General features: G+C 68.5%; 305 protein-coding genes, 3 tRNA genes, 1 other RNA gene and 1 pseudogene (1 of these 310 only partly in view). 196 read left to right on the forward strand and 114 right to left on the reverse strand.

The features are described 5' to 3' along the window. Window positions 1-1,567: the 5' portion of a thiamine pyrophosphate-binding protein gene (locus ACODTB_RS03290; protein WP_291111164.1), read on the reverse strand. Its footprint begins 200 nt before the window's first position; only the first 1,567 of its 1,767 coding nucleotides appear in the window; its start codon is at window positions 1,565-1,567; its stop codon lies off the left edge, out of view. A 95-nt stretch (window positions 1,568-1,662) separates the two neighbouring features. On the opposite strand from ACODTB_RS03290, the gene ACODTB_RS03295 reads away from it, so the two are divergent. After that, complete coding sequence (locus tag ACODTB_RS03295; protein WP_291111166.1) at window positions 1,663-2,553, forward strand: AraC family transcriptional regulator; 891 nt, start codon at window positions 1,663-1,665, stop codon at window positions 2,551-2,553. A 15-nt stretch (window positions 2,554-2,568) separates the two neighbouring features. Here the strand turns inward: ACODTB_RS03295 and ACODTB_RS03300 are convergent, their stop codons facing one another. The 3 genes from ACODTB_RS03300 to ACODTB_RS03310 form a co-directional block, all read right to left on the reverse strand. After that, window positions 2,569-3,528: a M14 family metallopeptidase gene (locus ACODTB_RS03300; RefSeq protein ID WP_291111168.1), complete on the reverse strand. Its 960-nt coding sequence runs from the start codon at window positions 3,526-3,528 to the stop codon at window positions 2,569-2,571. Between the two features lie 8 nt (window positions 3,529-3,536). Next, a complete protein-coding gene (locus ACODTB_RS03305) occupies window positions 3,537-4,517 on the reverse strand; it encodes a Bug family tripartite tricarboxylate transporter substrate binding protein (RefSeq protein WP_291111170.1) in 981 nt (326 codons plus the stop codon). Between the two features lie 89 nt (window positions 4,518-4,606). After that, window positions 4,607-5,500, reverse strand: a complete 894-nt coding sequence (locus ACODTB_RS03310) for a LysR family transcriptional regulator (protein WP_291111172.1) — start codon at window positions 5,498-5,500, stop codon at window positions 4,607-4,609. Window positions 5,501-5,668: 168 nt separating this feature from the next. Between ACODTB_RS03310 and ACODTB_RS03315 the strand changes: the two genes are divergently transcribed. From ACODTB_RS03315 to ACODTB_RS03325, 3 genes are all read left to right on the forward strand, one after another. Further along, a complete protein-coding gene (locus tag ACODTB_RS03315; RefSeq protein WP_291111174.1) occupies window positions 5,669-6,895 on the forward strand; it encodes an ABC transporter substrate-binding protein in 1,227 nt (408 codons plus the stop codon). 112 nt (window positions 6,896-7,007) lie between these two features. Next, the gene (locus ACODTB_RS03320; protein ID WP_291111176.1) at window positions 7,008-7,796 is read left to right on the forward strand and encodes an ABC transporter ATP-binding protein; all 789 of its coding nucleotides are present in this window, start codon (window positions 7,008-7,010) and stop codon (window positions 7,794-7,796) included. Beyond that, window positions 7,789-8,493 carry an ABC transporter ATP-binding protein gene (locus tag ACODTB_RS03325; protein WP_291111178.1) on the forward strand — a complete coding sequence of 235 codons (705 nt, stop codon included), beginning with the start codon at window positions 7,789-7,791 and terminating at the stop codon, window positions 8,491-8,493. The genes ACODTB_RS03320 and ACODTB_RS03325 overlap by 8 nt, the downstream gene beginning before the upstream one ends. 110 nt (window positions 8,494-8,603) lie before the next feature. Here the strand turns inward: ACODTB_RS03325 and ACODTB_RS03330 are convergent, their stop codons facing one another. Next, window positions 8,604-9,443: a helix-turn-helix transcriptional regulator gene (locus ACODTB_RS03330; RefSeq protein ID WP_488929099.1), complete on the reverse strand. Its 840-nt coding sequence runs from the start codon at window positions 9,441-9,443 to the stop codon at window positions 8,604-8,606. 29 nt (window positions 9,444-9,472) lie between these two features. On the opposite strand from ACODTB_RS03330, the gene ACODTB_RS03335 reads away from it, so the two are divergent. The 7 genes from ACODTB_RS03335 to ACODTB_RS03365 all read left to right on the forward strand — a co-directional run bounded on the left by ACODTB_RS03335 (window position 9,473) and on the right by ACODTB_RS03365 (window position 15,821). Then, a complete protein-coding gene (locus tag ACODTB_RS03335; RefSeq protein ID WP_291111181.1) occupies window positions 9,473-10,366 on the forward strand; it encodes a branched-chain amino acid ABC transporter permease in 894 nt (297 codons plus the stop codon). Continuing rightward, window positions 10,363-11,316, forward strand: a complete 954-nt coding sequence (locus ACODTB_RS03340) for a branched-chain amino acid ABC transporter permease (RefSeq protein WP_291111183.1) — start codon at window positions 10,363-10,365, stop codon at window positions 11,314-11,316. The genes ACODTB_RS03335 and ACODTB_RS03340 overlap by 4 nt, the downstream gene beginning before the upstream one ends. Before the next feature lie 55 nt (window positions 11,317-11,371). After that, the gene (locus ACODTB_RS03345) at window positions 11,372-12,202 is read left to right on the forward strand and encodes a phosphoenolpyruvate hydrolase family protein (RefSeq protein WP_291111185.1); all 831 of its coding nucleotides are present in this window, start codon (window positions 11,372-11,374) and stop codon (window positions 12,200-12,202) included. Window positions 12,203-12,228: 26 nt separating this feature from the next. Next, window positions 12,229-12,672 (forward strand): SRPBCC family protein, encoded by a 444-nt coding sequence (locus ACODTB_RS03350; RefSeq protein ID WP_291111189.1) that lies wholly within the window; start codon window positions 12,229-12,231, stop codon window positions 12,670-12,672. Then, on the forward strand, window positions 12,669-13,886 hold the full coding sequence (locus ACODTB_RS03355) for a Tm-1-like ATP-binding domain-containing protein (protein WP_291111193.1): 1,218 nt from the start codon (window positions 12,669-12,671) through the stop codon (window positions 13,884-13,886). The genes ACODTB_RS03350 and ACODTB_RS03355 overlap by 4 nt, the downstream gene beginning before the upstream one ends. A 9-nt stretch (window positions 13,887-13,895) precedes the next feature. Then, window positions 13,896-15,113, forward strand: a complete 1,218-nt coding sequence (locus ACODTB_RS03360; RefSeq protein WP_291111195.1) for a tetratricopeptide repeat protein — start codon at window positions 13,896-13,898, stop codon at window positions 15,111-15,113. A 93-nt stretch (window positions 15,114-15,206) separates the two neighbouring features. Beyond that, a complete protein-coding gene (locus ACODTB_RS03365; protein ID WP_291111197.1) occupies window positions 15,207-15,821 on the forward strand; it encodes a 2-hydroxychromene-2-carboxylate isomerase in 615 nt (204 codons plus the stop codon). A gap of 63 nt (window positions 15,822-15,884) precedes the next feature. On the opposite strand, the gene ACODTB_RS03370 is transcribed toward ACODTB_RS03365, so the two are convergent. After that, on the reverse strand, window positions 15,885-17,120 hold the full coding sequence (locus tag ACODTB_RS03370) for a CaiB/BaiF CoA transferase family protein (protein ID WP_291111199.1): 1,236 nt from the start codon (window positions 17,118-17,120) through the stop codon (window positions 15,885-15,887). 89 nt (window positions 17,121-17,209) lie between these two features. Continuing rightward, window positions 17,210-18,160 (reverse strand): LysR substrate-binding domain-containing protein, encoded by a 951-nt coding sequence (locus tag ACODTB_RS03375; protein WP_291111201.1) that lies wholly within the window; start codon window positions 18,158-18,160, stop codon window positions 17,210-17,212. Window positions 18,161-18,267: 107 nt separating this feature from the next. Between ACODTB_RS03375 and ACODTB_RS03380 the strand changes: the two genes are divergently transcribed. Genes ACODTB_RS03380 through ACODTB_RS03390 form a run of 3 tightly spaced genes read left to right on the forward strand, consistent with a single transcriptional unit; the run spans window position 18,268 to window position 21,273 of the window. Further along, entirely contained in the window at window positions 18,268-18,984 is a 717-nt protein-coding gene (locus ACODTB_RS03380) for a glutathione S-transferase family protein (protein WP_291111203.1), read from the forward strand. After that, window positions 18,981-20,258, forward strand: a complete 1,278-nt coding sequence (locus ACODTB_RS03385; RefSeq protein ID WP_291111205.1) for a CaiB/BaiF CoA transferase family protein — start codon at window positions 18,981-18,983, stop codon at window positions 20,256-20,258. The genes ACODTB_RS03380 and ACODTB_RS03385 overlap by 4 nt, the downstream gene beginning before the upstream one ends. A 46-nt stretch (window positions 20,259-20,304) precedes the next feature. Next, a complete protein-coding gene (locus tag ACODTB_RS03390; RefSeq protein ID WP_291111207.1) occupies window positions 20,305-21,273 on the forward strand; it encodes a tripartite tricarboxylate transporter substrate-binding protein in 969 nt (322 codons plus the stop codon). A 10-nt stretch (window positions 21,274-21,283) separates the two neighbouring features. Here ACODTB_RS03390 and ACODTB_RS03395 read toward each other — a convergent pair whose 3' ends face one another. Next, window positions 21,284-21,565 carry a cupin domain-containing protein gene (locus ACODTB_RS03395; RefSeq protein ID WP_291111209.1) on the reverse strand — a complete coding sequence of 94 codons (282 nt, stop codon included), beginning with the start codon at window positions 21,563-21,565 and terminating at the stop codon, window positions 21,284-21,286. Between the two features lie 79 nt (window positions 21,566-21,644). Between ACODTB_RS03395 and ACODTB_RS03400 the strand changes: the two genes are divergently transcribed. The 10 genes from ACODTB_RS03400 (at window position 21,645) to ACODTB_RS03445 (ending at window position 27,957) form a co-directional block, all read left to right on the forward strand. Beyond that, complete coding sequence (locus tag ACODTB_RS03400; RefSeq protein WP_291111210.1) at window positions 21,645-22,010, forward strand: YciI family protein; 366 nt, start codon at window positions 21,645-21,647, stop codon at window positions 22,008-22,010. Between the two features lie 108 nt (window positions 22,011-22,118). Beyond that, entirely contained in the window at window positions 22,119-22,601 is a 483-nt protein-coding gene (locus tag ACODTB_RS03405) for a VOC family protein (protein WP_291111212.1), read from the forward strand. 22 nt (window positions 22,602-22,623) lie between these two features. Continuing rightward, window positions 22,624-23,055, forward strand: a complete 432-nt coding sequence (locus ACODTB_RS03410; protein ID WP_291111214.1) for a YciI family protein — start codon at window positions 22,624-22,626, stop codon at window positions 23,053-23,055. Between the two features lie 12 nt (window positions 23,056-23,067). Beyond that, complete coding sequence (locus ACODTB_RS03415) at window positions 23,068-23,607, forward strand: SRPBCC family protein (protein WP_291111216.1); 540 nt, start codon at window positions 23,068-23,070, stop codon at window positions 23,605-23,607. A 37-nt stretch (window positions 23,608-23,644) separates the two neighbouring features. Further along, window positions 23,645-24,055, forward strand: coding sequence for a VOC family protein (locus ACODTB_RS03420; protein ID WP_291111218.1), 411 nt, complete (start codon window positions 23,645-23,647; stop codon window positions 24,053-24,055). Between the two features lie 9 nt (window positions 24,056-24,064). Beyond that, complete coding sequence (locus ACODTB_RS03425; RefSeq protein WP_291111220.1) at window positions 24,065-25,351, forward strand: RNA polymerase sigma factor; 1,287 nt, start codon at window positions 24,065-24,067, stop codon at window positions 25,349-25,351. A 117-nt stretch (window positions 25,352-25,468) separates the two neighbouring features. Further along, a complete protein-coding gene (locus ACODTB_RS03430; RefSeq protein ID WP_291111221.1) occupies window positions 25,469-26,695 on the forward strand; it encodes a flavin-containing monooxygenase in 1,227 nt (408 codons plus the stop codon). After that, a complete protein-coding gene (locus tag ACODTB_RS03435; protein ID WP_291111222.1) occupies window positions 26,688-27,167 on the forward strand; it encodes a hypothetical protein in 480 nt (159 codons plus the stop codon). The genes ACODTB_RS03430 and ACODTB_RS03435 overlap by 8 nt, the downstream gene beginning before the upstream one ends. 14 nt (window positions 27,168-27,181) lie before the next feature. After that, window positions 27,182-27,571, forward strand: coding sequence for a nuclear transport factor 2 family protein (locus ACODTB_RS03440; protein WP_291111224.1), 390 nt, complete (start codon window positions 27,182-27,184; stop codon window positions 27,569-27,571). Further along, window positions 27,568-27,957: a YciI family protein gene (locus ACODTB_RS03445; RefSeq protein WP_291111225.1), complete on the forward strand. Its 390-nt coding sequence runs from the start codon at window positions 27,568-27,570 to the stop codon at window positions 27,955-27,957. The genes ACODTB_RS03440 and ACODTB_RS03445 overlap by 4 nt, the downstream gene beginning before the upstream one ends. Here ACODTB_RS03445 and ACODTB_RS03450 read toward each other — a convergent pair. Continuing rightward, a complete protein-coding gene (locus tag ACODTB_RS03450; RefSeq protein ID WP_291111226.1) occupies window positions 27,954-28,934 on the reverse strand; it encodes a Bug family tripartite tricarboxylate transporter substrate binding protein in 981 nt (326 codons plus the stop codon). The genes ACODTB_RS03445 and ACODTB_RS03450 overlap by 4 nt on opposite strands. Window positions 28,935-29,042: 108 nt before the next feature. Here ACODTB_RS03450 and ACODTB_RS03455 point away from each other — a divergent pair, with 108 nt between their 5' ends. After that, the gene (locus ACODTB_RS03455) at window positions 29,043-29,516 is read left to right on the forward strand and encodes a MarR family winged helix-turn-helix transcriptional regulator (protein WP_291111227.1); all 474 of its coding nucleotides are present in this window, start codon (window positions 29,043-29,045) and stop codon (window positions 29,514-29,516) included. On the opposite strand, the gene ACODTB_RS03460 is transcribed toward ACODTB_RS03455, so the two are convergent. After that, entirely contained in the window at window positions 29,513-30,448 is a 936-nt protein-coding gene (locus ACODTB_RS03460; protein ID WP_291111229.1) for a LysR family transcriptional regulator, read from the reverse strand. The two genes, ACODTB_RS03455 and ACODTB_RS03460, sit on opposite strands and share 4 nt — an antisense overlap. 99 nt (window positions 30,449-30,547) lie before the next feature. Between ACODTB_RS03460 and ACODTB_RS03465 the strand changes: the two genes are divergently transcribed. From ACODTB_RS03465 to ACODTB_RS03540, 16 genes are all read left to right on the forward strand, one after another. Then, the gene (locus ACODTB_RS03465) at window positions 30,548-31,342 is read left to right on the forward strand and encodes a dioxygenase family protein (protein ID WP_291111231.1); all 795 of its coding nucleotides are present in this window, start codon (window positions 30,548-30,550) and stop codon (window positions 31,340-31,342) included. Between the two features lie 14 nt (window positions 31,343-31,356). Next, window positions 31,357-31,986 (forward strand): esterase, encoded by a 630-nt coding sequence (ypfH, locus tag ACODTB_RS03470; protein ID WP_488929100.1) that lies wholly within the window; start codon window positions 31,357-31,359, stop codon window positions 31,984-31,986. A 25-nt stretch (window positions 31,987-32,011) separates the two neighbouring features. Then, the gene (locus ACODTB_RS03475) at window positions 32,012-33,181 is read left to right on the forward strand and encodes a glycosyltransferase (RefSeq protein ID WP_291111234.1); all 1,170 of its coding nucleotides are present in this window, start codon (window positions 32,012-32,014) and stop codon (window positions 33,179-33,181) included. Window positions 33,182-33,404: 223 nt separating this feature from the next. Next, on the forward strand, window positions 33,405-34,613 hold the full coding sequence (locus ACODTB_RS03480) for a hypothetical protein (RefSeq protein WP_291111236.1): 1,209 nt from the start codon (window positions 33,405-33,407) through the stop codon (window positions 34,611-34,613). Between the two features lie 338 nt (window positions 34,614-34,951). Further along, on the forward strand, window positions 34,952-35,638 hold the full coding sequence (locus ACODTB_RS03485; RefSeq protein ID WP_291111238.1) for a TetR/AcrR family transcriptional regulator: 687 nt from the start codon (window positions 34,952-34,954) through the stop codon (window positions 35,636-35,638). Beyond that, complete coding sequence (locus tag ACODTB_RS03490; RefSeq protein ID WP_291111240.1) at window positions 35,635-36,534, forward strand: SDR family oxidoreductase; 900 nt, start codon at window positions 35,635-35,637, stop codon at window positions 36,532-36,534. The genes ACODTB_RS03485 and ACODTB_RS03490 overlap by 4 nt, the downstream gene beginning before the upstream one ends. Further along, on the forward strand, window positions 36,527-38,131 hold the full coding sequence (locus tag ACODTB_RS03495) for an acyl-CoA carboxylase subunit beta (RefSeq protein ID WP_488929101.1): 1,605 nt from the start codon (window positions 36,527-36,529) through the stop codon (window positions 38,129-38,131). Before ACODTB_RS03490 ends, ACODTB_RS03495 begins: the two co-directional genes overlap by 8 nt. A 45-nt stretch (window positions 38,132-38,176) precedes the next feature. After that, entirely contained in the window at window positions 38,177-39,349 is a 1,173-nt protein-coding gene (locus tag ACODTB_RS03500; protein WP_291111244.1) for an acyl-CoA dehydrogenase family protein, read from the forward strand. Further along, entirely contained in the window at window positions 39,346-40,146 is an 801-nt protein-coding gene (locus tag ACODTB_RS03505; protein WP_291111246.1) for an enoyl-CoA hydratase/isomerase family protein, read from the forward strand. Before ACODTB_RS03500 ends, ACODTB_RS03505 begins: the two co-directional genes overlap by 4 nt. Beyond that, window positions 40,143-42,062 carry an acetyl/propionyl/methylcrotonyl-CoA carboxylase subunit alpha gene (locus tag ACODTB_RS03510; RefSeq protein WP_291111248.1) on the forward strand — a complete coding sequence of 640 codons (1,920 nt, stop codon included), beginning with the start codon at window positions 40,143-40,145 and terminating at the stop codon, window positions 42,060-42,062. Before ACODTB_RS03505 ends, ACODTB_RS03510 begins: the two co-directional genes overlap by 4 nt. Continuing rightward, window positions 42,059-43,219 carry an acyl-CoA dehydrogenase family protein gene (locus ACODTB_RS03515; RefSeq protein ID WP_291111250.1) on the forward strand — a complete coding sequence of 387 codons (1,161 nt, stop codon included), beginning with the start codon at window positions 42,059-42,061 and terminating at the stop codon, window positions 43,217-43,219. The genes ACODTB_RS03510 and ACODTB_RS03515 overlap by 4 nt, the downstream gene beginning before the upstream one ends. Next, a complete protein-coding gene (locus ACODTB_RS03520) occupies window positions 43,216-43,710 on the forward strand; it encodes a thioesterase family protein (protein ID WP_291111252.1) in 495 nt (164 codons plus the stop codon). The genes ACODTB_RS03515 and ACODTB_RS03520 overlap by 4 nt, the downstream gene beginning before the upstream one ends. 206 nt (window positions 43,711-43,916) lie before the next feature. After that, window positions 43,917-45,161 (forward strand): efflux RND transporter periplasmic adaptor subunit, encoded by a 1,245-nt coding sequence (locus ACODTB_RS03525; protein ID WP_488929102.1) that lies wholly within the window; start codon window positions 43,917-43,919, stop codon window positions 45,159-45,161. A 15-nt stretch (window positions 45,162-45,176) separates the two neighbouring features. Next, on the forward strand, window positions 45,177-48,305 hold the full coding sequence (locus ACODTB_RS03530; RefSeq protein WP_291117990.1) for an efflux RND transporter permease subunit: 3,129 nt from the start codon (window positions 45,177-45,179) through the stop codon (window positions 48,303-48,305). After that, complete coding sequence (locus tag ACODTB_RS03535; RefSeq protein ID WP_291117987.1) at window positions 48,302-51,433, forward strand: efflux RND transporter permease subunit; 3,132 nt, start codon at window positions 48,302-48,304, stop codon at window positions 51,431-51,433. The genes ACODTB_RS03530 and ACODTB_RS03535 overlap by 4 nt, the downstream gene beginning before the upstream one ends. A gap of 4 nt (window positions 51,434-51,437) precedes the next feature. Continuing rightward, the gene (locus tag ACODTB_RS03540; protein WP_291117984.1) at window positions 51,438-52,838 is read left to right on the forward strand and encodes an efflux transporter outer membrane subunit; all 1,401 of its coding nucleotides are present in this window, start codon (window positions 51,438-51,440) and stop codon (window positions 52,836-52,838) included. Window positions 52,839-52,853: 15 nt separating this feature from the next. On the opposite strand, the gene sctL is transcribed toward ACODTB_RS03540, so the two are convergent. Both sctL and ACODTB_RS03550 read right to left on the reverse strand, forming a co-directional pair. Then, a complete protein-coding gene (gene sctL / locus ACODTB_RS03545) occupies window positions 52,854-53,468 on the reverse strand; it encodes a type III secretion system stator protein SctL (protein ID WP_291117982.1) in 615 nt (204 codons plus the stop codon). Then, window positions 53,465-53,905: a SctK family type III secretion system sorting platform protein gene (locus ACODTB_RS03550; RefSeq protein WP_291117979.1), complete on the reverse strand. Its 441-nt coding sequence runs from the start codon at window positions 53,903-53,905 to the stop codon at window positions 53,465-53,467. The genes sctL and ACODTB_RS03550 overlap by 4 nt, the downstream gene beginning before the upstream one ends. 304 nt (window positions 53,906-54,209) lie before the next feature. Here ACODTB_RS03550 and ACODTB_RS03555 point away from each other — a divergent pair, with 304 nt between their 5' ends. The 3 genes from ACODTB_RS03555 to sctU are packed head-to-tail and all read left to right on the forward strand — an operon-like array spanning window position 54,210 to window position 56,352. Further along, window positions 54,210-54,545, forward strand: coding sequence for a hypothetical protein (locus ACODTB_RS03555; protein ID WP_291117976.1), 336 nt, complete (start codon window positions 54,210-54,212; stop codon window positions 54,543-54,545). After that, entirely contained in the window at window positions 54,542-54,973 is a 432-nt protein-coding gene (locus ACODTB_RS03560; RefSeq protein ID WP_291117973.1) for an EscF/YscF/HrpA family type III secretion system needle major subunit, read from the forward strand. The genes ACODTB_RS03555 and ACODTB_RS03560 overlap by 4 nt, the downstream gene beginning before the upstream one ends. Before the next feature lie 38 nt (window positions 54,974-55,011). Next, a complete protein-coding gene (gene sctU / locus ACODTB_RS03565) occupies window positions 55,012-56,352 on the forward strand; it encodes a type III secretion system export apparatus subunit SctU (protein ID WP_291117996.1) in 1,341 nt (446 codons plus the stop codon). A gap of 14 nt (window positions 56,353-56,366) precedes the next feature. Here the strand turns inward: sctU and ACODTB_RS03570 are convergent, their stop codons facing one another. From ACODTB_RS03570 to ACODTB_RS03605, 8 genes are all read right to left on the reverse strand, one after another. Beyond that, window positions 56,367-56,774: a DUF2784 domain-containing protein gene (locus tag ACODTB_RS03570; protein WP_291117970.1), complete on the reverse strand. Its 408-nt coding sequence runs from the start codon at window positions 56,772-56,774 to the stop codon at window positions 56,367-56,369. A 93-nt stretch (window positions 56,775-56,867) separates the two neighbouring features. Continuing rightward, the gene (locus ACODTB_RS03575; protein ID WP_291117968.1) at window positions 56,868-58,034 is read right to left on the reverse strand and encodes an ABC transporter substrate-binding protein; all 1,167 of its coding nucleotides are present in this window, start codon (window positions 58,032-58,034) and stop codon (window positions 56,868-56,870) included. Between the two features lie 44 nt (window positions 58,035-58,078). After that, window positions 58,079-59,245, reverse strand: a complete 1,167-nt coding sequence (locus tag ACODTB_RS03580; protein WP_291117965.1) for an ABC transporter substrate-binding protein — start codon at window positions 59,243-59,245, stop codon at window positions 58,079-58,081. A gap of 37 nt (window positions 59,246-59,282) precedes the next feature. Further along, window positions 59,283-61,139, reverse strand: coding sequence for an AMP-dependent synthetase/ligase (locus tag ACODTB_RS03585; protein WP_291117962.1), 1,857 nt, complete (start codon window positions 61,137-61,139; stop codon window positions 59,283-59,285). Between the two features lie 88 nt (window positions 61,140-61,227). Further along, window positions 61,228-62,016: an ABC transporter ATP-binding protein gene (locus ACODTB_RS03590; RefSeq protein WP_291117959.1), complete on the reverse strand. Its 789-nt coding sequence runs from the start codon at window positions 62,014-62,016 to the stop codon at window positions 61,228-61,230. Further along, window positions 62,013-62,840, reverse strand: coding sequence for an ABC transporter ATP-binding protein (locus tag ACODTB_RS03595; protein ID WP_291117956.1), 828 nt, complete (start codon window positions 62,838-62,840; stop codon window positions 62,013-62,015). The genes ACODTB_RS03590 and ACODTB_RS03595 overlap by 4 nt, the downstream gene beginning before the upstream one ends. Further along, a complete protein-coding gene (locus ACODTB_RS03600; RefSeq protein ID WP_291117953.1) occupies window positions 62,837-63,913 on the reverse strand; it encodes a branched-chain amino acid ABC transporter permease in 1,077 nt (358 codons plus the stop codon). Before ACODTB_RS03600 ends, ACODTB_RS03595 begins: the two co-directional genes overlap by 4 nt. Window positions 63,914-63,925: 12 nt before the next feature. Then, window positions 63,926-64,801: a branched-chain amino acid ABC transporter permease gene (locus ACODTB_RS03605; protein ID WP_291117951.1), complete on the reverse strand. Its 876-nt coding sequence runs from the start codon at window positions 64,799-64,801 to the stop codon at window positions 63,926-63,928. A gap of 171 nt (window positions 64,802-64,972) precedes the next feature. Here ACODTB_RS03605 and ACODTB_RS03610 point away from each other — a divergent pair, with 171 nt between their 5' ends. From ACODTB_RS03610 to ACODTB_RS03625, 4 genes are all read left to right on the forward strand, one after another. Continuing rightward, the gene (locus ACODTB_RS03610; RefSeq protein ID WP_291117948.1) at window positions 64,973-66,376 is read left to right on the forward strand and encodes an acyclic terpene utilization AtuA family protein; all 1,404 of its coding nucleotides are present in this window, start codon (window positions 64,973-64,975) and stop codon (window positions 66,374-66,376) included. Then, window positions 66,373-66,747 carry an AtuA-related protein gene (locus tag ACODTB_RS03615; RefSeq protein ID WP_291117945.1) on the forward strand — a complete coding sequence of 125 codons (375 nt, stop codon included), beginning with the start codon at window positions 66,373-66,375 and terminating at the stop codon, window positions 66,745-66,747. Before ACODTB_RS03610 ends, ACODTB_RS03615 begins: the two co-directional genes overlap by 4 nt. Beyond that, entirely contained in the window at window positions 66,744-67,535 is a 792-nt protein-coding gene (locus ACODTB_RS03620) for a crotonase/enoyl-CoA hydratase family protein (protein WP_291117942.1), read from the forward strand. Before ACODTB_RS03615 ends, ACODTB_RS03620 begins: the two co-directional genes overlap by 4 nt. Window positions 67,536-67,606: 71 nt before the next feature. Then, a complete protein-coding gene (locus ACODTB_RS03625) occupies window positions 67,607-68,569 on the forward strand; it encodes an alpha/beta hydrolase fold domain-containing protein (protein ID WP_291117939.1) in 963 nt (320 codons plus the stop codon). A 4-nt stretch (window positions 68,570-68,573) separates the two neighbouring features. Here ACODTB_RS03625 and ACODTB_RS03630 read toward each other — a convergent pair whose 3' ends face one another. Beyond that, entirely contained in the window at window positions 68,574-69,083 is a 510-nt protein-coding gene (locus ACODTB_RS03630; protein WP_291117936.1) for a pyridoxamine 5'-phosphate oxidase family protein, read from the reverse strand. 133 nt (window positions 69,084-69,216) lie between these two features. Between ACODTB_RS03630 and ACODTB_RS03635 the strand changes: the two genes are divergently transcribed. Then, the gene (locus ACODTB_RS03635; RefSeq protein WP_291117933.1) at window positions 69,217-69,957 is read left to right on the forward strand and encodes a type 1 glutamine amidotransferase; all 741 of its coding nucleotides are present in this window, start codon (window positions 69,217-69,219) and stop codon (window positions 69,955-69,957) included. Between the two features lie 7 nt (window positions 69,958-69,964). Here ACODTB_RS03635 and ACODTB_RS03640 read toward each other — a convergent pair whose 3' ends face one another. Then, window positions 69,965-70,405 carry an acyl-CoA thioesterase gene (locus ACODTB_RS03640; protein ID WP_291117930.1) on the reverse strand — a complete coding sequence of 147 codons (441 nt, stop codon included), beginning with the start codon at window positions 70,403-70,405 and terminating at the stop codon, window positions 69,965-69,967. A 37-nt stretch (window positions 70,406-70,442) separates the two neighbouring features. On the opposite strand from ACODTB_RS03640, the gene ACODTB_RS03645 reads away from it, so the two are divergent. The 11 genes from ACODTB_RS03645 to htpX all read left to right on the forward strand — a co-directional run bounded on the left by ACODTB_RS03645 (window position 70,443) and on the right by htpX (window position 81,974). Further along, entirely contained in the window at window positions 70,443-72,290 is a 1,848-nt protein-coding gene (locus tag ACODTB_RS03645) for an ABCB family ABC transporter ATP-binding protein/permease (protein WP_291117927.1), read from the forward strand. Between the two features lie 68 nt (window positions 72,291-72,358). Further along, entirely contained in the window at window positions 72,359-73,276 is a 918-nt protein-coding gene (locus ACODTB_RS03650) for a LysR substrate-binding domain-containing protein (protein WP_291117924.1), read from the forward strand. Window positions 73,277-73,556: 280 nt separating this feature from the next. Then, window positions 73,557-74,456: a transporter substrate-binding domain-containing protein gene (locus ACODTB_RS03655; RefSeq protein ID WP_291117921.1), complete on the forward strand. Its 900-nt coding sequence runs from the start codon at window positions 73,557-73,559 to the stop codon at window positions 74,454-74,456. A gap of 114 nt (window positions 74,457-74,570) precedes the next feature. After that, entirely contained in the window at window positions 74,571-75,326 is a 756-nt protein-coding gene (locus ACODTB_RS03660; protein ID WP_291117918.1) for an amino acid ABC transporter permease, read from the forward strand. Window position 75,327: 1 nt separating this feature from the next. Then, window positions 75,328-75,999, forward strand: coding sequence for an amino acid ABC transporter permease (locus ACODTB_RS03665; RefSeq protein ID WP_291117916.1), 672 nt, complete (start codon window positions 75,328-75,330; stop codon window positions 75,997-75,999). A 24-nt stretch (window positions 76,000-76,023) separates the two neighbouring features. Further along, window positions 76,024-76,761, forward strand: a complete 738-nt coding sequence (locus tag ACODTB_RS03670) for an amino acid ABC transporter ATP-binding protein (protein ID WP_291117914.1) — start codon at window positions 76,024-76,026, stop codon at window positions 76,759-76,761. Window positions 76,762-76,934: 173 nt separating this feature from the next. Then, on the forward strand, window positions 76,935-77,774 hold the full coding sequence (locus tag ACODTB_RS03675) for an amino acid ABC transporter substrate-binding protein (protein WP_291117912.1): 840 nt from the start codon (window positions 76,935-76,937) through the stop codon (window positions 77,772-77,774). Window positions 77,775-77,804: 30 nt separating this feature from the next. Then, window positions 77,805-78,854, forward strand: a complete 1,050-nt coding sequence (gene pyrC, locus ACODTB_RS03680) for a dihydroorotase (RefSeq protein WP_291117909.1) — start codon at window positions 77,805-77,807, stop codon at window positions 78,852-78,854. Between the two features lie 5 nt (window positions 78,855-78,859). Next, window positions 78,860-79,615, forward strand: coding sequence for a DUF3025 domain-containing protein (locus ACODTB_RS03685; RefSeq protein ID WP_291117907.1), 756 nt, complete (start codon window positions 78,860-78,862; stop codon window positions 79,613-79,615). Continuing rightward, entirely contained in the window at window positions 79,612-80,997 is a 1,386-nt protein-coding gene (locus tag ACODTB_RS03690) for a glutamine synthetase family protein (RefSeq protein WP_488929103.1), read from the forward strand. The genes ACODTB_RS03685 and ACODTB_RS03690 overlap by 4 nt, the downstream gene beginning before the upstream one ends. Before the next feature lie 98 nt (window positions 80,998-81,095). Continuing rightward, window positions 81,096-81,974 carry a protease HtpX gene (gene htpX / locus ACODTB_RS03695; protein WP_291117901.1) on the forward strand — a complete coding sequence of 293 codons (879 nt, stop codon included), beginning with the start codon at window positions 81,096-81,098 and terminating at the stop codon, window positions 81,972-81,974. A 55-nt stretch (window positions 81,975-82,029) separates the two neighbouring features. Here htpX and ACODTB_RS03700 read toward each other — a convergent pair whose 3' ends face one another. Together ACODTB_RS03700 and ACODTB_RS03705 are read right to left on the reverse strand one after the other, a co-directional pair. After that, window positions 82,030-82,713 (reverse strand): glycine zipper 2TM domain-containing protein, encoded by a 684-nt coding sequence (locus ACODTB_RS03700; protein WP_291117898.1) that lies wholly within the window; start codon window positions 82,711-82,713, stop codon window positions 82,030-82,032. 83 nt (window positions 82,714-82,796) lie between these two features. Continuing rightward, window positions 82,797-83,891, reverse strand: a complete 1,095-nt coding sequence (locus ACODTB_RS03705) for a GlxA family transcriptional regulator (protein ID WP_291117895.1) — start codon at window positions 83,889-83,891, stop codon at window positions 82,797-82,799. A gap of 99 nt (window positions 83,892-83,990) precedes the next feature. Between ACODTB_RS03705 and ACODTB_RS03710 the strand changes: the two genes are divergently transcribed. Then, entirely contained in the window at window positions 83,991-85,337 is a 1,347-nt protein-coding gene (locus ACODTB_RS03710) for an amidohydrolase (RefSeq protein ID WP_488929104.1), read from the forward strand. Here the strand turns inward: ACODTB_RS03710 and ACODTB_RS03715 are convergent. Beyond that, window positions 85,324-87,171: an NAD(P)/FAD-dependent oxidoreductase gene (locus tag ACODTB_RS03715; protein ID WP_291117891.1), complete on the reverse strand. Its 1,848-nt coding sequence runs from the start codon at window positions 87,169-87,171 to the stop codon at window positions 85,324-85,326. The two genes, ACODTB_RS03710 and ACODTB_RS03715, sit on opposite strands and share 14 nt — an antisense overlap. 113 nt (window positions 87,172-87,284) lie before the next feature. On the opposite strand from ACODTB_RS03715, the gene ACODTB_RS03720 reads away from it, so the two are divergent. The 3 genes from ACODTB_RS03720 (at window position 87,285) to rnpB (ending at window position 89,633) form a co-directional block, all read left to right on the forward strand. Further along, window positions 87,285-87,875 (forward strand): DUF2239 family protein, encoded by a 591-nt coding sequence (locus ACODTB_RS03720; RefSeq protein ID WP_488929105.1) that lies wholly within the window; start codon window positions 87,285-87,287, stop codon window positions 87,873-87,875. 32 nt (window positions 87,876-87,907) lie between these two features. Then, window positions 87,908-89,263 (forward strand): MATE family efflux transporter, encoded by a 1,356-nt coding sequence (locus ACODTB_RS03725; protein WP_291117886.1) that lies wholly within the window; start codon window positions 87,908-87,910, stop codon window positions 89,261-89,263. Between the two features lie 20 nt (window positions 89,264-89,283). Further along, window positions 89,284-89,633, forward strand: an RNA gene (gene rnpB / locus ACODTB_RS03730) — RNase P RNA component class A. Here rnpB and ACODTB_RS03735 read toward each other — a convergent pair. After that, window positions 89,628-90,665 carry a LysR family transcriptional regulator gene (locus ACODTB_RS03735; protein ID WP_488929106.1) on the reverse strand — a complete coding sequence of 346 codons (1,038 nt, stop codon included), beginning with the start codon at window positions 90,663-90,665 and terminating at the stop codon, window positions 89,628-89,630. The genes rnpB and ACODTB_RS03735 overlap by 6 nt on opposite strands. A gap of 116 nt (window positions 90,666-90,781) precedes the next feature. Here ACODTB_RS03735 and ACODTB_RS03740 point away from each other — a divergent pair, with 116 nt between their 5' ends. Together ACODTB_RS03740 and ACODTB_RS03745 are read left to right on the forward strand one after the other, a co-directional pair. Next, a complete protein-coding gene (locus tag ACODTB_RS03740; RefSeq protein WP_291117882.1) occupies window positions 90,782-91,834 on the forward strand; it encodes an aromatic ring-hydroxylating dioxygenase subunit alpha in 1,053 nt (350 codons plus the stop codon). 35 nt (window positions 91,835-91,869) lie between these two features. Further along, entirely contained in the window at window positions 91,870-93,006 is a 1,137-nt protein-coding gene (locus tag ACODTB_RS03745) for an ABC transporter substrate-binding protein (protein ID WP_291117879.1), read from the forward strand. Window positions 93,007-93,018: 12 nt separating this feature from the next. Here ACODTB_RS03745 and ACODTB_RS03750 read toward each other — a convergent pair whose 3' ends face one another. Further along, on the reverse strand, window positions 93,019-93,432 hold the full coding sequence (locus ACODTB_RS03750; RefSeq protein WP_291117876.1) for a low affinity iron permease family protein: 414 nt from the start codon (window positions 93,430-93,432) through the stop codon (window positions 93,019-93,021). A gap of 17 nt (window positions 93,433-93,449) precedes the next feature. Then, window positions 93,450-95,178, reverse strand: a pseudogene (locus ACODTB_RS03755) (MBL fold metallo-hydrolase). A gap of 70 nt (window positions 95,179-95,248) precedes the next feature. Between ACODTB_RS03755 and dapF the strand changes: the two are divergent. The 26 genes from dapF to ACODTB_RS03885 all read left to right on the forward strand — a co-directional run bounded on the left by dapF (window position 95,249) and on the right by ACODTB_RS03885 (window position 124,945). Then, window positions 95,249-96,124: a diaminopimelate epimerase gene (gene dapF / locus ACODTB_RS03760; RefSeq protein ID WP_488929107.1), complete on the forward strand. Its 876-nt coding sequence runs from the start codon at window positions 95,249-95,251 to the stop codon at window positions 96,122-96,124. A gap of 24 nt (window positions 96,125-96,148) precedes the next feature. Next, window positions 96,149-96,835, forward strand: a complete 687-nt coding sequence (locus ACODTB_RS03765) for a DUF484 family protein (RefSeq protein ID WP_291117867.1) — start codon at window positions 96,149-96,151, stop codon at window positions 96,833-96,835. An 11-nt stretch (window positions 96,836-96,846) separates the two neighbouring features. Next, entirely contained in the window at window positions 96,847-97,866 is a 1,020-nt protein-coding gene (locus ACODTB_RS03770; protein ID WP_291117864.1) for a tyrosine recombinase XerC, read from the forward strand. 94 nt (window positions 97,867-97,960) lie between these two features. Beyond that, window positions 97,961-98,407: a DsrE family protein gene (locus ACODTB_RS03775; RefSeq protein WP_291117861.1), complete on the forward strand. Its 447-nt coding sequence runs from the start codon at window positions 97,961-97,963 to the stop codon at window positions 98,405-98,407. 518 nt (window positions 98,408-98,925) lie between these two features. Next, a complete protein-coding gene (locus tag ACODTB_RS03780) occupies window positions 98,926-100,017 on the forward strand; it encodes a CobW family GTP-binding protein (RefSeq protein ID WP_488929108.1) in 1,092 nt (363 codons plus the stop codon). A 239-nt stretch (window positions 100,018-100,256) separates the two neighbouring features. Next, the gene (dksA, locus tag ACODTB_RS03785; protein ID WP_488929109.1) at window positions 100,257-101,492 is read left to right on the forward strand and encodes an RNA polymerase-binding protein DksA; all 1,236 of its coding nucleotides are present in this window, start codon (window positions 100,257-100,259) and stop codon (window positions 101,490-101,492) included. 56 nt (window positions 101,493-101,548) lie between these two features. Further along, window positions 101,549-103,432, forward strand: a complete 1,884-nt coding sequence (locus ACODTB_RS03790) for an STAS domain-containing protein (protein WP_291118073.1) — start codon at window positions 101,549-101,551, stop codon at window positions 103,430-103,432. A gap of 90 nt (window positions 103,433-103,522) precedes the next feature. Next, window positions 103,523-104,068, forward strand: a complete 546-nt coding sequence (gene hslV, locus ACODTB_RS03795; RefSeq protein WP_291118076.1) for an ATP-dependent protease subunit HslV — start codon at window positions 103,523-103,525, stop codon at window positions 104,066-104,068. Continuing rightward, a complete protein-coding gene (hslU, locus tag ACODTB_RS03800) occupies window positions 104,068-105,402 on the forward strand; it encodes an ATP-dependent protease ATPase subunit HslU (protein ID WP_291118078.1) in 1,335 nt (444 codons plus the stop codon). The genes hslV and hslU overlap by 1 nt, the downstream gene beginning before the upstream one ends. Before the next feature lie 324 nt (window positions 105,403-105,726). Then, window positions 105,727-106,143 (forward strand): division/cell wall cluster transcriptional repressor MraZ, encoded by a 417-nt coding sequence (mraZ, locus tag ACODTB_RS03805; protein ID WP_291118081.1) that lies wholly within the window; start codon window positions 105,727-105,729, stop codon window positions 106,141-106,143. A gap of 5 nt (window positions 106,144-106,148) precedes the next feature. Beyond that, window positions 106,149-107,075, forward strand: coding sequence for a 16S rRNA (cytosine(1402)-N(4))-methyltransferase RsmH (gene rsmH / locus ACODTB_RS03810; RefSeq protein WP_291118084.1), 927 nt, complete (start codon window positions 106,149-106,151; stop codon window positions 107,073-107,075). Then, window positions 107,072-107,377 (forward strand): cell division protein FtsL, encoded by a 306-nt coding sequence (ftsL, locus tag ACODTB_RS03815; protein ID WP_291118087.1) that lies wholly within the window; start codon window positions 107,072-107,074, stop codon window positions 107,375-107,377. The genes rsmH and ftsL overlap by 4 nt, the downstream gene beginning before the upstream one ends. A 2-nt stretch (window positions 107,378-107,379) precedes the next feature. Next, the gene (locus ACODTB_RS03820; protein WP_291118090.1) at window positions 107,380-109,113 is read left to right on the forward strand and encodes a peptidoglycan D,D-transpeptidase FtsI family protein; all 1,734 of its coding nucleotides are present in this window, start codon (window positions 107,380-107,382) and stop codon (window positions 109,111-109,113) included. After that, a complete protein-coding gene (locus tag ACODTB_RS03825) occupies window positions 109,113-110,657 on the forward strand; it encodes a UDP-N-acetylmuramoyl-L-alanyl-D-glutamate--2,6-diaminopimelate ligase (protein ID WP_291118093.1) in 1,545 nt (514 codons plus the stop codon). The genes ACODTB_RS03820 and ACODTB_RS03825 overlap by 1 nt, the downstream gene beginning before the upstream one ends. Continuing rightward, entirely contained in the window at window positions 110,654-112,072 is a 1,419-nt protein-coding gene (locus ACODTB_RS03830; RefSeq protein WP_488929110.1) for a UDP-N-acetylmuramoyl-tripeptide--D-alanyl-D-alanine ligase, read from the forward strand. Before ACODTB_RS03825 ends, ACODTB_RS03830 begins: the two co-directional genes overlap by 4 nt. After that, entirely contained in the window at window positions 112,062-113,240 is a 1,179-nt protein-coding gene (gene mraY, locus ACODTB_RS03835; RefSeq protein WP_291118099.1) for a phospho-N-acetylmuramoyl-pentapeptide-transferase, read from the forward strand. The genes ACODTB_RS03830 and mraY overlap by 11 nt, the downstream gene beginning before the upstream one ends. After that, window positions 113,237-115,120: a Mur ligase family protein gene (locus ACODTB_RS03840; RefSeq protein WP_291118103.1), complete on the forward strand. Its 1,884-nt coding sequence runs from the start codon at window positions 113,237-113,239 to the stop codon at window positions 115,118-115,120. Before mraY ends, ACODTB_RS03840 begins: the two co-directional genes overlap by 4 nt. A gap of 74 nt (window positions 115,121-115,194) precedes the next feature. Beyond that, window positions 115,195-116,451, forward strand: coding sequence for a putative lipid II flippase FtsW (ftsW, locus tag ACODTB_RS03845; protein ID WP_291118120.1), 1,257 nt, complete (start codon window positions 115,195-115,197; stop codon window positions 116,449-116,451). An 86-nt stretch (window positions 116,452-116,537) separates the two neighbouring features. Next, on the forward strand, window positions 116,538-117,611 hold the full coding sequence (gene murG / locus ACODTB_RS03850) for an undecaprenyldiphospho-muramoylpentapeptide beta-N-acetylglucosaminyltransferase (RefSeq protein WP_291118122.1): 1,074 nt from the start codon (window positions 116,538-116,540) through the stop codon (window positions 117,609-117,611). Next, entirely contained in the window at window positions 117,608-119,017 is a 1,410-nt protein-coding gene (gene murC, locus ACODTB_RS03855; RefSeq protein WP_291118106.1) for a UDP-N-acetylmuramate--L-alanine ligase, read from the forward strand. The genes murG and murC overlap by 4 nt, the downstream gene beginning before the upstream one ends. Next, a complete protein-coding gene (locus ACODTB_RS03860; protein ID WP_291118108.1) occupies window positions 119,014-119,979 on the forward strand; it encodes a D-alanine--D-alanine ligase in 966 nt (321 codons plus the stop codon). Before murC ends, ACODTB_RS03860 begins: the two co-directional genes overlap by 4 nt. A gap of 16 nt (window positions 119,980-119,995) precedes the next feature. Then, entirely contained in the window at window positions 119,996-120,802 is an 807-nt protein-coding gene (locus ACODTB_RS03865; protein WP_291118111.1) for a cell division protein FtsQ/DivIB, read from the forward strand. Window positions 120,803-120,815: 13 nt separating this feature from the next. Then, window positions 120,816-122,045, forward strand: a complete 1,230-nt coding sequence (gene ftsA, locus ACODTB_RS03870) for a cell division protein FtsA (RefSeq protein WP_291118114.1) — start codon at window positions 120,816-120,818, stop codon at window positions 122,043-122,045. Window positions 122,046-122,246: 201 nt separating this feature from the next. Next, window positions 122,247-123,455, forward strand: coding sequence for a cell division protein FtsZ (gene ftsZ / locus ACODTB_RS03875; RefSeq protein ID WP_382154587.1), 1,209 nt, complete (start codon window positions 122,247-122,249; stop codon window positions 123,453-123,455). 374 nt (window positions 123,456-123,829) lie between these two features. Next, window positions 123,830-124,753: a UDP-3-O-acyl-N-acetylglucosamine deacetylase gene (gene lpxC / locus ACODTB_RS03880; protein ID WP_291119273.1), complete on the forward strand. Its 924-nt coding sequence runs from the start codon at window positions 123,830-123,832 to the stop codon at window positions 124,751-124,753. Window positions 124,754-124,771: 18 nt separating this feature from the next. After that, complete coding sequence (locus ACODTB_RS03885) at window positions 124,772-124,945, forward strand: hypothetical protein (RefSeq protein ID WP_488929111.1); 174 nt, start codon at window positions 124,772-124,774, stop codon at window positions 124,943-124,945. 16 nt (window positions 124,946-124,961) lie between these two features. On the opposite strand, the gene ACODTB_RS03890 is transcribed toward ACODTB_RS03885, so the two are convergent. The 8 genes from ACODTB_RS03890 to ACODTB_RS03925 form a co-directional block, all read right to left on the reverse strand. Continuing rightward, window positions 124,962-126,506 (reverse strand): PAS domain-containing protein, encoded by a 1,545-nt coding sequence (locus ACODTB_RS03890; protein WP_291119279.1) that lies wholly within the window; start codon window positions 126,504-126,506, stop codon window positions 124,962-124,964. A gap of 32 nt (window positions 126,507-126,538) precedes the next feature. Continuing rightward, entirely contained in the window at window positions 126,539-127,087 is a 549-nt protein-coding gene (ruvC, locus tag ACODTB_RS03895) for a crossover junction endodeoxyribonuclease RuvC (protein ID WP_291119282.1), read from the reverse strand. A gap of 11 nt (window positions 127,088-127,098) precedes the next feature. Continuing rightward, window positions 127,099-128,091 (reverse strand): phosphatidate cytidylyltransferase, encoded by a 993-nt coding sequence (locus tag ACODTB_RS03900; RefSeq protein WP_291119286.1) that lies wholly within the window; start codon window positions 128,089-128,091, stop codon window positions 127,099-127,101. Between the two features lie 4 nt (window positions 128,092-128,095). Continuing rightward, on the reverse strand, window positions 128,096-128,692 hold the full coding sequence (locus ACODTB_RS03905) for a lysophospholipid acyltransferase family protein (protein ID WP_488929112.1): 597 nt from the start codon (window positions 128,690-128,692) through the stop codon (window positions 128,096-128,098). Between the two features lie 133 nt (window positions 128,693-128,825). Further along, window positions 128,826-129,572, reverse strand: a complete 747-nt coding sequence (mtgA, locus tag ACODTB_RS03910) for a monofunctional biosynthetic peptidoglycan transglycosylase (protein ID WP_291119291.1) — start codon at window positions 129,570-129,572, stop codon at window positions 128,826-128,828. An 11-nt stretch (window positions 129,573-129,583) separates the two neighbouring features. Then, window positions 129,584-130,453 (reverse strand): energy transducer TonB, encoded by an 870-nt coding sequence (locus tag ACODTB_RS03915; protein ID WP_291119294.1) that lies wholly within the window; start codon window positions 130,451-130,453, stop codon window positions 129,584-129,586. A 34-nt stretch (window positions 130,454-130,487) separates the two neighbouring features. Continuing rightward, window positions 130,488-132,563, reverse strand: a complete 2,076-nt coding sequence (locus ACODTB_RS03920; protein WP_291119296.1) for a ribonuclease catalytic domain-containing protein — start codon at window positions 132,561-132,563, stop codon at window positions 130,488-130,490. A 109-nt stretch (window positions 132,564-132,672) separates the two neighbouring features. Further along, the gene (locus ACODTB_RS03925; RefSeq protein ID WP_291119298.1) at window positions 132,673-133,284 is read right to left on the reverse strand and encodes a YqiA/YcfP family alpha/beta fold hydrolase; all 612 of its coding nucleotides are present in this window, start codon (window positions 133,282-133,284) and stop codon (window positions 132,673-132,675) included. A gap of 25 nt (window positions 133,285-133,309) precedes the next feature. On the opposite strand from ACODTB_RS03925, the gene rodA reads away from it, so the two are divergent. From rodA to ACODTB_RS03945, 4 genes are all read left to right on the forward strand, one after another. Then, on the forward strand, window positions 133,310-134,467 hold the full coding sequence (gene rodA, locus ACODTB_RS03930; protein WP_291119300.1) for a rod shape-determining protein RodA: 1,158 nt from the start codon (window positions 133,310-133,312) through the stop codon (window positions 134,465-134,467). Window positions 134,468-134,513: 46 nt separating this feature from the next. Next, on the forward strand, window positions 134,514-135,974 hold the full coding sequence (gene tldD, locus ACODTB_RS03935) for a metalloprotease TldD (RefSeq protein WP_291119303.1): 1,461 nt from the start codon (window positions 134,514-134,516) through the stop codon (window positions 135,972-135,974). Between the two features lie 217 nt (window positions 135,975-136,191). Continuing rightward, on the forward strand, window positions 136,192-137,325 hold the full coding sequence (locus ACODTB_RS03940; protein WP_291119306.1) for a 3-deoxy-7-phosphoheptulonate synthase: 1,134 nt from the start codon (window positions 136,192-136,194) through the stop codon (window positions 137,323-137,325). Between the two features lie 82 nt (window positions 137,326-137,407). Then, entirely contained in the window at window positions 137,408-137,728 is a 321-nt protein-coding gene (locus tag ACODTB_RS03945) for a hypothetical protein (protein ID WP_291119309.1), read from the forward strand. A 3-nt stretch (window positions 137,729-137,731) separates the two neighbouring features. On the opposite strand, the gene mpl is transcribed toward ACODTB_RS03945, so the two are convergent. Beyond that, complete coding sequence (mpl, locus tag ACODTB_RS03950; RefSeq protein WP_291119311.1) at window positions 137,732-139,117, reverse strand: UDP-N-acetylmuramate:L-alanyl-gamma-D-glutamyl-meso-diaminopimelate ligase; 1,386 nt, start codon at window positions 139,115-139,117, stop codon at window positions 137,732-137,734. Between the two features lie 88 nt (window positions 139,118-139,205). Between mpl and ACODTB_RS03955 the strand changes: the two genes are divergently transcribed. The 7 genes from ACODTB_RS03955 (at window position 139,206) to ACODTB_RS03985 (ending at window position 145,373) form a co-directional block, all read left to right on the forward strand. After that, window positions 139,206-139,814, forward strand: coding sequence for a hypothetical protein (locus ACODTB_RS03955; RefSeq protein WP_291119314.1), 609 nt, complete (start codon window positions 139,206-139,208; stop codon window positions 139,812-139,814). Then, the gene (locus ACODTB_RS03960; RefSeq protein WP_291119317.1) at window positions 139,811-140,338 is read left to right on the forward strand and encodes a TlpA disulfide reductase family protein; all 528 of its coding nucleotides are present in this window, start codon (window positions 139,811-139,813) and stop codon (window positions 140,336-140,338) included. Before ACODTB_RS03955 ends, ACODTB_RS03960 begins: the two co-directional genes overlap by 4 nt. Window positions 140,339-140,567: 229 nt before the next feature. Beyond that, entirely contained in the window at window positions 140,568-141,032 is a 465-nt protein-coding gene (gene accB, locus ACODTB_RS03965; protein ID WP_291119320.1) for an acetyl-CoA carboxylase biotin carboxyl carrier protein, read from the forward strand. 19 nt (window positions 141,033-141,051) lie between these two features. Further along, window positions 141,052-142,401, forward strand: coding sequence for an acetyl-CoA carboxylase biotin carboxylase subunit (accC, locus tag ACODTB_RS03970; protein WP_291119323.1), 1,350 nt, complete (start codon window positions 141,052-141,054; stop codon window positions 142,399-142,401). Continuing rightward, window positions 142,391-143,320 carry a 50S ribosomal protein L11 methyltransferase gene (prmA, locus tag ACODTB_RS03975; RefSeq protein ID WP_291119326.1) on the forward strand — a complete coding sequence of 310 codons (930 nt, stop codon included), beginning with the start codon at window positions 142,391-142,393 and terminating at the stop codon, window positions 143,318-143,320. Before accC ends, prmA begins: the two co-directional genes overlap by 11 nt. Before the next feature lie 31 nt (window positions 143,321-143,351). Further along, window positions 143,352-144,473, forward strand: a complete 1,122-nt coding sequence (locus ACODTB_RS03980; protein WP_291119328.1) for a DUF3426 domain-containing protein — start codon at window positions 143,352-143,354, stop codon at window positions 144,471-144,473. 15 nt (window positions 144,474-144,488) lie between these two features. Next, the gene (locus ACODTB_RS03985; RefSeq protein ID WP_291119330.1) at window positions 144,489-145,373 is read left to right on the forward strand and encodes a carbohydrate kinase family protein; all 885 of its coding nucleotides are present in this window, start codon (window positions 144,489-144,491) and stop codon (window positions 145,371-145,373) included. 70 nt (window positions 145,374-145,443) lie between these two features. On the opposite strand, the gene ACODTB_RS03990 is transcribed toward ACODTB_RS03985, so the two are convergent. The 8 genes from ACODTB_RS03990 to ACODTB_RS04025 all read right to left on the reverse strand — a co-directional run bounded on the left by ACODTB_RS03990 (window position 145,444) and on the right by ACODTB_RS04025 (window position 155,883). After that, entirely contained in the window at window positions 145,444-145,953 is a 510-nt protein-coding gene (locus ACODTB_RS03990) for a histone H1-like DNA-binding protein (protein ID WP_382163865.1), read from the reverse strand. A 226-nt stretch (window positions 145,954-146,179) separates the two neighbouring features. Beyond that, window positions 146,180-147,361 carry a ribonucleotide-diphosphate reductase subunit beta gene (locus tag ACODTB_RS03995; RefSeq protein ID WP_291119333.1) on the reverse strand — a complete coding sequence of 394 codons (1,182 nt, stop codon included), beginning with the start codon at window positions 147,359-147,361 and terminating at the stop codon, window positions 146,180-146,182. A 141-nt stretch (window positions 147,362-147,502) separates the two neighbouring features. Continuing rightward, window positions 147,503-150,424, reverse strand: coding sequence for a ribonucleoside-diphosphate reductase subunit alpha (locus tag ACODTB_RS04000; protein ID WP_488929113.1), 2,922 nt, complete (start codon window positions 150,422-150,424; stop codon window positions 147,503-147,505). A gap of 448 nt (window positions 150,425-150,872) precedes the next feature. Beyond that, the gene (gene ampD, locus ACODTB_RS04005; RefSeq protein ID WP_291119339.1) at window positions 150,873-151,499 is read right to left on the reverse strand and encodes a 1,6-anhydro-N-acetylmuramyl-L-alanine amidase AmpD; all 627 of its coding nucleotides are present in this window, start codon (window positions 151,497-151,499) and stop codon (window positions 150,873-150,875) included. Continuing rightward, a complete protein-coding gene (locus ACODTB_RS04010; protein ID WP_291119342.1) occupies window positions 151,477-152,985 on the reverse strand; it encodes a sigma-54-dependent transcriptional regulator in 1,509 nt (502 codons plus the stop codon). The genes ampD and ACODTB_RS04010 overlap by 23 nt, the downstream gene beginning before the upstream one ends. A gap of 11 nt (window positions 152,986-152,996) precedes the next feature. Further along, window positions 152,997-154,799, reverse strand: a complete 1,803-nt coding sequence (locus tag ACODTB_RS04015; RefSeq protein WP_291119346.1) for a sensor histidine kinase — start codon at window positions 154,797-154,799, stop codon at window positions 152,997-152,999. Window positions 154,800-154,823: 24 nt separating this feature from the next. Continuing rightward, window positions 154,824-155,072: a PP0621 family protein gene (locus ACODTB_RS04020; protein WP_291119349.1), complete on the reverse strand. Its 249-nt coding sequence runs from the start codon at window positions 155,070-155,072 to the stop codon at window positions 154,824-154,826. A gap of 10 nt (window positions 155,073-155,082) precedes the next feature. Next, window positions 155,083-155,883, reverse strand: a complete 801-nt coding sequence (locus tag ACODTB_RS04025) for a cytochrome C assembly family protein (RefSeq protein ID WP_291119352.1) — start codon at window positions 155,881-155,883, stop codon at window positions 155,083-155,085. 165 nt (window positions 155,884-156,048) lie between these two features. Between ACODTB_RS04025 and ffh the strand changes: the two genes are divergently transcribed. Next, a complete protein-coding gene (gene ffh / locus ACODTB_RS04030; protein ID WP_291119355.1) occupies window positions 156,049-157,419 on the forward strand; it encodes a signal recognition particle protein in 1,371 nt (456 codons plus the stop codon). A gap of 13 nt (window positions 157,420-157,432) precedes the next feature. Beyond that, entirely contained in the window at window positions 157,433-158,059 is a 627-nt protein-coding gene (locus ACODTB_RS04035; protein WP_291119358.1) for a pyridoxamine 5'-phosphate oxidase family protein, read from the forward strand. 4 nt (window positions 158,060-158,063) lie between these two features. Here the strand turns inward: ACODTB_RS04035 and ACODTB_RS04040 are convergent, their stop codons facing one another. Continuing rightward, entirely contained in the window at window positions 158,064-158,825 is a 762-nt protein-coding gene (locus ACODTB_RS04040; RefSeq protein ID WP_488929114.1) for an IclR family transcriptional regulator, read from the reverse strand. 91 nt (window positions 158,826-158,916) lie between these two features. Between ACODTB_RS04040 and ACODTB_RS04045 the strand changes: the two genes are divergently transcribed. The 6 genes from ACODTB_RS04045 to ACODTB_RS04070 all read left to right on the forward strand — a co-directional run bounded on the left by ACODTB_RS04045 (window position 158,917) and on the right by ACODTB_RS04070 (window position 165,427). Beyond that, window positions 158,917-159,729, forward strand: coding sequence for an SDR family oxidoreductase (locus tag ACODTB_RS04045; RefSeq protein WP_291119364.1), 813 nt, complete (start codon window positions 158,917-158,919; stop codon window positions 159,727-159,729). 103 nt (window positions 159,730-159,832) lie between these two features. Further along, entirely contained in the window at window positions 159,833-161,146 is a 1,314-nt protein-coding gene (locus ACODTB_RS04050) for a flavin-containing monooxygenase (RefSeq protein WP_291119367.1), read from the forward strand. Between the two features lie 42 nt (window positions 161,147-161,188). Further along, window positions 161,189-162,115 (forward strand): bile acid:sodium symporter family protein, encoded by a 927-nt coding sequence (locus ACODTB_RS04055; protein WP_291119369.1) that lies wholly within the window; start codon window positions 161,189-161,191, stop codon window positions 162,113-162,115. After that, window positions 162,112-163,122, forward strand: a complete 1,011-nt coding sequence (locus ACODTB_RS04060; protein ID WP_366833733.1) for an SDR family oxidoreductase — start codon at window positions 162,112-162,114, stop codon at window positions 163,120-163,122. The genes ACODTB_RS04055 and ACODTB_RS04060 overlap by 4 nt, the downstream gene beginning before the upstream one ends. Further along, on the forward strand, window positions 163,119-164,030 hold the full coding sequence (locus ACODTB_RS04065; protein WP_291119372.1) for an EamA family transporter: 912 nt from the start codon (window positions 163,119-163,121) through the stop codon (window positions 164,028-164,030). The genes ACODTB_RS04060 and ACODTB_RS04065 overlap by 4 nt, the downstream gene beginning before the upstream one ends. A gap of 437 nt (window positions 164,031-164,467) precedes the next feature. Further along, a complete protein-coding gene (locus ACODTB_RS04070; RefSeq protein WP_291121725.1) occupies window positions 164,468-165,427 on the forward strand; it encodes an MBL fold metallo-hydrolase in 960 nt (319 codons plus the stop codon). A 51-nt stretch (window positions 165,428-165,478) separates the two neighbouring features. On the opposite strand, the gene mdoH is transcribed toward ACODTB_RS04070, so the two are convergent. The 11 genes from mdoH to ACODTB_RS04125 form a co-directional block, all read right to left on the reverse strand. After that, window positions 165,479-167,449, reverse strand: a complete 1,971-nt coding sequence (mdoH, locus tag ACODTB_RS04075; protein WP_291121724.1) for a glucans biosynthesis glucosyltransferase MdoH — start codon at window positions 167,447-167,449, stop codon at window positions 165,479-165,481. A 50-nt stretch (window positions 167,450-167,499) separates the two neighbouring features. Further along, the gene (locus ACODTB_RS04080) at window positions 167,500-169,071 is read right to left on the reverse strand and encodes a glucan biosynthesis protein G (protein ID WP_291121723.1); all 1,572 of its coding nucleotides are present in this window, start codon (window positions 169,069-169,071) and stop codon (window positions 167,500-167,502) included. Window positions 169,072-169,262: 191 nt separating this feature from the next. Further along, window positions 169,263-170,672 carry a sigma 54-interacting transcriptional regulator gene (locus tag ACODTB_RS04085; protein ID WP_291121722.1) on the reverse strand — a complete coding sequence of 470 codons (1,410 nt, stop codon included), beginning with the start codon at window positions 170,670-170,672 and terminating at the stop codon, window positions 169,263-169,265. After that, complete coding sequence (locus tag ACODTB_RS04090) at window positions 170,669-171,352, reverse strand: hypothetical protein (protein ID WP_291121721.1); 684 nt, start codon at window positions 171,350-171,352, stop codon at window positions 170,669-170,671. Before ACODTB_RS04090 ends, ACODTB_RS04085 begins: the two co-directional genes overlap by 4 nt. Then, a complete protein-coding gene (locus tag ACODTB_RS04095) occupies window positions 171,342-172,760 on the reverse strand; it encodes a sensor histidine kinase (protein ID WP_291121720.1) in 1,419 nt (472 codons plus the stop codon). Before ACODTB_RS04095 ends, ACODTB_RS04090 begins: the two co-directional genes overlap by 11 nt. Before the next feature lie 9 nt (window positions 172,761-172,769). Beyond that, window positions 172,770-174,194 (reverse strand): tRNA (N6-isopentenyl adenosine(37)-C2)-methylthiotransferase MiaB, encoded by a 1,425-nt coding sequence (gene miaB / locus ACODTB_RS04100; RefSeq protein WP_488929115.1) that lies wholly within the window; start codon window positions 174,192-174,194, stop codon window positions 172,770-172,772. Window positions 174,195-174,285: 91 nt separating this feature from the next. Further along, entirely contained in the window at window positions 174,286-174,720 is a 435-nt protein-coding gene (locus ACODTB_RS04105; protein ID WP_291120515.1) for a hypothetical protein, read from the reverse strand. Window positions 174,721-174,757: 37 nt separating this feature from the next. Further along, window positions 174,758-175,402 carry a class I SAM-dependent methyltransferase gene (locus tag ACODTB_RS04110; protein ID WP_291120513.1) on the reverse strand — a complete coding sequence of 215 codons (645 nt, stop codon included), beginning with the start codon at window positions 175,400-175,402 and terminating at the stop codon, window positions 174,758-174,760. Window positions 175,403-175,420: 18 nt separating this feature from the next. Further along, a complete protein-coding gene (locus ACODTB_RS04115; protein WP_291120512.1) occupies window positions 175,421-175,981 on the reverse strand; it encodes a YaeQ family protein in 561 nt (186 codons plus the stop codon). Between the two features lie 179 nt (window positions 175,982-176,160). Continuing rightward, window positions 176,161-176,237: transfer RNA gene (locus tag ACODTB_RS04120), tRNA-Met, on the reverse strand. 38 nt (window positions 176,238-176,275) lie between these two features. Beyond that, window positions 176,276-177,064 (reverse strand): enoyl-CoA hydratase, encoded by a 789-nt coding sequence (locus tag ACODTB_RS04125; protein ID WP_291120510.1) that lies wholly within the window; start codon window positions 177,062-177,064, stop codon window positions 176,276-176,278. Window positions 177,065-177,208: 144 nt separating this feature from the next. On the opposite strand from ACODTB_RS04125, the gene ACODTB_RS04130 reads away from it, so the two are divergent. From ACODTB_RS04130 to paaK, 3 genes are read left to right on the forward strand one after another with little or no spacing between them, the layout of a single operon-like run. Beyond that, window positions 177,209-178,006, forward strand: a complete 798-nt coding sequence (locus tag ACODTB_RS04130; RefSeq protein ID WP_291120508.1) for an enoyl-CoA hydratase-related protein — start codon at window positions 177,209-177,211, stop codon at window positions 178,004-178,006. Window positions 178,007-178,008: 2 nt separating this feature from the next. Beyond that, window positions 178,009-178,449: a hydroxyphenylacetyl-CoA thioesterase PaaI gene (gene paaI, locus ACODTB_RS04135; protein ID WP_291120506.1), complete on the forward strand. Its 441-nt coding sequence runs from the start codon at window positions 178,009-178,011 to the stop codon at window positions 178,447-178,449. Continuing rightward, window positions 178,446-179,741, forward strand: a complete 1,296-nt coding sequence (gene paaK, locus ACODTB_RS04140; RefSeq protein ID WP_291120504.1) for a phenylacetate--CoA ligase PaaK — start codon at window positions 178,446-178,448, stop codon at window positions 179,739-179,741. The genes paaI and paaK overlap by 4 nt, the downstream gene beginning before the upstream one ends. Before the next feature lie 265 nt (window positions 179,742-180,006). Here paaK and ACODTB_RS04145 read toward each other — a convergent pair whose 3' ends face one another. From ACODTB_RS04145 to ACODTB_RS04155, 3 genes are read right to left on the reverse strand one after another with little or no spacing between them, the layout of a single operon-like run. Continuing rightward, a complete protein-coding gene (locus ACODTB_RS04145; RefSeq protein ID WP_488929116.1) occupies window positions 180,007-181,818 on the reverse strand; it encodes a M61 family metallopeptidase in 1,812 nt (603 codons plus the stop codon). Then, window positions 181,815-182,528, reverse strand: coding sequence for a DsbC family protein (locus tag ACODTB_RS04150; RefSeq protein ID WP_291120718.1), 714 nt, complete (start codon window positions 182,526-182,528; stop codon window positions 181,815-181,817). Before ACODTB_RS04150 ends, ACODTB_RS04145 begins: the two co-directional genes overlap by 4 nt. A gap of 49 nt (window positions 182,529-182,577) precedes the next feature. Beyond that, window positions 182,578-183,747 carry an FAD-dependent monooxygenase gene (locus tag ACODTB_RS04155; protein ID WP_291120720.1) on the reverse strand — a complete coding sequence of 390 codons (1,170 nt, stop codon included), beginning with the start codon at window positions 183,745-183,747 and terminating at the stop codon, window positions 182,578-182,580. Window positions 183,748-183,825: 78 nt separating this feature from the next. Here ACODTB_RS04155 and ACODTB_RS04160 point away from each other — a divergent pair, with 78 nt between their 5' ends. Beyond that, window positions 183,826-184,701 carry an MOSC domain-containing protein gene (locus ACODTB_RS04160; RefSeq protein WP_291120722.1) on the forward strand — a complete coding sequence of 292 codons (876 nt, stop codon included), beginning with the start codon at window positions 183,826-183,828 and terminating at the stop codon, window positions 184,699-184,701. Between the two features lie 2 nt (window positions 184,702-184,703). Here the strand turns inward: ACODTB_RS04160 and ACODTB_RS04165 are convergent, their stop codons facing one another. Further along, complete coding sequence (locus ACODTB_RS04165) at window positions 184,704-185,582, reverse strand: N-formylglutamate amidohydrolase (protein WP_291120724.1); 879 nt, start codon at window positions 185,580-185,582, stop codon at window positions 184,704-184,706. Window positions 185,583-185,585: 3 nt separating this feature from the next. Further along, complete coding sequence (locus ACODTB_RS04170) at window positions 185,586-186,569, reverse strand: tripartite tricarboxylate transporter substrate binding protein BugE (RefSeq protein WP_291120726.1); 984 nt, start codon at window positions 186,567-186,569, stop codon at window positions 185,586-185,588. Between the two features lie 103 nt (window positions 186,570-186,672). Here ACODTB_RS04170 and ACODTB_RS04175 point away from each other — a divergent pair, with 103 nt between their 5' ends. The 12 genes from ACODTB_RS04175 to ACODTB_RS04230 all read left to right on the forward strand — a co-directional run bounded on the left by ACODTB_RS04175 (window position 186,673) and on the right by ACODTB_RS04230 (window position 200,506). Further along, on the forward strand, window positions 186,673-187,572 hold the full coding sequence (locus tag ACODTB_RS04175; RefSeq protein WP_291120727.1) for a LysR substrate-binding domain-containing protein: 900 nt from the start codon (window positions 186,673-186,675) through the stop codon (window positions 187,570-187,572). Between the two features lie 173 nt (window positions 187,573-187,745). Next, window positions 187,746-188,837 carry a redox-regulated ATPase YchF gene (gene ychF / locus ACODTB_RS04180; protein ID WP_291120729.1) on the forward strand — a complete coding sequence of 364 codons (1,092 nt, stop codon included), beginning with the start codon at window positions 187,746-187,748 and terminating at the stop codon, window positions 188,835-188,837. Window positions 188,838-189,044: 207 nt separating this feature from the next. Beyond that, on the forward strand, window positions 189,045-189,896 hold the full coding sequence (locus ACODTB_RS04185; protein ID WP_291120731.1) for an ABC transporter ATP-binding protein: 852 nt from the start codon (window positions 189,045-189,047) through the stop codon (window positions 189,894-189,896). 41 nt (window positions 189,897-189,937) lie between these two features. Then, window positions 189,938-190,972, forward strand: coding sequence for an ABC transporter substrate-binding protein (locus ACODTB_RS04190; protein WP_291120733.1), 1,035 nt, complete (start codon window positions 189,938-189,940; stop codon window positions 190,970-190,972). Continuing rightward, window positions 190,969-191,814 (forward strand): ABC transporter permease, encoded by an 846-nt coding sequence (locus ACODTB_RS04195; protein WP_291120735.1) that lies wholly within the window; start codon window positions 190,969-190,971, stop codon window positions 191,812-191,814. The genes ACODTB_RS04190 and ACODTB_RS04195 overlap by 4 nt, the downstream gene beginning before the upstream one ends. A 4-nt stretch (window positions 191,815-191,818) precedes the next feature. Continuing rightward, window positions 191,819-193,276, forward strand: coding sequence for an NAD-dependent succinate-semialdehyde dehydrogenase (locus ACODTB_RS04200; protein WP_291120737.1), 1,458 nt, complete (start codon window positions 191,819-191,821; stop codon window positions 193,274-193,276). Window positions 193,277-193,319: 43 nt separating this feature from the next. Next, a complete protein-coding gene (locus ACODTB_RS04205) occupies window positions 193,320-194,735 on the forward strand; it encodes a Rieske 2Fe-2S domain-containing protein (protein ID WP_291120739.1) in 1,416 nt (471 codons plus the stop codon). A 23-nt stretch (window positions 194,736-194,758) separates the two neighbouring features. Further along, window positions 194,759-195,709 carry a PDR/VanB family oxidoreductase gene (locus tag ACODTB_RS04210; RefSeq protein ID WP_291120741.1) on the forward strand — a complete coding sequence of 317 codons (951 nt, stop codon included), beginning with the start codon at window positions 194,759-194,761 and terminating at the stop codon, window positions 195,707-195,709. Between the two features lie 44 nt (window positions 195,710-195,753). Continuing rightward, entirely contained in the window at window positions 195,754-196,539 is a 786-nt protein-coding gene (locus ACODTB_RS04215; protein ID WP_488929117.1) for a GntR family transcriptional regulator, read from the forward strand. A gap of 43 nt (window positions 196,540-196,582) precedes the next feature. After that, a complete protein-coding gene (locus ACODTB_RS04220) occupies window positions 196,583-198,040 on the forward strand; it encodes a sulfatase family protein (protein WP_291120744.1) in 1,458 nt (485 codons plus the stop codon). 17 nt (window positions 198,041-198,057) lie between these two features. Next, a complete protein-coding gene (locus ACODTB_RS04225) occupies window positions 198,058-199,698 on the forward strand; it encodes a GMC family oxidoreductase (protein WP_291120746.1) in 1,641 nt (546 codons plus the stop codon). A gap of 4 nt (window positions 199,699-199,702) precedes the next feature. Beyond that, window positions 199,703-200,506 carry a TSUP family transporter gene (locus ACODTB_RS04230; RefSeq protein ID WP_291120748.1) on the forward strand — a complete coding sequence of 268 codons (804 nt, stop codon included), beginning with the start codon at window positions 199,703-199,705 and terminating at the stop codon, window positions 200,504-200,506. Between the two features lie 11 nt (window positions 200,507-200,517). Here ACODTB_RS04230 and ACODTB_RS04235 read toward each other — a convergent pair whose 3' ends face one another. Further along, window positions 200,518-200,778, reverse strand: coding sequence for a hypothetical protein (locus tag ACODTB_RS04235; RefSeq protein ID WP_291120750.1), 261 nt, complete (start codon window positions 200,776-200,778; stop codon window positions 200,518-200,520). A gap of 332 nt (window positions 200,779-201,110) precedes the next feature. Between ACODTB_RS04235 and ACODTB_RS04240 the strand changes: the two genes are divergently transcribed. Continuing rightward, the gene (locus tag ACODTB_RS04240) at window positions 201,111-202,364 is read left to right on the forward strand and encodes an NYN domain-containing protein (RefSeq protein ID WP_291120751.1); all 1,254 of its coding nucleotides are present in this window, start codon (window positions 201,111-201,113) and stop codon (window positions 202,362-202,364) included. On the opposite strand, the gene ACODTB_RS04245 is transcribed toward ACODTB_RS04240, so the two are convergent. Together ACODTB_RS04245 and ACODTB_RS04250 are read right to left on the reverse strand one after the other, a co-directional pair. Beyond that, complete coding sequence (locus ACODTB_RS04245; RefSeq protein WP_291120753.1) at window positions 202,337-203,515, reverse strand: MFS transporter; 1,179 nt, start codon at window positions 203,513-203,515, stop codon at window positions 202,337-202,339. The two genes, ACODTB_RS04240 and ACODTB_RS04245, sit on opposite strands and share 28 nt — an antisense overlap. Beyond that, window positions 203,512-203,994, reverse strand: coding sequence for a YqaA family protein (locus ACODTB_RS04250; RefSeq protein WP_291120755.1), 483 nt, complete (start codon window positions 203,992-203,994; stop codon window positions 203,512-203,514). The genes ACODTB_RS04245 and ACODTB_RS04250 overlap by 4 nt, the downstream gene beginning before the upstream one ends. 177 nt (window positions 203,995-204,171) lie before the next feature. Here ACODTB_RS04250 and dusB point away from each other — a divergent pair, with 177 nt between their 5' ends. The 3 genes from dusB to purH all read left to right on the forward strand — a co-directional run bounded on the left by dusB (window position 204,172) and on the right by purH (window position 207,143). Continuing rightward, window positions 204,172-205,209 (forward strand): tRNA dihydrouridine synthase DusB, encoded by a 1,038-nt coding sequence (gene dusB, locus ACODTB_RS04255; RefSeq protein WP_291120757.1) that lies wholly within the window; start codon window positions 204,172-204,174, stop codon window positions 205,207-205,209. Continuing rightward, window positions 205,206-205,442, forward strand: a complete 237-nt coding sequence (locus ACODTB_RS04260; protein ID WP_291120759.1) for a helix-turn-helix domain-containing protein — start codon at window positions 205,206-205,208, stop codon at window positions 205,440-205,442. The genes dusB and ACODTB_RS04260 overlap by 4 nt, the downstream gene beginning before the upstream one ends. Before the next feature lie 114 nt (window positions 205,443-205,556). Then, window positions 205,557-207,143, forward strand: a complete 1,587-nt coding sequence (purH, locus tag ACODTB_RS04265; RefSeq protein WP_291120761.1) for a bifunctional phosphoribosylaminoimidazolecarboxamide formyltransferase/IMP cyclohydrolase — start codon at window positions 205,557-205,559, stop codon at window positions 207,141-207,143. 104 nt (window positions 207,144-207,247) lie between these two features. Here the strand turns inward: purH and hemL are convergent, their stop codons facing one another. Then, the gene (gene hemL / locus ACODTB_RS04270; RefSeq protein ID WP_291120763.1) at window positions 207,248-208,546 is read right to left on the reverse strand and encodes a glutamate-1-semialdehyde 2,1-aminomutase; all 1,299 of its coding nucleotides are present in this window, start codon (window positions 208,544-208,546) and stop codon (window positions 207,248-207,250) included. A gap of 10 nt (window positions 208,547-208,556) precedes the next feature. Next, entirely contained in the window at window positions 208,557-209,498 is a 942-nt protein-coding gene (gene thiD / locus ACODTB_RS04275) for a bifunctional hydroxymethylpyrimidine kinase/phosphomethylpyrimidine kinase (protein ID WP_291120765.1), read from the reverse strand. Window positions 209,499-209,652: 154 nt separating this feature from the next. Between thiD and ACODTB_RS04280 the strand changes: the two genes are divergently transcribed. The 6 genes from ACODTB_RS04280 to ACODTB_RS04305 all read left to right on the forward strand — a co-directional run bounded on the left by ACODTB_RS04280 (window position 209,653) and on the right by ACODTB_RS04305 (window position 219,628). Continuing rightward, entirely contained in the window at window positions 209,653-209,826 is a 174-nt protein-coding gene (locus ACODTB_RS04280) for a rubredoxin (protein ID WP_291120767.1), read from the forward strand. Between the two features lie 101 nt (window positions 209,827-209,927). Continuing rightward, window positions 209,928-210,323: a response regulator gene (locus tag ACODTB_RS04285; RefSeq protein ID WP_291120769.1), complete on the forward strand. Its 396-nt coding sequence runs from the start codon at window positions 209,928-209,930 to the stop codon at window positions 210,321-210,323. After that, a complete protein-coding gene (locus tag ACODTB_RS04290) occupies window positions 210,323-210,688 on the forward strand; it encodes a response regulator (protein WP_291120771.1) in 366 nt (121 codons plus the stop codon). The genes ACODTB_RS04285 and ACODTB_RS04290 overlap by 1 nt, the downstream gene beginning before the upstream one ends. 29 nt (window positions 210,689-210,717) lie before the next feature. Continuing rightward, window positions 210,718-211,257, forward strand: coding sequence for a chemotaxis protein CheW (locus ACODTB_RS04295; protein WP_291120773.1), 540 nt, complete (start codon window positions 210,718-210,720; stop codon window positions 211,255-211,257). 64 nt (window positions 211,258-211,321) lie between these two features. Next, window positions 211,322-213,568: a methyl-accepting chemotaxis protein gene (locus ACODTB_RS04300; RefSeq protein WP_291120775.1), complete on the forward strand. Its 2,247-nt coding sequence runs from the start codon at window positions 211,322-211,324 to the stop codon at window positions 213,566-213,568. Between the two features lie 39 nt (window positions 213,569-213,607). Next, window positions 213,608-219,628, forward strand: a complete 6,021-nt coding sequence (locus ACODTB_RS04305) for a hybrid sensor histidine kinase/response regulator (protein ID WP_488929118.1) — start codon at window positions 213,608-213,610, stop codon at window positions 219,626-219,628. A gap of 1 nt (window position 219,629) precedes the next feature. On the opposite strand, the gene ACODTB_RS04310 is transcribed toward ACODTB_RS04305, so the two are convergent. Beyond that, window positions 219,630-221,129 carry a cryptochrome/photolyase family protein gene (locus ACODTB_RS04310; RefSeq protein WP_291121625.1) on the reverse strand — a complete coding sequence of 500 codons (1,500 nt, stop codon included), beginning with the start codon at window positions 221,127-221,129 and terminating at the stop codon, window positions 219,630-219,632. A 64-nt stretch (window positions 221,130-221,193) separates the two neighbouring features. On the opposite strand from ACODTB_RS04310, the gene ACODTB_RS04315 reads away from it, so the two are divergent. The 7 genes from ACODTB_RS04315 (at window position 221,194) to ACODTB_RS04345 (ending at window position 226,316) form a co-directional block, all read left to right on the forward strand. Continuing rightward, entirely contained in the window at window positions 221,194-221,781 is a 588-nt protein-coding gene (locus ACODTB_RS04315) for a YqgE/AlgH family protein (RefSeq protein WP_291121624.1), read from the forward strand. After that, window positions 221,778-222,206, forward strand: a complete 429-nt coding sequence (gene ruvX, locus ACODTB_RS04320; protein ID WP_291121623.1) for a Holliday junction resolvase RuvX — start codon at window positions 221,778-221,780, stop codon at window positions 222,204-222,206. Before ACODTB_RS04315 ends, ruvX begins: the two co-directional genes overlap by 4 nt. 92 nt (window positions 222,207-222,298) lie before the next feature. Then, window positions 222,299-222,802 (forward strand): bifunctional pyr operon transcriptional regulator/uracil phosphoribosyltransferase PyrR, encoded by a 504-nt coding sequence (gene pyrR / locus ACODTB_RS04325; protein ID WP_291121631.1) that lies wholly within the window; start codon window positions 222,299-222,301, stop codon window positions 222,800-222,802. A gap of 2 nt (window positions 222,803-222,804) precedes the next feature. Further along, the gene (locus tag ACODTB_RS04330; protein WP_488929119.1) at window positions 222,805-223,764 is read left to right on the forward strand and encodes an aspartate carbamoyltransferase catalytic subunit; all 960 of its coding nucleotides are present in this window, start codon (window positions 222,805-222,807) and stop codon (window positions 223,762-223,764) included. 118 nt (window positions 223,765-223,882) lie between these two features. Continuing rightward, the gene (locus ACODTB_RS04335) at window positions 223,883-225,214 is read left to right on the forward strand and encodes a dihydroorotase (RefSeq protein WP_291121621.1); all 1,332 of its coding nucleotides are present in this window, start codon (window positions 223,883-223,885) and stop codon (window positions 225,212-225,214) included. Further along, entirely contained in the window at window positions 225,211-225,948 is a 738-nt protein-coding gene (locus tag ACODTB_RS04340) for a lysophospholipid acyltransferase family protein (RefSeq protein WP_291121620.1), read from the forward strand. Before ACODTB_RS04335 ends, ACODTB_RS04340 begins: the two co-directional genes overlap by 4 nt. A gap of 14 nt (window positions 225,949-225,962) precedes the next feature. Next, on the forward strand, window positions 225,963-226,316 hold the full coding sequence (locus ACODTB_RS04345) for a VOC family protein (RefSeq protein ID WP_291121619.1): 354 nt from the start codon (window positions 225,963-225,965) through the stop codon (window positions 226,314-226,316). Here ACODTB_RS04345 and ACODTB_RS04350 read toward each other — a convergent pair. Continuing rightward, window positions 226,313-227,545, reverse strand: coding sequence for a helix-turn-helix domain-containing protein (locus ACODTB_RS04350; RefSeq protein ID WP_291121618.1), 1,233 nt, complete (start codon window positions 227,543-227,545; stop codon window positions 226,313-226,315). The two genes, ACODTB_RS04345 and ACODTB_RS04350, sit on opposite strands and share 4 nt — an antisense overlap. Window positions 227,546-227,786: 241 nt before the next feature. Here ACODTB_RS04350 and ACODTB_RS04355 point away from each other — a divergent pair, with 241 nt between their 5' ends. Both ACODTB_RS04355 and ACODTB_RS04360 read left to right on the forward strand, forming a co-directional pair. After that, window positions 227,787-229,928 carry a PQQ-dependent dehydrogenase, methanol/ethanol family gene (locus ACODTB_RS04355; protein ID WP_291121616.1) on the forward strand — a complete coding sequence of 714 codons (2,142 nt, stop codon included), beginning with the start codon at window positions 227,787-227,789 and terminating at the stop codon, window positions 229,926-229,928. Next, on the forward strand, window positions 229,906-232,050 hold the full coding sequence (locus ACODTB_RS04360; RefSeq protein ID WP_291121614.1) for a TonB-dependent receptor family protein: 2,145 nt from the start codon (window positions 229,906-229,908) through the stop codon (window positions 232,048-232,050). Before ACODTB_RS04355 ends, ACODTB_RS04360 begins: the two co-directional genes overlap by 23 nt. 407 nt (window positions 232,051-232,457) lie before the next feature. On the opposite strand, the gene ACODTB_RS04365 is transcribed toward ACODTB_RS04360, so the two are convergent. Continuing rightward, a complete protein-coding gene (locus ACODTB_RS04365) occupies window positions 232,458-233,102 on the reverse strand; it encodes a glutathione S-transferase (protein WP_291121386.1) in 645 nt (214 codons plus the stop codon). 98 nt (window positions 233,103-233,200) lie between these two features. Here ACODTB_RS04365 and ACODTB_RS04370 point away from each other — a divergent pair, with 98 nt between their 5' ends. The 3 genes from ACODTB_RS04370 to ACODTB_RS04380 all read left to right on the forward strand — a co-directional run bounded on the left by ACODTB_RS04370 (window position 233,201) and on the right by ACODTB_RS04380 (window position 235,658). Continuing rightward, window positions 233,201-233,599 carry a DUF2946 domain-containing protein gene (locus ACODTB_RS04370; RefSeq protein WP_291121383.1) on the forward strand — a complete coding sequence of 133 codons (399 nt, stop codon included), beginning with the start codon at window positions 233,201-233,203 and terminating at the stop codon, window positions 233,597-233,599. Window positions 233,600-233,731: 132 nt separating this feature from the next. Further along, the gene (locus ACODTB_RS04375; RefSeq protein ID WP_291121381.1) at window positions 233,732-234,226 is read left to right on the forward strand and encodes a copper chaperone PCu(A)C; all 495 of its coding nucleotides are present in this window, start codon (window positions 233,732-233,734) and stop codon (window positions 234,224-234,226) included. Between the two features lie 7 nt (window positions 234,227-234,233). Further along, a complete protein-coding gene (locus ACODTB_RS04380) occupies window positions 234,234-235,658 on the forward strand; it encodes a PepSY-associated TM helix domain-containing protein (protein ID WP_488929120.1) in 1,425 nt (474 codons plus the stop codon). Here ACODTB_RS04380 and ACODTB_RS04385 read toward each other — a convergent pair whose 3' ends face one another. Continuing rightward, complete coding sequence (locus ACODTB_RS04385; RefSeq protein ID WP_291121376.1) at window positions 235,659-236,774, reverse strand: ABC transporter ATP-binding protein; 1,116 nt, start codon at window positions 236,772-236,774, stop codon at window positions 235,659-235,661. 77 nt (window positions 236,775-236,851) lie between these two features. Here ACODTB_RS04385 and ACODTB_RS04390 point away from each other — a divergent pair, with 77 nt between their 5' ends. After that, window positions 236,852-238,459 (forward strand): ABC transporter permease, encoded by a 1,608-nt coding sequence (locus ACODTB_RS04390; RefSeq protein WP_291121374.1) that lies wholly within the window; start codon window positions 236,852-236,854, stop codon window positions 238,457-238,459. A gap of 12 nt (window positions 238,460-238,471) precedes the next feature. On the opposite strand, the gene ACODTB_RS04395 is transcribed toward ACODTB_RS04390, so the two are convergent. Both ACODTB_RS04395 and ACODTB_RS04400 read right to left on the reverse strand, forming a co-directional pair. Further along, window positions 238,472-239,458, reverse strand: coding sequence for a Bug family tripartite tricarboxylate transporter substrate binding protein (locus tag ACODTB_RS04395; protein ID WP_291121372.1), 987 nt, complete (start codon window positions 239,456-239,458; stop codon window positions 238,472-238,474). Window positions 239,459-239,500: 42 nt separating this feature from the next. Further along, a complete protein-coding gene (locus ACODTB_RS04400; RefSeq protein ID WP_488929121.1) occupies window positions 239,501-241,534 on the reverse strand; it encodes an acetoacetate--CoA ligase in 2,034 nt (677 codons plus the stop codon). 90 nt (window positions 241,535-241,624) lie between these two features. Here ACODTB_RS04400 and ACODTB_RS04405 point away from each other — a divergent pair, with 90 nt between their 5' ends. Together ACODTB_RS04405 and ACODTB_RS04410 are read left to right on the forward strand one after the other, a co-directional pair. Beyond that, entirely contained in the window at window positions 241,625-242,572 is a 948-nt protein-coding gene (locus ACODTB_RS04405; RefSeq protein WP_291121370.1) for a LysR family transcriptional regulator, read from the forward strand. A gap of 54 nt (window positions 242,573-242,626) precedes the next feature. Continuing rightward, window positions 242,627-243,103: a hypothetical protein gene (locus ACODTB_RS04410; protein ID WP_291121368.1), complete on the forward strand. Its 477-nt coding sequence runs from the start codon at window positions 242,627-242,629 to the stop codon at window positions 243,101-243,103. 8 nt (window positions 243,104-243,111) lie between these two features. Here the strand turns inward: ACODTB_RS04410 and ACODTB_RS04415 are convergent, their stop codons facing one another. After that, window positions 243,112-243,543 (reverse strand): VOC family protein, encoded by a 432-nt coding sequence (locus ACODTB_RS04415; RefSeq protein WP_291121366.1) that lies wholly within the window; start codon window positions 243,541-243,543, stop codon window positions 243,112-243,114. Window positions 243,544-243,660: 117 nt separating this feature from the next. Here ACODTB_RS04415 and ACODTB_RS04420 point away from each other — a divergent pair, with 117 nt between their 5' ends. Next, on the forward strand, window positions 243,661-244,914 hold the full coding sequence (locus ACODTB_RS04420; protein WP_291121364.1) for a nucleoside recognition domain-containing protein: 1,254 nt from the start codon (window positions 243,661-243,663) through the stop codon (window positions 244,912-244,914). Here the strand turns inward: ACODTB_RS04420 and aac(3) are convergent. From aac(3) to ACODTB_RS04435, 3 genes are all read right to left on the reverse strand, one after another. Next, window positions 244,896-245,732 carry an aminoglycoside 3-N-acetyltransferase gene (aac(3), locus tag ACODTB_RS04425; protein ID WP_291121362.1) on the reverse strand — a complete coding sequence of 279 codons (837 nt, stop codon included), beginning with the start codon at window positions 245,730-245,732 and terminating at the stop codon, window positions 244,896-244,898. The genes ACODTB_RS04420 and aac(3) overlap by 19 nt on opposite strands. 12 nt (window positions 245,733-245,744) lie before the next feature. Continuing rightward, window positions 245,745-245,819 (reverse strand) — tRNA-Arg (locus tag ACODTB_RS04430). Further along, window positions 245,810-246,781 (reverse strand): LysR substrate-binding domain-containing protein, encoded by a 972-nt coding sequence (locus tag ACODTB_RS04435; RefSeq protein WP_291121360.1) that lies wholly within the window; start codon window positions 246,779-246,781, stop codon window positions 245,810-245,812. The genes ACODTB_RS04430 and ACODTB_RS04435 overlap by 10 nt, the downstream gene beginning before the upstream one ends. 130 nt (window positions 246,782-246,911) lie before the next feature. Here ACODTB_RS04435 and ACODTB_RS04440 point away from each other — a divergent pair, with 130 nt between their 5' ends. Further along, on the forward strand, window positions 246,912-247,544 hold the full coding sequence (locus ACODTB_RS04440; RefSeq protein WP_291121358.1) for an FMN-dependent NADH-azoreductase: 633 nt from the start codon (window positions 246,912-246,914) through the stop codon (window positions 247,542-247,544). A gap of 111 nt (window positions 247,545-247,655) precedes the next feature. Here ACODTB_RS04440 and ACODTB_RS04445 read toward each other — a convergent pair whose 3' ends face one another. The 6 genes from ACODTB_RS04445 to ACODTB_RS04470 all read right to left on the reverse strand — a co-directional run bounded on the left by ACODTB_RS04445 (window position 247,656) and on the right by ACODTB_RS04470 (window position 256,826). After that, window positions 247,656-251,783, reverse strand: coding sequence for a translocation/assembly module TamB domain-containing protein (locus ACODTB_RS04445; RefSeq protein WP_291121356.1), 4,128 nt, complete (start codon window positions 251,781-251,783; stop codon window positions 247,656-247,658). Between the two features lie 7 nt (window positions 251,784-251,790). Then, entirely contained in the window at window positions 251,791-253,809 is a 2,019-nt protein-coding gene (locus tag ACODTB_RS04450) for an autotransporter assembly complex protein TamA (protein ID WP_291121354.1), read from the reverse strand. A 7-nt stretch (window positions 253,810-253,816) separates the two neighbouring features. Continuing rightward, on the reverse strand, window positions 253,817-255,004 hold the full coding sequence (locus ACODTB_RS04455; protein ID WP_291121352.1) for a vWA domain-containing protein: 1,188 nt from the start codon (window positions 255,002-255,004) through the stop codon (window positions 253,817-253,819). Between the two features lie 18 nt (window positions 255,005-255,022). Then, a complete protein-coding gene (locus tag ACODTB_RS04460; protein ID WP_291121351.1) occupies window positions 255,023-255,616 on the reverse strand; it encodes a GNAT family N-acetyltransferase in 594 nt (197 codons plus the stop codon). 10 nt (window positions 255,617-255,626) lie between these two features. Continuing rightward, a complete protein-coding gene (locus tag ACODTB_RS04465; RefSeq protein ID WP_291121349.1) occupies window positions 255,627-255,863 on the reverse strand; it encodes a hypothetical protein in 237 nt (78 codons plus the stop codon). Window positions 255,864-255,983: 120 nt separating this feature from the next. Continuing rightward, window positions 255,984-256,826: an AAA family ATPase gene (locus tag ACODTB_RS04470; protein ID WP_382154897.1), complete on the reverse strand. Its 843-nt coding sequence runs from the start codon at window positions 256,824-256,826 to the stop codon at window positions 255,984-255,986. A 118-nt stretch (window positions 256,827-256,944) separates the two neighbouring features. Between ACODTB_RS04470 and ACODTB_RS04475 the strand changes: the two genes are divergently transcribed. Next, entirely contained in the window at window positions 256,945-257,601 is a 657-nt protein-coding gene (locus ACODTB_RS04475; protein WP_291121590.1) for a c-type cytochrome, read from the forward strand. Window positions 257,602-257,650: 49 nt separating this feature from the next. On the opposite strand, the gene ACODTB_RS04480 is transcribed toward ACODTB_RS04475, so the two are convergent. After that, complete coding sequence (locus tag ACODTB_RS04480) at window positions 257,651-258,085, reverse strand: DUF1841 family protein (RefSeq protein ID WP_291121588.1); 435 nt, start codon at window positions 258,083-258,085, stop codon at window positions 257,651-257,653. 80 nt (window positions 258,086-258,165) lie between these two features. Between ACODTB_RS04480 and pcaF the strand changes: the two genes are divergently transcribed. After that, complete coding sequence (gene pcaF, locus ACODTB_RS04485; protein WP_291121587.1) at window positions 258,166-259,368, forward strand: 3-oxoadipyl-CoA thiolase; 1,203 nt, start codon at window positions 258,166-258,168, stop codon at window positions 259,366-259,368. Between the two features lie 85 nt (window positions 259,369-259,453). Here the strand turns inward: pcaF and ACODTB_RS04490 are convergent, their stop codons facing one another. After that, complete coding sequence (locus tag ACODTB_RS04490) at window positions 259,454-260,092, reverse strand: trimeric intracellular cation channel family protein (RefSeq protein WP_291121585.1); 639 nt, start codon at window positions 260,090-260,092, stop codon at window positions 259,454-259,456. 58 nt (window positions 260,093-260,150) lie between these two features. Here ACODTB_RS04490 and ACODTB_RS04495 point away from each other — a divergent pair, with 58 nt between their 5' ends. The 3 genes from ACODTB_RS04495 (at window position 260,151) to ACODTB_RS04505 (ending at window position 262,116) form a co-directional block, all read left to right on the forward strand. After that, entirely contained in the window at window positions 260,151-260,912 is a 762-nt protein-coding gene (locus ACODTB_RS04495) for a sulfite exporter TauE/SafE family protein (protein ID WP_291121583.1), read from the forward strand. Between the two features lie 65 nt (window positions 260,913-260,977). Further along, window positions 260,978-261,595 carry a nucleotide-binding protein gene (locus tag ACODTB_RS04500; RefSeq protein WP_291121582.1) on the forward strand — a complete coding sequence of 206 codons (618 nt, stop codon included), beginning with the start codon at window positions 260,978-260,980 and terminating at the stop codon, window positions 261,593-261,595. Window positions 261,596-261,660: 65 nt separating this feature from the next. Next, the gene (locus ACODTB_RS04505; RefSeq protein ID WP_291121581.1) at window positions 261,661-262,116 is read left to right on the forward strand and encodes a MaoC family dehydratase; all 456 of its coding nucleotides are present in this window, start codon (window positions 261,661-261,663) and stop codon (window positions 262,114-262,116) included. 18 nt (window positions 262,117-262,134) lie between these two features. On the opposite strand, the gene ACODTB_RS04510 is transcribed toward ACODTB_RS04505, so the two are convergent. The 3 genes from ACODTB_RS04510 to ACODTB_RS04520 form a co-directional block, all read right to left on the reverse strand. After that, window positions 262,135-262,470, reverse strand: coding sequence for a hypothetical protein (locus ACODTB_RS04510; protein WP_291121580.1), 336 nt, complete (start codon window positions 262,468-262,470; stop codon window positions 262,135-262,137). A 145-nt stretch (window positions 262,471-262,615) separates the two neighbouring features. Then, window positions 262,616-263,089 (reverse strand): tRNA (uridine(34)/cytosine(34)/5-carboxymethylaminomethyluridine(34)-2'-O)-methyltransferase TrmL, encoded by a 474-nt coding sequence (gene trmL / locus ACODTB_RS04515; protein WP_291121579.1) that lies wholly within the window; start codon window positions 263,087-263,089, stop codon window positions 262,616-262,618. Window positions 263,090-263,103: 14 nt separating this feature from the next. Continuing rightward, window positions 263,104-263,829, reverse strand: a complete 726-nt coding sequence (locus ACODTB_RS04520) for a ComF family protein (RefSeq protein WP_291121578.1) — start codon at window positions 263,827-263,829, stop codon at window positions 263,104-263,106. A gap of 89 nt (window positions 263,830-263,918) precedes the next feature. Between ACODTB_RS04520 and ACODTB_RS04525 the strand changes: the two genes are divergently transcribed. The 8 genes from ACODTB_RS04525 to ACODTB_RS04560 all read left to right on the forward strand — a co-directional run bounded on the left by ACODTB_RS04525 (window position 263,919) and on the right by ACODTB_RS04560 (window position 270,325). After that, window positions 263,919-264,788, forward strand: coding sequence for a methyltransferase domain-containing protein (locus tag ACODTB_RS04525; protein WP_291121597.1), 870 nt, complete (start codon window positions 263,919-263,921; stop codon window positions 264,786-264,788). A gap of 184 nt (window positions 264,789-264,972) precedes the next feature. Next, window positions 264,973-265,455 carry a DUF2244 domain-containing protein gene (locus tag ACODTB_RS04530; protein ID WP_291121595.1) on the forward strand — a complete coding sequence of 161 codons (483 nt, stop codon included), beginning with the start codon at window positions 264,973-264,975 and terminating at the stop codon, window positions 265,453-265,455. A gap of 115 nt (window positions 265,456-265,570) precedes the next feature. Beyond that, window positions 265,571-266,746, forward strand: coding sequence for a cytochrome c oxidase subunit II (gene coxB / locus ACODTB_RS04535; RefSeq protein WP_488929129.1), 1,176 nt, complete (start codon window positions 265,571-265,573; stop codon window positions 266,744-266,746). 40 nt (window positions 266,747-266,786) lie between these two features. Then, on the forward strand, window positions 266,787-268,412 hold the full coding sequence (ctaD, locus tag ACODTB_RS04540) for a cytochrome c oxidase subunit I (protein ID WP_291121576.1): 1,626 nt from the start codon (window positions 266,787-266,789) through the stop codon (window positions 268,410-268,412). 28 nt (window positions 268,413-268,440) lie between these two features. After that, complete coding sequence (locus ACODTB_RS04545) at window positions 268,441-268,551, forward strand: cytochrome oxidase small assembly protein (RefSeq protein ID WP_366834041.1); 111 nt, start codon at window positions 268,441-268,443, stop codon at window positions 268,549-268,551. A gap of 2 nt (window positions 268,552-268,553) precedes the next feature. Next, window positions 268,554-269,165 carry a cytochrome c oxidase assembly protein gene (locus tag ACODTB_RS04550; RefSeq protein ID WP_366834034.1) on the forward strand — a complete coding sequence of 204 codons (612 nt, stop codon included), beginning with the start codon at window positions 268,554-268,556 and terminating at the stop codon, window positions 269,163-269,165. Then, window positions 269,162-269,374, forward strand: a complete 213-nt coding sequence (locus ACODTB_RS04555) for a DUF2970 domain-containing protein (RefSeq protein WP_291121574.1) — start codon at window positions 269,162-269,164, stop codon at window positions 269,372-269,374. Before ACODTB_RS04550 ends, ACODTB_RS04555 begins: the two co-directional genes overlap by 4 nt. 69 nt (window positions 269,375-269,443) lie before the next feature. Continuing rightward, entirely contained in the window at window positions 269,444-270,325 is an 882-nt protein-coding gene (locus ACODTB_RS04560) for a cytochrome c oxidase subunit 3 (protein WP_291121573.1), read from the forward strand. Window positions 270,326-270,413: 88 nt separating this feature from the next. Here ACODTB_RS04560 and ACODTB_RS04565 read toward each other — a convergent pair whose 3' ends face one another. Continuing rightward, entirely contained in the window at window positions 270,414-270,647 is a 234-nt protein-coding gene (locus ACODTB_RS04565) for a twin transmembrane helix small protein (protein WP_137922029.1), read from the reverse strand. 45 nt (window positions 270,648-270,692) lie between these two features. Here ACODTB_RS04565 and ACODTB_RS04570 point away from each other — a divergent pair, with 45 nt between their 5' ends. The 11 genes from ACODTB_RS04570 to ACODTB_RS04620 all read left to right on the forward strand — a co-directional run bounded on the left by ACODTB_RS04570 (window position 270,693) and on the right by ACODTB_RS04620 (window position 281,512). Beyond that, entirely contained in the window at window positions 270,693-271,433 is a 741-nt protein-coding gene (locus ACODTB_RS04570) for an SURF1 family protein (protein WP_291121570.1), read from the forward strand. Next, window positions 271,414-272,094, forward strand: a complete 681-nt coding sequence (locus ACODTB_RS04575; protein WP_291121568.1) for an SCO family protein — start codon at window positions 271,414-271,416, stop codon at window positions 272,092-272,094. The genes ACODTB_RS04570 and ACODTB_RS04575 overlap by 20 nt, the downstream gene beginning before the upstream one ends. Window position 272,095: 1 nt before the next feature. Further along, window positions 272,096-273,259, forward strand: a complete 1,164-nt coding sequence (locus ACODTB_RS04580) for a COX15/CtaA family protein (RefSeq protein WP_291121566.1) — start codon at window positions 272,096-272,098, stop codon at window positions 273,257-273,259. Further along, window positions 273,256-274,161 (forward strand): heme o synthase, encoded by a 906-nt coding sequence (gene cyoE / locus ACODTB_RS04585; protein ID WP_291121565.1) that lies wholly within the window; start codon window positions 273,256-273,258, stop codon window positions 274,159-274,161. The genes ACODTB_RS04580 and cyoE overlap by 4 nt, the downstream gene beginning before the upstream one ends. Before the next feature lie 10 nt (window positions 274,162-274,171). After that, window positions 274,172-274,768 (forward strand): SCO family protein, encoded by a 597-nt coding sequence (locus ACODTB_RS04590; protein WP_291121564.1) that lies wholly within the window; start codon window positions 274,172-274,174, stop codon window positions 274,766-274,768. An 87-nt stretch (window positions 274,769-274,855) separates the two neighbouring features. Beyond that, window positions 274,856-275,515 carry a response regulator transcription factor gene (locus ACODTB_RS04595; RefSeq protein ID WP_291121563.1) on the forward strand — a complete coding sequence of 220 codons (660 nt, stop codon included), beginning with the start codon at window positions 274,856-274,858 and terminating at the stop codon, window positions 275,513-275,515. A gap of 61 nt (window positions 275,516-275,576) precedes the next feature. After that, window positions 275,577-276,926: an ATP-binding protein gene (locus ACODTB_RS04600; RefSeq protein ID WP_291121562.1), complete on the forward strand. Its 1,350-nt coding sequence runs from the start codon at window positions 275,577-275,579 to the stop codon at window positions 276,924-276,926. A gap of 56 nt (window positions 276,927-276,982) precedes the next feature. Further along, window positions 276,983-278,458, forward strand: coding sequence for a DegQ family serine endoprotease (locus ACODTB_RS04605; RefSeq protein ID WP_291121561.1), 1,476 nt, complete (start codon window positions 276,983-276,985; stop codon window positions 278,456-278,458). 152 nt (window positions 278,459-278,610) lie between these two features. Continuing rightward, window positions 278,611-279,153 (forward strand): TRAP transporter small permease, encoded by a 543-nt coding sequence (locus tag ACODTB_RS04610; protein ID WP_291121559.1) that lies wholly within the window; start codon window positions 278,611-278,613, stop codon window positions 279,151-279,153. After that, on the forward strand, window positions 279,150-280,448 hold the full coding sequence (locus ACODTB_RS04615) for a TRAP transporter large permease (RefSeq protein WP_291121558.1): 1,299 nt from the start codon (window positions 279,150-279,152) through the stop codon (window positions 280,446-280,448). The genes ACODTB_RS04610 and ACODTB_RS04615 overlap by 4 nt, the downstream gene beginning before the upstream one ends. Window positions 280,449-280,477: 29 nt before the next feature. Continuing rightward, window positions 280,478-281,512: a DctP family TRAP transporter solute-binding subunit gene (locus ACODTB_RS04620; protein WP_291121557.1), complete on the forward strand. Its 1,035-nt coding sequence runs from the start codon at window positions 280,478-280,480 to the stop codon at window positions 281,510-281,512. Between the two features lie 116 nt (window positions 281,513-281,628). Here the strand turns inward: ACODTB_RS04620 and ACODTB_RS04625 are convergent, their stop codons facing one another. Then, window positions 281,629-282,609, reverse strand: coding sequence for a Bug family tripartite tricarboxylate transporter substrate binding protein (locus tag ACODTB_RS04625; RefSeq protein WP_291121556.1), 981 nt, complete (start codon window positions 282,607-282,609; stop codon window positions 281,629-281,631). A 127-nt stretch (window positions 282,610-282,736) separates the two neighbouring features. Further along, on the reverse strand, window positions 282,737-283,768 hold the full coding sequence (locus tag ACODTB_RS04630) for a CDP-6-deoxy-delta-3,4-glucoseen reductase (RefSeq protein ID WP_291121555.1): 1,032 nt from the start codon (window positions 283,766-283,768) through the stop codon (window positions 282,737-282,739). Between the two features lie 83 nt (window positions 283,769-283,851). Between ACODTB_RS04630 and ACODTB_RS04635 the strand changes: the two genes are divergently transcribed. Next, on the forward strand, window positions 283,852-284,769 hold the full coding sequence (locus ACODTB_RS04635; protein WP_291121554.1) for an SDR family oxidoreductase: 918 nt from the start codon (window positions 283,852-283,854) through the stop codon (window positions 284,767-284,769). A gap of 55 nt (window positions 284,770-284,824) precedes the next feature. On the opposite strand, the gene ACODTB_RS04640 is transcribed toward ACODTB_RS04635, so the two are convergent. Continuing rightward, window positions 284,825-284,909 (reverse strand) — tRNA-Leu (locus ACODTB_RS04640). Window positions 284,910-284,948: 39 nt separating this feature from the next. Between ACODTB_RS04640 and cysM the strand changes: the two genes are divergently transcribed. From cysM to ACODTB_RS04660, 4 genes are all read left to right on the forward strand, one after another. Next, window positions 284,949-285,851, forward strand: a complete 903-nt coding sequence (cysM, locus tag ACODTB_RS04645) for a cysteine synthase CysM (RefSeq protein WP_291121553.1) — start codon at window positions 284,949-284,951, stop codon at window positions 285,849-285,851. A gap of 16 nt (window positions 285,852-285,867) precedes the next feature. Further along, window positions 285,868-286,428: an NUDIX domain-containing protein gene (locus tag ACODTB_RS04650; protein WP_291121552.1), complete on the forward strand. Its 561-nt coding sequence runs from the start codon at window positions 285,868-285,870 to the stop codon at window positions 286,426-286,428. 81 nt (window positions 286,429-286,509) lie between these two features. Then, complete coding sequence (locus ACODTB_RS04655; RefSeq protein WP_291121551.1) at window positions 286,510-286,737, forward strand: sulfurtransferase TusA family protein; 228 nt, start codon at window positions 286,510-286,512, stop codon at window positions 286,735-286,737. A gap of 53 nt (window positions 286,738-286,790) precedes the next feature. After that, a complete protein-coding gene (locus ACODTB_RS04660) occupies window positions 286,791-287,837 on the forward strand; it encodes an NAD(P)-dependent oxidoreductase (RefSeq protein WP_291121549.1) in 1,047 nt (348 codons plus the stop codon). A 92-nt stretch (window positions 287,838-287,929) separates the two neighbouring features. On the opposite strand, the gene ACODTB_RS04665 is transcribed toward ACODTB_RS04660, so the two are convergent. The 4 genes from ACODTB_RS04665 to ACODTB_RS04680 all read right to left on the reverse strand — a co-directional run bounded on the left by ACODTB_RS04665 (window position 287,930) and on the right by ACODTB_RS04680 (window position 293,805). Then, complete coding sequence (locus tag ACODTB_RS04665; RefSeq protein ID WP_291121547.1) at window positions 287,930-290,866, reverse strand: valine--tRNA ligase; 2,937 nt, start codon at window positions 290,864-290,866, stop codon at window positions 287,930-287,932. A gap of 68 nt (window positions 290,867-290,934) precedes the next feature. Further along, a complete protein-coding gene (locus ACODTB_RS04670) occupies window positions 290,935-291,123 on the reverse strand; it encodes a DUF2783 domain-containing protein (RefSeq protein WP_291121546.1) in 189 nt (62 codons plus the stop codon). After that, window positions 291,120-292,853 carry an FAD-dependent oxidoreductase gene (locus ACODTB_RS04675; protein WP_291121545.1) on the reverse strand — a complete coding sequence of 578 codons (1,734 nt, stop codon included), beginning with the start codon at window positions 292,851-292,853 and terminating at the stop codon, window positions 291,120-291,122. The genes ACODTB_RS04670 and ACODTB_RS04675 overlap by 4 nt, the downstream gene beginning before the upstream one ends. Before the next feature lie 337 nt (window positions 292,854-293,190). Then, on the reverse strand, window positions 293,191-293,805 hold the full coding sequence (locus ACODTB_RS04680) for a VOC family protein (RefSeq protein WP_291121544.1): 615 nt from the start codon (window positions 293,803-293,805) through the stop codon (window positions 293,191-293,193). A gap of 306 nt (window positions 293,806-294,111) precedes the next feature. On the opposite strand from ACODTB_RS04680, the gene ACODTB_RS04685 reads away from it, so the two are divergent. From ACODTB_RS04685 to queF, 6 genes are all read left to right on the forward strand, one after another. Next, entirely contained in the window at window positions 294,112-294,534 is a 423-nt protein-coding gene (locus tag ACODTB_RS04685; protein ID WP_086125420.1) for a rubrerythrin family protein, read from the forward strand. A 157-nt stretch (window positions 294,535-294,691) separates the two neighbouring features. Beyond that, window positions 294,692-296,041 (forward strand): (Fe-S)-binding protein, encoded by a 1,350-nt coding sequence (locus tag ACODTB_RS04690; protein ID WP_291111012.1) that lies wholly within the window; start codon window positions 294,692-294,694, stop codon window positions 296,039-296,041. A 12-nt stretch (window positions 296,042-296,053) separates the two neighbouring features. Next, a complete protein-coding gene (locus ACODTB_RS04695; protein ID WP_291111014.1) occupies window positions 296,054-296,644 on the forward strand; it encodes a DUF3501 family protein in 591 nt (196 codons plus the stop codon). A gap of 94 nt (window positions 296,645-296,738) precedes the next feature. Continuing rightward, a complete protein-coding gene (gene yaaA, locus ACODTB_RS04700; RefSeq protein ID WP_291111010.1) occupies window positions 296,739-297,515 on the forward strand; it encodes a peroxide stress protein YaaA in 777 nt (258 codons plus the stop codon). Window positions 297,516-297,531: 16 nt separating this feature from the next. After that, on the forward strand, window positions 297,532-298,416 hold the full coding sequence (locus ACODTB_RS04705; RefSeq protein WP_291111008.1) for a 2OG-Fe(II) oxygenase: 885 nt from the start codon (window positions 297,532-297,534) through the stop codon (window positions 298,414-298,416). A 7-nt stretch (window positions 298,417-298,423) separates the two neighbouring features. Further along, window positions 298,424-299,275 carry an NADPH-dependent 7-cyano-7-deazaguanine reductase QueF gene (gene queF, locus ACODTB_RS04710; protein ID WP_291111007.1) on the forward strand — a complete coding sequence of 284 codons (852 nt, stop codon included), beginning with the start codon at window positions 298,424-298,426 and terminating at the stop codon, window positions 299,273-299,275. Window positions 299,276-299,281: 6 nt separating this feature from the next. Here the strand turns inward: queF and ACODTB_RS04715 are convergent, their stop codons facing one another. The 4 genes from ACODTB_RS04715 to ocd all read right to left on the reverse strand — a co-directional run bounded on the left by ACODTB_RS04715 (window position 299,282) and on the right by ocd (window position 303,012). After that, complete coding sequence (locus tag ACODTB_RS04715) at window positions 299,282-300,064, reverse strand: anti-sigma factor (protein ID WP_488929122.1); 783 nt, start codon at window positions 300,062-300,064, stop codon at window positions 299,282-299,284. 10 nt (window positions 300,065-300,074) lie between these two features. Further along, window positions 300,075-300,647: an RNA polymerase sigma factor gene (locus tag ACODTB_RS04720; RefSeq protein WP_291111003.1), complete on the reverse strand. Its 573-nt coding sequence runs from the start codon at window positions 300,645-300,647 to the stop codon at window positions 300,075-300,077. Between the two features lie 176 nt (window positions 300,648-300,823). Continuing rightward, window positions 300,824-301,885: a histone deacetylase family protein gene (locus tag ACODTB_RS04725; protein WP_291111001.1), complete on the reverse strand. Its 1,062-nt coding sequence runs from the start codon at window positions 301,883-301,885 to the stop codon at window positions 300,824-300,826. A gap of 47 nt (window positions 301,886-301,932) precedes the next feature. Then, window positions 301,933-303,012, reverse strand: coding sequence for an ornithine cyclodeaminase (gene ocd / locus ACODTB_RS04730; protein WP_488929123.1), 1,080 nt, complete (start codon window positions 303,010-303,012; stop codon window positions 301,933-301,935). Between the two features lie 121 nt (window positions 303,013-303,133). Here ocd and ACODTB_RS04735 point away from each other — a divergent pair, with 121 nt between their 5' ends. Beyond that, the gene (locus ACODTB_RS04735; protein WP_291110998.1) at window positions 303,134-303,553 is read left to right on the forward strand and encodes an Lrp/AsnC family transcriptional regulator; all 420 of its coding nucleotides are present in this window, start codon (window positions 303,134-303,136) and stop codon (window positions 303,551-303,553) included. 136 nt (window positions 303,554-303,689) lie between these two features. Here ACODTB_RS04735 and ACODTB_RS04740 read toward each other — a convergent pair whose 3' ends face one another. The 6 genes from ACODTB_RS04740 to ACODTB_RS04765 form a co-directional block, all read right to left on the reverse strand. Beyond that, window positions 303,690-304,532 carry an enoyl-CoA hydratase-related protein gene (locus tag ACODTB_RS04740; protein ID WP_488929124.1) on the reverse strand — a complete coding sequence of 281 codons (843 nt, stop codon included), beginning with the start codon at window positions 304,530-304,532 and terminating at the stop codon, window positions 303,690-303,692. Between the two features lie 89 nt (window positions 304,533-304,621). After that, window positions 304,622-304,900, reverse strand: coding sequence for a hypothetical protein (locus tag ACODTB_RS04745; protein ID WP_488929125.1), 279 nt, complete (start codon window positions 304,898-304,900; stop codon window positions 304,622-304,624). Window positions 304,901-304,987: 87 nt separating this feature from the next. Then, window positions 304,988-306,238, reverse strand: a complete 1,251-nt coding sequence (locus ACODTB_RS04750) for a Y-family DNA polymerase (RefSeq protein ID WP_291121671.1) — start codon at window positions 306,236-306,238, stop codon at window positions 304,988-304,990. 46 nt (window positions 306,239-306,284) lie between these two features. Beyond that, complete coding sequence (gene cls / locus ACODTB_RS04755; RefSeq protein WP_488929126.1) at window positions 306,285-307,634, reverse strand: cardiolipin synthase; 1,350 nt, start codon at window positions 307,632-307,634, stop codon at window positions 306,285-306,287. Between the two features lie 84 nt (window positions 307,635-307,718). Beyond that, a complete protein-coding gene (locus ACODTB_RS04760) occupies window positions 307,719-310,433 on the reverse strand; it encodes an ATP-dependent Clp protease ATP-binding subunit (RefSeq protein ID WP_291121673.1) in 2,715 nt (904 codons plus the stop codon). Between the two features lie 40 nt (window positions 310,434-310,473). Beyond that, entirely contained in the window at window positions 310,474-311,145 is a 672-nt protein-coding gene (locus ACODTB_RS04765) for a BON domain-containing protein (protein ID WP_291121674.1), read from the reverse strand. 280 nt (window positions 311,146-311,425) lie between these two features. Here ACODTB_RS04765 and ACODTB_RS04770 point away from each other — a divergent pair, with 280 nt between their 5' ends. Continuing rightward, complete coding sequence (locus ACODTB_RS04770; RefSeq protein ID WP_291121675.1) at window positions 311,426-312,469, forward strand: LLM class oxidoreductase; 1,044 nt, start codon at window positions 311,426-311,428, stop codon at window positions 312,467-312,469. A 137-nt stretch (window positions 312,470-312,606) separates the two neighbouring features. Here the strand turns inward: ACODTB_RS04770 and ACODTB_RS04775 are convergent, their stop codons facing one another. Further along, window positions 312,607-312,990, reverse strand: a complete 384-nt coding sequence (locus ACODTB_RS04775; RefSeq protein ID WP_291121676.1) for a phosphate-starvation-inducible PsiE family protein — start codon at window positions 312,988-312,990, stop codon at window positions 312,607-312,609. A gap of 415 nt (window positions 312,991-313,405) precedes the next feature. On the opposite strand from ACODTB_RS04775, the gene ACODTB_RS04780 reads away from it, so the two are divergent. Both ACODTB_RS04780 and ACODTB_RS04785 read left to right on the forward strand, forming a co-directional pair. Continuing rightward, window positions 313,406-314,314, forward strand: coding sequence for a helix-turn-helix transcriptional regulator (locus tag ACODTB_RS04780; protein ID WP_291121677.1), 909 nt, complete (start codon window positions 313,406-313,408; stop codon window positions 314,312-314,314). Between the two features lie 160 nt (window positions 314,315-314,474). Beyond that, window positions 314,475-315,962 (forward strand): sigma-54 interaction domain-containing protein, encoded by a 1,488-nt coding sequence (locus ACODTB_RS04785; RefSeq protein ID WP_488929127.1) that lies wholly within the window; start codon window positions 314,475-314,477, stop codon window positions 315,960-315,962. Window positions 315,963-316,020: 58 nt separating this feature from the next. On the opposite strand, the gene ACODTB_RS04790 is transcribed toward ACODTB_RS04785, so the two are convergent. After that, a complete protein-coding gene (locus tag ACODTB_RS04790) occupies window positions 316,021-317,172 on the reverse strand; it encodes an alpha-hydroxy acid oxidase (protein ID WP_291121679.1) in 1,152 nt (383 codons plus the stop codon). A 162-nt stretch (window positions 317,173-317,334) separates the two neighbouring features. Here ACODTB_RS04790 and ACODTB_RS04795 point away from each other — a divergent pair, with 162 nt between their 5' ends. After that, window positions 317,335-317,646 carry a DUF4124 domain-containing protein gene (locus ACODTB_RS04795; protein WP_291121680.1) on the forward strand — a complete coding sequence of 104 codons (312 nt, stop codon included), beginning with the start codon at window positions 317,335-317,337 and terminating at the stop codon, window positions 317,644-317,646. Between the two features lie 9 nt (window positions 317,647-317,655). On the opposite strand, the gene ACODTB_RS04800 is transcribed toward ACODTB_RS04795, so the two are convergent. From ACODTB_RS04800 to argH, 6 genes are all read right to left on the reverse strand, one after another. Beyond that, complete coding sequence (locus ACODTB_RS04800) at window positions 317,656-318,642, reverse strand: Bug family tripartite tricarboxylate transporter substrate binding protein (protein WP_291121681.1); 987 nt, start codon at window positions 318,640-318,642, stop codon at window positions 317,656-317,658. Between the two features lie 36 nt (window positions 318,643-318,678). Beyond that, window positions 318,679-319,833, reverse strand: a complete 1,155-nt coding sequence (locus ACODTB_RS04805) for a mandelate racemase/muconate lactonizing enzyme family protein (RefSeq protein WP_488929128.1) — start codon at window positions 319,831-319,833, stop codon at window positions 318,679-318,681. 126 nt (window positions 319,834-319,959) lie between these two features. Continuing rightward, window positions 319,960-320,847 carry a LysR family transcriptional regulator gene (locus ACODTB_RS04810; RefSeq protein WP_291121683.1) on the reverse strand — a complete coding sequence of 296 codons (888 nt, stop codon included), beginning with the start codon at window positions 320,845-320,847 and terminating at the stop codon, window positions 319,960-319,962. Beyond that, on the reverse strand, window positions 320,831-322,990 hold the full coding sequence (pbpC, locus tag ACODTB_RS04815) for a penicillin-binding protein 1C (protein ID WP_291121684.1): 2,160 nt from the start codon (window positions 322,988-322,990) through the stop codon (window positions 320,831-320,833). Before pbpC ends, ACODTB_RS04810 begins: the two co-directional genes overlap by 17 nt. Next, window positions 322,987-328,926 (reverse strand): alpha-2-macroglobulin family protein, encoded by a 5,940-nt coding sequence (locus ACODTB_RS04820; RefSeq protein ID WP_291121685.1) that lies wholly within the window; start codon window positions 328,924-328,926, stop codon window positions 322,987-322,989. Before ACODTB_RS04820 ends, pbpC begins: the two co-directional genes overlap by 4 nt. Before the next feature lie 79 nt (window positions 328,927-329,005). Further along, entirely contained in the window at window positions 329,006-330,457 is a 1,452-nt protein-coding gene (argH, locus tag ACODTB_RS04825; RefSeq protein ID WP_291121686.1) for an argininosuccinate lyase, read from the reverse strand. 149 nt (window positions 330,458-330,606) lie between these two features. Here argH and ACODTB_RS04830 point away from each other — a divergent pair, with 149 nt between their 5' ends. Together ACODTB_RS04830 and ACODTB_RS04835 are read left to right on the forward strand one after the other, a co-directional pair. Next, on the forward strand, window positions 330,607-331,668 hold the full coding sequence (locus tag ACODTB_RS04830) for a sensor histidine kinase (RefSeq protein ID WP_291121687.1): 1,062 nt from the start codon (window positions 330,607-330,609) through the stop codon (window positions 331,666-331,668). Window positions 331,669-331,716: 48 nt separating this feature from the next. Then, window positions 331,717-332,457 (forward strand): LytR/AlgR family response regulator transcription factor, encoded by a 741-nt coding sequence (locus tag ACODTB_RS04835; protein ID WP_291121688.1) that lies wholly within the window; start codon window positions 331,717-331,719, stop codon window positions 332,455-332,457. The last annotated feature ends 33 nt before the right edge of the window (window positions 332,458-332,490 follow it).

The following is a 332,490-nucleotide window of genomic DNA, read 5'->3' on the forward strand; positions in this document are numbered from 1 at the left end:
TGGCCGCGTAGTCGGTGTCCTCCAGCGCGGTCGCCATCTCGAAGCCGAGCCCGGCTTTCTGGCCCATGCGGATCACGCCCCAGGCCGCGTTGTTGTGCACCACCGTGATCACCGGCAGGCGGTAGCGGCGCGCGGTGTCGAGTTCGTTGAGCGTGAAGCCGAAGGCGCCGTCGCCGGTGATGTTGAACACCGGGCGGCCGGGGAACTGCGTCTGGAGCGCGATCGCGGCCGGCAGACCGTAGCCCAGGTGGGACATGCCGGGTTCGTGAAAGCGCGTGCGCACCTCGTGCACGGGCGTGAGGTCGTTGCTCCAGAAGGTGGTGTGGCCACCGTCGTAGATCGCGAGCGCGTCGGCCGGCAGGGCATCGCCCAGGGCCTTGGCCAGGGCGGCAGGGTGCATCACCTCGTCGGCCTCGGCCGCCATCTGCGCGAGCTGGTCTTCGTGCCCCGCGCGCACCGCGCGCAGCTCGGCGAGCCAGGCGCCGTCGGCCGGCGCGGCGCTGTCGCCCAGGGCCGCGAGCAGGTCGCGCAGCGCCTCGCCCGCGTCGGCCTGCATGGCCACCTCGTGCAGCGCGGCCTGGCCGAGCGAGGACGGGTCGATGTTGATGTTGATGAGCCGGTGGTGGCGCCGCGCGAGCGCGCCGCGCGCGTCCCACATCCACGACGACCAGCGGCAGCCCACGCTGAGGATCACGTCCGCGCGCTCGAAGGCGTGTTTCACCGAATCGCCCGCGATGATGCCGCCGTGGCCGATGAAGTGCGGGCTGTCCGAGGGCACCACGCCCAGCGCCATCTGCGTGGGCACCACCGGCGCGTTCAGGCGCTGGGCCAGCGCGCGCAGCGCGGGGGCGGCCCCGGCGGCCACCACGCCGCCGCCGCCCACGATGAGCGGGCGTTGCGCGCCGCGCAGCAGTTGCACCGCGGCCTCCACCAAGGCCTGGGCCGGGCGCGGCCCGAGCGTGGCGCGGTAGCGCCGGGGCGGCAGGTCGAACTCGTCGGCCGCGAAGGCGTGCACCTCGCCCAGCACGTCCTGTGGAATGTCCAGGTGCACCGGGCCGGGTCGCCCGCCCAGGGCTTCGCGAAAGGCGCGCCGCGCGAGCTCGGGCATGCGGCGCGCGTCGTGCACGACGGCGTTCCATTTGGTCAGGGGGCGGGTCACCGCCACCGTGTCCAGGTCCATGAACACACCGGCGTGCGGATACGAAGCGGCGCGGTGCTGGTTGGTGGTGATGGCCAGCAGCGGCAGTTGGTTGTTGAAGGCCACGCCCAGGCCGGCGGCCAGGTTCAGGCCGCCCGGGCCCAGCTCGCCCACGGCCACCGCGAGCCGGCCGGTGCCCGCGTGCACGGCGGCGGCCATCATCGGCCCGGCGGCCTCGTGGCGCACGCCGATGAAGCGGATGCGCGGCTCGCGGCTGAGCGCGTGGAACAGCGGCGAGAGCTTGCCGCCCACGATGCCGAACACCGTGTCCACGCCTTCGGCGAGCAGCACGTGCACCAGCGCCTGCGCGCCGGTGAGGCTCAGGGGTGGGGCGGTGGTGGGCACATCGGGATGGGGGTTGCGTGTCATGGAGGCGGATGATGCGCGAGCCGCGCCGCCGAAGCGATGGACGTTTCGGCCCGATTCAGGTACTTTTCCGGCATCGCCTGCCACCCGCCTCTGCCATGACCGCCTCCCCCTTGCTGCTCGTTCCCTTCAGGGAAGTCCGCCACGACCAGCCCGACGACTGCCTGCATTACGAGTCCGTGGCGGTGCGCGGCGCCGAAATGGACTGGACGATTCCGGCGCACCGGCACGAGGGTTTGCACCAGTTCCAGTTCCTCGCGCACGGCAGCGTGCGCGGCACCATCGACGGCCAGGACTTCGAGGCCCAGGCCCCGGTGATGCTGCTGCTCGCGCCGGGTTCGGTGCACGGTTTCACCTACACGCCTGACGCCGTGGGCCATCAGGTCACGCTGCCCACCACCACGCTGCGGCAACTGCTGGGCGGCTCGAACCTGGTGGACGACGGGCTGGGCACCTCCTGTGTGCTGCCGCGGCTGCAGGATGGGGACGAGGCTGAATGCGCCAAGCTTTTCGCGCAGGTCGCGCGCGAGTTCCGCGCCCAGCACCCGGGCCGCGTGCATGCGCTGCTGGCCAGCGCCACCCTGCTCGCGGTGCAGACCCTGCGCCGCCGTGGTGAGCACTTCAAGCGCGAGCGCGGGCAGGGCGAGCGCGATGCGCTGGTCAAGCGTTATCTCGCGCTGGTCGAGCAGCACTACCGCGAGCACGAGCCGCTGAGCTTCTACGCGCAGGCCCTGGGCGTCACGCCCGACCACCTCAGCCGCACCTGCCGCCACGTGGCGCGCCAGTCGGCGCTGCAGATCCTGCACGAGCGGCTGATGCTGGAGGCGCGCCGCCTGCTGGCCTACTCGTCGCTGCCGGTGGCGCAGGTGGCGCAGCAACTGGGCTACGACGACGCGGCCTACTTCAGCAAGTCCTTCGGCCGCGCGGTGGGCAACACGCCCTCGGACTACCGCGCGCTGGTGGCCAGTGGGGTGCGCGGCGCGGCCTGAGAACGCCGGGGCGCTTCAGACCAGCGCTTCGCGGCGCGCGAACCGCACCACCGTCACACCCCGGCGGGCCTGCCGTGTCGAGGGCATCACGAGCACGCAGTCGTCGTGCGGCGTCACCACCGGCTCGCCGTCGTTGTCCCCGATCACGGTGCCCGCGTGGGCAATCGTCTCCAGACCCTGGAAGCGCTCGGTGAAGAAGAAACGGGGGCTTCTCGCCACCACGGCCCCGGTCACGTGCAGCGCCCACTGCCGGGGGGCATCGGGCTGCCTCCACCCGGGCATCCATCGGAGCGCGCCCGCATCCGTGACCGTGCCGGCCTGAAGCAGGAAGCGCGCGCACTGATCGCGGGCGACGTCCAGGCTGGTCGGGTCGCCGTGGTAGCCACACTCGATGAGCAGGGAGCGCGTGTCGGGCGCGTCCTCGTCCGGCAGGCCGAACTGGCCATAGTCCCGCATGCGCACCCCGTCCTGATGACCCGTGTCCACGACCACGTGGGCTGGCGCGCCCAGCTGGCGCGCCAGCGCCAGGTTGCGCCCGTGCAACCCGACCAGCGAGAGCGGTTGTCCCGGCTCGTGCATGGAATGCAGGTCCAGCAGCCACTGCGCGCGCTGCACGAACGGCTCCAGGGCGGCAGCGCGTTGGCGTTCGCGGGTGTCGGCATCGCGCAGGCGCTCTGGCGTCCATTGCCGGTTCATGTCTTCGTCGATGAACCGGGAGGCATCGCTGTTGCCCGGGTCGAAGCGGTCGAAGGCCTCCAGGTTGCAGAACGCCAGCGTGAGCGAACCTGCCTCGGGCCGCAGGCCGGCTTCCAGGAGGTCCTTCACCGCCCAGGCACCACACAGCTCGTTGCCATGCACCAGCGCGCTCAGCATGACGTGGCGGCCGGCCACGCCGGCGTCGAAGTGCCACACGCCTTCGACACCCGTGTTGCCGGCGCGCCAGCGGCCGAGATCGGGAGCGCTGAGGGAGAACATGGGGCGGCTCATTCCTTGATGTTCGCGAAGTCGACGATCTTCTGGTACTTCGCCGACTCTGCGGCGAGAAACCCGTTCATCTCGACGTTGAGCGGCGCCACGGTCGACCCGCTGTCCTCCAGCTTCTTGCGGAACTCCGGTGTCTGCAGCGATTCGGCGAGCGCCTTGCGCAGGCGCGCGGTGATCGCCTCGGGCAGATTGGGCGGTGCCATCAGCGCGAACCAGACGCTGATGTCCATCTGGCTGAGTGAGGGGTGGTCGGCCAGCGGCGCGATGTCGGGGGCGACGGCCGAGCGCTTCTTCTCGGTGACGCCCAGCGCCACCACCTTGCCACCCCGGATGTGGGGCAGGCCGCTGGAGAGCACGTACACGCCGAAGTCGACCGTGCCGGCGTACAGGTCGGTCGTCAGCGGCCCGACGCCGCGATAGGGGATGTGCGACATGAACAGGCCCGCCTGCTGCTTGGCCATTTCGGCCGACAGGTGCAGCGCGGTGCCGACCCCGGAGCTGCCGTAGATGTATTTGCCGGGCCTGGACTTGACCGTCTTGATGAACTGATCGGCTGTCTTGATGCCGCTCTGGGTGGAGGCCACCAGCACCATGGGCTGGGACGCCACCAGCCCGATGGGGGTGAAATCCTTGTAGCTGTATTTCACCGACGGCGAGATCAGCCGGTTGATCGCGATCTCGTTGTTGGCCCCCAGGAGCAAGGTGTAGCCGTCCGGCGCCGCCCGCGAGACCTTGTGCGCGCCGATGGCACCGCCCGCGCCGCCCACGTTTTCCACGATGACGGTGGCGCCGAGCTTTTTCGCCAGCTGGTCGGCCACGGCCCGGCCGGTGAGGTCGGTGCTGCCGCCGGGTGGGTAGGCCACCACGACCGTGATCGGACGTTCTGGATAGACGTCGGTCTGGGCCAGCGCGGCAGGCGCCAGGCCCACGGACAGCACCATCGGCAGGGCGGTGGCAAGGACGCGGTGAAAGTTTCTCATGTGGGTCTCCTCTTTGAACAACCGCGATTCTTGGTGTCGGGTGCTTTCGCCAAGGTGCTGAAACGGCACCTTGCGGTGCCTTTTCGACATCAGCCCACGCAGGAGACTTCCCAGAGCCTTTCCGCCAGCGATGACAGGCGCCGTTTGGTGCGGACCATCCGGATCTCGAAGACGACTTCCAGCGCCTTGCCGGCCAGCGGGGTGATCTTTCCGGCTTTGTGCGCCCCCACCGCCAGCGACCAGGGCAGCCATGCCACCCCCAGCCCTTTGAGCACGTACTCCAGCAGCGCATCGGCAGAGTCGCATTGCAAGATGGGCGTGAGCCGGGGCGCCTGGGCATGGTTGGCGAGGTGGTCGGAGACCAGCTGCCCCAGCGCCAGCGTGTTCGCGTAGGCCAGATAGGGCACGGGTTTGCTGGGCGAGAAGGGGTAGAGCGGCTTTCCGCCGGCGCTGGCGCGCGACACCGGCACCAGCCGGTCGTGCGCCATGGTGTGCTGCAGGTAGCGCGAAGGTTGCAGGCGCACGCTGATGGCGGGGTGGTAGTAGGTCAGCAGGAAGTCGGCGTCGCCCCGCTCGAAGCGCTGCAGCGACTCACCCATCGACCCGGTGCGCACATGGACCAGCGCGCCGGCCGTGTGGGCCCTGATGCGCCACAGCCAGTCGGCGGCCAGCGTCCGGGCCAGGGTGCGGCCGGTGGCCAGCGTGAGAACGTTTTGCCCGGGGACAGCGTGGTCCTGGATCTCGCTGCGCGCGGACGCCAGCGCTTCCACCGCCTGGCGCGCGTGCTGAAGCAGGGTTTCTCCGGCGGGGGTGAAGCTCACCGGCGCGCCCTCCCGCGAGACCAGCTCCGCGCCGGCCCATTGCTCCAGGCTGCGGATCCGCCGGCCGAACGCGGGGTGGGTGACGTGGCGCCGAGCCGCGGCCCGCACGAAGCTCCGGGTCTCGGCCAGGGCAATCAGGTCTTCCAGCCATTTGATCTGCATGGGGGTCCTTTGTCGGAGTGAAGGGGCACATGATGCGTCGAAGTGGTCGTGTGGGTTTTGAGTAGATGTCTGTGCCTTCAAACCATGGTTGCGGGGCCCCCCGTCTCCTAGGATGGCGCCACTCGAACTCCCGGTTCGGGGCCATCACCAAAACAGGAGACAAGCAGCATGGATCTGAAACTGTGGGCCGCCGCGTCCGTTGTCGCCGCCGCCAGCGTGGGCGTGGCCCAGGCTCAAACCGCCCAGCAGGGCAAACTGTCGAACGACGTGCTGCGCATCGGCGTGTTGACCGACATCTCCGGCGTCTACGCCGACATCTCGGGCAAGGGCGCGGTCGAGGCCGTGAAGATGGCCGTGGAGGACTTCGGCGGCAAGATGTTCGGCAAGCCGATCGAGGTGGTTTTTGCCGATCACCAGAACAAGGCCGACGTGGGCGCCGCGAAGGCGCGCGAGTGGTACGACTCGGGCAACGTGGACATGATCAACGACCTCGCCAACTCCGGCGTGGCGCTGGCCGTGGCCGGTGTGGCGAAAGAGAAAAAGCGCCACGCCATCGTGAACAACGCGTCCAACGTGGGCGTGACCAACGCGCAGTGCTCGCCCTACGCGGTGCACTACACCTACGACGCGTACTCGCTGGCCAACGGCACGGGCAAGGCCATCGTGGAAGGCGGCGGCGACACCTGGTTCTTCCTGACGGTGGACTTCGCCTTCGGCATCGGCCTGGAACAGCAGGTGGGGGATGTGGTGCGCAACGCCAAGGGCCGCGTGGTGGGTGCCGCGCGCCACCCGCTGGGCACGACGGACTTCTCGTCCTACGTGCTGCAGGCGCAGGCCTCCAAGGCCAAGATCATCGGCCTGGCCTCCACCGGCAACGACACCATCAACGCGATCAAGGCGGCCAACGAGTTCGGCCTGACCAAGAACCAGAAGCTCGCCGCGCTGCTGCTGTGGATCCAGGACGTGCACGCCCTGGGCCTGCCCGTCGCGCAGGGCCTGCAGCTCACCAACGCCTGGTACTGGGACATGAACGACGAGACGCGCGCCTTCGCCAAGCGCTACCAGCAGCGCGTGGGCGGCCAGATGCCGAACATGGCGCACGCGGGCGACTACTCGTCCACCCTGCACTACCTCAAGGCCGTGCAGGCCGCCGGTTCGGACGACCCGGACGCCGTCTCGGCCAAGATGCGCGAGCTCCCGATCAACGACATGTTCGCCAAGGGCGGCAAGATCCGCGAAGACGGCCGCATGGTGCACGACATGTACCTGTGGCAGGTGAAGACACCGGCCGAGTCCAAGTACGCGTGGGACTACCTCAAGCTGGTGAAAACCATTCCCGGCGAGCAGGCCTTCATGCCGCTGGCGCAGAGCACCTGCTACCTTGTCAAGAAATAAAACGCCCCCCGTTGCTTGCTCACTGCGTGTAGCCGCATACCCCCCACTGGGGGGCGGGCCGGCCGCTTCGGAGCGGCCGTGCGCAGCGGCCCCTTGATTGCCTCTCTCCACCATGTCTTCTATCCTCGAAACGCAGGGCCTCTCGCGCAGTTTCAACGGGTTTCACGCCGTCTCGAACGTGAACCTGTCGGTGCGCGAAGGGAGCATCCACGCCCTCATCGGCCCCAACGGCGCGGGCAAGACGACCTGCTTCAACCTGCTCACCCGCTTCATCGACGCGAGCGCCGGCCGCATCCGCTACCAGGGCCAGGACATCACGCGCACCCCGGCCGATGCGGTGGCGCGCCTGGGGCTGGTGCGCTCGTTCCAGATCTCGGCGGTGTTCGGCCAGCTCAGCGTGTTCGAGAACGTGCGCCTGGCGGTGCAGCGCCGCCGAGGCCATTCGCTGGACTGGTGGCGCAGCGACCGCGCGCTGGCCCAGTACGACAACCGCACCCGCGAGCTGCTGGACGAGGCCGGCCTCTCGGCCTGGGCCGAGCACAGTGCCGGTGAACTGCCCTACGGCCGCAAGCGCGCGCTGGAGCTGGCGACCACGCTGGCGCTGGAGCCGCGCGTGCTGCTGCTCGACGAGCCCATGGCCGGCATGGGCGCCGAAGACATCGCCCACGCCGCCGCACTGATCCGCCAGGCCGCGCACGGGCGCACCGTGCTCATGGTGGAACACAACCTCTCGGTGGTGGCCGACCTGTGCGACCGCATCACCGTGCTGGCGCGCGGCGAAGTGCTGGCCGAGGGCGACTACGCCAGCGTCTCGCGCGACCCGCGCGTGGTCGAGGCCTACCTCGGCCATGGCCATGGCGGCCAGCGCAAGCACCACAAGGCGGAGGCCCCGCATGGCTGAACCGCTGCTGACCCTGCGCGACGTGATGGCCTGGTACGGACCGAGCCAGGCCCTGCATGGCGCGAGCCTGGAAGTGCACGAAGGCGAACTCGTGACGCTGCTGGGCCGCAATGGCGCCGGCAAGTCCACCCTGCTCAAGACGGTGATGGGCATGATGGGCCGGCGCCAGGGCTCGATCCGCTTCAAGGGCCAGGAACTCATCGGGATGGCGCCGCACCACATCGGCCGCCTGGGGCTGGCCTTCTGCCCGGACGACCGGGGTATCTATGCCTCGCTCACCGTGCGCGAGAACCTGCGCCTGCCACCGGTGGTGGCCGAGGGCGGCATGAGCGAGCAGGCGCTTTACGAGCTGTTCCCCAACCTCGCGCAGCGCGCCGGCTCGGCCGGCACCCACCTCTCGGGCGGCGAGCAGCAGATGCTGGCGATCGCGCGCATTCTGCGCACCGGCGCGCGCGTGCTGCTGCTGGACGAGCCCACCGAGGGCCTGGCCCCGGTGATCGTGGATCGCATCGGCGAACTCATCCGCCAGCTCAAGGGCCGGGGTTACACCATCGTGCTGGTGGAGCAGAACGTGCACTTCGCGGCCGAGCTGGCCGACCGGCACTGCCTGATGGAATCGGGCCGCATCACCGACACCTTCGACGCGGCCACGCTGCTGCGCGATTTCGACGCGATCACGGCGCGGATCGGGGTATGAAACACCCCCGCCGCGCTTCGCGCGACCCCCTCAAGGGGGCAATACCTGCGGCCTGGCAAAGCCAGTTCCGCGGTATTTCTGGTCCCGGTCATTTCGCGCCGGAAGCGTTCTTACTTCCTGCTTCTGTAGTCGGAAGGTCGAAAGCCTGTGAGCCGCTTGAAGGTGTTGGAGAACGCGAACGGGTTCACGTAGCCCACGCCGCGCGCGATGGCCTCGATCTTGTCGTCGCTGGTGGCCAGCAGGTGGGCCGCGTGCGCGATGCGCAGCGTGGCGAGCTGGCGGCCGGGGCTGCGGCCCAGGTTCTTCTGGCACAGGCGGCGCAGGTGCTCCTCGCTGGTATTGGCCAGGCTGGCCAGGTCGGCCAGGGTCCAGTCGCGCGCCAGGTCGGCCTTCACCGCGTTCCACACCGGCACCAGGCGCGGCTCGCGCTGCAGCGGTTCGAGCAGGCGCGCCACGTAGCGCTCGATCACGTCCACCCACACCACGCAGGTGCCGGGGTCGGCCGCGCCCTGCATCTCGCCGTGCAGGCCGAGGATGGCGTGCTCCAGCACCTGGCCGTCGAACGGGCTCATGGTCGGGGCCATGGCGCCGTCCACCGAGCGCACCGAGTCGGGCATGAAGCGCACCCAGGCCAGGCGCCAGCGCTGGCCCGGCACGCAATGGAAGGCGTGCAGCACGTGCGCAGGCGCGAAGCTCACGCTGCCGGGCTTGTGCGGGTACCAGCGGCCGTCGAGCAGGGTCTGGCCCTCGCCGCTCAGGCAGACCTGCATGAAGGCCCCGCTCAGGTGCGTTCGCACCACCGTGTAGGGCGCGGCCGCGTCCACCACCGCCACGTGGGCGATGTGGCGCGCGGCCAGGGCATCGCATTGTTCGGCTCTCACCACCGTCTGCACGGTGGCATCGCCCAGCACATGGGTTTCTGTGGAGATATCGGGATGTTTCATCGACATGGCGTTGGCATCATAGACAGGGAGGCGTCATGACGGAGGTGTTCGGCTTGCCGCTGCCGGTGCTCGCGGGCCAGGTCATGCTGGGGCTGGTCAACGGCTGCTTCTACGCCGTGCTCAGCCTGGGCCTGGCGGTGATCTTCGGCCTGCTGCGCATCGTCAACTTCGCGCACGGGGCCTTCTTCATGGCCGGCGCCTTCGGCGCCTGGATGCTGCAGCGCTACGCCGGCCTGGGCTACTGGGCCGCGCTGCTGCTGGTGCCGCTGGTCGTGGGTGGCCTGGGCGGCGCGTTCGAGCGCGGCCTGCTGCGCCGCCTCTACGGTCTGGACCCGATCTACGGCCTGCTGCTCACCTTCGGCCTGGTGCTGGTGCTCGAAGGCGGCTTTCGCGTGGCCTTCGGCACCTCGGGCCAGCCCTACCCGGTGCCGGCCAACCTGCAGGGCGTGTTCAACCTGGGCTTCATGGTGCTGCCGATCTACCGCGCTTGGGTGATCTTCGCGGCGCTCGCCGCCTGCCTGCTCACCTGGTGGCTGATCGAGCGCACCCCGCTCGGCGCGCGCTTGCGAGCGGCGACCGAGAAGCCGCTGCTCACGCAGTCGTTCGGGGTCGATGTGCCGCGCCTGCTCACGCTGACCTATGCCGGTGGCATCGCGCTGGCCGCCTTCACCGGCGTGCTGGCCGCGCCCATCCTGCACGTGAACTCGGGCATGGGTTCCAACCTGGTGATCATCGTCTTCGCCATCGTCGTCATCGGCGGCATGGGCTCGGTGTTCGGCTCCATCGTCACCGCGCTGGGCATCGGCGTGATCGAGGGGCTCACCAAGGTCTTCTATTCGGAGGCATCGACCACCGTGATCTTCGTCGTCATGGCGCTGGTGCTGCTGTTCCGGCCGCGCGGTCTGTTCGGCAAGGAGGGGGCCGTATGAACAAGATACTCGCTCCCTGGCAGAAAGCCTTCATCGCCGTCCTGATGGTGCTGCTGCTCGCAGTGCCCTGGATCCCGCAGGTGGTCTACCCGGTGTTCGTGATGAAGCTGCTGTGCATGGCGCTGTTCGCCTGCGCCTACAGCCTGCTGCTCGGCTTCGGCGGCATGATGTCCTTCGGCCATGCGGCCTTTTTCGGCAGCGCGGCCTACATCACCGGCCTGGTGGTGAAGGTCTGGGGCCTGCCGCCCGAGCTGGGCCTGCTGGGCGGCACGCTGTTCGCGGCGCTGCTGGGCGCGGTGTTCGGCGCGCTGGCCATCCACCGCCAGGGCATCTACCTGGCCATGGTCACGCTGGCGCTGGCACAGATGGTGTATTTCATCTTCCTGCAGCTGCCCTTCACCGGCGCGGAAGACGGCCTGCAGCAGATCCCGCGCGGCACGCTGCTCGGCTTCATCGACCTTCGCAACGACACCGCGATGTACCACCTGGTGCTGCTGCTCACCGTGGCCGGCCTGTGGCTCATCCACCGCGTGGTGCGCTCGCCCTTCGGCCACGTGGTGGTGGCCATCCGCGAGCACGAGCCGCGCGCCCGCTCGCTCGGCTACCCGGTGGAGCGCTACAAGCTCACGCTGTTCGTGCTTTCGGCCGCGCTTTCCGGCCTGGCCGGCTCCATGAAGGCCCTGGTGTTCCAGCTCGCCGCGCTGTCCGATGTGCACTGGCACCTCTCGGGCGACGTGGTGCTGATGGCTCTGCTGGGCGGCATGCACACCGTGTTCGGCCCGGCCATCGGTGCCACGCTGGTGGTGGGTCTGCAGTACTACCTCGATGCCTTCGGCGGCTGGGTGACCCTGGTCACCGGCCTGATCTTCATGGTGTGCGTGCTCTCGTTCCGCAGCGGCATCGCCGGGGCGATCGACGCGCTCAGAACCCGCTCTCGCCCCGGGCCCTGAGCCCGCGGCCCCCTTCATGTTTCCGTTTTCCGCTTCCCGTTTCAAGGAGATTCTCATGCCGCGTTTCGAACGCCAAGCCCTGATGGCGAAATTCCAGGACATGGTGCACCAGCGCCAGCCCATCATCGGCGGGGGCGCCGGCACCGGCATCTCCGCCAAGTGCGAAGAGGCCGCCGGTATCGACCTGATTGTGATCTACAACTCGGGCCGCTACCGCATGGCCGGGCGCGCCTCCTCGGCCGGCCTGCTGGCCTACGGCAACGCGAACGACATCGTGCTGGAGATGGCCGGCGAGGTGTTGCCGGTGGCGAAGAAGACGCCGGTGATCGCGGGCGTGAACGGCACCGACCCCTTCATCGTCATGCCGGTGTTCCTGAAGAAACTCAAGGAACTCGGGTTTTCCGGCGTGCAGAACTTCCCGACCGTGGGCATCATCGACGGCAACTTTCGCCAGAGCCTCGAGGAGACCGGCATCAACTACGCGACCGAGGTCGAGATGATCGGCCAGGCCCACGCCATCGACCTGCTGACCACGCCCTACGTTTTTTCTGCCGAGGAAGCGGTGGCCATGACCGAGGCCGGCGCCGACTTCATCGTGCCCCACATGGGCGTGACCACCGGTGGCACCATCGGCGCCACCACGGCCAAGTCGCTCGACGAATCGGTGAAACTCATCGACGAGTGGGGCGAGGCGGCGCGCCAGGTGCGCAAGGACGTGATCGTGATCGCGCACGGCGGCCCGATCTCCAGCCCCGAGGACGTGGCCCACGTGCTCAAGCACAGCCGGCACTGCAATGGCTTCTACGGTGCCAGCAGCATGGAGCGGCTGCCGACGGAGATCGCGATCAAGTCGCACGTGGAGCGTTACAAGAACGTGACTTTCTGAACCCCAACGAGAACAGGAGACAAGACATGGCCAGGGTCTACGTGAGCGCGGTGATGGACGCGACACTCGATGAAGCATGGGCCTACCTGCGCGACTTCGGCGCGCTCGGCAACTACCACCCGTACTTCGAGAACTCCTACATCGAGGACGGCAAGCCGGCCGACCAGGTCGGCTGCGTGCGCCACTTCACCGTGCGCGACGGCGGCGGCTTCCTGCGCGAACAGCTGCTCGCGCTGTCCGACGACACGCACCGCTGCCGCTACAAGATCCTGCACATCGATGCCGACTGGACCAACTACGTGGCCGAGATGCACCTGCTGCCCATCACCGAAGGCAACCGCTGCTTCGGCGAGTGGTGGGCCGAGTGGGACGTGCCGGCCGACCAGGAGGCCGAGGCGGTGGAGCGCGTGAAGGGCACTTTTCGCACCTTCTTCGAGTGCGTCAACGCGCACCACGGCAAGGCCCGATGACCACCGCGCCAGCCGCCGCCTGGGTGGTGGGCACCTTCGATACCAAGGCCGCCGAGCTGGACTACCTCGCCGGCCTGCTGCGCGCGACCGGCGTGCGCGTGCTGACGGTGGACATCGGCACGCGCAGCGCCAGCGGCGTGGCCGACATCGATGCATCCGCCGTGGCGCGGCACCACCCCAAGGGCGCGGCCGCCGTGTTCGAGCCCTCCGACCGGGGCGAGGCCGTGATTGCGATGAGCGAGGCGCTGAGTGCGCTGGTGCGCGAGCGCCTGGGCGCAGGCGGGATCCAGGCCATGCTGGGCGTGGGCGGCTCGGGCGGCAGCTCGATGATCGCGCCGGCCATGCGCCTGCTGCCCATTGGCATGCCGAAGCTGCTGGTCTCCACCATGGCGGCCGGCGATGTCTCGGCCTACGTGGGCGTGGTGGACCTCACCCTGATGTACCCGGTGACCGACATCGCCGGCCTCAACCGGCTTTCGCGCACCATCCTGGCCAACGCGGCGCACGCGCTGGCGGGCATGCTGCAACACCCCGCGCCGGCGGACCACGGGGCCGACAAGCCTTCCATCGGCCTGACCATGTTCGGCGTCACCACGCCTTGCGTGCAGGCCGTGCGCGGGCTGCTGGCGGCCGACTTCGACACCCAGGTGTTCCACGCGAACGGCGCGGGCGGGCGCACGCTGGAGGCCCTGGCCGCCGCCGGCATGCTGCGCGCCGTGGTCGACATCACCACCACCGAGGTCGGCCAGCATCTGGCCGGTGGCGTGTGCGATGCCGGGCCGAACCGGCTAGACGCCGCCGCGCGCCATGGCCTGCCCTGGGTGGGCTCGGTGGGCGCGCTGGACATGATCAACTGGGGCGCACCGCCCACCATTCCCGAACGGCACCAGGGCCGCACCTTCCACGTGCACAACGCCGAGGTGACGCTGATGCGCAGCAACGCCCGGGAGCTGGAGGCGGCGGCGCGGCGCATCGCCGGGCAGCTCAACCGCGCCCGGGGCCCGGTGCGCCTGCTGCTGCCGCTGGGTGGTTTGTCCATGATCGACGCGCCCGGCCTGGCTTTCCACGCGCCCGAGGCCAATGCGGTGCTGTTCGACACGCTGGAGCGCCTGTTCGAGGCGAGCGACACGCACCGGCTGCTGAAGCTGCCGCAGCACATCAACGACCCGGCCTTCGCGGCGGCCGTGGCCGAACAGGTGAGGGCGGTGGTGTAAGGTGGCCGCATGAGCAACGCCACCGACCCCACCGAACAAGCCAAGGCCTTTTTCTTCGAAGGCAACGCCCTCTTCGAGGCCGACCGGCTCGAGGAGGCACTGAGCCGCTACCAGGCCGCGCTGGCCCTGGTGCCGGGGCGGCCGTCCATCCTGGCCAACCTGGGCGTGACCCACTGCCGACTGGGCCGCTGGCCGGAGGCCGTGGCCACCCTGGCGCAGGCCACGAAGGCCGACCCCACCCACCGCGACGCCTGGGTCGCGCTCGGCCTCTCGCACGAAGCCCTGTCGAACTGGGCCGGTGCCGCGCACGCGCTGCAGCAGGGCGTGCAGCTGGGGGCCTCCACCCCGCAGATCCACCTGTCTCTGGCGATGTGCCTGCTGCGGCTGGACCGGCCCGACGAAGCGCTGGCGGCGCTGGACCGGGCGCTCGCGCTCGACCCGACCCTGGCCGAGGCCTGGAGCCAGCGCGGCAGCGTGCTGCGCGACGCCGGCCGGCACGCGGAGGCCGCGCGCTGCTTCGAGCAGGCCCTGGCCCATGGCGGCGACGAAACCCTGCACCGCTTCTACCTGGCCTCGGTGAAGGCCGGCGAGGCGACGCCATCGCAGCCGCCGCGCGCGTACGTGGAAGCGCTGTTCGACGAGTACGCCGACGATTTCCAGCACCACCTGATCCACCAGCTGAAGTACCAGGCGCACGAGACCCTGCTGGCACCGCTGCGCGTGGGCGGCCGGCGCTACCCGCGGGTGCTGGACCTGGGGTGCGGCACCGGCCTGTGCGGCCAGCTCATCCGCCCGCACGCCGACGCGGTGGACGGCGTGGACCTGGCCCAGGCCATGGTCGAGCAGGCGCGCGCCAGCGGCGCCTACCGCGAGGTGGTGCAGGGCGAGCTGCTCGACTTCCTGCGCTCGCGCGATGAGCCCGCCGACCTCGTGATCGCCGCCGACGTGTTCATCTACGTGGGCGCGCTCGACGGGGTTTTCGCCGCGGTGCGCGAGCGCCTCCAGCCCTCGGGCTGTTTCGCCTTCTCGGTCGAACTCGCCACCGGCGCCGAAGAACTGCAACTGCGGCCCAGCCTGCGCTACGCGCATGCCCCGGCCTACGTGGAGCGCCTGGCCCGGGCGCACGGCTTCCAGGTGCGCCAGACCTGGCAGGCGCCGCTGCGCGAAGACCAGCAGAAACCGGTGATGGGCCTGTACGTGCTGCTGGAGCCGGCCAGCGCCCCATAACGCGGCCCTATACCCGAATCGCCATTCCGTATTGGTCAGCGCGCGGCGCGCTTCCTAGACTGTGGGCCACTCAACAGCCACCATGGAAAGCGCATGACCAAGCCACACGTCGATCTGTACTGGGACATCGGCAGCACGAATACCTATTTCGCGTTCAAGCTCATCCAGCCCATCGTGGCGCACCACGGCGCCGAACTTGTGCTGCACCCTTACAACCTGGGCTACGTGTTCCGCAACAACGATTACGAGCTCATGAAGGAGTCCAAGGCCAAGCTGCGCTACCGCAAGCGCGACCTGATGCGCTGGGCCGAGAAGCACCAGCTGCCGTTCCAGATCCCGCGCCAGTTCCCGATCAAGTCCAGCCGCGTGCTGCGCGGTTCGCTGGCGATGCGCCAGAAAGGCCTGGAGCTGGCCTTCGTCGAAGCGGCGCTGGAGGCGTATTGGGAACAGGGCAACGCGGGCATCGTGGAATACGCGGGCCTGCGCCCCATCGCCGAGCGGCTGGGCGTGGACCCGGACTGGTTCGAGGCCACCAGCGCCAGCGAAGAGACCGGCGCCCAGCTCGCCAAGAGCACGGATGACGCGGTGGCGCGCGGCGTGTTCGGCGTGCCCATGATGTTCGTGGGCGACGAGATGTTCTGGGGCAAGGACCGGCTCGATTTCATGGAAGACGAGCTGGCGCGCGCCACGGCCACCGCCACCACTTGAGCGCTTGTCCTGCTGCCCAAAAAAACGCCGGCCTCGAGCCGGCTTCTTTTTGTGAGGCGGGTGTCAGACCACCCGCGCGCCGCGCAAGGCCTCGATCTGCGCCGCGTCCAGGCCGGCCAGGCGCGTGAGCACCTCGTCGCTGTGCGCGCCGGGCAGCGGGGCCGGCTGGTCGTAGCCGCCCGGGGCGGCGCTGAACTTGATCGGAAAGCCCGAGCCCGAGGCCACCATGGTGGAACGGCTCATCGGGTTCCACAGCGGCACCGCCATCTGGCGCTGGACCATCTGCTCCCAGCGCAGCACACCGTGGATGTCGCGCACCGGGCTGCAGGCCAGCTTGGCCTGCGCCAGGCGGGCCTCGACCTCCTCGGTGGAGAGGGTCTTCGCCCACGACGCGACCACCTCGTCCACCTGGGCGTTGTTCGCCAGGCGCCAGGCGACCGACATCATGTCCGGGTCGTCCCGCAGGTCGCTGCGCCCCATCACCTCCAGCAGCGCGAGCCAGTCGTCGTGCGTGGCCGCGCCGAGCGTGACCCAGCCGTCGCGCGTGCGGTAGGCGTTGAAGGGCGAGAAGCGCATGATGCGGTTGCCCTGCTGGGGCTGCAGGCCGAGCTGCGGGTAGCAGTCCAGCGGCTCGTCGAAGATCAGCGAGAACAGGCAGTCGGCCATGGACACGTCGATGGCTTGGCCCTCGCCGGTGCGGTCGCGGTGCAGCAGCGCGGCCACGATGCCCAGTGCCGCGAACACGCCCGAGATCGCGTCGGACACCGGCGAGCCGGCCTTGGTGGGCGCGCTGCCGGGCTGGCCGGTGATGCTCATCAGGCCCACGGCGGCCTGCACCATCAGGTCGTAGGCCTTGAGGTGGCGGTCCGGCCCGGTGGCGCCGTAGCCGGTGAGCGAGCAGTACACGATGCGCGGGTTGGCTTCCTTCAGCGCCGCGTAGCCCACGCCCAGGCGCTCGGCCACGCCGGCGCTGAAGTTGTCCACCACCACGTCCGCGTGGCGCACCATGCGCAGGAAGATCTCGCGCCCCTCCGCGCTCTTGAGGTTGAGCGTGGCCGACTTCTTGCCCCGCGCGCGCTTGAGGTAGGCGATGCCCATGTCCTCCTCGGTCTGGCGCTGGAAGCTCACGCCCTGCGGGCCCGCGAAGGGCGGCGCGAAGGCGGTCGGGTCGCCGGTTTTCGGGTCGTCGATCTTGATGACCTCCGCGCCCAGGCCGGCCAGGAACAGCGTGCCCTGGGGGCCGGAGAAAAAGCGCGTGAGGTCGAGAACGACCACGCCGTCGAGGATCTTTGCAGTCATGGGCCCACCGTTGGAAATGTGCGCCGCAGTGTAGGCAGCGGGTCCGCGCGGGGGGAAATAGGTCTTTGACGTGGCGGTATCGCGCCGTCCTATGGGGGCGGCACGGGCGAGGCACCGGGCCATTGGCCGGCCTCCACCCGCCGCTGCGTGACCTCGGTGATGAGCTCGACGATGCGGTGCGCCGCGCTGCTCAGGGGCACGATGTCGAAGGTGCACAGCGAGAGGCGCCGCTGCAGCGCCGGCTCGGTGATGCGCTGCACGCGCAGGCCGGCCGTGCCGCCCGGTATGGCCGCCGAGCCGATGGTGGCGCCCACGCCGCTGGCCACCACCGCGCGGATGGTGGCCAGGGAATCGAGCTCGGCCAGCACGCGCATTTCGTGCCCGGCGGCCTGGAAGGCCGCGTCGATGATCTGGCGCGTCACGTTGGAGCGGCCGGGCAGGGCCAGCGCGCAGGGCGCGGCCTGGTCCAGCGTGACCGCGTCGCCATCGCCCACGCCCTGCGCCGACATCAGGAACAGATCCTCGATCAGCAGCGGGCGCACGTCCAGGTGGCTGGAGACCTTCTGGCGCGCCGTGCCGGTGTCCGGCGCCAGCGGCTCGAACAGCAGGCTCATCTCGATGCGGCCATTGACCACCAGCTCCTCCAGGTGGCCGCTCAGGCTTTCGGTGATCTGCAGCTGGATGTCGGGGTACTTCGCGGCGGCCTCGGCGATCAGCGAGGGCGCGAGCAGCGTGGCCGCGCTGCTGGGCAGGCCCACCGACACCAGGCCCTGCGGGTAGTCGCCGGCGTGCTGCACGTCGGTGCGCATGCGCTCCATCTGGCGCAGCATGGCGCGCGCGTGGCGGTAGAACACCTCGCCCGCTTCGGTGGCCGAGACGCCGCGCACGCTGCGCGAGAGCAGCTTGACCTTGAGCTCGTCCTCCAGGTTGGCCATCTGGTGGCTGAGCGCGGGCTGGGCGATGAACAGGTCGGCGGCGGCGCGCGAGACGCTGCCCAGTTCGACGATGCGCACGAAGTACTTGAGCTGGCGGATTTCCATCGGGCCATTGTCCTATCGACCCTTCGGGCTCTCCATATCTTTTCACGATGCCCCAAGCCCGACACGGTATTGGCGCGGCGCGACCGCCCGCTCCATCATCCCTGCCCATGATCGATCTCTACTTCTGGAGCACGCCCAACGGCTACAAGGTCTCCATCCTGCTGGAAGAGCTGGGCCTGCCTTACCGCGTGATTCCCGTGCACATCGGCAAAGGCGAGCAGTTCAGGCCCGAGTTCCTCCGGATCAGCCCGAACAACAAGATCCCCGCGCTGGTGGACCCCGAGGGCCCGGGCGGTGCGCCGATCGCGCTGTTCGAGTCGGGCGCCATCATGATGTACCTGGCCGAGAAGCAGGGCTGGGCCTTCATGCCGCAGGAGCCGCGCGCGCGCTACGAGGTGGTGCAGTGGCTCATGTTCCAGATGGGCGGTGTCGGCCCCATGCTGGGCCAGGCGCACCACTTCCGCAAGTACGCGCCCGAGAAGATCGACTACGCGATCGAGCGCTACACGAAAGAGGCGCGCCGCCTCTACACCGTGATCGACCGCCGCCTGGCCCAGGCCGAGTACCTCGCGGGCGACCAGTACTCCATCGCCGACATGGCGACCTACCCCTGGCTGCGCGCCCACAAGTGGCAGGGCCAGGACCTGGCCGACTTCCCCCACCTGCAGCGCTGGTACGCGGCGGTGCGCGCCCGCCCGGCGGTGCAGCGCGGCCTGGCCGTGCTGGAAGAGAAGGTCGACCGCTCCGGCGCCAAGCCCACCGGCGAGCGCTGGGACAACCTGTTCGGCGCCGGCCAGTTCGCCCCTTCGGAAAAGACCCCATGACCCAGAAACCCCCCATGCTCACCGGCTACCGCGTGCTCGACATCACGCAGATCGTGGCCGGCCCGACCTGCACCCGCATCCTGGCCGAGATGGGCGCCGAGGTGGTCAAGCTCGAGCTCGCACCGTTCGGCGACCGCACCCGCGTGGGCGGCCTGCGCTCCAACCAGCCCGAGCACAAGCGCTGCTCGCAGAGCACCTACTTCATCCAGCACAACCACTCCAAGAAGAGCCTGGCGCTGGACTTCAAGAGCGAGCGCGCGCGCGAACTCATCAAGGCCATGGTCCCCAAGTTCGACGTGCTGGTGGAGAACTTCTCGCCCGGCGTGATGGCGCGCGCGGGCCTGAGCTACGACGATCTGAAGGCCATCAACCCGCGGCTGGTGATGTGCTCCATCTCGCTGGCCGGACAGGCCGGCGAGCTGGCGCAGAAGCCGGGTTACGACTACGTGGCCCAAGCCTATGCCGGCATCACCGACCTGATCGGCGAGCGCGACGGCGAGCCCGCGCTGATCACCATGGCCATCGGCGACGCCTCCACCGGCGTGGCGGCGGCGATGGCGGTGGGCTTCGCGCTGCTGCACCGCGAGCGCACCGGCGAGGGCCAGTACATCGAGACCTCCCTGCTCGACACCTACTTCAACATGCACGAGGTGGCGGTGCCGCGCGTGAGCCTGCGCAAGAACCACACCCCGGTGCGCACCGGCTCGCAGCACCCCGACGGCGGGCCGACCGGCATCTTCCGCTGCGGCGACGGCAGCTACCTCACGCTCGCCACGCTGCCGCACCAGTGGGCGGCCTTCGTCGAGGCGCTGGGCCGGCCCGAGCTGCTGAAGGACGAGCGCTTCGCCACCGCCGCGCTGCGGCGCGACCACAACGACGCGCTCAAGCAGCTCCTCGAAGCCTGGCTGGCCGGCTTCGCCACGCGCGACGAGGCCATTGCCGCGCTGGAACGCCACCGCATTCCCTGCGCGCCCGTGCTCACCCTGCGCGAGGCCATGGCGCACCCTCACCTGCGCGAGCGCGGCGTGGTGCGCGAGGTGCACGACCCCTACATCGGCCGCTTCGACATCCCCGGGCCGCCCGCGCGCTTCTCTGCCTGGAACGTGCCCGGTGGCCTGCGCGCCGACCTGCTGGGCGAGCACAACGAAGAGATCCTCAAGACGCTCGCCGGCCTGGACGACGACGAGATCGGGCAGCTGTACCGCGACGGCGTGCTGGTGCGCGACCCCTTGCTGAGCGCGGACCGCGAATGGACCGAGAAGACGGAGGCCTGAGACCGCCGCGTCCCCCATTGATCGAACCACAACGAAGGAGACAAAGATGAAAAAACACCTATTCACCCTGGCCATGGCGCTCGGCCTGGGCAGCGCCGCGCTGGCCCAGGAGTTCCCCCAGCGCCCGGTGACGCTCATCGTGCCGTTCTCGGCCGGCGGGCCGACCGACGTGGTCGCGCGCCACCTGGCCCAGGCCATGGGCAAGTCGCTGGGCCAGCCGGTGGTGGTGGAGAACCGCGCCAGTTCGGGCGGCATCGTCGGCACCGAAGCCGTGGTGCGCGCCGAAGCCAACGGCTACACGCTGCTGATCCACAACATCGGCATGTCCACGCTGCCCGCGCTCTCGCGCTCGCTGCGCTTCAACCCGGCCACCGACCTGGACTTCATCGGTCAGGTGGCGGACGTGCCCATGACGCTGGTGGGCAAGCGCGACCTCGAACCGACCGGCTTCAAGGCGCTGCACCAGTACATCACGCTCAACCAGAAGAAGATCAACCTCGCCAACGCCGGCATCGGCACGGCCTCGCACCTGTGCGGCCTGATGCTGATGAGCCGGCTGAACCTGGCCATGACCACGGTGCCCTACAAGGGCGCCGCACCCGCCATGGCCGACCTGCAGGGGGGCCAGGTGGAGCTGCTGTGCGACCAGATCACCACCACGCTGGGGCCGATCCAGGCCGCGCGCGTCAAGCCCTATGGCAGCACCACGCGCGAGCGCCTGCCCTCGCTGCCCGAACTGCCGACGCTGAGCGAGCAGGGGATCGACGGGCTGGAGGTCACGGTCTGGCACGGCGTTTACGCGCCGAAGAACCTGCCCAGGCCCGTCACGGAAAAGCTGGTGAAGGCGCTGCAGGACGGCCTGGCCGATCCGGCGTTCCGCGACAGCCTGCAGAAGCTGGGCGCCCTGCCGGTGAGCAAGGACAAGGCCACGCCCGAAGGGCTGGGCAAGCACCTGCGCCAGGAGATCGCGCGCTGGTCGCCCGTGATCCGGCAGGCCGAGGCCTACCTGGACTGAGCGTTTTCGCTCAGTCCTTGCGCCGCGCCACCCAGTAGGTGGCACCCTCGGCGCCATAGTGCTCGGCGTGCGGCACCTCGCTGTCGATCTGGAAGGTGTCGCCCGCGCGCAGCTGGCGCGTGAGGTCGCCCACCGTCAGCCACATCTCGCCGCGCGTGACCACCGCCTTGGCGGCGAAGGGGTGGGTGTGCATGTCCAGCACCGTGAAGGGCGCCCACTCGCGCTCGATCACCTCGTCGTAGCCTTCGATCAGGGCCTGAAGGCGAAAGGCCTCGAAGTTGGCAGGGTTCATGGAAAGGCATTGTGGGCCATCGGGTGGCGGGGTGACGCGTTAGCATGGAGGGCTTGTGCACAGTGAAACGAGGCGCTCCATGTCCCACATGCTCCTGATCCTTGAACCGGCCGGCCAGCGCGGCACCCGCACCGAGGCCCAGGGCCGCGAGGCGTACGCCAGCATGCAGCGTTTCGGCGAGTCGCTGCGCTCGCGCGGCAAGCTGCTGGCGGCGGAATCGCTGGCCTCCCAGTCGCAGGGCGTGCGGGTGCACACCGGCGGCGGCAAGGCCCAGGTGGTGGACGGGCCGTTCGCCGAAGCCAAGGAAATGATCGGCGGCTTTTTCCTGCTGGACTGCGCCAGCATGGACGAGGCCGTGGCCATCGCCCAGGAGTGCCCGGCCGCCGAATGGGCCACCGTCGAGGTGCGCGCCCTGGGGCCGTGTTACGACGACAGCCGGGGCTGAATCCCGGCCTCAGGGTTTTTCCTGGGGTGTTTCTGTCGGCGCTTGTCGAAAACCGCGGGGCTGGTTCGTCGTGCCTGTTGAAGATCCCCATTTCAACAGGAGTTCTTGATGAACGCACCCGCCCGCATCCAGCCTTGCCTGTGGTTTGACACACAGGCCGAGGAGGCCGCACGGTTCTACGTGTCGGTGTTCCCGAACTCGCGCATCGGCACGATCACCCGCTACGGCCCTGGCGCCCAGCTGCCCGAGGGCACGGTGCTCACGATCGATTTCGAACTCGACGGGCAGCCGCACACCGCGCTCAATGGCGGGCCGCATTTCCGGTTCTCGCCCGCGATCTCCCTTCTGGTGCGCTGCACTTCGCAGCAGGAGGTGGACCACTACTGGCAACACCTCTCGGCCGTGCCAGAGCAGGAGCGCTGCGGCTGGCTGCAGGACCGCTACGGCCTGTCCTGGCAGGTCGTGCCCGAGCAGCTCATGGCCCAGCTGCAGCACCCCGACGCGGCGCGGCGCCAGAGCGTCACGCTGGCCATGCTCGCCATGGGCAAGCTCGACATCGCGGCCCTGCAGCACGCCTTCGACCACCCCTGACCCCCTCTCCAGGAGACCCACCATGCGATTCATGATCATCGTCAAGTCCTGCGACGAATTCGAAGCCGAGACCTCGCCCGCGCCCGACGAGGCGCTGATGGCCGAGATGGTCCGCTACCACGAGGAGCTGGCCCAGGCCGGCGTGCTGCTCGACGGCTCGGGCCTGCACCCCAGCCGCAAGGGCTGGCGCATCCAGTACAGCGCCGACGGCAAGAAGCGTGTCGTCGACGGCCCGTTCGCCGAGTCCAAGGAACTCATCGCCGGCTACACCCTGATCCAGGTGCGTTCGCGCGAGGAGGCCATGGAGTGGAGCCGCCGCTTCCCCAACCCGGCGGGCGCCGGCAAGGAGGCCGTGATCGAACTGCGCCAGCTCTACGAGATGGAGGACTTCCCGCCCAGCGAGCCATTGGAAGACTTCAAGAAGCTCGACGCCATGCACAACCCCCAGCGCTGAGGAGCCGCCACCATGCTCAAGATCCTTGCTTTGCTGATCGGCGTGGCCATCGCCGCCCTGCTGCTGTACGCCGCGAGCCGGCCCGACCGCTTCCACGTCGAGCGCTCCACCACCATCCAGGCGAGCGCCGATCGGCTGCACCCGCTCATCAACGACCTGCATCGCTTCAACACCTGGAACCCTTACGCCCGCAAGGACCCGGCCATGCAGGGCCAGTACAGCGGGCCCACCGCCGGCCCCGGCGCGGTGTACGAGTTCCAGGGCAACAAGGACGTGGGCAAGGGCCGCATCGGCATCACCGCGTCCAGCGCGCCCTCCAGCGTGACCATGCAACTCGACATGTTCGAGCCCTTCGAGGGCCACAACGTCGTCACCTTCAGCCTGGCGCCCGAAGGCGAGGCCACCCGCGTGACCTGGGCCATGGACGGCCCCAGCCCGTTCATCGCGCGGCTCATCGGCGTCTTCATGAACATGGACCAGATGATCGGCCGCGACTTCGAGGCCGGCCTGTCTTACCTCAAGTCCCTGGCCGAGAAGCCGGCGGCGTCCTGAACCTTCTTCACCCCCTCACCCTTCGAAAGGAAGCACCATGTTTCGCCAGATCTTCGTCAACCTGCCCATCAAGGACATGGCCCGCTCGCAGGCCTTCTTCAAGTCGCTGGGCCTGAACTTCAACCCGCAGTTCACCAACGAGCAGGGCGCCTGCCTGGAGGTGGGCGAGAACATCTTCGCCATGCTGCTGGTCGAGCCCTTCTTCCAGGGCTTCACCAAGCTGCCGATCTCGGACGCGAAGAAGGCCACCGAGGTCCTGGTGGCGCTCTCGGTCGACAACCGCGCCCAGGTGGACGAGGTGGTGGCCAAGGCGGTGGCCGCCGGCGCCACCACGCCGAACGCGCCGATGGACCATGGCTTCATGTACCAGCACGGTTTCGCCGACCTCGACGGCCACCAATGGGAGGTTTTCTGGATGGACATGAGCGCCGCCCCCGCGCAGATGTAAATTCGGCCCATGCATTCCAGTGTCCACCAGGCCATCGCCACCGTCTGGCGCCTCGAGTCCGCGCGCATCACGGCCAGCGTGGCGCGGGTGGTGCGCGACATCGGCGTGGCCGAGGAACTCGCGCAGGACGCGCTGGTGGCCGCTCTGGAGCACTGGCCCAGGGACGGCGTGCCGGACAACCCCGCCGCCTGGCTCATGACCACCGCCAAGCGCCGTGCGCTCGACCACCTGCGCCACCGCCAGATGGCCGACGAGAAGCACGACGGCATCGCCGCCGACCTCGAAGCCCTGGGCGCCACGCACGTGCCCGATTTCGTGGACGCGCTGGACGAGGCGCGGCAGGACGACATCGGCGACGACCTGCTGCGCCTGGTCTTCACGGCCTGCCACCCGGTGCTCTCCACCGACGCGCGCGTGGCCCTCACGCTCAAGCTGCTGGGCGGGCTCACCACGCACGAGATCGCGCGCGCCTTCCTGGTGCCCGAGGCCACCATCGCGCAGCGCATCGTGCGCGCCAAGCGCACCATCAGCGAGGCCGGCGTGCCGTTCGAGGTGCCGCGCGGCGACGCGCTGGGCGAGCGCCTGGCCTCGGTGCTCGAGGTGGTGTACCTGGTGTTCAACGAGGGCTACACGGCCACCAGCGGCGGCGACTGGATGCGCCCCGCGCTGTGCGACGAGGCGCTGCGCCTGGGGCGCATGCTGGCCGGCATCGCGCCGCAGCAGCCCGAGGTGCACGGCCTGCTGGCGCTGATGGAGATCCAGGCTTCGCGCACCGCCGCGCGCACCGACGCCAAGGGCCGCCCGGTGCTGCTGGCCGACCAGGACCGCAGCCGCTGGGACCACCTGCTGATCCGCCGCGGCCTGGCCGCGCTGGACCGGGCCGACCTGCTCGGCGCCGAGCCCGGCCCCTACCACCTGCAGGCGGCCATCGCCGCCTGCCACGCGCGCCCCGTGCGTTCCGCCGACACCGACTGGGCCCGCATCGCCGCGCTGTACGGTGAGCTCGCGCGCGTGGCGCCTTCGCCGGTGGTCGAACTCAACCGTGCGGTGGCCATCTCCATGCACGCCGGACCGGCCGCCGGCCTGGTGCTGGTGGACGCGCTGCTGAAGAACAAGGCGCTGCGCCAGTACCACTGGCTGCCCAGCGTGCGCGGCGACCTGCTGGCCAAGCTGGGGCGCGGCGGCGAGGCGCGCGCCGAGTTCGAGCGCGCGGCCGACCTCGCGGGCAACGAGCGCGAGAAGGCCTTTCTGCGCGCGCGCGCCGCCGCGCTGCCAGGTGGTCAGGCGGGGACTTGAGGCGACAGGGCTTTAAGCGAGGCATTGTGCGACAGGTTTGGCGCCTGCGTGTGGGTGAAAGCCCCATGGCGTGCGCAAAGGGTGCCGGCCAAACTGGCTGAAAATAACGGCACCGCCATGGAACACGACCCGCCCGATTTCCACACCGAGCCATTTCGCGGTTCCAACCACGCCCCCCTCGACCCCGAGACGGAAGCCGACGTGATCGTCGTCGGTGCCGGCCCGGCCGGTCTGGCGGTGGCGGCCTGCCTGGTGCAGCGCGGGCACAGCCCGCTGGTGATCGACCGCGCGCAGGACATCGCCTCGTCCTGGCGCCACCATTACGAGCGCCTGCACCTGCACACTGTCAAGACCCATTCGGCCTTGCCCGGGCGGCCATTCCCCGACGATGCGCCGCGCTATGTGCCGCGCCAGGGGGTGGTGGACTACCTGGTCGCCTACGCGCGCCAGCATGGCATCGAGCCCACGCTGGGACAGAACGTGACGGCGATCGAACCCCGGCAGGGCCCGGGCGCGCCCTGGCAGGTGGTGCTGGCCAACGGGCGCCACCTGTCGGCCAACCACGTGGTGGTGGCCACCGGCGCCAACCGCCAGCCGCGCGCGCCCCGCCTGCCGGGCGAAGACGTGTTCCAGGGCCGCCTGCTGCACAGCCGCGGCTACCGCAACGCCGCGCCCTTCATGGGCCAGCGCGTGCTGGTGGTCGGCATGGGCAACACCGGCGCCGAGATCGCGCTGGACCTGGTCGAACACGGCGTGCGCACCGCGCTCTCGGTGCGCTCGCCAGTCAACATCGTGCGGCGCGACGTGCTTGGCCGGCCCGCGCAACTCTCCAGCCTCATGCTCAGCCAGCTGCCGCCGGTGCTGGGCGATGCGCTGGCCGTGCTGCTGCGCAACCTCACCGTGGGCGACCTGCGCCGCCACGGCCTGCCCAGCGCGAGCGTCTCGCCGTTGCGCCAGTTGCGCGAGGAGGGCAAGACGCCGGTGATCGACGTGGGCACGGTGCAGCGCATCAAGACCGGCGATATCCTGGTCTACCCCGGCATCCAGCGCCTCACGTCGGGCGGGGTGCGGTTCACCGACGGCAGCGAACACCCGTTCGACACCGTGCTGCTGGCCACCGGCTACGACCCGGCGCTGGGCGAACTCTTTCCCCGCACCGCCTTGCCGCTGGACGAACGCGGCATCCCCTTGCAGCTGAGCGGCGAGGGCGTGCTCGAAGGCTTGCACTTCGTGGGGTTCGATGTGCGCCAGCCCGGCGGCCTGCTGCGCACCATCGCCCTGCAGGCGCCGCGGGTGGCGAAGCGCATCTCGGCGCGGCAGGCGAACGGAGGCCGGCATGCGTGAGGCGCGCACCCACATCGAGATCGGCAAGCAGGAGACCTTCATCGCGACCGAGCCCGTCGAAGGGGGCAGCCTGGAGTGGATGCTGGACATCGGCACCCGCGCGCTGGGCAACGGACCATTCAGGCACACGCCGCCCACGGCGCTGGAGATCGAGACCGCGATCGAACACGTGGAGAATGCGGTCATGCCGCTGCTGCGGCAGCTGCCGCGTGGCTCCCAGCTGGTGACGTCGGACGCCGCCGCGCACGAGCTGCGCCGCCTGGTGCACGAGCGCGAGGCCGGCGGCGCGCTGCTCCTGATCGACGACATCGAACAGGTGTTCAACCAGATCGCGGCGGTCTCGCTTGGCCGACCCGCCGCCTCCTCGGGCCTGCCGCCGCAGCCCGAATTCGCGGCCTACGTGCTCATCCTGCGCGAGACCATGCACCACCTCGGCTTCGCATCGCTGATGCTGCGGGCCCCCAACGACTGAACCCACCCTCCGCCATGCCCAACCCCGACACCCTCGAACGTTTCATCGCCCTGGTGGAGCAGAACGCGCACGACCAGGCCATCGAAGACTTCTACGCGGCGCACGCCACCATGCAGGAAAACCAGGCGCCGCCGCGCGTGGGCCGCGACCAGCTGGTGGCCGGCGAGCGCCAGGTGATGGCGCGCGCGGCGTCCATCAAGTCGCGCTGCGTGCGCCCCGTGCTGGTCCACGGCGACCACGTGGTGATCCGCTGGCGGTTCCGCTTCGTCTGGCGGGACGAGTCGGTCACCGAGATGGAGGAACTGGCCTGGCAGCGCTGGGAGGGCGAGCGCATCGTGTCCGAGCAGTTCTTCTACGACCCGGCGCAACGCACGCCGCAACCACCGGCCGGGGTGGCGATATGAGCTCGGACCTCGAACCCCGGGAGTTCCTGGTGATCTCGCGCGGCCAGTGGGACGCCGACAAGTCGCCCGAGGAGATCCAGGCCGCGATCGACCGGTTCTACGTGTGGCATGGCGAGCTGGTGGCCCGGGGGGTGATGCGCTCGGGCCAGCGGCTGGCGCGCGACGGCAAGCTGGTCACGCGCGAGCGCATCGTCGATGGCCCGTTCGCCGAGGCCAAGGAGGTGGTGGGCGGCTTCTGGTTCGTGCGCGCCACCAGCCTGGAAGAAGCCGCGCGCCTCTCGGCCGACAACCCCTGCCTGGCCTGCGGCCTGCAGTACGAGATCCGGCCGTTCGAGCCGGTGCGCGCCAGCGCCTTCGCGCTGACGAGCGAGACGCCGACGCGTTAGTCGTTGGCCTTGAAACCGGTGGCCTTGACCACCTGTGCCCAGCGCGCTGTCTCGCTTGCGATGGTGGCCGCGAAGGCCTCGCCATTCTCCCGCGGCACGTCAAAGCCCTGCGCTTCCAGCCTGGCCTTGTAGTCCGCGTCGGCCTGCGCCTTCACCGTGGCGGCCTGGATCTGGTCCACCACCGCCTTGGGCGTGGCCGACGGTGCCATGAGGCCGAACCACACCGTGGCGCCCAAGTCCGGGTAACCCAGTTCGGCCAGGCTGGGCACCTGGGGCAGGAACCGGGTGCGCTCGCGCGAGGTGACCGCGATGGCGTGGAGCTTGCCGCTTTGCACGTGCGGCAGCGCGGCCTGCAGCTGGGCGAAACCCAGCCGCACCTGGCCGCCGAGCAGGTCGGTGATCTGCGGTGCGCTGCCCTTGTAGGGCACGTGCACCATGTCCAGCTTGAAGCGTTCGTTGAGCTGGAAGCCCAGGAAGTGCGACGGCGTGCCGGGGCTGAACGAGGCGTAGGTGACCTGGCCCGGGTTGGCCGCCACCCACTTCACCAGATCGGGCAGCGTCCTGGCCGGCACGGAGGGGTGGGTCACCAGCACCAGCGGGTTCTCCACGCCCTTGGCGATGGGCTTGAAGTCCGACTGCTTCCAGCGCAGGGCCGGGTAGACCGAGGGGTTGATGGTGAACATGGCCTGGGTGCTGATCCACAGCGTGTGCCCGTCAGCGGCCGCGTTGCGGACCTGCTCGGCGCTGAGGTTGCCGTTGGCCCCGCCCTTGTTCTCCACCACGAAGGTGCCGCCGGTCTGTTTCGCCAACTGGTCGGCCAGCGCCCGGCCGTACACGTCCACCGCGCCGCCGGCCGGTGTGCCCACCACCAGGGTCACCGGCTTGCTCGGCCAGGTCTGCGCGACGGCCTGGGGCGCGGCCAGGCCGACCGCGAGGGCGAGCAAGAGGACGCGCACAGGGGAATGGGGGGATGGCATGGGAGTCTCCTGGATGATGTTCGGGTGCCTTTTTCGAATCTATGCCCTCCTGGATTGGTTGACCAATACAACTATGCTCAGGGTATTCACTGGTGGAGTCGATGTGTGATGGGTGAACTCTTTCTCTACCGCCTGACCCGCCTTCAGGCGGCGGCCGTCGCGCCCGTGGGGCGGCTGTGCCAGGCCCGCTATGGCGTGTCGCGCCGCGAGTGGCGGCTGATCGTGGTGCTGGCCCGGCACGGCCCGGTGCTGTCGTCGGAACTGGCAGACCTGGCGCAACTGGACCGCGCGCGCACCTCGCGCATCGTCACGACCCTGGTCGACCTCGAACTCGCTGCTCGCGAGGTCATTCCCAGCGACCGCCGGCAGGCGAGGGTGTCCCTGACGGACAGGGGCCGCGCGCTGCACGACGAGTTTCTGCCCGTGGTGGTGGAGCTCAACCGGCAGCTGCTGCTGGCGCTGGAACCCGAGGAGGTCGCGCAGCTCGACGGGCTGATGGACCGCCTGGCCGAGCGCGCCAAGGCCAACCTCGCGGCGCTGGACCTGCCCAGGCAGCGGCGCTCGCGCCCGGTGCGGCGCTAGCGCTCACCGCCGCTGCGCCCTTTGGCGCGTTTCTGCGTCGGCCAGGCCTGCATGCGGAAGGCCTCCACCAGAAAGTCGATCAGCAGGCGCACCTTGGGCGAGACGAACTTGCGCGAGGGGTAGACCACGTACACGCCCAGCTCGATGGAGCGGAACTCGGGCATCAGCTCGACCAGGGTGCCGGCCTGCAAGTCCGGGCCCACCAGAAACGAGGGCTGCAGCACGATCCCCTGGTGGCGCAGGGCCGCCAGGCGGCAGGTGTCGCCGTTGTTGCAGCGCAGCCGGGGCGAGACCTTCACCGAGACCGGCCCCTGCGGCCCCGTGAAGCTCCAGTGGTCGCCCATGGAGAACAGGCTGTAGGCCGCCACCTGGTGCTGCGCCAGATCAGCGGGGTGGCGGGGTGTGCCGTGCTGGCGCAGGTAGCCGGGTGAGGCGCACAGCACCAGGCGCGTGCTCGCGATCTGGCGGCTCACCAGGCTGGAGTCGGGCAGGCGCGCGATGCGCACCGCGATGTCGAAACCTTCCTCCACCAGATCGACCACGCGGTCCGACAGCGTCACGTCCAGCGTGAGCTTGGGGTGGTTGGCCATGAAGGCCATCCACAGCGGCGCCAGGTGCAGCAGGCCGAAGGTGAAGGGCGCGTTCACGCGCAGCAACCCGGTGGCCTCGCCGCTGCGCGAGGTGATCTCGGCCTCGGCCTCGTCCACCGAAGCCAGCACCTCCTTGCAGCGCGTGTGGAACACCTCGCCTTCCGGCGTGAGCGAGAGCCGCCGCGTCGTGCGGTTGAGCAGGCGCACGCCCAGGTGCGACTCCAGCTCCGCCACGTGCCTCGACACCGCCGCCTTGGACATGGGCAGGGCGTCGGACGCCGCGACAAAGCTGCCGGCATCGACCACGGCCACAAACACCCGCATGGCTTCCAATCGGTCCATTTGTCTCTGAATGAGGAACAGTTTGTCTCATTGAAACATGTTTATCTCTGAATGTGGAACTTTTAAAGTTCCTCCATCGACCTGTTGAAGGAGCACTTCATGAACCGCCTGCCCACCCTGTTCGTTTCCCACGGCGCTCCCACGTTCGCGCTGGAGCCCGGCCTGGCCGGCCCGAAACTGGGCGCGCTCGGGCGCGCCCTGCCCACGCCGAAGGCGGTGCTCATCGTCTCGCCGCACTGGATGACGCGCGGCGCGCGCGTGGGCCTGAGCGAGCAGCCCGCCACCATCCACGACTTCGGCGGCTTCCCGCAGCCGCTCTACGAAATCACCTACCCGGCCACCGGGCACGCCGAGCTGGCCCGCCGCACGCTGGACGCGTTGAAGAGCGCAGGCTGGACCGCCCAGGGGGAGGAACACCGCGGCCTGGACCACGGTGCCTGGGTGCCGCTGCTCTACCTGTACCCGAAGGCCGAGGTGCCGGTGTTCCAGGTGTCGTTGCCGCATGGCCTGGACGCCGCGGGTGCCTGGGCTTTCGGGCAGGCGCTCGCACCGCTGCGCGACGAGGGCGTGCTGGTGATCGGCTCCGGCAGTCTGACCCACAACCTTTACGAATTCCGCAGCGGGCACGGCGATGACGCAGCCTACGCCACCGAGTTCGTGGCCTGGGTGCGTGAGGCCGTGCAACAAGGCGACAGCCCGCGCGTGCGGCGCACGCTGGACGACGCCCCGCACGCGCAGCGCGCCCACCCGACCACCGAGCACTTCCTTCCCCTGCTCGTGGCGGCCGGTGCGGCGGGCGAGGGTGTGGCGGCCGAGGTGATCGATGGCGGCATCACGCACGGTGTACTGTCCATGGACAGCTTCGTCTTTGGCGCACCCACCGACTTGCAATGAAGGTGAGCGAGATCATGGACGATGCCATCCTTGTCCAGCAACCCGCCGCCACGCCCGACGAGCTCATTCTGCTGTTCCATGGTGTGGGCGCGCAGCCCGCCGATCTGGTGCCGCTGGGACACGCGCTCGCCCGGCACAAGCCCCTGGCCTGTGTGGTCAGCGTGCGTTCCCCCGAGCCCTCGAACCTGGGTCGGGGCTGGCAGTGGTTCTCGGTGGTCGGTGTCACCGAAGACAACCGCCCTGGGCGCGTGGCCGAGGCCATGCCGGGCTTTGTCGAGGCGGTGCGGCACTGGCAGCGAGAGAGCGGTGTGGGCGCCTCGGGCACCACGCTGATCGGCTTCTCCCAGGGCGCCATCATGGCCCTGGAATCCACGCAGCACGCCGGCGGGCTGGCGGGCACGGTGGTGTCCATCGCCGGCCGGTTCGCGGTGCCGCCGAGAACGGCGCCCGTGGGGACCCGCATTCATCTGATGCATGGCGACGCCGATGGCGTGATGCCCTTGCGGCTGGCGCGCGAAGCCGCCGATGGCCTGAGCCGGCTGCAGGCCGAGGTGACGCTGGACGTGTTCCCCGGGCTCGGGCATGGCGTGGACGCCCGCGTGCTGGCGGCCATCGACCAGCGCCTCGCATTGCCACACAACTGACACACAGGGCCGATCCAATCGGCCCATGCGAACCGTCGACCTGATCTACTTCAACGCCGGTGGCGGCCACCGCGCGTCCGCCCTGGCCCTGGAAGCGGTGTTGCGCGAACAGCCGCAACCCTGGAACGTGCGCCTGGTCAACCTGTTCGAGGTGCTGGACCCGAAAGCCAAGTTCCAGCAGATGACCGGCAGCGCGCCGGAGGACTGGTACAACCGGCGCCTCGCGCGCGGCTGGACCATCGGCATGGCGCAGGAGCTCAAGCTGCTGCAAGGCCTGATCCGACTGGCGCACCCCATGCTGCTGCGGCAACTGCAGCAACATTGGCTGCGCACCGAGCCGGATCTGGTGGTCTCGCTGGTGCCCAATTTCAACCGCGCCATGGTGGAGAGCCTGGGCGCCTCGCTGCCCGGCGTGCCCTACGTCACTGCGCTGACCGACCTGGCCGATGTGCCGCCCAGCTTCTGGATCGAGCGCGATCCGCGCCAGCACGTCGTGTGCGGCACACCGCGCGCGGTGGCGCAGGCGCTCGCGCTGGGCCACGCGCCCGAGCGGGTGCACGCCACCTCCGGCATGATCCTGCGCCCCGAGTTCTACCAGCCCATGCGGCTCGACCGTGATCAGGAGTTGCGAAAACTCGGGCTTGACCCGTCGCGGCCCACCGGCATCGTGATGTTCGGCGGCCACGGCTCCAAGGCCATGCTGGGCATCGCCGAGCGCCTGGGCGCGAGCACGCAGCTGATCCTGATCTGCGGCCACAACAAGGCCCTGGCCGCGCGCCTGCAGGCGCTGCCGCGCGGCGCGCCGCGCTGCGTGGTGGGCTTCAGCACCGAGGTGCCGCGCTACATGCGCCTGGCCGATTTCTTCATCGGCAAGCCCGGGCCGGGCAGCCTGAGCGAGGCGGTGCAGCAGGGCCTGCCCGTGATCGTGGTCGACAACGCCTGGACCATGCCGCAGGAACGCTACAACGCGCACTGGGTGCGCGAGAACGGCCTGGGCATCGTGCTGCGCAGCTTCAAGGGCATCGGCGCGGCGGTGGAGCGGCTGCTGGCCGACCTGGAGAACCACCGCGCCTGCGTGCGCCGCATGGACAACCGCGCGCTGTTCGAGATTCCCCTGCTGCTCGACCGCATTCTGGAAGAAGCGCAGGCCGCGCAACGGCCCGCAGGATCAGAACACCATCCGGTCCGCCCGTGAGGGCAGCAGGCTCATGTCGATCAGGTCTTCGGGCCGTGGCGTGGTGTTCAGCGCCGTGACCTTCGAGCGCTGCTGGAGACCGCCCGGCTCAAGCTGGTGAAGGGTCGCTGCTCACGGAACCTTGCAGTGCCTCTTTCCCACTGAAGGTGATTCGCAATTTTGGCGAATTCAAAAATCGATAATTTCAAATTTAATTATGAATACAAGTCTGGGAAAAGCTGATATGTCAAGCTACCAGTCGATGATCCTGCCAGAGATCAACGACGAACAAGCCAAATTTATTTCGCAGAATATGCTGGATCGAATTTGTACGGATGAATTTGATGATGCATTAAAAAGAACCGATCCAGAAAATCGCACCAAATGCATTCTTGATGCATTGACGTATGCCTGGGGTGGGGTCGTGGAAATGAATAATTTGTCAGAAGTGATCAATATTCAGAAGGAGTGCTATCTCAGTGCCCGGGGAGTGAATTTTAAGCATATGCCCAATGAATACAAGTGGGCGTGCATTGATTTTAATAATGCAATCAGACATGCACTATTGTCTCGACTTCATCCTGATCTAAAATACGACATCAATAGAGCGATGGCAATTTTCCTGGAGGAGAGTGCGGATTACAATAATGCCTCGGAGGCGGATAAATATTTCTTGTATAAAGAAAAGATTTGCGATGTCATTCGAGTGGTTAAAAGAGATTGCAGTGAAAATATGACAGAGCAAGTCAATGTGCTAATCGCAGAGAGTTCTTTTCCAAACTGCAATGCAGCATTGAAAAACAATGAAATTGCAACGAGCCCCACAAGGCTTTTCTTTCCAATCGTCCATGGCGTATATAAAAATCTCAACGATTTCCCTTTGCCGCGAAATCATGAAATTATTCAAGAGATATCGAGAACGGTTTTGAATAAAATCAAAAGAACGAGAACTTTCGATCGATTGGAAAAAAATATTTCCGACAATGTAAACAAAAAAGAGGGATTTCGAGAATTTTTCTATTACAACAGTGCCCGTGCAATTTTTAATGGGCTGTTGCTGGCATGGACAGGCAAGCCATCGCTCAAAATAGATTCTACAACATCTCGAATTTTGGATTTTATAGAATCCGCGAGAGCAGATTGGATCAAAGCCGATGGAGTGGAACAGATTTTCAATGAAAAATTGAAACTTCTTCTTTCGGAGCAATTTTATGTTCCATCCTTTGCAAAAGAACTTCACGCCGATTACAAGAATTTGCTAAAGGTTCGCGAAGGCTACGAAAATGAGGTGCGTAAGATTCGAGAAATATTCAGAGGCAAATCAGATGAACGAAAATTGGTGAATGCGGCGGTTGGTAAACACCTGACCGATGTCATCGAAGCACTAAACACATGTGGCAGAGAACATGCAAATTGCGAAAGAATCGCCTTGCAACTTGGCTGGAAAGCCTGACGCAGTCGAGGTCCTCAACCCTCACAGGCCGTAAAGGCAGCGCCAATGTTCAGAAGCCCGTGCTGACCAACTCGCCCATCGACGATGGCGCGGCGCGGTCCAGACGGGTTGGTCGTCGGGTGCAGGATGACATCGGCAGGCTTTCTTAACGTGGTGGCGCGCCTCGTCTCCCGCTTCAGCCGTGAGGCGGGCAACAAGAAGCGGGTGGTCCGCTTGCCTTCCTGCTGAGAACGGGTAGGCGAAGCCGGGGGCAGCACGACAACGAGCCATCTCGACTGCGTTTATTTTTACAAAGCAGGTGCTTGCTGAAAATCAAGCCGGCTGCTATCGTGCCGCGCATGAGCCTGGCCGACACCGATGCACCCCCCGCCGACGAGGCGCCGCGCCGCCCGCGCGGCCGCCCGCGCAAGACCGCCGATGAACGCGACGACGGCAACCGCCGTCGTGAGCTGATCGCGGGGGCCGCCCGCCTGTTCCGCCAGCAGGGGTTCGCCGCCACCAGCACGCGCGACATCGCCGCCGCCGTGGGCATGCGCTCGGGCTCGCCCTTCTACCACTTCGAAAGCAAGGATGCCCTTCTCGGCGCGGTGATGCTCGAAGGCATGCAGGGCGCGCTGCAGCGCCAGCAGGCCGCGCTGGCCTTGCTGCCGCCCGGTGCGCCGCCACGCGAGCGCCTGCGCGTTTTGATGCGCAACCACTTCGAGGTGCTGCTCGGGCCCGACAGCGATTTCATTCCCGTGATGCTGTACGAATGGCGCTCGCTCAACACCGCGCAGCGCGGCGAGGTCAACCAGTTGAAGGACCGCTACGAGGGCGACTGGGTGCCCGAGCTGGAAGCCCTGCACGCGCAGGGCCAGCTCGGTGCCGACCCGGTGCTCGCGCGGCTCATGATCTTCGGCGCGCTCAACTGGTCGGCCCAGTGGTACGTGCCGCCCTCGGGGCGCAGCGCCAAGGCGCGCTCGCGCGTCTCGCTCGACGAACTCACCGAATCGGCCTTGAAACTTTTCCTGAAGGAGCCGGCATGAGCACCACTTCCCATTACCGCTCGGCCTTCGCGCCGGGCCTGCTGCACGGCCGCGTGGTCGTGGTCACCGGCGGCGGCTCGGGCATCGGCCGCTGCACCGCGCACGAGCTCGCCAGCCTGGGCGCGCACGTGGTGCTGATCGGGCGCAACCTCGCCAAGCTGCAGGACACGGCCGGCGAGATCGTGGCCGACGGCGGCCGCGTGAGCTTCCACGCCTGCGACATCCGCCAGGAAGAGTCGGTGCGAACGGTGGTGACGGCCATTGTGGGCGCACACGGTCGCATCGACGGCCTGGTGAACAACGCCGGTGGCCAGTACATCACGCCACTGGAGAACATCAGCGCCAAGGGCTGGCAGGCGGTGATCGACACCAACCTCACCGGCGGCTTCCTGTTCGCGCGCGAGTGCTATGTGCAGAGCATGCAGGCGAACGGTGGCGCCATCGTCAACATCGTGGCCGACATGTGGGGCTCCATGCCCGGCATGGGCCACAGCGGCGCGGCGCGCGCGGGCATGGTGAACTTCACCGAAACCGCCGCGCTGGAGTGGGCGCGCAGCGGCGTGCGCGTGAACGCCGTGGCCCCAGGCTACATCGCCTCCAGCGGCATGGACCACTACCCACCCGAGGCCGGCCCCATGTTGCGCGAGATGCGCGAGACGGTGCCGGCCGGGCGCTTCGGCAACGAGGCCGAAACCTCGGCCGCCATCGTCTTCCTGCTCAGCCCGGCGGCCAGCTTCATCAGCGGCACGGTGCTGCGGGTGGACGGTGCGCGCCCGCAGGTGCGCATGGGTTGGGGCCAGGTGGCCGCACCGGCAGAGGCGCAGGGTCGCGATGCCGTCAGGCCCTTCGAGGGCTTTCATCGTTACGTGACGCCCAAGGTGTTCCAGGATGTTTGAGTCGTCGTTCAACCCACAGAGTCCCCAGGCTTTGCAACGGTGCGAAGCCATGCTGGCGCGCATCGCCCAGTTGCGCGCGCTCGAAGACCGCGCCGCGCTGACCTCGGCCAAGTCCAAACCCGTGTTCGACAAGCGCGGCCAGCTGCTGCCGCGCGAACGCGTGGCCCTGTTGCTGGACCCGGGCGCGCCCTATGTGCCGCTGTGCACGCTGGCCGGTTATCTGCAGGACACGAAGGAGCCCGAGAAGTCCGTGCCGGGCGGCGGCATGGTCGCTGGCATGGGCTTCATCGGGGGCGTGCGCTGCATGGTGGTGGCCAGCGATTCGGGCATCGACGCGGGCGCGATCCAGGCGCGCGGGCTGGAGAAGATTTTGCGCGTGCAGGAGATCGCGCTGGAAAACAGGCTGCCCTTCGTGCACCTGGTGGAGAGCGCGGGCGCCAATCTCACCAAGTACAAGGTGGAAGGTTTCGTGCTCGGCGGCGCGCTGTTCCGCAACCTGGCGCGGCTCTCGGCGGCGGGCATTCCCGTCATCACCGTGCAGCACGGCTCGGGCACGGCGGGCGGTGCTTACATGCCGGGGCTGAGCGACATCGTCATCATGGTCCGGGGGCGTTCGCGCGCCTTCCTGGCCGGACCGCCCCTGTTGCTGGCGGCCACGGGCGAGGTCGCGACGGAAGAGGAGCTCGGCGGTGCCGAGATGCACACCGGCGTGTCGGGCCTGGGCGAGTACCTGGCCGAGGACGACCGGCAGGCGCTGGGCATCGCGCGCGACCTGCTGCAGCGCATCGGCTGGCAGGGCGTGCGGGCCGCGACCGCGCCCGAGCCGGTGTTCCACCGCGACGAGCTGCTGGGCCTCATGCCCGCCCACCACCGCGAGCCGGTGGACATGCGCGAGGTCATGGCGCGCATCGTGGACGGCTCCGAGCTGCTCGAATTCAAGCCGCTCTACGGCGCCGCCACGCTGTGCGTGCAGGCGCGCATCGGCGGGCACGCGGTGGGCCTCATCAGCAACAACGGCCCGATCGACGTGGCCGGCGCGAACAAGGCCACACACTTCATCCAGTGGATGTGCCAGCTGGGCCACCCCCTCATCTATCTGCAGAACACCACCGGCTACATGGTGGGCAAGGACAGCGAGCAGGGCGGCATGATCAAGCACGGCAGCAAGATGATCCAGGCCGTGACCAACGCCAGCGTGCCGCAGATCACCATCCAGTGCGGTGCCTCCTTCGGCGCGGGCAACTACGGCATGTGCGGGCGCGGTTATGCGCCACGTTTCCTGTTCAGCTGGCCGCAGGCGAAGACGGCCGTGATGGGGGGCGAGCAGGCCGCGCGCACCATGCAGATCGTGGCCGAGGCCGGCATGGCGCGCAAAGGCATCACGCCCGACCCGGCGCAGATGCAGGCCCAGTTCGATCAGATCGTGCACGTGTTCGAGAGCCAGGCCGACGCTTTCCACACCAGTGGCCTGGTGCTCGACGACGGCGTGATCGACCCGCGCGACACCCGCGCCGTGCTCGCCTTCTGCCTGGACACCTGCGCCGAGGCCGGCGCGCGCGAACCCCGGCGCATGCCCTTCGGCGTGGCGCGCATGTAGCCACCGACCCCTTTCCCATTCAAAACCACCGACGGAGACAAGACCATGCAGTTGAGCCACGAACACCGTGAAGTGCAGAAGACCCTGAAGCGCTACATCGACGAGCACATCAACCCGCACGTGGATGAATGGGAAGCGGCCGAGATGATGCCGGCGCACGAAATCTTCAAGGGCCTGGGCAACCTCGGCCTGCTGGGCCTGACCAAGCCCGAGGCCTACGGCGGCGCGGGGCTGGACTACAGCTACAGCATGGCCATGGCCGAAACGCTGGGGCACATCCACTGTGGCGGCGTGCCCATGGCCATCGGCGTGCAGACCGACATGGCCACGCCCGCGCTGGCGCGCTTCGGCAGCGAAGAGCTCAAGCGCGAATTCCTCGCGCCGTCGATCGCGGGCGACCTGGTGGGCTGCATCGGCGTGAGCGAGCCCGGCGCGGGCAGCGACGTGTCGGCGATCAAGAGCGTGGCACGCAAGGACGGCGACGACTACCTCATCAGCGGCCAGAAGATGTGGATCACCAACAGCCTGCAGGCGGACTGGATGTGCATGCTGGTCAACACCGGCGACGGCCCGGCGCACAAGAACAAGAGCCTGGTGATGGTGCGCATGCGCGAGAACGGCAAGCTGGTCAAGGGCATCGAGGTCGCGCAGAAGATCAGGAAGATCGGCATGAACAGCAGCGACACCGGCCTGATCTACTTCGACGAGGTGCGCGTGCCGCAGCGCAACCTGATCGGCACCGAGGGCTCGGGCTTCATCTACCAGATGCAGCAGTTCCAGGAGGAGCGCCTGTGGTGCGCGGCGAGCACCCTGCAGAGCCTGACCAACTGCATCGGCTGGACGGTGGAGTGGGCGCAGGACCGCAAGCTCTTCGGCGCCAGCCTGGCCGACCAGCAGTGGGTGCAGTTCAAGCTGGCCGAGCTCAAGACCGAAGTGGAGAGCCTGCGCGCGCTCACCTACCTCGCGGTGGAGCATTACGTGGCCGGCGAGGACGTGACCGAATGGGCCACCATGGCCAAGCTCAAGGCCGGCCGGCTCAACCGCATCGTGCCGGACACCTGCCTGCAGTTCTGGGGTGGCATGGGCTTCACCTGGGAGAACAAGGTCTCTCGCATGTACCGCGACGGGCGCCTGGCCTCCATCGGCGGCGGTGCCGACGAGGTGATGATGGGCATCCTGAGCAAGATCATGGGCATCGCCAAGAGGCCGCAGAAGTGAGCGGCGCCGCCTTCCTGGTCGAGCGCGCGGGCGATGTGGAGCACTGGACGCTCAACGACCCGGCCACGCGCAACGCCCTGAGCGACGCCATGGTGGCGGGCCTGTACGAAGCCTGCCTGCGCGCGCAGCAGGATTCGACCCTGCGCGTGGTGGTGCTCACCGGCGCGCCAGGGGCCTTCAGCGCCGGCGGCAGCCTGGGTGGTTTCGCCAGCGCCATCGGCCAGCCCTTGCAGCCGGGCGAGGACGACCCGCTGATCGCGATGAACCGGGGTTTCGGCGACGTGTTGCACGCGCTGTGCGCGCTGCCGCAGCTGCTGGTATGTGCGGTCGACGGTGCGGCCATGGGTGGCGGTTTCGGTCTGGTGTGCTGCGCGGACCACGTGATCGCCACCGAGCGCTCCAGCTTCGCCACACCCGAGGTGACCCTGGGTCTGCCGCCGGCGCAGATCGCGCCCTTCGTGTGGCAGCGCCTGGGCGATGCCGCCGCGCGCCAGTGTCTGCTGCAAGGCCGCAGCTACCGCGCGGCCGATGCACAGACGCTCGGCCTGGTGGACGAGCTGGTGGCCGACGGCGCGCTGGCCGCCGCGTTGCCCGAACGCGTGCAGACCATGAAGCGCGCCGCCCCTGGCGCCGTGGCCGGCACCAAGCGACTGTTGCAGCGCCTGCGCGGTGAGGTGCCCGACCTGCGCCACGAGGCCGCCATCGCTTTCGCCAGTGCCTTGCGCGGGCCGGAGGCGGCCGGCGGCCTGGCCGCGTTTGCGAAGAAACAGCCCGCGCCGTGGGCCCCCAAGCCATGAAACGATTGCTCATCGCCAACCGCGGCGAGATCGCCCGCCGCATCATCCGCACCGCGCACGCCATGGGCATCGAGACCGTGGCGGTGTTCTCCGAACCCGACGCCCGCGCCCTGCACGTGCGCGAAGCCGGCAGCGCCTACGCGCTGGGCGGTGCGGCCTCGGCCGATTCCTATCTGCGCGTGGACCGCCTGCTGGACGCCGCCGTGGCCACCGGGGCCGACGCGGTGCACCCGGGCTACGGTTTCCTGAGCGAGAACGCCGACTTCGCGCAGGCTGTGATCGACGCCGGCCTCACCTGGGTCGGGCCGCCGCCGGCGGCCATCCGAGCGCTGGGCAGCAAGTCCGCCGCCAAGGCGCTGGCCGTGCAACACGGCGTGCCCTGCCTGCCGGGTTACTTCGGTGACGACCAGCGCGACGAAACCTTCGCGGCCGAGGCGCAGCGCGTCGGCTTCCCGCTGATGGTCAAGGCCGTGGCCGGTGGTGGCGGGCGCGGCATGCGTCTGGTGCACGAGGCCGCGCAGCTGCTGCCCGCGCTCAAGGGTGCGCGCTCCGAGGCACTGGCGGGCTTCGCCAACGGCGACCTGCTGATCGAGCGCGCCCTGCTGCGCCCGAGACACGTGGAGGTGCAGGTGTTCGCCGACGCGCAGGGCCACTGCGTGCATCTGGGCGAGCGGGACTGTTCGGTGCAGCGCCGGCACCAGAAGATCATCGAGGAAGCGCCGAGCCCGGCCGTCTCGCCGGCGCTGCGTGAAGAGCTGGGCCGCTGCGCTGTCGCGCTGGCCCAGGCCGCGGGCTATGTGGGCGCGGGCACGGTGGAGTTCCTGGTGGACGGCCACGAGTTCTTCCTGATGGAGATGAACACCCGCCTGCAGGTGGAACATCCAGTGACCGAAGCCCTCACCGGGCTGGACCTCGTGGAGTGGCAGTTGCGCGTGGCACGTGGCGAGGCGCTGCCGCTGGCGCAGGACGCCATCCGTTTCCACGGCCACGCCATCGAGGTGCGCCTGTGCGCGGAAGACGAGCACTTCACGCCGCACACCGGCCGCGTGCACCACTTCGCCGAGCCGCCCTTGCCGCGGGGTCTGCGCTTCGACCACGCGCTGGAAACCGGCAGCGAGGTCACGCCGCACTACGACGCCATGCTCGGCAAGCTGATTGCCCATGCGCCCACCCGACGGGAGGCGATCGACCGCCTGGCCCACGCGCTGGACCAGACCCTGGTGCTGGGCCTGCCCACCAACCGCGCCTTCCTCGCGGCTTGCCTGCGGCACCCGGTGTTCCACGAAGGCGGGGCGCTCATCCCTTTCCTGGGCGAAGAAGGCGACACGGTGCGCGCGATGCTGCTGCACCCGCCCGATGCCGTGCTGGCCGGGGTGCTCGCGGCGGTGTTCGGCGCGCAGGCGTCCGCCGCAGCCCTGCCATGCCCCTTTGCCCGCCCGCTGCGCTGGTTGCACGAGGAGCAGGTGCTGGAGCTCGCGGTGCAGGAACAAGGGCAGGGCGCCCTGAGCGTGGTCTGGGGCGAACGCACGGTGCCCGCCCGCGTGGCCCCGGGTCGCGTGGTCATCGGCGGTGTCACCTGGCCCGTGATCGCCGTGCCTCTCGGCGGGGGCCGCTGGCAGGTGCAGGCCGGCGCGCACACGGTGGCCCTCACCGATCTCAGCCTCGCGCCGCGCGAGCGCGCGGGGGGCGGATCCGCCGCGTGCGAACTTCGGGCGCCTTTCAACGGCAAGCTCATCGCCGTGCATGCGCAACCAGGCGCGAGCATCGCCAAAGGTGAGCCGCTGCTGGTCATCGAATCCATGAAGCTCGAACACACCCTGGCCGCACCGCGCGACGTCACCGTGGAAGCGCTCTCGGTGGCGGCGGGGCAGCAGGTTGCGCCCGGGCAATTGCTGGTCACCTTCACCGCCGCATGAACGCCACCGCCGACTTCACCACCGAAGACCGCGCCGCGCTGGTCGACACCGTGCAGCGCTTCGCCACCCAGCTCATCGCGCCGAACGTGCCCGCCTGGGAAGAGGCGGGCGAGTTGCCGCGCTCGCTGCACCGCCAGGCGGCTGAGATCGGCCTGCTGGGTCTGGGCTACCCGGAGCACCTGGGCGGCACGCCCGCGCCCTGGAGCGCGCGCAACGCCATGTCGCGCACCCTGGCGCGGTACGGCGGCAGCGGCGGCGTGATGGCCAGCCTGTTCACCCACAACATCGGCCTGCCGCCCGTGCTCGCGCACGGCACGCCCGAGCTGCAGCAGGAAGTCATTCCGCCCGTGCTGCGCGGCGAGAAGATCGCGGCCCTGGGCATCACCGAGCCCGGCGGTGGCTCCGACGTGGCCGCGCTGCGCACCACCGCGCGACTCGACGGTGACGAGTACGTCATCGACGGCGAAAAGGTGTTCATCACCTCTGGCATGCGCTGCGACTGGATCACCCTCGCGGTGCGCACCGACCCCCAGAGCCAGGGAGCGAGCGGCATCTCGATGATCGTGGTGCCCTGCGACGCGCCCGGCATCTCGCGCAGCGCGCTGCAGAAAATGGGCTGGCTGTGCTCGGACACGGCGCACCTGCGCTTCGACGGCGTGCGCGTGCCCGCGCGCTACCGCCTGGGCGCCGAGGGCGCGGGTTTCCGCATGATCATGGGCAACTTCAACGGCGAGCGCCTGGCCCTGTCCGCCATGGCGCTCGGCTTTGCCGAGGCCTGCCACGACGAGGCCCTGGCCTGGTCCCGGCAGCGCAGCACCTTCGGCGCGCCCCTCATCGAGCGCCAGGTGATCCGCCACAAGCTGATGGACATACAGATGCGCATCCGTTCCACCGAAGCCTGGCTGGAAGCGCTGGGCGCGCGCGTGGACGCGGGCGACGACGGCGCCGACTGGGTCGCCAACGTCTGCCTGCTCAAGAACCACGCCACGCAGACCATGCAGTTCTGCGCCGACGCTGGGGTGCAGATCCTCGGCGGCATGGGCTACATGCGCGGCACCGTGAGCGAGCGCGTCTACCGCGAGGTGAAGGTGATGATGATCGGTGGCGGTGCCGAGGAAATCATGAAGGAACTGGCCGCACGACAATGGGGACTATGAGCAAACACACCGCCGCCACTTCTTCCCCACCGGTCGAGTTCGAGCCCGAGTTCATCGCCGTGCTCAAGGACCTGTTCGAAAACAAGATCGTCTTCAACAAGGTGCTGGGCCTGAAGATCGAGGACATCCGCCCCGAGCGCGTGACTGCGCGCATCGACATGAAGGCCGACCTGATCGGGCACTACCAGCACGGCCGCGTGCATGGCGGCGTGGTCAGCGCCGCGCTCGACGCCATGGGCGGCCTGGCCTGCATTGCCGCCAACGGCGCGCGCCACATGACCGAAGAGCCGATGCAGCGCCTGCAGCGCTTCACCAAGCTCGGCACCATCGACCTGCGCATCGACTACCTGCGGCCCTGCGTGGGCGATTACTTCCTGCTCAGCGCCGAGGTGTTGCGGCTGGGCTCGAGAGTGGCGAACACGAGAATGGCGTTCGAGGGGGCGGACGGGAAGCTGCTGTGTGTGGGGGCGGGGGCGTACATCGTTTCCTGACCAAGGGTCGTCAGGCCTGGCGTGAGGGGAAGTGAACCTTCCGCGTCGGCCACGGTCAGACGCCGTTACAAGCAGTTGCGAATGGCTATCATCTGGCGTTCGTGCCTGCGATCACGCAGCCAGCGTCGGCGCCGCCAGAGAGGCTGGTGTTCGACCAGCCACCGGCCCGCCTTTCGCCTCTCCTTTGCGTCTTTCCACTCGTTTCCATGTCCGCATCTGAGCCTTCCTCCGCCGCTGCGCGCTCGCCTTCCCGTCTGTCCTGGCCGCGCGGGCTGTTGTGGCTGGGCCTGTTCCTGGGCATCGGTTTCGCGGCGTGGTGGTTCCTGCTGCGCCCGCCGCCACAACCCCCCGCCGCACCCAGCGCCTGGCGCGGCCCGGTGGCGGTGCGGGTGGAGCCGGCGCGCACCGAAGACTTCACGGTGCAGGCCCGAGCCGTCGGCACGGTGGCGCCCTACAACACGGTCACGGTGCGCAGCCGGGTGGACGGCCAGCTGGCCCGCGTGCTGGTGCGCGAAGGGCAGAAGGTGGCGCGCGGTCAGTTGCTGGCCGAGATCGATCCTGAGCCCTTGCGCGTGGCGCTGGCGCAGGCGCAGGGCCAGCAGCAGCAGAACCTGGCCCAGCTGCGCAACGCCGAGAGCGAACTGGCCCGCTATGAAGGTCTCTTCAAGCGCGACGCCGTGGCCCGCCAGGTGCTGGACCGCCAGGCCGCGCTGGTGCAGCAGTTGCGCGGCACGCTGAAATCCGACGAGGCGCAGGTGGACAACGCGAAGCTGCAGCTGTCCTACACGCGCATCGTCGCGCCCATCGCGGGCCGCATCGGTCTGCGCCGGGTTGACGCGGGCAACCTGCTGTCGGCCAACGACGCGAACGGCCTGTTCACGCTGACGCAGACGCAGCCGGTGTCGGTGGTGTTCAGCGTGCCCGAGCCGCAGGTGGCCGAGGTGCGCGCTGCCCACGACGGCAAGAACCCGCCACCCGCCGAGGCCTGGGACCGCGACAACCAAACCCGCCTGGCGCAGGGGCGGCTGGACACGCTGGACAACCAGATTGACGCGGCCACCGGCACGCTGCGGCTCAAGGCGCGTTTCGAGAACGCGGACGATGCGCTGTTTCCCAACCAGTTCGTGAACGTGCGCCTGGCGCTGCGCCAGCTGCCCGGCGCGGTGACGATTCCCACCGACGCGGTGCAGCACGGCTCGCGCGGCAGTTATGTGTATGTGATCGCCGAGAACAAGGCCCAGGTGCGCGACCTCACGCTCGGCCCCGCCAGCGGCGGGCGCACGGTGGTCCTCAAGGGCCTCGTCAGTGGTGAGCCGGTGGTGCTCGAAGGCCTGGACCGCCTGGAGAACGGCCGCGCGGTGAACGTGGTGCAGGCGGCGGCGCTGCCCGCCGGTTCGCCGCTGGCGCCGGAGCCCGATCAGCCGGCGGCGCCCGCCACCCCGGCGCGCTGACGGGGGCGCTCGCCGATGTCCTCCGCCGCCGCCCCCCTCTCGCTCTCGCGTCCCTTCATCCTGCGGCCGGTGGCGACCTCGCTGCTGATGCTGGCCGTGCTCATCGCCGGCCTGCTGGCCTGGCGCCAGTTGCCGGTATCGGCGCTGCCGCAGGTGGACTACCCGGTGATGCAGGTGTTCACCTTCCAGCCCGGTGCCAGCCCGGACGTGACGGCGCGCACCGTCACCGCGCCGCTGGAGCGCCGGCTCGGCCAGATCCCGGGCTTGTCGCAGATGTCGTCCACCAGCTCGGGTGGCGCTTCGGTGATCACCCTGAAGTTCGCCCTGGAGGTGGACCTGGGCGTGGCCGAGCAGGACGTGCAGGCCGCGCTGCAGAGCGCCAACAGCCTGCTGCCGTCGGACCTGCCCGCGCCGCCGATCTACCGCAAGGTGAACCCGGCGGACGTGCCCATCCTCACGCTGGCCATCGGTTCGGACACGCTGCCGCTGCCGCGCGTGGTGGACATGGTGGACACGCGCATGGCGGGCCAGCTCTCGCGCCTGCCGGGCGTGGGCCTGGTGAGCCTGGCGGGCGGGCAGCGCCCGGCCATCCGGGTGCAGGCCAACAGCCGCGCGCTGGCGGCCAACGGCCTCACGCTGGAAGAGCTGCGCACCGCGATCGCCGCCGCGAACAACAACCAGCCCAAGGGCAGTTTCGACGGCCAGTTGCGCAGCACCATGCTGGATGCGAACGACCAGCTGCGCTCGGCGGCGGAGTACCAGCGCCTCATCGTGGCCTGGCGCGACGGCGCGCCGCTGCGCCTGGCCGATGTGGCCAAGGTGGAAGAGGGCGCGGAAGACCGCTTTCTCGCGGCCTGGGCCGGCATGGCCTGCGCCGAGGGTCAGACCGGCGGCTGCGGCCTGGCACCCGCCGTGCTGCTGAACATCCAGCGCCAGCCGGGTGCCAACGTGATCGCCGTGGCGGACCAGGTGCGGGCGCTGCTGCCGCAGCTCACGGCCACGCTGCCGGCCAACGTGAAGGTGCAGATCGTGTCGGACCGCACCGAGAGCATCCGCGCCTCGGTGCGCGACGTGCAGAAGGAGCTGCTGTTCGCCATCGCGCTGGTGGTGCTGGTCACCTTTGTCTTTCTGCGCACGCTGCCGGCCACGCTGATTCCCAGCGTGGCGGTGCCGCTCTCGCTGGTGGGCACCTTCGCGGCCATGCTGCTGCTCGGCTATTCGCTCAACAACCTGAGCCTGATGGCGCTGACCATCGCCACCGGCTTCGTGGTGGACGACGCCATCGTGATGCTGGAGAACATCGCGCGCCACCGCGAAGAAGGCGCGGGGCCGATGGAGGCCGCGCTCAAGGGCGCGAGCGAAATCGGCTTCACCCTGGTCTCGCTCACCGTCTCGCTGGTGGCGGTGCTGATTCCGCTGCTGTTCATGGCCGACGTGGTGGGTCGTCTGTTCCACGAGTTCGCGGTCACGCTGGCGGTGGCCATCGGCATCTCGCTGGTGGTGTCGCTCACCCTCACCCCCATGATGGCCGCGCGCATGCTCCGGCAGGCGCCGGCGCACGCCGAAGGCCGGCGCGACTGGCTCAGCGGCACGATCGAGCGCTATGGGCGCGGGCTGGACTGGGTGCTGGCGCGCCAGCCGCTGGCCTTGCTGGCCATGGCCGCCACGCTGGTGCTCACGGCGCTGCTCTACCTGGCCGTGCCCAAGGGCTTCTTTCCCGTGCAGGACGCGGGCGCCATCCAGGTGGTGACCGAGGCACCGCAGAGCGTGTCCTTCGGCGCCATGGCCGAACGGCAGCAGGCGCTGGCCAGGGCGCTGCTGGCCGAGGCGCCGGTGCAGAGCGTGGCATCGTTCATCGGCGTGGACGGCAGCAACGCCACGCTCAACAGCGGGCGCATGCTGCTCACCCTGGCGCCCCATGCGCAGCGCTCGGTGTCGGCCAGCGAACTGATCGAGCGGCTGCGCGAACGCGCGCGCGACGTGGGCGGCATCGAGGCCTGGTTCCAGCCGGTGCAGGAGCTGGGCATGGAAGACCGCATCAGCCGTACGCAGTACCAGTTCACGCTCAGTTCGCCCGACAGCGCGCTGCTGGGCGAATGGACCGGGCGTATGCTGGCCGCCCTGAAGGAACGGCCGGAGCTGATCGACGTGGCCAGCAACCTGCAGCGCGAAGGCCTGCAGGCCTACCTGGAAATCGACCGCGACGCGGCGGCCCGCCTGGGCCTGCGCATGGGTGACATCGCCTCGGCGCTGCAGAGCGCGTTCGGCCAGCGGCAGGTGAGCACGCTGTTCACGCACGCCAGCCAGTACCGCGTGGTGCTGGAGAGCGACGACGCGAAACAGGGCGGCCTGCAGGCGCTGGAGGGGGTGTACGTGCAGCCCGCCGGGGGCGGGGCCGACGCGAAGCCGGTGCCGCTGTCGGCCGTGGCGCGCGCGGTGGAGCGGCGCGCGCCGCTGGCCATCGAGCACCAGGGGCAGTTCCCGGCGGTCACGCTGTCGTTCAACCTCGCGCCCGGGCATTCGCTGGGCGAGGCCGTGGCGGCCATCGAAGCCGTGCAGCGGCAGGTGGAATTGCCGGTGGCCGTGGAACTGGCCTTCCAGGGCGCGGCCGAGGGTTTCCGCAATTCGCAGGCGAACACGCTGTGGCTGATCCTGGCCGCCGTGGTGGTGATGTACCTGGTGCTGGGCATGTTGTACGAGAGCGCGGTGCACCCGCTCACCATCCTCTCCACGCTGCCCTCGGCCACGGTGGGCGCGCTGGCCGCGCTGCTGCTGGCCGGCCGGCCGCTGGACCTGATCGCGGTGATCGGCATCGTGCTGCTGATCGGCCTGGTGAAGAAGAACGGGATCATGATGGTGGACTTCGCGCTGGACGCGCAGCGCCGCCTGGGCCTCTCACCGCGCGAGGCGATCCACCGCGCCGCGCTGCTGCGCTTCCGCCCCATCCTCATGACCACCCTGGCCGCGCTGTTCGGCGCGGTGCCGCTCATGCTCGCCAGCGGTTCGGGCGCCGAGTTGCGCCAGCCCTTGGGCATCGTGATGGTAGGCGGTCTGATCGTGAGCCAGCTGCTCACGCTGTTCACCACGCCGGTGGTCTACCTGGCCTTCGACCGGCTGGCGCGCCGGCGCACCGAGATGGCATGAACGCACTGGCCCGCTTCTTCATCCGCCGACCCATCGGCAGCGTGATGCTGGCCATCGGCATCGTGCTGGTGGGCCTGCTGGCGTGGCGGCTGCTGCCGGTGTCGCCGCTGCCGCGGGTGGACTTCCCGGTGATCCAGGTGCGCGCCAGCCTGCCGGGCGCCAGCCCGGAGAGCATGGCCTCCACGGTGGCCGCGCCGCTGGAGCGCGCGCTGGGCAGCATCGCGGGCGTAGCGAGCATCCGTTCCAGCAGCAACCAGGGCAGCACCAGCGTCACGCTGCAGTTCAACCTGGACCGCGACATCGACGAGGCCGCGCGCGAGGTGCAGGCCGCCATCAACGCTTCGCGCGGGCAACTGCCCTCGGGCATGACGGGCAACCCGAGCTACGTGAAGGTCAACCCTTCGCAGGCGCCCATCATGGCGCTGGCCCTGTCTTCGTCCCGGTTGCCCTCGTCGGCGCTTTACGACAACGCGTCCACCGTGCTGGCGCAGAAGCTCGCGCAGATCGTGGGGGTGGGCGAAGTCACCGTGGACGGCTCTTCGCTGCCCGCCGTGCGCGTGCAGGCGCGGCCCGAGGCGCTGTCGCATCGCGGCATGTCCCTGGACGACGTGCGCCAGGCCATCGCCCAGGCCAACGCCTGGCGCCCGCTCGGCCAGACCGAGCAGGGCGGCCAGCGCTGGCAGATCGCGCTGCCCGAGCCGCTGCGCACGGCGGGGGATTTTTCGCACCTGGTGGTGCGCAACGAAGGCGGGGCGCTGGTGCGCCTGGCCGACGTGGCCGAGGTGACGGATTCGGTGGAGAACCGCTACACCGCCGGTTACCACAACGACCGGCCCGCCGTGGTGCTGCTGGTGAGCCGGCGCGCGGGCGCCAACATCGTGCAGACCATCGATGCCATCCACGCGCAGATGCCGCAGCTGCGCGCGCTGCTGCCGGCCGACACCGAGCTGCGCGTGGTGATGGACCGCTCGCCCGGCATCCGCGCCACGTTGCGCGAGGCGCAGTTCACGCTGGGGCTGTCGTGCGTGCTGGTGATGGCGGTGGTGTGGGCCTTCCTGGGCAGCGTGCGCACCGCACTGATTCCGGCGCTGGCCTTGCCGGTGTCGCTGATCGGCGCGTTCGCGGTGATGTGGTGGCAGGGCTTTTCGCTCAACAACCTCTCGCTCATGGCCCTGATCGTGGCCGCCGGCCTGGTGGTGGACGACGCCATCGTGGTGCTGGAGAACATCCAGCGGCACATCGAGCGGGCGCGCGCCGCGCAGGCCGCGAACGGACAACGCGAGGTGGGGCGTCGCACGGTCTGGCGCGCGGCATTCACCGGCGCGGGCGAGGTCGGCTTCACCCTGCTGGCGATGAACCTGGCGCTGATCGTGGTGTTCATCTCCATCCTGTTCATGGGCGGCGTGGTCGAGCGGCTGTTCCGCGAGTTTTCGATCACGCTGGTCGCGGCCATGCTGATCTCGCTGGCGGTCTCGGTCACGCTCACGCCCGCGCTGTGCGCGCACGGCCTGCCGGCCGGCCCGCCGAAGCCCCCAGGCCGGGTGGCGCGAGTCATTGCCAGCCTGTTGGCCGACGTGCAGGCGGGTTACGCGCGCAGCCTGGGGTTCGCGTTGCGCCACCGCGTGCTCACCTTGCTGCTGCTGGCCGGCACGGTGGCGCTCAACGTGTGGCTTTACGTGGCGATTCCCAAGGGCATGCTGCCGCAGCAGGACACCGGCCAGCTCGGCGGCTTCGTGCGCGGCGACGACGGCTTTTCCTTCCAGGGCATGCAACCGAAGGTGGAGGCCTTTCGCCGCCTGCTGGTGGCCGACCCCGCCGTGGCCGACGTAACCGGGGTGAGCGGCGGGCGCACCGGCACCAGCAACTCCTGGTTCCGCATCCGCCTCAAGCCCCTGGCCGAACGCGGCGAACCGGCCTCGGCCGTGGTCGCGCGGCTGCGCGCGGGTGCGCCCAAGATCGCAGGCGGTGTGTTGTTTGTGAGCGTGGACCAGGACATTCGCCTTTCCAGTGGTGGGGGTGACAACGAATACCTGTTCGTCATGCGCTCCGATTCGCTGCAAGACCTGCGCGGCTGGACCAAACCGGTGGGCGAGGCGCTGCGTGCGCTGCCCGAGATGACCGACGTGGACTTCGGCGCCGGTGAAGACGCGCAGCAGGTCGTGCTGAACGTGGACCGCGAAGCCGCGCGCCGCCTGGGGGTGCGCATGGACACCGTGACGACAGCCCTGAACAACGCGTTCTCGCAGCGCCAGGTGGCCACGCTCTACGACCCGCTGAACCAGTACCGCGTGGTGATGGAGGCCGACCCGCGTGGCAACAGCGAACCCAGTGCGCTCGACCAGGTTCAACTGCTCAACGACGCGGGCGAGCGCGTGCCGCTCAGCGCCATCGCGACCTGGCGCTACGGCCTCACGCGCGACCGCGTGCAGCACGACGCCCAGTTCGCCTCCGCCGGCATCAGCTACGCGCTGGCCCCCGGTGTGAGCCTGCAGCAGGCGCAGCAGGCGATCGACCGCGCCGTCAACGGCTTGCTGCTGCCCACCAGCATTTCCACCGGCGAGCGGGCGGGCGACCCCAACAGCCTGCAGGCCACGCTCAAGCGCCAGCCCTGGCTGATCCTGGCCGTGCTGGTCACGGTCTACCTGGTGCTGGGCATGCTGTACGAAAGCACACTGCACCCCTTGACTATCCTTTCCACGCTGCCCTCGGCCGGCGTGGGGGCGCTGCTGGCGCTGCGCATCTCGGACACCGAGTTCAGCCTGATCGCGTTGCTCGGGCTGTTCCTGCTGATCGGGGTGGTGATGAAAAACGCCATCCTGATGATCGACTTCGCGCTGGCCGCACAGCGCACGCGCGGACTGGTGCCGCAGGAAGCCATCCATGAAGCCGCGCTGCGCCGCCTGCGCCCCATCCTGATGACCAACCTCGCTGCGCTGCTGGGCGCGGTGCCGCTGGTGCTGGGCCTGGGCGAAGGCTCGGAACTGCGCCGCCCCCTGGGCATCGCCATCATCGGCGGCCTGGCCGTGAGCCAGCTGCTGACGCTTTACACCACGCCCGTGGTCTACCTGGCTCTGGAGCGCCTGCGGGGCCGTGTGCAAGGCCCGAGCCCGTTGCCCCAGACCGCCTGAACCCATGCCCTCTTCCCTGCTTCCTTCCCGTTTCGCGCTGGCCGCCTTGCCGCTGTGGCTGGCGGCCTGTGCCACCGGCAGCGATTACCGCGCGCCCGAGATGGCCTTGCCCACCGGCTTCCGGCACGTCGGCGCCCCGGCGGCGACCGCCGCGATCCAGCCCGACTGGTGGAACGTGTACGGCGACGCCGACCTCGCCCGGCTGCTGCGCCGCGTGGGCGAGGCCAACGCCGAACTCGCCCAGGCCGAGGCCCGTTGGCGCCAGGCGCTGGCGCAGGTGGATGCCGCCCGCGCGCTGGCGTTGCCCCAGGTCGGTGTGGGCGCGTCCGCCACGCGCAGCGGCGGCAACGCGGCCGCCGGTGCCAACGCCGGCACGCGGCGGCTGTACGCGGCGGGTGCGGACCTGTCCTGGTCGCCCGATCTCTGGGACCGGGTCGCGCTCTCGCGCCAGGCGGCGGTGGCCGGCGCCGAAGCGCAGGCCGCGCTGGTGGATGCCGCGCGCCTGGCGCTGCAGCTGGCGGCCGCGCAAGGCTATGTGCGGCTGCGGGCGCTGGACGCGCAACTGGCCTTGCAGGCCCAGGCCGACGTGGCCTATGCGCGTTCGCTGCAGGTGACGCAGCTGCAGTACGAAGCCGGCCTGGTGGCGCGCGCCGACGTGATCCAGGCCGAGACGCAACTGCAGTCGCTGCGCACCCAGGTGTTCACCCTGCAGCGCCAGCGTGCGCTCGAAGCGAACGCCTTGGCCTTGCTGGCGGGGTCCACGCCCGCCGAGTACCCGATGGCTGTGCGCGATGCGGCGCTGCCGGCGGTGCCCGCCGTTCCCGGCGCACTGCCGGGTGAACTGCTGCGCCAGCGCCCCGACCTGGCCGCTGCCGAGCGCGCATTGGCCGCCGCGCACGCGCGCCTGGGCGTGGCCCAGCGCGCCTGGCTGCCCGAGCTGACGCTATCGGCCAGTGGCACGCTGCAGGCCAGCAGTTGGGCCCGCCTGCTGGATGCTCCGGCGCGCGTCTGGTCGCTGGGTCCGCAGCTCGCTGCGACGCTGTTCGACGGCGGCGCGCGCCGCGCCGACGAAGCCAGCTTCCTCGCCGCCTACGACGAACAGGCCGCGGCCTGGCGCGGTGGTGTGCTCGCGGCCGTGCGCGAAACCGAGGACGCGCTGGTGCAACTGGCGACGCTGGCCGAGCAGGACCGACAGCAACAGCAGTTGGTGACGCTGGCCAACGAGAACGAGCGCGTGGTGGGCTACCGCTACGAGGCCGGCGAGATCAGCTTCCTGGAAGTGGCGACCGCGCAGAACCTGGCCCTGGCGGCGCGGCGGGCGGCGCTCGACGTGCAGGCCGAGCGGCTGGCGGCCAGCATGGCGTTGGTGGCCGCGCTGGGCGGGGGTTGGCAGGCCCCGCGCTGAACGGCGCGGGGCCGGTCAGATCGGCACGCCGGCGACCATGTGACGGGCGGCGTCCGATACCCTGACGCTGCGCATCAGCGCGTTTTCGATCGCGCGCAGCTGCGATTCGAGGTCGGTTTCCACCAAGCCCATGGCGCTCCTCAGCACGAACGTGCCGGGTTTGAGGCGCGAGTCACGCTCCACCATCAGGGATTGCAGCGAGGGAGTGTCGCGCAGCAGGGCCGGCACGGCCGCGCAGAGCGCGTCGTGGTGGCTCGGATGCACGTGCAGTGTGGCCTGCGTCTGCTGGCGCAGTGCCTTGAGGGCCTTGCCAACGGCCAACGTGGCGCGCTCGTGGTCGTTGTACTGCGAAAAGATCGACCGCACGGCGTTGATGACCACGCTCACCAGCTCCGATTCGACTTCCGCCATGTAGGCATCCCGGCTGGCGATGGCTTGCAGCATCAGGCCGGATTTTTCGCGGGCGGCGGCTTCCGTGCTGTCCCGCTGGATGCGAGCGGCCTCTTGGGTGGCCTGCTCGCGCGCGGTTTCCAGGAGCGTGGCGGCCTCGGCGCGCGCGTCTGCCAGCACCTGGGCGGCTTGGCGGAGGTGGCGGGCATCCTCTCGGCGAATGATTTTTCCCGATCTCATGAAGTGGCTCCGATGCCGTCAATGGCCGTGGCGAGAACCGGCTCCACTTCGCGCAGCACCCTTTGAAGGAGGGCGTCGCTCGGCGGGTCGACGAAGATGCGGGAAGCGGTGTCTGGCGCGATCTCCTGCAGCCGTGCCGACAGGCGGGCGCGCAGGTGAAGGTGTTGGGCATCAGGCGCCATGCAGAAAGCTTGCAGGGCCGCCAGACCCGATGCGCGCACCGCCATGTGGGCGCGCTCCGGTTCGTCGAATACCGTGGGCGAGATCGGGAGGGTACCGATCAGCGGTGCTTTCAGCATGCCGAATTGGAAGAGCTCGTGGCCGAGCTGTTCGCGAAAGGCGGCGATCCGCCGACCGTCCAGCACGTGGCGCAATGCGGTGCCGGCCCCTAGCATGCCGACATGGTCCGCAAAGCGCCGCAGACGGGCCATGCTCATCACCAGAAAAGTCCAGAGAAGGATCTGGGTGGTACCGACATCGTCCCCGCCTGGAACTGGTGCTCCACTTCTCAGCAGTGCGCGGGCCCTTGCGCTGAGAGGGGCGGCTTCGATACCTGCGAGGGAGGAAAAGTCAATGGACGACATGGACCGGTTGCATGCAAAGCCCGGAATCGGTATGCAGCATGAGTGGGGGCTGAGGAACCAAGGTTCACTTCCCACCCACCGCCCAAAAACGGGAGCGCCGCCCGAACTTTCCTTTTGGCCTGGTGCACTCAGGCGTTCAACCACCCCTGTATAAGCCATGCCATCCCTGAGCCCCGCGCCTTCTTTTCAGCAAGCTGAGGCGGCTTCGATGCCGACGCTGCTTTCGTCTGACTTGGCGAGGTCCCTGGCGGAGGCCGGGTTCCTGGCGCTCGACCAGGGGGACTGGTCGCGCGCCCGGCACATCTTTTTCGTGCTCATGGCCTTCCGGCGCGAGAGCGAATTTCCGTATGTGGGGATGTCCATGGTCGAGCTGCTGCAGCTTCGCTGGGATGCGGCGAGATGTTGGGCTCTGTTGGGTCTTGACCAAGTGCCTGGCAGCCGGGCGCTGGCCGATTTGCGGGAGATGGCCGCGCAACGAGGAGTTTCGTCATGAGTTCATTGAGCATGGCCACCGTGAAGAGGGGGGCATTCCCTGTTTCGCTGTCGGACACCGGTGATGCCCATCGGCTGCGGCCGCCGGGTGGGGCGGCCGAGACATTTGCTGCCCTGCGCGCCGAGCGCATGGGATCGGGTCCAGCGGTGCCCCAGGTGCAGTCCCCCCGGCCGGCGGAGCGCTCCGCCGAGGATCGACCGCCGACCCTGGGGGATGCCATCCTCAACACGATGAACCGGATGGGGCAGAGCGCGCGCGAGCATTGGACGCAGGTGGCCGCGCCCTTGAACCCCGCGGTCGGCTTCAACAGTGCGGATCTCCTGAATCGGCAAATGCACCTGCAGCGCTTCATGCTGGAGGTGGAGTTCGCTTCCCTGCTGAGCAAGCAGGCGGCCAAGACCGTCGACCAGATTTCCCGAACGCAATGAGCGGGACGTTCCTTCAGGGAGTGAGGCGCTGTTGGTTGGTGGTGGTGGCCAGTTTGCTCGTGGCGTGCTCCGGTGCGGTCAATCTGGTGAGCGGACTGACGGAGGCTGAAGCCAACGAAGTGCTTGGTCTGCTGCTGGGTGCCGACATTGCGGCCACCAAGACGACCAGCAAGGCGGGCGTTGGCATCCAGGTGGGCGCGGATTCGGTGTCGTCGGCGATCGAAATCCTGCATCGCAACGGGCTATCTCGCCACGCTCATGGGGTATCTGGGCGACCACGCGGCTGTGATGTCGGTGATCCTGCCGGACCTCGGCAGGCTGGTTCGATGAGCGAGAAAACCGAAAAACCCACCCCCAAGCGCCTGGTCGATGCGCGGAAAAAAGGCGACGTGGCGCACGCCAAGGACGCTTCGAAAGCCTTGTTGATCTGGGCCTGTGCGGGCTACATGCTGTTTTCCGCCGGACAACTCACGGACGCGATGCTGTTCCTGATCGGATGGGCAGGCACCCATGTGAATGGACCGTTTCGCGACGTGCTGGCGGCCTTTCTCCGGTTGGCCGTGAAGGAGCTTGGCCTGGCCCTTCTGCCCTGGATGGCGATCGTCATCGTGCTCAGCGTCTTCGGCGAACTCGTGACAGCCGGCCCGGTGTTCGCGCCGGAAAAAATGAAGTTCAACTTCCAGAAGCTGGACGTGGTGGCCAATGTGAAGAATCTGTTTTCGGCCCGCAACCTCATTGAAGCCTTGAAGTCGGTGATCAAGGTGGTGGCGCTCACCGGCATCGTGTGGAAACTGGTGCACGACAACCTGGGTACCCTCATGCTGCTGGCGGGCTCCGGCATTCAACCCGTAACGACCGGCTTGGGCCTTCTGATCAAGTCACTGTTGTTGGCCACGGCTTTTGTCTTCACCGTCATTGCCGGGTTCGACATGCTCGTTCAGCGAAAACTATTTGCCCGTCAGCAGATGATGACCAAGGACGAAGTCAAGCGCGAGCGCAAGGAGTCCGATGGCGCGCCTGAAATCAAGGGCGAGCGGCGCAAGCTGCACCGCGAGATCGTCCAGGGTGGTGGCAGTGGCAGGCGAAAGCCGTCGGTGGTGGTGACCAACCCTACCCACCTCGCCGTTGCCCTGCTTTACGAGCATGGCGAGACGCCCCTGCCGCTGGTGGTCGCGAAGGGCGCCGGTCTGCAGGCCCAGGCGATCGTCCGGGACGCCCGGACCGAGGGCATCCCCATCATCCAGCATATTCCGCTGGCGCGTGCGCTGGTCGCGCAGGTGGAGGTGGACGACCCTGTGCCGGAGCACCTGTTCGAGCTGGTCATCGATGTGCTGAAAGCCGTGAAAGAGGTGGCGCCCGCCGAGCGGCCGCGGTCGTGAGTTCGGGGCGGTCTTCAAACGCGTCCAGTCGGTCGGACCCACCACCAGGCCAGGGCCACCCCGCAGGCAAAGGCCGTGTAGGCTGCCAGGAACACCCACCAGGGTGCGTCCCAGTACAGCAGCCTGGAGAGCCAGTGTTCGATGAAACTCTCCGGGTAGCTGTGCTGGCCGGCGGTGCGGCGTAGGGCCTGCTCCCACACGGTAAGCGGGCACAGCCGGCCCAGCCAGGCCTGAACGGCAATGAAGACGATCAGGCCCAGGTGACTGAGCCGCAAGCCCCGGTGGCGCACCCAGCGCCAGCCCAGGGTGCCCCCCACCAGCACCAAAGGCAGCAGACCGACCACGAAAACCACGATGGCCATGTGCAGCGTGAGCAGCGCGTCGGCGAGCAGTGCGGCGGTGGCAGGGTTGAGGGGGGACATGGTCTGCCCATGGTACGGGGAGCAAAAAAAACCGCCAGCACACGAAGCGCTGGCGGCTGCGCGCATGGCCCGCGGAAGCGGGCGGCGCGGTACTCAGTCTTTGGCCGACATGTACTCGGAGAGCACCTTCCAGCGGCCGTCCTGGATCTGCGAGAGGCGGGTGGCGTTGCTGCCCAGCCGTTTGGTGGGGCTGAAGGTCATCTCAGCGCTACCGAAGATGTCCGGCGGGATCTTCATCGTGTCCATGGCTTTGATGAAGCTGTCGGTGGTCAGACCGGGACCGGCCTTGGTGGCGGCGCGGATGAACGCGTCGATGGACCCATAGCCGTACACCGAAAACACCGTGGGTTCTTCGTTGAACTTGGTCTGGTATTTGTTGGCCCAGAAACGCAAAGGCTGCGAGGCCGAGTCCAGGTAGGGGTGTTGCACCGTCATGGCGGCGTAGAAGCCGTTCATCGCAGGGCCGCCGAGCTTGTGGATGAGGTCGGTGTAGGCCGCACTGGAACCCACGAAGGTGGGGTTGAAGCCCAGGCGTTTCGCGGTGGCGATGCCGCCGATGGTCTCGCGGATGATGGTGCCCATCACCACCAGGTCGCATTGGTCGGCCTGCAGCTTCTGCATCTGCGAGGCGAAGTCGGTGGCGCCCCGCTTGTAGGTGGTCTCCGCGGCGAGCGTCATGCCGGCGGCCTTCAGGCCGTCTTCGGCGCCGCGCTTGACCTCCAGGCCGAACTCGTCGTCCTGGTACATCGCGCAGACCTTCTTGGCACCCTTCTCCTTGGCGAGCATGGGCGTGACGATCTTCATCTGGTCGTAGTAGGTGGCGGCGAACGAGTACTTGAGCTTGTGGAAGGGCTCGTACATCTGGCGCGCGGCCGTGATGGGGTAGAAGTTCAGCACGTTCTTCTGGAACTGCACCGGCATCGCCGCCATGTTCTGCGCGGTGCCGATGTGGCCCACCATGGCGAAGATCTTGTCCTGGTTCACGAGTTTCTGCGCGGCCAGCACGGCGTTGCGCGGGTCGTACTTGCTGTCCTCGACGAGCAGCCTGATCTTGCGGCCGTTGATGCCGCCCTGCTCGTTGATCTCGTCCACGCGCAGCAGCATGCCCATGCGCACCTGTTTGCCAAAGCCGGCGATCGGCCCCGAGAGGTCCTGGATCGAGCCGATCACGATCTCGTCCTTGCTCACGCCCTGCGTCTGGGCCAGGGCCGGCCCGGCGGCCAGGGCCAGCACGGCCGCGGCGGTCAGTGTCGTTTTCATCGCTGATGTCTCCTGTAAAGGGTGGTTGACACGGGGATGCGGGATCACTGGTTCACGTAGTCCGACGTCACCTTCCAGCGGCCGTCCTGGATCTGCGACAGGCGCATGGCCATGCTGCCGTAGCGCCGCTGCGGGCTGAAGCGCAGTTCGGGCGAACCGAAGATGTCGGTCGGCACGGTCAGGCTGTCCATGGTCTTGACAAAGCTGTCGGTGGTGAGGTTGGCGCCGGAGCGGCCGGCGGCGCGGGCGAAGATGTCGATGGCGTTGTAGCCGTAGACCGAGAAGACGTTGGGGTCTTCGTTGAACTTGGTCTTGAACTTGTTGGCCCAGAAGCGGATCGGCTGCGAGGCTTCGTCCAGGTAGGGGTGCTGGGTGGTCATGGTGGCGTACAGGCCGTTCATGGCCGGGCCGCCGAGCTTGTGGATGAGGTCGGTGTAGGCCGCCTGCGAGCCGAAGAAGGTGGGGTTGAAGTCGAGCTTGCGCGCGGTGGCGATGGTGCCGATGGTCTCGCGGATGATGGTGCCCAGCACGACGAAGTCGCAATTGGCGGACTTCATGCGCGCCACCTGCGATGAAAAATCGGTGGCGCCGCGCTTGAACGAGGTCTTCTCGACCATCTGCATGTTGACGGCCTTGAGACCTTCTTCCGCACCGCGCAGCACCTCCAGGCCGAACTCGTCGTCCTGGTAGATCGCGCAGACCGCCTTGGGTTTCTTCTCCTGCACCATGCGGGGCAGGAAGGTGCGCATCTGTTCGTAGTACGGGCCGATGTTGGCGAACTTGAGCTTGTGGAAGGGCTCGTACATCTCGCGCGCGGCTGTCACGGGCAGGAAGTTCACCACGTTTTTCTGGAACTGCACCGGCATGGCCGCCATGTTCTGTGCCGTGCCAAGGTGGGCGACCATGGCGAAGATCTTGTCCTGGTTGACGAGCTTCTGCGCGGCCAGCACGGCGTTGCGTGGGTCGTACTTGCTGTCCTCGACGAGCAGCTTGATCTTGCGGCCGTTGATGCCACCTTGCTCGTTGATCTCGTCGACACGAAGCACCATGCCCTGCCGCACGGATTTGCCGAAGCCCGCCAGCGGGCCGGAGAGGTCCTGGATCGAACCGAGAACGATCTCGTCCTTGCTCACGCCCTGCGTCTGGGCGAAGGCGGCGCCGGCCGACAGGCACAACGCGAAGGCGATCAGGGTGGGGCGGGCGGTCGTCACGGGCTTGTCTCCTGGGGGTTGAAAGGGGGCGGACGCGTCAGCGGTACATGGCTTCGATCTGCTCGGCGTATTTCTGTTGCACCAGCTTGCGCTTGAGCTTCATGGTGGGAGTGAGTTCTTCGTCTTCGGCGCTGAGCTGGGTGTCGAGCAGGAAGAACTTCTTGATCTGTTCGACGCGGGCGAACTTCTTGTTCACACGGTCGATCTCGGCCTGGATGAGCGATTGCACCTCTGGCGCGCGGGTGAGGCTGGCGTAGTTGGAAAACGGCACGTCGTTATCCTGCGCATACTTCTCCACGTTCTCCTGGTCGATCATGATGATGACGGTGAGGTAGGGGCGCTTGTCACCGATCACCACGGCGTCGGTCACATACGGCGAGAACTTCAGCTCGTTCTCCAGTTCGCTGGGGGTGATGTTCTTGCCGCCTGCGGTGATGATGATGTCTTTCATGCGGTCGGTGATGCGGAAAAACCCTTCCTCATCGACCTGCCCCACGTCGCCTGTGTGCAGCCAGCCATCGGCGTCGATGGTCTCGGCGGTTTTCTCGGGCAGGTTCAGGTAACCCATGAACACGTTGGGCCCGCGCACCAGGATCTCGCCGGTCTGCGGGTCCAGCTTCACCTCGTTGTAGGTGGCGGCCGGCCCGATGCTGCCGGGCTTGATGCGATCGGCGGGAATGCCGGTGGACGCGCCGCAGGTTTCCGTCATGCCCCAGACTTCGAGCATGGGCACGCCCAGGGCCAGGTACCAGCGCACCAGGTCGGGCGAGATGGGGGCCGCGCCGGTGACCAGGAAACGCGCGCGGTGGATGCCGATGAGCTTGCGCACGTTGTCCAGCACCAGCACGCGCGCCAGGCGGAACTGCAACCGCAGGCCACCGGGCACCGGCTGCCCGGCCATCACCCGGTCGGCCACCCTCTGCCCCACGCCAATGGCCCAGGCGTAGGCGGCCTGCTGCAGCTGGCTGGCTTCCTTGAGCGTGATCATCACGCCCGAATAGAACTTCTCCCACACGCGCGGCACGGCGGTGAACACCGTCGGCGCGATCTCGCGCACGTTCTCCGGCACGGTCTCGGGGTTCTCCACGAAGTTGAGTCTGGCACCGGTGTAGAGCGAAAAATACTCGCCACCCATGCGCTCGGCGATGTGGCACAGCGGCAGAAAGCACATGCACTCGTCGTGTTCGTCGCGCGCGATCAGCGTGTTGTAGCCGCGCACGGTGTAGACCAGGCCCTGGTGGCTGTGCATGGCGCCTTTGGGGCGGCCGGTGGTGCCCGAGGTGTAGACCAGGATGGCGAGGTCTTCGGGCTTCACCGCGGCCACGCGCGCTTCCATCAGGCCGGGGTGCTGCGCCAGGTGCGCACGGCCCATGTCGCGCAGCGCGGCCAGGCTGATCACCTGCGGGTCGTTCAGGTCGCGCAGGCCGTCCATGTCGACGACCACGATCTTCTTCAGGCGCGGCAACTGGGCGCGCACCTCCAGCGCCTTGTCAAGCTGTTCGTCGTCTTCCACGAACAGCACGGTGGTGGCCGAGTCGTCGCAGAGGTACTGCACCTGTTCGGCCGCGTCGGTCGGGTAAATGCCGTTGGCCACGCCGCCCGCGCTGAGCACGGCCAGGTCGCACAGCACCCACTCGACGGTGGTGTTGGAGAGGATGGACGCGGTCTCGCGCGCCTCGAAGCCCAGTGCCATCAGGCCGTGGGCGATCTCGCGCACGGCGGTGCCGGTCTGGTCCCAGGTCCAGCTGCGCCAGATGCCGAAATCCTTCTGCCGCATCCAGATCGCCGGGCCGCGCGCCTTCACGCCATTCCAGAAAAGGGCGGGAATGGTGTCGCCAGGTAGCACCACCTCGGTCCGCGGCTGGATGTGTGAGAGATCCCAGAGGTAAGTCATAGTGCCCCCACGCTTGTCGCTGCGCGTACTTCGCTGCCCCCCAAGGGGGCGCGCACTTGCTTGAGGCGGCTCTGCGCTGCGTGCATGCTTATCTCCAGTTCTTCTTCTTTTTCCAGCGCCGCTCACCCCGCGCCCCGGTTTCCTTCATGCCGAGGTAGAACTCCTTGATGTCGTCCTTCTCGCGCAGGTGGGCGCAGGTGTCTTCCATCACGATGCGGCCGTTCTCGAGCACGTAGCCGTAGTCGGAGGCGTTGAGCGCCATGTTGGCGTTCTGCTCGACCAGCAGGATGGTGGTCCCGCGCTCGCGGTTGATGCGCACCACGATCTCGAAGATCTCCTTGGTGAGCTTGGGCGAGAGGCCCAGGCTGGGCTCGTCGAGCAGGATGAGGTCGGGGTCGGCCATCAGCGCGCGGCTGATGGCCAGCATCTGCTGCTGGCCGCCGGAGAGCAGGCCGGCGTCCTGCAGCGCGCGTTCGCGCAGGATGGGGAAGTAGTTGAACACCCCCTCCATGTCGCGCGCCACGCCGTCGCGGTCCTTGCGGGTGTAGGCACCCATCAGCAGGTTGTCGCGCACCGAGAGCAGGGGGAAGACCTCGCGCCCCTCGGGCACGTGGGACAGGCCTTGCTGCACGATCAGCGCCGGGTCCTGCGCGGTGATGTTCTCGCCCTTGAACTCGATCGATCCCTTGCGCGGGTCGATGATGCCGCTGATGGTCTTGAGGATGGTGGTCTTGCCCGCGCCGTTGGAGCCGAGCACGGTGGCGATCTCGCTGCGGCGCACCTGCAGGCTCACGCCGCGGATCGCCTTGATCGGGCCGTAGGCGCTCTCGACGTTGAGCAGCTTGAGCACAGGGGCATCGGAAGTGGCCACGCTCATGCGCTCACCTTGTGGTTTTCACGGCGCAGGCTGGAGACGTCGTCCATCGAGCCCAGGTAGGCCTCGATCACGCCGGGGTCGCTCTGCACCTCGGCGGGTGTGCCCGAAGCCAGCTCGGTGCCTATGCTCATGGCCAGCACGCGGTCCGACACCTTGGAGACCAGGCTCATGTCGTGCTCGACCATCAGCACGGTGATGCCCAGCTCTTCCTTGATATCGGTGATCCAGAACGCCATGTCCTCGGTCTCCTCCACGTTCAGGCCGGACGACGGCTCGTCGAGCAGCAGCAGTTGCGGTTCGGTGCACAGCGCGCGCGCGAGTTCGACCACCTTGCGCACGCCGTAGGGCAGGCCGGCCACCATGGACTCGCGGTGGTGCTGCAGGTCGAGCAGGTCGATCACGCGTTCCACCTTCTCGCGTGCCTCGATCTCGGCCGCGCGCGTCTTGCCTGTGAAGAAGATCTCGCTCCACAGCCCGGTCTTGCGGTGCGTGTGGCGCCCGATCAGCAGGTTCTGCAGCACCGTGGCGTGCTCGAACAGCTCGATGTTCTGGAAGGTGCGCGCGATGCCCAGCTTGGCGATCTGGTGCGGTGCCTGGTCGGTCAGGCGCAACTCGCCATTCGGGCCGGCGTAGTCGATGGTGCCGGTGGTGGGCGTGTAGATGCGGCTGATCAGGTTGAACACCGTGGTCTTGCCTGCGCCGTTGGGGCCGATCAGCGTGAAGACCTCGCCGCGCTTCACGTCGAAGCTCACGTTGTTGACCGCCAGCACGCCGCCGAAGCGCACGCTCAGGTTCCTGGCCGAAAGAAGCACGTTTGGGTTCATTTCAGGCGATCCGATTTCTGGAACGTTTTCTGCCGCTTGAACAGGCCCTTGCGATAGAACGGGAAGAGCTGGAACCAGGTGCGCACCTTGAGCCAGCGGCCGTACAGGCCCATGGGCTCGAACAGCACGAAGGCGATCAGCACGATGCCGTACACCGCGCCCTGCAGGCCGGCGGCCTGGCCGATGGCCTCGGGCAGGTAGTCCTTGCCCAGCGCGATGAGCTGGGGCATGACGATCAGGAAGATCGCGCCGAGGAAGGCGCCATGGATCGAGCCCAGCCCGCCGATCACCACCATCAGCAGCAGGTCGATCGACTGGATGATGCTGAACTGCTCTGGCGAGAGAAACTGGATCTTGTGCGCGTACAGCGCGCCGCCGATGCCCGCGAGCGCGGCTGAGAGCGCGAAGCTCAGCGTCTTGTAGCGCGCGAGCTGGATGCCCATGCTTTGCGCCGAGATCTCCGAGTCGCGGATGGCGACGAAGGCGCGGCCGGTGGACGAGCGCATGAGGTTGACGATGCCCAGCGTGGCCAGCACGGTCACGACCAGGCACAGGAAGTAGAACTCCTCGGTGGAGTCCAGCGACCAGCCGAAGAGGGCGGGGTACTGCACCATCAGGCCGGCGTTGCCACCGGTCACGTGCTCCCAGCGCGCGATCACCTCCTCGACGATGAAGCCGAAAGCCAGCGTCGCCATGCCGAGGTAGATGCCCTTGACGCGCAGCGCCGGCAGGCCCACCACCATGCCCACGGCCGCCGAGAGCAGGCCCGCGCAGGCCAGTGCCAGCGGAAAGGGAATGCCCGCGTTCACCATGATGGCCTGCGTGTACGCGCCCACGCCGAGAAAGGCCGCATGGCCCAGCGAGAACAGCCCGGTGAAACCGGCCAGCAGCATCAGGCCGAGGCCGACGACGGCGTAGATCAGCACGAAGGTGAGCTGCGCGAGCCAGTATTCCGGGATGGCCCATGGCGCCATCACCAGGAACAGGCCCAGCAGGCTGTACCAGAAGGTGTGGCCACCGTGCTTGGCGAGCCGGATGTCCTGGTTGTAGTCGGTCTTGAAGAGGAATCGCATGTTCGTGGTGCCTCAGACTTTCTTGCGCAGCTTCTCGCCGAAGAGGCCGTTGGGTTTGAGCACCAGCATGAGCAGCACCACGATGTAGGGCGCCACGTCCTTGAACCCTTCGGGCAGGTAGAAGCCCGAGAACGCCTCGACGATGCCGATGATCAGGCCACCCACGATGGCGCCGGGCAGGCTGCCGAAGCCGCCCACCACGGCGGCGGGAAAGGCCTTGAGGCCGATGAAACCCATGTTGGCGTGCACGAAGGTGATGGGCGCGAGCAGCAGGCCGGCCACGGCGGCCACGGCCGCGGCCAGGCCCCACACCAAGCCGTTGAGCCGCTTGACCGGAATGCCCATGTAGTAGGCCGCGAGCTGGTTCTGCGACGAGGCCTGCATGGCGATGCCGAGCTTGCTGTAGCGGAACATGGCGAACAGCCCGGCGCAGAGCACGGCGGTGGAGCCGATCACCACGATCTGTTCGGCCGAGACCACCAGCGCGCCCAGGCGAAGCACCTCGTTGGCATAGGGCACCGGCAGCGTGTGCGTGTCGGTGCCGATGTTGGGCAGCATCGTGATGAGCCCGCGCAGCGTGTAGCCCACGCCGATGGTGAGCATCACGATGGAGAAGGCCGGCTGCCCCAGAATGGGGCGGATCACCACGCGCTCGAGCACCACGCCGAACAGGCCCATGCCCACGATGGCGGCGGGCACCGACAGCCAGAACGGGAAACCCAGCATGGTCATCGCCGCCAGGCCGCCGAAGGCGCCCACCATCATCAGATCGCCCTGGGCAAAGCTCACCGTTTCGGTGGCCTTGTAGATCAGCACGAAACCCAGCGCGATCAGCCCATAGATGCAGCCCTGGGCCACACCGCTGATGAGCAGTTGCAGCAATTGCACGCGATGTCTCCTGTATGGTTCTGTCGACGCGGTGGCGGCGGGGTGGCGCTGCAATGTTTGTGGCAGTCTGCCCAGCAGGTGAGCGCAATTTATAGCTGTCTTGCATGAGACTGGCGCTAGGGGTTGTCCCCCATCCTGAGTCGCTCAGGTGCCATGAAGATCAAAACCATCATGAAGTCCATACGAATCGGCGCCGGTCTCGGGTTCTACGGCGACAACTGGGAGCCCGTGGCCGCAAGCATCGAACGCGGCGGGGTGCAATTCGTCGCCAGCGACCACCTGGCCGAACTCACGCTGGCGATCCTGCAGAAAGACCGCCAGCGCGATCCCTCGCTGGGCTATGCGCGCGACGTGGTGCCCCTGCTGATGAAGCTCTGGCCGCTGATGCAAGAGCGAGGCGTGCGCTTCGTGTGCAACGCGGGCGGCCTGAACCCGCGGGGCGCCGCTCAGGCGGTGCTGGCGGCCTTCAAGACGCGCGGCTGGCAGGCACGCGTGGCCGTGGTGAGCGGCGACGACGTGCTGCCCCGCCTGCTCGACGGTGCCACGCCCGCCAGCGCGTTCGCCCACCTCTTCACCGGCGCGCCGCTGGCCGAGGTGCGCGAGCGCCTGGTGTTCGGCAACGCCTACCTGGGGGCGCAACCCATCGTGGCAGCGCTGGACGCGGGCGCCGACATCGTGATCACCGGGCGCGTGGCCGATGCTGCGCTGTTCCTTGGGCCGCTGGTGCATGGCCTGGGCTGGACACTTGGCGGTGCCAACCAGGCCCGCGACCTCGACCGCCTCGCGCAAGGCCTCACCGTGGGCCACCTGCTCGAGTGTTCAGGGCAGGGCAGCGGCGGCAACTTCGGCAGCCAGGGCGCGTGGCAGGCCATCCCCGATCTGGCGCACATCGGCTACCCGATCGCCGAGGTGTGGGAGGACGGCAGCGCGCTCATCACCAAGGCGCCCGGCACCGGCGGGCGGGTCAACTTCGACACCGTGCGCCAGCAGCTGCTGTACGAGGTGCACAACCCCCACGCCTATGTCTCGCCCGATGTGGTGCTCGACATGGGCGGCATCCGGCTCCAGGACGAGGGCGGGGACTGCGTGCGGCTGACCGGGGCGCGCGGCACCGCGCCCACCGACACGCTCAAGGTGGTGGCGGGTTTCCGCGATGGTTACAAGGCCGAGGTCACCTGGGGGTTCTCCTGGCCGGACGCCTGGGACAAGGCGCAGGCCGCGCAGGCCACCATCCGCACACTGCTCAAGGACAAGCGCATCCCGCACGACGAGCTGTATGTGGAGTACCCCGGCCTGAACTCGGCGCACGGCGCGCTCGCGCCTTGCCCCAAGCCCGACGCGCTCAACCAGGCCAACGAGATCTGGACGCGCCTGGTGCTGCGCACACCCGACAAGGCCGCGGCCGACTGCTTCGGGCGCCTGTTCCCGTGGATGGGACTGAGCGGCCCGGCCTACACCTGCGGCTTCACCGGCCTGCACAACACCAGCGAGTTGCTCGGCATCTGGCCCACGCTGATCCCCCGCGCCGAGGTGGAGGCGGGCGTGCAAACGCAAATGCTGGGGGCGGGCGCATGAACACGATCCGGATTCCGCTGGTGCGCATTGCCCACGCGCGCAGCGGCGACAAGGCCGACTGGGTGGACTTTGGCCTGTTCGCCTGGAACGAAGCCGGGTTCCGGCTGCTGGCGCGCGAGGTGACGGCCGAGCGGGTACAGGCCCATTTCGCGCCCTGGCTGCCAGGGGAGGTGGACGCCTGGCCGCTGCCGAACATCCTGGCGCTCAAGTTTGTGCTGCGCGGTGCGCTGCAGGGCGGCGGTGCGCGCAACCTGCGCCTGGACAACCTGGGCAAGGCCATGGCCGGTGCGTTGCTGCGGATGGAGATCGACGTGATGCAAGAGGAACTGGAAGCGGCCTTGAATGCGCCGCGCGTGGGGGTGTGGCCATGAGCGCGGTGGTGACGGAGAAACTGGGCGAGGTTTGGGTGGTCACGCTGGCCCGGCCCGAGGTGCGCAACGCGGTGGACAGCCCCACCGCGCAAGCGCTGCACGCGGCCTTTCTCGCGTTCGAGGACGACGCGCAGGCCCGCGTGGCGGTGTTCCACGGCGCGCACGGCCACTTCTGCGCTGGCTGGGACTTGCAGTACGGTGCCCGCCTGGCCGCCTCGGGCGAGACCGGCGGCCTGGACCTGGACTTCGCCGCCGACGATGCGCGCGCGCTCGGCCCCATGGGCCCGTCGCGGCTGCAGCTCTCCAAACCGGTGATCGCCGCCGTGAGCGGCGCGGCCGTGGCCGGCGGCATGGAGCTCGCGCTCTGGTGCGACCTGCGCGTGATGGAAGACGATGCCTACTTCGGCGTCTACTGCCGGCGCTTTGGCGTGCCGTTGATCGATGGCGGCACGGTGCGCCTGCCGCGCCTGATCGGCATGGGCCATGCGATGGACCTGATCCTCACCGGTCGCAAGGTGGAGGCCACCGAGGCGTTGCGCATGGGCCTGGCCAACCGCGTGGTGCCACCCGGGCAGGCGCGCGAGGCCGCCCTGGAACTGGCGCGGCAGCTCGCGGCGTTCCCGCAGGCCACGATGCGCGCCGACCGCGAGAGCGCCCAGCGCCAGTGGGATCTGCCCCTGGGCGAGGCGCTGCTGCAGGAATGGCAACGCGGGCGCGAGCGCATTCCCGATGCGCTGGCCGGTGCGCAGCGTTTCGCGGCCGGGCAGGGACGGCACGGCAAGTTCTAGCGCCCACCCTTGCCGGAAGCGGCCCGGCCGACTACGCTTGGCCGACCTTCCGCTCTCCTCGAAAAACCGACATGCTGCGCCGTCTGTTGCTCCAGTCCCCCGTGTTGTGCATGGCGCCGGCCATCGTGCGCGCCCAGTCGCCCCGCGACGAGTTCGATCTGGGGCCCAGCGGCGCGATGTCGATCCAGGAACTGGAGCGGGAGCCAGTGCACGTGACACTGGACCAGCCCTATGCCCTGACCACCAACCCGCGCCAGCGGCTGGACCTTTACCTGCCCCGAGAGCGGCACCGGGGCCCGCTGCCCGTCATCGTCTATGTGCATGGTGGCGGCTGGATGCATGGCGACAAGGCCGACGGCGCGGCGCGCCTCATGGATTTCGTGCGCGGCGGTTATTACGCCGGGGTGTCCGTGGGCTACCGCCTCAGTGGCGAAGCGCCGTGGCCCGCCCCCCTGCACGACGTGAAGGCTGCCGTGCGCTGGGTGCGCGGCAACGCCGATCGCCTGGGGCTGGACCCGGCGCGCATCGGCGTCTGGGGCCGGGGCGCCGGCGCGCACCTGGCGCTGATGCTCGGCACGACCGCCAACGTGTCGCGCCTGGAAGGCACGCTGGGTGAACACCGCCAGCACAGCAGCCAGGTCAGGGCCGTGGCCAACTTCTTCGGGCCAACCGACCTGTCCGTGCTGGAGCGCGGCGCGGACACGCCCGAAGGCCGCCTGCTCGGGGGCGCGGTCCGCGACAGGCTGGCGCTGGCGCGCGAAGCCTCACCCGTGGCGCACGCCAGCACCGCCACGCCGCCCGTGCTCACCGTGCACGGCACGCTGGACCGCACCGTACCCTTCAGCCAGGCTGCGCGCCTGGACGACGCCCTGCACAAGGCGGGCACCAAAAGCTACCTGGTCACCATCGATGGTGGTGCGCATGGTGACTTCGGCAGCTCGGCCGACGACCGGCTGGGCTCGCTGTTCGACCGCGAGTTGCTCGGCATGGACCGCGAGGTGTCGGTGGCGCCCGTGATCTGGGCGCAACGCTAGGCGCTCAACGCACCTGCACTTCGACGGACTCGCCCAGCTTGGGCACGCTGCCCGTGATCACGGCCTTGGTCATGGCCAGCGGCTGCACCAGCTTGTTTTCCTTGATGTCCCAATAGTGGGCATGCGTCACGTTGACCGCCACCAGCGCCAGATCGGGGTCGTCCGGACCAACGGGAAACCAGGCCTCGGCCGCCTTGTTCCACAGTTCGCGGGTCTTGTCGGGGTCGTTGACCACGCGCGCCGTGCCGGACACCGAAACGTAGACATCCTTGTCGGCATCGGCATAACTCAGGTTGACCGTGGGCTCCGCCGCCACGTCGGCCACAGGCCCGCTGCGGCGCGACATGAAGAACCAGAGGTTGCCACCCTCCAGCCGCTTGTTCTGCGTGGTCATGGGGCGGGCATGCAGGTGGCCCGCATGGGCCGCCTGATGGCTGCGCGTGGTGAACATCGCAAAACGGATGTCCTTGATCATGTCCCACAGCTTTTCGAGGGAAGTGTCCTGGTCGTTCATTTTTGTCCTTTTTTCAGGGTTGGGAGAGCCTCTCCGGCGGCAAACGGCGTGCCCACTTTCGTGTATGCACGGCAGTGCCGACATGGACGTCCCGTGGTACGGTTTGCGGCAAGACTTGCTTCAGGATGGTTCGATGCCCGCCACCACCGCTTCCACCGCCGACGTTCTGGTCCTGCAACACGTGCTGGAGGACGGCCCCGGGTTTCTGGGTGAATGGCTCGACGCCCAAGGCATTCCCTGGCATCTGCGCTGCGCCGAGGCGGGCGACCTGTATCCCACGACGGTGCGCGGCTACCGGGGTCTGGCCTTGCTCGGCGGCGCGTGGAGCGCGAACGACGAGCGCCCGACCTTGCGCCAGGCGGAGAACCTGATCCGCGAGGCCGATGCCCTGGGCATTCCCGTGATCGGTCATTGCCTGGGGGGGCAACTGATGGCGCGGGCCTTCGGTGGGCAGGTGGAGCGATTGCGCCAGCCCGAGATCGGGTGGTGGCCGGTCTCGCACAACGGCAGCGCTGCGGCGCGCGAATGGTTGGGCGACGAGCTCACGCCCACCGTGTACCAGTGGCATCAGGACGGCTTTGTGGTGCTGCCGCCGGGTGCGCAGCCGTTGGCCTCTTCAGTGGCCTGCGCGCACCAGGCCTTTGCGCTGGGGCCGCACCTGGCCATGCAGTTCCACATCGAGATCACGCCGGACAAGATCGACGACTGGCTCGAAAGCCCGGGCGAAGCCTACGCGGTGAATGTGCTGCTGCACCGCGACAGCGTGCAGGACCCGGCGGGCATGCACGCCGCCACGAAACGGCACCTGGCGGGCAGCCAGGCGCTGGCCGCGCGCATCTACCGCACCTGGCGGTCGCGCTGGCCTTCGCCTTGACACGGCCTCAGGCCAGGTGCTCGGGCAGCACCAGGCCGTCGCGCGGGATGGGGCGGGGCCGGCCTTCCAGGTCGATCGCCACGTAGGTCAGGCTGGCCTCGGTCACCTTCACGTACTGGCCCTGGGCCGAGAAACGTTCGGCGAACACCTCCACCTGCACCGTGACCGAGGTGCGGCCCAGGCGCGTGATGTGCGCGAAAAAGCTCAGGATGTCGCCCACGCGCACCGGTTGCTTGAAGATGAACTGGTTCACCGCCACTGTGGCCATGCGGCCGCGCACGCAGCGCGCGGGCAGCACGGCACCGGCCAGGTCGACCTGCGCCATGACCCAGCCGCCGAAGATGTCGCCGTTGGCGTTGCAGTCCGCGGGCATGGGAATGACCTTGAGCACCAGTTCCCGGTCGGTGGGCAGGGCGGTTTCGGATGGCGGGCTTGAATGGCTGGACATGGGCACAATCTCTGGACAACGGCCCCCATTCTCCCGCATGCGCCCCGACAACCCCGCCCGACCTTCCATCGCCCTGCCTGCCAGTCCTGGCGCCGCTGGCCACCCACCTGCCCAACGCTCCGACTGGGGCACGCTCAAGCGCCTGCTGCCCTACTTGTGGCAGTACAAGGTGCGTGTGGTGCTGGCGCTGGCTTTCATGGTGGCGGCCAAGACGGCCAACGTGGGCGTGCCGCTGCTGCTCAAGGAACTGGTCGATGCCATGACCATCCGGCCCGGCAGCGTCGAATCGATGCTGGTGGTGCCGTTGGGCTTGTTGCTCGCCTATGGCCTGTTGCGCCTGTCCACCAGCGTGTTCACCGAGCTTCGCGAGCTGGTGTTCGCCAAGGCCACCGAGGGCGCCACGCGCAGCATCGCGCTGCAGGTGTTCGGCCACCTGCACGCCCTGAGCCTGCGCTTCCACCTGGAACGCCAGACCGGGGGCATGACGCGCGACATCGAACGCGGCACGCGCGGCGTGCAGTCGCTCATCTCCTACTCGCTCTATAGCATCTTCCCTACGCTGATCGAGGTGATCATGGTGCTGGCGCTGCTGGGCACCAAGTTCGACATGGGCTACGTGTGGATCACCTTGGTGGCGCTGGTGCTGTACGTGACCTTCACCGTGCTCGTGACCGAGTGGCGCACCCAGTTCCGGCGCAAGATGAACGAGCTCGAGTCCACCAGCCAGAGCCGAGCCATCGACTCGCTGCTGAACTACGAGACCGTCAAGTACTTCAACAATGAAAGCTTCGAAGGCCGGCGCTACGACGAGGCGCTGGAGAAGCTGCGGCGCGCGCGCATCAAGAGCCAGACCACGCTGTCCATGCTCAATGCGGGACAGCAACTGGTGATCGCCGTGGCGCTGGTGCTCATGCTCTGGCGCGCCACGCAGGGGGTGGTCAGCGGCGAGCTCACGCTGGGCGATCTGGTCATGGTCAACGCCTTCATGATCCAGCTCTACATTCCGCTGGGTTTCCTAGGCGTGCTCTACCGCGAGATCAAGCAGAGTCTGACCGATCTGGAAAAGATGTTCGCGCTGCTGGAAAAAGAGCGTGAGATCGCGGATCTGCAAGGTGCACAGCCGCTTCAGCTGGACGGTCCCCCGGCGGTGAAATTCGAGAATGTGCGCTTTTCCTACGAGCCGGCGCGCGAAATCCTGCATGGCATCAGCTTCGAGATTCCACCGGGCAAGACGGTGGCCGTGGTCGGGCCCTCGGGTTCGGGCAAGAGCACGCTGGCGCGCCTGCTCTACCGCTTCTACGACGTGAGCAATGCCGATGAAGGCGGGCGAATCACCATCGACGGGCAAGACATCAAGGCCGTCACCCAGGCCAGCGTGCGCCAGGCCATCGGCATCGTGCCGCAGGACACGGTGCTGTTCAACGACACCATCGAATACAACATTCTTTATGGCCGCCCCGATGCGGGGCACGAGGCCGCGGTGCGGGCGGCCCAGGCGGCGCACATCCACGCCTTCATCCAGCACCTGCCGCTGGGCTATGCCACCATGGTGGGCGAGCGCGGTCTCAAGCTCTCGGGGGGCGAGAAGCAGCGCGTGGCGATCGCGCGCACGCTGTTGAAGAACCCGCCCATCGTGATCTTCGACGAAGCCACCTCGGCCCTGGATTCCGCCAACGAACGCGCGATCCAGGCCGAGCTCAAGAGCGCGGCGCGCAACAAGACCACGCTGGTGATCGCGCACCGCCTCTCCACCGTGGTGGACGCGCACGAAATCCTGGTGCTGGTCAACGGCGAGATCGTGGAGCGGGGCACCCACGCCGAACTGGTCGCCCGGACCGGCGTCTACGCGGGCATGTGGGCGCTGCAGCAAAGCGGCAGCGACTGATGCCGATTTCCCTTCGGGTCGTACCTTTCCGAGGAGCCTTCTGTCCGGCCGTTCCATAATCGCCGTCCATGGAAACCAAATGGCTCGAGGATTTCGTCAGCCTCGCCGAAACCCGCAGCTTCAGCCGTTCGGCGCAGCTGCGCCACGTCACCCAGCCCGCTTTTTCCCGGCGCATCCAGTCGCTGGAAGCCTGGGCGGGCACCGATCTGGTGGATCGCTCCTCGTATCCCACGCGCCTGACCCCCGCGGGCCAGACGCTGTACGACCAGGCGCTGGAGATGCTGCAGGCGCTGCAGAGCACGCGTGCCACGCTGCGCGCCCACACCGCCGCGGCGCAGGACGTGATCGAGTTCGCCGTGCCGCACACGTTGGCCTTCACCTTTTTCCCGTCCTGGCTATCGGGCTTGCGCGAAACCTGCGGCCCGATCAAGAGCCGGCTGATCGCCATGAATGTGCACGACGCGGTGCTGCGCCTGGTCGAGGGCAGCTGCGACCTGCTGATCGCCTACCAGCACGCGGCCCAGCCGATCCAGCTCGATGCGGGCCGCTATGAAATGCTGCACCTGGGCTCGGAGGTGCTTTCACCCTATGTGCGCCCGGACGCGCAGGGCCTGCCGCAGTACGCCCTGCCGGGGTCGCCCCAGCAGCCGCTGCCTTACCTGGCCTATGCGCCGGGTGCTTACCTCGGCAGGGCGGTGGACCAGATGCTCAAGCAGAGCAGCACACCGGTGCACCTGGACCGCATCTACGAAACCGACATGGCCGAAGGCCTGAAAGCCATGGCGCTGGAGGGCCATGGCATCGCCTTCCTGCCGGCCAGCGCGGTGCGCAAGGAGGTGCGGGCCCGCAAGCTCGTGTCCGCCGGCGGGTCGCTGGAGACCGCGCTGGACATCCGCATCTACCGCGAGCGGTCTTCCACGCGAAAGGCCAAGGGCCCGGTGGAGCAGTTCTGGAACGATCTGCGCAAGAAGCTCGGCAATCCCTGATTCACCCTGTCTCATAGGCGATACAGGCGATCCTTTGCCAAGGCCATAGGGGAAAATCCGTACATGAATGGTTTGCATAATGGCCGCTGCAATCAGCATTGGATGCGAAGGATGCCGCTGGCTACAGTCGCGGGTTCCGCCTTTGACAGGGTGGGAATTCCCGGGTGGAACGGAGCTTGCCTAGGGAGCATCATGCAGATGCCCTCCGCGCGACAACGGCGCTGAGCACCCGGTCTTGATCGCTGGTTCCATCATCTTTTCTACAAGCAAGGAGATCCCTATGAAGAAACACCTGCTCGCGCTGGCCGTGACCACACTGGCCGTCGGCAGCGCCTTTGCACAAGCTGGCGACACGCTGGCCAAGATCAAGGCGTCTGGCAGCGTGTCCCTGGGCGTGCGCGAGTCTTCCGGACTGGGCTACACACTGGGCAACGGCAAATACGTCGGCTTCCACACGGAAATGGGCGAAATCATTCTGGCCGACATCCAGAAGCAGCTCGGCCTGGCCAAGCTCAACGTCAACTACCAGCCCGTGACCTCGCAGAACCGCATCCCCCTGGTGCAGAACGGCACCGTGGACCTGGAGTGCGGCTCGACCACGAACAACGCCACGCGCCAGAAGGACGTGTCCTTCGCCGTGACCACCTACGTGGAAGAAGTGCGCATCGCCGTCAAGGCCAACTCCGGCATCACCGGCATCAAGGACCTCAACGGCAAGACCGTGGCCACCACCACCGGCACCACCTCGGTGCAGACCCTGCGCAAGAACGAGCGCGCCGGCGGCATCGACTTCAAGGAAGTCTATGGCAAGGACCATGCCGACAGCTTCCTCGCGCTGGAAAGCGGCCGTGCCGATGCCTTCGTGATGGATGGCTCCATCCTGGCGGCCAACATCTCCAAGTCCAAGAGCCCCGCCGACTACAAGATCGTGGGCGAAGTGCTGTCGGTCGAGCCGATCGCCTGCATGCTGCGCAAGGACGACCCGGCCTTCAAGAAGGCCGTGGACGACAGCATCAAGCGCCAGATTGCCGATGGTTCGCTGGCCAAGCTGTACGACAAGTGGTTCATGCAGCCGATCCCGCCTGCCAACGTGAAGATCGGCCTGCCCCTGTCCGACGCCACCAAGGCGGCCTGGGCCAGCCCGAACGACAAGCCGATGGAAGACTACGCCAAGAAGTAAGCCACGCACTTACCAGACGCCCCTTCAAGTGGACCCATTTGAAGGGGCGTTTTCGTGGCGACCGCGCAAAGCGCGGTGTGATCCGGACAAGCAACAGAGAGAAAAGGGGCTCCTATGAGCTGGGATTGGCAGGTGTTCTGCGAGGACACCATTGAGCGGCAGCCGGTGGAAAGCTGCTTTGGCAAGGGGGGAGACATTACCTATCTGGACTGGATGCTGTCAGCCTGGGGCTGGACGGTGTCTGTGTCGCTGCTGGCGCTGCTGCTGGCGCTGGTGCTGGGCATCCTGATCGGTACGCTGCGCACGCTGCCCGATCGACCCATGGTGGTGCGCCTGGGCAATGCCTGGGTGGAGTTGTTCCGCAACATCCCGCTGCTGGTGCAGATTTTTCTGTGGTACCACGTGGTGCCCACGATGTTTCCCGTCATGCGAGACGTCCCTGGCTTCGTGCTGGTGGTGTTTGCCCTGGGCTTCTTCACCTCGGCGCGCATCGCCGAGCAGGTGCGCTCGGGCATCCAGGCCCTGCCGCGCGGCCAGCGCTACGCCGGCATGGCCATGGGTTTCACCACCTTCCAGTACTACCGCTATGTGCTGCTGCCCATGGCGTTTCGCATCATCATCCCGCCGCTGACCAGCGAGACCATGAACATCTTCAAGAACTCCTCGGTGGCGTTCGCGGTGTCGGTCTCGGAGCTGACCATGTTCGCGATGCAGGCGCAGGAAGAGACCTCCCGCGGCGTGGAGGTGTACCTCGCCGTGACCGGCCTCTACATCATCTCGGCCTTTGCGATCAACCGCATCATGGCCTTCATCGAGAAACGCGTGCGCATACCGGGCTTTGTCGTGGCGGGCGGAGCGGGGGGCCACTGACATGAACCTCAACCTCGACTTCTCCTTCTACAACTGGGACCTCATCAGCAACTTCGTGCTGAAGGGCCTGTACTTCAGCGTGATGCTGACGGTCGTGGCCACGCTGGGCGGCATCTTCTTCGGCACCATCCTGGCGCTCATGCGGCTGTCGGGCAAGAAGTGGCTGGACACGCCAGCCACGATCTACGTCAACGGCATGCGCAGCATTCCGCTGGTGATGGTGATCCTGTGGTTCTTCCTGCTGGTGCCGCTGCTGATCGGTCGCCCGATCGGTGCCGAGGTGTCGGCGGTGGTCACCTTCATTGCCTTTGAAGCGGCCTATTTCAGCGAGATCATGCGCGCGGGCATCCAGTCGATTCCGCGTGGCCAGGTGTTCGCCGGCCAGGCGCTGGGCATGAGCTATGGGCAGAACATGAAACTGGTCGTGCTGCCCCAGGCCTTCCGCAACATGCTGCCGGTGCTGCTCACGCAAACCATCATCCTGTTCCAGGACACCTCGCTCGTCTACGCCATCGGCGCCTACGACATGCTCAAGGGCTTCGAGGTCGCGGGCAAGAACTTCGGCCGCCCGATCGAGGCCTACCTGGCCGCTGCCGTGGTCTATTTCGTCATGTGTTACGCGCTGTCGTGGCTCGTCAAGCGACTGCACAAGAAAATTGCCATCATCCGTTGATGCCATCGAAACCCAGGAATTGCAATGATTGAACTCAAGAACGTCTCCAAGTGGTATGGCAGCGTCCAGGTGCTGACCGATTGCTCCACCAATATCCAGAAAGGTGAGGTCGTCGTGGTGTGCGGCCCCTCGGGCTCGGGCAAGTCGACCCTCATCAAGACCATCAACGCGCTCGAGCCCTTCCAGAAAGGCGAGATCACGGTCGATGGCATCGCGGTGCACGACCCCAAGACCGATCTGCCCAAGCTGCGCAGCCGCGTCGGCATGGTGTTCCAGCACTTCGAGCTGTTCCCGCACCTGTCGGTGACGGAGAACCTCACGATCGCTCAGATCAAGGTGCTGGGGCGCAACCCCGACGAAGCCAAGAAGCGCGGCCTCAAGATGCTGGATCGTGTGGGCCTGTCGGCGCACAAGGACAAGTTCCCAGGCCAGCTCTCGGGGGGGCAGCAGCAGCGCGTGGCGATCGCGCGAGCCCTGTCGATGGACCCCATCGTGATGCTGTTCGACGAACCCACCTCGGCGCTCGACCCCGAGATGGTCGGCGAAGTGCTGGACGTGATGATCGGCCTGGCCCACGAAGGCATGACCATGATGTGCGTGACGCACGAAATGGGTTTCGCGCGCAAGGTCAGCAACCGCGTGATCTTCATGGACGTGGGCGGCAAGATCCTGGAGGACTGTTCCAAGGACGACTTCTTCGGCAAGCCGGAGGAGCGGCAGCCGCGCACCAAGGACTTCCTCAACAAGATCCTGGCGCACTGAGCCTTGCCGGCACGCCCGCATGTGCCCTTGACATGGGCAGATGCGGGATGGGCATTGGCTTCGCGGTGGGCCTTTTTCTATGCTTCCGGCACTCTTTTTTGGAGGGTGTCGTTGTGCTATCGGTCCTTGTAACCTGTCTGCGCAGGATCCTCATCGCGGCGTGTCTGGCCAGCATGGCCGCCGCCGCTCAGGCCGGCCCGGTGCTGGACCGCGTGGCAAGCGATGGCATGCTGGTGCTGGCCCACCGCGAATCCTCCGTGCCGTTCTCTTACCTGGATGGCACGGGCAAACCGGTGGGTTACGCCCTCGACATCTGCCATCGCCTGGCGCAGGCCGTGCAACGCAAGCTGGGCTTGGCCAAGCTCGATGTGCGTTACCTCGCTGTGACACCCTCCAACCGCCTGGACGCGGTGGAGCAGGGCCAGGCCCAGATGGAGTGCGGCTCCACCACCAACAACACCGCGCGCCGCCAGCGGGTGGCCTTCACGATTCCCCACTTCATCACCGGTGCACGCCTCATGGTGCGGCGCGACAGCGCGGTGGACCGGCTGGATCACCCTGATCTCAAGGTGGTGGTGTCCACCCGCAACACGACGCCCCTGGATGCACTGCGTCGCATGGTGCGGGAGCGCGGGCTCCCGCTGCGCGTCGTGGAGGCGGACGACCATGAGCAGGCCGTGGGCATGGTCGAGAAGCGCGACGCCGACGCCTTTGCCATGGACGACGTGCTGCTGTTCGGTCTGGCCGCGGCACGGCCGGACCCGACCTCCCTCAAGGTCGTGGGCCGGTTCTTCACCACCGAGCCGCTGGCGATCATGCTGCCGCGGAACGACGAGGCGTTCAAGAAGATCGTGGACGACGAGATGCGCCGGCTCATCTACAGCGGTGAGATCCAGGCGATCTACGCGACCTGGTTCACCCAGCCCATCCCGCCCAAGGGCGTGTCGCTGAACCTGCCCGTGAGCTACCTGCTGCGGGATTTCTGGAAATACCCGACCGACAAGGTGCCCTGACCGCACCCGCAGGTTTGCGACAATCGAGGCATGAACGCCTCGACCGCCCCACAGACCCTCACGCTCACCCGACCCGACGACTGGCACCTGCACGTGCGCGATGGCGAGGCCCTGCACACCGTGGTGCCGCACACCGCAGCGCAGTTCGGCCGGGCGATCATCATGCCCAACCTCAAGCCGCCGGTGACCACCGCGGCGCAGGCCATGGCCTATCGCGATCGCATCCGCGCCGCCGTGCCCACCGGAATGGCCTTCGAGCCGCTGATGACGCTCTACCTCACCGACAACCTGCCGCCCGAGGAAATCGCGCGCGCCAAGGACGCGGGCGTGGTCGCCTTGAAGCTCTACCCCGCGGGCGCCACCACCAACAGCGATGCCGGCGTGACCGACATCCGCAAGACCTACAAGACGCTGGAAGCCATGCAGCGCGCCGGCCTGCTGTTGCTGGTGCACGGCGAAGTGACCTCGCCCGACATCGACCTGTTCGACCGCGAGGCCGTTTTCATTGATGAGCAGCTGATTCCGCTGCGGCGCGACTTTCCCGAGCTCAAGATCGTGATGGAGCACATCACCACGAAGGAGGCCGTGCAGTACGTGGGCGAGGCCGGCGCGTTCACCGCCGCTACCCTCACGGCCCACCACCTGCTCTACAACCGCAATGCCATCTTCACCGGCGGCGTCCGCCCGCATTACTACTGCCTGCCGGTGCTCAAGCGCGAGACCCACCGCCAGGCCCTGGTGGCCGCCGCCACCAGCGGCAGCGACCGCTTCTTCCTCGGCACGGACAGCGCACCGCACCCGGCCCACCTGAAGGAGCACGCCACCGGCTGCGCCGGCTGCTACACAGCGCATGCCGCGATCGAGATGTACGCCGAGGCCTTCGACTCGGTGGGTGCGCTCGACAAGCTCGAGGCTTTCGCCAGCTTCCACGGCCCGGCCTTCTACGGGCTGCCGCGCAACAGCGGCACCGTTACCTTGAAGCGCGAGAGCTGGACCACGCCCGAGAGCTTTCGCTTTGGCGAGGCCGATCTCAAGCCGCTGCGTGGCGGCGAGGCCTTGCCCTGGCGCCTGCAAGCCTGAGTCCCTTGGAAGTGGCGCTCGACTGGGCCGCCCCCTGGTTCGCCGCCGTGGCCAACGAGGGGCGGGCGGTGGCGGCGTCCCTGGCCGGTGGCGAGCCCTGGCCACAGGCGCTGGGCGGCGGCGCCCCGGTGCGCTTCGTGCCGCAGGCCGAACTGCCCGCCGGGACCGCTTATGAGCAGTTCATCTTCGACACTGGCCGCGTGCCCACGCGCGAGAACCTGCACGACTTCTTCAACGGTCTGTGCTGGCGCCGTTTCCCGTTGACCAAGCAGCGTCTGAACCAGCTGCAGGCCGCGCAGATCGCCGCCGACGGCGTGCGCGACGTGCGGGGCCCGGTGCGCGACGCACTCACCCTGTTCGACGAAAACGCCGCTTTGCTGCAGGCCCCCGCGCCGCTCTGGGAGGCCTTGACGGCCCGCGACTGGTACCGCCTGTTCGTGACGCTGCGCCCGCTCTGGGCGCAGGCGAGGCTGGTGCTGTTCGGCCACGCCCTGCTGGAAAAGCTGGTGACGCCCTACAAGTCCATCACCGCCCATGTGTTCCGAACGCCAGTGCCATCGGCCTTGGGAGACGACCTCGCCGCGTGGGACGCATGGCTGGCGCAGGACCTCAGCGCGCCGGTGCTCGCGGCCAAACCTTTCACGCCGCTGCCGGTGCTGGGCGTGCCGGGCTGGTGGGCGGCGAACGAAGATCCCGCTTACTATGCCGACGCCGGGGTGTTTCGCCCCAGGCGCACCGATGCCCCAACGGACACCCCATGACCCAGCCCGCCACGACCTCCTGGTCCCACCTGAACCTGGCGCAGGACGCCGACCGCGCCGAGCTTGCCGCCCATTTCCGCGCCACCGGCGTGCGCGACGTGGAATGCCTGTTCGCCGACGTCACCGGCTACCCGCGCGGCAAGCTCATGCCCGCGGCCAGTTTCGCCGGGGGTGGTGAACTGCGCATTTGCCAGGCCATTCCCATGCAGTGCGTGACGGGCGAGTATTCCTACGACAAGGTCTTCCCCGACAGCGACCCCGATGTGCGCCTGGTGCCCGACCTCGCCACGCTCAAGCTCGCCCCCTGGGCCAGCGTGCCGCGCTACCTGGCGGTGCACGACTGCGTGGAACTCGACGGCAGCCTGTGCGAGTTCGCCCCGCGCTCGGTGCTCAAGAACGTGGTGGCGCGTTACCAGGCCCTGGGGCTCACGCCCGTGGTCGCGCCGGAGATCGAGTTCTACCTGACCGCCGCCATGACCGACCCTGCCCAGCCGCTGACGCCGCCGGTGGGGCGGGGTGGCCGGCCCGAGGTCGGGCAGTCGGCTTTCAGTCTGAACGCGCTCAACGAACTGGCGCCGTTCTGGGACGCGTTCCACGCCGCCATCGACGCGCTCGGCATCCGGGCCGACACCTGGCTGCACGAGGTTGGCCCTTGCCAGTACGAGATCAACCTGTTGCACGGCGATCCCGTGGCCGTGGCCGATCAGGCCTTCCTGTTCAAGACGGCGGCGCGCGAGATCGCGCTGCAGCACGGCCTCAACGCGGTGTTCATGGCCAAGCCCCTGGCGGGCGAAGCGGGCAGCTCCATGCACCTGCACCAGAGCGTGGTGGACGCCGAAGGCCGCAACATCTTCAGCCAGGCCGATGGGGCCGAAAGCGAGGCCTTCCTGCACTACATCGGCGGCCTGCAGGCCTTCACGCCCGATCTCACGCTGATCTACGCGCCCACCGTGAATTCCTACCGCCGCTACGTCGCTGGCAGCCAGGCGCCGATCAACGTGGAGTGGGGCCGCGACAACCGCACCGCCGGCCTGCGCGTGCCGGTGAGTCCACCGGCCGCGCGCCGGGTGGAAAACCGCCTGGCCGGCGCCGACGCCAACCCCTACCTGGCCATCGCTGCCACGCTCGCCGCCGGCCTGGAAGGCCTGCAGACCCGCTGCCTGCCGGGCGAACCGGTGCAGGACAACGGCTACGACCTCCCCCGGGGCCTGCCGCGAACTTTTTTCACCGCCCACGAACAAATGGCCCAGAGCGCTCACGCGCCGCGCCTGCTGGGCGAGCGCTTCGCGCGCGCCTACCTCGCGGTCAAGGCGCTGGAACACGAGAGCTTCCTCAACGAGATCAGCGCCTGGGAGCGGCGCTTCCTTCTGCCCCAGGTGTGAGGCCGGCGCGCGCTGAAAGGGCGGTGCCGCTTGAAGAACCGCGTGGGCGGCCCCACTTATCATCCCGCTGTCGTCGATTCCTACAACCCGGAGTTCCCATGAAACGCATCCTGCTGTTTGTCCTGACCAACTTCGCCGTGATGGCGGTGCTGTTGATCACCACCCGCATCCTGGGCGTGGATCGCTTCCTCACGGCCAATGGGCTGAACATGACGGCACTGGCCGGGTTCTCGCTTGTGATCGGCTTCGGCGGCGCCATCATCTCGCTGCTGATCAGCAAGCCCATGGCCAAGTTCAGCGCTGGCGTGCGCGTGATCAACCAGCCGCAGAACGCCGACGAGGCCTGGATCGTGGAGACCGTGCGCCGCTTTGCCGACAAGGCCAACATCGGCATGCCCGAGGTCGGCATCTTCGAGGGCGCGCCCAATGCCTTCGCCACCGGCGCGTTCAAGAACTCGGCCCTGGTGGCCGTGTCCACCGGCCTGCTGCAGAACATGACCAAGGAGGAAGTCGAGGCCGTGATCGGCCACGAGGTCGCGCACGTGGCCAACGGCGACATGGTCACCATGACGCTGATCCAGGGCGTGATGAACACCTTCGTGGTGTTCCTCAGCCGCGTGATCGGCTACGCGGTGGACGCTTTCCTGCGCCGCGGCAGCGACAACAACTCCGGTCCCGGCATCGGCTACATGATCACCACCATCGTGATGGACATCGTGCTGGGCTTCCTGGCCGCCATCATCGTGGCCTGGTTCAGCCGCCAGCGCGAGTTCCGCGCCGACGCAGGTGCCGCCAGCCTGATGGGCCGCAAGCAGCCCATGATCAATGCGCTGGCCCGCCTGGGCGGCCTCACGCCGGGCGAGCTGCCCAAGACCATGCAGGCGCTGGGCATCACGGGCGGCCTGGGCAAGCTGTTCTCGACCCACCCTCCCATCGAGGAACGCATCGCGGCCCTCCAGCAACAGCAGCAGGCCTGATCGGCAAGGCCAACAAAAAAAAGCGACCCTCGGGTCGCTTTTTTTGTGCGGGGCTTCAGCGGTTGCGTTCCCAGCGGTCGTTGTCGCGGCGGTTGTAGTAGCCGTCGTGGCGCGGGTACGGGTGGCCCGGGCCCCAGCGGTTGCCAGGATAGGCGGGGTAGTAGGTGGTGCCGATCGTGATGCGGGTGGACGGCTCCACGTACTGGGTCTGTGGCTGGTAGGAGGGATAGACCACGGGCGGCGGAGGCGGCGGCATGGCGTCGGCCGGTGTGACGTTCAGGCGCACGAAGCGGCCCGGGTCCTGCGGCATCTGCGTGCGGTACTGGCGGCCGGCGTACTCGTAGACCACGTCGTAGGCCACGGTGCGGTTTTCGTAGAAGGTCTGCGTGCCGCACTGGCGGTAGGTTTCGGTGTAGGGCTGGCTCGGGCCTTCGATGCGGTTGCCCAGCATGGCGCCGCCAATCAGGCCGATCACGGTGGCAGCGGCACGGCCACCACCGTCGCCGATCGCATTGCCCATCGCACCGCCGGCGATGCCGCCGATCAGCGCGCCGGCGCCGGATTTCTGGCCCTGGTAGGTCACCTGCTGGTCGCTGCAGACCTCGCGCGGCACGGCCACCTGCTGGATGACGGGGGTGCTGCTGACCACGCGGCCTTGTTCATCCTGAGCGTGCGCCACGCCGCTGCCGGCCAGGGCGAGCAAGCCGGTCATCACGGGAATCAGAACGGGGGTTTTCATGGAGAACTCCTTATGGGGGTAGCCTGAAGCATGCACCGCTTGTGTCAAGCCCGGATGCCCATGCTGTAAAGATTCGTGTCGTTCTACGGGGTTCCCGGCTTTTTTGCCGCCGATCGCAGAGCCGAGAGCGCGGTGTCCACGCTGGCACCGGTGTCCACCCGCCAGCGGCGGCGTGGGGCGCGCAGGGCGTGCCGTTGCCGGTAGGCGGTGGGGGTGAGCCCGGTGTGGCGCGCGAAGACGCGGCGAAATGCCGCCGGGTCGGTGTAGCCGCAGGCCAGCGCCACCGTGGGCACGCTCTCCAGCGTGATCTCGAGCAGCACGCGCGCCCGGGCACAGCGCAGGCCGTGCAGGTGGTCCAGCGGCGAATGGCCCAGCTCCTGCTGGAAGTGGCGCAGCAGGGTGCGGGTGCTCACCGCGGCGGCGATGGCCAGGGCCGCCAGGTCGTAGGGCTGCTCCACACGCTGCTCCATCCAGGCAATGGCGCGCGCCAGGGTGCTGTCGCGGGTGTTCGGAATGGTGTGTGTGGCTTGAGCTGCGGCCAGTTCGCGGTCGCGGTCAGGGCGCAGCACCGCCGCCAGGGCGGCGGCCGGTTCGGGGCCCAGGGCCTGCTGCGCCAATGCGATGGCGAGCGCGCTCAGGTCGGCGGGGTAGGCGGCGCTGAGCCAGGGACCGTCTTCGCAGAAACCCTGGCCGACCTCGGGCTCCAGCGAGGGAAAGTCGCGGCGCAGGCCGGCAATGTAGTACCAGGCCAGGGCGAGGCGGTGACCATCGAGCCGCCCGCTGCGCGCGGCGAACCAGGCGCCGTTGCCCAGCGTGCACACCCGGCGGCCCGTGTCCACCATCAGCGCGGCCCGGCGCGCGAGCGCCGCATGGCGCTGCACGGCCTGGCGCAGCGCTGGAATGTCGGCCAGATGCAGGGGCGCGATGAACAGCGCTGCAGCAGGGGTGTCGCCGCCCTGGCCTTCGAGCGCGAGCGCCTGTAGCAGCCCTTCTTCGGCGCGCAGCGGCTGGCCCAGGGCATCGACGAAGCGCCAGGCCAGGCGCGGCGCCCGGGCGCCCAGGCGCAGGCCCGCCATCAGGTTGGCGGTGCGCAGCAATTCCACCAGCGCCAGTGCGTGGCCCATGGCGCTTTCAGGCAACACGGCGATCTCGACGACAAACAGGGGCTGTGTGGGCATGGCGGTATCGGCTTCCTGAATGGCGATATTAGCTTCCTGCCGAGGGAAGCCCGCTCTTAGCATGGACGTCTCATTCACTTCCCCCCAGGGGTACTTCTGATGCGCTTGTCCCTTTCAACGTCCTCGCTCGTGGCGGCACTCGCGGCCAGTGGTGGTTTTTGGCTGACCACGCCGGTGGCGGCCCAGGCGCTCGATGCCGCCGGTTTCAAACAGATCGAGACGGCGGTGGACGCGCTCGCGCCCAAGATGGTGGCGTGGCGCCGCGACATCCATGAACACCCCGAGCTCTCGGGCCAGGAAGTGCGCACCGCCAGGCTGGTGGCCGAGCACCTGCGCAAGCTGGGCATGGAGGTGCAGACCGGCGTGGGCGGCACCGGCGTGGTGGGCACCTTGCGCGGTGGTCTGCCGGGCAAGGTGGTGGCGCTGCGCGCCGACATGGACGCGCTGCCGGTGGAAGAGAAGACCGGTCTGGCCTTCGCCTCGAAGCAGAAGGCCACCTACCTCGGCAAGGAGGTGCCGGTGATGCACGCCTGCGGGCACGACGCCCACGTGGCCATGCTGATGGGCGCGGCCGAGGCGCTGGCGGGCCTGCGCGCGCAGTTGCCGGGCACGGTGAAGTTCATTTTCCAGCCGGCCGAGGAGGGCGCGCCCGTGGTGGCGGATGCCAGCGGCAAGGTGCCCAGCTTCGGTGCCAAGGCCATGATCGAGGCCGGGGCCTTGAAGGACGTGCAGGCCATCTACGGCCTGCACATCACGTCCAACCTGCCCTCGGGTGTGGTGGGCTACCGCAGCGGCCCGCTGATGGCGGGTTCGGACGCGCTGACCATCCACGTGGACGGGCGCGGCGGCCATGGGTCGTCGCCCTGGGCCGCGGTCGATCCCGTCGTGGCGTCGAGCCAGGTGGTGCTGGGTCTGCAGACCATCGTGAGCCGCCAGCTCAACATCAGCAAGGAGCCGGCGGTCATCACCATCGGCTCCATCCAAGGTGGCACGCGCTACAACATCATTCCCGACAGCGTGGAGATGATGGGCACGCTGCGCACCTTCGACGAGGAGATGCGCGAGGACGCGAAGAAGCGCATCGTCGCGACTGCCGAGTCGATCGCGGCTTCCAGCGGCGCCAAGGCGCGCGTGAGCTTCGGCCCGGTGGCCTACCCGGTCACCACCAACCCGGCCAAGCTCACCGAAGCCTCGCTGCCGGCGCTGCGCGAAGCACTGGGTGGCAAGGTCATGCTGATCCCCAAGGTGAGCGGCTCCGAAGACTTCTCGGAGTTCCAGAAGGTGGTGCCCGGCTTCTTCTATTTCCTGGGCGCGCCGCAGAAGGGGCAGGACTTCGCCAAGGCGCCGTCCAACCACTCGCCGCTGTTCGACCTCGACGAGGCTCAGCTGCCGGTGGGCGCCCGTTCGCTGGCCGCGCTGGCAGTGGACTTTCTCAAGCGGCCCTGAGGGCTGCCGGGGTGGCCTCGCCGAGCAGGTCTCGCGCGAGCGCCTCGGCCACCCGCAGGCCGTCCACACCGGCCGAGAGAATGCCGCCGGCATAACCCGCGCCTTCGCCGGCCGGGTACAGGCCGCGCGTGTTCAGGCTCTGGCAGTCGTCGCCGCGCGTCAGGCGCAGCGGCGACGAGGTGCGGGTTTCGACACCGGTCAACACGGCGTCGGGCATGTCGTAGCCGCGCATCTTGCGGCCGAACACCGGCAGCGCCTCGCGCATGGCCTCGATGGCGTAGGCGGGCAGGGCAGGGGCCAGGTCGCCGAGCTTCACGCCGGGCCGGTACGAGGGCTCCACCTCGCCCAGCGCGCTCGAAGGCGTCTGCTTCAGGAAGTCGCCCACCAGCTGGCCGGGCGCTTCGTAGTTGGCCCCGCCCAACTGGTAGGCGCGGGCTTCGAGTTCGCGCTGCAGCACGATGCCGGCCAGCGGGTGTGTGCGGCCTTGTGCTGCGAGCGCACGGGCCTGCTCGGTGTAGCGCGCGCCGTCGGTCTCGCCAAAGGCGGCGGTCCACCGCGGCAGGTCTTGCGCCAACGCCTGCGGAAAGTCGCTGGGTTCGATGCCGACCACCAGGCCCGCGTTGGCGTTGCGCTCGTTGCGCGAGTACTGGCTCATGCCGTTGGTGACCACGCGCCCGGGTTCGGAGGTGGCGGCCACCACGGTGCCGCCCGGGCACATGCAGAAGCTGTAGACCGCGCGGCCGTTCTTCGCGTGGTGCACCAGCTTGTAGTCCGCCGCGCCCAGCAGCGGGTGGCCGGCGTGGCGGCCCCAGCGCGCGCGGTCGATCACGCCTTGCGGGTGCTCGATGCGAAAGCCGATGGAGAACGGTTTGGCCTCCATGAACACGCCCGCGTCCCACAGCAGGGCGAAGGTGTCGCGCGAACTGTGGCCCAGGGCGAGCACCACGCGCCGCACCGGCATGTCGATGGTGTCGCCGCTGTCCAGGCGCCGCACCGTGAGGCGGTCGATGCGCTGGGCCTCTCCTTCACCCGCCAGGCCGATGTCGCAGACCTGGTGCTGGAAGCGGATTTCGCCGCCGAGCGCGACGATCTTCTCGCGCATGGCCTCCACCACGCGCACCAGCTTGAAGGTGCCGATGTGTGGGTGCGCGGTGTAAAGGATTTCGGGCGGCGCGCCGGCTTCCACGAACTCGTGCATGACCTTGCGGCCGAGGAAGCGCGGGTCCTTGATCTGGCTGTAGAGCTTGCCGTCGGAAAACAGGCCGGCGCCGCCTTCGCCGTACTGCACGTTGCTTTCGGGGTTGAGCACGTGCTTGCGCCACAGGCCCCAGGTGTCCTTGGTGCGCTCGCGCACCGGCTTGCCGCGCTCGAGCACGATGGGCCGCAGCCCCATCTGCGCCAGCGCCAGCGCCGTGAACAGGCCGCAGGGCCCCAGGCCCACCACCACCGGGCGCTCGCGCTCGTCGCTGGGCCAATGCGCCGGTGCGTGGCCTGGGGCGTGCCAGGCCATGTCGGGCGTGGGCTGGATGTGGGGCTTGCCCGCGTGCGCCGCGAGCAGGGCGGCTTCCTGCCCCGGGTCGGTCAGCGCCACGTCGACGATGTAGACCGCGAGCAGGTCGGCCTTGCGCGCATCGAAGCTGCGCTTGAACACGTCCAGGTGGGCGATCTGCGTGGCCTCGATGCCCAGCGCGGTGGCGGCCAGGGCGGTCAGGGCGTCGATGGGATGCGGCGGGGGCTGCCGGTCGACCTCGGTTTCGGTCGGAGCGTCGGCGGCGCGGCGGTGTTCGGCCGGCACGGCGGCCAGCGGCAGTTTGAGTTCGGAGAGGCGGATCATGTGTCGTGGGGCTTGTGTTGATCAAGCAGAAGACGAAGCCCCCGTATTGTCGTCAATGCGCTGCCCTTGAAATAATCCGGGTGAAATTATTAAAACCGGGTAAAATTCGACGCATGAAAGACACAAGCCTGCCCACCTGCACCGCCTTCATCGGCTCGAAACGGGTGGCCTTCGGCACCTACGACGAGGTGGCACGGACCCTTGCCACGCTCGACCTCTCGGCTGGCGGCTTGCTGGTGTTCGACGACGCCACCGCGGCGCAGGTCGATCACCCCTGGCCGCCCGGCCACCCGGCACCGCCTGCCGATGACGCGCGCCGCGCGGCACCCGCCGCCGCCCCCCAGGTGGGCCGACCGCGCATGGGCGTGGTGGCGCGCGAGGTGACGCTGCTGCCGCGCCACTGGGCGTGGCTGGCGCAGCAGCCCGGTGGCGCGTCGGCGGCCCTGCGGCGCCTGGTCGAGGAAGCGCGCCGCACCCACGCCGATCGCGACGGCTGGCGCCAGGCCAAGGAGCGCGCCTACCGCTTCATGAGCGCCATCGCGGGGGGCTTCGAGGGGTTCGAAGAAGCCTCGCGCGCGCTGTTTGCCCACGACGCCGAGGCCTTCGCGCGCTGCATCGCCGACTGGCCGGCGGACGTGCAGGCCCACCTGGCCTGGCTCGCGCGCGACGCGTTCGCGCCCGAAACGGCGGCACCATCCGCCTGACACCCTTTCAACAAGACAACAAGAAGCCCTCCATGCCCAATGCTCCCCAAGGCCCGCTCTGGCGCGTCTACCTCGTTTTCCTCGTGCCCATGGTGCTGTCCAACATCCTGCAAGGGCTGTCGGGCACGCTCAACGGCATCTTCATCGGCCAGATGCTGGGCACGCACGCGCTGGCGGCGGTCTCGGGCATGTTCCCGATCGTGTTCTTCTTCATCTCGCTGGTGATCGGCATCGGCGCGGGCGCCTCGGTGCTCATCGGCCAGGCCTGGGGCGCGCGCGAGCCGCACAAGGTGAAGGCCATCGCGGGCACGGCGCTGGTGCTGGGCGCCCTGATCGGCCTGGTGGCCGCCGTGCTGGGTGTGGTGTTCGCGCGGCCGGCGCTGCAGGCCCTGGGCACGCCGGTGGACGTGCTCGACGACGCGGTGTCGTATGCGCGCGTGATGCTGCTCATCATGCCGCTGCTGCTGGTCTTCATCCTGTTCACGCAGTTGCTGCGCGGCGTGAGCGACACGGTCTCGCCGCTGATCGCCCTGCTGCTGTCGACCGCGCTCGGCCTGCTGCTCACGCCGGCGCTGATCCAGGGCTGGCTGGGGCTGCCGCAGCTGGGCATCCAGAGCGCGGCCTACGCGGGGCTGGTGTCCTACGCGGCGGCGCTGGGTTTCCTGGCATGGCGCCTGGGCCGCAAGCACCATGTGCTGGCCGTGGACCGCGAGCTGATCGGTGCGCTGCGGCTGGACCGCGACATCCTGGCCAAGGTGATGCGCATCGGCATCCCGACCGGGCTGCAGATGGTGGTGATCTCGGTCTCCGAACTCGTGATCCTGGCGCTGGTGAACGGCCACGGCTCGCAGGCCACGGCGGCCTACGGCGCGGTCACGCAGGTGGTGAACTACGTGCAGTTCCCCGCACTGTCCATCGCGATCACCGCCTCCATCCTGGCGGCGCAGTCCATTGGCGCGGGCCGGGTCGACCGCCTGGGCGCGATCCTGCGCACCGGCCTGTGGCTCAACGCCGTGCTCACCGGCGTCCTGGTGCTGCTGGGCTACGCGCTCTCGCACAAGCTGATGGGCCTGTTCCTCACGCAGCCCGAGGTGCGCGCGCAGGCCGAGCACCTGCTGCACATCATGCTGTGGAGCATCCTGGTGTTCGGTTTCCAGGCGGTGGTGGGTGGCCTCATGCGCGCCAGCGGCGTGGTGATGGTGCCCATGGCCATCTCGGTCTTCTGCATCCTGGCGATCCAGCTGCCGGCGGCCTATGTGCTCGACGCGCAAATGGGCCTGCCCGGTGTGTGGGTCGCGTTCCCGGTGGCCTATGTGGCCATGCTGGTGATGCAGACCGCCTACTACCGGCTGGTGTGGCGCCACCGCAAGATCGAGCGCCTCGTCTGAGCAGGCGATAATCGCCGCGTGAAGCGCACCAGACCGCCGCTGGCACGACATCCCGAAAGGGTGTGCTGGAGGAACGTCCGGACTGCACAGGACAGCGCAGGAGGTAACACCTCTCCACCGACAAGCCCATCGAGTTCGCTCGGTGGGCCCTAAGGTGAGGATCAGAGCAACAGAGACGAGCCGATTCAGTTCGGGTGAAACGGGCAATCTCTGCGCGCAGCAACACCAAATAGGCCAGCGTTGACGTGGTTCCGCGGAGCTGGCGGGTAGGTGGCACCGAGCCGGGGAGCGATCCCCGGCCCAGATGAATGGCGGTCACGGTGGGGGCAACCCCGCCGCACAGAATCCGGCTTATCGGTGCGCTTCACACTTTATTGGCCCCCACGCTCCGCCGCTGCGCGGGTCGCTGCCCCCCAGGAGAGCTGATCCGGCTTGGGGCGGCCCGGCGCCGGATCGTTTCTCCGCCGTACATCGACTGCTCCACCGCACGCCACTCGTCCGACTGTTCGTTGAACAGCTGCGACACCTGCGCGCGCAGCCACTGGTTGCGCGTGTCGTGGCGGTACAGGCGGTGCCAGTGCTGCTGCACGGCAAAGCGCGGCGGGTCGAAGGGTGGGCGCACCAGGCGGATCGCGCCGCTGCGCGCCACGCTCATGCCGGCGGCCAGCGGCACCGTGGCCACCAGTTCCGATTCGGCGATCACCGCCGCCAGGCTCATGTAGTGCGGCGTGCGCAGCACCACGTGGCGGTGGATACCCTTGCGTTCGATGAAGCGGTCCACCAGGTCGGTGCTGCGCGCAGGCGAGCTCACCAGCGCGTGGTCCAGCGACTCGAAGTCCTTCAGGCTCAGGTGGGTCTGCGCATGCGGGTGGTCGGCGCGCATCACGCAGGCGAAGGTGTGCATGTACAGCCGCTGGTGGAAGAAGACCTGCTTGTTCAGATCGGGGAAGTAGCCCATGGCCAGGTCGGCCTCGCCCGCTTCCATCGCCGCCTCCAGCTGCGAAGTGGGCAGGGGGAAGCAGCGCACCGAGGCGTGCGGCGCGTGCACCGCGAGGTGGCGGATCAGGCGGGGCAGGAACACGATCTCGGCCACGTCGGCCATGACCAGGCGGAATTCGGTCTGCGTGGTGGCCGGGTCGAACTGCGGGTCGGCCAGGATGCCGGTGCGCACCTGGCCAAGCACGGCGCGCGCCGTGCCCACCATCTCGCGGGCGCGCGGCGTCGGCTCCATGCCCTTGGAGGTGCGCACGAACAGCGTGTCCTCGAACTGCAGGCGCAGCCGGTTGAGCGCGGTGCTGAAGCCGGACTGGCTCATGCCCAGTTGCTGGGCGGCGCGTGTGACGTTGCGGGTGTCGTCCAGGTTGACGAGCACGCGAAGCAGGTTGAGGTCGAAGTCCATCATCGCTCCGGCAGATAGTGGGTATCTGGATAGTGTATTGATGGAGCGGGCCGGTGGCCCTAGATTCCGTTCCCAGACCGGCAGCCCACGATGCCGCCGGCAAGCACGGAGACAAAGACATGTTCGTCAAGAATTGCTGGTACGTCGCGGCCTGGGACCACGAGGTGCTGGCCGACACGCTGCTCGAACGCGGCATTCTCAACCAGTCCATCCTGATCTACCGCCTGGCCGACGGCACGCCGGTGGCGCTGGACAACAAGTGTCCGCACCGGCACGCACCGCTGAACCTGGGGCGGCGCGAAGGAGACAGTGTGCGCTGCATGTACCACGGCCTCAAGTTCGACGCCACGGGCCAGTGCACCGAGATCCCGGGCCAGGACCGCATCCCCCCCAAGTTGTGCGTGAAGAGCTACCCCATGGTGCAGCGCGGGCGCTGGTTGTGGATCTGGATGGGCGACGCCGAGCGGGCCGACCCGGCGCTGATTCCCGATGCGTACTCGCTCAACCACCCCGAGTGGCGCATGAAGCCGGGCTACCTGCACTACGACGCCGACTACCAGCTGATTTCCGACAACCTGCTGGACTTCTCGCACCTGTCCTACGTTCATGAGAAGACCCTGGGCGGCTCACCGAACATCGCCGAGGTGAAGCCCGTGATCGAACGGCTGGAGCGCGGCGTGCGCGTGACGCGTGATGTGTTCAATACCGTGCCGGCGCCGTACCACGCGCGGCTGGGCGGCTTCACCGGCAAGGTCAACCGGCGCTTCAGCTACGACTACCTCGTGCCCGGCATCCTGCTGATGGCCGCCAGTGTGAAGCCCGCCGACGCGCCCGACGACGACATGACCGGGGCCCTGCAGTTCCACAGTTGCCAGGCGCTGACGCCGGAGACCGACACCACCACGCATTACTTCTTCATGCAGGCGCACAAGTTCCGGCTCGACGACGCGACCATCACCGAGTCGATCTACCAGAGCCTGTGCACGGCCTTCGAGGAGGACCGCCGCATCATCGAGGCGCAGCAACGCCTGATCCGCCGCACGCCGCCCAGCCCCATGCAGCCGATCGCAGCCGACGCGGCGCTCAACCAGTTCCGCTGGCTGATCAAGCGCCTGCACGACGAGGAAACCGCCGCCAACCCGGCCGTGATTCCACTGCAGTCCGTGGCCTGAGAGCCGATCGATTCACCACCCGAAGGAGACACAAGATGAAGCCATTCCTGCGCCTGGCCGCGCTCACCACCCTGGCCCTGAGCGGCGCCGGGGCCCAGGCCGAGATCGTGATCGGCGCCAGCTTTTCCATCACTGGGCCGGCGGCGGCGCTGGGCATTGCGCCGCGCAACACCATCCAGCTGTTCCCGACCGAGATCGCGGGCGAGAAGATCCGCTACGTGGTGCTCGACGACGCCACCGACCCGACCAACGCCGCGCGCAACGCGCACCGCCTGGTCACCGAGGAAAAGGTGGACCTGATCATCGGCTCCACCGCCAGCCCGCCGGCCATCGCGATCGCCCAGGTCGCCAGCGAGTCGCAGACCGTGCAACTCGCCGCCGCGCCGATCGACCTGCCCGACGAGCGCGGCCAGTGGACCTACCGCCTGCCGCAGAGCATCTCGCTGATGGCGCAGGGCACCATCGAGCACATGAAGAAGAGCGGCGCGAAGACCTTCGGCTTCCTGGGCTACTCGGACGCGTACGGCGAATCCTGGCTGCGCGAGATGACGCGCTACGGCAACGAGGCCGGGCTCAAGCTGTTGAGCGTGGAGCGCTTTGGCCGTGCCGACGCCTCGGTCACCGCGCAGGCGCTCAAGGTGCTCTCGCCCAACCCCGACGCCATGCTGGTGGTGGCCTCGGGCAGCGGCGCGGTGATGCCGCAGAAGGCGCTGGTCGACCGCAACTACAAGGGCCGCATCTACCAGACCTTCAGCGCGGTGGCGCCCGACCTGCTGCGCATGGGCGGCAAGGACGTGGAAGGCACGCTGGGCCTGTCAGGCCCGGCCGTGGGCGCCGACCAACTGCCCGACAGCCACCCGTCCAAGCCGGTCGCGCTCGATTTCGTCAAGCTGTACGAGGCGAAGTTCGGGGTCGGCAGCTACAACCAGTTCGCGGCCAACATCTGGGGAGCCAAGCTGCTGCTGGACAAGGCGATTCCGGTGGCGCTGAAACAGGCGAAGCCCGGCACCGTGGAGTTCCGGCAGGCCTTGAAGAAAGCCATCGAGAACACTGGCGAGGTGGTGGTGCCGCAAGGGGTGCTGAAGTACAGCGCCGCCGACCACTACGGCTACGACCACCGCGCCCGCTTCGTGCTCAAGGCGCGCAATGGCGTGTGGGTCGCGGCGGACTGAGGCCGGGCGCGCTCAGGCCTCGGGAATGTCGGTGTCCGTGCCGCCGCCCTTGAGCCGCGCCCGCGCCTGGGCGGCCAGGTCCTCGTACTTCTGGCGGAAGGCGTCGAGCTCTTCCTCTTCCAGCTCTTCGAGGTCCAGCAGGGCGGTGTGCGCGCCCTGGGTGGCGCGGATGAGTTCGTCCAGCTTGACCTGGATGGCCTCGGTGTCGCGGTTCTGCGTGTTCTGGATCAGGAACACCATCAGGAAGGTGATGATGGTGGTGCCGGTGTTGATCACCAGCTGCCAGGTGTCGCTGAAGCCGAACAGCGGTCCCGTGACCAGCCACACCACGATGAGCGCGACCGCCAGGGCGAAGACGCGCGGGCGGCCGCTGAAGCGCGCGGCCGCCTTGGCGAAACGCGAGTACCGGTTGGTGGATTTCGGCATGGCGGCCTCCCGCGTCTTCAGAGGTTGAAACCGCCCAGGCTCTGGATGCGCTCCACGTGCGCCATCAGCGAGCGCTTGGCCACCGGCCACAGGCGGTCGGGCACGTCGTCGTAGGCCAGCTTCACCCAGTCGTCCATGCTGCCCTCGGGCACGGCCTGCATGGCCCGCGCCACCTTGGCCTCGCGGGCGAGGCGGTGGGCCTTGAGGTGGGCGATGGGGGGGGGGGGGGGGCGCCCCGCCATGCTCGGGGGCGCTGGGGTTGTCGCCCGTGCGCTTCAGGTCCCCCAGCACGTAGCCGTGCGCGGGCAGCAGAAACTCGATGCCGTGGCGTTCACACAGCGCATCCAGCTTGTCCAGTGAATCGAGGTAGGCGCCCATGTTGCCGTCGGGTGGGTCGATCACCGTGGTGCTGCCGTTGAGGATGTGGTCGCCAGTGAACAGCAGGCCGTCTTCCACCAGCGCCAGGCACAGGTGGTTGGCCGCGTGGCCCGGGGTGTGCACCACCTCCAGCGTGTGCGACACCGTGGCGTCCCCTGCCTGGCCCAGCAGCACGAGCTGTTCGCCGTCGGCCAGCACGCGCTCGGGTGTGAAGCGGCTGTTCTCGCGCGAGGTGGGGGCGCTGGGCAGGCCTAGGATGGGCGGCTTCTCCAGGCCGGCCGCCATGCACAGCGCCTGCAGGCGCGGCGCGCCGGGCGAGTGGTCGGGGTGCGAGTGGGTGCAGACGATGGCCTGGATGCGCCCGCCCGCCGCGCGCCACAGGCGCTCGATGTGGCTGGGTTCGTCCGGGCCCGGGTCGATCACGATGTGGCCGCTGGCCGGGTCGCCCACGATGTAGCTGTTGGTGCCCGGGCCGGTCATGAAGCCGGGGTTGGGCGCGGTCAGGCGCTGCACGTTCTTCAGCAAGGACACCGTCTGTTCGTTCTGCCAGTCCAGGCTGTGCACCATCTGTCCGTCGGGGCACACCATGGCGAGCTCGCCGAACGGGGACTCGTGTTCCATGTAGCGCTCTTCGGCGCCTCGCACCAGGCCGGCGCGCGGGCAGCTCGTCCACAGCGGCTCGTCGTTGCGGGCACAGGCGTCCAGCACGGCCTGCACGGTGGGGTAGGCCTGCAGGCGCTCCAGCGTGCGGATGGTGGGGAAGATGATGAAGAAGCCGCCGGCCTTGTGGCGCTCCAGCGCATCGGCCGGGCGCACCCAGCACGGCTCGAACTGCTCGGCCTCGTCGGCCACCGGTTGTTGGCCGGCGGGCATGCGGGCCACGAGGAAGGGCACGTCGAAGCGCCGCGGCAGGTCGCGGTCGGTGATCCAGTGCGCGAGCACGAACACGCCCGCGCCGTCCAGCGTCAGCCCCCGGGCCTGGCACTGCGCGGCGAACGGGGCCTTGCGGTCCAGCGTGGCGATGTCGCTGTCGTCCACCGGCGAACCGTCGGCCCGGTGTGCGAGCAACACGCCGAGTTCCTCGTAGCTCTCGCGGATGGCCGCGATCGCCTGCGTGAGGTGCAGATCGCTCTGGGTGGGCCGGCGGGTGGCGATGCCGTGGGCCTGGGCGTCGGCGGCATCGATGCCGCCGCCCGGGAACACGTAGGCCCCGGGTGCAAAGCTGGCCGTCATGGAGCGGCGGGTCATCAGCACCTCGATGCCGGGGCGGGCCGGGTCGGTGCTGTCGCGCAGCAGCAGCACGGTGGCGGCGGGCCTCACGGCGGCGAGGGGGCGGGGCGGATGGAGGAGTTGGGTGGGGCGGACCATCCGGTCATTTTGCGGCAAGGCGCCGCCGCGCGCTGACGCCCGCGCGGCGCAGGGCGGATAATCGATGGCCATGCACATCCGATTCACCAAGATGCAGGGCGCCGGCAACGATTTCGTCGTGCTTGACGAGACGCGAGGTCGCCTGGGCCTGAGCGCCGCGCAATACCGCTTTCTGGCTGACCGCCACTTTGGTGTCGGTGCCGACCAGATCCTCAGCGTGCGCGCCTCGCCCGGGCGCGGGCTCGACTTCGAGTACGTGATCCACAACGCCGACGGCGGCCAGGTGGAGCAATGCGGCAACGGCGCGCGCTGCTTCGTGCGTTACGTGCACGACAAGGGCCTGAGCGCGAAGAACCCGCTGCGCGTGAAGGTGATGAACGCCGAGCTGGAACTGAAGATGCACACCGATGGCCGCGTGACGGTGGACATGAGCCCCCCGGTGTTCGCGCTCGATCGCGTGCCTTTCAACGCCGAGGGCCTCACGCCCGAGCCCATGGGCGGCTTCGAACGCTGGCCGCTGGCGCTGCCCTATGCCGGCGATGTGCCGGTGGCGGTGCTCTCCATGGGCAACCCGCACGCGGTGCTGCTGGTGGACGACGTGCAGGCCGCCCCGGTGCCGTCCTGGGGCCCCTGGATCGAAACGCACGAACGCTTTCCCCGCCGCGTCAATGCCGGCTTTCTGCAAGTGGTGAGCCGCGGTGAGGTGCGCCTGAGGGTCTATGAGCGCGGGGCGGGCGAGACCCTGGCCTGCGGCACGGGCGCCTGCGCCGCCGTGGTGGCCGGCATCCGGCTGGGCCTGCTCGACGAACGGGTGGACGTGCACACCCGGGGCGGCGTGCTCACCATCGAGTGGAAAGACACCCCCAGCCACGACCAGCCCGTTTTCATGACCGGCCCCGCCACCACCGTTTTCGACGGCGAGATCGACATTCCCGACCTCGCCTGATCCCGCCACCGAACCGCACACGCCATGAACGCCAACCACATCCCGCCGATCACCGAAGACGACATCGCCAACTATTTGGCGAACACACCCGACTTCTTCGAGCGCCACGCCAGCCTGCTGGCGGCGGTGCAACTGACCAGCCCGCACGGCCAGCGCGCGGTGAGCTTGCAGGAGCGCCAGGCCGAGATGCTGCGCGAGAAGATCCGGGGCCTGGAGCTCAAGGGCGCGGAGATGATCCGCCACGGCAACGAGAACACCGTGATCGCCGACAAGCTGCAACGCTGGACGCGCGAGCTGCTGCTGACCCGCGACGCGCGCGAGCTGCCCGAGGTCACCACGAAGGCCATCGCCGACCATTTCCTGGTGCCACAGGTGGCCATCAAGGTCTGGGACGTGGAGCCCGCGTACGTGGAGGAAGCCTTCGCCCAGGGTGCCAGCGACGACGTGAAGGCGTTTGCCTCGTCGCTCATGCGCCCGTACTGCGGAGCCAACCCGGGGCTGGAGGCGGCGCAGTGGCTGGCCGACTCGGCCTCGGCCGCCTCGCTGGCCCTGATTCCCCTGCGCGCGGGCATCGCGCCGCAAGCCTTTGGCCTGCTGGTGCTGGCCTCACCCGACACCCAGCGCTTCGCGCCCGACATGGGCACCGACTTCCTCGAACGCATCGGTGAGCTGACCAGCGCGGCCCTGTCGCGCCTGCGCCCCCCGTACTGATTCTGGCGCCCATGAACCTGCCCGAGCGCACCCTGGCTGGCCCGACGGGGACGGGCGGCGATGCCGCGCTGGTGCAGGCCTACCTGAACCACGTCCGGGTGGAAAAGCGGCTGGCGGACCGCACCGTCATTCTGTACACGCTCGATCTGGAGCGCCTGACCACCCATGCCCGCGAGGCCGGTGTGGCCCTCAAGGCCGTTCAGAACGCCCACATCCGCCGCTGGATCGCGCAGATGCACGGTGGCGGGCGCAGCGCGCGCGGCATCGCGTTGATCCTTTCGGGGTGGCGCGGTTTTTATGTGTGGCTGGGCCGCCAGGGCCTCGTGGACCACAACCCGGTGCAGGACGTGCGCGCGCCCAAGGCCGGCAAGCCGCTGCCCAAGGCTTTGGGGGTGGACGACGCGGTGCAGCTGGCTTCGCACCAGGGGGCATCTGACGACCCGGCCCTGGAAGCGCGCGACGCCTGCATCACCGAGCTGCTGTACGGCTGCGGCCTGCGCATCGGTGAGCTGGTGGGGCTGGACGTGGCCGCCAGCGGCAGCGCGCGCGGCTGGATCGATGCGCAGGATGGTGAGGCCCATGTGTTGGGCAAGGGTTCCAAGCGACGCAGCGTGCCGGTGGGGCGCCAGGCGCTGGCGGCGCTCGAGGCGTGGCTGGTGCAGCGCGCGGCCTGGGCCGGTGAGGACCCCGCGCTGTTCATCGGCTCGCGCGGCCAGCGGCTGACGCCGCAGCACATTCGCGTGCGGCTCAAGCGCCGCTCCCTGCTGGCCGGGTTGTCCACGCCGGTGCACCCGCACATGCTGCGGCACTCGTTCGCGAGCCACGTGCTGCAGTCCAGCGGCGATCTGCGGGCGGTGCAGGAGCTGTTGGGCCACGCGAGCATCAGCAGCACGCAGGTGTACACCCGGCTCGACTTCCAGCACCTCTCGCAGGTGTACGACGCGGCGCATCCGCGCGCGGGCAGCCGGGCCGGCCAGGCACCCGAGCCGCTGGACATCACGCCGACGCCGCGACCGCCGCGCTCCCGCTGAGGCATGCCCCTGAGGACCCCTGTCCGGGGCAATGCTTGTAGGATGCTGGACCGCCTCGCGCGATCGCTTTTCTTCACTTCATCCGGAGACACCCATGTTCAAGTTTCTCGCCGTGCTCAAGACCCTGATGCTGGGCGCCGTGCTGGCCACATCTCTGCAGGCAAATGCCCAGGCCCAGACCCAGCCGGCCGTCAAGGTGGTCTACCACCTGAGCGACGGCATCCCGCAGGCCACGCGCGCGATTCAGAACATCCGCAACCACCTGGCGGCGGACCCCACGGCCAAGATCGTGGTGGTGACGCACGGTGCGGGCATCGATTTCCTGCTGGACGGCGCCAACAACACGGCCGGCCAGCCGTTCTCCGGGGCGATCGGCGACCTGTCTGCCAAGGGGGTCGGCTTCTTTGTCTGCAACAACACTTTGGTGTCGCGCAACATCGATCCGGGCAAGGTGGCCATGGAAGCCAAGATCGTGCCTTCTGGCGTGGCCGAAGTGGCCCGGCTGCAGGCGCGTGAAGGCTTTGTTTATCTGCGGCCCTGAGTTCTTCTTTCTTGTTGAGACCTCGCGTCGGGCCGGTGGCGATGCCCGACTGCTCCGGCCCTCCTCGCGGGCGGCTGCCCGGGTCCATCGCAACCCCCTCGTCAACACCAGGTTGGCGCGCACCCTCTGTGGCAACCGCGAATGGGGGCCTGCGCATTCGGGCATCGCCACCGACCCGCAAGAAGCGCGGGCACACCACCGAAGGCGTGCCAACTTTTGTCGTGGGGCGGGTGGTCCGGGCATGAGGGCGCTGGCCCCATTCGCGGTTGCCACAAAAGCAAGCACGCCTGCCCGGTGTTGATGAAGCGACGTAGGTGAACCCGGGCAGTCGCCCGCGAGCGGCCGGCGCCAGCATGCCCGGACCACCCGACCTCGCCAGACCCGGTGGAGCGAAACCGAGGAAAGCAGCCCCCCATCAGGCCTGTTTTTTGCATACCCCGAAAGAGGCATAAAACGCGAGGGTGGCATACACTTCCCGGTTGCCCATTTCGCCACCCCCTCATCTGCCAGCGCCTGCCATGTCACTCATCCCCGCGACCATCCTCACCGGCTTCCTCGGCTCTGGGAAAACCACGCTGCTCAAGCGCGTGCTCAGCGAGGCACACGGCCAGAAGATCGCCGTGGTCGAAAACGAGTTCGGTGAAGAGAACATCGACAACGAAATCCTGGTGGCCGACACCACCGAAAACATCATCCAGATGAGCAACGGCTGCATCTGCTGCACCATCCGCGACGACCTGCGCGCCACCCTGCAGGACCTCGCACAGAAAAAGCGCAAGGGCGAACTCGACTTCGAGCGCGTGGTCATCGAAACCACCGGCCTGGCCGATCCGGGCCCGGTGGCCCAGACCTTCTTCATGGACGACGAGATTGCCGAGCAGTACCTGCTGGACTCCATCCTCACGCTGGTCGACGCCAAGCACGCGGCCGAACAACTCAACGAACGCCAGGAAGCCCGCCGCCAGGTCGGCTTTGCCGACCAGATCTTCATCAGCAAGTCCGACCTCGTGAGCGAGGAAGACCTGGGCGCCCTCACGCACCGCCTCAAGCACATGAACCCGCGCGCTCCCATGCGCCCGGTGCATTTCGGCGACGTGGCGCTCAAGGAAGTGTTCGACCTGCGCGGCTTCAACCTCAACGCCAAGCTCGACATCGACCCCGACTTTCTCAAGGTCGATGACCACGATCACGCGCACGACCATGGCCACGACGACCATGCGCACGAGCACCACGACCACGAGCACGGTGAGCACTGCAATCACCCCTCGCACCAGCACGGCCACGGCGGCCATGGCCACCACCACCATCACGATGACGATGTGAAAAGCTTCGTCTACCGCGCCACACGCCCGTTCAGCCCGGAAAAGCTCGAGGATTTCCTGGGCGCGATCGTGCAGGTGTATGGCCCGCGCATGCTGCGCTACAAGGGCGTGCTGCACATGCAGGGCACCGACCGCAAGGTGATCTTCCAGGGCGTGCACCAGCTCATGGGCAGCGACCTCGGGCCCGTGTGGGCCGAAGGCGAACCGCGCACCAGCAAGATGGTCTTCATCGGCATCGACCTGCCCAAGGACATCCTGGTGCAGGGCCTGGACCAGAGCCTGGCCTGACGGGCATGGTCCGCAACGCCTTCCCGCCCCCTCGTCTCCAGCGGAGCTGAACGTGCCGTTTGTCTCGCTTCTCCAACGACGGGCCCGGGCCCCGGTGCGGGATTCCGGGAGGAACAGGCGGGGCTCGTTACAATCGCGGCCCAAGTTGGCCGGCCGGCCGCCTTTTCGGGCACCGATCGACCAATGCCGAGAGCCGTTCGGCAATGAGGGTATAACGTCGCATCCGGCGGCCCACCGCGATGCGTCTCGGGCCCAGCCCGCCGCAGCGCACCGCCCGAGATCCCGCTTCGTCAGTCACTGAGAGGAGACCCGTTGTGAAAGCCCCGGCAACCAGGACAGCGAAATCAGGCAAACCCGCCGCGTCGGGAGCCAAGGCACGCGCGTCGGCGGCGAAAAAGACCACAACGGTGGCCAAAACCCAGAAAACGGCCGCCAAGCCTGCGGCCAAACCCTCCAAACCCGTGGCCAAGGCCGCGGTCAAACCCGTTGCCAAGACCCCTCTGAAAACCCCCGCCAAGACCGCCGCGAAGCCTGCAGCCAAAGCCAAGACCCCGGCCAAGCCGGTGGTGAAGGCAGCGGTCAAGGCGGTCGCCAAGGGCAAGGCGGTGGTGGCCAAGAAGTCACCCGCCCCCAAGGCCACGCCCGCCAAAACCGCCGCGCGCGCGCCGGTGAAGGCGGCCACCCCTGCGGTCAAACCGGCGGCCAAGGCCGCCCCCAAAGCAACGACCCAGTCCGCTGCCAAAGCGGCTGTATTCTCCGTGACCCCTTCGGTTCCCAAGGCCGCGCCTGCCGCAGCCCCTGTTTCCAAACCTTCCAGCGCCAAGCGCCCGGCGGCTCCCCCACCGGTCGTGGTGGAGCCCACCCCTCGCCCCCTGGGCAAGCGGGCGGCCAAAAAGGTCATGATGGAACAGATGACGCAGGCCGCCGTGGTCCCCACCCACGCCCCAGACGCTGTCAAAGCGACTTTCTCCCATATGAATCAACGTGCCGTCATGACCCCTCCCGTGCCATCCTCCATCCAGAAAGACCCCAAGCGGGCCAACAACTGGAAGACCCTGCCGGTCGAGCAACTCACCGACCTGGACGTGCAAGCCATGCCCGACAGTGAGTACATGAGCGACCTGCAGCTGGCCTACTTCCGTCGCAAGCTGTCCCAGCTCAAGGCCGACATGCTGGCCAACGCTGGCGAAACCACCGAACACCTGCGTGAAGACACCGTGGTCGTGCCCGATCCGGCCGATCGCGCGACGATCGAAGAAGAACACGCGCTCGAATTGCGCACCCGGGACCGGGAACGCAAACTGCTGAAGAAGATCGAACAGGCGATCGCGCGCATCGACTCCGGCGACTACGGTTACTGTGAGGAAACCGGCGAGCCCATCGGTGTCGGTCGCCTGATGGCCCGGCCCACGGCCAGCCTTTCGCTCGAAGCCCAGCAGCGCCGGGAGCTCAAGCAGAAGATGTTCGGGGACTGAGCCCAGTCCCCCTCCGTTCGTTTCAGTTCCCGTTTCATTTCCGGTACCGACTTTCCATGTCCAAGGACGACTCCAGCGGCGGCTTCCTGTCCAAGGTGGTGAAGTTCGTGCGCCATCCGACCACCAGTTGGTCGGACCTGGACACCCGGACGGCCGATCGCGAGAGCGAGTACAGCAAGGCCGCGCTCAAGGAAATGATCGAGCGCAAGCGGCGCAACGACTTCGTGCGCAAGCGCGAGTTCGACATGCTGCGCAAGATCCGCAGCCGCGAGGGCACCGGGGCCGAAGGGCCTGGGATGCGTCCTTCGTTCTTCCAGAGCAGCCTGCCGTCCAAGCCGGACGACCGGGCAGAGACCCTGAAGAAGATCGACGAGATCGAGGCCCAGATGTCGATGCAATGGTGGAAGACCAAGGGGCCCGATTCCCTGGTCAGCACCGGCTCCGGCCTGAACACCGGCACCCACGGCCCAGGCAACCTTGCCTCCGCCAAATCCAAGCAGGTGCCCCTGGCGCCCAGCGTGCCCGAGTCCAGCGTCCGGCAGCGCAAGGCGCAGTACGACGAGACCGAGCCCGGTCCCTTGCCCAATCCGACCGCCTCCGCGCCTGCGACGGTGCAGTCGCTGGACATCCCGGCGCTGAACCTCCCGGCGTCTGCCTCGGCACCCGCTGCCCTGCGCAAGAGCTGGAGCCCGACGCAGGAACGCGAGGTGGCGTCCGCTGCGCCGCCGCCTCCACAGCCACCTGCGCGCACCGGCTTGGTGGCGCCCACGGCCACGAAAGAGCATCGCAGTTCGGGCCAGGAGTTCTCGGCCTCGCATTTCTACGCCCTGGATGTGCAGGAGATCGCGCAGGACCCCGAAGTGGAGGAGGCCGCGATCCGTTTTGCCAATGGCGATGACGCCGGGGCGGAGCAGGGCCTGCTGGAGGTCTTGGGTGAGGGGGGCGCCAAAGCCGACGAAAAGGAAGACTGGCTGGCCCTGTTCGACCTGTACCGCGCCACCGGACAGCTCGCCCCCTTCGAGAGCCGCGCGGTGGATTTCGTCAACCGCTTCAGCCGTTCCGCGCCGCAGTGGTACGACATGCCCGAGACCGTGGCCGGCATGACCGGCAAAGTCTATGTGCCCTCCACCGGCCACAACCGCGCGGTGTGGGTGAGCGAGCCGGAACTGGACGCGCACGCGGTGGGCACCCTGCAGAACGTGCTGCTGCGCGCGGCACAACCCTGGGTGCTCGATTGGACGCCGCTTGAAAGCATGGATCTCAAGGCGGCGCGCGCGTTGCTGGGCATCTTCACCTTGTGGGGCGACCAGGAAGTGGAGTTGCGCTTCCAGGGGTCGTCGCCGTTCCGGGACTTGCTCAAGAGCCAGACGCCCTCGGGCCGCCGTGACGTCGAACAGCTCTGGTGGGAGTTGCGCATGGCGGTGCTGCGCGTCATGAACCGGCCGGACGAGTTCGAACTCACCGCGCTCGATTTCTGCGTGACCTACGAGGTGTCGCCACCGGGTTGGGAAAAGCCGCGCTGCTACTACTCGTCGCAGTCGGCGGACAGGCCCGGCGAGGCCGGCCAATCGGTGCTGGGCGAATCGGTGCTGGAGCAGGTGGCGTCGGGCTTCCCGCACAGCGAATCGGTGCTTGATAGCGAAGCGGGTGACTACAGCCAACTGGGTCTGGTCGAACTCTCGGGCGAGATCCGGGGCGACCCGCAGGTCACGCTCGAGGCGCTGGAGCGCAAGCTCAAAGGTGCCGACGTGCTCATCATTTCCTGCCGCAACCTGATCCGGGTCGACTTTTCGGCCGCGGGCACCTTGCTCAACTGGGTGTCGAACCACCACGCCGAAGGCCGGGTGGTGCAGTTCGTGGACGCGCACCGGCTGGTGTCGGCGTTCTTCCACGTGATCGGCATCACCGAATACGCCAAGGTGGTCGTCCGCATCGACTGACCGAGGCCGCCACCGGCCGTCCTGCATTTCTGTTGCACAAACGCGCGCGGCGCCGTTGCAATCGCACAGACCGTCCTCAACTGAAGCGCCATGGAATCATTTCACGGAACCACCATCGTCTGCGTGCGGCGCGAGACACCCCAGGGCGTGCAAGTCGCCATCGGCGGTGACGGCCAGGTCACGCTGGGCCACATCGTTGTCAAGGGCACGGCCCGCAAAGTGCGCAAGCTCTACCGCGACCAGGTGCTTGCGGGTTTTGCCGGCGCCACCGCCGACGCCTTCACGCTGTTCGAGCGCTTCGAGGCCAAGCTCGAAAAGCACCAGGGCCATCTGGTGCGCGCTGCCATCGAACTCACGCGAGACTGGCGCACCGACCGCGTGTTGCGCCGCCTCGAGGCCATGCTCGCGGTGGCCGATCACAGCGCTTCGCTGATCATCACCGGTAACGGCGACGTGCTCGAACCCGAGCACGGCATCGTGGCCATCGGTTCCGGTGGCGCGTACGCGCAGGCCGCGGCCAAAGCCCTGATCGACCACACCGACCTCAGCGCGGAAGAGGTGGTGCGCAAGTCGCTCGCGATCGCGGGCGAGCTCTGCATCTACACCAACATGAACCACACCGTGGAGGTTTTGTAATGTCCTCCATGACGCCCCAGGAAATCGTTTCCGAACTCGACCGCTTCATCATCGGCCAGAAGGGCGCCAAGCGCGCCGTGGCCATTGCTCTGCGCAACCGTTGGCGGCGCCAGCAGGTCGATGAAAAACTTCGGCCCGAGATCACGCCCAAGAACATCCTGATGATCGGACCCACCGGCGTGGGCAAGACCGAGATCGCGCGCCGCCTGGCCCGCCTGGCCGATGCGCCTTTCATCAAGGTCGAGGCCACCAAGTTCACCGAGGTGGGCTATGTGGGCAAGGACGTGGACAGCATCATCCGCGACCTGGCCGAGATCGCGATCAAGCAGACGCGCGAGGTCGAGATGCGCAAGCAGCGTGCCCGCGCCGAAGACGCCGCCGAGGACCGCATTCTGGACGTGCTCATCCCGCCGCCGCGGGGCATGGCGGGCGAGCCGTCCGCCGTGGTCACGCCGGAGGGCACCGCGCGCCAGAACTTCCGCAAGAAGCTGCGCGAAGGCCAGCTCGACGAGCGCGAAATCGAGATCGACCTGGCCGAGGCGCGTCCGTCGATGGAGATCATGGGCCCGGCCGGCATGGAAGAGATGGCCGAGCAACTGCGCGGCATGTTCAGCCAGATGGGGGCCGGCAAGCGCCAGACGCGCAAGCTCAAGATCGCCGAGGCCATGAAGCTGCTGATCGACGAAGAGGCGGGCAAGCTGGTCAACGAGGAAGAGATCAAGACCCGCGCGCTGCACAACGCCGAGCAGAACGGCATCGTGTTCATCGACGAGATCGACAAGGTCACTTCGCGCAGCGACGCGGGCGGGGCCGAGGTGTCGCGCCAGGGTGTGCAGCGCGACCTGCTGCCGCTGGTGGAGGGCACCACGGTGTCCACCAAATACGGCGTGGTCAAGACCGATCACATCCTCTTCATCGCCAGCGGCGCGTTCCACCTCGCGCGGCCGAGCGACCTGATTCCCGAGTTGCAGGGCCGCTTTCCGATCCGCGTCGAGCTGCAGTCGCTGTCGGTGGACGACTTCGAAGCCATCCTCACGCAGACCCATGCCTCGCTGGTGAAGCAGTACCAGGAGCTGCTGGCCACCGAAGGCGTGACGCTGGCCTTCGCACCCGAGGGCATCCGCCGCCTTGCGCAGATCGCCTACGACGTGAACGAGCGCACCGAGAACATCGGTGCACGCCGACTCTCCACGGTGATGGAACACCTGCTGGATGAAGTCAGCTTCGACGCCACGCGGCTGCAAGGCCAGACCATCACCATCGACGCGGCCTACGTGGACGCCCGCCTGGGCGAGCTCAGCCGCAACGAAGACCTCTCGCGCTACATCCTCTGAACCCCGAGGGCCTCGGCTTCGCGCCGAGCGCCCTTTCGGCCCGTCCGCACCCCGCGTCGCGGGCGTCGCGCCGGCCCTTTTTCTCCCACCTGATCATTCATACAGCCCTGCATGTAACAGGGTTTTGAAGCTTCACATGCAGTGCTTGTTGTAAGTGCTTGCTTTTAATGTGTTTTTGACCGTGATAAAGCTTCTAAATGCTTCCTAAGTGGTTGATTTCATTGAAAAAATGTGTAGCCGACCCGTTGTGCGCAGGGTATTTCCTGATAAAGTGGAAAAAAGTGCAATTAAGTGGTGAAAAGTGTCTTCTAAGGGCTAAAAGCGGTGTTCCAGGGTGCGTCTTCTCTCAGTCTCGATGTGAAGGGCCGGCTGTCCATGCCGACCCGGCACCGGGACGCCCTGGGCGCGGCACTCACCATCACCAAGCACCCCCACGGCTGCCTCATGGTATTCCCCCGCAGCGCCTGGGAACAGTTCCGTGACCGCATCGCCTCCCTGCCCATGCAGGCCCAGTGGTGGAAGCGCATCTTCCTGGGCAATGCGATGGACGTGGACATGGACACCTCCGGCCGTGTGCTGGTCTCGCCCGAGCTGCGCGCGGGAGCCGGCATCAGCAAGGACGTGGTCCTGCTGGGCATGGGCGCCTACTTCGAGCTGTGGGATGCGCAGGTCTACGCGGCGCAGGAAGCCGAAGCCATGAAGGCCGAGATGCCCGATGTCTTCAAGGACTTTTCTTTCTAAGGGCCATGGTGCAAGGCGCATGGAACCATCAAACCGTCCTGTTGAACGAGGCTGTGCAAGCCCTCGGCATCAACCCGGACGGGCACTACGTCGACGCCACTTTCGGGCGCGGCGGTCACTCCCGGCTGATCCTCGAGCAGTTGTCCCGCAAGGGGCGGCTGACCGTCTTCGACAAAGATCCGCAGGCGGTGCAGGCGGCAAAGGACCTGGCGGCCAGCGATGGCCGTTTTTCCATCCGGCACGAGGGGTTCAGCCACCTGGGCGAACTGGGCGATGCGAGCGCCGACGGCCTGCTGATGGACCTGGGCGTGAGCTCCCCGCAGATCGACGACCCCGAACGGGGTTTTTCTTTTCGCCACGACGGACCTCTGGACATGCGCATGGACACCACGCGCGGCCAGAGCGTGGCTCAGTGGCTGGAGACGGCCGAGGTCTCAACCCTGTCGGAGGTCATTCGTGACTATGGCGAAGAACGGTTTGCTCAATCGATTGCAAAGGCGATTGATCGTCGCCGACAGGAACGGGGCCCTTTTCGAACCACCAGCGAGCTGGCCGAAGTCGTGGCTGGCGCGGTCAAAACCCGCGAGCCGGGCAAGGACCCTGCAACGCGCACATTTCAGGCTTTTCGGATTTTCATCAACGCCGAGCTTGAAGAGTTGCAACAAGCGCTAGAGGCCAGCCTGCACGTGTTGCGTCCCGGAGGAAAACTGGTGGTGATCAGCTTCCATTCCCTGGAAGACCGCATGGTCAAGCAGTTCATGGCGCGCCATTCGCGCGCCGTGGTGGACCGCCGCGTGCCTTTCGCCGAACCCGCGCCCATGGCCCTGTGCGGCCTCAAGCGCGTGATGCCTTCCGACGAGGAAGTCAAGGCCAATCCGCGCTCGCGCAGCGCCGTCATGCGCGTGGCCGAGCGCACGGAGGCGCCGGCATGATCCGCCTGAACCTCGTGCTGCTGGCGGCCGTGATCGCGAGCGCCTTCTACCTCGTGCACACCCAGTACGAATCGCGCCGGCTGTACACCGCGCTGGACCGCTCGCAGGCCCAGGCGCGCAAGCTGGAGTCCGAGCATGAGCAGTTGCAGGTGCAGAAACGCGCCCAGGCCACGCCGGCACGCGTGCAATTGCTGGCCGCGCGCCAGCTGCAGATGCGCCCGGTCACGCCGGGCATCACGCAGTACGTCACCGTGTTCGAACCGTCGCAGCCGGCGGCAACGAACCCCACGCCGGAGCGCTGACCATGGGCCGCAGCATCAACTACTCCGCGAGCCCCCTGCTGGCCAGCCGCACCCCGGTGTGGCGCAGCAAGTTCATCGTGGCCGCGCTGGCCGTGGCTTTCGCGGGCCTGGCCGGCCGCGCCGCCTACGTGCAGGTGTTCGGCAACGACTTCTTCCAGCGCCAAGGTGAAGTGCGCTTCGCGCGCACGCTGGAGCTGCCGGCCAACCGCGGCCGCGTGCTCGACCGCAATGGCCTGATCCTCGCGTCCAGCGTGGTTGCGCAAAGCATCTGGGCGATTCCCGAAGACGTGGACCGCGCCGAGCCCAAGCTGCGCCAGCTCGCCAAGCTGCTCGAGATGCCGCTGGCCGACCTGCGCAAGCGCCTGGCCGATGACGACAAGACCTTCGTCTGGATCAAGCGCCAGGTGGACGATCCGGTGGCCAAGGAGATCGCAGCGCTCGGCATCAGGGGCATCTACCAGCGCCGCGAGTACAAGCGCCAGTACCCCGAGGGCGAGGCTGCTGCGCACGTGGTGGGTTTCACCAACGTGGAAGACATCGGTCAGGAAGGCGTGGAACTTGCGTTCAACCAGCAGCTGGCCGGCAAGAGCGGCTCGCGCCGCGTGATCAAGGACCGGCTCGGCCGCGTGGTCGAGGATGTGCGCGACGTGGTGCCGCCGGTGGACGGCCCCGACCTGCAGCTGTCCATCGACAGCAAGGTGCAGTATTTCGCGTACCAGAAGCTCAAGGACGCGGTGCTGGCGCACAAGGCGCACGCCGGCAGCGTGATCGTGCTCGACACGGTCTCGGGTGAGGTGCTGGCCCTGGCCAACTACCCCAGCTACAACCCCAACCGGCGCCAGAACCTCACGGGCGAGCAGCTGCGCAACCGCGTGCTCACCGACAGTTTCGAACCCGGTTCGACCATGAAGCCCTTCATCGCCGCGCTGGCGCTGGAAAAGGGCCTGGTCACGCCCAACACCCCCATCCACACCGCGCCCGGCCGCATCACCATCGGCGGCTCGACGATCAGCGACTCGCACCCGAACGACGTGCTCACCGTGTCCCAGGTGATCCAGAAGTCGAGCAACGTGGGCACGGTCAAGATGGCCATGCAGATGAGCCCGCGCGAGATGTGGGAAACCTACGCGCAGGCCGGCTTCGGCCAGAAGCCGCAGGTGCCGTTCCCTGGTGCGGTCACGGGCCGCCTGCGCCCCTACAAGACCTGGCGCCCGATCGAGCAGGCCACCATGAGCTACGGCTACGGCCTGTCGGCCTCGCTGTTCCAGTTGGCGCAGGCCTACACCATCTTCGCGCGCGACGGCGAGCTGATTCCCCTGACCTTGCAGAAGTCCGACACCCAGACCGCCGGTGTGCGCGTGTTCAGCGCGAAGAACTCGATCGCCGTGCGCCAGATGCTCGGCCTGGCCGCCGGCCCGGGCGGCACCGGATCGCGCGCCCAGACCATGGGTTATTCGGTGGGAGGCAAGAGCGGCACCGCGCACAAGCAGGAAGGCAAGGGTTACGCCGAGAAGAAGTACCGCAGCTGGTTCGTGGGCCTGGCGCCGGTGGAAGCGCCGCGCATCGTGGTCGCGGTGATGATCGACGAGCCCAGCAACGGGCAGTACTTCGGCGGCCTCGTGGCCGCGCCGGTGTTCAGCGAGACCGTGCAGCAGACCTTGCGCATCCTCGGCGTGCAGCCCGACATCAACGTGAAGCCGCAGATCGTCACCCACGTGGTGGAGGAGTCGTTCTGATGCTGCGCACCATCCAGGACCCCCAGGCCGTGGCCGACTGGCTGCGCGAGCGCGGCGTGCGTGCCCTGCACTGCGACAGCCGCCGCGTGGGCGCGGGCGATGGTTTCGTGGCCTGGCCGGGTGCGGCCACCGACGGGCGCCGCTTCGTGGCGGGCGCGCTCCAGGCCGGCGCCGCCGCGGCACTGGTGGAGCACGAGGGCGCATCAAGCTATGGCTTCGACGACGAACGCGTGCTGGCGGTGCCGGGCCTCAAGGCCTCGGCCGGCGCGATCGCCAGCGTGTTCCACGGTATGCCGAGCGCCGCCCTCGACATGGTGGCCATCACCGGCACCAACGGCAAGACCTCCACCGCCTGGTGGACGGCGCAGTTGCTGTCCTTCTGCGCCAAACCCTGCGCGGTGATCGGCACGCTGGGCATGGGGCGCCCGCCCCAGCCCGGCCAGGCGGAACGACCGCTGGTCGCCACCGGCCTGACCACGCCCGACCCCGTCATGCTGCAGGCCGAACTGCGCCGCTTCGTCGACACCGGCCTGAAGGCCTGCGCCATCGAGGCCTCGTCCATCGGCATTGTCGAAGGCCGGCTCAACGCCACGCAACTGCGCGTGGCCGTGTTCACCAATTTCACGCAGGACCACCTCGACTTCCACGGCAGCATGGAGGCCTACTGGACCGCCAAGGCCGGGCTGTTCGACTGGCCGGACCTGGCCAGCGCGGTGGTCAACATCGACGACGCCCGCGGCGCGGACCTGGCCGCCACGCTCGCCCGCCGGGGGCTGGACCTCTGGACCGTGGCCATCGAAGCCGGCCACCACGGCCGCGCGCGCCTGTTCGCGCAGGATCTGGCCTTCACCGACAGCGGCATGGCCCTGCAGGTCGGCGAGCGCGATGCGCGCGGCCGCACCCTGGCCCAGCACGCGCTGAGCCTGCCGCTGGTGGGCCGCTACAACCTGTCCAACCTGCTGTGCGTGCTGGCCAGCGCGCGCGCCCTCGGCGTGCCCCTGGCCGACGCCGTGCAGGCCTGCGCCGCGCTCACGCCCGTGCCCGGCCGCATGGAGCAGGCCGCGGTCGGCCAGCCTGGCCAGCCGCTGGTGCTGGTGGACTACGCGCACACGCCCGACGCACTCGAAAAGGCCCTGCAAGCCCTGCAACCGCTGGCGCGCCAGCGCGGCGGCGCGCTCTGGGTGGTGGTGGGCTGCGGCGGTGACCGCGATGCCGGCAAGCGTCCGCTGATGGCCGCGGCCGCCGAGCGCGAGGCGCAGCGCCCGGTGCTCACCAGCGACAACCCGCGCAGCGAAGACCCGATGGCCATCCTGCGCCAGATGGTGGCGGGTCTGTCGTCTTCCGATGCCGCGCTGGTCGAACCCGACCGCGCCCAGGCCATCGCCCTGGCGGTGGCGCGCGCCGACGCGCGCGACGTGGTGCTGATCGCCGGCAAGGGCCACGAGGACTACCAGGACGTGATGGGCGTGAAGAAACCATTCTCCGATCTGCAGCAAGCTCGCGCCGCGCTGGCGCAGCGCCATGGACAGGGGGCTCACGCATGAAGACCCTGGGCCAGCTCCTGCCGCAGCTGGACGGCGCCCGCGTGGTCGGCCAGCCTGATCTGCCGTTCACCCGCGTGCACACCGACACCCGCAGCCTGCAGCCGGGCGACCTCTTCGTGGCCCTGAAGGGCGAGCGCTTTGACGCACACGACTTCCTGCCGCAGGCGAAAGGGCAGGGCGCGCTGGCCGCCATCGCCCACCAGGGCCTGGCCGAGGCCGGCCTGCCCGGCGTGGAAGTGCCCGACACCCGGCGCGCGCTCGGCGAGCTGTCGCGCCGCTGGCGCAGCCAGTTCGACCTGCCGCTGATCGCCGTGACCGGCAGCAACGGCAAGACCACGGTCACGCAGATGATCGCGTCCATCCTGCGCGCCGCCGAGGGCGAGGCCGCGCATGCCACCCAGGGCAACTTCAACAACGACATCGGCGTGCCGCTCACCCTGCTGCGCCTCACCGCCGCGCACCGCCTCTCGGTGGTGGAGTTGGGCATGAACCACCCGGGCGAAATCGCCGAACTCGCCGCGTTGGCGCTGCCCACGGTGGCGCTGGTCAACAACGCGCAGCGCGAGCACCTGGAATTCATGGCCACGGTGGAAGCCGTGGCACGCGAGAACGGGCAGGTCATCCAGGCGCTGGGCGCCGACGGGGTGGCCGTGTTCCCGAGCGACGACACCTATGCCCCGCTGTGGCGCGAGTTCGCCGGAGCGCGGCGGATCATCACCTTCAGCGACCGCGACGAGGCCGCCGATGTGAAGGCGCTCAAGACCGAATGGGCCGAAGGCGCGTGGGCGCTGAGCTTCGCCTCGCCGCTGGGCGAGGCCGCGGTGCGCCTGCGCATTGCCGGCCGCCACAACGTGCGCAACGCCCTGGCGGCCACCGCCTGCGCCCTGGCCGCCGGAGTGCCGCTGGACGCCGTGGTGCGAGGCCTGGACGCGTTCGAACCGGTGGGAGGGCGCTCGCGCGCCCTCGCGCTGCGCGTGAACGACCGCCACGTCACCCTGATCGACGACACCTACAACGCCAACCCCGACTCGGTGCGTGCCGCCATCGACGTGCTGGCCGAGCTGCCCGCGCCGCGCCTGCTGGTGCTGGGCGACATGGGCGAGGTCGGTGAACAGGGCCTGGCGTTCCATGACGAGGTGCTGCGCCACGCCCTGGCGCGCGGCATCGAGGCTGTGCATGTCGCGGGCGACTGGATGCGCCAGGCCAGCGAGCCCCTGCCCAAAATCATTCATTGGGTCGAAGTGCCCGCCATGGCCGGCGCCGTCTGCGCTGCTGTGACCGACGACCGGCCGGTGTTCCGCAGCGTGCTCGTCAAGGGCTCGCGCTTCATGCGCATGGAACGCGTGGTGCAGGCGCTGCTGGCGCTGGACCCCACTCAAACAAGAGACAAGAAGGACAACGCCCATGCTGCCTAGCCTGGCCCTCTGGCTGCAAGGCCTGTCGCCCGAATTCGGATCCCTGCGGGTGTTCCAGTACCTCACCTTTCGCGCCGTGATGGCGGCCATGACCGCGCTGCTGGTCGGCCTGGTGGCGGGCCCGTATTTCATCCGCCGACTGGCCGCGCTCAAGATCGGCCAGCCGATCCGCGAGTACGCCATGCAGACCCACCTGAGCAAGGGCGGCACGCCCACCATGGGCGGCGTGCTCATCCTGTTCTCGATCGCGCTGTCCACGCTGCTGTGGTTCGACCTCACCAACCGCTTCGTGTGGATCGTGCTGCTGGTGACCCTGGGTTTCGGTGCCATCGGCTGGGTGGACGACTGGCGCAAGGTGGTCCACAAGGACCCGGAAGGCATGCGTTCGCGCGAAAAGTACTTCTGGCAGTCGGTGATCGGCCTGGTGGCCGCGTTCTACCTGGTGTTCAGCGTGTCCGAGTCCAGCAACCTGCGCGTGCTCGAACTCTTCGTCGCCTGGGTGCGCTCGGGTTTCAGCGTGGACCTGCCGCCGCAGGCCGGCCTGCTGGTGCCCTTCTTCAAGGAAATCAGCTACCCGCTGGGCGTGTTCGGTTTCGTGATCATGACCTACCTGGTCATCGTCGGTTCGAGCAACGCCGTCAACCTCACCGACGGCCTCGACGGCCTGGCCATCATGCCGGTGGTCATGGTCGGCTCGGCGCTGGGCGTGTTCGCCTATGTCACCGGCAACACGGTGTTCGCGCGCTACCTGCTGCTGCCGCACATCCCCGGTGCGGGCGAGCTGCTGATCTTCTGCGCCGCCATGGCCGGCGCGGGCCTGGCCTTCCTGTGGTTCAACACCCACCCGGCGCAGGTGTTCATGGGCGACGTGGGTGCACTCGCGCTGGGCGGCGCGCTGGGCACCATCGCCGTCATCGTGCGCCAGGAAATCGTGCTCGCCATCATGGGCGGCATCTTCGTGGTCGAGGCGCTGTCGGTGATGCTGCAGGTGAGCTGGTTCAAGTACACCAAGCGGCGCTACGGCACCGGTCGTCGCCTGTTCCAGATGGCGCCACTGCACCACCACTTCGAGAAAAAGGGCTGGAAGGAGACGCAGGTCGTCGTGCGCTTCTGGATCATCACCATGCTGTTGTGCCTCGTGGGGCTGTCCACACTGAAACTGCGATGAACGAACAGCACGTCCTCATCCTCGGTCTGGGTGCCTCCGGCCTGTCCATGGCGCGCTGGTGCGTCCGCCAGGGTGCGCGCGTGACCGTGGCCGACACGCGCGAGACGCCACCCCAGCTGGCGGTGCTGCGCGCCGAGTGCCCGGACGCCAGCTTCGTGGCCGGCCCGTTCGACGACACGCTGCTGGCGCGCGCCGAATGGAACCTGATCGCGCGCAGCCCGGGCCTGGCGCCCGAGATGCTGCAGGACGTGTTCGGCTGGGCGACGGAGCGCGGCGTGGCCGTGGTCGGTGAGCTCGACCTGTTCGCCCGCGCCCTGCGCGAACTCTCGCAGCGCGCGCGCCTGCCGTACAAGCCCAAGGTGCTGGCCATCACCGGCACCAACGGCAAGACCACCGTCACCTCGCTCACCGGCCTGCTGCTGCAGCGCGCCGGCCTGAACGTGGCGGTGGCCGGCAACATCGGCCCGGCCCTGCTCGATGTGCTGTCCACCGCGCTCGACACCGAAGCGGTGGCGCAGGCGGCCGACGACGAACGCGCGGCGGCCGAAGAAGCGCAGGCGCAGGCCGAAGCGCAGGCCCAGGTGGCCACGCAGGCCCCCGTGGCCGTCGAAGCCGAGGCGGCGCCCGAGCAAGACGCGGATGCCGCGATCGACGAGGCCGATGAAGCCGTGGCCCCGGCAGACGCCGAGGCAGAAGACGAAGGCCCGACCCAGCTCGTGCCGCCGCCCCTGGAACCCCCGCAGCCGGCGCACCTTCCCCAGGCCTGGGTGCTGGAACTCTCCAGCTTCCAGCTCGATCGCACCGCCGGCGGCGACTGGGACGGCGTGCCCACCGCGGCCACGGTGCTCAACCTCACCGAAGACCACCTGGACTGGCACGGCAACATGGCCGCCTACGCCCTGGCCAAGAAAGCGGTGTTCGGCGCGCAGGCCCTGATGCTGCTCAACCGCGACGATGCGCTGGTGATGGGCATGCAGCCCGGCCTGGTGACCGTGAAGGTGGGCAACCGCAACCGCCAGCAGAGCGCGCGTCCCTGGGCCAGCTTCGGCCTGGACGCGCCCACCCGCGCGGGCGACTGGGGCATCGAGTCGGTCAATGGCATGGCCTGGCTGGTGCGCGCCCTGGCGCTGGACGAAACGCGCAAGCCGCGGCGCCGTGTCGCCGGGCCGCCCCAAGACACGGCAGCCCCCTCGGGGGGCAGCGCAGTACGCGAAGCGACAAGCGTGGGGGTCCAGTCAAGCGCCGAAGAAGAGGAAGAGATCTATTACCAGCGCCTCATGCCCGTGGACGCGCTGCGCATCCGTGGCCGCCACAACGCGGCCAACGCCCTGGCCGCGCTCGCGCTGGCCACGTCCACCGGTGCCGCGCTCGGTCCCATGCTGCACGGCCTGCGCGAGTACCGCGGCGAGCCGCACCGCGTGGAACCCGTGGCCATCCTCGACGAGGTCGAATACTTCGACGACAGCAAGGGCACCAACGTGGGTGCCACGCTGGCGGCCGTGCGCGGTCTGGGCGTGGACCGCCGGCTCGTCGTCATCCTGGGTGGCGATGGCAAGGGTCAGGACTTCCTGCCGCTGGCCGAGCCGCTGGCCCGCTTCGCGCGCGCCGTGGTCTACATCGGCCGCGACGCCGGCCGCATCCGCGAGGCCGTGGGCGCCGCGCTGCAGGAGGCCGGCGTGCCCCAGTTCGACGCCACCACGCTGCCCGACGCCGTCGCGCTCTGTGCGCAGCAGGCCCGCGCGGGTGATGCGGTGCTGATGTCGCCGGCCTGCGCCAGCCTGGACATGTTCGACAACTACATGCACCGCGCCCGCGTGTTCGTGGAAGCGGTGCACGCCCTGGCCGCCGAGCAGGGCCTGAGCCTGGAGGGGGGACTGTGAAGAGGAAAACCACCGCCGCCGCCCAGGCCAACCGCGCGCCCTGGGGCGAACGCATTCGCGCCGCCCTCGCGGGCATGGTGCCGCGTTGGCCCGGCCGCGACCTTGCGGGCGCGCTCGCCGGCGGCGGCTCACGCGACGACCTGCCGGTGCGCCTGTCCAACCGCACCTACGCCGGCACGCGCAACGTCGCGGTGCGCGAACTCGGTTTCGACCAGCCCCTGCTGTGGGTGGTGGTGGCGCTGCTCGCCTGGGGCCTGGTGATGGTGTATTCCGCCTCCATCGCGCTGCCCGACAACCCGCGCTTCCAGAACTACGCCCACACCCACTTCGTGCTGCGGCATGGCATTTCCATGGTGATCGGCGTGATCGCGGCCATGGTGGCCTTCCAGTTCCCGCTGCGCTCGTGGGAAAAGATGGCGCCCTGGCTGTTCGCGCTGGCGCTGGTGCTGCTTGCGCTGGTGCTGCTGCCCTTCATCGGCCGGGGCGTGAACGGCGCGCGCCGCTGGATCTCGCTGGGCATCATGAACTTCCAGCCTTCCGAACTCGCCAAGCTGGCCGTGTTGCTCTACGCCGCCAGCTACATGGTGCGCAAGATGGAGGTCAAGGAACGCTTCTTCCACGCCGTGGCCCCGATGGCGGTGGCCGTGGGCGTGGTCGGCATGCTGCTGCTGGCCGAGCCCGACATGGGCGCCTTCATGGTGATCGTGGTGATCGCCATGGGCATCCTGTTCCTGGGCGGCGTGAACGCGCGCATGTTCTTCCTGATGGCGCTGGTGGTGGTGGGCGCATTCGCGCTCATGGTCATGACCAGCGAGTTCCGCCGCCAGCGTGTCTTCGCCTACCTCGACCCCTGGAGCGTGGAGCACGCCCTGGGCAAGGGCTACCAGCTCTCCCATTCGTTGATCGCCTTTGGCCGGGGCGAGATCTTCGGCGTCGGCCTGGGCGGCAGCGTCGAGAAGTTGCACTGGCTGCCCGAGGCGCACACCGACTTCCTGCTCGCCGTGATCGGCGAGGAGTTCGGCCTGCTCGGCGTGGTGGTGCTGATCGCGCTGTTCCTCTGGCTCACGCGCCGCATCATGCACATCGGCCGCCAGGCCATCGCGCTCGACCAGGTCTTCGCCGGCCTGGTGGCGCAGGGGGTGGGCCTGTGGATGGGCTTCCAGGCCTTCATCAACATCGGCGTGAACCTGGGCGCGCTGCCCACCAAGGGCCTGACGCTGCCCCTGATGAGTTACGGCGGCTCGGCCATCCTGCTGAACCTGGTGGCCATCGCGCTCGTGCTTCGCGTGGACTACGAAAACCGCCAGATGATGAAGGGAGGGCGGTCGTGATGAGCGCAGCGCTGGGCCGCCCCGAGCAAGCGAACGCCCCCCTGGGGGGCAGCGACCCGCGTCAGCGGCGCAGCGTGGGGGCTGGCATGCTGCCCTGCGCCCTGATCATGGCTGGAGGCACCGGCGGCCACATCTTCCCCGGCCTGGCCGTGGCCGAAGCCTTGCGCGAGCGCGGCTGGCGCGTGCACTGGCTGGGTGCACCCGGCAGCATGGAGAGCCGGTTGGTGCCGCCGCGCGGTTTCGCGCTGGAAACCATTGATTTCGGTGGCGTGCGTGGCAAAGGGCTGGTCACGGTCGCGCTGCTGCCGCTGCGCCTGCTGCGCGCCTTCTGGCAGTCGCTGCAGGTGGTGCGCCGCGTCAAGCCCGACGTGGTCGTGGGCCTGGGCGGCTACATCAGTTTCCCCGGCGGCATGATGGGCGTGCTCGCCGGCAAGCCGCTGGTGCTGCACGAGCAGAACTCGGTGGCCGGCATGGCCAACCGGGTGCTGGCCGGTGTGGCCGACCGCGTGTTCACCGCCTTCCCGAACGTGTTCAAGAAGGGCGAATGGGTGGGCAACCCCCTGCGCACGCCTTTCCTGCGCCAGGCCGCACCGGCCGAGCGCTTCGCCGGCCGCAGCGGCCCGCTGCGCCTGCTGGTGGTGGGCGGCAGCCTGGGCGCGAAGGCGCTCAACGACGTGGTGCCGCAGGCGCTGGCGCTGCTGCCCAAGGTGCAGCAGCCGCAGGTCACGCACCAGAGCGGCGAGAAGCAGATCGATGCGCTGCGCGCCAACTACATCGCCGCCGGCATCCACGCCGAGCTCACGCCCTTCATCGACGACACCGCGCAAGCCTTCGCCGACGCCGACCTCATCGTCTGCCGCAGCGGCGCCAGCACCGTGACCGAGATCGCCGCCGTCGGCGCGGCCGCGCTGTTCGTGCCGTTCCCCTCGGCGGTCGACGACCACCAGACCACCAATGCCCGCTTCCTGGTGGATGCCGGCGCCGCCTGGCTGGTGCCCCAGACCGAACTCACCCCCCAGCGGCTCGCGCAAACCCTGCAGACCGTGCAGCGCGAGCAACTGGTGGCCATGGCCACCCAGGCCAAACAGATGCAAAAGACCGAAGCCGTGGCGGCCGTGGTGTCCGCCTGCGAGCAACTCGCGAAAGTCCCGAATCCATGAAGCACGCCATCCGTCACATCCACTTCGTCGGCATCGGTGGCGCCGGCATGAGCGGCATCGCCGAGGTGCTGCTCAACCAGGGCTACCGCATCTCCGGCAGCGACCTGGGCGAGAGCACCGTCACACGCCGGCTGGTGGCGCTGGGGGCCCAGGTGTTCGTGGGCCACGACGCCGCGAACATCGAGGGGGCCGACGCCATCGTCACCTCGACCGCGGTGAAGGAAGACAACCCCGAGGTGGTGGCCGCGCACGCCAAGCTCGTGCCGGTGGTGCCGCGCGCGGTGATGCTGGCCGAGCTGATGCGCATGAAGAAGGGCGTGGCCATCGCCGGCACGCACGGCAAGACCACCACCACCAGCCTGGTGGCCAGCGTGCTCGCGGCGGCCCAGCTGGATCCGACCTTCGTGATCGGGGGGCGCCTGAACAGCGCGGGCGCGAACGCCCAGCTGGGGTCGGGCGAGTACATTGTGGTCGAGGCCGACGAATCCGACGCCTCCTTCCTCAACCTGCTGCCGGTGCTCTCGGTCGTCACCAACATCGACGCCGACCACATGGACACCTACGGCCACGACTTCGGCAACCTCAAGTCCGCCTTCGTGGACTTCCTGCACAAGATGCCGTTCTATGGCGCGGCCGTGGTGTGCGTGGACGACGCGGCGATCCGCGAGATCCTGCCGCGAATCGCGCGGCCCATCACCAGCTACGGCTTCGCGGAAGACGCCCAGGTGCGCGCGATCAACGTGCGCGCCGTGGACACGCAGATGCACTTCACCGTGCAACGCCGCAACGGCGTGGAGCTGCCCGACCTGGACGTGGTGCTCAACCTGCCCGGCAACCACAACGTGCTCAACGCCCTGGCCGCCATCGGCATTGCGGTGGAACTGGGCGTGCCCGACGAGGCCGTGCGGCAGGCGCTGGCCGAGTTCAAGGGCGTGGGCCGGCGCTTCCAGCGCTACGGCGAAGCCGCACTGCCCTCGGGTGGCAGCTGCACCGTGGTGGACGACTATGGCCACCACCCGGTGGAGATGGCCGCCACGCTGTCGGCCGCGCGCGGTGCCTACCCGGGCCGTCGCCTGGTGCTGGCCTTCCAGCCGCACCGCTACACCCGCACGCGCGACTGCTTCGAAGACTTCGTGAAAGTCATCGGCCAGGCCGATGCCGTGCTGCTGGCCGAGGTGTACGCGGCCGGCGAAGCCCCCATCGTCGCGGCCGATGGCCGCTCGCTGGCGCGCGCGCTGCGCGTGGCCGGCAAGCTCGAACCCGTGTTCGTGGACGACATTGCCGCCATGCCACAGGCCGTGCTCGACAACGCGCGCGACGGCGACGTGGTGCTCTGCATGGGCGCGGGCACGGTGGGCGCGGTGGCCGGTCGCGTGATCGAGCTGGCGCAGGGAGCAACCGCATGAAACAGGAGAGTGCAATGACGGTGGATGCCAGGTCGCTTGGCAAGGTGGCCGTGCTGATGGGCGGCCGCTCGGCCGAACGCGAGGTGTCGCTCATGTCGGGCAACGGCGTGTTGGCCGCGCTGAGATCGAAGGGCGTCGATGCGCATGCGTTCGACCCGGCCGAGCGCGAGATGGGCGAACTCAAGCGCGAAGGCTTCCAGCGCTGCTTCATCGCGCTGCACGGCCGCTTCGGTGAAGACGGCACGGTGCAGGGGGCCCTGGAGCTGATGGGCATTCCCTACACCGGCCCCGGCGTGATGGCCTCCAGCGTGGCCATGGACAAGCTCATGACCAAGCGCATCTGGATCGCCGAAGGCCTGGCCACGCCGGCCTGGCGCCAGGTGCACAGCGCCGACGAGACCCTGGCCGCGTTCAAGGCGCTGGGCTCGCCCATGATCGTCAAGCCCGTGCGCGAAGGCTCCACCATCGGCCTGACCAAGGTGACCAGCGAGGCGCAATGCGCCGCCGCCTACGAGCTCGCCGCCAGGCTGGACCCGCTGGTGATGTGCGAGCAGTTCATCGCGGGCGACGAGGTCACCTGCCCGGTGCTGGGCACGGGCGCCGACGCGAGAGCCCTGCCGGTGATCCGCATCGTGGCGCCCGAAGGCAACTACGACTACCAGAACAAGTACTTCACCGACGACACCAAGTACCTCGTGCCCTGCGGCCTGCCCGAAGGTGAAGAGGCCGCCATCCAGGCGCTGGTGCTCAAGGCCTACCTCACGCTGGACTGCCGCGGCTGGTCGCGCGCGGACGTGATGATCGACGCCAAGACCCGCAAACCCTGGCTGCTGGAGATCAACACCTCGCCCGGCATGACAGGCCACTCGCTGGTGCCGATGTCGGCCAAGGCGGCGGGCCTGTCGTACGAAGACCTGTGCGTGGCGCTGCTGGCCACCGCCTCGCTGGACCACGCGGCCTGAGCCCAGGAACACCACCATGCCCAGCACCGAACTGCCCCTGGACGTCAAGCTCATGACCGTGGTCACGCACGTCCTGGTCGCGGTGTTCGCCGTGCTGAGCCTGGGCCTGTTCACCACCTGGCTGGTGCGCCATCCGATCTGGTCGGTCAAGGCCATCGCCGTGCACGGCGATGTGGCGCACCAGAACGCCGTGACCTTTCGCGCCCAGCTCTCGTCGCAGATGAAGACGCGGCTGAACGGCAGCTTCCTCACCGTGGACCTGCAGCAGGTGCGCCAGCTGTTCGAGTCCGTGCCCTGGGTGCGCAAGGCCGTGGTGCAGCGCGAGTTCCCCAACCGCCTGCGCGTGACGCTGGAAGAGCACCAGGCCGTGGCCTGGTGGGGCGAGTCGGGCTCGGGCCAATTGGTCAACCGCCTGGGCGAGGTGTTCGATGCCAGCCCCGACGACAGCGACGGCCTGCCAGAACTGGCCGGCCCGGTCGAGAAGTCGGCCCAGGTATGGTCGCTCTACCAGTTGCTGGAAGCCGAGCTTGGCCGCCTCGACCTGGGCCTGGAGCGGCTCGAACTCACCGAGCGCGGCACCTGGCGCGCCAAGCTCGACAGCGGTGCCCAGGTGGAACTGGGCCGCGGCACGCCCGACGAACTGCTGGCTCGCACGCGCCGCTTCACCGGCACGCTGGCCCAGCTCACCGAACGTTACGCAGGCGCACTGCAGTCCGTGGACCTGCGTTACCCCAATGGTTACGCGCTGCGCCTGCGCGGCGTGACCACCGTCATCGACACGCCGCCCGGCGCCACACAACCCCGTACGCAACCCCGTAGGTAATCAAGAAGCAATCATGGCCAAGGAATACAAGGATTTGGTGGTCGGACTCGACATCGGCACCGCCAAGATCATGGTGGTGGTCGCCGAGGTCCAGTCCAACGGCGAACTCAAGCTCGCGGGCCTGGGCGTGTCGGCCAGCCACGGCCTGAAGCGGGGCGTGGTGGTCAACATCGACGCCACGGTGCAGAGCATCCAGCAGGCCTTGAAAGAAGCCGAGCTGATGGCCGACTGCCGCATCGCGCGCGTGTACACCGGCATCACCGGCAGCCACATCCGCGGCATCAATTCCAGCGGCATGGTGGCCATCAAGGACCGCGAGGTCAGCGCCACCGACGTGGCGCGCGTGATCGAGACCGCCAAGGCGATCAACATCTCCACCGACCAGCGCCTGCTGCTGGTGGAACCGCAGGAGTTCGTGATCGACGGCCAGGAGGTGAAAGAGCCGATCGGCATGAGCGGCATCCGCCTGGAGGCCAAGGTGCACATCGTCACCGGCGCGCAGAGCGCGGCCGAAAACATCATCAAGTGCGTGCGCCGCTGCGGGCTGGAAGTGGACCAGCTCATGCTCAACCCGCTGGCGTCCAGCCAGGCCATCCTGACCGACGACGAGAAGGAACTCGGCGTGGCGCTGGTGGACATCGGCGCGGGCACGACCGACGTGGCGATCTTCTCGGGCGGCGCGATCCGCCACACGGCGGTCATCCCGATCGCGGGCGACCTGATCACCAGCGACATCGCCATGGCCCTGCGCACGCCGACCAAGGACGCCGAGGACATCAAGGTGGAGAGCGGCTGTGCCAAGCAGTTGCTGGCCGACCCGGACACGCAGGTGGAAGTGCCCGGGCTGGGCGATCGCGGCCCGCGCATGCTCAGCCGCCAGGCGCTGGCCGGCGTGATCGAGCCGCGCGTGGAAGAGATCTTCTCGCTGGTGCAGCAGGTGCTGCGCGATTCCGGCCATGAGGAAATGCTGTCCTCGGGCATTGTGCTCACGGGCGGCAGCGCGGTGATGCCGGGCATGGTCGAGCTGGGCGAGGACATCTTCCTCAAGCCGGTGCGCCGTGGCATTCCGAACTACACCAGTGCCCTGTCCGACATGGTGGCGCAGACGCGCGCGGCCACGGTGATGGGACTGCTCGAAGAGGCGCGCCTGGCGCGCGTGCGCGGGCACAAGGTGGCGCAGAAAGCGGGCTCGATGCAAGGCGCACTCGAGCGGGTCAAAAACTGGTTTGTGGGGACCTTCTGATGAACAACGCGAACACGCTGTCTTCGAGCCCGGCCCTCACGCCGGCCAACGCCGTGAGCCTGGAACGCCACCAGCGAGGGCGGTGCACCGAATGCACCGGGCCGCCTGGATGAGCCCTCGCCATTCCCCGATTCCGCAGATTTTTTGTATTGACAGATTGCCCGGCGACACCGTTCCAAGGGCCACAAAAGGAGCTTCCAAATGAGCATCGAAATGATCGAAGTTGAAGAATTCAACCAGGGCACCCAGATCAAGGTCATCGGCGTGGGCGGCGGCGGCGGCAACGCGGTCGAGCACATGATCTCGCGCAGCGTGCAGGGCGTGGAATTCATCTGCGCCAACACCGATGCGCAATCGCTCTCGCGCAGCGCCGCGCACAAGACCATCCAGCTCGGCACCAGCGGCCTGGGCGCGGGCAGCAAGCCCGAGAAAGGCCGCGACGCGGCCGAAGTCGCGGTGGACGACATCCGCGAAGCCATCGCTGGCGCGCACATGCTGTTCATCACCGCCGGCATGGGCGGCGGCACCGGCACCGGCGCGGCTCCCGTGATCGCCCGCGTGGCCAAGGAAATGGGCATCCTCACCGTCGGCGTGGTCACCAAGCCGTTCGACTGGGAAGGTGGCCGCCGCATGACCAACGCCGACAGCGGCCTGGCCGAGCTCGAAGCCAACGTGGATTCGCTGATCGTGGTGCTGAACGAGAAGCTGCTGGAAGTGCTGGGTGACGACGTCACGCAGGACGAGGCCTTCGCCCACGCCAACGACGTGCTCAAGAACGCCGTGGGTGGCATTGCCGAGATCATCAACGAGTACGGCAACGTGAACGTCGACTTCGAGGACGTGCGCACCGTGATGGGCGAGCCTGGGAAGGCGATGATGGGCACGGCCGTGGCCGCCGGCCCGGATCGCGCGCGCATCGCCGCCGAGCAGGCCGTGGCCTGCCCGCTGCTGGAAGGCATCGACCTGTCGGGTGCCAAGGGCGTGCTGGTGCTGGTGACGGCGGCCAAGGGTTCGCTCAAGCTGTCGGAGTCCAAGCTGGCGATGAACACGATCCGCGCCTACGCTTCGCCGGAAGCGCACGTGATCTACGGTGCCGCTTACGACGACGCCCTGGGCGACGAGATGCGCGTGACGGTGGTGGCGACGGGCCTGTCGCGCCAGGGTGTGCGCCGCACGGCGCCTCCGCTGCAGGTGCTGCGCACCGGCACCGACAACGTGCCGTTCAATGTGCCGACCGTGAACGCCGCTGTGGGTGGCCCGGGTGCGGCTCAGCCGGACTACAACTCCATGGCGGTGCCAAGCGTCTGGCGCACCAACCGCACCCAGGCCGCAGCCAAGGTGGATGCGCTGGCTTCCGGTGGCATGGACGATTTCGAGATTCCTGCTTTCCTGCGCAAGCAGGCGGACTGAGTCTCCTCCCGGGGCTTGCTTGCCTGCACTTCGCGGGCTCGTGGACCCCGGGCGCTCTGCTCCGCGGGTGTCCCCCGGCGGCTGGTGCCGCCTCCTCCTTTACCCCGCTGCGCAGAACGCCCGGGTTCCACGAGCCGGAAGAGAAGATGGCATGCACACGGTTCTGCACCCAATAGGTCAGCGGTGATCGGGGTGGCCGGCGCAGCGGGGTAAAGGAGGAGCCCGTGGCGCAGCCACGGGCGGGGGACACCCGCGGAGCCGGCCACCCCGGTCGCCGCTGACCGTCTCAGCCGGAGAAAAAGAAAAAAGCCTTCCTATCAAGGCCATCAGCTTTCTAAACCATGTTCTGGCGCCCGGAAAACTACAATTCAAGGATGCTTGCCCAACGCACCCTCAAATCCCTGACCAAGGCCGTCGGTGTCGGCCTGCACAGCGGTCAGCGGGTGGAGCTGACGCTGCGGCCGGCCGCGCCTGACACGGGCATCGTGTTCCGCCGGGTGGACCTGTCCGCGCCGGTGGAGATCCCGGTCAACGCCGGGGCGGTGTCCGACACCCGCCTGGCCTCTACCATCTCCAACGGCGGCGTCAAGGTGCACACCATCGAGCACCTCATGAGTGCCTGCGCCGGCCTCGGCCTGGACAACCTGTACGTCGACATCACGGCCGAAGAAGTGCCCATCCTCGACGGCTCCTCGGCCTCCTTCGTCTACCTGTTGCAAAGCGCTGGCATCGTGATGCAGAGCGCGCCCAAGCGGTTCATCCGCGTCACCAAACCGGTGGAAGTGCGCGAAGGCGAGGGCCGCACGCTCAAGTGGGCGCGGCTTGACCCCTTCCACGGCTACAAGCTGGCATTCGAGATCGAGTTCAACCACCCGGCGGTGAACTCCACCGGCCAGCGCGTGGAGTTCGACTTCGGCAGCGGCCAGTACGCGCGCGAGATCGCCCGCGCCCGCACCTTCGGTTTCACGCGCGACGTGGAAATGATGCGCTCCAACGGCCTGGCCATGGGCGGCGGGCTGGACAACGCCATCGTGATGGACGACGTGAAAGTGCTCAACGCCGACGGCCTGCGCTACCAGGACGAGTTCGTCAAGCACAAGATCCTCGACGCCATGGGCGACCTCTACATCGTGGGCAAACCGCTGCTGGCCGCCTACAGCGCCTTCCGCAGCGGCCACGCGATGAACAACCAGCTGCTGCGCGCCCTGCTGGGCCAGCCCGACGCCTACGAGATCGTGAGCTTCGAACACGAGCGCGAGGCCCCGCGCGGCTTCGCCCAGCTCGCACCGGCCTGGTAAGCTCCACCGCCACCTCCCATGCTGCTGTTCCGCTGGACCGTGATGCTGCTGCTGGCAGCCGGCGTGTGTTTTGCCTTCTACATCGGCACCGGCCAGGCGCGTTACCGCACCTGGGGCATCGTGATCCTGAAGTGGACCGTCATCGCGGCCCTGGGCTTCTTCGGCGTCCTCGTGCTGGAGCGCCTGCTCTAACCAGATCGCCGTTCAGTCAATGCGATGGCGGCTCGGTCACCGGCCGCACGAAGGCGCTGAAGAGCTGCAGCTCGCTGGTGTGGATCAGGCCGATCTTCATCTCCACCTCCATCTCGCGACCCTGCCGGTCCACCACCGTGCGCCGCAGCAACCGGCCCGTGAACGGCGCCTTGCCGGTGGTGTGGAAATGCGCCAACGCCTTCACGAAAGCGATGTGGTATCGCTCGGGCAGGATGGTGTCGGCCAGCGATTCGCCGCGCACCTCCTGGCGCTTCCAGCCAAACAGTGTTTCGGCCGCGGCGTTCCAGTCGGTGATGCAACCGTCGAAATCGATGCCGATGAAGGCTTCCTGCGCGCTGTCGATCACGGTCTGCACACGCTCTTCGTTGGCGCGCAGGTCGTCCACCGTCTCGCGCAGTTCGGCGGTGCGCTCGCTCACGCGCCGCTCCAGCGCGGCATGGTTCTGGCGCAGCTCGGCTTCGTTGGTCTGCAGGCTTTTCACCAGCGAGTTGAAGGCGTTGCCGAGCATCGCGACTTCGCGGTAGGCCGCGGTGGTGGGCGCTTTCACCGCGTACCCGGCCTCGATGCCGCGTGCCACGTCGGTCAGGTCGAGCAGGGGCCGCGTGATCAGGCGCGCCACCAGCCAGCCCAGCAGGGAGAACAGCAGTGCCGCCGCGATGCCGCCGAGCAGCATGCGCCGGTGCAACTGGTTCACCGGGGCGTAGGCTTGGTCCAGCGTCTGCCGCACGAGCACGCGCCAGCCCAGGCCGGCGTAGGTGTCGAAGCCGTTGTCGCGCGTGTGGCCCACGAGGTAGCGCTGGCCATCGGGCCAGGTTTCCGTCGCATGGCCTGATTCGCCGCGCCCTGCGGCTTCCACGCTCGGCACCTTCAGCACCGTGCCTTGCAGGTCCTTGGGACCGAGCAGCACCGCGCCGGTTGTCGAGACGATCAACAGGTCGACGCTGCGGTGGCGGCTCACGGGGGTGAAGATCGCGTCCTGGATCTCGCTGGCCCAGTTCCACGACAGGTGCACGCCCAGCACGCCCGTGGTCTGGCCGGCCGCATCGGTCAAGGGAAAGGCGATGTCGACGAAGCGCATCGGCGCGCTGCCCGAGCTGCCTTCCAGCTGGACCAGCGGCAGGGCATCGTGCACGTCGCCCAGGGGCTGGCCATCCAAGGCGTTGCGAAACCAAGGTTGCGCCGACACATCCACCCCTTCGAGCATGCCGCGCGTGGCGGTGCGCACCACGCCCGAGGTGTCGGTCACGCCGATCCAGGCATAGTGCGGGTAACTGGTCTGAAGGGCTTCGATCTCCCGGCGAATGGTGTCGATGTCGGTTTGGCCGCTCAGGCGCTGGGCGATCAGGCGCACCTCGCGGTAGCGCGCGAACATGGCGCGGTCCAGCCGGCTTGCAGTCTGCTGCGCCAGCTCGGTCAGGTTGGCGCCGATGGCTTCGCGCACCTGGTTGCTCGCGGCGCGGTCGCTGAACAGCGTCAGGCTCAAGGTGAGCAACAGCGACAGGACCGTGAACGCAATGGCGAGCCAGGCCCCCAGGCTCAAACGGCGCAATGGCGAAGAACCCTCCACGCCCATCAGTACACCCGGCCTGCCTTGTAAGTGGCGTGGGTGCGTGCCTGTTGGGTGGAGACCTTGTTGATCGCCGCCAGGGTGCGGCTCACCTGGGCGTGGGTGATGGCCAGGCCGAGCGCGTCGGCGGCGTCCTTGCCGGGCAGGCCGGGCAGGCGCAGCAAGCGCTTGACCATTTCCTGCATTTGCGGTTTGCCGGCCCGGCCGTTGCCGGCCACGGCTTTCTTCAACTGCAGCGCGGTGTACTCGGCCACCTCCAGCTTGTTGGCCACGAGGGCCGTGAGGCAGGCACCGCGTGCCTGGCCCAGCAGCAACGTGGCCTGGGGGTTGACGTTGACGAACACGATTTCACAGACCGACATCTGGGGCTGGTAGCGCGCCACCACCTCGGTGATGCCATCGAACAGGATCTTGAGCCGCTCGGGCAGCAGGGCGCCGTCCTTCGGGCTGGTCTGGATGGTGCCGCTGGCCACGTAGTGCAGGGCAGCGCCTTCGGTGTCGATCACGCCGAAGCCGGTGCACTGCAGGCCGGGGTCGATGCCGAGGATGCGCATGGTGGAAGGTCTCAAAGGTCGAAGGTCCAGCGCACCGAATGGAAGAACACGGGCGCGGCGAAGCACAGGGCGTCCACGCGGTCGAGCAGGCCGCTCGCACCGGTGACCGAGCGGCCCGCGAGGCCCCAGTGGGTCACGCCGCGGTCGCGCTTGATGGCCTTCATGACCAGGTGGCCGAAGCTGCCGGCCACACAGGCCACCAGGGCCATGGCCAGCGCGGGCAGGGGCTTGAAGGGCGTGAAGCCGGAGAGCACGGCGCCCAGCAGGCCGCCGGCGAGCAGCCCCAGGGCCCAGCTGCGCCAGTGGAAGCTGCCGCTGATGGCGGGTGCCACCGGCCGGCGCAGGCCGCGCGCGGCCAGGTGCTGCACCAGCATGCAGGTCTGCACCACCAGCACCAGGAAGAACACCAGGAACGCGGTCTTGCCGACGAAGCCGGGGAAGTTGAGCAGCAGCAGGGCGGGCACGTGGCTCATGCCGTACACGCAGACCATGATGCCCCACTGCAGCTTGGCGTTGCGCTCCAGGAAGCGCTGCGGGTCGTTGCCCAGCGCGCTCACCGCGGGAATGGCGAGGAACACGTAGACCGGGATGAACACGGTGAACAGGTTGAAGCGCTCGGTCCAGACCAGCGCGTACTGGAGCGGCAGCACGATGAAGAAGGCCAGCACCAGGCTGCGGTGGTCGCTTCGGTGGGTGGGCGAGAGGCTGATGAACTCGCGCAGGATGAAGAACGAGACCAGGCCGAACAGCACGATGGCGAAGCCTTCGCCCATGACCCAGCCGACCCAGAACACCAGCATCATCATCCAGGAACTGCGCAGCAGCACCTGGTTGTCCTGCAGGCGCAGGGCGCGCTCGCCGCTGGCGTCGTCGTCGCCCGCGCGGCGCTCCCGCAGTGACAGCAGCACGCCCACGCCGCTGGCGATCAGCAGCAGGCCGAACAGCACCACGAAGACGAGGCTGACCTGCTGGTCGGGGGTGAGGCTGCGCAGGAAGGAGGTCATGGGGTCAGACGTCTCTCAAGGCCATGACGGCCTCGCGCGCCCGTTTCAGGAAATCGGCGCGAGGCTCCTCGGCGCCCAGCACCAGCGGTTCGCCGAAGGTCACCGAGCACAGCACCGGCACCGGCACCACCTCGCCCTTGGGGATCACGCGCTGCACGTTGTGGATCCAGGCCGGCACCAGCACCACGCCGGGAAAGCGCTGCGCCAGGTTGTACAGGCCCGACTTGAAGGGCTGCGGATCTTCCTCATGGCCGCGCGTGCCCTCGGGAAAAAGGATCAGCGAGTCGCCGCTCTCCAGCGCCTGCACCAGCGGCGCCAGCGGATCTTCGTCGCCCTTGCGTTCGCGCTCCACGTACACGGCGTTGAACACCTCGGTGGTGATCCAGCGCTTGAAGTTCGACGCGGTCCAGTAGTCCTTGGCCGCGATCGGGCGCGTGATGCTGCGCAGCTCCTGTGGCAGCGCGGCCCAGATCAGCACGAGGTCGGCATGGCTCTGGTGGTTGGCGAAGTAGATGCGCTGCTCGGCCTTGGGCGGGCAGCCGTACCAGCGCGCCTGCGCGCCGGTGAGCAGGCGCACGAGACCCAGCAGGAATACGCTCATGACGGAGGCAGGAAGCTTCATGGATAGCTTTGCGAGCGAGGTGCCACGTCCAGAGACGCCACGGAACGGGCTTTGCCCGGCCGCAGGCGTCGTCCCCCTTTGGGGGGGAGCCGCGAAGTGGCGCAGGGGGGGCTCATGGCAATGCCACCCCGCCCATGCGGGCCACGATGGTGCCGGTGCGCCTGGCCAGGTAGGCCGAGCCCTGTCGCGTTTCGAAGAACTTGGGCGAGGGCAGCATCACCGCGAGCCGAGCAGCCTCGTGCGGGCTGAGTTTGCCGGCTGGCTTGTTGAAGTAGCGCTGCGAGGCGGCCTCGGCGCCGAAGATGCCCTCGCCCCACTCCACGCTGTTGAGGTAGATCTCCAGGATGCGGCGCTTGTCCAGCAGGGCTTCGAGCATCAGCGTGAGCACCAGCTCCTGGCCCTTGCGCAGCAGCTGGCGTTCGCCGGAGAGCAGCAGGTTTTTCGCAAGTTGCTGCGTGATGGTGGAGCCGCCGACCACCTTGGGCTCGCGCGCGGGCTGGGCGGGCTGGCGCGCGGCGCGCTTTTCGGCCAGCTGCTGGCGGCGCTCGTTCTTCTGCCAGGCGCCTTCTATCGCGCCCCAGTCCACGCCCCGGTGGTCGGTGAAGCCGGCGTCTTCGGAGGCGATCACCGCGCGCTTGAGGTGCGGGCTGATCTGGGCGTCGGGCACCCAGTGGTGCGACCAGCGCCAATCCTTGTCGCTCTGCAGGCTGGCGCCCGCGATGCGCCAGGCCTCGGAGCGCATGAAGGCGGTGCTGGTGGGATCGACCGCAACCATGAGCGCGATGCGCGCCAGAAAGAACAGCTGCAGGGCCAGCCCGGCGAGGACCAGCCACAGCAACCAGCGTCCGAGGGACCTCATGCGGCGTGGACCTATTGCCCGGAGAGCTGGGTCTGCAGCGTCTCGTCGCGCGTGAAGCGGAAGCGCGAGACGACCACGATCTGGTCGGCCTGGCGGCGCATGGCTTCGTTGAAGCGGCCGAACGAGAGGCTGCGCACGATGGCCTGGGCGCGGCGGTCGAGCTGGCTGATGCCCGAGGGCTGCACCACCTCGGTATCGAGCACGGCGCCGTTGTGGTTGACCGTGATGGTCATGGTGAGTTCGCCGTAGAGCTTGCGGCCGCCGACTTCGGGGAAGTTGGTGGTGCCCCGGTCCTCGATCTTGCGGCGCAGCTCGTCGTAGTAGATGGCGTAGACCGCCTCGCGCGTGGCCGGGCTGATGTAGCGCTTCTTGGGCCGCGCGTTTTCTTCGTTGATGCGCTTTTCGATCTCGGCCAGGATCTTCACCAGCGCGCGGCGCTTCTGCTCGCGCTCCGACGAGGCCTGGCTGGGGTTGACCGACTCAGGGTCGGGCGGCGGCATCTTGGCGAGCTCGCGGCGCACCTGGGCCAGCAGGCGGTTCTGCTGCTCACGCAGCATCTCGATGGTGCGCTCGTCTTCTTCGTGCGCGTCGCCGATGCGGGCCACTGTGGTGGGAGGCAGGGGCGAGGTGGCGCGGCCGCGTTCGGCCTCGCCACCGCCGGCCAGCGAGGTCTGCGCGATGGCCGTGGCCTTGTCGGGCCGCTCGTTGCCGCGCGCATTGACGAGGATGACTTCCAGCGGTGTGTCCTGGAACACGCGGTTGAAGCGCTCGGGGTCCACGAAGCGCACCGTGAGCAGCGCGGCGTGCACGGCCACCGACACCCCCAGCGCCAGTTGCAGCGTGCTCAGCTTCTTGAAAAAGGACAGGGCGGACGGCTTCACGCGGGCATTATCCGTGCTGGGCGTCGCCTGGGCCTCAATCCCCTGCCGGGCCGGGCGTTTGGGGGGGCTGGGCGGCGCTTTCGCCCTCGGTTTCGCTGACGTCGATGGCCAGGGCCAGCGGCGCGGCCAGGGCCTCCTCTTCCTCGGTGTCGTCGCCTGCGGTCTCGCCCACGTCGTCCACCGGCAGGTCCAGCCGCTCGGTGACGGTGCCGTGGATGTCGAGCGTGATGTCGTCGATCTCACCCAGCTTCACGCGCACGTGCGCGCCGCGCGGCAGGCCTTCGGCGCCCAGCACCGGCAGCACCAGGGGCAGGGTGTCGGCGCGCACCAGGTTGTCCTTGATCAGGGTGGCGGTGAGCTCGGTGATGCCTTCCTGCCGCAGGTACTGCAGCGTCCAGTAGCGCTCCATGCCGTTCTGGAAGCCGTTGTACGCCGTGTAGGCGGCGTCGAAGGCGCTGATGATGGAGAACAGGTTGGCGTCCTTGGGCTTGAACGGCGCGGCCAGTGCGGCGGTCTTGCCGTGGCGCGCGCAGGCGATGATCTGCCACTGGTTGACGAGGTCCACGTAGCGGCGCAGGGGCGAGGTGCTCCAGGCGTAGCTCTTGACGCCGATGCCCGCGTGCGGCTGCGCCTTGGTGCCCATGCGCACCTTGACGCCGGGCTGCAGGCTGGCCTGGCTGCGGTAGATGCCGGGCACGCCGCAGTCGGCCAGCCAGCTGCCCCAGGTGCTGTTGGCCAGGATCATGGCCTCGGCCACCATCAGGTCCAGCGGGGCACCGCGTTGGCGCGTGCCGATGACCACGCGCTCGTCGCCCTGCGGTTCGTCGCCGCTCACGCCTTCGAGGCGGAAGGTGTAGTCCGGGCGGGTGAAGTTCTCGGGTTTGCCGCGCACGACTTCGCGCTGCGCCTTGAGGTGCAGGGCCAGGCGGAACAGGAAACCCAGCGACGGTTGGAGGGCCGCGATCTCGGTGGGCACATCGGTCGTCGGCGCCTCGCCCGCGAGCCAGGCTTCGGTGATCAGCGTGTCGAGCTGGTCGTGTCGCAGGTTGAGCGCGATCGGCACGCGCTCCAGCGCGGTGCGGCTGCCGGTGACGGCCAGGGTGGCCTCGTCGAAGCTGACGTACAGGGACACGGCGGGGCAGTCGCGCCCGGCCATGAGCGTGTAGGCCTGCACCACCTCGTCGGGCAGCATGGTGAGCTTGTGGCCCGGCATGTAGACGGTGGACAGGCGCGTGCGCGCCACCTGGTCGATGGGGCCTTCCGGCGCCACGGCCAGGCCGGGTGCCGCGATGTGGATGCCCAGCGTGACGCTGCCGCTGCCCAGGCCTTGCAGCGAAAGCGCGTCGTCGATCTCGGTGGTCTGCGAATCGTCGATGGAGAAGGCCTGCACCGGCGCCAGGGGCAGCTCGTCGGCGATGACCGGGGCCTGCAGCGGGGGGAAGCCCGTGCCCTTGGGGAACTGGTCGAACAGGAAGCGCTGCCAGTGGAACTGGTAGGCGCTGCTGATGGCGCCCGCGTTCTGCAGCAGGGTGAGTGGCGCGGTGTGGCTGGTGCGCGCGGCTTCCACCACGGCCTTGTACTCGGGCGCGTTCTTGTCCGGCCGGAACAGCAGTTTGTACAGCTGTTGGCGCACTGGTGCCGGGCAGCTGCCGCCGGCGAGCTCGGCCGCCCAGGCCTCAATCTGCGCCTGCACCTGCTTCTTCTTCTCGATCGCGGCCAGGGCCTGCGCGAGGATATCGGCCGGCGCCTTCTTGTAACGGCCCTTGCCAGCGCGGCGGAAGTAGTGCGGCGCACCTTGCAGGCAGAGGAGCGCGGCCACCTGTTCGGTGATGCCCGCCTTGTCGCTGAAATACTCGTGGGCCAGGTCCGCGAAACCGAACTCGTCCTCGGGCGCGAATTCGTAGGCCAGCTCCAGCTCCATGGTCTCCGCCAGGGCGGTGGCCGCGGGCATCAGCTGGCTGGGGGCGGGTTTTTCGAAGCGCAGCAAGGCATTGGCCGCCTTGACCTTGACGCGTTTGCCGGATTCGAGCTCGACTTGCAGGGAACTTTCGGCCTCGGACAGGAGGCGGCCGGTCAACAGCTTGCCGGCTTCATCAAACAGGATGTGCATGGGCGGGATTGTCCCATGGGGGCGTGGCACGCCGCCGGGCCGTTCCCAAGGCGGGCCAACACCCCCGGGGGGGCAGCGACCCGCGCAGCGGCGGAGCGTGGGGGCGGGTCTACAGGTCCAGGAAATGGAACAGGTCGTCGATGTGGTCGTCGAAGTCGCTGATGGCGTGGTCGCCGCCCTCCAGCAGGCGGGTCGTGCCCCCTGCGCAGAACGCCTGCATTTCGCGCCAGTCCAGCACCTCGTCGCCTTTGGCCACGATGGCGAACTGGCGCCCCGGCGTGGCCGGGTGCAAGGGAGCCAGGCGGGCGATGTCGTCCTGCTGTTGCTGAAGCTCTCCCATGAAGGCCGCATCGACGACGAAGCGCGCCTGCGGGTCGTGCCAGGCGGTCTGTTCTCCGATGTATTTCACCAGGTCGCGCGCGGGAAACACCGCCGGGTTGAGCAGCACCGTGCGGCGGCAGCCGCTCTGCAGCGCCAGCCAGCGCGCGTAGAACCCGCCCAGCGACGAGCCGACCACGCCCATGGTCGCGCGCGGCCAGTCCTGCACGCCGCGCACCACCATGTCCATGGCTTCGCGCGGGGAGGGCGGCAGTTGAGGGCACCACCAGACCACCTGCGGGTGCCGCGCCTGCACGCGCGCGGCGACCTTCTGCGCCTTCATCGATTGCGGCGACGAACGAAAACCATGCAGGTACAACAGGTGGGTGGTGGGGGATGTCATGAGCGAAGGATAATCGGGGTCCAACATGGCCGCCGTCTTCGACAAACCCACCCTGCTGCAGCGCATCGCCCCTATTTTTCAGGGCTTTGACGGCTGGCTGCTGTTCGCCATCCTGCTGATGGCCGGCGCCGGCCTGATCACCATGTATTCGGTGGGCTTCGACCACGGCACCCGCTTCGCCGCCCACAGCCGCAACATGCTGCTGGCCGTGGGGCTGATGTTCTTCGTGTCGCAGGTACCGCCGCACCGGCTGATGACGCTGGCCGTGCCGCTGTACACCCTGGGTGTGATGCTGTTGCTGGGCGTGGAGCTGTTCGGCATCATGCGCAAGGGGTCGCAGCGCTGGCTGGACATCGGTGTCACCGTCATCCAGCCCAGCGAACTCATGAAAATCGCCATGCCGCTGATGCTGGCCTGGTGGTTCCACCGTCGGGAAGGCCAGCTCAAGCCGCTGGATTTCGTGGCGGCCGGCATCCTGCTCATCATTCCGGTGGCGCTCATCCTCAAGCAGCCCGACCTGGGCACCTCGCTGCTGGTGATGTCGTCCGGCCTGGCCGTCATCTTCTTCGCCGGTCTGAGCTGGAAGCTGATCCTGCCGCCGGTGCTGCTGGGCGTGATCGGCGTGGTGACGCTGATCGCCATGGAGCCGCAGATGTGCGCGCCGGGCGTGGACTGGCAGATCCTGCACGAGTACCAGCGCCAGCGCGTGTGCACGCTGCTCGATCCCTCGAAAGACCCCTTGGGCAAGGGTTTTCACATCATCCAGGGCATGATCGCCATCGGCTCGGGTGGCATCTGGGGCAAGGGCTTCATGCAGGGCACGCAGACCCACCTGGAGTTCATCCCCGAGCGCACCACCGACTTCATTTACGCCGCCTTTTCCGAGGAATTCGGCCTCATGGGCGTGCTGGGCCTCATGTCCGGCTTCATCTTCCTCATCGTTCGCGGTCTGCTGATCGCGGTGGAGGCGCCGACCCAGTTTTCCCGGCTGGTGGCGGCCGCGGTCACGCTCAACGTGTTCGTCTATGCCTTCGTCAACATGGGCATGGTCAGCGGCATCCTGCCCGTGGTGGGCGTGCCGCTGCCTTTCGTGAGCTATGGCGGCACGGCCATGGTGACGCTGGGTGTCGGCCTGGGCATCCTGATGTCGATCGCCAAGTCCAAGCGCCTGATGCAGTCCTAGAGACCCTGACAGCCGTGCGCGGCATCGGGGTTCTTACAATGGGCCGATGATTTCACGCGAACCCACCCTGGCCCGTCTGGCCACCGCCCAAAGCCTGTTGCTCGAACCGTTCGGGCTGAGCCCCACGCACCTGCAGCGTGCGCTCGGCGAGATCATGTCGCACGGCGTGGACGACGCCGACCTGTATTTCCAGACCACGCGCAGCGAAGGCTGGAGCCTGGAAGAGGGCATCGTCAAGACCGGCAGCTTCAGCATCGACCAGGGCGTCGGCGTGCGCGCGGTCAGCGGTGAAAAGACGGCGTTCGCCTATTCCGACGACCTGTCCTGGGATTCGCTGATCGACGCGGCCCACACGGTGCGCTCGATTTCGGCGCAGGGCCAGGGCCGCAAGGTGCGCGTGCCGGCGGTGAAAGTGCCCAAGTCGCGTTCGCTGTACCCGGGCCTGGACCCGATCGCCACGCTCGACAGCACCGCCAAGGTCGCGCTGCTGGAAAAGGTGGAGCGCATGGCCAAGGCCAAGGACCCGCGCGTGAAGCAGGTCATGGCCGGCCTGGCGAGCGAATACGACGTGGTGCTGGTGGCGCGCGCCGACGGCACCCTGGCGGCCGACGTGCGCCCGCTGATCCGCCTGTCGGTGACGGTGATCGCCGAGCAGTCGGGCCGGCGCGAAGCCGGTTCGTCCGGCGGCGGCGGCCGTTTCGGCCTGGCCTATTTCGACGACGCGATGGTGCAGTCCTACGTGGACGAGGCCGTGTCCTACGCGCTGACCAACCTCGACGCACGCCCTGCACCGGCCGGCGAGATGGTGGTGGTGCTGGGCTCGGGCTGGCCCGGCATCCTGCTGCACGAGGCGGTGGGCCACGGGCTGGAAGGCGACTTCAACCGCAAGGGTTCCAGCGCTTTCGCCGGCCGCATCGGCCAGCGCGTGGCCGCCAAGGGCGTGACCGTGCTCGACGACGGCACGATCGCCGACCGCCGGGGCTCGCTCAACGTCGACGACGAGGGCCACACCTCGCAGCGCAATGTGCTGATCGAAGACGGCATTCTGCGCGGCTACATCCAGGACGCGATGAACGCGCGCCTGATGGGCGTGAAGCCCACCGGCAATGGCCGTCGCGAGAGCTACGCCCACGTGCCCATGCCCCGCATGACCAACACCTACATGCTGGGAGGCGACAAGGCGCCCGAGGAAATCGTGGCCAGCATCAAGAAAGGCCTGTACGCCACCAACTTCGGCGGTGGCCAGGTCGACATCACCAGCGGCAAGTTCGTGTTCTCGGCCAGCCAGGCCTACTGGGTGGAGAACGGCCAGATCCAGTACCCGGTGAAGGGCGCCACGCTGGTGGGCAACGGCCCGGACGCGCTGACCCGCGTGAGCATGATCGGCAACGACATGAAGCTCGACAGCGGCGTGGGCACCTGCGGCAAGGAAGGCCAGAGCGTGCCGGTGGGCGTGGGCCAGCCGACGTTGCGCATCGATGGGCTGACGGTCGGCGGCACCGCTTGACTCGGCGTTTTCAATTGCCTGTGCTACATTTCGAACCCATGTCTTCGCGCTTCGCCTTTTTTGCCTTTTATTTTTGGTTCTCAGTCCCCGGCGGACGAGAGGCGAAGCTGTAAGCGCATCACCGAATCTCGACACAACCGCCGGAGCTCCAAGCCCGGCGGTTTTTTTTCGCCCCTTCGAACCGTTTTTTGATTCAACCCCACTCAGGAGCCCCGTGATGACTGCCAAGAACGCCCCCGCCAGCAGCGATGCCTGGCATGCCCGTCCTGTCGACAAAACCAGCCAGACCGACGACGAACGCATCAAGGACATCACCGTGCTGCCCCCTCCTGAACACCTGATCCGCTTCTTCCCCATCGGCGGCACGCCGGTGGAAGCGCTCATCAGCCAGACCCGCCAGCGCATTCACCGCATCCTGCATGGGCAGGACGACCGTCTGCTGGTCGTGATCGGCCCGTGCTCCATCCACGATCCGGTCGCTGCGGTCGACTACGCGCGCCGCCTCAAGCCGCTGCGCGAGAAGTACGCCGACACGCTGGAGATCGTGATGCGGGTCTACTTCGAGAAGCCGCGCACCACCGTGGGCTGGAAGGGCCTGATCAACGACCCCTACCTGGACGAGAGCTACCGCATCGACGAAGGCCTGCGCATCGCGCGCCAGCTGCTGATCGAGATCAACCGCCTGGGCCTGCCCGCAGGCAGCGAGTTCCTCGACGTGATCTCGCCGCAGTACATCGGCGACCTGATCGCCTGGGGCGCCATTGGCGCGCGCACCACCGAAAGCCAGGTGCACCGCGAGCTGGCCTCGGGCCTGTCGGCGCCGATCGGCTTCAAGAACGGCACCGACGGCAACATCAAGATCGCCACGGACGCGATCCAGGCCGCCTCGCGCGGCCACCACTTCCTCTCGGTGCACAAGAACGGCCAGGTGGCGATCGTGCAGACCAATGGCAACAAGGACTGCCACGTGATCCTCCGCGGTGGCAAGGCGCCCAACTACGACGCGGCCAGCGTGGCCGCTTCGGTGAAGGAACTCGAAGCCGCCAAGCTGCCGCCGCGCCTGATGGTCGACTGCAGCCACGCCAACAGCAGCAAGCAGCACGAGAAGCAGCTCGAGGTGGCGCGCGACATCGCAGGCCAGATCGTCAGCGGCTCGCGCAGCATCTTCGGCGTGATGATCGAGAGCCACATCGAAGCCGGCGCTCAGAAGTTCACCCCGGGCAGGGACGAGGTGGGTGCGCTCAAGTACGGCCAGAGCATCACCGACGCCTGCCTGGGCTGGGGCGATTCGCTGCAGGCGCTCGAGGTCCTGTCGGCGGCGGTGCAGACCGCCCGCCACGCGCGGGGCTGATGCCGCCACGGGCTTTCACGGGGTGGATCGCGCACGGCGCGCGGTCCACAATGGGGCGAACCATCGATCAGGAGAACCCGACATGCGCAGCCAAGTCACCGTGAGCTGGGGCGGCACCGCCTCTTACCCGTTCGATCTCGAAGAGGTGCAGCCGATGCCGCACGACCATGCGCGCGCCTGGCTCGACGAACAGTTCACCACCCTGGGCTGTGACCCGATCCGGCCGACCGGCAAGGTGCTGACGGCCGACAAGATCCTGTGCGTGGCTGAAGCCGCTGGGGAGGGGCATTTCCGGGATGCGGCGCACCGCCCCTGGGCGGTGGCCTTTGCCCGCGCCGCGAGCGCGGCGCTGGCCAAACCGGTGGTGTCCATCGACGTGCCGAAGCACGTGCTGACGTACTGAGGGTCAGGCGGCCAGGGCCTTGAGCAGGCGGTCATGCACACCGCCGAAGCCGCCGTTGCTCATGCAGACGATGTGGTCGCCGGGCTGGGCGGCCGCCGTCACCTGGGCCACCAGTTCGTCGATGTTGCGACCGACCTGCGCTCGCGCACCCATGGGTGCCAGGGCTTCGGCCGCGTCCCAGTCCAGCCCGCCCGAGTGGCAGAACGCCAGGTCTGCCGCCTCAAGGCTCCAAGGCAGTTGGGACTTCATCGTGCCCAGCTTCATGGTGTTGCTGCGCGGTTCGAATACCGCCAGGATGCGACCACGTGGCTGGCCCAGCTTGCGTTGCAGGCCATCGAGCGTGGTGCGGATGGCGGTGGGGTGGTGCGCGAAGTCGTCGTAGACCGTGATCGCGCCGCCCGCGTGAGGCACCGTGCCCCGCACTTCCATGCGCCGGCGCACGTTCTCAAAGCTGCTCAAGGCGCGCGCGGCGTCCGCCGGGGCCACACCCACATGCTCGGCCGCAGCGATGGCCGCCAGGCCGTTGAGTTGGTTGTGCACGCCGGTGAGTGCCCACTCCACTCGGCCGACTGGCTGGCCACGGTGCAACACGTCGAAGGCGTGGGGTTCGCCTTGGGCGGTGAAGTCACTCACCGCCGCACCGAAGCTGCGCAATTCGCTCCAGAGGCCCTTGTGCAGCACGCGCTCCAGGCTTTCTTCCAGGCCGTTGACGACCACACGGCCGTTGCCCGGCACGGTGCGGATGAGGTGGTGGAACTGGCGCTCGATCGCCGCGAGGTCGTCAAAAATGTCGGCGTGGTCGAACTCGAGGTTGTTCAGGATCGCGGTGCGGGGTCGGTAGTGCACGAACTTGCTGCGCTTGTCGAAGAACGCGGTGTCGTACTCGTCGGCTTCGATGGTGAAGGTCTTGCCCTGGCCCAGGCGGGCCGACACACCGAAGTTCATCGGCACGCCACCAATCAGAAAGCCGGGCTGCAGGCCGTTGGCCTCCAGGATCCAGGTCAGCATGCCCGTGGTGGTCGTCTTGCCGTGCGTGCCCGCGACGGCCAGCACATGGCGGCCCTGCAGCACGTGTTCGGCCAGCCACTGGGGCCCGCTGGTGTAGGCCGCGCCGCTGTCCATGATGGCTTCCATCAGCGGGAACTTGGGTGTGCCATCCGCCGTGCGGGCCCGGCTGACCACGTTGCCGACCACGAACACGTCGGGTTGCAGGGCCAGCTGGTCGGCGCCGAAGCCTTCGATGAGGTCGATGCCCAGCGCCCTCAACTGGTCGCTCATGGGGGGATAGACGCCGGCATCGCAGCCGGTCACGCGGTGGCCGGCTTCGCGGGCCAGGGCAGCGAGACCGCCCATGAAGGTGCCGCAGATGCCCAGAATATGAATGTGCATCCCGGGATTCTAGGCGGCGCACCCACCGCGTTTGCGGGTATGGGCCGCGCGCACCCAGGGTGCCGCCGCCAGCGGGCACAATCTGCCCATGGATGCCAGCCGAGACGACACCGCCCAAGAAATCGCCGCCGTGGCCGCCCGACTGGTGGTCGAGGAGGGCCTTGAATATGTCGCGGCCAAGCGCCGCGCGGTCAAGCAGCTGGGCTTGCCGGCGCGCACGCCCCTGCCCGACAACGCGATGCTGGATGCCGCGGTGCGCGGGGACATCGCCGTGTTCTGCCCGGAAACCCAGGCTGTCGAGTTGCGCGCGCTGCGCGAACTCGCCTTGCTCTGGATGGACCGCCTGCAGGCCTTTCGCCCCCACCTGGGCGGCGCCGTCTGGCACGGCACGGCCACCCGGCACAGCGATATCTATCTTCAGCTGTTCTGCGAAGACCCCAAGGCGCCCGAATGGACGCTGCTCGACCACCGCGTGGAGTACCACCCGGGCACGGTCAACGGCTGGCGCGGCGAGCCGGTGGAGGCTTTGACGCTGCGCGTGCGCAGTGAGTCCTTGGGCCAGTGGGTGCTGGTGCATCTGATGGTGCACGACCTGGACGACCAGCGCGGCGCCCTCAAGCCCGACGCCCAGGGGCGCAAGCCGCGCGGTGACGCGGCGGCCTTGCGCCGCCTGCTGGCCGGGGAGGTGGCGGCATGAGCCTGCAACGAAGAACCCTCTGGATGGCTGGCGTGGCGGTGGTCGCTGGCGGTGCCGGGGCCTTGCTGGCCACGCGGCGCCTTCAACTCCAGCCGGTGATGGGCGAGGCCGAGGCCGCGTTCTGGGCCGGGTCGTTCGACGGACCGAGCGGTGAAGCCGTGCGCATGAGCGACTTCCGTGGCAAGCCCTTGCTGGTGAATTTCTGGGCGACGTGGTGCCCGCCGTGCGTGGAGGAACTGCCCATGCTGAACCAGTTTCACACCGCGCAGGCCGCCAAGGGCTGGCAGGTGCTGGGCCTGGCGGTCGATCAGCCCAGCGCGGTGCGCAGCTTCATGCAGAAGCTGCCGCTGAATTTCCCAGTGGGCATGGCAGGCTTCGCGGGCACGGAACTCAGCCGCAGCCTGGGCAACGCCACCGGGGCATTGCCCTTCAGCGTGGTGTTCGGGGCCGACGGGGCGCTGCTGCACCGGAAGCTCGGCAAGGTGTCGGAGACCGATCTGGCGCAGTGGGCCGAGTTGGGTTGACCTTTCGTCAACCCACTCGAACTCGACGAGAAAAAGAGGTAAATTCGTCGTTTTCACAAAAATGACTCTGTGAGTCACCCCTTGCCCCGGGTCGAAAACCCTCCAACGGGCGAGGTCGGGAAGCCGGTCCATTCGTGTACACTGCGGCACCCCGGCGGGTTGGTCAGCTTTCATTTCGTTGAAATTGAGTGCTTTTAGATCAACTTGACCGAACTTCGTTGGAGAAATCATGGATTTGAGAAAACTGAAGACACTGATCGACCTTGTGTCCGAGTCGAACGTGTCCGAGCTGGAAATCACCGAGGCCGAAGGCAAGGTGCGCATCGTCAAGAGTGCGCCGGTCGTGGCCGCCGCGCCCGTGACCTACAGCATGGCCCCCGCACCCGTGTCTCCCCCCCTGGTGCCGGCCGTGGACGTGACGCCCGCCGCTCCGGTGGCCGCCGCCCCTGCCGTGCCGACCGGGCACACCGTCAAGTCGCCCATGGTGGGCACCTTCTACCGTGCGTCGAGCCCGGGTGCGAAGCCCTTCGTCGAGATCGGTGACACCATCAAGGAAGGCGAGACGATCTGCATCGTGGAAGCGATGAAGATCCTCAACGAGATCGAGGCCGACAAGTCCGGCACCGTGACCCAGATCCTGGTGGAGAACGGCCAGGCGGTGGAGTACGGACAGCCCATGTACGTGATCGAATAAAGAAGAAGGCCCCGAGCCCATGTTCAAGAAAATCCTGATTGCCAACCGGGGGGAGATCGCGCTGCGCATTCAGCGCGCCTGCCGGGAAATGGGCATCAAGGCGGTGATGGTTTATTCCGAGGCCGACCGCGACGCCAAGTACGTGCGTCTGGCTGACGAGGCGGTCTGCATCGGCCCGGCGCCGAGCGCCCAGAGTTACCTCAACATGCCGGCCATCATCTCGGCGGCTGAAGTGACCGACGCCGAAGCCATCCACCCCGGCTACGGTTTCCTGTCGGAAAACGCCGATTTCGCCGAGCGCGTCGAGAAGAGCGGCTTCACCTTCATCGGCCCCACGCCGGAGTCCATCCGCACGATGGGCGACAAGGTGTCGGCCAAGCAGGCCATGATCCGCGCGGGCGTGCCCTGCGTGCCGGGTTCCGAAGGCGCGCTGCCCGACGACCCCGTCGTGATCAAGCGCACCGCCAAGGCGGTGGGCTACCCGGTGATCATCAAGGCCGCCGGTGGCGGCGGTGGGCGCGGCATGCGCGTGGTGCACACCGAAGCGGCCCTGCTGCACGCGGTGCAGACCACCAAGGCGGAAGCCGGTGCGGCCTTTGGCAATCCCGAGGTCTACATGGAGAAATTTCTCCAGAACCCGCGCCACATCGAGATCCAGATCCTGGCCGACCAGCACCGCAACGCGGTGTACCTGGGCGAGCGCGACTGTTCCATGCAGCGCCGCCACCAGAAGGTGATCGAGGAAGCGCCTGCGCCCGGGATCCCGCGCCGCCTGATCGAAAAGATCGGGGAGCGATGCGCCGCGGCCTGCAAGAAGATTGGTTACCGGGGCGCCGGCACCTTCGAGTTCCTGTTCGAGAACGGTGAGTTCTACTTCATCGAAATGAACACCCGGGTGCAGGTCGAGCACCCGGTGACCGAGTGGATTTCGGGCGTGGACATCGTGCGCACCCAGATCGCGGTGGCCGCTGGCGAGAAGCTGCCGTTCACGCAACGCCAGATCGAGTTGCGGGGCCACGCCATCGAGTGCCGCATCAACGCCGAGGACGCCTACAAGTTCACCCCGTCGCCCGGTCGCATCACGACCTGGCACGCGCCGGGTGGCCCGGGTGTGCGCGTGGACTCTCACGTGTACACCAACTACTTCGTGCCGCCGAACTACGACTCGATGATCGGCAAGATCATCGTGCACGGCGACACGCGGGAGCAGGCCCTGGCGCGCATGCGCACGGCGCTGGCCGAGACCGTGATCGAAGGCATCAACACCAACATCCCGCTGCACCGCGAGCTGATGGTGGACGCGAACTTCGTGACCGGCGGCACCAACATCCACTACCTGGAAGAGTGGCTGTCTCAACGTGAGCGCTGAAGCCTTCCAACTGACCCAGCCACCGGCTGGGTCTCTTTTTGAGCTGGTGCTGCTGGTGCCCGAGTCAGCGGTGGACGACGTGGGCGATGCCCTGGTCGCGCTGGATGCGCTCAGCGTGTCGGTGGAAGACGCCGACGCGATGACCGACGCCGAATCGGCGCTGTTCGGCGAGCCTGGCATGCCGCCGCCCAAGGAGGGTTGGCAGCGCTCGCGCGTGGTGGCGCTGTTCCCCACCGACGCCGCGGCCCGCGACGCCGCGCAGCTGCTGGCGTTGCAGGACTTCTTTGCTGGTTGTGCGGTGCAGGGCGTGCGCCCGGTGCCCGATCAGGATTGGGTGCGGCTGACGCAGTCGCAATTCGAGCCGGTCGAGATCACGCCCAGCTTCTGGATCGTACCGACCTGGCACGAGCCACCCGCCGCCGCGCAACAGGTCATCCGGCTCGACCCCGGTCTGGCCTTTGGCACCGGCACCCACCCGACGACCCGCATGTGCCTGCGCTGGACCGCGCAACACGGACCTGTGGGGCCGCGTGTGCTGGACTACGGTTGTGGCTCGGGCATCCTGGCCATTGGTGCGGCCAAGTTCGGCGCGCGCGAGATCATCGCGGTGGACATTGACCCCGCGGCGGTGGAGTCCACCCGGCTCAATGCCGAGGCCAACCACGCGGTGCTGTCGGCCGGCTTGCCCGATCTGGCGCGGGGCGAACACGATCTGGTGCTGGCCAACATCCTGGCCACGCCCTTGAAAGTGCTCGCACCGTTGCTGTGTTCGCACGTGCGCCCGGGCGGCCGGTTGGTGCTCGCGGGCATTCTGGCGCGCCAGGCCGACGAGTTGATCGAAGCCTATGCGCCGTGGGTGGCGTTGCGGGTCAGCGACGAAGAGGATGGCTGGATCCTCATGACCGCCGTCAAGGCCTGAGGCTGCCTGTCGCGCCCGCGATAATCGGCGCATGAGTTTCACCACCCGTTGCCCCTCGTGCGGAACGATGTTCAAGGTCGTTGCCGACCAGCTGAAGATCTCCGAGGGCTGGGTGCGCTGTGGCCATTGCGCCGATGTGTTCGACGCCACGCTGTACCTGCAGCCGTGGATCCCTCCGGGCGAAGAAGGCACGCCCGACGATTTCGTGGCGGCGGCGCCTGCACCCGAACCCGCGCCGGCATCCGCGCAAGCGGCGTTCGATGCCGAACTGGAAGCGGAGCTGGAGGCCGAGTCTCTGCGGTCCGTGGAAACGGTCGAGGAATCTGCCGATGCGATGTGGGGCACCGAGGCCGCCGCGGACGAACGTGCCGTCGAGACCTTGCCGCCACCGATCATCGATGCCCCGCCCGCTCAGGCCCGGCCCGATGAGCAGGAGTCCGACTTCCACGCCGAACTGGAGCGCTTCGCTGCCGGCCTGGGCCGGTTGAAAGCCGATGGCGCTGCCGCCGATCCCACGGAACAGGTGGCGTCGGACGAAGAGGCGGTCGTGCTCCACGGCGATGCCATGCCCGATGCCCCCGGACCGCAGGACGTGGGTGACCTCGATGCTGATGGGCCGGACGCGCCCGAGCTGGTGCCCGGCTTCGTGAGGCAGGCGCAGCGGCAGGCCTTCTGGCAATCCCGCGGCATGCGCGCCGTGCTCTCTCTGCTGGCCACGGTTTTGGTGGTCGTGCTCGCCGGGCAATGGGCCCTGCAGGAGCGCGATCGATTGGCCGCCTGGCGTCCCGGCCTGCAGCCCTGGCTGCAGCGGGCGTGCGAACCCCTGGGTTGCGTGGTGGCGCCGGTGCGCCGCATCGACGCGATCGTCATCGACAGCACCTCGCTGGTGCGCCGGCTCGGCAACTTCTATTCCTTTGACCTCGTGCTCAAGAACACGGCCTCCATGGCGCTGGCTGTGCCCGCGCTGGAGCTGAGCCTGACCGACATCAGCGACCAGGTGATTTCGCGCCGCGTGTTCCTGCCCGAGGAATGGCCCGATGCCCCGGCACTGTTGCCGGCGAGCGGCTCGGTGAACGTGAGTTTTCGACTGTCACTCGCCCTGGGCGACGCCACGCCCATGGCGGGTTACCGCGCCCTGATTTTTTACCCTTGATCTGGAAGATTCTTCATGTCCATTCTGGTTTGCGGCTCGCTCGCCTTCGACACCATCATGACTTTCGAGGGCCGCTTTGCCGAGCAGATCCTTCCGAGCCAGCTGCACATTCTCAATGTGTCTTTCCTGGTGCCGGGTCTGCGCCGCGAGTACGGGGGCTGTGCCGGCAACATCGCGTACGGCCTGCGCCAGCTCGGTGCCGACGCCGTGCCGCTGGCCATGCTCGGCAACGACGGCGGCGAGTACCTCGATCGCCTGCGTGAACTGGGCGTGGACACGCGCCACGTGTCGTCCTCCGCCGAGAGCTACACCGCGCAGGCCATGATCATGACCGACCGCGACAACAACCAGATCACCGCCTTCCACCCCGGCGCGATGTCGACGGCGCACGACAACCCGGTGCCCCGGCGCGACGACCTCAAGGTGGCCATCATCTCCCCCGATGGCCGCGATGCGATGCTCACGCACGCGCGCCAGCTGCACGAGGCCGGTGTGCCCTTCGTGTTCGATCCCGGCCAGGGCCTGCCCATGTTCAATGGCGAAGAGCTGCGGCAGTTCATCGGGCTGGCCAGCTGGGTCACGCTCAACGATTACGAAGCCCAGATGCTGTGCGACCGCACCGGCCTCACGCTCGACGCCATCGCTGCGCAGGTGCGCGGCCTCATCGTGACGCTGGGAGCGGAAGGCTGTGACGTCTGGGATGGTGGCTCGGCCAAGGTGCGGGTAGCGGGCCTCCCGGCGACCACGGTGGTGGACCCCACGGGGTGTGGCGACGCGTTTCGCGCGGCCCTGTTGCATGGCCTGGAGCAGGGCTGGCCGCTGCAGCGCTGTGCCGAGTTGGGCAACCGCATGGGCGCGGTGAAAATCGCGAGCCGGGGCGGTCAGAACTACACGCTCTGAGCCGGGGCAACGGACATGAAAAAAGCCCGGCGCTTTCGCGCCGGGCTTGCAGGTCATCTCAACGAGAATCTCAGGGCTTGCTGGACGTGGGGAACGGCCACGCAGCCTGAGGGTTGAGCTTCGTCTGCGCCGCAGGAGCAGCAGGGGCCGCCGGCTTCTTGGCCGGCTCAGCTTTTTTTGCTGGGGCTGCCTTCTTCGCAGGGGCCTTCTTTGCAGGGGCCTTTTTCACAGCGGCTTTTTTGGCCGGCGCTTTCTTGGCTGCAACCTTTTTGGGAGCAGCTTTCTTGGCGACAACCTTCTTCGCCGGCGCTTTCTTGGCAGCGGCTTTCTTCGCCGGAGCCTTCTTGGCGACGACCTTCTTGGCCGCGGCCTTCTTCGCCGGTGCTGCCTTCTTCGCAGCAACCTTCTTCGCCGGTGCTGCCTTCTTGGCCGCAACCTTCTTCACGGCGGGCTTCTTGGCCGCGACCTTCTTGGCCGGAGCCTTCTTCGCCGGTGCTGCCTTCTTCGCAGCGGGTTTCTTGGCCGGAGCCTTCTTAGCCGGTGCGGCCTTCTTGGCCGGGGCTTTTTTTGCAGTTGCCATTGTTTTCTCCTTGATCAAGTTGCAAAGAGCACTTCAGCCAGCCTTGTTGCCGGTGAAGTGATTCAACGCCCTGGAGCCGTGTGGATGCATCCACGGCTGGCCCCAAGGTTTTGAATCCTGTGACAAAACCCTGCGCCCGGCGTCTGCGCGACGGTGACAGGGTTTTGATTGAGCGGAAATCATGTTGTTGGTCGGTATGGGCAATGCGGCTCCGGCTGCGTGGGCATCAATCCCAGGACAATGCCCCGCCGGTCTGGTATTCGATCACGCGCGTTTCGAAGAAATTGCGTTCCTTCTTGAGGTCGATCATCTCGCTCATCCAGGGGAACGGGTTCTCTTCGTTCGGGAACAGGGGTTCCAGGCCGATCTGCGTGGCCCGGCGGTTGGCAATGTAGCGCAGATAGCCCTTGAACATCGAGGCGTTCATGCCGAGCACGCCGCGCGGCATGGTGTCCTCGGCGTAGCGGTACTCGAGTTCGACGGCCTTGAGGAACAGCTCCTTGATCTCTTCCTTGAACTCGCTGGTCCACAGCATCGGGTTCTCCATCTTGATCGCGTTGATCAGATCGATGCCGAAGTTGCAGTGCATGGACTCGTCGCGCAGGATGTACTGGTACTGCTCGGCGGCACCGGTCATCTTGTTCTGGCGACCCAGGGCCAGGATCTGGGTGAAGCCGACGTAGAAGAACAGGCCTTCCATCAGGCAGGCGAACACGATCAGGCTCTTGAGCAGGCGCTGGTCGGTCTCGGGCGTGCCGGTGTGGAAGTTCGGGTCCATGATCGCCTCGATGAAGGGGATCAGGAACTGGTCCTTGTCACGGATCGACTGGACTTCGTTGTAGGCGTTGAAGATCTCGGACTCGTCCAGGCCGAGCGACTCCACGATGTACTGGTAGGCGTGCGTGTGGATCGCTTCCTCGAACGCCTGGCGCAGCAGGAACTGGCGGCACTCGGGCGCGGTGATGTGGCGGTAGGTGCCCAGCACGATGTTGTTGGCGGCCAGCGAATCGGCGGTGACGAAGAAGCCGAGGTTGCGCTTGACGATGCGGCGCTCGTCTTCGGTCAGGCCGTTGGGGTCTTTCCAGAGCGCGATGTCGCGGCTCATGTTCACTTCCTGCGGCATCCAGTGGTTGGCGCAGGTGGCGAGGTACTTTTCCCAGGCCCACTTGTATTTGAACGGCACCAGCTGGTTGACGTCGGTCTGGCCGTTGATGATGCGCTTGTCGGCCGCGTTGACGCGGCGCGCGGGAGCGGCCGGTGCGGCGGCGGTGTTGATCGAAGCGGAGGGGAGAGGCGCGCGCTCACCGGACGGTGAGGACAGTGAGGCTTGCAGACCCGACGTGCCGGTGGGCAGTGGGCTGTTCGCTGGCTTCGAAGAGGGCGTGGTGTGATCGTCCCAGGTCAACATAGAGGTTTCCAATGTTCGGATTATGAAAGTGTGTGCATGAAATGCAAAGTGATCAGGCGAGATGCGCGCATTTTGTGTTGCGGTGTTGCATCGAATTGCATTCGATGGACACCGCAACACGTGCGCGCATGACGGCCGAAATCACTGGCACGCTTCGCAACCCGGGTCGTCGATGGCGCAGAACTTGATGTCGGTGGCCGACTCCACGTCGGTGATGTCCGCGGGTGCCGCAGCCGGAGCGGATGCCGCGGCGGCGCTGGTGTTGCCGACGGAAACGGCGTTGAGCTGACCGGTGCGGCCGGTGGATTTTTCGATCTGCGTGGCCGAGGTCGTGCGCAGGTAGTAGGTGGTCTTGAGACCGCGCAGCCAGGCGAGCTTGTAGGTGTCGTCGAGCTTCTTGCCCGAGGCGCCGGCCATGTAGATGTTCAGGCTCTGCGCCTGGTCGATCCACTTCTGGCGGCGGGCGGCGGCTTCCACCAGCCACAGCGGTTCGACTTCGAAGGCCGTGGCGTACAGCGCCTTCACGTCCTGTGGCACACGATCGATCGGGCGCAGCGAGCCATCGAAGTGCTTGAGGTCCATGACCATCACGTCGTCCCACAGGCCCAGGCGCTTGAGGTCTTTCACCAGGTAGCTGTTGATGACGGTGAACTCGCCGGACAGGTTGGACTTGACGGAGAGGTTGCCGAAGCAGGGCTCGATGGAGGCGTCCACGCCGATGATGTTGGAGATGGTCGCGGTCGGCGCGATGGCCACGCAGTTGGAGTTGCGCATGCCGTCGGCCGCGATCTTCTGGCGCAGGGCGTCCCAGTCCAGGCTGCTGGAGCGGTCCACGTCCACGTAGCCGCCGCGCTCGCGCGCCAGCAGGTCCAGGGTGTCGGGCGGCAGGATGCCCTTGTCCCACAGCGAGCCGCGGTAGCTGGCGTAGCGGCCGCGCTCGCGGGCGAGTTCGGTCGAGGCCCAGTAGGCGTAGTAGCAGACGGCTTCCATCGAGCGGTCGGCGAAGTCCACTGCTTCGTTGGAGGCGTAGGGAATGCGCAGTTCGTACAGCGCATCCTGGAAGCCCATGACGCCCAGGCCCACCGGGCGGTGGCGCATGTTGGAGTCGCGCGCCTTCTTCACTGCGTAGTAGTTGATGTCGATCACGTTGTCGAGCATGCGCATGGCGGTCTTGATGGTCGCCTGCAGCTTGGCATGGTCCAGTACCTTGGCGCCGTCGTCACCGCGCTTGACATGGTTGAGCAGGTTGACCGAACCGAGGTTGCACACGGCGGTTTCGGTGTCGCTGGTGTTGAGCGTGATCTCGGTGCACAGGTTGGAGCTGTGGACCACGCCGGCGTGCTGCTGCGGGCTGCGCACGTTGCAGGCGTCCTTGAAGGTGATCCACGGGTGGCCGGTCTCGAACAGCATCGAGAGCATCTTGCGCCACAGGTCGCTGGCGGGCACCTTGCGGTACGGCTTGATCTCGCCACGCGCGGCTTTCTCTTCGTAGGCCAGGTAGGCCTTTTCGAAGTCGGCGCCGAACAGGTCGTGCAGGTCGGGCACGCTGTTGGGCGAGAACAGGCTCCATTCGCCCTTTTCCATCACGCGCTTCATGAACAGGTCGGGAATCCAGTTCGCCGTGTTCATGTCGTGCGTGCGGCGGCGGTCGTCACCGGTGTTCTTGCGCAGCTCCAGGAATTCCTCGATGTCCAGGTGCCAGGTTTCCAGGTAGGTGCAGACCGCGCCCTTGCGCTTGCCACCCTGGTTGACGGCCACGGCGGTGTCGTTCACCACCTTGAGGAAGGGCACGACGCCTTGCGATTCGCCATTGGTGCCCTTGATGTGGGAGCCCAGGGCGCGCACGCGCGTCCAGTCGTTGCCCAGGCCGCCGGCAAACTTGGAGAGCAGCGCGTTTTCCTTGATCGACTCGTAGATGCCGTCGAGGTCGTCGGGCACGGTGGTCAGGTAGCAGCTGGAGAGCTGCGAGCGCAGCGTGCCGCTGTTGAACAGCGTGGGCGTGGACGACATGAAGTCGAACGAGGACAGCACCTCGTAGAACTCGATGGCACGGGCTTCGCGGTCGATCTCGTTGAGCGACAGGCCCATGGCCACGCGCATGAAGAAGGACTGCGGCAGCTCGATGCGCGTCTTGCGCACGTGCAGGAAGTAGCGGTCGTACAGCGTCTGCAGGCCGAGGTAGTCGAACTGCAGGTCGCGCTCGGGCTTGAGCGCGGCGCCCAGGCGGGCCAGGTCGAACTGCAGCAGTTTTTCGTCGAGCAGGTCGTTGTCCACGCCCTTCTTGATGAAGAGCGGGAAGTTCTCGGCGTAGCGCGCGCCCATCTCGGCGGCGGGCACTTCCTCGCCCATCACTTCCTTGACGATGGTGTGCAGCAGCAGGCGGGCGGTGGCGTAGGTGTAGTCGGGATCTTTTTCGATCAGCGTGCGCGCGGCCAGGATGGAGGCCTTGTAGACCTCTTCCATCGGCACGCCGTCGTACAGGTTGCGCTTGGTCTCGGCGACGATGGGGTCGGCCTTGACGTCCTTGCCCAGGCCGCTGCAGGCGGCGGCGATCAGGCCTTGCAGGCGCTGCAGGTCCAGCGGCACGCGCTCGCCGCCGTCGAGCACGTGCAGCACCGGCTCGGCCGGGTGCGCCACTTCGGCCAGGTGTGCGCGTTCCTGCGTGCGGCGTTCGCGGTAGAGCACGTAGGCGCGGGCGACTTCGTGGTGGCCACTGCGCATCAGGCCGAGTTCGACCTGGTCTTGCACGTCTTCAATGTGGAAGGTGCCACCGCCCGGGCGCGAGCGCATCAGGGCGCGGGCCACGTTCTGCGTCAGTTCGTCCACCGTCTCGCGCACGCTGGCCGATGCGGCGCCCTGGGTGCCGTGCACCGCCAGGAAGGCCTTCATCATGGCAACGGCGATCTTGCTGGGCTCGAACGGCACGACGGCGCCGTTGCGGCGGATGATCTGGTAGTTGGCGAAAACCGAGCTGCTCGCGGCCAGCGAAGCCGCAGCCGGGGTGCCGGCGGTGGGCTTCAGCGAGGCGGGGGACGAGGTGGTGATGGGAGAAGCGGTCAGCATGGGTTCCTCTTTCATTTGTTGTTGGGTGAACTGCATCGGGGGCGCGGTGTCCGATGGCAGGTTGGTGGCTTGGGTGCCGGTATCAACGCAGGCCGCAGGGGGTGGACGCGGTCGCCTGAAGGGCATTGTTCAGGCGATGGCCATACTGGGCGGGGTAGGGTTCGGGACTCACAAGGCAACACTATATCTGGTGTGCATGTCCCATTCAAGCCACTACGGGTAGTGTTTACGAGAAAAAGCGGTCGTTAGACGCGGCGCGTTTTTCGTCAGACAAAAAATGTTGGTTCACATCCCTGCGCCCTGTGCGAATGATCGCTGGCGATTGGGCGGCTCGCTTGAATCCCGGTGGGCAACACCAATGCCGGCGGGGGCTTTGGCGCGATTTGTCTTGGCTGGCCGCGCCGTTGCACGGCTGGTAAGAATGGGGCTTTTTTGGCGTGGCCCTGGCTCAGTCGCCAGCGGCGCTGTGACCGTGTGTGTCTTGTGGGAAACACGCCTCGGGCCAGTGAAGGTCGGCGCGCAGGCGCGACCAGTCGAAACCCGGTCCGGGGTCCTGCTTGCGTCCGGGCGCGATGTGCTGATGACCCGCCACATGGCGCACTGGATAACGTTGCACCAGTCGGGTGCACAGCCGCGCCAGGGCGGTGTACTGCGCGGCCTCGAAACGTTCGCCCTCCAGTCCCTCGAGTTCAATGCCGATGGAATCGTCGTTGCAGTTGTCGCGGCCGCGCCAGCGCGATGCGCCCGCGTGCCACGCGCGCGCATCGGCATCGACAAACTGCACCACTTCGCCGTCGCGGCGCACGAAGAAATGCGACGACACCTCCATGCCCCGGATCTGCTCGAAGTACGGATGGGCGTTCCAGTCCAGCTGGTTGTTGAAGAGCTGTTCCACCTCCGGGCCGCCGTACACGCCCGGGGGCAGGCTGATGGAGTGGATGACGATCAGGTCGATCTGCGCACCGTCGGGACGGGGGCCGAAGTTGGGCGAAGGGCTGTGGCGCGCCGTTCGCAGCCAGCCGCCCTGCCAAGGATCATCGCGCTCGGCGGAATCAGGCCGTGGTGGTGTCGTCATCGTCCGACGGCATGGCGATGCCCAGCCGCTGGATGCGGTAGCGCATCTGGCGCAGGTTCAGGCCCAGGCGGGCCGCGGCCGCGGTGCGGTTGAAGTCGCATTCGCGCAGCGCCTTGAGCAGAACCTGGCGCTCCTGCTCGTCCAGGTAGGTCTGCAGGTCGGCGGGAATCTCTTCGGGCGGGCGGGTCATGGGTGCGCCGAGGCCGTCGGCGGGCGCGAGCTGGTCGGGCTGGGTGGGCACTTCCGTCTCGTCGGCCTCGCCGAAGTCGTCCGGTTCAAGCACCTCGCCGCTGCTCAGGGCCAGGGCGCGTTGCAACAGGTTCTCGAGCTCGCGCACATTGCCCGGCAGTTCGCGCGACTGCAACCAGGCCAGGGCGCGGGCCGACACCCTGGGCACGCTTTGCCCGGATTCGGCGCACAGCCGCGCCAGCAGAGCGTCCACCAGCAGAGGCAGGTCTTCGCGCCGTTCCCTCAGCGCGGGCGAGCGCAGGCCGATGACGTTGAGGCGGTAGAACAGGTCCTGGCGGAACTGGCCCGACTGCACGAGCGCGTTGAGGTCGCGGTGGGTGGCGCTCACCAGCCGCACGTCGACGGCCTCCTCCTGCACGCCGCCGAGCGCGCGCACGCGGCGCTCCTGGATCACGCGCAGCAGCTTGGCCTGCATGGCCAGGGGCAGGTCGCCGATTTCATCAAGGAACAAGGTGCCGCCGCGGGCCGCCTGGAAGTAGCCTTCGCGGTCGGTGGTGGCGCCGGTGTAGGCGCCCTTGCGCGCGCCGAAGAATTCGGCCTCGATCAGGTTTTCCGGGATCGCGCCGCAGTTGACCGCCACGAACGGCCCGCCGCTGCGGTGGCTGCAGTCGTGCACCGCGCGCGCCACCAGTTCCTTGCCCGTGCCGGACTCGCCCAGGATGAGCACCGGCGCCATGCTGGAGGCCACCTTTTCGATGCGCGACTTGATCTGCGCGATGCTGGGCGAGGCGCCCACGATGCGGCGAAGCGATTGCGCGCCGCTGGAGGGGGAGGCTGGTTTTCTGGGGGCGTCGCCCGCACCGCTGGCGTTGGGCGCTGTCGCCGCCGCGCCGTTGGCCATGGCGGCCGGGGATCCGCGCTGGCTTTGCAGCGCCGCCGTCACCGCGCTGCGCAGCTGCTTGAGGTCCACCGGTTTGGTGAGGTAGTCGAAGGCGCCAGCCTTGAGCGACTCCACCGCGTTTTCGGCCGATCCGTACGCGGTGATGACGATGCATTTTTCAGGCCGCTGGGCGTCCGTGAGTTCGCGCAGCAGGTCCAGGCCCAGGCCGTCGGGCAGGCGCATGTCGGAGATCAGCACGTCGAAGCGCTGCTGGGCGAGCCATTCGCGCGCCTGGGTGATGTCCGGCGCGGCCACCACCGCGTGGCCTTCGCGCAGCAGGGTGAGCTCGTACAGCGTGCGCAGGTCAGGTTCGTCGTCGACGACCAGCACGGAGGCGGAGGAGGGGGAGGTGGCCATTGGCGTCGTGTTCAGCGGGTCGCCAGGGGGGCGTCACCCGAGAGCGGGTGGCCTTGGTGCTCGGCGCGCGTGGCCACGGAATCGCCCATCGGGTACGACAGGCTTTGCTGTGTCGGCTCGCGACTGGGCGCCGGGCTGGCGGCGGGGATCAGCGCATAGAACTCGTTGCCCTCGCGCTGGTCCAGGCGCGTGCGGCGGTAGGCGATCTGGGCGCCGTAGCGCTCGCAGAGTTCGCGGCAGATGTACAGGCCCAGGCCGCTGGAGCGGCTCTCGGAGGAGAAGAAGGGCTCGAACAGGTGGCGCATCACGCTGGCTTCGAGTGCCTGGCCGTCGCTCCACACCGAGAGGCGAACATGCTCGCTGCCACTGGGCTGGGTGATCAGGCGGATCGAGGAGGGTTTGCCGCTGGCGTGGCGCAGGGCGTTGTCCAGCAGGTTGATGAGCAGGCGGCGCAGGTGCTCCGGGTCGAAGCCCACATAGGCCGCAGGCGCGTGGGCATGCACGCCCAGGATGCGCTCGGCCTTGCTCTGGCGCACCCACTCGTGCGCGATCTGCCGCACGGTCTGGTCCAGCGGGAGGGAGGGCGCCGCGGTGGTGTCCTGGCTGGGCTGCGCGCGCGCCACGTTGAGGATGTCGTCGACGATGCGCGAGAGCCGTTGGGCGTTCTGCTCAATCATGCGGGTCAGCCGCTTCTGGGCCGGTGCCTGCACCTCTTCATCGAGCAGCGCATTGGCTTGCGTGATGGCCGAGAGCGGGTTGCGGATCTCGTGCGCCACCGCGGCAGACATGCGGCCCATCGAAGCCAGTTTCTCGGTGCGCACGCGCGCCTCGACCTCGCGCAGGTCTTCGAGGAACAGCACGCACAGGCCCGCGCTGCGCCCGCTCTGCGCGGTCAGCCGGGTGCGCGCATGCAGGCGCTGGCTCGGCCGGTCCTCGTTGTCGATGGTGGTTTCGGTTTCCAGGGCCTCACCGCGCGCAAAGGTTTCGTTGACCAGGTGGGCCAGGTGCTGCCAGCTGGAGCGGGCGGACAGCAGGAGCTTGGCCGCCTGAGGCGAGACCTGGCCGAGCAGCATGGCCTGGGCCGCCGGGTTGGCGCTGCGCACCACGCCGTGCGGGTCCACCACCAGCACGCCCACCGTCAGGCTTTCGATCACCAGTTCGTTCACCTGGGCCTGCGCGCGCGCGGCGGCCTGGCTGCTGGCGGTCAAGGCCTCTTCGCGGGCCAGCCGGATCGCCAGTTGGTTGGCCAGCACGCCCACCAGGAAAAAGCCGGTGCCGGTCAGCGCCGCCTGCAGGAAGCGGGCGGTGGACAGGTCGCTGAACAAGGGCGCATGCAGCGCCGCTTCACCCAGCAGGTAAAGCGTGACGCTGGCGGCGGTGGCCAGGGCCAGCGTGAGCGAGCCCAGGATGGAGGCCAGCAGCACCGGCAGGGCGAACAGCGCCGTGTAGTTGATGCTGCCAACCTGGAACGACTGCAGCAGCGCGAACACCAGCACGTCCACGCCGATGGTCAGCAGCCACTGGACGTGCATCGGGGCGGCCTGCTCTGCTGGACGCCACAGGTAGAGCGTGACCAGCGCGGCGCAGAGGTGGGCCGAGCACACCACCACCAGCCAGTTGGGGCCGCCGGTCTGCGAGACCAGCATGAACACCTGAAGGGCGAGCAGCACCGTGGCGATGAACACCCGGGCCCGCATGAAGGCGCGCCACAGCCGGACGAAGGCGCGCATGCGCTGTTCGCGGCTCTGCACATGGCTGCCCTCGAAAGCGGAGTACCAGGACGGGGCGAACTGTGAGCTGACGTCCCGGGCCATGTCAGGCCTCCATCCGGAGGGCGGTCATGCCGAACCGCCTTCGCGCAGCCGGCGGTGCTCGGTGCTGCAGTACGTGCCCTGCTGGCCCCGCACCGCCTCGGTCTCGGGCAGGTGCGTGCCGCACTGCTGGCAGGCCACCATGATGGTGGGAACGTTGGCGCGCGGCTTGGGCGGGGGCGCCTGGCGGGCGGCCTCGGCGCGGTCGCTCAGGCGGTTGTTGCGCCAGATGTAGAACGCCACCATCACCACGGCCAGGACGAGCAGGTATTTCATGGTCAATGTCTCAGCCGCGGTGCAGCATCACTTCGAGCACGAAGCGCGAGCCCGCGTAGCCCAGCAGCAGGAAACCAGCGGCCACGTAGAGCGTGCGCACGGCGACACGGCCGCGCCAGCCCAGGCGCCAGCGGCCCCAGAGCAGCACCCCCATGGTGATCCAGGACAGCAGCGAAAAGGTGGTCTTGTGGTCCCAGATCCAGCGGTGGTTCAGGGTCTCGGAAAAATACCAGCCGGCCAGCAGCGTGGCGCTCAGCAAGGCAAAGCCGGCGGCGACGAAGCGGAAGGTGAGGCGCTCCAGCGTGAGCAGCGGCATGGAGGCTTCGCTGGCGTTGCCCAGCCGCATGGCCTTTTCGGCGCGCTGCATCAGCCAGGCGTGCACCACCGCCGCCGCGATCAGGCCATACGAGGCGATGCCCAGCGCCCAGTGCAACGGCAGGAGCGCCGAATGCAGGTCCGGGTAGCGCGTGCCCGGGAACACCAGCGCGAGCAGCACGACCACCATGCCCAGAATGGCCAGCGTCCAGCGCGCGCGCATCTGCGGGTAGAGCCGGCTTTCGATCAGGTAGACGGTGAGCACCAGCCAGCCGGTGACGGAGAGGGCGGGCGCGAACCCGAAGCGCGCGGGTTGTTCGAACAGACCGAGCACCAGCACCACCAGGTGCAGCAGCCAGGCCAGGCCGAGCAGGCCGCGGCTTTGCGGCGCCGACATTCGCGGGTGGGCGATGGCGAGCATTGCGTAGGTCAGCGCCGCGCCGCCGGAGAACACGGCAGCGGGCAGGTTGGACGCGAGTGCGGGCAGCAGGCTCATCACCGGGGCAGCGCGCCAAGCGTGAAAAGGAAGGGCGCAGCTAAAATCATCCTCACAGTTTAACGGCCTTGTCCCTCCTGGACGCGCCGGTCCGCCGACCCAGGCGCCCGCCTGACCGCCCGCCCGACGCGGGTTTCCGCCCTTTTCCCTTCTACCCGAGGCAGCATGGCTTCAGCCCTTTCAGACCGACTTTCACGCATCGTCAAGGAAATGCGCGGGCAGGCCCGCATCACCGAGGGCAATGTCACCGACATGCTGCGCGAGGTGCGCATGGCCCTGCTGGAGGCCGACGTCGCCCTGCCGGTGGTGCGCGACTTCATCGCGCGGGTGAAGGAGAAGGCGCTGGGCCAGGAAGTGGTGGGCTCGCTCACGCCCGGGCAGGCACTCGTCGGCATCGTCAACCGCGAGCTCGCCGCGACCATGGGCGACGGCGTGGCCGACATCAACCTCGCGGCGCAGCCGCCGGCGGTGATCCTCATGGCTGGCCTGCAGGGCGCCGGCAAGACCACCACCACCGCCAAGCTGGCCAAGCACCTGATCGAGAAGCGCAAGAAGAAGGTGCTCACGGTGTCGGGCGACGTCTACCGCCCGGCTGCCATCGAGCAGCTCAAGACCGTGACCGCACAGGCCGGCGCCGAATGGTTCCCCAGCACGCCCGACCAGAAACCGGTGGACATCGCGCGCGCCGCGATCGACCACGCGCGCAGGCATTTCTTCGACGTGCTGCTGGTCGACACCGCCGGTCGCCTGGCGATCGACGAGGCGCTGATGCGCGAGATCCAGGAACTGCATGCCGTGCTCAAGCCGGTGGAGACGCTGTTCGTGGTGGACGCGATGCAGGGCCAGGACGCGATCAACACCGCCAAGGCGTTCAAGGACGCCCTGCCGCTCACCGGCATCGTGCTCACCAAACTCGACGGTGATTCGCGCGGCGGCGCGGCGCTTTCGGTGCGCGCCATCACGGGCGCGCCCATCAAGTTCGCCGGCGTGTCCGAGAAGATCGACGGCCTGGAGGTGTTCGACGCCGACCGCCACGCGCAGCGCGTGCTCGGCATGGGCGACATCCTGGCGCTGGTCGAGCAGGTCACGGCCGGTGTGGACATGGCGGCGGCGCAGAAGCTCGCGGCCAAGGTCAAGAGCGGCGAGGGCTTCGACCTCAACGACTTCCTCGACCAGTTGCGCCAGATGAAGCAGATGGGCGGCCTCTCCAGCCTGATGGACAAGCTGCCAGCCGCCATGGCCGCCAAGGCCAGCGAGGTCGACATGGGCCGCGCGGAGAAGGACATCAAGCGCAAGGAAGGCATCATCTGCAGCATGACGCTCAAGGAGCGCCGCAAGCCCGAGATCATCAAGGCCACGCGCAAGCGCCGCATCGCCGCTGGCGCGGGCGTGCAGGTGCAGGAAGTCAACCGCCTGCTCAAGGAGTTCGAGCAGATGCAGGACATGATGAAGAAGATGAAGGGCGGCGGCATGATGAAGATGATGAAGCGCATGGGCGGCATGAAGGGCATGCCCAAGCTGCCTGGCATGGGTTGAGGGAGCCGCCGCCATGACCGTGCCCACCGACGACCTCCACACCATTCAGGATCTCGCTTCGCTGCAGGCGCTGTTCGGCCCGGTGGGCGAAGCGTCGGTGCGCAAGGAGGTCTCGCGCCTGCACCCGGTCTACCAGCGCTGGATCGAGGCCTCGCCGTTCGCGGTGCTCGCCACCGTCGGGCCCGACGGGCTGGACGCCTCGCCGCGTGGCGATCCACCCGGGCTCGTGAGCATCCAGGACGAACACACGCTGCTGCTGCCCGAGCGCGCCGGCAACAACCGCATCGACAGCCTCAAGAACATCCTGGCCGACCCGCGCGTGGCCCTGCTGTTTCTGGTGCCCGGTGTGGGCGAGACGCTGCGCGTGAACGGCCGCGCGCGCATCTCGGTGGCGCCGGACCTGATGCAGCGCCTGGCCATGGACGGCAAGCCGCCCCGTTGCGTGCTGGTCATCACGGTGGACACGGTGTTCTTCCAGTGCGCCCGCGCCATGAAGCGCGCCAGCCTGTGGGACGCGCGCGAAGCCGCGGCGGCGGTGCCCACGGCCGGTGAGATGCTCGCGGCCCTGACGCACAACGCCATCGACGGCGTTGCCTACGACCGCGCCTTGCCCGCGCGCCAGCGCGACACGCTGTACTGAGGCGTCAGCCCAGGGTGCGCGCCAGCGCCTGCGCCGCCGCCTCCAGGCGCGGCAGCTGCAACCGGGCCTGTGCCAGCGCCATGCGCGCGGCCGGTGCCTGCAGGGCGAGCGCGCAGCGCACCGTGCGCTGGCCCGGCGCGAACACCGGCACCGCCACGCACACCAAGCCTTCGACGAACTCCTCGGCGTCCACCGCGTGGCCGTCGCGCCGGATCGCCTCCAGCTCCGCTTCGAGGGACTCGCGCAGCGTCAGCGTGTTGGCGGTGTAGCGTGTGAGCACCAGCCCGTCGAGCACGGTGCGGCGCTGGCGCGCGCCCATCCAGGCCAGGAACAGCTTGCCGCTGGCCGAACAATGCGCCGGCACGCGCGTGCCTGGGCGCAGCTCCAGCCGCAGCGGAAACGCCGACTCCACGCGGTCCAGGTAGACCACTTCCGCGCCTGACAAGGCGGTGAGGTTGCAGCTCTCGCCCACCTCGGCCACCAGCTGGCGCAGCACCGCGTGGCGCACGCCCTGCTGCGCGCTGTTGCTCAAGGCGGCCTCCGCCATGCGCAGCAGGCGCGTGGCCATCGCGTAGCGCCGGCCGTCGGGCTCGCGCACCAGCCAACCGCCTTGCTCCAATTGTGCGAGCATGCGGTGCACGGTGGGCTTGGGCCAGCCGGTCAGTGCGACCACCTCGGGCAGGGCCATGGGTTGGGCATGGCGCGTGAGCAGGTCCACCAGCTCCATCAGCCGCAGGCCCGGGCTGCTGTCGGTTTCTGTGTTCATATCTCGAAAAATGAGACGAATCAATAAATTATTCCGAGACGAATTCTAGAGGCCTCTACATTGCGGGCACAACTTCGAGGAGATGGGTGGTTTGACGACGACGCCGAGCTTTCACAACGCCGTGGTAACCGGCGCCTGCGGTGGCCTGGGCCAGGCGCTGGCGCGTGAGCTCATGGCCGCAGGCGCGCGCGTGGCGCTGGTCGGCCTGCAGCGACCTGCGCTGGAGGCGCTGGCCGCGCTCGCGCCGGAGCGTTGCGCGATCTACCAACCCGACGTGTCGGACGCGGCCGCGATGCAGGCTGTGGCCGCTGACTGGATGGGCCGTTTCGGCGCGCCCGACCTGGTGATCGCCAACGCGGGCGTGGCCGGCGGCTTCGACACCGCGCAGGCCGGCGACCTCGCCGTGATGCGCCGCATGCTCGAGATCAACCTGCTCGGCGTGGCCACCACCTTCCAGCCCTTTCTGGGGCCCATGCGCGAGAGCGGCCGGCGCGGCGCGCTGGTGGGCGTGGCCAGCCTCGCGGGCTGGCGCGGCATGCCCGGCAATGGTGCGTACTGCGCGAGCAAGGCCGGCCTGATCGCCTACCTGCAAAGCCTGCGCGCCGAGCTGCGCCCCACGGCGCTGCGCGTGCACACCATCAGCCCGGGCTACCTGCGCACACCGCTCACGGCCGGCAACCGCTTCGCCATGCCCGGCCTGCTCGAAGCCGACGAGGCCGCGCGGCGCCTGCTCGCGGGCGTGGCCGCCGGCACCGAGCACATCGTGCTGCCCCGGCGCATCGGTTGGCTTTCCCACGCGCTGGGCCTGCTGCCCGCGCGCCTGCACGACCGCATCCTGCTCGGCCAGCCGCGCAAGCCGCGCGCGGGCGAGCCGGGGGCGACCGACATTCCAGGCCTGAAATGAAAGCACCCCCGCCGTGCTCCGCACGACCCCCTCGAGGGGGCGGCATCTGCGGCCCGGCAAAGCCGGTTCCGCGATGCCTCTGGACCAAGCACTTCGCTCCATCATGACCACTTCAACACAAGATCAGATCGCCCTCATCGGTGCCGGCCCCTCGGGCCTGGCTGGCGCGCGCTGCCTGCAGAAGCACGGCATCCCTTTCCAGGGCTTCGAGGCGCACACCGACGTCGGCGGTCTGTGGAATATCCACAACCCGCGCTCCACGGTGTACCAGTCGGCGCACCTGATCTCCAGCAAGCGCATGACGGAGTTCAGCGAGTTCCCCATGCCCGAGCGCGTGGCCGACTACCCGAGCCACCGCGAGCTGCTGGACTACTTCAGCGCCTTCGCCGATCACTTCCGGTTGCGCGAGCACTACCGCTTCGGTGTGCGCGTGCTGAGCGTGGTGCCGGTGAGCGATGCGCCCGGCACGCTGTGGCGCGTCACCACCGAAGACGCGGATGGCCTTCAGACCACTGCCGACTACAAGGGCGTGGTGGTGGCCAACGGCACCCTGGCGGAGCCCAACATGCCGCGCTTCGAAGGCCACTTCTCCGGAGAGCTGCTGCACACCTCGGCCTACAAGAGCGCCGACCAGTTCCGCTACAAGCGCGTGCTCATCGTGGGCGCGGGCAACTCGGGTTGCGACATCGCCGTCGATGCCGTGCACCAGGCGCGCAGCGTGGACATCTCGGTGCGGCGCGGCTATTACTTCGTGCCCAAGTACGTGTTCGGCCAACCCGCCGACACCCTCGGCGGCAAGATCCGGCTGCCGCCCTGGCTCAAGCAGAAGATCGACAGCACCATCCTGAAGTGGTTCACCGGCGACCCGGTGCGCTTCGGTTTTCCCAAGCCGACCTACAAGATGTACGAGTCGCACCCGGTGGTGAACTCGCTCATCCTGTACCACATCGGCCATGGCGACGTGGGCGTGCGCGCCGACATCGCGCGTTTCGACGGCCACACCGTGCACTTCAAGGACGGGCGCCAGGGCGAATACGACCTGGTGCTCGCTGCCACCGGCTACAGGCTGCACTACCCCTTCCTCGACCCCGCGCTGCTCAACTGGCAGGGCATGGCGCCCCGGCTCTACCTCAACATCTTCGCGCCGCGCTTCGACCGCCTCGCCGTGCTTGGCATGGTCGAGGCCAGCGGCCTGGGCTGGCAGGGCCGCTATGAGCAGGCCGAGCTGGTGGCGCGCTATTTCAAGGGGCTGGACGAAGGCAAGGCCAGCGCCAGCGCGTTCCGGATCGCCAAGGCGGGACCGCCGCCCGACCTCTCTGGCGGCTACAAGTACCTGCAGCTCGAGCGCATGGCCTACTACGTGAACAAGAACGTCTACCGCGACACCGTGCGCCAGGCGGCCGAGGCCCTGGCCTGACATCCCGCCCGACGACAAAGACAACAGACACAGGAGACCCGCATGCTGCCCGTGGACGAAATCCGCCTCAACTTCAACCCGGCTTCGCTGGCCGTGCTCAACGCGGTGCTGGCCTTCCTGATGTTCGGCATCGCGCTGGACACGCGCCTGGAGGATTTCCGCCGTGTCATGCGCATGCCGCTGGCGTTCACGGTGGGCATCGTGGCGCAGTTCATCGCGCTGCCGGCCATCACCTATGCGCTCACGCTGCTGCTGCAGCCAGGCCCCAGCATCGCGCTGGGCATGATCCTGGTGGCCTGCTGCCCGCCGGGCAACGTGAGCAACATCCTTACGCACCGCGCCAACGGCAACGTCGCGCTCAGCGTCTCGATGACGGCCGTGTCCAACGCCATCGCCATCGTGGCCATGCCGCTGAACTTCGCGTTCTGGGGCGGCATCCACCCCACGGCCGCGCCGCTGCTCAAGACCATCGCGCTGGACCCGCTGGAGATGTTCGGCCACATCCTGCTGATCATCGGCGTGCCCTTCGTGCTGGGCATCTGGTGCGCGCATCGCTTTCCGAACTGGACCGCGCGCTTCAAGAAGCCGGTGCGCATCCTCAGTTTCCTCGCGCTCATCGCCTTCATCGTCGGCGCCATCGCGGGCAACTGGCGCTACTTCCTCGACTACGTGGGCCTGGTGCTGCTGGCCGTGGTGATCCACGACGCATTGGCCTTCGGCACCGGCTACGCCATCGCGCGCGCCGCCGGCCTGCCCGACTACGACCGCCGCGCGCTCTCGATCGAGGTCGGCATCCGCAACGCGGGCCTGGGCCTGGTCATCATCTTCAGCTTCTTCGGTGGCCTGGGCGGCATGGCCGTGGTGGCCGGTGTCTGGGGCTTCTGGGACATCATCGCCGGCCTGATCCTGGCGGGCTGGTGGGCGCGCAGACCGCTGCAGGGTGGTGTGCCGGGGATCGAAAAGCCATGAACGCCATGACGGACAAGGCGCCGGCCGCCCGGCGCGTGCTGGTCACGGGCGCCGACGGTTTCCTCGGGCGCGGGCTGATCGACGCCTTGGCGCGCGAGCCTCACATCGAACACCTGGTGGCGGTGGACGTGCGCGAGGTGCCGGTCGCGCGGCGCTCGCCGCGCGTGGCCTACGTGGTGGAAGACGTGCGCGACCGCGCCCTGGCCGCCACGGTGGAAGCGCACGGCATCGACACCGTGGTGCACCTCGCCTCCATCGTCACGCCGGGCAAGGGGTCGAGCCGGGCCTTCGAGCATTCGGTCGACGTGGGCGGCACGCGCAACGTGATCCAGGCCTGCCTTGCCCACGGCGTGGCCCACCTCGTGGTCTCGTCCAGCGGCGCGGCCTATGGCTACCACGCGGACAACCCGGCCTGGCTGACCGAAGAACACGCCTTGCGCGGCAACGAGGTGTTCGCGTACGCGCACCACAAGCGGCTGGTGGAAGAGATGCTCGCCGAGACGCGCGTGGCCCACCCTGCGTTGCGCCAGACCGTGCTGCGCATCGGCACCATCCTGGGCGAGCGGGTGGACAACCAGATCACGGCCCTGTTCGAGAAACCGCGCCTGATCGCGATCGCGGGCAGCGACAGCCCCTTCGTGTTCGTCTGGGACGAGGACGTGACCGGTGCGATCGTGCACGCGCTCAGTGGCGAGGCCGTGCCCGGTTGCTACAACCTGGCCGGTGACGGCGCGCTGACCATCCGCGAGATCGCCGCGCGCCTGGGCAAGAAACCGCGCGTGCTGCCGGCGGGCCTGTTGCGCACGCTGTTGCGCGTGGGCAGCTCGCTGGGCGTGAGCCGCTATGGCCCGGAGCAGCTCGATTTCCTGCGCTACCGGCCGGTGTTGCTCAACACCGCGTTGAAGCAGCGTTTTGGCTACACGCCGCGCAAGACCAGCGCGCAGGCGTTCGATGCTTTTGTGGCCGCGCGCGCTGCGCAGGGGCGGCCGGTGAAAGTGATGGCGTGAACCCTTTGCCTCTTTCGCGCGGCGATCTGCTGCGCGCGCTCGCGGTGGTGGTGATCTGGGGTTTGAACTTCGTGGTGATGAAGGTCGGCCTGCAGGGCGTCGGGCCGATGTTGCTGGGCGCCTTGCGATTCGCTGCGGCGGCGTTGCCGTTCCTGCTGTTCGTGAAGTTCCCGAAGTTGCCCTGGCGGTATGTGGTGGCCTATGGCCTGGCGCAGGGGCTGGGGCAGTTCGGTTTTCTGTTCCTGGGTTTGCAGATGGGGATGACGGCGGGCATGGCGTCGGTGGTGATGCAGACGCAGGCGTTTTTCACGTTGTTGCTGGCGGTGCCGGTGCTGGGTGAGCGCGCGCGGTGGTCGCAGGGGCTGGGTTTGCTGGTGGCCTTGGGTGGGCTGGTGTTGATCGCGACGGCGCATGGTGAAGGGCCGGGGCAGATGACGTTGGCGGGTTTTGTGCTGACCTTGTCGGCGGCGTTCATGTGGGCGGTGTCGAATCTGGTGGCGCGGTTGGCGAGTCGGGTGGCGGACTACGACCCGTTTCCGTTCATTGTGTGGAGCAGTGTTTTTCCGATCGTTCCGTTCGTGGCGTTGGCGCTGTGGATGGATGGGCCGTCGGTGGTCTGGGCGCAGGTGGCGGGTTTGAGTCTGTCGGCGGTGTTGGCGGTGCTGTTTCTGGCGTGGCTGGCGACCTTGTTGGCCTACACGCTGTGGACGCAGTTGCTCCAGCGCCATCCGGCTGGGCGGGTGACGCCGTTTTCCCTGCTCGTGCCTGTGGTGGGGCTTTCGGCGGCCTGGGTGTTCTTTGGCGAACTTCCCCTGTTTGAGCAGTGGCTGGGGACGGGGGCGGTGTTGTTGGGGCTGGTGGTGAATCAGCTGGGGGGGTGGCTGGTTTCTCGTCGCTCCTCTTCTTGAGGTTTCTGGCGGCTGCCTTGCGTCAGGCCAGTGGCGACGCCTGCCTGCTCCGGCCCTGCTCGCGGGCGTCTGCCCGGGCGCGCCATCACCCCTTCGTCAACACCGTTGTTGGCGCGCACCCTCTGTGGCAACCGCGAATGGGGGCCTGCGCATTCGGGCATCGCCACTGTCCTGCAAGATGGGCAGGCACACCAAGCTTGGCGCGCCCACTCTTGTCGTGGGGCGGGTGGTCCGGGCAGGCTGGCGCTGGCCCCATTCGCGGTTGCCACAAAAGCGGGCGAGCCTGTCCAGTGTTGACGAAGGGGTGGATGTGAACCCGGGCAGACACCCGCGAGCGGCCGGCGCCAGCCTGCCCGGACCACCCGACCTTGCCCACCCGTTGGCGCGAAACAAGCCGTATCCTCACAAACCCATCAACCCAAGTGGAGCAAAACCCCATGAACACCCATCGCTGGCTGCAGAAAACCTCCCTCGCACTGGCCCTCGTCATGGGAGCCGCAACGGCCCAGGCCGGAGCCCCCATGGTCAAGACCTCGGCGCCGGGTTACTACCGCATGATGTTGGGCGACTTCGAGATCACCGCGCTGTCCGACGGCACGGTGGACCTGCCGGTCGACAAGCTGCTCACCAACACCCAACCGGGCAAGGTCACGGCCGCGCTCAAGCAGTCCTTCCTCAAGGCCCCGGTCGAAACCTCGGTCAACGCCTACCTCATCAACACCGGCAACCAGCTCGTGCTCGTGGACACCGGCGCGGCCGGCCTGTTCGGCCCCACCCTCGGCAAGCTGATCGGCAACCTCAAGGCCGCCGGCTACCAGCCCGACCAGGTGGACGCCGTCATCATCACCCACATGCACCCCGATCATGTCGGCGGCCTCATGGCCGGTGAGCAGCGCGCCTTCCCCAACGCCACCGTGCACGCCGACCAGCACGACGCCGACTTCTGGCTCAGCCAGGCCCAGATGGAAAAAGCACCGGCCGACGCCAAAGGCTTCTTCCAGGGCGCGATGGGTGCGCTCAATCCCTATGTCAGCGCCGGCAAGTTCAAGCCCTTCAACGGCGACACCGAACTCGTGCCCGGCATCAAGGCCCAGGCCTCGCGCGGCCACACACCCGGCCACAGCACCTACGTGGTGGAGAGCAAGGGCGAAAAACTGGTGCTGTGGGGCGACCTGATGCATGTCGCGGCGGTGCAGTTCGCCAACCCCGCGGTCACCATCGCCTTCGACACCGACAGCAAGGCCGCTGCCGCGCAGCGCCAGAAGGCCTACGCGGATGCCGCGAAGAACGGTTACTGGGTGGCGGCTTCCCACCTCTCGTTCCCGGGCATCGGCCACCTGCGCCGCGAAGGCAAGGGCTACCGCTTCGTGCCGGCGAACTACAGCGTCGTGCGCTGAAACGACAACGCGCCGCAAAGGCGGCGCGTTGTCGGGTGAGGGCGGAGCGGGTCAGGCCGCGTGCGGCAGGCCGAAGCGGCTGGCATGGCGCCAGGCGCGGCGCAGCACGGCGGGCGACCACGATTCTTCGGGAATCAGCAGCACGCCCCGCGAGCGCATCCAGGCACCCAGGTCCACATGGCTGGTCGCCACGGTCAGCGGCACCGCCAGCAGCAGCGGCATGGCCACCGGTGCCAGCCAGATCAGCGCGTTGGCGTTGATCGCGGCCACACCCACGGCCAGCAGGCCGATCACCAGGGTCATGGGGGCGAGGCGCGCCACGGCGTCGCGCCAGGTCACGCCGGCCGCTTCGCGCGGAGGCGACTTCCATTCCAGCTTCAGGCCGGTGATCGCCACCAGCACGAACAGCGAGTGCGCCAGCATGCGGATGGGTGCCTGCATCAGGGCCAGCACGGTTTCCACGGCCGAGCTGCCCAGCAGGCCCACGGTGCCGCCGAAGGACTTCTGCTCGCCCTTCATGAACACCGCCAGCAGGCCCAGCACGCGCGGCATGAAGAGCATGGTCAGCGTCCACATCCACAGCGCGCGCAGCTCCTCGGGCACGGCCTGCCAGCTCGGGATGGCGCTGGAATCGGCCGCCCACAGCGCGGTGCCGATGGACAGGAAGGCCAGCCACAGCGGGGCCGAGAGGTAGGACATGGCGCCGATGGCGAACATGGTGCGGTGCACGCGGTGGATGCCGGGCTCGGCCATCAGGCGCGAGTTCTGCAGGTTGCCCTGGCACCAGCGGCGGTCGCGCTGCAGTTCGCTCAGCAGGTCGGGCGGCTGCTGCTCGTAGCTGCCGGTCAGGTCGGACACCAGCCACACGTGGTAGCCGGCGCGGCGCATCAGCGCGGCTTCGACGAAGTCGTGCGACATGATGCCGCCGGACATGCCGCCCGTGCCCTTGATGGGCGCCAGCGCGCAATGCTTCATGAAAGGCTCGACGCGGATGATCGCGTTGTGGCCCCAGTAGTGCGACTCGCCCAGCTGCCAGAACTGCATGCCCAGCGTGAACAGGCGCCCGGTCACGCGCGAGCCGAACTGCTGCGCGCGCGCATGCAGGGTGGCGTGGCCGATGGCCTGGGTGGCGGTCTGGACGATGCCGGCGCGGGGATTGGCTTCCATCAGCTTGACCATCGACACCAGGCAGTTGCCGCTCATGACGCTGTCGGCATCGAGCACCACCATGTAGCGGTAGTCCTTGCCCCAGCGGCGGCAGAAATCGGCCACGTTGCCGGCCTTGCGGTGCGAGCGGCGGGTGCGCAGGCGGTAGTACACCTCGATCGGCGGCAGCTCGGGCTGGGCGGCCAGCGCGGCGCGCAGGTCTTCCCAGGCCTTGCGTTCGGCCTGGGCGATCTCGGGGTTGTAGCTGTCGGAGAGCACGAACACGTCGAACTGGCCGGCGTGGCCGGTGGCGGCGAGCGATTCGCAGGTGGCGCGCAGGCCGGCGAACACGGTGGCCACGTCCTCGTTGCAGATCGGCATGATGATCGCCGTGCGTGCCTCGGGGTTCATGGCGTGGTCTTTCACGTCGGCCGCGCGCAGCGTGTGGCGGTCACCGAACAGCGAGACCCAGAAGCCCATGAGCGCCGTGACGAAGCCGGTGACGACCCAGGCCGAGAGCAGGCCGAACAGCGCCAGCTGGCCGTACTGCAGCCAGGCGTTGTGGTGCTCGGGCTGTGCATCGGCGAACAGGCTGGTGGCGAACGCGGTGCTCAGCACGGTGAGCAGGGCGAACACGAGACGGCGGCGGTTGGCCGCGCTCTGCCAGGCCATGGGAGCTTCGGCGTCTTCGGTGGACGCGCCGCCTGGCGTGCGCGGGGGCAGCACGCGGCTGGCCGTGCTCAGCAGCGCGGTGCCGATGCTGTTCCAGAAGCCGCGCCAGGGGCGGGGCACCATGGAACCCCGGTTGATCGGGGGCGCCGTGACGGAATTGGGATGGCGCTCTTCGCGCAGCTGGGTCAGGGCATGCTGGGGCATGGGAAGGCTTTCGGGCGCCGCACCGGGGTGCGAACTGGGGAGGGCCGTGCTCATTCGGGAAGCAGCAGATGTGTCCATGTTTCGCTCACGGTGTCGTTGTGGTGTTGAAGAAAGGCGCGCAGCTCGACCGGCTGGGTCGGGTCCACGCGCTCGACGCGCACGGTCACGCGCCAGGTGCGCGTGGCGGGATTGGGGTAGGCCAGGGTTTCGAGCACGCGGCCATTGGCGTTGGCCGTGACCACCGCCTTGACGGGCGCGCCGGCGGGAAGGCTGTCCAGCGCGGGGCCGGCGAAATCGATCACGTATTGCGGCTGGCGCGCCTGCTCGGCCGGCGAGAGGCGGGTGAAGCCATAGCCCTTGCGGGTCTGGGTGACCCAGCTCGATGGGGGGCGCTGCTGGGTGTCGCCCTGCCAAGCCAGTTCGTAGCTCAGTTCCAGCGGCTGGCCGGCGGCAGGCAGTTGGGCGGGCACCCAGTAGGCGACGATGTTGTCGTGCGTCTCATCGGGCGTGGGCAGCTGCACCAGTTCCACACGGCCCGCGCCCCAGTCGCCCACCGGCTTGACCCAAGCGCTCGGGCGGCGTTCGTAGCGCGCTTCCACGTCTTCGTAATTGGCGAAGGCGCGGTCGCGCTGCATCAGGCCGAAACCGCGCGGGTTCTGCAGGGTGAAGGAGCTGACCGTGACCGCCTTGGGGCGCTGCAGCGGGCGCCACAGCCACTCGCCTTCACCGCTGACCATCATCAGGCCGTCGGAGTCGTGCACCTCGGGGCGGAAGTCGCCGGGCATGGGCTGGTTCTCGCCCGAGAGGAACATGCTGGTGAGCGGGGCGATGCCCAGGGTGTTCACCGGGCCGGCGCCGGCGCGCAGGAACACGCGCGTGGTCACCGTGGTGGTGGTCTGCTGGCCGGGGCGGATCACGAAGCGGTAGGCGCCGGTGGCGCGCGGCGATTCGAGCAGCGCGAACACGGTGACCTCGGTCGCGCCCGCTGCGGGGCGCTGCAGCCAGAACTCGGAGAAGCGCGGGAACTCCTCGCCGCTGCCGCCCACGGTGTCGATCGCCAGGCCGCGCGCCGACAGGCCGTACTGCTGGCCCGCGCCGAGCGCGCGGAAGTAGCTCGCGCCCTGGAACACGATCAGCTCGTCCTTGTAGGCCTGGCCGTTGAGCGGGTAGTGCAGGCGAAATCCCGCGTGGCCCAGGTCGCCCCAGCGGCTGGTGTCGAAGCTGTTCTTGCCGTAGTCGAAATCGGCGCCCCGGTAGGGCAGGTGGTTCACGGTGCCGTCGGCCGTCAGTTCGTGGATGCGCACCGGCTCGGTCTGGTACAGGCCGAGGTGGAAAAACTGGGCTTCGAAGGGCAGGTTCTGCGCGCGCCAGACGGACTGGTCGGTCTTGAACCGGATGTCGCGCAGCTGGTCGTAGGTGATGGTGGCGAGCTCGGCGGGCAGCTTGTCGCTGTTTGCCTGATAGGGCTGCTGGGCACGCGCCTTGGCGAGCTGGGTGATCTGGTCCCAGTCCACACGCTGTGCATGGGCCGACGCCCCGCAGAACGAGGCCAGCAGGGCGCCGAGCACGCCCCAGCCGCGCAGGCGGCGGGTGGTGAAAAACGGGCGAATCGTGAAGGGCATGCCGGTATAAGGGCAAACCCTGTGCCAACCCGAAAAAACCCAATCAGATCAACGACTTTTCCCGTATCCAGATGTGTTTTTTTGCGTTTCGCCGCGCTGGCGGGCGTTTCAAGCCCCGTTTTTGTCGCCGAATGGCGACAGGCTGGGCCTTCGTTCAGAAAAAAACCAGCAAAAACAAGGGCTTGGCCTTGTCACTCATCGGCGACAGCGTCGCTGGCGGCGCCCGGCGCATCGCTTTTGAACAGCCCCGGGGTCAGGGCGTGTTTCTGCAGCAGGCGGTAGAACTCGGTGCGGTTGCGTTGCGCCAGGCGGGCCGCGTCGGCCACGTTGCCGTCGGTCATCTTGAGCAGGTCCACCAGGTACTCGCGCTCGAAGCGCTGCTTGGCGTCGGCGAAGCTGAGCACCTCGATCGACGGCGTGCGCAGCGCGCGCTGCACCAGCGCGAGCGAGACCAGCGGCGTGGTCGACAGGGCGCAGACCTGCTCGACCACGTTGTAGAGCTGGCGCACGTTGCCGGGCCAGGCCGCCATGGTGAGCGCCTTGAGCGCCTCGGGCGCGAAACCCGAGCTGCGCTTGCCGTACTTGGCCGCGAGCCGGGCCAGGAAGTGGTTGGCGAGCAGGGCGATGTCCTCGCGCCGCTCGGCCAGGGTGGGCAGCGTGAGCGTGACCACGTTGAGCCGGTAGTACAGGTCCTCGCGGAACTGGCCGGCGGCCATCGCGTCTTCCAGGTCGCGGTGGGTGGCCGAGATGATGCGCACGTCCACCGGCAGCGACTGGCTCGAGCCCAGCGGGCGCACCGCGCGCTCCTGCAGCACGCGCAGCAGCTTGACCTGCAGGGCCGGCGGCATGTCCCCGATCTCGTCGAGCAGCAGCGTGCCGCCGTCGGCTGCCTGGAACAGGCCCTTGTGGTTGGCCACGGCGTCGGTGAACGCGCCTTTCATGTGGCCGAACAGCTCGGATTCGAGCAGGGCCTCGGGGATCGCGCCGCAGTTCACCGCGATGAAGGGGCGGTTGGCGCGCGCGCTGGCCTTGTGGATGGCGCGCGCCAGCATTTCCTTGCCGGTGCCCGAGTCGCCGCGCAGCAGCACGCTGGCGTCGGACTGCGCGACCATGCGCGCCTCGGCCAGCAGGTCGGCCATGCGGTTGGAGCGGCTCACGATCTCGCTGCGCCAGGCCTCGTCCACGTGGGTGTTCTGGTGCGCGGGCGCGCCCAGGGCCAGGGCCTGCGCGATCTTCTCGAGCAGTTCCTTGGCGTCGTAGGGCTTGGTGAGGTAGGTGAAGACGCCACGCGCCGTGGCCTCCACCGCATCGGGGATGGTGCCGTGCGCGGTCAGCAGGATCACCGGCAGCGAGGGGTGGCGCGCGCGGATCTCGTCGAACAGCGCCAAGCCGTCGCGCCCGGGCAGGCGCACGTCGGAGAGCACCAGCTGGGGCCGTTCGATGTCGAGCTGGCTGAGCGCGGCCTCGGCCGAGCCGACCGAGGTCACCTGGTAGCCCGCCGCGCCCAGGCGCATGGCCAGCAGGCGCAGCATGTCGGCGTCGTCGTCGACAACCAGCAGCCGTGCGCGCGGCGCCGAAGGCCGCTCGGGGCTGGCGTTCATGGCGGGGTGGGGCGCGCGCCGTTGGGCGCGGCGGCCGGTGGGCGCGTGGTGAGGCTGCGCTCGATGGCGCGCATGGCTTCCAGCCGTTCGTTGAGCTGGTCGATGCGGCGCTGGCTGTCGCGCAACTGCTGGGCCTGGCGGTCCGTGGTTTCCTCCAGCTTGCGCTGGTCCAGCAGGCGGTTGGCCAGCAGCCGGGCGAGCGGCTTGAGCGGCAGGCTCTCGGGGCCGGGGTGGGCGATCACGCGTTGGAACAGACCGAGCGCGCGCGCGGTGTCGGCCGGCTGGCGCAGGTGGGTCAGCGCCAGGGCCAGCTGCATCTGGCGCAGCGCCACGTTGCCGGGGTCGCCCTGCACCACGATCTCGGCGGCTAGGTCGGCGGGGCTGAGCGCGTGCAAGCGGTCGGCGTAGCTCAGCAGGGCCGTGACCACGTCGGGCACCGGGGTCGTGTCACCGCTGAGCACCATGGGGGGTTGCGAGGGCGGGGCCGTCACCGGCGTCACCAGGGGCGGCGCGGTGGCCACGGTGACCGTGGGGTTGGTCATCTGGATGGTCACCGTGCCGTTGCCGACGGTCTCGGGCGCGGTCGGCGCCGTGCCGCAGGCGGCCTGCGACAGGGCCAGCGCGGCGACCAGGCCGGTGAGGCGCCCTGCGTGGGTGGGGTGGGATGGGCTAATGGGCATGGGGCAGTTCGATGCGGAAGTGGGCACCCTGGCGCTGGGGCAGCAGGGTGATGCGGCCCCCGTGGGCCAGAATGTACTCGTGCACGATGGACAGGCCGATGCCGGTGCCGCGCACGGCGCCGCTCGGTTGCCGCTCGCCACGGTAGAAGGGTTCGAAGATGCGGTCGCGGTCGGCCTCGGCCACGCCCGGGCCCTGGTCCACGATGTCGATGCAGGCGCGGCCCGGCAGGTCCAGCAGCACCAGGCGGATGTGGCCGCCGTGCGGCGAGAAGCGGATCGCGTTGGACAGCAGGTTGCCCACCGCAGAGGCGATCTTCTCGCGGTCCAGTGGCATCGTGGTCGGCACGCCCTCGACGCGCACGTTCAGCGACTGGGCCTGCCATTGCAGGCGCTGGGTCTCTACCTGGTCTTCGAGCAGCGCGAGCAGGTCGGTGCGCTCGCGCTTGAGTTGCCGCGCCTCGAACGCCGCCGCGTTGAAGCGCAGCAGCGCCTCGATCTGGTGCTGCAGCAGCTGCGTGTTGTGCTGCAGGATGTTCACCACCTCGGCCTGGCTGGGGTTGAGCGCGCCGGCCACGCCGTCGCCCAGCACCGCCACGCCTTCGTGCAGCGAGGCCAGCGGCGTCTTGAGTTCGTGCGAGATGTGGCGCAGGAAGCGCGCCTTGTCGGCATCGAGCTCGGTCAACCGCAGGCGCAGCCATTCGAGCTGCTGGCTCACGCGGCGCACGTCGGACGGTCCGCGAATGTCGATCGGCACGTCGAGCCGGTTTTCGCCCAGGCCCTGGATGGCCTTCTCCAGCCGCTTGAACGGCCGCGCGAGCCAGATGCCGAAGCCCAGCGCCAGGATGGCCGCGATGCCGATGGAGCCCACCACCTGCTGCGTGAGCTCCTGTCGGCTGGTCTCGAAGCGGGCCTGCAGGGCCTCGTTGCGGCCGGTGATGATGGACTGCACCTTCTGCGCGATGGACGCGCTGTGGCCATCGATCTCGCGAAAGGCCTGCGCCACCTCGCGCTCGCGGTCCAGCGCGGTTTCGGGTGGGCCGTCCAGCAGCACGGTGATCGCGTCCAGCCGTTCGCGCCAGTTGGTGGCGAAGTCGGGCGGCAGTTCGTTGTCCTCGAGCCGGCGCAGGATGTCGCGCGCATTGCCGGCGGCCTCGTCGAAGCGCTGGCGCAGCTGCCGGTCGCGCAGCACCAGCGACTGGCGCGCCGCGCGCTCCATGGTCAGGCTGCGCTCGGAGAGCGACTGCGCGGCGGTCGACAGCGCGATCGCCTGCGCCGCGCTCTCGCGGCTCTGTGCCATCAGGGTCTCGAGCGAGAACAGCGCGCGCACCGCCGCCACGCCGAGCAGCGCCCCGATCAGCAGGAAGGCGACCAGCAGCAGCTGCTGGAAGGAGAAGCGCAGCGGTTTCACCCGGAGCACTCAGTCCAGAAGCGCCGCGGAACCGGCTTTGCCGGGCCGCTGGGGCTGCCCCCTTGAGGGGGTCGCGCGCAGCGCGGCGGGGGTGATTTCCAGACTGCCGCGCAGCGAATGTGGGCGCGCCTCGGTGATGCGCACGTCGAGCATCTGGCCGAGCAGGCGCTCGGCCCGCGGGCCGCCGTCGAAGTTGACGATGCGGTTGCACTCGGTGCGGCCCATCAGCTCGAGTTCGCCGTTCTTGCCGGGGCGGCGCGAGCGGCCCTCCACCAGGATGCGCTGCACCGTGCCTTCGCGGCTGGCGCTGATGCGGCGCACGTTCTCCTCGATGACCGCCTGCAGGTGCTGCAGCCGCTTGAGCTTGACCTCGTGCGGCGTGTCGTCGGTGAGGTTGGCCGCCGGCGTGCCGGGGCGCGGGCTGAAGATGAAGCTGAAGCTGGTGTCGAAACCCACGTCGGTGATGAGCTTCATCATCTTCTGGAAGTCGTCCTCGGTCTCGCCGGGGAAGCCGACGATGAAGTCGCTGCTCATGGCCAACTCGGGCCGGATCGCGCGCAGCTTGCGGACGGTGCTCTTGTATTCCATGGCGGTGTAGCCACGCTTCATCGCCATCAGGATGCGGTCGCTGCCGTGCTGCACCGGCAGGTGCAGGTGGTTCACCAGCTGCGGGATCTTGCCGTAGGCCTCGATCAGGCGCGGCGTGAACTCGTTGGGGTGGCTGGTGGTGTAGCGGATGCGCTCGATGCCAGGGATCTCGGCCACGTACTCCAGCAGCAGGGCGAAGTCGGCGATCTCGCTGGTCTCGCCCATCGCGCCGCGGTAGGCGTTCACGTTCTGGCCCAGCAGGGTCACTTCCTTCACGCCCTGGTCGGCCAGGCCCGCGACCTCCACCAGCACGTCGTCGAACGGGCGGCTCACCTCTTCGCCGCGCGTGTAAGGCACGACACAGTAGCTGCAGTACTTGGAGCAGCCTTCCATGATGGACACGAAGGCCGAGGCGCCCTCGACCTTGGCCGGCGGCAGGTGGTCGAACTTCTCGATCTCGGGGAAGCTGATGTCCACCTGCGGCAGCGCCTGGCGCGCGCGCTGGTTGAGCAGTTCCGGCAGGCGGTGCAGGGTCTGCGGGCCGAACACCACGTCCACATAGGGCGCGCGCTTGATGATCTCGGCGCCTTCCTGGCTGGCCACGCAGCCGCCCACGCCGATCAGCACGCCCTTTTCCTTGAGGTGCTTGACGCGGCCGAGGTCGCTGAACACCTTCTCCTGCGCCTTCTCGCGCACCGAGCAGGTGTTGAAGAGGATCAGGTCGGCCTCTTCCACGTCCTGCGTGGGCTCGTAGCCTTGCGCGGCGCCCAGCACGTCGGCCATCTTGTCCGAGTCGTACTCGTTCATCTGGCAGCCGAAGGTTTTGATGAAGACTTTTTTGCTCATGGGGAATTCCGTTCGGGAAAGGGCGTCGCGCCGCGGGCGCGCGCCATGGGCGGGGCCGCGGCCATGGTGACCGCGGCAGGCGCCGGGGGACTCAGTTCGTGGTGCGGGCCGGCGCGCCGGCGGGCAGGGTCTGTTGCGACTCGAAGACGAAGTTGCGCTGCGTGCCGTAGCCCGGGCGCTTGACCTTCGCTTCGGCCTCGGTCAGCAGCCACACCTGGTGGACCTGACCGCGCTGGTCGAGGGTGTAGTTCACCACCAGTTCCTGGTTGACCAGGGTGGAAGACATCACCAGCTTGTTGGTGCTGTCGAGGATGCGCGCGCCCGGGGCGAAGCGCGTGGCGCGGTCGTCCATGGCCACCAGTGGTGGTTGCACCACCACCATGGTGCCGCGCAGCGCCTTGGCCGGGAACTCGCGTTGCACGGCCTGCGCGTGGGCGGCGCTGGCAGGAATCAGGAAAAGGGTGGCGGCGAGCGCGGTGCTCAGGCCGGCGAGGGTGGCCACGAGGGCGGGTCGGCAGCGGTTCATGGTATGTGTCCAGAGGCTGTGGGGAGGGGCGATTGTCTCACGCGGGGGCGGGGCGCTTGCGCATCAGAACCACGTTGGCGCCAGGCACTTCGCAGTGCCAGCCATGGTGGCGCGCAAGCCAGCGCAGCGTGGCCTCGCGGTAGAACACCACGTGGGTGGGGTCGCGGCGGTAGTGCCACTGCGCGAAGCGCGTGTCGTCGGTCTGGAAGCGCGTCATCAGCGCCAGCCAGCCACCCGGATGCAGCAGCGCGTCCAGGCGGCGGAACTCGGCAGCGGGGTCGTGGAAGTGCTCGGCCACCTCGGTGCAGGTGATGAAGTCGTGGCGGGTGGCCAGTGCGCCCGTGTCGGGGTGGAAGAACGGGTCGTACAGGGCCACCGTGTGGCCGGCCTCGCGCAGCAGGTCGGCCAGCACCGGGCCGGGGCCGCAGCCGTAGTCGAGCCCGCTGCACCCGGGCGCCAGGCGCTGCAGCAGCGGTGTGGCCACCTGGGCCAGGAAGGCGCGGTAGCCCGCGTCGTCGCCGGTGTTGCGGTGCAGTTCGTACTCGGCGCGTTCGGCCTCGGGCGAGGGCCGGTGTTCGGGGAACAGAAAGGTGGCCTCGCAGCACCCGCAGCGGCCATAGGCGCGCTCGCCGACGACCTGGAACGCCCGGCCCTCAAGGTTTTCGCAGACGGGGCAGCGCATGGCGCGAAGGCCGGCCGGCTATTTCCAGCGCACCGGCTCGATGTGCACGCTGCCGCGCTCGCTGGAGAGCGTGAGCGCGCCTTCCTGCACCGTGGCCTGCAGCTGCATGCTGCGCTCGGCGAGCTGGGCCAGCGCGGGCGCCACCTCGGTCGGCAGGCGCCAGGCCTGCAGGCGGTCGAGCCGCGTGAGTTTGCCCTCGATGCCGCGCCACCACACGTCGGCCGCGCTGCCGAATGCGTAGACGACCACCGCGTCGGCCTTGCTGCAGGCCTTGGCCAGCGGCTTGTCTTCCGGCTGGCCGACCTCGATCCACAGGCGCTTGCGGCCGGTGAAATCGGTCAACGAGACGTCCGGGTCGTCCGGGTCGGAGAGGCCGGCGCCGAAAGCCAGCGTGCCGTCGCCCCGGCAGGTGTCCTGCAGCTCGTGCGCGTGCAGCGCCATTGCCACCAGCCGGACCATCATGCGCTCGTCGGTCTCGCTGGGATGGCGGGCCAGGGTGAGCGCGTGGTCGGCGTAGTAGCCGTGGTCGATGTCGGCGATCTGCAGGTTTGCCTTGAAGATGGTGGACTTGATTGCCATGTGAGAAACACCCCCCGCGTCGCCTTCGGCGCCACCCCCCTCCAGGGGGGGCGACACTTCGGGCCGGCACAGCCGGACCCTCGGTGTCTCTGGCTGGCACCGCCACATGCGTTGCGCCGCGCAAATGGATTGAAATGAAAAAAGCGGGCCCCGTTGCCGGAACCCGCTTTTTGAGATGCTGGTGGCGATAGGTGGACTTGAACCACCGACATCAGCATTATGAATGCTGCGCTCTAACCAACTGAGCTATATCGCCAGCGAAGCGCGCATTATAGACAGTTTTTTTGGGGCGGCTCAGCGGTGCTGGAAAGCCGGCTTGCGTTTGTTGACGAAGGCGTCCATGCCTTCCTTCTGGTCTTCGGTGGCGAACATCGCGTGGAACAGGCGGCGCTCGAACATCACGCCGTCCGACAGCGAGCCCTCGAACGAGCGGTTCACCGCTTCCTTGGCCGCCATCACGCTGGGCAGCGAGAGCCCGCAGATCACCAGCGCCGCGCCCAGGGCCTCGTCCATCAGCTTGTCCAGCGGCACGACGCGGCTGACCAGGCCGGCGCGCTCGGCCTCGGTGGCGTCCATCATGCGGCTGGTGAGCACCATGTCCATGGTCTTGGCTTTGCCCACCGCGCGCGGCAGGCGCTGCGTGCCGCCCGCGCCGGGGATGATGCCCAGCTTGATCTCGGGCTGGCCGAACTTGGCGTTGTCGGCCGCGATGATGAAGTCGCACATCATGGCGAGTTCACAGCCCCCGCCCAGCGCGAAGCCGCTCACGGCCGCGATCACCGGCTTGCGGATGCCGCGGATGGTTTCCCAGTTGCGCGTGATGTAGTCGCCGTTGTAGACGTCGGCGAAGGTGTAGGTGGCCATCGCGCCGATGTCGGCACCGGCCGCGAAGGCCTTTTCGCTGCCGGTGACGATCATGCAGCCGATGCCCTCGTCCGCGTCGAAGGCCTTGAGCGCCGCGCCCAGCTCGTCCATGAGCTGGTTGTTGAGCGCGTTGAGCTGCTTGGGCCGGTTGAGCGTGACGATGCCCACGCGGCCTTCGGTGCGCACGGTGATGCATTCGGGTGGGGTGGCGGCGGTCATGGTGTCTCCTCGGGCAATGGCGTCGGGTTGAAAGCCCACCACTATATCGGTCCCGCCCTCCGGGAAAACATTAGCCGACCGATTGGTTGGTTAATGGTAAATTCCGATCCATCGCCCAACGACAACAGCAGGAGACCCGCCGACATGAGCAACAACGCCACCGTGGTGTACGAAGAGCGCGGGGCCGTGGCCCTGGTCACGCTCAACCGCCCCGAAGCCCTGAACAGCTTCACCCGACAGATGCACCGGGAGCTGTGGGCCGCGCTGGACCAGGCCGAGGCCAACCCGGCGGTGCGCGCGCTGGTGCTCACCGGCGCCGGGCGCGGTTTCTGCGCCGGCGCCGACCTGGCCGAATTCGATTTCGAGCCCGGCCCCGATCTGGTGAAGCGCGCCGACCCCGGCCCGGTGATCGAGCAGGCCTTCAACCCCACGGCGCGCCGCCTGCAGGGGCTGCGCATGCCCACCATCGCGGCCGTCAACGGCGTCGCGGCGGGTGCGGGCGCCTCGCTGGCCATGACCTGCGACATCGCCATCGCCGCCACCGGCGCGAGCTTCATCCAGGCCTTCAGCAAGATCGGCTTGATCCCGGACGCGGGTGGCAGCTGGTTTCTGGTCGAGCGCCTGGGCCTGGCGCGCGCCATGGCCCTGGCCCTGACGGGCGACAAGCTGCCGGCCGCGCAGGCCAAGGAATGGGGCCTGGTCTGGGACGTGTCCGACGACTGCGTGGGCGCGGCGCTGGCCCTGGCCGCGCGCCTGGCCACCATGCCCACCAAGGCCCTGGTGGTCACGCGCGGCCTGCTGCGCGATGCCGGCACGCGCACGCTGGACCAGCAACTGGACGTGGAGCGCGACACCCAGTCGGCCCTGGGCCGCACGCACGACTACATCGAAGGCGTGATGGCATTCCGCGAAAAGCGCCCGGCGCAGTTCAAGGGCGAATGAGGATGAGCCCCGAAGACAAGGCCCGCAAGGTGGGCGAGACCATGTTCGCGGTGGACACCGCGAGCAAGGACACCATGGGCATGGAGCTGCTGGCCTGCGAACCCGGCCGCGCCGTGATGCGCATGGCCGTGCGCCCGCTGCACCTCAACGGCCACCAGATCTGCCATGGCGGCTTCATCTTCACGCTGGCCGACTCCACCTTCGCCTTCGCCTGCAACAGCCACAACAGGAACGCCGTCGCCGCCGGCTGCGGCATCGAGTTCCTGCGGCCCGCGCACGCGGGCGACGTGCTCACCTGCGAGGGCGTGGAGCAGACCCTGTCGGGCCGCCACGGCATCTACGACATGCGGGTGAGCAACCAGCGCGGCGAAGTGGTCGCGATGTTCCGCGGCAAGAGCGCCGTGATCGCCGGCACCGTGTTTCCCGAGGACGAACAGCCATGACCACCTTTCCCCTCGAACCGATCGAAAAAGCCGGCATCGACGAACTGCGTTCGCTGCAGCTCAAGCGCCTGCAGGCCACGCTGCGCCACGCCTACCAGAACTCGCCGGTGTACCGCGCGAAGTTCGATGCCGCCGGCGTGCACCCCGACGACTGCCGCAGCCTGTCGGACCTGGCGAAGTTCCCGTTCACCACCAAGAAGGACCTGCGCGACAGCTACCCCTTCGGCATGTTCGCGGTGCCGCGCGAGCAATGCGCGCGCATCCACGCCAGCAGCGGCACCACCGGCAAGCCGACGGTGGTGGGCTACACGCTGAAAGACATCGACACCTGGGCCACGGTGATGGCGCGCAGCATCCGCGCCAGCGGCGCCCGCCCGGGCGATCTGGTGCACGTGAGCTACGGCTACGGCCTGTTCACCGGCGGCCTAGGCGCGCATTACGGCGCCGAGAAGCTGGGACTCACTGTGGTGCCTTTCGGCGGCGGCCAGACCGAGCGGCAGGTGCAGCTGATCCAGGACTTCCGGCCCGACATCATCATGGTCACGCCGAGCTACATGCTGGCGATCGCCGACGAGTTCGAACGCCAGGGCCTGGACCCGCGCGAGAGCAGCCTGCGCCTGGGCATCTTCGGCGCCGAGCCCTGGACCAACGACATGCGCCTGGCGATCGAACAGCGCATGGGCATCGACGCGGTGGACATCTACGGTCTGTCCGAGGTGATGGGACCGGGCGTGGCCAACGAATGCGTGGAAACCAAGGACGGCCCGACGATCTGGGAAGACCACTTCTACCCCGAGATCATCGACCCCGACACCGGTGAACCGGTGCCCGACGGCGAGCTGGGCGAGCTGGTGTTCACCAGCCTGACCAAGGAGGCGCTGCCCATCATCCGCTACCGCACGCGCGACCTCACGCGCCTGCTGCCGGGCACGGCGCGCCCCATGCGCCGCATGGAAAAGATCACCGGCCGCAGCGACGACATGATGATCGTGCGCGGCGTCAACGTGTTTCCCACGCAGATCGAGGAGCTCATCCTCAAGCGCGCCGAACTCAGCGCGCACTACCAGTGCGTGCTCACGCGCCAGGGGCCGATGGACGACCTCACCGTGGTGGTGGAGACGCGCTCGGGCCTGTCACCGGAGAGCGAGGAGGCCCAGGGGGCCGCGCGCCTGCTGCAGCACGACATCAAGGTGTTCGTGGGCAGCAGCGTGATGGTGCAGCTCAAGCCCGAAGGTGGTGTCGAACGCAGCCAGGGCAAGGCCAAGCGCGTTCTGGATCAGCGAGGGCGCTAGGGCCTGTTCACACTATTTTTTCAAGATGCGTTGCGGATCAAAAAGGCCATGCGCAAGGCGCGAAACGCAGACGGGCCGGTGGCCCGGCGAGGCTTCGCAACGCGGCGCATGGCCTTTTTGGCCGCAACCCGAAGGGAATGGGTTGAAAACAGCGCCACTCTTCGTTGCACTCCTAGGCCAGACATCCAGTCTGGCCGTCGTCGCGCGCCTCGATTGGCGCTGTTTTCAACCCACTCGCACTTGAAAAAAATAGTGTGAATAGGCCCTAGTTCAGCCAGCTGGCGAGCTTGGGCGCATCGCCCACCGCCAGCCGCACGGTGAAGGACTCGGTGGGCCAGTCCAGCGGCAGGCGCAGCAGGCGCTTGTCGCGCGAGACCAGCGCGGTCAGCCTGGCGCGCCGCGCGCGCAGGGGTGGCAGTTCGTCGAGCTTGTGGAGGCGCCAGGCCTCGGCCTCGCCGCCGCGCTGCTCGGGCGCGAACTCCACGCCCAGCCACTCGTCGTTCGCGGCCATGCCGGCGGCCTCGGCCGCGCCGCCGCGCAGCACGGTCTTGAGCACCACGCCGCCCCCGGTCTCGCTCACGCGCAGGCCGAGTTGCTGCGCCAGCGGCGCCTTGTCGTGCGAGACCTTCACACCGTGGTCTTGCAGCAGCGAGGGCAGGGGCAGCTCGTCGGTGCTGTGCACCCAGGCTGCGATCTCGCCTTCGTAACTGCGTTGGCCCAGGCGCTTGAGCGCACGCAGCACGTCGGCCTCGCGCATCGGGCCGCCTTCGCAGCGCTGCCAGAGTTCGCGCATCACCGCGTCGAGCGAGCCGTGGCCTTCGGTGCGCAGCGTGAGGTCCAGGCACAGCGCCACCAGCGAGCCCTTGGTGTAGTAGCTCACCGTCGCGTTGGGCGTGTTCTCGTTCATGCGGTAGTACTTCACCCAGGCATCGAAGCTGGCCTCGGCGACGGTCTGCACCAGGCGGCCCGGCGTCTGCTGCACCTGGTTGAGGGTCTTGGCCACCAGCTGCAGGTAGGTCGCGTCGTCGATCAGCCCGGCGCGGCGCAGCATGAGATCGTCGTAGTAGCTGGTGAAACCTTCGAAGAACCAGAGCAGCTCGGTGTGGTTCTCGCGGTCGTAGTCGTAGCGCGCGAACTCGGCCGGGCGCAGGCGCTTGACGTTCCAGGTGTGGAAGTACTCGTGGCTGATCAGGCCCAGCAGCGTGGTGTAGCCGTCCGTGGCCTTGAGGGGGGCGGGCTTTTCGCCCGGCGCGGGGGCGCGCGGCAGGTCGGCGCGCTGGCAGATCAGCGCGGTGGAGTTGCGGTGCTCCAGGCCGCCGTAGCCGTCGGCGCTGGCGTACAGCATGAACACGTAGCGCGAGAAAGGCGGGGGCTGCTGGCCGTGCCAGAAGGCGATCTGCGTCTCGCAGATCCTGCGGGTGTCTTCGATCAGGCGCTCGCCATCCATCCACTCGCCCGCACCGGCCACCACGAAGCGGTGCTCCACCCCGCCGGCGGTGAAGCTGGCGCTCCAGAAGCGGCCCATTTCCACCGGGCAGTCGGCGAGCTCGTCGTAACCCTCGGCGAGGTAGTGGCCGAAGCCCTGGGCGTCCACGGTCTGCGGCGTCAGGCCGGTGGCGACCTGCCAGCCGGCGGTGGCCTCGCTGGTCAACAGCTCCAGCGCGTGCGGCGTGTCCTCCTGGCCGAGCACGCGCAGGCACAGGCTGGTGGCGTTGAAGAAACCGCGCGAGGCGTCGAGGAAGGCGGTGCGCACCGAGGCGTCGAAGGCATACACCTCATACCGCAGTTCCAGTGGCTCGCCGGCCTCGGCCTGGGCCTGCCAGCGGTGTTTGTCGAGCTGCCTGAGGGCGACGGGTTGCCCGTTCTGCCAGGCGCGCAGTTGTTGCAGGTTCTGCGAGAACTCGCGCACCAGGTAGCTGCCCGGTATCCACACCGGCAGGGCCACGCGCTGGTTCTTCGCGGGCTGCTCGATGCGCAGCGTCACGGCGAACAGGTGGGCGTGCGCGCTGAGCACCGAGACGGTGTAGCGCACGCCTGCGTTGCGCGCGGCCTTGGCCGCCCTGGCGCGGGTGCTCAAGGCTTGGCTTCCGCGAGCTGTTTCTCGATCTGCTCGGCACCGATGGCGCCGGGCACGCGCGTGCCGTTGGCGAAGATGATGGTCGGGGTGCCGGTGATGCGGGCCTTCTTCCCGAACTCGAAGTTGCGCGCCACGGCGGCCGCGTCGCAAGTCGCCGAAGGCGGGGTCACGTCGCGCACCATCCAGTCGATGAAGGTCTTGCCCTTGTCCTTGGCGCACCAGATGTTGCGCGACTTCTCACCCGAGTCGGCGCTCAGGATCGGGTACAGGAACACGTGCACCGTCACGTTGTCGATCTTCATCAGGTCGCGTTCGAAGCGCTTGCAGTAGCCGCAGTTGGGGTCCTCGAACACCGCCAGCTTGCGCTTGCCGTTGCCGCGCACGATGGTGAAGGCGTCTTTCAGCGGCAGGTCCTTGAAGGCAATGGCGGTGAGCTTGTCCATGCGTTGCTCGGTCAGGTCCACGCGGGCCTTGGTGTCGATCATCGAACCCTGGATCAGGTAGTTGCCCTCGGCGTCGGTGTAGAACAGCTCGCTCTGGTTGACGCGCACCTCGTAGATGCCCGGCATGGGCGTCTTGCTGACCTCGTCGATGGCCGGCAGGTTGGGCAGGCGCTCGGCCAGGTTCTTGCGGATGGTGGCTTCCTGGGCGATGGCGGCCATCGACAGGGCGGCCAAGGCCGCGATCAGGAGGGATTTGAAGAGTTTCATCGTGGGAGCCTTGGAGGGCGTGCGGGATTCGAAAGGGTGAAAAGGGGCTTCAGAGGTGCGGCTGGCCCATGGCCTGGCGGGCGATCCAGCGCTTGAGCGGGCCGCTGCGGTCGAAGCCGTTCAGGCCCCAGTTGCGCAGCGCCTGCACACGGGAGTCGCCATGGGCGAACAGGCCGAACAGGCCGTCGGTGACCCAGCCCATGGCGCCCACTTCGGCGGCGCGCGCGCGCTCGTAGCGGCGCAGCAGCTTGAGGTCGCCCAGCTCGCGCCAGTACTCGCGCTGCTGCAGCACGCGCGCCAGCTCGGCGGCGTCGGCCAGGCCCACGTTCAGGCCCTGGCCCGCCAGCGGGTGCATGGCGTGCGCCGCGTCGCCGGCCAGCGCCACGCCGCCCTGGGCGGTGCGGGCGATCCAGCGTTGGGCGCGCGAGAGTTCGAGGGGCCAGGCCTGGGCGGGGCTTTCCATGTGCATGTGGCCCAGGGCCTGGGCGCAGCGCGCCTGCACGGCCTGGGTGAAGGTGGTCGGGTCGGCTTGCAGCCAGGCGTCGGCCTGCTGTGCAGGGACAGACCAGACCAGCGCCACGGAGTTCCCGAACGCGCCGCCCAGGGGCAGCAGGGCCATCACCTCGCCGTTGGAAAACCACTGCCGGGCGATGCCGCCGTGCGGCTGGTCGCAGCGCAGCCGCGCGGCCACCGCCTTGTGCGGGTAGGGGCGCACGTCGAATTCCAGGCCCAGCTCCGCGCGCGTCTGGCTGCGCTTGCCCTCGCACACCACCGTCAGGGCGGCGTTGGGCGCTTCGCTCACGCGCTCGATGCCGCCCTGGAAACCGATCGCGTCGGACAGGCGCTGCTCCAGCGCGGGCACGTCCACGATCCAGGTCAGCGCGTCCGCGCCCTGGTCGTCGGCCGAGAACTGCAGCTCGCCGCCGTCGTCGCCCCACACCTGCATGGCGCTCACCGGGGTGATGGGGGGCACGCGGTCGTCCTGCGGGTCGGCCTCGGGCCAGGCGCGCACCGAGCGCAGCACGTCGCGCGAGGCGGCGTTGATCGCGTAGGCGCGCACGTCGGGGGTGTCCTGCGGGCCGCGTGGCGCGCCGACCAGGGCCACGCGCAGGCGGTCGCGGGCCAGCAGCAGGGCCAGGGTCTGGCCCACTACGCCGGCCCCTCGGATGGCGACGTCGAAACGCCGGGCGGAGCCGGTGCGGGGGGCAGGGGAGTTCATGAGGGGGATTCTAGGAGCAGGGCACAATCCGGGCCTTCCCCCGGGCGATACCCGGTACTCCCATCCTGACCATCCACCATGAGTGCTGAACCCCTTGCCGCCGACGTGCAGGCCACCATCGCCCAGCTCTGGGTCTACCCGGTCAAGTCCTGCGCTGGCATTTCGCTGACCGAGGCCGAGCTGACCGACACCGGCCTGCTGTACGACCGCGCCTGGATGGTGGTGGACGCGGACGGCGAGTTCGTGACCCAGCGCGAGCTGCCCCGCATGGCGCTCATCCAGACCGCTTTCAAGATGGGCCAGCTGGTGCTGCGCGCCCCCGGCATGCTCGCGCTGCACCTGGCGCTGGACGCGGCCGAAGGCCCGCTCAAGGTGCGCGTGTGGGACGACGAGGTGCAGGCCTATGACATGGGCGATCTGGCCGCGCAGTGGTTCAGCGATTTCCTCGGGCAGCCCCTGCGCCTGGCGCGCTTCGACCCCGAGGTGCGGCGCGTGTGCAGTCTGAAGTGGACCGGGGGCCGCGAGGCCGTCACGCAGTTCGCCGACGGTTTCAGCCTGCTGGTGACCAGCACCGCGTCGCTGGACGAACTCAACAGCCGCCTGGGCGCGGCCGGCCACGGGTCGGTGGAGATGCTGCGTTTCCGGCCCAACGTCGTGCTGGCCGGCGTCGAAGCGCACGACGAAGACCGCGTGGGCGCGATGCGCATCGGCACCGGGGACGGCGCGTCCGCGCTGATCGAACCGGTCAAGCCCTGCGGGCGCTGTCCCATTCCCAACATCGACCCCGCGACCGCCACCTCCAGCCCCGAGGTGAACGACACGCTGCAGGTCTACCGGCAGGACCCGCGCCTCAACGGCGCCATCACCTTCGGCATGAACGCCATCGTTCTCGAAGGCGACGGGCAGGTGCTGCGGGTCGGTCAGCCTGTGAGCGCCGACTGGAAATTCGACTGAACTCAGCCCTGGGCTGATCGTGGCGGGGCGGCCTGCTCGTTCGCGTAGCGCGCCAGCGTGGCCGCCAGTTCGCCCAGGTCGCGCTGCACCGTGGCAAAACTGGCATTGCGCTCCCGGGTGATCTCGTCCATGTACACCGGGCGGCGGACCTCGATCTGCAGGCTGTGGCGCCGCTGCGCGGGCTGGCCGATGCGCGCGATCAGCTGCACGCCCTTGTACGGGTCGTTGCGGGCCACCGTGTAGCCGCGCGAGCGCAGTTCGCGCTCCACCAGGTCGACAAACGCCGGGTCGCAGGTGGTGCCGTCGCGGTCGCCGAGCACGAAGTCAGCCAGTGGGCGGGTGCTGCGGATCTGGAGCCGCTCGTAGGCGTTGTCGGGCATGGAGTGCAGGTTCAGGTGCCAGAGCGCGCCGAAGCGGTCCATGGTCTCGTCGATGCATTGCGACAGGGCCGCGTGGTACGGGCGGTAGCAGTGGGCGATGCGCGCCTGCACCTCCGCCACGGTGAGCCGGCGGCGGTAGATCGGCGTGCTGGCGTCGATGTTGCGCCACACCAGGCCGAACCCCAGGCGGGTCTTCTCGCTCGGGTTCAGCGGCGCCGGCCATGGGCCGTCGAGCAGGTCCGGGTCGAGGTCGTCCTCCGAGCGGTTGCAATCGATGTAGGTGCGGGGAAAGTGGGCCGCCAGCAGGCTGCCGCCCACCGAGGGCACCGCCGCCCACAGCGCGTCCACATGGGTGTCCTCGCCGCGCCGCAGCAGCGCCCGCGGCACGGCGTGGTCGTAGTCCGCCGGGTAGTTGGTGCCGCTGTGGGGCGAGTCGCACACCAGGGGCACGGGCGTGGCGACGGGGCGGTGCAGCGTGAACGGCGGCGCGTCGATCGGCATGCGTCAGTCCACCGAAATCTTGGCCATCTTGGCCACGCGCTCATAGCGCTCCATGGCCTGCTGGATCTGCTGGGCAAACGCCTCGGGTGTGCCGGGGATCAGCGTGGAGCCCGAGGCTTCCATCTGCTTGATGAACTCAGGGTGCTTCATGCCTTTGTGGATGGCGGCGTTGAGTCTGGCCACCACCTCGGGTGGCGTGCCTGCCGGCGCGACCACGCCGAACCAGCCGCCACCGCCCATCTGGGGGAATCCAAGTTCGCCGTAGGTGGGCACCTCCGGCAGCGAGGGCGAGCGCTTCTCGCTCAGCACCGCCAGCGCGCGCAGCTTGCCGGACTGGATGTTCGGCAGGGCCGACGGCAGGTTGTCCGTGATGGCGGTCACCTGGCCCGCCATGGCGTCGGTCATGGCCTGCCCGGCGCCCTTGTAAGGCACGTGCAACAGGTTCATCTTGGACAGGGCCATGAAGTGCTCGATGTTGGCGTGGCCCAGGGAGCCGATGCCTGGCGAGGCGAAGCTGTACTTGCCCGGGTTGGCCTGGGCCAGGGCGATGAACGCCTTCATGTCCTTGGCCGGCGTGGCGGGATGCACCGCGAAGACGCTGGGCGTGGTCGCCACGTTGGTGATGGGCGCGAAGTCCTTCACCGGGTTGTAGCGCAGCTTGTTGCCATAGACCGCCGGGTTGCTGCCGTGCGTGCTGACGGTGGCCATGCCCAGGGTGTAGCCATCGGCCGGCGCGCGGGCGACGAATTCCATGCCCGTCGAGCCACCGGCGCCTGCCTTGTTCTCCACCACGATGGACTGGCCGAGCTCGCGACCGCCGTATTCGGCCACCAGGCGCGCGGCCAGGTCGGTCGAGCCGCCGGGGGCGAAGGGCACGATCAGCTTGATCGGCCGGTTGGGGTAGGCGGTCTGGGCCTGGGCGGCAGCGCCCAGAACGAGCGCGGTGGTCAGGGTCAGCGCGGTGCGCAGCAGGGTTCGGGTGGTCATGTGAGGTCTCCTCCTCGAAGATGGGAGTCGAAGGGTAGGAAATCCGACCAAGGCGGGCAAACGACATTTTCGCCGTGTGCGATGACATGATGTAATCAGCCGCATGCGCATCCGAAGCCCGTCCCTGGTGGAACTGCACGCCTTCCTGGGCGTGGCCCGCCATGGCAACTTCCACCGTGCGGCCGACGAGCTTTGCGTGACCCAGGCGGCGGTGAGCCGCGCGGTGGCCCGGCTCGAGAAACACCTGGGTGTCCAGCTGCTGGATCGCGCGGCCAGCGGCGTGCGCCTGACACCGGCCGGCGCCGAACTGCGCCGCCAGGTGGAGGGACCCGTGGCCGCGCTGGAGGCCGCGGCGGGCCAGGTCAGGGCCCTGCCCGAAGCCCTGCGGCTGCGCCTGTCCGTGGTGCCCAGCCTGGGCAATCTCTGGCTGATGCCGCGCCTGGAGGATTTCCGGCACCGCCACCCCGAGGTCGACATCGAGTTCCGCCAGTACCACCACGACGAGGACTTCACGCGCGCGGACGTGGACCTGTGGGTGGCGCTCAAGGCGCGGGCCGGCAAGCACTGGCCCCGCCAGGTGGCGGCGCAATACCTCATCGGCCGCGAGATCGTGGCTGTGTGCGCGCCCGCGCTGGCGCAAGGCATCGACGGCGTGGACGCGCTGCTGAAGCTGCCCCTGCTGTACCACAGCAACTACCGCGACAACTGGGCCCTGTGGGCCGACGCCGTGGGCGGGCAGCTGCCGCCGCACTGGCGGGGGACGGGCTTCGACCTGGTCATGAACCTGATCGAAGCGGCCCGCGCGGGCATGGGCGTGGCGGTGGTCCAGCGCTGCATGGTGCAGGCCGAACTGGCCACCGGTCGCCTGGTCACCCCCGTGCCTGGCAGCGCCAACACCGGGCGGGGCTACTACCTGTGCCGCTCGCGTGCGACCGCCGGCTCCCGCGCGGTGGAGGCTTTCTCGCTCTGGGTGCGTGAACAGGCCCGGCGCGCGGGCGGCTGAGCGTTCGGGACGCTTCAGGGCGAGATATTCACCCATCAGTACAATCGACACCCGTTTCCCCTTGGCAGGACGAGGACAACGTCCTTACGTAACCCGGTACCTTCACCTCGGTTCGCAGCACTGCCAGACAGGCGCTGCACAGCGCCACAGGGGTTGATTCATAAGGAATTTCCATGAGCCTCCAATGCGGCATCGTGGGCCTGCCCAACGTCGGCAAGTCCACCCTTTTCAACGCGCTGACCAAGGCCGGCATCGCGGCCGAGAACTACCCCTTCTGCACCATCGAGCCCAACACCGGTGTGGTGGAGGTGCCCGACCCGCGCCTGCAGCAGCTCGCCGAGATCGTCAAGCCCGAGCGCATCGTGCCGGCCATCGTGGAGTTCGTGGACATCGCCGGCCTCGTGGCGGGTGCAAGCACCGGTGAAGGCCTGGGCAACAAGTTCCTCGCGCACATCCGCGAGACCGACGCCATCGTCAATGTGGTGCGCTGCTTCGAAGACCCGAACGTGATCCACGTCGCCAACAAGGTCGACCCGATCGCCGACATCGAGGTCATCCAGACCGAGCTCTGCCTGGCCGATCTGGCCGCGGTGGAAAAGGCCCTGCACCGCGTGAGCAAGACCGCGCGCTCGGGCGACAAGGAGTCGATCAAGCAGGTCGCCATCCTCGAGAAGTGCCAGGCCGCGCTCAACGACACCCAGCCGGTGCGCACCATCGACTTCAGCAAGGAAGAGCAGGCGCAGCTCAAGCAGTTCTTCCTGATCACCGCCAAGCCGGCGATGTTCGTGGCCAACGTGTCGGAAGACGGCTTCGAGAACAACCCGCTGCTCGACCGCCTCAAGGAGTTTGCGCAGAAGCAGAACGCGCCCGTGGTCGCCATCTGCGCCAAGATCGAAGCCGAACTCTCCGAGATGGACGACGCCGACCGCCTCGAATTCCTCAAGGAACTGGGGCAGGAGGAACCGGGCCTGAACCGCCTGATCCGCGCGGCCTACCAGCTGCTCGGTTTGCAGACCTACTTCACCGCCGGTGTGAAAGAGGTGCGCGCCTGGACCATCCACGTGGGCGACACCGGCCCGCAGGCCGCTGGCGTGATCCACACCGACTTCGAGAAGGGCTACATCCGCGCCCAGACCATCGGCTTCGACGACTACATCGCCTTCAAGGGCGAGCAGGGCGCGAAGGACGCGGGCAAGATGCGCGCCGAAGGCAAGGACTACGTCGTCAAGGACGGCGACGTGATGAACTTCCTGTTCAGCAGCTGAAGCGACGGCTCACACCGAAGAACACCCACCCGGCGCAAGCCCGGTGGGTTTTTTGTTGTCGCCAGCGGTCCTGAAAATGCGAGTCCTACAGCCCACCCGCGCCACCGGGCTATAGGACCTGGGGAATCCCCGATCCGAGTCATGTTGAGCTCTAGTCCTTCATAGGACTACAGTGCCTCAACCCCTGACGAGACGGAGACAAACCCCATGACAGCCCGAGTTGAAATCCTCGCATCCGCGCAGCGGGCGCTGCCCAAAATCGCCTTTCGCGGTGCCAGCAAGATCTATGGTGGCAGCGGCCGCGCCCGCAACCAGACCCTGGCCCTGGACAGCCTGGACCTGGACATCGCCCCGGCCGAAATCGTGACCGTGCTCGGCCCCACGGGCTGCGGCAAATCGTCCACGCTGAACATGATCGCCGGCTTCGAGCAGCCCAGCACGGGCACGCTGACGCTGGACGGCCAGCGGATCGAAGGCCCCGGGCCGGACCGGGCCGTCGTGTTCCAGCAGCCCTCGCTCTTCCCCTGGCTCAACGTGTTCGACAACGTGACCCTGGGCGTGAAGTGCCGGGGCGTGCCGCGCGAGACCTATTCGGCGCGGGCGATGCACCTGCTGCGCGAGGTTGGCCTGACCGGCTTCGAGCGCCACTACCCCTACCAGCTCTCGGGTGGCATGCAGCAGCGTGTGCAGATCGCCCGCGCGCTGGTGTCCGAGCCCAAGGTGCTGTTGCTGGACGAGCCCTTCGGGGCGCTGGACTACCAGACCCGGATTCAGATGCAGGAATTGCTGCTGCGCCTGTGGCAGGAGTACCGCCCGACGATCTTTTTCATCACCCACGACGTCAGCGAAGCCATCTTCGTCGCCGACCGCGTGCTGGTGATGACGCGCCGCCCCGGCCGCGTGAAGCTGTCGGTGCGCGTCGAAGCCGACAAGCCGCGCACCGCCGATTTCCTGAGCACGCCGTACTTCATCGACCTGCAGCGCGAGCTGCTGCACGCCGTGCAGGAGGAAGTCCAGGCCAGCAAGCAGACCGCGCCACCGCAGGCCATGGCTGCCTGAGCCTGCGTCGCACCGCCCCATCCACCCACGAGGAGACACCCATGAGGACTTTCATCCGACAGCTTTTGGCCGCCGCGGCCTGTGCCTTCGCGGCGGGCACGGCCCCCGCCCAGACACCCGCCGCTCCGCTGAAATTCAAATGGGGCCTGCCATCGGCCGACTACTACGCGGTCTATGTCGCCAAGGACCACGGTCTGTTCAAGGAAGCGGGGCTGGACCCTGAGTTCTTCTTCTTTGCCTCGGGCGCACCGCTGCTGGCTGGCCTCAAGAGCGACAGCCTTGACGTGATCACCACCGGCCTGGCCACGGTCTTCGCGCTCGGCCAGAACATCCCGCTCAAGATGCTCTATTGGGAGCTCGACCACGCGGCCGCCGAGGCCCTGGTGGTCGACCCCAAGGCCGGCATCCACAGCGCCGAAGACCTGCCCAAGGCCAAGGCCATCGGCGCGCCCTCGGGCACTTGCGCCCAGGTCTCGCTGGTGCTGATGGCCCGCAAGCTGGGCACCAAGATGAGCGACCTCAGCGTGGTCAACATCGCCCCGCCGCTCTACGGCAACGCGTTCGCCAGCGGGGCGATCCAGGCCGGCATCGCGTGGTCACCGTTCTCCCAGTCGCTCTCGCAGCAGGGCTACAAGGTCGCCGGCTGGGCCACCGACTACACCCCGCACGGCGGCGTCTGCCCGGGCATGACGGCGGCGCGCCCCGCGTTTCTGGAGAAGAACCCGGACGCGGGTCTGCGCCTGGTGCAAGTCAAGGCCAAGGCCATGGACATGATCGCGAAGAACCCCAACCTGGCGATCGACGCGCTGGTGAAGAACGTGGGCATCTCGCGCGAGGTGGCCAAGGCCGCCTACGAGCGCGAGTTCGCCCGCATCCCGAGTTTCGAGCAGCAGATCGACCCGAAGTCGCCGTTCTCCATGACCGCACCCGGCCAGGGGCTGGCGCTGAAGTTCCAGGTGGCCAGCGAAGCCCTGGCGGCGGCTGGCTCCATTCCCGCGCCGCTCTCGCCCAAGGTGATCGCCGATGCGATCGACCCCAGCCACCTGCAGCGCTACATGAGGGGTGAACGCAAATGAGTATCCGCAACGCCTCCGCCGAAACCGGCGTGGAACACGCCGCACGCCAGCGCCACACCGGTCTGATGAAGATGCCTCGCACCATGCCCCTGGTTGTCTATTCCATCGCCGCCGTGCTCGGCCTGCTGCTGCTGTGGACCGCCGTCACGGTCTCCGGCCTGGTCGGCCCGGGCTACCTCCCCACGCCGCAGGGCATGGCCACCGAGTTCGCCGCGCTGCTGCAGGACGGCTACAAGGGCAAGTCGCTGTGGGCCCACATCGAGGCCAGCCTGTTCCGCACCGTCGTCGGTTTCCTGATCGGTGTGGCGATCGGCATCCCGCTGGGCTTGCTCAGCGGCTACAGCAAGGTGGTCGGCGCGATGTTCTCGCCCATCATGGCCTTCGTGCGGCCCATCCCGCCGATCGCCTTCATTCCCATGGCCGTGCTGTACTTCGGCCTGGGCGAGACCGGCAAGATCGTGCTGATCCTGTTCACCGCCTTCAACTACGCGTTCGTCAACGCCCACGCCGGTGCCGCCGGTGTGCCGCTGGCCTACTTCCGCGCCGCGCAATCCATCGGCCTGAGCCGCTCGCAGACATTCTTCCGCGTCGTGCTGCCGGCCGCGGTGCCGCAGATCTTCACCGGCCTGAAGGTCGCCATGGCGCTGAGCTGGGCGGTGGTCGTGGCCGCCGAACTGGTGGGTGCGCAGGCCGGCCTCGGTTTCATGATCTCGGACGCGGCGCAGCTCTTCCGCATTCCGGTCGTCTTCATCGGTATCGCCCTCATCGGCGTGATCGGCCTGGTCCTCAACGCGCTGCTCACCGGCGCCGAAGACAAGCTCGTGCACTGGAAGGGACGCTGAAGCCATGAGCACCGTGCACTCCTACCTGTCTTCGCTCTCGCTGCACATCGCGGGCGAGTGGCGCGGCATCAGCGGCCGCGACACCCTGCCGGTCATCAACCCGGCCACCGGTGCCGAGCTCGGCCGTCTGCCCATGGCCACCGAGCGCGATATCGACGACGCTCTGGCCGCCGCGCAGGCTGCCTTCCCCGCGTGGTCGCAGGCCAGCGCATGGGAGCGCGATCGCATCCTCCAGCGCGCCGCGGTCCTGATCCACGAACGGCGCGATGCCATCGCGCACAGCCTCACGCTGGAGAATGGCAAGCCACTGGCGGACGCGCAGGGCGAGATCGACCGCGTGATCGAAACCATCACCTGGTGCGCCGAAGAAGGCAAGCGGGCCTACGGCCGCGTGCTGCCCCCGCGTTCGCACCGCCTGACGCAGACCACGCTCAAGCGCGCCATCGGGCCGGTGGCCGCCTTCGTGCCCTGGAACTTTCCCATGGTGCTGGCGGCGCGCAAGGTCGCCGCGGCGCTGGCCGCCGGTTGCACCGTGGTGCTCAAGCCCGCCGAAGAAACCCCGGCCAGCTGCATCGAACTCGTGCGCGCCTTCCTGGACGCGGGCTTGCCCCCGGGCGCGCTGAGCCTGCTGTTCGGCGTGCCGGCACAGGTCTCGCAGCGCCTGATCGCATCGCCCGTCATCCGCAAGATCTCGTTCACCGGTTCGGTTGCGGTCGGTCGGCTGCTCGCCACCCAGGCGGCCCAGCAACTCAAGCCGGCCACCATGGAGCTGGGTGGCCATGCCCCGGTCGTGGTGTTCGACGACGTCGATGTCGACAAGGTTGCCGCCGCCTGTGCCGCCTTCAAGTTCCGCAACGCGGGCCAGGTCTGCCTCTCGCCCAGCCGCTTCTACGTGCACGACAGCATCGCCGAGCGTTTCGCCCAGCGGCTCGCGGCGCACGCCCAGGCCTTGCAGGTCGGCGACGGCCTCACACCCGGCGTGCAGATGGGGCCTCTGAACAACGAGCGGCGCCTGCAGGCCGCGCAAGCCCTGGTGGACGATGCCCGCGCCGCCGGCGCCCGCGTGCTCACCGGTGGGCAGCGCATCGGCACCCAGGGCTTCTTCTTCCAGCCAACCGTGCTCACGCAATTGCCCGCCTCGGCCCGGTTGCTGAAGGAAGAGCCGTTCTGCCCGGTGGCACCTGTCATGTCCTTCGCCACGCTGGACGAGGTCATCGCCCTGGCCAACGACAGCGACATGGGCCTGGCCGCCTACGCCTTCACCAACCGGCTGGACCGCGCGGCGGAGTTCTCCGAGCGCGTCGAGGCCGGCTGGATCGGCATCAACAGCTTCACCCCCGCGCTGGCCGATGCCCCCATCGCCGGCATGAAGGACAGCGGCCTCGGCATGGAAGGCGGACCCGAAGGGCTGGATGCCTACCTGCACAGCCGCTTCGTCAGCCAGTCCAGCCTCGCGACCTGACGCCCCCCAAATTCACACGAACCGCATCCAGGAGACCCACGCCATGACCACCGACAACGTGCACCCGCTTCGCTTCTCGGGCTACAAGAACCGCGACATCCCGGGGCCGGACACCGAACTCACCAGCACCGACCCGGGCACGCCCATGGGCGAATACATGCGCCGCTTCTGGCAGCCCGTGTGCCTGTCCGAGGAACTCAAGGACCTGCCCAAGGCGATCCGCATCATGGGCGAGAACCTGGTGGCCTTCCGCTCCAAGCGCGGCGAGATCGGTGTCATGCACCGCCACTGCGCGCACCGCGGTGCGTCGCTGGAGTACGGCATCATCACCCACGACGGCATCCGCTGCTGCTACCACGGCTGGTCCTACCGCATCGACGGCACCCTCATCGAGGCGCCCTGCGAGCACGACGACACCCGCCTGAAACAGACGGTCTGCCAGGGTGCCTACCCGGCGTTCGAGCGCAACGGCCTGGTGTTCGCCTACATGGGCCCGCCCGACCAGCAGCCGCCGTTCCCCGAGTTCGACAGCTACACCTTTCCCGGCGACAACAAGCTGGTGGCGTTCTCGAACATCTACCCCTGCAACTGGCTGCAGGTGTACGAGAACATCATGGACCACATGCACACGGCCGTGCTGCACAACAAGATGGTCGCCGAAGGCGTGGACGACAGCACTGCCGCCGGGCTCTCGCTCGAAGGCTTTGGCGACATGCCCGTGATGCAGTGGGAAGCCACGCGCAGCGGCAACGGCTGCGTGTTCGTCGCCGGCCGGCGCCTGCCTGGCAACAAGGTGTGGCTGCGCATCACCGAGATGGTGTTCCCCAACTACCTGCAGATCGGCTCGCTGTTGCCCACCGCCGCGCGCGAGCGCCACGGCAACTCCGGTTGCACCCGCTGGAACGTGCCCATCGACGACCACCACATGATGATCCTCGGCTACCGCCACTTCAACAGCACGGTGGACCCCGACGGCATGGGCAGCGAGGCCGATTGCGGCGTCGACAAGATCGACTTCCTGGACGGGCAGACCGGCAACCGCAGCTACGAGGAAGGCCAGCGCGCTCCTGGCGACTGGGAGGCCATCGTCAGCCAGCGCAAGGTGGCCATCCACGGCTCGGAGCACCCGGGTTCGTCCGACGTCGGCGTGTACCTGTGCCGCCGCCTGCTGCGCGACCTCCTGCGTGGCAAGACCCAGCCCGACCCGCTGTACGAAGAGCTGGTGGCAAAGGGCCGCACCTTGCCCCTGTATTCGCAGGACAGCGTGCTCGACATCCCCGAGCTGCCGGCCGCCGAGGACCGCAAGCAGATCCTCGCTCTGGGCAAGAAGCTCATGGAGATCAACCGCGCTGCCGATGGCCAGGCCGATGCCGCTGCGCGCGATGCGTACATCCGCCGCGAGCTCGATCGCCTCGATGGCCGGGCCGTGGTGATCGAGAACACCCCCGAGACCGTCTGAGCACGGGCACACGGAAGACCACGATGAAACTGCGCGTCCGCTCTGTGACCTGGGAAGCCGAGGGCATCCTCTCGTTCGAACTCGTGCACCCCGAAGGCCTGCCGCTGCCGGTCTTCGAGGCCGGCGCGCACATCGACGTCCGCATCCCCGGCGGCCTGTCGCGCCGCTACTCGCTGTGCAACACGCCGGGCGAGCGCACGCACTACCGCATCGCGGTGCTGCGTGTGCCCGAAAGCCGGGGCGGCTCGCGGGCCATGCACGAGCGCGTGCATGCCGGCGATTTCATCGAGGCCTCCGAGCCGCGCAATTTCTTCCCGCTCGACGACAGCGCCGGCCACGCCCTGCTGCTGGCCGGGGGCATCGGCGTCACACCCTTGCTGGCCATGGTGGAGCGGCTGCAGGCCAGCGGTCGCCCGTTCGCCATGCACTACTGCACCACATCGCCCGAACGCACGGCCTTTGCCGGGCGCCTCCAGCCGCTGGCGGCGCAGGGCATCGTCACCCACCACCACGACCGGGGCGACCCGCGCAACGGCCTGGACATTGCCCGGCTGCTGCGCGACCCCGCGCCGGGCACCCACCTCTACTACTGCGGGCCGGCCGGCTTCATGAAAGCCGTGAAGGCCGCCTCGGCGCACTGGCCCGCCGGCACCGTGCACTTCGAGTACTTCGGTGCCGAACCGCAGGCCGCCCCCGTGAACGTGGGCGCCTGCGCCGACACCGTGCCGGTGCACCTGCTGCGCTCCGGACGCACCGTGCAAGTCTCGCCCGTGCAGACCCTGCTGCAGGCGCTGCGCGACGCCGGCGTGGAGTGCGAAAGCTCGTGCGAGGCCGGCGTGTGCGGCACCTGCCGGGTGGACTACAGCGAGGGCGAGCCCGAGCACAACGACCTGATCCTCAACGAGGAAGAGCGTGCCCGCAGCGTGTTGCTCTGTTGCGGGCGCGCTCGCACACCGCTGAGCCTGGATCTCTGACGAGCTCAGCCCATCACAACGACCCCGAAGGTGAGGAACCTGCCATGAACAACGCCGCCGTGAACGCCGCCCAGAACGTGTTCCAGGTGCTCCAGATGCCCGACCGCAGCGGCCGCCCGAAGTACCAGCGACTGGCCGACGTGCTGGTCGAAGCCATCCGCCAGGGCATCTGGCGCCCCGGCGACCGACTGCCACCGGAAGAGGAACTTACCCAGCTCACCCCCTTCAGCCTGGGCACGGTGCAGCGCGCGCTGCGCGATCTGTCGGAGCAAGGCCTGGTGGTGCGCCAGCACGGCCTGGGCAGCTTCGTCGCCGACCCACCGCGCGAACTGCAGGACCCCTGGCATTGCCGCTTCGTCAACGACGAGGGCGAGGTGCTGCCCATCTATTCGCAGGCCATCGCCCGTGTGAGCGTGTTCGAACGCGGCCCCTGGAGCACCTACCTTGGCCCGCAGGCCGACGTGATCCGCGTCGACCGCGTGATCATCGTCAACGACGAGTTCCGCATCTTCAGCCGCTTCTACGGCGACCGCAAGGTGCTCAAACGCCTGTGGGAAATGCCCATGGACGAACTCAACGGCGCCAACTTCAAGAAGGTCATCGTGCGGCAATGCCGCCTGCCGATCACCGAGGTGACGCACTTCGTGCGCATGCAGCCCTTCGATGACGAGGCCTGCATCCGCATGGGCCTGGCCGCGGGCACCAGCGGCATGTTCATGTACGCCGTGGCCTTTGCCGGCAAGGAGCGCTGCGTGTACTACCAGGAGTTCTCCGTCGCCCCCAACGCGCACTCGCTCAAGTTCCCGGAAACCACGGTGTCCTCGGTTTGACCGAGCACACCGCCCCCTCATTGACCACCCAATGGAAACACCCATGAAAACCTCTCCCAAGAACCTTCTGGTCATCATGTCCGACGAGCACTCGCCCAAGGCCCTGGGCTGTTACGGCAGCGAGATCGTGAAGACCCCGAACCTCGACGGGCTGGCCGCGCGCGGCACGCGTTTCTCGTCGGCCTACTGCGCCAGCCCCGTGTGCATCCCGGCGCGCGCGTCCTTTGCCGTGGGCAAGTACATCCACCAGATCGGCTACTGGGACAACGCCGACGCCTACGACGGGGCGATCCCCAGCTGGCACCACAAGCTGCGTGACCGGGGGCACGACGTGGTGTCCATCGGCAAGCTGCACTTCCGCACGCCCGAGGAAGACCATGGCTTCAGCTCCGAGGTGATCCCCATGCACATCATCGAGGGCAAGGGCGACCTCATGGGTCTGGTGCGCAGCGAGCTGCCGGTGCGCAAGGGCGCCTACAAGATGGCGCATTACGCCGGCCCCGGTGAGAGCCAGTACACCTTCTACGACCGCGAGATCACCGCCCGTGCCCAGGTCTGGCTGCGCGAAGCCGCGAAGCGCGAGGCCGACAAACCCTGGGTGCTGTTCGTCTCGCTCGTGGCGCCGCACTTTCCGCTCACCGCGCCGCCGGAGCACTACTACCCCTACTACAACCAGAACCTGCCCATGCCCAAGCTGTACGAGCAGCACGAACGGCCCACGCACCCCTACCTGGTGGACTACGCACGCAGCTTCAACTACGACGACTACTTCAGCCGCGACGCCGTCAAGCGCGCCATCGCCGGCTACTACGGCCTGTGCAGCTTCCTTGACGAAAACATCGGCAAGATCCTGCGCACGCTGGAAGACGCGGGCCTGGCTGACGACACGCGCGTGATGTACACCTCCGACCACGGCGACAACATGGGCGCGCGCGGCCTGTGGGGAAAGTCCACCATGTTCGAGGAAACCGCCGGCGTGCCGCTCATCATCGCGGGCGACGGCATTGCCCAAGGCCAGTCGGTGGCCACGCCGGTCAGCCACGTGGACGTGTACCCCTTCATCCTGGATGCCGTGGGCAACCAGGAAACGGCCCTGCGCGAAGGCTTCCCGGGCACCACCCTCTTCGACCTGGCCGATGGGGAAGTGCCCGACCGCAACGTGCTGGTGGAATACCACGGCATGGGCTCCACCACTGGCGCCCTCATGATCCGCCACGGTCGCTACAAGTACGTGCACTACATCGGCTACCCGGCCCAGCTGTTCGATCTGGAGACCGACCCGGAGGAACTCAGCGACCTCGCCGCGAACGCCAGGTACGCCAGCGTGCTCGACGAATGCCGCGAGCGTCTCTTGCGCATCTGCGACCCTGATGAGGTCGACCAGCGTGCGAAGCAGCGCCAGGCCGAACTGCTGGCGCAGAACGGGGGGCGTGAAGCGGTCATTGCCCGTGGCGACCTGGGCTTCACACCGGCACCCGGTGCCGTCATTGCCTTCGACTGAACCTCGCCGGACATGCCATGAACCAAGAAGACCACTATGACTACATCGTCGTCGGCGCCGGTTCGGCCGGTGCCGCGCTCGCCACGCGCCTGGCCGAGCGGCAGGCGGGCCGGGTGCTGCTTGTCGAAGCCGGCGCCTCGCGCGAACGCGACTTCTGGGTGCGAGCCCCCATCGGCATCGCCAAGGTGGTCGGTGACCCGCGCTACGTCTGGCAGTTCCGAACGCAGGAACAGCAGGCCCTGGTCGGCCAGTCGGTCTATTGGCCGCGCGGCCGCATGCTGGGGGGCAGCAGCGGGGTGAACGGCACGATCTACGTGCGCGGCGAAGCCGAGGAGTACGACCACTGGCGCGGCCAGGGCTGCGCTGGCTGGGGCTACCGCGAACTGCTGCCGTACTTCAAGCGCCTGGAAAACACCACGCTAGGCGACCCCGTGTGCCGGGGCCGCGAAGGCCCGGTGACCATCAGCTCGCTCGGGGCAATGCCCGACGCCTTGTCGGATGCCTTCCACGCCGCCTGCGTCTCGGCCGGCATCCCTGCCAACGAGGACTACAACGGCCGCCAGTACGAAGGCGTGGGTTACCTGCAGCTCAACACCCGCCACGGTCAGCGCTGCGACACCGCCACCGCCTACCTGCGCGGCCGCCCCGCCAGCAACCTGCGCGTGGCCACCGAGATCCAGGTCACGCGGGTGCTGTTCGAAGGCACGCGCGCCGTGGGCATCGAATACCTGCGCGAGGGCGTTCGCGGCATCGCGAAAGCCGCGCGCGAGGTCATCCTTTCGGCCGGCCCGATCAAGTCGCCGCAGTTGCTCGAGCTCTCGGGCATCGGCCAAGGCGAGCGCCTGCAGGCCATGGGCATCCCTGTCGTGAGCGACCTGCCGGGCGTCGGCGAAAACCTGATCGACCACGTGCAGACCCGCGTCACCTTCGAGGCCAACCGGCCGCTCGGCCTGAACCAGGTCGTGGGCCACCCGTGGCGGCAGACCCTGCTGGGTCTGCGCTACCTCACCACCCGCAAAGGCCTCATGGCCACGCCGGCCTTCACCATCCATGCGCTGGCGCGCACCGAGCGCGACCGCCGCCTGGGCCGCCAGCGGCCGAGCGTGAAGATCCAGCTCGCCCAGCTCAGCGGCAACACCCGCTTCGAGATGACCACCGGCGGCACGCCCGGCGCCATGCTCGACCCGTACCCCGGCTTCTCGATCGGCTGCTTCCAGCTGCGCCCGCAATCGCGCGGCCAGGTGCATCTGGCCAGCCCCGACGCCCTGGCCGATCCCCACATCGACCCGCGCTACCTCGCCGAACGCGAAGATCAGGAAGACGTGGTGGCCTCGGTGCGGCTGGCGCGCGAGGTCGCGGCGCAAGGCGCACTGGCCAGCTTCATCGTGCGCGAGACCCGGCCCAGCGCCCAGGCGCGCACCGACGAGGAACTGCTCGACTACGTCAAGCAGTCCGCCGCCACCTCGTTCCACCCGGTGGGCACCTGCCGCATGGGCGTCGACGACCTCGCCGTGGTCGATCCTCAGCTTCGCGTGCGAGGTGTGCAGGCGCTGCGGGTGATCGACTCGTCGATCATGCCGACCATGCCTGCGTCCAACACCAACGCGCCCTCGATCATGATCGGGGAAAAGGGCGCGGACCTCGTGCTGCAGCGCTGAACGCGTGGACACGCTTGCCGCACTCGCGGCCTCCCTCTGGCCCGGTCCCGCCTGGGTGCTGGGTCTGGCCGTCGCCATCTCGTTCGGCGCGGGCGTGGTGCGGGGCTTCTCGGGCTTCGGCTACTCGGCGCTCGTCGTGGCAGGCCTGTCGCCCTTCGTCCTGCCCGGTCCGCTGGTGGTCGCGGTGCTGATGCTGGAAGTGGTCGCCTCCGCGGGCAGCGTGCGCCAGGTGTTGCCCGACGTGCACCGCGGCTGGCATCGCTCGCTGCTGACGGGCAACCTGCTGTTCGTGCCGGTGGGGCTGGCCGGCCTGGCCTGGCTGGACCCGGCCGTGGTCCGCGTGCTGCTCAGCGCCCTGGTGCTCGTGGGCGCCACCAGTGTGCGCTTCACGCTGGGGCACCGGCTGGCGCCCACGCCTGGGCTGCGCCACCTTGCCGGCGTGAGTTCGGGCCTGCTCAACGGCTTCGCGGCTTCGGGTGGCATCGTGGCCGCGCTGCTCATGACCGCCAGCGGCCTGCATCCCCGGCTGCTGCGCGCCACCATGATCAGCGTGCTGCTCTGGATCAGCGCCTACGCCCTGGTGTGGAGCGGGCTTGCCGCCTGGGCGGGCGAGCCGTCGCTGCTGGGCGCGCAGGCCGTGGGCTGGGCCTTGCTGCTCTGGCCCACCATGGCGCTGGGCATGCGCATGGGCAGCCGCGCCTTCGTCCACGCCAGGGCGGACCGGCAGGCCATGCTCGTGCTCGACACGCTGATCGTGGTGGCCCTCGGCGCCCTGGTCACGGCCTGGGTGCGCTTGCCCGCGCCCTGAACGGCCGGGCCTCAGTCCGGCGGCAGCGCCCGGCCGCGCCAGTGGCGAACATTGAAGGGGAACACCGGGCGGTGGTCCTTCATCGCCAGGGCGGCGTCCGGCGTCGCACCCAGATCGCCCCACCCGCTGCCGTCGCCCCAGTGCCGGAAGCCGTGCTGGAGCACGCCGTGGCTTTCGCCGGGAATGCCCAGCGCCGTGGTCTCGTAGACGCCCTCCCGGGCGGGGTTGCCGTTGGTCTCGATCGTGAACCAGGAAGAGAACTCAGTGGACATGGCACAACCTTTATCAAACAGGTAGGGGCCACCTTAAGACAGAACAGTGCCTGTGGACTGTTCGCTGGGAGACACTCGTTATACTGCGCGGGTTGTACTACCAAAGTACGACCGGAAGTGGCATTCCGAATTTGAGACTCACCTGGATAGCTGCCGCGTTCCCGCGCTGCGGCTATCTTCATCTGCGCCGCTTTTATGGTGGCCCGGATGGGGAGCCGCAAGGCTCGCCGGTGTTGAGTTTCAAGCCGGTATGCCACACCCGTTCGGGCCACCGCCACCCCTTACCCGAGGTGGTGTGTGGTTGAGTGATCGCATACCAAGGGATCTCATCCATGCAACAGGAAAACACCGTGTTCACCCGCCCGCTCCGTCTGGGGCTGCTCGTCGATGCCGAAAGCTTCAGCGGTGCGCACGCGCCGCGCATGCTCACGCGGGTCAAGCAACTGGGCCGGCCCATCATCCGCCGTGCTTATGGCGACTGGACCACTTCGCAGCTCGCGCTGTGGAAGGGGGCGCTGCACACTCTGGCCATCCGCCCCTGCCAGCAGTTCCACTACCGCCATGGCCGCAACGCCTCCGACGCCGCGCTCATCATGGACGCCATGGAGATGCTGCATGAACGGCGCGTGGATGGCCTGTGCCTTGCCTCTACCGACAGCGATTTCACCGGCCTGGCCGCGCGCTACCAGGAGGCCGGCCTCCTGGTCTTCGGCTTTGGCACGAGCAACGCCGCCGCACCCTTCAAAGAAAGCGGCGTGCGATGCGTTCTTCTGTCTGGACACACCCGAAGAGCGCGTAGAGTCGGCGCAATGACCGAAGCATCGACCCGACCCGAACCCCAGCGCCTGGCCAAACGCCTGGCGGCACAAATTTCCTGCTCGCGCCGCGACGCCGAGCTCTACATCGCGGGCGGCTGGGTGCGGGTCGATGGCGCCGTGGTGGAAGAACCCATGGCGCGCGTGCGCGACGAGCAGGCCGTGGTGCTCGATTCCCAGGCTCGGCTGGAGCCGCTGGTGCCGGTCACGCTGGTCTGGCACAAGCCTGCGGGCCAGGCCTTGCCTGAAGAGCCTTTCCTGCCCGATGAAATCGCCGTGCGGTGGTTTGCATCAGGTGCGCGCTCCCAGGGCGACCGCTCGGGCGTGCGCCCACTCAAGGCGCATGGCCACAAGCTGCTGCCGGTCTCGCCTCTGGAGGTGCTCGCCAGCGGCCTGATGGTGTTCACGCAGAACCCGGGCGTGGCGCGCAAGATCACCGATGCCTCCTCGCCGCTGGAACACGAGTGGCTGGTGGAGGTGCAGGACGATCCCGAACTCGACGACGGCGCGCGGCGCGAGGCGGTGCTGCAGTCCCTGGGCAAGGCGCTGTTCTTCGACGGCTGGGCGGTGCCCGCAGCGCGCGCGAGCTGGCAGAGCGAGCGGCGCCTGAGGCTGGCGATCAAGGGCACGCTGCCGGGGCAGGTGGCGCACCTAGCCGAGCGCGCCGGCCTGCGCCTGGCCTCGGTGCGGCGCCAGCGCCTGGGCCGCATCGGCCTGGACGGCCTGCCTTCAGGCCAGTGGCGCTACCTCGCCGCGCACGAGCGTTTCTGAAGCCACGCGGCCCACAGGCTCACGGCCATCGCCACCAGCATCACGGCCAGGCCGACCTGGTGCAGGTTCATCATGCCGCCCTGGGCGATCATCACGCCGCCCAGCGCCGCACCCAGGGCCTGCCCGCCATACAAGGCCGACGTGTTGAGCGCCACGGTGGCCGGTGCCAGCTCGGGTGAGATCTGCACCAGCCGCGCTTGCTGCGCCGAGTTGCACGAGAAGCAGCCCAGCGCCCAGGGGATGAGCACGAAGGCCTGGGCCCAGACGCCGTAGCGGCCCAGCGGCCAGAGCAGCAGGCTCAGCACGATGGCGCCCAGCGTGATCAGCACGGCCCGGGGCGCGCCGATGCGGTCGATGGAGCGCGTGACCGCGACATTGCCCGCCAGGCCGAAGACGCCGAACCACAGGAAGATCAGCGACAGCAGTCCGCCGCCCGCGCCCAGGGTCTGCGCGAAGTAGGGGGCGAAGTAGGAAAACAGCGTGAACTGCCCGAAGGAGAAGAGCAGCGTCACCGCCACGGCGGTCATCAGCGGGGCCGAGCCCAGGGTGCGGCCCCAGGCTTCGCGCGACAGCGCGGCCGGTTTGATGCCGTCGGGCATCTCGCGCCACACCCAGGCGCCGCTGAGGAACGAGGTCAGCGCCACCAGCCCGAAGGCCCAGCGCCAGTTGAGTTCGCTGCTGATCCAGGCCGACAGCGGCATGCCCAGCACCGAGGCCAGCGACCAGCCCAGGAAGATGAAGGTGATGGCGCGCCCGCGCATCGCCGGGCCGACCAGCAGGCCCACGCTGGCCGCCGCCTGCGGCGTGAAAATGGCCGGCGCGATGACGGCCAGCACGCGCAACGGCATCAGGCTGGCGTAGTTGGGTGCCAGCGCGCAGGCCAGCAGCAGCACGCCGTACCAGATCAGCGAGATCGTGAGCAGGCGGCGCCGGTCCCAGCCCGCGACCAGGCTGGCGAACAGCGGCGCGCCCAGGCCCATCAGGATGGCCGCGGCCGTGATGAGCTGGCCAGCCTGCGGGATCGACACGCCCAGCGACTGGCTGATGTCGTTGAGCGTGCCGGGCACCACCATCACGCCGGTGCCGATCACGAAGTTGCCCACCATCAGGGCCCAGAGGGCGCGTGGCAGGCGGTTGCTGGCAACGGTCATGGGTGCAGGGTTCCAGGGAAGAACCACAACAGCGCGGCCGTCATGGTGAGGTACCGGGCGAACTTGCCGATGGCCATGTAGGCCAGGCAGGGCCAGAAGGGGAATTTCAGCCAGCCAGCCACCGCGCACAGCGGGTCGCCCACCACCGGCAGCCAGGACATCAGGCAGGCCTTGGGGCCGAAGCGCTCCAGCCATTGCAGCGCGCGCAGATCGACATGATTGCCGCGCGCACGGTCCACCACCTTGTGCGTGCCCAGTCCCATGAGCCAGCTCACGGCGCCGCCGGCGGTGTTGCCGGCGGTGGCCACCAGGATGGCCGGCCAGAAGAGATGCGGGTTGAGCTTGATGAGGCCGAACACCGCGGGCTCCGAGCCCAGGGGCAGGAGCGTGGCCGAAATGAAGGACACCACCAGCACCGTGCTCAGGCCGAACTCGGGCAGGGCCAGCAGTTCCATCAGGTAGGTGATCCAGTCGGGCATTGGGCGGTGTGTTCGGGGGCGGGAAGACCGGCGATCGGGAAGTCGGATGGCGGGCGAAAAAAGAGGGGCGATATATCGCCTGCTGAAAAAACAGGCAGATACAATCGCCTTCCTTCGCCCCCCGCGTCAGCGGGGATCGCGGCAGATCCACCACTCGACACCGATTCTCCCACCGCCATGCAACTCGGGGCTTTCACCCTGCCCAATGCCCTGTTCGTCGCGCCCATGGCGGGGGTGACGGACCGGCCATTCCGCAAGCTGTGCAAGCGCCTGGGCGCGGGCTACGCGGTCAGCGAGATGGTGACCTCGCGCCCCGATCTGCAGGACAGCCTCAAGACCTCGCGCCGCGCCAACCACGAAGGCGAGGCCGCGCCGATCTCGGTGCAGATCGCCGGCACCGACGCGCAGATGATGGCCGACGCCGCGCGCTACAACATCGACCGCGGCGCGCAGATCATCGACATCAACATGGGCTGCCCGGCCAAGAAGGTCTGCAACAAGTGGGCCGGCTCGGCGCTGATGCAGGACGAGGCGCTGGCCATCGAGATCGTGCAGGCCGTGGTGGCCGCCTGCGAGCCGCACCGCGTGCCCGTCACGCTCAAGATGCGCACTGGCTGGTGCGCCAGCGTGCGCAACGCCCCCACGCTCGCGCTGGCCGCCGAAGCCTCGGGTGTGCAGATGCTCACCGTGCACGGCCGCACGCGCGAGCAGGGCTACAAGGGCCAGGCCGAGCACGACACCGTGGCCCACATCAAGAGCCGCGTGCGCATTCCGGTGGTGGCCAACGGCGACATCGACAGCCCCGAGCAGGCACGCGAGGTGCTGCGCCGCACCGGGGCCGACGCCATCATGGTCGGCCGCGCCGCCCAGGGCCGGCCCTGGATCTTCCGCGAGATCGCCCACTTCCTCGCCACCGGCGAACACCTGCCGCCGCCCGACCTGGCCGATGTGCGGATCTGGCTGCTCGACCACCTGCACGACCACTACGACCTGTACGGCGAATCCACCGGTGTGCGCAGCGCGCGCAAGCACCTGGGCTGGTACGCGCAATCGCTGCCGCTGCCCCCCGGCGCGGCGGCGGTGTTCCGTTCGCGCGTCAACGCCGTCACCACGGTCGAGGCGCAGCTGCGCTGCGTGAGCGAGAGCCTGGACGAGTGGTCGTCCGGCGAAACCACAACAACAACCCCGAGCGACAACTGGAAACTGGCCGCATGAAACAGAACAAATTGCACGACTGTGTGCGTGCCAGCATGGAAGACTTCTTCCGCGACCTCAACGGCACCGACCCCGCCAATCTGCACGACATGCTGGTCAAGGCAGTGGAAAAGCCCTTGCTCGAAGTGGTGATGGAGCAGGCGCAGAACAACCAGTCGCGCGCCGCGCAATGGCTGGGGCTGAACCGCAACACATTGCGCAAGAAGCTGCTCGAACACAAGCTGATTGATTGATGGAACACCCCCGCCGCGCTTCGCGCGACCCCCTCAAGGGGGCGTTTCACGCGATGCGTGCCACGCACCGGCGGTGCATGGACAATTGATTTCAAACCTTCCCAAGACCTCTCTATGCGCGCACTCATCTCCGTCTCCGACAAGACCGGCATCGTCGAACTCGCCCAGGCCCTGCACGGCCTCGGCGTGGCCCTGATCTCCACCGGCGGCACCGCCAAGCTGCTGGCCGAGAAAGGCCTGCCAGTGACCGAGGTGGCCGAGGTGACGGGCTTTCCCGAGATGCTCGACGGCCGCGTGAAGACGCTGCACCCCAAGGTGCACGGCGGCCTGCTGGCGCGCCGCGACCTGCCCGAGCACATGGCCGCGCTCAAGACGCATGGCATCGACACCATCGACCTCCTGATCGTCAACCTCTATCCCTTCGAGTCCACGGTGGCCAAGGCCGGTTGCACGCTGGAAGACGCGATCGAGAACATCGACATCGGCGGCCCGGCCATGGTGCGCAGCGCCGCGAAGAACTGGAAGGACGTGGCGGTGCTGACCGACGCGGCCCAGTACCCGGCCGTGATCGACGAACTCAAGGCCGGCGGCAAGCTCAGCGACAAGACGCGTTTCGCGCTCTCGGTCGCCGCGTTCAACCGCATCAGCAACTACGACGCCGCCATCAGCGACTACCTCTCGTCCATCGAGTTCGAGGAAGGCGCCAGCGTGCCCCGCCGCAGCGAGTACCCGGCCCAGAGCAACGGCCGCTTCGTCAAGCTGCAGGACCTGCGCTACGGCGAGAACCCGCACCAGAGCGCCGCGTTCTACCGCGACCTGTACCCGGCACCGGGCTCGCTGGTCACGGCCAGGCAGCTGCAGGGCAAGGAACTCAGCTACAACAACATTGCCGACGCCGATGCGGCCTGGGAATGTGTCAAGAGCTTCGAGGCGCCAGCCTGTGTGATCGTCAAGCACGCCAACCCCTGCGGCGTGGCCGTGGGCAAGGACGCGCTGGAGGCCTACGGCAAGGCTTTCCAGACCGACCCCACCAGCGCCTTCGGCGGCATCATCGCGCTCAACCGCGTGCTCGATGGCGCGGGTGCGCAGGCGATCAGCAAGCAGTTCGTCGAGGTGCTGATGGCGCCCGGCTACACGCCCGAGGCGCTGGAGGTCTTCAAGGCCAAGGCCAATGTGCGTGTGCTCGAAATCGCGCTGCCCCCGGGCGGCGCCAGCGCCTGGGACAAGGGCCTGAACCTCAGCGATGTGAAGCGCGTGGGCTCAGGCCTGCTGATCCAGAGCGCCGACAACCACGTGCTGCAACGCAGCAACCTCAAGGTGGTCACCAAGCTGCAGCCGACCGAACAGCAGATCGAAGACCTGCTGTTCGCCTGGAAGGTGGCGAAGTTCGTGAAGTCCAACGCGATCGTGTTCTGCAAGGACGGCATGACCATGGGCGTGGGCGCGGGCCAGATGAGCCGCCTGGACTCGGCGCGCATCGCCAGCATCAAGGCCGGACACGCCAAGCTCTCGCTGCAGGGCACGGCGGTGGCCAGCGACGCCTTCTTCCCGTTCCGCGACGGCCTGGACGTGGTGGTGGACGCGGGCGCGAGCTGCGTGATCCAGCCGGGTGGGTCGATGCGCGATCAGGAAGTGATCGATGCGGCGGACGAGCGCGGTGTGGTGATGGTGTATTCGGGCGTGCGCCACTTCCGCCATTAAAAACCACCCCTGCGCCGGCGCTTCGCGTCCCCACCCCTAAGGGGGCGCCGCTGGCGGCCCGGCAGAGCCGGTTCCGCGGCGGCCTTGAGCAAACCCCTGGCTCGTCAGAGCTTCTTGAACACGTCGCGTGCGGCACCCACGGTGTCCGCGATGTCCTGGGCGGAGTGCGCCGCGCTCACGAAACCGGCTTCGTACAGGGCCGGTGCGATATAGACACCGCGCTCCAGCAGGCCGTGGAACAGCGTGTTGAAACGCGGGCCATCAGTGGTCATCACCTTGGCGTAGTTCTGCGGCAGTTCGTCGAACAGGAAGAAGCCGAACATGCCGCCCTCGCTGTCGCCGCTCAGTGCCACGCCCTCGGCGGCGGCGGCGCCCTTGAGGCCATCGACCAGCGAGCGCGTGGTGGCCGCGAGCTTGTCGTAGAAACCGGGTTGGCGGATCTCCTTGAGCGTGGCCAGGCCGCAGGCCGTGGCCACGGGGTTGCCCGAGAGCGTGCCGGCCTGGTACACGCCGCCCAGCGGCGCGAGCTGTTCCATCACCGCGCGCTTGGCGCCGAAGGCTGCCAGCGGCATGCCGCCGCCGATCACCTTGCCCATCACCGTCATGTCGGGCTCGAAGCCGGGAATGAGTTGGGCGTACACGCTTTGTGCGCCGCCGAGCGCCACGCGGAAGCCGGTCATGACTTCGTCGAAGGCGAGCAGGGCGCCGTGCTGCGTGCACAGCTCGCGGCAGCGCTTCATGAACGGCACGCTGGCGCGCACGAAGTTCATGTTGCCCGCGATCGGCTCGATGATGAGGCAGGCCAGTTCAGCGCCGTGCTCGGCGAACGCGGCCTCGAGTTGCTCGAGGTTGTTGTATTCGAGCACGAGGGTGTGCTGCACCACCTCGGGCGGCACACCGGAGCTGGTGGGGTTGCCGAAGGTGGCCAGGCCCGAGCCGGCCTTGACCAGCAGGGCGTCGGCATGGCCGTGGTAGCAGCCCTCGAACTTGATGATCTTCTTGCGGCCGGTCGCGCCGCGCGCCAGGCGGATGGTGCTCATGCCGGCCTCGGTGCCCGAGCTCACCAGCCGCACCATGTCGATGCTGGGCACCAGCTCGACGATGGCCTCGGCCAGCTCGACCTCGCGCTCTGTCGGCGCGCCGAACGAGAAACCCTCCAGCACGGCCTTCTGCACCGCCTCGACCACCGCCGGGTGGCCATGGCCCAGGATCATCGGACCCCAGGAGCCGATGTAGTCGATGTAACGCTGGCCGTTGGCGTCCCAGAAGTGGGCGCCCTGGGCGCGTTGCACGAAACGGGGCGTGCCGCCCACCGCGCGGAAGGCGCGCACGGGCGAGTTCACGCCGCCGGGGATCAGCGCCTTGGCGCGGTCGAACAGTTGCTGGTTGCGATCGGTGGTCATGGAGCGAAGGTCAATGTCTCGTGGTGTCGAGCGGGAAATCGTTGGCGTCGAGTGTGCTGTCGGGCGTGCCTTCAGTGGGGGCTTCCTCTTCCTCGCCCTCGTCATCGTGTGCCCAGAACAGGCGGTCGGGCACGGCATGGCCCATGCCGGGCTGGAAGCCCGCGTCCAGGCACTGGTCGAGGTAGGTGAGGGCTTCGGCGCAGGCCGCCTGCAGGTCGCTGCCACCCGCGATGAGCGCGCACAGCGCGGCCGAAAGGGTGTCGCCCGCGCCGGTGAAGGTGGCTTCGAAGCGCTCGTAGCGCGCCGTGGCCAGCACCGTCTCGGGCGTGGCAAGGTGGCTTTCCAGGTACTGGTCGGCCGCGTTGAACCCGGTCACCAGGGTGTAGGGCACGCCGTGCACGGCCGCCGCGCGCGCCACCTCGCGGGCGGTTGGCGGGCGATCGCCTTCCCATTCGGGCAGGAGCCACCGGCACAAGGTGCTGTGGTTGCCCACCAGCACCGTGGTCTGCGGCAGCAGCAGTTCGGCGCAGGCGTCCAGGTAGGTGTCGATCGCCATCTCGTCCCACCAGGAGAGGTCGGGCATGTAGGTGATGACCGGCACCTCGCTGTAGTCGGTCGTGATCTCCGCGATCACGCTCAGGTTTTCCGGGCTGCCCACGAAACCGACCTTGAAGGCCTGCACCGGCATGTCCTCCAGCGCGCAGCGCGCCTGGTCGGCCACCGCTTCTTCATCGAAGGCGCAGTGGTCGTGGATGTCGGAGGTGTCGCGGATGTAGGCGCCCGTGACAATGGGCAGCACGTGCGTCGACGCGCTCGACATGGCGGTGATGTCCGCGCTCAGGCCGCCCGCGCCGCTGGGATCGCTGGCGTTGAAGGTCAGCACGCACGGCAGGGAAATCTCGCCGGGCTTCTCGACCGTTTCGGGCGCGGAAGTTGCGGGTGTATCGGGCATGGGTACGGAGGGGGGGAAGGGTTGTGGCGCGGTCACCCGGGTGGTGCGTTGCGCAGGGCGCCAAACGTGATCGACAGCCGGTCCAACTGGCTTGCGGAGCGGCTTATGTCGCTCGATACAATGCTTGCATTCTAAGACAATGCCCCCTATAACCATGACCGAAACCAAGACTTGGATGTGCCTGATCTGCGGCTGGATTTACGACGAAGCCGCAGGTGCACCCGAGCATGGCGTGGCCGCCGGCACTCCCTGGGCTGAGGTGCCGATGAACTGGACCTGTCCCGAGTGCGGCGCCCGCAAAGAAGATTTTGAAATGGTGCAGATCTGAGGCGGGGGTCTGCGCGCTTGATGGTTTCCTGGCGAACCCGGTAGGGTATTTCTCCGGTCTCGCTTTCCTCGTTCTGTCCCACCCTCTGGAGCTAGTGAAACGTGAGCACAACGCCTGCCCTCAAAGTCCTGGTGGTTGACGACAGCAACACCATCCGCCGCAGCGCCGAGATTTTCCTCAAGCAGGGTGGACACGAAGTCCTGCTGGCCGACGACGGCTTCGACGCCCTGGCCAAGATCAACGACTACCAGCCCGATCTGGTGTTCTGCGACATCCTCATGCCGCGCCTCGACGGCTACCAGACCTGCGCCATCATCAAGCGCAACGCCCGCTTCGCCACCATCCCCGTGGTGATGCTGTCGTCCAAGGACGGCGTGTTCGACAAGGCGCGTGGGCGCATGGTCGGCTCGCAGGACTACCTCACCAAACCCTTTACCAAAGACCAGCTGCTGCAAGCCGTGCAGCAGTTCGGCGCCAACCTGACAGGAGCAGTGTGATGCCCATTCGGAAAATCCTCGTGGTGGACGACTCGAAAACCGAGCTGATGGTCCTGTCCGATCTGCTGGGAAAAAACGGCTACACCGTGAGCACCGCTGAGAACGCGGACGAGGCCTTCCGTCGGCTTGGCGAGGAAAAGCCCGACCTGATCCTGATGGACGTGGTGATGCCCGGTCAGAATGGGTTTCAACTCACGCGTGCCATCACGCGGGACCCTCAGTATTCGAGCATTCCCATCGTCATGTGCACGAGCAAAAATCTGGAGACCGACCGCGTCTGGGGCATGCGCCAGGGCGCACGCGACTACGTGACCAAACCGGTCGACGCGGAAGAGTTGCTGTCGAAGATTCGCGCGCTGGGTTGACCGCACCAACGACCTGAACCGCACCGAGCATGGCCAAACGTCAATCACTCAAGGAACTCCAGGAACGATTGGCCCAGCGTTTGACGGCCGCCAAGACCGAAGCCGTCACCGCCACCTGGTTGGCGGTCGAAGCCGGCGACCGGCGTTACCTGCTCCCTCTGGTGCAGTCCGGTGAAATCTTCCCCTGGTCCGCGCTGCAGCGCGTGCCCTACACCAAGCCCTGGTACGCCGGGGTCGCCAGCCTGCGCGGCGGCCTGCATGGCGTGATCGACCTGGCCCGCCTGGTCGGCTCGGCGGCCTCGGCGCTCCCTTCCCAGACCAGCGAACGCGTGACCTCCGAGTCGCGCCTGGTCAGCCTGCACACCGCGCTCGGCTTCAATGCCGTGATCTGGATCGACCGCCTGCTCGGTCTGCGCAATCCCTCCATGTTCACCGCGCTCGGGGCCAATCCCGAGGGCGCGCCTTCGTATTTCACCCGCTCGCTGGTCGATGCCCAGGGTCAGTCCTGGCAGGAGCTGGATCTGCAGATGCTGGTGGCCGAGCCCGAGTTTCTGGCGATCGCCGCCTGAAGGTTGAACCCGCGGACCGCATGGGGTCCATTCGTCATTCTGTTTTCAGTTGGAAGGTTTTTACATGGCTATGCTTGATCGATTCCAGGGTCTCTTCAAGAAAAAAGCCGGCGACGAACCCGACCTTTCCAATGCCACCGACCAGGAGGTCGCCGAACTCGCGGCGGCCCGCCTGGCGCCGACGCTTGCATCGGAAGGCCTCGTCGGCAACCCGATGGTGGACGAGGACAGCCCCGACGCCAGTGGCCAGGTGACCCTGCCGCTGTTGGGCAGCAAACCGGCCGAGCAGCACCAGCGCACGCTGGCCATCCTGCTGGCGCTCGGCCTGGTCGTTCTCGGTGGCGTGACACTGTATGCCCTGACCCAGACCGAAAAGGTCGGTCAGCAGGTGGCTGCCAGCGGCCAGGCCCTGATGCAGTCGCAGCGCTTGGCCAAGAGCGTGTCGCAGGCCCTGATCGGCAGCCCGGCCGCCTTCCCCGAGGTGCGCGACAGCTCGACCGTGATGGCCCGCACGCTGCGCGGCCTGCAGGGCGGCGACAGCGAGATGTCGCTCGACGCGTTGGGCGCCGAATATTCGGAAGACCTCGGCAAGATCCTGCCCAAGGTGGACCAGGCCGAGCGCAATGCGGCGGCGGTGCTGGCGCAGCAGAACATCCTGACGCAGGTGGGCAACGCCTTGCGCACCATCAACCGGCAGTCGTCGGACCTGCTGGAGATCGCCGAGACCGTGTCCTCGCTGAAGCTGCAGCAGAACGCGCCAGCCGCCGAGATTTCGGCCTCGGGCCAGCTGGTGATGCTGACCCAGCGCATCGGCAAGTCCGCCAACGAGTTCCTGACGATGGAGGGCGTGAGCCCCGAAGCGGTGTTCCTGCTCGGCAAGGACTTGAACACCTTCAAGGAAATCGCCGAGGGCCTGCTCAACGGCAGCGACGAACTGCGCCTGGCCGCCGCGCGCGACCCGCAGGTGCGCGAGCGCCTGGACGCCCTGCTCAAGCTGTACGAAGCCACGCGCGTCGAAGCCGGTGCGATTCTGGGCAACCTGCAGGGCCTGGTCTCGGCGCGTGAAGCGCAGGCCGGCATCATTGCCGACAGCGAACCCTTGCGCTTGAGCCTGGAGAAGCTGCAGGGCGACCTGTCGTCGCGCTCGGGCCTCGGTGGCGGCCAGTTGGCGGCCCTGGCGCTCTCGGCCCTGTTCGCCCTGCTGTGCGCGGGCGGCCTGGCCTATGTGCAGCTGCTCGACAGCCGCCAGCGCCAGTCGGTGGCGGAATCGCAGCGGCTCGCCGCCGAGTCGCTGGAGCAGGACGCCAAGCGCGTCAACGACGCCAACCAGGCGGCCATTCTTCGCCTGATGAACGAACTGCAGACGGTGGCCGAAGGCGATCTGACGCAGGAAGCCACCGTGACGGAGGACATCACCGGCGCCATCGCCGACTCGGTGAACTACACGGTGGAAGAACTGCGCTCGCTGGTGGGCAACGTGCAGGCCACGGCCACGCGCGTGGCCCAGACGACATCGGCGGTGGAAAGCACCTCGACCGAGCTGCTGGCGGCGTCCACCGAACAGCTGCGCGAGATCCGCGAAACCGGCCAGTCGGTGCTGGACATGGCGCAGCGCATCAACCAGGTGTCGGGCCAGGCGCAGGAGTCGGCCACGGTGGCCCGTGCGTCGCTGCAGGCCGCCGAGTCGGGCCTGCAGGCCGTGCAGGACGCCATTGGCGGTATGAACGCCATCCGCGACCAGATCCAGGAAACCTCCAAGCGCATCAAGCGGCTGGGTGAGTCGTCGCAGGAGATCGGTGAAATCACCGAACTGATCTCGGACATTACCGAGCAGACGAACGTGCTGGCCCTCAACGCCGCCATCCAGGCGGCGTCGGCCGGTGAAGCCGGCCGGGGCTTCTCGGTGGTGGCGGAAGAAGTGCAGCGGCTGGCCGAACGCTCCGCCGATGCCACGCGCCAGATCTCGGCGCTGGTGAAGGCGATTCAGACCGACACGCAGGACGCGGTAGCCGCCATGGAGCGCTCCACGCAGGGTGTGGTCGAAGGGGCCAAGCTGTCGGACAACGCCGGTACCGCGCTGTCGGAGATCGACCGCGTGTCGCGCCGCCTCGCCGAGCTGATTGAACAGATTTCCGCTGCCGCGTCCCGCGAAGCGGATTCGGCCAACGAGGTGGCCGGCAACATCCAGCACATCTTCGCGGTGACCGAACAGACCGGCGAAGGCACGCGCTCCACGGCGGCCCAGGTGCGCGAGCTCTCGGCCATGGCCGAGGAACTGCGCCAATCCGTGGCCCGATTCAAGATCGCCTGACGACCTCGCTCGGCGCCCGCGTCAACCCACTGGAAGAACATGCTCGACTCCGCCATCGACACCGACAGCCTGCCAGCGGACGCGCCGGTCGCCGACCTCGGCCCCCTGGCCTGGGTTTTCGAGGAACTGCGCAAATCGCTCGACGGCGCCAACAAGGCCATCAGGCGCTTCGTGCGCGAGACCGAACTGTCGCGCAACAACGACCTGGAGGCGGTGGACCCCGGTTCGCTGCGGCTGGCGCGCCAGCAGTTGCACCAGGCCGTGGGCGCCCTGGAGATGGTGGGGCTGACCTCGCCGGCCCAGGTGCTGCGGGCCATGGAAACCGCGGTGCAGCGTTTCGTGCAGCGCCCGAACACCTGCAACGAAGAGGCCGCGGGCAAGGTCGAGCGCGCGAGCTTCGCGCTGATCGAGTACCTGGAAGCGGTGCTCAACAACAAGCCGATCCAGCCGGTGGCGCTGTTCGCGCAGTACCGCGAGGTGCAGGAATTGGCCGCGGCCGAGCGCGTGCACCCGGCCGATCTGTGGCCGTTCGAACACCGGGGCAAGGAGGTCGGCGCGCCGGCCGACGTCGCCGCGCTCGAATCCAGCGCGGCGGTGCGCTCGCTGTTCGACCGTCTGGTGCTGCTGGTCGTGAAGACCCAGAGCGTGGCCGCCGCGCTTCAACTGGCCAAGCTCAGTGCGGGCCTGTCCGCCGGCGCCGCCGATGCGCGCTCGCGCACGTTCTGGCGCGTGGCCGCCGGTTATTTCGAGGCGGTGGCGCAGCGCCTGCTGCCGCCCGACGTCTACGTCAAGCGCGCGACCTCTCGCATCCTGCTGCAGTTCGTCAACCTCAGCCAGGGCAAGGCCCAGGTCTCCGAGACCCTGTTGCACGACCTGCTGTTCTTCTGTGCCCAGCCCACGTCGGTTTCCGCCACCACCACGCCCCACCTGGCGGCGGTGCGCGACGCCTTCGGCCTGGGCCAATTGCCGCCGGTGGACTACCACCAGGCCACGCTGGGCCGCTACGACCCGGCGGTGCTGGCCCAGGCGCGCAAGCGCATCCACGCGGCCAAGGAAGTCTGGTCGCTGTACTCCAGCGGCGACAACAGCCGCGCCCGGCAGGTGGCCGACCAGTTCAGCCTGATCGGCGATTCGCTGCTCAAGCTGCACCCGGCCAGCACCGTGCTGGCCCAGGCCCTGGTGAAGGCGGCCGATCAGGCCGTGCAGGAAGCCGGCAACGTGCGCCCCGAGCTGGCGATGGAAGTCGCCACCACCACGCTGTACCTGGAAGCGGCCTTCGAGGATTTCGACCCCAGCGCGCCTGAGCTGACCGCGCGCACGCAAGCCCTGGCCGAACGCCTGGAAGGCGTGCTCGCCGGGCGGCCCGCGCAGCCGCTGGATGTGTGGATGGAGCAGCTGTACCGGCGCGTGAGCGATCGCCAGACCATGGGCAGCGTGGTCGGCGAACTCAAGGCCTCGCTGGGCGAAGCGGAAAAATCACTCGACCAGTTCTTCCGCAACCCGCGCGAGAAGGCCGGTCTGCACGTGGCGGTGTCCCAACTGGGGCAGATGCGCGGCGTGCTCTCCGTGTTGGGGCTGGAGCAGGCCGTGCTCACCGTGGCCCGCATGCGCAACGCGGTGGACCAGATCCTCGACACCGAGGTGGACGAAGCGCTGGCGCGCGAGGCCGGCACCTTCCAGCAGCTGGGCAACAACCTGAGCGCGATGAGCCTCCTCGTCGACATGCTCAATTACCAGCCCGCGCTGGCCAAGAAGCTTTTCGTGTTCGACGAAGAGAAAGGCGAGTTGCTGCCCCTCATGGGCCGCAGCGTGGGGGCCGATGCGGCGCACCAGCCCGCCCTGGAAGAGGCGCAGGCCATCAGCGATGGCGTGCAGCGCGTGGTCGACAGTGTGCAGGGGGGCCTGAGCCTGGTGGATCTGAGCGAACAGCTCGACTCGCTGGCGGATCAGGCTTCGCTGGCCGAGCAGTCGGGCGTCGCGCGTGCCGCGCGAGAAGCCGCCGAGGCGGTAGTCGGCGAAGATGCCGCCGCCGGTGCGCAGGCCCTGGTGGGCCTGTCGGCGTCGTCCACGGTGGCCCAGGCGCCCGAGCCCGAAGCGCCCAGCGACTCGGACAGCGACGAAGACGACCTGCTCGACATCTTCCTGGAAGAGGCCCGCGAGGTCGTGGCCAACGGCCTGGAAGCCGTGTCGCACCTGCAGGTGCAGCCCAGCGATCTGGAGCACCTGACCACGCTGCGCCGGGCGTTCCACACGCTCAAGGGCAGTTCGCGCATGGTCGGTCTGGACGAATTCGGCGAAGCGGCCTGGGCCATGGAGCAGTTGCTCAACACGGTGCTGGCCGAACAGCGGCCCGCCAGCCCGCCCCTGCTCACGCTCGCGGGCGAGGCCATGACCGAGTTCGGGCGCTGGGTGGACGACATCTCGGCACGCCGTGCCGTGCCCTGGCGCTCCTTGCCCTTCCGCGCCAGCGCCGAGGCGCTGCGCGACCAGGGGCAGTACCTGCCGCTGGCCTCGCCGGAGGCGGCCACGTCCGCGCCGGCGCCTCTGGTGGACGCCACCGTGTTCGTGCCACCGGAGGCGGCCGAACCGGCCCCGATGGGGGAGGCCCTGGCCGAGCCTTCGTTCGACCTCGATCTCGATGCCGTGGCGGCTGCCGCAGCCGCGGCAGCGACCGCAGAGGCGCCTGCCGATGCACCGCCCACCCAGGATTTCCCGCCGGTGGACGCGGCCGCCGAGCCGCCGGTGGTGGCCCCGCCGCTGGACGCCGAACCGCTGCTGGCCGACATCGATTTCGGCAGCCTCGCCGCGTTCTCCTCCGCCGCGCAAGCCGTGCCGGCCGAAGCCACGGTCGAACCCGAGCCCGCCCTGGTTGAGCCGGTCGTGGCCGAGCCCGAATGGGCCGACCCCGAACTGGCCCAGGTGGTCGATCCCGTGGACGAGCCGCTGCCGGCGAGCGTGCCCGAGGGGGTGGACGAGGCGGTGGTGGAGCCGCTGCCCGAGCCCGTCGAGGCGCCCCTCGCGGACGACCACCTGGCCCTGGAAGTGGCGCAGTCGGTCGAACCTTTCGCGCTGCCCGAACCCGAGCCCGAGGCCATCCCCGACGAACAGACCAAGGTCATCGGTTCGCTGCGGATCGGCCTCAAGCTCTACAACGTCTACCTCAACGAGGCCGACGAGTGGTCCCGCCGCCTCAACACCGTGCTGACCGAGTGGGCGCTGGAGCGCCACGAGCCGGTGCCCGAGCAGGCCGAGGCGCTGGCGCATTCGCTGGCCGGCAGTTCGGCCACGGTGGGCTTCCAGTCCCTGTCCGACATCGCGCGCGCGCTGGAGCATGCGATCGAATCGGTGGGCATGCACCAGCGCTCGGGCCACCCGGCCAGCGCGGGCCAGGCCCAGCTGTTCGTCGAGGCGTCGGACGACATCCGCCGCCTGTTGCACCAGTTTGCCGCCGGCTTCCTCAAGGAGCCCAACGCCGAGTTGATGGACGCGCTGTACCGCGTGGTGCACGACCCACAGCCCGAACCCGGGCCCGCCGTCGAGGAGCCTGCGCCCGCCGAGGTGCAGGCGCCCCAGGACGACGGCGCGCCGGTGCTGGCGCTGACCGGTTTCGAGGTGCCCGACCGCGCCGAACACACCACCGCCTTCACGGCGCCGCACGCCGACGTGAGCCGCGTGCACGAGGTGGTGCAGGACATCGACGACGACATCGACGTGGCCGACACCGTGGACGTCGACCTGTTCCCGATCTTCGCGGAAGAGGCACAGGAGCTCATTCCGCAGCTCGACGGCGCCTTGCGCCAGTGGGTGGCGCGCCCCGACAACAGCAGCGCGCGCGCCGAGGTGCTGCGCAACCTGCACACGCTCAAGGGCAGCGCGCGCCTCGCCGGCGCCTTGCGGCTGGGCGAGATGGCGCACCGCATGGAAACCACCGCCGAGCGGTTGGGCTCCGACCTTCAGCGCGGTGCCGATCTCGAACCCCTGCAGACCGCGTTCGACGCCATCAGCGCGCGTTTCGAGCAGTTGCGCAACGCCGACGCCCAGATCATCGACATCGTGCCGCCGGTGCCCGAGCCGGTGCCGGCCCAGCCGGTGGCAGAGGCCGCCGCACCGCCCGTGGCCGAGACCGCCGCCACCGGCGGGGAAGGGGGCCTGACCGGCATCTCGCTGCCGCAGGCGCCCACGATCCTGCAGGCCCGCGCGGGTGCCGCCGTTCGCGTGCGCCCCGAGCTGCTGGACCGCTTGGTCAACCAGACCGGCGAGGTGATGATCACGCGCTCGCGCATGGAGTCCGAACTCGTGACCCTGCGCGGCTCGCTCAAGGACCTCACGGGCAACCTGGACCGTCTGCGCGGCCAGTTGCGCGACATCGAACTGCAGGCCGAGACCCAGATGCAGTCGCGGCTGGCCCAGGCGCGCGACGCCGACCAGTCGTTCGACCCGCTGGAGTTCGACCGCTTCACCCGCGTGCAGGAACTCACCCGCATGATGGCCGAGTCGGTCAACGACGTGGCCACCGTGCAACGCAACCTGCAGCGCGCGGTCGAAGCCACCGAAGACAGCCTGGTCGCCCAGGCGCGCCAGACGCGCGAGCTGCAGCGCGACCTGCTGCGCACGCGCATGGTGGAGTTCGAAGGCATCTCCGAGCGCCTGTACCGCGTGGTGCGCCAGGCCTCCAAGGAAACCGGCAAGCAGGTGCGGCTGGACATCACCGGCGGCAACATCGAAATGGACCGCGGCGTGCTCGACCGCATGACCGCCGCGTTCGAACACCTGCTGCGCAACAGCGTGGCCCATGGCATCGAAGCGCCCGAGCGGCGCCAGCAGGCTGGCAAACCGGCCGAAGGCCAGATCGAGATCGTGCTGGGTCATGAGCTCAACGACGTGTCGCTGGTGTTCACCGACGACGGTGCCGGCCTCGATCTCGCGCGGCTGCGCGAAAAGGGCCTGGCGCAAGGCATCGTGCCGGCAGGCACCGAGCTGAGCGACGAGGAAGCCGCCCAGCTGGTGTTCGAGCCCGGCATCAGCACGGCGCGCGAGGTGTCCGAGCTGGCTGGCCGTGGCATCGGCATGGACGTGGTGCGCAACGACGTGGTCGCGCTGGGCGGCCGCATCGAGACCGCCACGCAGGCCGGGCGGGGCACCAGTTTCAAACTGGTGCTGCCGCTGACGACCGCGGTCACGCAGGTCGTGATGCTGCGCGCGGGCGGGCTCACCGTGGGCGTGCCGTCCAACCTGGTCGAGGTGGTGCGCCGCCTGGGCAGCGACGACCTCACCAAGGCCTATGCCAGTGGCCACCTCAATGTGGCAGGCGAGGACGTGCCCTTCTACTGGGCTGGTGCGCTGCTGCAATCCTCGGCGCATTCGACCGAGGTGCATGGCCGCACACAACCGGTGGTGATCTTCCGAAGCGCGGCGCAGCGCGTGGCCATGCACGTGGACGAAGTGCTGGGCAACCAGGAAGTCGTGGTGAAGAACCTGGGGGCGCAGCTCTCGCGGCTGCCGGGCCTGGCGGGCATGTCGGTGCTGGCCTCGGGCGCGGTGGCCCTGATCTACAACCCGGTGGCCCTGGCCACGGTGTACGGCGCCCAGGTGGCCGAGTGGGTGGCGAACCAGCGCACAACGCCGCAGGCGGCGACGTCCCTGGGCGAGGCGCTGGTGCAGAGCGCGGCGGAGGTCAACACGGTGCCGCTGGTGCTGGTGGTGGACGACTCCATCACCGTGCGCCGCGTGACGCAGCGCCTGCTGCAGCGCGAGGGCTACCGCGTGACGCTGGCGGCCGATGGTCTGCAGGCGCTGGAGAAGCTGCAGACCGAGCGCCCGACCGTGGTGCTGTCCGACATCGAGATGCCGCGCATGGACGGCTTCGACCTGGTGCGCAACATCCGCAGCGACGTGCGCCTGTCCGACCTGCCGGTGATCATGATCACCTCGCGCATCGCGGAGAAACACCGCGAGCACGCGCGCGAACTCGGGGTGGACCACTACCTGGGCAAGCCCTACTCGGAAGACGAGCTGCTGGCCCTGATCGGCCACTACGCGAAGGCGGCCGCCGAAGCTTGATCTAGCCTGGTTTCTTGCCGGGCTGCTTCACCACCGCATAGCGCAGTAACGTGCGCTCGCGCGCCACCGCGTGGTCCACGATCGGCTGCGGGTAGCCCTCGCCCAGCACCAGCCCGGCGGCTGCCAGCTCGATCTCGTTGGCCTTCCACGGGGCATGGATCGCTGCGTCCGGCAGGCCGGCGAGCTGCGGCAGGTACTTCCGGATGAACTTGCCCTGCGGGTCGAACTTCTCGCTCTGCGTCACCGGGTTGAAGATGCGGAACCAGGGTTGCGCGTCGCAGCCGCTGGAGCTTGCCCATTGCCAGCCCCCGTTGTTGGCCGCGAGATCGAAGTCGATCAGGTGGTCGGCGAAGTAGCGCTCGCCCCATTGCCAGTGGATGCCCAGATCCTTCACCAGGAAACTGGCCACCACCATGCGCAGCCGGTTGTGCATGTAGCCGGTCTGGTTGATCTGCGCCATGGCCGCGTCGATCAGCGGGTAGCCGGTGCGGCCCTCGCACCAGGCCGCGAACAGCTCCTTGGCGTGTTTGCCGTGCTCGAACTTGATGGCGTCGTACTCTGGTTTGAAGGCCTTGTCCACGGCGTGGGGGAAATTGGCCAGCACCTGGTGGTAGAAGTCGCGCCAGACCAGCTCCGACAGCCAGGTGGTCGCGCCCGCGATGCCCTGCAGGTGCATCTGGTAAGCCACCGAGGCGAGGTGGCGGATCGAGATGGTGCCAAAGCGCAGGTGCGCGCTCAGGTAGCTCGGCCCCTTCACCGCAGGGAAATTGCGCGCCTCGGTGTAGCGGTCGATGCGGTCGACGAAGTCCTCGAACAGCGCGTGCGCCCCGCTCGTGCCGGTGGGGAGCGCGAGTTGCGCGAGGTTGGTGGGCTCGAAGCCGATGTCCGACAGGTTGGGGACCGGTACCGCGTATTCGGCGGGCACGCCGGCCAGTGTGCCCGCGTACCGGGCGACCGGGTAGGCCTTCAGGTGAAACGGCGTGAGCGCCTTGAGCCAGGCGTTCTTGTAGGGTGTGAAGACGCCGAAGGCGTGGCCCGCCTGCGTGAGCACCTCGCGCCGCTCGAAGATCACATGGTCTTTGTGGCTGTGCAGCAGGATGCCGGCGTGCGCGAGGTCGCCGAACACGCGCGCGTCGCGCGCCAGGGCGGCGGGCTCGTCGTCGTGGTTGGCGAACACCGCCTGCACGCCCAGCTTCTGCGCCAGCGCGGGAATCACCTGCCGGGCCGGCGCGTGCAGCACGATCAGGCCCACGCCCTCCACGTGGTGTGCCCGCCCCAGCGCGCGCAACCGTTCGTCGAGCTCCACCAGCGATTCGCGGATGAACTCCACGCGCCGGTCGGCGCGCAGGCCGCGTTCGAGCAGGTCGTCCAGGATCTCGGTGTCGAACACGAACACGCACCACACCTGACGGCAGACCTTGAGCGCGTGGTACAGCGCCGCGTTGTCTTCCGCGCGCAGATCACGGCGGAACCACATCAGACCTTTGTCGTAGCTGTTCATGGGCAGGGCGGGGGGTTGCCCCTGCCGGCAATGACCAGCAGAGTAGGCGGCTTAAAATCGCGCCATGTCCGCTGATTTTGCCCCCATCAACCTGACCAATCATTTTCTGATTGCGATGCCCGGCCTCAGCGACGAGCTTTTTGGCCGCAGTGTGGTGTTCATGTGCGAACACAGCGAGCGCGGTGCCCTGGGGCTGGTGATCAACAAGCCCAGCGACATCCTCCTGCCCCGCCTGTTCGAGAAGGTCGACCTGCCGATGGGCCGTGACGACCTGGCCGAGTTGCCGGTGTTCCAGGGCGGGCCGGTGCAGACCGAGCGCGGTTTCGTGCTGCACGAGGCGGTCTCGGGCGAGGGCGAATCGGTCTACGCCTCCACCCTGTCCATTCCGGGCGGTCTGGAGATGACCACCTCCAAGGACGTGCTCGAAGCCATGGCCTCGGGTGCTGGCCCGCGCCGGGTGTTCGTCTCGCTGGGCTACGCCTCCTGGGGGCAGGGCCAGCTCGAATCGGAAATCACCGAGAACAGCTGGCTCACGGTGGAGGCCGACCCCAACCTCATCTTCGACGCGCCGGTGGCCGAGCGCTACGAGCGTGCCATGGCCCTGCTGGGCCTGCAGCCCTGGATGCTCTCGCCCGACGCAGGCCACGCATGACCGTGAACACGCCGGCGCCCACGACCCCTGAAGTCCCGGCGCATTGCCAGATGTTTCTGGCGTTCGACTTCGGCCTCAAGCGCACCGGGGTGGCCACCGGCAACCGCCTCACGCGCAGCGCCACCCCCCAGCCCACCATCGCCGCCGAGGGCGACGCGCGTTTCGTGCAGATCGCGCAGCGCCTCAAGGAATGGCAGCCCGATGCCCTGGTGGTGGGCGTGCCGTACCACCCCGACGGCGCGCCCCACGAGAACACCGCGCGCGCGCTCAAATTCGCGCGCGAGCTGCGTGGCCGCCATGGCCTGCCGGTGTTCGAGGTGGACGAGCGCTACAGCACCACCGAGGCCCACAGCCTGGGGGCCAAAGACGCCGATGCCGCGTCGGCCTGCATCATTCTGGAACAGTTTTTGAGGAGCCTGCCTTGATTGAGAAGAGCACGAGCGACGCCGGGCCGCCCCAAGGCGCGAGCGCCCCCTTGGGGGGCAGCGCAGTACGCGAAGCGACCAGCGTGGGGGCCATGCTGCCCGATGCCGAGGCGCTCTACACCGAGCTGGCGCGCGGCGTGAAACAACTGCTGGCCTCTTCGCCCGCGCCCGTGGTGCTCGCCGGCATCACCTCCGGCGGCGCCTGGCTGGCCGAGCGCCTGCAGGCCGACCTGGGGCTGCCCGGGCCGGCCGGTGTGATCTCGTCGAGCATGCACCGCGACGACTTCGCGCAGCGCGGCCTGGCTTCGAGCGCGCAAACCCGACTGCCGTTCGACGTGAACGGCGCGCACGTGCTGCTGATCGACGACGTGCTCTACACCGGCCGCACGCTGCGCGCCGTGATCAACGAACTCTTCGACTACGGCCGCCCGGCCAGCGTGCGCCTGGCGGTGCTGGTGGACCGGGGCGGGCGCGAACTGCCGATCGAGGCCAACCTGTGCGCCGCGCGCCTGGACGTGCCCGCGGGTCGTTCGCTCGAACTCGCGCGCGACGACAGCGGCCGCCTGAGCTTCGTGCTGGAAACCAAGGAAGCCTGACCGTGCAACGCAAGAACCCCCAGCTCAACAAGAACGGTGAACTGATTCACCTGCTCTCCACCGAGGGCCTGTCGCGCGACATCCTCACGCAGATCCTGGACACCGCCGCCAACTTCGTGAGCGTGAGCAACCGCGAAGTGAAGAAGGTGCCGCTGCTGCGCGGCAAGAGCGTGTTCAACCTGTTCTTCGAGAACAGCACGCGCACGCGCACCACCTTCGAGATCGCGGCCACGCGCCTCTCGGCCGACGTGATCAACCTCGACATCGCTCGCAGTTCCACCGCCAAGGGCGAGTCGCTGCTCGACACCATCGCCAACCTCAGCGCCATGGCGGCCGACATTTTCGTCGTGCGCCACAGCGAGTCGGGCGCGCCCTACCTGATCTCGCAGCACGTGGCTCCGCATGTGCACGTGGTCAACGCCGGCGACGGGCGCCACGCCCACCCCACGCAGGGGTTGCTCGACATGTACACCATCCGCCACTACAAGAAGGACTTCACCCAGCTGTCGGTGGCCATCGTGGGCGACGTGCTGCACTCGCGCGTGGCGCGCTCCGACATCCATGCGCTCACCACGCTGGGCTGCCCCGACGTGCGGGTGGTCGGCCCGCGCACGCTGGTGCCCAGCGACCTCTCGCACATGGGCGTGCGCGTGTGCCACACGCTGGAAGAGGGCATCAGGGACTGCGACGTGGTGATCACGCTGCGGCTGCAGAACGAGCGCATGAGCGGTGCCCTGCTGCCGTCGAGCCAGGAGTACTTCAAGAGCTTCGGCCTCACGCCCGAGCGCCTGCGCTGGGCCAAGGACGACGCGATCGTGATGCACCCGGGCCCGATCAACCGGGGCGTGGAAATCGATTCGGCCGTGGTGGACGGCCCGCAGAGCGTGATCCTGCCGCAGGTCACTTACGGTATCGCGGTGCGCATGGCGGTCATGGGCATCGTCGCGGGGAACGAGGCATGAACAAGGCCCACCCCAGCAGCGACCTGCGGTCGCTGACCCCCTCAAGGGGGCGCAGCCTGCGGCCCGGCAAAGCCGGTTCCGCGGCAGCCCTTGACTGTGTGCGCATGAAAGTGACGTCATGAAAATATTGATCCAGAACGGCCGGGTGATGGACCCGGCCAGCGGCCGCGACGAGATCGCCGATGTGGCGATCGCCGCCGGCCGCGTCATTGCCATCGGCAACGTGGCGCCCGACTTCCACGCCAGCCGCACGCTCGACGCCAGCGGCTGCGTGGTCGCGCCCGGCCTGGTGGACCTCGCGGTGCGCCTGCGCGAGCCCGGGCAGGAGCACGCCGGCATGCTCGAAAGCGAGATGGCCGCCGCCGTGGCCGGCGGGGTGACCTCGCTGGTCTGCCCGCCCGACACCGACCCGGTGCTCGACGAGCCCGGTCTGGTGGACATGCTCAAGTTCCGCGCCGAGAAGCTGCACCTGGCGCGTGTGTTCCCGCTGGGCGCTCTCACGCGCGGCCTGCAGGGTGAGGTGCTCACGGAAATGGCCGAGCTCACCGAGTCCGGCTGCATCGGCTTCGGCCAGGCCGAAGTGCCCATCGTCAACGTGCAGGTGCTGCAGCGCGCGCTGCAGTACGCGGCCACCTTCGGCTACACCGTGTGGCTGCGCCCGCAGGACTTCTGGCTCGGCAAGGGCGTGGCCGCCAGCGGCCCGCTGGCCACGCGCCTGGGCCTGGCGGGCATTCCTGCCGCCGCCGAAACCATCGCATTGCACACGCTGTTCGAGCTGATGCGCAGCGCCAAGGGCGGTGGCGCGGGCGCGCGCGTGCACCTGTGCCGCCTCAGCAGCGCGGCCGGCCTGGCCCTGGTGCGCCAGGCCAAGGCCGAGGGCCTGCCCGTCACCTGCGACGTGAGTGTGCACAACCTGCACCTCACCGACGTGGACATCGGTTACTACGACAGCCGCCTGCGCCTGCAGCCACCGGTGCGACAGCAGCGCGACCGCGACGCGCTGCGCGCGGGCCTGGCCGATGGCACCATCGACGCGCTGGTGTCCGACCACAACCCGGTGGACAGCGACGCCAAGACCCTGCCGTTCGCGGAGGCCGAGCCGGGCGCCACGGCGGTCGAGTTGCTGCTGGGCCTGGCGTGCACCTGGGCGCAGCAGGAAGGCCTGGGGCTGATGCAGGCGCTGGGCGTGCTCACCGTCGGGCCGCAGGCGGTGCTGGGCGCGAGCCTGGGCACGCTGCAGGCCAGCGCTGGCCGCATCGCCGTGGGTGGCGTGGCCGACCTCTGCATCTTCAACCCGGACAGCGGCTGGACCGTGCGGCCCGAGGCGCTGCGCAGCCAGGGCAAGCACACGCCCTTCGGCGGCCACGAACTGCCGGTGCGCGTGCACGCCACGCTGGTGGGTGGGCAGCTCGCCTACCAGGCCGACACCGAGCGGACCGCCGCCGCGTGAAACCCTTTCGCGCGCTCTGGCGTGGCCTGCGGGCCACCGCGCACGTGCTGGGTGCGCTGTGGACCATCCGCACCGAGCTCGGCCGCCTGACCCCATCGCAGACCGAACTCGTGGTGCGCGAGTGGACGCGCCGCATGCTGCTCATCCTGGGCGTGGAGCTGGTGGTCGAGGGCACGCCGCCCGAACACGGCCCGCTGCTGCAGGTGGCCAACCACATGTCGTGGCTGGACATCCTGGTGATGAACGCCGCGCGCCCGAGCCGCTTCGTTTCCAAGGCCGACGCCGAGCACTGGCCCTTGCTGGGCTCCCTCATCACAGGCGCAGGCACGCTCTACCTCGAACGTGGCAACCGGCGCGCGGCCATGCGCATGGTGCACCACATGGCGGAGCGGCTGGAGCTGGGCGACATCGTCACGGTGTTTCCCGAAGGCACCACGGGCGACGGCCGGGCCCTGCTGCCCTTCCACGCCAACCTGCTGCAGGCCGCCATCGCGGCGCGCGCGCCCGTGCTGCCCATCGCCTTGCGCTTCGTGCAGCGCGACACCGGCGAACCGCACCCGGCGCCGGTGTTCGTGGGCGACACCACGCTGATCGGCTCGATCTGGGCCACGCTCAACGCCGACGGCCTGCGGGCCGTGGTGCGCTATGGCGAGCCGCAACATGACGAGGGCCGCGACCGCCGCACCTGGGCCAACGACCTGCGCGCGGACATCGACCGCCTGCGCGCACTCTGAAAAAAGGACCCACCATGGGCACCGAAGGGCGCGACCAGCGCATCGACTACATCGAGTTCAACGTGGGTGACATCGCGCGCGCCAAGGCCTTCTATGGCGCGGCATTCGGCTGGACCTTCGTGGACTACGGCCCGGGCTACTGCGAGTTCAACGACGGGCGCATGACCGGGGGCTTCGCCACCGGTGAGGCCGTTCGCCCTGGCGGCGCCCTGATCGTGCTGTACGCGGACGACCTGGCCGCGGCGCAGCAACGCATCGAGGCCGCGGGCGGGCGGATCTCCAGGCCCGTGTTCGGATTTCCCGGTGGGCGCCGTTTCCACTTTCTCGACCCGGACGGGCACGAACTGGCCGTCTGGTCGGCGCCTTAACCCGCGCCCGGCGCCTGGGCCTTCTGCAGCCGCCGGTACAGCATGCCGCGCGAGACGCCGAGCGCGCGCGCGGCTTTCGCGATGTTGCCGCCGCACGCGGCCAGCGTGCTCTCGATCAGGCGCTGCTTGTGGTCCAGCAGGGTGGCCTGCGCGGGGTCGGTTTCCGGCGGCGTGGCCAGGGCCGGCGTGTCGATGGCAGCGGGTGGGGGCGCCGTTTCGGTGACTTGGGGCGCGGGCTGTGACACGGCCACCGCGTGCTTGAAGTCGGCGCCGTCGCTCGCGGTCAGCGTGCCCGTCACCCACACGCCCAGGCCATTGGGCAGGCGCAGGGTCTGCGCCTGGTGCTGGCGCGGCAGGGCCAGCAGGCGCTCCAGCGGCACGCCGAACACCTCGTCCACCGTGTGCCGCTCTTCCATGCGGCAGCCCGTGAGCCGGCGGCCCGCGCCGTTGAGCCACAGCACCCGCCCGCCGGCGTCGATGCCGGCCAGGGCCTCCATCGGCGTGCCCAGCAGCGTGGGGCTGGCCTGGAAGTGCAGCACGAGGTGCTCGACCGACTGCAGTTGCAGCAGGCGGTTCTCGATCGTGGTGGCGTACATGCCCACGACCGACGCGGCATCGAACTGGAAGCGCCCGGCCTCGATCGACACGTCCAGCACGCCCGCGAGCTGGCCGTGGATGTCGCGGATCGGCGCGGCCGCGCAGTGCAGGCTCTGCAGGCTCTGGAAGAAATGCTCGGCGCCGGTGACGGTGCAGGCTTCGCCGGTGCGCACCACGATGCCCGGCGCGTTGGTCCCGACCTGGCCCTCGGTGAGGTTCACGCCCACGCGCGAGGCGGTCTTGAGCAGCGGGTGCTGGTTGGTCGCGGGCAGTTGGGTGGCGTGGATGATCACGCCCTGCGCGTCGGTCAGCAGCACGCGGCAGTCGGTGCCGGCCAGCGCGGCTTCCATGTGGTTGAGCTCGAGGTTGCCGGCCTGGAGCAGCTGCCGGTTGCGGTTCAGGCTGGCGTGGGCCCGGCTGCGCGTGACCTGCTCGAAGCTCACGCGGTCGGTGGGTTGCTGCCGGGCCGAGGCGCAGCGCAGCCACGACTGGATGACCGCTTCGCCCACCAGGCCGGAGGGGCGCGTGCCTTCGTCGAAGAAACGCTGGCGCGCCAGCGCGGTGCGCTGTTCGGTGGTCTGGAAAAAGAGCTGGCGCGGCGTGCTCGCCTGCCCGTTCGTGGGGTGGGGCATGTTCTTGTCCTGCGGGGCGTCTCCTCGGCCAGTATCCCGTTCATCGGCGCGCGGTGGCATGCGGGTAAGCCCTGCCCGCCGCCCGTCGGATGTTCCACGCCGGAACACATCGGCTTCAGGGAAATCCCGAGGATGAATAGGCTCCCGGAGAGGCGGAAGATGGCAAAGCTGGGCCGAGCACGACAGGCCCTGGCAGCCCCACAAACAGGCCTGCGCGCCGCAGGCAGCACAAGGAGACACGATGAATCCGTCACCACTTGCTTTGGTCAGGTGCCGCGCGGCCGCCTGCCTGTTCACCGCACTCACCACGCTCTGCGGCGCCGCGCTCGCGCAGCCGCAGGCCCCCATCAAGGGCTCGCAGGAGCACATCCGGGCCGCCGTGGGCAAGGTCAACGCCAGCTTCATGAAGGCCAACGCCAGCAAGACGCCGGACTGGCCCAGCTATGGCCTGGACTACGCCGAGACGCGCCACTCCAAGCTCAACCAGATCACCACCGCCAACGTGAAGGACCTGGGCCTGGTCTGGTCCTACAACCTCGAATCCTCGCGCGGGGTGGAGTCCACGCCGCTGGTGGTGGACGGCATCATGTACGTCACCGCTTCCTGGAGCATCGTGCACGCGGTGGACGTGCGCACCGGCAAACGCCTGTGGACCTTCGACCCCAAGGTGCCGCGCGAGGGCGGCTACAAGGGCTGCTGCGACGTGGTCAACCGCGGCGTGGCGCTGCACGAGGGCAAGGTCTTCGTGGCGGCCTACGACGGCCGGCTGATCGCGATCGACGCGGCCACCGGCGAACAGGTGTGGTCCAAGGACACCATCATCGACCGCAAGTTCAGCTACACCATCACCGGCGCGCCGCGCGTTTTCAAGGGCAAGGTGATCATCGGCAACGGCGGTGCGGAGTATGGCGTGCGCGGCTACATCACCGCCTACGACGCCAAGACCGGTGACCAGAAGTGGCGCTGGTTCACCGTGCCGGGCGACCCGAGCAAACCATTCGAGGACGAGTCCATGGCCAAGGCCGCCAAGACCTGGGACCCGGCTGGCAAGTGGTGGGAAGCCGGTGGTGGCGGCACGGCCTGGGACACCATGACCTTCGACCCCGAGCTCAACCTGATGTACATCGGCACCGGCAATGGCTCGCCCTGGGCGCGCAGCAAGCGCAGCCCGGCCGGCGGCGACAACCTCTACCTCGCCTCCATCGTCGCGCTCAACCCCGATACCGGCAAGTACGTCTGGCATTACCAGGAGACCCCGGGCGACAACTGGGACTTCACCTCCACGCAGCCGATGATCCTGGCCGACATCAAGCTCGACAACAAGCCGCGCAAGGTGATCCTGCATGCACCCAAGAACGGCTTTTTCTTCGTGATCGACCGCACCAACGGCAAGTTCATCTCGGCCAAGAACTTCGTCGACGTGAACTGGGCCACCGGCTACGACAAGAACGGTCGACCGATCGAAACCCCGGCCGCGCGCACCGCCGACCGGCCGCGCGAGATCATCCCCAGCGCCTTCGGTGCGCGCAACTGGCATTCCATGTCGTACAACCCGGCCACCGGCCTGGTCTACATGCCGGTGCAGAGCGTGCCGCTCACGCTGATGGACAACAAGGACTGGAAGTTCAACGCCGACCGGCCCGGCGAGCCACACGCCAACATGGGCTGGAACCTGGCCACCTTCGCCAACGTGGAGCCGCCGACCAGCAAGCCCTTCGGCCGCCTCGTGGCCTGGGATCCGGTGCAGCAGAAGGCGCGCTGGACGCAGGAGCAGATCTCGCCGTGGAACGGCGGCACGCTCACCACGGCCGGCAACCTGGTGTTCCAGGGCACGGCCGACGGCCGCTTCATCGCCTACAACGCGACCAGCGGCGAGAAGCTTTGGGAAACGCCCACCGGCACCGGCGTGATCGCCGCACCCTCGACCTACATGGTCGACGGCAAGCAGTACGTGTCGATCGCGGTGGGCTGGGGCGGGGTCTACGGCCTGGCGCAGCGCGCCACCGACCGCCAGGGCCCGGGCACGGTCTACACCTTCGCCGTGGGCGGCAAGGCGCAGCCGCCGGCCTTCGTGAACTACCAGCTCGGCAAGCTCGTGGCCGGCGTGAAGTACGACCCGGCCCACGTACCGGCCGGCACCGCGCTGTACGTGAGCAACTGCGTGTTCTGCCACGGCGTGCCAGGGGTGGACCGGGGCGGCAACATCCCCAACCTGGGTTACATGGATTCGGCCTTCATCGAGAATCTCGACAAGTTCGTGTTCGCCGGTCCGGCCATGGCACGCGGAATGCCGGACTTCACCGGAAAACTCACACCCGACGATGTCCAAAAAATCAAAGCATTCATCCAAGGCACGGCCGATGCCATTCGGCCGAAGCAGTAGCGCCCTTCTTCTCGGTGCCGCCGCCGGCTTGCTGTCGCCGCCCGCGCAGGCCCAGCCGGACGGCGACACCGCCGGCGCGCTCGCGCCGGTGGTGATCACCGGCGGCTCGGCCTGGCAGCAGCGCTGGCTGGCGCCGGGCTCGGTCGAGGTGGTGGATGGCGAGGAACTGCGCGCGGGCCAGTTGCAGATCAACCTCTCCGAAGGCCTGGGCCGCGTGCCCGGCCTGGTGGTGCGCAACCGGCAGAACTACGCGCAGGACCTGCAGATTTCCATGCGTGGCTACGGCGCGCGCGCGCCCTTCGGTGTGCGCGGCGTGCGCCTGTACGTGGACGGCATTCCGGCCAGCGCGCCCGACGGGCAGGGCCAGGCGGCGAACTTTCCCATCGGCAGCGCCGACCGCATCGAGGTCATCCGCGGTCCGTTCTCGGCGCTGTACGGCGCCTCGGCCGGCGGTGTGATCGCGCTCTACACGCAGGACGGCCAGCGCCCCACCGAGTGGCGCACCGGCGTGGCGGCCGGCTCCAACGGGCTGTGGCGCTTCTCCACCCAGCTCAGCGGGCAGACCGGCAGCGCCGAGCAGCCGGGCTGGTCGTACACGCTGGACGCGGGCAAGTTCGCCACCGACGGCGAGCGCCTGCAATCGTCCGCGTCGCGCAGCACGGGCAACCTCAAGCTCAGCCGCGCGCACGAAGGCGGGCGCACGGTGCTCGTGCTCAACCGCCAGAGCAGCCAGGCGCTGGACCCGCTGGGTCTCACGCGCGCCGAGTTCGACGCCGACCCTGGCCAGACCACGGCGGCGGCCACGCAGTTCAACACGCGCAAGAGCGTCTCGCAGACGCAGGTGGGGCTGGCCTGGGAACAGGCGCTGGGGCAGGGCCACCGCATCGAACTCATGGGCTACGGCGGCCAGCGCGCCGTGCGCCAGTTCCAGGCCATTCCCACCGGCGCGCAGGCACCGGCCGGCAGCGCGGGCGGCGTGATCGACCTGGACCGCGACTACTGGGGCTGGAACGCGCGCTGGCGCCTGGACCGCAGCTACGACAGCGGCCGCCTCACCGTCGCCGCCGGCATCGCCTCGGACCGGCAGACCGAGGACCGCCTGGGGTACGAGAACTTCATCGGCGCCGCCCTGGGCGTGCAGGGCCGGCTGCGGCGCGACGAGACCAACCGCGCCAGCACCTTCGACCCTTATGTGCAGGCCGAGTGGCGCACGCCAGCCACCACCTTCCTGGCGGGGTTGCGGCACTCGCGCGTGCGCTTCACCTCGGCCGACCGTTACATCGGGGCGGGCAACCCGAACGACAGTGGCGCGGCGGACTACGACGGCTTCAGCCCGGTGCTGGGTGTGCGCCGCGAGATCACGCCGCAGTTGCAGGCGTTCGCGAGCGTGGGGCGCGGTTTCGAGACGCCCACGCTCAACGAGGTGGCGTACCGCGCCTCGGGTCTGACGGGGCTCAACCCCTCGTTGAACGCCTCGCGCAGCCTGAGCGCGGAGACGGGTCTGCGCGGGCGCCAGGCCTGGGGCAGCTGGAGCGCCACGCTGTTCGAGACGCGCACGAAGGACGAGATCGTGGTGTTGTCGAACACGGGAGGGCGATCCACTTTCCAGAATGCGGGGCGCACGCGGCGGCAGGGCGTGGAGCTGGCGGGGGTGATGCAGTGGGGCAAGTTCACCGTGACGCCGGCGTACACGTGGATGGACGCGACCTACCGCGATGGTTTCCTGACCTGTGTGGCCACGCCGTGCGCGGCGCCGAATGTGCCGGTGGCGGCGGGCAACCGGCTGCCAGGGTTGGCGAAGCAGCAGGCGTATCTGCAGGTGGCGTGGGAGCCGGGTTGGGCCAACAGCGTGTTCACGCTGGAGGCGTTGCACACGGGGCGCATGGCGGTGAACGACCGGAACACGGATTTCACGTCCGCGAGCACGGTGTTCAACCTGGGGGTGCGGTTCGAGCAGAACCGGGGCGACTGGACCTGGCGGGAGTTCGTGCGCATCGACAACGTGACGGACCGTTCCTATGCGGGGTCGGTGATCGTGAACGAGGGGAACAACCGGTTCTTCGAGCCTGGGGGTGGAAGGTCCCTGTACGTGGGCGTTGAGCTGGTGCGGCGGTTTCCCTGAGGTTTCTTCTTGCGTGGGGTTTCCGGCGGGGACCTCGCGTCAGGCCAGTGGCGGTGCCCGCAGGCCTCCGGCCGCTCGCGGGCGGCTGCCCGGGCGTGCACGGGTCACTTCGTCAACACCATCCCCGCACACACCCTCTGTGGCAACCGCGAATGGGGCCTGCGCCTGCGGGCACCGCCACTGCCCTGCGAACGAACGCAGGCATGCGAACGGTCGTGCGCCGACATTGCTTTTGGGTGGGTGGGCAGGGGTGTTTGGGCGCAGGCCCCATTCGCGGTTGCCACAGAGGGTGCGTGCCTACCCGGTGTTGACGAGGTGATCTGTGGGTACCCGAGCAGCCGCCCGCGAGCGGCCGGAGCCCAAACACCCCTGCCCACCCGCCCCGCCCACCAAGGCAGAACGAAAAGTCAGCCCTTGGACCGACCCAACATCAACTCGGTATTCGCCTTGCGATCCGCATTCACCTTCTGCACAGAAGGCCGCTCCCCCAGCTTCTTCAGGTAATCCCGAGCCGGCGTATCGGCCAGGAAATCGCGGCCGTAGATGATCTTGGTCGCGCTGCTCACCAGGGGAAGGTGCACCGCCGCCGCGCAATCCGCCAGCGTGAACTGCGAACCCGCGATGAACGGCGAATACGTCGTCAGCTTCGAAAAGCCCGCCACGTTCTTCTCCAGCTGCTGGCCGATCTTCTCCTTCGCCGAATCACTCACCTTGCCGCCGAAAAACGCCTCGGGATACAGATTGCGCGCCACCAGCTCCAGATGCAGCTCCAGGTACCGCACCAACTCCCGCACCTTCGCCGCCTCGAATGCATCGCGCGGAAACAGCGGCACCTCGGGAAAAGCGTCCTCGAGGTACTCCAGAATCACCGTCGACTCCGACAGCGACCCCTTGTCCGTCTTCAGGTACGGCACCTTGCCCAGCGGACTGCAGGCCTTGTCCGTCTCGCCGATCCAGGCCAGCTCCTCCTCGAACGCCACGCCCTTCTCGAGCAGCGCGAGCTTGACCTTGTTGTAGTAATTGCTGGCCGAAAAGCCGCAGAGTTTGAGCATGTCTGTCTCCTGTTGGGGGTTGTGCGCACCATCGTAGCCCCGGGGCCTCCGCCCACGCGTCCCGCAGTTGACGGGCCCGGCTGATAAACTGCCCCGCCATGCGTTTCCCCCGCACCACCCACCGATTCGCCGCCTGGCTGGCCATGCTCGCCATGCTGCTGGGCGCGCTCGCGCCCACCGTGGCGCAGGCGGTGGTGGCCGCGCAAGGCGGCCCCGGCTGGGTGCAGGTCTGCAGCGCCAGCGGCATGGTCTGGGTGCAGGCCGATGCCATCGATGGCGACAACGCCGCCGTGGCCGATGTCGGCAAGTCCATGGCCGACGCCTCGCGCCACTGCCCTTGGTGCAACCTGCACGGTGCAGCCGGCCTGCCGCCCGCATCGTCCGTGCCCACCCTGGTGCTCGCGCCCGGCGCCGAGCCACCGCCCGAGCCCTTCCGCTCGGCCCTGCCCGCGCCACCCTGGCCCGCCGCGCAGTCGCGCGCCCCGCCCACGGCCTGACGCACCCCACCGGCCCGCGCCCCTGCGCGGACCGCTTCTCCGCCCGAGCCCCTGTCACCGCCCCGCCGGCCCGGGCCGGCCCGGGCCGGGCCGGGCCAACCCGATCAATGCTTTTCGATGGAAGACTCCACGATGAAATCCCTGCTCATCTCCACCCTGCTGGCCATGGCGGCCAGCGCCTGGGCGCAAGCGCCCGCCACCGCTCCCGTCGAGGTGAAAGACGCCTGGGTGCGCGCCACCGTCGCGCAACAGAAATCCACTGGCGCCTTCATGCAACTCACCGCCAAGGCCGACACCCGCGTGGTGGAAGCCCGCTCGCCCATCGCGGGCGTGGCCCAGATCCACGAAATGGCCATGGACAAGGACGTGATGCGCATGCGCGAGGTCAAGGGCCTGGCGCTGCCCGCCGGCCAGGCCATCGAGCTCAAGCCCGGTGGTTACCACGTGATGCTGCTGGACCTCAAGGGCCAGGTGAAGGCCGGTGACGTGGTGCCCGTGACGCTGGTGCTCGAAGGCAAGGACGGCCAGCGCAGCACGCTGGAAGTCAAGGCCACGGCGCGCGCGCTCGGCGGCACCAGTGCGGCACCGGCCGCCGCCGCCGAAGACCACAGCAAGCACAAGCACTGAGGCGGCCATGAAAGCCGTTGCTGAACGCGCGTCCGCGCTGGCGGACGCGGGGACGAAGCCGTCCTCGCATTCCAGTTTCCATGCCGTGGCCTGGCGCTGGCACTTCTACGCCGGCCTCTACGTCGTGCCCTTTCTGCTCATGCTGGCCCTCACCGGGCTGGTCATGGTGTTCTTCACCGGTTTCCAGACCCGCCTCGGGCCGGTGGTGACGGTGAACCCGATGGACCACGCGCCGCTGCCCGTGAGCGCGCAGGCGAAGGCCGTGCTCGAACTGCGCTCGCAGGCCACGCTGCGCGAGTACATCGCGCCGGTCACGCCCGACCGCGCAAGCTGGTTCGTCGTCGCGCGCGACGGCACCACCGAAGCGGTGGCGGTGGACCCGTACACGGCGCAGGTGCTGCGGCTGGTGGACAAGGACCGGACGTGGTTCGCCTGGGCCGAGAAGATCCACGGCACGCTGCTGCTGGGCGATGTGGGCGACCGCCTGATCGAGATCGCGGCGGGCCTGGCCATCGTGATGGTGATCACCGGCTTCTACCTCTGGTGGCCACGCGGCGGCACGCGCTGGGCCCAGGTGCTGCTGCCCGACCTGCGCCTGAGAGGCCGCCTGTGGTGGCGTTCGCTGCACGCGAGTGTGGGCTTCTGGCTCGGCGCGGTGCTGCTGGTGTTCCTGCTCACGGGGCTGTCCTGGACGGGCGTGTGGGGCGCGAAGTTCGCGCAGCCCTGGGGCAGCTTCCCCGCCGCCAAGTGGGACGCCGTGCCGCTGTCGGACGCCACGCACGCCACGCTCAATGCCGGTGGCACGCACGAGGTGCCCTGGGGCCTGGAGCAGACGCCGCTGCCGGCCTCGGGCTCGCAAAGCGGCGCGGTGGGCGTGCCCGCTGGCCAGCCGGTGGACCTGGACAGCGTGGCCGCGCTCGCGAAGCGGCTCGGCTTCACGGGCCAGCACCACATCCAGCTGCCGCAAGGCGACACCGGCGTGTACACCCTGTCGGCCGACACCATGAGCGGCGACCTGGGCCGCCCGACGCAGGACCGCACGGTGCACGTGGACCGCCACACCGGCCGCGTGCTGGCCGAGGCCGCCTACGCCGGCTACCCACTGCTGGCCAAGGCCATGGCGGTGGGCATCGCGCTGCACCAGGGCGACCTGGGTCTGTGGAACGCCGTGCTCAACGTGCTGTTCTGCCTGGCCATCGTGTTCCTGTGCGTGAGCGGCATCGTGATGTGGTGGAAGCGCCGGCCCAGGGGCAGCTGGCGACTGGTGGCGCCGCCCGCGCCGCGCGACCCATCGCTGTGGAAGGGCGGGGCGCTGGTGATGTGCGCGCTGGCGCTGGCCTTCCCGCTCAGCGGGGCGGTGCTGCTCGGCGTGCTGCTGCTCGACTGGCTGGTGGTCTCGCGCCTGCCGGCGCTGCGCGCCGCGCTGGGCTGATCAGGCGCTCGCCGCCCGCACCGCGCTCGCAGCGGGCGGCGAACTGGCGCCCGACCCGCGCTCGAACGTGACCACGTGGTCCACCTCCGCCCGGATGCCGATCCACTCGCCCACCGCGTGGTTGTGGTGCGAAGGCACGTGCGTCATCAGCACCTCGCCGCTGGCCAGGCGCAGCGTGTAGAGGAATTCGGAGCCGCGAAACGCCTTGCGCAGGATCTGCGCCTTCACCGACGCGTCGTCGTCGTGCACGATGTCGTCGGCGCGCAGCAGCACGTCGCACAGGCCGGCCTCGTAGGCCGAGGGCAGGGGGCATTCCTCCACGTCGTGCAGCGGGCCCAGTGGTGTCTGCACCGAGACCTGGTCACCCACCATCTGGATCTGCGCCGGGGCGAACACGCCATGGCCGATGAACTCGGCCACGAAGCGCGTGGCAGGGCGGTGGTAGAGAGCGTAGGCGTCGTCCCACTGGTGCAGGTGGCCTTCGTGCATCACACCGATCACGTCGCCGATGGCGAAAGCCTCCAGCTGGTCGTGCGTGACGAAGAGGGCGGTGGCGCCGGCGGCCTTGAGGATGCCGCGCACCTCGTGGGCCAGGCGCTCGCGCAGGTCCACGTCGAGGTTGGAGAAGGGTTCGTCAAGCAGCAGCAGGCGCGGGCGCGGCGCCAGTGCGCGGGCCAGGGCGACGCGCTGCTGCTGGCCGCCCGAAAGCTCGTGCGGAAAGCGCGCCTGCATGCCGGCCAGGCCGACCAGGCGCAGCACCTCGTCCACGCGGGCCTCGCGCTCGGCGCGTGGCAGGCGGTGAATGCCGAAGGCGATGTTGTGGCCCACGTCGAGGTGGGGGAACAGGGCGTAGTCCTGGAACACCATGCCGATGCGGCGCTGCTCGGCCGGCATGTGGTGCTGGCTGTCGCTCACGGTCTCGCCGTCGAGTGTGATGCTGCCGCCGCTGGCGCGTTCCAGGCCGGCGACCGCGCGCAGCAGGGTGGTTTTGCCGCAGCCCGAGGGGCCGATGAGCACGCCGATGTCGCCTGCGCGCAGCCCCAGCGAGACACCATCCACCGCGGCTTGGAGCTGGCCGGCGTACCGCACGCTGAGTTGAGAGACGTTCAGGAACATAGGCGGTCTATTCTAGATAACTACAATTCTCATTTGTGTTGACGCGGGTCGATGGCCCTTTCACCTGAAACCTGCCCATGCTGCGTTGGTTGGCTCCCGCCCTGTTGATCCTGCTTGCACTGCTGCTCACGCTGCCAGTGCTGTCGCTGGGCGCGTCCTGGTTCGAGTTCGATGCCGCCGCGCGCGACGTGCTCTCGCAGATGGCGCAGACGGTGCTGCCGGAGTACGCGCTCACCACGCTGGTGCTGTGCGTGAGCGTGGCGATCGGCGTGGCGGTGGTGGGCATGGCCACGGCCTGCGCGGTCACGCTGTTCGACTTCCCCGGCCGCCGCTTCTTCGAATGGGCCCTGCTGCTGCCGCTGGCCATGCCGGCCTATGTGGTGGCCTACGCCTACACCGACTTCCTGCAGTTCAGCGGGCCCCTGCAGGTGGGGCTGCGCGAGACCTTTGGCCTGTCCGGGCGCCTGCTGCCCGAGGTGCGCAGCACGCCGGGCGCGGTCTGGGTGTTCACTTTCTCGCTCTACCCTTATGTCTACCTGCTGGCGCGCACCGCGCTGGCCGAGCGCGCGGCCCAGCTCATGGAGGCCGCGCGCCTGCTGGGCGCGCCGCTGGCGCGGCGCATCCGCGAAGTGGCGCTGCCGCTGGCGCGCCCGGCCGTGGCCGCGGGCGTGGCGCTCGCGCTCATGGAAACGCTGGCGGATTTCGGCGTGGCCAGCTATTTCGGCATCCAGACCTTCACGGCCGGTGTCTACAAGGCCTGGCTCGCGATGGACAACCGCATGGCCGCCGCCCAGCTCGCCACCATGCTGCTGGCGCTGGTGGCCCTGCTCCTGTGGCTCGAACACCGCGCCCAGCGCCGGCTGCGTTTCGCCACGCTGCGCGGCCAGCGCGCCGGCAGCGCCGAAGCCCAGCCCACGCGCCTGCAAGGCGGGCGCGCCGTGTGCGCCGTGCTGGCCTGTGTGCTGCCCATCGCCTTCGGCTTCGTGCTGCCGGTGCTGTTCATGCTTCGCCCGCTCATCGGGGGCTGGGACGACCTGCCGTGGACCTCCTTCCTGCAGTGGTCGCGCAGCAGCGTGTGGCTGGCCGGCCTGGCGGCCGCGCTGACCACCGCGATCGCGCTGGCGCTGGCTTTTGCGCTGCGCGCACGGCCGGGCCAGCTCACGCGTGGCGTGGTGCAGCTCGTGAGCCTGGGCTATGCCGTGCCCGGCGCGGTGATCGTCGTCGGCCTGCTGCTGCCGGTAGGCTGGGTGCAGTCCCTGTGGCCTGAGGCCAGCGTGGGCTATTGGGTCACCGCCACCGCGCTCGGCATCGTGTGGGCCTACCTCGTGCGCTTCACCGCCGTGGCCCTGCAGTCGATGCAGAGCGGCTATGCCCGCATTCCCGCCAGCCTGGACGACTCGGCCCGCATGCTCGGCACCACCGGCCTGGGCCTGGCCGCGCGCGTGCACTGGCCGCTGCTGAAGCGCTCCACCGCCGCGGCAGCGTTGCTGGTGTTCGTGGACGTGATGAAGGAACTGCCCGCCACCCTGGTGCTGCGGCCCTTCAACAGCGACACCCTGGCGGTGGTGACCTACCAGCTCGCGCGCGACGAACGCCTGGGCGAGGCGGCGCTGCCGGCGCTCACGCTGGTGCTGGTGGGTCTGGTGCCGGTGATCCTGCTCAGCCGCACCTTGCGGGCGAGGTGAAAGCGGCGCGCCTCAGTCGAGGCGGACACCCGAGGCCTTGACGATCTGGCCCCACTTCACGCGGTCCTGCTGCGCCAGCGTGGCCAGTGCGGCGGGCGTGCTGCCCATCGGGCGGATCGAGAGGCGCTCGAAACGGGCCTTGACCTCGTCGGACTTGAGCGCGGCAAGCGTTTCCCTGTTGAGCTTGTCGATCACCGCGGTCGGCGTGCCGGCCGGTGCGACCAGCCCGAACCAGCTCACGATCTGCAAGCCAGGCAGACCGGCTTCGGTGGTGGTCGGCACGTCGGGCAGGCTGTCCAGGCGCTCCGGGCCGGCGACGGCGAGCGCGCGCATCTTGCCCGCGCGGATGTGCGGCAGCACGGCGGGCGGGGATTCGATGCCGCCAGTGACCTGGTTGGACAGGATGGCCGTGGCCGACTCGGCGCCGCCCTTGTACGGCACGTGGACCAGGGTCACACCGGCTTCGCGCTTGAGCAGTTCGGTGGCCAGGTGCGGCGTGGTGCCGTTGCCGGGCGAACTCAGCAGCAGGCTGTCGGGTCTGGCCTTGGCCTGCGCGACGAGTTCGGCCACGTTCTTCACCGGCACCGAGGCGTTGACGGTGACGATCAGTGGCATGTCGCCCACCAGCGACACGGGGGCGAAGTCCTTGCCGGGTTCGAACCCGAGACGGGGGTACAGCGCTTCGTTGATGCTCAGAATGCTGCCGGTGGCCATGAGCAGCGTGTAGCCGTCGGCGGGGGCCTTGGCCACATACTGGCTGCCGATGTTGCCGCCCGCGCCGGCGCGGTTGTCGATCACCACCGGTACGTTCAGCGACTTGCCCAGGGCATCGCCGAGCGTGCGCGCCATCACGTCCACCGGGCCGCCGGGCACGAAGGGCACGACGATGGTGAGTGGCTTGCTCGGGTAGGCCGGCTGGGCGAGCGCGGGCGCGGCGCCGAGGCTCAAAGTGGCGCCCAGGGCGAGAGCCAGGCGGGTGAGTTGGCGGCGTTGCATCATGCGGGTTGTCTCCTGTGTGGGTAATGGAAAAAGCGAAGGCACTCAGGCGGGCGCGGTGCCCGGCGCGTTGAGTTCGAGGGCGAGCCGCACGAAGAAGTCCAGGCTGCGCGGGTTGACCATGGCGTCGGGGCTGGCCACCTTCTCCAGTGGGGTGCCCAGCAACAGCTTGCGCACCGGCACTTCCATCTTCTTGCCGGTGAGGGTGCGCGGAATCTCGTCCACCAGGTAGATCTCGTTGGGCACGTGGCGCGCCGAGGCCTTGGTGCGGATCTGCCCGGCGATGGCGGCCTTGAGCGCGTCATCCAGCACAACGCCCGGCTGCAACACCACGAACAGCGGCAGAAAGGAGGGTCGGCCCAGGTACTCGAGGTCGACCACCAGGCTGTCGCGCACCTCTGGCATCTCCTCGACGACGCGGTAGATCTCGGCCGTGCCCATGCGGATGCCGAAGCGGTTGATGGTGCTGTCGGAGCGGCCGTAGATGACGGCGGTGCCGCGCGGCGTGAAGCGGATCCAGTCGCCATGGCGCCAGACGCCGGGGAAGGTGTCGAAGTAGCTCTCGCGGTAGCGCTGGCCGTCGGCGTCGTTCCAGAAGAACAGCGGCATCGAGGGCATGGGTTGCGTGATCACCAGTTCGCCGACCTCGTCCTGCACCGGCTGGCCCCCCTCGTTGAAGGCCTGGGCCGCCACGCCGAGCTCGGCGCACTGGATCTCGCCCGCCACCACGGGCAGGCCCGGCGCGCAGGCCACGAAGCCCGAGGCGATGTCGGTGCCGCCGCTGATCGAGGCCAGCCAGAGGTCGCTTTTCACCGCTTCGTAGACCCAGTGGTAGGCGTCGATGGACAGCGGCGAGCCGGTCGAGTTGATCGCGCGCAGCGCCGGCAGGGCGGCGAAGTCGCGCGGGCGCAGGCCGCGCTTCAGGCAGTTCATGAGGAAGGCCGCGCCACAGCCGAACAGCGTGACGCCGTGCCGGTCCATGAAGCGCCAGAGCGCCTCGTCGTCGGGCCAGGCGGGGTTGCCGTCGTAGAGCACGGTGGTGGCGCCGGTGAGCAGGCCGCCGATCTGCAGGTTCCAGACGATCCAGCCGGTGCCGCCGAGGAACAGCATGCGGTCGCCCTCGCGCAGGTCGTGCTGCAGCGCGAGTGTCTTGAGGTGGGTGAGCACCACGCCGCCGTGACCGTGCACCATGGCCTTGGGCAGGCCGGTGGTGCCGGAGGAATAGACGATCCACAGCGGGTGGTCGAAGGGAAGGCGGTCGAAGCGCAACTCGGCGTGTGCGTGCTGTTCCATCGCGCCGTCCCATGCCAGGCGATCGCGCCAGGTCACCGCGCGTTCGTTCGCCAGCGGGCCGGGCAGGTGCACCACGGTGCGCACGCTGGGCAGGCGCGCGAGCAACTGGTCCACGGTGTCGTGGCGGTCGTGCACCTTGCCGTTGTAGCGGTAGCTGTCGGTGGCCAGCAGCACCTTGGGCTCGATCTGGCTCAGGCGGTCGAACACCACCGAGGGGCCCATGTCGGGTGCGCAACTCGACCAGATGGCACCCAGGCTGGCGCAGGCCAGGAAGGCCGCCACGGTCTCGGCCTGGTTCGGCAGGTAGGACGCCACGCGGTCACCCGGCTGCACGCCGCGATCCCGCAGGGTGGCCGCGAAGGCGGCGGTCATCTGGCGCAGCGCCGCCCAGGACACCTCGCGCGCGTCCTCGCCCTCGGTGCGCACCACCAGCGCGGGGCGCTGTGCGCTGGCCTGCCGGAAGACGTGCTCCGTGTAGTTCAGCCGTGTGTTTGGAAACCAGCGCGCGCCGGGCATCTCGCGGCTCGCGAGCACGGGGTCGGGTGAACCGTCGGCCAGCACCTCGAAGTGGTCCCAGATGCTGCGCCAGAAGGTGTCCAGGTGCTGCACCGACCATTGCCACAGCGCCCCGTAGCCGTCGAAGCGCAGGCCGTGCTGCTCGGCGAGCCAGCGCTCGTAGCGCGCCAGGCGGCTGGCGCCGATGTCGTCTGCACTGGGGGTCCACAGTGTGTCGGGGATGGCGGCGGCTTCGTCCGCGGTGGGGGCCGTCGTGGAATGCGTGCTCACGTCTTGTCTCCTGTTCGAAGCCGCCACGGTACGCAAAGAGCGCTTCGCTCGCTAGACGCATGGACGATGTAAGTGCTATACACGTGACGTATGAAGACGACCTACGACCGACTCGAACTGCTCGACACCTTCCAGCACATCAGCGAGGCGCGCTCGCTGAGCAAGGCGGCGCGGCAACTGGGCACCACGCAGCCCACGGTGAGCCGGCGCCTGGTGGAGCTCGAATCCCTGCTGGGCTGCAAGCTGGTGAACCGCACCACCTCCACCTTCTCGCTGACCGACGAGGGCCAGACGCTGCTGCTGGAGGCGCGCGACCTGGGCGAGCGATGGGCCGGCCTGTCCGACCGGCTGCAGGGCCGCCAGAGCCGGCCCGAGGGCACCTTGCGCGTGATCGGTCCGGCGGGCTACGGCGCCAGTTTCCTGACCGACGCGCTCACCGGGCTGATGGCGGCGCACCCCCGGCTGCGCGTGGAACTGGCGCTGGCCGAGCGTTACACCGACCTCTCGGCCACCGGTGCGGAGTGCTGCGTTTTCGTGGGTGAGGTGCCCGACCAGGACATCGTCTGCCGCACGCTGGGCACGATGGAGCGCGTGCTGGTGGCCACGCCCGCGCTGGTGGAGCGCATCGGCCCGGTGACGCTGGCGCGCCTGCCTCGCCTGCCCTTCATCGGGCTGGCCGCGCACGTGGTGGGCACGGTGCAGCTCGTGCGGCGCAGCGATGGCGCCGCGCGCTTGGTCACGCTGAACACGCCCTTTCGCACGCCGAGCCTGCCCGCGAGTTACCGGGCCATCCTCAACGGCGCGGGCATCGGATCGGCCGCGCCCTGGATGTGCCGTGAGGACATCGCCGCTGGCCGGCTGGTGCGTGTGCTGCCGCAGTGGGCGCTTGCGCCCGTGGGCATCCACGTGGCCTTGCTGCCAGGCCGCCACCGCCCCGCGCGCGTGACGGCTTTCATCGACGCGATCCGCGCACAGCTGCTGCGGCAGGAGGGCTTCGTGGCCGCGCCGTTGACACCACCGCCGGGCGGCGGGCGGTAACAGCTGTTGCGATTGCTTGTGCGCCAGGCCTGCACAGGGCCGTATGCTCTGGCCATGCCGAACACCACCGACCTCACCCTGTCCTCACCGCCTTCCCTGCTGCCGGGGCGCCGCCGGCTGCTGGCCACCGCCGCCGCCGGCGCGGCCGGCCTGCTCGCGGCGGGCTGCTCGGTCCTGCCCTCGGGCTCCAGCCGTCCGCCGCTGGCCGACGCCAGCTACCGGCTCGCGGTGGCGAACCACATCTACCGCCGCTACCCGGACCGCATCTACCGGGGCAAGCTGCCACCGATGCTGTACGCCATCGGGGTGATGGAGCTCGAAATCGACCGCAGCGGCGGCGTGGACGCGGTGCGCTGGTTGCGCGGGCCCAGCCACGCGCCGGAGGTGATGGCGGAGATCGACCGCCTCGTGCGGCAGGCCGCGCCGTTCCCCAACCCACCGGGCTGGGGCCGCGTGCGCAGCGTCGACACCTGGCTGTGGGACCGCAGTGGCCGCTTCCAGCTCGACACGCTGAGCGAAGGCCAGCTCTGAGGCGCCGGTCACGGCTTGGCCATTTCCCTCGGCCCGCCGTTGATGCCCCAGGGCGTGCCGAAGCGGTCGGTCACCATGCCGAAGGTGTCGGCCCAGAAGGTTTCGGACAGCGGCATGGTCACCTTGCCGCCGTCCGCCAGGGCCTTGAAGACGCGTTCGGCCTCGGCCACGGTGGGGAAGGTGATGGCCATCATGCAGCCCTGGATACCCGCGAAGGGCACGCCGGGCGGCGCGTCCCCGGCCATGAGGGCGAAGTCCGGGTGCACCAGGTAGGCGTGCATGATGAGTTTGGCGCTCTCGGGCGGCACCGGCTCGCCGCCAGGCATGTCGGCATAGGTGATGAGGGCCTCCAGCTTGGCGTTGAAGACCTTGGCATAGAACTGCATCGCCTCGGCACAGTTGCCGTTGTAGGACAGGTAGGCACAGAGTTGCGTCGACATGGGGATCTCCTGAAGAGGGAATGAAGGGGCTTGCCACCTGACGACGCGCCAGGTGCGAGCGTTTCGACATCGGCCGGCGCCGCGCGACGAACGGCGGGGGCGCTACCATCGCTCTTCATGGCGCTGAACTGGGTCTGGATCGGTTTTTTCACCGTGGCTTTCGCCACCGCCGTCGCGCGCTGGCTGCTGGGTGAGCAGGGCATCTTGCAAGCGCTGTTGACGGCCATGTTCGATGGCGCGCGCTCGGGTTTCGAGATCTCGCTCGGCCTGGCCGGTGTGATGGCGCTGTGGCTCGGGCTCATGCGCGTGGGCGAGCGCGCCGGCATGATCGAACTGCTGGCCCGCCTTGCCGGGCCGTTGCTGCGCCGCCTCTTTCCCGCCGTGCCGCAAGGCCACCCGGCGCAGGGCGCGATGACCATGAACATCTCGGCCAACCTGCTGGGCCTGGACAACGCGGCCACACCCCTGGGCCTGAAAGCCATGCGCGAGCTGCAGACGCTCAACACCGAAGCGCCCGGCACGGCGAGCAACGCGCAGATCATGTTCGTGGTGATGAACACGGCGGGCCTCACGCTGATCCCCACCTCGGTGATCGCCATCCGCCAGAGCGTCGCGCTCAAGCAGGGACTGGGCGCGGGCTTCAACGCGGCGGACATTTTTCTGCCCACGCTGCTGGTCACCTTCACCTCGCTGCTCGCGGGGGTGCTGGCGGTGGCCGTGTGCCAGCGCCTGCCGCTGTGGCGCGCGCGGTTCCTGCTGCCGGTGCTGGCGGTGGCCGGCCTGCTCGCGGCGGCCGTGACCGCGCTGGCCCGCCTGCCGGCCGAACAGGCCGCGCGCGTGGCCGGCACCACGGGCGCGGCGGTGATCCTGAGCGTGGTGATGCTGTTCGTGCTGGCCGGGGCCTGGAAGCGCCTGAACGTGTACGACGCCTTCATCGACGGCGCCAAGGAAGGCTTTGGCGTGGCGATCCAGATCGTGCCCTACCTCATCGCGATCCTGATCGCCATCGGCGTGTTCCGCGCCGCCGGTTGCATGGACTTCCTGCTCTCGGGCATCGGCGCGATGGTGGCCGCGATGGGCTGGAACACCGACTTCCTGCCCGCGCTGCCGGTGGGCTTGATGAAAGTGCTGTCGGGCGCGGGCGCGCGCGGGCTGATGATCGACGTGATGCAGACGCACGGCGTGGACTCGTTCGCGGGCCGGCTCGCGGCCATCGTGCAGGGCTCGACCGAAACCACCTTCTACGTGCTCGCGGTGTACTTCGGCAGCGTGGGCATCCAGCACGCGCGGCACGCGCTGGCCTGCGCGCTGTTCGCCGACGCGGTGGGGCTGGCCGCCGCGATCGGCGTGGGTTACCTCATGCTGCGCTGAGCTGGCTTGCCAAAGCGCTGTTCGAGCCAGGCCTTGCCGAAGCGCACGAGGTCTCGTGCATCGAACAGGTGGCAGTCGGCCTGGCCCACACGGCCCGTGCGGTGGCGGCCTTCGGCCACGTAGGCCCGCGCAATGGTTTCCACCGCGTCCATGGCGCCGTCTTGCGCGAAGCCGTCCAGGATGCCATTGGTGTCGCACTCCTCGGCCACGCGCCAGACCTTGCGGCCTCGTTCGTCGAGCACCGGTTGTTCGTAGCGCACGCGGCGCTTGTTCGGGATGTCGGCCAGGGTCTCGGCATGGTGCAGCACCGTCACCGCATCCAGGGGCGCACCGAGCAGCAGCACCTGGCCGCCCAGGTGCACGAAGCGGTCCAGCGGTGAACCAGGTCCGTAGCCTTCCTGGAGCGAATGGGGCGCGACCAGCTCGTCCGCCTTTGCGCCCAGGGCGGCCATGTTGGCGTCCGGGTGCGCGCTGCGCCGCACGCCGGGTGTGTGGCAGATGAAGGCATTGAGCAGGCCGAAACTGCGTTCGGTGCCGGCGGTGGCCGGGTCGAATGCCGGCCAGGCCTCGCGCGCGGCGGCGCCGAGCGTGGCGCCGTTCAGGGTCTCTTCGTAGGGGGAGCGGTCCCAGGACACATAGGCCATGAGCGTGCCGCCCGGGCCGATGCTCTCCTGCAGCGCCCGCACGATCTGCGGTGCGCCGCCTGCCACCGGCCCGATGGCCTTGAGCGAGGCGTGCACCATGACCACGTCGCCCGCGGCCAGACCGAGGCGGCGCAGCTGATGGGTGAGTTCGCCGCCGGGCAGCGGTTCGGACATGGTGGCTGGAGGTGGTACCACCAACAGGAATCGAACCTGTATCTAGCGCTTAGGAGGCGCTCGTTCTATCCATTGAACTATGGCGGCGAAAAAGAGCCCGCATTGTACGGGGCGGGCTGCAGCCGGGACGCGCCCTCGCGGCGCTGCAGCTTGCCGCACACGGGCACGTATTCGCCCAGGAAATCGAGAAAGCTGCGCACCGCGGGCGAGAGGCCCCGGCGCGAGGGAAACACCGCGTGCACCACCCCCACCGGTGTGGACCAGTCGGGCAGCAGGCGCACCAGCTGGCCGCTGCGCAGTTCGTCCTCGCACATGTAGTCGGGCAGCCAGCACATGCCGCTGCCGCCGAGCACGGCGAGCTTGAGGGTGAGCAGGTCGTCGGCGATGTAGCGGGGGGTGAACTGCAGCACGGCCTCGCGCCCTTCGGGACTGGTCAGGCGGATGCTCGTCCTGCCCTCGGTGGCGGACATGGCCACGCTGTCGAGCCGGCTGGCTTCCTCCAGCGTGGTGGGCGTGCCCTGGCGCGCCAGCAGCGCCGGGCTGGCCACCAGCACCGAGCGCGCGTCGTCCAGCCGCTTGACGATCAGGCTGCCGCTTTCCTCCAGCGTGAGTCGCACGCGCAGCGCCACGTCCACGCCGTCCTTCACGAGATCAACCACGCGGTTGTTGATCTCCATCTCCACACGCACCTGCGGGTGCTGCGCGAGGTAGATCGGCATCACGCCGCCGAGCACGGTCTGCGCCAGCGTGACGGGGCAGACCACGCGGATGGTGCCGCGCGGCTCGGTTTGCGCGTGGGCCACGGCGTCGGCGGCGGCCTGGGCCGATTCGCGCAGGGCCTGGCAGTGGCGCAGGTAGGTCTCGCCCACGTCGGTCAGCGAGAGCTTGCGCGTGGTGCGCTGCAGCAGGCGCACGCCCAGCTGCGCCTCCAGCCCGGCGATGCGGCGCGACAGGCGCGACTTGGGCAGGCCCAGCGCGCGGCCGGCGGCCGCGAAACCGCCGTGTTCCACCACCTCGGCGAACAGGATCATGTCGTTCAGGTCTTGCATGGCGCCTCCGCTTAATTGTCCTGATTATGGAACGATATGTCGTAAAAATGCCGCCTTATCAAGTATTGGCATCGAAATCACAATCTATCCATGGCCACATGGCGTGGCTGTCACCTTTCAGGAGATTTCCATGCAACTGCTTCACATCGATTCCGCGATCACCGGCGACCAGTCGGTTTCCCGTCAACTGACCGCCCAGACCGTGGCGACCTGGGTGGCTGCCCATCCCGGCACGCAAGTACAGTACCTCGACGTGGTGAAGGACGCCCCATCGCACCTGAGCGCGGAGTCGCTGGGCTTCCGCACCGGCCAGGCTGCCGCCACCGAAGCGGAGCGCCGCGAGAACGCGCTGTCCGAAGCCCTGGTGAGCCAGTTCCTGGCCGCCGATGTCGTCGTGATCGGTGCGCCGTTCTACAACTTCACGATTCCGACCCAGCTCAAGGCCTGGATCGACCGCCTGGCGCAGGCAGGCCGCACCTTCAAGTACACCGAGCAGGGCCCCGTGGGTCTGGCGGGCGGCAAGACGGTGATCGTGGTGCTCAGCCGCGGCGGCGTGTACTCCACCAGCGAAGGTGGCCGCGCGATGGAGCACCAGGAAACCTACCTGCAGACCATCTTCGGCTTCTTCGGCATCACCGACGTGCGCTTCGTGCGCGCCGAGGGTGTGGGCATGGGCCCCGAGGCCAAGGCCAAGGCGCTCGCCACGGCCGAAGGCGAGATCCGCGTCGCAGCGAACCAGCCGTCGGTCGCTCAGGCCGCCTGAGGTCTGTCCGGAGCGGGATGCCCCATCCAGAAATGCCGCGGAACTGGCTTTGCCAGGCCGCAGGCATTGCCCCCTGAAAGGGGGTGACGCGCCGAAGGCGCGGCGCGGGGGTCAGTCAAACGTCGTGGTGAAGATGAGGTCGATGGCGTTCTCTTCGCCCGCCCGCGCGCGCACCGTGACGCGGCGCGAGAGGTCGTAGAACATCGAGACCGTGCCCATGGCCCCGGCCAGGCTGGCTTCGTAGGTCAGGTAGAGCTTGTTGGACAGGCGCTTGCCCAGCGTGAGCGCGGCGGACGAGGTGGTGCCATCGGCATTCGTGGCCGCGCCGGCGAAGGACAGCTCGTCCAGACCGAAGGCGCTGGCCAGGCCGCCGTCCAGGTTGCCACCGTTGCGCGAGAGCAGGGCCAGAGCGGCCTGCTGCAGCACGGCGGCTTCGGCCCCGGCGCCGCTGGCCGGCCGCCCCAGCACCAGCCAGGCGAGCTTCTCGCTGTCGGGCAGTTCGGGGTCGGAGAACAGGCGCACGCGCGGCAACTGCGCCGAGCCGCTGATGAGCACGCCCACGCGCTGCGTGGTGTTGGGGCGCACGGCGGAGATGTCCAGCGTGGGGTTGTCGTAAGGCCCGTTGAAGCGCAGCACGCCGGTTTCGATGTCGAGCCGCTGGCCGTAGGCCCGGTAGGTGCCGCGCTCCGTGCGGACCTCGCCCAGCACGCGCGGCGCGGGCGAGGTGGGGGTGCTGCGCACATTGAGCTGGCCGGTCAACCGCGTCTGCAGGCCCTGGCCGCGCACCTCGAAGTTGTTGCCCAGGTTCAGGTCCACCAGCACATCGGGTTGCACGCGGAAGGCGTTCGGGTCTTCCAGCGGCCGCTCGGTGCCACGCACCACCACGTCCGCACCCAGGCTGGGGGTGGACTCGTCGGGCAGCACGAAACGGGCCTCGTCGGCCGTGAGCTGGCCGCGCAACTGCAGCGCCGTGCCCGCCAGCTCGGCCTGCAACTGGCCCGAGAGCGTGAGCATGCGGTCGGCGCGGGTGGACACGCGCAGCTTCGTGGCGGTGGCCTGCAGGCTGATGTAGGGCTGGCGGCGCGGCTGGCCGTTCACCGTGACGGTGCGCCACTCGGTGCTGCCAGTGGCCAGCAGCGTGCCGCCGTTCTGCACGCCACCCAGGCCCTGCAGGTAGAAACGCTCGATGGTGATGCGCTCGCCCGCAAGCGTGGCGCGCAGCTGCCCACGCGAGAAGGCGATGCCATTGACCAGCGAGCGCAGGGCCAGGTCGTCGGCGTTGAGCGAACCGTTGAGCAAGGGTTTGTCGCGCGTGCCGCCCAGCGTGAGATCGGCGCCCAGGGAGCCGCGCACGCGCCAGCCGGGCGGCGCCAGCGCGGACCACACGCCCACCTGCGGCAGGCTGGCCTTGAGGGTGCCGCGCAAGGGCGCCTGCTCGGCCCAGTGCCAGGCGGGCTCGGCGGTGTTGGGCGGGCTCAGCGTGGTGCTCACGTCGGCGCTGGCCTGGCCCAGGCGCTCGCTGTCCCAGCGCAGGCGCGCCAGCACATTGCTGCCCTGGGTTTCCACGTCCAGCTGGGCTTCGCGGATGCCGGTCTGCAGGCGCTGGGCGGAGGCGGTGTTCTCGTCGAAGGCGCCATCGGTCTGCACCGAGAGGTCGCCGCTGCGCCGGCGCAGCTGCGCCGCCAGGCGGGGCGGTGCGCTGGGGTCGGCCGGCAGGGTGAGGTCCCATGAGCCGTCGAACACCACGTCGCCACCCAGGCCGGATTCGCTCAGCGGGCCGTGGCGCGCGCCCTCGGGCGTGGCGAGGGCATCCACCCAGGACAGTGGCAGGTGGCTGAGCTGGCCGCGCGTGTCGAGCGCGCCGGCCCGCCAGGTGACGCGTTCCCAGGCCAGCGTCATGGGGGTGGTGACGGTGGGCGTGGCGGCGGCAGCGGCAGCGGCAGCGGCCGACACGGCCACCGGGGACGCGGGCGCCGCGCGGCGGCGGAACACGGGCTGCAGCCGCAGCTGGCCGGCGTCGGCCTGCACCTGCAGCGTGGCGCCGCGCGCACCCTGCCATTGCACGCCCAGCGCGTTGGTGCTCTCCAGCGTCCATTCCACGTTGCGGTCGGGCCGAGCGCTGTCGGTGGCCTGCAGTTTCAGCCGGCTGAGTTCCAGGCGGCCGGTGTCGATGTCGGGCTGGCGGGCGTTGCCCAGTTGCAGCACGCCCTGGGTGTCGAGGGCGGCGCGCCAGGGGCCTTGTTCGGCCCGGCCGGCCAGGGTGAGGGCCAGGCGCTCGGGGGGGCCGTTGGCCTGCAGCTGGAGCGCGCTGAGAAGGAGATCCTGTGTCCGGGTGGGGCTGGCCGGATCGCCGGTGGCCACGTCGCGCGCGATGCGCAGGCGCGGCGCGTCCAGGCCGAGCTGGAGGCGCAGCGGGGCGGCCTGGGTGGCGCCGGCCGCCGGCGGCGGGTAGCCCAGCACGCCCAGGCCACCTTGCCAGTCGGCGTTGAGCCGGGCGCTGCCTTCTGCCTGCAGGCCCGGCTGGCCGTCCAGCGCGGTGCGGATCGACGGGCCCACGATGGGCAGGGTCTGCAGGCTGCGCACCCAGGCCAGCACGCGGCTGGCGTCGTCCAGGTTGAGGTCCAGGTCGCCGTGGCCCTGGGCGTGCGCGGCCTTGCCCTTCCAGCGGGCCTGCGCACCGGGCAGCTGCAGCGCGAACTGGCCGTCGAAGCTGCGCGCCAGGGTGTCGAGCGTGCCCTGGCCGTCCAGCGTGGCGTCGGCCACGCCCAGGCGGGCCTGGCGCAGGTCGAGCACGCCTTGCGTGGCGCTGTCGGCGCTGGGGCGCCAGCGGCCTTTCACATCGAGTTCGCGCAGCCGCAGGCCGGCCAGGGCGCCGCCCCGGGGTTGCGTGCCCGAAGGCTGGATGCGAGCGCTCAGGTCGATGGCGGTGTCGACCGTGCGCGCCGTGACGGTGCCGTCCAGTGCGGCCGGCGCGATGCTGCTCCAGAGCTGGGCCGGGTTGATGCGGCGGGCCTGGATCTCGCCCTGCCACTGACCCAGTGGCGAGGGCTGCGCGCCGCTGGCCGGTTCCCACTGGCCCTGGCCTTGCACACGGCCGCCGCCGAGCTGCGCGTCCAGTTGCGTCAGCGCCCAGCGCGCGCCGCGCTGTTCGAGCGCGGCCTCGATCCGGTCGAGCGGCAGGCGCTGCCGGTCGGCCGGCCCGCTGGCGGCGTTGGTCAGCTTCAGCTCGGCGCGCCAGGCCTCGCCCTGGGGCTGGGCCTTCACCGTGCCGCTGAGCAGCGTCACCGGCGCCTGCGGCCAGAAGGCGGCGAGGTCGATCCGGGCCATGGTGGCGTCGGCGGTCTCGATCGGCTGCGGCCACCACGGGCGCAGGCGGGCCTGGGCCTCCAGCGTGGGGGCTTCGGCCGGGCCGATGCCTCCGGTGGCCTTGACGCTGGCGCTGGCGTCGAGCGCGGCGTCGGTGGTGGCCAGCATGCCGGTGAGTTTGGCGATGGCCTGCAGCGTCACGGGCTGGCCACCCGGCACGGTGGTGCGCACCTCCCCGCTGGCGTCCACGCGCAGGGGCATGGGGGCTTGTGCGCCCAGCACCGCCTTGGCCTGGTAGCGGCCCCCGGCCACTTCCACGCTGTCCAGGTCGAACTGGTGCGCGTCGGTCACGCCGAGGTTCCAGGCGCGGTCGGCCGAGCGGTAGCGGTACTGGCCTTTCAGGCCGTTGAGGGTGAGCGGCGATGCGCCAGCCAGCACCAGTTCACCGATCGACCAGGGCAGGGTGACCGGCAGGGGCAGGGTGATGGGTTGCAGGGGCTCGGGCGGGGCCGATGGCGTGGGCGGGCGCTGGTCGTCGATCTGCAGGCGGCCGATGTCGAGCTGCGACAGGCGCACGCCGCGCCCGAGCACGGCGTCGGCCCAGAACCAGTTGCTCAGGCCGATGCGCGTGTCGCTGGCCTGCACGCTCAGGCCGTCACGCGCCCATTGCAGCTGCGCGATCTGGCCACCGCGCAGCAGGCTGCCCTGCACACCGGCCACTTCCAGCGTGCCGGCCTGCGGCCCCTGCCGGGCCATGAACGATTGACCCCAGCCGACGGCCTGGGCCAGCGAGCCGGGCGAGGCGGCCCACAGGCCGACGCCGAGCAGGACCAGCAGCACCAGTGCCGCCAGGCCACCGAACACCCAGCGCACCACGCGGCCGATGCGCGAGGGCGGGGGGGCGATGCGGTCGGGATCGTTGTCGCTGTTCATGCGCCGATCAGAACGTGAAGCCCACATTGAGGTGGATGCGGAAACGCCTGACCTCCAGGCCATAGGCCAGGTCCAGCTGGAGCGGGCCGACCGGGCTGTTGTAGCGGATGCCGGTGCCCACGCCCCACACCGGCTTGAGGTCGCCGGCCTTGTTGGCGATGGCGCCGCCGTCGATGAAGAGCACGTTTTCCCAGTTGGAGCGCTGGTCGGCGTTGAAGATCGGGCGCTGCCACTCCAGGCTCACCACGCCTTTGTAGCGACCGGGCCCAATGCTGCCGTCGGCGCGCGGCACGCCGATGTCGCGCAGGCCGTAGCCGCGCACGGTGTTGTCGCCGCCGGTGATGAACAGCTGCGTGTCCGGGATGGGGGCCGAGTCGCGCGCCACCACCGCACCACCTTCCACGCGCAAGGCCAGGCGGCCCAGCTGCGTGCGCCGCGACGGCGTGCTCACGTCGCGCGGCTGGCCGGGCACCGGGTCGGCGGCCCGGGCGATCGCCCCGAGTGGCCAGTAGGTGAGCCAGCGCGCCTGCGTGCGGGTGAAGGGCTGGCGGCTGCTGCCCAGCGTGTAGCCCACCCCCAGTTCCACCGCGAGGCCGTAGCCGCGATTGGGAAACACTTGGTCGTCGAAGCGGCGCCGCGTCCACGCGTAGTTGGCGCTGATGGCGGACTTGGCTTCCTGCTGCGCCGCGGCGGACAGCAGGCTGCTCTTCACATGGGCACGGTCGTACTGCAGGTAGAAGCTGCGGTCGTATTCGACGCCGAGCTGCGTCTGGCCCACGCGCAGGCGCTGGCTGCTGGTGGTGGTGAAGTCGTCGAGCTGTTTGGCCAGCTGCGCGCCGGCGATCTTGCGCCAGCCGTCGTCGTTCGGAATCGAACTCCAGTCGGTGCTGGCGAGCTGGTCGTCGCGCTCCAGCTGCAGCTTGCTGACCGCGCGCCAGCCGATGCCGGGCACGCTGTTGTGCGTGTGTTCCAGGGACAGGCGCGCGCCGTTGTCCGTGCTGCCGCCAATGCCGATCACCACCTTCTGCCGCTTGCTCTCGCGCAGCTGCACCATCACCGGCAGGGTCTGGCCATCGGTCGAGGTCTCGGCGTAGACGAAGACCGAGTCGTAGTAGCCGCTCTCGGCGATGCGGCGTTGCGCGTCCTGCAGTTTCTCGAGGTCGTAGTCGCTGCCGGGCGTAAGGCCGGTCAGGCGCACCAGGCGCTCGGCGGTCACGGCGTCGTAGCGCTCGGCTCCTTGCACCACCACCTCGCCCATGCGCATGGGCTTGCCGGAATCGAGTTCGATGTAGAGCCGGGCCTGGTGCGCCTGGGTGTCGATGTCGGCCAGGCTGTTCTGCATCCGGCCCGAGGGGTAGCGCTGGGCGATCAGCCGCCGCAGCGCGGCGGTCTTGGCGCGGTCCCAGTCGGCCTGCGAGAAGGGCAGGCCGGCGATCAGGTCGGCCTCGCGCTCGATGTCGGCGCGCTGCGCCTGGGCCTCGGGCGCGGTGGCGATGTCGCCCACGAAGGACACCGTGACCGAGGCCACCTGCGTGACCGGGCCGGGATCGACCTTCACGGTGATGGTGCCCAGCGAGGCGGGGCTGGTGGTGCGATCACCATCGCTCGTGGCGGCGGCCACCTCGCCCAGCCCGGGGGGCGGGATCACCTCGACCTGAGGCGAGAAATGGCCGAGCGTGGCCAGCAGTTCGCGCACGTTGGCCGGCGCCTGGGCCAGCAGGCGGCTCAGTTCGTTGGCTTCGAGGCTGCGCAGTTCGCGGTAGCGCTGCACCTCCATGTGGCGCAGCAGGAAGTCGCGCATGGCCTCGCTGGGCGCCTGCATCTCGATCTCGAAGCGCGCGCCGGCCGGCGTGCGCGCCTCGCGCGGCGGACGCGGCACGTCGGCATCCGTGTCGTCCTGGGCCGCGGCGCGGGCGGCGCCCGGCGCGGCCGTTTCCTGGGCGCGGGTGGCGAGCGGCCACAGCAGGGTCGCGCACAACAGGAAGGGCCATGCCCGGCGGGCATGGCCGTGAAAGGAAAAGGTCATTCGGCCGTTATTTCGAGAGCAAGCGCATCGTGTCTTCGAGCCCCTTCAGGGTCAGCGGGTACATGCGCTGGCCCATCAGCTGCTGAATCACGCTGATGCTCTGTCGATACTGCCACACCCCTTGGGGTTCCGGGTTGATCCAAGCAAACTTCGGAAACGCGTGCGTGAGGCGCTGCAACCACTCGGCACCGGCCTCCTCGTTGTTGTATTCCACGCTGCCGCCGGGTTGCAATATTTCGTAAGGACTCATCGTGGCGTCGCCCACGAAGATCAGTTTGTAGTCCTTGTTGTACTTGCGGATGATGTCCCAGGTCGGGAACTTCTCCGCGTAGCGGCGGCGGTTGTTCTTCCACATGAAGTCGTAGACGCAGTTGTGGAAGTAATAGAACTCCAGGTGCTTGAACTCGCTCTTGACCGCCGAGAACAGCTCCTCCACGCGCTGGATGTGTTCGTCCATGGTGCCGCCCACGTCCATGAGCAGCAGCACCTTCACGTTGTTGTGCCGCTCCGGAATCATCTTGATGTCCAGGTAGCCGGCGTTCGCCGCGGTGGAGCGGATGGTGTCGGGCAGGTCGAGTTCGAGGTCGTTGCCCTCGCGCGCGAACTTGCGCAGGCGGCGCAGGGCGACCTTGATGTTGCGCGTGCCGAGCTCCTGCGTGTCGTCGTAGTCGCGGTAGCTGCGCTGCTCCCACACCTTCACAGCGCTCTTGTTGCCGCCCTTGCCACCGATGCGCACGCCCTGCGGGTTCTGCCCGCTGTGGCCGAACGGCGAGGTGCCGCCAGTGCCGATCCACTTGCTGCCGCCCTCGTGGCGTTCCTTCTGCTCTTCCAGGCGCTTGCGCAGCGTCTCCATGAGCTCGTCCCAGTCCATTTTGGGCGCATTGGCCTTCTGCTCTTCGGAGAGGATGCGCTCCATCTCCTGGCGCAGCCAGTCGGCCGGGATCGGCTTTGTGAAGTCCGCGATCATCTCCACGCCCTTGAAGTAGGCGGCGAAGGCGCGGTCGAATTTGTCGTAGTGCTTCTCGTCCTTCACCAGCGCGGTGCGCGCCAGGAAGTAGAAGTCGTCCATGGAGCAGGCCTCGGGGTTGCGCGGTCCCACCACGTCGGCCTGCAGCGCTTCGAGCAGCGTCAGGTACTCCTTGACGGAGACCGGCAGCTTGGCCGAGCGCAGGGTGTAGAAGAAATCGATCAGCATGGCACTCTCCCGGGTTCGTCAGGCGTGCATGGCCCGCAGGTACAGCAGCTGGGCCTTGGCCTCGGGCCATTCGCCCGACCGCATGCTGTACATCACCGTGTCGCGGATGGTGCCGTCGCGGCGCAGGGCATGGCCGCGGATGACGCCGTCCTTTTTCGCGCCCAGCCGCTCGATCGCGCGCTGCGAGGCGAAGTTGTAGTTGTCGGTGCGCCAGCCCACCACGTGGCAGCCCAGCGTGTCGAAGGCGTGGCCCATCATGAGCAGCTTGCAGGTGGTGTTCACGTGGGTGCGCTGCACGCTCTGGGCGTACCAGGTGTAGCCGATCTCCACCCGCTTCACCGCCGGCAGGATGTCGTGGTAGCTGGTGCTGCCCAGCACCCGGCCGCTGGCCTCGTCGGTCACGGCGAAGGCGAAGCGGTGGCCCTCGGTGCGCATCTGCAGCGCGGTTTCGATGTAGGCGCGCGTCTGCCCGGGCTCGGGCACCGAGGTGATGCGCAGCTTCCAGAGCTCGCCGTCGGCGGCGGCCGCGCGCAGCCCCTGCTCGTGGTCCAGCGCGAGCGGCACCAGGGCAAGGCCGTTGGCGCGCAGGGTGAGGGGTTCGACGAAGGCCATGGCGCGGGGATCAGGAAGAGGGCGGCTGAGGCGGTGCGATCAGGCGCCGCGCCACCAGCTTGCCGACGCCGCAGCCCAGCGCGATCAGGGCCAGGCCGGCCATCTCGCGCCAGCCGAAGGCGTCGGGCGCGGCGAAGAAATCCAGGCCCAGTTGCTTGCCCAGGGCCCAGCCGGCCAGCGAGCCGATCACGAAGCCCGACGCATCGGCCAGGCCTTCCTTGAAAGCGTTTCGGGTCTGCTTGTCCATATCAAACTCTCGAGTGAAGTGAACCCTGGAGCGGGACACCGCCGGGCCGGCTTTGCCGGACGGCGGGTGTCGCCCCTTGAGGGGGATGCGGCCACACGAAGTGGGCAAGCAACGGGGTGGTCATCGATTCCTCTGGTTCATGAAGACCAGTTTCTCGAAGAGGGTGGTGTCCTGCTCGTTCTTGAGCAGCGCGCCCACCAGCGGCGGCACGCTGACCTTGCTGTCGGCGCTCTGCAGGGCTTCGAGGGGAATGTCCTCGGCCATCAGGAGCTTGAGCCAGTCCAGCAGCTCGGAGGTGCTGGGCTTCTTCTTCAGGCCGGGCAGGTTGCGCACGTCGTAGAAGGTCTTCATGGCCGCGGCCAGCAGTTCCTTCTTGAGCTTGGGGAAGTGCACGTCCACGATGCGCTGCATGGTCTCGGCGTCGGGGAACTTGATGTAGTGGAAGAAGCAGCGGCGCAGGAAGGCGTCGGGCAGTTCCTTCTCGTTGTTGGAGGTGATGAACACCAGCGGGCGGTGCTTGGCGCGGATCATCTCGTGCGTCTCGTAGCAGTAGAACTCCATGCGGTCGAGTTCGCGCAGCAGGTCGTTGGGGAACTCGATGTCGGCCTTGTCGATTTCGTCGATCAGCAGCGCGACCGGTTCGTCGGCCGTGAAGGCCTGCCACAGCACGCCCTTGACGATGTAGTTGTGGATGTCCTTCACGCGCTCGTCGCCCAGCTGCGAATCGCGCAGGCGGCTCACCGCGTCGTACTCGTACAGGCCCTGCTGCGCCTTGGTGGTGCTCTTGATGTGCCACTGCAGCAGCGGCAGCTTGAGCGCCCCGGCCACTTCCTCGGCGAGCATGGTCTTGCCGGTGCCGGGCTCGCCCTTGACGAGCAGCGGGCGCTTGAGGGTGATGGCGGCGTTCACCGCCAGCATCAGGTCTTGCGTGGCAACGTAATTCTCGGAACCTTGGAATTTCATGAAAAAGCGCCTTGTGCGAAGGTTGGCGGGGGTGTGGTCGGGGCTGAGGACCAGTCTATATAATCAGGGGTTGATTTTCTCAGCCGGTTCCATTCATTGTGCTTGCAAAATGATTCCAATGTTGTCCACGATCGCCCGCACCCTTGTCGCCGCTGCGACCCTCTCCGTCGCCTTCGCTGCCCAGGCCCAGGGCATCACGGGTGATGTGCAAGCCGGCCACAAGAAGGCCGAAATGTGCATCGGTTGCCACGGCATCGTCGGCTACCAGAACAGCTTCCCCGAGATCCACAAGGTCCCCAAGATCTCGGGCCAGTCCGACAAATACATCGTGGCGGCGCTCACCGCCTACAAGAAGGGCGACCGCAAGCACCCCACCATGCGCGGCATCGCGGGCTCGCTGAGCGAGCAGGACATGGCCGATCTGGGCGCCTACTACGCGTCGCAGGCCGACAAGGCCGCCCCGGAAGCGCCCCGCACCGCCAGCACCGCGGCCGCCGCGCTGATCGAGAAGGGCGCCTGCGCCTCCTGCCACGGCGCCAACTTCAGCAAGCCGATCGACCCGAGCTACCCCAAGATTGGCGGCCAGCACGCCGACTACCTGTTCTTCGCGCTCAAGGCCTACACGGTCGAAGGCAACAACATGATCGGCCGCTCCAACGGCATCATGGCGGGCATTGCCAAACAGTACACGCCGGCCGAAATGCGCGAGATCGCCAAGTACCTGTCCACGGTGGACGGTGAACTCAAGGTCGTGCCGCAGTCGCGCTTCCGCTGATCTGCCGCCATCCATCAAAAAGCCGCTCATCGAGCGGCTTTTTTTGTGCTCAGTCCCGCGTTGCCCTGCGCCGCACCTCGTCGATGTAGGCCTGGCCGTCGGGTGGCCGGCCCGCGCGCTGGCTTTCCCAGAGCATGCTGCCCAGGCACTCCATCACCTCATGGTGCGCCACATGCAGGTCGCCGCGCCGCGCGGCCAGCAGCTCCACCGCCTGACGGATGCCCGGGGGCTGGTCGATGCTGCACTGCTCGCTGATGGACAGGTGCATGGACAGGTGCAGGAAGGGGTTGTCGCGGCCGCTGTCGGGCTCGCCCAGGCGCGCCAGAGCCGCGTCCACGTCGGACAGTTCGGCGTGGTACTCGCTGTGCTCGGCGATCCATTGGCCGGCCAGGGTTTCAATGGCCTCCATGGGTTGCTGCAGCAACTGTTTCTGGTGAACGGCGCAGAAGAAACGCCGCACGTCGGCTTGGGATGGGCTGAACATGGTGCGGGGATTCTCCCGCATGCCGTGCACCCCTGCGCCCGGCTTGGGTACAGTCGCAGGTTGACCTGAGGAGAACACACATGAACCAAGCCTTCATCTGCGACGCGATTCGCACCCCCTTCGGCCGCTACGGCGGCGCCCTCTCCAGCGTGCGCGCCGACGACCTCGGCGCGATCCCGCTCAAGGCGCTGATGCAGCGCAACCCCGGCGTGGACTGGGCCGCCGTGACCGACATCCTCTTTGGCTGCGCCAACCAGGCCGGCGAAGACAACCGCAATGTCGCGCGCATGGCCGGCCTGCTCGCCGGCCTGCCGCTGGAGCTTCCCGGCGCCACCATCAACCGCCTGTGCGGCTCCGGCCTGGACGCCGTGGGCTCGGCCGCGCGCGCCATCAAGGCCGGTGAAGCCGGCCTCATGATCGCCGGCGGCGTGGAGAGCATGAGCCGCGCCCCCTTCGTCATGCCCAAGGCCGAGAGCGCTTTCAGCCGCGCCAACGCGGTCTACGACACCACCATCGGCTGGCGCTTCGTCAACAAGCTCATGAAGGCCCAGTACGGCGTGGACTCCATGCCCGAGACGGCCGAGAACGTCGCGACCGATTACAAGATCGAGCGCGAGGCGCAGGACCGCATGGCGCTGGCCAGCCAGCTCAAGGCCGTGGCCGCGCAGAAGGCGGGCCACCTCGCGCGCGAGATCACGCCGGTGACCATCGCGCAGAAGAAGGGCGATCCCCTGGTCGTGGACAAGGACGAACACCCCCGTGAGACCAGCCTGGAAGCGCTGGCCAAGCTCAAGGGCGTGGTGCGCCCCGATGGCACGGTGACAGCGGGCAACGCCAGCGGCGTGAACGACGGCGCCTGCGCGCTGCTGCTGGCCGACGAGGCCACGGCGGCGAAGAACGGCCTGACGCCCAAGGCGCGCATCGTGGGCATGGCCACGGCCGGCGTGGCGCCGCGCGTGATGGGCATCGGCCCGGCACCGGCCACCGAAAAGGTGCTGGCGCTCACCGGCCTCAAGCTGGAACAGCTGGACGTGATCGAGCTCAACGAAGCCTTTGCCGCGCAGGGCCTGGCGGTGCTGCGCATGCTGGGGCTGAAGGACGACGACGAGCGCGTGAACGCCTGGGGCGGCGCGATCGCCCTGGGCCACCCCCTGGGCGCCAGCGGCGCGCGGCTGGCCACCACGGCGGTCAACCGCCTGCACGCCACGGGTGGCCGCTACGCCCTGTGCACCATGTGCATCGGCGTGGGGCAGGGCATCGCGCTCGTGATCGAAAAGGTCTGAGGGCGAGCCCGCCGCCGGGCCGCCCCAAGGCCGGGCTCAGCCCCCTTGGGGGGCAGCGACCCGCACAGCGGCGGAGCGTGGGGGCCTACAACTTCCACGCGGGCAACTGCCAGTTGCGCCAGAGCGCCAGCCCGCGCAGCCCCGCCGTGAACACCACGCAGGCCACCAGGGCGATCCAGCCCGGAGCCTCGATTTCCCACAGGCCCACGTAGAGCCAGCCACCGGCGAAGGCGCAGAGCGCATAGGGCCGGTGGTCCTTGAAGGCGGTGGGGATCTCGTTGCAGACCACGTCGCGCAGCACGCCGCCGAACACGCCGGTGATCAGGCCCATGAGCACGGCCACGAGCGCCGGCATGTCCAGCAGCAGGGCCTGGTGCACCCCTGTGGCGGTGAACAGGCCCAGGCCCAGCGCATCGGGCCACTGGATGGCCCGTTCGGTGAGCTTCATGTGCCGCCCGCGCAGGAACACCATGGCGAGCACGCACAGCCCGAGCACCCCCCAAAGCAGCTCGACGTGGCGCACCCAGAAGAACGGGCGCTGATCGAGCAGCAGGTCGCGCAGGGTGCCACCGCCGAACGCGGCGAGAAATCCCACCACCGCCACGCCCACGGCATCCAGCCGCATGCGCGCGCCCATCAGAATGCCCGAGAGCGCAAAGGCCACCGTGGCCGTCAGCTCGACCAGCAGGCGCAGGGTCTCGCCCCAGAACTGAATGTTGTGCATGCGCCGATTCTCGCCGGGCGGGAGGCAAGGGCATTCGCCGGCGGCGACAATCGCGCGCTTGAACTTCCCGCTCATCACCGATCCCTCGTTCTACCTCGTTGCGATTCCCGCGGTGCTCCTGCTGGGCATCAGCAAGAGCGGCTTTGGCGCCGGCTTTGGTTCCCTGGCCGTGCCCTTGATGGCCCTGGCGGTCACGGTGCCGCAGGCCGCCGCCATCCTCATGCCGGTGCTGCTGCTGATGGACCTGCTGGGCATGGCCGCCTTCCGCAAGAACTTCGACCGCCGCCTGCTGATGTTCCTCGTGCCCTGCAGCCTGGTCGGCCTCGTGGTCGGGGCCTTGCTTTTCAAATGGCTGGATTCCCGCGTGGTGGCGGGCATGGTGGGCGTGTTCACCCTGGTGTTCCTGGCGCAGCGCCTGCTGTTTCCGCCGCGCCCCGACAGCGCGCCACCGCCGCGCTGGGTGGGCGCGCTGCTCACGGTGACGTCGGGTTTCACGAGCTTCGTGGCGCACGCCGGTGGGCCGCCGCTCAACGCCTACGTGATCCCGATGCGCCTGTCGCCAGCGGTCTTCACCGGCACGCTGGCCTACCTGTTTTTCTTCGTCAACCTCGCCAAATGGGTGCCGTACGCCTGGTTGGGTCTGCTCGATCTGCGCAACATGGCGACCTCGCTGGCGCTGCTGCCGTTCGCTCCGTTCGGGGTCTGGCTCGGTGTCTACATCGCCAAGCGCATCGAGCCCCAGCTGTTCTACCGGCTCATCTATGTGGGGATGTTCCTGACCGGTTGCAAACTGGTATGGGACGCGGTGGCGATAACATAGCGCCCGATACCCCCCTCCCCATCACGCTGTCCGTGTGGGGCGTCCCGCACACAAAGGAGCTTTTCATGCCCATCGTGGTGGTTGCGAATCCCAAAGGAGGCGTTGGCAAGTCCACGCTGTCGACCAACGTCGCCGGCTACTTTGCCCGCCAGGGTCACTCGGTCATGCTGGGCGATGCCGATCGCCAGCAGTCGTCGGCCCTCTGGCTGCGCCTGCGCCCACCCGAGGCCCGGCCGATCCAGACCTGGGAGGTTTCGCAGGACCTGATCGCGCGGCCGCCCAAGGACGTCACCCACGTGGTGCTCGATACCCCCGCTGGTTTGCATGGCTGGCGCTTCAAGGACGTGCTCAAGATCGCCGACAAGGTGCTGGTGCCGTTGCAGCCCAGCATCTTCGACATCTACGCCACGCGCGCCTTCATCGATGAGTTGGCCGAGTCCCGCCGTGCGGGCCAGCTGCAGGTGGGCATCGTCGGCATGCGGGTGGACATGCGCACCATCGCGGCCGACAAGCTCGGCGAGTTCGTGACCGGCCTGGGCCTGCCGGTGCTGGGCGCCTTGCGCGACACGCAGAACTACGTGCACCTCGCGGCGCGTGGGCTCACGCTGTTTGACGTCACACCCAGCCGGGTCGAGAAGGACCTCAAGCAGTGGCAGGGCATCTGCGAGTGGCTTGATCGCTGACACCCGACGGCGCCGTGTCGCCGGCCCGACATGCGCGGCGCGGGGCCGGCGATACAGTGGCTCGCATGAAAACCTTTGAATCCCTGGCCGATCTGGCGGCTTGCGTGGGCCAGGAAGTGGCCGTCAGCGACTGGGTGGCGATCACCCAGGAGCAGGTCAACCGCTTCGCCGAAGCCACCGGCGACCATCAATGGATCCACGTGGATGTGGAGCGCGCCAAGGCCGGGCCGTTCGGTGGGCCGATCGCGCACGGCTTTCTCACGCTGTCCTTGCTGCCGGTGTTCTTCGAATCCTCTTTCGATATCCGGAACACGCGCATGGGGGTGAACTACGGCGTGAACCGTGTGCGCTTCACCGCGCCGGTGCCGGTGGGCAGCCGTCTGCGCGCGCGCCTGACGCTGCAGGCCATCGAGCCCATTGAACAGGGTGGGCAGCAGATGACCTGGGGCGTGGTGGTGGAGCGCGAAGGGGCCGACAAGCCGGTGTGCTTCGCCGAATCGCTGGTGCGCCAGTACCCCTGAGCGCGCGGGCAGGCCGGTCTACTTGATGCGGATGAGCTGCTTGGGCTCGAGCCAGCCTTCGAAGTACTGAATCAGCCGGTTGATGCGCTCGGCGGCGACCGACTGGTTGTGCCGCTGCGAGATGAGCTGGTACGCGTCGTTGCGCAGCAGCCAGAGTTCCTGGGGCGTGTGGGCCTGATCGATCTGTTTGCGCAGGCGGATCGCGGGTGTGCCGGGGCAGTCCTCGATGCTGCGCTCGAGATGGCGCCGGATGCGCGCCAACTCCTTGAGGCTGGGGCTCCTTGGCGCGCGCTGTCGAGACGCGAGGTTCACGCGGAAGATCCGGGTGAGGACAGAAATCAGGGCGGTCTCCATGCAGGCGGTCCGTGATGCGCAGAGTGGCGATCGGGCCGCCGCCCACAGGGTGTGGAGCCGCGCGGTCCCGATCAGGTTGGCAAGCCTATGTTGCGCGTTTCGCGCGCGATGTGATCTGTGCCGTCCGCCACTTGCGTGACCTGCGTCACGGAACCGGCATCGCAAACTGCCGCTGGCGCCAGGCCTCGAACACGGTCACCGCCACGGCGTTCGACAGGTTGAGGCTGCGCTGGCCAGGCACCATGGGCAGCCGCAGGCGCTGTGTGGGCGCAAAGGACTCGCGCAGCGCGTCGGGCAGCCCCCGCGTTTCGGAGCCGAACACCAGCCAGTCGCCGGCCTGGAAGGCGTTGTCGAACACGCTGCGGCTGCCCCGGGTGGTGAAGGCGAACATGCGCTGCGGGTCCGGTGCTTCGGTCTGCAGGAAGCTGGCCCAGTCCGCGTGGCGGCGCAGGTCGGCGTACTCGTGGTAGTCGAGCCCCGCGCGGCGCATGTGACGGTCATCCATGGAAAAGCCCAGGGGCTCGATGAGGTGCAGGGTGCACCCGGTGTTCGCGCTGAGCCGGATCACGTTGCCGGTGTTGGGCGGGATTTCAGGTTGGACGAGGACGATGTGGAACATGGTGGCGGGCGAGCTTACCGCGCCGGCGTGCGCGCGAACACCAGCGCGCTGACCCGGACCGCCCCAGCCTGCAGCAAGGCCTGGGCCGCTGCCTGCAACGTGGCGCCGGTGGTGGTCACGTCGTCCACCAGCAGCACGTGCCGGCCGTGCAGCCGGGGCGCGTGCAACGGGTGGGCGGCGAACACGCCTTGCAGGTTGCGCAGGCGCTGCTCGCGGGGCAGGCTGTGCTGGTCGGGGGTCTCGGCCAGGCGGACCAGTGCCTCGGCCAGGCCCGGGGCCCGGGTGGCTGGCGTGCTCGCGCGCCGCAGGGCTTTCACGAGTTCCCAGGCCTGGTTGTAGCCGCGCCCGGCCAGGCGCGCCGGGGTGAGTGGCACGGGGGCGAGGAGGTCGCATGACGAGAGCAGGTCGCCGGCCTGCGGTGCCTGCAGCATCCGCCGCGCGAAGGGCCCGGCCCAGCCAGGCTCCTGGCGGAACTTGAAGCGGGCGATCAGGCCGTCCCAAGGGTAGGCGTAGTCCACGGCCGCCGCGCAGGCGTGCAGCGCGGCCGGCGTGGGCCGGGTGAGACAGGCCCCGCACAGCGGCACATCCACGGGCACGCGGGCGGCACACGCCGCGCAGCGGGGCGCCCCGTCCTGGAACCGGGCCGCGCAGGTCTCGCACACCGCGCTCGATGGCCAGGCGCCGCAGACCTGGCAGGTGCCGGGCAGGGAATTCCAGAGCGCGCGCCAGGGGTTGAGCATGGGGCCAATATACTGGCGCGGCCTTGTTGTCCCGCCTGTCGGCATCCCGTTTGAACACCTCCACCCCCACTGAAACCCCCGTGCCCGGCATGGACCCGGTCGCGGCCCTGCGCTGGCAGCAGCGCGCCGCGACGGCCAGTCCGTGGCTGCACGAAGAGGTGGCTTCTCGCATGGCCGAACGCCTGAAATGGTTCCGCGAGCCGCCCGCCAGCTGGATGCACTGGGAGCCCGTGGGCGGCGGGCTGCTCGCGCACCAGCAGCTCCGGGCTCAGTTGCCCGACGCGCCCTGCCACGTGGCCGCACAGCGCCTACCCGAGGCCTTGCAGGCCACCCGGGAAGGGGGCGGGCCGGGCTGGAACCCCCTGAGCTGGGGGCGCAGCCGAGGTCCGCAGGCGGCGAACGCGGACACGCGGGTGGGCATGCTCTGGGCCAACATGGCTTTGCACACCGAGCCACGGCCGCAAACGCTGCTCAGGCGATGGAACGCCCACATCGAGACCAACGGTTTTCTCATGTTTTCCTGCCTGGGGCCGGACAGCCTGCGCGAATTGCGCGCGGTGTACGCAGCGCAAGGCTGGCCCGAGCCCGCCCACGCCTTCACCGACATGCACGACTGGGGCGACATGCTGGTGCACAGCGGGTTTGCCGAACCGGTGATGGACATGGAGCGCATCACCCTCTCGTACAGCGGGGCGGAGCCCTTGCTGGCCGAGTTGCGCAGCCTGGGCCGCAACCTTCATTCGGGCCGGTTTGCCGCCTGTCGGTCGCGGGGCTGGCGTGCGCGGCTGTGCGAGGCGATCGAAACGGGCCTGCCGCGCGCGGCCGACGGCCGGCTGCTGCTGACCTTCGAAATCATCTACGGCCACGCCTTCAAGCCCACGCCGAGAGTGCCCATGGGGCCTGCGACGACGGTGCCGATGGAAGACATGCGCGCCATGCTGCGGGGCCGCAGGGGCTGAGCCGGGCTGGCGGCGGGCCGTTCTCGCCTGGGGATACCGCATTGTCCGAGTCGGATGGGGCGGCTTTGCAGCCGGGTGGCACCCTTCTCGCCGCTACAATTGGAGGCGATCCAAGTTTCAAGGGGATTTTCCCTGCGTCAGCGCGCGCCTTCGGGTGCAGCGCGGCTTGAACCGGTGGTGGGTGATGAACCTTACCTGCAACGCTCATCGTTTCGCAACCCAGTCTGAACAAGGCATGGAGTGGTCGCTGAAACGCAACTGTTCGGTCACGCCCGCACAACTGGGATGGCTCTATGCCTCCATGTGTGTCGTGTCGTTGGGTGTGGCCGGCGTCTTCTGGTCGCAAGGTGCAACGCTGGTGCTGCCATTCGCGGTGCTGGAGTTGATCGCGGTGGCGGTGGCCTTTCTGGTCTATGCCCGCCACGCCGCTGACAGCGAACGCATCCGTCTGCTCGAGGGCAGGCTGGTGGTGGAGCAGGAGATGGCGGGGCGGACGAAGCGGTGCGAGTTCGCCCGCGAGTGGGTGCAGGTGGCACCGCGCGAAGAGGACGGTCAGATGATCGAACTCTGCGGTGGTGGCCAGTCGGTGAGGGTGGGGCGCTTCGTGCGCCCCGAACTGCGACCGGTGCTGGCGCGGGAGATACGCCAGGCCTTGCGTGGCGCGTGATGGTGGGGTTTTGGGTAGGTGTGCCCGGAAAATTTGTTCTAATCGGCATTGATATAAATCAATACTTATATTTGAGGCGCTTAAAGTGAGTACGACGAATAAAAAGGTGCATTCCCTGCGAAACCGGTGGGCCACGATCCGCGCCGTGGCGACCTCGCTGGCATTGGGCGCAGGCGCCTGGTCCACGGTCGCTGCTCAGGCGGTCAAGGATCTCGCTGGCGGCCCGGCGGTCAACCAGCTGAACTTCCACCCCCCGGTGACCCGCATCGCCGAGGAGCAGCACTGGCTGCACTGGTTCATGATGGTCCTGTGCGCCGTCATCTTCGTCATCGTCTTCGGCGTGATGTTCTATTCCATCCTCAAGCACCGCAAGGCGGCCGGGCACAAGGCCCAGGAGCTGCCGGAGCCGATCTGGGTGGAACTGGGCTGGACTATCGTCCCGCTGCTCATCGTCATTGGCATGGCCCTGCCCGCCACCAAGGTGCTGGTGGCCCAGAAGGACACCACCAACAGCGACCTGACCATCAAGGCCACGGGCATGCAGTGGAAGTGGGGCTACGACTACATCAAGGGCGAGGGCGAGGGCATCGGTTTCCTCTCCACCCTGGACAACAACCAGCGCGTGATGTCCAACAGCGGCAAGCCCGAAGCCACGGACGACTACCTGCTCAAGGTGGACAACCCGCTCGTGGTGCCCGTGAACAAGAAGGTGCGCATCATCACGACCGCCAACGACGTGATCCACGCCTGGATGGTGCCGGCCTTCGGCGTCAAGCAGGATGCGATTCCCGGCTTCGTGCGCGACACCTGGTTCCGCGCCGAGAAGACCGGCGACTTCTACGGCCAGTGCGCCGAACTCTGCGGCAAGGAACACGCCTACATGCCGATCCACGTGAAGGTGGTGTCGGCCGAGGAATACACCGCCTGGGTGACCGAGCGCCAGAAGGCCATGGCCGCTGCCGCCGATGACCCGAGCAAGGTCTGGACGCTGGCCGACCTGGTCAAGCGCGGCGAGTCCGTCTATGCCGCCAACTGCGCTGCCTGCCACCAGGCCAACGGCAAGGGAGCCGGCCCGATCAAGCCCCTCGATGGCTCCGCGATCGTGACCGACACCGACCACGCCAAGATGATCAATGTGCTGCTGCACGGTGCGGCAGGCGGCGCCATGCCGGCCTGGAAGCAGCTGTCCGACACCGAACTGGCCGCGGTCATGACCTACGCCAAGAACAACTGGTCGAACAAGACCGAACAGATCGTGCAGCCGGCCGAAGTGCTGGCCGCCCGCAAGTGATCTGTTGACAGAAAAACATTGAGTCTCAAAGGAATCGACCATGAGTGCAGTTCTTGACCACCACGACGCACACGGCCACGACGACCACCACGACCACCATGCCCCCACGGGCTGGCGCCGCTGGGTCTACGCCACCAACCACAAGGACATCGGCACGCTGTACCTGCTGTTCGCCTTCACCATGCTGATGGTGGGCGGCGTGCTGGCCCTGCTGATCCGCGCCGAGCTTTTCCAGCCCGGCCTGCAGCTGGTGAACCCCGAGCTGTTCAACCAGCTCACCACCATGCACGGCCTGATCATGGTGTTCGGCGCCATCATGCCGGCCTTCGTGGGCTTCGCGAACTGGATGATTCCGCTGCAGATCGGCGCGTCCGACATGGCCTTCGCGCGGATGAACAACTTCAGCTTCTGGCTGATGATTCCCGCGGCCATCATGCTCGTGGCCTCGTTCTTCATGCCCGGCGGCGCACCCGCCGCCGGCTGGACGCTGTACGCGCCGCTGACGCTGCAGATGGGCCCCTCGATGGACGCCGGCATCTTCGCCATGCACATCCTGGGCGCGTCCTCGATCATGGGCTCGATCAACATCATCGTGACCATCCTGAACATGCGCGCACCCGGCATGACGCTGATGAAGATGCCCATGTTCTGCTGGACCTGGCTCATCACCGCCTACCTGCTGATCGCCGTGATGCCCGTGCTGGCCGGCGCCATCACCATGACGCTGACCGACCGCCACTTCGGCACCAGCTTCTTCAACCCCGCCGGCGGCGGCGACCCGGTGATGTACCAGCACATCTTCTGGTTCTTCGGCCACCCCGAGGTCTACATCATGATCCTGCCGGCCTTCGGCATCGTGAGCCAGGTCGTGCCCGCCTTCGCGCGCAAGAAGCTGTTCGGCTACGCCTCCATGGTGTATGCCACCGGCTCCATCGCCATCCTGTCCTTCGTCGTGTGGGCCCACCACATGTTCACCACCGGCATGCCGGTGACGGGCCAGCTGTTCTTCATGTACTCCACCATGCTGATCGCCGTGCCCACGGGCGTGAAGATCTTCAACTGGATCGCCACCATGTGGAAGGGCTCGATGACCTTCGAGACCCCCATGCTGTGGGCCGTCGGCTTCATCTTCGTGTTCACCATCGGCGGCTTCACCGGCCTGATCCTGTCGGTCGCGCCGATCGACATCCAGATGCAGGACACCTACTACGTGGTGGCCCACTTTCACTACGTGCTGGTGGCCGGCTCGCTGTTCGCCATGTTCTCGGGCATCTACTACTGGCTGCCCAAGTGGACCGGTGTGATGTACAGCGAAACGCGCGGCAAGATCCACTTCTGGTGGTCGATGATCTCGTTCAACATCACCTTCTTCCCGATGCACTTCCTGGGTCTGGCCGGCATGCCCCGCCGCTACGCCGACTACCCGATGCAGTTCGCCGACTTCAACGCCATCGCCTCGGTGGGCGCGTTTGGCTTCGGTCTGGCGCAGGTGTACTTCTTCCTGGCCGTGGTCGTGCCCGCCATGCGCGGCAAGGGCGAGAAGGCCCCCCAGAACCCCTGGGAAGGCGCCGTGGGCCTGGAGTGGGAAGTGCCGTCGCCGGCGCCGTTCCACACCTTCGAAAACCCGCCCAAGCTCGACGCGACCGCCACCAAGGTGATCGGCTAAGCCTTTTCACGCCATGTCTGCCAACGCCATGACACCCGAACAGAAGAAGAACAACCGCCGCCTGGGCCTGATCCTCGCGTCCGTGGCCGTGGTGTTTTTCCTCGGCTTCGTGGGCAAGCGTTTCCTGCTGGGCTTCTGACCATGGCCGTTCAGCGCGAAAACCTCAAGATGGTGGGCAAGCTCTGCGTGATCGCGCTGGGCATGTTCGCGTTCGGGTATGCGCTGGTGCCGATCTACCGGCATATCTGCGAGGCCCTGGGCATCAACGTGCTGGCGGTGTCGGAACTGCGTGTGCCCGGTGCCGCGAGCCTGCCTGCGAACACGCAGGTGGACCGCACGCGCACCATCACCGTCGAATTCGACACGAACGCCCGTGGTCCCTGGCACTTCAAGCCGGCCGTGCGCTCGTTGCAGGTGCACCCGGGCGAGCTCACCACGGTGATGTACGAGTTCCAGAACATCCAGAACCGCACGATGGCGGCACAGGCGGTGCCCAGTTACGCCCCCAAACAGGCGGCCGCGCACTTCAACAAGCTTGAGTGCTTCTGCTTCACGCAGTACACCCTGCAGGCCGGTGAGAAGAAAGAATGGCCGGTGGCCTTCGTCATCGATCCCCGGCTGTCCAAGGACGTGTCCACCATCACCCTGTCGTACACCTTCTTCGAGGTGGGCGGCAAGGTGCCGGCCGCGCCGACCGATGATGCGCCGCAGGCCCAAAGCCCGGCCACGCTCAAACCCACGGGGGACGTATGACCACACCCACACCCGCTCACCAACGCAAGGGCTCTTTCATCGACACGGTCAAGGCCGTGGCATGGGGCTTTCTCGGCGTGCGCCGCAACGCCGACTACCAGAAGGACATCGCCAAGCTCAATCCGCTGCACCTGATGGCGGTGGGCGTGGGCATGGCGATCCTGTTCGTGGCAGTGCTGATCGTGGTGGTGAACTGGGTCGTCGGCTGAGACACGGCGACCCGAGACGATTTTTGATTTTTGACATTAGATACAAGCGAAAGCACAACAGGAGTGAGCATGTCAGCAGCAACCCACGGCACGACGCCCTACTACTTCGTCCCTGGACCCTCGCGCCATCCGGTGATGGCCGCCATTGGCCTTTTCTTCGTCATCCTGGGTGCCGGGCAATGGATCAACGGCCACGGCTGGGGCGCCTATTCGCTGGCGTTCGGCCTGGTGTTCTGGCTGTTCGTGCTGTTCCAGTGGTTCAGCGAATCGGTGCGTGAAAGCGAAAGTGGCATGTATGGCCACAAGATCGACCTGTCGTACCGCTGGAGCATGAGCTGGTTCATCTTCTCGGAGGTGATGTTCTTCGGTGCCTTCTTCACCGCTCTGTGGTGGACGCGCACGCACTCCGTGCCGGCACTGGGCAACATCGAGAACGCGCTGATCTGGCCCGACTTCTCGGCCGTCTGGCCCAGCCTGCAGGCCGGCGCCACCGCGTCGCCGGCCGGCATTGTCGAGCCCTTCCAGACCATGGGCCCGTTCTGGCTGCCCACCATCAACACCGCGCTGCTGCTGACCTCAGGCGTGACGCTGACCATTGCCCACCACGCACTGCAGGCCGGCAACCGCGGCAAGACCATCGCCTTCATGTGGATGACCGTGCTGCTGGGCATCGTCTTCCTGTTCGTGCAAGGCTATGAATACGCCCACGCCTATGCCGACCTGAACCTCAAGCTCTCGTCGGGCGTGTTCGGCTCCACTTTCTTCCTGCTCACCGGTTTCCACGGTTTCCACGTGTTCGTCGGCATGCTGATGCTCTTGTTCATCACCCTGCGTCTGCAGAAGGGTCACTTCACGGCCCAGCGCCACTTCGGTTTCGAAGGCGCGGCCTGGTACTGGCACTTCGTGGACGTGGTCTGGCTGGGCTTGTACATCCTCGTCTACTGGATGTGATTGGGTCGGGTGGTGCGTCCACCTTCCTCGGGCACCTGCCACAAAAAAGCGCCTTCCGGCGCTTTTTTGCTGAAGGGGCCTGACGGTTCTAGCCGCGCAGCGGCAGGCCGGTGGGCTGGATCCAGCCCATCAGATAGCTGATGAGCACCACAACGAAGAGAAGGATGGAAAAACCGACCCGAAACGCCAGCGCGCGCGCCATGTGGTTCTTGCGCGGCGTGCCGTCTTCCTCGGTGTCGCTGCCGCCGCGCATCATGTACACCAGGGCGGCGGCGAGACTTCCAATGATGGCAACGAATGCCGCAATGACCAGGTACTTCATGCGCTCCATTATCCGTGCCCGTGCCCAGGCCAGGGTGGCTTGACCATGCAGCGCTCCACCTGGCGTTTCTGGATCGTGACCGCCGCGACCGCGCTCACCATGGCGGCCACCGCCTCGCTGGGCCTGTGGCAGCTCGATCGCGCGGAACAGAAACTGGCCTTGCAGGCGCAGATCAACGAGCGCGGCGAGCTGTCGGCCTGGGACACGCAAGAACTTCTGGGCGCCACCGATGCCACGGCCGGCGTGCACCGGCCCGTGCGCCTGAGCGGCACCTGGGTGCCCGGGCGCACCGTGTTCCTGGACAACCGGCAGATGAACACGCGGGTGGGCTTCTTCGTGGTGACGCCGCTGCGGCTCGAGGGCAGCGAGCGCGTGGTGCTGGTGCAGCGCGGCTGGGTGCCGCGCGATTTCACCGACCGCAACCGCGTGCCCGAGGTCCCCACCCCGGCGGGCCTGGTGCGGCTGGAAGGCCGATTGGCCCCCCCGCCCGGCAAGCTATACGAGCTCGGCGCGGCGGGTACGGGGGTGATCCGGCAAAATATCGACCTTGCGGCGTTCGCGCAGGAAACCGGGCTGCCCTTGCTGGCGGTGTCCGTGCTGCAGACCGATGCCGCCGCCGATGGCCTGCTGCGCGAGTGGCCGCGCGTCGCGATCGACGTGCAGAAGCACCACGGCTATGCCTTCCAGTGGTTCGCCCTGTGTGCCCTCGCGGGCTTTCTCTATCTCTGGTTCCAAATCCTCTCCCCCCGCCGAAAGCGCAGATCCCATGGCACAGACGCCCGATGAACCCCTGACCCTGACCGTGCACAGCCTGCCGCAACTGGACCAGGCCAGCGCGGACGCAGCGGCCAGCACGCGCAAGGGCCGCTGGAAGATGCTGGGCCTGATGCTGGTGTGCGCCGCGCCGGTCATCGCTTCGTATTTCATGTACTACGTGGTGCGCCCCGAAGGCCGGCAGAACTACGGCGAGCTGATCGACCCTCAGCGCCCGCTGCCAGCCTGGACCGGCACCGACGCACAAGGCCGCGCCGTGCCCATGAGCAGCCTCAAGGACCAATGGCTGCTCGTGAGCGTGGCCGACAGCGCCTGCAACGAAGCCTGCGTCGAGCATCTGTACCTGCAGCGCCAGCTGCGCGAAACCCTGGGCCGCGAGAAAGACCGGCTGGACTGGGTCTGGCTGCGCACCGGCGATGCCGAGCTGTCCGAACCGCTGCAGAAGGCCACGGCCGCCGCCGTGGTGCTGAAGGTGGATGCGCAGGCCGTGGCCGGCTGGCTGCAGCCGGCGCCCGGCCAGAAGATCGAGGACCACCTCTATGTGGTCGATCCGCTGGGCCACTGGATGATGCGTTTCCCCGCCAAGCTCGATGCCAAGCAGGCCAAGCGCGATCTGGACCGACTGTTGCGCGCCTCTTCGTCCTGGGACAAGGAAGGTCGCCACGCGAACTGACATGGACGCCCAACCCCTGTACGACCTCGCGCCGGTGGCGCGCCTGATGCTCCTGGGCGTGGTGATCGCGCTCGGGCCGCTGGCCTGGGTGTGGCTGCGCAACCGCCACGCGCCGCCCGCGCACCGCTTGCGGGTGCTCACGCTCATCACGCTGTTTCTCACCTTCGATCTGGTGCTGTTCGGTGCCTTCACGCGCCTCACCGACTCCGGCCTGGGTTGTCCCGACTGGCCGGGCTGCTACGGCAGCGTGAGCCCGGTGGGCGCGAGCACCTCGATCGCGGCAGCGCAGGAAGCCATGCCGCACGGCCCGGTCACCTTCTCCAAGGCCTGGATCGAGATGATCCACCGCTACCTCGCCACCGCCGTGGGCGTGCTGATCCTGGTGCTGTCCATGGTCAGCTGGGTCGAGCGCCGGCGCCTGAGCGTGTCCTACGTGTGGCCGCTGGTCACGCTGGTGTGGGTCTGCCTGCAGGGCGCGTTCGGCGCGCTGACCGTGACCATGAAGCTGTTCCCCGCCATCGTCACGCTGCACCTGCTCGGCGGCCTGGGCCTGCTCGCGCTGTTGCGCGCGCAGTCGGTGGGCTACGCGCTGGCCGAGCCGGGCCACGCCGGGCCCGTGCCGCTGCCGGGCCGCCTGCGCTGGGCGTTGGGCGCGGTGTTCGTGCTGCTGTGGCTGCAGATCGCGCTCGGTGGCTGGGTCAGCACCAACTACGCCGTGCTGGTGTGCGGCGAGTTCCCCACCTGCCAGGGCAGCTGGTGGCCGGCGATGAACTTCCGCGAGGGCTTCACGCTCTGGCGCGAGCTGGGCCAGAACCACACCGGCGAACTCATCACCTTCCCCGCGCTGACCGCCATCCACTACGTGCACCGCCTCATGGCCTACCTGGTGCTGGCCGCCATGCTCTGGCTGGGCTGGCGCCTGTGGTCGGTGGACGGCATGCGCCCCTCCGCGCGCGCGCTGCTCCTGCTGGCCGCCTGGCAGTTCGCCAGTGGCCTGACCAACGTGGTGCTCGACTGGCCGCTGCTGGCCGCCGTGGGCCACACGGGCGGCGCGGCCGCGCTGGTCGTCGTGCTCACCGGCGCGCTTTGCGGCACGCGCCGCGCCAGCCAGCGCGATGCCGCTTCGTCCTCCACTTCCCTGCACCTGTCCACACCGATCCGATGAGCACCGCGCCCACCCCTCCTGTTGCCGCCGCGCTGCCCTCGGTCTGGCGCCAGTACCACGCGCTGACCAAGCCGCGCGTGATCCAGCTCATCGTGTTCTGCGCGCTCATCGGCATGGTGCTGGCTGTGCCCGGCGCTCCCACCTGGGCACAGGTGCAGCTTGCGGCCATTGCCTGCTTCGGTATCTGGCTCGTCGCTGGCGCAGCCGCGGCCTTCAACTGCGTGGTCGAACAGCAGATCGACGCCAAGATGAAGCGCACCGCCTGGCGGCCCACCGCCAAGGGCCAGCTCACCAATGGCAAGACGCTCACGTTCTCAGCCGTGCTCTGCGCCGCCGGGTCGACCGTGCTGTACCTCTGGGTCAACCCGCTCACCATGTGGCTCACCTTCGCCACCTTCGTGGGTTACGCGGTGGTCTACACCGTGATCCTCAAGCCGCTCACGCCGCAGAACATCGTGATCGGCGGCGCCTCGGGCGCCATGCCGCCGGTGCTGGGCTGGGCTGCGATGACGGGCGTGGTGTCGCCCGAAGCGCTGATCCTCTTTCTCATCATCTTCCTCTGGACGCCGCCGCACTTCTGGGCGCTGGCCCTGTACCGGGTGGAGGACTACCGCAAGTCCGGCCTGCCCATGCTGCCGGTCACGCACGGCTCCGAGTTCACGCGCCTGCAGATCCTGCTCTATACCTTCGTGCTGTTCGCCGCCTGCCTGATGCCCTTCGTGATGCGCATGAGCGGCTGGTTCTATCTCGTGGTCGCGGTGGCGCTGAGCATCGGTTTCTGCGCCTATGCCTTCGCGCTCTGGCGCAACTACTCCGATGCGCTCGCGCGCAAGACCTTCCGTTTCTCCCTGATTCATCTCGCAGCGCTGTTCGCCGCGCTGTTGATCGATCACTATGTCTGAGTCCCGAGCCATGAACCGTCGACAACTCCTAGCCCTGAGCCTGGGCACCGCGGCCTTGACCGCCTGCACCGACAAGGCCGACGCTCCGGCTTCATTCACCGGCATCGACATCACCGGTGCCGACTACGCCACCGGCTTCTCGCTCACCGACCACAACGGCCAGCCGCGCACCCTGGCCGATTTCAAGGGCAAGGCGGTCGTGATCTTCTTCGGATTCACCCAGTGCCCCGACGTCTGCCCCACCTCCATGACCGAGCTGGCCGAGGCCAAGCGCCTGCTCGGTGCCGATGGCGATCGCCTGCAGGGCCTGTTCGTCAGCGTGGACCCGGAGCGCGACACGCCCGAGGTGATGAAGCAGTACGTGGCCAGCTTCGACCCGAGCTTCCTCGCCCTCTACGCGGCCCCCGGCGAACTGCCCGCGCTGGCCAAGAGCTACAAGATCTACTACAAGAAGGTCGAAGGCCCCACGCCCACGAGCTACACCATGGACCACTCGGCCGGCAGCTACGTGTACGACCCGCAGGGCCGCATCCGCCTGTACAACCGCTACGGCAGCGGCGCGGTCGCGCTGGCGGGCGACCTGAAGAAGTTGCTCGCGGGCGCCTAAGATCGGCCTAAGCCAAGCCCCGCACCATGGATGCGGGGCGCCCCGCCGGGGTGTTCGACAACCCACGGACCTGGAGAGTGCATTGCCATGAGGCTGTTGCTGGTCGAAGACGACACCATGATTGGCGAAGCGGTGCTGGACCTGCTGCGGGCGGAGCACTACGCGGTCGACTGGGTGCGCGACGGCGAAATGGCCGCCACGGCGGCGCAGGCCGAGAGTTACGACCTCATCCTGCTTGACCTCGGCCTGCCGCGGCGCGACGGCCTGGAGGTGCTGCGCGAACTGCGGGCCCGCAAGAACCGCGTGCCGGTGCTCATCGCCACCGCGCGCGATTCGGTGCAGCAACGCGTGCAGGGCCTGGACGCCGGTGCCGACGACTACATCCTCAAGCCCTACGACCTCGACGAGCTGCTCGCGCGCATCCGCGCGCTGCTGCGCCGCGCCTCGGGGCGGGCCGAGCCGGTCTATGAGCACCTGGGCGTGAGCATCAACACCGCCACGCGCGAGGTGACGGCGCAGGGCGAGCCGGTGGTGCTCTCGGCGCGCGAATGGGCCGTGCTCGAACCGCTGATCGCGCGGCCGGGCCGGGTGCTCTCGCGCGCGCAACTCGAAGAAAAGCTCTACGGCTGGAAGGACGATGTGAGCAGCAACGCGGTGGAGGTCTACATCCACGGGGTGCGCAAGAAGCTCGGTGCCGGCCTGATCCAGAACGTGCGCGGCGTGGGCTACATGGTGCCCAAGGCATGAGCGCTGCGCCGGGCCGCTCCCAAGCAAGCTCGCACCGCAGCCCGAAGGGCGGAGGTACTCCATGAACCTTCCGCGCCTGGCCACACATTCGCTGCGTGCGCGCCTGATCGGCCTGCTGCTGCTGGCCATCGTGCTTGCGGCGGGCCTGCAGGTGGCGGTGGTCTACCGCCAGGCGCGCGCTGAGGCCGACGGCATCTTCGACTACCACATGGAGCAGATGGCGCAGGCCTTGCGCGCCGGTGTGATGCCCCCGGGTCTGCCCGCGCCGCCGGGCGACGAGCCACCGTTGCCGGCAGAGGCATTCGACTTTTTCGTGCAGGTCTGGACGCAGGAAGGCCTGCGTGTGTTCCAGTCCGGCACGGGCGCGGCCCTGCCGCAGCGCGCGGTGCTGGGCTTCTCCAACATCGAGGTCGATGGCAAGCCTTACCGCGTGTACTCCATGCAGTCGCGCACGCAGGTGGTCCAGGTGGCGCAGGACCTGCGGCCGCGCCAGACCATGGCGCGCGCGCTGGCCTGGCGCACCGTGCTGCCCATCGCCTGGATGGCGCCGCTGCTGATGCTGGTGGCCTGGGCGGTGGTGAGCGCCTCGCTCGCGCCCGTGGCGCGGGTGCGGCGCCAGGTGGCCGCGCGCGAGGCCGATGAGCTGGCCGAGGTGAGCGAAGCCGGCCTGCCCGACGAGATCCGCCCGCTGGTGCACGAGCTCAACCTGCTGTTTGGCCGCGTGCGCCAGGCCTTCGACGCGCAGAAGAATTTCGTCGCCGAGGCCGCGCACGAGTTGCGCTCGCCGCTGGCCGCGCTGCGCCTGCAGGTGCAGGGCCTGCAGCGCGCGCCCGACGACACCACGCGCCAACTGGCGACGGAGCGCCTGCTGGCCGGCATCGACCGCGCCACGCGGCTGGTGGAGCAGCTGCTGGTGCTCGCGCGCCAGCAGGCCCAGCCCTCCAGCGGTGAGCCGGCGCAGCCCGTGTCGCTGGCCGAACTCGCGGCCCAGGTGGTGGCCGACGCGGCGCCGCTGGCGGCCACGCGCCGCATCGACCTGGGCCTGAGCGAGGCCGACAGAGGGCAGGTGAGCGGCCACGCCGAGCCCCTGCGCATCCTGCTGGGCAACCTGGTGGACAACGCGCTGAAGTACACGCCCGAAGGCGGCACGGTGGACGTGGCGGTGCGGCGCGACCAAGGCCAGCTGGTGCTGATGGTGGAAGACAGCGGCCCTGGCATCCCCGAGGCCGACCGCGCGCGCGTGCTCGACCGCTTCTACCGCGTGCCGGGCTCGGCCGCCACCGGCAGTGGGCTGGGGCTGGCGATCGCGAACGCCATCGCGCAACTGCACGGCACCGCGCTGGCGTTGGACCGCTCGCCCCGCCTCGGTGGCCTGCGCATCGCGGTGCGGCTGCCTTTAAGAACCGTCTAACTCTGAGGGCCCATATTCAAGGACATGTTCAACCTGTCCTTGCTGAAGGAGCTCTCATGAAAACCTTGTCTCTCACCGCGACGCGCCTGGTGCTGTCCCTGGCGGCCGCGGGCATCGTCGGCGGCGCCAGCGTGGGCCTGGTCTCCGGTACCCATGCCACGGCAGCCACGCCGGTCGCCACCCAGTCCGCGCCCATGGTGACAGCCGCTGCAGTGCCCGACTTCTCGCAGATCGCGCAGCGCCATGGCGCGGCCGTGGTCAACATCAGCGTGATCGGCAAGGCCGGGCCCGAAGACGGCCAGCAGGCGCAGAACCGCCTGCCGCCCGGCATCGACCCCAACGACCCGTTCTTCGAATTCTTCAAGCGCTTCCAGGGCCCGGGCCAGGGCGGCGCGCCCGAAGCGCCCTCGCGCGGCCAGGGCTCGGGCTTCATCATCAGCGCCGACGGCCTGGTGCTGACCAACGCCCACGTGGTGCGCAACGCGCAGCGCGTCACCGTCAAGCTCACCGACCGCCGCGAGTTCGTGGCCAAGGTGCTGGGCTCGGACCCCAAGACCGACGTGGCCGTGCTGCGCATTGACGCCAAGGACCTGCCCGTGGTGCCGCTGGGCAGCACCAAGGACCTGAAGGTGGGCGAGTGGGTGCTGGCCATCGGCGCGCCGTTCGGCTTCGAGAACAGCGTGACCGCCGGCGTGGTCAGCGCCAAGGGCCGTTCGCTGCCCGACGACAGCTTCGTGCCCTTCATCCAGACCGATGTGGCCGTGAACCCGGGCAACTCCGGTGGCCCGCTGTTCAATGCGCGCGGCGAGGTGGTGGGCATCAACTCGCAGATCTACAGCCACACCGGCGGTTACCAGGGCCTGTCGTTCGCGATCCCCATGGAGACCGCGCTCAAGGTCAAGGACCAGATCGTGGCGCACGGCAAGGCCAGCCACGCGCGCCTGGGCGTCTCGGTGCAGGAGGTGAACCAGACCCTGGCCGAGTCCTTCCAGCTCGACAAGCCCGAGGGCGCGCTGGTCTCCAGCGTGGAGCCGGGCAGCCCGGCCGCCAAGGCCGGCCTGCAAGTGGGCGACGTGATCCGCCAGATGGAAGGCCAGCCCATCGTGAGCTCGGGCGACCTGCCGGCCCTGATCGGCCAGGCGCTGCCCGGCGAAAAGGTGAAGCTGGACGTGTGGCGCCAGGGCAAGGCGGTGAGCTTGACGGCGCAACTCGGCGATGCCGCCGCCAAGGCGGTGAAGACCGCCGGCGATGAGAAGGCGGCCGACCAGGGCCGCCTGGGCCTGGCCCTGCGCCCGCTGGCACCGCAGGAGAAGCGCGAGGCGGGGGTGGACGGCGGCCTGGTGGTCGAGGACGCCAAGGGGCCGGCAGCGCTGGCCGGTGTGCAGCCCGGCGACGTGCTGCTCGCGGTCAATGGCGCCAAGGTGCAGAGTGTGGAGCAGGTGCGTGCCCTGCTGGGCAAATCCACCAAGTCGCTGGCACTGCTGATCCAGCGCGACGGCAGCCAGATCTTCGTGCCCGTGCCGCTGGGCTGAGTGTTTCATCTTTGATAGCAACGGCACCTTCGGGTGCCGTTTTTCATGGGGATGTGGCACCCGCAGGACAGGGGCCAAAAGGGGAAAACGTCTATGATCCCTGGCTCTTTCGCCGTGGCCGCCGGCCCGCCGGCCCGCCGTTTCCACATCCCATGTCCGCACCTACCGAACCCTCACGCGACGCGCGCGCCGATGCCGCCACGCCCGACAACCCGGACGATGAAAACACCCGGGTGCCGCTGCGCATCGAGGACTGGCTGACCGTTCTCTCGATGGCGCTGCTGGCCCTGATCACCTTCGGCAATGTGATCGCGCGCTACTTCACCGACCAGTCCTTCGCCTGGACCGAAGAGTTCTCGATCTTCCTGATGATCGTGCTCACGCTCGTGGCGAGTTCGGCCGCCGTGGCGCGGCATCGCCACATTCGCATCGAGTTCTTCGCCGACGCCGGCTCTGCGCGCCGCCGCCATCTTCTCGCCCTGTGGGGCGCGATGGCCATGGTGCTGCTGTTCCTGCTGATGGCGGGCCTGAGCGTGCGCATGGTCTGGGACCACTACATCTACGAGGAAGTCTCGCCGGGCCTGGGTCTGCCGCAGTGGTGGTACTCGATGTGGCTGCCCATCCTCTCGCTGGCGATCGCACTGCGCGCGCTGGGCCGCTTCAACCGCCTGCGCCGCGCCGGAGAGCAGCCATGATCGCCGCGCTGCTCTTCCTGCTCTTCCTCGGCGCCATGTTCGCCGGCGTGCCCATCGCCGCCGCGCTGGGTCTGGCCGGCGCGGCCGCCATCGCCATGGCCGACGTCAACACCCAGTGGTTCGGCCTGCTGGCGGTGCCGCAGAACTTCTACGCCGGCCTGGGCAAGTACCCGCTGCTGGCCATTCCCATGTTCGTGCTGGTCGGCTCCATCTTCGACCGTTCCGGCGTGGCGTTGCGGCTGGTGAACTTCGCGGTGGCCATCGTCGGGCGCGGCCCGGGCATGCTGCCGCTGGTGGCCATCGTCGTGGCCATGTTCCTCGGCGGCATCTCGGGCTCGGGCCCGGCCAACGCAGCGGCGGTGGGCGGTGTGATGATCGCGGCCATGGCGCGCGCGGGCTACCCGGGCTCGTTCTCGGCCAGCGTGGTTGGCGCGGCCGCGGCGACCGACATCCTGATCCCGCCTTCGGTGGCCTTCATCATCTACTCGGTGCTGGTGCCCGGTGCCTCGGTGCCCGCGCTGTTCGCTGCCGGCATGGTGCCCGGCGTGCTGGCCGGCATCGCGCTGATCGTGCCGGCCGTGTGGCTGGCCCGCAAGCACAAGATGGGTGCACTCGAAGCCGCGATGCCGCGCCCGCCGTTCTGGAAGAGTCTGCGCGAGGCCCTGTGGGGCCTGGCCGCGCCGGTGCTGATCCTGGGCGGCATGCGCGCGGGCTGGTTCACGCCGACCGAAGCGGCCGTGGTCGCGGTGTTCTACGGCCTGTTCGTGGGCATGGTGATCCACCGCACGATCACCGTGCGCGACCTGTTCCCCATCCTGCGCGAAGCGGGGGAGCTCTCCGGCATCATCCTGCTGGTGGTCTCGCTGGCGGGCATCTTCGCGTTCTCGCTGTCCACCCTGGGCGTGATCGACCCGGTGGCCAACGCCATCGTGAACTCGGGCCTGGGCGAGTACGGTGTGCTCTCGCTGCTGATCCTGTTGCTCATCACCGTGGGCATGTTCCTCGACGGCATCTCGATCTTCCTGATCTTCGTGCCGCTGCTCATGCCCATCATGGAGCACTACCAGTGGGACCCGGTGTGGTTCGGCGTGATCCTTACGCTCAAGGTCGCGCTGGGCCAGTTCACGCCGCCGCTGGCGGTGAACCTCATGGTCTCGTGCCGCATCGCCGGCGTGCGCATGGAGTCCACCATCCGCTGGGTCGGGCCCATGCTGCTGGCCATGTTCCTCGTCATGGTGCTGGTGATCGCCTTCCCGCAGCTCGCGCTGTGGTTGCCCGCCCGACTGGGTTATTGATTTTCGATTCAACCAAGGAGACAAACCTCATGAAACTGCGCACCTTCCTGACCACCGCCCTGGCCGCCGCCGCGCTGGCCGTGACCACCAACGGCTTTGCCCAGAGCACCAGCGCCTACAAGGCCGAGTACCGCATGTCGCTGGTGCTGGGCACGGCCTTCCCCTGGGGCAAGAGCGGTGAGATCTGGGCCAACCTCGTGCGCGAGCGCACGCAGGGCCGCATCAACATCAAGCTCTACCCCGGCGTGTCGCTGCTGCAGGGCGACCAGACGCGCGAGTTCAGCGGCCTGCGCCAGGGCGTGATCGACCTCGCCGTGGGTTCGACCATCAACTGGTCGCCCCAGGTGCGCCAGCTCAACCTGTTCTCCATGCCCTTCCTGATGCCCGACTTCGCGGCCATCGACGCACTGACCACCGGTGAAGTGGGCACGCAGCTGTTCAAGGACATCGAAAAGGCCGGTGCCGTGCCGCTGGCCTGGGGCGAGAACGGCTACCGCGAGATCTCCAACTCCAAGCACGCCATCAAGACCCCGGCCGACCTCAAGGGCCTGAAGATCCGCGTGGTGGGTTCGCCGCTGTTCCTGGACACCTTCACTGCGCTGGGCGCCAACCCCACGCAGATGAGCTGGGCCGATGCCCAGCCGGCCATGGCCAGCCGCGCCGTGGACGGCCAGGAGAACCCGCTCTCGGTGTTCCTCGCCGCCAAGCTGCCCACCGTGGAACAGAAGCACCTGACGCTGTGGGGCTACGTGGCCGACCCGCTGATCTTCGTGGTGAACAAGGACATCTGGGCCAGCTGGACCGAGGCCGACCGCGCCATCGTCAAGCAGGCCGCGATCGATGCCGGCAAGGAAGGCAAGGCCCTGGCGCGCAAGGGCCTGGTCGAGCCGGGCAAGCCGCTGATCAAGCAGCTCAGCGACATGGGCGTGACCGTGACCGAGCTGACGCCGGAACAGCGCGCCGAGTTCGTCAAGGTGACGCGCCCGGTCTACGACAAGTGGAAGAACCAGATCGGTGCCGATCTGGTGACCAAGGCCGAGAAGGCCGTGGCTGCAAGAAAGTAAACACCCCCGCCGCGCTTCGCGCGACCCCCTCGAGGGGGCGATACCAGCGGCCCGGCAGAGCCGGTTCCGCGGTATCTCTGGAAAAGCCACCTCGCTCGTGCGAAGGTGGCTTTTTCTTAGTCCACTTGAGCGCCGCTGAGTTTGACCATGCGCTCGTACTTCGTGCGCTCGCGCTTCATGAAGTCGTCGAACTGCTCGGGCGTGCTGGGCGCGGGCTCGGCCAGCAGCTGGGCAAAGCGGGTCTTCACCTCGGCCGAATTCAGCGCGGCGTTGAACGCGGTGTTGAGCTTGCGCACCGTGTCGGCCGGCGTGCCGGCCGGGGCGATCAGGCCCCACCAGGTGTCGATCTCGAAGCCGGGCAGGGTGGCGGCCACGGTCGGTACATCGGGCATCACGCTGCTGCGCTGCGCGGTGGTCACGGCCAGGGCCTTGAGCTTGCCGGAGCGGATGTTGGCCGCGGCCGTGGCGAGGTTGTCGATGTTGAAGTCGACCTGGCCCGACAGCAGGCCCAGCTGCGCCGGGTTGCCGCCGTTGTAGGGAATGTGGACGGCGAAGAAGCCGGCCTGGTTCTTCAGCAGCTCGCCCGCGAGGTGGCCGGCGCTGCCGTTGCCGCCCGAGCCGTAGTTGAGCTTGCCGGGGTTGGCCTTGCCGTAGGCGATGAGGTCGGCCACGGTGCGGATGTTCAGGCGCGTGGCAGTCTCGGCGTTCATCACCAGCACGTTGGGCACGCGCAGCATCTGCGTGATGGCGGCAAAGTCCTTGGCGGGGTCGTAGGGCAGCTGCTTGAACAGCCAGGGGTTGATGCCGTGCGAGGCCGTGGTGGCAATGCCCAGCGTGAGGCCGTCGGCTGGTGCCTTGGCCACCGCGCTCACGCCGATGTTGCCGCCGGCACCGGGCCGGTTCTCCACGATCACCGTGCCCAGCGAGCCCTTCACCGCCTCGGCCAGGATGCGCGCCGTCACGTCGATCGGGCCGCCCGCCGCGAAGGGCACCACGATGCGCGTGGTGTTGGCGGCCTGCGCCGAGGCGAACCCCGGCAGGGCGAGGCTGGCCGAGGCCAGGGCGGAGCGGGTGATCAGTTGGCGGCGGTTCAGCATGGTTGTCTCCTTGTGAGTGAAAGGGTACGCAGTCAGAAGCGCCGCGGAACCGGCTCTGCCGGGCCGCTGGCGCTGCCCCCTGGAGGGGGGATGCGGCTACACGCAGTGAGCAAGCGACGGGGGTGGGTCACAGTTTGTCGGCGGCGCTGGTGAACGAATCGGCGAAGAAGGCCTCGTCGGGCAAACCTGCCTTGGCGACGTAGTCGCGGTGGGCCGATTCGACCACGATGGGCGCGCCACAGGCGTACACCTCGTGGCCCGAGAGGTCGGGGAAGTCCTGCAGCACGGCCTGGTGGACGAAGCCGGTGCGGCCGGTCCAGGCGTCTTCCGGCAGGGCGTCGGACACCACCGGCACGTAGCGCAGGTTCGGCATCTCGGCCAGGCGGGCCTCGATCCAGGCGCTCTGGTACAGGTCGGCCGGGCGGCGGCCGCCCCAGTACAGCGTGGCGGGCCGCGTGATGCCCTTGAACTGCATGTGCTCGATCACCGACTTGATCGGCGCGAAGCCGGTGCCCGAGGCGAGGAACACGATGGGCTTGTCGCTGTCCTCGCGCAGGAAGAAGCTGCCATAAGGCCCTTCGATGCGCAGGATGTCCTTTTCCTTCATGGCGCCGAACACGTGGTCGGTGAACTTGCCGCCCGGCATGTGGCGCAGGTGCAGTTCCAGTGCGGGCGCCGTGGCCTGCGTGTGCGGCGCGTTGGCCATGGAGTAGCTGCGGCGGTCGCCGTCGCGCAGCAGGAACTCGACGTACTGGCCCGCGTGGTACTGGAAGGCGTCGCTCGCCGGCAACTGCAGGCGAAGCACGATCACGTCGTGCGAGGCGCGCTCCAGCGTGCTCACGCGCACCGGCATCTTCTTGATCGGAAAGGCGCCGGCCTCGGTGACCTGGCGCGATTCGAGGACCACGTCGCTGTGGGCCACGCCGCAGCAGGTGAGCACGTAGCCGGCGGCTTCCTCGTCGGCGCTCAGCGCCTTGGGCTGGTGGTGGCCGTGTGTCACGCTGCCCGAGATCAGCTTGCACTTGCAGGAGCCGCAGGCGCCGTCCTTGCAGCCGTAGGGCAGGCCGATGCCCTGGCGGATGCCGGCGGCGAGCATGGACTCGTCGGGCTCGGCGGTGAAGGTGCGCCCACTGGGCTCGACGGTGATGTTGAATGTCATACTGGCACGTGTTGAAACGGGAAAGGCCGACGGGGGCGACCCCCCGTGTGGCAACCCGCCATTGTCTCAAATCCGGATTTCGCATGAGCCTTCTCGGCGCTTTGCCCGCACGCTTCCGGCGTGAACGGGTTCTCATCGTGGGTTGTGGCGACGTGGGCCAGCGCGCCGCGCGCGTGCTGGGCGGCGGTGCCCGCGCGCGCCTGCTGGCCCTTACCTCCAGCGCCGCGCGCGGCCCGGCACTGCGGGCCCAGGGCATCACTCCGCTGCAGGGCAACCTGGACGACCCGCGCAGCCTGCGCCGCCTGGCCGGTCTGGCCACGCGCGTGCTGCACCTGGCGCCACCGCCCTCGGAAGAGCTGGCCGACTGGCGGCTGGACCCGCGCACGCGCGCGCTGTCCCTGGTCTTGGTGCAGCGTTCGCTGCCCGCCTCGGTGGTCTACGGGTCGACCACCGGCGTCTACGGCGACGGCCAGGGCCGATGGATGGACGAAGCCGCACCCGCGAACCCGAAGACGCCGCGCGCCTGGCGACGGGTGGACGCCGAGGCCGCCGTGCACTGGCTGGGCCGCGCCACCGGCGTGCGCACCACGGTGCTGCGCATTCCCGGCATCTACGCGCCTGACCGGGCCGGTGGCACGCCGCGCGAACGCCTGCTGCGCGGCACGCCGGTGTTGCGCGCCGAGGACGACGTGTACACCAACCACATCCACGCCGACGACCTGGCGCGCGCCTGCGTGCTCGCGCTCTGGCGCGGTCGGCCACAGCGCAACGTGAACGTGGTGGACGACACCGAACTCAAGATGGGCGACTACTTCGACCTCGCGGCCGATCTGTACGGCCTGCCCCGGCCGCCGCGCGTGGCGCGCGAGGGCGCGGGCGACCAGTTGCCGCTGGTGCTGCTGAGTTTCATGAGCGAGTCGCGTCGGCTGCGCAACCAGCGCCTCAAGGGCGAGTTGGGCCTGCGCCTGCGCTACCCCACGGTGGCGCAGGGCCTGGCCTGAGCGGCGGGCAACAAAAAAGCCGTGCGGCTTGCCTGCACGGCTTGGAATTGTGTCGTGGTGCCCGGGGTCGGAATCGAACCGACACTCCTTTCGGAACCGGATTTTGAGTCCGGCGCGTCTACCAATTTCACCACCCGGGCTGCCAGAAGGGAGACTTGAAATTATGGCACAGTGGTGGGATGAACTACCCGACGATTGAAGACGCCATCGGCAACACGCCGCTGGTGGCGCTGCAGCGCATTGGCGCGGCGGCCAACCAGGCGCGAGGCAATGTGATCCTGGGCAAGCTGGAGGGCAACAACCCCGCCGGTTCCGTGAAAGACCGGCCCGCCGTCTCGATGATCAAGCGCGCCGAGGAACGGGGCGACATCAAGCCCGGCGACACCCTGATCGAAGCCACGTCGGGCAATACCGGCATCGCCCTGGCCATGGCGGCAGCCATCAAGGGCTACCGCATGGTGCTGATCATGCCGGAGGACCTGTCCATCGAGCGCGCCCAGACCATGAAGGCCTTCGGCGCCGAGCTGATCCTCACCTCCAAGAGCGGCGGCATGGAGTCCGCGCGCGACCTGGCCGAGAAGATGCAGGCCGACGGCAAAGGCCGCGTGCTCGACCAGTTCGCCAACGCCGACAACCCACGCATCCACTACGAAACCACCGGCCCGGAGATCTGGGCCCAGACCGACGGGCGCATCACCCATTTCGTGAGCGCCATGGGCACCACCGGCACCATCACCGGCGTGTCGCGTTTCCTGAAGGAAAAGAACCCGGCCGTGCGCATCATCGGCGCCCAGCCCAGCGAGGGCTCGCGCATCCCTGGCATCCGCAAGTGGCCCACCGAGTACCTGCCCAAGATCTACGACCCGAGCACGGTGGACGAGCTGGTCTACGTGGGCCAGGGCGACGCCGAGGCCATGTGCCGCCAGCTGGCGCGCGAAGAAGGCATCTTCGGCGGCATCTCGGCGGCGGGCGCCTGCTGGGTGGCGCAGCAGATCGCCAGCCAGGTCGAGAACGCCACCATCGTCTTCGTGGTCTGCGACCGGGGCGACCGCTATCTCTCCACTGGCGTTTTCCCGGCCTGAGCGCCGGCGGCCGACCATGAGCACCGAATTCCGGTTCTGCCCTGTGTGCGCCACGCCGCTGGCACTGATCGGCATGGAAGAAGATGGCGGCTTCACCCAGCGTCTGCGTTGCCCGGCCTGCGGCTTCACCCACTGGAACAACCCGACGCCGGTGCTCGCGGCCATCGTGGAGATGGACGGCCACATCCTGCTGGCGCGCAACGCGGCCTGGCCGGGCAAGATGTTCGGCCTCATCACCGGCTTCATGGAGGCCGGCGAGACGCCCGAAGAGGGCATCCGGCGCGAGATCGCCGAGGAAACCTCGCTGGAGGTGGATGCGCTGGAGCTGGTGGGCGTGCACGATTTCCAGCGCATGAACCAGGTCATCATCACCTACCACGCGCGCGCGCACGGCGAGGTGCGGCTCTCTCCCGAGCTGGTGGACTACAAGCTGATGCGGCCCGAACAGGTGCGCTGCTGGCGGGCCGGCACCGGGCTGGCCCTGGCGCAATGGCTGCGCCAGCACGGGCACGAGCCCGTCTTCATGGAAGATTTGTCACAGAAACCCGCCGCGGGTCCGGCCGACGGCGCCGGATAGCGTGCTTAGGGCTCCGCGCGGGGGCTGCCGCGCGCTGTGGGCCGCTTAGAATGTTGACAACCCAGGAATACCCCCCACCCCATGACTGCCGACAAAGAACTCGATGCCCGCGGCTTGAACTGCCCCTTGCCCATCCTCAAAGCGAAGAAGGCATTGGCCGACATGCTCAGCGGCCAGACGCTCAAGGTGATCTCCACCGACGCGGGTTCGGTGCGTGATTTCCAGGCCTTTGCCAAGCAGACGGGCAACCTGCTGGTGCAGCAGGAGACGGTGGGCGGCGACCACATCACCCTGCTCAAGCGCCGCTGAGCACAGGCAGGCGCGATCAGATTTCTTCATCTTCACACGCCCTGCCCAACACCATGGAAGTCCTGCTGCTTGATCCGCTTGTGCCCGAAGCGTTGGCCTGGTTGCAGGAACGCCATGAGGTGAGCTTCCGGCCCGAGCTGGCCGACGATCCCGCCGAGTTGCGCAAGAGCACCTACAAGACCCGCGCCATCGTGCTGCCGCCGCACGTGGTGGTCTCCAGCGAATTCCTGGATTTCGCGCCCAAGCTTGAGATCGTGGCGCGCATGCAGATCTCCAGCGACAACACCGATCTCAACGCCTGCGCGCGGCGCAATGTGCGCGTGCTGCAGGCACGCAGCGCCACGGTGCGCTCGAATGCCGAGTACCTGCTGTACGGCCTGCTGATGCTGTACCGCCGGGGCATGGTCAGTGCGTTGCTCGGGCGCAAGATCGCCCAGGTGCGCATGGGCCGCGAACTCTCGGGCAGCACAGTGGGCTTGCTGGGCCTGGCCCCCGTGGCGCACACGCTGGCGCCCATGCTGCGCAGTCTGGGCGTGCGCCTGCTGGGCTACGACCCGGCCGTGCACCACGCCGCCGACATCTGGGACAAGCTCAAGGTCGAACCGGTGTCGCTGCAGGAACTGCTGGCCCACTCGGACGCGATCTCGCTGCAGATGGTCTACGCCTCGCGTTTCCGGGGCTGGATCAACGAGCGCATGCTCAACCACTGCAAGCCCGGTCAGCTCTGGGTGGGCGTGAGCCGCAGTTCGCTGTTCGACGCCGAGGCCCTGGCCCTGGCGCTGTGCGACGGCCGCATCGACGCTTGTCTGCTCGATGGCGCCAACCCGCAGTTCGCGGCCGAAGGCACGCCGCTGCATGGCATTCCCAATCTGCACCTCACGCCGCGCCTAGGTTCTCACACCCGCGAGGCCAAGTTGCGCGCCAGCTGGTACGTGGCGCACCGCATGCACGAGACCCTGTCGCCGGAGTCTGCGCAGCACAACGAGAACCGGGTGAGCGATTTCTCGGCGCTCGACAACGTCGACTACCAGGACACGACGAGCGATCCGCAGGCGGTGTCACCGTCGCAGTGGAGTTCGATCGCGATGCATCGGGGGTAATTCCCCCCCCGCGCCGCACCTGCGGTGCGTCACCCCCCAGGGGGCAATGCCTGCGGTCTGGCGGAGCCAGTCCCGCGGCATTCTGGAAGGGTTCAGGCGCTCAGGCGGGCCAGTTGCTCGCGCACCTTGTCCAGCGTGGCTGAAAAGTCGGCCACCCGTTTCTTTTCCTGATCGATCACGGCCGGGGGTGCCTTGGCCACGAAGGCTTCGTTCGAGAGTTTGCCGTTGGCCTTGACGATCTCGCCTTCCAGGCGGGCCGCTTCCTTGCCCAGGCGGGCCTTCTCGGCGGCGACGTCGATCTCCATGAACAGGCACATGCGCGCCTCGCCCACCACGGCCACGGGCGCGGCCTGTGCGGCGGCGGCCCAGGCCGCCTCGTCCTCGAACACGCGCACTTCGTTGAGCTTGGCCAGCGCCTGCAGCACCGGGCCGGCGGCCTGCATGAAGGCGGTGTCGCCCAGCACGTAGAGCGGCAGGCGCGTGGCGGGTGACACGTTCATCTCACCGCGCAGCGTGCGGCAGGCGTCCACCAGGGCCTTGAGCTTGACCACGTGCGCGATGGCGGCCTCGTCGATCTTGGCCGGCTGGCTCTCGGGGTAGCGCGCGATGCTCACCGACGGGCCGGGCAGGCCGGCCACCGGCGCGACCTTCTGCCAGAGTTCCTCGGTGATGAAGGGGATGATGGGGTGCGCCAGCCGCAGGATGGCTTCGAGCGTGCGGATCAGCGTGCGCCGCGTGGCGCGCTGCTGCGAGGCGTCGCCGGTCTGGATCTGCACCTTGGCGATTTCGAGGTACCAGTCGCAGAACTCGTTCCAGACGAAGTCGTAGATCGCATTGGCCACGTTGTCGAGCCGGTATTCGGCGAAGCCCTTGGCCACCTCGGCCTCGACCTTCTGCAGCACCGAGCTGATCCAGCGGTCGGCCTGGCTGAAGCTCAGGTAGCCGTGGAAAGGGCCGGCAGGGATCGTCTGGCCGCTCGCACTGTCGGTGCGAGCGGGTGCACATTCGGCCTTGGTGTGTTCCTGCAGGCCGCAGTCGTGGCCTTCGCAGTTCATCAGCGTGAAGCGCGTGGCGTTCCAGAGCTTGTTGCAGAAGTTGCGGTAGCCCTCGCAGCGCTTGCTGTCGAAGTTGATGCTGCGGCCCAGCGAGGCCAGCGCCGCGAAGGTGAAGCGCAGCGCGTCCGCGCCGTAGGCGGGAATGCCTTCGGGGAATTCCTTCTCGGTCTGCTTGCGCACCTTGGGCGCGGTCTCGGGCTTGCGCAGGCCGGTGGTGCGTTTCTCGAGCAGGGGCGCGAGCGCGACGCCGTCGATCAGGTCCACCGGGTCGAGCACGTTGCCTTCGCTCTTGCTCATCTTCTGGCCCTGCGCGTCGCGCACCAGGCCGTGGATGTAGACGTGCCTGAACGGCACGCGGCCGGTGAAGTGCGTGGTCATCATGATCATCCGGGCGACCCAGAAGAAGATGATGTCGTAGCCCGTCACCAGCACGGTGCTGGGCAGGTAGAGGTTGTAGTCCTCGGTCGCGCCGTCCTTCTGGTTCGGCCAGCCCATGGTGCTGAAGGGCACCAGAGCCGAGGAGTACCAGGTGTCGAGCACGTCCGGGTCGCGCGTGAGCGTGCGGCCCGGGGCCTTGGCCTGTGCCTCGGCTTCGTTGCGCGCCACGATCACGTTGCCGGCCTCGTCGTACCAGGCCGGGATCTGGTGGCCCCACCAGAGCTGGCGGCTGATGCACCAGTCCTGGATGTTGTTCATCCACTGGTTGTAGGTGTTGACCCAGTTCTCCGGCACGAAGCTGACCTCGCCCGAGGCGACGGCGTCGATTGCTTTCTGCGCGATGCTCTTGCCGGTGGGATCGGATTCGCTCACCTTGGCCATGGCGACGAACCACTGGTCCGTCAGCATGGGCTCGATCACCTGGCCGGTGCGCGCGCAGCGCGGCACCATGAGCTTGTGTTTCTTGGTTTCCACCAGCAGGCCGGCGGCCTCCAGGTCGGCCACCACGGCCTTGCGGGCCACGAAGCGGTCCATGCCACGGTACTTCGCCGGGGCGTTCTCGTTGATGGCCGCGTCCAGCGTGAGCACGCCGATCAGGGGCAGGCCGTGGCGCTGGCCGACGGCGTAGTCGTTGTTGTCGTGTGCGGGCGTGACCTTGACCACGCCGGTGCCGAACTCGCGGTCCACGTAGGCGTCGGCGATCACCGGAATCTCGCGGTCGCACAGCGGCAGCTTCACCGTCTTGCCGATCAGGGCGGTGTAGCGCTCGTCTTCCGGGTGCACCATCACGGCCACGTCGCCCAGCATGGTCTCGGGGCGGGTGGTGGCCACGGTGAGAGAGCCGCTGCCGTCGGCGAGCGGGTAGGCGATGTGCCAGAGGAAACCGTCTTCCTCCTCGCTCTCCACCTCCAGGTCCGACACAGCGGTCTTGAGCACCGGGTCCCAGTTCACCAGGCGCTTGCCCCGGTAGATCAGGCCCTGCTCGTACAGGCGCACGAAGGTTTCGGTGACGACGGTGCTGAGCTTGTCGTCCATGGTGAAGTACTCGCGGCCCCAGTCCACGCTGTCGCCCATGCGGCGCATCTGCGTGGTGATGGTGTTGCCGCTCTGTTCCTTCCATTCCCAGACCTTGGCGACGAAGTTCTTGCGCGCCTCGGCCGGGGTCGGTCCCATGTCGTGCCGGCTGATGCCCTGGGCCTGAAGCTGGCGCTCCACCACGATCTGGGTGGCGATGCCGGCGTGGTCGGTGCCGGGCACCCAGACCGTGTTCGCGCCCGCCATGCGGTGGTAGCGCGTGAGGCTGTCCATGATGGTCTGGTTGAACGCGTGGCCCATGTGCAGGGTGCCGGTCACGTTGGGCGGCGGCAGCTGGATCGCGAACGAAGGCGCGCCGGCCTCTGGTACCCCGGTGCCCCGGAAGCCGGCGGCGCCGTAGCCGCGCTGTTCCCACTCGGGGCCCCAACGGGCTTCGAGCGGAGCGGGTTCGAACGATTTGGCCAGGGATTGCAGGCCAGGCTGGTTCAGGGTGTCGGTCATGGGCGCGCCAAAAATGGAAACGGCATCCCGCAGGATGCCGTCTGGGAGAGCAGGGGAAGACCCTGATTTTAGCTAGGCACGCGCTGGGCCGCTTCGATGCAGGCTTTCAGCACCTTCGCATCGCCGATCTGGTTGGCCAGCAGCAGGATCAGGCGCGCGTTGAGCAGCTCGGCGTCTTCGCGGCTGAGGCCGGCGTGGGCGTCCAGCAGCTGTTCGTAGAACGCGTCGGCGTCCTGGAAATGCAGGTCTTGTCTCATGGGGTTTTGTCTCCGCGCAGGCCGAGGGAACGCTCGATGGCCGTGACCAGCCGGGCGTTGATGGTTTCGCCGGTGGCGGCCAGGTAGCCGTCGGGACGCACGAGGGCCCAGGCGTGGCCGAACACATGGCAGGCACCCTGCAGGTGGCCCTTGGGGTCGCGCACGTGTTCCAGGGCCTGGGCGGCGCCGTCGGAGCCGAGCACCTGCACGCTGCGCACCGGCGCGTCCAGGCAGAGCCGGCGCAAGCGCTGCAGCGCGGCAGGCGCGAGGTCGCCGAACACCAGCACCAGCAGGTCGCCCTGGGCCCAGTTCAGCAGGTCGTTGACCTGTCCGGTGGAGCCGTCGGCCCACGTGAAAGACACGTTCTGAACCGACTGGCCGGCCGCGCTGCCGGGGGCGTAGGTGCAGGCGCCGGAACGGCTGTAGGGGTTGGCCACCGCCATGCGGCCGGTGTTGATGAGGCTGCGCGCGAACGGGTACTGCTTGGCCAGGCCGATGGCGGCCTGGCGGAACAGGCGCTCGCTGCCGTCGGCCGGGCGCAGGAAGCGCGCGGTGCGGTTGGTCACGCACACGTTCTGCTGCGCGGCCTCCAGGCGCTCGTCCTGGTAGCTCTGCAGCAGGGCCGGGTCGGCCTTGCCGCGCAGCACGGCGGCGAGTTTCCAGGCCAGGTTGTCGGCGTCGGCCACGCCGGTGTTGCCGCCGCGCGCGCCGAAGGGGCTGACCACCTTGGCCGAGTCGCCCATGAGGAAGACGCGCCCATGGCGCATCGCGTGCACGCACTCGCTGCGGTAGGCGTAGGGGCCGACCCAGACGATCTCCACGCCCACGTCGGGCCCGAACTGGCGCGCCAGGCGCTCGCGCACCACGTCTTCGCGGCTCACGTAGGCGGGGTCGGCGTTGGGGGCCATCTGGTAGTCGATGCGCCAGACGTCGTCGGCCATGAGGTGTTGCCAGACGGCGCGGTTCTCGTTGAACGGGGCTTCGATCCAGGTGTGGCGTTCGGCCGGTGGGTGGGTGGTGAAGCGCACGTCGGCGATGCACCAGCGGTCGTCGCCCCGGCGCGAGTCGAAGGGCACGTTGAGCCATTTGCGCAGCGGGCTGTTGGAGCCGGTGGCGTCGATGACGTGTTCGGCTTCGATGCGGTAGCTGCCGGCGGGGGTTTCGATGGTGAGGGTGGCGGCGTTGGCGTTTTGCTCGAAGGCGGTGAGGCGGTTCTGCCAGCGCAGTTCGACGGCGCCGAGTTCCTGCACGCGGTCGACGAGGAAGGCCTCGATGTAGAACTGCTGGATGTTGATGAAGGGCGGCTGGCTGGAGAGGTGGAAGTTGCCTTGTTGGCGCAGGTCGAAGTTGTAGACCTCGTCGTCGCCGGCGAAGGTGCGGCCGACGCTCCACTGGGTGCCTTTGGCGGCGATGCGCTCGAAGATGCCCAGGCGCTGGAAGATTTCGAGCGATTTCTGGGTGTAGCAGATGCCGCGCGAGGAGGCGCCCTTGACGCCAACGGTGTTGTCTTCGTCGATGAGGATCGCTTTCACGCCCAGGCGGGCGAGCGAGCAGGCGAGGGTGAGGCCGGTGATGCCGCCGCCCACGATGACGATGGGGTGGCGGACCCGGGTTTCGCTCGTCAGTTCGGGTGGGGGGACGAATTCGTACTCGGGGAGCACGTAGCCCGCACCGCTGGTGAATTCGTAGCTGTTGGTGTGGGCTGTCTCTCGGTAGGCGGTCAGTGACATGCATCGCTCCTTGTTCTGGTTGCCTTCATGCTTCCGTTTTCTGTTCGTTCGCAGACCTCGCGGGCCCGGCGACGCCCGGCACTCTGCTCCGCGGGTGTCCCCCGGCGGCTGGTGCCGCCTCCTCCTTTACCCCGCTGCGCAGAGCACCGGGCATCACCGGGCCAGAGTGACCGTTGAGTGCCCACAGTTGCTGGTGCGCACGGAGGTCGGCGAAGGGTGGGTGAGGGGCGCAGCGAAGTAAAGGAGGAGAACCGGCGAAGCCGGTTCGGGGGACATGAGCGGAGCCCCTCGCCCACCCTTCGCCGACCGGTCCCCGCCAATGCCAAAACCAAAACCCTCAGGCCTTGGCGCGCGCCACTACCTCCGGCCGGTCGTTCTGCTGCGGCTTGAGCGGCGCGGCGGATTTGCCCTCGGCGCGTTCCTTGCGCCACTGCTCCTTGCGCGCCGTCCACTCGGCCAGGCGCGCATGCGCGGTCTTGCTTTCCTTGAGCATCTCGAACTCGTCGGCCAACTGCGCCGTGAGTTCCAGACGGATGCCGTTCGGGTCGAAGAAGTAGATGCTCTTGAAGATGTGGTGGTCCGTCACCCCCAGCACCTCGATGCCACCAGCCTCCAGGCGCGCCTTGGTGTTCTCCAGCTCCTCCACCGTGTCCACGCGGAAACTGATGTGGTTCACCCACTTCGGCGTGTTCGGGCTCGGCAACGCGGCCTCGTCGTCGCCCAGGTCGAAGAAGGCGATGAACGAGCCGTCCTGCAGCCGGAAGAAGAAGTGCGTGTACGGGCAGTACTCGCCCGTGCTCGGCACATGGTCGCTCTGGATGATGTGGTACAGCGGCAGGCCCAGGATGTCCTCGTAGAAACGGCGCGTTTCCTCGGCATCCTTCGCACGGTACGCATAGTGGTGCAACTGCTGGATCGGCGCGGGCGGGGGCAGGGTGGCGGTGGTCGGCATGTCGGTCTCCTGGATAGGCGAAAGCGGGGCCTGTGATTTACCATTATGCAACGCATTTCTCTTATCGTAATTTAATAGGCCTGCGGCGCACTCCAGTTTGATGCTTTCGGCCGGGGGTGTCGATCCTGTTGAACGCCGGTATCAACGTCCGTCCCCGGATAGGTCAGGGCAATTTCCCGCATAGCCCGGAACTATTGGACGCTGGTGGACCGGCGGGCGTATGTTGCGGAAGTCCTGTCAGGTTCGGCGCCTGCTGTCCGGGCCTCTTGGGCGTTTCTTCCACCCACGCAAGCAAGGAGATACCAAATGCCCGCATTGAAAGGCTCGAAAACCGAGCAGTGCCTCAAAGACGCCTTCGCCGGCGAATCCCAGGCCAATCGCCGCTACCTGTACTTCGCGAACAAGGCCGACGTGGAAGGCCAGAACGACGTGGCGGCCCTCTTCCGCTCGACCGCCGAAGGTGAAACCGGCCACGCGCACGGCCACCTGGAATTCCTGGAGCAATCGGGCGACCCGGCCACTGGCCTGCCGATCGGCTCCACCCGCAACAACCTCGCCTCCGCCGTGGCCGGCGAAACCCACGAGTACACCGACATGTACCCGGGCATGGCCAAGACCGCGCGCGAGGAAGGCTTCGACGAAGTGGCCGACTGGTTCGAGACCCTGGCCAAGGCCGAGCGCTCGCACGCCAACCGCTATCAAAAGGCCCTGAACGAACTCGTGGACTAGTTCGGCGTCACCCCCGCCGCGCTGCGCGCGACCCCCGCCAGGGGGCGACACCTGCGGCCCGGCAAAGCCGGTTCCTCGGTGTCTCTGGACGCTGCGCCCACCCGGGCGCAGCAGATCCCCACGAACCCACACTCGCACAAGACGAGGAGACATTCCCATGGCCACAGAAGGCAATCTGCAGGCACCGACGCGGCACGCGCTCGACTGGAAGAACCCGGACTTCCACGACGAGGACAAGTGCCTGCAGGAGATGGAGCGCATCTTCGACATCTGCCATGGCTGCCGGCGCTGCGTGAGCCTGTGCGGCTCCTTCCCCACGCTGTTCGACCTGGTCGACGAGAGCAGCACCATGGAGGTGGATGGCGTGGCCAAGGCGGACTACTGGAAGGTGGTCGACCAGTGCTACATGTGCGACCTCTGCTACATGACCAAGTGCCCCTACACACCGCCGCACGAGTGGAACCTGGACTTCCCGCACACCATGCTGCGCGCCAAGGCGATCCAGTTCAAGAAGGGCGAGGTGGGCCTGGCCGAGCGCTTCCTCGCCTCCACCGACGTGCACGGCCAGTTCGCCGGCATTCCGATCGTGGTGCAGGTGGCCAATGCGGTGAACCGCACCAAGACAGCGCGCGGCCTGATGGAGCGCGTGGCCGGCGTCGACCAGGACGCCTGGCTGCCCGAACTCGCGACGAAGAAGTTCCGCTCGGGCGCGCCCGAAGCCAGCGCATCCCAGGTGGTCGATGGCGAGAAGACGCCGGGCAAGGTCGCGATATTCGCCACCTGCTACATCAACTACAACGAGCCCGGCATCGGCCTGGACCTGCTCAAGATCCTCGACCACAACGGCATTCCCTACACCCTGGTCGAGAAGGAAAAATGCTGCGGCATGCCCAAGCTGGAGCTGGGCGATCTGGACTCGGTGCAGCGAAGCAAGGAGGCCAACATCCCGGTGCTCGCGAGGTACGCGAAGGACGGCTACGCGATCCTCGCGGCCGTCCCCAGCTGTGCCCTGATGTTCAAGCAGGAAATCCCGCTGATGTTCCCCGACGATGCCGACACCCAGCTCGTGAAGGAGAGCGTTTGGGACCCGTTCGAGTACCTGATGGCGCGCAAGCGCGACGGCCTGCTCAAGACCGAGTTCCCGCAAGCGCTCGGCAACGTGAGCTACCAGATCCCCTGCCACGGCCGGGTGCAGAACATCGGCCGCAAGACCGAGGAGATGCTGAAGATGGTGCCGGGGACCACGGTGAACACCATCGAGCGCTGCTCCGGTCACGCCGGCACCTTCGGCGTGAAGAAGGCGCACCACCAGCAGGCCATGAAGATCGGCAAACCGGTGTTCAAGGCCATGGCCACCATGAAGGACGGCGCGAAGCCCGACGTCATCAGCTCGGACTGCCCGCTTGGCGGCCACCACATCGCGCAGGGCTTCGAGGTCAATGGCCTGGGCGCGCCGGAACTGCAGCACCCGCTGAGCCTGGTGGCGCGGGCCTACGGTCTGAAGTAAGGAGAACCCATGATGCAACTCACCGGCCGCATCACCGCCGACAGCCTCATGAGCCTGGAGGCGTACACCAAATGGCGCAAGGTGCACAAGCCCGAGATCATGGCGCACCGCCGGCTGCGCAGCGTGCAGCTGGGCGAGCACCTGCACCTGCAGTTCGAGAGCGAGACCACCATGCGCTACCAGATCCAGGAGATGCTGCGCATCGAGAAGATCTTCGAGGAGGAGGGCATCCAGCAGGAGATCGATGCCTACGCGCCCCTGGTGCCTGATGGCACGAACTGGAAGGCCACGATGATGATCGAGTACATCGATGTCAACGAGCGCAAGCGCGAGCTCGCGCGGCTGATCGGGGTGGAGGACCGCATGTTCGTCGAGGTCGAGGGCCATGCCCGCGTGTACGCCATCGCCGACGAGGACCTGGACCGCGAGAACGACGAAAAGACCTCGGCCGTGCACTTCGTGCGCTTCGAGCTCACGGCCCCGATGCGCGCGGCGGTGCTGGCTGGCGCGGCCGTCAAGCTGGGGTGCGACCACACCCACTACCCGGCGCACCTGCAAGTGCCCCCGGAAACGCTGGCGTCTCTCGCCGGTGACCTGAAGTAACACGGCCCGTTGGGGATAATCAGGGCTTCCCCCGGGAGGCCCCGCCGCTCCCGTGTCCGCTTTCCTCTGCGGCCCCGCCCGCCTCCAGCCCGACATGCTCTTCCTGATCTCGCCCGCCAAGGCGCTCGACTACGAGACGCCCCCGCACCTGACCACCCACACCCTGCCGCTGTTCGTGAAAGACTCGACCGAACTCATCGAGGTGCTGCGCGAAAAAACGCCGTTGCAGATCGGCGAGCTCATGGACCTGTCGGACGCGCTCTCGGGCCTGAATGTCGCGCGCTACCAGGCCTGGCGCCCGAAGTTCACCGCGAAGAACGCCAAGCAGGCCGTGCTTGCCTTCGACGGCGACGTGTACGGCGGGCTGGACGCGAAGACCCTGGGCGAGGCCGAACTCGACTGGTTGCAGCAGCACCTGTGCATCCTCAGCGGCCTCTACGGCGTATTGCGCCCGCTCGACTGGATGCAGCCCTACCGGCTGGAGATGGGCACGCGCCTGAAGACGGCCCGGGGCAAGAACCTCTACGAGTTCTGGGGCCGCCAGATCGCCGAGTACCTCAACCAGCGCGCCAAGGCCGACCTGAGCCCGGTGGTGATCAACCTCGCCAGCGAGGAGTACTTCAAGGCCGTGGACCGCAAGGCCCTGCTGCCGCGCGTGGTCACCTGCGCCTTCGAGGAGCGCAAGGCCGATGGCTACAAGGTCATCAGCTTCATGGCCAAACGCGCGCGCGGCCTGATGGTGCGGTACGCTGTGACGCACCGGGCCACCACGCCCGAGCAGCTCAAGGGCTTCGACCTTGAGGGTTACCGTTTCGTGCCCGCCGCGTCCTCGCCCGACCGGCTGGTGTTCCGCCGCGAACAGAAGGCCTGACCGCCTCGACACACACATGAGCCAGACCATCACCCCCGAATTGCGCCGCTGGATCATCGAGCAGGCGTCCGCCGGTTTCACCCCCGAGGTGGTGCTGGCCTCCATGGTGTCCTCCGGCTGGCAGGAGTCGGTGGCCGTGGCGGCGTTGGAAAGCACGCTGCGCGAGCACCTGCGCGCCCAGGCCGCCAAGCCCCCGGTGGTCGCGCCTGTGGCCCAGCCCGAGGCGGCTTCCACCGCTGCGGGCGTGCCGGTGCCCGACTTCGATCTGAGCCAGTCCCCGCGCCAGATCGACGCGGGCGACCGTTTGGTGGACGTGATCGCCACGCTGAACCACCCGCGCGTGGTGGTGCTGGGCAACCTGCTGAGCGCCGAAGAATGCGAGGCGCTGATCGCCTCCGCGCGCCCGCACCTGGCGCGCTCGCTCACGGTGGAAACCAAGACCGGCGGCGAAGAGCTCAACCCCGACCGCACCAGCAGCGGCATGTTCTTCACCCGCGGCCAGACGCCCGAGGTGGCCGCCGTCGAAGCGCGCATCGCGCGGCTGCTGAACTGGCCGCTGGAGAACGGCGAGGGCTTCCAGGTGCTGAACTACAAGCCCGGCGCCGAGTACAAGCCGCACTACGACTACTTCGATCCCGCCGAGCCGGGCACGCCCACCATCCTGCGGCGTGGCGGCCAGCGCGTGGCCACGCTGGTCATGTACCTCAACGAGCCCGCGCGCGGCGGCGGCACCACCTTCCCCGACGTGGGCTTCGAGGTGGCGCCGGTGCGCGGCAACGCCGTCTTCTTCAGCTACGACCGCCCCCACCCCTCCACCCGCACGCTGCACGGCGGCGCGCCCGTGATCGAGGGCGAGAAATGGGTCGCCACCAAGTGGCTGCGCGAACGCGAATTTGTCTGACCTCTCCATGTCCCAGAACACCCCCGAACAGTCCCAGCTCGGCCGCACTTCGGCCTACATCGACCAGTACGACGCCTCGCTGCTGTTCCCGCTGCCGCGCGAAACGAAGCGGCGCGAGATCGGCATCACCGGCAGCGTGCCCTTTCTCGGCGCCGACCTCTGGACCGCCTTCGAGCTGAGCTGGCTCAATCCGCGCGGCAAGCCCATGGTGGCGCTGGCCCACATCACCGTGCCCTGCGAGAGCACGCACATCGTGGAGAGCAAGTCGTTCAAGCTCTACCTCAACAGCTTCAACAACACGCCGTTTGCGAGCGCCGACGCAGTTCGCGACCGCATCCGCGCCGACGTGAGCGCCGCGATCTGGCACGGCGGCCCGATCCAGGCCGGCGCTGGCGTGAAGCTGCTGCTGCCCGAGCACTTCGACCGCGAGCCGGTGCACGAACTCAGCGGCCTGTCCATCGACCGGCTCGACGTGGAGTGCACGCAGTACCAGCCCGCGCCTGAGCTGCTCACGGCCGCGCTCGATGAGCAGCCGGTGACCGAAACCCTGGTGAGCCACCTGCTCAAGAGCAACTGCCTGGTGACCGGCCAGCCCGACTGGGGCAGCGTGCAGATCAGCTACAGCGGCCCGCAGATCGACCAGGCCGGCCTGCTGCAGTACATCGTGAGCTTTCGCAACCACAACGAATTCCACGAGCAGTGTGTCGAGCGCATCTACATGGATGTCTGGCAGCGCTGCAAGCCGGCCAAGCTCACGGTCTACGCGCGCTACACGCGCCGGGGCGGGCTGGACATCAACCCCTGGCGCAGCAGCCACCCGCAATTGCCGCCGGCCAACGTGCGCACCGCGCGGCAGTGAGGCGGCTCAGAGCATCTTCTGGATCAGCGCTCCCTTGAACAGCACCGGCCCGGTGGGGCCGCGTTCGCTCGGCACACCGCCCTTGGGCTCCAGGCTGATCGCCAGGGTCGGCACCTCGCGCACATCGCCCTCGCCAGCGGCGAGCTGCAGCAGGCGCTCCTGACCCAGCACACCGAGCGAGCGCGGGCCGCCGGAAGGCGGCAGCGCCCAGAGCTGCAGCGACTTGTCGCTCGCTTCCTGGAAGCCGCTCACGCGCTGCAGCGTGAGCTTCCTGCTCTTGGGGTCGAAGGTGACCAGCATGGATGCGCTGGCCTGGTCGTCGTGCAGCACGGCCACGTACTCCACCTGCGGTGTTGCTTCGAGTTGGGCTTGCAGCTCGCTGATTCGCGCGCCCAGGTTGTCGCGCAGGCCGACGGCCGTGACCACGGCCAGCACGGTGGCCAGAGCGCCGGCGGCGGTGGCGCCGCGCCACAGCGCCAGGCTGCGCAGCCAGCCGCCTGGGCGACCGGGCGGGGTGGTTGGGGCGCGCGCGGCGGCCATGGCCTGTTGGTCGTTGTCGGCGCGCACCAGGTTCTCGATGCGCGTCCAGACCGCCGGGGCCGGCTCGCTCGGGGCCTGCAGTTCGTTCATGCTGGCCACGCGGCTCTGCCACACCAGGGCGGCGGCGCGCACTGGCGCCTGTTCCCGCGCCATGGCTTCGAAGCGGCGGCGCACGCCGCCGCGCAGCGTGCCCAGCGCGTGGGCCGCGGCCAGTTGGTCCAGCAGTTCGGGGTGTTTCATGAGGTTCATGGCGAGGTCCTCACGCGAAGCGCGCCATGCAGGTGCGCAGCTGGTCCAGCCCCCGGCGGATCCAGGTCTTGACCGTGCCCAGCGGCAGCTTGAGCTGCTCGGCCAGCTCGCTGTGGCTCAGGTCGCGCAGGTAGGCCAGGCTGACCACCTCGCGCTGGCGGCGTTCCAGCTTGCCCAGACACTGGTGCAGCGCCCAGGCCTGCTGGCTCGCCAGGCTCACGTCCATGGGGTTGGGGGAGGCGCCTTCCAGGGTGTCGGCCATCACGTCGTCGAGCTCGTCGGTGAGGTGGGCGCGCTCGGCGCTGCGCCGTCGCAGGGCATCGAGCGAGCGGCTGCGCACGATCAGGCCCAGCCAGGCCATGGGCGGGCTCAGGCTGGCGCGGTAGTCGCCGGCCGAGCGCCAGATCTGCAGGAAGGTTTCCTGCAGCACGTCCTCGGCCCATTCGTGCTTGTTCACCACGCGCAGCGAGAGCCCGTAGAGCTTGGACGACACCAGGTCGTAGAGGCCCTTGAGAGCGGCCTCGTCGCGCTGGGCGATGCGGTCGAGCAGGGCGATGAGGGTGTCGTCGGGTTGGTCGCTCATGCGCGCATTGTGGGGCCACCCGGGTGCCTGCGGGGCACTGTCGGGCCGGCTCCACACCAGCGTGGGGCGGGAACCGCGCGCGGTGGGGCGGGGGATGTCGGGGCGTTGAGGGGGTGGCGAGGGCTTCATGGCCCTCTGGATACGCACCCGGGGCCCGCCTGGATTCAGCCGGGTGCTCAGGCTGCCCGCTGGAAGCCTTCCAGCAAGTTGACGGCGTTGGTGCCGACCTCGTCCACCGCGTAGCCGCCTTCGAAGGTGAACACCGTGGGCAGGTCCGCGCCGGCCAGCGCCGCGCCGACGGCGGCGTAGTCGCCGGTCTGGAGCGTGAAGCCGGAGATCGGGTCGCCCTCGAAGGTGTCCAGCCCCAGGGGCACCACCAGCGCGTCGGCGCCGAAGTTGCTGACCGCGCGCAGGGCCTTGTCCAGCGCCGCGCGCCAGGCCAGCACGCCGGTGCCGCGCGGCAGGGGCAGGTTGAGGTTGAAGCCGGTGCCCGCGCCCGCGCCGCGTTCGTCCGCATGGCCGAGGAAGAAGGGGTACTCGGTCGCCGGGTCGCCATGGATGGAGACCGTGAGCACGTCGGCGCGTTCGTAGAAGATGGTCTGCGTGCCGTTGCCGTGGTGGTAGTCCACGTCCAGCACCGCCACCTTGGGATGGCCGGCGTCGCGCAGCGCCTGCGCGGCGATCGCGGCGTTGTTCAGGAAGCAGTAGCCGCCCAGAAAATCAGGCCCCGCGTGGTGGCCGGGCGGGCGCGAGAGCGCGAAGGCGCTGCGATCACCGCCCGCCACGGCCTGGGCCGCCGCGAGCGCGCAGGCCGCGCCGCCGCGCGCGGCGGCCCAGGTGCCGGCGGTCAGAGGCGAGCCCGAGTCGAACGAGAACAGGCCCAGGCGGGCCGCGAAGTTGTGCGGCAGCACGTCGTTGCGAAAGCCGTGCCGGTTGGCCAGCGGCCACACCGAGGGCAGGGCGTCGCGCTGCGCGTTGGCCGGGTCCATGGCCACCCAGTCGTTCCAGGCGGTGGCGAGGAAAGCCAGGTAGCGCGCGTCGTGCACGCGGGCGATGGCGGTGTCCAGCGCGGCAGCGTCCACGGCCGGCGGGGTGAGGGCCCCCAGCGGGCGGCGCTGCAGTTCGGCGAGCACGAAGTCCAGCCGCGCGGGCACTTCATGGCAGGGCACCATGCGGCCGCGAAACATCTCCTGCTGGCCGGCATGGCCGGCGTGGTGGGGGTTGTGAAAGGTTTTCATGCGCTGGCGAACGATGGGGGAGGCCCATCGTAGCGAAAGCGGCCGCCTCAGGCCGCCAGCGCGAGTTCCACCTGCCGGGGCTCGGTCCGGCGCAGCAGGCCGAACAGGTCCTTCGGATCGGCCAGCGCGGGGATCAGCGGCAGCGCCTGGCCCAGGCCGAGCTCGCCCGCTGCCTCGCGCAGGAAGCGCAGGGCCGAATAGTCTTCCAGCGCGAAGCCGACCGAGTCGAACAGCGTGACCTGCGCCGCGCTGGTGCGGCCTGGGGCGTTGCCCGCGAGCACGTGCCAGAGTTCGGTCACGGCGAAGTCGGCGGGCAGGTGCTGCAGGTCGCCTTCGATGCGGGTCTGCGGCTCGTACTCGACGAAGACCGAGGCCATGCGCAGCACGTCGGGGTGCAGCTCGGTCTTGCCCGGGCAGTCGCCACCCACGCCGTTGATGTGCATGCCGGGCTCGATCAGGTCGGGCGTGAGGATGGTGGCGTTGGTCTTGTCGGCGGTGACGGTGGTCACGATGTCGGCGCCGCGCACCGCCTGGGCGATGCTGTCGCAGGCGAGCAGCCTCAGGCCGGGCTGGCCCGCGAGGTTGTCCATCAGCTTGCGCGTGGCGGCCAGGTCGGTGTCGTACAGGCGGATCTCGTCGATGCCCATGAGGTGGTGGAAGGCCAGGGCCTGGAACTCGCTCTGCGCGCCGTTGCCGATCAGCGCCATGCGGCGGCTGTTCGGGCGGGCCAGCGCGCGCGCGGCCACCACCGACATGCCAGCGGTGCGCAGCGCGGTGGTGAGCGTGAGCTCGCTCAGCAGCACAGGCACGCCGGTGGCCACCTCGGCCAGCACGCCGAAGGCCATCACCGTGGGCAGGCCGCTCTGGGTGTTCTTGGGGTGGCCGTTGACGTATTTGAAGGCGTAGGTGGTGTCGTCGGCGATCGGCATCAGCTCGATCACGCCGTCGGTGGAGTGGCTGGCCACGCGCGCCGACTTGTCGAACGAGGGCCAGCGCAGGTAGTCGGCGTGCAGGGTGCCGGCCAGGCGGTCCAGCGCGGCGGGCAGGCCCAGCCGGTGGACCAGGGTGGCCACGTCCTGGGCGCTGAGGAACAGGGTGGGCAGGGAGGGCGAGGTGGCGGCTTTCATGGGGAATCCTTGGGTGATGTCCTCAGTGTCGCCAGGCGCCCGCTCAATGTAAATCGTCAACTGTGCTTGAATTTCGACAGAAAATTGCCAGAAAGACAAGCTTGAATCGCATAATGCTCGAATGGACGCCCTGGACCAGCAACTGATCGGCCTTTTGCGAAAGGACGCGCGCACCAACGTGGCCGCGCTGGCCAAGAAGCTGGGCGTGTCGCGCGGCACGGTCACCAACCGCATCGCGCGGCTGGAGGACAGCGGGGTCATCGTCGGTTACACCGTGCGACTGCGGCCCGATGCCGAGCCCGATGAGATCAGCGCCTGGATGAGCGTGGCGGTGGAAGGCAACCAGACCCGAGCGGTGATCGCCAGCCTGCTGGGTGAGCCCGGCGTGGCCGAACTGCACGACACCAACGGCCGCTGGGACCTGCTCGCCGAGCTGCGCGCGAGCAGCCTGGCGGAGCTGTCCCAGGTGCTGGAGCGCATCCGCCTCATCCGCGGCATCAGCAGCACCGAGACCAGCCTGCACCTGGCGACGTACAGGTGAAACACCCCCCTGCGCCGCTGCGCGGCTCCCCCCCTCTGTAGCGCGCCTTCGGCGCTTCGAGGGGGGGCGGCACCTCGGGCCGGCGAAGCCGGACCCTTGATGCCTCTGGTGGGCGCCGTCTCTCTCGTCGCGGTCGTCAGCCTAGGGTTCGGAAGGTTTGCAGCTCGGCCAGTGGCGTGAACTCGCCAGCCCGCTTTTCTTTCATCGCGCCAATGGCCTCGCGCACGTGGGCGTTGCTCCACACCGTGCCCTGCAGCCAGCCCATCTGGCGCAGGCTGTCTTCCACCGAGTGGTCGCGCGCGTAGGTCACGGCCTGCTTGGTGCCCCAGATCGCCACCGGGGGCTTGGCGGCGATTTCCTTCGCGCACTGCAGCGCGGCGGCCACCGTGGCTTCGGCGGTGTCGAACACCTCGTTGACCAGGCCGTGGCCCAGTGCCTTGCCCGCGGGCAGGCGGCGGCCGGTGTAGGCCAGCTCCTTCACGACGCCGAAGGGGATCAGCTTGGGCAGGCGCTGCAGCGTGCCCACGTCGGCCACCATGCCGATGTTGATTTCCTGGATGCAGAAGAAGGCGTCGGCGCTCGCGTAGCGGATGCAGGCGGCGGTGACCATGTCCACCGCGCCGCCGATGCACCCGCCCTGGATGGCGCAGATCACCGGGATGCGCAGGTTTTCGATCTTGGTGAAGGTGCCCTGCATGTCGGTGAGCAGGTCGTAGATGGCCGCACGGCCTTCGGGGCTCTGGTCGTCCATCTGGATCGCGCCGCCAAAGGTCTCCAGCGCCATGCCGGCGCTGAAGTGCTTGCCCGTGCTGCTGATGACCAGCGCGCGCGCCTGGCCCTCGTGGTGGATCCGCGTGAGCAGCTCGTCGAGCTCGCGCCAGAAGGTCGGGTGCATGGTGTTGAGTTCGGCGGGCCGGTTCAGCACCAGGTGGGCGACGTGATCGGTCGTGCTGAGGGTGAAGCAGGTGAGGGCGGTCATGGCGGGGCTTGTCTCGGTGGTGGTGGGCGACGGACCACTGTAGCCCGCACGCGCCTCAGGGGCTGTCCCGGCCCGGACGGCCCCGCCGCTCAGTTGTACGGCCCCAGCCAGTCGCAGCGCAGGCGGTGCGACCGGTGCACCTTGCGGCGCCAGCGCACGTACAGGCCGGGCGCCCAGATGCCCATCACGCAGAAGGGCAGCAGCCAGAGCTCGTCCGAGAAGAACGCTGGTACGCAGCCCACCCAGCCCATCACCCAGGCCGTGAGCATGCCGTCCCACAGCTGGTATTCCAGCGGGTGGTCCCCGCGGTGCGCCACGTGCCAGCGTTTGATGCGCTCCAGCTCGTCGAGCTTGAGACAGAGATTCATGGCAGACCCCCTCGGGAATGCGGCTGAGATCCAGTCTCCGTCACTGTAAGTTTGGCGTCAGCTTGCGTCAATGGCCGCTGCGCGGCTTCAGAACAATTGGGCCGGTTCCGGGGGGCGCTCGGGCTCCGGCGGCACCTCGCCGAGCCGGGCCAGCGAGCCCACGCGCACGCCCAGCAGGCGGATGCGGCGGGTGAGGTCCACCCGCTTGAGGCACAGGCCGGCGTGGCGGCGGATGCTGGCCGCGTCGCTGGTGAAGTGGCCGATGGTGCTGTCGCGTGTGACGATCTGGAAGTTGTCGTAGCGCAGCTTCACGCCGATGGTCTTGCCCACGTAGCCCTTGCGCTGCAGGTCGTCGGCCACCTGCTCGCACAGCTGGGTGAAGATGGTGCCTAGCTCGGCGCGGTCGCGCACGGCGTGCAGGTCGCGGTCGAAGGTGGTCTCTCGGCTCATGCTCACGGGCTCGCTCTCGGTCTGCACCGCGCGCTCGTCGCGGCCCCAGGACACCTCGTGCAGCCAGGCGCCGTAGCTCTTGCCGAAGTGCTCGACCAGCCAGGGCCGTTCGCGCTGCGCGAGGTCGCCGATGGTGTGGATGCCGTGGCCCTGCAGTTTGGCATCGGCCTTGGGGCCCACGCCGTTGATCTTGCGGCAGGGCAGGGGCCAGATCAGCGTCTGCAGGTCGTCCATGTGAACGATGCTGATGCCATTGGGCTTCTGGAATTCGCTCGCCATCTTGGCGATCAGCTTGTTCGGTGCCACGCCGATGGAGCAGGTCAGGCCCGTGGCCTGGAAGATGCTCTTCTGGATCAGGCGCGCCAGCACGCGCCCGCCCTCGCGCTGGCCACCCGGCACGTCGGTGAAGTCGATGTAGACCTCGTCCACACCGCGGTCTTCCACCACCGGCGCGATCTCGCGGATGGTGTGCTTGAACAGGCGCGAGATGCGGCGCACCTCGTCGAAATCCACGGGCAGCAGGATGGCCTGCGGGCAGAGCTTGGCCGCCTTCATCAGGCCCATGGCCGAGCCCACGCCGAACTGGCGCGCCGCGTAGGTGGCGGTGGTGGCCACGCCGCGGCCCACGTAGTTTTCCAGCAGAGGAAAGAAATCGATCGGGATGTGGGCCAGGTCCTCGCCGGTCCATTCGCGCTCGGGGTAGGTCTCGCGCAGCCGCGCGAACATCTCGTCCTCGCGCCGCCGCCCACCGCCAATCACCACCGGCAGGCCTTTGAGCTGCGGGTAGCGCAGCAGCTCGACCGACGCGAAGAAGGCGTCCATGTCCAGGTGGGCAATGCGGCGCGTCAGAGGCGGTGGGGAAGAGGGGGAGCTCACGGCGGTGAGCATAGCGGGATTGGCATGTCGCAGGAGTGTCGCCGGGCCACACGCCGGATCATTGCACTGGCGCCGACAGCCTCGCCACCCGCACCGCGAAGCGGAACGCGAAGGACCGGGCCTGCAGATCGGCGGCATGCATCCGGCTCGACTGCGCGAAATCGTGGTCCAGCATGGTCCGCACCTGCTGCGCGAGCGCCCGGTCGATGACCGCCATCGTGATCTCGAAGTTCAGCCGGAACGAGCGGTTGTCGAAATTGGCCGTGCCCACCGTGCACCAGTCGTCGTCGATCAGCGTGACCTTCTGGTGCATGAAGCCGCCTTCGTAGCGGTACATGGCGACGCCGGCGTGCTCCAGCGCCTCGACATAGGACCACGCGGACAGGTTGACCAGCGCGTTGTCGCTGCGCTGCGGGATCAGCACGCGCACGTCCACGCCGCGCAGAGCGGCCAGCTGCAGCGCGGTGACGAACTGCTCGTCGGGCACGAAGTACGGGCTGGCAATCCAGAGCCGGCGGCGCGCATGGTGGATGGCGGCGATGAAGAAGAGCGTGCAGGTCTCCAGCTCGTCGGCCGGGCCGCTGGGCAGGCACAGCACCGGGTAGCCGCCCGCTGGCGCCCGCCCAGGCCACCAGCGCAGCGGCGGCACACGCCCACCGGCCCAGAGCCAGTCCTCGACGAACGCGGCCTGGACGCATTGCACGACCGGCCCTTCGACGCGAAGATGCGTGTCGCGCCAGCGGCCCAGGCGCGGGTCGCGCCCGAGGTACTCGTCGCCGACGTTCAGACCGCCGACCCACGCGCGCACGCCATCGACGACGACGACCTTGCGGTGGTTGCGAAAGTTCAGGCGCAGCCGGTTCACGCCGGGACCGAGCGCATGGATGGCCTGGACCGCGACGCCGCCGGCGCGCAGCCGGTCGAGGTAGGCGCGGGGCAGCCCGATGCTGCCGAGTTCGTCGATCAGCAGGTGCACGCGCACGCCGGCGGCCGCGCGCTCCAGCAGCCGCGCGGCCAGCGCGCGGCCGACGCCGTCGTCGCGCAGGATGTAGTACTGCACCAGCACATACTGCGCCGCGGTCTCGATGCCCGCGAAGATCGATCCGAACGTGGCCTCACCGTCGATCAGCAGCGTGGCCCGGTTGCCGTCGGTGAACGGCAGCTTGGCCAGGCGCTCGAAGGGCAGGTCCTCCGTATAGCGCGTGTGCGCGACAAGCTCGCGCCTTGCCATCGCCGCGTGCGCGCGGCTGGTCCGGGACGGCGAGGCGGCGAGGAGGCGCCGCCGCGCCTGCACATCGTCGCGCACGCGCGACTGGCCGAACACCAGGAACAGCGGCAGCGCGACGAGCGGGAACGCGACCAGTGCGACCGCCCACGCGGCCGCGCCTTGCGCCGTGCGTGCTTCCATCACCGCCTTGACCGCGGCGAGCAGGCCGAGCAGTTCGACCAGCGCGGCCAGCCAGCCCATCATGCGAAGCCGCTGCCTTGCGCGTCAGGCCGCCGCCTTGTGCTCGACCTCCTGCGCGATCCGCACCGCCTTGGCCGCGGGGTCGTACGACAGCAGGGCCTCGGACCCCGGCTGCAGGTCGCCCTTGAGGAGTGCGGTGGCCAGCCGCGATTCGACCTCGCTGCGCAGCTTGCGCTTGAGCATGCGCGCGCCGAACTCCGGGTCGTAGCCGATCTCGGCCAGGTGGTCGACCAGCGACTTGTCGAACTTCAGGTGCAGGTCCTGCTGCTCGGCCGTGCGCCCCACCCGCTGCAATTGCAGTTCCACGATGGAGCGGATCTGCTCGCGGCCCAGCGCGTGGAACACGACCACCTCGTCGACCCGGTTCAGGAATTCGGGGCGGAAGTGGTGGCGCAGCATCTCCATCAGGCGGTCGCGCAGCGCGGGGTAGTCCAGCATGTCGCGGTCCTTGGCCGTCAGGTTGCGCTGGATGACCTCGGAACCCAGGTTGCTGGTGGCGATGATGATGGTGTTCGTGAAATCGACCACGCGGCCCTTGCCGTCGGTGAGCCGGCCTTCGTCGAACAGCTGCAACAGGATGTTGTGCACCTCGCTGTGCGCCTTCTCGATCTCGTCGAGCAGCACCACGCAGTAGGGGCGCCGGCGCACGCGTTCGGTGAGCTGCCCGCCTTCCTCGTAGCCCACGTAGCCGGGTGGCGCGCCCACCAGCCGCGCCACCGTGTGGCGCTCGGCGTATTCGCTCATGTCGATGCGCACCAGCGCCTCTTCACTACCGAACACGGTGGCCGCGAGCGCCTTCGCAAGCTCGGTCTTGCCCACGCCGGTGGGCCCGAGGAACAGGAACGTGGCGGTCGGCTTGCCCGGCTCCTTCAGCCCGGCGCGGGCCAGGCGAACGGCTTCGGAGACCGCGTGCACGGCTTCCTCCTGGCCGACCACGCGCTCGCGCAGCCGGTCTTCCAGCCGCAGCAGTTTTTCGCGGTCCTCGGTGGTCAGCTCGGACACCGGGATGCCGCTCAGCGAGGCCACGATCTCGGCCACGTCCTGGGCGTTCACGACCTCGGAGCGGGTGCCGCGCTGCTTCTTCCACTTGGCGGTCTCCTCGTCGAGCTTCTTCTGCTCGGCCTTCGCCCGCGTCTCGATCTCCTTGGCCTTGTCGTACTGGCGCGCCGCCCCGGCCGCGTCCTGCTCTTGTCGCAGGCGGCGGATCGTTTCCTCGCCGTCGTGCAAACCCTTCGGCCGCGAACTGGCGCGGATGCGCACGCGCGCCGCGGCCTGATCGACGAGGTCGATCGCCTTGTCGGGCATGAAGCGCTGCGTGATGTAGCGATCGGCCAGTTTCGCTGCCGCCGAGATCGCTTCCTCGGTGATCTTCACCTTGTGGTGCGCCTCGAAGCGGTCGCGCAGGCCGCGCAGGATCTCCACCGTCTCGTCCACGCTCGGCTCGGGCACGTTCACGGGCTGGAAGCGGCGCTCCAGCGCGGCGTCCTTCTCGATGTGCTTCTGGTATTCGCTCAGCGTGGTGGCGCCGATCAGGTGCAGTTCGCCGCGCGCCAGCGCGGGCTTGAACGTGTTGGCGATGTCCAGCCCGCCTTCGCCGCCGCCCTGTCCGGCGCCGACGATGGTGTGCAGCTCATCGATGAACAGGATCAGCTCGTTCTGGTGGGCGATCACCTCGTCGAGCATCTGCTTGACGCGTTCCTCGAACTCGCCGCGGTACTTGGAGCCGGCGACCATGCTGTTGATGTTCAGCTCCACCAGCCGCTTGCCGCGCAGCACCTCGGGCACCTGCTCGTTGACGATGCGCTGAGCCAGGCCCTCGACGATGGCGGTCTTGCCGACGCCGGGCTCGCCGATCAGCACCGGGTTGTTCTTCTTGCGCCGCGCCAGCACCTCGATCGTGGTCTCGATCTCCTTGGCGCGGCCGATCACCGGGTCGAGCTTGCCCTGGCGCGCGAGTTCGGTCAGGTCGCGCGCGTGCTTGTCGAGGTTCGGCGTGCCGCTGCGTTTCTGCACCTTGCCTTCCTCGGCGCCCTTGCCGACCACCTTCACCGTCTTCTGGCGCAGCGCCTCGCGCGTGAGGCCGAGCTTGCGCAGCGCGTCGCCCGCGAAGCCGTCCTCTTCCTCGACCAGGCCGATCAGCAGGTGCTCGGGCCCGACGTAGCTGTGGCCCAGCTCCCGGGAAGCGACCAGCGCGTTGTCGAGCGCGCTCTTCGCGCGCGGCGAGACGCCGATGCGCGGGGTTTCGCCCTCGGTGGGCTGGTACTCGCCGTGCGGCGCGTTCTCGTCGATCTGCTGCTTCAGGTCCGCGGCGTCCAGCTTGAAGTCGTGCAGGATCTCCTGCACCACCTCGTGGTCGACGAGTGCGTGCAGCAGGTGCTCGGTGTCCACTTCGTCGCGGCCGGACGCCAGCGCCTTCTGGGCCGCGGCCTGCAGCCGGTCCATCGCGGCCTGGTTCAGGAACGACTGCAGGTCCACGGCTTCGCGTGAGCGCTGCCGGCGCTGCGGCAGGCGCCGCACCGTGCTGCCAGGCTGGTCGAACAGGCCCGGCCAGGCGTCGCCGAAGAACTGGTTGAACAGGCTGCCACCGAACAGCGACTCCAGTGGCGAGGCGGACGTGCGGTTCTGCCCCATCGCCTCGGCATAGTGCTCGTCGCACAGCGCGATCTGCTCGGTGCGGCCGTCCTGCCGCATCGTGACCTGGGCGGTCGCCTGGCGACCGCAGACTCTGCATTGGGCCATGTGATGTGCTCCTGTGGGAAGTCGCTGTCGGCGGGCCGTCTCACGGGGCGACGGTGATGCGGTTGTCGACGGTCGTCACCCCGGGCGCCCGCCACGCGGCGCGCTCGGCCTCCTGGCGCTCCACCCAGGCCCGCACCGTGCCCTTGAGCGTGACCTTGTTGCCGTCGACTTCGACGGAAATGCGCCCGGCGTCGGTCTGCGCGCTGCGCACCAGCGCCTGTTCGACCTGCTTCCTGATCTCCGCAGGCTGCAGCTTGGGCTTGACGTCGATCAGGTTGCTGACGCCTTTCACGCCTGCCAGGTTGCGCACGACACGCTCGGCTTCGTGCTTCTTGTACTGCCAGTCGACCGTGCCCTTCAGCGTGATCCAGCCCTTGGAGACGGTGACATCGATCTTCTCCGGCACAAGCAACGCATCCCATTGCAGGGCGCGGACAGCGGCCGCGGCGATCTCGGGGTCGGTGCGCTCGCCCGCCGTGCTCAACCGGACCTCGATGTCGTTGGCGACCGCCTTGACGCCGCGCACGCGGTGGGCGGCATCTTCGGCGGCCCAGCGCTTGCCGTACGAGTCGACCCAGCCGGTCAGCGCCACGACGCCGTCCTTCACGGCCACGCCGATCTCCGGGGCCTGCACGCGCGGCTCCCACTTCAACTCGGTCAGCACCTCGGCCTGGATCTCGGCATCGGAGCGCAGTGTGGTGGCGATGGTCATGATGGTTCCTCTCTCAGGGCCCGCGTCAGATGGAGTCGCAGCCGACCGCGGCGGGCGCGTGCGGACGATGCGAAGGTGATTGCTCGAAGACTAGGGCCGCGGGCCACCACGGTCTTGCAAAGACCTGCGCACCTGTGCCACAGGATTGCGGGCAGAAAGTTCTGCTCGCGCTGCCCCTGGGCGGGGCGTGCATTCGCCGTTCTTGAGCAGCTTTCGCAGCAATCGGGAATACCGGAGCCGGCGTGCTGGGTACGGTAGCCGACATGGGACAGGAGATCGCATGCTGAAAGTCAATCCGCTGGCCACCGTGGACGAAGCACCAGGCTTTCGTCGCATGTTCGGCGCGGGCGGTCTCACGCTCGGCGTCTTCTTCCCCATCGAGGCCTTCACGGGCGATGAGCCGTCGATGCAGGACCAGGAGCGGCTTGCGCTGCACGCCCAGGCCCTCGGCTTCGCCGCCCTGTGGGTGCGCGACGTGCCGCTGCGCGACCCGAGCTTCGGTGACCTCGGCCAGGTCCACGATCCCTGGGTGTACCTCGGCTGGATCGCGGCACACACGCGAACGATTGCGCTGGCCACCGGCTCCATCGTGCTGCCGCTGCGGCACCCGCTGCACGTGGCCAAGGCGGCAGCCTCGGTCGATCAGCTGTCGGGCGGACGGCTGGTGCTGGGCGTGGCGTCGGGCGACCGGCCGGCGGAGTTCCCGGCCTTCGGCGTGGACATCGAGCGGCGCGCCGTCCTTTTCCGCGAGCACTTCGAGGTGATCCGCCACGTGCTGGAGCGCGAATACCCGATGTTGAAGTCGACGGCCGGGGTGCTCACCGCCAACGCCGACCTCGTGCCCAAACCGCTCGGGCGCCTGCCGATGCTCGTCACCGGCAACAGCGGGCAGCCGCTGCGCTGGATCGCCGAGCATGCCGACGGCTGGATCACCTACCCCCGCAGCGTGGACCACCAGGCCGAGGCGGTGGCGGCCTGGCGCAGCGAGGTCCATGCCGTCAGGTCGGACGCCTTCAAGCCGTTCGTGCAATCGCTCTACGTGGACCTCGCCGCCGATCCGCACCTGCCGCCCACGCCCATCCACCTCGGCTTCAGGGCGGGGTGGCACTTCCTGCAGCGCTTTCTCGAGTCGCTGCGTGGCGCCGGCGTCAACCACGTCATCCTCAACCTCAAGTACGGCACGCGGCCGGCGCCCGAGGTGCTCGAGGAGATCGGCACCAAGGTGCTGCCGCTGCTGGCCGAGGTGCAGGGCGACAAGCCTGCCGGTGGCGAGCTGGATCCGAGCGATGCCGAAGGCGGCGGCCCGCTCGCGCGGCCGCGCTGAGGCCAGCCCCACAGGAACGAGGCTGACATGGCGAGCGCTGGGCGGTCGGCGGCCAGGCCGGCGGGGAGAGGGCGCCATGGCGGTGGCCTTCGTGCACCGGGTGCTGGACGGGTGCTGAGCCCCGGCGGGCCGTGCGCTCAACCCTGCTCGAGATCCGTTCGTTCCTGGGGAGGCATCCGGTCATCGCGCTCGCGCAGCAGCCAGTACACGGCGCCCAGCACGAGCGTCGCGAAGGCCAGCGCAGCGATGTGCGCCGGTCCGGTGGTCGACGCATCGAGGATGACGAACTTGCGGCTGAGCGCCAGCAGGGCGATCAGCACCACCGCCTTCACCTGCACGATGCTCTCGCGCCGCAGCGGCACGACGCGCACGAACAGCTGGACCAGCGCCAGCGCGATCAGCATTGCAATGATCAAGGAGAGCATGAATGCGACGATGTGCTCGAAGCGCTCATAGGTCGTCATCAGCGGCCAGCAGCGGCGCGTGTCCCTCATCAGCCAGGAGTGGGTCTGCGATGGCATGGTGACCTCCGGTCGGATGCCCGCGATTTTGCGCGTCCGCGCCGCTTGTGGTCGCGCCGCCGATGCGGTCACCGTCAAAGCGAGACATGAAGCGCAAGCCTTGGGAAGAAGCGATCCGGCGCGCTGCCTATGCTGCAGGCAAGCTTCGGGAAGCTCAGGCCGCCGTGGGCCGGCGGCGAGGGGCAGCGCCCCATGACATCCGACGCATGGCTGCCGGACTGCCGGCACCCCTGACGGCCCACCGGCAGCGCAGCGTGGCCAGCGGGCTTGCATGCCGTTGCGGGTATTCGCTGCAAGCCCGCGTCCCCAAAGGAAAATTGCCCGGCGCACGATGCGCGCTTCACCGCCTTCTGGCGTCGGCACGAGGTATGCGCTTGTCATGCCGGCCCAGACCTGAAACCACAAGGTGATCGTGATGTCCGAAGAAGCCCGCACGGAATGCGACCGCCCATCGACGGCCGATGAGGCGGCGCGACCACAAGGCCCGTCCCTGGGCATGGCCTACCTCGACGCAGCCGAGCTTGGCGGCGCGCGCCTGCGCAACTCGGTCGACATCCTCGTCCCGACGGACACCGCCAACCTGTTCGCCACCTACCGGGTCGGACAGGGGCGTGACCGGACCACGTTCGTGCGCGCACCGCTGGTGTCGATCCTTTCGCCTGCACTGCCGCATTCGCTGGCCGACCGGCCGGGGCCGAACACGCTCATCCTCAGCATCGCCGCGCCGTTTTTCCACGAGGTGGCGGGCGACGACACGGCATTCGTCGAGCCGCACGCGACAGCCGACCCGTTGATCCGCGAAGTCGGCAACGCCATCGAAAGCGATGTCCGGATCCGGCGTCCGCCGGATGCGCGCTACATGGAGTCGCTGGCCATGGTCCTGGCGGCGCATGTCGCCAGGAAGTACATGGTCGCGAACAGCACGAAAGCCGCATCCTTCGGCGGACTTGCGCCCCACAAGTTGCGCTGTGTCCGCAACCATATCGGCGAGCATCTCGGCGAGACGATCCTGGTCGAACAACTGGCCGAGGCGGTGAATCTGAGTCCGTTCCACTTCGCACGGATGTTCAAACAGTCGACCGGCCAATCACCCCACCTGTACATCCTGATGCAGCGGATCGAGCGGGCGAAGGAACTCCTGGCCGGGACCGACACCGCGCTCGTCGATGTGGCGGCCGACGTCGGCTTTCGCACCCAGGGCCATTTCACCGGCGTGTTCCACCGCTACGCCGGCTTCACGCCGCGGGCGTTCAGGTTCCACGCCCGGGAAACGGCGGCATCCGGCGCACCGGGCGCCTGTGTTCTCGGCAGGGAACCGTCATGAATTAGGTGTGACAGATCGTTGGTGCAGACGACGACGTCACGTAGCCTTCAGGCGCAGTTAGGTGTACGCTCGAAGAGAGGCCAGCAGATTCTCGCGTCCAAGGTCCTTTCTGGCTCGGCTACGTTCCCGCGCGTTCCACGGGTGCCCACCTGGCTGCACCATGTCCGCGTCTGCCCTCGAAACCCGCCGTCTTCAGGACTGCCTTGACGGGTTGCTCAGCCTCATCGCTGCGCCTGCCCTGTGGTCCGGCCAAGGACCGGATGGGGTGATGAGCACGGTGCTGGAAATGCTCGCCCGCATGCTGAACCTGGACCTGGCCTACGCGCGCCTGGACGATGGATCGGGCAGCGCGATCCGGGAGCTGGCGCGCAGCGAACGTTACCCGGACGCAGACCGCCGCGCCCACGAGGTCGGCGTCGCCATCGAACCTTGTCTTCGCATGCTGCAGGCCGGCGAGAGCCATGCCGTGCCGAATCCCTTCGAGGCTGGGGAACTCAAGGTCACCTGCCTCCGGCTGGGCTTGAGGCGGGGCGGCGGGTTCGTGCTCGCCGGCTCCAGCCGCCCCGGATTTCCTGCCGATACCGATCTGCTGCTGCTGCAGGTCGCCGTCAACCAGGTCTTGGTTGAGCTGCAACGGGCGCAGGTGGCGATGGCGAACCGGCGCGCAGCGTCCGCAGAGGCGCCCAACACCTGTCTGCGCGAGGAGAGCGAACAGCATTGGGGCGATTTCGTCGGCAGCAGCGCGTCGCTCGCCCAGGCCCTGAAGCTCGTCGAGGAAGTCGCGCCCACCAACGCGTGTGTTCTCATCCAGGGCGAAACCGGCACCGGCAAGGAACTGATCGCACGCGCGATCCACCGCCTGAGTCAGCGACAGCAGCATCCCTTCGTCCGGTTGAACTGTGCCGCCATTCCGACCGGACTGCTGGAAGCCGAGCTGTTCGGCCACGAAAAGGGCGCCTTCACCGGCGCCATCGCCAGGCGGATCGGCCGTTTCGAGCTGGCCGACCGGGGCACGATCTTTCTGGACGAAGTCGGCGAGATTCCGCTCGACCTGCAAGCCAAGCTCCTGCGCGTGCTGCAGGAACGCGAGTTCGAGCGGCTCGGCAGCACCCACACCCGGCGCATCGATGTGCGGCTGATCGCCGCATCCAATCGTGACCTGGCGCAGATGGTGGACGACCGGTTCTTCCGCGAGGACCTCTACTACCGCCTGAACGTCTTCCCCATCGAGATGCCTCCACTGCGACAGCGACAGGAGGACATCCCGGTGCTGGCGCGGCACTTCATACAACTGCACGCGCGCGCGAACAGCCGCTCCATCACGGCGATCGAGCCGGACGGGATGGCGGCCTTGTGCCGTTACGCCTGGCCCGGCAATGTCCGCGAGCTGTCGAACATCATCGAGCGCTGCGTGATCCTCACGCACGGCTCCACGCTGCGCGTGCCTGCCGGTGCGCTGAAATCGCGCGGCGCGGTGGTGGCCGTGGACGACAGCCTGGAGGGTGCACAGCGCCGGCACATCCTGCACGTGCTCGAGGAGTGCCATTGGGTGATCGCCGGCCCGGCCGGCGCTGCGGCCAGGCTCGGCATGAAGCGCACGTCGCTTCAATACAAGCTTCAGAAGCTGGGCATCGTGCGGCGCCCGTGATCGGCCGAAGCCGCGAAAGGGCCGTCGACGTCCTGGCCATGCCGGTCCGGGCCAGGGCTCAGGTCGGGTAGCTGCCGGGCAACAGGATGCCCTTGTCCACGTTCTCGATCTGGGTGTGGCCGCAGAAGGCCATGGTCAGGTCGAGTTCCTTGTGCAGGATCTCCAGGCACTTGCTCACGCCGGCCTCGCCCATCGCGCCCAGGCCGTACAGCATGGGCCGCCCGATGTAGACGCCCCGGGCGCCGAGCGCGCGCGCCTTGAGCACGTCCTGACCGCTGCGGATGCCGCCGTCCATGTGCACCTCGATCTGGCCGCCCACCGCGTCCACGATCGCCGGCAGCGCCTCGATGCTGCTCTGCGCGCCGTCGAGCTGGCGGCCGCCGTGGTTGCTCACGATCAGCGCGTCCGCGCCCGAGGCCACGCACAGCTTGGCGTCCTCCACGTCCTGGATGCCCTTGAGGATCAGCTTGCCGCCCCAGCGCTTCTTGATCCATTCCACGTCGCCCCAGTTGAGCGAGGGGTCGAACTGCTTGGCGGTCCATTCGCTCAGGCTGCCCATGTTCTCGATGCCGCTGACGTGCCCGAAGATGTTGCCGAACTGCTTGCGCTTGGTGCCCAGCATGCCCAGCGCCCAGCGGGGCTTGGTGGCGATGTCGACCAGATTGGTGAGCGTCATCTTGGGCGGCGCGGTCAGGCCGTTCTTCAGGTCCTTGTGGCGCTGGCCGATGATCTGCAGGTCCAGTGTGAGCACCAGCGCGCTGCACTTCGCGGCCTTGGCGCGGTCGATCAGGCGCTCGATGAAACCCCGGTCGCGCATCACGTAGAGCTGGAACCAGAAGCCCTCGCCCGCGTGCTGCGCCACGTCCTCGATCGAGCAGATGCTCATGGTGGAGAGCGTGAACGGGATGCCGAACTTGCGCGCCGCGCGCGCGGCCAGGATCTCGCCGTCGGCGTGCTGCATGCCGGTGAGGCCGGTGGGCGCGATCGCCACCGGCATGGCCACTTCCTGGCCGACCATGGTGCTGCGCGTGCTGCGGTTCTCCATGTTCACCGCCACGCGCTGGCGCAGCTTGATCTTCTGGAAATCCTCGTTGTTGGCGCGGTAGGTGCCTTCGGTCCACGAGCCGCTGTCGGCGTAGTCGTAGAACATGCGGGGCACGCGCCGCTGGGCCAGGACGCGCAGGTCTTCCACGTTGGTGATCACGGTCATCTCAGAGGTCTCCGGTGTTTTGGGTGTCGTGGCATGTTAGCCGCGCACCTTGCAAAAGGCTTGTGAAAGCGGGGCGGACCCCTTTGAAATTTTTGCTGCGGTGCAGCGGCGCCGGGGAGACGGACGGCGGAACCGCCTGCGGCTCGCCGGAGTCCCATGGCCATGAAGCTGAACACCCTGGCCCTCGTCTTTGCCTTCGCGCTGCCCGGCGCGGCCCTGGCCGCCGATGTGTTCCGCTGGGTCGATGAACGCGGCCAGGTGGTCTACGGCACCCAGGTGCCGCCGCAGCACCGGGCCCGGGCCGTGCCGGCCGATGCCCCGCTGCCGCCGGGCACCAGCGCCTGCGAGGCGCGCTGGCACCGCTACATGGCCAGCGCCGCGTGCTTCGACCAGTACCGCGTGGTCGGCGGCGGCCTCAAGGCCGAGGCCTACCGGCGCTGCACCGAAGTGCCGCAACCGGAACCCTGCACCTGAACACCGGGTTCATTGGGCGGTGATCTTCTGCTCGCGGATGACCTTGCCCCATTCGGCCGACTCGCGCACGATGTCGGCGGCCAGCGGACCGGCCGGCATGTAGGCCGGCACGGCGCCCTGCTGGGCGGCGATCTGGGCGATGTCCGGGGCCTCCATCACGGTGCGCAGCGAATCGCTCAGCCGCTCCACGATGGGCGCGGGCGTGCCCGCCGGGGCGAGCACATACAGGCGCGGCACGGCGGAGAAGCCGGGCAGGGCATCGGAGAGCGGCGCGATGTCTTCGGCCCCGGCCAGCTTCACCGGGTTCATCACCGCCACGGCGCGCAGCTTGCCCGCCTTGGCCTGGGCGATGGCCGAGGTCGCGCTCACCACGCCGAAGGGCACCTGGCCGCTCATCACGTCGGGCACGATCTGCGACGCGCCCCGGTACGGGATGTGCACGACGAACGTGCGCGCCTGGCCCTTGAGCATCTCGAAGCCCAGGTGGTGCACCGTGCCCACGCCCGAGGTGGCGTAGGCGTAGCGGCCGGGGTGGTCCTTGAGCAGCTTCACGAACTCGGCCGGTGTCTTCGCCGGCACCTCGTTGTTGGCCACGATCACCAGCGGCAGGGTGAACACGCCGGCCACCGGGGTGAAGGCCTTGATGGGGTCGAAGCTCATGCGCGGCTGCAGGTGCTGCGCGATCAGCAGCGAGCTGTCGCCCAGCATCAGGGTGTAGCCATCGGGTGCGGCGCGCGCCACCGTGTCACCCGCGATCAGCCCGGCCGCGCCGGTGCGGTTGTCCACCACCACCTGCTGGCCCAGCAGCGTGGACAGGCGCGGCGCGATCAGGCGGGCCATGGCATCGACGCCGCCACCCGCCGAGTAGCCGACCAGCAGGCGCACCGGCTTGCTGGGCCAGGCCTGCGCCCAGGCGCCGGTGCCGAGGGTCGCGGCCAGGGCCAGGACCAGCGCGGAGCGCCGGCCCATGGAGAAGCGGTTGTTGAGGTTCTGCATGTCTTGTCTCCGTTCTTTTTTCGTGGGGAATCTTGTTCAGGCCTTGCCGGCGCCGCGCGAGCCCGGGCGCTTGGCGAGTTCCGCCAGCCGCTCGGGGTTGGGCTTGAAGCCCAGGCCCGGTGTCTCGGGCAGGCGCAGCGCGCCGCGCTCGGGTCTGGGCAGGTCGTCGAAGACCAGCTCGCAGCACTGCACGGCCACCGAGTGGTATTCCACCAGCGAGCCGTTGGCCAGGCCGGCGTGCAGGTGCATGTTGTGGTGCGGCCAGGCGCCGCCGTTGGCGAAGCGCGTGTTGAAAGCAGCGGCCATGCCCGCGATGCGGCTGCATTGCGTGAAACCGCCGCTGATGCAGGCATTGGGCTGCACCACGTCCACCGCCTGTGCGACCAGCATGTCGCGGAAGCGCGAGGCCAGGCCTTCGTTCTGCCCGGCGGCCAGCGGGATCGAGGTCTTGGCGCGAAGCTTGGCCAGGTTGGGAATGTCGTTCTGCGACACCGGCTCCTCGAAGAAGCTGATGCCGTAGGGTTCGATCTTCTGCGCGAGGGACAGGGCGTGGAAGTAGTCCAGGCTGCAGTTGGCGTCGATGTAGATCTGCACGTCCGGCCCGACGGCCTCGCGCACCGCGCGGATGCGCTGCACGTCTTCCGCGATCACCTGGTCCAGCGGTCGGGGCTCGTCGCGCCGCTGCAGCGCGTGGTGGCCCACTGTCATCTTCAGGCGCGAGAAGCCGCGACCCACCCACTCGCGCGCGGCGGCAGCGAGCTCGTCGCGGTCGAAGAAGTTGAAGCCGAAGGTGGCGTATACCGGCACCTCGGCGCGCGCGCCGCCCAGCAGGCGCCAGCAGGGTTCGCCCAGCGCCTGGCCCTTGATGTCCCACAGCGCGAGGTCGATGGCGGCGATGGCGTGGCTGGCGTAGCCCGACTGGCCGCGCGGCGTCAGCAGCCAGTAGAGGCGTTCCCAGACCTGCTCGTGGCGCATCGGGTCCATGCCCACCAGGTGGTGCGCGGCGATGTCGTTGACGATGCTGCCGATCACCTCTTCCTCGGTGATGGCGGTCATGCCGGTGCCGATGAGGCCGGTGTCGGTTTCGATGGTGACCAGGCAGACCGAGAGGCTGGTGGTCTGGCTGCGGCTGGGGGATTGCACGGTGACGGGCAGGTTCAGCGGCGTGGCGCTGACGCGGGCGATTTTCATGAAGTCTCCGGCGCGGCCAGGGTGGCGGCGCTTGTGTTGTGGGGTCTGTGGCCAGTGTAGGAACGGCCCCGTGTGGGCCGCAATGGCGTGCGGCAAAGGCGGCTTTCGCGTTTCGCGAAAGCCCGGTCAAGCCGTCAATGCCTTGATCAGCGTGAGCGCGGCCGGCGCCGGCGGCGCGTCGGTGCGGGTGGCGATGTGGTGCGTGCGCCGCGCCCAGGGGTCGGACAGCGGCACCGCCGTGAGTGGCAGGTGCGCCAGCTGCGGCGCGATCGCCTCCAGCGGCAGCACGCCCACGCCCAGGCCGGCGGCCACCATGCGGCACACGGCGTCGAAGCCGCGCATGCGCATGCGCACGTGCAGCGGCTTGCCTGCGTCGGCGGCGGAGGCGAGCAGGCGGTTGGACAGCGCCGTGCCGTCGGTGAGCGTGACGAAGGGCTCGTCCAGTGCGTCGGCCAGCCGCAGCCGACGGCGGGTCGCCAGCCGGTGCGAGCGCGGCGTGAGCAGCACCAGGGTGTCGCTGAAGAAGGGGGTGAAGGCCAGGCCGGCGGGCGGCACCGGCAGGTCCACCACACCGAAGTCCGCCCGCCCTTCGATCAGCGCGAGCGGAATCTCGGGGCTGCCGCGCTCCTCCAGGTCGATGCGGATCAGCGGGTGCGCTTTCATGAACTGTTCCAGGCGCTGCGGCAGCACCTCCAGCAGGGCCGAGGTGTTGGCCAGCACGCGCACATGGCCTTGCAGGCCCTCGCTGTAGCCGCGCAGGTGCAGCGCCAGCCGGTCGGCATCGGTCAGCAGCGCGCGGCTGCGCTGCACCAGCATCTGCCCGGCCGGGGTGAGCTGCACGCCGCGCGACGAGCGCTCGAACACCCGGAAGCCGAGCGATTCTTCGAGCGCCGTGATGCGCGAGCTGGCCGCGGCCACGGCCAGCTGCAGGCGTTCGCTGGCGGCGCTGATGGAACCGAGGTCGGCCGCGGCCACCACGACGCGCAGGGTGCTCAGGTCAATGGTTTCTTGCATGGTTTTCTCTCACGCCGGCGCCGCGCACCTCGAAGCGCACCTCGTCCAGCACGGTGCCGCGCGCATCGGTGAGTTGCATCACGTGGCGGCCCGGCCAGGGCAGCCACTGCAGCTGGGTGCCCTGGCCCACGGGCTTGCCATCCAGGCGCCAGCGGCCGCCCGCGCCGCTGGCCACGAAGCTCAGGCGCTGGCGGTTGGGGGGAATGTCCGGGTCCAGCGCGACGATGGTGCCGGGGGCCGGGCTGCGGATGCGCAGCGCGCTGCCTGGCGCCCTCGCCGGGGCCGGCGTGTCCATCGCGAAGCGGGCCTGCTCGGTGCCGGCGAGGAACCACTCGCTGCGCGCCGCTTCCAGCGGCCGAGCACCATCGGTGCCCTCGAACACGGCGCGGGCCTGCACCAGGCCGGCGGGCGGCGGCGGCGCGCGGCTGGGCGTGCGGGCGTGCAGGTGCTGCATGACGGTGGCCCACACGGGCGCCGCGCCGCTGGTGCCGCTCACGTCCCACATCGGCGCGCCGCTGGCATTGCCCACCCACACGCCGACGGTGAAACGCTCGGACCAGCCCACCGCCCAGTTGTCGCGCATGTCCTTGCTGGTGCCGGTCTTCACGGCGGACCAGAAGCGCGTGGCCAGGACGCTGTCGGTGCCGAAGGTGCGGGCCCGCGCGTTGCTGTCGCTCAGGATGTCGCCGACGATGAAGGCCGCTCGCGGGTCGATCGCCGGGGTGGCCTGCGGCGGCGAGCCCACGGGGCCGTAGCGCCCACCGTTGGCCAGCGTGCGGAAGGCGTTCGTCAGCGAGAGCAGCGGCACCTCGGCGCTGCCCAGGGCCAGGCTGTAGCCGTAGTAGCCGGCGGGTTCGCGCAGGGGCAGGCCGAGCGCGCCGAGCTGGTGGTGGAAGGCGTCGGGCGAGACCATGACCAGCGTGCGCACCGCCGGCACGTTGAGCGACGCCGCCAGTGCGGTGCGCGCGGACACCCAGCCCTTGAAGCGGCGGTCGTAGTTCTGCGGAATGTAGAGGCCACTGGTGGTGGGGATGGCGGCGGGCGAGTCCTCCAGCAGCGAGGCGGCCGTCATGCGCCGCTCGGCGATGGCCTGGGCGTAGAGGAAGGGCTTGAGCGTAGAGCCGGGCTGGCGCAGCGCGGTCACGCCGTCCACCTCCGACGCGGCGCTCAGCTCGCCCGACGAGCCGACCCAGGCCAGCACCTCGCCGCTGGCGTTGTCGAGCACGACCAGCGCGCCGTCCTGCACGTGGCGGCCCTTGAGCTCGCGCAGGTGGCGCTGCAGCGTCTGTACGGCAAAGCGCTGCAGTGGGGCCGACACGGTGGAGCGCACCGTCTGCGCCGGCCCGGCCGCGAGCACGTGCCGCGCGTGGTGGGGGGCAATGCCTTCGCTGGCGGTGAATTCGCGGCCTGGCAGGGCGATGGTGGTGAGGATGCGCAGCTCGCCGCAATCCACCGGCGTGCCGGCCTGCATGAGCTGGAGCACGCCGCAGGCGCGCTGCGCGACCTGCGCCGGTTTCGCGTTGGGTGCGCGCACCAGGGCGGCGGCCACGGCGGCTTCGCGCTCGTCCAGGCCGTGGGCGGCCTTGCCGAACAGCGTGCGCGAGAGCGCATCGATGCCGACCAGTTCGCCCCGGAACGGCACGAGGTTGAGGTAGGCCTCCAGGATCTGGTCCTTGCGCCAGCGCCGCTCCAGTTGCTGGGCGGCCACCGCCTGACCGAGTTTCTGCGTCAGCCGGCGCCCGCCCGCGCCGCGTTGCAAGTCGCCCTCGGGCCCGTCGAGCAGGGCCGCCAGTTGCATGGTGATGGTGGAGGCGCCGCGCGTGCGGCTGTTCCACAGGTTGCCCCAGGCCGCGGCCGAGACGGCGCGCCAGTCCACGCCGCTGTGCTCGTGGAAGCGCCTGTCCTCGCTCAGCACCAGGGCCGTGCGCAGCGAGGGTGAGACGTCGGCCAGCGCGATCCACTCGCCCCGGCGCACCTGGTGGTCGATGCGCACGCGCTGCAGCAGCTCGCCGTCGCGGTCGAGCACCCGCGCCTCGGACGAGCGCCAGCCGTCGTGCACCTCGGCGAAGCTCGGCAAGGCCTGTGCCGGCAATGCCAGGCCCAGGCCGAGCGCGGCCGCCGCGAGCGCGTGGCGCAGGTTCACCGCACGGCCTCCACCTTCACGCGGGCGTTCGGTGTCTCGCCGAACATCTCGGGCGCGTACATCGCCTCCACGCGGCTGGGCGGCAGCGAGAACTCGCCGACGTTGTTCAGGCGCACGGTGTATTCCATCTTGAACACGCCCTTGGGCACGTATTCGTAATAGCTGCGGTAGGCCTCGAAGCTGCGCTCCTCGAAGGCCGGCCAGGCGTTGCCGGTCGGGCTCTTCTGGCCCGAGGTCGCGATCTGCGAATCGCGGCCCAGCCCGCCGCCGAGGATGGTCGCACCGCCCGGGATCGGGTCGGTGACCACCACCCAGGCCATGTCGGTGGCGGCGTTGACCTCCAGCGACACGCGCCACACGTCGCCGCGCGTGTGCGTGCCGCTCACGGCCTGCTCCACCGGCGTGATGCTCTTCTTGATCGTGTAGCCCGCGCTGAACGGCGCCTTGAGCGGGACGGCGGCGAGGGACTGCAGCGTGAGCCAGGGCTTGCCGCTGCCCTGGTGGGCCACGCTCAGGGTGCCCTTGCCACCGTCGGCCAACCAGGGCAGGAAACCGGTGTTGTTCTTCAGGTTGCCGCGGCTGGCGGGGGCGCCGAATGCGGTCGTCTGGTTCGGTGCACCCAGCGCATCGCTGGTCTTCACCCGATCGACCTTGGCCCAGTCGATCGCGGCGCTGCCCGTGCCCAGCGTGGCGCGCGTCGTCCCCGCGACGGGGGTGGCCTCGAATTTGGCCGAGAACTTCTCCAGCGCCAGGCCGCCCCAGAGGTTGGCCGTCGTCGTGTGCCAGGCACCGCCCTGCTGGCGGCCGATGAAGCCGCTGGCCAGGCGGCCCATGTCGTCCTGCCAGGCCGGGTCGTTCATGACGGTGAGCATCAGGCGCGCGGTGTTCACGTCGCCGTTGGCCATGAGCCACCACCAGTGGTCGTCCTGCTCGGTGCTGAACACCAGCTTGGTGCCCTGGAAGCTCAGGCGCGCGCGCAGCACCTGCATGGCCTCGGCCAGCCGCAGCTCGCGCTGCGGCACATCGCTCACGCGCTGGAGGATGTTGACCCAGTCGATCACCGCGCTGGTAGGCCACTGGTTGGGCGCGAGGGTGACGCTGCCCAGCATGCGGCCGCGCGCCTTGCCGTAGCGCGACAGGGCCTCGATGGCGGCGAGCTTGCGCACGTCCAGGTCCTTGCGCGGGCTCCAGAACTCGCGCGAGATGCGGCCTTCGACAAAGGCGATCAGGCCGCGCTCCATCGGCGCGCGCACCTCGTCGGGCAGGCCGAAGGCCGGGTCCAGCGTGGAGGCTTCGTGCGTGGCCGCCAGCAGGTAGGCGGTGAGCGTGTCGCTGCCGCGGTTGGCGTCGCCTTCGCGCGGCGGGAAGTAGCTGGCCAGGCCGTCGGCGTCGAGGTAGGTGGGCAGCTGCGCCACCACGCCTTGCCACAGTTTCGCGTCGCGCAGGCCCACGGCCTTGCTGGTCTTCTGCTCCAGGCAGACGAAAGGGTAGTTGGCGAACCAGTCGCGCACGCCGGGCAGGCCCTCGGCCAGCTTGGGCTGCAGCGCGAGCTTCAGGCCGCCCCGGCCCGGCAGTGCACCGGCCGGTGGCGCCACGTCGAGGTGGAACGCCCCATCGACCTGCACCAGCGTGGCCTGCTGCACCGTCAGCGGCACGGCGGGCACGATGCGTTGCCGCGCCTTGAGCGCGTCCTTCGCGCCACCCAGCGTGTCCTTCGCCTCGATCTCCCACAGGATGGCCTCGGCGCGGGTCTGCGCAAGCTGCGCGGGCGCGGTCACCGTCCAGGCGACCTCGCGCGCCTCGCCGGCCGGGATGTCCACCGTCTGCGGCGCGAGTTCGAGCAGCGTGGCGCGCGGCGACACGGCCACCTTCATCGCCTTCTGCGTGGTGTTGCGCAGCGTGAGCTGGGCGCGGAACTGGTCGTCCTCGCGCACCAGCGGCGGCAGGCCGCTGATGATCTGCAGGTCCTGCGTGGCGCGCACGCTGGTCTGCCCGGTGCCGAAAAGGCCGGTGCCCAGGTCGGCCACGGCGACGATCTGGAAGGTGGTGAGCGCGTCGTTGAGCGGCACCGTCACCACGGCCTGGCCCTTGGCGTCCAGCGTCACCTTCGGGTTCCAGAGCAGCAGGGTGTCGAGCAGTTCGCGCGCGCCGCTCTTGCCGCCGCCACCACCGGCCGGCACCGCCTTGCGGCCGTAGTGCCGCCGACCGATGATCTCCATCTGCGCGGTGGACGTCTCCACGCCCCAGGCGCGCTGCTGCAGCATGGCGTCGAGCAGGTTCCAGCTGCGGTTGGGCATGAGTTCCAGCAGGGCCTGGTCCACCGCCGCGAGCGCCACTTCCGCGTTCGCCGCCGGCTGGCCGTTGGGCAGTTTCGCGGTGATGGTCACCTTCGCCTGCCCGCGCACCGGATAGGTCTCCTGGTCGGCCTTGACGCTCACATCGAGCTGGTGCGCCCGCGTGCCGACGCGGATCTCGGCCAGGCCGAGGCGGAACGCCGGTTTGCTCAGGTCCACCAGCGCCGTGGGCGCCATGTACTCGCGGCCCTCGTACCAGAACGAGGTCCACCACTCGCGCGGTGCCTTGTAGCCCCAGGTGAAGAACGAGTACCAGGGCACTTCGCGCAGCCGGCCGCGCAGGGCCAGCACGCTCACGTACACATTGGGTCCCCAGCCTTCCTGGATCTTCAGCTGCACCGTCGGGTCCTGCCCGTTGAGCTGCACCACCTGCGATTCGAGAATGCCTTCGCGCTCCACCGTCAGCAGCGCGGTGGCGAAGCGGAACGGCATGCGCACCTGGAATTTCGCAGTTTCGCCGGGCTGGTAGCTCTTCTTCTCGGGCAGCAGGTCGATGCGGTCGTGGTTCTCGCCGCCGAACCAGAGCTCGCCCTGGCGCGTGACCCACACCGAGCTGGCGGCCTGGATGCTCAGGCCCGCCGCGTCCTGCGCGGTCACGATCAGCTCCACCTCGCCCGGTTCGCCGAGCTTGGTCTCGCACAGCAGCAGGCCGCGCGCGTCGCTCTGGCCGCTGCAGACCGTGCCCAGGTCCTTGGTCTGCGTCTGGTTGTCGTAGGTGTAGAAGCCGCCCACCATGCGCTTGCGGCTGGTGGTGGTGATGTGGGCCACGGCCTTCACGCTCAGCGCGACCTTGGCCGCGGGCTTGCCCGCCAGGTCCAGCGCCAGCGCCTGGAACTTGATCTTCTGGCTGGCCGACACCCAGCCTTCGGTCTTGATGCCCGCCACCACGCTCGCCGGCCACACGGTGGAGACGCTGCGCAGCGTCTGCACCTCGCCGTTCGGGTCGGCGTAGGTGGCCTCCAGCAGCAGTTCCTGCGGCTGAGGGGCGGTGGGCACCTGCTCGATGGTGAGCGCGCCCGTGCCGTTGCGGTCCAGCGTGACGGGCAGTTTGTCGGCGATGACGCGCTGGTCCTGCGAGGCAGCGGCTTCTTCCTCGCCGTCTTCGTTGCCCGGCGCGCCGTCCGCGCGGGGCGGCTGGAAGCTGAAGCCGTCGAAGTCGCGGAAGCTCAGGGCCTTGTCGCGCACCAGGGCCGACACGCGTACCGGCAGGTTGGCCGCGCCGCCACCCGACACATAGCTGACCTGCAGCTGGGTGGGCACGGTCTTCACGTTGACCAGCGCCTGGCTCGCCTGTGGCGCGATGCGGCCTTCGAGCACCGGCAGCCGGAACTCCTCCACGCGGAACTCGCCGCTGCTGAACTGGCGCTGGCGCTCGTCGGCGCTTTTGAGCGTGACCTCATAGTTGCCCAGCTTGGCGCTGGCCGGCACAGCGAAGGAGTTCTCCGCGCTCTGGCCGCCCGTGGCCGTCTTGCGCCAGGCCACGGGCTGCGTGAACTGCTGGCCGCTGCCGGTGTGCGTGATCACCAGGGTGTCGGGCAATGTCTCTGGCAGGCCAAAACCTTTGCTGGTCTCGGTGCGGATCAGGTGCTTCATCGACACCGTCTCGCCCGCGCGCAGCAGCGTGCGGTCGAACACCGTGTGGGCGCGCGCGTCCGGGCGCGGGTCGCGGCTGGTCGGCACGTTGAAGCGCCAGGGCTCGATGCCCCGGTACCAGTCGCTCCAGGTGAAGGCCATGTCTTCCGTGGCGCCGTCCTTGAGCCGCGCACTGACGAACCAGGCCTGCGTGCTTTCACCGTCCCCGCTGGCGCAGCGGGGGGCTTGCGGCGGCACGCCCTTGAGCTCGGCCACGCCCTGGGCGTTGGTGGTGGCCGTGGCCACTTCCTTGCCGGCGCAGTCGGACACCCGCACCTGGGCGCCCGCGGCGGGCTTGCCCTTGTCCAGCGTGGTCACCCACGCCAGGGCGTTCTCTCGGCCCAGCTTGAAGTGCACGCCCAGGTTGGTCACCAGCGCAGAGGTGCGCACGTACATCGTGCGCGAGCCACCATAGCGCGCGTCCAGCAGCGCGCCACCCAGGGCAGGCGAGGCGATCTCCACGACGTGAAAGCCCGGCGTGAGCGGAATGCCGACCACTTCGAAGGGGCGAGGATCGCCCGTGGCGGGCCGGGGCAGTTCCATCGCCTTCACGCCGGCCTGGCCCTTGAGCAGCGACACGGCGCGCGACTCGACCCAGCGCTTGTCCCGGTCTTCCAGCACCTTGGGCAGCGGGCCCACGGTGTCGGCCTGCGCCAGCTTGCGCGAGACATTGAACTGGTCGTAGCGCTGCAGCTTGCGGAACCAGGCAATGATCTCCGCGTCGGTTTTGGGCTGCAGGTCGTTCACCTGGCCCGGGCTGAGGCCTTGCACCTGCAGCGCGGCCTCGACGTTGCGCAAGGTCACAGGCAGCAGCGGGATGCCGCCAGGTTCGGCGAAACGTTCGACGATGCCGAAGGGCGAGGCAGCGAACTTGGCCAGCGGAGGCATGGCGCCCGTGGCCACCGGCAGCGGAAAACTGTCGGCGTTGGCCGGCGTGCGGCCCGCGTCGTCCTTGAAGTTCTTGGGCAGTTCGATGGTGAACGCGGCCTGCTCGGCGAAGGGCGGCTTGAACGCCAGCTCGGTGACCACGCTGTCGCCGTCGGCGTTCTCTTCTTCGAACACCGGCTTGTGTGTCTGCTGGGCCGACTTCAGGCGGATGCCCTCGGCCTGCTTGCGCGGCACCGGCGCGCTGAAGTTGAGCGTCATCGGCCGGATCGGCAGGCAGGCGGCCTGGGCGTTCTCGCGCTCGCAGCTGAAGCCGACCGTCAAGGCCTCGCGCACCTGGAAGTCGAAGCGCTTTTCCACGGTGTTCGCAATGCCCGAGGGTGTGGCAACGCCCTTGCCGTACACGAGGGACACTTTGGTGTCCGGCGTGAAGCGGCGGTTGCACGAGAGCGCCACATACCGCTGGGGCTCCTTGTCCGCCAGCTTGTCCCAACCATTGGCTTTGAGCAGCTCGCTGCGGTCCTTGCCTTCGATGAGCCGGATCGGCACCCGCTCGCCCAGGCCCTCGACCGAGCACCACACCTGGGACTGCAGGCTGGCCGCCGTCGCCGCGCCGTTGAGCCGCAGCACGAAGTACTGTTCTTCGTCGATGCGCGACGAGGGGCCCGGGCGCACCTGCTGCACGAACGGGCCGCCGGTGTTGAAGCTGGTGCGGGTCACGGGCAGTTCCGTGCCCTTGGGCGATTTGAAGCCGCTTTTCACCTGCACCGTGCAGTTCACGCCGGGCGGCAGGTCGTTCTCGAACTCGAAGGCCCACTCGCGGTCGCTGGTCCAGCGTCCGTTGCCCCGGGTGGCCTGGGCGTCGCTGCAACTGAGCGATACGGGAGAGGGGGCTTTGGCGTCGCCGAAGTTGACGGCGCTGTCGTTGAACTTGACGACCACCTGGCGCACCCGGGCCACTTCGCCCTGGGGTGAGACGCTGGTGATCTGCAGCGCGGACGCGGGCAGGGCGATGGCCAGCCACGCCGTGGCGGTGGCAAGGCGGAGCGGGATGTTGTTCTTCAAGGCTTCCTCCATGGCAGACGCCAAGGGTAGCTGAAAGCCCGCCGCCGCCCGTGTGCCCGCCGTGGCGGGCCGAGGGGTTTCAGCCCAGGCGCTTGCGGTGGCGCGCGATCTGGGCCTGCACCTGGGCCGGCGCGGTACCGCCCAGAGTGTTGCGCGCGTTCAGGCTGCCGCGCAGGCTCAGGCACTCGTACACGTCTTTCTCGATCGAGGCGTTGAAGCCTTGCAGCACGGTCAGCGGCAGTTCGGACAGGTCGCAGTTGTGCGAGACGGCGGCCTTGACCGCGTGCGCCACGGTCTCGTGTGCGTCGCGGAAAGGCAGGCCCTTCTTCACCAGGTAGTCGGCCAGGTCGGTCGCCGTGGCGTAGCCCTTCTTGGCGGCCTCTTCCATGGCCACGGCGTTGACGGTGATGCCGCCTTCCTTGGTGCCGGTGGCCGGGTTCAGCTGGCCGCCCACCATCTCGCCGAAGATGCGCAGCGTGTCCTTGAGCGTGTCCACGGTGTCGAACAGCGGCTCCTTGTCTTCCTGGTTGTCCTTGTTGTAGGCCAGGGGCTGGCCCTTCATGAGCGTGATCAGGCCCATGAGGTGGCCGACCACGCGGCCGGTCTTGCCGCGCGCGAGTTCGGGCACGTCGGGGTTCTTCTTCTGCGGCATGATGGAACTGCCGGTGGTGAAGCGGTCGGCGATCTTCACGAAACCGAAGTTCTGGCTCATCCAGAGAATGAGTTCCTCGCTGAAACGGCTGATGTGCACCATGCACAGGCTGGCTGCGGCGGTGAACTCGATCGCGAAGTCGCGGTCGCTCACGCCGTCCAGGCTGTTCTGGCACACCTGCGGCTCGCCGCGCTCGTCCACCATGCCCAGGGTGCGCGCCACGCGCTCGCGGTCCAGCGGGTAGGTGGTGCCGGCCAGCGCGGCACTGCCCAGCGGCAGGCGGTTGGTGCGGCGGCGCACGTCGGCGAAACGCTCGGCGTCGCGCGAGAACATCTCCACGTAGGCCAGCAGGTGGTGCGCGAAGCTCACCGGCTGCGCCACCTGCAGGTGGGTGAAGCCGGGCAGGATCACATCCACGTTCTTCTCCGCCACCGCCACCAGCGCGGTCTGCAGCTCGTTGAGCAGCGGGACGATGAGGTCGATCTCGCCGCGCAGCCACAGGCGCACGTCGGTGGCGACCTGGTCGTTGCGGCTGCGGCCGGTGTGCAGGCGTTTGCCGGCATCGCCCACCAGCTGGGTCAGGCGGGCCTCGATGTTGAGGTGCACGTCTTCCAGGTCGAGCTTCCACTCGAACTCGCCGGACTCGATCTCGGCCGTGATCTGGGCCATGCCGCGCTGGATGGCCTCGAGGTCGGCGGCGCCGATGATGGCCTGGTGCGCCAGCATCTCGGCGTGGGCGAGGCTGCCGGTGATGTCGGCTTGCCACAGGCGTTTGTCAAAGAAGACGCTGGCGGTATAGCGCTTGACCAACTCGCTCATGGGCTCCGAGAATAGGGCGGACCAGGCTTCGGATTTTTTGTCGAGTTGGTTGGTGGACATGGTGTTGCCAGCGGCTGGATGAAAAAGACAGAAAGGAGCGGAAGTGCGCCAGGGATGGGGCTTGGGGCGTTGGGCCCGGGCCGGTTGAAGGCGCGGCAGACCCCTGTAGAGGCCCTCACGGGGCCGACCCGAAGACGGATGTGCTTCCCATGAAAGATTCCAGAATTTTATCGAGCTTCCAGGAACTGGCGCATGCCGCGGGTGCGCGCCCGATCGCGGACATGCCCGAGGACCTGCGCGTGCGGGTGCAGGTGTTCGACACCTGCCAGGTCGGCACGGTGCTGCGCGCGGTGCTGTTCGTGCAGGCCATCGTGGCGGTGGCGGCCCTGTTCGGCGCCCAGACCTTCATTGCCTGGGTCACGCAGCTGGCCATCTACACCGGGGCCGCCCAGCCGGCCGTGCTGGCCTGGCTGCTGACGGTGTGCGGCCTCAAACGCCAGCTGGGCCTGCTGCCGATGCCGGGCCAATGGGCGGCGGCGGTCGGGTTTGGTGCGCTCTCGGGGCTCTACGGTTGCGGCCTGTTGGTCTGGATGGGTCTGGTGGAGCCCTCGCCCTGGCTGGCCAGCGCGGCTTCGGGCGCGCTGGTGTCGGCGGTGCTGGTGGCCGCGCTGATGTGGCGTTCCAAGGCGCGCGGACCGGCCGGCGCCACGGCCCGTCTGGCCGAACTGCAGGCGCGCATCCGGCCGCATTTCCTGTTCAACACACTCAACAGCGCGATCGCGCTGGTGCGCGAGGAGCCGGCCAAGGCCGAAAACCTGCTCGAGGACCTGAGCGAGCTGTTCCGCCACGCGCTGGCCGACGCCAAGGAGGCTGTGCCGCTGTGGCAGGAGCTGGAGCTGGCCGAGCACTACCTGGCGATCGAGCAGGTGCGCTTCGGCGAGCGGCTGAAGGTGGAGTGGAGCGTGGACGACACGGCGTCCAAGGCCAAATTGCCTCCCCTGATCCTGCAGCCGCTGGTGGAGAATGCGGTGAAGCACGGGGTGGAGCCCAGTGCCAGCGGGGCGGTGGTGCGCATCAGCACCCAGCGCCGGGGCAGTGTGGTGGTGATCAAGGTCACCAACACCGTGCCGGCGGGCAGTGGACGGCGTGGCAATGGCCTGGCATTGGACAATGTGCGCCAGCGCCTGACGCTGCTGCATGATGTACAAGGGCGCTTTCAGAGCGCCTTGGTGAATGGCGTGTTTCAGGTGAGACTTGAAATACCGGTATAAGCGGGGTTTGAATGAACCCCCGAACCGGATCTGGCAACGGAGCGTGACATGGCACTGAAGGTACTGATCGTTGACGATGAAGCGCTGGCGCGATCCCGGCTGCGCACGCTGTTGGGCGAATGCACCGAGCCACGGGCCGATGTGGTGGGTGAGGCGTCGAACGCGGTGCAGGCGATGGAGCAGATCCAGCGCACGGGTTGTGACCTGGTGATGCTGGACATCCACATGCCGGGCGTGGACGGCATGGCGCTGGCGAGCACGCTGCGCCAGATGGCGGCGCCGCCGGCGATCGTGTTCGTGACGGCGTATGCCGAGCATGCGGTGCATGCGTTCGAGCTGGAGGCGGTGGATTACCTGACCAAGCCGGTGCGGCGCGAGCGCCTGCAGCAGGCGTTGCAGAAGGTGATGAAGCAGCGCAGTGCGGGCGAGGGTGTTCAGGACGGTGGTTTGCCCGAGAGCCTGATCATCCAGGAGCGGGGTCGCAGCGAGCGCGTGGCGCTGGCCGATGTGATCTACCTCAAGGCCGAACTGAAGTACATCACGGTGCGCACGGCGGACAAGGAGCACATTTTCGATGGTGCTTTGAGCGATCTGGAACAGCGCTATGCCCACCTGTTCGTGCGGGTGCACCGCAATGCGCTGGTGTCGCGGCGCGCGGTTCGCGCGGTTGAGAAGCACAACGATCCGGTCGAGGGCGAGGGCTGGATGGTGCGGCTCGATGGGGTCGAGGAACGCCTGGCCGTTTCTCGCCGTCAATTGGCGGCGGTTCGTGAAGCTCTCATGAGCTGAGCTTTTTCGTTGGCGTTGCTCAGGTCGCCGGCG

This window comes from Hydrogenophaga sp. FG152 (genome assembly GCF_057809615.1).

Excerpts from the sequence above, each read along its gene's own strand:
- ACODTB_RS03295 (WP_291111166.1), top strand. The coding sequence starts at position 1,663 with ATGACCGCCTCCCCCTTGCTGCTCGTTCCCTTCAGGGAAGTCCGCCAC.
- ACODTB_RS03300 (WP_291111168.1), bottom strand. The coding sequence starts at position 3,528 with ATGTTCTCCCTCAGCGCTCCCGATCTCGGCCGCTGGCGCGCCGGCAAC.
- ACODTB_RS03305 (WP_291111170.1), bottom strand. The coding sequence starts at position 4,517 with ATGAGAAACTTTCACCGCGTCCTTGCCACCGCCCTGCCGATGGTGCTG.
- ACODTB_RS03310 (WP_291111172.1), bottom strand. The coding sequence starts at position 5,500 with ATGCAGATCAAATGGCTGGAAGACCTGATTGCCCTGGCCGAGACCCGG.
- ACODTB_RS03315 (WP_291111174.1), top strand. The coding sequence starts at position 5,669 with ATGGATCTGAAACTGTGGGCCGCCGCGTCCGTTGTCGCCGCCGCCAGC.
- ACODTB_RS03320 (WP_291111176.1), top strand. The coding sequence starts at position 7,008 with ATGTCTTCTATCCTCGAAACGCAGGGCCTCTCGCGCAGTTTCAACGGG.
- ACODTB_RS03325 (WP_291111178.1), top strand. The coding sequence starts at position 7,789 with ATGGCTGAACCGCTGCTGACCCTGCGCGACGTGATGGCCTGGTACGGA.
- ACODTB_RS03330 (WP_488929099.1), bottom strand. The coding sequence starts at position 9,443 with ATGTCGATGAAACATCCCGATATCTCCACAGAAACCCATGTGCTGGGC.
- ACODTB_RS03335 (WP_291111181.1), top strand. The coding sequence starts at position 9,473 with ATGACGGAGGTGTTCGGCTTGCCGCTGCCGGTGCTCGCGGGCCAGGTC.
- ACODTB_RS03340 (WP_291111183.1), top strand. The coding sequence starts at position 10,363 with ATGAACAAGATACTCGCTCCCTGGCAGAAAGCCTTCATCGCCGTCCTG.
- ACODTB_RS03345 (WP_291111185.1), top strand. The coding sequence starts at position 11,372 with ATGCCGCGTTTCGAACGCCAAGCCCTGATGGCGAAATTCCAGGACATG.
- ACODTB_RS03350 (WP_291111189.1), top strand. The coding sequence starts at position 12,229 with ATGGCCAGGGTCTACGTGAGCGCGGTGATGGACGCGACACTCGATGAA.
- ACODTB_RS03355 (WP_291111193.1), top strand. The coding sequence starts at position 12,669 with ATGACCACCGCGCCAGCCGCCGCCTGGGTGGTGGGCACCTTCGATACC.
- ACODTB_RS03360 (WP_291111195.1), top strand. The coding sequence starts at position 13,896 with ATGAGCAACGCCACCGACCCCACCGAACAAGCCAAGGCCTTTTTCTTC.
- ACODTB_RS03365 (WP_291111197.1), top strand. The coding sequence starts at position 15,207 with ATGACCAAGCCACACGTCGATCTGTACTGGGACATCGGCAGCACGAAT.
- ACODTB_RS03370 (WP_291111199.1), bottom strand. The coding sequence starts at position 17,120 with ATGACTGCAAAGATCCTCGACGGCGTGGTCGTTCTCGACCTCACGCGC.
- ACODTB_RS03375 (WP_291111201.1), bottom strand. The coding sequence starts at position 18,160 with ATGGAAATCCGCCAGCTCAAGTACTTCGTGCGCATCGTCGAACTGGGC.
- ACODTB_RS03380 (WP_291111203.1), top strand. The coding sequence starts at position 18,268 with ATGATCGATCTCTACTTCTGGAGCACGCCCAACGGCTACAAGGTCTCC.
- ACODTB_RS03385 (WP_291111205.1), top strand. The coding sequence starts at position 18,981 with ATGACCCAGAAACCCCCCATGCTCACCGGCTACCGCGTGCTCGACATC.
- ACODTB_RS03390 (WP_291111207.1), top strand. The coding sequence starts at position 20,305 with ATGAAAAAACACCTATTCACCCTGGCCATGGCGCTCGGCCTGGGCAGC.
- ACODTB_RS03395 (WP_291111209.1), bottom strand. The coding sequence starts at position 21,565 with ATGAACCCTGCCAACTTCGAGGCCTTTCGCCTTCAGGCCCTGATCGAA.
- ACODTB_RS03400 (WP_291111210.1), top strand. The coding sequence starts at position 21,645 with ATGTCCCACATGCTCCTGATCCTTGAACCGGCCGGCCAGCGCGGCACC.
- ACODTB_RS03405 (WP_291111212.1), top strand. The coding sequence starts at position 22,119 with ATGAACGCACCCGCCCGCATCCAGCCTTGCCTGTGGTTTGACACACAG.
- ACODTB_RS03410 (WP_291111214.1), top strand. The coding sequence starts at position 22,624 with ATGCGATTCATGATCATCGTCAAGTCCTGCGACGAATTCGAAGCCGAG.
- ACODTB_RS03415 (WP_291111216.1), top strand. The coding sequence starts at position 23,068 with ATGCTCAAGATCCTTGCTTTGCTGATCGGCGTGGCCATCGCCGCCCTG.
- ACODTB_RS03420 (WP_291111218.1), top strand. The coding sequence starts at position 23,645 with ATGTTTCGCCAGATCTTCGTCAACCTGCCCATCAAGGACATGGCCCGC.
- ACODTB_RS03425 (WP_291111220.1), top strand. The coding sequence starts at position 24,065 with ATGCATTCCAGTGTCCACCAGGCCATCGCCACCGTCTGGCGCCTCGAG.
- ACODTB_RS03430 (WP_291111221.1), top strand. The coding sequence starts at position 25,469 with ATGGAACACGACCCGCCCGATTTCCACACCGAGCCATTTCGCGGTTCC.
- ACODTB_RS03435 (WP_291111222.1), top strand. The coding sequence starts at position 26,688 with ATGCGTGAGGCGCGCACCCACATCGAGATCGGCAAGCAGGAGACCTTC.
- ACODTB_RS03440 (WP_291111224.1), top strand. The coding sequence starts at position 27,182 with ATGCCCAACCCCGACACCCTCGAACGTTTCATCGCCCTGGTGGAGCAG.
- ACODTB_RS03445 (WP_291111225.1), top strand. The coding sequence starts at position 27,568 with ATGAGCTCGGACCTCGAACCCCGGGAGTTCCTGGTGATCTCGCGCGGC.
- ACODTB_RS03450 (WP_291111226.1), bottom strand. The coding sequence starts at position 28,934 with ATGCCATCCCCCCATTCCCCTGTGCGCGTCCTCTTGCTCGCCCTCGCG.
- ACODTB_RS03455 (WP_291111227.1), top strand. The coding sequence starts at position 29,043 with ATGGGTGAACTCTTTCTCTACCGCCTGACCCGCCTTCAGGCGGCGGCC.
- ACODTB_RS03460 (WP_291111229.1), bottom strand. The coding sequence starts at position 30,448 with ATGGACCGATTGGAAGCCATGCGGGTGTTTGTGGCCGTGGTCGATGCC.
- ACODTB_RS03465 (WP_291111231.1), top strand. The coding sequence starts at position 30,548 with ATGAACCGCCTGCCCACCCTGTTCGTTTCCCACGGCGCTCCCACGTTC.
- ypfH (WP_488929100.1), top strand. The coding sequence starts at position 31,357 with ATGGACGATGCCATCCTTGTCCAGCAACCCGCCGCCACGCCCGACGAG.
- ACODTB_RS03475 (WP_291111234.1), top strand. The coding sequence starts at position 32,012 with ATGCGAACCGTCGACCTGATCTACTTCAACGCCGGTGGCGGCCACCGC.
- ACODTB_RS03480 (WP_291111236.1), top strand. The coding sequence starts at position 33,405 with ATGTCAAGCTACCAGTCGATGATCCTGCCAGAGATCAACGACGAACAA.
- ACODTB_RS03485 (WP_291111238.1), top strand. The coding sequence starts at position 34,952 with ATGAGCCTGGCCGACACCGATGCACCCCCCGCCGACGAGGCGCCGCGC.
- ACODTB_RS03490 (WP_291111240.1), top strand. The coding sequence starts at position 35,635 with ATGAGCACCACTTCCCATTACCGCTCGGCCTTCGCGCCGGGCCTGCTG.
- ACODTB_RS03495 (WP_488929101.1), top strand. The coding sequence starts at position 36,527 with ATGTTTGAGTCGTCGTTCAACCCACAGAGTCCCCAGGCTTTGCAACGG.
- ACODTB_RS03500 (WP_291111244.1), top strand. The coding sequence starts at position 38,177 with ATGCAGTTGAGCCACGAACACCGTGAAGTGCAGAAGACCCTGAAGCGC.
- ACODTB_RS03510 (WP_291111248.1), top strand. The coding sequence starts at position 40,143 with ATGAAACGATTGCTCATCGCCAACCGCGGCGAGATCGCCCGCCGCATC.
- ACODTB_RS03515 (WP_291111250.1), top strand. The coding sequence starts at position 42,059 with ATGAACGCCACCGCCGACTTCACCACCGAAGACCGCGCCGCGCTGGTC.
- ACODTB_RS03520 (WP_291111252.1), top strand. The coding sequence starts at position 43,216 with ATGAGCAAACACACCGCCGCCACTTCTTCCCCACCGGTCGAGTTCGAG.
- ACODTB_RS03525 (WP_488929102.1), top strand. The coding sequence starts at position 43,917 with ATGTCCGCATCTGAGCCTTCCTCCGCCGCTGCGCGCTCGCCTTCCCGT.
- ACODTB_RS03530 (WP_291117990.1), top strand. The coding sequence starts at position 45,177 with ATGTCCTCCGCCGCCGCCCCCCTCTCGCTCTCGCGTCCCTTCATCCTG.
- ACODTB_RS03535 (WP_291117987.1), top strand. The coding sequence starts at position 48,302 with ATGAACGCACTGGCCCGCTTCTTCATCCGCCGACCCATCGGCAGCGTG.
- ACODTB_RS03540 (WP_291117984.1), top strand. The coding sequence starts at position 51,438 with ATGCCCTCTTCCCTGCTTCCTTCCCGTTTCGCGCTGGCCGCCTTGCCG.
- sctL (WP_291117982.1), bottom strand. The coding sequence starts at position 53,468 with ATGAGATCGGGAAAAATCATTCGCCGAGAGGATGCCCGCCACCTCCGC.
- ACODTB_RS03550 (WP_291117979.1), bottom strand. The coding sequence starts at position 53,905 with ATGAGCATGGCCCGTCTGCGGCGCTTTGCGGACCATGTCGGCATGCTA.
- ACODTB_RS03555 (WP_291117976.1), top strand. The coding sequence starts at position 54,210 with ATGCCATCCCTGAGCCCCGCGCCTTCTTTTCAGCAAGCTGAGGCGGCT.
- ACODTB_RS03560 (WP_291117973.1), top strand. The coding sequence starts at position 54,542 with ATGAGTTCATTGAGCATGGCCACCGTGAAGAGGGGGGCATTCCCTGTT.
- ACODTB_RS03570 (WP_291117970.1), bottom strand. The coding sequence starts at position 56,774 with ATGTCCCCCCTCAACCCTGCCACCGCCGCACTGCTCGCCGACGCGCTG.
- ACODTB_RS03575 (WP_291117968.1), bottom strand. The coding sequence starts at position 58,034 with ATGAAAACGACACTGACCGCCGCGGCCGTGCTGGCCCTGGCCGCCGGG.
- ACODTB_RS03585 (WP_291117962.1), bottom strand. The coding sequence starts at position 61,139 with ATGACTTACCTCTGGGATCTCTCACACATCCAGCCGCGGACCGAGGTG.
- ACODTB_RS03590 (WP_291117959.1), bottom strand. The coding sequence starts at position 62,016 with ATGAGCGTGGCCACTTCCGATGCCCCTGTGCTCAAGCTGCTCAACGTC.
- ACODTB_RS03595 (WP_291117956.1), bottom strand. The coding sequence starts at position 62,840 with ATGAACCCAAACGTGCTTCTTTCGGCCAGGAACCTGAGCGTGCGCTTC.
- ACODTB_RS03600 (WP_291117953.1), bottom strand. The coding sequence starts at position 63,913 with ATGCGATTCCTCTTCAAGACCGACTACAACCAGGACATCCGGCTCGCC.
- ACODTB_RS03610 (WP_291117948.1), top strand. The coding sequence starts at position 64,973 with ATGAAGTCCATACGAATCGGCGCCGGTCTCGGGTTCTACGGCGACAAC.
- ACODTB_RS03615 (WP_291117945.1), top strand. The coding sequence starts at position 66,373 with ATGAACACGATCCGGATTCCGCTGGTGCGCATTGCCCACGCGCGCAGC.
- ACODTB_RS03620 (WP_291117942.1), top strand. The coding sequence starts at position 66,744 with ATGAGCGCGGTGGTGACGGAGAAACTGGGCGAGGTTTGGGTGGTCACG.
- ACODTB_RS03625 (WP_291117939.1), top strand. The coding sequence starts at position 67,607 with ATGCTGCGCCGTCTGTTGCTCCAGTCCCCCGTGTTGTGCATGGCGCCG.
- ACODTB_RS03630 (WP_291117936.1), bottom strand. The coding sequence starts at position 69,083 with ATGAACGACCAGGACACTTCCCTCGAAAAGCTGTGGGACATGATCAAG.
- ACODTB_RS03635 (WP_291117933.1), top strand. The coding sequence starts at position 69,217 with ATGCCCGCCACCACCGCTTCCACCGCCGACGTTCTGGTCCTGCAACAC.
- ACODTB_RS03640 (WP_291117930.1), bottom strand. The coding sequence starts at position 70,405 with ATGTCCAGCCATTCAAGCCCGCCATCCGAAACCGCCCTGCCCACCGAC.
- ACODTB_RS03645 (WP_291117927.1), top strand. The coding sequence starts at position 70,443 with ATGCGCCCCGACAACCCCGCCCGACCTTCCATCGCCCTGCCTGCCAGT.
- ACODTB_RS03650 (WP_291117924.1), top strand. The coding sequence starts at position 72,359 with ATGGAAACCAAATGGCTCGAGGATTTCGTCAGCCTCGCCGAAACCCGC.
- ACODTB_RS03655 (WP_291117921.1), top strand. The coding sequence starts at position 73,557 with ATGAAGAAACACCTGCTCGCGCTGGCCGTGACCACACTGGCCGTCGGC.
- ACODTB_RS03660 (WP_291117918.1), top strand. The coding sequence starts at position 74,571 with ATGAGCTGGGATTGGCAGGTGTTCTGCGAGGACACCATTGAGCGGCAG.
- ACODTB_RS03665 (WP_291117916.1), top strand. The coding sequence starts at position 75,328 with ATGAACCTCAACCTCGACTTCTCCTTCTACAACTGGGACCTCATCAGC.
- ACODTB_RS03670 (WP_291117914.1), top strand. The coding sequence starts at position 76,024 with ATGATTGAACTCAAGAACGTCTCCAAGTGGTATGGCAGCGTCCAGGTG.
- ACODTB_RS03675 (WP_291117912.1), top strand. The coding sequence starts at position 76,935 with ATGGCCGCCGCCGCTCAGGCCGGCCCGGTGCTGGACCGCGTGGCAAGC.
- pyrC (WP_291117909.1), top strand. The coding sequence starts at position 77,805 with ATGAACGCCTCGACCGCCCCACAGACCCTCACGCTCACCCGACCCGAC.
- ACODTB_RS03690 (WP_488929103.1), top strand. The coding sequence starts at position 79,612 with ATGACCCAGCCCGCCACGACCTCCTGGTCCCACCTGAACCTGGCGCAG.
- htpX (WP_291117901.1), top strand. The coding sequence starts at position 81,096 with ATGAAACGCATCCTGCTGTTTGTCCTGACCAACTTCGCCGTGATGGCG.
- ACODTB_RS03700 (WP_291117898.1), bottom strand. The coding sequence starts at position 82,713 with ATGAAAACCCCCGTTCTGATTCCCGTGATGACCGGCTTGCTCGCCCTG.
- ACODTB_RS03705 (WP_291117895.1), bottom strand. The coding sequence starts at position 83,891 with ATGCCCACACAGCCCCTGTTTGTCGTCGAGATCGCCGTGTTGCCTGAA.
- ACODTB_RS03710 (WP_488929104.1), top strand. The coding sequence starts at position 83,991 with ATGCGCTTGTCCCTTTCAACGTCCTCGCTCGTGGCGGCACTCGCGGCC.
- ACODTB_RS03715 (WP_291117891.1), bottom strand. The coding sequence starts at position 87,171 with ATGATCCGCCTCTCCGAACTCAAACTGCCGCTGGCCGCCGTGCCGGCC.
- ACODTB_RS03720 (WP_488929105.1), top strand. The coding sequence starts at position 87,285 with ATGAAAGACACAAGCCTGCCCACCTGCACCGCCTTCATCGGCTCGAAA.
- ACODTB_RS03725 (WP_291117886.1), top strand. The coding sequence starts at position 87,908 with ATGCCCAATGCTCCCCAAGGCCCGCTCTGGCGCGTCTACCTCGTTTTC.
- ACODTB_RS03735 (WP_488929106.1), bottom strand. The coding sequence starts at position 90,665 with ATGATGGACTTCGACCTCAACCTGCTTCGCGTGCTCGTCAACCTGGAC.
- ACODTB_RS03740 (WP_291117882.1), top strand. The coding sequence starts at position 90,782 with ATGTTCGTCAAGAATTGCTGGTACGTCGCGGCCTGGGACCACGAGGTG.
- ACODTB_RS03745 (WP_291117879.1), top strand. The coding sequence starts at position 91,870 with ATGAAGCCATTCCTGCGCCTGGCCGCGCTCACCACCCTGGCCCTGAGC.
- ACODTB_RS03750 (WP_291117876.1), bottom strand. The coding sequence starts at position 93,432 with ATGCCGAAATCCACCAACCGGTACTCGCGTTTCGCCAAGGCGGCCGCG.
- dapF (WP_488929107.1), top strand. The coding sequence starts at position 95,249 with ATGCACATCCGATTCACCAAGATGCAGGGCGCCGGCAACGATTTCGTC.
- ACODTB_RS03765 (WP_291117867.1), top strand. The coding sequence starts at position 96,149 with ATGAACGCCAACCACATCCCGCCGATCACCGAAGACGACATCGCCAAC.
- ACODTB_RS03770 (WP_291117864.1), top strand. The coding sequence starts at position 96,847 with ATGAACCTGCCCGAGCGCACCCTGGCTGGCCCGACGGGGACGGGCGGC.
- ACODTB_RS03775 (WP_291117861.1), top strand. The coding sequence starts at position 97,961 with ATGTTCAAGTTTCTCGCCGTGCTCAAGACCCTGATGCTGGGCGCCGTG.
- ACODTB_RS03780 (WP_488929108.1), top strand. The coding sequence starts at position 98,926 with ATGTCACTCATCCCCGCGACCATCCTCACCGGCTTCCTCGGCTCTGGG.
- dksA (WP_488929109.1), top strand. The coding sequence starts at position 100,257 with ATGCGTCTCGGGCCCAGCCCGCCGCAGCGCACCGCCCGAGATCCCGCT.
- ACODTB_RS03790 (WP_291118073.1), top strand. The coding sequence starts at position 101,549 with ATGTCCAAGGACGACTCCAGCGGCGGCTTCCTGTCCAAGGTGGTGAAG.
- hslV (WP_291118076.1), top strand. The coding sequence starts at position 103,523 with ATGGAATCATTTCACGGAACCACCATCGTCTGCGTGCGGCGCGAGACA.
- hslU (WP_291118078.1), top strand. The coding sequence starts at position 104,068 with ATGTCCTCCATGACGCCCCAGGAAATCGTTTCCGAACTCGACCGCTTC.
- rsmH (WP_291118084.1), top strand. The coding sequence starts at position 106,149 with ATGGTGCAAGGCGCATGGAACCATCAAACCGTCCTGTTGAACGAGGCT.
- ftsL (WP_291118087.1), top strand. The coding sequence starts at position 107,072 with ATGATCCGCCTGAACCTCGTGCTGCTGGCGGCCGTGATCGCGAGCGCC.
- ACODTB_RS03820 (WP_291118090.1), top strand. The coding sequence starts at position 107,380 with ATGGGCCGCAGCATCAACTACTCCGCGAGCCCCCTGCTGGCCAGCCGC.
- ACODTB_RS03825 (WP_291118093.1), top strand. The coding sequence starts at position 109,113 with ATGCTGCGCACCATCCAGGACCCCCAGGCCGTGGCCGACTGGCTGCGC.
- ACODTB_RS03830 (WP_488929110.1), top strand. The coding sequence starts at position 110,654 with ATGAAGACCCTGGGCCAGCTCCTGCCGCAGCTGGACGGCGCCCGCGTG.
- mraY (WP_291118099.1), top strand. The coding sequence starts at position 112,062 with ATGCTGCCTAGCCTGGCCCTCTGGCTGCAAGGCCTGTCGCCCGAATTC.
- ACODTB_RS03840 (WP_291118103.1), top strand. The coding sequence starts at position 113,237 with ATGAACGAACAGCACGTCCTCATCCTCGGTCTGGGTGCCTCCGGCCTG.
- ftsW (WP_291118120.1), top strand. The coding sequence starts at position 115,195 with ATGGTGCCGCGTTGGCCCGGCCGCGACCTTGCGGGCGCGCTCGCCGGC.
- murG (WP_291118122.1), top strand. The coding sequence starts at position 116,538 with ATGCTGCCCTGCGCCCTGATCATGGCTGGAGGCACCGGCGGCCACATC.
- murC (WP_291118106.1), top strand. The coding sequence starts at position 117,608 with ATGAAGCACGCCATCCGTCACATCCACTTCGTCGGCATCGGTGGCGCC.
- ACODTB_RS03860 (WP_291118108.1), top strand. The coding sequence starts at position 119,014 with ATGAAACAGGAGAGTGCAATGACGGTGGATGCCAGGTCGCTTGGCAAG.
- ACODTB_RS03865 (WP_291118111.1), top strand. The coding sequence starts at position 119,996 with ATGCCCAGCACCGAACTGCCCCTGGACGTCAAGCTCATGACCGTGGTC.
- ftsA (WP_291118114.1), top strand. The coding sequence starts at position 120,816 with ATGGCCAAGGAATACAAGGATTTGGTGGTCGGACTCGACATCGGCACC.
- ftsZ (WP_382154587.1), top strand. The coding sequence starts at position 122,247 with ATGAGCATCGAAATGATCGAAGTTGAAGAATTCAACCAGGGCACCCAG.
- lpxC (WP_291119273.1), top strand. The coding sequence starts at position 123,830 with ATGCTTGCCCAACGCACCCTCAAATCCCTGACCAAGGCCGTCGGTGTC.
- ACODTB_RS03885 (WP_488929111.1), top strand. The coding sequence starts at position 124,772 with ATGCTGCTGTTCCGCTGGACCGTGATGCTGCTGCTGGCAGCCGGCGTG.
- ruvC (WP_291119282.1), bottom strand. The coding sequence starts at position 127,087 with ATGCGCATCCTCGGCATCGACCCCGGCCTGCAGTGCACCGGCTTCGGC.
- ACODTB_RS03900 (WP_291119286.1), bottom strand. The coding sequence starts at position 128,091 with ATGACCTCCTTCCTGCGCAGCCTCACCCCCGACCAGCAGGTCAGCCTC.
- ACODTB_RS03905 (WP_488929112.1), bottom strand. The coding sequence starts at position 128,692 with ATGAGCGTATTCCTGCTGGGTCTCGTGCGCCTGCTCACCGGCGCGCAG.
- mtgA (WP_291119291.1), bottom strand. The coding sequence starts at position 129,572 with ATGAGGTCCCTCGGACGCTGGTTGCTGTGGCTGGTCCTCGCCGGGCTG.
- ACODTB_RS03920 (WP_291119296.1), bottom strand. The coding sequence starts at position 132,563 with ATGCACATCCTGTTTGATGAAGCCGGCAAGCTGTTGACCGGCCGCCTC.
- ACODTB_RS03925 (WP_291119298.1), bottom strand. The coding sequence starts at position 133,284 with ATGACATCCCCCACCACCCACCTGTTGTACCTGCATGGTTTTCGTTCG.
- rodA (WP_291119300.1), top strand. The coding sequence starts at position 133,310 with ATGGCCGCCGTCTTCGACAAACCCACCCTGCTGCAGCGCATCGCCCCT.
- tldD (WP_291119303.1), top strand. The coding sequence starts at position 134,514 with ATGATTTCACGCGAACCCACCCTGGCCCGTCTGGCCACCGCCCAAAGC.
- ACODTB_RS03940 (WP_291119306.1), top strand. The coding sequence starts at position 136,192 with ATGACTGCCAAGAACGCCCCCGCCAGCAGCGATGCCTGGCATGCCCGT.
- ACODTB_RS03945 (WP_291119309.1), top strand. The coding sequence starts at position 137,408 with ATGCGCAGCCAAGTCACCGTGAGCTGGGGCGGCACCGCCTCTTACCCG.
- mpl (WP_291119311.1), bottom strand. The coding sequence starts at position 139,117 with ATGCACATTCATATTCTGGGCATCTGCGGCACCTTCATGGGCGGTCTC.
- ACODTB_RS03955 (WP_291119314.1), top strand. The coding sequence starts at position 139,206 with ATGGATGCCAGCCGAGACGACACCGCCCAAGAAATCGCCGCCGTGGCC.
- ACODTB_RS03960 (WP_291119317.1), top strand. The coding sequence starts at position 139,811 with ATGAGCCTGCAACGAAGAACCCTCTGGATGGCTGGCGTGGCGGTGGTC.
- accB (WP_291119320.1), top strand. The coding sequence starts at position 140,568 with ATGGATTTGAGAAAACTGAAGACACTGATCGACCTTGTGTCCGAGTCG.
- accC (WP_291119323.1), top strand. The coding sequence starts at position 141,052 with ATGTTCAAGAAAATCCTGATTGCCAACCGGGGGGAGATCGCGCTGCGC.
- ACODTB_RS03980 (WP_291119328.1), top strand. The coding sequence starts at position 143,352 with ATGAGTTTCACCACCCGTTGCCCCTCGTGCGGAACGATGTTCAAGGTC.
- ACODTB_RS03985 (WP_291119330.1), top strand. The coding sequence starts at position 144,489 with ATGTCCATTCTGGTTTGCGGCTCGCTCGCCTTCGACACCATCATGACT.
- ACODTB_RS03990 (WP_382163865.1), bottom strand. The coding sequence starts at position 145,953 with ATGGCAACTGCAAAAAAAGCCCCGGCCAAGAAGGCCGCACCGGCTAAG.
- ACODTB_RS03995 (WP_291119333.1), bottom strand. The coding sequence starts at position 147,361 with ATGTTGACCTGGGACGATCACACCACGCCCTCTTCGAAGCCAGCGAAC.
- ACODTB_RS04000 (WP_488929113.1), bottom strand. The coding sequence starts at position 150,424 with ATGCTGACCGCTTCTCCCATCACCACCTCGTCCCCCGCCTCGCTGAAG.
- ampD (WP_291119339.1), bottom strand. The coding sequence starts at position 151,499 with ATGACGACACCACCACGGCCTGATTCCGCCGAGCGCGATGATCCTTGG.
- ACODTB_RS04010 (WP_291119342.1), bottom strand. The coding sequence starts at position 152,985 with ATGGCCACCTCCCCCTCCTCCGCCTCCGTGCTGGTCGTCGACGACGAA.
- ACODTB_RS04015 (WP_291119346.1), bottom strand. The coding sequence starts at position 154,799 with ATGGCCCGGGACGTCAGCTCACAGTTCGCCCCGTCCTGGTACTCCGCT.
- ACODTB_RS04020 (WP_291119349.1), bottom strand. The coding sequence starts at position 155,072 with ATGAAATACCTGCTCGTCCTGGCCGTGGTGATGGTGGCGTTCTACATC.
- ACODTB_RS04025 (WP_291119352.1), bottom strand. The coding sequence starts at position 155,883 with ATGAGCCTGCTGCCCGCACTCGCGTCCAACCTGCCCGCTGCCGTGTTC.
- ffh (WP_291119355.1), top strand. The coding sequence starts at position 156,049 with ATGGCTTCAGCCCTTTCAGACCGACTTTCACGCATCGTCAAGGAAATG.
- ACODTB_RS04035 (WP_291119358.1), top strand. The coding sequence starts at position 157,433 with ATGACCGTGCCCACCGACGACCTCCACACCATTCAGGATCTCGCTTCG.
- ACODTB_RS04040 (WP_488929114.1), bottom strand. The coding sequence starts at position 158,825 with ATGAACACAGAAACCGACAGCAGCCCGGGCCTGCGGCTGATGGAGCTG.
- ACODTB_RS04050 (WP_291119367.1), top strand. The coding sequence starts at position 159,833 with ATGACCACTTCAACACAAGATCAGATCGCCCTCATCGGTGCCGGCCCC.
- ACODTB_RS04055 (WP_291119369.1), top strand. The coding sequence starts at position 161,189 with ATGCTGCCCGTGGACGAAATCCGCCTCAACTTCAACCCGGCTTCGCTG.
- ACODTB_RS04060 (WP_366833733.1), top strand. The coding sequence starts at position 162,112 with ATGAACGCCATGACGGACAAGGCGCCGGCCGCCCGGCGCGTGCTGGTC.
- ACODTB_RS04070 (WP_291121725.1), top strand. The coding sequence starts at position 164,468 with ATGAACACCCATCGCTGGCTGCAGAAAACCTCCCTCGCACTGGCCCTC.
- mdoH (WP_291121724.1), bottom strand. The coding sequence starts at position 167,449 with ATGCCCCAGCATGCCCTGACCCAGCTGCGCGAAGAGCGCCATCCCAAT.
- ACODTB_RS04080 (WP_291121723.1), bottom strand. The coding sequence starts at position 169,071 with ATGCCCTTCACGATTCGCCCGTTTTTCACCACCCGCCGCCTGCGCGGC.
- ACODTB_RS04085 (WP_291121722.1), bottom strand. The coding sequence starts at position 170,672 with ATGAACGCCAGCCCCGAGCGGCCTTCGGCGCCGCGCGCACGGCTGCTG.
- ACODTB_RS04090 (WP_291121721.1), bottom strand. The coding sequence starts at position 171,352 with ATGCCCATTAGCCCATCCCACCCCACCCACGCAGGGCGCCTCACCGGC.
- miaB (WP_488929115.1), bottom strand. The coding sequence starts at position 174,194 with ATGAGCAAAAAAGTCTTCATCAAAACCTTCGGCTGCCAGATGAACGAG.
- ACODTB_RS04105 (WP_291120515.1), bottom strand. The coding sequence starts at position 174,720 with ATGAACCGCTGCCGACCCGCCCTCGTGGCCACCCTCGCCGGCCTGAGC.
- ACODTB_RS04110 (WP_291120513.1), bottom strand. The coding sequence starts at position 175,402 with ATGCGCTGCCCCGTCTGCGAAAACCTTGAGGGCCGGGCGTTCCAGGTC.
- ACODTB_RS04115 (WP_291120512.1), bottom strand. The coding sequence starts at position 175,981 with ATGGCAATCAAGTCCACCATCTTCAAGGCAAACCTGCAGATCGCCGAC.
- ACODTB_RS04125 (WP_291120510.1), bottom strand. The coding sequence starts at position 177,064 with ATGACCGCCGCCACCCCACCCGAATGCATCACCGTGCGCACCGAAGGC.
- ACODTB_RS04130 (WP_291120508.1), top strand. The coding sequence starts at position 177,209 with ATGAGCAACAACGCCACCGTGGTGTACGAAGAGCGCGGGGCCGTGGCC.
- paaI (WP_291120506.1), top strand. The coding sequence starts at position 178,009 with ATGAGCCCCGAAGACAAGGCCCGCAAGGTGGGCGAGACCATGTTCGCG.
- paaK (WP_291120504.1), top strand. The coding sequence starts at position 178,446 with ATGACCACCTTTCCCCTCGAACCGATCGAAAAAGCCGGCATCGACGAA.
- ACODTB_RS04150 (WP_291120718.1), bottom strand. The coding sequence starts at position 182,528 with ATGAAACTCTTCAAATCCCTCCTGATCGCGGCCTTGGCCGCCCTGTCG.
- ACODTB_RS04155 (WP_291120720.1), bottom strand. The coding sequence starts at position 183,747 with ATGAACTCCCCTGCCCCCCGCACCGGCTCCGCCCGGCGTTTCGACGTC.
- ACODTB_RS04160 (WP_291120722.1), top strand. The coding sequence starts at position 183,826 with ATGAGTGCTGAACCCCTTGCCGCCGACGTGCAGGCCACCATCGCCCAG.
- ACODTB_RS04165 (WP_291120724.1), bottom strand. The coding sequence starts at position 185,582 with ATGCCGATCGACGCGCCGCCGTTCACGCTGCACCGCCCCGTCGCCACG.
- ACODTB_RS04170 (WP_291120726.1), bottom strand. The coding sequence starts at position 186,569 with ATGACCACCCGAACCCTGCTGCGCACCGCGCTGACCCTGACCACCGCG.
- ACODTB_RS04175 (WP_291120727.1), top strand. The coding sequence starts at position 186,673 with ATGCGCATCCGAAGCCCGTCCCTGGTGGAACTGCACGCCTTCCTGGGC.
- ychF (WP_291120729.1), top strand. The coding sequence starts at position 187,746 with ATGAGCCTCCAATGCGGCATCGTGGGCCTGCCCAACGTCGGCAAGTCC.
- ACODTB_RS04185 (WP_291120731.1), top strand. The coding sequence starts at position 189,045 with ATGACAGCCCGAGTTGAAATCCTCGCATCCGCGCAGCGGGCGCTGCCC.
- ACODTB_RS04190 (WP_291120733.1), top strand. The coding sequence starts at position 189,938 with ATGAGGACTTTCATCCGACAGCTTTTGGCCGCCGCGGCCTGTGCCTTC.
- ACODTB_RS04195 (WP_291120735.1), top strand. The coding sequence starts at position 190,969 with ATGAGTATCCGCAACGCCTCCGCCGAAACCGGCGTGGAACACGCCGCA.
- ACODTB_RS04200 (WP_291120737.1), top strand. The coding sequence starts at position 191,819 with ATGAGCACCGTGCACTCCTACCTGTCTTCGCTCTCGCTGCACATCGCG.
- ACODTB_RS04205 (WP_291120739.1), top strand. The coding sequence starts at position 193,320 with ATGACCACCGACAACGTGCACCCGCTTCGCTTCTCGGGCTACAAGAAC.
- ACODTB_RS04210 (WP_291120741.1), top strand. The coding sequence starts at position 194,759 with ATGAAACTGCGCGTCCGCTCTGTGACCTGGGAAGCCGAGGGCATCCTC.
- ACODTB_RS04215 (WP_488929117.1), top strand. The coding sequence starts at position 195,754 with ATGAACAACGCCGCCGTGAACGCCGCCCAGAACGTGTTCCAGGTGCTC.
- ACODTB_RS04220 (WP_291120744.1), top strand. The coding sequence starts at position 196,583 with ATGAAAACCTCTCCCAAGAACCTTCTGGTCATCATGTCCGACGAGCAC.
- ACODTB_RS04225 (WP_291120746.1), top strand. The coding sequence starts at position 198,058 with ATGAACCAAGAAGACCACTATGACTACATCGTCGTCGGCGCCGGTTCG.
- ACODTB_RS04235 (WP_291120750.1), bottom strand. The coding sequence starts at position 200,778 with ATGTCCACTGAGTTCTCTTCCTGGTTCACGATCGAGACCAACGGCAAC.
- ACODTB_RS04240 (WP_291120751.1), top strand. The coding sequence starts at position 201,111 with ATGCAACAGGAAAACACCGTGTTCACCCGCCCGCTCCGTCTGGGGCTG.
- ACODTB_RS04245 (WP_291120753.1), bottom strand. The coding sequence starts at position 203,515 with ATGACCGTTGCCAGCAACCGCCTGCCACGCGCCCTCTGGGCCCTGATG.
- ACODTB_RS04250 (WP_291120755.1), bottom strand. The coding sequence starts at position 203,994 with ATGCCCGACTGGATCACCTACCTGATGGAACTGCTGGCCCTGCCCGAG.
- dusB (WP_291120757.1), top strand. The coding sequence starts at position 204,172 with ATGCAACTCGGGGCTTTCACCCTGCCCAATGCCCTGTTCGTCGCGCCC.
- ACODTB_RS04260 (WP_291120759.1), top strand. The coding sequence starts at position 205,206 with ATGAAACAGAACAAATTGCACGACTGTGTGCGTGCCAGCATGGAAGAC.
- purH (WP_291120761.1), top strand. The coding sequence starts at position 205,557 with ATGCGCGCACTCATCTCCGTCTCCGACAAGACCGGCATCGTCGAACTC.
- hemL (WP_291120763.1), bottom strand. The coding sequence starts at position 208,546 with ATGACCACCGATCGCAACCAGCAACTGTTCGACCGCGCCAAGGCGCTG.
- thiD (WP_291120765.1), bottom strand. The coding sequence starts at position 209,498 with ATGCCCGATACACCCGCAACTTCCGCGCCCGAAACGGTCGAGAAGCCC.
- ACODTB_RS04280 (WP_291120767.1), top strand. The coding sequence starts at position 209,653 with ATGACCGAAACCAAGACTTGGATGTGCCTGATCTGCGGCTGGATTTAC.
- ACODTB_RS04290 (WP_291120771.1), top strand. The coding sequence starts at position 210,323 with ATGCCCATTCGGAAAATCCTCGTGGTGGACGACTCGAAAACCGAGCTG.
- ACODTB_RS04295 (WP_291120773.1), top strand. The coding sequence starts at position 210,718 with ATGGCCAAACGTCAATCACTCAAGGAACTCCAGGAACGATTGGCCCAG.
- ACODTB_RS04300 (WP_291120775.1), top strand. The coding sequence starts at position 211,322 with ATGGCTATGCTTGATCGATTCCAGGGTCTCTTCAAGAAAAAAGCCGGC.
- ACODTB_RS04305 (WP_488929118.1), top strand. The coding sequence starts at position 213,608 with ATGCTCGACTCCGCCATCGACACCGACAGCCTGCCAGCGGACGCGCCG.
- ACODTB_RS04310 (WP_291121625.1), bottom strand. The coding sequence starts at position 221,129 with ATGAACAGCTACGACAAAGGTCTGATGTGGTTCCGCCGTGATCTGCGC.
- ACODTB_RS04315 (WP_291121624.1), top strand. The coding sequence starts at position 221,194 with ATGTCCGCTGATTTTGCCCCCATCAACCTGACCAATCATTTTCTGATT.
- ruvX (WP_291121623.1), top strand. The coding sequence starts at position 221,778 with ATGACCGTGAACACGCCGGCGCCCACGACCCCTGAAGTCCCGGCGCAT.
- pyrR (WP_291121631.1), top strand. The coding sequence starts at position 222,299 with ATGCTGCCCGATGCCGAGGCGCTCTACACCGAGCTGGCGCGCGGCGTG.
- ACODTB_RS04335 (WP_291121621.1), top strand. The coding sequence starts at position 223,883 with ATGAAAATATTGATCCAGAACGGCCGGGTGATGGACCCGGCCAGCGGC.
- ACODTB_RS04345 (WP_291121619.1), top strand. The coding sequence starts at position 225,963 with ATGGGCACCGAAGGGCGCGACCAGCGCATCGACTACATCGAGTTCAAC.
- ACODTB_RS04350 (WP_291121618.1), bottom strand. The coding sequence starts at position 227,545 with ATGCCCCACCCCACGAACGGGCAGGCGAGCACGCCGCGCCAGCTCTTT.
- ACODTB_RS04355 (WP_291121616.1), top strand. The coding sequence starts at position 227,787 with ATGAATCCGTCACCACTTGCTTTGGTCAGGTGCCGCGCGGCCGCCTGC.
- ACODTB_RS04360 (WP_291121614.1), top strand. The coding sequence starts at position 229,906 with ATGCCATTCGGCCGAAGCAGTAGCGCCCTTCTTCTCGGTGCCGCCGCC.
- ACODTB_RS04365 (WP_291121386.1), bottom strand. The coding sequence starts at position 233,102 with ATGCTCAAACTCTGCGGCTTTTCGGCCAGCAATTACTACAACAAGGTC.
- ACODTB_RS04370 (WP_291121383.1), top strand. The coding sequence starts at position 233,201 with ATGCGTTTCCCCCGCACCACCCACCGATTCGCCGCCTGGCTGGCCATG.
- ACODTB_RS04375 (WP_291121381.1), top strand. The coding sequence starts at position 233,732 with ATGAAATCCCTGCTCATCTCCACCCTGCTGGCCATGGCGGCCAGCGCC.
- ACODTB_RS04380 (WP_488929120.1), top strand. The coding sequence starts at position 234,234 with ATGAAAGCCGTTGCTGAACGCGCGTCCGCGCTGGCGGACGCGGGGACG.
- ACODTB_RS04385 (WP_291121376.1), bottom strand. The coding sequence starts at position 236,774 with ATGTTCCTGAACGTCTCTCAACTCAGCGTGCGGTACGCCGGCCAGCTC.
- ACODTB_RS04390 (WP_291121374.1), top strand. The coding sequence starts at position 236,852 with ATGCTGCGTTGGTTGGCTCCCGCCCTGTTGATCCTGCTTGCACTGCTG.
- ACODTB_RS04395 (WP_291121372.1), bottom strand. The coding sequence starts at position 239,458 with ATGATGCAACGCCGCCAACTCACCCGCCTGGCTCTCGCCCTGGGCGCC.
- ACODTB_RS04405 (WP_291121370.1), top strand. The coding sequence starts at position 241,625 with ATGAAGACGACCTACGACCGACTCGAACTGCTCGACACCTTCCAGCAC.
- ACODTB_RS04410 (WP_291121368.1), top strand. The coding sequence starts at position 242,627 with ATGCCGAACACCACCGACCTCACCCTGTCCTCACCGCCTTCCCTGCTG.
- ACODTB_RS04415 (WP_291121366.1), bottom strand. The coding sequence starts at position 243,543 with ATGTCGACGCAACTCTGTGCCTACCTGTCCTACAACGGCAACTGTGCC.
- ACODTB_RS04420 (WP_291121364.1), top strand. The coding sequence starts at position 243,661 with ATGGCGCTGAACTGGGTCTGGATCGGTTTTTTCACCGTGGCTTTCGCC.
- ACODTB_RS04435 (WP_291121360.1), bottom strand. The coding sequence starts at position 246,781 with ATGCAAGACCTGAACGACATGATCCTGTTCGCCGAGGTGGTGGAACAC.
- ACODTB_RS04440 (WP_291121358.1), top strand. The coding sequence starts at position 246,912 with ATGCAACTGCTTCACATCGATTCCGCGATCACCGGCGACCAGTCGGTT.
- ACODTB_RS04445 (WP_291121356.1), bottom strand. The coding sequence starts at position 251,783 with ATGAACAGCGACAACGATCCCGACCGCATCGCCCCCCCGCCCTCGCGC.
- ACODTB_RS04450 (WP_291121354.1), bottom strand. The coding sequence starts at position 253,809 with ATGACCTTTTCCTTTCACGGCCATGCCCGCCGGGCATGGCCCTTCCTG.
- ACODTB_RS04455 (WP_291121352.1), bottom strand. The coding sequence starts at position 255,004 with ATGCTGATCGATTTCTTCTACACCCTGCGCTCGGCCAAGCTGCCGGTC.
- ACODTB_RS04460 (WP_291121351.1), bottom strand. The coding sequence starts at position 255,616 with ATGGCCTTCGTCGAACCCCTCACCCTGCGCGCCAACGGCCTTGCCCTG.
- ACODTB_RS04465 (WP_291121349.1), bottom strand. The coding sequence starts at position 255,863 with ATGGACAAGCAGACCCGAAACGCTTTCAAGGAAGGCCTGGCCGATGCG.
- ACODTB_RS04470 (WP_382154897.1), bottom strand. The coding sequence starts at position 256,826 with ATGAAATTCCAAGGTTCCGAGAATTACGTTGCCACGCAAGACCTGATG.
- ACODTB_RS04475 (WP_291121590.1), top strand. The coding sequence starts at position 256,945 with ATGTTGTCCACGATCGCCCGCACCCTTGTCGCCGCTGCGACCCTCTCC.
- ACODTB_RS04480 (WP_291121588.1), bottom strand. The coding sequence starts at position 258,085 with ATGTTCAGCCCATCCCAAGCCGACGTGCGGCGTTTCTTCTGCGCCGTT.
- pcaF (WP_291121587.1), top strand. The coding sequence starts at position 258,166 with ATGAACCAAGCCTTCATCTGCGACGCGATTCGCACCCCCTTCGGCCGC.
- ACODTB_RS04490 (WP_291121585.1), bottom strand. The coding sequence starts at position 260,092 with ATGCACAACATTCAGTTCTGGGGCGAGACCCTGCGCCTGCTGGTCGAG.
- ACODTB_RS04500 (WP_291121582.1), top strand. The coding sequence starts at position 260,978 with ATGCCCATCGTGGTGGTTGCGAATCCCAAAGGAGGCGTTGGCAAGTCC.
- ACODTB_RS04505 (WP_291121581.1), top strand. The coding sequence starts at position 261,661 with ATGAAAACCTTTGAATCCCTGGCCGATCTGGCGGCTTGCGTGGGCCAG.
- ACODTB_RS04510 (WP_291121580.1), bottom strand. The coding sequence starts at position 262,470 with ATGGAGACCGCCCTGATTTCTGTCCTCACCCGGATCTTCCGCGTGAAC.
- trmL (WP_291121579.1), bottom strand. The coding sequence starts at position 263,089 with ATGTTCCACATCGTCCTCGTCCAACCTGAAATCCCGCCCAACACCGGC.
- ACODTB_RS04520 (WP_291121578.1), bottom strand. The coding sequence starts at position 263,829 with ATGCTCAACCCCTGGCGCGCGCTCTGGAATTCCCTGCCCGGCACCTGC.
- ACODTB_RS04525 (WP_291121597.1), top strand. The coding sequence starts at position 263,919 with ATGGACCCGGTCGCGGCCCTGCGCTGGCAGCAGCGCGCCGCGACGGCC.
- ACODTB_RS04530 (WP_291121595.1), top strand. The coding sequence starts at position 264,973 with ATGAACCTTACCTGCAACGCTCATCGTTTCGCAACCCAGTCTGAACAA.
- ctaD (WP_291121576.1), top strand. The coding sequence starts at position 266,787 with ATGAGTGCAGTTCTTGACCACCACGACGCACACGGCCACGACGACCAC.
- ACODTB_RS04545 (WP_366834041.1), top strand. The coding sequence starts at position 268,441 with ATGACACCCGAACAGAAGAAGAACAACCGCCGCCTGGGCCTGATCCTC.
- ACODTB_RS04550 (WP_366834034.1), top strand. The coding sequence starts at position 268,554 with ATGGCCGTTCAGCGCGAAAACCTCAAGATGGTGGGCAAGCTCTGCGTG.
- ACODTB_RS04555 (WP_291121574.1), top strand. The coding sequence starts at position 269,162 with ATGACCACACCCACACCCGCTCACCAACGCAAGGGCTCTTTCATCGAC.
- ACODTB_RS04560 (WP_291121573.1), top strand. The coding sequence starts at position 269,444 with ATGTCAGCAGCAACCCACGGCACGACGCCCTACTACTTCGTCCCTGGA.
- ACODTB_RS04565 (WP_137922029.1), bottom strand. The coding sequence starts at position 270,647 with ATGAAGTACCTGGTCATTGCGGCATTCGTTGCCATCATTGGAAGTCTC.
- ACODTB_RS04570 (WP_291121570.1), top strand. The coding sequence starts at position 270,693 with ATGCAGCGCTCCACCTGGCGTTTCTGGATCGTGACCGCCGCGACCGCG.
- ACODTB_RS04575 (WP_291121568.1), top strand. The coding sequence starts at position 271,414 with ATGGCACAGACGCCCGATGAACCCCTGACCCTGACCGTGCACAGCCTG.
- ACODTB_RS04580 (WP_291121566.1), top strand. The coding sequence starts at position 272,096 with ATGGACGCCCAACCCCTGTACGACCTCGCGCCGGTGGCGCGCCTGATG.
- cyoE (WP_291121565.1), top strand. The coding sequence starts at position 273,256 with ATGAGCACCGCGCCCACCCCTCCTGTTGCCGCCGCGCTGCCCTCGGTC.
- ACODTB_RS04590 (WP_291121564.1), top strand. The coding sequence starts at position 274,172 with ATGAACCGTCGACAACTCCTAGCCCTGAGCCTGGGCACCGCGGCCTTG.
- ACODTB_RS04595 (WP_291121563.1), top strand. The coding sequence starts at position 274,856 with ATGAGGCTGTTGCTGGTCGAAGACGACACCATGATTGGCGAAGCGGTG.
- ACODTB_RS04600 (WP_291121562.1), top strand. The coding sequence starts at position 275,577 with ATGAACCTTCCGCGCCTGGCCACACATTCGCTGCGTGCGCGCCTGATC.
- ACODTB_RS04605 (WP_291121561.1), top strand. The coding sequence starts at position 276,983 with ATGAAAACCTTGTCTCTCACCGCGACGCGCCTGGTGCTGTCCCTGGCG.
- ACODTB_RS04610 (WP_291121559.1), top strand. The coding sequence starts at position 278,611 with ATGTCCGCACCTACCGAACCCTCACGCGACGCGCGCGCCGATGCCGCC.
- ACODTB_RS04615 (WP_291121558.1), top strand. The coding sequence starts at position 279,150 with ATGATCGCCGCGCTGCTCTTCCTGCTCTTCCTCGGCGCCATGTTCGCC.
- ACODTB_RS04620 (WP_291121557.1), top strand. The coding sequence starts at position 280,478 with ATGAAACTGCGCACCTTCCTGACCACCGCCCTGGCCGCCGCCGCGCTG.
- ACODTB_RS04625 (WP_291121556.1), bottom strand. The coding sequence starts at position 282,609 with ATGCTGAACCGCCGCCAACTGATCACCCGCTCCGCCCTGGCCTCGGCC.
- ACODTB_RS04630 (WP_291121555.1), bottom strand. The coding sequence starts at position 283,768 with ATGACATTCAACATCACCGTCGAGCCCAGTGGGCGCACCTTCACCGCC.
- ACODTB_RS04635 (WP_291121554.1), top strand. The coding sequence starts at position 283,852 with ATGAGCCTTCTCGGCGCTTTGCCCGCACGCTTCCGGCGTGAACGGGTT.
- cysM (WP_291121553.1), top strand. The coding sequence starts at position 284,949 with ATGAACTACCCGACGATTGAAGACGCCATCGGCAACACGCCGCTGGTG.
- ACODTB_RS04650 (WP_291121552.1), top strand. The coding sequence starts at position 285,868 with ATGAGCACCGAATTCCGGTTCTGCCCTGTGTGCGCCACGCCGCTGGCA.
- ACODTB_RS04655 (WP_291121551.1), top strand. The coding sequence starts at position 286,510 with ATGACTGCCGACAAAGAACTCGATGCCCGCGGCTTGAACTGCCCCTTG.
- ACODTB_RS04660 (WP_291121549.1), top strand. The coding sequence starts at position 286,791 with ATGGAAGTCCTGCTGCTTGATCCGCTTGTGCCCGAAGCGTTGGCCTGG.
- ACODTB_RS04665 (WP_291121547.1), bottom strand. The coding sequence starts at position 290,866 with ATGACCGACACCCTGAACCAGCCTGGCCTGCAATCCCTGGCCAAATCG.
- ACODTB_RS04670 (WP_291121546.1), bottom strand. The coding sequence starts at position 291,123 with ATGAGACAAGACCTGCATTTCCAGGACGCCGACGCGTTCTACGAACAG.
- ACODTB_RS04675 (WP_291121545.1), bottom strand. The coding sequence starts at position 292,853 with ATGTCACTGACCGCCTACCGAGAGACAGCCCACACCAACAGCTACGAA.
- ACODTB_RS04680 (WP_291121544.1), bottom strand. The coding sequence starts at position 293,805 with ATGCCGACCACCGCCACCCTGCCCCCGCCCGCGCCGATCCAGCAGTTG.
- ACODTB_RS04685 (WP_086125420.1), top strand. The coding sequence starts at position 294,112 with ATGCCCGCATTGAAAGGCTCGAAAACCGAGCAGTGCCTCAAAGACGCC.
- ACODTB_RS04690 (WP_291111012.1), top strand. The coding sequence starts at position 294,692 with ATGGCCACAGAAGGCAATCTGCAGGCACCGACGCGGCACGCGCTCGAC.
- ACODTB_RS04695 (WP_291111014.1), top strand. The coding sequence starts at position 296,054 with ATGCAACTCACCGGCCGCATCACCGCCGACAGCCTCATGAGCCTGGAG.
- yaaA (WP_291111010.1), top strand. The coding sequence starts at position 296,739 with ATGCTCTTCCTGATCTCGCCCGCCAAGGCGCTCGACTACGAGACGCCC.
- ACODTB_RS04705 (WP_291111008.1), top strand. The coding sequence starts at position 297,532 with ATGAGCCAGACCATCACCCCCGAATTGCGCCGCTGGATCATCGAGCAG.
- queF (WP_291111007.1), top strand. The coding sequence starts at position 298,424 with ATGTCCCAGAACACCCCCGAACAGTCCCAGCTCGGCCGCACTTCGGCC.
- ACODTB_RS04715 (WP_488929122.1), bottom strand. The coding sequence starts at position 300,064 with ATGAACCTCATGAAACACCCCGAACTGCTGGACCAACTGGCCGCGGCC.
- ACODTB_RS04720 (WP_291111003.1), bottom strand. The coding sequence starts at position 300,647 with ATGAGCGACCAACCCGACGACACCCTCATCGCCCTGCTCGACCGCATC.
- ACODTB_RS04725 (WP_291111001.1), bottom strand. The coding sequence starts at position 301,885 with ATGAAAACCTTTCACAACCCCCACCACGCCGGCCATGCCGGCCAGCAG.
- ocd (WP_488929123.1), bottom strand. The coding sequence starts at position 303,012 with ATGAAAGCCGCCACCTCGCCCTCCCTGCCCACCCTGTTCCTCAGCGCC.
- ACODTB_RS04735 (WP_291110998.1), top strand. The coding sequence starts at position 303,134 with ATGGACGCCCTGGACCAGCAACTGATCGGCCTTTTGCGAAAGGACGCG.
- ACODTB_RS04740 (WP_488929124.1), bottom strand. The coding sequence starts at position 304,532 with ATGACCGCCCTCACCTGCTTCACCCTCAGCACGACCGATCACGTCGCC.
- ACODTB_RS04745 (WP_488929125.1), bottom strand. The coding sequence starts at position 304,900 with ATGAATCTCTGTCTCAAGCTCGACGAGCTGGAGCGCATCAAACGCTGG.
- ACODTB_RS04750 (WP_291121671.1), bottom strand. The coding sequence starts at position 306,238 with ATGCTCACCGCCGTGAGCTCCCCCTCTTCCCCACCGCCTCTGACGCGC.
- cls (WP_488929126.1), bottom strand. The coding sequence starts at position 307,634 with ATGGAAGCACGCACGGCGCAAGGCGCGGCCGCGTGGGCGGTCGCACTG.
- ACODTB_RS04760 (WP_291121673.1), bottom strand. The coding sequence starts at position 310,433 with ATGGCCCAATGCAGAGTCTGCGGTCGCCAGGCGACCGCCCAGGTCACG.
- ACODTB_RS04765 (WP_291121674.1), bottom strand. The coding sequence starts at position 311,145 with ATGACCATCGCCACCACACTGCGCTCCGATGCCGAGATCCAGGCCGAG.
- ACODTB_RS04770 (WP_291121675.1), top strand. The coding sequence starts at position 311,426 with ATGCTGAAAGTCAATCCGCTGGCCACCGTGGACGAAGCACCAGGCTTT.
- ACODTB_RS04775 (WP_291121676.1), bottom strand. The coding sequence starts at position 312,990 with ATGCCATCGCAGACCCACTCCTGGCTGATGAGGGACACGCGCCGCTGC.
- ACODTB_RS04780 (WP_291121677.1), top strand. The coding sequence starts at position 313,406 with ATGTCCGAAGAAGCCCGCACGGAATGCGACCGCCCATCGACGGCCGAT.
- ACODTB_RS04785 (WP_488929127.1), top strand. The coding sequence starts at position 314,475 with ATGTCCGCGTCTGCCCTCGAAACCCGCCGTCTTCAGGACTGCCTTGAC.
- ACODTB_RS04790 (WP_291121679.1), bottom strand. The coding sequence starts at position 317,172 with ATGACCGTGATCACCAACGTGGAAGACCTGCGCGTCCTGGCCCAGCGG.
- ACODTB_RS04795 (WP_291121680.1), top strand. The coding sequence starts at position 317,335 with ATGAAGCTGAACACCCTGGCCCTCGTCTTTGCCTTCGCGCTGCCCGGC.
- ACODTB_RS04800 (WP_291121681.1), bottom strand. The coding sequence starts at position 318,642 with ATGCAGAACCTCAACAACCGCTTCTCCATGGGCCGGCGCTCCGCGCTG.
- ACODTB_RS04805 (WP_488929128.1), bottom strand. The coding sequence starts at position 319,833 with ATGAAAATCGCCCGCGTCAGCGCCACGCCGCTGAACCTGCCCGTCACC.
- ACODTB_RS04810 (WP_291121683.1), bottom strand. The coding sequence starts at position 320,847 with ATGCAAGAAACCATTGACCTGAGCACCCTGCGCGTCGTGGTGGCCGCG.
- argH (WP_291121686.1), bottom strand. The coding sequence starts at position 330,457 with ATGTCCACCAACCAACTCGACAAAAAATCCGAAGCCTGGTCCGCCCTA.
- ACODTB_RS04830 (WP_291121687.1), top strand. The coding sequence starts at position 330,607 with ATGAAAGATTCCAGAATTTTATCGAGCTTCCAGGAACTGGCGCATGCC.
- ACODTB_RS04835 (WP_291121688.1), top strand. The coding sequence starts at position 331,717 with ATGGCACTGAAGGTACTGATCGTTGACGATGAAGCGCTGGCGCGATCC.